Origin of the sequence: Microbacterium sp. NPDC077391 (assembly GCF_040686955.1) — a bacterium.
In the GTDB taxonomy this organism is placed as follows: domain Bacteria; phylum Actinomycetota; class Actinomycetes; order Actinomycetales; family Microbacteriaceae; genus Microbacterium; species Microbacterium commune.
Map to the genome: position 1 here is coordinate 631,243 of NZ_JBFBMI010000001.1, position 450,450 is coordinate 1,081,692.

At 69.7% G+C, this 450,450-nt stretch carries 421 protein-coding genes, 3 tRNA genes, 1 pseudogene and 1 riboswitch (2 of these 426 cut by a window edge); of the genes and pseudogenes, 240 read left to right on the forward strand and 185 right to left on the reverse strand.

The genetic code is table 11. From position 1 onward, the window contains the following. Together AB0O65_RS02825 and AB0O65_RS02830 are read left to right on the forward strand one after the other, a co-directional pair. Positions 1-1,056, forward strand: the 3' portion of a protein-coding gene (locus tag AB0O65_RS02825) for a histidine kinase (RefSeq protein WP_363382899.1). 69 nt of this gene lie to the left of the window's left edge; 1,056 of the gene's 1,125 nt are visible here — the last part of the coding sequence; the start codon falls outside the window, past its left edge; its stop codon occupies positions 1,054-1,056. Then, positions 1,053-1,691 (forward strand): response regulator transcription factor, encoded by a 639-nt coding sequence (locus tag AB0O65_RS02830; protein WP_071643508.1) that lies wholly within the window; start codon positions 1,053-1,055, stop codon positions 1,689-1,691. Before AB0O65_RS02825 ends, AB0O65_RS02830 begins: the two co-directional genes overlap by 4 nt. Positions 1,692-1,724: 33 nt before the next feature. On the opposite strand, the gene AB0O65_RS02835 is transcribed toward AB0O65_RS02830, so the two are convergent. After that, positions 1,725-3,383 carry a thiamine pyrophosphate-binding protein gene (locus tag AB0O65_RS02835; protein ID WP_363382903.1) on the reverse strand — a complete coding sequence of 553 codons (1,659 nt, stop codon included), beginning with the start codon at positions 3,381-3,383 and terminating at the stop codon, positions 1,725-1,727. A 275-nt stretch (positions 3,384-3,658) separates the two neighbouring features. On the opposite strand from AB0O65_RS02835, the gene AB0O65_RS02840 reads away from it, so the two are divergent. Then, positions 3,659-4,810, forward strand: a complete 1,152-nt coding sequence (locus AB0O65_RS02840; protein ID WP_363382906.1) for a YihY/virulence factor BrkB family protein — start codon at positions 3,659-3,661, stop codon at positions 4,808-4,810. Positions 4,811-4,840: 30 nt separating this feature from the next. Here the strand turns inward: AB0O65_RS02840 and AB0O65_RS02845 are convergent, their stop codons facing one another. Next, on the reverse strand, positions 4,841-5,656 hold the full coding sequence (locus AB0O65_RS02845) for a class II glutamine amidotransferase (RefSeq protein ID WP_363382908.1): 816 nt from the start codon (positions 5,654-5,656) through the stop codon (positions 4,841-4,843). 133 nt (positions 5,657-5,789) lie between these two features. Between AB0O65_RS02845 and AB0O65_RS02850 the strand changes: the two genes are divergently transcribed. After that, a complete protein-coding gene (locus AB0O65_RS02850) occupies positions 5,790-6,299 on the forward strand; it encodes a phosphoribosyltransferase (protein ID WP_363382911.1) in 510 nt (169 codons plus the stop codon). Positions 6,300-6,409: 110 nt separating this feature from the next. On the opposite strand, the gene AB0O65_RS02855 is transcribed toward AB0O65_RS02850, so the two are convergent. The 8 genes from AB0O65_RS02855 to AB0O65_RS02890 all read right to left on the reverse strand — a co-directional run bounded on the left by AB0O65_RS02855 (position 6,410) and on the right by AB0O65_RS02890 (position 13,026). Continuing rightward, positions 6,410-7,933, reverse strand: a complete 1,524-nt coding sequence (locus AB0O65_RS02855; RefSeq protein WP_363382914.1) for an ATP-dependent DNA ligase — start codon at positions 7,931-7,933, stop codon at positions 6,410-6,412. Positions 7,934-7,992: 59 nt separating this feature from the next. After that, positions 7,993-8,763: an enoyl-CoA hydratase/isomerase family protein gene (locus tag AB0O65_RS02860; RefSeq protein ID WP_363382917.1), complete on the reverse strand. Its 771-nt coding sequence runs from the start codon at positions 8,761-8,763 to the stop codon at positions 7,993-7,995. A gap of 24 nt (positions 8,764-8,787) precedes the next feature. Beyond that, a complete protein-coding gene (paaE, locus tag AB0O65_RS02865; RefSeq protein WP_363383519.1) occupies positions 8,788-9,936 on the reverse strand; it encodes a 1,2-phenylacetyl-CoA epoxidase subunit PaaE in 1,149 nt (382 codons plus the stop codon). A 28-nt stretch (positions 9,937-9,964) separates the two neighbouring features. Beyond that, positions 9,965-10,462: a 1,2-phenylacetyl-CoA epoxidase subunit PaaD gene (paaD, locus tag AB0O65_RS02870; protein ID WP_071643501.1), complete on the reverse strand. Its 498-nt coding sequence runs from the start codon at positions 10,460-10,462 to the stop codon at positions 9,965-9,967. Beyond that, positions 10,456-11,271: a 1,2-phenylacetyl-CoA epoxidase subunit PaaC gene (gene paaC / locus AB0O65_RS02875; protein ID WP_191711994.1), complete on the reverse strand. Its 816-nt coding sequence runs from the start codon at positions 11,269-11,271 to the stop codon at positions 10,456-10,458. The genes paaD and paaC overlap by 7 nt, the downstream gene beginning before the upstream one ends. Continuing rightward, complete coding sequence (paaB, locus tag AB0O65_RS02880; protein WP_363382919.1) at positions 11,268-11,558, reverse strand: 1,2-phenylacetyl-CoA epoxidase subunit PaaB; 291 nt, start codon at positions 11,556-11,558, stop codon at positions 11,268-11,270. Before paaB ends, paaC begins: the two co-directional genes overlap by 4 nt. Continuing rightward, the gene (gene paaA / locus AB0O65_RS02885; RefSeq protein ID WP_313477536.1) at positions 11,555-12,532 is read right to left on the reverse strand and encodes a 1,2-phenylacetyl-CoA epoxidase subunit PaaA; all 978 of its coding nucleotides are present in this window, start codon (positions 12,530-12,532) and stop codon (positions 11,555-11,557) included. The genes paaB and paaA overlap by 4 nt, the downstream gene beginning before the upstream one ends. 74 nt (positions 12,533-12,606) lie before the next feature. Beyond that, entirely contained in the window at positions 12,607-13,026 is a 420-nt protein-coding gene (locus AB0O65_RS02890) for a pilus assembly protein CpaE (protein WP_363382923.1), read from the reverse strand. Positions 13,027-13,131: 105 nt separating this feature from the next. On the opposite strand from AB0O65_RS02890, the gene AB0O65_RS02895 reads away from it, so the two are divergent. Beyond that, the gene (locus AB0O65_RS02895) at positions 13,132-15,243 is read left to right on the forward strand and encodes a DEAD/DEAH box helicase (RefSeq protein WP_363382926.1); all 2,112 of its coding nucleotides are present in this window, start codon (positions 13,132-13,134) and stop codon (positions 15,241-15,243) included. A 226-nt stretch (positions 15,244-15,469) separates the two neighbouring features. Next, complete coding sequence (locus AB0O65_RS02900) at positions 15,470-16,918, forward strand: DUF222 domain-containing protein (protein ID WP_363382928.1); 1,449 nt, start codon at positions 15,470-15,472, stop codon at positions 16,916-16,918. A gap of 102 nt (positions 16,919-17,020) precedes the next feature. Here AB0O65_RS02900 and AB0O65_RS02905 read toward each other — a convergent pair whose 3' ends face one another. The 4 genes from AB0O65_RS02905 to AB0O65_RS02920 form a co-directional block, all read right to left on the reverse strand. After that, complete coding sequence (locus AB0O65_RS02905; RefSeq protein WP_363382931.1) at positions 17,021-17,455, reverse strand: hypothetical protein; 435 nt, start codon at positions 17,453-17,455, stop codon at positions 17,021-17,023. A gap of 156 nt (positions 17,456-17,611) precedes the next feature. Further along, the gene (locus AB0O65_RS02910) at positions 17,612-18,280 is read right to left on the reverse strand and encodes a DUF4166 domain-containing protein (protein WP_363383521.1); all 669 of its coding nucleotides are present in this window, start codon (positions 18,278-18,280) and stop codon (positions 17,612-17,614) included. 11 nt (positions 18,281-18,291) lie between these two features. Further along, on the reverse strand, positions 18,292-19,149 hold the full coding sequence (locus AB0O65_RS02915) for an SRPBCC family protein (RefSeq protein ID WP_363382933.1): 858 nt from the start codon (positions 19,147-19,149) through the stop codon (positions 18,292-18,294). Between the two features lie 181 nt (positions 19,150-19,330). Beyond that, the gene (locus AB0O65_RS02920) at positions 19,331-19,675 is read right to left on the reverse strand and encodes a hypothetical protein (protein WP_363382935.1); all 345 of its coding nucleotides are present in this window, start codon (positions 19,673-19,675) and stop codon (positions 19,331-19,333) included. Between the two features lie 194 nt (positions 19,676-19,869). On the opposite strand from AB0O65_RS02920, the gene AB0O65_RS02925 reads away from it, so the two are divergent. The 4 genes from AB0O65_RS02925 to AB0O65_RS02940 all read left to right on the forward strand — a co-directional run bounded on the left by AB0O65_RS02925 (position 19,870) and on the right by AB0O65_RS02940 (position 22,048). Then, the gene (locus tag AB0O65_RS02925) at positions 19,870-20,439 is read left to right on the forward strand and encodes a helix-turn-helix domain-containing protein (RefSeq protein WP_363382938.1); all 570 of its coding nucleotides are present in this window, start codon (positions 19,870-19,872) and stop codon (positions 20,437-20,439) included. Then, positions 20,436-21,449 (forward strand): EamA family transporter, encoded by a 1,014-nt coding sequence (locus AB0O65_RS02930; RefSeq protein WP_363382940.1) that lies wholly within the window; start codon positions 20,436-20,438, stop codon positions 21,447-21,449. Before AB0O65_RS02925 ends, AB0O65_RS02930 begins: the two co-directional genes overlap by 4 nt. A 50-nt stretch (positions 21,450-21,499) precedes the next feature. Next, positions 21,500-21,673, forward strand: a complete 174-nt coding sequence (locus tag AB0O65_RS02935; RefSeq protein WP_363382943.1) for a hypothetical protein — start codon at positions 21,500-21,502, stop codon at positions 21,671-21,673. 153 nt (positions 21,674-21,826) lie between these two features. Continuing rightward, positions 21,827-22,048, forward strand: a complete 222-nt coding sequence (locus AB0O65_RS02940; protein WP_363382945.1) for a sigma factor-like helix-turn-helix DNA-binding protein — start codon at positions 21,827-21,829, stop codon at positions 22,046-22,048. A gap of 80 nt (positions 22,049-22,128) precedes the next feature. Here the strand turns inward: AB0O65_RS02940 and istB are convergent, their stop codons facing one another. Next, positions 22,129-22,923, reverse strand: coding sequence for an IS21-like element helper ATPase IstB (gene istB / locus AB0O65_RS02945; RefSeq protein WP_071644253.1), 795 nt, complete (start codon positions 22,921-22,923; stop codon positions 22,129-22,131). Continuing rightward, entirely contained in the window at positions 22,923-24,128 is a 1,206-nt protein-coding gene (istA, locus tag AB0O65_RS02950; RefSeq protein ID WP_071644251.1) for an IS21 family transposase, read from the reverse strand. The genes istB and istA overlap by 1 nt, the downstream gene beginning before the upstream one ends. 247 nt (positions 24,129-24,375) lie before the next feature. On the opposite strand from istA, the gene trxB reads away from it, so the two are divergent. From trxB to AB0O65_RS02975, 5 genes are read left to right on the forward strand one after another with little or no spacing between them, the layout of a single operon-like run. Beyond that, positions 24,376-25,353: a thioredoxin-disulfide reductase gene (gene trxB / locus AB0O65_RS02955; protein ID WP_363382949.1), complete on the forward strand. Its 978-nt coding sequence runs from the start codon at positions 24,376-24,378 to the stop codon at positions 25,351-25,353. Further along, positions 25,350-25,676, forward strand: a complete 327-nt coding sequence (gene trxA, locus AB0O65_RS02960) for a thioredoxin (protein WP_363382951.1) — start codon at positions 25,350-25,352, stop codon at positions 25,674-25,676. Before trxB ends, trxA begins: the two co-directional genes overlap by 4 nt. Beyond that, the gene (gene arsB, locus AB0O65_RS02965; RefSeq protein ID WP_025104930.1) at positions 25,673-26,767 is read left to right on the forward strand and encodes an ACR3 family arsenite efflux transporter; all 1,095 of its coding nucleotides are present in this window, start codon (positions 25,673-25,675) and stop codon (positions 26,765-26,767) included. Before trxA ends, arsB begins: the two co-directional genes overlap by 4 nt. Continuing rightward, positions 26,764-27,756, forward strand: a complete 993-nt coding sequence (locus tag AB0O65_RS02970) for a metalloregulator ArsR/SmtB family transcription factor (RefSeq protein ID WP_313477551.1) — start codon at positions 26,764-26,766, stop codon at positions 27,754-27,756. Before arsB ends, AB0O65_RS02970 begins: the two co-directional genes overlap by 4 nt. A 25-nt stretch (positions 27,757-27,781) precedes the next feature. Further along, positions 27,782-28,189 carry an arsenate reductase ArsC gene (locus AB0O65_RS02975; protein ID WP_313478083.1) on the forward strand — a complete coding sequence of 136 codons (408 nt, stop codon included), beginning with the start codon at positions 27,782-27,784 and terminating at the stop codon, positions 28,187-28,189. A gap of 106 nt (positions 28,190-28,295) precedes the next feature. Here the strand turns inward: AB0O65_RS02975 and AB0O65_RS02980 are convergent, their stop codons facing one another. Beyond that, on the reverse strand, positions 28,296-29,813 hold the full coding sequence (locus AB0O65_RS02980; RefSeq protein WP_363382956.1) for a SulP family inorganic anion transporter: 1,518 nt from the start codon (positions 29,811-29,813) through the stop codon (positions 28,296-28,298). 176 nt (positions 29,814-29,989) lie between these two features. On the opposite strand from AB0O65_RS02980, the gene AB0O65_RS02985 reads away from it, so the two are divergent. Next, positions 29,990-30,358 (forward strand): MerR family transcriptional regulator, encoded by a 369-nt coding sequence (locus AB0O65_RS02985; RefSeq protein WP_313477554.1) that lies wholly within the window; start codon positions 29,990-29,992, stop codon positions 30,356-30,358. A 1,244-nt stretch (positions 30,359-31,602) separates the two neighbouring features. On the opposite strand, the gene AB0O65_RS02990 is transcribed toward AB0O65_RS02985, so the two are convergent. The 9 genes from AB0O65_RS02990 to AB0O65_RS03030 form a co-directional block, all read right to left on the reverse strand. Next, a complete protein-coding gene (locus AB0O65_RS02990) occupies positions 31,603-32,199 on the reverse strand; it encodes a DUF305 domain-containing protein (RefSeq protein ID WP_363382959.1) in 597 nt (198 codons plus the stop codon). 57 nt (positions 32,200-32,256) lie between these two features. Then, positions 32,257-32,658, reverse strand: a complete 402-nt coding sequence (locus AB0O65_RS02995) for a four-helix bundle copper-binding protein (protein ID WP_053548210.1) — start codon at positions 32,656-32,658, stop codon at positions 32,257-32,259. 117 nt (positions 32,659-32,775) lie between these two features. After that, on the reverse strand, positions 32,776-32,967 hold the full coding sequence (locus tag AB0O65_RS03000; RefSeq protein WP_236967381.1) for a hypothetical protein: 192 nt from the start codon (positions 32,965-32,967) through the stop codon (positions 32,776-32,778). Positions 32,968-33,190: 223 nt separating this feature from the next. After that, positions 33,191-34,030, reverse strand: coding sequence for a F510_1955 family glycosylhydrolase (locus tag AB0O65_RS03005; RefSeq protein WP_053548208.1), 840 nt, complete (start codon positions 34,028-34,030; stop codon positions 33,191-33,193). Positions 34,031-34,173: 143 nt separating this feature from the next. Then, positions 34,174-34,782 (reverse strand): DUF305 domain-containing protein, encoded by a 609-nt coding sequence (locus tag AB0O65_RS03010; protein ID WP_363382961.1) that lies wholly within the window; start codon positions 34,780-34,782, stop codon positions 34,174-34,176. Positions 34,783-34,873: 91 nt separating this feature from the next. After that, complete coding sequence (locus AB0O65_RS03015; protein WP_363382963.1) at positions 34,874-35,323, reverse strand: DUF6153 family protein; 450 nt, start codon at positions 35,321-35,323, stop codon at positions 34,874-34,876. Between the two features lie 77 nt (positions 35,324-35,400). Continuing rightward, positions 35,401-37,530 (reverse strand): heavy metal translocating P-type ATPase, encoded by a 2,130-nt coding sequence (locus tag AB0O65_RS03020; RefSeq protein ID WP_053548205.1) that lies wholly within the window; start codon positions 37,528-37,530, stop codon positions 35,401-35,403. 56 nt (positions 37,531-37,586) lie between these two features. After that, positions 37,587-37,910 carry a cation transporter gene (locus AB0O65_RS03025; RefSeq protein WP_155048972.1) on the reverse strand — a complete coding sequence of 108 codons (324 nt, stop codon included), beginning with the start codon at positions 37,908-37,910 and terminating at the stop codon, positions 37,587-37,589. Positions 37,911-37,942: 32 nt separating this feature from the next. Next, positions 37,943-38,224 carry a metal-sensitive transcriptional regulator gene (locus AB0O65_RS03030; protein ID WP_053548254.1) on the reverse strand — a complete coding sequence of 94 codons (282 nt, stop codon included), beginning with the start codon at positions 38,222-38,224 and terminating at the stop codon, positions 37,943-37,945. Positions 38,225-38,441: 217 nt separating this feature from the next. Here AB0O65_RS03030 and AB0O65_RS03035 point away from each other — a divergent pair, with 217 nt between their 5' ends. The 4 genes from AB0O65_RS03035 to AB0O65_RS03050 are packed head-to-tail and all read left to right on the forward strand — an operon-like array spanning position 38,442 to position 41,846. Continuing rightward, positions 38,442-38,801: a metalloregulator ArsR/SmtB family transcription factor gene (locus AB0O65_RS03035; RefSeq protein WP_053548253.1), complete on the forward strand. Its 360-nt coding sequence runs from the start codon at positions 38,442-38,444 to the stop codon at positions 38,799-38,801. Continuing rightward, on the forward strand, positions 38,798-40,702 hold the full coding sequence (locus tag AB0O65_RS03040; RefSeq protein WP_363382966.1) for a cation-translocating P-type ATPase: 1,905 nt from the start codon (positions 38,798-38,800) through the stop codon (positions 40,700-40,702). Before AB0O65_RS03035 ends, AB0O65_RS03040 begins: the two co-directional genes overlap by 4 nt. Then, on the forward strand, positions 40,699-41,250 hold the full coding sequence (locus tag AB0O65_RS03045; protein ID WP_363382968.1) for a signal peptidase II: 552 nt from the start codon (positions 40,699-40,701) through the stop codon (positions 41,248-41,250). The genes AB0O65_RS03040 and AB0O65_RS03045 overlap by 4 nt, the downstream gene beginning before the upstream one ends. Next, positions 41,247-41,846: a cadmium resistance transporter gene (locus AB0O65_RS03050; protein ID WP_188700527.1), complete on the forward strand. Its 600-nt coding sequence runs from the start codon at positions 41,247-41,249 to the stop codon at positions 41,844-41,846. Before AB0O65_RS03045 ends, AB0O65_RS03050 begins: the two co-directional genes overlap by 4 nt. A gap of 88 nt (positions 41,847-41,934) precedes the next feature. On the opposite strand, the gene AB0O65_RS03055 is transcribed toward AB0O65_RS03050, so the two are convergent. Next, on the reverse strand, positions 41,935-42,996 hold the full coding sequence (locus AB0O65_RS03055; protein ID WP_196383414.1) for a YeiH family protein: 1,062 nt from the start codon (positions 42,994-42,996) through the stop codon (positions 41,935-41,937). 87 nt (positions 42,997-43,083) lie between these two features. Between AB0O65_RS03055 and AB0O65_RS03060 the strand changes: the two genes are divergently transcribed. Beyond that, a complete protein-coding gene (locus tag AB0O65_RS03060) occupies positions 43,084-43,989 on the forward strand; it encodes a LysR family transcriptional regulator (RefSeq protein WP_016996892.1) in 906 nt (301 codons plus the stop codon). 130 nt (positions 43,990-44,119) lie between these two features. Here AB0O65_RS03060 and paaZ read toward each other — a convergent pair whose 3' ends face one another. Genes paaZ through AB0O65_RS03080 form a run of 4 tightly spaced genes read right to left on the reverse strand, consistent with a single transcriptional unit; the run spans position 44,120 to position 48,978 of the window. After that, entirely contained in the window at positions 44,120-46,189 is a 2,070-nt protein-coding gene (gene paaZ, locus AB0O65_RS03065; RefSeq protein ID WP_363382971.1) for a phenylacetic acid degradation bifunctional protein PaaZ, read from the reverse strand. Further along, entirely contained in the window at positions 46,186-47,040 is an 855-nt protein-coding gene (locus AB0O65_RS03070; protein ID WP_363382977.1) for a 3-hydroxyacyl-CoA dehydrogenase family protein, read from the reverse strand. Before AB0O65_RS03070 ends, paaZ begins: the two co-directional genes overlap by 4 nt. Next, the gene (locus AB0O65_RS03075; RefSeq protein ID WP_363382979.1) at positions 47,037-47,795 is read right to left on the reverse strand and encodes an enoyl-CoA hydratase/isomerase family protein; all 759 of its coding nucleotides are present in this window, start codon (positions 47,793-47,795) and stop codon (positions 47,037-47,039) included. Before AB0O65_RS03075 ends, AB0O65_RS03070 begins: the two co-directional genes overlap by 4 nt. Next, on the reverse strand, positions 47,788-48,978 hold the full coding sequence (locus AB0O65_RS03080; protein ID WP_363382982.1) for an acetyl-CoA C-acyltransferase: 1,191 nt from the start codon (positions 48,976-48,978) through the stop codon (positions 47,788-47,790). Before AB0O65_RS03080 ends, AB0O65_RS03075 begins: the two co-directional genes overlap by 8 nt. 218 nt (positions 48,979-49,196) lie before the next feature. Between AB0O65_RS03080 and dhaK the strand changes: the two genes are divergently transcribed. The 3 genes from dhaK to ptsP are packed head-to-tail and all read left to right on the forward strand — an operon-like array spanning position 49,197 to position 53,412. Further along, a complete protein-coding gene (dhaK, locus tag AB0O65_RS03085; RefSeq protein WP_363382984.1) occupies positions 49,197-50,189 on the forward strand; it encodes a dihydroxyacetone kinase subunit DhaK in 993 nt (330 codons plus the stop codon). 59 nt (positions 50,190-50,248) lie between these two features. Further along, positions 50,249-50,896 (forward strand): dihydroxyacetone kinase subunit DhaL, encoded by a 648-nt coding sequence (dhaL, locus tag AB0O65_RS03090; RefSeq protein ID WP_363382986.1) that lies wholly within the window; start codon positions 50,249-50,251, stop codon positions 50,894-50,896. Next, a complete protein-coding gene (gene ptsP / locus AB0O65_RS03095; protein ID WP_363382988.1) occupies positions 50,893-53,412 on the forward strand; it encodes a phosphoenolpyruvate--protein phosphotransferase in 2,520 nt (839 codons plus the stop codon). Before dhaL ends, ptsP begins: the two co-directional genes overlap by 4 nt. A 15-nt stretch (positions 53,413-53,427) precedes the next feature. Here the strand turns inward: ptsP and AB0O65_RS03100 are convergent, their stop codons facing one another. Genes AB0O65_RS03100 through pdhA form a run of 3 tightly spaced genes read right to left on the reverse strand, consistent with a single transcriptional unit; the run spans position 53,428 to position 56,956 of the window. After that, complete coding sequence (locus AB0O65_RS03100) at positions 53,428-54,822, reverse strand: dihydrolipoamide acetyltransferase family protein (RefSeq protein ID WP_363382990.1); 1,395 nt, start codon at positions 54,820-54,822, stop codon at positions 53,428-53,430. Then, positions 54,819-55,856 carry an alpha-ketoacid dehydrogenase subunit beta gene (locus AB0O65_RS03105; protein WP_363382993.1) on the reverse strand — a complete coding sequence of 346 codons (1,038 nt, stop codon included), beginning with the start codon at positions 55,854-55,856 and terminating at the stop codon, positions 54,819-54,821. The genes AB0O65_RS03100 and AB0O65_RS03105 overlap by 4 nt, the downstream gene beginning before the upstream one ends. Continuing rightward, positions 55,853-56,956 carry a pyruvate dehydrogenase (acetyl-transferring) E1 component subunit alpha gene (gene pdhA / locus AB0O65_RS03110; protein ID WP_313477568.1) on the reverse strand — a complete coding sequence of 368 codons (1,104 nt, stop codon included), beginning with the start codon at positions 56,954-56,956 and terminating at the stop codon, positions 55,853-55,855. The genes AB0O65_RS03105 and pdhA overlap by 4 nt, the downstream gene beginning before the upstream one ends. Before the next feature lie 153 nt (positions 56,957-57,109). Between pdhA and AB0O65_RS03115 the strand changes: the two genes are divergently transcribed. Next, entirely contained in the window at positions 57,110-57,547 is a 438-nt protein-coding gene (locus AB0O65_RS03115) for an Lrp/AsnC family transcriptional regulator (RefSeq protein ID WP_071644550.1), read from the forward strand. Positions 57,548-57,565: 18 nt separating this feature from the next. Here the strand turns inward: AB0O65_RS03115 and AB0O65_RS03120 are convergent, their stop codons facing one another. Continuing rightward, complete coding sequence (locus AB0O65_RS03120) at positions 57,566-58,216, reverse strand: HAD-IA family hydrolase (protein ID WP_313477569.1); 651 nt, start codon at positions 58,214-58,216, stop codon at positions 57,566-57,568. A gap of 19 nt (positions 58,217-58,235) precedes the next feature. Beyond that, on the reverse strand, positions 58,236-59,642 hold the full coding sequence (locus AB0O65_RS03125) for an amidase (RefSeq protein ID WP_363382997.1): 1,407 nt from the start codon (positions 59,640-59,642) through the stop codon (positions 58,236-58,238). 192 nt (positions 59,643-59,834) lie between these two features. Here AB0O65_RS03125 and AB0O65_RS03130 point away from each other — a divergent pair, with 192 nt between their 5' ends. Continuing rightward, positions 59,835-61,283 carry a glyceraldehyde-3-phosphate dehydrogenase gene (locus tag AB0O65_RS03130; protein ID WP_363382999.1) on the forward strand — a complete coding sequence of 483 codons (1,449 nt, stop codon included), beginning with the start codon at positions 59,835-59,837 and terminating at the stop codon, positions 61,281-61,283. An 18-nt stretch (positions 61,284-61,301) separates the two neighbouring features. Here the strand turns inward: AB0O65_RS03130 and AB0O65_RS03135 are convergent, their stop codons facing one another. Beyond that, positions 61,302-62,744, reverse strand: coding sequence for a helix-turn-helix domain-containing protein (locus AB0O65_RS03135; RefSeq protein ID WP_363383002.1), 1,443 nt, complete (start codon positions 62,742-62,744; stop codon positions 61,302-61,304). Between the two features lie 108 nt (positions 62,745-62,852). Between AB0O65_RS03135 and AB0O65_RS03140 the strand changes: the two genes are divergently transcribed. From AB0O65_RS03140 to AB0O65_RS03150, 3 genes are read left to right on the forward strand one after another with little or no spacing between them, the layout of a single operon-like run. Then, positions 62,853-64,724: a phosphoenolpyruvate carboxykinase (GTP) gene (locus AB0O65_RS03140; protein WP_363383004.1), complete on the forward strand. Its 1,872-nt coding sequence runs from the start codon at positions 62,853-62,855 to the stop codon at positions 64,722-64,724. Positions 64,725-64,776: 52 nt separating this feature from the next. Next, positions 64,777-65,625, forward strand: a complete 849-nt coding sequence (locus AB0O65_RS03145) for an alpha/beta hydrolase (protein ID WP_363383006.1) — start codon at positions 64,777-64,779, stop codon at positions 65,623-65,625. After that, positions 65,622-67,046 carry a diguanylate cyclase gene (locus tag AB0O65_RS03150; RefSeq protein WP_363383007.1) on the forward strand — a complete coding sequence of 475 codons (1,425 nt, stop codon included), beginning with the start codon at positions 65,622-65,624 and terminating at the stop codon, positions 67,044-67,046. Before AB0O65_RS03145 ends, AB0O65_RS03150 begins: the two co-directional genes overlap by 4 nt. A gap of 12 nt (positions 67,047-67,058) precedes the next feature. On the opposite strand, the gene AB0O65_RS03155 is transcribed toward AB0O65_RS03150, so the two are convergent. After that, the gene (locus AB0O65_RS03155) at positions 67,059-68,933 is read right to left on the reverse strand and encodes an ABC transporter ATP-binding protein (RefSeq protein WP_363383008.1); all 1,875 of its coding nucleotides are present in this window, start codon (positions 68,931-68,933) and stop codon (positions 67,059-67,061) included. A gap of 106 nt (positions 68,934-69,039) precedes the next feature. Between AB0O65_RS03155 and AB0O65_RS03160 the strand changes: the two genes are divergently transcribed. Further along, complete coding sequence (locus AB0O65_RS03160) at positions 69,040-70,071, forward strand: S66 peptidase family protein (RefSeq protein WP_363383011.1); 1,032 nt, start codon at positions 69,040-69,042, stop codon at positions 70,069-70,071. Positions 70,072-70,082: 11 nt separating this feature from the next. Here the strand turns inward: AB0O65_RS03160 and AB0O65_RS03165 are convergent, their stop codons facing one another. From AB0O65_RS03165 to AB0O65_RS03200, 8 genes are all read right to left on the reverse strand, one after another. Continuing rightward, on the reverse strand, positions 70,083-71,537 hold the full coding sequence (locus AB0O65_RS03165) for an MFS transporter (RefSeq protein WP_363383013.1): 1,455 nt from the start codon (positions 71,535-71,537) through the stop codon (positions 70,083-70,085). A 58-nt stretch (positions 71,538-71,595) separates the two neighbouring features. Beyond that, positions 71,596-71,952 carry a Fe-S protein gene (locus AB0O65_RS03170; protein ID WP_363383015.1) on the reverse strand — a complete coding sequence of 119 codons (357 nt, stop codon included), beginning with the start codon at positions 71,950-71,952 and terminating at the stop codon, positions 71,596-71,598. 31 nt (positions 71,953-71,983) lie between these two features. Next, on the reverse strand, positions 71,984-72,460 hold the full coding sequence (ribH, locus tag AB0O65_RS03175; protein WP_363383016.1) for a 6,7-dimethyl-8-ribityllumazine synthase: 477 nt from the start codon (positions 72,458-72,460) through the stop codon (positions 71,984-71,986). Continuing rightward, a complete protein-coding gene (locus tag AB0O65_RS03180) occupies positions 72,457-73,725 on the reverse strand; it encodes a bifunctional 3,4-dihydroxy-2-butanone-4-phosphate synthase/GTP cyclohydrolase II (protein WP_071644538.1) in 1,269 nt (422 codons plus the stop codon). Before AB0O65_RS03180 ends, ribH begins: the two co-directional genes overlap by 4 nt. Further along, on the reverse strand, positions 73,722-74,360 hold the full coding sequence (locus AB0O65_RS03185) for a riboflavin synthase (RefSeq protein ID WP_363383019.1): 639 nt from the start codon (positions 74,358-74,360) through the stop codon (positions 73,722-73,724). The genes AB0O65_RS03180 and AB0O65_RS03185 overlap by 4 nt, the downstream gene beginning before the upstream one ends. Continuing rightward, the gene (gene ribD / locus AB0O65_RS03190) at positions 74,360-75,451 is read right to left on the reverse strand and encodes a bifunctional diaminohydroxyphosphoribosylaminopyrimidine deaminase/5-amino-6-(5-phosphoribosylamino)uracil reductase RibD (protein WP_071644536.1); all 1,092 of its coding nucleotides are present in this window, start codon (positions 75,449-75,451) and stop codon (positions 74,360-74,362) included. Before ribD ends, AB0O65_RS03185 begins: the two co-directional genes overlap by 1 nt. A gap of 245 nt (positions 75,452-75,696) precedes the next feature. After that, complete coding sequence (locus AB0O65_RS03195; RefSeq protein ID WP_363383021.1) at positions 75,697-76,560, reverse strand: DNA-formamidopyrimidine glycosylase family protein; 864 nt, start codon at positions 76,558-76,560, stop codon at positions 75,697-75,699. A 39-nt stretch (positions 76,561-76,599) separates the two neighbouring features. Continuing rightward, positions 76,600-77,163: a GNAT family protein gene (locus AB0O65_RS03200; RefSeq protein ID WP_363383024.1), complete on the reverse strand. Its 564-nt coding sequence runs from the start codon at positions 77,161-77,163 to the stop codon at positions 76,600-76,602. 82 nt (positions 77,164-77,245) lie between these two features. Here AB0O65_RS03200 and rarD point away from each other — a divergent pair, with 82 nt between their 5' ends. The 3 genes from rarD to cydC are packed head-to-tail and all read left to right on the forward strand — an operon-like array spanning position 77,246 to position 85,162. Further along, positions 77,246-78,202 (forward strand): EamA family transporter RarD, encoded by a 957-nt coding sequence (gene rarD, locus AB0O65_RS03205; RefSeq protein ID WP_363383026.1) that lies wholly within the window; start codon positions 77,246-77,248, stop codon positions 78,200-78,202. 9 nt (positions 78,203-78,211) lie between these two features. Then, on the forward strand, positions 78,212-81,748 hold the full coding sequence (gene mfd / locus AB0O65_RS03210) for a transcription-repair coupling factor (RefSeq protein WP_191711954.1): 3,537 nt from the start codon (positions 78,212-78,214) through the stop codon (positions 81,746-81,748). Between the two features lie 51 nt (positions 81,749-81,799). Further along, entirely contained in the window at positions 81,800-85,162 is a 3,363-nt protein-coding gene (gene cydC / locus AB0O65_RS03215; protein WP_363383029.1) for a thiol reductant ABC exporter subunit CydC, read from the forward strand. Positions 85,163-85,176: 14 nt separating this feature from the next. On the opposite strand, the gene AB0O65_RS03220 is transcribed toward cydC, so the two are convergent. Both AB0O65_RS03220 and AB0O65_RS03225 read right to left on the reverse strand, forming a co-directional pair. Next, on the reverse strand, positions 85,177-85,986 hold the full coding sequence (locus AB0O65_RS03220; protein ID WP_071640520.1) for a M56 family metallopeptidase: 810 nt from the start codon (positions 85,984-85,986) through the stop codon (positions 85,177-85,179). A 44-nt stretch (positions 85,987-86,030) separates the two neighbouring features. After that, entirely contained in the window at positions 86,031-86,387 is a 357-nt protein-coding gene (locus tag AB0O65_RS03225; protein ID WP_071640522.1) for a BlaI/MecI/CopY family transcriptional regulator, read from the reverse strand. Positions 86,388-86,535: 148 nt separating this feature from the next. Here AB0O65_RS03225 and AB0O65_RS03230 point away from each other — a divergent pair, with 148 nt between their 5' ends. The 3 genes from AB0O65_RS03230 to AB0O65_RS03240 are packed head-to-tail and all read left to right on the forward strand — an operon-like array spanning position 86,536 to position 89,824. Further along, complete coding sequence (locus AB0O65_RS03230) at positions 86,536-88,128, forward strand: cytochrome ubiquinol oxidase subunit I (protein ID WP_313477602.1); 1,593 nt, start codon at positions 86,536-86,538, stop codon at positions 88,126-88,128. Positions 88,129-88,151: 23 nt separating this feature from the next. Then, positions 88,152-89,189: a cytochrome d ubiquinol oxidase subunit II gene (cydB, locus tag AB0O65_RS03235; protein WP_313477604.1), complete on the forward strand. Its 1,038-nt coding sequence runs from the start codon at positions 88,152-88,154 to the stop codon at positions 89,187-89,189. A gap of 38 nt (positions 89,190-89,227) precedes the next feature. Next, a complete protein-coding gene (locus AB0O65_RS03240; protein ID WP_363383034.1) occupies positions 89,228-89,824 on the forward strand; it encodes a gamma carbonic anhydrase family protein in 597 nt (198 codons plus the stop codon). 112 nt (positions 89,825-89,936) lie between these two features. Here AB0O65_RS03240 and gdhA read toward each other — a convergent pair whose 3' ends face one another. Together gdhA and AB0O65_RS03250 are read right to left on the reverse strand one after the other, a co-directional pair. After that, a complete protein-coding gene (gene gdhA, locus AB0O65_RS03245) occupies positions 89,937-91,304 on the reverse strand; it encodes an NADP-specific glutamate dehydrogenase (protein ID WP_363383036.1) in 1,368 nt (455 codons plus the stop codon). Positions 91,305-91,433: 129 nt separating this feature from the next. Further along, complete coding sequence (locus tag AB0O65_RS03250) at positions 91,434-94,097, reverse strand: phosphoenolpyruvate carboxylase (protein WP_363383039.1); 2,664 nt, start codon at positions 94,095-94,097, stop codon at positions 91,434-91,436. Between the two features lie 57 nt (positions 94,098-94,154). Here AB0O65_RS03250 and AB0O65_RS03255 point away from each other — a divergent pair, with 57 nt between their 5' ends. From AB0O65_RS03255 to hisS, 3 genes are all read left to right on the forward strand, one after another. Next, positions 94,155-95,330 (forward strand): Na+/H+ antiporter NhaA, encoded by a 1,176-nt coding sequence (locus AB0O65_RS03255; RefSeq protein WP_313477611.1) that lies wholly within the window; start codon positions 94,155-94,157, stop codon positions 95,328-95,330. A gap of 4 nt (positions 95,331-95,334) precedes the next feature. Then, positions 95,335-95,994, forward strand: coding sequence for a MazG family protein (locus AB0O65_RS03260; protein ID WP_363383041.1), 660 nt, complete (start codon positions 95,335-95,337; stop codon positions 95,992-95,994). Between the two features lie 120 nt (positions 95,995-96,114). Beyond that, positions 96,115-97,377, forward strand: coding sequence for a histidine--tRNA ligase (gene hisS / locus AB0O65_RS03265; protein WP_363383523.1), 1,263 nt, complete (start codon positions 96,115-96,117; stop codon positions 97,375-97,377). A 157-nt stretch (positions 97,378-97,534) separates the two neighbouring features. On the opposite strand, the gene AB0O65_RS03270 is transcribed toward hisS, so the two are convergent. Next, on the reverse strand, positions 97,535-98,764 hold the full coding sequence (locus AB0O65_RS03270) for an amino acid permease (protein ID WP_313477613.1): 1,230 nt from the start codon (positions 98,762-98,764) through the stop codon (positions 97,535-97,537). Between the two features lie 131 nt (positions 98,765-98,895). Between AB0O65_RS03270 and AB0O65_RS03275 the strand changes: the two genes are divergently transcribed. The 9 genes from AB0O65_RS03275 to AB0O65_RS03315 all read left to right on the forward strand — a co-directional run bounded on the left by AB0O65_RS03275 (position 98,896) and on the right by AB0O65_RS03315 (position 107,362). After that, entirely contained in the window at positions 98,896-99,246 is a 351-nt protein-coding gene (locus AB0O65_RS03275) for a GntR family transcriptional regulator (RefSeq protein WP_071644572.1), read from the forward strand. Further along, positions 99,243-100,265, forward strand: a complete 1,023-nt coding sequence (locus tag AB0O65_RS03280) for a DUF1648 domain-containing protein (RefSeq protein ID WP_363383044.1) — start codon at positions 99,243-99,245, stop codon at positions 100,263-100,265. Before AB0O65_RS03275 ends, AB0O65_RS03280 begins: the two co-directional genes overlap by 4 nt. Before the next feature lie 16 nt (positions 100,266-100,281). Continuing rightward, positions 100,282-101,247 (forward strand): CPBP family intramembrane glutamic endopeptidase, encoded by a 966-nt coding sequence (locus AB0O65_RS03285; protein WP_363383047.1) that lies wholly within the window; start codon positions 100,282-100,284, stop codon positions 101,245-101,247. A gap of 31 nt (positions 101,248-101,278) precedes the next feature. Then, a complete protein-coding gene (locus AB0O65_RS03290; RefSeq protein ID WP_191711942.1) occupies positions 101,279-101,941 on the forward strand; it encodes an O-methyltransferase in 663 nt (220 codons plus the stop codon). Positions 101,942-102,038: 97 nt separating this feature from the next. Then, complete coding sequence (eno, locus tag AB0O65_RS03295; RefSeq protein WP_313477621.1) at positions 102,039-103,319, forward strand: phosphopyruvate hydratase; 1,281 nt, start codon at positions 102,039-102,041, stop codon at positions 103,317-103,319. Positions 103,320-103,361: 42 nt separating this feature from the next. Continuing rightward, on the forward strand, positions 103,362-103,883 hold the full coding sequence (locus tag AB0O65_RS03300; protein ID WP_191711941.1) for a septum formation initiator family protein: 522 nt from the start codon (positions 103,362-103,364) through the stop codon (positions 103,881-103,883). Positions 103,884-103,917: 34 nt separating this feature from the next. Next, positions 103,918-104,451, forward strand: a complete 534-nt coding sequence (locus tag AB0O65_RS03305) for a DUF501 domain-containing protein (protein ID WP_071644578.1) — start codon at positions 103,918-103,920, stop codon at positions 104,449-104,451. Then, on the forward strand, positions 104,448-105,818 hold the full coding sequence (locus tag AB0O65_RS03310; RefSeq protein ID WP_363383051.1) for a S8 family serine peptidase: 1,371 nt from the start codon (positions 104,448-104,450) through the stop codon (positions 105,816-105,818). Before AB0O65_RS03305 ends, AB0O65_RS03310 begins: the two co-directional genes overlap by 4 nt. A 20-nt stretch (positions 105,819-105,838) precedes the next feature. Further along, positions 105,839-107,362 (forward strand): FAD-dependent oxidoreductase, encoded by a 1,524-nt coding sequence (locus tag AB0O65_RS03315; protein WP_363383054.1) that lies wholly within the window; start codon positions 105,839-105,841, stop codon positions 107,360-107,362. Positions 107,363-107,433: 71 nt separating this feature from the next. Here the strand turns inward: AB0O65_RS03315 and AB0O65_RS03320 are convergent. Further along, positions 107,434-107,506, reverse strand: a tRNA-Leu gene (locus AB0O65_RS03320). 46 nt (positions 107,507-107,552) lie between these two features. Between AB0O65_RS03320 and AB0O65_RS03325 the strand changes: the two genes are divergently transcribed. The 3 genes from AB0O65_RS03325 to AB0O65_RS03335 all read left to right on the forward strand — a co-directional run bounded on the left by AB0O65_RS03325 (position 107,553) and on the right by AB0O65_RS03335 (position 110,741). Then, positions 107,553-108,791 carry an amino acid deaminase/aldolase gene (locus tag AB0O65_RS03325; protein ID WP_363383057.1) on the forward strand — a complete coding sequence of 413 codons (1,239 nt, stop codon included), beginning with the start codon at positions 107,553-107,555 and terminating at the stop codon, positions 108,789-108,791. Next, positions 108,788-110,101 (forward strand): D-arabinono-1,4-lactone oxidase, encoded by a 1,314-nt coding sequence (locus AB0O65_RS03330; RefSeq protein WP_363383060.1) that lies wholly within the window; start codon positions 108,788-108,790, stop codon positions 110,099-110,101. The genes AB0O65_RS03325 and AB0O65_RS03330 overlap by 4 nt, the downstream gene beginning before the upstream one ends. Before the next feature lie 73 nt (positions 110,102-110,174). Next, complete coding sequence (locus AB0O65_RS03335; RefSeq protein ID WP_363383062.1) at positions 110,175-110,741, forward strand: LemA family protein; 567 nt, start codon at positions 110,175-110,177, stop codon at positions 110,739-110,741. 42 nt (positions 110,742-110,783) lie between these two features. Here the strand turns inward: AB0O65_RS03335 and AB0O65_RS03340 are convergent, their stop codons facing one another. After that, positions 110,784-112,046, reverse strand: a complete 1,263-nt coding sequence (locus tag AB0O65_RS03340) for a crosslink repair DNA glycosylase YcaQ family protein (protein ID WP_313477631.1) — start codon at positions 112,044-112,046, stop codon at positions 110,784-110,786. 69 nt (positions 112,047-112,115) lie between these two features. On the opposite strand from AB0O65_RS03340, the gene AB0O65_RS03345 reads away from it, so the two are divergent. Beyond that, the gene (locus AB0O65_RS03345) at positions 112,116-113,315 is read left to right on the forward strand and encodes an AI-2E family transporter (RefSeq protein WP_071644585.1); all 1,200 of its coding nucleotides are present in this window, start codon (positions 112,116-112,118) and stop codon (positions 113,313-113,315) included. Next, positions 113,312-114,559 (forward strand): threonine ammonia-lyase, encoded by a 1,248-nt coding sequence (ilvA, locus tag AB0O65_RS03350; RefSeq protein WP_071644586.1) that lies wholly within the window; start codon positions 113,312-113,314, stop codon positions 114,557-114,559. Before AB0O65_RS03345 ends, ilvA begins: the two co-directional genes overlap by 4 nt. 62 nt (positions 114,560-114,621) lie before the next feature. On the opposite strand, the gene greA is transcribed toward ilvA, so the two are convergent. Both greA and AB0O65_RS03360 read right to left on the reverse strand, forming a co-directional pair. Beyond that, positions 114,622-115,110 carry a transcription elongation factor GreA gene (greA, locus tag AB0O65_RS03355; RefSeq protein ID WP_071644622.1) on the reverse strand — a complete coding sequence of 163 codons (489 nt, stop codon included), beginning with the start codon at positions 115,108-115,110 and terminating at the stop codon, positions 114,622-114,624. Between the two features lie 121 nt (positions 115,111-115,231). Next, on the reverse strand, positions 115,232-115,618 hold the full coding sequence (locus AB0O65_RS03360; protein ID WP_363383067.1) for a DUF4307 domain-containing protein: 387 nt from the start codon (positions 115,616-115,618) through the stop codon (positions 115,232-115,234). Positions 115,619-115,689: 71 nt separating this feature from the next. Between AB0O65_RS03360 and AB0O65_RS03365 the strand changes: the two genes are divergently transcribed. Next, positions 115,690-115,935: a hypothetical protein gene (locus tag AB0O65_RS03365; RefSeq protein WP_071644588.1), complete on the forward strand. Its 246-nt coding sequence runs from the start codon at positions 115,690-115,692 to the stop codon at positions 115,933-115,935. A 12-nt stretch (positions 115,936-115,947) separates the two neighbouring features. On the opposite strand, the gene AB0O65_RS03370 is transcribed toward AB0O65_RS03365, so the two are convergent. Both AB0O65_RS03370 and AB0O65_RS03375 read right to left on the reverse strand, forming a co-directional pair. After that, positions 115,948-116,421 carry an S-ribosylhomocysteine lyase gene (locus tag AB0O65_RS03370; protein ID WP_071644589.1) on the reverse strand — a complete coding sequence of 158 codons (474 nt, stop codon included), beginning with the start codon at positions 116,419-116,421 and terminating at the stop codon, positions 115,948-115,950. A gap of 43 nt (positions 116,422-116,464) precedes the next feature. After that, positions 116,465-117,151: a hemolysin III family protein gene (locus tag AB0O65_RS03375; RefSeq protein ID WP_363383525.1), complete on the reverse strand. Its 687-nt coding sequence runs from the start codon at positions 117,149-117,151 to the stop codon at positions 116,465-116,467. A gap of 141 nt (positions 117,152-117,292) precedes the next feature. Between AB0O65_RS03375 and AB0O65_RS03380 the strand changes: the two genes are divergently transcribed. After that, entirely contained in the window at positions 117,293-118,072 is a 780-nt protein-coding gene (locus AB0O65_RS03380; protein ID WP_071644623.1) for an isoprenyl transferase, read from the forward strand. Between the two features lie 322 nt (positions 118,073-118,394). Continuing rightward, entirely contained in the window at positions 118,395-119,702 is a 1,308-nt protein-coding gene (locus AB0O65_RS03385) for a PhoH family protein (RefSeq protein ID WP_256221143.1), read from the forward strand. A 347-nt stretch (positions 119,703-120,049) separates the two neighbouring features. Here AB0O65_RS03385 and AB0O65_RS03390 read toward each other — a convergent pair whose 3' ends face one another. From AB0O65_RS03390 to xseA, 8 genes are all read right to left on the reverse strand, one after another. Further along, positions 120,050-120,835 carry a hypothetical protein gene (locus AB0O65_RS03390; protein ID WP_143187234.1) on the reverse strand — a complete coding sequence of 262 codons (786 nt, stop codon included), beginning with the start codon at positions 120,833-120,835 and terminating at the stop codon, positions 120,050-120,052. A gap of 47 nt (positions 120,836-120,882) precedes the next feature. Beyond that, on the reverse strand, positions 120,883-121,419 hold the full coding sequence (locus AB0O65_RS03395) for a hypothetical protein (RefSeq protein WP_143187235.1): 537 nt from the start codon (positions 121,417-121,419) through the stop codon (positions 120,883-120,885). Positions 121,420-121,474: 55 nt separating this feature from the next. Continuing rightward, the gene (locus tag AB0O65_RS03400) at positions 121,475-122,314 is read right to left on the reverse strand and encodes a DUF559 domain-containing protein (protein ID WP_363383070.1); all 840 of its coding nucleotides are present in this window, start codon (positions 122,312-122,314) and stop codon (positions 121,475-121,477) included. Between the two features lie 200 nt (positions 122,315-122,514). Next, on the reverse strand, positions 122,515-123,909 hold the full coding sequence (locus AB0O65_RS03405; RefSeq protein WP_191711928.1) for a class II fumarate hydratase: 1,395 nt from the start codon (positions 123,907-123,909) through the stop codon (positions 122,515-122,517). After that, positions 123,906-124,580, reverse strand: a complete 675-nt coding sequence (locus AB0O65_RS03410) for a carbonic anhydrase (protein WP_071644595.1) — start codon at positions 124,578-124,580, stop codon at positions 123,906-123,908. Before AB0O65_RS03410 ends, AB0O65_RS03405 begins: the two co-directional genes overlap by 4 nt. Then, entirely contained in the window at positions 124,577-125,218 is a 642-nt protein-coding gene (locus AB0O65_RS03415; RefSeq protein WP_313477639.1) for a DUF4245 family protein, read from the reverse strand. Before AB0O65_RS03415 ends, AB0O65_RS03410 begins: the two co-directional genes overlap by 4 nt. Then, the gene (locus AB0O65_RS03420; RefSeq protein WP_071644597.1) at positions 125,215-125,445 is read right to left on the reverse strand and encodes an exodeoxyribonuclease VII small subunit; all 231 of its coding nucleotides are present in this window, start codon (positions 125,443-125,445) and stop codon (positions 125,215-125,217) included. Before AB0O65_RS03420 ends, AB0O65_RS03415 begins: the two co-directional genes overlap by 4 nt. A gap of 178 nt (positions 125,446-125,623) precedes the next feature. Further along, positions 125,624-126,901 (reverse strand): exodeoxyribonuclease VII large subunit, encoded by a 1,278-nt coding sequence (xseA, locus tag AB0O65_RS03425; protein WP_363383074.1) that lies wholly within the window; start codon positions 126,899-126,901, stop codon positions 125,624-125,626. Between the two features lie 223 nt (positions 126,902-127,124). Here xseA and AB0O65_RS03430 point away from each other — a divergent pair, with 223 nt between their 5' ends. The 3 genes from AB0O65_RS03430 to AB0O65_RS03440 are packed head-to-tail and all read left to right on the forward strand — an operon-like array spanning position 127,125 to position 129,968. After that, the gene (locus AB0O65_RS03430) at positions 127,125-128,177 is read left to right on the forward strand and encodes a 4-hydroxy-3-methylbut-2-enyl diphosphate reductase (RefSeq protein ID WP_177243865.1); all 1,053 of its coding nucleotides are present in this window, start codon (positions 127,125-127,127) and stop codon (positions 128,175-128,177) included. After that, positions 128,174-128,698, forward strand: a complete 525-nt coding sequence (locus AB0O65_RS03435) for a DUF6264 family protein (protein WP_191711925.1) — start codon at positions 128,174-128,176, stop codon at positions 128,696-128,698. The genes AB0O65_RS03430 and AB0O65_RS03435 overlap by 4 nt, the downstream gene beginning before the upstream one ends. Positions 128,699-128,717: 19 nt before the next feature. Continuing rightward, on the forward strand, positions 128,718-129,968 hold the full coding sequence (locus tag AB0O65_RS03440; protein WP_363383077.1) for a hypothetical protein: 1,251 nt from the start codon (positions 128,718-128,720) through the stop codon (positions 129,966-129,968). 126 nt (positions 129,969-130,094) lie between these two features. On the opposite strand, the gene fbaA is transcribed toward AB0O65_RS03440, so the two are convergent. Continuing rightward, a complete protein-coding gene (gene fbaA / locus AB0O65_RS03445; protein WP_071644601.1) occupies positions 130,095-131,123 on the reverse strand; it encodes a class II fructose-bisphosphate aldolase in 1,029 nt (342 codons plus the stop codon). Positions 131,124-131,305: 182 nt separating this feature from the next. On the opposite strand from fbaA, the gene glpX reads away from it, so the two are divergent. Beyond that, positions 131,306-132,292, forward strand: a complete 987-nt coding sequence (glpX, locus tag AB0O65_RS03450) for a class II fructose-bisphosphatase (protein WP_071644602.1) — start codon at positions 131,306-131,308, stop codon at positions 132,290-132,292. A 107-nt stretch (positions 132,293-132,399) separates the two neighbouring features. Then, a complete protein-coding gene (locus AB0O65_RS03455) occupies positions 132,400-132,678 on the forward strand; it encodes a hypothetical protein (protein ID WP_313477643.1) in 279 nt (92 codons plus the stop codon). A gap of 25 nt (positions 132,679-132,703) precedes the next feature. On the opposite strand, the gene AB0O65_RS03460 is transcribed toward AB0O65_RS03455, so the two are convergent. Together AB0O65_RS03460 and AB0O65_RS03465 are read right to left on the reverse strand one after the other, a co-directional pair. After that, positions 132,704-133,114 (reverse strand): ankyrin repeat domain-containing protein, encoded by a 411-nt coding sequence (locus AB0O65_RS03460; protein ID WP_313477644.1) that lies wholly within the window; start codon positions 133,112-133,114, stop codon positions 132,704-132,706. A 27-nt stretch (positions 133,115-133,141) separates the two neighbouring features. Beyond that, positions 133,142-133,735, reverse strand: coding sequence for a 3'-5' exonuclease (locus AB0O65_RS03465; RefSeq protein ID WP_071644604.1), 594 nt, complete (start codon positions 133,733-133,735; stop codon positions 133,142-133,144). Positions 133,736-133,863: 128 nt separating this feature from the next. Between AB0O65_RS03465 and ychF the strand changes: the two genes are divergently transcribed. Continuing rightward, complete coding sequence (gene ychF, locus AB0O65_RS03470; RefSeq protein ID WP_071644605.1) at positions 133,864-134,937, forward strand: redox-regulated ATPase YchF; 1,074 nt, start codon at positions 133,864-133,866, stop codon at positions 134,935-134,937. Positions 134,938-134,961: 24 nt separating this feature from the next. Here the strand turns inward: ychF and AB0O65_RS03475 are convergent, their stop codons facing one another. Further along, positions 134,962-135,504: a hypothetical protein gene (locus AB0O65_RS03475; RefSeq protein ID WP_363383081.1), complete on the reverse strand. Its 543-nt coding sequence runs from the start codon at positions 135,502-135,504 to the stop codon at positions 134,962-134,964. Between the two features lie 83 nt (positions 135,505-135,587). On the opposite strand from AB0O65_RS03475, the gene AB0O65_RS03480 reads away from it, so the two are divergent. Further along, positions 135,588-136,157 carry an AAA family ATPase gene (locus tag AB0O65_RS03480; protein ID WP_363383084.1) on the forward strand — a complete coding sequence of 190 codons (570 nt, stop codon included), beginning with the start codon at positions 135,588-135,590 and terminating at the stop codon, positions 136,155-136,157. A gap of 85 nt (positions 136,158-136,242) precedes the next feature. Here the strand turns inward: AB0O65_RS03480 and AB0O65_RS03485 are convergent, their stop codons facing one another. Continuing rightward, positions 136,243-136,614 carry a hypothetical protein gene (locus AB0O65_RS03485; RefSeq protein ID WP_363383086.1) on the reverse strand — a complete coding sequence of 124 codons (372 nt, stop codon included), beginning with the start codon at positions 136,612-136,614 and terminating at the stop codon, positions 136,243-136,245. Between the two features lie 87 nt (positions 136,615-136,701). On the opposite strand from AB0O65_RS03485, the gene AB0O65_RS03490 reads away from it, so the two are divergent. The 3 genes from AB0O65_RS03490 (at position 136,702) to AB0O65_RS03500 (ending at position 138,269) form a co-directional block, all read left to right on the forward strand. After that, a complete protein-coding gene (locus AB0O65_RS03490) occupies positions 136,702-137,391 on the forward strand; it encodes a hypothetical protein (RefSeq protein ID WP_363383089.1) in 690 nt (229 codons plus the stop codon). A 109-nt stretch (positions 137,392-137,500) separates the two neighbouring features. Next, a complete protein-coding gene (locus tag AB0O65_RS03495) occupies positions 137,501-138,088 on the forward strand; it encodes a dihydrofolate reductase family protein (RefSeq protein ID WP_363383091.1) in 588 nt (195 codons plus the stop codon). 10 nt (positions 138,089-138,098) lie between these two features. Continuing rightward, on the forward strand, positions 138,099-138,269 hold the full coding sequence (locus AB0O65_RS03500; protein ID WP_363383094.1) for a hypothetical protein: 171 nt from the start codon (positions 138,099-138,101) through the stop codon (positions 138,267-138,269). A 52-nt stretch (positions 138,270-138,321) separates the two neighbouring features. Here the strand turns inward: AB0O65_RS03500 and AB0O65_RS03505 are convergent, their stop codons facing one another. After that, positions 138,322-139,017 carry a mismatch-specific DNA-glycosylase gene (locus tag AB0O65_RS03505; protein ID WP_313477654.1) on the reverse strand — a complete coding sequence of 232 codons (696 nt, stop codon included), beginning with the start codon at positions 139,015-139,017 and terminating at the stop codon, positions 138,322-138,324. Beyond that, positions 139,014-139,628, reverse strand: coding sequence for a pyridoxamine 5'-phosphate oxidase (gene pdxH, locus AB0O65_RS03510; RefSeq protein WP_363383098.1), 615 nt, complete (start codon positions 139,626-139,628; stop codon positions 139,014-139,016). The genes AB0O65_RS03505 and pdxH overlap by 4 nt, the downstream gene beginning before the upstream one ends. Positions 139,629-139,735: 107 nt before the next feature. Between pdxH and AB0O65_RS03515 the strand changes: the two genes are divergently transcribed. Then, on the forward strand, positions 139,736-140,305 hold the full coding sequence (locus tag AB0O65_RS03515; protein WP_313477658.1) for an alpha/beta hydrolase: 570 nt from the start codon (positions 139,736-139,738) through the stop codon (positions 140,303-140,305). Between the two features lie 22 nt (positions 140,306-140,327). Beyond that, a complete protein-coding gene (locus AB0O65_RS03520) occupies positions 140,328-141,395 on the forward strand; it encodes a tellurite resistance/C4-dicarboxylate transporter family protein (RefSeq protein ID WP_363383101.1) in 1,068 nt (355 codons plus the stop codon). Here the strand turns inward: AB0O65_RS03520 and AB0O65_RS03525 are convergent. Continuing rightward, complete coding sequence (locus tag AB0O65_RS03525) at positions 141,370-141,840, reverse strand: GNAT family N-acetyltransferase (protein WP_363383104.1); 471 nt, start codon at positions 141,838-141,840, stop codon at positions 141,370-141,372. The two genes, AB0O65_RS03520 and AB0O65_RS03525, sit on opposite strands and share 26 nt — an antisense overlap. A gap of 7 nt (positions 141,841-141,847) precedes the next feature. Continuing rightward, positions 141,848-142,333, reverse strand: coding sequence for a 1-acyl-sn-glycerol-3-phosphate acyltransferase (locus tag AB0O65_RS03530; RefSeq protein ID WP_363383106.1), 486 nt, complete (start codon positions 142,331-142,333; stop codon positions 141,848-141,850). Positions 142,334-142,508: 175 nt separating this feature from the next. Here AB0O65_RS03530 and AB0O65_RS03535 point away from each other — a divergent pair, with 175 nt between their 5' ends. Beyond that, positions 142,509-143,081, forward strand: a complete 573-nt coding sequence (locus tag AB0O65_RS03535) for a DNA starvation/stationary phase protection protein (RefSeq protein WP_071644627.1) — start codon at positions 142,509-142,511, stop codon at positions 143,079-143,081. Between the two features lie 92 nt (positions 143,082-143,173). Here the strand turns inward: AB0O65_RS03535 and AB0O65_RS03540 are convergent, their stop codons facing one another. Continuing rightward, a complete protein-coding gene (locus AB0O65_RS03540) occupies positions 143,174-143,464 on the reverse strand; it encodes a Fe-S cluster assembly protein HesB (RefSeq protein WP_071644614.1) in 291 nt (96 codons plus the stop codon). 143 nt (positions 143,465-143,607) lie between these two features. Then, positions 143,608-144,093: a DUF6328 family protein gene (locus tag AB0O65_RS03545; protein WP_071644615.1), complete on the reverse strand. Its 486-nt coding sequence runs from the start codon at positions 144,091-144,093 to the stop codon at positions 143,608-143,610. Between the two features lie 104 nt (positions 144,094-144,197). Between AB0O65_RS03545 and AB0O65_RS03550 the strand changes: the two genes are divergently transcribed. Continuing rightward, entirely contained in the window at positions 144,198-144,395 is a 198-nt protein-coding gene (locus AB0O65_RS03550) for a hypothetical protein (RefSeq protein ID WP_363383111.1), read from the forward strand. 6 nt (positions 144,396-144,401) lie between these two features. Here AB0O65_RS03550 and AB0O65_RS03555 read toward each other — a convergent pair whose 3' ends face one another. After that, complete coding sequence (locus AB0O65_RS03555) at positions 144,402-144,986, reverse strand: carboxymuconolactone decarboxylase family protein (protein ID WP_071644617.1); 585 nt, start codon at positions 144,984-144,986, stop codon at positions 144,402-144,404. A gap of 42 nt (positions 144,987-145,028) precedes the next feature. Further along, complete coding sequence (locus AB0O65_RS03560; RefSeq protein ID WP_363383114.1) at positions 145,029-146,504, reverse strand: MDR family MFS transporter; 1,476 nt, start codon at positions 146,502-146,504, stop codon at positions 145,029-145,031. 150 nt (positions 146,505-146,654) lie between these two features. Between AB0O65_RS03560 and AB0O65_RS03565 the strand changes: the two genes are divergently transcribed. Beyond that, a complete protein-coding gene (locus AB0O65_RS03565; RefSeq protein ID WP_363383117.1) occupies positions 146,655-148,541 on the forward strand; it encodes an ABC transporter ATP-binding protein in 1,887 nt (628 codons plus the stop codon). A 15-nt stretch (positions 148,542-148,556) separates the two neighbouring features. Here AB0O65_RS03565 and AB0O65_RS03570 read toward each other — a convergent pair whose 3' ends face one another. The 6 genes from AB0O65_RS03570 to AB0O65_RS03595 form a co-directional block, all read right to left on the reverse strand. Next, complete coding sequence (locus AB0O65_RS03570) at positions 148,557-149,495, reverse strand: glycosyltransferase family A protein (protein ID WP_363383120.1); 939 nt, start codon at positions 149,493-149,495, stop codon at positions 148,557-148,559. A gap of 47 nt (positions 149,496-149,542) precedes the next feature. Next, on the reverse strand, positions 149,543-150,697 hold the full coding sequence (locus AB0O65_RS03575) for a cysteine desulfurase family protein (RefSeq protein WP_363383123.1): 1,155 nt from the start codon (positions 150,695-150,697) through the stop codon (positions 149,543-149,545). Between the two features lies 1 nt (position 150,698). Next, positions 150,699-151,550: a carboxylating nicotinate-nucleotide diphosphorylase gene (gene nadC / locus AB0O65_RS03580; RefSeq protein WP_363383126.1), complete on the reverse strand. Its 852-nt coding sequence runs from the start codon at positions 151,548-151,550 to the stop codon at positions 150,699-150,701. Next, positions 151,547-153,043, reverse strand: coding sequence for an L-aspartate oxidase (gene nadB / locus AB0O65_RS03585; protein ID WP_363383129.1), 1,497 nt, complete (start codon positions 153,041-153,043; stop codon positions 151,547-151,549). Before nadB ends, nadC begins: the two co-directional genes overlap by 4 nt. Further along, the gene (nadA, locus tag AB0O65_RS03590) at positions 153,040-154,320 is read right to left on the reverse strand and encodes a quinolinate synthase NadA (protein WP_363383527.1); all 1,281 of its coding nucleotides are present in this window, start codon (positions 154,318-154,320) and stop codon (positions 153,040-153,042) included. Before nadA ends, nadB begins: the two co-directional genes overlap by 4 nt. 125 nt (positions 154,321-154,445) lie before the next feature. Beyond that, positions 154,446-155,111, reverse strand: coding sequence for an NUDIX domain-containing protein (locus AB0O65_RS03595; protein ID WP_363383132.1), 666 nt, complete (start codon positions 155,109-155,111; stop codon positions 154,446-154,448). 50 nt (positions 155,112-155,161) lie between these two features. Next, a riboswitch (glycine riboswitch) is annotated at positions 155,162-155,255 on the forward strand. 164 nt (positions 155,256-155,419) lie between these two features. Between AB0O65_RS03595 and gcvT the strand changes: the two genes are divergently transcribed. The 8 genes from gcvT to AB0O65_RS03635 all read left to right on the forward strand — a co-directional run bounded on the left by gcvT (position 155,420) and on the right by AB0O65_RS03635 (position 165,847). Continuing rightward, the gene (gene gcvT, locus AB0O65_RS03600) at positions 155,420-156,577 is read left to right on the forward strand and encodes a glycine cleavage system aminomethyltransferase GcvT (protein WP_313477674.1); all 1,158 of its coding nucleotides are present in this window, start codon (positions 155,420-155,422) and stop codon (positions 156,575-156,577) included. Next, positions 156,574-156,951 (forward strand): glycine cleavage system protein GcvH, encoded by a 378-nt coding sequence (gcvH, locus tag AB0O65_RS03605; protein WP_191711904.1) that lies wholly within the window; start codon positions 156,574-156,576, stop codon positions 156,949-156,951. Before gcvT ends, gcvH begins: the two co-directional genes overlap by 4 nt. A gap of 2 nt (positions 156,952-156,953) precedes the next feature. Next, the gene (gene gcvP / locus AB0O65_RS03610; protein WP_363383135.1) at positions 156,954-159,866 is read left to right on the forward strand and encodes an aminomethyl-transferring glycine dehydrogenase; all 2,913 of its coding nucleotides are present in this window, start codon (positions 156,954-156,956) and stop codon (positions 159,864-159,866) included. 173 nt (positions 159,867-160,039) lie between these two features. Next, on the forward strand, positions 160,040-161,674 hold the full coding sequence (locus tag AB0O65_RS03615; RefSeq protein ID WP_313477677.1) for an ABC transporter substrate-binding protein: 1,635 nt from the start codon (positions 160,040-160,042) through the stop codon (positions 161,672-161,674). 97 nt (positions 161,675-161,771) lie between these two features. Beyond that, positions 161,772-162,704: an ABC transporter permease gene (locus tag AB0O65_RS03620; protein WP_071644989.1), complete on the forward strand. Its 933-nt coding sequence runs from the start codon at positions 161,772-161,774 to the stop codon at positions 162,702-162,704. Further along, positions 162,691-163,635 carry an ABC transporter permease gene (locus AB0O65_RS03625; RefSeq protein WP_191711901.1) on the forward strand — a complete coding sequence of 315 codons (945 nt, stop codon included), beginning with the start codon at positions 162,691-162,693 and terminating at the stop codon, positions 163,633-163,635. Before AB0O65_RS03620 ends, AB0O65_RS03625 begins: the two co-directional genes overlap by 14 nt. Further along, positions 163,632-165,278: an ABC transporter ATP-binding protein gene (locus AB0O65_RS03630; protein ID WP_071644987.1), complete on the forward strand. Its 1,647-nt coding sequence runs from the start codon at positions 163,632-163,634 to the stop codon at positions 165,276-165,278. The genes AB0O65_RS03625 and AB0O65_RS03630 overlap by 4 nt, the downstream gene beginning before the upstream one ends. Next, positions 165,275-165,847 (forward strand): PH domain-containing protein, encoded by a 573-nt coding sequence (locus tag AB0O65_RS03635; protein ID WP_313477680.1) that lies wholly within the window; start codon positions 165,275-165,277, stop codon positions 165,845-165,847. Before AB0O65_RS03630 ends, AB0O65_RS03635 begins: the two co-directional genes overlap by 4 nt. Positions 165,848-165,865: 18 nt before the next feature. Here AB0O65_RS03635 and AB0O65_RS03640 read toward each other — a convergent pair whose 3' ends face one another. Continuing rightward, the gene (locus tag AB0O65_RS03640) at positions 165,866-166,630 is read right to left on the reverse strand and encodes a CPBP family intramembrane glutamic endopeptidase (RefSeq protein ID WP_256221172.1); all 765 of its coding nucleotides are present in this window, start codon (positions 166,628-166,630) and stop codon (positions 165,866-165,868) included. Between the two features lie 190 nt (positions 166,631-166,820). On the opposite strand from AB0O65_RS03640, the gene typA reads away from it, so the two are divergent. Both typA and AB0O65_RS03650 read left to right on the forward strand, forming a co-directional pair. Beyond that, on the forward strand, positions 166,821-168,740 hold the full coding sequence (gene typA, locus AB0O65_RS03645; RefSeq protein ID WP_071644984.1) for a translational GTPase TypA: 1,920 nt from the start codon (positions 166,821-166,823) through the stop codon (positions 168,738-168,740). A gap of 316 nt (positions 168,741-169,056) precedes the next feature. After that, on the forward strand, positions 169,057-169,938 hold the full coding sequence (locus AB0O65_RS03650; protein WP_313477682.1) for a phospholipase: 882 nt from the start codon (positions 169,057-169,059) through the stop codon (positions 169,936-169,938). Positions 169,939-169,996: 58 nt separating this feature from the next. Here AB0O65_RS03650 and AB0O65_RS03655 read toward each other — a convergent pair whose 3' ends face one another. Beyond that, positions 169,997-170,542, reverse strand: coding sequence for a helix-turn-helix domain-containing protein (locus AB0O65_RS03655; protein WP_191711898.1), 546 nt, complete (start codon positions 170,540-170,542; stop codon positions 169,997-169,999). A 65-nt stretch (positions 170,543-170,607) separates the two neighbouring features. On the opposite strand from AB0O65_RS03655, the gene AB0O65_RS03660 reads away from it, so the two are divergent. The 6 genes from AB0O65_RS03660 to AB0O65_RS03685 all read left to right on the forward strand — a co-directional run bounded on the left by AB0O65_RS03660 (position 170,608) and on the right by AB0O65_RS03685 (position 174,993). Next, on the forward strand, positions 170,608-171,336 hold the full coding sequence (locus AB0O65_RS03660; protein WP_191711897.1) for an AzlC family ABC transporter permease: 729 nt from the start codon (positions 170,608-170,610) through the stop codon (positions 171,334-171,336). Beyond that, the gene (locus AB0O65_RS03665; protein WP_071644981.1) at positions 171,333-171,647 is read left to right on the forward strand and encodes an AzlD domain-containing protein; all 315 of its coding nucleotides are present in this window, start codon (positions 171,333-171,335) and stop codon (positions 171,645-171,647) included. The genes AB0O65_RS03660 and AB0O65_RS03665 overlap by 4 nt, the downstream gene beginning before the upstream one ends. Positions 171,648-171,700: 53 nt before the next feature. After that, complete coding sequence (locus AB0O65_RS03670; protein ID WP_071644980.1) at positions 171,701-172,093, forward strand: histidinol dehydrogenase; 393 nt, start codon at positions 171,701-171,703, stop codon at positions 172,091-172,093. 19 nt (positions 172,094-172,112) lie between these two features. Further along, on the forward strand, positions 172,113-172,433 hold the full coding sequence (fdxA, locus tag AB0O65_RS03675; protein WP_071644979.1) for a ferredoxin: 321 nt from the start codon (positions 172,113-172,115) through the stop codon (positions 172,431-172,433). Next, the gene (gene dapC / locus AB0O65_RS03680; RefSeq protein WP_363383144.1) at positions 172,434-173,546 is read left to right on the forward strand and encodes a succinyldiaminopimelate transaminase; all 1,113 of its coding nucleotides are present in this window, start codon (positions 172,434-172,436) and stop codon (positions 173,544-173,546) included. A 157-nt stretch (positions 173,547-173,703) separates the two neighbouring features. Then, positions 173,704-174,993: a citrate synthase gene (locus tag AB0O65_RS03685; protein ID WP_071644977.1), complete on the forward strand. Its 1,290-nt coding sequence runs from the start codon at positions 173,704-173,706 to the stop codon at positions 174,991-174,993. A 111-nt stretch (positions 174,994-175,104) separates the two neighbouring features. On the opposite strand, the gene AB0O65_RS03690 is transcribed toward AB0O65_RS03685, so the two are convergent. Together AB0O65_RS03690 and dapD are read right to left on the reverse strand one after the other, a co-directional pair. After that, positions 175,105-176,610 carry a DEAD/DEAH box helicase gene (locus AB0O65_RS03690; protein WP_071644976.1) on the reverse strand — a complete coding sequence of 502 codons (1,506 nt, stop codon included), beginning with the start codon at positions 176,608-176,610 and terminating at the stop codon, positions 175,105-175,107. Positions 176,611-176,806: 196 nt separating this feature from the next. After that, a complete protein-coding gene (gene dapD, locus AB0O65_RS03695) occupies positions 176,807-177,760 on the reverse strand; it encodes a 2,3,4,5-tetrahydropyridine-2,6-dicarboxylate N-succinyltransferase (protein ID WP_313477686.1) in 954 nt (317 codons plus the stop codon). A gap of 64 nt (positions 177,761-177,824) precedes the next feature. On the opposite strand from dapD, the gene dapE reads away from it, so the two are divergent. The 3 genes from dapE to AB0O65_RS03710 all read left to right on the forward strand — a co-directional run bounded on the left by dapE (position 177,825) and on the right by AB0O65_RS03710 (position 180,345). Beyond that, complete coding sequence (gene dapE / locus AB0O65_RS03700; RefSeq protein WP_071644974.1) at positions 177,825-178,898, forward strand: succinyl-diaminopimelate desuccinylase; 1,074 nt, start codon at positions 177,825-177,827, stop codon at positions 178,896-178,898. Further along, positions 178,880-180,094: a hypothetical protein gene (locus AB0O65_RS03705; RefSeq protein ID WP_363383149.1), complete on the forward strand. Its 1,215-nt coding sequence runs from the start codon at positions 178,880-178,882 to the stop codon at positions 180,092-180,094. The genes dapE and AB0O65_RS03705 overlap by 19 nt, the downstream gene beginning before the upstream one ends. A gap of 80 nt (positions 180,095-180,174) precedes the next feature. Next, the gene (locus AB0O65_RS03710) at positions 180,175-180,345 is read left to right on the forward strand and encodes a DUF3117 domain-containing protein (RefSeq protein WP_071644972.1); all 171 of its coding nucleotides are present in this window, start codon (positions 180,175-180,177) and stop codon (positions 180,343-180,345) included. Positions 180,346-180,415: 70 nt separating this feature from the next. On the opposite strand, the gene AB0O65_RS03715 is transcribed toward AB0O65_RS03710, so the two are convergent. Beyond that, positions 180,416-181,048, reverse strand: a complete 633-nt coding sequence (locus tag AB0O65_RS03715; protein ID WP_363383152.1) for a class I SAM-dependent methyltransferase — start codon at positions 181,046-181,048, stop codon at positions 180,416-180,418. 87 nt (positions 181,049-181,135) lie between these two features. On the opposite strand from AB0O65_RS03715, the gene AB0O65_RS03720 reads away from it, so the two are divergent. Further along, positions 181,136-181,525, forward strand: a complete 390-nt coding sequence (locus AB0O65_RS03720) for a twin-arginine translocase TatA/TatE family subunit (protein ID WP_071642698.1) — start codon at positions 181,136-181,138, stop codon at positions 181,523-181,525. A 7-nt stretch (positions 181,526-181,532) separates the two neighbouring features. Here the strand turns inward: AB0O65_RS03720 and AB0O65_RS03725 are convergent, their stop codons facing one another. From AB0O65_RS03725 to AB0O65_RS03735, 3 genes are read right to left on the reverse strand one after another with little or no spacing between them, the layout of a single operon-like run. After that, positions 181,533-182,654: a P-loop NTPase gene (locus tag AB0O65_RS03725; RefSeq protein ID WP_363383156.1), complete on the reverse strand. Its 1,122-nt coding sequence runs from the start codon at positions 182,652-182,654 to the stop codon at positions 181,533-181,535. After that, positions 182,641-183,174, reverse strand: coding sequence for a DUF1003 domain-containing protein (locus tag AB0O65_RS03730; protein ID WP_071642702.1), 534 nt, complete (start codon positions 183,172-183,174; stop codon positions 182,641-182,643). The genes AB0O65_RS03725 and AB0O65_RS03730 overlap by 14 nt, the downstream gene beginning before the upstream one ends. Next, positions 183,174-184,433, reverse strand: a complete 1,260-nt coding sequence (locus tag AB0O65_RS03735; RefSeq protein ID WP_191711889.1) for a CBS domain-containing protein — start codon at positions 184,431-184,433, stop codon at positions 183,174-183,176. Before AB0O65_RS03735 ends, AB0O65_RS03730 begins: the two co-directional genes overlap by 1 nt. Positions 184,434-184,509: 76 nt before the next feature. Here AB0O65_RS03735 and AB0O65_RS03740 point away from each other — a divergent pair, with 76 nt between their 5' ends. From AB0O65_RS03740 to AB0O65_RS03750, 3 genes are read left to right on the forward strand one after another with little or no spacing between them, the layout of a single operon-like run. Further along, positions 184,510-185,418: a general stress protein gene (locus tag AB0O65_RS03740; protein WP_363383159.1), complete on the forward strand. Its 909-nt coding sequence runs from the start codon at positions 184,510-184,512 to the stop codon at positions 185,416-185,418. After that, positions 185,415-185,822, forward strand: a complete 408-nt coding sequence (locus AB0O65_RS03745) for a hypothetical protein (protein WP_071642708.1) — start codon at positions 185,415-185,417, stop codon at positions 185,820-185,822. Before AB0O65_RS03740 ends, AB0O65_RS03745 begins: the two co-directional genes overlap by 4 nt. Continuing rightward, positions 185,822-186,499 carry an alpha/beta family hydrolase gene (locus tag AB0O65_RS03750; RefSeq protein ID WP_363383163.1) on the forward strand — a complete coding sequence of 226 codons (678 nt, stop codon included), beginning with the start codon at positions 185,822-185,824 and terminating at the stop codon, positions 186,497-186,499. The genes AB0O65_RS03745 and AB0O65_RS03750 overlap by 1 nt, the downstream gene beginning before the upstream one ends. Before the next feature lie 201 nt (positions 186,500-186,700). Here AB0O65_RS03750 and AB0O65_RS03755 read toward each other — a convergent pair whose 3' ends face one another. The 3 genes from AB0O65_RS03755 to AB0O65_RS03765 form a co-directional block, all read right to left on the reverse strand. Beyond that, on the reverse strand, positions 186,701-188,185 hold the full coding sequence (locus AB0O65_RS03755; RefSeq protein WP_363383166.1) for a DUF222 domain-containing protein: 1,485 nt from the start codon (positions 188,183-188,185) through the stop codon (positions 186,701-186,703). A 314-nt stretch (positions 188,186-188,499) separates the two neighbouring features. Next, positions 188,500-189,921, reverse strand: coding sequence for an aminopeptidase P family protein (locus AB0O65_RS03760; RefSeq protein WP_313477707.1), 1,422 nt, complete (start codon positions 189,919-189,921; stop codon positions 188,500-188,502). An 84-nt stretch (positions 189,922-190,005) separates the two neighbouring features. Next, on the reverse strand, positions 190,006-191,031 hold the full coding sequence (locus AB0O65_RS03765; protein ID WP_363383168.1) for an endonuclease/exonuclease/phosphatase family protein: 1,026 nt from the start codon (positions 191,029-191,031) through the stop codon (positions 190,006-190,008). A 54-nt stretch (positions 191,032-191,085) separates the two neighbouring features. Here AB0O65_RS03765 and AB0O65_RS03770 point away from each other — a divergent pair, with 54 nt between their 5' ends. Further along, positions 191,086-191,961, forward strand: a complete 876-nt coding sequence (locus tag AB0O65_RS03770; RefSeq protein WP_191711883.1) for a PHP domain-containing protein — start codon at positions 191,086-191,088, stop codon at positions 191,959-191,961. Between the two features lie 55 nt (positions 191,962-192,016). Here AB0O65_RS03770 and AB0O65_RS03775 read toward each other — a convergent pair whose 3' ends face one another. Continuing rightward, positions 192,017-193,537 carry a DEAD/DEAH box helicase gene (locus AB0O65_RS03775; RefSeq protein ID WP_071642749.1) on the reverse strand — a complete coding sequence of 507 codons (1,521 nt, stop codon included), beginning with the start codon at positions 193,535-193,537 and terminating at the stop codon, positions 192,017-192,019. 161 nt (positions 193,538-193,698) lie between these two features. Here AB0O65_RS03775 and AB0O65_RS03780 point away from each other — a divergent pair, with 161 nt between their 5' ends. Continuing rightward, positions 193,699-194,409, forward strand: coding sequence for a ferritin-like fold-containing protein (locus AB0O65_RS03780; protein ID WP_071642720.1), 711 nt, complete (start codon positions 193,699-193,701; stop codon positions 194,407-194,409). A gap of 36 nt (positions 194,410-194,445) precedes the next feature. On the opposite strand, the gene AB0O65_RS03785 is transcribed toward AB0O65_RS03780, so the two are convergent. After that, the gene (locus tag AB0O65_RS03785) at positions 194,446-194,733 is read right to left on the reverse strand and encodes a hypothetical protein (RefSeq protein ID WP_071642723.1); all 288 of its coding nucleotides are present in this window, start codon (positions 194,731-194,733) and stop codon (positions 194,446-194,448) included. A 1-nt stretch (position 194,734) separates the two neighbouring features. Then, complete coding sequence (locus AB0O65_RS03790) at positions 194,735-194,959, reverse strand: DUF3107 domain-containing protein (protein ID WP_071642725.1); 225 nt, start codon at positions 194,957-194,959, stop codon at positions 194,735-194,737. A gap of 149 nt (positions 194,960-195,108) precedes the next feature. Here AB0O65_RS03790 and AB0O65_RS03795 point away from each other — a divergent pair, with 149 nt between their 5' ends. Further along, positions 195,109-198,345: an ATP-dependent DNA helicase gene (locus tag AB0O65_RS03795; RefSeq protein WP_363383173.1), complete on the forward strand. Its 3,237-nt coding sequence runs from the start codon at positions 195,109-195,111 to the stop codon at positions 198,343-198,345. Further along, positions 198,342-201,821: an ATP-dependent DNA helicase gene (locus tag AB0O65_RS03800; protein ID WP_313477720.1), complete on the forward strand. Its 3,480-nt coding sequence runs from the start codon at positions 198,342-198,344 to the stop codon at positions 201,819-201,821. Before AB0O65_RS03795 ends, AB0O65_RS03800 begins: the two co-directional genes overlap by 4 nt. On the opposite strand, the gene AB0O65_RS03805 is transcribed toward AB0O65_RS03800, so the two are convergent. Continuing rightward, on the reverse strand, positions 201,767-203,233 hold the full coding sequence (locus AB0O65_RS03805) for a hypothetical protein (RefSeq protein WP_363383176.1): 1,467 nt from the start codon (positions 203,231-203,233) through the stop codon (positions 201,767-201,769). The genes AB0O65_RS03800 and AB0O65_RS03805 overlap by 55 nt on opposite strands. A gap of 103 nt (positions 203,234-203,336) precedes the next feature. On the opposite strand from AB0O65_RS03805, the gene nudC reads away from it, so the two are divergent. Both nudC and AB0O65_RS03815 read left to right on the forward strand, forming a co-directional pair. Beyond that, positions 203,337-204,251: an NAD(+) diphosphatase gene (gene nudC, locus AB0O65_RS03810; protein ID WP_071642733.1), complete on the forward strand. Its 915-nt coding sequence runs from the start codon at positions 203,337-203,339 to the stop codon at positions 204,249-204,251. After that, positions 204,248-205,972 (forward strand): ATP-dependent helicase, encoded by a 1,725-nt coding sequence (locus AB0O65_RS03815; protein WP_363383180.1) that lies wholly within the window; start codon positions 204,248-204,250, stop codon positions 205,970-205,972. The genes nudC and AB0O65_RS03815 overlap by 4 nt, the downstream gene beginning before the upstream one ends. Before the next feature lie 853 nt (positions 205,973-206,825). Here AB0O65_RS03815 and AB0O65_RS03820 read toward each other — a convergent pair. Next, on the reverse strand, positions 206,826-208,259 hold the full coding sequence (locus AB0O65_RS03820) for a zinc-dependent metalloprotease (protein ID WP_313477730.1): 1,434 nt from the start codon (positions 208,257-208,259) through the stop codon (positions 206,826-206,828). 118 nt (positions 208,260-208,377) lie between these two features. Between AB0O65_RS03820 and AB0O65_RS03825 the strand changes: the two genes are divergently transcribed. The 6 genes from AB0O65_RS03825 to AB0O65_RS03850 all read left to right on the forward strand — a co-directional run bounded on the left by AB0O65_RS03825 (position 208,378) and on the right by AB0O65_RS03850 (position 215,218). Then, on the forward strand, positions 208,378-209,469 hold the full coding sequence (locus AB0O65_RS03825; RefSeq protein WP_313477732.1) for a S16 family serine protease: 1,092 nt from the start codon (positions 208,378-208,380) through the stop codon (positions 209,467-209,469). A gap of 66 nt (positions 209,470-209,535) precedes the next feature. Continuing rightward, positions 209,536-212,451, forward strand: coding sequence for a UPF0182 family protein (locus tag AB0O65_RS03830; protein ID WP_363383183.1), 2,916 nt, complete (start codon positions 209,536-209,538; stop codon positions 212,449-212,451). A 92-nt stretch (positions 212,452-212,543) separates the two neighbouring features. After that, positions 212,544-212,617: transfer RNA gene (locus AB0O65_RS03835), tRNA-Met, on the forward strand. Positions 212,618-212,781: 164 nt separating this feature from the next. Then, on the forward strand, positions 212,782-213,333 hold the full coding sequence (locus tag AB0O65_RS03840) for a hypothetical protein (RefSeq protein WP_363383186.1): 552 nt from the start codon (positions 212,782-212,784) through the stop codon (positions 213,331-213,333). 32 nt (positions 213,334-213,365) lie between these two features. Further along, on the forward strand, positions 213,366-214,400 hold the full coding sequence (locus AB0O65_RS03845) for a diacylglycerol kinase family protein (RefSeq protein ID WP_363383189.1): 1,035 nt from the start codon (positions 213,366-213,368) through the stop codon (positions 214,398-214,400). A 14-nt stretch (positions 214,401-214,414) separates the two neighbouring features. Then, positions 214,415-215,218: a carbon-nitrogen hydrolase family protein gene (locus AB0O65_RS03850; RefSeq protein ID WP_313477740.1), complete on the forward strand. Its 804-nt coding sequence runs from the start codon at positions 214,415-214,417 to the stop codon at positions 215,216-215,218. 209 nt (positions 215,219-215,427) lie between these two features. Here the strand turns inward: AB0O65_RS03850 and AB0O65_RS03855 are convergent, their stop codons facing one another. After that, entirely contained in the window at positions 215,428-216,627 is a 1,200-nt protein-coding gene (locus AB0O65_RS03855; RefSeq protein ID WP_363383192.1) for an aminotransferase class I/II-fold pyridoxal phosphate-dependent enzyme, read from the reverse strand. A 97-nt stretch (positions 216,628-216,724) separates the two neighbouring features. On the opposite strand from AB0O65_RS03855, the gene AB0O65_RS03860 reads away from it, so the two are divergent. Genes AB0O65_RS03860 through AB0O65_RS03870 form a run of 3 tightly spaced genes read left to right on the forward strand, consistent with a single transcriptional unit; the run spans position 216,725 to position 221,054 of the window. Beyond that, complete coding sequence (locus AB0O65_RS03860) at positions 216,725-218,314, forward strand: trypsin-like peptidase domain-containing protein (protein WP_363383194.1); 1,590 nt, start codon at positions 216,725-216,727, stop codon at positions 218,312-218,314. A 53-nt stretch (positions 218,315-218,367) separates the two neighbouring features. After that, positions 218,368-219,621 (forward strand): CDP-glycerol glycerophosphotransferase family protein, encoded by a 1,254-nt coding sequence (locus AB0O65_RS03865; RefSeq protein ID WP_363383197.1) that lies wholly within the window; start codon positions 218,368-218,370, stop codon positions 219,619-219,621. After that, positions 219,618-221,054 (forward strand): CDP-glycerol glycerophosphotransferase family protein, encoded by a 1,437-nt coding sequence (locus tag AB0O65_RS03870; RefSeq protein WP_363383200.1) that lies wholly within the window; start codon positions 219,618-219,620, stop codon positions 221,052-221,054. Before AB0O65_RS03865 ends, AB0O65_RS03870 begins: the two co-directional genes overlap by 4 nt. A gap of 7 nt (positions 221,055-221,061) precedes the next feature. Here the strand turns inward: AB0O65_RS03870 and AB0O65_RS03875 are convergent, their stop codons facing one another. After that, the gene (locus tag AB0O65_RS03875) at positions 221,062-222,081 is read right to left on the reverse strand and encodes a glycosyltransferase family 2 protein (protein ID WP_363383530.1); all 1,020 of its coding nucleotides are present in this window, start codon (positions 222,079-222,081) and stop codon (positions 221,062-221,064) included. A 176-nt stretch (positions 222,082-222,257) separates the two neighbouring features. On the opposite strand from AB0O65_RS03875, the gene AB0O65_RS03880 reads away from it, so the two are divergent. The 7 genes from AB0O65_RS03880 (at position 222,258) to AB0O65_RS03910 (ending at position 229,892) form a co-directional block, all read left to right on the forward strand. Next, positions 222,258-223,538: a CDP-glycerol glycerophosphotransferase family protein gene (locus AB0O65_RS03880; protein ID WP_071643994.1), complete on the forward strand. Its 1,281-nt coding sequence runs from the start codon at positions 222,258-222,260 to the stop codon at positions 223,536-223,538. Beyond that, positions 223,538-224,296 (forward strand): biotin--[acetyl-CoA-carboxylase] ligase, encoded by a 759-nt coding sequence (locus AB0O65_RS03885; protein ID WP_363383203.1) that lies wholly within the window; start codon positions 223,538-223,540, stop codon positions 224,294-224,296. Before AB0O65_RS03880 ends, AB0O65_RS03885 begins: the two co-directional genes overlap by 1 nt. A gap of 56 nt (positions 224,297-224,352) precedes the next feature. Beyond that, a complete protein-coding gene (locus AB0O65_RS03890; RefSeq protein ID WP_071643990.1) occupies positions 224,353-224,898 on the forward strand; it encodes a PH domain-containing protein in 546 nt (181 codons plus the stop codon). Between the two features lie 63 nt (positions 224,899-224,961). After that, a complete protein-coding gene (locus AB0O65_RS03895; RefSeq protein ID WP_191711867.1) occupies positions 224,962-226,083 on the forward strand; it encodes a 5-(carboxyamino)imidazole ribonucleotide synthase in 1,122 nt (373 codons plus the stop codon). Between the two features lie 101 nt (positions 226,084-226,184). Beyond that, positions 226,185-226,652, forward strand: a complete 468-nt coding sequence (gene purE / locus AB0O65_RS03900) for a 5-(carboxyamino)imidazole ribonucleotide mutase (RefSeq protein ID WP_363383532.1) — start codon at positions 226,185-226,187, stop codon at positions 226,650-226,652. Positions 226,653-226,744: 92 nt separating this feature from the next. Next, positions 226,745-228,121 carry an LCP family protein gene (locus tag AB0O65_RS03905; RefSeq protein ID WP_363383534.1) on the forward strand — a complete coding sequence of 459 codons (1,377 nt, stop codon included), beginning with the start codon at positions 226,745-226,747 and terminating at the stop codon, positions 228,119-228,121. A 139-nt stretch (positions 228,122-228,260) separates the two neighbouring features. Beyond that, the gene (locus tag AB0O65_RS03910; RefSeq protein ID WP_363383205.1) at positions 228,261-229,892 is read left to right on the forward strand and encodes a RecQ family ATP-dependent DNA helicase; all 1,632 of its coding nucleotides are present in this window, start codon (positions 228,261-228,263) and stop codon (positions 229,890-229,892) included. A gap of 47 nt (positions 229,893-229,939) precedes the next feature. Here AB0O65_RS03910 and AB0O65_RS03915 read toward each other — a convergent pair whose 3' ends face one another. Continuing rightward, the gene (locus AB0O65_RS03915) at positions 229,940-230,524 is read right to left on the reverse strand and encodes a hypothetical protein (protein ID WP_363383207.1); all 585 of its coding nucleotides are present in this window, start codon (positions 230,522-230,524) and stop codon (positions 229,940-229,942) included. Between the two features lie 141 nt (positions 230,525-230,665). Then, a complete protein-coding gene (locus AB0O65_RS03920; protein WP_363383209.1) occupies positions 230,666-232,441 on the reverse strand; it encodes a DUF4012 domain-containing protein in 1,776 nt (591 codons plus the stop codon). A 60-nt stretch (positions 232,442-232,501) separates the two neighbouring features. Between AB0O65_RS03920 and AB0O65_RS03925 the strand changes: the two genes are divergently transcribed. From AB0O65_RS03925 to AB0O65_RS03955, 7 genes and pseudogenes are all read left to right on the forward strand, one after another. Then, entirely contained in the window at positions 232,502-233,569 is a 1,068-nt protein-coding gene (locus AB0O65_RS03925; protein ID WP_363383211.1) for a glycosyltransferase, read from the forward strand. A 93-nt stretch (positions 233,570-233,662) separates the two neighbouring features. Beyond that, positions 233,663-235,831: a hypothetical protein gene (locus AB0O65_RS03930; RefSeq protein ID WP_363383213.1), complete on the forward strand. Its 2,169-nt coding sequence runs from the start codon at positions 233,663-233,665 to the stop codon at positions 235,829-235,831. Positions 235,832-236,043: 212 nt separating this feature from the next. After that, positions 236,044-239,298: a glycosyltransferase gene (locus tag AB0O65_RS03935; protein ID WP_363383215.1), complete on the forward strand. Its 3,255-nt coding sequence runs from the start codon at positions 236,044-236,046 to the stop codon at positions 239,296-239,298. Between the two features lie 64 nt (positions 239,299-239,362). Then, positions 239,363-240,232: an ABC transporter permease gene (locus tag AB0O65_RS03940; protein ID WP_363383217.1), complete on the forward strand. Its 870-nt coding sequence runs from the start codon at positions 239,363-239,365 to the stop codon at positions 240,230-240,232. Next, entirely contained in the window at positions 240,232-240,990 is a 759-nt protein-coding gene (locus AB0O65_RS03945) for an ABC transporter ATP-binding protein (protein WP_363383219.1), read from the forward strand. The genes AB0O65_RS03940 and AB0O65_RS03945 overlap by 1 nt, the downstream gene beginning before the upstream one ends. After that, positions 240,990-241,406, forward strand: a pseudogene (locus AB0O65_RS03950) (glycosyltransferase family 2 protein); the annotation flags it as partial. The gene AB0O65_RS03945 and the pseudogene AB0O65_RS03950, both read left to right, overlap by 1 nt. A gap of 30 nt (positions 241,407-241,436) precedes the next feature. Next, positions 241,437-242,741, forward strand: a complete 1,305-nt coding sequence (locus tag AB0O65_RS03955) for a hypothetical protein (RefSeq protein ID WP_363383543.1) — start codon at positions 241,437-241,439, stop codon at positions 242,739-242,741. Between the two features lie 25 nt (positions 242,742-242,766). Here the strand turns inward: AB0O65_RS03955 and AB0O65_RS03960 are convergent, their stop codons facing one another. Genes AB0O65_RS03960 through rfbA form a run of 7 tightly spaced genes read right to left on the reverse strand, consistent with a single transcriptional unit; the run spans position 242,767 to position 251,406 of the window. Then, on the reverse strand, positions 242,767-243,837 hold the full coding sequence (locus tag AB0O65_RS03960; RefSeq protein WP_363383221.1) for a glycosyltransferase family 4 protein: 1,071 nt from the start codon (positions 243,835-243,837) through the stop codon (positions 242,767-242,769). An 18-nt stretch (positions 243,838-243,855) separates the two neighbouring features. Continuing rightward, positions 243,856-244,755 carry a glycosyltransferase gene (locus tag AB0O65_RS03965; protein ID WP_363383223.1) on the reverse strand — a complete coding sequence of 300 codons (900 nt, stop codon included), beginning with the start codon at positions 244,753-244,755 and terminating at the stop codon, positions 243,856-243,858. Between the two features lie 8 nt (positions 244,756-244,763). Further along, positions 244,764-246,836 carry an acyltransferase family protein gene (locus AB0O65_RS03970; protein ID WP_363383225.1) on the reverse strand — a complete coding sequence of 691 codons (2,073 nt, stop codon included), beginning with the start codon at positions 246,834-246,836 and terminating at the stop codon, positions 244,764-244,766. Continuing rightward, on the reverse strand, positions 246,817-248,118 hold the full coding sequence (locus AB0O65_RS03975) for a UDP-glucose/GDP-mannose dehydrogenase family protein (protein WP_363383227.1): 1,302 nt from the start codon (positions 248,116-248,118) through the stop codon (positions 246,817-246,819). The genes AB0O65_RS03970 and AB0O65_RS03975 overlap by 20 nt, the downstream gene beginning before the upstream one ends. Continuing rightward, positions 248,115-249,542 (reverse strand): bifunctional dTDP-4-dehydrorhamnose 3,5-epimerase family protein/NAD(P)-dependent oxidoreductase, encoded by a 1,428-nt coding sequence (locus AB0O65_RS03980; protein WP_363383229.1) that lies wholly within the window; start codon positions 249,540-249,542, stop codon positions 248,115-248,117. Before AB0O65_RS03980 ends, AB0O65_RS03975 begins: the two co-directional genes overlap by 4 nt. After that, on the reverse strand, positions 249,539-250,537 hold the full coding sequence (rfbB, locus tag AB0O65_RS03985) for a dTDP-glucose 4,6-dehydratase (RefSeq protein ID WP_363383231.1): 999 nt from the start codon (positions 250,535-250,537) through the stop codon (positions 249,539-249,541). Before rfbB ends, AB0O65_RS03980 begins: the two co-directional genes overlap by 4 nt. Then, positions 250,534-251,406, reverse strand: coding sequence for a glucose-1-phosphate thymidylyltransferase RfbA (gene rfbA / locus AB0O65_RS03990; protein WP_363383233.1), 873 nt, complete (start codon positions 251,404-251,406; stop codon positions 250,534-250,536). Before rfbA ends, rfbB begins: the two co-directional genes overlap by 4 nt. A 140-nt stretch (positions 251,407-251,546) precedes the next feature. Here rfbA and AB0O65_RS03995 point away from each other — a divergent pair, with 140 nt between their 5' ends. From AB0O65_RS03995 to AB0O65_RS04005, 3 genes are read left to right on the forward strand one after another with little or no spacing between them, the layout of a single operon-like run. Next, on the forward strand, positions 251,547-253,478 hold the full coding sequence (locus AB0O65_RS03995; protein WP_363383235.1) for a DUF6541 family protein: 1,932 nt from the start codon (positions 251,547-251,549) through the stop codon (positions 253,476-253,478). A gap of 16 nt (positions 253,479-253,494) precedes the next feature. Then, positions 253,495-254,235: a glycosyltransferase family 2 protein gene (locus AB0O65_RS04000; RefSeq protein ID WP_363383237.1), complete on the forward strand. Its 741-nt coding sequence runs from the start codon at positions 253,495-253,497 to the stop codon at positions 254,233-254,235. Then, positions 254,232-254,615: a DUF2304 domain-containing protein gene (locus AB0O65_RS04005; protein ID WP_363383239.1), complete on the forward strand. Its 384-nt coding sequence runs from the start codon at positions 254,232-254,234 to the stop codon at positions 254,613-254,615. Before AB0O65_RS04000 ends, AB0O65_RS04005 begins: the two co-directional genes overlap by 4 nt. Positions 254,616-254,624: 9 nt before the next feature. On the opposite strand, the gene AB0O65_RS04010 is transcribed toward AB0O65_RS04005, so the two are convergent. Continuing rightward, on the reverse strand, positions 254,625-255,641 hold the full coding sequence (locus AB0O65_RS04010; protein WP_363383241.1) for a glycosyltransferase: 1,017 nt from the start codon (positions 255,639-255,641) through the stop codon (positions 254,625-254,627). A 102-nt stretch (positions 255,642-255,743) separates the two neighbouring features. Here AB0O65_RS04010 and AB0O65_RS04015 point away from each other — a divergent pair, with 102 nt between their 5' ends. The 3 genes from AB0O65_RS04015 to AB0O65_RS04025 are packed head-to-tail and all read left to right on the forward strand — an operon-like array spanning position 255,744 to position 258,651. After that, complete coding sequence (locus AB0O65_RS04015) at positions 255,744-256,694, forward strand: glycosyltransferase (protein WP_363383243.1); 951 nt, start codon at positions 255,744-255,746, stop codon at positions 256,692-256,694. Further along, the gene (locus AB0O65_RS04020) at positions 256,691-257,920 is read left to right on the forward strand and encodes a hypothetical protein (protein ID WP_363383245.1); all 1,230 of its coding nucleotides are present in this window, start codon (positions 256,691-256,693) and stop codon (positions 257,918-257,920) included. Before AB0O65_RS04015 ends, AB0O65_RS04020 begins: the two co-directional genes overlap by 4 nt. Next, complete coding sequence (locus AB0O65_RS04025; RefSeq protein ID WP_363383247.1) at positions 257,917-258,651, forward strand: glycosyltransferase; 735 nt, start codon at positions 257,917-257,919, stop codon at positions 258,649-258,651. Before AB0O65_RS04020 ends, AB0O65_RS04025 begins: the two co-directional genes overlap by 4 nt. On the opposite strand, the gene AB0O65_RS04030 is transcribed toward AB0O65_RS04025, so the two are convergent. Further along, a complete protein-coding gene (locus AB0O65_RS04030) occupies positions 258,652-259,539 on the reverse strand; it encodes a glycosyltransferase (RefSeq protein WP_363383249.1) in 888 nt (295 codons plus the stop codon). Between the two features lie 146 nt (positions 259,540-259,685). Between AB0O65_RS04030 and glf the strand changes: the two genes are divergently transcribed. The 3 genes from glf to AB0O65_RS04045 are packed head-to-tail and all read left to right on the forward strand — an operon-like array spanning position 259,686 to position 262,388. Then, entirely contained in the window at positions 259,686-260,822 is a 1,137-nt protein-coding gene (gene glf, locus AB0O65_RS04035; protein WP_363383251.1) for a UDP-galactopyranose mutase, read from the forward strand. Positions 260,823-260,832: 10 nt separating this feature from the next. Beyond that, positions 260,833-261,651 (forward strand): ABC transporter permease, encoded by an 819-nt coding sequence (locus AB0O65_RS04040; RefSeq protein WP_363383253.1) that lies wholly within the window; start codon positions 260,833-260,835, stop codon positions 261,649-261,651. Beyond that, on the forward strand, positions 261,651-262,388 hold the full coding sequence (locus AB0O65_RS04045; RefSeq protein WP_363383255.1) for an ABC transporter ATP-binding protein: 738 nt from the start codon (positions 261,651-261,653) through the stop codon (positions 262,386-262,388). Before AB0O65_RS04040 ends, AB0O65_RS04045 begins: the two co-directional genes overlap by 1 nt. Before the next feature lie 28 nt (positions 262,389-262,416). Here AB0O65_RS04045 and AB0O65_RS04050 read toward each other — a convergent pair whose 3' ends face one another. The 5 genes from AB0O65_RS04050 to AB0O65_RS04070 form a co-directional block, all read right to left on the reverse strand. Continuing rightward, positions 262,417-263,010 carry a hypothetical protein gene (locus tag AB0O65_RS04050; RefSeq protein WP_363383257.1) on the reverse strand — a complete coding sequence of 198 codons (594 nt, stop codon included), beginning with the start codon at positions 263,008-263,010 and terminating at the stop codon, positions 262,417-262,419. After that, a complete protein-coding gene (locus AB0O65_RS04055; protein WP_363383259.1) occupies positions 263,007-263,966 on the reverse strand; it encodes a glycosyltransferase family 2 protein in 960 nt (319 codons plus the stop codon). Before AB0O65_RS04055 ends, AB0O65_RS04050 begins: the two co-directional genes overlap by 4 nt. Continuing rightward, on the reverse strand, positions 263,963-265,873 hold the full coding sequence (locus AB0O65_RS04060; protein WP_363383261.1) for a glycosyltransferase: 1,911 nt from the start codon (positions 265,871-265,873) through the stop codon (positions 263,963-263,965). The genes AB0O65_RS04055 and AB0O65_RS04060 overlap by 4 nt, the downstream gene beginning before the upstream one ends. 61 nt (positions 265,874-265,934) lie before the next feature. Then, positions 265,935-267,242 (reverse strand): O-antigen ligase family protein, encoded by a 1,308-nt coding sequence (locus AB0O65_RS04065; protein WP_363383263.1) that lies wholly within the window; start codon positions 267,240-267,242, stop codon positions 265,935-265,937. Next, the gene (locus tag AB0O65_RS04070) at positions 267,239-268,654 is read right to left on the reverse strand and encodes an O-antigen ligase family protein (protein WP_363383265.1); all 1,416 of its coding nucleotides are present in this window, start codon (positions 268,652-268,654) and stop codon (positions 267,239-267,241) included. The genes AB0O65_RS04065 and AB0O65_RS04070 overlap by 4 nt, the downstream gene beginning before the upstream one ends. 205 nt (positions 268,655-268,859) lie before the next feature. Between AB0O65_RS04070 and AB0O65_RS04075 the strand changes: the two genes are divergently transcribed. The 3 genes from AB0O65_RS04075 to AB0O65_RS04085 all read left to right on the forward strand — a co-directional run bounded on the left by AB0O65_RS04075 (position 268,860) and on the right by AB0O65_RS04085 (position 273,572). Continuing rightward, the gene (locus tag AB0O65_RS04075; protein ID WP_071643929.1) at positions 268,860-269,177 is read left to right on the forward strand and encodes a WhiB family transcriptional regulator; all 318 of its coding nucleotides are present in this window, start codon (positions 268,860-268,862) and stop codon (positions 269,175-269,177) included. Positions 269,178-269,244: 67 nt separating this feature from the next. Continuing rightward, on the forward strand, positions 269,245-272,205 hold the full coding sequence (locus AB0O65_RS04080) for a glycosyltransferase (RefSeq protein WP_363383267.1): 2,961 nt from the start codon (positions 269,245-269,247) through the stop codon (positions 272,203-272,205). Further along, positions 272,202-273,572 carry a DUF5719 family protein gene (locus AB0O65_RS04085; RefSeq protein WP_363383269.1) on the forward strand — a complete coding sequence of 457 codons (1,371 nt, stop codon included), beginning with the start codon at positions 272,202-272,204 and terminating at the stop codon, positions 273,570-273,572. Before AB0O65_RS04080 ends, AB0O65_RS04085 begins: the two co-directional genes overlap by 4 nt. Before the next feature lie 46 nt (positions 273,573-273,618). Here AB0O65_RS04085 and AB0O65_RS04090 read toward each other — a convergent pair whose 3' ends face one another. Then, the gene (locus AB0O65_RS04090; RefSeq protein ID WP_191711834.1) at positions 273,619-274,047 is read right to left on the reverse strand and encodes a hypothetical protein; all 429 of its coding nucleotides are present in this window, start codon (positions 274,045-274,047) and stop codon (positions 273,619-273,621) included. 133 nt (positions 274,048-274,180) lie between these two features. Between AB0O65_RS04090 and AB0O65_RS04095 the strand changes: the two genes are divergently transcribed. Beyond that, positions 274,181-274,393, forward strand: coding sequence for a DUF3499 family protein (locus AB0O65_RS04095; RefSeq protein ID WP_071641540.1), 213 nt, complete (start codon positions 274,181-274,183; stop codon positions 274,391-274,393). Between the two features lie 58 nt (positions 274,394-274,451). Here AB0O65_RS04095 and AB0O65_RS04100 read toward each other — a convergent pair whose 3' ends face one another. Then, positions 274,452-275,261 carry an RDD family protein gene (locus AB0O65_RS04100; protein WP_071641514.1) on the reverse strand — a complete coding sequence of 270 codons (810 nt, stop codon included), beginning with the start codon at positions 275,259-275,261 and terminating at the stop codon, positions 274,452-274,454. Between the two features lie 16 nt (positions 275,262-275,277). Here AB0O65_RS04100 and AB0O65_RS04105 point away from each other — a divergent pair, with 16 nt between their 5' ends. Continuing rightward, positions 275,278-276,267, forward strand: a complete 990-nt coding sequence (locus AB0O65_RS04105; RefSeq protein ID WP_363383536.1) for a stage II sporulation protein M — start codon at positions 275,278-275,280, stop codon at positions 276,265-276,267. On the opposite strand, the gene AB0O65_RS04110 is transcribed toward AB0O65_RS04105, so the two are convergent. The 8 genes from AB0O65_RS04110 to AB0O65_RS04145 all read right to left on the reverse strand — a co-directional run bounded on the left by AB0O65_RS04110 (position 276,254) and on the right by AB0O65_RS04145 (position 284,778). Next, positions 276,254-277,093, reverse strand: coding sequence for an aquaporin (locus AB0O65_RS04110; RefSeq protein ID WP_071641510.1), 840 nt, complete (start codon positions 277,091-277,093; stop codon positions 276,254-276,256). The two genes, AB0O65_RS04105 and AB0O65_RS04110, sit on opposite strands and share 14 nt — an antisense overlap. Before the next feature lie 136 nt (positions 277,094-277,229). Then, complete coding sequence (locus AB0O65_RS04115) at positions 277,230-278,726, reverse strand: catalase (protein ID WP_071641508.1); 1,497 nt, start codon at positions 278,724-278,726, stop codon at positions 277,230-277,232. Beyond that, positions 278,719-279,156 (reverse strand): Fur family transcriptional regulator, encoded by a 438-nt coding sequence (locus AB0O65_RS04120; protein ID WP_191711832.1) that lies wholly within the window; start codon positions 279,154-279,156, stop codon positions 278,719-278,721. Before AB0O65_RS04120 ends, AB0O65_RS04115 begins: the two co-directional genes overlap by 8 nt. Before the next feature lie 53 nt (positions 279,157-279,209). After that, on the reverse strand, positions 279,210-280,517 hold the full coding sequence (locus tag AB0O65_RS04125) for a DUF58 domain-containing protein (RefSeq protein WP_363383273.1): 1,308 nt from the start codon (positions 280,515-280,517) through the stop codon (positions 279,210-279,212). 1 nt (position 280,518) lies between these two features. Next, complete coding sequence (locus AB0O65_RS04130) at positions 280,519-281,442, reverse strand: MoxR family ATPase (protein ID WP_083428620.1); 924 nt, start codon at positions 281,440-281,442, stop codon at positions 280,519-280,521. 56 nt (positions 281,443-281,498) lie between these two features. Further along, positions 281,499-282,704 (reverse strand): DUF4350 domain-containing protein, encoded by a 1,206-nt coding sequence (locus AB0O65_RS04135; protein WP_363383275.1) that lies wholly within the window; start codon positions 282,702-282,704, stop codon positions 281,499-281,501. After that, positions 282,701-283,363 (reverse strand): DUF4129 domain-containing protein, encoded by a 663-nt coding sequence (locus AB0O65_RS04140; RefSeq protein WP_363383277.1) that lies wholly within the window; start codon positions 283,361-283,363, stop codon positions 282,701-282,703. The genes AB0O65_RS04135 and AB0O65_RS04140 overlap by 4 nt, the downstream gene beginning before the upstream one ends. Next, on the reverse strand, positions 283,360-284,778 hold the full coding sequence (locus AB0O65_RS04145) for a hypothetical protein (RefSeq protein ID WP_363383279.1): 1,419 nt from the start codon (positions 284,776-284,778) through the stop codon (positions 283,360-283,362). The genes AB0O65_RS04140 and AB0O65_RS04145 overlap by 4 nt, the downstream gene beginning before the upstream one ends. Before the next feature lie 159 nt (positions 284,779-284,937). Here AB0O65_RS04145 and mtrA point away from each other — a divergent pair, with 159 nt between their 5' ends. The 5 genes from mtrA (at position 284,938) to raiA (ending at position 290,592) form a co-directional block, all read left to right on the forward strand. Next, entirely contained in the window at positions 284,938-285,618 is a 681-nt protein-coding gene (mtrA, locus tag AB0O65_RS04150) for an MtrAB system response regulator MtrA (RefSeq protein WP_071641497.1), read from the forward strand. Between the two features lie 8 nt (positions 285,619-285,626). Further along, entirely contained in the window at positions 285,627-287,381 is a 1,755-nt protein-coding gene (mtrB, locus tag AB0O65_RS04155) for an MtrAB system histidine kinase MtrB (protein ID WP_363383281.1), read from the forward strand. After that, complete coding sequence (locus AB0O65_RS04160; RefSeq protein ID WP_363383283.1) at positions 287,378-289,096, forward strand: LpqB family beta-propeller domain-containing protein; 1,719 nt, start codon at positions 287,378-287,380, stop codon at positions 289,094-289,096. The genes mtrB and AB0O65_RS04160 overlap by 4 nt, the downstream gene beginning before the upstream one ends. 93 nt (positions 289,097-289,189) lie before the next feature. After that, a complete protein-coding gene (locus tag AB0O65_RS04165; RefSeq protein WP_363383285.1) occupies positions 289,190-289,837 on the forward strand; it encodes a phosphoribosyltransferase family protein in 648 nt (215 codons plus the stop codon). Positions 289,838-289,935: 98 nt separating this feature from the next. Then, a complete protein-coding gene (gene raiA, locus AB0O65_RS04170) occupies positions 289,936-290,592 on the forward strand; it encodes a ribosome-associated translation inhibitor RaiA (protein ID WP_071641489.1) in 657 nt (218 codons plus the stop codon). Positions 290,593-290,646: 54 nt separating this feature from the next. On the opposite strand, the gene AB0O65_RS04175 is transcribed toward raiA, so the two are convergent. Beyond that, positions 290,647-291,975, reverse strand: coding sequence for a hypothetical protein (locus AB0O65_RS04175; protein ID WP_071641487.1), 1,329 nt, complete (start codon positions 291,973-291,975; stop codon positions 290,647-290,649). A gap of 97 nt (positions 291,976-292,072) precedes the next feature. Beyond that, entirely contained in the window at positions 292,073-292,657 is a 585-nt protein-coding gene (locus tag AB0O65_RS04180; RefSeq protein WP_313477860.1) for a PadR family transcriptional regulator, read from the reverse strand. Between the two features lie 216 nt (positions 292,658-292,873). On the opposite strand from AB0O65_RS04180, the gene secA reads away from it, so the two are divergent. Then, on the forward strand, positions 292,874-295,624 hold the full coding sequence (gene secA / locus AB0O65_RS04185) for a preprotein translocase subunit SecA (protein ID WP_363383287.1): 2,751 nt from the start codon (positions 292,874-292,876) through the stop codon (positions 295,622-295,624). Between the two features lie 57 nt (positions 295,625-295,681). On the opposite strand, the gene AB0O65_RS04190 is transcribed toward secA, so the two are convergent. From AB0O65_RS04190 to AB0O65_RS04220, 7 genes are all read right to left on the reverse strand, one after another. Further along, entirely contained in the window at positions 295,682-296,170 is a 489-nt protein-coding gene (locus tag AB0O65_RS04190; RefSeq protein ID WP_083428614.1) for a nucleoside deaminase, read from the reverse strand. Positions 296,171-296,216: 46 nt separating this feature from the next. Further along, positions 296,217-297,734: a cytosine permease gene (locus AB0O65_RS04195; protein ID WP_363383289.1), complete on the reverse strand. Its 1,518-nt coding sequence runs from the start codon at positions 297,732-297,734 to the stop codon at positions 296,217-296,219. Between the two features lie 79 nt (positions 297,735-297,813). Further along, entirely contained in the window at positions 297,814-299,445 is a 1,632-nt protein-coding gene (locus AB0O65_RS04200) for a hypothetical protein (protein ID WP_363383291.1), read from the reverse strand. Then, positions 299,442-300,866: a DUF1116 domain-containing protein gene (locus AB0O65_RS04205; protein WP_191711822.1), complete on the reverse strand. Its 1,425-nt coding sequence runs from the start codon at positions 300,864-300,866 to the stop codon at positions 299,442-299,444. The genes AB0O65_RS04200 and AB0O65_RS04205 overlap by 4 nt, the downstream gene beginning before the upstream one ends. Further along, entirely contained in the window at positions 300,866-302,416 is a 1,551-nt protein-coding gene (gene fdrA, locus AB0O65_RS04210) for an acyl-CoA synthetase FdrA (protein WP_071641477.1), read from the reverse strand. The genes AB0O65_RS04205 and fdrA overlap by 1 nt, the downstream gene beginning before the upstream one ends. Before the next feature lie 23 nt (positions 302,417-302,439). Beyond that, complete coding sequence (locus tag AB0O65_RS04215) at positions 302,440-303,048, reverse strand: ankyrin repeat domain-containing protein (RefSeq protein WP_363383294.1); 609 nt, start codon at positions 303,046-303,048, stop codon at positions 302,440-302,442. After that, positions 303,045-304,004, reverse strand: a complete 960-nt coding sequence (locus AB0O65_RS04220) for a DUF2877 domain-containing protein (RefSeq protein WP_363383296.1) — start codon at positions 304,002-304,004, stop codon at positions 303,045-303,047. Before AB0O65_RS04220 ends, AB0O65_RS04215 begins: the two co-directional genes overlap by 4 nt. 143 nt (positions 304,005-304,147) lie before the next feature. Between AB0O65_RS04220 and AB0O65_RS04225 the strand changes: the two genes are divergently transcribed. The 3 genes from AB0O65_RS04225 to AB0O65_RS04235 are packed head-to-tail and all read left to right on the forward strand — an operon-like array spanning position 304,148 to position 307,028. Next, positions 304,148-305,101: a carbamate kinase gene (locus tag AB0O65_RS04225; RefSeq protein ID WP_071641471.1), complete on the forward strand. Its 954-nt coding sequence runs from the start codon at positions 304,148-304,150 to the stop codon at positions 305,099-305,101. Positions 305,102-305,137: 36 nt separating this feature from the next. After that, positions 305,138-305,824 carry a GntR family transcriptional regulator gene (locus tag AB0O65_RS04230; protein WP_071641470.1) on the forward strand — a complete coding sequence of 229 codons (687 nt, stop codon included), beginning with the start codon at positions 305,138-305,140 and terminating at the stop codon, positions 305,822-305,824. Next, positions 305,805-307,028, forward strand: coding sequence for a pyridoxal phosphate-dependent aminotransferase (locus AB0O65_RS04235; protein ID WP_071641467.1), 1,224 nt, complete (start codon positions 305,805-305,807; stop codon positions 307,026-307,028). Before AB0O65_RS04230 ends, AB0O65_RS04235 begins: the two co-directional genes overlap by 20 nt. On the opposite strand, the gene AB0O65_RS04240 is transcribed toward AB0O65_RS04235, so the two are convergent. After that, positions 306,976-308,181 (reverse strand): hypothetical protein, encoded by a 1,206-nt coding sequence (locus AB0O65_RS04240; protein WP_313477881.1) that lies wholly within the window; start codon positions 308,179-308,181, stop codon positions 306,976-306,978. The two genes, AB0O65_RS04235 and AB0O65_RS04240, sit on opposite strands and share 53 nt — an antisense overlap. Continuing rightward, the gene (locus tag AB0O65_RS04245; protein ID WP_363383299.1) at positions 308,178-308,795 is read right to left on the reverse strand and encodes an SAF domain-containing protein; all 618 of its coding nucleotides are present in this window, start codon (positions 308,793-308,795) and stop codon (positions 308,178-308,180) included. Before AB0O65_RS04245 ends, AB0O65_RS04240 begins: the two co-directional genes overlap by 4 nt. Positions 308,796-308,892: 97 nt before the next feature. Here AB0O65_RS04245 and AB0O65_RS04250 point away from each other — a divergent pair, with 97 nt between their 5' ends. Beyond that, positions 308,893-309,171: a helix-turn-helix domain-containing protein gene (locus tag AB0O65_RS04250; RefSeq protein ID WP_191711816.1), complete on the forward strand. Its 279-nt coding sequence runs from the start codon at positions 308,893-308,895 to the stop codon at positions 309,169-309,171. 27 nt (positions 309,172-309,198) lie between these two features. On the opposite strand, the gene AB0O65_RS04255 is transcribed toward AB0O65_RS04250, so the two are convergent. Further along, positions 309,199-309,792 carry a hypothetical protein gene (locus tag AB0O65_RS04255; RefSeq protein WP_363383301.1) on the reverse strand — a complete coding sequence of 198 codons (594 nt, stop codon included), beginning with the start codon at positions 309,790-309,792 and terminating at the stop codon, positions 309,199-309,201. A 148-nt stretch (positions 309,793-309,940) separates the two neighbouring features. Between AB0O65_RS04255 and AB0O65_RS04260 the strand changes: the two genes are divergently transcribed. Together AB0O65_RS04260 and AB0O65_RS04265 are read left to right on the forward strand one after the other, a co-directional pair. After that, the gene (locus AB0O65_RS04260; RefSeq protein WP_071641457.1) at positions 309,941-310,333 is read left to right on the forward strand and encodes an Rv3235 family protein; all 393 of its coding nucleotides are present in this window, start codon (positions 309,941-309,943) and stop codon (positions 310,331-310,333) included. Positions 310,334-310,364: 31 nt separating this feature from the next. Further along, complete coding sequence (locus AB0O65_RS04265; RefSeq protein WP_071641455.1) at positions 310,365-311,843, forward strand: PAS domain-containing sensor histidine kinase; 1,479 nt, start codon at positions 310,365-310,367, stop codon at positions 311,841-311,843. Positions 311,844-311,953: 110 nt separating this feature from the next. Here AB0O65_RS04265 and AB0O65_RS04270 read toward each other — a convergent pair whose 3' ends face one another. Together AB0O65_RS04270 and AB0O65_RS04275 are read right to left on the reverse strand one after the other, a co-directional pair. Then, positions 311,954-312,202 (reverse strand): WhiB family transcriptional regulator, encoded by a 249-nt coding sequence (locus AB0O65_RS04270; RefSeq protein ID WP_071641453.1) that lies wholly within the window; start codon positions 312,200-312,202, stop codon positions 311,954-311,956. A gap of 11 nt (positions 312,203-312,213) precedes the next feature. Then, entirely contained in the window at positions 312,214-312,336 is a 123-nt protein-coding gene (locus tag AB0O65_RS04275) for a hypothetical protein (protein ID WP_256221010.1), read from the reverse strand. Between the two features lie 71 nt (positions 312,337-312,407). Here AB0O65_RS04275 and AB0O65_RS04280 point away from each other — a divergent pair, with 71 nt between their 5' ends. Beyond that, complete coding sequence (locus AB0O65_RS04280) at positions 312,408-312,824, forward strand: hypothetical protein (RefSeq protein ID WP_363383303.1); 417 nt, start codon at positions 312,408-312,410, stop codon at positions 312,822-312,824. A 40-nt stretch (positions 312,825-312,864) separates the two neighbouring features. Here the strand turns inward: AB0O65_RS04280 and bcp are convergent, their stop codons facing one another. From bcp to aroA, 3 genes are read right to left on the reverse strand one after another with little or no spacing between them, the layout of a single operon-like run. After that, entirely contained in the window at positions 312,865-313,338 is a 474-nt protein-coding gene (bcp, locus tag AB0O65_RS04285) for a thioredoxin-dependent thiol peroxidase (RefSeq protein ID WP_363383305.1), read from the reverse strand. 9 nt (positions 313,339-313,347) lie between these two features. After that, the gene (gene rsgA / locus AB0O65_RS04290) at positions 313,348-314,388 is read right to left on the reverse strand and encodes a ribosome small subunit-dependent GTPase A (RefSeq protein ID WP_071641447.1); all 1,041 of its coding nucleotides are present in this window, start codon (positions 314,386-314,388) and stop codon (positions 313,348-313,350) included. After that, complete coding sequence (gene aroA, locus AB0O65_RS04295; RefSeq protein WP_071641444.1) at positions 314,385-315,710, reverse strand: 3-phosphoshikimate 1-carboxyvinyltransferase; 1,326 nt, start codon at positions 315,708-315,710, stop codon at positions 314,385-314,387. The genes rsgA and aroA overlap by 4 nt, the downstream gene beginning before the upstream one ends. A 126-nt stretch (positions 315,711-315,836) precedes the next feature. On the opposite strand from aroA, the gene AB0O65_RS04300 reads away from it, so the two are divergent. From AB0O65_RS04300 to AB0O65_RS04310, 3 genes are read left to right on the forward strand one after another with little or no spacing between them, the layout of a single operon-like run. Next, positions 315,837-316,430, forward strand: coding sequence for a sigma-70 family RNA polymerase sigma factor (locus AB0O65_RS04300; RefSeq protein WP_143187138.1), 594 nt, complete (start codon positions 315,837-315,839; stop codon positions 316,428-316,430). Next, positions 316,427-316,669, forward strand: coding sequence for a zf-HC2 domain-containing protein (locus AB0O65_RS04305; RefSeq protein WP_191711813.1), 243 nt, complete (start codon positions 316,427-316,429; stop codon positions 316,667-316,669). Before AB0O65_RS04300 ends, AB0O65_RS04305 begins: the two co-directional genes overlap by 4 nt. Before the next feature lie 31 nt (positions 316,670-316,700). After that, the gene (locus tag AB0O65_RS04310; RefSeq protein WP_363383308.1) at positions 316,701-317,996 is read left to right on the forward strand and encodes a GNAT family N-acetyltransferase; all 1,296 of its coding nucleotides are present in this window, start codon (positions 316,701-316,703) and stop codon (positions 317,994-317,996) included. 70 nt (positions 317,997-318,066) lie between these two features. On the opposite strand, the gene AB0O65_RS04315 is transcribed toward AB0O65_RS04310, so the two are convergent. After that, the gene (locus tag AB0O65_RS04315; RefSeq protein WP_071641436.1) at positions 318,067-321,729 is read right to left on the reverse strand and encodes a multifunctional oxoglutarate decarboxylase/oxoglutarate dehydrogenase thiamine pyrophosphate-binding subunit/dihydrolipoyllysine-residue succinyltransferase subunit; all 3,663 of its coding nucleotides are present in this window, start codon (positions 321,727-321,729) and stop codon (positions 318,067-318,069) included. Between the two features lie 248 nt (positions 321,730-321,977). On the opposite strand from AB0O65_RS04315, the gene AB0O65_RS04320 reads away from it, so the two are divergent. Both AB0O65_RS04320 and AB0O65_RS04325 read left to right on the forward strand, forming a co-directional pair. Next, positions 321,978-323,294: a hemolysin family protein gene (locus AB0O65_RS04320; protein WP_071641434.1), complete on the forward strand. Its 1,317-nt coding sequence runs from the start codon at positions 321,978-321,980 to the stop codon at positions 323,292-323,294. Continuing rightward, positions 323,291-324,352, forward strand: a complete 1,062-nt coding sequence (locus AB0O65_RS04325; RefSeq protein WP_071641432.1) for a hemolysin family protein — start codon at positions 323,291-323,293, stop codon at positions 324,350-324,352. The genes AB0O65_RS04320 and AB0O65_RS04325 overlap by 4 nt, the downstream gene beginning before the upstream one ends. Before the next feature lie 60 nt (positions 324,353-324,412). On the opposite strand, the gene AB0O65_RS04330 is transcribed toward AB0O65_RS04325, so the two are convergent. Further along, positions 324,413-325,495, reverse strand: coding sequence for an NADH:flavin oxidoreductase/NADH oxidase (locus AB0O65_RS04330; protein WP_071641430.1), 1,083 nt, complete (start codon positions 325,493-325,495; stop codon positions 324,413-324,415). Between the two features lie 52 nt (positions 325,496-325,547). Here AB0O65_RS04330 and AB0O65_RS04335 point away from each other — a divergent pair, with 52 nt between their 5' ends. The 5 genes from AB0O65_RS04335 to AB0O65_RS04355 are packed head-to-tail and all read left to right on the forward strand — an operon-like array spanning position 325,548 to position 329,885. Next, complete coding sequence (locus AB0O65_RS04335; protein WP_071641530.1) at positions 325,548-326,399, forward strand: ADP/ATP-dependent (S)-NAD(P)H-hydrate dehydratase; 852 nt, start codon at positions 325,548-325,550, stop codon at positions 326,397-326,399. A gap of 16 nt (positions 326,400-326,415) precedes the next feature. Continuing rightward, positions 326,416-327,624: a hypothetical protein gene (locus AB0O65_RS04340; protein WP_363383311.1), complete on the forward strand. Its 1,209-nt coding sequence runs from the start codon at positions 326,416-326,418 to the stop codon at positions 327,622-327,624. A gap of 31 nt (positions 327,625-327,655) precedes the next feature. Continuing rightward, on the forward strand, positions 327,656-327,988 hold the full coding sequence (locus AB0O65_RS04345; protein WP_191711806.1) for a thiamine-binding protein: 333 nt from the start codon (positions 327,656-327,658) through the stop codon (positions 327,986-327,988). A gap of 42 nt (positions 327,989-328,030) precedes the next feature. Beyond that, complete coding sequence (locus tag AB0O65_RS04350; protein WP_363383313.1) at positions 328,031-329,230, forward strand: MFS transporter; 1,200 nt, start codon at positions 328,031-328,033, stop codon at positions 329,228-329,230. A 10-nt stretch (positions 329,231-329,240) separates the two neighbouring features. Then, complete coding sequence (locus AB0O65_RS04355; RefSeq protein ID WP_071641424.1) at positions 329,241-329,885, forward strand: NUDIX domain-containing protein; 645 nt, start codon at positions 329,241-329,243, stop codon at positions 329,883-329,885. Between the two features lie 18 nt (positions 329,886-329,903). On the opposite strand, the gene AB0O65_RS04360 is transcribed toward AB0O65_RS04355, so the two are convergent. After that, positions 329,904-331,109 carry a homoserine O-acetyltransferase gene (locus AB0O65_RS04360; RefSeq protein WP_363383316.1) on the reverse strand — a complete coding sequence of 402 codons (1,206 nt, stop codon included), beginning with the start codon at positions 331,107-331,109 and terminating at the stop codon, positions 329,904-329,906. A 120-nt stretch (positions 331,110-331,229) separates the two neighbouring features. Beyond that, complete coding sequence (locus AB0O65_RS04365) at positions 331,230-332,552, reverse strand: bifunctional o-acetylhomoserine/o-acetylserine sulfhydrylase (protein ID WP_363383318.1); 1,323 nt, start codon at positions 332,550-332,552, stop codon at positions 331,230-331,232. Between the two features lie 153 nt (positions 332,553-332,705). Here AB0O65_RS04365 and AB0O65_RS04370 point away from each other — a divergent pair, with 153 nt between their 5' ends. The 3 genes from AB0O65_RS04370 to AB0O65_RS04380 are packed head-to-tail and all read left to right on the forward strand — an operon-like array spanning position 332,706 to position 334,686. After that, positions 332,706-333,488, forward strand: coding sequence for an SDR family oxidoreductase (locus AB0O65_RS04370; RefSeq protein ID WP_177243790.1), 783 nt, complete (start codon positions 332,706-332,708; stop codon positions 333,486-333,488). Continuing rightward, positions 333,488-334,186, forward strand: a complete 699-nt coding sequence (locus AB0O65_RS04375; protein WP_191711801.1) for a uracil-DNA glycosylase — start codon at positions 333,488-333,490, stop codon at positions 334,184-334,186. Before AB0O65_RS04370 ends, AB0O65_RS04375 begins: the two co-directional genes overlap by 1 nt. Then, positions 334,183-334,686 (forward strand): GNAT family N-acetyltransferase, encoded by a 504-nt coding sequence (locus AB0O65_RS04380; protein ID WP_071641414.1) that lies wholly within the window; start codon positions 334,183-334,185, stop codon positions 334,684-334,686. Before AB0O65_RS04375 ends, AB0O65_RS04380 begins: the two co-directional genes overlap by 4 nt. 60 nt (positions 334,687-334,746) lie before the next feature. Here the strand turns inward: AB0O65_RS04380 and AB0O65_RS04385 are convergent, their stop codons facing one another. From AB0O65_RS04385 to AB0O65_RS04410, 6 genes are read right to left on the reverse strand one after another with little or no spacing between them, the layout of a single operon-like run. Further along, positions 334,747-335,559 carry an ABC transporter ATP-binding protein gene (locus tag AB0O65_RS04385; RefSeq protein WP_313477920.1) on the reverse strand — a complete coding sequence of 271 codons (813 nt, stop codon included), beginning with the start codon at positions 335,557-335,559 and terminating at the stop codon, positions 334,747-334,749. Then, a complete protein-coding gene (locus AB0O65_RS04390; RefSeq protein ID WP_071641412.1) occupies positions 335,556-336,359 on the reverse strand; it encodes an ABC transporter ATP-binding protein in 804 nt (267 codons plus the stop codon). The genes AB0O65_RS04385 and AB0O65_RS04390 overlap by 4 nt, the downstream gene beginning before the upstream one ends. Beyond that, a complete protein-coding gene (locus AB0O65_RS04395; RefSeq protein ID WP_191711799.1) occupies positions 336,356-337,222 on the reverse strand; it encodes an ABC transporter permease in 867 nt (288 codons plus the stop codon). Before AB0O65_RS04395 ends, AB0O65_RS04390 begins: the two co-directional genes overlap by 4 nt. Then, positions 337,222-338,175: an ABC transporter permease gene (locus tag AB0O65_RS04400; protein ID WP_071641408.1), complete on the reverse strand. Its 954-nt coding sequence runs from the start codon at positions 338,173-338,175 to the stop codon at positions 337,222-337,224. Before AB0O65_RS04400 ends, AB0O65_RS04395 begins: the two co-directional genes overlap by 1 nt. Then, entirely contained in the window at positions 338,172-339,698 is a 1,527-nt protein-coding gene (locus AB0O65_RS04405) for an ABC transporter substrate-binding protein (protein WP_363383322.1), read from the reverse strand. Before AB0O65_RS04405 ends, AB0O65_RS04400 begins: the two co-directional genes overlap by 4 nt. A gap of 32 nt (positions 339,699-339,730) precedes the next feature. Then, positions 339,731-340,642, reverse strand: coding sequence for an alpha/beta hydrolase (locus AB0O65_RS04410; RefSeq protein ID WP_363383324.1), 912 nt, complete (start codon positions 340,640-340,642; stop codon positions 339,731-339,733). Positions 340,643-340,830: 188 nt separating this feature from the next. Between AB0O65_RS04410 and AB0O65_RS04415 the strand changes: the two genes are divergently transcribed. Together AB0O65_RS04415 and AB0O65_RS04420 are read left to right on the forward strand one after the other, a co-directional pair. Continuing rightward, complete coding sequence (locus AB0O65_RS04415; RefSeq protein ID WP_313477929.1) at positions 340,831-341,535, forward strand: tyrosine-protein phosphatase; 705 nt, start codon at positions 340,831-340,833, stop codon at positions 341,533-341,535. A gap of 54 nt (positions 341,536-341,589) precedes the next feature. After that, the gene (locus tag AB0O65_RS04420) at positions 341,590-342,051 is read left to right on the forward strand and encodes an SIP domain-containing protein (protein ID WP_071641401.1); all 462 of its coding nucleotides are present in this window, start codon (positions 341,590-341,592) and stop codon (positions 342,049-342,051) included. On the opposite strand, the gene AB0O65_RS04425 is transcribed toward AB0O65_RS04420, so the two are convergent. The 4 genes from AB0O65_RS04425 to AB0O65_RS04440 all read right to left on the reverse strand — a co-directional run bounded on the left by AB0O65_RS04425 (position 342,030) and on the right by AB0O65_RS04440 (position 346,196). After that, positions 342,030-342,494, reverse strand: coding sequence for a Fe-S oxidoreductase (locus AB0O65_RS04425; protein ID WP_363383326.1), 465 nt, complete (start codon positions 342,492-342,494; stop codon positions 342,030-342,032). The two genes, AB0O65_RS04420 and AB0O65_RS04425, sit on opposite strands and share 22 nt — an antisense overlap. Then, positions 342,491-343,297 carry an arginase family protein gene (locus tag AB0O65_RS04430; RefSeq protein WP_313477933.1) on the reverse strand — a complete coding sequence of 269 codons (807 nt, stop codon included), beginning with the start codon at positions 343,295-343,297 and terminating at the stop codon, positions 342,491-342,493. The genes AB0O65_RS04425 and AB0O65_RS04430 overlap by 4 nt, the downstream gene beginning before the upstream one ends. Before the next feature lie 58 nt (positions 343,298-343,355). Continuing rightward, positions 343,356-344,096, reverse strand: a complete 741-nt coding sequence (locus tag AB0O65_RS04435; protein WP_071641524.1) for a PspA/IM30 family protein — start codon at positions 344,094-344,096, stop codon at positions 343,356-343,358. Positions 344,097-344,171: 75 nt separating this feature from the next. After that, positions 344,172-346,196: a TPM domain-containing protein gene (locus tag AB0O65_RS04440; RefSeq protein ID WP_363383329.1), complete on the reverse strand. Its 2,025-nt coding sequence runs from the start codon at positions 346,194-346,196 to the stop codon at positions 344,172-344,174. A 122-nt stretch (positions 346,197-346,318) separates the two neighbouring features. Here AB0O65_RS04440 and AB0O65_RS04445 point away from each other — a divergent pair, with 122 nt between their 5' ends. The 6 genes from AB0O65_RS04445 to AB0O65_RS04470 all read left to right on the forward strand — a co-directional run bounded on the left by AB0O65_RS04445 (position 346,319) and on the right by AB0O65_RS04470 (position 349,780). Continuing rightward, the gene (locus AB0O65_RS04445) at positions 346,319-347,158 is read left to right on the forward strand and encodes a DUF3097 domain-containing protein (RefSeq protein WP_313477939.1); all 840 of its coding nucleotides are present in this window, start codon (positions 346,319-346,321) and stop codon (positions 347,156-347,158) included. A 59-nt stretch (positions 347,159-347,217) separates the two neighbouring features. Beyond that, the gene (gene trmB / locus AB0O65_RS04450; protein WP_191711791.1) at positions 347,218-347,943 is read left to right on the forward strand and encodes a tRNA (guanosine(46)-N7)-methyltransferase TrmB; all 726 of its coding nucleotides are present in this window, start codon (positions 347,218-347,220) and stop codon (positions 347,941-347,943) included. Beyond that, positions 347,940-348,791 (forward strand): CPBP family intramembrane glutamic endopeptidase, encoded by an 852-nt coding sequence (locus AB0O65_RS04455; protein WP_071641389.1) that lies wholly within the window; start codon positions 347,940-347,942, stop codon positions 348,789-348,791. Before trmB ends, AB0O65_RS04455 begins: the two co-directional genes overlap by 4 nt. Positions 348,792-348,883: 92 nt before the next feature. After that, positions 348,884-348,956: transfer RNA gene (locus AB0O65_RS04460), tRNA-Arg, on the forward strand. A gap of 74 nt (positions 348,957-349,030) precedes the next feature. After that, the gene (locus AB0O65_RS04465) at positions 349,031-349,246 is read left to right on the forward strand and encodes a DUF2945 domain-containing protein (RefSeq protein ID WP_071641387.1); all 216 of its coding nucleotides are present in this window, start codon (positions 349,031-349,033) and stop codon (positions 349,244-349,246) included. A gap of 3 nt (positions 349,247-349,249) precedes the next feature. Continuing rightward, positions 349,250-349,780 carry a DUF488 domain-containing protein gene (locus tag AB0O65_RS04470; RefSeq protein ID WP_313477946.1) on the forward strand — a complete coding sequence of 177 codons (531 nt, stop codon included), beginning with the start codon at positions 349,250-349,252 and terminating at the stop codon, positions 349,778-349,780. Here the strand turns inward: AB0O65_RS04470 and AB0O65_RS04475 are convergent, their stop codons facing one another. The 5 genes from AB0O65_RS04475 to AB0O65_RS04495 are packed head-to-tail and all read right to left on the reverse strand — an operon-like array spanning position 349,781 to position 354,932. Continuing rightward, positions 349,781-350,575, reverse strand: a complete 795-nt coding sequence (locus AB0O65_RS04475; RefSeq protein WP_313477949.1) for an SGNH/GDSL hydrolase family protein — start codon at positions 350,573-350,575, stop codon at positions 349,781-349,783. A 27-nt stretch (positions 350,576-350,602) separates the two neighbouring features. Next, positions 350,603-351,517, reverse strand: a complete 915-nt coding sequence (locus AB0O65_RS04480) for a carbohydrate ABC transporter permease (RefSeq protein WP_083428609.1) — start codon at positions 351,515-351,517, stop codon at positions 350,603-350,605. After that, on the reverse strand, positions 351,514-352,503 hold the full coding sequence (locus AB0O65_RS04485) for a sugar ABC transporter permease (RefSeq protein WP_071641520.1): 990 nt from the start codon (positions 352,501-352,503) through the stop codon (positions 351,514-351,516). Before AB0O65_RS04485 ends, AB0O65_RS04480 begins: the two co-directional genes overlap by 4 nt. A 26-nt stretch (positions 352,504-352,529) precedes the next feature. After that, complete coding sequence (gene ngcE, locus AB0O65_RS04490; protein WP_071641380.1) at positions 352,530-353,948, reverse strand: N-acetylglucosamine/diacetylchitobiose ABC transporter substrate-binding protein; 1,419 nt, start codon at positions 353,946-353,948, stop codon at positions 352,530-352,532. A gap of 57 nt (positions 353,949-354,005) precedes the next feature. Beyond that, positions 354,006-354,932 carry a MurR/RpiR family transcriptional regulator gene (locus AB0O65_RS04495; protein WP_071641378.1) on the reverse strand — a complete coding sequence of 309 codons (927 nt, stop codon included), beginning with the start codon at positions 354,930-354,932 and terminating at the stop codon, positions 354,006-354,008. A 188-nt stretch (positions 354,933-355,120) separates the two neighbouring features. Between AB0O65_RS04495 and argS the strand changes: the two genes are divergently transcribed. The 3 genes from argS to AB0O65_RS04510 all read left to right on the forward strand — a co-directional run bounded on the left by argS (position 355,121) and on the right by AB0O65_RS04510 (position 358,303). Next, entirely contained in the window at positions 355,121-356,785 is a 1,665-nt protein-coding gene (gene argS, locus AB0O65_RS04500; protein ID WP_363383333.1) for an arginine--tRNA ligase, read from the forward strand. 4 nt (positions 356,786-356,789) lie between these two features. Further along, positions 356,790-357,557: a DUF2993 domain-containing protein gene (locus tag AB0O65_RS04505; RefSeq protein WP_071641369.1), complete on the forward strand. Its 768-nt coding sequence runs from the start codon at positions 356,790-356,792 to the stop codon at positions 357,555-357,557. A gap of 437 nt (positions 357,558-357,994) precedes the next feature. Next, positions 357,995-358,303 carry a GIY-YIG nuclease family protein gene (locus AB0O65_RS04510; RefSeq protein ID WP_071640608.1) on the forward strand — a complete coding sequence of 103 codons (309 nt, stop codon included), beginning with the start codon at positions 357,995-357,997 and terminating at the stop codon, positions 358,301-358,303. A 195-nt stretch (positions 358,304-358,498) separates the two neighbouring features. Here AB0O65_RS04510 and AB0O65_RS04515 read toward each other — a convergent pair whose 3' ends face one another. Further along, entirely contained in the window at positions 358,499-359,551 is a 1,053-nt protein-coding gene (locus AB0O65_RS04515; protein WP_191711784.1) for a YhjD/YihY/BrkB family envelope integrity protein, read from the reverse strand. A gap of 121 nt (positions 359,552-359,672) precedes the next feature. Here AB0O65_RS04515 and lysA point away from each other — a divergent pair, with 121 nt between their 5' ends. The 5 genes from lysA (at position 359,673) to prfA (ending at position 366,787) form a co-directional block, all read left to right on the forward strand. Further along, positions 359,673-361,064 (forward strand): diaminopimelate decarboxylase, encoded by a 1,392-nt coding sequence (lysA, locus tag AB0O65_RS04520; RefSeq protein WP_363383336.1) that lies wholly within the window; start codon positions 359,673-359,675, stop codon positions 361,062-361,064. Positions 361,065-361,122: 58 nt separating this feature from the next. Further along, on the forward strand, positions 361,123-362,439 hold the full coding sequence (locus tag AB0O65_RS04525) for a homoserine dehydrogenase (RefSeq protein ID WP_313477972.1): 1,317 nt from the start codon (positions 361,123-361,125) through the stop codon (positions 362,437-362,439). A gap of 77 nt (positions 362,440-362,516) precedes the next feature. Next, the gene (thrB, locus tag AB0O65_RS04530) at positions 362,517-363,425 is read left to right on the forward strand and encodes a homoserine kinase (protein WP_313478118.1); all 909 of its coding nucleotides are present in this window, start codon (positions 362,517-362,519) and stop codon (positions 363,423-363,425) included. Positions 363,426-363,592: 167 nt separating this feature from the next. Continuing rightward, the gene (gene rho, locus AB0O65_RS04535; RefSeq protein ID WP_363383338.1) at positions 363,593-365,686 is read left to right on the forward strand and encodes a transcription termination factor Rho; all 2,094 of its coding nucleotides are present in this window, start codon (positions 363,593-363,595) and stop codon (positions 365,684-365,686) included. Positions 365,687-365,710: 24 nt separating this feature from the next. Beyond that, entirely contained in the window at positions 365,711-366,787 is a 1,077-nt protein-coding gene (prfA, locus tag AB0O65_RS04540) for a peptide chain release factor 1 (RefSeq protein WP_191711781.1), read from the forward strand. Between the two features lie 9 nt (positions 366,788-366,796). Here prfA and epsC read toward each other — a convergent pair whose 3' ends face one another. Both epsC and cysK read right to left on the reverse strand, forming a co-directional pair. Next, positions 366,797-367,360, reverse strand: a complete 564-nt coding sequence (gene epsC, locus AB0O65_RS04545; protein ID WP_071642236.1) for a serine O-acetyltransferase EpsC — start codon at positions 367,358-367,360, stop codon at positions 366,797-366,799. A 14-nt stretch (positions 367,361-367,374) separates the two neighbouring features. Next, positions 367,375-368,313, reverse strand: a complete 939-nt coding sequence (gene cysK / locus AB0O65_RS04550) for a cysteine synthase A (protein WP_363383340.1) — start codon at positions 368,311-368,313, stop codon at positions 367,375-367,377. A 116-nt stretch (positions 368,314-368,429) separates the two neighbouring features. Here cysK and prmC point away from each other — a divergent pair, with 116 nt between their 5' ends. The 17 genes from prmC to AB0O65_RS04635 all read left to right on the forward strand — a co-directional run bounded on the left by prmC (position 368,430) and on the right by AB0O65_RS04635 (position 385,243). Continuing rightward, entirely contained in the window at positions 368,430-369,287 is an 858-nt protein-coding gene (gene prmC / locus AB0O65_RS04555; RefSeq protein ID WP_071642238.1) for a peptide chain release factor N(5)-glutamine methyltransferase, read from the forward strand. A gap of 68 nt (positions 369,288-369,355) precedes the next feature. Beyond that, a complete protein-coding gene (locus tag AB0O65_RS04560) occupies positions 369,356-370,087 on the forward strand; it encodes an L-threonylcarbamoyladenylate synthase (protein ID WP_071642239.1) in 732 nt (243 codons plus the stop codon). Beyond that, positions 370,084-371,286: an MraY family glycosyltransferase gene (locus tag AB0O65_RS04565; RefSeq protein ID WP_071642240.1), complete on the forward strand. Its 1,203-nt coding sequence runs from the start codon at positions 370,084-370,086 to the stop codon at positions 371,284-371,286. Before AB0O65_RS04560 ends, AB0O65_RS04565 begins: the two co-directional genes overlap by 4 nt. Beyond that, positions 371,283-371,792 (forward strand): hypothetical protein, encoded by a 510-nt coding sequence (locus AB0O65_RS04570; RefSeq protein WP_071642241.1) that lies wholly within the window; start codon positions 371,283-371,285, stop codon positions 371,790-371,792. The genes AB0O65_RS04565 and AB0O65_RS04570 overlap by 4 nt, the downstream gene beginning before the upstream one ends. Before the next feature lie 179 nt (positions 371,793-371,971). After that, the gene (gene atpB, locus AB0O65_RS04575; protein ID WP_071642242.1) at positions 371,972-372,715 is read left to right on the forward strand and encodes a F0F1 ATP synthase subunit A; all 744 of its coding nucleotides are present in this window, start codon (positions 371,972-371,974) and stop codon (positions 372,713-372,715) included. 43 nt (positions 372,716-372,758) lie between these two features. Further along, positions 372,759-372,995: an ATP synthase F0 subunit C gene (gene atpE / locus AB0O65_RS04580; RefSeq protein ID WP_071642243.1), complete on the forward strand. Its 237-nt coding sequence runs from the start codon at positions 372,759-372,761 to the stop codon at positions 372,993-372,995. 27 nt (positions 372,996-373,022) lie between these two features. Further along, positions 373,023-373,565 carry a F0F1 ATP synthase subunit B gene (locus tag AB0O65_RS04585; RefSeq protein ID WP_071642244.1) on the forward strand — a complete coding sequence of 181 codons (543 nt, stop codon included), beginning with the start codon at positions 373,023-373,025 and terminating at the stop codon, positions 373,563-373,565. Then, on the forward strand, positions 373,565-374,353 hold the full coding sequence (locus AB0O65_RS04590) for a F0F1 ATP synthase subunit delta (protein WP_071642245.1): 789 nt from the start codon (positions 373,565-373,567) through the stop codon (positions 374,351-374,353). Before AB0O65_RS04585 ends, AB0O65_RS04590 begins: the two co-directional genes overlap by 1 nt. A gap of 50 nt (positions 374,354-374,403) precedes the next feature. Beyond that, the gene (gene atpA, locus AB0O65_RS04595; RefSeq protein ID WP_071642246.1) at positions 374,404-376,044 is read left to right on the forward strand and encodes a F0F1 ATP synthase subunit alpha; all 1,641 of its coding nucleotides are present in this window, start codon (positions 374,404-374,406) and stop codon (positions 376,042-376,044) included. A gap of 19 nt (positions 376,045-376,063) precedes the next feature. Beyond that, entirely contained in the window at positions 376,064-376,957 is an 894-nt protein-coding gene (locus AB0O65_RS04600; protein ID WP_071642247.1) for a F0F1 ATP synthase subunit gamma, read from the forward strand. 25 nt (positions 376,958-376,982) lie between these two features. Continuing rightward, positions 376,983-378,437: a F0F1 ATP synthase subunit beta gene (gene atpD, locus AB0O65_RS04605; RefSeq protein WP_071642248.1), complete on the forward strand. Its 1,455-nt coding sequence runs from the start codon at positions 376,983-376,985 to the stop codon at positions 378,435-378,437. 2 nt (positions 378,438-378,439) lie between these two features. After that, the gene (locus tag AB0O65_RS04610) at positions 378,440-378,700 is read left to right on the forward strand and encodes a F0F1 ATP synthase subunit epsilon (RefSeq protein WP_191711776.1); all 261 of its coding nucleotides are present in this window, start codon (positions 378,440-378,442) and stop codon (positions 378,698-378,700) included. A gap of 73 nt (positions 378,701-378,773) precedes the next feature. Next, complete coding sequence (yaaA, locus tag AB0O65_RS04615) at positions 378,774-379,514, forward strand: peroxide stress protein YaaA (RefSeq protein WP_363383539.1); 741 nt, start codon at positions 378,774-378,776, stop codon at positions 379,512-379,514. Between the two features lie 121 nt (positions 379,515-379,635). Continuing rightward, positions 379,636-380,451, forward strand: coding sequence for a large exoprotein (locus AB0O65_RS04620; protein WP_313478012.1), 816 nt, complete (start codon positions 379,636-379,638; stop codon positions 380,449-380,451). Positions 380,452-380,570: 119 nt separating this feature from the next. Further along, on the forward strand, positions 380,571-381,554 hold the full coding sequence (locus tag AB0O65_RS04625) for an aldo/keto reductase (protein WP_363383346.1): 984 nt from the start codon (positions 380,571-380,573) through the stop codon (positions 381,552-381,554). Between the two features lie 68 nt (positions 381,555-381,622). Then, positions 381,623-382,474, forward strand: coding sequence for a protein phosphatase 2C domain-containing protein (locus AB0O65_RS04630; protein WP_071642252.1), 852 nt, complete (start codon positions 381,623-381,625; stop codon positions 382,472-382,474). A 57-nt stretch (positions 382,475-382,531) separates the two neighbouring features. Further along, complete coding sequence (locus tag AB0O65_RS04635) at positions 382,532-385,243, forward strand: FtsK/SpoIIIE domain-containing protein (RefSeq protein WP_363383348.1); 2,712 nt, start codon at positions 382,532-382,534, stop codon at positions 385,241-385,243. Between the two features lie 13 nt (positions 385,244-385,256). Here AB0O65_RS04635 and AB0O65_RS04640 read toward each other — a convergent pair whose 3' ends face one another. Beyond that, a complete protein-coding gene (locus AB0O65_RS04640; protein WP_071642254.1) occupies positions 385,257-386,252 on the reverse strand; it encodes an asparaginase in 996 nt (331 codons plus the stop codon). A gap of 40 nt (positions 386,253-386,292) precedes the next feature. Here AB0O65_RS04640 and AB0O65_RS04645 point away from each other — a divergent pair, with 40 nt between their 5' ends. Continuing rightward, positions 386,293-386,781 carry an OsmC family protein gene (locus AB0O65_RS04645; RefSeq protein WP_071642255.1) on the forward strand — a complete coding sequence of 163 codons (489 nt, stop codon included), beginning with the start codon at positions 386,293-386,295 and terminating at the stop codon, positions 386,779-386,781. A gap of 2 nt (positions 386,782-386,783) precedes the next feature. On the opposite strand, the gene AB0O65_RS04650 is transcribed toward AB0O65_RS04645, so the two are convergent. Continuing rightward, entirely contained in the window at positions 386,784-387,473 is a 690-nt protein-coding gene (locus tag AB0O65_RS04650) for a lysophospholipid acyltransferase family protein (RefSeq protein ID WP_191712886.1), read from the reverse strand. Positions 387,474-387,698: 225 nt separating this feature from the next. On the opposite strand from AB0O65_RS04650, the gene AB0O65_RS04655 reads away from it, so the two are divergent. Both AB0O65_RS04655 and dxr read left to right on the forward strand, forming a co-directional pair. Further along, positions 387,699-388,649, forward strand: a complete 951-nt coding sequence (locus AB0O65_RS04655; protein WP_313478023.1) for an FKBP-type peptidyl-prolyl cis-trans isomerase — start codon at positions 387,699-387,701, stop codon at positions 388,647-388,649. A 61-nt stretch (positions 388,650-388,710) separates the two neighbouring features. Beyond that, on the forward strand, positions 388,711-389,793 hold the full coding sequence (gene dxr / locus AB0O65_RS04660) for a 1-deoxy-D-xylulose-5-phosphate reductoisomerase (RefSeq protein WP_363383351.1): 1,083 nt from the start codon (positions 388,711-388,713) through the stop codon (positions 389,791-389,793). 43 nt (positions 389,794-389,836) lie between these two features. Here the strand turns inward: dxr and AB0O65_RS04665 are convergent, their stop codons facing one another. Further along, positions 389,837-391,447, reverse strand: coding sequence for a UDP-N-acetylmuramoyl-L-alanyl-D-glutamate--2,6-diaminopimelate ligase (locus AB0O65_RS04665; protein WP_363383353.1), 1,611 nt, complete (start codon positions 391,445-391,447; stop codon positions 389,837-389,839). 88 nt (positions 391,448-391,535) lie between these two features. On the opposite strand from AB0O65_RS04665, the gene AB0O65_RS04670 reads away from it, so the two are divergent. Beyond that, positions 391,536-392,849 carry a site-2 protease family protein gene (locus AB0O65_RS04670; RefSeq protein WP_313478031.1) on the forward strand — a complete coding sequence of 438 codons (1,314 nt, stop codon included), beginning with the start codon at positions 391,536-391,538 and terminating at the stop codon, positions 392,847-392,849. 28 nt (positions 392,850-392,877) lie between these two features. Here AB0O65_RS04670 and AB0O65_RS04675 read toward each other — a convergent pair whose 3' ends face one another. Then, positions 392,878-394,758, reverse strand: a complete 1,881-nt coding sequence (locus AB0O65_RS04675) for a chorismate-binding protein (RefSeq protein ID WP_363383355.1) — start codon at positions 394,756-394,758, stop codon at positions 392,878-392,880. Between the two features lie 278 nt (positions 394,759-395,036). Here AB0O65_RS04675 and ispG point away from each other — a divergent pair, with 278 nt between their 5' ends. After that, positions 395,037-396,188: a flavodoxin-dependent (E)-4-hydroxy-3-methylbut-2-enyl-diphosphate synthase gene (ispG, locus tag AB0O65_RS04680; RefSeq protein WP_177243807.1), complete on the forward strand. Its 1,152-nt coding sequence runs from the start codon at positions 395,037-395,039 to the stop codon at positions 396,186-396,188. 15 nt (positions 396,189-396,203) lie between these two features. Beyond that, a complete protein-coding gene (locus AB0O65_RS04685; protein ID WP_363383357.1) occupies positions 396,204-397,061 on the forward strand; it encodes a hypothetical protein in 858 nt (285 codons plus the stop codon). Between the two features lie 194 nt (positions 397,062-397,255). Here the strand turns inward: AB0O65_RS04685 and AB0O65_RS04690 are convergent, their stop codons facing one another. Next, the gene (locus tag AB0O65_RS04690) at positions 397,256-398,677 is read right to left on the reverse strand and encodes an RNB domain-containing ribonuclease (protein ID WP_363383359.1); all 1,422 of its coding nucleotides are present in this window, start codon (positions 398,675-398,677) and stop codon (positions 397,256-397,258) included. 79 nt (positions 398,678-398,756) lie between these two features. Here AB0O65_RS04690 and AB0O65_RS04695 point away from each other — a divergent pair, with 79 nt between their 5' ends. The 3 genes from AB0O65_RS04695 to AB0O65_RS04705 are packed head-to-tail and all read left to right on the forward strand — an operon-like array spanning position 398,757 to position 402,417. After that, positions 398,757-399,527, forward strand: a complete 771-nt coding sequence (locus tag AB0O65_RS04695; RefSeq protein WP_071642273.1) for an isocitrate lyase/phosphoenolpyruvate mutase family protein — start codon at positions 398,757-398,759, stop codon at positions 399,525-399,527. A gap of 43 nt (positions 399,528-399,570) precedes the next feature. Beyond that, positions 399,571-401,325: a proline--tRNA ligase gene (locus tag AB0O65_RS04700; protein WP_071642275.1), complete on the forward strand. Its 1,755-nt coding sequence runs from the start codon at positions 399,571-399,573 to the stop codon at positions 401,323-401,325. Between the two features lie 42 nt (positions 401,326-401,367). Beyond that, positions 401,368-402,417 (forward strand): TIGR00730 family Rossman fold protein, encoded by a 1,050-nt coding sequence (locus AB0O65_RS04705; protein WP_363383362.1) that lies wholly within the window; start codon positions 401,368-401,370, stop codon positions 402,415-402,417. A 3-nt stretch (positions 402,418-402,420) separates the two neighbouring features. On the opposite strand, the gene AB0O65_RS04710 is transcribed toward AB0O65_RS04705, so the two are convergent. Further along, positions 402,421-403,779, reverse strand: a complete 1,359-nt coding sequence (locus AB0O65_RS04710) for an NAD(P)/FAD-dependent oxidoreductase (RefSeq protein WP_363383364.1) — start codon at positions 403,777-403,779, stop codon at positions 402,421-402,423. Between the two features lie 135 nt (positions 403,780-403,914). Between AB0O65_RS04710 and nusA the strand changes: the two genes are divergently transcribed. From nusA to rbfA, 4 genes are all read left to right on the forward strand, one after another. Further along, positions 403,915-404,898: a transcription termination factor NusA gene (gene nusA, locus AB0O65_RS04715; protein WP_071642282.1), complete on the forward strand. Its 984-nt coding sequence runs from the start codon at positions 403,915-403,917 to the stop codon at positions 404,896-404,898. 129 nt (positions 404,899-405,027) lie between these two features. Further along, positions 405,028-405,231, forward strand: coding sequence for a DUF448 domain-containing protein (locus AB0O65_RS04720; RefSeq protein WP_256221032.1), 204 nt, complete (start codon positions 405,028-405,030; stop codon positions 405,229-405,231). Between the two features lie 94 nt (positions 405,232-405,325). After that, on the forward strand, positions 405,326-408,097 hold the full coding sequence (gene infB / locus AB0O65_RS04725; RefSeq protein WP_313478052.1) for a translation initiation factor IF-2: 2,772 nt from the start codon (positions 405,326-405,328) through the stop codon (positions 408,095-408,097). 66 nt (positions 408,098-408,163) lie between these two features. Then, entirely contained in the window at positions 408,164-408,592 is a 429-nt protein-coding gene (rbfA, locus tag AB0O65_RS04730; protein ID WP_071642289.1) for a 30S ribosome-binding factor RbfA, read from the forward strand. Positions 408,593-408,598: 6 nt separating this feature from the next. Here rbfA and AB0O65_RS04735 read toward each other — a convergent pair whose 3' ends face one another. Continuing rightward, positions 408,599-409,501 carry an A/G-specific adenine glycosylase gene (locus AB0O65_RS04735; RefSeq protein ID WP_363383367.1) on the reverse strand — a complete coding sequence of 301 codons (903 nt, stop codon included), beginning with the start codon at positions 409,499-409,501 and terminating at the stop codon, positions 408,599-408,601. Positions 409,502-409,574: 73 nt separating this feature from the next. Here AB0O65_RS04735 and truB point away from each other — a divergent pair, with 73 nt between their 5' ends. The 6 genes from truB to AB0O65_RS04765 all read left to right on the forward strand — a co-directional run bounded on the left by truB (position 409,575) and on the right by AB0O65_RS04765 (position 415,834). Next, positions 409,575-410,468, forward strand: a complete 894-nt coding sequence (truB, locus tag AB0O65_RS04740; RefSeq protein ID WP_313478058.1) for a tRNA pseudouridine(55) synthase TruB — start codon at positions 409,575-409,577, stop codon at positions 410,466-410,468. After that, positions 410,465-410,833: a hypothetical protein gene (locus tag AB0O65_RS04745; protein ID WP_071642296.1), complete on the forward strand. Its 369-nt coding sequence runs from the start codon at positions 410,465-410,467 to the stop codon at positions 410,831-410,833. The genes truB and AB0O65_RS04745 overlap by 4 nt, the downstream gene beginning before the upstream one ends. 44 nt (positions 410,834-410,877) lie before the next feature. Beyond that, positions 410,878-411,297: a hypothetical protein gene (locus AB0O65_RS04750; RefSeq protein WP_225211021.1), complete on the forward strand. Its 420-nt coding sequence runs from the start codon at positions 410,878-410,880 to the stop codon at positions 411,295-411,297. Next, positions 411,294-412,241, forward strand: coding sequence for a bifunctional riboflavin kinase/FAD synthetase (locus AB0O65_RS04755; protein ID WP_071642298.1), 948 nt, complete (start codon positions 411,294-411,296; stop codon positions 412,239-412,241). The genes AB0O65_RS04750 and AB0O65_RS04755 overlap by 4 nt, the downstream gene beginning before the upstream one ends. 196 nt (positions 412,242-412,437) lie before the next feature. Further along, positions 412,438-414,582, forward strand: coding sequence for a DEAD/DEAH box helicase (locus AB0O65_RS04760; RefSeq protein ID WP_363383370.1), 2,145 nt, complete (start codon positions 412,438-412,440; stop codon positions 414,580-414,582). 223 nt (positions 414,583-414,805) lie between these two features. Continuing rightward, positions 414,806-415,834 carry an ATP-dependent 6-phosphofructokinase gene (locus AB0O65_RS04765; RefSeq protein WP_071642302.1) on the forward strand — a complete coding sequence of 343 codons (1,029 nt, stop codon included), beginning with the start codon at positions 414,806-414,808 and terminating at the stop codon, positions 415,832-415,834. Between the two features lie 52 nt (positions 415,835-415,886). On the opposite strand, the gene AB0O65_RS04770 is transcribed toward AB0O65_RS04765, so the two are convergent. Next, positions 415,887-418,007 (reverse strand): S9 family peptidase, encoded by a 2,121-nt coding sequence (locus AB0O65_RS04770; RefSeq protein WP_363383372.1) that lies wholly within the window; start codon positions 418,005-418,007, stop codon positions 415,887-415,889. Positions 418,008-418,157: 150 nt separating this feature from the next. Between AB0O65_RS04770 and AB0O65_RS04775 the strand changes: the two genes are divergently transcribed. From AB0O65_RS04775 to AB0O65_RS04790, 4 genes are all read left to right on the forward strand, one after another. Next, on the forward strand, positions 418,158-419,633 hold the full coding sequence (locus AB0O65_RS04775; protein ID WP_083428659.1) for an inorganic phosphate transporter: 1,476 nt from the start codon (positions 418,158-418,160) through the stop codon (positions 419,631-419,633). Next, positions 419,630-419,959 carry a peptidase gene (locus AB0O65_RS04780; protein WP_071642304.1) on the forward strand — a complete coding sequence of 110 codons (330 nt, stop codon included), beginning with the start codon at positions 419,630-419,632 and terminating at the stop codon, positions 419,957-419,959. Before AB0O65_RS04775 ends, AB0O65_RS04780 begins: the two co-directional genes overlap by 4 nt. Positions 419,960-419,997: 38 nt before the next feature. After that, complete coding sequence (locus tag AB0O65_RS04785) at positions 419,998-420,906, forward strand: phosphodiesterase (protein WP_363383375.1); 909 nt, start codon at positions 419,998-420,000, stop codon at positions 420,904-420,906. 61 nt (positions 420,907-420,967) lie between these two features. After that, a complete protein-coding gene (locus tag AB0O65_RS04790) occupies positions 420,968-422,428 on the forward strand; it encodes an aspartate ammonia-lyase (RefSeq protein ID WP_363383377.1) in 1,461 nt (486 codons plus the stop codon). Between the two features lie 67 nt (positions 422,429-422,495). Here AB0O65_RS04790 and AB0O65_RS04795 read toward each other — a convergent pair whose 3' ends face one another. Beyond that, positions 422,496-423,365, reverse strand: a complete 870-nt coding sequence (locus AB0O65_RS04795; protein ID WP_363383379.1) for a fumarylacetoacetate hydrolase family protein — start codon at positions 423,363-423,365, stop codon at positions 422,496-422,498. Between the two features lie 59 nt (positions 423,366-423,424). On the opposite strand from AB0O65_RS04795, the gene AB0O65_RS04800 reads away from it, so the two are divergent. Beyond that, positions 423,425-424,627 (forward strand): PrsW family intramembrane metalloprotease, encoded by a 1,203-nt coding sequence (locus AB0O65_RS04800; RefSeq protein WP_313480705.1) that lies wholly within the window; start codon positions 423,425-423,427, stop codon positions 424,625-424,627. 138 nt (positions 424,628-424,765) lie between these two features. Here AB0O65_RS04800 and AB0O65_RS04805 read toward each other — a convergent pair whose 3' ends face one another. Both AB0O65_RS04805 and AB0O65_RS04810 read right to left on the reverse strand, forming a co-directional pair. Continuing rightward, positions 424,766-425,503 (reverse strand): cache domain-containing protein, encoded by a 738-nt coding sequence (locus AB0O65_RS04805; RefSeq protein ID WP_363383381.1) that lies wholly within the window; start codon positions 425,501-425,503, stop codon positions 424,766-424,768. Between the two features lie 32 nt (positions 425,504-425,535). Then, positions 425,536-426,327 carry a GntR family transcriptional regulator gene (locus AB0O65_RS04810; protein WP_191711757.1) on the reverse strand — a complete coding sequence of 264 codons (792 nt, stop codon included), beginning with the start codon at positions 426,325-426,327 and terminating at the stop codon, positions 425,536-425,538. Positions 426,328-426,434: 107 nt separating this feature from the next. On the opposite strand from AB0O65_RS04810, the gene AB0O65_RS04815 reads away from it, so the two are divergent. The 6 genes from AB0O65_RS04815 to AB0O65_RS04840 all read left to right on the forward strand — a co-directional run bounded on the left by AB0O65_RS04815 (position 426,435) and on the right by AB0O65_RS04840 (position 431,590). Then, positions 426,435-427,502, forward strand: a complete 1,068-nt coding sequence (locus AB0O65_RS04815; RefSeq protein WP_363383384.1) for an ABC transporter ATP-binding protein — start codon at positions 426,435-426,437, stop codon at positions 427,500-427,502. 48 nt (positions 427,503-427,550) lie between these two features. After that, a complete protein-coding gene (locus AB0O65_RS04820; protein WP_313480712.1) occupies positions 427,551-428,732 on the forward strand; it encodes an extracellular solute-binding protein in 1,182 nt (393 codons plus the stop codon). A gap of 73 nt (positions 428,733-428,805) precedes the next feature. Then, positions 428,806-429,633: an ABC transporter permease gene (locus AB0O65_RS04825; RefSeq protein WP_071642324.1), complete on the forward strand. Its 828-nt coding sequence runs from the start codon at positions 428,806-428,808 to the stop codon at positions 429,631-429,633. A gap of 7 nt (positions 429,634-429,640) precedes the next feature. After that, entirely contained in the window at positions 429,641-430,453 is an 813-nt protein-coding gene (locus AB0O65_RS04830; protein ID WP_071642326.1) for an ABC transporter permease, read from the forward strand. 75 nt (positions 430,454-430,528) lie between these two features. After that, the gene (locus AB0O65_RS04835) at positions 430,529-430,897 is read left to right on the forward strand and encodes an FKBP-type peptidyl-prolyl cis-trans isomerase (protein WP_363383387.1); all 369 of its coding nucleotides are present in this window, start codon (positions 430,529-430,531) and stop codon (positions 430,895-430,897) included. A 144-nt stretch (positions 430,898-431,041) separates the two neighbouring features. Then, positions 431,042-431,590, forward strand: coding sequence for a YceI family protein (locus AB0O65_RS04840; RefSeq protein WP_191711753.1), 549 nt, complete (start codon positions 431,042-431,044; stop codon positions 431,588-431,590). Positions 431,591-431,633: 43 nt separating this feature from the next. On the opposite strand, the gene AB0O65_RS04845 is transcribed toward AB0O65_RS04840, so the two are convergent. Continuing rightward, on the reverse strand, positions 431,634-432,926 hold the full coding sequence (locus tag AB0O65_RS04845) for an MFS transporter (protein ID WP_363383389.1): 1,293 nt from the start codon (positions 432,924-432,926) through the stop codon (positions 431,634-431,636). A gap of 139 nt (positions 432,927-433,065) precedes the next feature. Between AB0O65_RS04845 and rpsO the strand changes: the two genes are divergently transcribed. After that, entirely contained in the window at positions 433,066-433,335 is a 270-nt protein-coding gene (gene rpsO / locus AB0O65_RS04850; protein WP_071642334.1) for a 30S ribosomal protein S15, read from the forward strand. Between the two features lie 86 nt (positions 433,336-433,421). Here the strand turns inward: rpsO and AB0O65_RS04855 are convergent, their stop codons facing one another. Then, on the reverse strand, positions 433,422-434,420 hold the full coding sequence (locus AB0O65_RS04855) for a 2-oxoglutarate and iron-dependent oxygenase domain-containing protein (protein WP_363383391.1): 999 nt from the start codon (positions 434,418-434,420) through the stop codon (positions 433,422-433,424). Positions 434,421-434,562: 142 nt separating this feature from the next. Between AB0O65_RS04855 and efeU the strand changes: the two genes are divergently transcribed. From efeU to efeB, 3 genes are read left to right on the forward strand one after another with little or no spacing between them, the layout of a single operon-like run. Then, positions 434,563-435,519, forward strand: a complete 957-nt coding sequence (efeU, locus tag AB0O65_RS04860; protein WP_191711751.1) for an iron uptake transporter permease EfeU — start codon at positions 434,563-434,565, stop codon at positions 435,517-435,519. After that, on the forward strand, positions 435,516-436,748 hold the full coding sequence (gene efeO / locus AB0O65_RS04865; protein WP_363383393.1) for an iron uptake system protein EfeO: 1,233 nt from the start codon (positions 435,516-435,518) through the stop codon (positions 436,746-436,748). Before efeU ends, efeO begins: the two co-directional genes overlap by 4 nt. Before the next feature lie 14 nt (positions 436,749-436,762). After that, positions 436,763-438,010: an iron uptake transporter deferrochelatase/peroxidase subunit gene (efeB, locus tag AB0O65_RS04870; RefSeq protein ID WP_363383395.1), complete on the forward strand. Its 1,248-nt coding sequence runs from the start codon at positions 436,763-436,765 to the stop codon at positions 438,008-438,010. A 7-nt stretch (positions 438,011-438,017) separates the two neighbouring features. On the opposite strand, the gene AB0O65_RS04875 is transcribed toward efeB, so the two are convergent. Continuing rightward, a complete protein-coding gene (locus AB0O65_RS04875) occupies positions 438,018-439,151 on the reverse strand; it encodes an acyltransferase family protein (protein WP_083428660.1) in 1,134 nt (377 codons plus the stop codon). Positions 439,152-439,269: 118 nt separating this feature from the next. Here AB0O65_RS04875 and AB0O65_RS04880 point away from each other — a divergent pair, with 118 nt between their 5' ends. Both AB0O65_RS04880 and AB0O65_RS04885 read left to right on the forward strand, forming a co-directional pair. Continuing rightward, complete coding sequence (locus tag AB0O65_RS04880; RefSeq protein WP_363383398.1) at positions 439,270-440,487, forward strand: LLM class flavin-dependent oxidoreductase; 1,218 nt, start codon at positions 439,270-439,272, stop codon at positions 440,485-440,487. A 1-nt stretch (position 440,488) separates the two neighbouring features. Further along, entirely contained in the window at positions 440,489-441,133 is a 645-nt protein-coding gene (locus AB0O65_RS04885) for an FMN reductase (protein WP_071642347.1), read from the forward strand. 49 nt (positions 441,134-441,182) lie between these two features. On the opposite strand, the gene AB0O65_RS04890 is transcribed toward AB0O65_RS04885, so the two are convergent. Then, positions 441,183-441,356: a DUF5302 domain-containing protein gene (locus AB0O65_RS04890; RefSeq protein WP_177243808.1), complete on the reverse strand. Its 174-nt coding sequence runs from the start codon at positions 441,354-441,356 to the stop codon at positions 441,183-441,185. Between the two features lie 334 nt (positions 441,357-441,690). Here AB0O65_RS04890 and AB0O65_RS04895 point away from each other — a divergent pair, with 334 nt between their 5' ends. From AB0O65_RS04895 to AB0O65_RS04915, 5 genes are all read left to right on the forward strand, one after another. Next, a complete protein-coding gene (locus AB0O65_RS04895) occupies positions 441,691-443,958 on the forward strand; it encodes a polyribonucleotide nucleotidyltransferase (RefSeq protein WP_071642349.1) in 2,268 nt (755 codons plus the stop codon). Positions 443,959-444,141: 183 nt separating this feature from the next. Next, a complete protein-coding gene (locus AB0O65_RS04900) occupies positions 444,142-445,200 on the forward strand; it encodes an aldo/keto reductase (protein ID WP_363383401.1) in 1,059 nt (352 codons plus the stop codon). A gap of 103 nt (positions 445,201-445,303) precedes the next feature. Next, on the forward strand, positions 445,304-445,906 hold the full coding sequence (locus AB0O65_RS04905) for a histidine phosphatase family protein (protein WP_363383403.1): 603 nt from the start codon (positions 445,304-445,306) through the stop codon (positions 445,904-445,906). A 61-nt stretch (positions 445,907-445,967) separates the two neighbouring features. Beyond that, a complete protein-coding gene (gene dapB / locus AB0O65_RS04910) occupies positions 445,968-446,714 on the forward strand; it encodes a 4-hydroxy-tetrahydrodipicolinate reductase (RefSeq protein WP_071642354.1) in 747 nt (248 codons plus the stop codon). Further along, the gene (locus tag AB0O65_RS04915) at positions 446,711-447,154 is read left to right on the forward strand and encodes a hypothetical protein (protein WP_071642356.1); all 444 of its coding nucleotides are present in this window, start codon (positions 446,711-446,713) and stop codon (positions 447,152-447,154) included. Before dapB ends, AB0O65_RS04915 begins: the two co-directional genes overlap by 4 nt. A gap of 9 nt (positions 447,155-447,163) precedes the next feature. On the opposite strand, the gene AB0O65_RS04920 is transcribed toward AB0O65_RS04915, so the two are convergent. From AB0O65_RS04920 to AB0O65_RS04930, 3 genes are all read right to left on the reverse strand, one after another. Further along, complete coding sequence (locus AB0O65_RS04920) at positions 447,164-447,589, reverse strand: OsmC family peroxiredoxin (protein WP_071642358.1); 426 nt, start codon at positions 447,587-447,589, stop codon at positions 447,164-447,166. A gap of 87 nt (positions 447,590-447,676) precedes the next feature. Next, complete coding sequence (locus AB0O65_RS04925) at positions 447,677-448,252, reverse strand: DUF4395 domain-containing protein (RefSeq protein WP_363383406.1); 576 nt, start codon at positions 448,250-448,252, stop codon at positions 447,677-447,679. Beyond that, positions 448,249-448,674, reverse strand: a complete 426-nt coding sequence (locus tag AB0O65_RS04930; protein WP_363383408.1) for a thioredoxin family protein — start codon at positions 448,672-448,674, stop codon at positions 448,249-448,251. Before AB0O65_RS04930 ends, AB0O65_RS04925 begins: the two co-directional genes overlap by 4 nt. Positions 448,675-448,742: 68 nt before the next feature. On the opposite strand from AB0O65_RS04930, the gene AB0O65_RS04935 reads away from it, so the two are divergent. The 3 genes in view from AB0O65_RS04935 to AB0O65_RS04945 are tightly spaced (at most 5 nt apart) and all read left to right on the forward strand, a layout consistent with a single transcriptional unit that may run on beyond the window. After that, positions 448,743-449,552: a thymidylate synthase gene (locus AB0O65_RS04935; RefSeq protein WP_363383410.1), complete on the forward strand. Its 810-nt coding sequence runs from the start codon at positions 448,743-448,745 to the stop codon at positions 449,550-449,552. Positions 449,553-449,557: 5 nt separating this feature from the next. Continuing rightward, a complete protein-coding gene (locus tag AB0O65_RS04940; RefSeq protein ID WP_363383411.1) occupies positions 449,558-450,046 on the forward strand; it encodes a dihydrofolate reductase in 489 nt (162 codons plus the stop codon). Beyond that, positions 450,046-450,450, forward strand: the 5' portion of a protein-coding gene (locus AB0O65_RS04945) for an SDR family NAD(P)-dependent oxidoreductase (RefSeq protein WP_191711742.1). 357 nt of this gene lie beyond the right edge of the window; the window shows 405 of its 762 coding nt (coding positions 1-405); its start codon is at positions 450,046-450,048; its stop codon lies beyond the right edge, outside the window. Before AB0O65_RS04940 ends, AB0O65_RS04945 begins: the two co-directional genes overlap by 1 nt.

The window sequence follows — 450,450 nt, forward strand, 5'->3', positions numbered from 1 at the left end:
CTCATGGCGGTCGTCTGGATGATCTTTCTGGCGTACCCGGTGATCGCTCTGCTGCGCTCCGACGCGTCGCGCGCGTGGATCGTCACCGGGTGGGTGGCACTGGTCGTGTTCGCCGCTGTGTACGTCGTCGGGTTCGTGCGCGGCAGTCGCGGTGGCGGCGGACTCGGCTCTCCGCCTGTGCCCGGACAGTGGATGCTCTTCGCCGTGCTGATCGTCTGCGCGGCGCTGTCGGCGCCGGCGGAGGGGCCGCTGGCGCTGAGCTTCCTGCCCTTCATCATGTCGTTCGCCTCGTACGGCCTCACGCGCGCGGCGCACTGGGTCACCTCGATCGTCGCCGTGCTGATGACTGCCGCCTGCATCTTCCTGCTGCCCGGTGGCACGTCGTACTTCGCTCTGCTGGTGGTCGTGATGCTGCTCGGGGTGGTGAACACCGTCTCGACCTGGCTGATCATCCGTTCGGCGCAGGCCGAGCGGCTGGGGCTCGAGCTGGCCACGAGCGAGGGGCGGGAGGCGCTCGCACGCGACGTGCACGACCTCATCGGACACTCGCTCACCGTGGTGCAACTGAAATCACAGCTCGCCGCGCGTCTGATCGATTCCGATCCTGAGCGGGCGAAGATCGAGCTCGCCGCCATCACCGCCCTGACCGCAGAGGCGCTCGCCGCCGCACGCGCCACGGTAGCCGGAGCGCGCAGCACCACACTGGGCGAGCAGCTGGCCAGCAGTGGCGAGGCGCTCGCTGCCGGGGGAGTGACGCTGCAGGTGCGTGGAGCACCTGACGCGCTCTCACCCGCACAGGAGCTGACGGCGAGCTGGATTCTGCGCGAGGCGACCACGAACGTGCTGCGACACAGCGCTGCCCGTCAGGCGCGGGTGACAGTGTCGCCGGGCCGGCTCGTGATCGAGGACGACGGACGCGGTCTCGACGAGGGTCAGACGGCGGCAGCAGAATGCAGCGGCATCCGCGGCATGCGCGAGCGCGCCGCAGCTGCGGGCGCAGCGTTCCGCATCGGACCCGCTGCGGAGGCGGGCACGCGAGTGGAGGTGCGCTGGTGAATCGGACACCCGCATGCACGCCGACCGACAGCATCCGCCTGCTCGTCGCCGACGACCAGGCCCTGGTGCGCGGTGCGCTCGCCGCGCTGCTCGAGCTGGAGCCCGACATCGACGTGGTCGGCGCGGCAGCGGACGGCGAGGAGGCGCTGCGCCTCGCGGTCGCCCTCACGCCTGACGTCTGCCTGATGGACATCCAGATGCCGGGGATCGACGGCATCGAGGCGACCCGTCGCCTGCGCGAGGCCAGCCCGGCCACCCGGGTGCTGATCGTGACGACATTCGCCCGTCCCGGCTACCTGCGAGATGCACTGGAGGCGGGCGCGAGCGGATTCATGGTGAAGGATGCGCCCGCCGAGCAGCTCGCCGACGCCGTGCGACGCACGCATGCCGGACTGCGGGTGCTCGATCCGGCGCTCGCCGAGAAGAGCCTGTTCGAAGGGGCGAATCCGCTCAGCGACCGGGAACGGCAGGTGCTGCGGCTGGCCGCCGACGGCAGGTCGGCGGCAGCGATCGCAGCAGAGGTCTTCCTCTCCGCCGGAACGGTGCGCAATCACCTGTCGGCCGCGATCGGCAAGACCGGCGCCGGAAACCGCGCGCAGGCGGTGCGCGTCGCGCAGGACAAGGGCTGGATCTGAGCCGTCGCCCGGGGTGACACCCGGAGGCCCCGCTCAGGAGTTCACGCGGATGATCTCCTCCTGGTACGGGGCGATGACCTTGCCCGAGATTCGCAGGTCGAGCACGAGGAAGCGGCGGTCGGCCGGATCTTCGGATGCCCAGGTGCGCAGCCGCTCGAGGTCGGCGAGCGTGCGCACCACGACGCCCTCCGCGCCGACGGCTGCTGCGAACGCGGCGAAGTCGACCTCGGGGATGAGCATCGGCTCTTCGGCGAGGCCCTTGAGTCCGTACAGATTGACCTCGGCACCGTAAGCCGCGTCGTTCCAGATCACCGCGACGCCCCGGCCTGCGGCCGCGCGCACGGCGGATTCGAGGTCGGCGATCGCCATCAGTCCGCCGCCGTCGCCCGAGGTCAGCACGATCGTCTGCTCGGGACGGGCGCGGGTGGCGCCGACGACGCTCGGCCAGCCCTGCCCGATCGACTGGAAGGCCGTGCCGATCATCATCATGCGGTCGGGAGCGGCGACCGGCCAGTACATGTTGGCCCAGCCGATGAAGTGGCCGCCGTCAGAGACGACGACGCGGTCCTCCGGCAGCAGCTCGGCGATGCGGCGTGCGGCAGAGCGCGGGTCCAGCCGCCCGTCGGGCGCGAGTTCGTCGCCTTCTGCGTAAGCGCGAGCGGATGCCACGTCGACCGATTCGCGCCAGGCGGCGTGCCCATCGGCAGCGGATGCCGGGCTGAGCCTCTCGACGAGCGCCTCGGCCGCGAGACGTGCGTCCGCGCGCACGTAGCCGCCGATGTGCGCGTGCGTCGCGGCCGGTGCCACGTCGATCTGGAAGACGCGCGTGCCGGGGGCGAACAGTTCGCCGAAGCGCATCGTGAACTGGTTGAGGGAGGCGCCGAAGACGACGACGACGTCGGCCTCGCGCACCAGCTGCATGGCGCCGTCGGCGCCGAATCCGCCGGTCACGCCGAGGTCGTAGCGGGCGTCGGGGAAGACGCCCCGGCCGAGGGCGGTGGATGCCGTGAGCGCCCCGGTCGACTCCGCGAGGGCCCCCAGGGCGTCGCGCGCGCCGGCGAGCCAGGCGCCGCGGCCGGCGAGCAGGAACGGACGCTCGGCCGAGCGCAGCGCGTGCGCGATCTCGTCGAGCATCCCGTCTGCGAACTCGCCGCGCGGCGCGAGCGGTGCGGGGATGCGCGGCATGGGTGCCGGCGCGACGGCGCCCGCCTCGAGCGATGCGACGTCGTACGGGATGGCCAGCACGACGGGCACGCGGTAGGTCAGGGCGTGCTCGATCGCGATGACGGTGGTCGCGGCGGCGTCGGCGTGCCCGGTCGTATAGGTGCGCGCGCCGACGGCCGATGCCATCGCGATCTGATCCACATCCCACGGGCGCGGGCCGGAGGTGGGCTCGTCGCCGACGACGAGCACGAGCGGCACGTGCGCCTGCACGGCCTCGGCCAGCGCCGTCAGGGTGTTCGTGAACCCCGCACCGTACGTCGAGGTGGCGGCGGCGATGCGACCGGATGCGCGGAAGTGCGCATCGGCGGCGACCACAGCGCCCTGCTCGTGGCGGACGGCGGTGAAGACGGCGTCGGTCTGCTTCTCGAGCGCATCGAGGAAGTACGCGTTGCCGTTGCCCATCACGCCGAAGACGTGGTCGATGTGCTGGGCGAGGGTGAGGGCCACGTGAGCGGAGACGGTGGGCATGGTGAAGCGCCTTTCAAGACAGGAACGGAGGAATCCGTATATGTCTCGCGCCTCGTCGCGGAGTGCTTCGTGCCCCTTTTTCGAGCACCGGCCTGACGGGCCGGACTCTCCGATTCTATCCGGCGCACCTGCGCGGGTGAACGCTCGCCCGCGCCGAAGGATAGCCCCCGCGCTGCGATGCGTCGAGGCCGTGGTGGCGAAAGGCTCAGCGGCGCAGAGTGGATCGCTCAGCAGCACGACCGCAGCAGCACGACCGCACCACCACGGAGGGCACCATGTCGGGAAACCTGGAGCAGCCGGCCTCGCAGGGTGATGCCGAGACCAGCACCGCGAAAGAGCGGCAGGCGCCGCCACCCGACGACGCGCGCAAGCCGCAGACCCCGCCCGAGATCGACAAGCCCTCGTGGAAGTACGTGCTCAAGCGGGCCGTCGCCGAGTTCTCGCGCGACCGGTGCACCACCCTCGCCGCGGCGCTGACGTACTACAGCGTGCTGGCGATCTTCCCCGCCCTGCTCGCCGTCGTCTCGCTGGTGGGGCTGTTCGGGCAGGCTCAGCAGACCACAGACCTTCTCATCGGTGTTCTGGGGCGTGTTGCCGACGAATCGGTCGTGGAGCTGCTTCGTCAGCCGATCGAGCAGCTGGCGCAGTCGAACTCGGCGGGCCTCGCCCTCATCATCGGTCTGGCCGGCGCCATCTGGTCGGCCTCGGGGTATGTCAGCGCCTTCTCGCAGGCGATGAACACCGTCTACGAGATCGATGAGGGTCGTCCGTTCTGGAAGCTGCGCCCGATGGTGCTGCTGCTCACCGTCATCCTGCTGATCATCGCGGTGGCGATCGTGCTGCTGGTGATCGTCTCCGGACCGATCGCCGAGGCGATCGGCGAGACGATCGGGCTCGGAGAGGTGGCGCTCACCGTGTGGAGCATCGCCAAGTGGCCGGTCATCGTGCTGCTCGCCATCCTGGCCCTGGCGATCCTGTACTACGGCAGCCCCAACGTGAAGCAGCCGAAGTTCCGCTGGATGAGCCTCGGAGCGTTCGTGGCGCTGGTGATCATGGTGATCGCCTCGCTCGGCTTCTTCTTCTACGTGATCAACTTCGGCAACTATCAGAAGACGTACGGCAGCATCGCCGGCGTCATCATCCTGCTGCTGTGGCTCTGGATCGTGAACCTCTCGCTGCTGTTCGGCGCCGAGTTCGACGCCGAGATGGAGCGGGGCCGGCAGCTGCAGGCCGGCATCGAGGCGGAGGAGAGCATCCAGCTGCCGCCGCGCGACGACCGGCAGAGCAAGAAGATGCAGGAGAAGGAGCAGAAGACCATCGAAGAAGGTCGACAGCTGAGACTGCGCGCGGAGAACGACTCCCGCGACGATGACGACGACCGGCGCGGTGGGGACGCCAGGCGCGATGAGGACGCGCCGAAACGCTGATCGCAGGTCGTCGATCTAAGCGGTGGGCATCTAGCCGTGCAGGGCGTGCTCTGCGGCGAGGTCGAGCGTCGACACCGAGCGGTCGTCGAGCCGGATCGCGGTGACGGTCTCGGCCGGCAGGGGAGTCCAGCCGTCGCCGGCGACACCCGTCGACCCGACCGCGATCGTGCCGTCGGCGCTCTGGCGCCACCGCAGCGCGAAGTAGTCCTCGTTGTGCTCGCTGGGCAGCACATCGGCCAGCGGGGCGAGGCGGGAGAGATCGTGGTCGGTGAGGATGCTGGTGGCGCTGGCATGCACGACGACGAGCTGCTCTTCATCGAGCACCAGCGCGTTCAGGCTGGCGAGCGGGAACAGCTCTCGCAGCATCGCGGCGGCCCGCGTCGTCGCCTCGTGCAGGCCGAGACCCTCGGCGACCTGCTCGCGGATGAGCGCGAAGTACATCTCGCTGTCGGTGGTGCCGGTGAGCGACGCGACGCTCTCGGGCGAGAGCAGCGACCTCAGCTGCTCGAGCGGCTTGATCGAGCCGTTGTGCGCGAAGGCGATGCCGTCGGCGGTGAAGGGATGCGCGTTGCAGTCGAGCACAGGCAGGCCGGCGGTGGCCCAGCGCAGGTGCACGACGGCCGCACGGCACTCGGCGTGCATCGCCTGCTCGAACGCCGCATCGCCGACCGCGGATCGCGCCGACCGGTGCGCCGCGGGCGGCTGCCCGGGGGCGCCGACGTCCGCCCAGCCCCAGCCGTCGCCGTGCAGGCGCGCCAACGAGAGCAGGCTCTCCATGCCGTCTCGGCCCAGCTCCCGGTGGGCAGTGGAGCGATCGGGCGAGACGAAGGCGAACAGGCGGCACATGGTGGAAAGACCTCGGAAATCGGGATGAGGGATGCGGCGGGCGACGCGATCCCTCCTTCGTTTCTACCTCATCCCGGCTGGACAGGCGCGGAATCCGTTCGCCGGTCCGTCATCGGTGTAACAGAATGGAGCGATGACTGAGGCAGCGATCGAGCGCGAGACGCTCACCTGGGGCGGATTCGGCGATGCGACACGCGACCTGGCGCGTCGGATCATCGACAGCGGCTTCGTGCCGGAGGTGGTCGTCGCGATCGCTCGAGGCGGTCTGCTGCCTGCGGGGGCCATCGCGTACGGGCTGGGTGTGAAGAACTGCGGTGCGATCAACATGGAGTTCTACACCGGCATCGGCACCGTGCTCGACGCGCCGGAGGTGCTGCCGCCCGAGCTCGACATGGAGTACCTGAACGGACGGCGCGTGCTGCTCGTCGACGACGTCGCCGACTCGGGGCGCACGCTCGCGCTCGCCGTGCAGCTGCTGAAGGAGAAGGGCGCCGACGTGCGCTCGGTCACCATCTACACGAAGCCGTCGACGATCATCCAGCCGGACTTCGCCTGGAAGGACACCGATCTCTGGATCGACTTCCCGTGGTCGTTCAAGGGCACGGTCGTCGAGGAGGATCAGGGGCTGCCGGCGTCGGCGTGATGCGTTTCGACGCGCTGCGCTTGCTCAACGACCGGGAGTGGATGCTCAGGGGCACGGTCGTCGAGGAGGATCAGGGGCTGCCTGCGTCGGCGTGATGCGTTTCGACGCGGTCAGCCGCGCAGGAGCGACCTGAGCGACTGGATGGTGTCGGCCTCGCCGGCGCTCTTGTCAGGACGGTAGCCCTTGACCCGCGCGAATCGCAGCGCGATGCCGCCCGGATAGCGGGGTGAGCGCTGCACACCGTCGATCGCGATCTCGACGACGGTCTCGGGCCGCAGGAGGAGCGTGCTCGCCGTGCGTCTGGTCTCGAGCGCGGGAAAGGTCTCGGTCTGCCAGCGCAGCAGCTCGTCGGTGAGCCCCTTGAAGGTCTTGCCCACCATGACGAACCCGCCCGGCTCGCCGAATTCGCCGTCGGGGTCCCGTGCGCCGAGGTGCAGGTTCGACAGCATCCCGGTGCGCCGACCCGAGCCCCATTCGACGCCGAGCACGACGAGGTCGTACGTGAGGACGGGCTTCACCTTCACCCAGGACTTCCCGCGGCGCCCGGCGGTGTAGGTCGATTCGACGGCTTTGACCAGCACGCCCTCGTGTCCGGCGGCGAGGGCATCGCGCGACAGCCGCTCGGCCTCGGCCGGATCGCCGGTGACGACGCCGGGCATCCGCCACTCGCCCGTGACGCGTTCGAGCTCGGCCAATCGCACGCTGAGGGGCTCGTCGATGAGGTCGCGGCCGTCGACATGCAGGATGTCGAAGAACCACGGACGCAGCGCCAGCTCACGCGCGACGTCGGCGCCGAACCGCGACATCGTCTCCTGGAACGGCCGCGGACCGCCGTCTTCATCGAGCGACAGCGTCTCGCCGTCGAGGATCACATCGTGTGCGGGCAGTGAGCGAACAATGTCGACCAGCTCGGGCACGCGGTGCGTGACGTCGGCGAGACTGCGGGTGTAGACGCCGACCTCATCGCCGCGCCGGTGCACCTGGATGCGCGCCCCGTCGAGCTTGTACTCCACCGACGCCCGCCCGGTGATCTCCAACGCGGCGGTCGGCGTGGCGGCGGTGGAGGCGAGCATCGGCATGACGGGGCGTCCGACGGCCAGCCCGATCGCGTCGAGATCGCTCTCGTCTCCGGTGAGGGCGACGGCGGCCGTCTCGCCGAGGTCGCCCGACAGCATCGCCGCGCGACGCACGGTCGCCACCGGGCGATCCGACGCGCGGGCGATCGCGTCGATCAGCACGCCGCTGAGCGCGCCGGTGCGCAGCTCTCCCATCATCGCCCGCGAGAGCAGATCCCATTCCGCCGCGGTGCACCGCGCGGCCACCCTCTGCAGCACGCTCTGCCGTGCGGCCGTCGAGCCGGTTCCGGAGGTCTCGGCAAGGGCATCCAGCGCCTGATCGACCTCTGCGATCGTCAGGGTCGGCGCGTCCGCGTGCGCGACCTCGAGTCCGGCCAGCGTGCGCCACCCGACGCCGAGCCGGCCCTGGCGGGGTGCGGCGAGCAGCAGCCCGATCAGCGGACGCAGCTCGTCTGCGGGAGCGGCCGCCAGCAGTCGCGCGAGAGCGTCGATCTTGGCCAGGCGGGAGGACGTGGCGGCGACCTCGTCGGTCGCGGCGAGCAGCTCGGAGAGCATCATCCCGGCATCCTCGCACCGGCCGCCGATATGGATGCAGGGGGTTGCGCAGCGAGCCGGAGTCAGCGCCCGCGGAACTCGGGCTCGCGCTTCTGCTGGAACGCGGCGAAGCCCTCGCGGTAGTCGTCGGTGTCGCAGAGCGCGGCCTGCGCGGCGTTCTCGATGTCGATCGACTCCCACAGCGCCAGCCGCTCGTCGCGGATGCGGGCGATCAGCCGCTTGCTGGCGAGGAACGCCGCGGTCGCGCCGTGGGCGGCGGCGCGGGCGGCGTCCTCGGCGGCCGTGTGCACTGCCTCGTCGGGGAAGACGCGGGAGAAGAGTCCGGATGCCACGGCCTCGGAGCCCGACATGAGCCGCCCCGTGTAGATGAGGTCGAGGGTCTTGTGCGCGCCGAGCCGCTCGGCGAACAGGGCGTGCCCACCGGAGTCGAGCGTCGCGCCCAGCGCGGCGAACGGCGAGCCGATCTTCGCCGATTCGGCGACGTACACGACGTCGGTCGCGATGAGCAGGCCGAGCCCGACACCCAGACACGCACCGTGCGCGACCGCGAACGTGGGCGCGGGGAACTCCGCCATGCGCTTCAGCAGCGGGGTGACGATGCCACCGAGATAGCCGATGACGTCGTCGTCACGCGGGTCCACGGCGGAGATGTCGCGGCCGGCGCAGAACGATCGGCCTTCGCCGCGCAGGACGAGAGCGCGCACGCCGGCGCGTTCGGCCTCGTCGTACGCCGCCCGCAGCTGGCGCAGGGCCTGCTCGTCGAGCGCGTTGAGATGCTCCGGAGCGTTCAGCGTGATCCGGGCGACGTCGTCGGAGATGCGGATGTCGATCATGACGGCTCCTGGGGCGATGGGGGCTCAGACGTCGTAGTCCACGACGAGACGGTCGCTGGTGGGGTGGGACTGGCAGGTCAGCACGTATCCGCGCTCGATCTCGTCGGGTTCGAGAGCGTAGTTCTCTGTCATCGTCACGCTGCCCTCGAGCACCCGCGCCCGGCACGTGCCGCACACCCCTCCCGAGCAGGCGAACGGGGCATCCGGTCGCACGCGCAGCGCCGCGTTCAGCACCGACTCGTGTGCGTCGACAGGACTCTCGACGGTCGATGAGACGCCGTCGAGGTTGACCTCGATGCGGTACGACTTCTCACCCGCCCGCACCTCGACCCGGCGCGGTCCGCGTTCGGCGGGGGCATCGCCGGTGGTGAACAGCTCGAACCGCACGTGCTCGTTCGGCACGCCCCGCTCGGCCAGCACCTCACGGCACAGGTCGACGAGCGCGAACGGCCCGCAGAGGAACCACTCGTCGACCGTCGACGGCAGGATGAGCGAATCGAGGATGGTGCGCAGCTTCTGCTCGTCGATGCGGCCCGAGAGCACCGGGGCGGTGCGCTGCTCACGGGAGAGCACGTGATGCAGCACGAGTCGGGTGGGGTAGCGGTCTTTGAGGTCGGCGAGGTCCTCGAGGAACATCACGTCGCTGGTCGACCTGTTCGTGTACAGCAGCGTGAAGCGCGTGCTGTCGGATGCCGCGAGCAGGGTGCGCGCGAGCGCCATCATCGGCGTGATGCCCGACCCTGCCGCGATGCCGACGACGTGCGCGCCGTCGAGATGCTCGAGCCCTGATGTGAACGTGCCCTGCGGGCTCATCACATCGATCTGGAATCCGGGGGTCAGCTCGGTCTGCGCCCAGGTGGAGAACAGCCCGCCCTCGTCGCGCTTGACCGCGACGCTGAGGCTGGTCGCGCCGTCGCGCACCGGTGCCGGCGGACGGCACAGCGAGTACGAGCGGCGCACCTCGGTGCCGTCCAGCTGCACGCGCAGCGCGACGTACTGCCCGGGCAGGTAGGCGTAGTCGTCGGCGAGATCGGCCGGCACGGCGAAGGTCACCTCGACCGCGTCATCGGTGAGCCGGCGCACGTCCGAGACGGTGAGGGTGCGGAACCGGGCGCGGTGGCGGTCACCCGCCCGGTGCGGGGCGCTCTCGTCGTCGACCGTGGCAGCGGGCATCCGGAACAGCGGCATCAGATCGCCTCCATCAGATCACCTTGAAGTGGTCGAAGGGCTCGAGGCACGCGCGGCACTCGAACAGCGCCTTGCACGACGTCGAGCCGAAGCGCGACACCTCGCGGGTGTCGAGGGAGCCGCACCGGGGGCACTTCACCGCAAGTGTCACGCGGATGGGACCCTCGCGATGGGCCGCGCGGCCGGACGGCGGGGCGATGCCGTACTCGACGAGCTTGCGCCTGCCGTCCTCGCTCATCCAATCGCTCGTCCAGGCGGGGGAGAGCACGAGACGCACCTCGACGTCGGCGAACCCGTCGGCGGTCAGCGCGAGGATGATGTCGTCGCGAATGGCGTCCATCGCCGGGCATCCGGAGTAGGTGGGGGTGATGTCGACCACGACGCGCTCGCCGTCGACTCGCACGTCGCGCAGCACCCCGAGGTCGGCGATGCTGAGCACAGGGATCTCGGGGTCGGCGACGGCGGCCGCGAGGGCGCGGGCGCGGCCGGTGCGTTCGGTGGTGGTCACCATGTCGCCCCCGGATGCCGTCGGGCGAGCACCTGCATCTCGGCGAGCAGGTGACCGAACGGGGTGGCGTGCGAGCCGTGGCGGCCGCCCGCGCGGGATGCCTTCGCGTCGGGCCTCACGAGCTCGGCCTCGGCGAAGACCGTGTCGATCACAGCGTCGAAGCCGGGGTGCAGGGTCGAGGGGCGCGCGGCGACGCCGTCGAGCCGGTCGATCAGCGGCTCGTCGCGGAACAGCTCGTCGACGTACGGCCACACATCCGCCAGCGCCCGGATCATCTTCTCGCGTGAGAGCACGGTGCCGCCGGCCAGGCGCAGCACCCACTGCACGGCGTGGTCGCGGTGGTAGTCGACCTCTTTCAGCGACTTCGCGGCGATCGCGGCGAAGGTCTCGTCGGTCGATCCGCGCAGCGCCGAATACAGCTCGTACATGTACGTCGACGCGACCAGCTGGCGTGCGATGGTCTGCGCGAAATCGCCGTTCGGCTGCTGCACGATCCACGCGCAGCGGAACTCCGGCTCGTCGCGGAAGTACGCCAGGTCGTCTTCGGTGCGTCCGTCCCACGATCCGGCGTAGCGCAGCAGCGAGCGCGCGTGGCCGAGCAGGTCGAGGGCGATGTTGCCGAGCGCGACGTCCTCCTCGAGCTCGGGGGCGCGCGAGATCCACGCGCCGAGCTGCTGCGAGAGGATCAGCGCGTCATCGCCCAGCCACAGGGCGTACTCGGCGATATCCGCCGAAGCGGCGCGAGTGTCGCCGCCGGCGAGTTCGGATGCCAGGTGCAGCTCCGCGACGGAGACATGGACGTCGTCGGTCACAGGTGCGGCACCCCCTCGGACGCCGTGTAGTACACGGCGTGCCGGTAGTTCTTGCCCTCGGAGGTCTCGAAGTAAGCGTCTTTGGCGTCCGGGTCGCTGGTGGTGATGGCATCCGCCGGAACCACCCAGATCGACACTCCCTCACCGCGGCGCGTGTAGAGGTCGCGGGCATTGCGGACGGCCATCTCGGCATCCGGAGCCACGAGCGATCCGACGTGCACGTGGCTGAGTCCCCGGTTGGCGCGCACGAACACTTCCCAGAGAGGCCAGGGGGTCTGCTCGGTCATGACGCGACCTCCGTTCGCAACGCATGCTTCCGGGCGTACTCGGTGGCCGCTTCGCGCACCCACGCGCCGTCCTCGTGCGCCGTCCGGCGACGTTCGAGGCGCTCGGCGTTGCACGGGCCGTTGCCCTTCAGCACCTCGAAGAACTCGTCCCAGTCGATCTCGCCCATGTCGTACTGCTGGGTCTCGTCGTTCCACTTCAGGTCGGGATCGGGCAGGGTGATCCCGAGGATCTCGGCCTGCGGCACGAGCATCCCGACGAAGCGCTGGCGCAGGTCGTCGTTCGAGAAGCGCTTGATCTTCCACTTCATCGACTGGGCGGAGTTCGGCGACTGGTCGTCGGGCGGGCCGAACATGGCCAGGCTCGGCCAGTACCACCGGTTCACGGCATCCTGCGCCATCTCGCGCTGCTCGTCAGTGCCCTGCATCAGCGTGAGCAGGATCTCGAATCCCTGCCGCTGGTGGAACGACTCCTCTTTGCAGATCCGCACCATCGCCCGCGCGTACGGGCCGTACGAGGCGCGGCACAGCGGCACCTGGTTGACGATGGCGGCGCCGTCGACGAGCCACCCGATCGCTCCCATGTCGGCCCAGGTGGGGGTGGGGTAGTTGAAGATCGACGAGTACTTCGCCTTGCCGTCGATGAGCTGGCGCATCATCTCCTCGCGCGTGGTGCCGAGGGTCTGCGCGGCGGAGTAGAGGTAGAGCCCGTGGCCGGCCTCGTCCTGCACCTTCGCCATCAGGATGGCCTTGCGCTTCAGGCTGGGTGCGCGGGTGATCCAGTTGCCCTCGGGCTGCATCCCGATGATCTCGGAGTGCGCGTGCTGCGAGATCTGCCGGATCAGGGTCTTGCGGTACGCGTCGGGCATCCAGTCGCGCGGCTCGATGCGCTGCTCGTTCGCCACGAGCTCGTCGAAGCTGTGCTCCTCGTCGGAGGGTGCGTCGTGCACGAGGGAGAGGTCTGCGGGGCTGGTCATCGTCGACTCCATCGGTTTACTGACCGTTCGTTTGGTAATTCTCGCACGCCGGAGTCGGGCGGGCAAGACGGGTGTCAGCGCGCGCGGCGCAGCAGGGCGAGCAGGGCTCGACCGTAGGCCTCGGCGGGTTCGGGATGCTCGAAGCGCATCCGCTCCCCAGTGATCTCGATCTCGACGACGAACGCGTCGGGCAGGCGCTGCAGGGTGCGGAAGGTGCCGCGCAGCAGCTCGCGCAGCTGATCCTCCCTGGGCAGCCAGACCGCCTCCGACAGCTGCACGGCGTCGAGCGCCCACTCGGTGGTGCCGTTGAAGGCGAGGTCGGTGCCCGACGGGGTCGTGCGCGCTTCGATCGTCATCTCGCTGACGGTGAAGATGTCGGCCTCGGCCTCCAGCTCGATCTCATCGGGCAGATCGAGGGCGAAGCGATCGCCGCTGGCCGGATGCCAGATGAGACCCGTCTCGCGCAGGGCGACTGCCAGTTCGCGGCTGATCATGCCTCTACGGTAGGCGAGCGAGGCTGGTGTCGGCGGGTCTCGGCGCGTCTCGGCAGTGTTGGCGGGACCGCGGTGGTGTCGGCGGGGTGCGGCAGAGTGGAGGGCATGACCTCCACGACCTCGACCGACATCCGCGATGCCGCGCTCGCCGCGCTGCGCGAGCTGGTCGGGCGCCCCGACGCGACGTTCCACGACGGGCAGTACGAGGCGATCGAGGCGCTGGTGGCCGGGCGCCGCCGTGCGCTGGTCGTGCAGCGCACCGGCTGGGGCAAATCGGCGGTGTACTTCGTCGCGACGCTGCTGCTGCGCAGGCAGGGAGCTGGCCCGACGGTGCTCGTCTCGCCGCTGCTCGCTCTCATGCGCGATCAGATCGCGGCGGCCGAGCGAGCCGGTGTGCGCACCGTGGCGATCAACTCGACCAACGCGCACGAGTGGGCCGATGTCATCGGGCGGCTTGACCGCGATGAGGTCGACGTGCTGCTCGTGTCGCCCGAGCGGCTGAACAACCCGTCGTTTCGCGAGAATCAGCTGCCCGCCCTGGTGCGCCGGATCGGCATGCTCGTGGTCGACGAGGCGCACTGCATCAGCGACTGGGGGCACGACTTCCGTCCCGACTATCGCCGATTGCGCGAGCTGATCGCCGAGATGCCAGCCGGGGTGCCGGTGCTCGCCACCACCGCGACCGCGAACAGCCGGGTGGTCGCGGATGTGGCGGAGCAGCTCGGCGGCGCCTCGCAGGCGGATGCCGGGGTGCTGACCATCCGCGGGCCGCTGGCCCGGGCATCCCTCCGCCTCGGCGTGCTGCAGCTGCCCGGCTCTGCGCAGCGACTGGCCTGGCTGCTCAGCCACTTGAACGACCTGCCCGGCTCGGGCATCATCTACGCGCTCACGGTCTCGGCCGCGGTCGACACCGCGCGGCTGCTGCGCGAGCAGGGGCATGAGGTGCGCGCGTACACCGGCCAGACGGATGCCGAGGAGCGCGAGGAGTCGGAGGGGATGCTCAAGCGCAACGAGGTCAAGGCTCTCGTCGCGACCAGCGCCCTGGGCATGGGCTTCGACAAACCGGATCTCGGGTTCGTCGTGCACCTCGGCGCCCCGTCGTCGCCGGTCGCCTACTACCAGCAGGTCGGTCGTGCCGGCCGTGCCAGCGACAGCGCCGACGTGCTGCTGCTGCCGGGCGCGGAGGATCGAGACATCTGGCACTACTTCGCCACCGCGTCGATGCCCGATCGTGAGCGCGCCGAGCGCGTGATCGCGGCGCTGGGCGACCAGCCGCTGTCGACCCCGGCGCTCGAGGCGATCGTCGACATCCGGCGCACGCCGCTCGAGCTGCTGCTGAAGGTGCTCGACGTCGACGGTGCGGTGCGGCGGGTGCAGGGCGGCTGGGTCGCGACCGGTCAGCCGTGGATGTACGACGCCGAGCGGTACGAGCGCATCGCCGCCGAGCGCCGCGCCGAGCAGCAGCACATGCTCGACTACCAGCAGACCGACGGCTGCCGCATGGAGTTCCTGCAGCGCTCGCTCGACGATGACACAGCCGCGCCCTGCGGTCGCTGCGACAACTGCGCCGGGCCGTGGTTCCCGACCGAGATCGGCTCGGATGCGGGAGCTGCGGCATCCGGCGCGCTCGACCGCGTCGGCGTGCCGATCGAAGCGCGCCGGCAGTGGCCCACCGGCGGCGATCGGGTTGGCGTGCCGGTGAAGGGACGCATTCCCGTCGACGAGCAGGCGGGGGAGGGCCGCGCGCTGGCCCGGCTCACCGACCTGGGCTGGGGAGGCACGCTGCGGCAGCTGTTCGCCGCCGGAGCTGCGGATGCCGAGGTCACCCCGCAGATTCTCGAGGCGTGCGTGCGGGTGCTGGCCGGGTGGGGCTGGGAACGGCGCCCGGTGGCTGTCGTCGCGATGCCGTCGCGCTCGAAGCCGCTGCTCGTCGACTCGCTGGCCCGGGGGATCGCGGGCATCGGCCGGCTGCCGTACATCGGGGCGCTCGACGTCGCGAACGGTGGGCCGAGCGGTGAACCGGGCGGCAACAGCGTGTTCCGTCTCGCCGGGCTCTGGGAGCGCTTCAGCGCCGACGGGCTCGCCGTGCCGGACGGGCCTGTGCTGCTCGTCGACGACCAGGCCGACAGCCGCTGGACGCTCACGGTCGCGGCCCGCGAGCTGCGCCAGGCCGGGGCGAGCGAGGTGCTGCCCTTCGTGCTCGCGCTGCGCGGCTGAGCCCGCGGTGGTCCGCTGTCATGGACGAGCCGCGCGACGTCTTTCCGGGCGACCGGCGCTTTCGGGTGCGACGGGCCGCATGAGACAGCCCGCTCGGCGCGGCGTCTCGTGTGCGAAAGCTCGTCTCAGGGAGTCTCCTCAGCTTCCGGAAAACTTTCTCGGAAAGTTTTTCTGATCTGGGGAAAACGACGGGGTGAATGTCGGTGGCCCTCGTCAGAATGGAGGTATGAACAGCCCCGCCGATGCACTCGCTCAGGTTGCTGCCGACCTGCGCGATCTGCTGTCGGGCGACGCGCTTGCGGGGCTGTCGGATGCGGAGCGCGCGGAAGCGCTCGCGGGCCTCGGGGAGATATCGCGGCTGGCTGATGCGGGCATCGTCGAGACGGTGGCTACTGCCGACACCGAATTCGGTCATCGATTCGGATGCCGGGGCATGAACGAGATGCTCCGTCGGGCGGTGCTGGTCGACGCGCCCTCCGCAGCGCGGATCATCCGGGCGGCGGAGGCGGTGCAGCGTGAGACGAATCTGGTGTCGGGGGAGCGGATGCCGGCCCGCTGGCCCGCTATGCGCGAGGCGCTGCTCGACGGTGCCGTCGGCGTCGCCGGTCTGCTGGCGTCTGTCGCGCCGCTGGAGAGCGGGCGGGATCGAATCACTGTCGAGCAGCGGATGTGGGCCGACGCCAACCTCGCGGCGTTCGCCCGCGGTGACAACCTCCCCGGCGACCACGACGATGCCGATCACGATGATCGCGGGCAGGCGCCGCGAGCATCGGCAGACGACCTGAAGCAGTTCGCGTCCGCCCTCGCCATCGCCCTCGACCCGGACGGCGCTGAGCCGTCAGACCAGCGCGCGCAGGCGCGCCGAGGGTTCACGATCGGCCGGGTGCGCGACGGTCTCCACCCCGTGCGGGGAGGCCTCACCCCTGAGCTGGCTGCGCAGTTCCAGCTCATTGACGACGCCTACAACAACCCGAAGGTCGGCGGTGCTCCCGACACCGGCGTCCGCTTCACCTTCGACGACGACCCCTCCAGCGACGACGAGTTCAACACCGACCCCCGCAACGTGATCGATCCGCGCACCCCTGCGCAGAAGCGACACGATGCGCTCGCCGCCGCTCTCGGCATCGCCGCCCGACACAGCGAGATGCCTTCGCTCGGCGGTGCAGCCCCGACTCTGGTCGTGCACGTCGACGCCGCAGATCTGGCGGCAGGCACCGGCTGGGCAACCCTGCCCGGATCCGAGACCGCCGTTCCGCTGCACGTCGCGACCCACACCGCCTGCACCGGAGCCGTGCAGCGCGTGCTGTTCGACGAAGGCCGCATCGTGGGGATTACGACCACCGACCGCGTGTTCACCGTTCACCAGCGTCGGGCGATCGTCGCCAGAGATCAGGAATGCCTGATTCCCGGATGCCATGTCCCGGCGACCTGGTGCGAGATTCACCACGTCGTCGAACACGCCCGGGGCGGCCCGACGCATACCGACAACGGCGTGCCGCTCTGCTGGTGGCATCACCGATCGCTCGGGCAGTCGGGGTGGGAGATCCGCATGAACGGCGGCCTCCCGCAGATCCGCGGACCGGCCTGGTGGGACGCCGAGCAGAAGTGGCGCACGCCGAGACTGTCCACCCTTCACGAGCGGCGTCGCCGCCGCGGCGGCGTGCTACGGATATGAGCCGACGTCAGTCCCGGTCGGAAGCGCTGCGGGCGGCGGTCGACTTCTCGACCGCCGCCAGGATGAACGACTCTTTGCCCGCGTTGTAGTCCGCCCGCTCTGTCACGGTGGCGGCTGCCCTTCCACCGTCCACCACGCGACAGCCACAAGACAGAGACCGTCGTCTGTGTCGCGGTAGAACACGTCGCCCGGGTACTCGACGCCCGGGGCCACGCGGTCTTCGGGCAGCGACAGATTGATGCTCCACTGCGGATCGAGAGCAGCGAACTGTTCCCAGTACTCGGGAGCGAACCTCTCGGGTTCCTCGGCGGAGAGCCCTTCCCAGTCCGCGGGTTCTCGGAGTTCGGGATCTGCTCCGTTGCACACGAAGCCGCTCGCGTCGCCCTGCGCGGCTGCTTCGATCAGCCTCTCTGTGGTCGAGATCGTGGTCGCACCATCCTGTCCCCAGATGAGGCTGTCCATCCCCGCGCATCCCGAGAGCCCGATCACCGAGGCAGTCGCAATGGCGGCCGAGACAGCTCTCGTCGTTCGTCCCATGGGCTCAGAGTAACGATCCAGTATGCGGCGGCTGTCCCCGAAGCGCCCCCTCGTTCAACGTCGGCGATCGAAGTGCTGCGACGATCGGCTTGAATTCGCTCACTTCATAGGCGGACGGCAGGCCGCCGAATCCTTGACAACCGCCGTCTGGATGCGTCAGAGCCGCCGCTCGTGTCGTCGTGGCTTCAGCCGGTCCGGGGCATCGGTCGCGGGCGGGAACTCGCACGTGAACCAGCCGTCGTAGCCGAAGAGGAAGCCGAAGATTCGGTTTCGCACTTCGAGTGAGATGTGGAAGGCGCCCTCAGCCTCGTCGTAGCGCTCGTGGAGTTCGGCGCGACCCGAGAACAGCATGGGGAACCGGAACGCGATGGGCCCCTCGTAGAAGCGCTGCTCATCCGACCGCAGAACGAGGCCACCGTGCTCGTCGACTTCGAGGTGCAGATCGACGGCGAGGTGCTGGTGCGTGCCGAGGTAGTCCACGATCGTCGTACGGTCAGGGTCGAGCACCATCGTCGCGTCGAACCGCGCCGGCCGTCGTCGCGCACGATACTCGCGAACGAACGTCACCGTCTCTCGACCGTACGGGTCGAGGTACGGGTAGTTCTCGATGACGAATGGCACGTTCGCGCCGGTGTCGGCGACGAGGATGTGGCGCAGCCGACCGATCAGCAGAAACGGAACCGTCCACCATGGGCCTCGGCGGATTCGGCTCATGGTCCCGCGTCCGACGCATCCGTAGCCGTTCGCCACCGAGACCCCGAACCGCTGCTGCATCATGGGATGCAGACGTGCGAAGGCTTCGTCTCCGAGCGCTGCCCGGAACATCGGAGTGCCGCTCACGAGACGCTGACCTTCTGCAGCGTCTGCGGAGCATCAGCCATCGCGCCGTCACGCGGTGGGACGGTGCGACACCGCGAGGCGCGGGGTCTGCCCGAATGCCAGAACCACACGACCGACAGCAGGGGCCACCGATTCGGTTCTTCGCCGCGCTCGGCCCAGATGCGCAGTCGGTCGAAGCTCCATGCGGTCATCCAGAGGATCGCCGGCCGCATCACCAGATCGGCGACCCGTCCCCAGCCCGGCTGATAATCGTAGCCGGTGATGAATCGCACGCCCTCGGCGGTCGGCACATACCGCCAGTACCCGCGGCCGCTGCGCAACGGCGACAGGCGGTCGTCGGTCGAGAACGCCAACGCGGACGTGCGGATGCCATCGTCGCGGGTCTTCTCTCCGAGCGACACGCCCTCGCCCCGGATCACGTGCAGCGGCAAGGCCCGCTCGTACCGGAACCGCGACCGGCCCGCCGAATCAGAGCCGGTCGGCTCGATCCTGCTGAAGCGCAGGTCCCACCGCGGATGGAGGTCTGGATCCTGCGTCAGCGCCCAGATCGTCTCCACATCGGCTCGGATGAGCACCTCGACATACAACGCCTGCGACCGACGCATGCTCGACCCCCGACTGCTGTTCGCCGACACTCTGACACCCGACGCTACACGGGACGTCAGTCGCGGTCGGGCCGGATGCCGCGGAACTCCACGTCTCTGACCGAAATGCTGGATGCGACTGACTTTCGCCGGCTCGGCGAGCTTTCTGTCGATGAGTGGACCTTTCACATGTCTGTCGTCTATGGCAAGACCTTGGCGAGAGAGGATTGGCAAGCCATCGAGGCCGCGCGAGTTCGTGAGTTCCAGCACTGCGTGAGCGAAGTGGTGTCGGACGTCGAGCTCGTCTCATACGTCGGAGGGAAGGAGCACCGCGAGATCATCCGGCTCGGTCACTGACGTGCTTGATGCCGACGGATGCTTTCGGCGAACCACAACTGACGGAAGCGCCCCGGGCGGGAGCGGGTGGAAGGGATCCGCGCACACTCGGGAGTCATGCAACATCGGGCCGGATGCCGCGGAACTCCACCGGGTTGCCCTGCCGGTCGTGCGTGATCGCAGTGCTGATCGTCAGGTCGACGCCGGGAAGCAGTGGCACCCGGCGCGGGCGCCCAGAGCCGCCTCCCGACACCGAACCGCCGACTCTCACGTCAGAAGCAGTACGGAAGTCGACTTTCCGGCCCAGCACTGCCTCGAACTCCTCCTTCTCATTTGCGATGAGTCGCAGCAGGTTCTCCGTCAGCGTCAGTCCTGAGAAATCGATGACGAACTCACCTGAGCCGGGTTCAGCGTCGGCACGCCGAACCCCTGAGAGTTCGGAGGATCGAGGGGTGGTCACCCTTCGATCGTCACATGAGCGGTGCAGAGATCGTGGGGTGACGGTCCGAAAGGCACCGCAACATGGTCTGGCCCCTCAGCCACGAGAACAGTCGCCACGGGCGCGGTTCCTTCGCAGGCTAGGTGACCGCGGCTCGCGAGCTCCGCTAACGCAGCTGCTCTAGGTAGACTGGTCTACCTAGGGAGGGGTGGCGCATGCCTGATGAGGTCACCGCACGCACGAGATTGTTGGACGCTGCGGCGCGTCTGTTCTACGCGGACGGGATCGCGGCCACGGGGATCAACGCGATCATCGCCGCGGCAGGGGTGGCGCGGATGAGTCTCTACAACAACTTCACATCGAAGGACGAACTGGTGCTGGCCTACATCGAGGCCCGCCACGAGGAGTGGCTAACGCTCTACACATCGCGAGCCGAGGATGTTGCTGATCCGAAGCAGAGTGTTCTCACTGTCTTCGATGCCTACATCGATCACGCGGAGCTGGGGTACGACCACGGTTTCCGCGGGTGCGGGCTGTTGAACGCTGCGGCTGAGCTGCCGGTGGGCTCGCCCGGTCGTGATGCGGTCCGACGCCACAAGGAGCAGGTCGAGCAGATCCTGTTCGATCACCTGAGCGCACTAACCTCGCCGTCTGAAGCTCGCGCGATGGCGGAGCACTGCTCGTTTCTTCTCGAGGGTGCGATGGCGCGCGCCGGGCTCGAGAGCAGCTCTCATCGACTGGAGCACGCGAAGAAGCTCGCCGCCCGCATGATTGGCGCTCGGTGAACCGGGGGCGTCTGGTCGGAATTGCGGCGATCACGGTCACGTCAGTGCTGTGGGGCACGACCGGAACGGCGGCGACGTTCGCACCCGGTGCGGGTCCTCTCGCGATCGGGTCGGCAGCGTTGGGTATCGGTGGCCTCCTGCAGGCGGTGATCGCCGTGCCCGCGCTGCGAGCCGAGCGGACGGCGCTGTGTGCCCAGCGATGGATTGTGATCATCGGCGCGGTCGCGGTCGCGATCTATCCCCTCGCCTTCTATAGCTCCATGCACTCCGCCGGGGTCGCGGTCGGCTCGGTTGTGTCCCTCGCGTCAGCTCCGCTCGCCTCCGGAATCCTGGAGAGGGTTGTGGATCGACGACCACTGAGCCGATGGTGGATGCTCGCCGCGGCGCTGGGAGCGATCGGCAGCACGCTTCTGTGCGTAGCCAAGATCGAGGGCCGGACCGGCTCGGCATTCGACACGGTTCTGGGCATCGCGCTCGGTCTGGTAGCCGGCATCACCTACGCCACCTACTCCTGGGCATCACACCGGCTGATGAGCGGAGGCATCAGCCGAGGAGCATCAATGGCTGCCGTATTCGGCGGTGGTGGCCTTCTCCTCATACCGGTCCTCGTCCTCACCGGCGCCTCGCTTCTCGACTCCGGTCAGAACATTGCAGTCACCGCGTATATGGCGCTCGTACCGATGTTCCTCGGATACCTGCTGTTCGGATACGGCCTCACCAAAGTGTCAGCAAGCACCGCCACCACCGTCACCCTCACCGAACCCGCTATCGCGACAGTCCTTGCCGTCCTGATCGTCGGTGAGCGTCTCACCGCTCTCGGATGGGCCGGCCTCGTCGTCATCGCGGGTGTGCTCGTCATCTTGGCTCTCGCACCCACCAACGCCGATCCAATCTCGGATGCCGCCGAGATCAGCCGTCGACGCTCGCCTGAATCAGCCGCCCGGGCGGACAAGGCGCAGACCGAGGGCGGCAAGCCCGCCGTCGACGCGTCCGTTGCTTCACCACGCTGACCGCCGACCGTGCGTCTGCCGTACACGATCGTCTACGGCGGAGCCGCCTCGTGATCGCCGAAAAAGTCGGCGCATCGTTCCGCTACCCACGACGCACTATCCATGGGTCGATCGGGCGTATGGGTACCCCGATCATCGCCATCGTCTGCGCCCTCGGAGTCATTGTTCCACTGGCGCTCGGCTTCCTGCCCAGCCAGCGCAAGCGGCGCGCAACTCGCCGCTGATTCGCACAGCCGCGTTGGTTGGCTCAGGGCCGCTGGCGACCGCGGTCGTGACGCTTACCACTTCGCGGTACCGGCTCATCATCAGAACCGCTGTCTGTACCCCACGCCACCGCGGCGGATTCTGTTGCAGAAGCTCAGATCCGCGCCCGTGCCGTGAGAGCAGCCGTCGTCGCGCTCGACGCGAAATCGCGGGAACTCATGATGCTTGTTCACTGGGACGGATTTAGCCTCGCGGAGGCAGCACGCCTCCTCTCCATGAACGAATCCACAGCGCGGACGCGCCACGGTCGCGCGCTACGGCGGCTTGAGAAAGAGTTGGGCGAGTACTCGCCAAGCCGGAGGCTGAACCGAACCGTTCCCCAGGGCGCACGTTAGGCCGGTGGCTTGGTACCTTGTCGGCGGCGCTCGAAAACTGAACGGTTTCGGCGTTCGAATTGTGAACGGTTGCTGGCAGTTTAGTCAGCTGGGTCGGTGATGTCGGTGCGGGTGCTGGGGAGGCTGTCGATGCCGCGGCCTCGGAGCCGGTAGCTGGCGCCTTTGAGGGTGATTACCTCGGCGTGGTGAACGATGCGGTCGATCATCGCGGCGGCGACGACTTGGTCGCCGAACACTGTGCCCCAGCCGGAGAACGGCAGGTTCGAGGTGAGCACGAGCGAGGCGTGCTCGTAGCGGGATGACACGAGCTGGAAGAACAGGTTCGCGGAGTCCTGCTCGAACGGGAGGTAGCCGACCTCGTCGACGATGATCAGCCCGTAACGGCGCAGCCGGGCCAGTTCCTGCGGCAGGCGGCCTTGCCGGTGGGCGTCGGACAGGCGGGTGACCCATTCGGTGGCGGTGGCGAACAGAACCCGCTGGCCTTGATGGGCGGCGATGACGCCCAACGCGGTGGCCAAATGCGTCTTCCCGGTGCCGGGAGGCCCGAGAAGAACCACGTTGCGGGCCTCGAGGAGGAACGCCCCTGAGGCCAGGCTCGCGACCTGCTGTCGGACGGCGGACTGCTGGTCCCAGTCGAAGTCCTCGATGGTCTTGACCGCGGGAAACCCGGCCGCGCGGATCCGCAGGCGGGCGCCGGAAGCGTTGCGGGCGCTCACTTCGCGTTCGAGCACCGCGGCGAGGTAATCCTCAAAAGACCAGCCCGCGGCCCTCGCCTGCTCCGCGAGCCGGCCTGCGGCTTCGAGGATGCGCGGCGCCTTCAGTGAGCCGGCAAGATAGGTGAGCTGCTTGACCGTCTCGGTCTGGGTGGTCGCCATCAGAACCCGCCTCCGATGCCGAAGGCTCGGTCATAGTCGGCAAGATCACGGACGAGATCATCACCCGCGGCGACCGAGCGCGGGGCGCGGAACTGCTCTCGCAGCACCTTCGCGGTCTCTAAGTGAGCCGGGTCGGTGATCGTCATCCCGCGCGCCCAAACCCGCGTGTGCTCGGCGACCAGGCGGCCATCGGCCCTGACCCTGACCCGGTCCAGATCAGCTGCGACATCGACCAGCCGGCCCACCGCGCGGGGGTCGACGGAGTAGTCGTTCGTGTCGACGCGGACGTAGTAGTCCCGCCCCAACCGGACCCTGTTCCGCCAGCCCAGGTGCAACGGGACCGGCGGCAGCGGCAGCATCGCAGCCCGGTCCGCGTTGATGCGCTGCTCCGGCGACGCCTTCAAGGTGCGGACCGTGCGCGCGTTGGCGATCTGCAACCAGTCGGTGAACTGCTCGTTGAAGTCTCCCGGAGAGGCGAACGAGCGGCCCGGCATGAACGAGGTCTCGAACCAGCCATTGCGCCGCTCGACGATCCCCTTGGACTCCGGATCCCGGGGAGGCAACAGCACCAGCTTCGCCGCCAACGTTCCCATGAACGACGCAACACCTTCCGCCCGCCGTGGTCCGCGCCCGATCCCGGGCTCGTTGTCCCAGATGAACCTCCGCGGGACTGCGCCGATCTGCTGCAACAGCTCCCAGGACCCCAGCAGCAGATCCTCCGTCTTGCGGGTCGGGATCATCCGCCCGACGGTGAACCTGGAGTGCGCGGGCGTGATCACCAGCACCGGCAACAGCTTCACTGTCCCGTCCTCGAGCGGGATCTTCCTCGGCGGGAACCAGAGATCACACTGCGCCGCATCGCCCGGTTCCCAGATCAACCGGTCCGCGGGATCGATGCGCCGCTGCTCGGGCCGCAACCGTTTCACGTTGTCCCGGAACCAGCGGATCGAGCCCGTCCAGCCCACCCGCTCGGCCAGCACCGTCGCCGGCATCTCGGGCGTCTCCCGCAGCAGTTCCTTCACCCGCGCTTCGAACGGCGTGAACGACGTCACCGCCGCCGTCCGCTCATACTTCGGCGGGGAATCCGACGCCAACGCGGCATACACCGTCGTCCGCGAGATCCCCAACCTCGTCGCGATCTGCGCCTTCGCCACACCCTCCCCGGCAAGCCGGCGAATCAGTGCCCAGTCCTCCAAAGTGATCACACTCCAATCGTCGAGTGTTCACTTTTCAAGCGCCGCAACTGTCCAGTTTTCGAGCGCCGCCGACAGTCGACCGGAACGCGGATCCGGCGGACGTTTCTGGCAGGAGATTCCGGACGGTGTCGGCGACCGATCGATGCGGGTACCTGTGATGCGCGGGTACCTGTCGGGACGATTGCTGGCATGACATCTTGGTGAACAATCGAGTCTCGGCTTGCACTTCTATATTGAGCTACCTCAATATAGAAGTGTGTCGATACAAGAGGTTGAGCTGGTCATCATCGGTTCCGGTCCTGCGGGGTACACCGCGGCCGTCTACGCAGCCCGCGCCGGGCTGGAGCCCGTCGTCCTTGCCGGTTCGGTCACTGCTGGCGGCGCCCTAATGACCACGACCGAAGTCGAGAACTTCCCCGGCTTCATCGACGGCGTCCAGGGGCCCGAGCTCATGGAATCGATGCGCATGCAGGCCGAACGCTTCGGTGCCCGCATCTTCCTCGACGACGCCGTCCGCGTCGACCTTGAGAGTTCCGTCAAGACGATCGAGACGGGCTCTGGTGAGACATTCCTCGCGCGCGCAGTGATTCTGACGATGGGCTCCGCCTACCGCAAGCTCGGCATCCCCGACGAGGAACGCCTCACCGGCCGCGGCGTCTCCTGGTGCGCCACCTGCGACGGGTTCTTTTTCCGCGGGCAGGAGATCGTCGTGGTCGGCGGCGGCGACTCCGCGATGGAGGAGGCACTGTTCCTGACCCGGTTCGCGTCGAAAGTCACCGTGGTGCACCGTCGCGGTGAGTTCCGAGCCTCGAAGATCATGGCGCAGCGGGTGCTTGACCACCCCAAGATCGAAGTCGCATGGAACAGTGAAGTCGCGGGTCTCGTCGGTGCCGAGAAGGTGGAGGCGGTCACACTGCGCGATACTGTCACTGGTGTCGAGCGGGAGCTTCAGGCCATGGGAGTCTTCGTGGCGATCGGTCATGACCCGCGGTCCGAGATCGTCAGCGGAGCCGTCGACACGGATGCCGACGGCTACGTGCTCGTCGAGCACCCCTCCACCCGCACGAACTTCGCGGGTGTCTTCGCCGCCGGGGATCTCGTCGACCACACCTACCGTCAGGCGATCACCGCAGCAGGCGCCGGATGCGCCGCAGCACAGGACGCTCAGCACTTCCTCACTGCGCGTAGCGAGGCCGCACCAGTATCGACCGAGACCGAGGAGGTCTTCGCGTGAGCGCGCCCATCACCGTCACCGTTGCCACTTTTCAGGCCGAGGTCCTCGAATCGGAGATACCCGTGGTCGTCGATATCTGGGCCAGTTGGTGCGGGCCCTGCAAGCAGGTCGCGCCCATCCTGGACCAGCTGGCGACCGAGTACGACGGCCGGGTGAAGATCGTCAAGCTCGACGCCGACCAGAACCCCGAGGTCGTGACCGCAGTCGGCGTCACCTCCATCCCCACACTCGGCTTCTATATGGGAGGCGAACGGGTCGACATGCTCATCGGTGCTCACCCGAAGGCCGGCATCGCAGAGAAGATGGAGGCGCTCCTCGCATGAGCATCGCAACCGTACCCACTACCGCCCCTGCCGCACGTCGCCTGTCGACCCTCGACCGGTGGCTACCACTCTGGATCGGTCTCGCCATGGTCAGCGGCATCCTCATCGGCCGCTTCATCCCCGGAGTCGCCGACCTCCTGGCCAGCCTCGAGGTCGGCGGGATCTCGATCCCGATCGCCCTCGGACTACTGGTGATGATGTATCCGGTGCTCGCAAAGGTCCGTTATGACAAGATCGCGGCGGTCACCGGCGACAAGAGACTGCTCATCTCCTCGCTCGTGCTGAACTGGCTGATCGGCCCCGCGCTGATGTTCGCCCTGGCCTGGATGTTCCTGCCCGATCTGCCCGAGTACCGGACGGGTCTCATCATCGTCGGGCTCGCCCGATGCATCGCGATGGTCGTCATCTGGAACGATCTCGCCTGCGGTGACCGGGAAGCGGCGGCCGTGCTCGTCGCGATCAATTCGGTGTTCCAGGTCGTGGCCTTCTCCCTGCTCGGTTGGTTCTACCTCAGCGTCCTGCCCGGATGGCTGGGACTGGACACGCAAGGGCTGGACTTCTCCGTCGGGGCGATCGCCCTCAACGTGCTCATCTTCCTCGGCGTTCCGCTGCTCGCAGGATTCGCATCCCGGTTCATCGGTGAACGTCGCAAGGGTCGTGACTGGTACGAGGGGAAGTTCCTTCCGAAGATCGGACCGTGGGCACTCTACGGGCTGCTGTTCACGATCGTGCTGCTGTTCGCCCTGCAAGGCGAACAGGTCACCTCCCGCCCGCTCGACGTGGCGCGGATCGCACTGCCGCTGCTGGTGTACTTCGCCCTGATGTGGTTCATCGGGCTCTTCACCGGCAAAGCGCTCGGCCTCGGCTACGCACGTTCGTCGACCCTGGCATTCACCGCGGCCGGCAACAACTTCGAGCTCGCAATCGCTGTCGCCATCGGCACGTTCGGCGCAGCCTCCGGTCAAGCCCTGGCAGGCGTCGTCGGCCCGCTGATCGAGGTACCCGTGCTCGTCAGCCTCGTCTACGTCTCGCTCTGGGCGGCGAGGCGCTGGTTCCACACCGATCCATACGAGGTAAGGACGCCATCATGAACGTCACCCTGACTGCAGACGACACATGCAGCCCAGCCAGCACGCATGCGATCGGGCAGGATGCCGCGTCGTCAGTTGCGTCCACGCTCAAGGCGCTCTCGGACCCTCTGCGCCTGCGCATGCTCTCTGCGATCGCCTCCGACCCGCGCGGCGAGTCCTGCGTCTGCGATCTCGCCGCGCTCGCCGAAGTGTCGCAGCCGACGGTGTCGCACCACCTCAAGGTCCTCAAGGACGTTGATGTGCTGACATCCGAGCGCCGCGGCACCTGGGTCTGGTACAAGATCAACCCGAACCGCCGCCGCGCCGTCACCACGCTGCTCGACTCATTCGCACCGGCCACGGTCGATCTCCCTGAACCCGATGGAGCATCCGAAGCCCAGCTCCGCACGGACTTCGATGCGCGGATCACGCGCCTCGCGGAAGAGCTGGCGACTGAGACTCCCGAACTCGATCATGCCGCTGTGCTCACTGTGGTGAGGGAGTCGTATACAGCCCTCGCCCGCACCGCCCGCGTGACGTCGGCACTGGTCCCGCTTACTGAGCGGTTCGCTAGGCAGCGATTGAGCGACCTCGTCCGCGACCGCGACACGGCACTCCCGCAGGTGCTGTTCGTGTGCGTCGCCAATGCCGGCCGCTCGCAGCTCGCCGCCGCACTCGTCAACCAACTTGCAGGCGGCAAAATCGTCGCGCGCTCAGCCGGATCCAGCCCAGCGGATGTGATCCACCCGCACGTGCGATCCCTGCTCGCCGAGATCGAGGGAGACGCGGCCGCCGAGCGATTCCCGAAGCCGCTGACTGACGACGCCGTCAGGGCCGCGGATGTCGTCATCACGATGGGTTGCGGTGATGTCTGCCCGATTATCCCCGGCGTCCGCTACGACGACTGGGCCGTCGGCGACCCCGCCCTCGCGTCGCGCGAAGGCGTTGAAGCCATCCGCGATGACATCACCGCCCGCGTGCGCACCCTCGTCGACGATCTCCTCAACTGACCGCTACCCACTCCCTGGAGTCACCATGACTGATACCACTGCAAAGCCGTCCGTCCTATTCGTGTGCGTCCACAACGCAGGTCGGTCTCAGATGGCGGCGGGTTTTCTCCGCGACATCGCCGGCGACCGCATCGAGGTGCGCTCGGCAGGATCTATGCCGGCCGACCAGATCAACCCCGTCGCGGTCGACGCGATGGCCGAGCTGGGCATCGACATCACCGCCGAACAGCCCAAGGTGCTCACCACCGAAGCGGTGCAGGCCTCCGATGTCGTCATCACGATGGGCTGCGGCGACGCCTGCCCATTCTTCCCCGGAAAGCGCTACGAAGACTGGAAGCTCGACGACCCGGCAGGGCAAGGCATCGACTCGGTGCGCCCCATTCGCGACGACATCCGTGGCCGGATCGAACAGCTGGTGAGCGACCTGATCTGACCATAGGAGCGAAGGGGACCCCTCTACATCTTGCCCCACGGGTTTGATGGACCGACGCCCGGCCCCACGGTTCGCTCTATCACTTCCAGAGTTGAGTTGATGTGGGTCAGTGACCGTTGCCGAGGTTCCCAGTCAGGCGATCGTGGAATGCTGCCGCGGTGTCATTGAGGCCCTCGATGGTGACGCTCTTGCCATGGCGCTCGTACTTGGTAACGATGGCGTCGAGGGCGGCGACGGTGGACGCATCCCAGACGTGCGATCGGCTCATATCGATTACGACGGTGTCGGGGTCGTCCGCGTACTCGAATTGGGTCGTGAGGTCATTGCTGGAGGCAAAGAACAGTTCTCCATTGACTGCGTAGCGCGCTGTCGAGGCGTCATCGTCAATAGTGCGGGTGACGCTGACGAAGTGGGCAACGCGGCGGGCGAACATGATCATCGCGGTGATCACGCCGAGGATGACGCCGACGGCGAGGTTGTGCGTCCACACGGTCGCGATCACGGTGATGAGCATCACCGCGGTCTCGCTCTTCGGCATCCGCTTGAGAGTGCCCCAGCGGATGCTGTGCCAGTCGAAGGTCGCGATCGAGACCAGGATCATGACGGCGACGAGCGCTGCCATGGGAATGATCGCCACCACGTCGCCGAGCGCGAGGACGAGGACCAGCAGGAAGACACCGGCGAGGAACGTCGAGATTCGGGTGCGTGCGCCGGAGGCTTTGACGTTGATCATGGTCTGGCCGATCATCGCGCAGCCACCCATGCCGCCGAACGCGCCGGAGAGTACGTTCGCGGCGCCCTGGCCGAGCGCTTCGCGGGTCTTGCGGGAGTGGGTGTCGGTGATGTCGTCGACGAGTTTTGCGGTCATCAGCGACTCGAGCAGGCCGACAACGGCCATGGCCAGCGCGAAGGGGGCGATGGTCTGCAGTGTCTCGAACGTGAGCGGCACGTTCGGGATGAACAGCTCGGGAAGGCTCTGCGGGAGCTCACCCTGGTCGCCGACGTTTGGGACGTTCCAGGCGAAGACGACCACGGCCGCTGTGAGCAGCACGATCGCGACGAGCGGCGCAGGGATGACCTTCGTGATGAGCGGCATGAGGTACATCACGAGCAGACCGACTGCGACGAGCGGGTAGACCAGCCAAGGGACGCCGATGAGCTGCGGGAATTGCGAGGTGAAGATGAGGATTGCCAGGGCGTTCACGAAGCCGACCATCACCGAGCGCGGGATGAATCGCATGAGCTTGGCGACACCGAGCAACGCGAGGACGATCTGGATGAGACCGCCGAGGAGCACCGTGGCGATGAAGTAGTCCATGCCATGCTCGCGGGCCACCGGTGCGATGACGAGTGCGATTGCTCCGGTGGCCGCGGTGATCATGGCAGGGCGTCCGCCGAGGAAGGCGATCGCGACGGCCATGATGAAGGATGAGAACAGGCCGACACGGGGGTCGACGCCGGCGATGATCGAGAACGCGATCGCCTCCGGGATCAGGGCGAGTGCGACGACGAGGCCGGCGAGGACTTCCCGGGTGAGCAGGCGCGGGCTGCGCAGCGCCTGCATGACGGTGGGTTCGATACGGTAGCGCGACGCGGAGTCGCTGGTGGGAGTGACGGCAGTCATGTGCCCTCCGGGTGTTGGGCTCTCTCCTGAGAGCGCGGGAAACGAATGGGAGCGCAGCGGCGCGCAGGCGTCGGTCAGGCCGACACGGGAAGATAAGGGAGCGGGCGCGAGAGCCGCGCCGATCTAGACTCTAACGTAACGTGAGTGTTGTGGGTAAATCAGCGGAAGACGAACACGTGACCGTCGAGACGATGCGGATCGGCGAGGTGGCCGAGCGTACGGCGCTCTCATTCCGATCGCTCCGACACTGGGACGACGTGGGGCTCGTGCAGCCGTCCGCACGCACGGAGGGCGGGTTCCGGCTGTACACGGAGAAAGACGTCGAACGCATCCTCATCATCCGCAGAATGAAACCGTTGGGATACACCCTCGACGAGATGCGCGAACTCCTCGGCGTCGTCGACGCCCTCACCATCGACCCGGACGACATCGCGCTGCGCGCCCGGATCGACGACATCCGTGACGGCGCCGACCAGCGTCGCCGGAAACTCACGGAGCAACTCGCCATGGCCGACGAGTTCGTGCAGTTGCTCGGACAACTCTAGAGCGACGGATTAGCCCCGCCGAGATCTCAAGATCGCAATCGACAGGCCTGCCGTAAACGATCGTTTCCGGTGAGGTCAGGTGTCGAGCGCTTCAACGGGTGCCACTAACGTTCGCCGGAAGCGTGTTTCGGCAGGCGCTTTCGGCAACTCCTGTCGCTCGCCGGGGAACGGAAGCAGTCGATGCCTATCCGTCGAACACCTCACCACTAGCAAATGCGGCATCCTCGGCTAAGAGTTCTACGAGGGGCGTTGGACACTTCGTAGAGATCACTCGTTCTGCTGACGGCATTGGCTGCGAGCGAAAATCGGCCCTCACGTCGTAGCAGGTATATACCTCGCTTGGCCCGTTGTAGGCATGGCCATCATCGGTCGGGATGGCCGGTCGTGGTCCTGAGGCGATGAACACCGACACGTGAGCGGAGGCTTCCGTCGACGAGATGTCGTAAAGGACGATTCCGCCCTGCTCGATCTCGAACTCAGCCGCTGAGCGGGCGTCGCCATCCCACCGTGCGCCCGGCAGAGTGTCGAGGTAAGCCGTCGGACCATCAACCGGGGGACTGTAGAGACGCTGGGATAAAGGATCTTCGAAGGATGCGACTTGTCGCCAGAGCACACCATCTATTGCGCTGGGATAACCATGGTATTCGACAGCGCATCCTGTGAATGTTGATGCCGCCACGATTGCGCAGAGGAGGATCGCGCCCGCTCTGCCGTTTCGCCTCATCTCCACTCTCTCACTCTCTCACTCCGAAGCTCGGGATCTGTCGGAGATGTGGTTCAAAGAGATTTGTGGAGAATTGCAGGTGCGAGGTTGGACCGGACACCGACCCATCGATGCGTGCCTTGAAGCAACACCGGCCGCCGACAGAAAAGCGCACCTGGTTGTATCACCCGTGGAGGTCAAGCGGGCACGTTAGCGGCGATAGCTCCTGGTGCGAGGCGCGAACGCCGCCGAAAACGATCGTTTCCGGTGCGGTCCAGAACTAAGGCTCGGAAGGCCTGCCACAAACGTTCGTCATAACCACCAAACGGCAAGGGTTTCCGGCTGATCTCGCGGAGACACACGCAGTCCGTTCGCGAACGGCGACGGCAGGTGTCGCGCAACCCATCGTTTCTGACTGATTCGGTTAGAGTCTCACGGCGAGCTGCCGCAGTGGCTCTCCGAAACTCATTCGGTGGTGGGGACTTTCAGCGGACCTCGGTGACTATCTCGTCGCAGACATCTGGGCCACGCCCGGGCGTCGCTACTCGTCGTCGGTGCATTCACGGTCGGCAACCCGGTCGAAGTCGGGAACGGGCCGGTTCTGCGCGTCCTCGGGTGTCGTGGCGAGTCCGTTGCGTTCAATATCGTCGATCAGCCAGTCCATTTCTAGGATCTCTCGCCGCTGAGCTTCGCTGATCCCGACGGCGAGCTCGCAGACCCGGATGTCCTGAATCTGCGCTCGTTCAGATCTGGTGATCGCAAGGGAGTGGTGGGGAATCATGGCCCGCATGTATGCGGTGTCGTCGACGGTGATCTGGCTACGGTCGAGCGCGACGCCGCCTCCGAGCAGGAGGACGCTGACGATGACGACGGCGATGTTCGCTTTGGTGTTCTTGTACATGTTCAGCATCCAGGCGAGCATGACGAGGCCCATGGCGCCGCCCATGGTGAGAGCCATGAATATGCGGCTCTCGCTGAAGCGGATGTGTCCCCATTCCCACACTCCGGCGAACATCGTCCAGTACATCACGACCATGCCGGTGAGGATCATCGCCGCGAAACGCAGGTACATCTTCAGCGAGCCGTGCTTCTTGTCCTTTGCTTGTCGTTCGCTTCCTTCATGGGCATCCTGTGACATGTGATTCACCTGTTCGTCTGGATTGGTTGCGCGTCGCGCGGTTGACGAGCGTCCGGTTCAGAGGGTTGCGAGGAGCGTGGCGCACGCGTCTTCGCATCGCCGGCAGGCCGCGGCACACACGGTGCAGTGTTCGTGCATGGTGTGCTTCTCGCACTCGTCGGCGCAGCTCGCGCACGCGGTGCGGCACGCTTCCAGGGCTGCCCGGGTGAGGTTGGTGTCGTAGCCGGTGTGTCGGGACAGAATGCGCGCGGTGGTGTCGCAGAGGTCGGCGCAGTCCAGGTTCGTGCGGATGCACTTCGTGAGCTCTGAGACCATCTCCTCGCTCAGGCACGCATCCGCGCATGCGGTGCACGATTGGGCGCAGTCCATGCAGGCCTCGATACAGTCTACGAGCGCCTTCTGGTCGACCTGTCCGAGGTCCTTCGGATAGGAGCGGAGCATTTCTGCCACGACAGTCATGATCGAATCCTCTCGTCGTCCTGGAACTCTCAAACTACGATCACGGTGTCGCCTGCGGCACCCCGTTGAATACCCCGGGAGGGCATGGTAACCCCAGCCGTGATGCGGCCTCAACGCTCAGGGCGCAGTGTCTCGCTGATCCGTTCCCCCAGGCGGGGGATCCCGCAGGATCAATGCCACGGCAGCCATGACGATGATCAGCGCGATGTCGTAGCTGGCGACTGTGTAGGTCCACCAGGCGGCATCGGTCGATTGCGTGTCGCTCAGCAAGTGCGCGAGTGCGAGGACCGGGCCCGTGGCCAGGAGCACGTACCCGAGGCGAACGAGGCGTCGATGCGTTCGCACAGGATCGAGCGGGTGGGTTCCGGCGCGGGTCATTGGAAGATCGCTCCGATCGTGAGGAAGCTGTCGGTGGCGAGGAGGGCGACGGCGATCGTCGCGGCTGTGATGAAGAACGTGAGATTCCGCAATGGGTTCTGGGGCTTGTTCATGAGAAGTCTTGGAGCGCGGGGCTTTGTCGGTATCCGCCCCCCTATTGGGCGGGGCTGAGGACGGTCGTGCCGTTTGTGGAGATCTCGACGATGCCACGGTCGTCAACGAGGATGATGCGCTCGTCGATGACGGAGAGGGCTTGCACGGCGCCGCGCAGCGATTCCAGCTGCTGCCAGGCACCGCTTTCGTCCTGTGACCACAGGACGCCGTCCGTACCAGCACCAAGAAGGGTGCCGTCCGTGCGCGCCTCCAGGGCGTACAGGACAGGGGCCGCATCGACGGGCGTGAAGGTGTTGCCGCCGTCGGTGCTGAGGAGGAGGCCTTCTTCGGCGGCGGCGTACACGCCGGATTCGGTGGCGGCGAGATCAGCGGCGCCGAGGGGTGCACGCTCTGTCCAGGTGCTTCCCTCGTCGGTGCTGGTGAGTAGGTTCACCTGACTGGAAGGGATGCCGTACAGGACGCCGTCGGGTCCTGCGGTCAGGACGTGGAAGTCGGTGGTCCCGTTGAGGGCGATCGGGGACCAGGAGTTCCCGTAGTCGTCGCTGCGGATGATGCCGAGGTTCGGGGCTCCCAGTTCAGGCGGGGTGTCTTCCCCGGGGTGTCCGGACGCGAACAGCGTGTCTTTCCAGGCGGTGAATCCCATGGCGTCGAAATCGTGTCCGCCGATCGGGCCGGAGATCTTCCCGCCGGGGTCGAGGGTGAAGATGCCGTTGTGCGTGGCGATGAGCAGGTCATCGCCACGTGGGTCTTCGGCGATGCCGTGGATGTGGTCGATGCGGGGTGCCGAGTCGGGGTTTCCGAGCGGTGTTGCGGTGCAGCCGGTGGCGATGACGGCGAGGGCGGTCACCGTGGCAGTGGCGAGAAGGAGTGAGCGTTTCATGAAGGCTTCCGATGGCGGCCGCGGGACGGCCTGACTTCGCGGCGCGCGCGGCAGGAGCGCACCGACATGTAATGGATGTCGAGGGCGTGGCAAAGAGGTGGCAGGTGAGGGCGGGCCGAACGTTTTCTCGGCCCGCCCGGGTCCTAGAGCTGTTCCAGCAGTTCCTGCATTGCGGCGATCTCTGCGGTCTGATCGTCGATCACCTGCTGTGCGAGGTCGAGGACGTCCGGGTTCTGCGCCTCGTCAAGGGCGGTCTGCGCCATGTCGACGGCACCTTCGTGGTGCACGATCATCTGTTCGAGGAACAGACGGCTGGCCTCGGCGGCATCTGCGTTCTCCAGCAGGGTCATGTCTTCTTCCGACATCATGCTGTCGTCACCGCCCATTGACCCATGGTCCATACCGCCCATGGAGTCAGGGGCGTAGTCCACGCCCCAGTCTTCGAGCCATCCAAGCATCTTGTCGATTTCGGGACCCTGCGCTGCTTTGATCTGTTCGGCGAGCTCGACCACGCGTGCGTCGACGCCGTCCTTGGCGAGCAGGATGTCGGACATCTCGATGGCCTGCTGGTGATGCGGGATCATCATCGTGACGAACATCTCATCCGCCTCAGTCGCCTGTGAGGCCGACGACGACTGCGACGGGGAGGTGGTCTCGCTGGACGGTGCGGTGCTGTTGTCCGCGCAGCCGCTGAGGGCCAGCGCGAGTGTCAGGATGCCGGTACTGACAGCGAGGGGGATCTTCTTGTTCATAATTGTTCCTTCGATAAGTCGTATGAGGGTTGCGCAAGTAACGGCGCCAGGGGGCGCCGCGAAACCGACCGCTCGGATCGGCGGCGACTACTCAGGTGCGACTTATCGAAAGGAACGTGAGCGAAGGAGCCCGCGGAAGGACACCGGTCGCATCCCACCTAACCGGGATCGTCACGCGGTGGAGGGGCAGGCCGCGACCGTGGACCAGCGTCGGAGGAAGCAGCAGCAGGAGACCAGCGAGCAGCGCGAGCACGCACGCCGCCAGCATGTCGTTGTGGCCCTGGCCGGTCCCGGTGCTTACGTGACAGGGCCCATCGCAGGCGGTGTCCGCGCTGTCGGGGCTGCCCATCACGTCAGTGACGTGTTCGTCGCCTGCTGAGGATGTTGAGTGGGTGAGCCCGGGTGAGCCGTGCCCTGCTGGTTCGGCGGTGAAGGTGTGCATGGCCAGCAGCCCGACGATGACCATGAGTGTGGCCGCACCGAGCATCAACAGCGCGCGCAGCGACAGCTGCGGGCGTGCGCTGCGAAACGCGACGTGCATGCGTGGATCCTCCATCCTGCTCAGGATGCTAACACCGCGGACTATGCGCCTCTTCGGGTGACCTGACTGATTCTCGGCTACGTGCCCGTCACCGCGTCCGGGCGCAGATCCAGGCGGCGCAGCAACTGTGCATTGAGGGCGACCACGATGGTCGACAGAGACATCAGCAGCGCACCCACCGACATGGGCAACACGAACCCGATGGGGGCGAGCACGCCGGCCGCGAGGGGGACGGAGAGCAGGTTGTAGCCGGCGGCCCACCAGAGGTTCTGCTTCATCTTCCGGTAGCTGGCCCGCGACAGCTCGATCACCGACAGCACCGACCGCGGGTCGTCGCTGGCGAGAATGACGCCCGCGGAGGCGATCGCGACATCCGTCCCGGCGCCGATGGCGATACCGACGTCGGCCTGCGCGAGTGCGGGGGCATCGTTGACACCGTCTCCGACCATCGCGACCTTGCGGCCTTCGCCCTGAAGCTCTTTCACCTTCGAGGCCTTGTCCTCCGGTCGGACCCCGGCGAAGTAGCGGTCGATGCTGAGTTCGCTCGCGACCGAGGCGGCAACCGCGTCGGCGTCACCGGTGATCATGACCACCTGCACGCCGCGCTCATGGAGGGCGTCGACGGCGTGACGCGACTCCGAGCGGATCTCATCCGCCAAACGCAGCGCTCCGGCGACCTGGCCGTCGACGAGCACGTGGAGGATGATCGCCCCCTCATCGCGCCATTCGTCGGCGACCGGCAGCTCGGAGGCATGCTCCTGCTCGAGCATGTACGGGCCACCGACCTGCACGATGCGTCGATCGACACGTGCACGCACCCCAACCGCCGGGGAAGATTCGAAGTCGGAGGAGGAATAGACCGTGAGAGTCTTCTCCTTCGCCGCGTTCACGATCGCGCGAGCGAGCGGGTGCTCGGAGTCTGCTTCCGCGGCCGCCGCCCACGCCAGCAACTGATCAGGGTCGGTTCCGGAGACGGGGTCGATCGCGGTCACAGCGGGAGTGCCCTTGGTGAGCGTGCCGGTCTTGTCGAACAGGACGGTATCGACGGTGCGCATGCTCTCCAGCGCGAGACGATCCTTGATCAGAACGCCTCCACGCGCGGCCCTCTCGGTCGCGATCGACACGACGAGCGGAATCGCCAGGCCCAGAGCGTGCGGGCAGGCGATTACCAGCACGGTGATCGTGCGGATCACTGCGGCGTCGGGCAGGCCGACGACCGTCCAGACGATCGCGGTGATGGCGGCAGCGCCGAGTGCGAACCAGAACAGCCACCCTGCCGCCTTGTCTGCGAGTCGCTGCGCTCGTGAGGATGAGTTCTGCGCCTCGGTCACCAGTTTCTGGATCCCGGCGAGAGCAGTGTCTTCACCGATTGCGGTGATCTCGACCCGGACCCCGGAATCGGTGGCGACGGTGCCGGCGATGACTTGGTCGCCGTCGCTGCGACGTACCGGGCGCGATTCGCCGGTGATCATCGACTCGTCCATGCTGGCCGAGCCCTGCACGATCCTCCCGTCCGCGGGCACCCGCCCACCCGGGCGCACCACCACGATGTCACCCACCTGCAGATCAGACGGGGCGACCGTCACGGTCGTATCTCCCTCGATCTTCTCCGCCTCGTCGGGCAGCAACGCAGCCAGGGAATCCAACGCTGAGGTCGTCTGTGCGAGCGAACGCATTTCTATCCAGTGACCGAGCAGCATGATCACGATTAGCAGCGCCAGCTCCCACCAGAAGTCCAGCTCGTGATGCAGCAGCCCGAGGCTCGCACCCCAGGATGCGAGGAACGCCACAGTGATCGCCAGGGCGATCAGCAGCATCATGCCGGGCTTACGGGCACGCAGCTCACTCACCGCGCCGGTGAGGAACGGGGCACCACCCCACACGTACATGACCGTCCCGAGAACCGGGGATACCCACCCGATCCACGCGGCCTCCGGCAGCGGGTACCCGAGCAGCATCGAGAACATCATCGAGAACCCGACAACAGGGACCGCGAGGATCAGCATGATCCAGAACAATCGCCGGAACTGGCCCACGTGATCGCCGTGGCCGGCGTGGCGGGCGTGGCCCTCGTGACCGCTGTGACCGGCGTGTTCTTGAGGAGCGCCGTGATCGTGGCTCATCGCCGCGTGGTCATGCTGCGCTGTCGGCGCACCGCCGTGATTCTCGTGTCCAGTGTGATGGGTGTGTTCGTCGTGCTGGCTCATCGGAAACCCTTGCTCGGATGCGCCCGGGGATGACCCGGGCGCGGACGGATAGTGGGTCAGGCGTGACCGGTCGCGAGGCTGTAGCCGGCCTCTTCGACCGCAGCCCTCACGGCAGCGGGATCGACAGGGGATGCGCTGTGGATCGTCACTCGGGACGGGCCGCCAGTGTTCAGGTCGACGGTGACGGACGCGACACCGTCCAGGGCGCTCAGTTCCTCACTGACGCTCGACACACAGTGTGAGCACGTCATCCCGGTGACCAGGACATCCTCCGAGACCGGGGTCGTGACAGGAGTGGATGCTTCGGTGTTCGATGGAGCGGCGCAGCACGCGCAACCAGCGTTCGCGTCCTTCAGTCCAAGTTCGATGCGGTCAGTCATGGTGAGTTCCTCCCAAGTAGTTTGACGAGTGGTTATGAACGGACCAGGCGAGCGATGGCATCGTTTGCTTCGCGGACCTTCTCCGCGGCAACCTCGCCACCCTCAGCGCTTGCCTGGGCGACGCAATGACTCAGATGGTCGCTGAGAAGCGACAACGCCACAGTTTCAAGCGCCTTCGTGGCCGCAGCGACCTGCGTCAGGATGTCGATGCAGTACTTGTCCTCATCGACCATCCGAGAGATACCCCGCACCTGACCCTCAACCCGACTCAATCGCTTACGCAGATCCGCCTTGTTGTCGGTGTAACCGTTCATGCTCACAAGATACCCCCTAGGGGTATCCAACTCAACGGGTGCCGGTCTATTCCCGAAAGGCAGCCTTGATACCCGGGTCGTCTTTGGCGCCGCCGGCCAGGCGTCGACGATGCCGGAAGTGATGCCCGCCCAGGCGAGCGTCTCGAACCGGTGGAAGCCGTTTGAGGATGCATGAAGACGGCGGTAAACTGTACATCGCACAATGTATAGTCATCGTATGCTGACTATTTCAGATCGACTTGACGTGATGAACCGGCTCGGGCGGGCGATGGCTGACCCTACTCGTTCGCGCATCCTGCTGACCCTTCTTGACGGACCGAGCTACCCGGCGGTGTTGTCTCGGGAGCTGGGGCTGTCTCGTTCCAACGTCTCGAATCACCTGACGTGTTTGCGCGGGTGCGGGATCGTGGTGGCTGAGCCCGAGGGGCGGCAGACTCGCTACGAGGTCGCAGACCCACACCTTGCCCGCGCCTTGACGGCGCTGGTTGACGTGACGCTCGCGGTCGATGAGAGTGTGCCGTGCATGGACCCGGACTGTGGGGTCGAAGGATGCGTGGCGGGGGAGTTGCGGGCGTGAGCTCGGTCACGGGTTCGCACGTCGAGCATGTCGACCTCGACGACGATGATGACGATGACCGGCCGTGGTACCGGAGCCCGGGCGTTCTGATCCCGATTTTCTCCGGCGTGGTGTTCGGCGCCGGCCTGGTGTGCGAGTGGACCGGCGCAGAGGCCGCGGGCCTGGTGCTGTTCTGGGTGGCTCTGTTGTTGGGTGCGTCGACTTTCGTTCCGGGTGCGCTGCGCAAGCTGTTCGCGAAGCGAAAGCTCGGGATCGGACTGTTGATGACGATCAGCGCTACCGGTGCAGTCATCCTCGGCTACGTCGAGGAAGCCGCCGCGTTGGCGTTCCTGTACTCCATCGCGGAAGCGCTGGAGGACAGGGCCATGGACCGTGCACGCGCGGGCTTGCGGGCGTTGTTGAAGCTCGTACCCGAAACCGCACTCGTCAAGAGAGGCGACGCGACGTCCGAAGTGGAGGCGAAGGATCTGCGCGTGGGAGACGTGCTCGTGGTGCGCCCGGGTGAACGGGTAGCCACAGACGGCATTGTGCGGACTGGGCGGAGCAGCCTGGATACCTCAGCGATCACGGGCGAGTCGATCCCGGTCGACGTCGATCCCGGCAACGAAGTCTCTGCCGGGTCGATCAACACCACAGGCGTTCTCGAAATCGAGGCGACCGCTGCTGGCACCGACAACTCGCTGACGACGATCGTCGAGCTGGTCGAGCAGGCGCAAGCTGAGAAGGGCGACCGGGCGCGACTGGCTGACCGGATCGCCCGTCCTCTCGTTCCCGGAGTGATGATCCTCGCGGTTCTGGTCGGTGTGCTCGGTTCGCTCCTGACTGGCGATCCTGAGCTGTGGATCACCCGCGCCTTGGTCGTGCTGGTCGCCGCGTCCCCGTGCGCCCTGGCGATCGCTGTTCCGCTCACCGTCGTAGCCGCGATCGGTGCAGCATCGAAGTTTGGTGTGGTGGTGAAGTCCGGGGCCGCGTTCGAGAGGTTTGGTGGGATCCGCCATCTCGCTGTCGACAAGACCGGCACCCTGACCCGCAATGAGCCCACCGTGGCCCGCGTCGTCACCGTCGCGGGGACGACCGAGGACGATGTGCTCGCGTGGGCGGCGAGCTTGGAGGGTCACAGTACGCACCCCCTGGCTGCTGCGATCACCACCGCCGTTTCCGAGGCCCGAACCGCGGAGGCCGTCAGTGAGACTGCCGGACACGGCATCTCTGGCACGCTCGACGGTGCCCGTATCGCGGTGGGTAGCCCGCGCTGGCTGGACGCCGGTTCGCTGGACGGCGAGGTGCAGGCAATGGAATCCGAGGGGATGACTGTGGTTATCGTGCACCGCAACGACCAGCCTGTTGGCGCGGTAGGAGTGCGTGATGAGCTGCGCCCTGAAGTTTCCGATGTCATCGCAACCCTCACCCGACGTGGAATCGCGGTGACAATGCTCACCGGCGACAACGCTCGCACCGCCGCAGCTCTGGCCGCACAGGCCGGGATCAGCGATGTGCGCGCCGAGCTACGCCCCGAGGATAAAGCTGCCGCTGTCGCAGCACTGTCGAAGTCGCAACCCACGGCCATGATCGGGGACGGCATCAACGACGCCCCCGCGCTGGCTTCCGCGGACTTGGGAATCGCGATGGGAGCGAAGGGCGCGGATGCCGCGATCGAGTCGGCCGATGTTGCGTTCACTGGACATGACCTGCGCCTTATCCCGCAGGCACTGGAACACGCACGCCGTGGCCGCAACATCATCAATCAGAACGTTGTGCTGTCCATCGCGATCATCGCGGTGCTGTTGCCCTTGGCGATTACCGGATACCTAGGTCTGGCAGCCGTCGTCCTTGTTCACGAGGTCGCAGAGGTTGTCGTTATCCTCAACGGGCTCCGAGCGGCGCGACGGAGAAAGGCATGACCCGGCCCGATGACGGAATCACTCTCGGCAGAGCCACTCGTCGGGACGCGACGAGTTCGCCCGACCGAGCGTCCGCGCGAAGCCGATTGCTGCGGTTCCTACTCGCAGTAGGTGTCGCAGCGGTCGCCGTCTGGGTCGACCAAGGCACGAAGGTACTCGCCCTTGCACGGCTCAGCGAGGCCGACCGAGTCCCCATCCTCGGAGACTGGCTCGGGCTGCAGCTCGCGTTCAACCCTGGCACCGTGATGTCTCTCGGCGCCGACGCGACCTGGCTCCTGACCGTCTTGGCCGCTGCCGCATCCATCGCGCTGCTCATCGCCGCGACGCGCGCCCGAACGGCTGGGTGGGCGATCGCGATCGGACTCCTGTGGGGAGGCGCGGTTGGCAACCTGCTGGACCGCTTGCTCGCTCCGCCCGGATTCGGTCGCGGTCACGTCACCGACTTCCTGGCCTACGGCAACCTCTTCATCGGCAACCTTGCCGACGTCATCCTCGGCGTCGGCGTGGGACTTGGCTTGTTGCTCTATCTCCGGAAAGCGAACACATGATTCTCTCTGTCCTCCAAGCGATCGGTCTGTTCCTAGCCACGAACATCGACGACATCATCGTGTTGTCCCTATTCTTCGCCCGCGGCGCGGGGCAACGCGGCACGACAACTCGAATCCTGGCGGGTCAGTACCTGGGATTCGTCGGCATTCTCGGCGCTGCCGTACTCGTTTCCCTCGGCGCCGGAGCCTTCCTTCCGCCCGAGGTCATTCCATACTTCGGCCTCATCCCGCTGGCGTTAGGACTATGGGCAGCTTGGCAAGCATGGCGCCGCCGGCACGACGATGATGACGATGAGGCGAAGATCGAAGGCAAGAAGGTTGCTGTCTGGGCCGTAGCTGGGGTCACCTTCGCTAACGGCGGTGACAACATCGGCGTCTACGTCCCCGTTTTCCTCAACGTCGGACCCGCGGCGGTGGTCGCATACTGCGTCGTGTTCCTCGCGCTCGTTGCTGTGCTCGTCATCGTGGCCAAGTTCATCGCCACGCGACGTCCGGTCGCCGAGATCTTGGAACGTTGGGAACACGTCCTGTTCCCTCTCGTCCTCATCGGGCTCGGTGTATTCATCCTGATCAGCGGAGGAGCATTCGGGCTCTGAGACCGCGCAACGCCGTCAAACAGGCTGACTGCCCCCTGCCGTAAACGATCGTTTGCGGCGCGTAGTGACGCCCTGGTGCCAGCCATGTTCAGCCGGCGAGGGTGACTCCGCAATAGGCGATGGTGGCGACGAGGAGGGTGGAGAGCGCGGCCAGGGCGAAGGGCTTGAGGCCCACCTTGATGAGGTTCCGAATCTTGACGCCGCAGCCGAGTCCGAACATCGCTGCAGCCAGCAACCCTGTCTGCAGCAGCCCGCCGGTCGTCAGCACGAAGTCCGGCAGAGGGATAAAGGAACGCAGGAGCACCATGGCGATGAACCCGATGATGAACAGCGGGACGATGGGCGGCAGCTTCGAACTCGACCTCTGTTGACTGGGTTCGCCTGCCGTACGGCTGAGACGGCGCTGCCGGATGCTAAGGATGGCCACGACAGGGGCGAGCAGCAGCACTCGGGCGAGTTTGACGATGACCGCGACCGTGAGCGCTCCGCCACCGATGATGCCTCCAGCGGCGACGACTTGCGCGATTTCATGGATGGAACCCCCTGCCCACATCCCGGCCGTCTCGGAGCCCAGGCCAAGCAGGTCCGTGATCAGTGGGACGAGGGGAATCATCAGCGTTCCGAAGATCACCACGAGGGCGACCGCGGTGATGGTGTCTTCCTCGGCCTCGTCGTCCGGATCGGTGACCCCTGCCGCGCCCGCCACGGCTGCCGCGCCGCAGATGGAGAATCCGCAGGCGATTAGCAGCGAGAGCCCGGATGGAACCCGTAGCAGCTTCCCCAGGAGAACGGTGCCGAACAGTCCGCCGGCGACAATGCACACGATGACGACCAGCATCGGGGCTCCGAGTTCGAGGATGTCTGTCAGTACCAGTTGGAGTCCGAGGAAGACGATGCCGGCGCGCAGGAGCTTTTTCGCGGAGAAGTCTATGCCGTCGGAGGCTGCCGCTGGCAGCCGGACGACGTTGGCCAGGAGTACGCCAAGCACGATCGCGATAATGAGCGGGCTGACTCCCGGCAGCAGCAGGCTGACCCCGTACGATGCTCCGGCCGCGGCGAGGCAGAGGACAAGCCCGGGCAGCAGCGCGCGGACTCGGGCAAGCAGCGTGTGTTCCGGTCGGGCGGTCGCAACGTCCTGGGCATGGGTCATGCATCCATCATTTCCTCGGACCGCTCGTGCGAGTAGAGGCAGATACCGTCCGCCATACAAGTTATGCTTGTGCTTGGGAGGCGGAAGATGCGCAACGGGCCGGACTTGGAGGCACTGCGAGCCTTGGCGCTCGTCGTGAAGGAAAGCAGCATGTCGGCGGCAAGCACGCAGTTGGGCGTGAGTCAGCAGGCGGTGTCTCTGCGCATCCGGAAACTGGAAAAAGATTTGCGCGTGCGACTCCTGGTGCGTTCTGCACGGGGTTCGCGATTGACTCCGGCGGGCGAGCTGATTGTCGGCTGGGGAACAACGCTGCTGACGGCGGCCGATGAGTTCTCGGATGCTGTCGATTCGCTCCGCACGGATCGCGGGAAGATGATGCGCATCGCCGCGAGCCTCACGATCGCAGAACACCTACTACCGGAATGGATCGCCCGGTGGCGCATCTCTCACGGCGATGACGGCCCGGTCGTTCAGCTCACAGCCGCCAACAGCAGCACGGTCGTCGAGGCCATACGCGAGGGAACCGCAGACCTCGGGCTCATCGAGACCCCTGTCGTTCCCGCCGGCCTCCGGTCAGTCACTGTTGCTTACGACACCATCGAAGTCGTTGTGCAGCACGGTCACCGGTGGGCGAAGACCCGCCAGGTGTCCGTTCGTGAACTGGCGGCCACTGGGTTGGTGCTCCGCGAGACCGGCAGCGGCACCCGACGAGCGCTCGAGAACGCCCTCGCCGTGGCGGGCTTTCCCCTCGCAGCCGAGCCCGCAGCCGTGCTGACGACCACGCTCGGCGTTCGCAGCGCGATTATGGCCGGCATCGCCCCCGGCGCGCTGAGCTCCCTCGCAGTGTCCGAGGACACCCGTGCCGGCCGACTCGTCCGAGTTCGGATCAACAATCTCCAGATCACCCGCCCGCTCACCGCCATCTGGGCGGGGACGGCTCCGCCGCCTCATGTACGGGACTTCCTGGATGTCATCGCCCGAACTGACCGGTAACGATCGTTTCCGGCAGTCGCGCCGACCTCGTCGACAAGACGCGCGACACGCCGATGAACCGCCCGCCGAAACCCCCTGCCGAAACCCATATCGCCGAAACCCCGACCGCAGCGTTTTCGGCAGGGACTGTTCAGTCGGCGACCGGCTGCTTGCTGACCAGGGTCAGCACGTCGTAGGTTGCGACGACCTCGTCGCCTTGATTGCGGATCACCGCATCCCAGCGCACCTCGCCGTACTCGTCGGTCTCGCGCGGGGTGATCTGCTTGGCCGTCAGCTCGACCCGGATGCTGTCCCCCGGCGACACCGGCGTGACGAACCGCAGGTTCTCGAGCCCGTAGTTCGCCAGCACGGGGCCGGGCTCGGGATCGACGAACAGCCCCGCCGCCCACGACACGAGCAGGTAGCCGTGCGCGACGCGGCCGGGGAAGAACGGGTTGGCCGCCGCGGAGTCCTCGTCCATGTGGGCGTAGAACGTGTCGCCGGTGAAGTGCGCGAACGTCTCGATGTCGTCGAGCGTCACCTCTCGGGCATCCGACGCGATCTGGTCGCCGATCCGCAGCTCGGCGAGCGACTTGCGGAACGGATGCCGATCACCGGCGCTCGTCGCCGCACCCGTGTGCCACACTCCGGTCAGCGCCGTGAGCATCTCAGGCGACCCCTGCACCGCCGTGCGCTGCATGTGGTGCAGCACGGCGCGGATGCCGCCCAGCTCCTCACCACCTCCCGCGCGACCCGGACCGCCGTGCACGAGCCCGGGCAGGGGAGAGCCGTGCCCGGTCGACGAGCGGGCGTCGTCGCGGTCGAGCAGCAGCATCCGGCCGTTGAAGGGCGCGATGCGCGTCGCGAGTTCGACTGCCTGAGCCGGGTCGTGCGTGGCGATGCTCGTCACCAGCGATCCGCCACCGCGAGCGACGAGGTCGGCGGCCTCGGCCGTGGTCGAGTAGGTCAGCAGCGACGACACCGGGCCGAAGGCCTCCACATCGTGCACGGCCTCGGCGCTCGCATCGTCGAAGCGCAGCAGCAGCGGCGCCACGAAAGCCCCGTCAGGTGCTGGGCCCGCCGACCCGTCGGCATGCCGCACGGCGGGCGCATCTGTCGAGCCGACCACGACCCGGCCACCGGCATCCCGCAGCTTCTGCACCTGGCGCAGTACCTCGTCGCGCTGCGCCGTCGAGGCGAGCGGCCCCATAGTCACGCCCTCGGCACGCGGGTCGCCGAGCACCGTCTTCTGCGCGATCCGCGCCCGCACGGCCTCGATCACATCGTCGGCTGCCGCCGCCGGGACGATCGCCCGGCGGATGGCCGTGCACTTCTGGCCCGCCTTGCTGGTCATCTCCACGACGAGCTGGCGCACGTAGGCGTCGAACTCGGGCGTGCCGGCCACGGCATCCGTGCCCAGCACCGACGCGTTGATCGAGTCGGTCTCGGCGGTGAAGCGCACCCCGCCGGTCTGCACGGCCGCGTGCTGCCGCAGCTTCTCGGCGGTCGACGCGCTGCCGGTGAAACCGACTAGATCACCGAGCCGCAGGTGATCGAACAGATCGGGCACGCTGCCGCTGACCAGCTGCAGCGACCCCTTGGGCAGCAGCCCCGACTCGACGAGAATGCGCACCATCGCCTCGGCGAGATATCCGGTCGGCGTGGCGGGCTTCACCAGCGTCGGCATACCGGCAAGGAACGCCGGGGCGAGCTTCTCGAGAGACCCCCACACCGGGAAGTTGAAGGCGTTGATCTGCACGGCGACGCCGGGCAGCGTCGTGTACACGTGCCGGCCGAGGAAGCTGCCGTCCTTCGAGAGCGGCTCGACCGGCCCATCGACATGCACGCGACCGTTCGGCAGCTCGCGGCGGCCCTTGCCCGAGTACGAGAACAGCACCCCGATGCCGCCGTCGATGTCGACCCATGAGTCGCCCTTCGTCGCGCCGGTGCGCGCCGAGATCGCGTACAGCTCGTCCTTGCGCTCGGTCAGCGCCAGGGCGAACTGCTTGAGCAGCAGTGCCCGCTGGTGGAAGGTCAACTCGGCGAGCGAGGAGTGACCCGTCGTCCGGGCGTACTCGAGAGCGGCCTCGAGATCGAGGCTCTCGGTCGAGACCCGCGTCACGATCTCACCCGTCGACGCGTCGCGCACCTCGGTGCCCGTCGCGCCGGCACTCGGCGTCCACCACTCGCCCTGAACGTAGCTCGGCAGGAAATCGGTCATCTCTCCTCGTTCCACACGTAGAACCCCTCGCCGCTCTTGCGGCCCAGCTTTCCGGCATCCACCATCTGCCGCAGCAGCCGCGGCGGCTCGAACCGCGGCCCGAGCTCGCGCGCGAGCTCCGCGGCGATGCCGAGGCGCACATCGAGTCCGACCACGTCGGTGGTGCGCAGCGGACCCATCGGATGCCGATAGCCCAGCTCCATGGCCGCGTCGATGTCGGCGGCGTCGCCGACGCCTTCCTCGAGCATCCGGATCGCCTCCAGCCCCAGCAGCACGCCGAGCCGGCTCGACGCGAAACCGGGGGAGTCGCGGATCACCACCGGGGTCTTGCGCAGCGTCGCGACCCATTCCCGGGCGGCGTCGACGACAGCGCGATCGGTGCGCGACCCGACCACGATCTCCACGAGCGCAGAGGCGGGCACGGGGTTGAAGAAGTGCAGCCCGAGAAACCGCTCGGGCCGCTCGAGGGAGGCGGCGAGCTCGTCGATCGAGATCGACGACGTGTTCGTGGCGAGCACGGCGTCGTGTGCGACGATCTGCTCGATATGCGCCAGTGCCTCGGCTTTCAGGGTGCGATCCTCGGGCACGGCCTCGATCACCAGGCCGACGCCCGCGAAGGTGACGGGGTCGGTGTGCACGGCGAACGACTCGATCACCGGACGCGCTTCGACGAGGTCGCCACGGCGCACCGAGTTCTCGATGCTCGCCAGCACGCGCGTCCGCGCGGCGTCGGCGGACTGCTCGTCGCGCTCGACCAGCCGCACCCGCGCGCCGGCCAGCAGGAAGGCGTGTGCGATGCCGGCGCCCATGCGCCCGCCGCCCAGCACGCCCACGGTTCCCGGAACGCTCATCGGCTCTCCTTCTCGGCACGTGTCGCGCGGCGCTCGAGGAACGCCGTCATGCGCCGGCGCTTCTCATCGCTGTCGAACAGCTCGGCCTGCAGCTCGAGCTCGATCGCCGGATGCTGGTCGGCGGGCGCGAGCAGCGCACGCTTGGTGAGCTCGGTGGCCCGTGCGCCGTTCGCGCAGATGCGGTCGGCGATGGCGTGCGCAGCGCCGAGCAGCTCGTCGGGCTCGTGCAGCGACGACAGCAGACCCCACGCGAGGGCTTCCTGCGCGTCGATGATCCTGCCGGTGAGCAGCAGCTCGCTGGCACGGGCGTGGCCGATGATCTCGGGCAGCCGCCACGTGGCGCCGGCCGCGGCGATGATGCCGAGTCCCGTCTCGGGGTTGCCGAAGCGCACGCGGGGCGTGCCGATGCGGATGTCGGCGGCGTACGCGAGCTCGGCCCCGCCGCCCAGCGCGAAGCCGTCGACCGCGGCGATGCCCGGCATCGGCAGCTCGCGGATGCGACGGAAGACGGTCGAGTTGATGCCGCGCCGCGCGTCGTCGGCGGTGCGGTCACGCAGCTGGCGGATGTCGGCTCCCGACGCGAAGACGCCGTCGGCGCCGGTGAGGATGAGCACCCGCGGCTCGTTCTCGAGATCAGCGCACACCGCGTGCAGCTCGTCGACCATCGTCTGGTCGATCGCGTTGCGCACGGCGGGGCGGGCGAGCGTCACGACCGTCCGGTCGCCCCGCGTCTCGATCCGCAGCGCGTCAGCCATCGATGCGCTCCACGATCATCGCCGTGCCCTGCCCCACGCCGACGCACATCGTGGCGAGCCCGAAGCGCGCACCCTCGCGCTCCATCCGACCGAGCAGCGTGACCAGCAGACGCGAGCCGCTGGAGCCGAGCGGATGCCCGAGGGCGATCGCCCCGCCGTCGGCGTTGACGATCTCGGGGTCGACGCCGAGGCGTCGGATGCACGCCAGCGACTGCGACGCGAACGCCTCGTTCAGCTCGACCGCGCCGAGATCAGCGACGGTGAGCCCCGCCTTCTTCAGCGCCTTCTCGGTGGCGGGCACGGGGCCGAGACCCATGATCTCCGGCGCCAGCGCGGCGCTGGCGGATGCCACGATGCGCGCCCGCGGGCGCAGTCCGTACCGGGCGACGGCATCCGCCCCCGCCACGACGATCGCCGAGGCGCCGTCGTTGAGCGAGCTCGCGTTGCCTGCGGTGACCACCTCACCGCCCGCGACGACCGGACGCAGCGCGGCCAGCGCCTCGAGCGACGTCTCGCGGCGCGGTCCCTCGTCCGTGTCGACGAGCCCGCGGGTCGACTCGACCGCGACGATCTCCGGCGACAGCCTCCCGGCGTCGATGGCGGCGAGGGCTCGCTGATGGCTGAGCAGGGCGAAGGCGTCGGCATCCGCTCTGCTGATCCCCTCGACGCGCGCGACCTCCTCTGCCGTCTCGGGCATCGAGAACGTCGCCTTGTCACGAGCCAGCAGGCGGGGATTCGGGAACCGCCACCCGATCGACGTGTCATACGCGTCGCCGGGCTTTGCCCATGCGCGATCGGGCTTGGCCTGCACCCACGGCGCGCGGGTCATCGATTCGACGCCGCCGGCGACCATCAGGTCGGCGTCGCCGGCGCGGATCGCCTGCGAAGCCAGGGCGATCGCCGTCATCCCCGACGCGCACAGGCGGTTGACCGTGAACCCCGGGATGCTGTCCGGCAGTCCTGCCAGCAGCACCGCCATTCGAGCGATGTTGCGGTTGTCCTCACCGGCCTGGTTCGCGGCTCCCAGGATGACCTCGTCGATGGCATCCGCCGGCACTCCCGCCCGGGAGACCGCCTCGGCGACGACCAGCGCGGCGAGGTCGTCGGGACGGACGCCGGCGAGGGCGCCGCCGTACCGGCCGACCGGCGTGCGCACGCCGTCGACGAGATAGGCCTCGGACATCGTCATCCTCTCGAGCGCGGTCACCGGATCTATTACAGACCGATCGTTCAGGAATACGATTCCAGATCGCTCCCGGTATGGCAACCGCCACGCCCGCAGGCGGCGGAACCGCGGCTGCGCGATCGACCTTGACAACGCGAGGGGCTCCGAGCAGATTCGACCATGACGGAGGACGTTCCCGAGCGGGCGACGCCCGTGAGATCGAAGGAGATCGCAGCATGAAGAAGCTCATCAACAAGCCGGAGGACGTGCTCGTCGAATCGCTGCGGGGAGTCGCCGCCGCGCATCCCGAGCTCTCGGTCGATCTCGACACGCACGTGATCACCCGCGCGACGCCGAAGGAGCAGGGCAAGGTCGCCGTCGTCTCCGGCGGCGGGTCGGGCCACGAGCCGCTGCACGGTGGCTTCGTCGGGGTCGGGATGCTCGACGCGGCCGTCGCCGGAGAGATCTTCACCTCGCCGACCCCCGACCGTGTGCAGGCCGCCACGAAGACCGTCGACCGTGGTGCGGGTGTGCTGCACATCGTGAAGAACTACACCGGTGACGTGCTCAACTTCGAGATGGCGGCGGAGCTCGCCGAGATGGACGGCATCGAGGTCGGCACCGTGGTGGTCGACGACGACGTCGCCGTGCAGGACTCGCTCTACACGGCCGGACGCCGCGGCGTCGGCCTGACCGTGCTGCTGGAGAAGATCGTCGGCGCCGCCGCCGAGGAGGGCCAGGACCTCGCCGCGGTCGTCGCGCTCGCCGAGAAGGTGAACGCACAGGGGCGCTCGATGGGCATGGCGCTCACCAGCTGCACGGTCCCGGCGGCGGGCAAGCCCACGTTCGACCTCCCGGACGACCAGATGGAGATCGGCATCGGCATCCACGGCGAACCGGGCCGGCACCGCGAGCCGCTGGCCCCGGCATCCGATATCGCCCGGCAGCTCGTCGAGCCGATCCTCGCCGACCTCGATCTCACCGGCCCCGCGATCGTCATGCTCAACGGCATGGGCGCGACCCCGCAGATCGAGCTGTACCTGATGTACGCGGAGGTCGCCGCCCTGCTCGAGAAAGCGGGCGTGCAGATCGCCCGCAACCTCGTCGGCAACTACATCACCTCGCTCGACATGGCAGGCTGCTCGGTGACCGTGCTGAAGGCCGACGACGAGATCCTGCGCCTGTGGGATGCCCCCGTCATCACCCCCGGCCTGCGCTGGGGCGCCTGACCCGCGCCGTCCGCCTGACTCCGCCGACACCAAACCGCCTTCGCCACTCAGGAGCACGCATGACCTCGACCATCGACACCGCCGCCCTGCACGACTGGATCTCGCGCTTCGCCGTCGCGATGAACGACAACCGCGAGTGGCTCACCGAACTCGACTCGGCCATCGGCGACGCCGACCACGGCGCCAACATGGCCCGTGGCATGGCCGCCGTCATCGACAAGCTCGATGCGGGTGCACCGGAGACGATCGACGAGCTGCTCAAGGGCGTCGGGATGACGCTCGTCAGCTCGGTGGGCGGCGCGAGCGGCCCGCTGTACGGCACGTTCTTCCTGCGCATGGGAATGACCGCGGGCGCCGTGCCGACTCTCGACGCCGCATCGCTCGCGACCGCGCTGCGCGCCGGACTCGACGGCGTCGTCGCTCGGGGCAAGGCCGAGGCCGACGACAAGACCATGTACGACGCGATGGCGCCTGCCGTCGACGCCCTCGACTCGACCCTCGCCGCGGGGGCGGATCTGGGGGCAGCGCTGGTCGCCGCGGCGGATGCCGCCGCCGCCGGACGCGACGCCACACGTCCGCTCGTCGCCCGAAAGGGACGCGCGAGCTACCTCGGTGAACGCAGCGCCGGTCACCTCGACCCGGGGGCGGCGTCGACGGCGATCCTGTTCGAGACCCTCGCCGCGGCGGCGCAGGACGCAGCCGGATGATCGGCGTCGTCGCCGTGTCGCACAGCGCTCGGCTGGGTGAGGCAGCCCTCGAGCTCGCGCTGCAGATGGTGCACGGCGGCGGCGCGCAGGTGCGGGTGGCCGCCGGCGCAGGGGCAGACGCCGACGGGACGCCGATCCTCGGCACGGATGCCGTCGCCGTCGCCTCCGCGATCGACGACTTGGCCACGAAGTGCGATGGCGTGCTCGTGCTCATGGATCTCGGCTCGGCGGTGATGAGCGCCGAGCTCGCTCTCGAGCTGCGCACCAGCGACGTGCCCGTGCGACTGGCGCCGGCGCCGTTCGTCGAGGGACTGCTGGCAGCGGTGATCGCGGCCGCCGCCGGCGGGTCGCTCGACGTGGTGGCCACCGAGGCCGCGGCGGCGCTGGACGCGAAGACCGGTCAGCTGCAGGGGGATGCACCGGTCGATACTGCCTCGGTCGAGACGGCGACCGCCGTGCCTAGCTCGGCCGCGCCTGCCTCGGCCGCGCCTCCCTCGGCCGTGCCTGCGTCGTCACCGCCGGAGGAACCCCGCATCACGAGGCGGGTGCGCGTGCGCAACCCGCTCGGCATCCACGCCCGCCCCGCCGCACTCATCGCCGAGGCGTCCGCCGGGGCAGACGTGCGCCTGCGCCGACTGCCCGGCGGGCCCGAGGCATCCGCGGCGAGCCTGAGCCGTCTGCTCGTGCTCGGCGCGCGTCGAGGCGACGAGATCGAGCTCTCAGCGCCGGATGGCGATGAGCAGGCGCTCGCCGCCATCGCCGCACTCTTCGACAAGGGGTTCGGTGAGGGGGTCGACGACGCTCCCACGAGCGCGCATTCCGGTCCGCCCGCCGCCGCACCCGCCGCCGTGCCCGCGGTCGCACCGGGGACGCTGCTGCGCGGGCGCGGCGTGAGCGCGGGTGTCGCCGCGGCCTTCGCGCTCACTCTCGCGCCGCCGGTGCTCGAGCCGGACGCCGCGACGGTGATCGCCGAGGACGAGCGGGAGGCCGAGGCGTCCCGCATCCGTCAGGCGTGCGTCGCGGTCGCAGCCGATCTGCGCTCCCGCGCGGCCGCGTCATCGGGCGAGGCCCGCGGCATCCTGGAGGCGTCTGCGCTGCTGGCATCCGACCCCGACGTCGTCGCCGAGGCGTCGGCCCTGACCCGCGATGCCGGCCGCAGCGCCGCCCGGGCGATCTGGGAGGTCGCGGCTGCTCAGCTGCAGGCGCTGGAGTCCCTCGGCGGGCGCACGGCGGAGCGCGCGGCCGATGTGCGCGACGTGCGCGACCGCGTCGTCGCCGAGATCCTCGGCCTCACCGTTCCCGGCGTGCCGCAGGTCACGGAGCCGTTCGTGCTCGTCGCGCACGACCTGTCGCCCGCCGACACCGCGGCGCTGCAGGGCGGGCGCTGCGCGGCGATCGTGACGGAACAGGGCGGCCCCACCTCGCACACCGCGATCATCGCCCGCTCTCTGGGCCTGCCCGCCGTCGTCGGGGCGCGCGGCGCGACCGGGATCGCGGCCGGCACCCTCGTGCTCGTCGACGGCGATCGCGGCACCGTCGAGCTCGAGCCGACCCGGGAGCGCATCGCTGCCGCGACGCACGCCGCGACCGTCACACCGTTCGACGGGAGAGGACGGCTGGCCGACGGGTCGTCGCTTCCGCTGCTCGCCAACGTCGGTCACACGACGGATGCCCGAACCGCAGCCGCCGCCGGCGCGCAGGGCGTGGGTCTGTTCCGCACCGAGTTCTGCTTTCTCGACCGCACCGACGCACCCACCGTCGCCGAGCAGGTCGCGGCGTATCGCGGGGTGCTGGCGGCCTTCCCCGGGCGCAAGGTCGTGGTGCGCACGCTCGATGCGGGCAGCGACAAGCCGCTGCCGTTCGCGAACGCCGATCACGAGCAGAACCCGGCGCTCGGCGTCCGCGGACTCCGTATCGCCCGACGCAACCCTCAGCTGCTCGACGATCAGCTGCGCGCGCTGGCCGAGGCGGCATCGGCCGAGTCCGCGCACGTCGAGGTGATGGCGCCCATGATCGCCACCGTCGAGGAGGCACGCGAGTTCGCCGCCGCTGCCAGGGCCGCAGGTCTCGAACGGGTGGGCGTGATGATCGAGACCCCGTCGGCGGCGATCCTCGCGGCAGAGATGTTCGAGGTGGTCGACTTCGTCAGCCTCGGCACCAACGATCTCACCCAGTACACCCTGGCCGCCGATCGCCTCCTGGGCGAGCTGGGCGACCTCACCGACCCGTGGCAGCCGGCCGTGCTGCGGCTGATCGCAACCGTCGGCTCAGCCGGTCGAGCGGCGAACCGTGCGGTCGGAGTGTGCGGCGAGGCCGGGGGAGACCCGGCGCTCGCCCCCGTGCTCGTGGGGCTCGGCGCCACCAGCCTGTCGATGACACCGCGCTCGCTCGGCCGGGTGGCGGCGGCTCTCGCGGCCCTGACCCCACAGCAGTGCCGCGCCGCCGCGGAGGCCGCGCTCGCCGCAGCCACGGCGGCGGAGGCCAGAGCGGCGGCAGCCGTCGCGATCGCGTGCTGACGGCACGCCTACGGCTCAGAGGCTGCCGAATGCGTGCAGCGGGTGCTCGATCAGCTCCACCACACGGCGCAGGAATCCGGCTGCATAGCCGCCGTCGCAGACCCGGTGGTCGAAGACGAGCGAGAGCTGCGTGATGCGCCGTGCGACGATCTGGCCCTCGACGACCCACGGTCGCTCGATCATGCGACCGACGCCAAGGATCGCGACCTCAGGGTGGTTGATGATCGCGGCCGACCCGTCGACGCCCAGGCTCCCGTAGTTGTTGAGGGTGAAAGTCGACCCGCGCAGTCGCTCGGCCGGCATCCGGCCCGATCGTGCCGTGGCTGCGAGCTCGCGCAGCTGCGCGTCGAGCTCCGCGACGGTCAGCTCGTGCGCCCGGCTGATGACCGGCACCATCAGACCGCGCTCGGTGTCGGCGGCTACGCCGAGGTTCACGCCGTCGAACGAGATGACCTCGGAGGCGTCGTCGCTGAGACGCGACGCCAGCAGCGGGAAGTCCGCGAGGGCCATCAGCGTGAACCGCGCGACGAGCGCGGTGAGCGACGGGGCTCGCTGCCCCTCGGGTGCCATGCGCGAGCGCGCCCGCCACAGCTCGGTGGCGTCGACGTCGACCCAGACGGTGGCCTCGGGGATCTCGGCGCGACTGCGGCTCAACGTCGCGCTGATCGCTCTGCGCATCGGCGACAGCCGCTCGCGCGAGGCGACGGCGAGTCCTTCGACCGTGTCTGCGGCGCTGCCGGATTTCTGCGGCGACGTTCCGGATGGCTGCTCCTGCTGCCCCTCGAGGGCGTTCGCGGCCCGCAGCACATCGGCACGCGTGACAGCACCGTCTGCTCCCGTCGCCTCGAGCTGTCGCACGTCGACGCCGAGATCCCGTGCGAGCCGGCGAACGATCGGCGAGCGCACCGCGACGGTGCGCTGAGGCGGGGCCGGCTGAGGAGTGGGCTGAGGCGGGGCGGGCTGAGAGGTGGCCTGAGGCGGTGCGGGCTGAGGAGAAGCGGGCGGCAGTGCCGCGCCGGATGCTCGTGCGCGGCGACGACCGGACGAGGCGCGCTCCGTGGTGCCGTAGCCGATCAGCACGTTGCCGGAACCTGCACGCTCTTCGGCGCGATACGCCTCCTTCTCTGCATCCGGAACCGTCTCCGCCGCGTCGGTGCCGTGCTGATCAGCGACTTCCAGCACGGGCGCGCCCACCGCGATCACGTCTCCCGGTTCGCCGTGCAGAGCCGTGACCTCGCCGGCGAACGGCGAGGGCAGCTCGACGATGCTCTTCGCCGTCTCGACCTCGGCGATGGCCTGGTCGGTGGCGATCGTGTCGCCGACCGCCACCAGCCACTGCACGAGACCCGCCTCGGTGAGTCCCTCGCCGAGATCCGGCAGGCGGAAGACCCGTGCTGTCGCGGTCGTCATCGCGTCGTCTCCTCATCGTCGGGGTAGAGCGAGTCGATGGCATCCAGCACGCGATCGGCGTCGGGCAGATACCAGTGCTCGAGCTTCGGCGGCGCGTACGGGGTGTCGAAGCCGGTCACCCGGCGCACCGGCGCTTCGAGGTGCTCGAAGCACCGCTCGAAGACGCGAGCCTGGATCTCGCTTGCGACACTCGCGTAGCCGGGCGCCTCGGCGACGACGACCGCGCGTCCGGTCGCGCGCACGGCAGAAGTGACCGTCGCATCGTCGAACGGCGACAGCGAGCGCACGTCGATGACCTGAACGCTGCGTCCTTCCTCGGCGGCGATCTCGGCCGCCTCGAGGGCAACCGGAACCATCGCCGCGTAGGCGATGAGGGTGACGTCGGTGCCATCCCGCACGATCTGGGCGGTGCCGAGCTCGGCGGTGATCGAGGTGTCGACCTCGCCCTTCGACCAGTAGAGCTTCTTCGGTTCGAGGAAGATCACCGGATCGGGCGAGGCGATCGCGGCGCGCAGCAGCGAATACGCGTCCTGCGGGGTCGACGGCGACACGACCGTGAGACCGGGCGTGTGCGCGTAGTAGGCCTCGGACGAATCGCAGTGATGCTCCACGCCCCCGATGCCGCCGCCGAACGGGATGCGGATGACCAGCGGCATCCGCATCGACCCGCGCGTGCGGTTGCCGAACTTCGCGACCTGGCTGACGATCTGCTCGAACGCCGGCAGCGCGAACGCGTCGAACTGCATCTCGACGACCGGCCGCATGCCGTTCATGGCCATGCCGACCGCGGTGCCGACGATGCCGGCCTCGGCGAGCGGGGTGTCGAAGCAGCGGTCCTCGCCGAAGCGCTCTGCGAGGCCGTCGGTGATGCGGAAGACGCCACCGAGGGCGCCGACGTCCTCGCCGTAGACGACGACCGCGGGATCCTCCTGGATCGCGTCGGCGAGGGCGCGGTTGAGGGCGGCGGCCATGGTCATCGTGCCGACGACATGAGGAGTAGCCTGATCGGGGCGGAGGTCGGATGCGATGCTCATGGCTGTGCTCCCGCCTGCGTCAGAGCATCCCGTGCGATCTCGCCCTGCAGCATCCGCCACTGCTCCTCCAGCTGCGATGACCGCTCGGCCGTGACGAAGCGGAACAGATCCTCGGGGTCGAGGTCGGCGTCGGCGTTGAGGGCGGCACGCAGCTGGGCGGCGATGCGCTCGGCGCCCGCCGCGATGCGCTGCTCGTCATCGTCGGAGAGGGCGTCCTGCGCGACGAGGTGCGCGCGAAGCCGGGTCAGCGGGTCGCGCTCGATCCACGCCTGCACCTCGTCTCGCTCGCGGTAGCGGGTGTCGTCGTCCGCGTTGGTGTGCGCCTGCATCCGGTAGGTGTGCGCCTCGACGAGCGACGGTCCGCCGCCGCTGCGAGCCCGATCCACCGCCTCGCCGAGAACGGCGAGCACGGCGGCGACGTCGTTGCCGTCGACGCGTTCACCGGGCATCCCGTACCCGATCGCCTTGTGCGCGAGAGACGGAGCGGCGCTCTGGCGCGACAGCGGCACCGAGATCGCGAACTCGTTGTTCTGCACGAAGAACACCACGGGCGCGTGGAACACGGCGGCGAAGTTCATCGCCTCGTGGAAGTCGCCCTCGCTCGTCGCGCCGTCGCCGCATAGCGCCAGCACCACGGTGCTCTCGCCGCGGTGCCGCGCGGCCAGCGCGAAGCCGACGGCGTGCAGCAGCTGCGTCGCCAGCGGTGTCGCCTGCGGGGCGACGTGATGCTCGGCGGGATCGTATCCGCTGTGCCAGTCGCCTGCCAGCAGCACCATCGCGTCGGCGGGTGAGACTCCGCGCCCGATGATCGCGACGGCATCGCGGTAGGTGGGAAAGAGCCAGTCGGGCTCGTCGAGCACGAGCGCCGCGGCGACCTGGCACGCCTCCTGACCGTGCGAGGACGGGTACACCGCCAGTCGGCCCTGCCGCACCAGCGCGCTGGCCTGGTCGTTGATGCGTCTGCCCTCGACGAGGGCGCGGTACGCGTCGCGCAGCCGGTCGATGTCGGGTGCGGTGTAGTGCGCGTCGTCGACCCCATCGCCGTGCGGATCGATCAGACGCACGGGGGTCTCGCGGGGGAGCAGGTCGTCTCGCATCATCCGGTTCGCCTTCCTTGCCGAACGTGGTGACACCAGGATGCCCGCGACCCCCCAGGCGTCCAACCGATCATCCCTATTGCTGGACGATCGTTCGCCGGATGCGGATTCCGGTGACAGACTGTCAGCATCCACTGACGGAACGGACGGTGCTCGATGGCCGAGCTCGATGCCACAGATCATGCGATCCTCGCCGAGCTGCGACGCGACGCGCGGGTGTCGATGACCCACATCGCCGAGCGCGTGCACATCTCCCGGGCGGGCGCGCACGCGCGCATCAAGCGGCTCACCGAGCAGGGCGTGATCGCGGGCTACACGGTGCGCACCGACCCCGTGCAGCTCGGGCATCACGCATCCGCCTACGTCATGCTCGCGATCGAGCAGGCCAGCTGGCAGGAGGTGCAGACGCGGCTGCGTGCGATCCCCGAGGTGGAGCACATGGCGCTCGTCGGCGGCGATTTCGACGTGATCCTGCTCGTGCGCGCCAGCGACGCCCGCGACCTGCGTCGCGTGGTGCTGGAGGACATCCAGGCGATCCCGTCGATCCGCTCGACTCGCACGACCCTGATCTTCGAGGACTTCACGCGGGAGTGAGCGCTGCGGCGACGAGCGTCAGTCGATCGTCAGGACGAAGCCCTGCGCTGTGTCGACCACCGCGACCTGGGTGAGATCGGCCACGGAGTGGTGCGCGCCGTGAGCCGCGGCGTGTGAGCCGACGCCGATCACCCGCATGCCTGCGGCGAGGCCCGCCTGCACCCCGGCCTCGGAGTCCTCGAAGACGACGCAGTCGGCCGGGTCGACCCCCAGCTGCGCGGCCGCGGCCAGGAACCCCTCGGGGTGCGGCTTCGAATCGGTCACGCTCTCGGCGGTGATCGCGAGCGCGGGCACGGTGAGCCCGGCGGCCTGCATCCTGGCCGTCATCAGCGGCACGTTCGCCGAGGTGACGATCGCGTGCGGCAGCCCGCTCAATGCGGCGAGGAACGCCGCGGCACCGGCGATCTCGACCACGCCGTCGACATCGCCGCTCTCGCGGGCGAGCATCTCCTGATTCTCGACCAGGTTGATGGCGTGATCCCGCTCGGGGAGCATGATCGCCATGCTCTGGTGACCCTGCCTGCCGTGCACGGTCTGCAGCACGACCGACGGATCCAGTCCGTGCGGCTGGGCCCACTCCAGCCACAGCCGCTCGACGACCGCTGTCGAGTCGACGAGAGTGCCGTCCATGTCGAGCAGGACGGCGCGGGCGTGCAGGGTCGTGGTCATGTGCCCAGCGTAGGCCGAGTCATCGGCTCCAGATCGCGGGTTTCGGCATGGGACCTGCCCGATGCTCCAGTGCCGCTGCGAGCGAGACGATCGTCGCCTCACCGCCGGGCCGGCCGATCAGCTGCACGCTGACCGGGTGCCCCGACGCGTCCGTGATGACCGGGACGACGATCGCGGGAAGACCCGCCACGTTGACGAAGCTGCTGTACGGCGCGTAACGGACCTGCTGCGAGAATCCGCGCACCGGGTCATCGCGATCGAACCAGCCGACCCGCTGCGGCGGCAGCGCCAGTGCGGGGGTGAGCACGGCGTCGAACGGATCGAACGCCGCGATCGTCTCCTGCTCGAAGACGGATGCCGCAGCCAGCGCCTGCAGCACCTCTGATCCGGTCAGACGTCGGCCCTCGCGCACCAGCCAGGCCGTGATCGGCTCGACGAGCTCCAGCTCGGCGTCGGTGAGCGCCATCCGAGCGGCGCTGGTGCGCCAGAGGGTGGTGAACATCTCCGCGTAGCCGCGGGGTCGCCACCGGAATCCGTCGACGCCGTGTCCGGCATCCGAGAGCAGCGTCGCGGCGATGTCGACAGCGCGAGCGGCGTCGGCATCGAGGCGGATGTCGTCGGCGTCGTCCCACGGGGAGATCGTGGTCACCCCGATCCGGGCGGGAGGTGACGGCGTCGTCGCGGCGGAGAGGAACGGCCCGGACGCCGGGGCGCGCGTCGCGAACCGATGGGGCCGTCCGGCGCACTGCACGTCGAGCAGCAGCGCGGCGTCCGCCACCGAACGGGCGATGGGACCGGCGACCGGAAGACCTCCGGGACTGTCGAGGCCGGACGCGAACGGCACGCGCCCGCGGGAGGGCTTGATCCCGACGACGCCGACCGTGGCCGCCGGAATGCGGATCGAGCCGCCGCCGTCGGAGCCCGGGGCGAGCGGGAGCAGGCCAGCGGCGACCGCGGCCGCGGCTCCGCCGCTGGACCCGCCCGCGCCGTTCGCCGGGTTCCACGGATCGCGGGTGGGCGGACCGATCTGCGTCTCGGTGTACCCGGTCAACCCGAACTCGGGCGTGCTGGTCTTGCCGAGGCTGATGCCGCCGGCCTCGTCGAGCACAGCGGCCTGATCCGCGGTCTCGGTCGGAACGTGATCGCGGTGCAGCCGAGAGCCGAACCGCGTGGGCACGCCGGCTCGCGCCACGAGGTCCTTGTCGGCGAAAGGCAGCCCCCACAGGGCGCCGGCCGGCTCGGCATCCGTCAGCGCGGCGGCGCGGGCGCGGGCAGCCTCGTCGGTGACCTCGACGAACGCGCCGACCTGCGGGTCGCATCGCGCGATGCGCGCCAGGTAGTGGGCGACGAGATCCGACGGCGAGAACGTCCCGGCTCGCAGCCCGGCGAGCTGCTCGATCGCGGTCAGATCATGCAGCTCGGTCATGGATCCGAGCCTATGCCGCCGCACGTGTTAAGAATCCGGTTTCATGGCTCAGAGACAGTCTGTCGGATTCTGCACACCGGAATCGTCCTCTCGCATCGCATGCCGCGCTCTAGCCTGGTCGAGGCGGAACCGCCCCCTCACTCACCGCAGCGCCCGACCCCGGTGGCGCTCGAGCATCACGCAAGGACGCACATGGACGATGTCGTGACACACCGCGACGACTGGAAGGTCAAGGAAGAGCTGGCAGAGCGGATGATCCCGCTCATCGGCGGACTCAACAGGGAGCGCGACGTCGTGACCTCGCTGCACGGGCATCGTCTGCTCGGACTGTCGACGACGGGCATCCTCGAGGTGCACCAGCGCGTCGCTCAGCTCGGTCACCGCGAGATCGCCCTCACCGACACGCTCGCCGTGCTCGAGGCGCTGCGCGAGCTCGCCCCCGGCGCGTCATCGCTGGACGTGGCGCGCCTGATCGAAGGGCACGCCGAGAGCGGAGGAGACCTCGACGAGTACCTGCGCAGCACGCTCGCGCCGGCCCTCGGCGCCGAGCTCTCCGAGCCGGTCGACGTGGTGCTCTACGGGTTCGGCCGTATCGGCAGGCTGCTGGCCCGCATCATCATCGCGCACACCGGCGGCGGCAGCGGGCTGCGACTGCGGGCGATCGTGGTGCGTCGTGGCTCCGACAACGACATCGTCAAGCGCGCCTCGCTTCTGCTGCGCGACTCGGTGCACGGGCGCTTCGCCGGCACGGTCACGGTCGACGAGGAGAACTCGCAGATCGTCGCCAACGGCAACCGCATCCAGGTCATCTACTCCGACGACCCCGCCACCGTCGACTACACCGCGTACGGCATCCACGACGCGATCATCGTCGACAACACCGGCCGCTGGCGCGACGAGGAGGGGCTCAGCCGTCATCTGCAGGCGACCGGCGCCGCCCGTGTGCTGCTCACCGCCCCCGGAAAGGGCGAGCTGAAGAACATCGTGCACGGCATCAACGACTCCACCATCGAGGCCGGCGACCGCATCCTGTCCGCCGCCTCCTGCACGACCAATGCGATCACGCCGGTGCTGGCGGCGATCGACGAGGCGTACGGCATCGTGCGCGGCCACGTCGAGACCGTGCACTCGTTCACCAACGACCAGAACCTCATCGACAACTTCCACAAGGGCGACCGCCGCGGGCGCTCGGCGGTGCTGAACATGGTCATCACCGAGACCGGCGCAGCCAAGGCCGTCTCCCGCGCCCTGCCGCAGCTCGCCGGCAAGCTCACCGGCTCTGCCATCCGCGTGCCCACCCCCGACGTGTCGCTCGCGGTGCTGCACCTGACCCTCGAGAACCCGGCCACGAAGGACGAGCTCAACGACTACCTGCGTCGTGCGTCGCTGCACTCGAAGCTGCGTCAGCAGATCGACTACGTCGAGAGCCCCGAGGTCGTCTCCACCGACTTCGTCGGCTCGCACCGGGCGGGCATCGTCGACGGACTCGCGACGATCGCGAATGACCGCGACGTCGTGCTCTACGTCTGGTACGACAACGAGTACGGGTACTCGTGCCAGGTCGTGCGCGTGCTCGAGGTGATGGCGGGAACGCATCCGGTCGTGCTGCCTGCACGTCGCGAGGTGACCCTGCACGCCTGATCTCGAGCAGATCTCACATCACTCGCCGGCGTGCCGGTCGAGGAACGAGTACACCTCGCTGTCGTCGACGCCGGGGAATGCGCCGCGCGGCAGCGGGCGGAACATGTGCGTGTGCACACGGGCGCTCGGCCACGCGCGACCCTCCCAGCGCTGCGAGACGGTCGGCGCCGCCCGGCGGCAGCACGACTCGTCGGGGCAGGTCGACTTCGCTCGGTGCTGTGTCTCGCGCCCGCGCCACCAGCGCGCGTCGTCGAACGGCACGCCGACGGTGACCGAGAACCCGCCGTCGGTCGACGAGCCGGTCTGGGTGGCGCACCAGAACGTGCCGGCCGGGGTGTCGGTGTACTGGTAGTGCTCGGTGGTGCGGTTGCGCTGCTCGAACGCCGCGCGCGCGCCGAACCGGCGGCAGGCCGGCTGTCCCTCCACGGCGCCGGTCACGTCCATCGGCAGCGGCAGGTCGTCGTTCTCGTAGACCCGGGTGATCGCGCCGTTCTCGTCCACCCGCAGGAAGTGCAGGCGCATGTCGAGATGGTGGGTCATCAGGTTGGTCATGCGCATCCCGGCCGCCTCGTGCGTGACGCCGAACGCGTCACGGAAGTCCTCGACCGCGAGGTTGCGATCCTTCTTCGCCTGCTGCAGGAATGCGACGCCTGCGGTCTCGGGGATCAGGCAGCACGCGGCGAAGTAGTTGATCTCCAGTCGCTGCTGCAGGAAGTCGGCGTAGTCGGTCGGGGGAGTGTGCCCCAGGATGCGGTGCGCCATCGCCTGCAGCGCCATCGAGCGCAGGCCGTGCCCGCCGGGGATCGACGCCGGCGGCAGGTAGATCCGACCGTTCTCGAGGTCGGTGATCGAGCGAGTGGAGTGGGGAAGGTCGTCGGCGTAGATGAGCTCGAAGCCGAGCTTCGCCGCCATCAGGGTCACAGTGCGGTGCGTGAGCGCTCCGGACACGTGACCGGCCGCCTTGAGGTGCTTCTCGGCGAGCGCCTCGATGTCGGGAAGGTAGTTGTCGCGCGCGCGCATCGTGAGACGCATCTCCGTGTTCGCGCGACGCGCCTCCTCCGGCGTGGCGATCGCCTCGGTCTCCCGGCGGTGCAGCTCGCGATGCAGGCCCAGGATCGCCTCGATGGTCTCGTCGGTCATCGTCTTCGTCACGCGCACCCCGGCGATGCCCAGCTGGCGGAAGATCGGGCTGGACTGTGCGCGTTCGAGCTCGATCTCGAGCGCCGCACGACGGTTCGGCGGCTCTCCCGAGATGAGGTCGGCGACGTCGGTGCCGCACGCCTCGGCGATGGCCTGCAGCAGGGACAGCTTCGGCTCGCGCTTGCCGTTCTCGATGAGGCTCAGCTGGGACCCCGCGATGCCGACCTTCGCGCCCAGGTCGTCGAGGGTGAGATTCCGGGCCGTGCGGTGGTGTCGGATGCGATGTCCGAGGGTGCTGAGTTCGAGTCCGCTGGTCGCCATTCCTTGAGCATATCCGAAAAAAGCAACGTTCTTTCAACGTCGGTCGGCGTCAAACACGGCAAAACCTGCCGGAGGATGGGCATACCGCACCAGCTTGAAGGAGCTCCCATGGCACTCGCCGACACGTTCACGACCCGCATCGACGCCGTCGCACCTGCGCGGGGCACCGGTGACGTGCCCGCGTACGACACCCCGGCGATGGCAGAGCTGCGCGCGTGGGTCGACGGCATCGCCGCGCTCACCCAGCCGGCGCGGGTGCACTGGGTCGACGGATCCCGTGCCGAGAACGATGCCCTGCTGCGCGGGCTCGTCGGCGAGGGCAAGCTGATCAAGCTCAACCCCGAATGGCGGCCCGGATCGTACCTGGCGCGCTCGCACCCGAGCGACGTGGCGCGGACCGAGGGGCGCACGTTCATCGCCTCGGAGCGCGAGCGCGACGCCGGCCCCACGAACAACTGGGCCGATCCCACGGCCATGCGCGAGACCCTCGACGGGCTGTTCCAGGGGTCGATGCGCGGTCGTACGATGTACGTCGTCCCGTTCTCGATGGGCCCGGTGGGCGGTCCGCTCTCGCACATCGGGGTGCAGGTCACCGACAGCGCCTACGCGGTGGCATCCATCGGCATCATGACCCGCGTCGGCGACGCGGTCACCCGCCAAATCGCCGAGGGCGCCCCGTGGGTCAAGACGGTCCATTCGGTAGGCGCCCCGCTCGAGCCTGGCCAGGCCGACGTGCCGTGGCCGTGCAACGACGAGAAGTACATCGTGCACTTCCCCGAGACGCTCGAGGTCTACTCGTACGGCTCGGGCTACGGCGGAAACGCGATCCTCGCGAAGAAGTGCTTCGCCCTGCGCATCGCCTCGGTCATCGCGCGCGACGATGGCTGGCTCGCCGAGCACATGCTGCTCATCCGCGTCACCGACCCGAAGGGCAGGGCGCACCACATCGCCGCAGCCTTCCCGTCGGCCTGCGGCAAGACCAACCTCGCCATGCTGCGTCCGACCATCCCTGGATGGTCGGTCGAGACGCTCGGAGACGACATCGTCTGGATCCGACCCGGCGAAGACGGCCGGATGTACGCCATGAACCCCGAAGCCGGGTTCTTCGGCGTCGCTCCCGGAACGGGGGAGTCCACCAACGTCACCGCGGTCGAGACGCTCTGGGGCAACACCATCTTCACCAACGTCGCCCTGCGACCCGACGGAGACGTGTGGTGGGAGGGGCTCACCGACACCCCGCCCGCACGACTCACCGACTGGCAGGGCAGGCCGTGGACTCCCGACTCGGACGAGCCGGCCGCGCACCCGAACTCGCGCTTCACGGTGTCGGCGGCCCAGTGCCCGCAGATCGCCGACGACTGGGAGAACCCCGAGGGCGTGCCCCTCGACGTGATCCTCTTCGGCGGTCGCCGCGCGAGCAACGTGCCGCTGGTCGTCGAGGCGACCGACTGGAGCCACGGGGTCTTCATCGGCTCGACCATCTCGTCGGAGCGCACCGCCGCCGCCGAGGGCACCCTCGGCGAGCTGCGCCGCGACCCGTTCGCGATGCTGCCGTTCTGCGGCTACAACATGGGCGACTACTTCGCGCACTGGCTCAAGGTGGGCCGTTCGCTGCGCTTCGATCGTGCACCGCGCATCTTCCAGGTGAACTGGTTCCGTCGCGGTGATGACGGCCGCTTCCTGTGGCCGGGCTTCGGCGACAACTCGCGCGTGATCGACTGGATCATCCGTCGCATCTCCGGTGAGGTCGTGGCCGTCGACAGCCCGATCGGTCGCCTGCCGCGACGTGAGGATCTCAACCTCGACGGATTGGAGATCGCCGAGGCCGACCTCGACGAGCTCTTCGACGTCGACATCGACGCGTGGCTCGCGGAGGCGGACTCCACCGAGGAGTTCTACGCCATGTTCGGCGACGCGCTGCCGGCGGCCCTGCGCAGCGAACTGGAGGCGCTGCGGTACCGGCTCGACGCCGCTCGGTGACGGGTCGCTCGACTTCTTCGGTAGTCTCGGGCGTGAGCTCCGAGGAGGCCACGTGACGCAAGCCAGCGCCCGCACTGCAGAGCACGCACCCGCCGCGGATCGCGCGCACGACGACGTCCTCCGGCGCAACGCCGTGACGATCCTCGGCAGGGAGGCCGGTCCGGTCATGGTGTTCGGGCACGGGTACGGCACCGATCAGACCACCTGGCGAGCGGCTGCCGACCGTTTCGTCGACGACCACCGTGTCGTGCTGTTCGACTACGTGGGATCGGGGCGATCCGACCTCTCGGCCTACGACCAGCGGCGATACGACTCGCTCGACGGGTATGCCGACGACCTCATCGAGGTGATCGAGGCGGTGGATGCCCGTGACGTGGTGTTCGTCGGGCATTCCGTCAGCGGCATGATCGGCGCGCTCGCGTCCATCCGCCGGCCCGACCTGTTCTCGCAGCTGATCATGCTCTGCCCCTCGCCGCGCTACGTGAACGACGGCGACTACATCGGGGGCTTCGACCGTCAGGATGTGCTCGATCTGCTCGCCGCCATCGAGGCGAACCAGCCCGGGTGGGCGGCGTCGCTGGCGCCCGCCGTCACCGCGCGCGAAGACCTGCCCCAGGTGACAGACCGGGTGCGGGATCTGTTCGCCACCACCGCCCACGAGGTCGCGACCCACTTCGCCCGCGTCGTCTTCTTCAGCGATGTGCGTCACCGGCTGGGCGACGTCCCCGTGCCGACGACCGTGCTGCAGTCGGTCGGCGACATCATCTGCCCGCCGCACATCGGCGCGTACGTGCAGGCGCGCATCCCGTCGTGCGATCTGGTACAGCTGGACTCCGCCGGACACTTCGTGCATCTGACCGATCACGAGCTCGTGGCGGACGAGATCAGACACGCGCTGTGAGCAACGCCACGGCGGAATCGCTGGACCTGCTCGAGCACACGCCGGTCGCCGTGTTCACACTGGGCGTGGACGGCACCATCCTGGCCCACAACGCCGGGATGCAGGTGTGGCTGGGCGAGGGCGGCCCGGAAGGCGGCGACGGCCTGCGCGGACGCAACATCGTGGAGTGGCTGACCGCCGCATCGCGCATGCTGTACGAGACCCAGGTGATTCCGCGTCTCCTGGAGCGGGGGCGGCTGCGCGAGGTCATGCTCGAGATCCGCGACGGCGCGGGCGAGCGTCGGGCGGCGCTCGTGAACGCCGAGCTGCGGCACGTCGACGGCAGGTCCGTCGCCTACGTCGCGGCCGTCGAGACGACGGCGCGCGCCGCGTTCGAGAAGGAGCTCGTCGCGGCACGGCGCGAGACCGAGCTCGCGCATCGCAGGCTGGTGCTGCTGCAGGATGCCACGAGCGCGCTCGCCGTCGCGAACGGAATGGACGACCTGGGCGAGACCCTCGTGAGTGCGGCGAGCCGGGCGATGTCCGCAGCGTGGACGGCGGTTCGCCTCGTGCACACCTCAGGCCCGGCGGGCGCCGAGGTGCGTCGATGGGGCGATCACCCACCGGGAGTGCTGCTCGACGCGCGGCCTGCGGCTTCTGCGCAGCAGCTCGTGTGCCGCGACATCGAGCAGATCGCGCTGGCGGCCCCGCAGGACGCGGCTGCGCTGCAGGCGTCCGGCATCGAGGCGCTGGTGACGACGCCGATCGTCCGCACGATGGGCGAGCGAACGGTCGTGCTCGGCGAGATCCACTGCTGGTTCCGGCGGGCACGCTCCCTCGAGGCGGACGAGCTCGAATCGCTGCGTGCGCTGGCGGCTCAGGCCGAACGGGTGGTCGATCACCTGCGGCTGCGCGACCAGCTGCAGCATCACGCTCTGCACGACAGCCTCACCGGGCTGCCGAACCGGATCCTCTTCGAGCAGAGGCTGCAGCGCATCCTCGAGCGCACCGAGCATGACGGCGTCCCGTGCGCGGTGCTCTTCCTCGACCTCGACGGCTTCAAGGGCATCAACGATCGTCTCGGGCACGGAGTGGGCGACGAGGTGCTGCGCATCGTCGCCGATCGTTTGCGGCGCGTGTGCCGCGTGGGCGACACGGTCGCCAGGCTCGGCGGGGACGAGTTCCTCATCACCGCGTCCGGCATGGACGACGCCGAGACGACGCGGTTCGCCGAGCGGGTACGCAGCGTCGTGCGCGAGCCGCTCGACGGTCCAGCGGCGGGTTCGCCGCTGTCGGCCAGCGTGGGCGCGGTGCACTGGCGCGCGGACGTCGGCCGCGTCCCTCCCTCCGCTGAGGACGTCGTCGCGGCGGCGGATGCGGCGATGTACCGTGCGAAGCGCGCGGGTAAGGACGGCGTGCAGGTCGACGTCCTCGGCGGCTGAGTTCGGCGGCGGTCAGACCAGCAGCTGGTGCCGTGCGAGGTCGCGGTACAGCGGCGTGGACTCGATGAGCTCGGCGTGCGTGCCCTGCCCGACCACCACGCCGTTCTGCAGCACCACGATCAGGTCGCTGTCGACCACGGTCGACAGCCGGTGCGCGATCACCAGCAGTGTGCGGTCGGCGGCGGCCGCGTCGATGGCCTCGCGCATGCGCTGCTCGTTGACGCCGTCGAGCGACGAGGTCGATTCGTCGAGCAGCAGGATCGGTGCCTCGGTCAGCAGAGCGCGCGCGATGGCGAGGCGCTGACGCTCACCGCCCGAGAGCATCACGCCGTCCTCGCCGACCGGGGCATCCAGCCCCAGCGGGCTGCGCTCGAGCACGTCGCCGAGGTTGACCGAGCGCAGCACGCGCTCGCAGTCGGCGTCCGAGGCATCCGGTGCCGCGAGACGCAGGTTCTCGCCCAGCGTGCCGGCGAGGGTCGGCGCGTCCTGCTCGACGTAGCCGAACTGGGCGCGCAGCTGCTCACGCGGGTACGTGCGCACGTCGTGTCCGGCGAGGCGGATCGACCCACCGGTCGGGTCGTAGAAGCGCTCGATGAGCGAGAGGATGGTGCTCTTGCCGGCGCCGCTCGGCCCGACCAGCGCCACGCGCGCGCCGCGCGGCACGGCGAACGAGACCCCCTTCAGCACATCCCGGTCGATCGGGATGCCGTCGGACGCGCGCTCGAGGTGCGCGTCGGCGAGCAGGACCTGAGCCTCCTTGGCGGCCGCCTCCCGGGCGGCGATGACGGCATCAGGGTAGCGGAAGCGCACGTCGCGGAACTCGATCGCGGGGGCGCCGACCACGGGCGCGGCTGCCGCCACGGCGTCCGGTTCGTCGTCCTGCGTCTCGGTCGGCAGATCGAGCACCTCCTGGATGCGTCCGAGGGCGCCCAGCGCCTGGTTCACCGAGGTGATCGCGCCGAAGGCCTGGCCCAGCGGCATCACGAGCATGAACAGGAACATGATGAAGGTGACCAGAGACGCGATCGTGAGAGCGCCCGACGCCACGCGGAACCCGCCCACCCCGAGCACCACCAGCAGCGAGAGCTGCAGGGCCACACCGGCGACGGGCACGACCATCGACGAGATCTTCGCGATGCGCACACCGAGGCCGTACGCCTCACCGGCGAGGTCCTCCACGGCCGTCGTCTCGCGCTCGGTGGCGCCGGACGCACGCACGGTGCGGATCGAGGAGATGCCCCGCTCGACTCCGGATGCCAGTTCGCCGACCTTCTCCTGCTGCGCGGCCGACGCGCTGCGGATGCGCCCCGAGAGCAGCACGACCACGACCACCGACACGCCGATCACGACGACGATGAGCAGCAGCAGCAGCGGGTCGATGATGAGCATCGCGATGAGCGCGCCGACGAACAGGATCGCGCCGCCGACGGCATCCGCGAGTCCCTGCGTGAGCACGGCGTAGAGCAGCGTCGTGTCGGTGCCGACGCGCGAGACGAGGTCGCCGGTGCGGCGCGCGTCGAACTCGCTGATCGGCAGATGCAGGATGCGCGCGATGAGCTTGCGGCGGCTGGAGTACACGACCGCCGTGCCGGTGCGCTGCAGCAGGTAGTGCTGATAGCCCGAGATGACGGACGCCGCGATCACGAAGCCGATCAGCAGCCAGACCAGCGCCCCCAGCGTCTGCCCCTGCTGCACGCGCGCGATGAGCTGTCCGACGAGCAGCGGCTGGGCGAGCGATGCGGCCGCGCCGACGATGCTGAGCACCGCGACGACGACGAGCACCTTCTTGTGCTCGAACAGGAAGGGGAGCAGCTGGCGGAACGTCGCGCGCGGGCCTTCGGGCTGCGCGCCGCGCCCGCGTCGGCGTGACGGCGCCGTGCGAGACATGGGACCTCATTCGTGAGGAGTCGTGGGTGAGTGCTTCTATTGTCGACCGAACTCCTTATGCGCGGCCTGTTTCGCTGCCCGCGCGCGCCGCGGGCAGGATGGAGGCATGCTGCATGTTCCGAAGGCTCGCCCCGGCGACCGCATCGCCGTCCTCTCGCCCGCTTTCGCCGCGCCCGCGGTCGGGCCCGAGGTGCACGAGCAGGCGATGCGACGTCTGCGGGAGCTGACCGGACTCGTCCCCGTCGAGTACTCGACCACGAGGCAGCTCGATGCGAGTCCCCGAGCGCGTGCCGCCGACATGAACTCGGCGCTCGCCGATCCGAGCATCCGGGCGATCATCGCGACGATCGGCGGCAGCGACCAGATCCTCGTGACGCCGCACCTCGACCCGGCGCTCGCCGTCGCCGACCCTAAGCCCTTCCTCGGGTACAGCGACAACACCAACATCCTGAACTGGCTGTGGCGGCGCGGCGTCGCCGGCTTCTACGGCGGCTCGACGCAGGTGCACCTCGGGCCGGGGCCGGCGGTCGACGAGGTGCATCTGCGTTCCTTGCGCGCCGCGCTGCTCGACAGCGGTGAGATCGAGATCACCGAGCCGGGGGAGTCGGAGGACTTCGGGCGCCACTGGGACGACCCGGCGGCTCTGACCGAGTACGGCGACCGCGAACCCACCGAGCCGTGGACGTGGGCCGGACCCGGGAAGAGCGTGACAGGCCGCACGTGGGGCGGCTGCCTCGAGGTGGTGAACCAGCTCGCGCTCGCCGACCGGATGCCGTCGAACGACGAGCTCGCCGGCACGATTCTGATTCTCGAGACCAGCGAGCGGCTCACGCCGGCGCATCATGTCGCCGAGCAGCTGCGCGCCTACGGCGAGCGGGGACTGCTGGCCGCCGTCGCCGGGGTGCTGTTCGCGCGACCCGCCGTGAGCTCGTTCGAGGTGATGCCCACCGCGACCGAGAGATCGGCGCTGCGTGCCGCTCAGCGCGATGTCGTGCTCGAGACGCTCGACCGGTACAACCCGGATGCCGTGGTCTGCATCGGTGTGCCCTTCGGGCACACCCGCCCGCAGTGGATCCTGCCCTACGGGGGTGAGATGACGCTCGACGGTCGGAACCGCGCGGTGACCGCGCGGTTCTGACCCACCCGCGCTCAGCGCTGGGCGGCGACGCCCAGGTCGGCCTCGAAGTCGTGGTCCTTCGTCTCGGGCGACAGCCACAGGGCGATGAACGTCAGCACGGCCATGGCAGACAGGTACACGCCCACCAGCCAGGGCGAGCCGTCGCCGATGCGCCACAGCTCGACGGCGATCAGCGGAGCGACGGCCGCCCCGAGGATCGACGACACGTTGTATGCGATCGCCGAGCCGGAGTACCGCACGTTCGTGGGGAACAGCTCGGGCAGCAGCGCGCCCATCGGGCCGAAGGTGGCGCCCATCAGCAGGAAGCCGAGGATGAGGAAGCCCTGCACGACAGCCATCGTCAGCGCCGGGTCGTCCTGAGGCATGAGGAACAGGTTGAAGGTGAGGCCGAAGACGATGATCGCGCCGGTCACCCACAGCAGCAGTCGGCGTCGCCCGAACCGGTCGGCCCAGGGGCCCGAGAGCAGGGTGAAGATGCCGAAGAACACCACGCCCACGATCTGCATGATCACGAACTGCGTGTAGCCGAAACCGAGTCCGGGGTAGAACTGCGCCGCGAAGGCTGACGCGTCGAAGGGCTTGCCGGCCGCGTCGGCGGCCTGCTGCGCGGCGGCCGACGCCACCTCGAGCGAGCCGGCCTTCGTGCCGTAGGCGAGCGTGAAGTTCGTCATCAGGTAGAACAGCACGTAGGTCGCGAGCATGATGAACGTGCCGAGGATGAGCTGCTTCCAGTGGTGACGGAACACCGTCGCGAGCGGCAGCTTGCGGATGCGGCCGGTGTCGGCGGCCCGGGTGAACGTCTCGGACTCGACGAGCCTGAGGCGCACCCACAGGCCGATGATGACCATCACCGCCGAGAACAGGAACGGCACCCGCCAGCCCCAGCTGAGGAACGCCTCGGACTTCAGGGTCGCGTCGGTCTCGTGGGGGAGCAGCGCGTTGATGGCGAGGAAGATGCCGTTCGCGATGATGAAGCCCAGCGGTGCGCCGAGCTGCGGGAACGACCCGTACCAGGCCCGCTTGCCGGCAGGAGCGTTCTCGGTGGCCACCAGCGCGGCGCCCGACCACTCGCCGCCGAGCGCGAAGCCCTGCGCGAGTCGGAGGATGAGCAGCAGCAGGGCGGCCCACCAGTTGATCTGCTGGAACGTGGGCAGCAGGCCGATGAGGAATGTCGCGATGCCCATCGTGAGCAGCGAGGCGACCAGGGTCGCCTTGCGACCGAACTTGTCACCGAAGTGGCCGAAGACCATCGCGCCGATCGGACGCGCGACCATCGCCGCACCGAACACACCGAACGAGGCGAGCAGCGACGTGGTGTCGTTGCCCGTCGGGAAGAACAGCACGGGGAAGACCAGCACCGCCGCGGTCGCGTAGACGTAGAAGTCGTAGAACTCGATCGTCGTGCCCACGAGACTGGCCAGGATGACCCGCGAGCGCGGGTTGGCCGGGGCGATGGTCGTCGTCATATGCTGCTCCTCCGGTGGCTGGACCTCGAGGAGTCTATTGGCCCGGCGGGCCGGAGGCTCACCAGATGACGGCGATGCCCGCGTTCACCAGGGTGAGCAGACCGATTCCCCAGAACAGCGCCGTCGGCACCTGACCGCTCTTGCGCTGTCGGGCCTGGCCGATGCCGAGGAAGGCGCCGATGATCAGCAGGATGACGAGCTTGGTGCCGATCTTGGCGTAGTTCATCTCCGCTCCCTCGGGCAGGCCCCACGGCGCGGCGAGAGCCAGGCCGGCGACGGCGGCGATCGTGACGCCGATGTGCATCAGCTTGACGATCTCGCGCTTGCCGCCGAAGGCCTGCACGGCCCACGCTCCGAAGAGCACGGCGAAGCCGACGAGGTGAACGAACAGGACGATGTGGCGCAGGGTCTCCATGACCCCAGGCTAGCCGGTCTGGAGCGGCCGTTCAGCCGCGCAGCGCGCGCACGACGAGGGCGGTGCGCAGCGCCGCGTCCGCGGCCTCGGCGCCCTTGTCCTCCTTCGAGCCAGAAAGGCCGGCACGGTCGAGGCCCTGCTGCTCGTCGTCGAGGGTGAGCACGCCGAAGCCGACCGGCTTGCCGGCATCCAGGGCGACCCTGCTGAGCCCGTCGGTGGTGGCCGAGGACACGTACTCGAAGTGCGGCGTGCCACCGCGGATGATCACGCCGAGCGCGACCACGGCATCCGCCCCGCCGGCGAAAGCCGCCTGAGCGGCGACGGCCAGCTCGAACGACCCGGGCACGCGCACCAGCGTATGCGCGGCACCCGCCTCGTCGAGCACGCGCTGCGCGCCGGCGATGAGGCCGTTCGAGATCGTCTCGTGCCAGGTTCCCGCGATCACGACGACGCGCAGACCGCTGCCGTCGACCGGGGTGTTCGGGGTGGGGGCTCCTGCGCCGCTCATGCGTCGTCCTTTCCGAGGGCGTGGGCGAGCTCGTCCGCGCCGATGATGTGACCCATGCGATCGCGCTTGGTCTCGAGGTACTGGTGGTTGTTGGGGCCGACGCCGACGATCAGCGGCACCTGCTCGATCACGTCGAGCCCGAGGGCCTGCAGCTTCTCGACCTTGTCGGTGTTGTTGGTGAGCAGGCGCACCTTCGAGATGCCGAGATCGGTGAGGATGCCGGCGGCCGCGGCGTATTCGCGCGCGTCGGCGGGCAGACCGAGGGCGAGGTTGGCATCGACCGTGTCGAGGCCCTCCTCCTGCAGCGCGTATGCGCGCAGCTTGTTGATCAGCCCGATGCCGCGCCCCTCGTGGCCGCGCATGTAGATGACCACGCCGCCCTCCTCGTCGATGCGGTCGAGAGCCGCCTGTAGCTGCGGGCCGCACTCGCACTTCTGAGACGCGAACGCCTCGCCGGTGAGGCACTCGGAGTGCACGCGCACCAGCGCCGTCTCGCCGGGCGTGCCCGAGACGACCGCGATGTGGTCGGTGCCGCTGATGCGGTCCTTGTACGCGAGGAAGCGGAAGGTGCCGTGGTCTGTCGGCACGTTGGCGTCGGCGCGCAGGCTGACCCGGCGGCCGGATCTGCGCGCGAGGCAGTCGGCCTCGTCGCGCGGGTCGACCTCGTTCAGATGAGCGATGAGCTGCTCGATGGTGATCACCGGCACCCCCTCACGCGCGCCGAGCTCGAGCAGCGCCGGCAGGCGCATCATGCTGCCGTCGTCGGCCACCACCTCGGCGATCGCTCCGACCGGCTGCAGGCCCGCGAGCCGCATCAGCTCGACCGCCGCCTCGGTGTGACCGCCGCGTTCGCGCACGCCGCCGTCGACGGCGCGCAGCGGCAGGATGTGGCCAGGACGGATCAGGCTGGTCGGGGTCGACGCCGGGTTCGCCAGCACGTTCAGGGTCAGCGCCCGGTCGTGCGCGCTGATGCCCGTCGTGACGCCCTCGGCCGCGTCGACACTCACCGTGTACGCCGTCGTGCGGGCGTCTTCGTTCGTCTCGACCATGGGGGGCAGGTTCAGCTGGTCGGCGAGGTCGGCCGGCAGCGGGGCGCAGATGAGGCCAGACGTCCAGCGCACCATCCAGGCCATCGTCTCGGCCGTCGCGAGTTCGGCGGAGATGATGATGTCACCCTCGTTCTCGCGGTTCTCGTCGTCGGCGACGATGATCGGCTTGCCGGCGCGCAGCGCGTCGAGGGCGTCGGAGAGAGGGGAAAGGCTCATCGCGAGCCTCCTTCCGGGGCGGAGCGGAACGCGAGCAGGCGCTCGACATGACGGGCGAGGATGTCGGTCTCGAGGTTGACGATGTCGCCGGGCTCGAGCGTGCCGAGGATGGTGGCGTCGAGCGTCTCGGGGATCAGCGAGACCTCGAACCAGTGCTCGTCCTGCACGACTGCGACCGGCGCGCTCACGGCACTCACCGTGAGCGAGGTGCCAGCGACACTGATCGATCCCTTGTCGACCACGAGCGCGGCGAGCTCTGCGGGCAGGCTGATGCGCAGCACGCGCCACTGGGCACCGGGCCTGACCTCGAGCACGGTGCCGACGCCGTCGACGTGGCCCTGCACGATGTGGCCGCCCAGGCGCGCGCCGACCGGCATCGCCTTCTCGATGTTCACCCGGGTGCCGACCTGCACGGCGCCCAGAGCCGACACGTCGAGGGTCTGCTTCATGACGTCGGCGTCGAAGGTCGTCTCGGTCGAGCCGACGACGGTGAGGCACACACCGCTGACGGCGATGGACTCGCCGTGCACGGCATCGGCCGCGGCCTTCGGCGCGTGCACGGTGAGCCGCCATCCGTCGCCCGATGCCGAGATCGCGGCGATCTCGCCGATCTCCTCGATGATTCCGGTGAACATCAGCTTCCTTCCTGTCCCGCGACGGGGGCCGTGGCGGGATGTGCGGTGGCGACCAGGGCGTCCTCTCCCGCGACGGGGGCCGTGGCGGGGTGTGCGATGGCGAGCAGGTCGGCGCCGAGGGGCAGCCACTGCTCCACCTGCAGGTGGAGGGCGTCGCCGATCGAGGCGACGCCGATGTCGGTGAGTGCGAGCCGTTCGCCGCCGAGCAGCATCGGCGCGATGTAGGCCAGCACGGTGTCGGCGACGCCGGCGGCGATGAACGCGCTCGCCAGCGTCGGTCCGCCCTCGACGAAGACGCGCTGCACACCGCGGTCGCGCAGATCGGCGAGCACGGCCGACAGGTCTCTCGTGTCGTAGAACAGCGGGGCGTTCGGGTGCCGGTGCACGGCGGCGTCGGCGGGGGTGGCGCGCGAGCCGATCACCACAGGAACCGGCTGGTGCGGGTACAGGGCGTCACCGTCGCGGGCGGTGAGTGCGGGGTCGTCGGCGAGCACTGTTCCGGTGCCCGCCACGATCGCGTCGGCCCTGGCTCGGCGACGGTGCACGTCGGCGCGGGCGTCGGGGCCGGTGATCCACTGGCTGGTGCCGTCGGATGCCGCGGCCCTGCCGTCCAGGCTCTGCGCCCACTTCACGGTGACGTGCGGGCGACCCAGCCGCTGCACGGTCAGCCAATCGGCGATGAGCCGGCGAGAGGCATCCGCCTGCTCACCCGCGACCACCTCGACACCCGCTGCGCGCAGTCGGTCCGCGCCGCCGCTGGAGACGTCTCCCGGATCGCCCGTGGCGTAGACGACGCGGCTGACGCCCGCATCGATCAGCGCCTGCGCGCACGGGCCGGTGCGTCCGGTGTGGTTGCACGGCTCGAGCGTGACGACGGCGGTCGCACCGGATGCCTCTCCCGGGGCGAGCTTCGAGAGCGCGTCGACCTCGGCGTGCGGGGTGCCCGCGCCGCGGTGCCAGCCCTCGGCCAGCACGGTGCCTGCGGGGGAGAGGATGACGGCGCCCACCTGCGGGTTCAGTCCCCGCGGCCCGTTCGCCGCGAGCGCGAGGGCGCGATGCATGGCGTCGCGCTCAGCCTCGGTCACAGCCATCGGTCATCCTTCTCTGGGTTCCCGGGGTCTGCAGCGCACGCGTACGCCACGTGCTGCCTCTCTTCCGGACTAGCGAGCGGATGCTCGCATCACCGTCGGTTCCGGATTTCCACCGGATCGGCGCCTGTCGCCAGGCGTTCGCGGACTGTCACCGCCGGTTCGGATTCACACCGACCCCGGAGCACGTTGATGCTCTGAGTCTAGTCAACGTGCCCCCGGATGATTCATTCCCCGTCTTGCCGCCGTCATTTCAGCAGCCGGGAGAGCCGGCGGTCGGCGAGCACCTTGCCGCCCGTCTGGCAGGTGGGGCAGTACTCCAGCGACCTGTCGGCGAAGAACACGCTCCGGACCGTGTCGCCGCAGACCGGGCACGCCTCTCCGCGCCGGGCGTGCACCTGCATGCCTCGGCGCTTGGCGTCCTTCAGATCCGCTGGTGGCTTGCCTGCCGCCTCGTCGATCGCCTCGCAAAGAGTCTGCTGCATGGCGTCGTACAGCCGGTCGATGTCGGCATCGTCGAGGTTCGCCGCCGGAGCGTACGGCGACATCTTCGCGGCGTGCAGGATCTCGTCGCTGTACGCGTTCCCGATGCCTGCGATGAGCCCCTGGTCGCGCAGCAGCCCCTTGATCTGGGTGCGGCGCCCGGCGAGCAGCGCTGCGAAGGCATCCCGGGTGAAGCCGGGATCGAGCGGATCGGGGCCGAGGCGGGCGATGCCGGGGACGTCCATCGGATCGCGCGCCACGTAGACTGCCAGCGACTTCTTCGTACCCGCCTCGGTGAGATCGAATCCGCCGCCGTCGTCGAGCGCCACGCGCATCGCGATCGGGCTGCGACCCGGCTTGATGAGGGTGGTCGGCAGCTCGTCGTACCAGCGCAGCCACCCGGCCTTCGCGAGGTGGAAGATGAGGTGGAGCTCGTCGCCGAGCGCCAGGTCGATGAACTTGCCGTGCCGCGCGACGGCGGTGATCCGGGCATCCTGCAGGGCGGTGACCGGCGGGTCGAACGTCTTCAGCGCGGCGATCGCCGCGACGCTGACGCGCGTGACCGTGCGTCCCACCGCTCGCGCGGCGAGGAAGTCGACCAGTCCCTGCACCTCCGGCATCTCGGGCATGCCGTCATCCTGTCACGCGCGAGGCCGGCCGAGGGCGGTTCACAGTACCGGCCACTCGACCGGTACGCGGTCGTCGGAGGCGAGCAGCCCCGCGATCCAGCCGTCATCGCGGCCGCGCGGGTTGCTGAGCCCCTGGCGCAGGGTTCCCTCGTAGCGGAAGCCGAGCGCCCGCGCGGTGCGGGCCGACGGCAGATTCCCCACGACGGCGCGCCAGGTGATCCGCACGAGCCCGAGGTCGTCGAACGCATAGTCGATCACGGCTCGCGCCGCCTCGGTCATGACGCCCTGCCCGCGGAAGTCGGCGACTCCCCAGAAACCCAGTTCGGCCTCGCCGCAGCGGGAGGGAGCGGTGATCCGATGCAGCCCGATCATGCCCGCGAGCACGCCGCCCTTGCGAATCGCCCACACTGTCTCGACGCCGTCCGCCCACCACCCGGCGACGAGGTCGACGAAGTCCGCCGCATGCTGTCGGGTGTAGGGACTCGGCACGGTCGTCCAGCGCGGCACCTCGGGATCCTGACAGGCCGCGGTGATCGCATCGATGTCGGCGCCGGTCGGGATGCTGAGCACGAGTCGCTCGGTGTGCAGGGAGACGGGGTCCATCCCGCCACGGTATCCGCAGCCCGCCGGCGGATATCCTGGAGGTCGGTGCGCGGCGGTCGGCGGTGCCCAGAAGGAGGCGGTCGTGGCGGTGCAGCACACCTCGCCTCGCGGCGTGCTCGCGTCGGTGCTCGCCTCCGTGCTGTTCGGGGTGATCTTCTTCCTCGCGGGCGTGCTGAGCTCATCCGCCGAGGTGGTGTTCGCGTGGCGCATCCTCGTCACCTTCGCCTGCTACGCGCTCGCCCTGGCGCACCCGCTCGCCCGTGAGCAGCTGCGCGTGCTCGGCCGGCGACTGCGCGCGCGGTGGTGGATGCCGCTGCTCCTGGTCGGCCTCGCCGCCATCATCGGCTTCCAACTCTGGCTTTTCATGTGGGCGCCCATGCACGGGCACGCCCTGGACACCTCCCTCGGCTACCTGCTGCTGCCGATCTGCCTCGTCCTCGGCGGTCGCTTCCTCCTGGGGGCGCCGGTGAGCCGGATGCAGTGGCTCGTCGTCTCTCTCGCCGCCGTCGCCGTCGCCGTGAAGGTCGCGGCCACCCCGCAGCTGTCGTGGGTGACGCTGGCGATCTGCCTGCCGTACACCGTCTACTTCGTGGTGCGGCAGCGCTTCGGACTCGACGGCCCGATCGTCTTCGGCGCCGAATCGCTGCTGATGGTGCCGCTCGCGGTGATCTTCCTCGTCACCGCCGCACCCGGCGTCATCTCCGGTGCCGAGCTCTCGGGTCTCGTGGGCATCGGGCTGGCCAGCGCGGCGGCCATGTCGCTCTATCTCGCGGCGGCGACCCTGCTGCCGCTGCCCGTGTTCGGTCTGCTCAGCTACGTCGAGCCCGTGCTGCTCGTCTGCGTCGCGCTGCTGCTTGGCGAGCGGATGCAGGGCGCGGACGCGCTCGTCTACCTCATCCTCGCCGTGGCCCTCGCGGTGCTGGCGGTGGAGGGCTTCCGCGGCTCGAGGCGCAGCCGCCGAGGGCGCCGTGATCTGCCGCTGCCGAGTGATCCGGGTGCGCCGGGGGTCGGCGAGCCCGACCCCGATCGTCGCGACTAGAATCATCCGGTGACTGTTCCGGGGATTCTGCGCGCCTTGGAAGAGGCGAACCTGTACCGTGACGCCCTCACCTGGGCGCAGACCGATGCCGAGATCTCGGCGGTCGACGGGCTCGACGTCCCGATCATCGCGGGGCTGCTGCGCAAGCGCGTGTCGGCCGGCAGGCCGGCATCCGCCCTCGTCATCGCGCCCACCGGCCGTCGCGCGGAATCGGTCGCCGCGGCGCTCGCCGCGTATCTGGAGGACGCCGAGATCCTCACCTTCCCCGCGTGGGAGACCCTGCCGCACGAGCGGCTGAGCCCGAGCCCCGACACGGTCGGCAAGCGTCTCGACGCGCTGCGTCGCATCGTGACCTGGACAGGCGAGAGGCCGCTCGTCGTGGTCGCCTCGGTGCGCGCCGCCCTGCAGCCGCTCGCTTCGAATCTGGGCGACGCGGCACCGGTCGAGCTGCGGGTCGGCGGGCGGGGGATCGAGCTCGATGACGCGGTCGAGCAGCTGATCGAGCGCGCCTACTCGCGCGTCGACATGGTCTCGCGCCGGGGCGAGTTCGCGGTGCGCGGTGGCATCCTCGACGTCTTCCCGCCGACGGCCGATCACCCGCTGCGGGTGGAGTTCTTCGGTGACGAGGTCGACCAGATCCGCGCCTTCTCGGTCGCCGACCAGCGCTCCCTGCCCGGCGAGGTGGCATCGGTGTCGCTCGCCGCGAGCCGTGAGCTGCTGCTCACCGCCGAGGTGCGTGAGCGCGCCGGCGAGCTGGTGGGCCGCTTCCCGGCGATGTCGGCGATGCTCGAGAAGATGTCGCAGGGCATCCCCGTCGAGGGCATGGAGTCGCTGCTGCCTGTCGTCGCAGGTCCGCTGATGACGCTGGCCGAGTACCTTCCGGAGGGCTCGGCCACGGCCGTCGTCGATCCGGAGCGCGCCAGTTCGCGCGCGCACAACCTCGGCGAGACGAACCGCGAGTTCCTCGAGGCGGCGTGGAGCGCGGCGACCTCGGGCGCCTCGGCTCCGATCGACCTCGGGGCGGGTGACTTCCTCAGCCTGGCGCGCATGCGCGAGATCGTGCACGAGCGCGACGGCGTGTGGTGGCGGGTCACGCCGTTCGCCGTCGACGACGACGCGGCCGAGAACCTCGACGCCTCGATCATCCCGTCGTTCCACGGAAACGTCGACGGTGCGATCGCGTTCGTCGAGGCGCGCCTCGCCGAGGGCTGGCGCGTCGTCGTCATCGCGGCGGGCCAGGGGCTGGTCGAGCGGGCGCGCGACGTGCTCAGCGACCGCGGCCTCGCCGCGCGCATCGTCGACCGTCTGGTCGACGAGCCCGAGGCCGGTGTGGCGACGCTGGTCGCGGGATCGGTCGAATCGGGTTTCCAGGTGCCGGATGCCCGGATCGCCGTGCTCACCGACAACGAGTTCTACGGCCGCACCATCGGCGGCGACCAGCGGACGGTGAAGAAGCTCGCGTCGCGCCGCCGCAACGTCGTCGACCCGCTGCAGCTGAAGCCGGGCGACTTCGTCGTGCACTCCACGCACGGCATCGGCCGCTTCGTCGAGATGACCAAGCGCGAGGTGTCGTCGGGCGGACGCAACGCCGTGAAGACGACGCGCGAGTACCTCGTGCTGGAGTACGCGCCCTCGAAGCGCGGGTACCCGGGCGACAAGCTCTTCGTGCCCACCGACCAGCTCGACATGCTCTCGAAGTACGTCGGCGGTGAGGCGCCCACCCTGTCGAAGATGGGCGGCAGCGACTGGGCGGCGGCCAAGGGCAAGGCGCGCCGGGCGGTGCGCGACATCGCCGTCGAGCTGGTCAAGCTGTACTCGGCGCGGATGAGCTCGAAGGGGCACGCCTTCGGCCCCGACACGCCCTGGCAGCGAGAGCTGGAGGAGGCGTTCCCGTTCGCCGAGACCCACGACCAGCTGCAGACGATCGAAGAGATCAAAGCCGACATGGAGCGGCCCATCCCGATGGACCGCCTGCTCTCGGGTGACGTCGGCTTCGGCAAGACCGAGGTCGCGGTTCGCGCCGCCTTCAAGGCCATCCAGGAGGGCAAGCAGGTCGCGATGCTCGTGCCGACCACCCTGCTCGTCAAGCAGCACTTCGAGACCTTCACCGAGCGGTTCGCCGGCTTCCCGGTGCAGGTGCGACCGCTTTCGCGGTTCCAGAGCGACAAGGAGGCGCGGCTCACGCTGCAGGGTCTGCTCGACGGGTCGGTCGACATGGTCATCGGCACGCACCGCATCCTCACCGAGCAGGTGCTCTTCAAGGACCTCGGTTTGATGATCATCGACGAGGAGCAGCGCTTCGGCGTCGAGCACAAGGACGCGCTGAAGAAGTTGAAGACGAACGTCGACATCCTCGCCATGAGCGCCACGCCCATCCCGCGCACCCTCGAGATGGCGGTCACCGGCATCCGGGAGATGTCGACGCTGCAGACGCCGCCGGAGGACAGGCATCCGATCCTCTCGTTCGTCGGCCCGCGCAGCGACAAGCAGATCGCCGCGGCGATCCGCCGCGAGATCCTGCGCGAGGGGCAGGTGTTCTTCGTGCACAACCGCGTGCAGTCGATCCAGCGCGTCGCCTCGGAGCTCGCCGAGCTCGTGCCGGAGGCGCGGATCGCGGTGGCGCACGGCAGAATGGGCGAGCATCAGCTCGAGCAGGTCGTCGACGACTTCTGGGAGCGCAAGTACGACGTGCTCGTCTCGACCACCATCATCGAGACCGGTCTCGATATCTCCAACGCCAACACGATCATCATCGACCGGGCCGACAAGTACGGCCTGTCGCAGCTGCACCAGCTGCGCGGACGCGTGGGCCGCGGGCGCGAGCGCGCGTACGCGTACTTCCTGTACGACGACACGAAGCCGCTGAGCGAGACCGCAGCCGACCGTCTGCAGACCATCGCGGTGAACAACGACCTGGGCTCGGGTATGCAGGTGGCGCTGAAGGACCTCGAGCTGCGCGGTGCGGGCAACCTGCTCGGCGCCGAGCAAGCCGGCCACATCGCCGGGGTCGGGTTCGACCTGTACCTGCGCATGATCGGCGAGGCGGTGGCGACCTTCCGCGGCGAGGACACGAACTCCGAGGTCGAGCTGCGTCTCGAGCTGCCCGTGGATGCCCGCATCCCCGAGTACTACATCGACAGCGAGCGGCTGCGGCTGGAGGCCTATCAGAAGCTGTCGTCGGCGGCCACGGTGTCGGCCGCGGACGACGCGATCGACCTCGTGGTCGAGGAGCTCGTCGACCGGTACGGTGCGTTCCCCGACGAGGTCACCACGCTGGTGAAGGTGGCGCGTCTGCGCCGGCGCGCCGCGCGAGCAGGGCTGTCGGATGTCGTGGCGATGGGATCGAACCTGCGCATCGCGCCGGCCCGCTTCGAGGACTCGATGAAGGTGCGCCTGCAGCGGCTGTACCCGAAGGCGAAGCTCGTCGGCGGAGGAGAGGCGCTGGTCGTGCCGATGCCCACGGATTCCGATCTCATCGAGTGGGTCGGCAACCTCTTCACCGCGATGTTCCCCGAGCCGGCGAAGGCGGAGCCGGCGGTCGTCTGATCCGCTGGCGGCGCGACAGGCCCGCACTTCTACGCACAGTAGAATTGCGGGGTGAGCGCTGACCGAGATCCCTGGGTGCTGGAGGCGTCGCGCCCCAAGACGCCGTCGCGCCGGCCCGACCTGTCCTCGGTGCCGGAGCGGGCACTGTACGTGCTCGGGCTGCTCGCCGCCGCACGCGCGCTCGGTCTCGTGCTCATCGCCGAGGCCGTGGCCCGCGGGATCGCCGGCCTCGCAGCGTCCGGGCTGACACCCGACGCCACCCGCGCCATCCTCATCCTGGGGGTGACGGGAGCGCTGCTGCGGGCCGGGGCGGAATGGGCGACATCCGTCGTCTCCCGCCGCGTCGCAACCCACGTCAAGGGCGATCTGCGCACGCGACTGTGGGCTCGCATCGTCGACGGCGACCGGGCCGGCGGCGGGACGGCCGTGCTCGCCGCCGACGGTCTGGATGACCTCGACGACTACTTCATCCAGTCGCTGCCCTCCCTGATCGGCGCGGTGATCGTTCCCCTGCTGGTGGGGGTGCGGATACTCGGCGCCGACTGGCTCAGCGCTCTCATCATCGTGATCACCGTCCCGCTCGTGCCGCTGTTCATGATCCTCATCGGCAGGCACACCCAGCAGCGCACCGACGCGGCGCTCAGCGCTCTCACCCGCCTCGCCGATCACCTCACCGAGCTCGCCCGCGGCCTGCCCGTGCTCGTGGGCCTGGGCCGGGTCGACGAGCAGACGCGGGCGCTCGACGGCATCCAGCGTCGCTATCGGCAGCGCACCGAGGAGACGCTGCGCTGGGCGTTCCTGTCAGCCCTCGCCCTCGAGCTCATCGCCACGATCTCGGTGGCGGTGGTGGCCGTGTTCCTCGGCCTGCGTCTGCTCAACGGCACGATGGCGCTGGAGCCGGCGCTCATCGCGCTGATCCTCGCGCCGGAGTGCTTCACCGCCCTGCGCGACGTCGGCACGGCCTTCCACGCGTCGCAGGACGGACTGTCCGCTCTCGAGCGCGCGAAGGCGATGCTCGGAGCGCCGGCGCGGCACGACGTGCGCGTCGACCCGTCGGGCCGGACGCGCGTCGATGCGCTGACGGTCACGTACCCGGGCCGTCAGACACCCGCCCTGCGCGAGGTGACGGCAGAGATCTCGGGGATCACGGCGGTGACCGGACCGAGCGGCGCAGGCAAGTCGACCCTGCTCGGCGCGCTGGCCGGGGTGCTGCCCGCCGATGCGGAGATCTCGGGGGCGGTGCGCGGGGTCGATCCGGATGCTGTGGCCTGGGCGCCTCAGGCACCGCGCGCCTTCGCCGCCACGCCGCGCGACGAACTGGCGCTGTACGGAGCGGGGCCGGAGGCGCTCGACGAGCTGGGCCTCGGGCGGCTCGCTGACGCGGCGGTCGCCGAGCTCAGTCCGGGGGAGCAGCGCCGGCTGGCCGTCGCGCGCGCTCTCGCGCGGGTGGATGCCGGCGCCCGCCTCCTCGTACTCGACGAGCCCACCGCGCACCTCGACCCGGTGGCGGCCGACCTCGTGCGCGCCGCGGTGCGACGTCGCGCCGCGCGCTGCACGATCGTGCTCGCCAGTCACGAGCCGGAGACCCTGGCACTGGCCGACCGATTCGTCCCGGTGGGCGACTCGGTGCACGACGCGGCTGCCGACCGGGTCGATGGCGAACCTCAGGAGGACTCGGGATCCGACGGACGGACCGAGACCGGGCATCCGTCGGCGTCGTCGTCCCCCCTCACGGTGCCGCCGGCAGCGGGTCGGCGCAGCCTCACGCTCGCCGGGCTGCTTCGCCCGCACGCCTGGCTGTGGGCGGCGTCGATGGCGCTCTCCGCGCTCGCCGCCGGACTCGCGGTCGCGCTCACCGCCGTCTCGGGCTGGCTGATCGTGCGCGCCAGCGTCGAGGAGTTCATCATGTACCTCCTCGTCGCGATCGTCGGCGTGCGCGCGTTCGGCATCGGGCGTGCTGTCGGACGCTACGCCGACCGACTGGTCACCCACCGTGCGACCTTCCTCGTGGTGGATGCGCTGCGCCTGCGACTGTGGCGGGCCATCGCCGCTCGAGGTGCCGGCTCACGGCGTCTGCTCGAGGGCGGCGCCCCGCTCGACTACCTCGTCACGCTCGCCGACGACCTGCGCGACCAGCTGCCGCGCGTCGTGCCGCCGCTCGGCGCGGGCGTGCTCGTGGTCGCAGGCACCGTCGTCACGGCGGCGTTCGTCACCCCGCACCTCACCGTGCTGGTCGCCGCGGTGCTCATCGCCGCCGTCGTCATCGCGTCGGTGCTCGCCGTCGTCAGCGAGCGCGGCGCCGCCGCTGATCGCGTCGCCGCCCGGTCGGCCATCGTGCGCTCGACCGCCGTCCTCGCGTCCGCCGCCGACGACCTGCGCGGCAACGCGGTCGCGCCCGTCGCTCTGCGCCGGCTCGACGCGCACGCGCGGCAGCTCGCCTCGGCGGAGCGCCGCGCCGCGTGGTCGGCGGGACTGGGCACGGCCGTCGTGACCATCGCCACCACGATGCTCGCCGTGCTCGTTCCGGTGCTCTCTCCCGACCTGCCGGCCGAGTCCGCGTCGGTCGTCGCGCTGCTCTCGCTGGCTTTGCTCGAGCCGCTCGCGGCCCTCGTCGCCGCGATGCATCGCCTGCCGGCGCTGCAGACGCTGCTGCGTCGTCTCGATGTCGTGCTGCGGCCGGCGCCGAGCCCGGCGTGGGGGACGACCGTCCCGGACGCCGTCACCCGACTCGCCATCGAGGCGGTCGCGGTCCGCTATCCGGGCGCAGCGACCGCGGCCGTGTCGGACGTCTCCGCCGAGGTCGAGCGCGGCCGGTGGCTCGTGCTGGACGGGCCGTCCGGTTCGGGCAAGTCGACGCTGCTCTCGGCTGTGATGGGTGCCCTGCCCGTGGCATCCGGAGCGATCACGGCCGACGGGACACCGATCACGACGCTCGACGAGCGGTCTTGGCGCGACCTGGTCGCCTGGTGCCCGCAGGACGCGTATGTCTTCGATTCGAGCCTTCGTGGCAATCTGCTTCTCGCGCGCGATCGCGACGACGCACCCGATGACGAGGCGCTGCGCGACGTGCTCGGGCGGGCCGGTCTCGCCGGCCTGCTCGACACCCTCGGCGACGATCTGGACGCGCGGGTCGGTCCCGGCGGTTCAGCCCTGTCGGGAGGCGAGCGTCAGCGGCTCGCCGTCGCACGGGCCCTGCTCACCCGTGCCGAGATCCTTCTGCTGGATGAGCCGACGGCGCACCTCGATCGTCCGACCGCCGCGGCCATGATGTCCGATGTGCGTGCTGCCACCGCGGGGCGGATCGTCGTTCTCGTCTCGCACCGCACAGCGGATCGGCGTGACGGCGACGCGGTCGTGCGGCTCGGCGCGCGTGCCGCCTCCGCTCACCTGATGCAGGCGAACACGCGGAGGTAGGGGGCGCTCCCGCGTCAGCCGGCGAGCCGCCGGAACCGGTCGCTCACCCGCATCGACCCGGACACCGGCTGATCAGCGCCGGGCACGCCGCTGGCGCCCACCTGCAGGATCGCCCTGGCGAGCACCTCGTCGCGCACCTCCCGGCGCGCGTGATCGTCGGCGAGCATCTCCACGAGCGCCGCGACCTCGGCTTCCGCACGCGCCGCCATCGGGAACCAGGGCAGTGCCGACCGCCAGGCGCGGAACGCGAGCAGCAGCAGATCGTGCCGCTGCTCGACGTGCGCGCGCTCGTGCGCGATCACCGCGGCCAGCTCGTCCGGATCGAGGCGATCGAGCAGTCCCTGGGAGAGCACGGTGACCGACCTCGGCCCGTTCGGCAGGCAGTAGGCCATCGGGACCGCATCGTCGATCACCCGCGTGCGCGCGCGGGTCGGATGCGGAGAGGTCAGCATCTCGAGAAGTGCGAGATGGCGGCGGCGCTGCTTCGTCACCTGCACGATCGTCGCGCCGAGGTGAGTGAGCAGGTAGATGGTGAACAGGGCGGCGGGGATCGGCGCGAGCCACGGATGCCCGGGCAGCGCCGCGTGACCGGCGAGAGCCAGCGCCGCGATCATCGAGAACCCGCCGGCCAGGCCGATCGCCTGCCACAGCAGCAGTGCCATCACGGGCGCGCGCATCGGCCATGACGCACGTGACAGGGCCACCGGCACCGGCCAGGCGAGCCCGACCGCGAACAGTCCCAGCACGACCGCGCCGAAGATGACGACGCCGTGCGGGATCACCAGCGCCCCGCTCTGCGCCGTGTCGGCAGCGACCGTCAGCATGGCTCGTCGATCAGCATGGCTCGTCGTTCCGCACGGTGCCTCGGTCAGCCCGAGCGGCCGAGCAGCTGGCGCAGCACGGCGGCATCCTCGGGGGAGACCCCGCCGACGAACCGCTCGAGCACGGCGGTGCGGTCACCGGCGTCGCCGAGCACGGAGTGCATGAGCTCTGCGACATGATCCGCGCGGGAGGCGACGGCGGTGTAGCGGTGCGGGCGCGCCGAGCGGTCGGAGGCGACGAAGCCCTTCTTCTCCAGGCGCGACAGCACGGTCAGCAGAGTGGTCACGGCCAGCGACCGCCCCGCTGCCTCGAGCTGGTGCTGGACGTCGTAGGCGCTCAGCGCCGCGTCGGCTTCCCAGATGGCATCCATCACGGCTCGTTCGAGCTCTCCGAGCGTTCCCATCAGCGCATCCCTCCTTCGTCGGATTATCTCCGGCTCTTCGATTCTACTCCCTGTCGAATTTGTTCTATCGTGTGTCGAAGAAGTTCTACGAGACGTAGAATAGTCGTGGCGGGATCGACCGCCGCCCCTTCGCGAACGGAGAAACCGCGTGGACGTTCTCGACATCGCCCGCTGGCAGTTCGGCATCACGACCGTCTATCACTTCCTGATGGTGCCGCTGACTCTCGGTCTCGGCATGATGGTCGCGATCATGCAGACCCGCTGGGTGCGCACGGGAGACGAGAAGTTCCTGCGCATGACGAAGTTCTGGGGCAAGGTCTACCTGATCAACTTCATCGTCGGCGTCGCCACCGGCCTCGTGCAGGAGTTCCAGTTCGGCATGGCGTGGAGCGAATACTCCCGCTTCGTCGGCGACGTGTTCGGTGCACCCCTGGCGATGGAGGGGCTGCTCGCCTTCTTCGTGGAGTCCACCTTCCTCGGCATCTGGATCTTCGGCTGGGGACGGCTCCGCAAGGGCCTGCACCTCGCGGCGCTGTGGTGCGCGGTGATCGGATCGTGGATCTCGGCGTTCTTCATCATCGTCGCCAACTCGTGGATGCAGCACCCGGTCGGCGTCGAGATGGGTGCCGACGGTCGCCCCGTGATGACCGACGTGTGGGCCGTGCTCACCAACAACACCGCGCTCGCCGCCTACACCCACACGATCTTCGGGGCCCTGGTGGTGGCGGGCATGTTCCTGCTCGGCATCTCCTGGTACCACCTGTGGCGGCGCCGCCACGACGGCATCGACTCGGTCGACGCGACCGGTCGCGTGATCGTCGGACAGGCGGATGCCGTACCAGGACGTGACAAGAAGGATCACGGCGTCTGGATCTGGTCGCTGCGCTTCGGCGCGATCGTGGCCATCGCCGGGTTCCTCGGCACCGTGGCATCCGGCGACATCCAGGGCAAGCTGATGTACGAGCAGCAGCCGATGAAGATGGCGGCGGCGGAGGCCGCCTGCCACACCGGCTCGTCGTTCTCGGTGCTCTCCCTCGGCGACCCGGGGTCGACGGACTGCGCCGATGTGATCACCCTCATCGAGATCCCCGGCGTGCTGGGCTTCCTGGGCACCGGCGAGTGGGGTGCGGACATGCCCGGCATCAAGGATCTCGAGCCGCAGTACGTCGACCAGTACGGCAAGACGATCCCCGATGACGCGCTCTACGGCGACATGGCCGGCACCGACGTGCAGTACGTGCCGGTGATGTGGGTCACCTACTGGGGCTTCCGGCTGATGATCGGCCTCGGCGGGGTCGTCGCCTTCGGCGGCGTCGTCGCGCTGTGGCTGACCCGCAAGGGCACCGTGCCGCGCTCGCCGTGGATCATGCGCCTCGCGCTGCTCGGCATCGTCGCACCGTTCGCGGCCAACATCGCCGGCTGGATCTTCACCGAGCTCGGCCGCCAGCCCTTCGTCGTGGCGCCCAACCCCGACGCGACCGGCATCGACGGTGTGTTCATGTTCACCGCCGCGGCCGTCTCACCCGGCGTGACGGCAGGCGAACTGCTGTTCTCGGTCATCACCCTCAGCGCCGTGTACGGCGTGATGCTCGTGATCGAGCTCTACCTGATGGTGAAGTACGTCCGCGGCGGCGTGGCCGCCTCGATGCCCGAACTCGCCGCACCCGGGCATCCGGATGACGGCGACGGCACCCGACCCGATCCCGACCGACGCGACGACGTGCTCGCCTTCGCATACTGACCGGCCCGAGAGGAACTGAGGAAATGGAACCGCTTCCCGTCGTCTGGTTCGTGGCGATCGCCGTGCTGTGGATCGGCTACCTGCTGCTGGAGGGCTTCGACCTCGGTGTGGGCATGCACATGGTGTTCTCCACCCGATCCGAGCGCGACCGTCGCGTGATGCTGAACACCATCGGTCCCGTCTGGGACGGCAATGAGGTGTGGCTGATCACCGCGGGGGCGGCGATGTTCGCCGCGTTCCCCGCCTGGTACGCCTCACTGTTCTCCACGCTGTACGTGCCGCTGACGATCACCCTGGTCGGTCTCATCGTGCGAGCCGTCGGCATCGAGTACCGCGGCAAGGTGCACACCGAGCGCTGGCGCACCCTGTGGACCTGGATGATCGGGCTCGGCTCTCTCATCGTCGCGTTCTGCATCGGGGCGGCGCTGGCACTGACCTCGACGGGTCTGCCCATCGACGCGAACGGCGACCGCGTCGGCGGACCGTTCGTCTGGCTGACGGTTCCCGCCGTGCTCGGCGGTCTCGCCGTGGTCGGCTTCGCGCTGCTGCACTCGGCGACCTTCCTCGGTCTCAAGGCCGACGGTCCGGTGCGCGAGCGGGCCGGACGCTTCGCCGCCCGCTGGGCGCCGCTGTGCATCGCCCCGGCGGCCGTGTGGGCGATCTGGGTGCAGGTGGCGCACGGCGGCAACGTGTTCGCCTGGACGCTCATCGTGTTCGCGGTGCTCGCCGCCGCCTTCGGCTGGCGGGCGGCGCGGGGGCGCCACGAGGGTCGCGCGTTCATCGGCTTCGCCGGGTTCGGGCTGTTCGGCGCCGCGGCCATCTTCGCCGGGATGTTCCCGCTGCTGCTGCCCTCCACGGTGGATGCCGCGTTCGACCTCACTGTCTGGAACGCCGCCAACGGGCCGTACACGCTCGGCGTGATGACGGTCGTTGCCGCCGTGTCGCTGCCGGTGATCCTGCTCTACCAGGCGTGGAGCTACTGGATCTTCCGCAAGCGGGTGACCCCCGGCATGATCCCCGAGGTGCACATCGTGCTGCCGGCGGTGCTGCGCGCCCGCTGAGGCAGCGCGGCGCCGACGCGCAGGGCTAGTCTGGCCGCATGATGTACGAGCACCTCGGGGCTCGGCCCCGCATCCACGACACCGCCGTCGTGGCGCCGACCGCAGTGATCTCGGGAGACGTCGAGATCGGACCGAACTGCCAGGTGCTGCACGGCGCCGTGATCACCGCCGAGGGCGGGCCGATCACCCTCGGCGAGCATGTCATCGTGATGGAGAACGCGCTCATCCGCGCCACGGCGGCCGACGCCGTGCACATCGGCGATCACACCCTCGTGGGCACGCTGGCGAGCATCGCGGGTGCGACCGTCGGTGAGGAGGTGTTCCTGGCATCCGGCGCTCGCGTCTTCAACGGCTCGCTCATCGGGCCTCGCTGCGAGGTGCGGGTGAACGCGATCGTCCAGCGCCGCGCGGTGCTGCCGGAGGGCAGCGTCGTTCCGATCGGCTGGGTCGCGGTCGGCGACCCCGTGCAGCTGTTCTCGCCCGACCGGGCCGATGAGATCGCCGCCGCGATGCCCGCGCTCGACTTCCCCGGCCACGTGTTCGGCGTCGACCGCGACACCCCCGACCTGATGGTGCAGCTCACCGAGCGCTACGCGAGCTCGCTCGCCCGCCACGCCACCGACCGCCGCCTCTGAGCTCGGCGCCCCGCCCCGAACGCGAGAAACCACTTCCTGCGTGAGAAACGCGCTCTGGCGTGGTTTCTCGTGCAGGAAGTGGTTTCTCAGCGAGGGACAGCGATGCGTCGGGTCAGATGACGCCCTGCGCGAGCATGGCATCCGCAACCCGCTCGAAGCCGGCGATGTTGGCGCCCGCGACGTAGTCGCCGGGGGCGCCGTAGCGCTCGGCGGCACGGAACGACGCGTCGTGGATGTCGGCCATGATGTCGCGCAGCTTCTGCTCGCTGTTCGCGAAGTTCCAGCGCTGGCGCGACGCGTTCTGGCTCATCTCGAGCGCGGAGGTCGCGACGCCACCGGCGTTCGCCGCCTTGCCGGGTGCGAAGAGCACCTCGGAGTCCTGGAACGCGCCGACGGCCTCGGGGGTCGACGGCATGTTCGCGCCCTCGGCGACCGCGCGCACGCCGTTGGCGATGAGCATGCGGGCGGAGTCCTCGTTCAGCTCGTTCTGCGTGGCCGACGGCACGGCGATGTCGACCGGGGTCTCCCACACGTTGCCGCCTTCGACGAAGCGCGCACCGGGGCGGCGGTTCGCGTACTCGACGATGCGGGCGCGCTCGACCTCCTTGATCTGGCGCAGCAGGGCGAGGTCGATGCCGGCGTCGTCGACGATGTAGCCGGAGGAGTCGGATGCGGTGATGGCCCGTGCACCGAGCTGGGTGGCCTTCTCGATCGCGTAGATCGCGACGTTGCCCGAGCCCGAGACCGCGACGCGCTTGCCCTCGAGGCTCTCGCCGTGCACCGCGAGCATCTCCTGCACGAAGAACACCGCGCCGTAGCCGGTCGCCTCGGTGCGCACCTGCGCGCCGCCCCAGCCGATGCCCTTGCCGGTGAGGATGCCCGACTCGTGACGGTTCGTCATCTTGCGGTACATGCCGAACAGGTAGCCGATCTCGCGGCCGCCCACGCCGATGTCGCCCGCAGGCACGTCGGTGTGCTCGCCGATGTGGCGGAACAGCTCGCTCATGAACGACTGGCAGAAGCGCATCACCTCGGCCTCGCTCTTGCCGTGCGGGTCGAAGTTCGAGCCGCCCTTGCCGCCGCCGATGCCCTGTCCGGTGAGCGCGTTCTTGAAGATCTGCTCGAAGCCGAGGAACTTGATGATCGAGATGTTCACCGAGGGGTGGAAGCGCAGACCGCCCTTGTACGGGCCGAGCGCGGAGTTGTACTGCACGCGGTAGCCGCGGTTGACCTGCAGCTTGCCCGCGTCGTCGATCCACGGCACCCGGAAGATCACCTGGCGCTCGGGCTCGACGAGGCGCTCGAGCACGCCCTGATCGAGGTACTTCGGGTGCCGCTCGAGCACCGGGCCGATCGAGTGCAGCACCTCGTGCACCGCCTGGTGGAACTCCGGCTCATTCGGGTTGAGGCTGCGCACCGTGTCGAAGACGGGCTGTGCGGCATCGCTGAGCGGATGGAAGTCGGCAGTGTTCTCTGTCACGCGGGAAGCTTTCTGGTGGGGGATGGAGGAGTGCGATCGTGTCGCGTGATGCTTCGCCGGATCAGGCTGGAGCCTTCACTTTAGCTGGCAGGTCGTGCCCTCTCCGACGAGAAGTCGCAGGGGATGCTATCACCCGGTGTTCTGCAGACCAGCCGCGACTCCGCTGACCGAAAGCAGCAGCAGACGCTGCAGATCGGGGTCGGTCTCGCCCTGGACGTCGGAGCGCAGGGCGCGCAGCGCCCGAAGCTGAAGCAGCGACAGGGCGTCGACGTAGGGCGTGCGCAACTGCACCGCGCGCTGCAGCACGGGCTTGTTGCCGAGCAGCTGCTCGCCGCCGGTAAGACGGATCACCCAGTCGCGGGTGAGGGCGAGCTCGTCGAGCACGATCTTCGCGAGGTCGTCGCGGTCGCCGAGCGAGAGGTACTCGCGGGCGATGCGCTCGTCGGTCTTCGCCAGGCTCATCGCGACGTTGTCGACCATGGTGCGCAGCAGCGGCCAGTCGCGGTACGCCTCGCTCAGTCGAGCCTCGTCGCCGACGGCATCCAGCGCCGTCCCCAGGCCGAACCAGCCGGCGAGGTTGATCCGCGCCTGCGTCCAGGCGAACACCCACGGGATCGCCCTGAGGTCCTCGAGCGACTCGACCGACAGGCCGCGACGCGCCGGACGCGAGCCGAGGGCGAGCAGCCCGATCTCCTCCATCGGCGTGACGGTCGCGAACCACGGCGCGAACCCGTCGGCGGCGACGAGCGAGAAGAATCGCTCGCGCGACGCGGTGTCCATCGTCTGGGCGACGTCGGCGAACCGCTCGGCGGCGCCGCTGGTGCGCTGCTCGACGGAGGGGGAGGACGCGAGCAGCGTCGCCGCGGCCACCTGGTCGATGTGGCGCATCGCGATCGCCGGCTCGCCGTAGCGGGCGAAGATGACCTCACCCTGCTCGGTGAGCTTGAAGCGGCCGTCGACGGAGTGCGGCGGCTGCGCGAGGATCGCGGAGTTGGCAGGTCCCCCGCCGCGGCCGAGCGCCCCGCCGCGACCGTGGAACAGGGTGAGCCGGATGCCCGACTCCTTCGCCCACAGGGCGATCTGCCGCTGCGCCTCGTAGAGGGCGAGGTTCGCGGCCACCGGGCCGACGTCCTTCGACGAGTCGGAGTAGCCGAGCATGACCTCGAGCCGGTCCCCGGTGGCGTCGAGGCGGGCGCGGAACTCGGGGAACCGCACCACCTCGGCGAGGATGGCGGGGGCGGCCTGCAGATCGGCGAAGGTCTCGAACAGCGGGACGACGTCCAGCACCGGCGCGTCGTCGCCCAGGGCGTACGCCGCGAGGCGGTGCACGTTTGCGAGGTCCTGCGCGGACTGCGTGAACGAGACGACGTAGCGTCCGGCGGCCCGCAGTCCGTAGCGCCGCTGGATGTCGGCGACCGCGCGGAACACATCGAGCACCTCCTCGGTCTGCGCGCTGAGCTCGCCGCCGGCGTCCAGCTCCTCGAGAGCCTGCCGGTGCACCTTCGAGTGCTGCCGCACCTCGAGCTCGGTGAGGTGGAACCCGTACGTCTCCACCTGCCAGATCACGTGCTGCATGCCGCCGAACGCGTGGCGGCGCGCCCCGGCATCCGCCAGTGACGACTGCACCGCCCGCAGGTCGGCGAGCAGCTCCTCGGGGGCGCTGTAGGCGCCGTCCTGCTCGGTGCGGGTCGCGTGCACGCGGTGCACGAGTGCGAGCATCACGCGCCGGTGCGGCTCGGACGGCGAGCGGGTCGCGATCTCGTCCGCGAGCTCCGGATGCCCGTCGGCGAAGCGCTGCCAGATCGCGCTGACCTCGTCGCTCGGCGGGGTGTCGGCGGCGTCGAGGGTGAGCGAGCGGCCGATGCGGTCGAGTGCCCGCTCGAGCCCGCGCAGCACGTGCTCGGACGCGATCTGCGCGGCCTCCCTCGTGACCGCGGCGGTGACGAACGGGTTGCCGTCGCGGTCGCCGCCGACCCACGAGCCGACGCGCACGAACGCGGGGACGACGGGCGCGCTCGCGCCGGACTCGTCGCCGCGCAGCGCGTCGTCGATGCGGCGGTACACGTGCGGCACGGTGCTGAAGAGCGTCTCGTCGAACACTCCCATCACGGTGCGGACCTCGTCGGTCGGGGTGGGCTTCTGCGCACGCAGCGGAGCGGTGCGCCACAGCGTGTCGATCTCCTCGAGCATCCTGCGGCGCGCGCGCCGCTCGTCGGCGCCGCCCTCGCTCGCGGCATCGTGCTCGGTGAGCAGCTCGGAGAGGCGGCGGATGCTGCCCGACACCGCACGTCGGCGGGCCTCGGTGGGGTGGGCGGTGAACACCGGGTGGAAGCGCAGCTCGGCGAGCCGCTCGCGAGCGGCATCCTCCCCGACCTCCTTCGTCAGCTGGGCGAAGGCGGTCGCGACGGTGTCGGTCGCGCCCTCGCGGGGCTGACCGGAGCGCTCGCGCAGGATGCGCACGCGCTGGTGCTCCTCGGCGAGGTTGACGAGGTGGAAGTAGCAGGTGAAGGCCCGGGCGACCTCGTCGGCGCGCTCGATCGTGAACGAGTCGGCGATCTCGGCGGCCCGCGTGAACGCGGCTCCGTCGTCGTCGACATCGGATGCCTGGATGGTCGCCAGTCGCAGCCGCTCCACATCCTCGAAGAGACCGGGGCTGCCCGACTCGCGCAGCACCTGCCCGAGCAGACCGCCGAGCATCCGGACATCCGCGCGCATCGCGTCGGGAATGCCGTGGGAGGCCTCGAATCGGGTGATGACGCGGATGGCTTCGGTGTTCGTGGGCTCGAGCGACATGCTTCGAGGGTAAACCGCTCGAACGGGGCCTCCGTCCCCTGTGACAGAGTGGAGGGGATGCGAATCTCGGACAATCCCCTTCGTGGCCAGCAGTTCCCGGCAGCGCTTCTTCTCGCCGCCGCGGCGCTCGGCCTGCTGCTGGCGAACCTCGCGACGCACGACGGGATCGCCGACGTGCTGCATGCGCATATCGCCATCCCCGGCACGGGACTCGATCTCTCGATCGAGGAGTGGGTGGCAGACGGGCTGCTCGCGATCTTCTTCCTCGTGGTCGCGATCGAGCTGCGGCACGAGCTCACCCACGGCGAGCTGGACTCGCCGCGCAAGGCGGTGCAGCCGGCGATCGCCGCGACCGGCGGCGTGATCGTGCCGATCGCCGTCTACCTGCTGATCGCCGGACCCGCGACCGGCGAGGGCACAGCCGTCGGCTGGCCCATCCCGACCGCCACCGACATCGCGTTCGCCCTCGGCGTGCTCGCCATGTTCGGCAAGGGGCTGCCCTCGGCGGTGCGTGTCTTCCTGCTCGCCCTCGCCATCCTCGACGACATCATCGGCATCATCTTCATCGCCGTGCTGTTCGCGCACGACGTGAACTGGGCGATGTTCACCCTCGCGGTCGCGTCTGTCGTGGTGTTCGCCGTGCTCAGCCGGGTGGTCGCCAAGAACGGCTCATCGGGGGTCGCCGTGCTGATGGGTGTCGTGGGCGTGCTCGCCTGGGGCTTCATGGCGCTCTCCGGGATCCACGCGACGATCGCCGGAGTGATGCTGGGCCTGGCGATGTCGCCCGCGCCCGCCGAGAAGACCCGTCACGCGCTCGAGCCGACGGTGAACGGCGTGATCCTGCCGATCTTCGCGTTCGTCGCCGCGTTCGTCGTCATCCCGCAGGTGTCGCCCGCCGAGCTGTCGCCGGCGTTCTGGGGCATCCTCATCGCGCTGCCGGTCGGGAAGATCATCGGCATCGGGATCTTCGGGTGGCTGAGCATGCAGCTGCGCCCGAAGGGAACCGAGCCGGCGCTGCGCCTGCCCGACATCCTCGCCGCCGGCACCCTCGGCGGCATCGGGTTCACGGTGTCGCTGCTGCTCGCGAACCTCGCCTTCGCCGACGACAACGGGATCCGCGACCAGGCGATCCTCGGTGTGCTCGGCGGCTCGCTGATCGCCCTGGTGCTCTCCGCCATCGTCGTCACCGCGCGGGCGCGCTCGTACCGCCGGCTCGCGGCGGCGGTGGAGTGAGCCGATGACCGATCCGCTGAGCGAGCCCGATGCGCTGCGTGCCGCCGCCGAGACGATGCGGCAGGTGCGCGAGCGATGCGTCTGGTCGCAGAGGATCACTCACCGCGACCTCGTGCCCTATCTCATCGAGGAGGCGCACGAGCTGATCGACGCCGTGGAGCGCGACGATCGCGTCGAGATGCGCGAAGAGCTCGGCGACCTGCTCTGGCAGGTGCTGTTCCACGCGGCGATCACCGCGCAGAGCCCGTCCGACCCGTTCGACATCGACGACGTGGCGCGCGGGCTGACCGAGAAGATGGTGCGACGGCATCCGCACGTCTTCGGCGATGCCGTCGCGACCACGCCCGACGAGGTGCTCGTGCACTGGAACGCGGCCAAGGCGGCCGAGAAGCGCGAGCGGCGCAGCGTGCTCGACGGCGTGCCGGCGGGCATGCCCGCGCTGGCCCGAGCGCACAAGCTGCTCGGACGGGCCTCGTCGGTCGTCGAGCCGGCCGAAGGCGCGTCCGCGCAGGTCGGGCAGCCGGCATCCGAAGCCGAGCTGGGTGACGCCCTGCTCGCCCTCGTCGCCGCAGCGCGAGAGCAGGGATGGGACGCCGAGCGCGCGCTGCGCGAGCGCCTCCGCCTGCTCGAATCCGAGGTGCGCGCCGCCGAGCAGGCGGGCTGACCGTTCGAATCGCTCATCTTGCCGCCGCGACGCCCGGATCGGCGCAAGTCGAGCGATTCGAAGAGCCCGTCGGTGACCTGGGAAGATGGATGCGTGGCAACTGTGAACCCTCCGCGCGGCATGCGCGACTTCCTCCCCGCAGAAAAGGCTCGTCGAGAGCGTGTGCTCGCCGTCATCCGCGAGCGCTACCGTGCGCACGGCTTCGACGAGATCGAGACCCCGGTGGTCGAGGAGCACGGGCGCCTGCACGCCGGCATCGGCGGCGACAACGAGAAGCTGTCGTACAGCATCCTGCGCCGCGGACTCGACGCCGACGGCATCCGGGCTGCGGCTGACGACCCGGCCGCGCTCAGCGACCTGGGCCTGCGCTACGACCTCACGGTCCCGCTCGCTCGCTTCTACGCGACGAACCGCGGGCAGCTGCCGACGGTGTTCCGTGCGATCCAGATCGGGCCGGTGTGGCGCGCCGAGCGGCCGCAGAAGGGCCGCTACCGCCAGTTCGTGCAGTGCGACATCGACATCATGGGCGACGAGAGCTCCCGGGCGGAGGCGGAGCTGATCGTCGCGTCCCTCGACACGATCGACGCGCTGGGCCTGCAGGGCGGCACGGTGCGGGTCAACGACCGTCGCGCGCTGGACTGGATGCTCGACAGCTTCGGCTTCACCGAGGACGAGCGCCCCGGCGTGCTGATCACGATCGACAAGCTCGACAAGATCGGCCCCGACGGCGTCGCGGGGGAGCTGCGCGAGCGTGGAGTCACGGCCACAGCCGTCGACGCGTTCGAGGCGTTCCTGAAGCGCCCGCAGACGCGCGAATACACCCCCTACGGCGAGCGGCAGATCCGCAAGGCGCTCCCCGAGAGCGCTCCCGACGAGATCGTCGCGCACCTCGCCTCGCTCGGCGAGGCGGTCGTCGCCGCACGCCCGGATGCCGGGGAGCCCCCTCTCGTGTACGACCCGTTCCTCGTGCGCGGCATGGGCTACTACACGGGAACGATCTTCGAGCTGGCGCACCCATCCGTGGGCTACTCGCTCGGCGGCGGCGGGCGCTACGACGGCATGATCGGCCGGTTCCTCGGCCAGCAGGTCCCCGCTGTGGGCTTCTCGATCGGCTTCGAGCGCATCGTCGACCTGGTCGCCGAGCAGGAGGTCGATCAGGCCCAGGCCGTCGTGCTCGTGCACGACGCCGACGTGCCGGTCGCGGAGCTGCTGGCGCACAAGTCCGCGCTGCTGCGCGCGGGTGTCGCTCGCGTGCGCCTCGAACGCCGCGCGAAGAACATGAAGGCGCTGCTCGAGCGCTCGGCTGCCGACGGCTACACCGGGTTCGCCTCGGTGCGGTCCGGCGACGAGGCGGGCTCCGCCGAGATCAAGCCGCTGGCCTGATCCGCCCACGCCGAGGAAGGCGAACACACGAGCGCAGGTCGATGTCACGGCATCCGACCTGCGCTCGGCTGTTCGCCTGCACCCGCGCGCCCCGCGCCCGATGCACCCGCGCGCCCCGCGCCCGATGCACCCGCGCGCCCGGATCGGCGCGCACAGCTCAGCGCATGACGAGTCTCAGCCGCAGCATCCGGTACCCGATGCCGGCCAGCACGACCCCGGTGCCGATCAGCGAGGCGAGTGCGGGCAGCGTCGAGACCAGCACCAGGCATCCGATCGCGCCGATCACCTGCAGCGCCTTCGGGTAGCGGCGCACGTCGGCTCGCTGGCGCAGCGCCGCGGCGTTCGCGATCAGGTAGTACAGCAGCACGCCGAACGACGAGAAGCCGATCGCTCCGCGCAGGTCGGCCACCAGCACGATCCCGATCACGATCAGTGCCACGGCGACCTCGGCGCGCTGCGGCACCTGCCACCGCTCGTCGACGACGGCGAGGAACCGCGGCAGATCCGCCTCGCGTGCCATGGCCAGCGTGGTGCGTCCGATGCCGGTGATGAGGGCGAGCAGCGCGCCCAGAGACGCCGTCGCGGCCGCGATGCGCACGACCGGACCCGCCCAGCTCCAGCCGGCGGCCTCGGCGACGTCGGCGAGCGGATGCGCGCTGCCGACGGCATCCGCCCCCAGCGCCAGCATCACCGCGACCGCCACCAGCACGTAGACGACGACCGCGCCGCCGAGGGCGAGCACGATCGCGCGGGGGATCGTGCGGGCGGGGTCGATCACCTCCTCGCCCATGGTCGCGATGCGCGCGTACCCGGCGAAGGCGAAGAAGAGCAGGCCCGCCCCCTGCAGCACGCCGTACGCGGTCGCGTCGGGCAGGGGAGCGGGAGAGGCCTGCGGTGCGGCGGCGAGTCCGGATGCCGCGACCGCGGCCAGCCCGAGCAGCGAGAGGACCACGAGGATGCGTGTCAGCAGCGCGGTGCGGGTGACGCCGAAGCAGTTGACGGTGGCGAGGGCGGCGACCGCGAGCACGGCGACGGGCGTCCGCCAGCTCTCCGGGGCGGCGTAGGCGGCGAAGGTCATCGCCATGGCCGCACAGCTCGCGATCTTGCCGATCACGAAGCACCACCCCGCGATGAAGCCCGACCACGGGCCGATCTCGGCCCGCGCGTACGCGTACGTGCCGCCGGCGACGGGGTGCACCGCCGCGAGCTGCGCCGAGGAGGTGGCGTTGCAGAACGCGACGAGGGCGGCGATCGCCAGCGCGATCAGGATGCCGGAGCCGGCGACTCCGAGGGCCGGTGACCAGACGGCGAACACCCCGGCGCCGATCATCGAACCGAGTCCGATCGCGACGGCGTCGACGAGGGTGAGGCGGCGGGCGAGCGGCATCCGCCCATGCTCCCACCCCGGGGTGAACGGGGAGTGACGTGACGCGCTCCCCGATGATCGATCGCGGACCGGAAGTTCTACTTGCCCTAGTTGATCTAGTGTGAATAGAATAATGCGAAAGGGAGGTGCACATGCTCATCCGAGTCGACCCCGACAGCCCTCGCCCGCTGTTCGAGCAGATCGCCGCATCGGTGCGCGGGGAGGTGCTCGCCGGGCGCCTGGGCCCCGGCGACCGGCTGCCCGCCGCGCGCGACCTGGCCGATGCGATCGAGGTGAATGTGCACACGGCGCTTCGCGCCTACCAGGAGCTGCGCGACGAGGGCCTCGTCGAGCTGCGCCGGGGGCGGGGTGCGATGATCTCCGCCTCGGCCGCGCCGCTCGCCGAACTCGCCGGCGAGATCACGGCGCTCGTGCGCCGCGGCGCCGATCTCGGTGTCGCCCCTGCCACCCTCGCCGCACTCATCAAGGAGATGGAATCATGACCACACCCGGCACGCAGATCGACGCCGCCGCCGACGTGCGGCGAGCCCGACGGGCTCTCACCGTCGTCGGCCTCGTCATCCCGGCCGTCTTCACCGCGGTCGCGGTCGCGCTGATCGCCGTCTGGATGCCCGAGCTGCCCGACCCCGCGGCGACCCACTGGGGAGCCGGCGGCGTCGACGGGTACGGACCGCCCGTGACCTACCTCTGGCTCGCCATCGGCATCGGACTCGGCCTTCCGCTGCTGTTGGTGACGGTCACGCTCACCATGGCGCGACAGCAGTGGGGTGTGACAGCACGGTTCCTGGGAGCGCTCGCGCTCGGGCTCTCGGGCTTCAGCGCCGTGACGACGACCGGGTCGACGTGGATGCAGCGTGGCCTGTCCGACGCCGCCGATGCGACCGACGTGCTGCCCGTGCTCGTCGGCGCGTTCTGCGCTCTGCTCATCCTCTCCGCCGCGGGCTGGGTGCTGCAGCCCGACGTCGAGGCGACCGGGCCCGTGACGCTGAAGACCACGCGTCTGCCGTCGATCTCTGCGGGGGAGCGGGTGGTCTGGATGGGCACGGCGAGGATGGCGCGCGGCGGCCTCCTGATCGTCGGGTTCGCCTGCGTCGTCCTGATCGGGGTGACCGCGGTGATGCTGCTGCAGGCGCCCGGGAGCGCGTGGATATCGCTGCTCGTGCTGGCCGTGGTCGGTCTCGCCCTCGCGGCGACGGCATCGTTCCGCGTGCGCGTCGGCGCGGACGGGCTGCACGTGCGCTCCCAGCTGGGATTCCCGCGGCTGCACGTGCCGCTCGACGAGATCACCGGCGTGCGCGCGATCGAATGCCACCCCTTCGCCGAGTTCGGCGGCACGGGGTGGCGGGTCGGTCTCGACGGCCGCACCGGTATCGTGCTGCGCACCGGACCCGCGATCGAGGTCGACCGCCGAGGCGCGGGCGCGGTCGTGATCACCGTCGACGGTGCCGAGACGGCCGCGGCGACCCTGCAGGCGCACCTCGAGCGCCGAGCAGAGGCCTGAGCGGAGGAGCATCGAGATGACGGATCAGCCGACCGACCGGATGCCCGAGGTGGGCCGCACGGCCATCGTCGCGTTCATCGTGCTCGCGCTCGGACTGGCGTGGGCTGTGGCACTGCCGCTGTGGCTGGGCGGCGGCCTCGCGTCGCCGCTCGCCGGGCTGCTGCTGCCGCTGATAATGTACACGCCCGCGGCCGCGGTGCTCGGGGTGCTGCTCGTGCTCCGGCCCGTGCCACGCGGCCGGCGACTCCGCCTCCTCGGCATGTGGCCGCTGCGCCCGGCGAGACGCGTGGTGGGCATGAGCATCATCGCACTGTTCGGCACGATCGGGGTGGTGGCGCTCTCCCTCGCCGTCGCCGTCGTCTGCGGCTGGATCACGCTCGATCTCGTGACGTTCTCGGGATTCGCGGAGGTGCTGCAATCAGGTCCCGCCGGAGCGGCCGCACTTCCGCCCGTCGGCCTGCTCGTCATCGCGCAGCTGCTGGCGATGCCCGTCGCCGCGGCCACCGTGAACGCCGTCGCCGCGTTCGGCGAGGAGATCGGCTGGCGCGGGTTCCTCCTTCCGGCCCTGCGTCGGTACGGCACCTGGCCCGCCCTGCTCATCAGCGGCGCCGTGTGGGGGATCTGGCACGCGCCGATCATCCTGCTCGGGTACAACTTCGCGCGCACCGACATCACCGGAGTGCTGCTGATGACCACCGGATGCCTGGCATGGGGAGTGCTGCTGGGCTGGCTGCGTCTGCGGTCCGGGTCGGTGTGGCCGCCCGTCTTCGCGCACGGCGCCCTCAACGCGGCAGCCGGCCTGCCCACCCTGCTGTTCGCTGCCGGCACCCGTCCCGATCCGGCGCTCGCGTCCGTGCTGGGCGCGTCGGGGTGGATCGCATGCGCTCTGGTGGCCGTCGTGCTGCTGGTCACGGGTCAGTTCCGCCGGCAGCCGGCTCTCGCGACACCGCCCTCCGGGCCGGCCGCCGCGTCGCGCCCTTGACCTCGGCGCGCACGGCGACTTGGCTGGGGGCATGGTCGAATCCACCCCGCACGCCTGGCGCGCCGCCGACGAGTACCTCTCCGACCTGCTCGTCGGGCGCGACCCCGCCCTGGAGCGCGCTCTGTCTGCGCAGCAGGCGGCGGGCATGCCCGACATCGAGGTCGCACCGGTCGCGGGCAAGCTGCTGAATCTGCTGGTGCGGATGAGCGGCGCACGGCGCGTGCTCGAGGTCGGCACGCTCGGCGGGTACTCGACCATCTGGATGGCCCGGGCCGTGGGCGACCAGGGTCGGGTGGTCACGATCGAGGCCGAACACGTCAACGCCGCGGTCGCGCGCGCCAGCATCGACGCCGCCGGTGTCGGCGATCGCGTCGACATCCGCGTGGGGCGTGGCGAGGACGTGCTGCCCACGCTCGTCGGCGGCTTCGATCTCGTGTTCATCGACGCCGACAAGGAATCCAACACGCTCTACCTCGACTGGGCGGCGCGACTCGGGCATCCGGGCACTGTCGTCATCCTCGACAACATCGGCCGCGACGGCGAGATCGTAGACGCCGAGACCGCCGACTCGAAGGTCATCGGCACGCAGCAGGCGCTCCGGATGCTGGCCGAGGACCCCCGCTTCGACGCGACCGCGCTGCAGACCGTGGGCGTCAAGGGATGGGACGGCGTGGCGCTCGCGCTGATCGTCTGACATCCGCCCGAGGGGCGAGGACGGGCACGGCTAGACTGAAGCGCGGATCGACGTCGCTCCACCACCACCCTTCCCTCCCTTTCGAAGGAGCACTTCTGTGGCACTGATCGAGGCTGTAGGCGCACGCGAGATTCTCGACTCGCGCGGAAACCCGACCGTCGAGGTGGAGGTGCTCCTCGATGACGGTGTCGTCCAGCGCGCCGCCGTCCCCTCCGGCGCATCCACCGGAGCGTTCGAGGCGTACGAGCTGCGCGACGGAGACAAGGGCCGCTACGGCGGAAAGGGCGTCCTGAAGGCCGTCGAGGCCGTCATCGACGAGCTCGGCCCCGCCATCGAGGGCGTCGAGGCGAGCGAGCAGCGCATCGTCGACGAGATCCTGAACCAGGTCGACGGCACCGACAACAAGAAGCGCGTCGGCGCCAACGCCATCCTCGGCGTCAGCCTGGCCGTGGCCAAGGCCGCCGCCGACTCGGCCGACCTGCCGCTGTTCCGCTACCTGGGCGGCCCCAACGCGCACCTGCTGCCCGTCCCGCTGTTCAACGTCATCAACGGCGGCGAGCACGCCGACAACGGCATCGACATGCAGGAGTTCTTCCTCGCGCCGATCGGCGCCGACACCTACTCCGAGTCGCTGCGCTGGGGCGTCGAGACCTACCACGTGCTGCGCAGCGAGCTGAAGGCCGCCGGCTACGCCACCGGTCTCGGCGACGAGGGCGGCTTCGCCCCCGACCTGCCCAGCAACCGCGAGGGCCTCGAGTTCCTCATCAAGGCGATCGAGAAGGCCGGCTTCACCCCCGGCAAGGACATCGCGCTCGGCCTCGACGTCGCCGCGACGGAGTTCTTCAGCGACGGCGTCTACCGCCTCGACAACAAGGACTGGACCGGCCCCGAGCTGATCGAGTACTACCAGGGCCTCGTCGCGGACTTCCCGATCGTCACGATCGAGGATGCCCTCGCCGAAGACGACTGGGACAACTGGAAGCTGCTCACCGAGGCCCTCGGCAGCAAGGTGCAGCTGGTCGGCGACGACCTGTTCGTCACGAACCCCGAGCGCCTCGGCGACGGCATCAAGCGCGGTGTCGCCAACTCGCTGCTCGTGAAGGTCAACCAGATCGGCACCCTGACCGAGACCTTCGACGCGGTCAGCCTCGCGCAGCGCTCGGGCTACACGGCCATGCTCTCGCACCGTTCGGGCGAGACCGAGGACACCACGATCGCCGATCTGGCCGTCGCGACCAACGCGGGTCAGATCAAGACCGGTGCGCCCGCACGCAGCGAGCGCGTCGCGAAGTACAATCAGCTTCTGCGCATCGAAGAGGATCTGGGCGACGCCGCGGTCTTCGCGGGTGCGTCGGCCTTCCCGCGCTTCCAGGCGTGAGCCGGAGCGCGCGCTGATCTGAACGGACGAAGGAGGAGGAGCATGGCCAGACGACCCGCTCCTCCTCCTTCGGCGTCCGTGCCCGCGTCGTCACCCTCCTCGCGCGCGTCCGGCGGACGCACGGTCGATGTGAGGGAGTGGGCGAGCGGCATCCGCCTGTCGGGTTTCGCCGTGATCATGCTCTCGCTGGTCGTGCTCGGCACCTGGGTGCTCGTGCCGACCATCGGCACCTATCTCGGCCAGAAGCAGAAGATCGCCGCGCTCGAGCACTCGGTGCAGGTGACCGAGGAGCAGATCGCCGATCTCGAGCGCGAACGCGATCGATGGGACGACCCGGCGTACATCACCACCCAGGCGCGTGAGCGGCTGTACTACGTCAAGCCCGGCGAGGTCGTCTACCTCGTCGACGACGATCTGGATCCCGCCGACCTGCCGCCCGAGCAGCAGGAGGTCAGCGCCCAGCTCGAGGAGCGCCCGGCCGACTGGATGCCGCAGCTGCTGCGCGGGCTGACCTCCGCAGGGCTCGCGAAGACGGCCGTCGAGGCGCCGACTCCGCAGGGCTGAGGTCTGTCACAGTGACCTCCCGTACCCTGGTGGGGTGACGACACCTCCCTTCCCGACGCCCACCGCTGCAGAGATCGATGTGGTCTCGAGTCAGCTGGGCCGTGCCGCCCGCGGCGTCATCGGCATCGCCGCGCGCTGCGTCTGCGGCAACCCGACCGTGGTGGCCACGGCGCCCCGTCTCGACGACGGAACGCCCTTCCCGACGTTCTACTACCTGACGCACCCTGCGGCGACCGCCGCGATGTCGACCCTCGAGGCGACGCAGGTGATGCCCGAGCTGGCTCGGATGCTCGAGGAGGACGACGACGTCGCCGCAGCCTACGGCCGCGCGCACGAGGCGTACCTCGCCGACCGCGCGCAGTTCGGCGAGGTGCCCGAGATCGACGGCATCTCGGCCGGGGGGATGCCGACGCGCGTGAAGTGTCTGCACGCTCTCGCCGGGCACGCTCTGGCCGCGGGGCCGGGTGTGAACCCGGTGGGGGATGCCGCGCTGGAGCGCTCCTCCTGGTCGCCCGAGCGATGCGCGTGCGTCGACCCCGGCGCCGCGTTGGCGGACCGCGCGTCATGACGGCCGCTCGGATGCTGCGTGGCGTCGCTGTGACAGCGGCGATCGCGGCATCCGCGGTGTTCGCGGCCGTGCCCGCACCCGCCTCCGCCGCCTCGGCGACGTCGACGTCGACGTTGCAGGTGCCCACGGAGACGGCGACGCCCGCCGCGCCACCGATCCCCGACGACCCGAACGACCCCGCCCGGGCGATGGAGTACTGGCTCGACGGTGCTGGGATCCGGCAGGCCTGGAACGTGACCAGGGGCAAGGGCGTGAAGATCGCGGTCATCGACACCGGCATCGGCAAGCCGCCGGTGATCTTCGACGGCGCGGTGGCCGACGGCACCGACGTGTCCGGCGTCGGCAGTGCGGACGGGCGCACCCCGGTCGGCGTGCGCGATCCCAACCACGGCTCGTGGGTCGCCTCCCTCGCCGCCGGACGCGGGAACCCCGACGGCACCGGGATGATCGGCGTCGCACCGGAGGCACAGCTGCTGTCGGTCTCGCTCGGCTTCCCCGGCTCCGCGTCGACGAAGCCGTTCGTCGACCAGGTGGTCGAGGCGATGAAGTGGGCCGTCGACCACGACGCCGACGTCATCAACCTCTCCTTCACCACCAACACCCTCGACTGGGATCGCAGCTGGGACGAGGCGTTCCTGTACGCGTTCGAGCATGACGTCGTGGTGATCGTCGCCGCCGGCAACCGCGGCAGCGGCACCTCGATGATCGGCGCGCCTGCCACGATTCCGGGTGTGCTGACCGTCGGCGGCGTCGACCAGACCGGGGTCGCCAGCCGCGGCGCATCCACCCAGGGCATCACGATCGGCATCTCGGCGCCGAGCGAGTCGCTGCTGGGCGTCTCGGCCGACGGCACCCTGCGGTCGTGGGACGGCACGAGCGGGGCCGCCCCGATCGTCGCGGGTGCTGCCGCGCTGGTGCGCGCAGCGCATCCCGATCTGGATGCGGCCAACGTCATCAACCGCCTGATCAGGACTGCGCAGCCCGTGCCCGACATGGCGCGCACCCCCGACCCGCTCTACGGCTACGGTCTGCTCGATGCCGAGGCCGCGGTCACGGCATCCATTCCCCGCGTCTCGAGCAATCCGATGGGCGACCTGAAGGAGTGGATCCGGGTCTACCGCCGTGCCGATGCTCCCGAGCAGCCGGTGCCAGAGCAGCCCGCGACCCCGGTCGCCGTGCCGCCGCTCCCGCCGGTCGAACGGTCCGTCGAGGCCGCGTCGCCGCTGCTCCCGACCGAGGAGTCGCTGCGATACGGTACCCTGCCGCTGTTGGCCCTCACGGTGCCTGGTATCCTGGTAGCGCTTGGCGTCACCGCAGCTGCCCGGCGCATCCGATCGGAGCGCGGTAGACGCACTCCCACACCCTGACGACGAGGAGTTGTCCCCCTGTGCCTCAGAACAGCACTGCACCCCGCATTCTGATTGTCGGTGGAGGGTACGCCGGTTTCTACACCGCCTGGAAGCTCGAAAAGCACCTTCGCAAGGGCGAGGCGGACGTGACGATGGTGGACCCGCTGCCGTACATGACGTACCAGCCGTTCCTGCCCGAGGTCGCAGCCGGATCGATCGAGCCGCGTCACGCGGTCGTCACGCACCGTCGTCACCTCAAGACGACCAACGTGATCACCGCCAAGGTGACGGGCATCGACCACGCCAACAAGGTCGCCACGATCACCCCGCCGGTCGGCGAGCCGTACGAGTTCGCGTACGACCAGATCGTCGTCACCGCCGGTGCCGTGTCGCGCACCTTCCCGATCCCGGGGATCGCCGACAACGCGATCGGCCTCAAGACCATCGAGGAGGCCGTCGCCGTGCGCGACCGCCTGCTGTCGAACTTCGACAAGGCCGCGGCCATCCCGGCCGGCCCCGAGCGCGACCGCCTGCTGACCGTCGTGGTCGTCGGCGGCGGCTTCGCCGGCATCGAGGCGTTCGCCGAGCTGCGCTCGTTCGCGTCGTCGCTGATCTCGAAGTACCCGCAGCTGTCGTTCGACGACACGCACTTCCACCTCATCGAGGCGATGGGTCGCATCATGCCCGAGGTCTCGCTCGAGACCAGCAAGTGGGTCATGAAGGACCTCGGCAAGCGCGGCGCGTTCATCCACCTCGACACCCAGGTGACCAGCGCCGTCGACGGCAACGTCGAGCTGTCGACGGGTGAGGTCATCCCCACCGACCTGATCGTGTGGACCGCCGGCGTCATGGCCAACCCGACCGTCGTGCGCGGCGGCGACCTGCCGACCGAGCAGCGCGGACGCATCTCGGCGCAGGCCGACCTGCGCGTCGTCGACGCCGACGGCAACCCCGTCGAGGGCGCGTGGGCGGCCGGCGACGTCGCCGCCGTCCCCGACAAGACCGGTGGCCTTCCCGACGGCACCTGCGTGCCCAACGCGCAGCACGCCGTGCGTCAGGCCAAGCTGCTGGCGAAGAACCTCGTCGCCGTGCTGCGCGGCGAGGGGACGAAGGACTACTTCCACAAGAACCTGGGCGCGGTGGCGGGCCTCGGCCTCTACAACGGCGTCTTCCAGTCCGGCAAGATCGCGCTCAAGGGCTTCATCGCGTGGGTGGCGCACCGTGGCTACCACGGCCTCGCCATGCCGACGTGGGAGCGCAAGTGGCGCGTGCTCTGGGGCTGGTGGAACAACCTGTGGCTGGGACGCGACTTCGCGAACCTCGCCGCCGTGCAGCACCCGCGTGCAGCGTTCGAGGAGTTCGCGGCGCGGCCGCGCCCCGCGGTCGCAGAGGCCGCCGCACCCGCCGCGCAGAAGGGCGCCGCCACGTCGGACGCCGGTAAGCCCGCGAAGGCGGATGCCGTGAAGCCCGCGGCCAAGGCCGACGCAGCCAAGCCCGCGGCGAAGAAGCCCGCGGCGAAGAAGGCTCCGGCGAAGAAGGCGTCTGTCGAGACCAACGCCTGATCCGCAGCACGAGAAGGCCCGTCCGGATCCCGGACGGGCCTTCTTGCTTCTCACCCAGTGGGGTCACTGCGTGCCCCCACTGGGATTCGAACCCAGACTGAAGCGTGTTTAAGACGCCTGCCTCTGCCATTGGGCTATGGGGGCCTGCATTCACCCTATCGACGCGTCACCCGAGTCGTAGGGTGGGGGAGTGCTCGATCTCACCGCAGGCCACGGCCCGGCATCCGATTCCGATGCGCCCTGGCATTCCCCCGACCGCTTCTGGTCAGCGCTGACCGACGCGACCGCGCATCTCCCCGCCCCCGTGGCGGTGATCGAACGCGAGGCGCTCCGACACAACGCGATGGACCTGCTGGTGCGCGCCGGAGGCCTCCCGATCCGGGTCGCGACGAAGTCCGTGCGGGTGCGAGCCGTTCTCGATGCTGTGCTCGAGATCCCCGGCTACCGCGGACTCCTCGCTTTCACCCTCGCGGAGGCGCTCTGGCTGGCCGAGCGCTACGACGACATCGTGCTCGGCTATCCGACGGTCGACCGCGCCGGACTGGCCCGCCTGCTCGCGGACGAGCGCGCGGCGTCACGCATCACCCTGATGGTCGACGACTCCGCCCATCTCGACGTGATCGATTCTGTGGCGGGTCCCACCTCGCGCCCCGAGGTGCGGGTCGCGATCGACGTCGACGCGTCGCTGCGCTCGTCGTCCCTCGGTCATGTCGGCGTGCGCCGGTCTCCGCTGCACTCGGCGGCGCAGGTCGCCGCCTTCGCCCGTGAGATCGTGCGCCGCCCCGGCTTCCGGCTCGTCGGCTTGCAGGTGTACGAGGCGCAGATCGCAGGGCAGGGGGATGCCGCGGGGCCCGACGCCCCGGTGATCCGCATGGTGCAGGCGCGTTCGCGCGACGAGCTGCGCCGGCGCCGCGCCGAGATCGCCGACGCGATGACCCAGATCGCTCCGCTCGAGTTCCTGAACGGGGGTGGGACGGGGTCGCTGGAGTTCACCGGAAGCGATGAGTCGCTGACCGAGGCGACCGCGGGCAGCGGCCTGCTCGCCGGTCACCTCTTCGACGGGTATCGCTCGTTCCAGCCGGCGCCGGCGGCATCCTTCGCCCTCGACGTGGTCCGCAAGCCGACACAGGCCATCGCGACCGTTCTGGGCGGGGGCTGGATCGCGTCGGGTCCTGCCGTGACCTCCCGTCAGCCGCTGCCGGTGTGGCCGTCAGGACTGCGCACGCTCGGCCGAGAGGGCGCGGGGGAGGTGCAGACGCCGCTGCGCGGAGCTGCCGCCGAGGATCTGCGTGTCGGCGATCGGGTCTGGTTCCGGCACGCGAAGAGCGGCGAGCCGGCCGAGCGGATCGATCGGTATCATCTCGTCTCGGACGGCACCGTGGTCGGCGAGCTGCCGACGTATCGCGGCGAAGGGAAGGCGTTGCTATGACCCGACCGGGCGGAACGTGGCAGAACTGGGGTCGCACCGCGCAGGTGCGACCCGTGCGCGTCGAGCGTCCACGCTCGCCCGAGGGCGTGCAGCGGTCGGTGGTGGCAGCAGCCTCCCAGGGGCTCACCGTCAAGGCCGTCGGCGCCGGGCACAGCTTCACCGGGATCGCGGCGGCCCCCGGTGTGCTCCTCGAGCTCGATGATCTGCAGGGGCTGGTCTCGGCCGACCCGCAGACGGGCCGCGTGAGCCTGCTCGCGGGCACGCGCCTGCATCGCATCCCCGCGCTGCTGAAACCGCACGGATTGGCCATGCAGAACCTCGGCGACATCGACCGGCAGTCGATCAGCGGCGCGATCTCGACCGGCACGCACGGCACCGGCGCCCGCTTCGGCGGTATCGGCACCCAGGTGCGCGGACTCACGCTGGTCACCGCGGCCGGCGAGTTCCTGCGCATCGACGAGGAGCACAACAGCGACCTGCTCGAGGGCGCCGTGGTGGGTCTCGGAGCCCTCGGCATCGTCGTCGAGGTCACGCTGCAGTGCGTGCCGGCGTTCGTGATGCACGCGCAGGACGCTCCGCTGCCCCTCGACGAGACGCTCGCATCGCTTGGCGAGCGGGTGGCGGATGCCGATCACTTCGAGTTCTACTGGCATCCGCACACCGACGTCGCACTGACGAAGACGCAGACGCGCCTGCCGGAATCGGCACCGCGGCGTCCCCTCCCGCCCGTGCAGCGCTGGCTCGACGAGAGAGTGCTGGCGAACGGCGTGTTCGGCGCGTTCTGCGCGGTGAGCCGAGTGGTGCCGGCCGTGATCCCGCCGTTCAACCGGCTCGCGGCGAAGGTGACCGGCGATGCCGACTACGCGGATCGATCGCACCGGGTCTTCGTGCACCACCGTGGCGTGCGCTTTCGCGAGATGGAGTACGCCCTGCCGGCCGAGAACGTCGGTTCGGCGTTCGACGAGCTGCGCCGGCTCATCACCGCCCGCGGGTGGCGCATCGAGTTCCCCGTCGAGGTGCGTTTCGCCGCGGCCGACGACCTGTGGCTGTCGACCGCATCCGGCCGCGACAGCGCATACATCGCCGTGCACCGCTACTGGCGGGTCGATCCGCGCGAGTACTTCGACGCCGTCGAGCAGATCATGCTCGACCACGGCGGTCGCCCGCACTGGGGCAAGCTGCACAGCCTGAGCGCCGCGCAGCTGCGTGAGCGCTACCCGAGGTTCGACGACTTCGTCGCCCTGCGCGACCGCCTCGATCCCGACCGGCTGTTCGGCAACCGGCACCTCGAGCGGATCCTCGGGGCCTGAGCCCGGCCTGTCGTCCAGCCGACGCGCAGTGATCCGCGCATAGGATGGATCTCGGTTCAAGAGGGGGCTGTGCATGGAATGGCTGTGGCCGGTACTTATCGTCGTCGGGGTGCTGCTGCTCGTCGGCATCTACCTGTGGTCCACGTACAACTCGCTGGTGCAGCTCAAGATGCGCGTCGACGAGGCGTGGAGTGGAATCGCCGTGCAGCTCAAGCGCCGCGCCGATCTCATCCCCAACCTGATCGAGACCGTGCGCGGCTACGCCGCCCATGAGAAAGAGGTCTTCGAGGGCGTGACCAGGGCGCGAGCCGAGACGCTCGCCGCGTCCGGACCCGCCGAGGCCGGTGTGGCCGAGGGCCACCTGCAGCAGGCGCTGCGCAGCCTGTTCGCGGTCGCCGAGGCGTATCCGCAGCTTCAGGCCAGCCAGAACTACCTGCAGCTGCAGCACTCACTCGTCGACACCGAAGACAAGGTGCAGGCCGCCCGCCGCTTCTACAACGGCGGCGTGCGCGAGCTGAACACCAAGATCAAGGTGTTCCCCAACAATCTCTTCGCCCGTGGCCTCGGCTTCACCGAACGGGAGTTCTTCGAGGTCAACGACGACGGCGCGATCTCCGAACCGCCGCGCGTGCAGTTCTGACGCCATCACCGCCGAACGCCCCGTCACACGCCGGGGCGTTCGTCATTCCCGCGGATGCACGTGTCGTTCGACCGACGTCTCGGCGCCGTGCAGGGCGTGCGCCAGGTCGTTCGCGGCATCGCCCCAGCCCGACACGCTGATCCGCTCGAGACCCTGCCACAGGGCCGCGCGCACCAGCTCCTCGGCCACCCGCTCGGCATCCGCCCTGGGCCGCGCGTGCTGCTCCCACCACGCCGACTGCACGCGCAGGGTCGACGCGAGCCGGTCGGCCTTCAGATCCACCCGTCCGACGACGCTGTCGCCGACGAGCATCGGGAGGGAGTAGTAGCCGTAGCGGCGCCGATCCGCGGGAACGTAGATCTCGATGCGGTAGTCGAAGTCGAACACGCGCAGCGCCCGATCCCGAAACCACACCACGGGGTCGAACGGGGTCAGCAGTGCTGACCGATCGATGCGGCGGGGCAGCACCGCGTCTCGATGCCGCCACGCGGGGATCGCCCTGCCCCCGCGCTCCCAGCCGCGTACCGACACCGGCTCCAGCTCGCCCGCGTCGACCAGGTCGGCCACCGCCGCCCGCACCCCCGCCTGATCGCGCAGGCGGTGGTAGTCGTTCAGATCGGCGATCGTCGCGACGCCGTAGGATCGCGCCGCCCGCCGCACCAGTTCGCGCACGGCCGCGTCACGCGGGACGATCACCTCGCGGATCGAGTCGGGAATGATCTGCGACGCCAGACCGTAGCGCCGCTCGAACCCGATGCGGCCGGCGATCGCGACCTCTCCGCAGCGCCAGAGGTGCTCGAGCGCGATCTTCGCCTCGTCCCAGTCCCACCATGAGCCGCGCTCGCGGGGTGCGTCGTCACGCAGATCCGCCGGGCGAAGCGGGCCGCGGGCACGCAGCTCGTCGCGCACCCAGTCGAGGGTGCGGGCGTGCACCCGCCCCCATCCGCCCGGTCGCTCCGCTCGCTCGCGCCATTCCTGCATGCGGAAGCGCCACAGGGCCCAGTCCTCGACCGGCATGAACGTGGCCTCGTGAGCGAGATACTCCACGTAGCGGGTCGTGCGCGAGATGACGGTGCGATCCAGCAGCGCGGGGTCGTACGAGCCCAGCCGGGAGAACATCGGCATGTAGTGCGAACGTGCGAACACGTTGACCGAGTCGATCTGCAGCACGCCGAGCCGCGTCATCGTCCGGTGCAGGTGGTGGGCGCTCACGGCATCCGGTCGACGCCGGGAGAATCCCTGCGCCGCGAGCGTCATCCGCCGCGCCTCGGCGGCGCTGAGGGTGGTCGAGGAGGCAGCCGTCACTGCGCCAGAGTAGCCGCAGGCGCCGACATCGGGTGCGAGGGCGTTTCGCACCGTACGTAGAATTACACAATGAGCGACGACCCCAGGCCGAGGTTCCGCAATCCCTTCCGATATCAGCCGCCCGTGCTCGACCGCACGGTGACCACCACGGCTGACGACGCCGTGCCGGCCCCCCTCCGCGTCACCGCGGCCTACGCCTGGCGCCTGCTGGTCATCGCCGGCCTGATCGCACTGTTCATCTGGCTGGTGATGCTGCTCAAGCTCCTGGTCATCCCCCTCCTGGTCGGCATCCTGATCACCGCGCTGCTGTGGCCGGCTTTCCAGCTCATGCTGCGCGCCCGCTTCCCGCGCTGGCTGGCGATCGCGGTGACCGTTCTGGGGGCGCTGGGTGTGGTCACAGGGCTGTTCTGGCTGGTGATCTGGCAGGTGCGCACTCAGCTTCCCGACGTGCAGGCCAAGACGACGGATGCCATCCAGCAGGTGCGCACGTTCCTGCTCGACGGTCCGCTGCATCTCACGGAAGCGCAGATCGACGGCTACATCCAGCAGGGGATGGGCCTGCTGAACGAGCAGGCCGATCTGCTGCTGAACGGCGCGCTCGCCGTCACCGGAACAGCCGCGCACATCGTCACCGGCGCGCTGCTGTCGCTGTTCATCCTCATCTGCCTGCTCGCCGACGGCGCGGGTATCTGGCGGTGGACGCTCAAGCTGTTCCCGCGAATGGCACGCCCTGCGGCCGATGCGGCGGCCCGCAACGGATGGGCGACGGTGGTCGACTACGCGCGCACGCAGATGTTCGTCGCCGCCATCGACGCGGTGGGCATCGGCGTCGGTGCCGCGCTTCTGGGGGTGCCCATGCCCATCCCCGTCGCCGTGCTCGTCTTCCTCGGGTCGTTCGTGCCCATCGTGGGCGCCGTGGTCACCGGAGCAGTGGCGGTGTTCCTCGCTCTGGTGTACAACGGCCCGGTGGTCGGATTGCTCATGCTCGGCGTGGTGCTGCTGGTGCAGCAGCTCGAGGGTCACATCCTGCAGCCGATCCTGATGGGCTCGGCCGTCAAGGTGCACCCCCTGGCGGTGGTGCTCGTGGTGGCGGGTGGAGCGATGATCGCGGGCATCCCGGGAGCGCTGTTCGCGGTTCCGCTGGCCGCATTCGTCAACGTCGCGGCCGTCACCATCGGCTCGGGCGCGTGGCGCACCGGGCGTGAACCCGCACCCGAAGATCTCATCTGGAGCACAGTGCCGCGCGAGCGGCAGAGGAGGAATCGATGACCCTGGTCCCCGGCGTCGCCGCCATCCCGAGCCTTGAGGAGTTCACCGCCGCGGCGGAGAGCCTCTCCGGAGTGATCTCCCGCACCCCGACCGAGCTGTCGCGGGCGCTCGGCGAGATCCTCGGCTCACCCGTGATGCTCAAGATGGAGAACCTGCAGCGAACCGGGTCGTTCAAGATCCGCGGAGCGACCTACCGTCTGTCGCGTCTGACGGAGGAGGAGCGCTCCAGGGGTGTGGTGGCCGCCTCGGCGGGCAACCACGCGCAGGGCGTGGCACTCGCCGCTCAGATGCTGGGCATACCCGCGACGATCTTCATGCCGCTCGGCGTCCCGGTGCCCAAGCTGCTCGCCACCCGGGGCTACGGCGCCGAGGTCGTGCTCGAGGGGGAGACGGTGGCCACCTCGCTGCGCCTCGCGGCGGAGTTCGCCGAGCGCACCGGTGCCGTGCTCATCCACCCTTTCGACCACCGCGACATCGTCGTGGGCCAGGGCACGCTCGGTCTCGAGGTGATCCAGGACGTCCCTGACGTCGACACGGTGATCATGGGCATCGGCGGCGGCGGGCTGATCGCCGGTGTCGCCGCTGCGGTCAAGGCCGCCGCCGCCGCGACCGGTCGCACCGTACGCGTGATCGGCGTGCAGGCCGCGAACGCCGCGGCGGTGCCACCGTCGCTCGAGGCCGGCAGCCCCGTCGAGATCCAGACGCATCCGACGATCGCCGACGGCATCCTCGTCGCGCGACCGGGAGACGTGCCGTTCGAGATCATCCGCGAGCTCGTCGACGAGGTGGTCACGGTCAGCGAGGACGACATCGCCCGCGCCCTCCTCGTGCTCCTCGAGCACGCCAAGGTCGTCGTCGAGCCCGCCGGCGCCGTCGGCGTGGCCGCCATCCTCGCAGGCAAGGTGCGCGACACGGGCGTGACCGTGCCGATCCTCTCGGGCGGCAACATCGATCCGATGCTGCTGCAGCGGGTCGTGGCGCACGGTCTGGCGGCATCCGGTCGATACGCGACCGTGCGCGTACCGCTTCCCGACCGGCCCGGTCAGCTGGCGAAGGTGTCGGATCTGCTCGCGCAGGCCGGGGCCAACGTCATGGAGGTGCTGCACACCCGTCACGGGCACGGTCTGCAGATCAGCGACATGATCCTGCAGCTCTCGATCGAGACCCGCGGACCCGAGCACACCGAGCTCGCGCTCGAGACGCTGCGGCGGGCGGGCTTCGCCCCGGTTGTCGTCCCGGACTGAGCCGCGAAGACGCAGAACGGCGGGACGCCCTGGAGTGTCCCGCCGTTCTGCGTGTGCGGAGATCAGCCGGTGTAGGTCTCGACTCCGGTGATCTCGACGGTGATGGAGCGGCCGTTGGGCGCCTCGTAGCTCGACTTCTCGCCGACCTTGAGGCCGATGATGGCCTGGCCGAGCGGGCTCGCCTCGCTGTACACGTCGAGCTCGCCGCCGGCGGCGATCTCGCGGCTGCCGAGGAGGAAGACCTCCTCATCGCCCGCGACGATCGCCGTGACGACCGTGCCGGGCTCGACGATGCCGCGGCTGGTGGGCGCCTCGCCGACCTTCGCCGTCTTCAGCAGCTGCTGCAGGGTGCGGATGCGCGCCTCCTGCTTGCCCTGTTCGTCCTTCGCGGCGTGATATCCGCCGTTCTCCTTGAGGTCGCCCTCTTCGCGGGCCGCTTCGATGCGGGCGGCGATCTCCTCACGGCCGACCGTCGAGAGGTGCTCGAGCTCTTCGACGAGCCGGTCGTAGGCCTCCTGCGTGAGGAAAGGTACCTGAGCGTCTGTGGACACAGCCTGCTCCTTCGCTGCGGGCCCCTTCAGGGGCTTCGGGGATGTCGGGCCGTCCGGCGACCCGTGGGATATGCAAGACGCCCCGGCGTCGGCCAGGGCGTCGATCATCTTTCGGATGATTCTAGGCGACCCAGCAGGCCTTCACCAAACCGGTGGTCGCCTCGGCGACGGTCGGGATCCTGACGGCGACGCCCTTCGTGTGATGCTCGCCGCCGGGGATCTCGATCAACTTCCAGCCGACCACTCCGAACTCCTCGTCGAGCGCCTCCACCGCGCACGCGACGTCCGCGCCCTGCGGTGCGGTGAACTGGAAACGCAGGTCGACGCTGTGGGCGTCGACCACGGTGAAGCCCAGATCGTCGGCATCCACCGCGCTCATCTGCTGCGCGACGACCGTCCAGCCCAGGGCGACGACGGCGGCCACGGCGGCCGCGCCGAAGACGATCCAGGGGAGGCGTCGCCGGGGCGTGCGACCGTATCGCTCATCGAGCTCGCGTGCGGTGGTCACGTCTCTCCCTGGTGTGGACGGCGGATAGGCTGGACTTCCAGGTTATTCGACCTGCGAGGAGAAGGCGGACCATGATCCTGTTCGGTGAGACAACCCCGATGCCGACGCCGTCGATGACGGTCGACCCAAACTCGGTGACCCCCGGCTTCGCGGGCTTCGCGATCATCGTGATCATCGTCGCGGCCGTGGTGCTGCTGATCTGGGACATGAACCGCCGCATCCGCAAGGTCCGCTACCGCGAAGAGGTGCGCGCAGAGCTGGATGCCGAAGAGGCGGCGCTGCGTGAGCAGGCCGACGGCGACGAGAGCAGCCGCTGAGGTCGGCTCGACTCACACGCCGACGCGCTCGAACGCGTCGAGGCTGATGCCCTGATCGAGGATGGTCTTCGACCACTCCTTCGCGCTGTGCAGACTGTGGTCGCGGTAGTTGCCGCACTCCACGGCCGAGACGCCGGGTACGTCGCTCCACTCGGCCGTGTTCGCGATGAACTCGAGGCCTCCGCGCACCGCCGCGACGACGTCGGCGACCGCGGGCTCGCCCCAGAAGATCGCGTGGAAGCCGGTGCGGCATCCGAACGGCGAGATGTCGATCAGCCCGTCGATGCGGTCGCGGACGACGCTGGCGAGCAGGTGCTCGATGGTGTGCAGACCCGCCGTGGGGATCTCACCCTCGTTCGGCTGCACGAACCGCACGTCGAAGTTCGAGATCGCGTCGCCCTTCGGTCCGTGCTCGACGCTGATGAGGCGCACGTACGGTGCGCTCACGGCGGTGTGGTCCAGGGTGAAGCTCTCTACTTCGGCCATTGTCGCTCCTCTGCTCTGACGCGGAATTCGAGCGTATCCCGCGTCAGCCGCCGAAGCCCAGCGAGGGCGAGAGCGGGTCGAGCGAGATGAGCAGGCACGCGGTCCAGTGACAGAGGAAGGCGAGCACGGTGCAGACGTGGAAGATCTCGTGGAATCCGAAGCGCCCCGGCCAGGGGTTGGGCTTCTTCATCGCGTAGACGATCGCTCCCACCGTGTACAGCAGGCCGCCGACGCAGACGAGCACCATCATGGCCACGCTGGCCTGCAGCAGGTCGCCCATGTACATCACCGCGGCCCAGCCCAGTGCGAGGTACAAGGCGACGTACAGCCATCGAGGCGCGTTGATCCAGAACACGCGGAACAGGATGCCGAGCACCGTCCCGCTCCACACCACGATCAGCAGCACCAGGCCCTTCTGCGGCGGCAGAGCGAGAACGGCCAGGGGCGTGTACGTGCCCGCGATCAGCAGCAGGATGTTGGCGTGATCGATGCGCTTGAGAACAGCCTTCGTCGTGGGACCCCAGTCGAACCGGTGGTAGAGCGCCGAATTGCCGAAGAGGAGCATCGACGTGACCATGAAGACCGCCGCGGCCCACTTGGCAGGCGCCCCCTGGGCGACGGTGATGAGCACGGCGCCGGCGACGATCGCGACAGGGAAGGTGCCGGCGTGGATCCAGCCTCGCCAGGTGGGTCTGACCTCGGTCGCGGCATCGATGGCCGCCGCCTCCATCAGGGGCAGCTCGGGTACATCTGCGTCATCTGAGGGGCGGGTGCTCACCCGCTCACTCTACGTACGCGGGCATGCCGTCGGCGGTACATGTTCCGAGTGCTGCGGCGGGGCCGGGGCGGGTGGCGGTAGCGTAGGCACGTGATTGCACGTGAGAGCTCGGGGCGAGGACCTCTCTATCGGCTCTACGCGAGGCGCCTGAGACGGCGCATCGATGTCGCGAAGGCTCCGCACCACGTCGCCATGATGATCGACGGCAACCGTCGGTGGGCCCGGCAGCTCGGCTTCGACAGCGCGGCCGCCGGCCACCGTGCCGGGGCCGCCAAGATGCGCGAATTCCTCGGATGGTGCGACGACCTCGGGATCGGCGTCGTGTCGCTCTACCTGCTCTCGGCAGACAACCTGCTCAAGCGAGATTCGAAGGAGATCCGCGATCTCATCGAGATCATCGCCGAGCTCGCCGACTCTCTCGCCGAGCATGGCGAATGGCGGGTGCAGCACGTCGGACGCGCCGACATCCTGACGCCCGAGCTGTCGCGGGTGCTGGCGGAGGCGCAGGAGCGCACCAGCGGGCACACCGGGCTGCACGTCAACCTCGCGGTCGGCTACGGGGGACGCAACGAGATCGTCGATGCGGTGCGCAGCATCATCGGCAAGCACGACGCCTCGGGCGGCACCCTCGAGGATCTGGCCGAGCAGCTGACCCCCGAGATGATCGGCGAGCACCTGTACACCGGTGGCCAGCCCGACCCGGATCTGGTCATCCGCACGAGCGGCGAGCAGAGGCTGAGCGACTTCCTGCTGTGGCAGAGCGCGCACAGCGAGTTCTACTTCGTCGAGGCGCTCGGGCCCGACCTGCGGGAGGTCGACTTCCTGCGGGCCATCCGCGATTTCGCCGACCGCGACCGTCGATTCGGACGATGAGCGGGGCGAGGCTCGACAAGCTGGTCGCCGCGCTCGCCGCGCTCGCCGCGCTCGCCGCGCTCGCCGCGCTCGCCGCGCTCGCTGCATTCGGCCGCGCGCCGTTCACCGTCTCTTAGCCGACACGCCATACGCCGTTGCTGTCGCGGCGTCGGCCGCGGAAGTACGTTCATGGCATCGGACACCGTGTCCGGTCGGGTCGGCCTCAAGGATCGCGACTCGTGACCCTGGTCGACTCTCTGCAGAGCCGGGAGCACATCCCGAGTGGGAGTGGATCGTGACCACACGTACAGCACAGCAGCAGTCCACGTCAGCAGCCCGAGCCGTGTCACACGATGACACGGCTCTTCGCACGTATGTGCTCGACACCTCGGTGCTGTTGAGCGATCCGCAGGCTCTGTTCCGTTTCGCGGAGCACTCGATCGTCCTCCCCGTCGTCGTGATCAGCGAGCTGGAGGGCAAGCGTCACGATCCCGAGCTCGGCTACTTCGCCCGACGCGCGCTGCGTCACCTCGACGAGCTGCGCGTCGAGCACGGTCGCCTGGACTTCCCGATCGAGGTGGGCGACGGCGGCACTCTGCGTGTCGAGCTGGGCAATGTCGACATGTCGGTGCTGCCCGCGGGCATCCGGATCAGCGACAACGACAGTCGCATCCTCGCGACCGCCGCGCAGCTCGCCGCCGACGGGCAGGACGTCACAATCGTGTCGAAAGACCTGCCGATGCGCGTGAAGGCCGCATCCCTCGGGCTGGCGGCGGAGGAGTACCTCGCCGAGCAGGCGGTGGATGCCGGATGGACGGGCATCACGACCCTCGACCTCTCGGGCGACGAGATGAGCGACCTGTACGAGAGCGAGGTCGGCCTCAGTGAACAGGTGCGGGGGATGCCCGTGAACACCGGCCTGATCATCCACTCCGAACGAGGTTCGGCGCTGGGTCGTGTCGTGGCCGAGGGCGAGTACCGGCTGGTGCGAGGCGACCGCGAGGTGTTCGGAATGCACGGCCGCTCGGCCGAGCAGCGGATAGCGATCGACCTGCTGCTCGACCCCGAGGTCGGCATCGTGTCGCTGGGTGGGCGTGCCGGCACCGGAAAGTCGGCGCTGGCGCTGTGCGCGGGGCTCGAGGCCGTGCTCGAGCGGCAGCAGCAGAAGAAGATCATCGTGTTCCGCCCGCTGTTCGCCGTCGGCGGGCAGGAGCTCGGGTATCTGCCCGGGGACCAGGGCGAGAAGATGGGCCCGTGGGGTCAGGCGGTGTTCGACACCCTTGGGTCGGTGGTCTCGGGCAACGTGCTGGAGGAGGTCGTGGCGCGCGGGATGCTGGAGGTGCTGCCGCTCACGCACATCCGCGGACGATCGCTGCACGACGCGTTCGTCATCGTCGACGAGGCGCAGTCTCTGGAGCGCAACGTGCTGCTGACCGTGCTGAGCCGGATCGGCCAGAACTCCCGGGTCATCCTCACACACGACGTCGGACAGCGCGACAACCTGCGCGTCGGCCGGTACGACGGCATCGCGAGCGTGATCGAGACGCTGAAGGGGCACGACCTGTTCGGGCACGTCACGCTGCAGCGCTCGGAGCGTTCGGCCATCGCGGCCCTCGTGACCGAGCTGCTGGAGGGCGGCGAGCTGAGCTGACGGGGTCGCCCGCTCGCCGGCGCATTCGTGTCGGGCCGTGACGTCGCGGAGCCTTGACGTTCAGGGGGCCGACACTCCAGATGACGGACGTTTCGCGGGAATCCGTCCGACATCTGGAGTGTCGGCCCCCGCTTCGTATCGTGTTCAGCGGGTCTGCGGCGGACGGGACGGGGGCCGGATGCCCGGGCGGGCCCGCGCACGGCAGGATCCTGGGCCCAGGCGTTCGGCGGCGACTGCGCTCAGCGCCGCGCACTCTCCGCGTCGCACGCGCTTGTCGCCGCGAAGGGGGAACGGTGAGGTGCGCCGAGCGCAGTCCGAGAGGTGAACGCGGCTGAGGGGATGTCGGATCAGCAGCCGGGGGCTGAGGGCTGCTCCGTGCAGGTGCGAGCGACGAGGGCGGTGTGCGCTTCGAAGATGCGGATCTGCTGCGTCGGACCCGGGATGTCGAGCTGCCCCTCGATCGGGAACCATCCGACACCCAGATCTATCTCCGCCGTGTACGCGATGTCGACGGTGGCGTCGTACGTGCCACGTTCTGCGTACGTGTGGCTGGTATCGGTCGGGGTGAACTGGGCCTGCCCGAGGCTCTCCCAGCTCGCGCCGGGGGAGGGGGCAGTACGTGACTCCCCGTCACCGTAATGGAAGGTGTACGACACCGGTGTGAAGCGCACATCGATGGGGAATCCGAACAGCTGGCCGGAACGGACGTGTGTCTCAGCCTGGGTGACGAAGTTCGTCGGAAGCCCCGCGACTCCGAGGTTGTCCGGTTCACCGAGCACGGTGCCCTTGGCGGGCGAGAAGCTGGCGAGGTCCGTGATCGTGATGGGCGGAAGACCCGGTGACTCTTCGCCCTCTTCGGGTGGCGTTTCATCGCCGGCGGATCGGGCCTCCCAGCAAAAGATCATCGAGTCCCAGCTCGACAGACATTCTTCGAAAGTGCGCGGCGCAGGCGTTATGAGTCCGATCGTGGCGTTGGTTCCCTGGGAGCCACGCGAGATCTGCCGGTTTTCCGCGCCCGGGGTAGTCATCGAGCCACCCGCGTTGACTTTGCCGCCGCTAACCTCGGCGCGCGGGCACCCGCCGAGAGCGAGCTCAATCGCTGGAGCGCAATAAGGAGTGTCCGCCTGAGCCATCAGTGCAGGCGCAAGCGGGGTCAACAGACCGAAAAGCAGTGCGATACCTAGCCGGCGCACTCTTCGTTCTCCCTATCTAGGTCCTTGAATATCAGGAACCGACCACCCGATAGCTCCATCTCAACTCGCGTGGCGATAATGTTCGGTCGCCCGTTTGGAGTGACATCCTCTCCGCTGTCGTCGACGACTCGTACATCGGAAATATCTACGCATGCCTCCGCGGTGAGCGACGTTCGATCCGTCGATAGTGAAGAAGGTACGACGACAAACGACTTCACCCGTGCTTCACCCATCCCCCGCACTCCAGCGTCCTTGAGCTGTTCTTCGGCTTTCAGGTGTTCTTCCAAAGCGATACCACCGAGTAGTGCATCCTCATTTCCGTCCACGCGGCTGTTCTCCCGGATGAACGCCCGATACGTTTCCTCGGCGGCGGCGAACGCCTCCTCATCCGTGGCGAAGGCGGCGGTCTTCGTGGGTGTGGGAGTGGGATCCGCTTCCGGGGTGCACGCCGACAGCATCCCGACGAGCAGACCGGCAGCCGCGAGGGCCGAGCCCGTGCGCACAAGGGTGGTCGTCATCGTCACCGCACCACGGTAACCCGGATCGGCAAGACCCCGTCGGAGTTATCCACAGCGGACGTCACGCCCGCTGAGCCGTGCGCTTCAGGGCTGCGATGATGGAGCGCTGCACCGTCGCCCAGTCGTGCATGATCTGGGCGTAGTCGAAGTGCAGCGTCTCGTATCCGAGGGCGGATGCCGCGGCATCCCGAACCAGATCCTTGTGCCGCATGGTGGTGCCGTCATGGTTCTCCTTGCCGTCCGCCTCGATGATGAGGCGTCCGTCGACGACGAAGTCGACCCGTCCGACACCGGCGATCACCACCTGACAATCCAGCGCGATCCCCAGCAGATGCAGCCGCAGCCGCAGCAGCGATTCGAGGCCGCTGTCGGCGTCCGAACGGGCGAAGTCGACGAGCCACCGTGCATGCGTCGGCAGTGCCTCGCGGACGCGTGCGCGTGCGGATCGGGTGAGCTTCCGCTGCGCCAGCGCCGACTCGAGCGAGGCGAAGAACGACTCCTCACCCTCGCAGCGGTAGAGATGTACAAGGGCGGTCTCGACGTCGACGACGCCGAAGCGCACCCGCCCGCTGCGGAAGTAGTGGCTGACGCAATGGCATCCGGAATGAGGGTAGACGCGTCCACGGCGGCCGACCCAGACATGAGGTGCTGCGTCCGTCGACATCACCCACACGCCCAGGTTCCGCAGGGCGGCGGCGCATGTGAGCGCGCCCCCGTGCCGTGCGGCGTCGCGTTCATCGCCCGCTGCTGCGGGTGTCGCGAAGACGCCCGGGCGCAACCGCTCGATCCGTCCGCCGCGCACCGCCTTGCTGAGCTGCATGCGTGTGACGCCGTAGTCCTGAAGCTGAGTGCCCTGCGCGAGCCCACCGAGGCGGGTGAGCAGATCAAGAGGATCGAACATGCCCCCAGCATCCGGGACGCGACGTTCATGCCTGGCCGCGTTCACCGGGGATTGTGGACAACCCGCCTCATCCTGCGGGATGGGGATGGATGCAAAACGGGGGCCGACACTCCAGGTGACGGACGGATCATGGCGAAACGTCCGACATCTGGAGTGTCGGCCCCCGGAATGTAACGCGGAAGACCGGACGACCGAAGGCCTCAGCCCGGGTGGGTCATCGACAGGAGGTCGAGCTTCGCATCGAGCTCCTCCTCCGAGATCTCCCCGCGCTCGACGTAGCCGAGGTCGATCACGGCGTCTCGCACCGTGATGCCCTTCGCGACCGAGTGCTTGGCGATCTTCGCGGCGGCCTCGTAACCGATGACCTTGTTCAACGGCGTGACGATCGACGGGCTCATACCGGCGAACGCGGCGGCGCGCTCGACGTTGGCCTCGAGTCCGTCGACGGTCTTGTCGGCCAGCACGCGCACGGCGTTCGAGAGCAGACGGATCGACTCCAGCAGCGCGGTGCCCATCACGGGGATGGCGACGTTCAGCTCGAACGAGCCCGACGCGCCGGCCCAGGCGACGGTCGCGTCGTTGCCGATCACGCGCGCGCACACCATGAGCACGGCCTCGGGCACGACCGGGTTGACCTTGCCGGGCATGATCGACGATCCCGGCTGCAGGTCGGGGATGTGCAGCTCGCCGAGACCGGTGTTCGGGCCCGAGCCCATCCAGCGCAGGTCGTTGTTGATCTTGGTCAGCGACACGGCGATGGTGCGCAGAGCGCCCGACGTCTCGACGAGCCCGTCACGGTTGGCCTGAGCCTCGAAGTGGTCCTTCGCCTCGGTGATCGGAAGCTCGGTCTCGGCCGCGAGCAGCTCGATGACCTTCTGCGGGAAGCCGGTCGGAGTGTTGATGCCGGTGCCCACAGCGGTGCCGCCGAGGGGCACCTCCGCCACGCGGGGGAGGGCTGACTGCACGCGCTCGATGCCCAGCCGGATCTGGCGCGCGTAGCCGCCGAACTCCTGGCCGAGCGTGACCGGGGTCGCGTCCATGAGGTGGGTGCGGCCGGACTTGACGACGTCCTTCCACAGCTCCGCCTTCGCCTCGAGGGCGACGGCGAGGTGGTCGAGCGACGGGATGAGGGTGTCGATGAGCGCCTGGGTGACCGCGATGTGCACCGACGTCGGGAAGACGTCGTTCGACGACTGCGACGCGTTGACGTGGTCGTTCGGGTGCACGGCCGAGCCGAGGATTCCGGATGCCAGGTTCGCCAGCACCTCGTTCATGTTCATGTTCGACGAGGTGCCAGAACCGGTCTGGTAGGTGTCGACCGGGAACTCGCCGTCGTGCTTGCCGGAGGCCACCTCGTCGGCCGCCTGAGCGATCGCGTCCGCGATCGCTGCGTCGAGCGTGCCGAGCTCCTTGTTCGCGAGGGCGGCAGCCTTCTTGATGCGGGCCAGTGCGGCGATCTGAGTGGACTCGAGTCCCTTGCCCGAGATCGGGAAGTTCTCGACGGCGCGCTGAGTCTGGGCGCTGTACAGGGCCTTGGCGGGAACGCGCACCTCGCCCATGGTGTCGTGTTCGATGCGGTACTCGATGTCGGTCATGCCGATACCTCCTCAGAAGCGGGGATGTGCCCCTCGGTGTCGATGCCCACAGTGACGACGGGCACCGCAGTGCCCTCTGCGAGGCGGTAGTTGGCGCCAACGATGCCCAGTCGGCCCGCGGCGACCGCGTTGCTGATCATCTCGGACGAGTGCAGCAGATCGGCGACGGTGTTGCGCAGGTGCTCGCGGCCGACCAGCTCGGCGTCGATGTCGGCGGTCGTCGTGCCGCCGGTCTCGGCGAGCACCTTGCGCGCTGCCGGGACGATCGGTGCGATCAGCTTCCAGATTCCGGCCGGAAGCGGGGGCGAGTCGATGGCGGTGCCGTCGATGGCCGCACGCACCGCGCCGCACGAGTCGTGGGCGAGCACGACGATCAGCGGCACGTTGAGAATGCCCACGGCGTACTCGAGGCTGGCGACGATCGACTCGCCGATCACCTGTCCCGCGTTGCGGACGACGAACAGGTCGCCCAGACCCTTGTCGAAGATGATCTCGGCGGCGAGGCGCGAATCCGAGCATCCGAACAGCGTCGCGATCGGCGCCTGACCGTCGGCCAGCTCGTGACGCTTGGAGACGTCCTGGTGCGGGTGCGCCGGCGTGCCGGCGACGAATCGCCTGTTGCCATCGAGCATCTCCCGCCATGCCTCAGCGGGTGTGAGCGTTGCGGTCATTCGGCCTCCTCAAGGTCGTCGATCTGTGCGGACAGGGTCTCTGCCAGCTCGGCGGTCGCCTCGGGCGACTGCGAGCCGTACAGCAGGATGTAGTCGGGGCCGGCCTGGGTCCCGATGGCGTACGAGATGTTGGCGGTGCCCCGACCGCGCAGGTCGAACTCGTCCCACTCGCGCCCATCGATCGTCGTGGTGCCGTTCGGAGCCATGCCGTCGAGCACCTGCGGGGCCCAGCCGACGTCGGCGCCGAAGGCCTGTGCCACGCGGACGAATCCGCGCTCGTCGTCGGCAGCCGGGGCGAGGGTGATCGTCCACACCCGGGTGCTGCCGCCCGAGAGGGCGGCCTCGTTGACCCGCCAGTACTCGTCGGGCTCGACGACGAGGGCGGGGCGCTGCATCGACGTCTCGACGTCCGCGGCGATCGCGGCGACGTCGATCGCGGGGCGATCGGGAACCTGGCCGCGCGGCACGCCGAGAACGACGACGGCGACCACGCCGACCGTCACGATGAGTGCGGCGATGAGGTTGCGGAACGTCTGACTCGACCGGTAGACCCGGCTCGACTCCGCCTTGCGGTCAGCGGTCTCCTGGGCGGTCTCGGGTCGTCCGAGACCTGCGACGACGCGCGGTTCGCGGCTCATTCGCCTGCTCCGCCGGATGCCGCGTCCCGAGCCGCATCGAGACGGCGCTTCGCGCCGAGCAGCCATTCCTCGCAGCGTGCCGCCAGCGCCTCGCCGCGCTCCCAGAGCGCGAGCGAGTGCTCGAGCGTGGGGGAACCCTGCTCGAGCTCCGCGACCACGCGCACGAGCTCGTCGCGTGCGGCCTCGAACGACAGGTCTTCGACGGGGGAGTCGCTGGGGGCAGTCACGCCCCCATCCTACCGGCGTGTCGGACGCCCCGATCCGCCGCAGCGTGCCGCGGGGGAGCGGTCTGCGCGAACAGACCGGGGGCCGACACGCCAGATGTCGGACGCATTCGCGGGGACCGTCCGACAGGTGGAGTGTCGGCCCCCGGAGCGCAGGGGCAGCAGAGCAGTGTGCTGCTGTTCAGCGGTCTTCGGGTATCCGCCCCTCCGACACGGCGCGGATGGATCCGCGATCCACCGTCACCGTCATCGCCGTGCCCGCCGGCGCGTCGACCGCATCGCTGAGGATGCGTCCGTCGTCGAGGTGCGCGATGGCGTAGCCGCGCGCGAGCGTGGCGGCGGGAGAGAGGGCGCGCAGCGAGGCGCGCAGCTCGGAGGTGGATCGGTGCGCGGCATCCAGCTCTCTGGTGACGGTGTCGCGACCTCGGGATACCAGCAGCCACACCTCCTGGGCGCGGTCGTCGATGATCGGATCGGGGGAGCGCAGCACCGGGCGCGAGCGCAGCTGCTCGAGCTGAGCGATGTCGTGGGAGACGCGCTGCGTCAGCCGCGTCGTCGCGCGCGCCCGCAGCTGCGCGACGATCGCGCGCTGCTCCCCGACATCCGGAACGACCCGCTTCGCGGCATCCGTCGGGGTCGAGGCGCGCAGATCGGCGACGTCGTCGAGCAGGGGATGGTCGTTCTCGTGCCCGATCGCGCTGACGACCGGCGTGGATGCGGCTGCGACGGCACGCACGAGCCGCTCGTCGCTGAAGCCGAGCAGGGTCTGCGGGTCGCCGCCGCCGCGGGCGATGATGATCACGTCGACGTCGGGATGGGCATCCAGCCGCTGCAGCGCCGCGAGCACCTCGGGAACGCACCGGTCGCCCTGGACGGCGACGTGCTCGGTGCGGAAGCGCACCTGCGGCCAGCGCAGCTCGGCGTTGCGATGCACGTCCTTCTCGGCATCCGAGCGCTCGCCGGTGATCAGTCCGATGCAATGCGGCAGGAACGGCAGGCTCTTCTTGCGCGGCGAGTCGAACAGACCCTCCTGCCGCAGCTGCACGCGCAGCTTCTCGAGCCGCTCGAGCTGATCGCCGAGGCCCACATGCTTCATCGCCGAGACGATGAAGCTGAAGTCGCCGCCCTTGACGAAGTAGTCGGCTTTGACGGCAGCGACGACGTGATCGCCGACGGTGAGGTCGGCGGGGATGCGCGGGCGCACGCTCGACCAGACGCGAACCGAGATCTGCGCGTCGGAGCGGGTGTCCTTCAGGCGCGCGAAGACGTTGCCGCCGCGCACGTTCCATGAGGTGATCTCGCCCTCGACCCAGACGGTGTTCCAGCGGGCGATGAAGTCGCGGATGGTGCCGTTCAGGCGCGCGACCGATGTCGGTGCCGCTGGCGTCGAGTCGCGCGGGGCGACCGAGTCGGCGGGAGGCGGCTCGCCGGGGATGGCGGTGGCTTCGAAGACGGTCACCCCGCCATTCTTCCGGATGCCGCCGACACGGCGTCCGCGGCCGGGCCGGGCGATGCATTCCGGGGGCCGACACTCCAGATGTCGGACGGTTCCCGTGAATCGGTCCGACATCTGGAGTGTCGGCCCCCCATGCGACACGGCCCGCCGGGCCGCCCGCTCCCGGCCCGCGAACAGGTGGCATCGGTAGACTGACGGAGTGAGCTCAACCACTGTCTCGCTGCCTCTGCCGCACATCCCGACCCGTCGTCGCGCCGTCGAGCGTGCGCGCCTCGAGAACCGTCCGGTCGACGGCGAGAAGCGCGTGCTGCTGGCCGCTCCTCGCGGCTACTGCGCGGGTGTCGACCGCGCCGTCGTGGCTGTCGAGAAGGCGCTCGAGCGCTACGGCGCTCCGGTGTACGTGCGCAAGCAGATCGTGCACAACATCCATGTCGTCACCGAACTCGAGCAGAAGGGCGCGATCTTCGTCGAGGAGGTCGACGAGGTTCCCGAGGGCGCCCACGTCGTCTTCAGTGCGCACGGCGTCTCACCGGCGGTCGTGCAGGGCGCCGCGGATAGAGGTCTGCACGCGATCGACGCGACCTGCCCGCTGGTCACCAAGGTGCACCGCGAGGCGGTGCGCTTCGCCCGAGACGACTTCGAGATCCTGCTGATCGGTCACGACGGTCACGAAGAGGTCGAGGGCACCGCGGGCCACGCACCCGAGCGCGTGACCGTCGTCAATTCGCCCGCCGAGGCCGACACGGTCGTCGTGCGAGACCCCAGCAGGGTCGTCTGGCTGTCGCAGACCACGCTCTCCGTCGACGAGACGATGGAGACCGTCAACCGGCTGCGCACCCGCTTCCCCGAGCTGCAGAACCCGCCCTCCGACGACATCTGCTACGCCACCCAGAACCGTCAGGTGGCCATCAAGAAGGTCGCGAAGGATGCGGATCTCGTCATTGTCGTCGGATCGGCGAACTCCTCGAACAGCGTGCGCCTGGTCGAGGTCGCGCTGGAGTACGGAGCGAAGGCCGCGTACCGCGTCGACTACGCCGACGAGGTCAGGCAGGAATGGCTCGACGGTGTGCGCACCGTCGGCGTGACCAGCGGCGCCTCGGTGCCCGAGGTGCTCGTGCGCGAGGTGCTCGACGCGCTCGACGAGGCGGGCTATACCGACATCGAAGAGGTGCGCACGGCGGAGGAGGACCTCATGTTCTCGCTGCCCAAGGAGCTGCGCCAGGACAACTCGGGCAAGCGCGACGAGCGTGCCCTGGGCGGCCGGGTCTCGCGCACATGAGCATCGAGCGGCCGCAGTACGGCGAGTACGCGTCTCCGGAAGAGCAGCGTGCGCGCGCAGGACTGCCTCCGCTGGGCGCCGATCCCGTGGCATCCGCTCCCGAGCCCGCGCCGACGGCCGCACGACCCACGGCCCCGAGCGCTCCCGCTCGCCCGATGGGTCGTCTGGTCACCCTCGTGCTGCTGGGGTTCGGCCTGGTGAACGTGCTCTCGTCGATCCCGCAGTTCGTGAACATGGCATCGACTCTGAACGACTCGATGCAGATGATCGGCATCGACGGCGAATTCACCAACTATGCGGCCGCGCGAACCTGGGGCGTCGTCGCCGTGGTCGTTCTGCTCGTCGGATACGCGGTGACCGCGTGGCTGTCGTTGCGTCAGCTGAAGCGCGGCAGGTCGGCGTGGTGGATCCCGCTGGTCGGCTTCGTCATCACGATGTCGCTCGTGTCGGGGTGCATCTCGGTGGTGATGTTCAGCGATCCGGCCTTCACGACAGGACTGCTGACACCTCCCGTCGAGTGACGACGGGTAGCCTCGAGGGGTGTCAGCAGATCAGATCGCGTTCCACGTCAACTACGCCTCGGTCGATTCCTCGGAAGGCGTCGACCCGACCCCGATCGCGGCGGAGCTGCTGCGAAAGGAGCGGGTGCTCGCGGCATCCCGAGTCTTCGACGGCGACGAAGCCGTCTTCCTGATCCCGGTGACCGAGAGCGGGCACGTCGTCGCTCTCGACGACGACGACCGCCTGCGTTTCGACCTGAGCGCCCTCGACCTGCAGCGGCTGTTCCAGACCGCCGCGCTCACGCTGCATCTCGGCCTGACCGACGACGCACTCGAAGAGGTCGATCAGGAGCTCGACGAGCAGTACGGCGCAGCGTTCGAACAGCTCGACGACCCGGCCGCCGCGTCTGAAGACCTCGCCGGGTTCGGGATGCTCGATGCCGACGACGACGACATCGACTTCGAACTCGCGCCGGTGCGAGTGGCGGAGTTCTCCCGGCGCGGGCCGTGGGGCGCGCGCATCACCGCGCAGGTGACAGGCGTCGACGTCGACTATCTCGAGGACGGGACCTGGTCTCTTTACCGCTACGCGACCGACCAGCCGCACATGGCGCTGTCAGGAGGCCGCGCGGACGAGCCGATCATCGAGCTGAACCTTCCACAGCACGGCGACGCCTGGGTGGAGGTCACGGCCGGTGGGCGCACGGGCATGTTCTGGCCGAACATCGAGCGGCTCACGCGGCCGGTGCTCGACATCGACGCGATCGGGGTGCCCGAGAGCGCGGATGTCTACCGTCGCATGCTGCTCGAGGCCGACGGCACGACCGAGGAGCTGCAGGGGCTGAATCTGGGCGACGCAGTCGATGTCGCGGCGGCGACGCGCGCATGCGCGCCGGAGGCGCTGGGCGGCACGCAGGGCGAGCTGGATCGCGTGCGTGCGTTCGTCGCCGCGTTCGGTGTGCCGGACGCGCTCATCACCGCCGGAGTCGCCGAGCAGACGACCGGGCGCCGCTTCACGCCGCGCGGCTGGCCGCGCACAGTGGCCGACCTCGCCGTCGCGGGGATCGGCGAGGTCACCGCCCTCACCCGACGCGAGCGGCCGCTGCCGCGCGCCGCGCGGTTCGTGCGTGAGCGCCCGACCATCGGAGCCGCGATCAGCGCGGCCGAGCTCGCCGCCGGTGTCGCCGCGAGCAGGGCCCGATCTCCGCTGCTGCGTGGGCTCGGCGTGCTGCTGATCGTCGACGCGATCATCGACATGGTGATCTGGGCGCGCCGCGTGCTCAAGCGCTGAGCGCGCGCTCGCCGACGCGCGACGCTCGGTCGCGCGCGTGCGGGAACGGGCTCAGCGCCCTGCAGAAGGAGGGATGCCCCGGACCGGCTGGCGGTCCGGGGCATCCCTCTTCGAGATCGGCGGGAGTCAGCTCTTCGACTGGCCGTACGAGCCGAGCTGACGGGTCGACTCGACCACGCGCGCGGCCATCGCCGACTCGGCGATCTTGCCCCAGGCGCGCGGGTCGTACTGCTTCTTGTTGCCGACCTCGCCGTCGACCTTCAGCACACCGTCGTAGTTCTTGAACATGTAGTCGGCGATCGCACGCGTGTACGCGTACTGCGTGTCGGTGTCGATGTTCATCTTGATCACGCCGTTCGCGACTGCGAGGGCGATCTCCTCGTCGCTCGAGCCGGAGCCGCCGTGGAAGACGAGGTCGAGCGGCTTCGGGCCGGTGCCGTACTTGGCGGCGACCTCAGCCTGGATCTCGCCCAGCAGCTCGGGACGCAGCTTCACGCCACCCGGCTTGTACACGCCGTGCACGTTGCCGAAGGTGAGGGCGGCGATGTAGCGGCCCTGCTCGCCGAGGCCGAGAGCCTGGATCGCCTGGTCGACGTCGGCGAAGGTGGTGTACAGGGCGTCGTTCGAGCCCTCGTGCGCGACCCCGTCCTCCTCGCCGCCGACGACACCGATCTCGACCTCGAGGATCGCGTTGATCGCCTTCATCCGCGGCAGCAGCTGCTGGGCGATCTCGATGTTCTCGTCGAGCGGCACAGCCGAGCCGTCCCACATGTGGGACTGGAAGATCGGGTTGCGACCGGCCTTCACCTCTTCTTCGGATGCCGCGATCAGCGGCTCGACGAAGCCGGCCAGGGCATCCTTCGGGCAGTGGTCGGTGTGCAGCGCGACGGTCACAGGGTAGTTCTTGGCGACCTCGGTCGCGTAGCGCGCGAAGGCGAGGGCTCCGGTCGCGCGAGCCTTGACGGTGTGGCCGGCGAAGTAGTCGGCGCCGCCCGTGGTCACCTGGATGATGCCGTCCGAGCCTGCCTCGGTGAGACCCTGCAGCACGGAGTTGATCGTCTGCGAGCTCGAGACGTTGAAGGCGGGATACGCGAAGCCACCGGCCTTCGCGCGGTCGAGCATCTCTGCGTACTGTTCCGGAGTGGCGACGGGCATGAGTTCTCCTGCTTCTGTCGGTCGGGGTGCATGCTCACTTTAGCCCGCAGGGGTGGGGATTCTTCCGTGGTTACGTCCGCTCGGGCGCGTATCTTTATCAACTGGCAAGAACTGCGTTTTCTTCGCTTTCATTTCGTGAAAAGTCCTGATTTCCATCCTCCGTCGTCACTAGGCTGACCCGCATGGTGAGCCTCACAGCAGATCTCAGCCCCCTCCGCCCCGACCGCAACCTCGCGATGGAACTCGTTCGCGCCACCGAGGCGGCGGCGATCCGCGCGGTGCCGTTCATCGGTCGAGGGGCGAAGGAGGCAGCCGACGGTGCGGCCGTCGACGCGATGCGCGCCTTTCTCGGCACCGTCGACTTCCAGGGTCGCGTCGTCATCGGCGAGGGCGAGAAGGACAATGCGCCGATGCTGTTCAACGGCGAGGTCGTCGGCACCGGTCGAGGCCCCGAGTGCGACATCGCCGTCGACCCGATCGACGGGACGACGCTGACTGCCGAGGGGCGTCAGAACGCTCTCTCCGTGCTGGCCGTCTCGGATCGCGGCTCGATGCTCGACGCGTCGACTGTCTTCTACATGGACAAGCTGGTCACAGGGCCGGCGGGGATCGGCGTGGTCGACATCCGCAAGCCCATCGGCGAGAACGTCCGTCGCCTGGCCAAGGCTCTCGGCAAGCCGGTCGACGAGCTCGTCGTCTCGGTGCTGAACCGCCCCCGTCACGAGAAGCTCATCGCAGAGATCCGGGAGGCCGGAGCCGGCACCCGACTGATGAGCGACGGTGACGTCGCAGGCGGCATCAACGCCGCTCGTCACGACGCACGCACCGACATGTGCGTCGGCATCGGCGGCAGCCCCGAGGGCATCGTCACCGCGTGCGCGATCAAGGCACTGGGCGGTCACATCCAGGGCGTGCTGTGGCCCCGGGACGACGACGAGCGCCAGCGCGGCGTCGACGCAGGGCTCGAGTTCGACAAGGTGTACGAGGCCGACGACCTCGTGCAGGGCAACAACACGATCTTCGTCGCCACCGGCGTCACCGACGGTCAGCTGGTGCGGGGTGTGCGCCGCGAGGGCAACTACCTCTACACCGAGAGCGTGGTGCTGCGCGGAGCGTCCGGCACACTGCGCCGCATCGTGTCGGATCACCTCGTCTCGAAGTGGCTCTGAATCGAGCATCAGACCGCGCGTCCCGGCATTCCCAGCGGAGGCTGGCAGAATAAGGGGGCACGGTGTGATCAGCACGCCGGCATGGTCATGAAGAAGGAGTGCTCGGGATGCCGTTGAACGAGACGTCTGCGAGTCCCAGGCGCGCCGCGCACATCACCACCCCGACCGGTCGCATCCTTCGGGTCACCGAGGAGCAGATCATGGCCGCTCAGCAGGCGAAGGCCACCGTGCAGCCCGGGTTCGATCCCGCCCGCCGTGCCGACGTGCTCTTCCGCGTGCGCCGCGAAGAGGGGCACGAGCTGAGCTCGTGGTGGTTCATCGGGGCGTTCCTGGCGACGTCCGTCGTGGTCATCGCACTGCTGTCGTGCGTGCCGGGCGGCGCCTGAGCCCGCGGAGCCCTGCTGAGCCTTCTCAGTAGGAGTCGAGCACGGCGCGCATGTCGCCGAGGCCGAACTGGTCGGCGATCTGCTTAGCGCTGTGACCGCCGGCATCCTGATCGGCGCCGGCGTCGAGCAGCATCCGCAGCAGCGTCTCGTTGCGCCGGAACACGGCGCACGAGACCGCGGTCTGGCCGTTGGCATTCACGGCATCCAGGTCGGCGCTTCGCGCGATCAAATCCGCGACGGTCTCGAGGTGCTCCGCGTATGCCGCGACGATCAGCAGCGTGTCCTGACGCGGATTGCGCACGTCGACCGGCACTCCGGCATCGATCATCTCGCCGAGGGGCCTGGTGCGGCCCTGCCGGGCCAGGTCGAAGGTGCCCTCGATCACCTCGAGGCTCAGTCCGCTCAGTCCGCTCTGTTCGCCTTGTCCGCTCGTCACCTGACCATTGTGTCCGATGTCGACCGGTCAGGCCACAGCGGGCTCGAGCTCGCAGACGAGCGGCGCTGACAGCGACACACCCAGAGCGGCGCCGAGAGCAGGCACATCGTCTGCGGCGGCTCGTCGGGCCGCGTCGATCACGATCTGGGCGCATGCGCGGGCGTCGGCCAGCGCATCGTGGTGCGCGAACTCACCGAAGCCGGCCGCCGCGGCGGCCAGGGGAAGACGGTACGAGTCGAGTGTGTAGGTCTTCCGCGCCACAGCGAGCGAGCACAGCGAGCGGTACGGGGGAGCGACGAGGCCGGTGACCTCGCAGGCGCGGCGCAGAACGTTCAGATCGAACCCGGCGTTGTGCGCGACGAGCACGTCGTCTGCGGCGAAATCGCACAGGCGGTCGAGCTGCTCTGCCCACGTCGCGGCGCCGATGACGTCGTGCGGGTGGATGCCGTGGATCCGGATGTTCCACTCGTTGAACTGGTCGTGGCCCATCGGCGGGCGGATCAGCCATCCCGTCTGTGCGACGACCTGGCCGTCTCGGACTCGTACGAGGCCGACCGAGCAGGCCGAGGCGGGGCTGGAGTTCGCCGTCTCGAAGTCGATCGCAGTGAAATCCAGGGGCACGGATCCACCATCCCGCGACATCCGGATGCCGGCCCGCAGACTCGCCGCAGCCCGCCGAACACCGGTGATTCGCGCACCTGAGCAGTGCACGCCGGCGGGAGGCGTCCCCGCCGGTAGACTCGTATCCCGTGGCTCTTACTATCGGAATCGTCGGCCTGCCCAACGTCGGCAAGTCCACCCTCTTCAACGCGCTGACCAAGAACGACGTGCTCGCAGCGAACTACCCGTTCGCGACGATCGAGCCGAACATCGGCGTGGTGAACCTGCCCGATCCGCGCCTGCAGGTGCTGGCCGGAATCTTCGGCAGCGAGCGCATCCTGCCCGCCACCGTGTCGTTCGTCGACATCGCCGGCATCGTGCGCGGAGCCAGCGAAGGGGAGGGGCTCGGCAACCAGTTCCTCGCCAACATCCGCGAGGCCGACGCGATCGCGCAGGTCGTGCGCGGCTTCGTCGACGATGACGTCGTGCATGTCGAGGGAACCGTCGACCCCAAGGGCGACATGGAGACCATCAACGCCGAGCTCATGCTCGCCGATCTGCAGACGATCGAGAAGGCGCTGCCGCGCTTCGAGAAGGAAGTGAAGCAGAAGAAGACCGACCCGTCGGTTCTGGATGCCGCGAACGCGGCGAAGGATGCGCTCGAGCGCGGTCAGCTGCTCTCGACGGCGGGCATCGACCTGTCGCCGATCAAGGAGCTCGGTCTGCTGACGGCGAAGCCGTACATCTACGTGTTCAACGTCGACGAATCGGTGCTCACCGACGAGGAGCGGAAGGCAGAGCTGCAGGCTCTTGTCGCGCCCGCGCAGGCCGTGTTCCTCGACGCGAAGATCGAGTCGGAGCTGATCGGGCTGGACCCGGAGGACGCGCAGGAGCTGCTGGAGGCCACCGGTCAGACCGAATCGGGTCTCGACCAGCTCGCCCGCATCGGCTTCGCGACGCTCGGTCTGCAGACCTATCTCACCGCCGGTCCCAAGGAGTCGCGCGCCTGGACCATCCCGCAGGGCGCGAAGGCGCCGCAGGCGGCAGGCGTGATCCACACCGACTTCGAGAAGGGCTTCATCAAGGCCGAGGTCATCTCGTTCGAGGATCTCGTCGCGACCGGCTCCGTCGCCGAGGCCCGCGCGAAGGGCAAGGCGCGGCTCGAGGGCAAGGACTACGTCATGCAGGACGGCGACGTGGTGGAGTTCCGCTTCAACAACTGAACGGCGCTTGGAAGTGGCCTGGGCTCAGGCCATCCGCGGGTAGTCGATAGTCAGCAGACTGTCGTCGCGGATGTCGCGGAGCACGTCCTCGGTGAGATCTGCTACTCGGACACCTCGAGCGTGGGAGGGCACGACATCGTCGTCCTCAGGGCTCCACGCGCGGAGTACTGCGATGCGCGAGACCTTCGTGACGTGGTCCGGCATCTCGCGCAACCACCCGAGCCACGCGTCGGCGTCGATCTCACCGTGGACCGGCGCGTCGTTGCGACGCCCGATGAGACTGTCGCAGTCGCACATCCGGCGGGTCAGTGTGAATACCGCCGACGAGCCCCGCACTCGACCAGAGGTTATGCGCATGGTGGTCCGCAGGGGAGGCACGCCCAGCTTATCCTCGGTGAATCGTTGGAATTCCGAAGTGAAGGCTGCGGCGTTGATCGCCCACAGATTGGTGGCGCACATGCTCTCCATCTTTCCGCGTTCGACCGCCACCGTGCACACCGCTAACGGTGACGTAACCCGGTGGAGTTCGGCTTCAACGTCTGAGCCAACCCGGTCGTCGAGCGACACTTCGTCTCGCTTCGCTCGCTCAGTGCGGGTCTCCGCGAGACGAAACGCATCACCGTAGGCTGGACTGCAGCCACGGCCCGGAGGTGAAGATTGCCGACGATCACAGACAATGCCGGATTGCGGATCGCGTGAGTGGTCATCTTGTCGTGATCTCTGGTCTTCCGGGGGTCGGAAAGACCAGCGTCGCTGAGATCGCTGCTGCACTCGGGGGCTCCATTCACCTGTCCATCGACGCGGTGGAGGAGTCGATGCTCTCTTGCGGACTGCCCGCGAGCCGGCAAGTCGGCGTAGCCGCGTACGAGGCGACTCGCGCGATGGCGGAATTGAATCTGCAACTCGGTCGCAGCGTCGTGGTCGATGCGGTGAACGATAGTGAAGAGGCTCGGCAGACCTGGCGGACTGCGGCATTGCGGACGGGCGCGCGGCTCGACTTCGTGCACCTCGTGATCACGGACGCAAGAACGCACGTGCAGCGGCTTCGCAACAGGGATCGTGGTCTCGCCCATGTCGGCGAGCCGACGTGGGCGGACGTTCAGCGGCGTCGTGCCGATTACGCGGTGTGGTCAGATGAGGTCTTGGAGTTAGATACGACAGCACGAACGGCGGATGAGGTCGCACGCGCGCTCGTGTCCCGCCTCAGCGCGAAGCAGTGAGCGCACGAGTCAGCCGGTGAAATGCCTACCACTAACGTGATGTGGTGAACTTCCGCTTCAACATCTGACAGCCGCTCCAGTCCGCTCAGAACGTGATGTCGGTCGATGTCTCCGTCTTCGGGCGGCGACCGAACCGTGCCTCATATGCCAGGGCGAGGTCGTCTTCGGTGAGGTTCTCACCCGCGGCAAGTCGGGCCAGGTGCGGCACGAGCCATCGTGCCTCGCAGGCGTCGAACTCCTCGGCGAAGGTCTCGTTCAGCTCGCCGTCGTGGATCACGCGCGTTATCGGCACCTGTCCGCCGACATTCGCGATGTGCGGACCCATCGAGAAGTTGATCAGGGTCGTCTCGCCGCGAGGGTGCACGGTGATCGTCGCTGGATGCGGCCAACCGGTCGCACCGTCGGGCGAGTGGCCGAGCATGAGGAAGTTCAGCCGCCTGCGTGTGTGCTCTGTCATGAAGCCATTGTCGCCGGGCTCGAGGCAGACGCTCGATCGCTGCGTGACCTGGTGGATGGCGCACCGACGTTCTGCGAACATGGCGTCATGATCACAGCCAGGCTCCCCGTCGCCGTAGCCGCACTCGGGCTGACCGTGACCCTGCTCGTCGGGTGCACCAGCACAGCCCCGACTCGAGCGGCCGAACCGTCTCCGACCTCGACAGCGGTTCCCGTGACGGCCGCGGAATCGACGCCGACGCCGAGTTCGACGGGATCGCCGGAGGCGGACTCCTGTTCCCGCCTGTCCGAGGTCATCAGCCACACCGACGGGCTATACCTGCAGCGTCAGGGGACTCTCCGCGATCGAGGTGCGCGAGAGTTCGCGCAGGGGGAGGTGGGCGTCGACGAGAACGGCACTCCCGTGACCTACACCGTCGCCCCCGGCGACGTCGAGGCCGTGGTCGCGGAACGGCTCTGTGCCTACCCGAACCTCGGCTCGATGAATCACAGGCGGGACATCCATCCGGGCCAGGTGCTCTGGCTCACACCGAACCCAGACGCCCCCTGGGTGGACTACTACGGCCCGCACGACGCGCCTGCAGGATTCCTGCAGATCCCGTACCAGCAGGCGATCGAGGCGGCAGGCAGGGCGGTCGACGCCGGCGACATCCGCACCGTGCAGCGGATCTGGAACGACACGTTGAGACCCATGTTCTCGAATCAGACGACCATCGACGCCGTGCAGAAGGTCGTCGACGCCGGAGACCTGGACGCGCTGCGTCAGCTCTTCTCGTGAGCCGGTTCTCGCGCGCGAGCAGTCGCGACCCGGTCGTGCGGCAGTGCAGAGCTTCGACGGATGCATCGACGGTGATTGCGTATCCGACCGCACGGCGCGAGCATGGGCTATGGGAACTCTGAGCTACACCGCGACCATCTCGATCGACGGGTACGCGGCCGGCCCCGACGGCGACTTCCAATTCGGTGCGCCGAGCGAACAGGTGTTCCGTTTCCACGTCGAGCGGATGGCCGCGATCTCCACCGAGATCCTCGGGCGGCGCACCTACGACCTGATGCATTACTGGGAGGCGGAGCCCGAGGGAGAGGACTGGGGTGACGACGAACGTGAGTTCGCGCGGCTGTGGCAGGGGCTCGACATCGTCGCCGCATCATCGTCGCTGACCTCAGACGAGCTCACGCGCGAGAACCACAGGCTCGTCACGCAGCTCACGCTCGACGAGATCCGCCGTATCACGCAGCATGCGTCGGGGGAGGTGGAGATCTTCGGGCCGACGACGGCCGCGCCGGCCATCCGTGCAGGCCTCGTACGGGACTTCCGCTTCTTCATCGTCCCGGTGATCCTCGGTGGCGGACTGCGGGCGCTGCCCGAGGATGCGCGTCTGGATCTGCGTCTGATCGAGAGTCGCGTCTTCGAGAACGGTTTCACAATGCTGCACTACCAAGCCGCGCGGGTGGATCCTGCCGGTGCCGAATGAAGGAGAGACGATGTCCGAACCGATCCACGATTCTCCCCTCGGAGACGACCGACACCAGCCGATCGTTCCCGAGATCGAGGCGGACGAGAGCATCGCGCCGCGGCCGGAGGAGGAGATCGCCGACATCCTGCGAGCCGAGCCCGACGTCGCCGATCATTCCGCCCACCGCTCCGGCAGCTGACACCAGCCCTTCGCGGAGACTCGACGCCCCGTCGCGCAGCGCGGCCGTCTCGCTACGGCGCGGATGACGGTGCGCTCGCCGCCCACACCTTCCGCCACCATTCCGCGAGACTCTCGACCGTCTCGTGCGCGTTCAGCCCACTCGGGTTGGGTACCACCCACAGCGGGATATCCTTCGGCCATCCGCTGAGCGCGCCCACCTCCTGCGCGCCCATGCGGGCTCGCGGCACGGAGAACGCGGTGCGGAACGCGGTGACGCCGACGACGGCGACAGAACGGGGGCGCAGCACGCCCACCCGCTCGAGCAGACGGCGCCCACCCAGGCGCAGCTCGTGCGCCTCGAGTTCGTCAGCGCGCGCCGTGGGGCGGGCGACGAGGTTCGTCATGCCGATGCCGCGCGCGGCCAGCATCCGCTCGTCCGCGGGCGACAGGCCGCGCGAGGCGTCCACGACCTCGTCGGTGAGACCCGCGACGGCCAGCGACGACCAGAACCGGTTTCCCGGACGCGCGAACGGCGCGTTGACCGCGATCGTCCACGGACTGGGATTGATGCCGACCATCAGCAGCCGCACGCGGCCGGCGGACTCGGCGTCGGTCGGATAGGGCAGCACGTCATCGCGCCGGAGCCCCGCGGCAGTCGCGTGGGCGAGATCGACGGGGCTCGGACGCCGTCCCTCGAGTGGCGACGGCGCACGCCAGGGCGACCAGTCGGCCGGGAGTGCGTCGGCCGCGGAGCCGGAAGCGCTCACGGGGCCAGCAGCTCCGTCATCCAGCCGGACTCGCCGCGGCTGTAGACGAGTCGTTCATGCAGGCGCGACCGCCGGCCCTGCCAGAACTCGATCCGCTCCGGCGCTATGCGAAAGCCTCCCCAGTGCGGGGGCGCCGGCACCTCGGCATCCGCGAAGCGCTCCTCGGCACGGGCCACCGCCGCCTTCAGCTCGGCACGGCCGGCGATCGGCCGACTTTGACGCGACGCCCAGGCACCCAGCTGCGACCCGCGCGGGCGGGTGGCGTGATACGCCTCCACCTCGGAGCGGCTGACGGGCGCCGCCACCCCCTCCACCCGGATCTGCCGCTCGAGCTCGGGCCAGTGGAACACCAGCGATGCGTACGGATGCGCGGCGAGCTCTCGGCCCTTATCGGAGTCGGTGTGCGTGAAGAACACGAAACCCCGCTCGTCCCAGTCCTTCAGCAGCACCATGCGCGAACGCGGCCGCCACTGGTCTTCGACCTGCGCGACAGTGGAGAGTGTCATCGCCGTGGCCGAGAACGGACGGTCGGATGCTTCGGCGCTGCGCGCCTCGGCGAACCACTCGTCGAAGAGCGGGAACGGGGTGGGCGGCAGCGCAGCAGAGGGCATGCACCCATGGTGCCCGATCCGCGTCAACTCGGTGACCATGACCGCCTCCCGGTACGCTGGGAGAGGCCATCGACGCGCCACCGACCGACCGGAAGCGAGCACACATCGTGACCCAGCCCCTCATCTTCGAGCCCGAAGGCCGCGCCGTCCCCTTCCTCGATGAGGGTGAAGGTCCCGTCACGCTCGTGCTGGTCACCAACCGCAGCCTCGAGGCCGACGGACTCGGCGTCATCTCGCACTACCTCGCCGAAGAGGCCGGATTCCGCGTCGTGCGCGTCGGATCCCGGGCGGACGTCGAGGGCATCACCATCGCAGACCGCGCGGCCGACGCTGCGGCCGTGATCGAGGGTCTCGGCATCGACGACACCTGGATCGGCGGCCATGGTCACGGCAGCACCATCGCCCGCACCTTCGCGATCGACCACCCCGAGCGCGTCAACGGACTGCTCATGCTGGGCGTCGAAGACGAGCAGATCCCCCTCGCCCCCGGCATCCCGGTGCTCATCATCCAGGCGGAGAACGATGACGTCACGCCAGCCGCGAACGCCGAGGCGCTGCAGGCCACGGCTCCCGAGCGGGCAACCATCACCCGCATCCCCGAGGCCGACCACTACTTCGTCGCGACGCACCCGATCGAGACCGCCGTCGTGATCGAGGAGTACCTCGACTGGGACTGACCCTCCCGCTGAAGAGCCGACGATGAACAGGGTGCGCGAAGCGATCGCCGACCTGGCGCCCGGGTACTTCGCCGCCGTGATGGGCACCGGGATCGTCTCGATCGGACTGCACGACCTCGGCATCCGCTCCTTCTCGGTCGTTCTGATGTGGCTCGCCGGCGCGCTGTACGTCGTGCTCTGGGCCCTGTACCTCTGGCGGGCGATCGCATTCGGGCAGAACGTCGTGGCAGACCTGCGCGACCCCGAGAAGGCCTTCGCCTTCTTCACCGTGGTCGCGGCCTCCGGTGTGCTCGGCGTGCGCTTCGCCCGGGAAGAGCTCATGGCGCTCGCCGTCCCGCTGTTCCTGCTCGCCGGCGTCATCTGGGTCGTGTTCGGGTACCTCCTTCCGTGGCAGGTGCTGATGACACGCGACGGCAGGCCGATCCTGGCACGCGCCAACGGCACCTGGTTCATCTGGGCCGTCGCCAGCCAGTCGCTCGCGATCAGCATGACCCAGCTGCACCCGCCGGCCGGCAGTGAGATGGCGATCTGGATCGGCGTGCTCGCCGTTCTCGCGTGGTCGGTGGGCGTGGTGCTGTACGCCGCGATCGCGATGCTCGTGCTGCTGCGGGTGGTGCACTACGGCGTCACGCCGCAGCAGTTCGATCCCGCCTACTGGGTGGCGATGGGAGCACTCGCGATCGCCGTGGTCGCCGGGGCGAGCATCGTCGGGATGCCGCAGACGCCGATCGTCGACGCGGTGCGCCCGCTGATCGCCGCGACGGTCGTGATCTTCTGGGTCTTCTGCCTCTGGCTGATCCCCCTGCTCGTGGGGGCGGGGGTGTGGCGTCACGGTGTGCACCGCGTGCCGCTGCGCTACGTGCCGACGCTGTGGTCGATGGTGTTCCCCATCGGGATGTTCGCCGTCGCATCCGAATCGCTCGCGCGGGCCGACCGGTTGCCTGCCGCGGGCGCGGTCGGCCGTGTGGGGCTGGTGATCGCCGTGATCGTGTGGGCGGTCGTCTTCGTCGCGATGCTGCACCACGCCGGCCGGACGGTCTGGCCGTCGCGGCGAGCACCCTCCCTCAGCCGCGCAGATCCTTCCGCATGAAGATCTGCTCGGTGCCGTCGCCCTGCGGCACGCGTTCGCTGACGCGGTAGCCGCACGTCTCGTACAGGCGGATGTTCGCTTCGCTGAGGCTGCCGGTGAACAGCTCCGCCTGTGCGGCGCCGCTCTCGCGCTCGGCCACATCCAGCAGTCCACGGCCGATGCCCTCACCCTGCATGTCGGGAGCGATCGCGATCCTGCCGACCAGCAGCAGGTCGCCGTCGATGCGTCCGCGCAGCGCGCCGACGATTCTGGCGCCGACGCGCGCCGTCCAGCCGTAGCAGTCGGCGAGCTCGGCCTGAACCGCCTCGAGGGTCTGCGTGAGCGGGGGCATGTCGACGCCGCCGTAGATCTGGGCCTCCGACACGAAGGCTGCCCGCTGCAGGGTCAGCACCTCTCCGGCGTCGTCGGTCGAGATGGGGGCGTACGTCACGTCGAGAGCGGCCATGCCTCCATCATCCCTCTTCGCGCAGGCGCGGCTCGACGCGGTGCTCCGGGCCGAGGCCGGATGTCATGGTCGTGCGGTCGACATAGCCGAGGGTCACCGGCATCCCGGTCTCACGTGCGATCCGGTAGAAGCCCGACTTCCAGTGCGTGTGGCCCCGGCGAGTGCCGTCAGGGGTGACCACGAGACCGAACACCTCGCCGCGTCGCGCCATCGCGACCACGTCGGCGACGACGCGGCCGGGATCGTCGCGATCGACGGGGATGCCGCCCAGCGCGCGCATCAGCGGACCGCGCCAGCCGCGGAACAGGCTCTTCTTGCCCAGCCACCGCACGTCGATCCCCAGACGCCAGGAGATCGCGAGCATCAGCACGAAATCCCAGTTCGACGTGTGCGGAGCGCCGATGAGGATGCTCGGTCGCTGCGGCGCGGGCTCGGAGCGCAGAGTCCAGCGGCTGCAGAGCCAGAAGATCCGGGCGGTCAGACGTCGAAGCATCCGTCCACGCTACGACAGCCGCCATGCGGACAGCGGCATGGCGCGTGAGACCGTGGCGTGTCGGCGCGGGGAAATCAACCCCCTCAGCGGGCCGGGCGGCCGGTGTTAGCTTCGGGCGGAACACACAACCGACCGTGCGACGCCCAGCGCCGCGCAGAAGACAGAGGTGGTTTTCATGGCAGCCAAGAGCACCGCGACCCAGAAGTCGAAGAACTCCGGCACGAAGACGAAGGACTCGGCGAAGGCGAAGGATGCTGCCGAGACCACGCCGCTGGAGAACGCCGAGAAGGGCTTCCAGGCCTCACCCGAGCTGATCCGCGACCTGCAGGCCGTGCTGGTCGACCTCATCGAGCTGTCCGTGCAGGGCAAGCAGGCTCACTGGAACGTGGTCGGCCGCAACTTCCGCGACACGCATCTGCAGCTCGACGAGATCATCGACGCGGCGCGCGGCTTCGGCGACACCGTGGCCGAGCGCATGCGCGCGCTGCACGCAGCCCCGGACGGGCGCAGTGCGACCGTCGCCAAGGCGACCACGCTGCCGGAGTTCCCGACGGGCGAGGTCTCCACGACCGACACGATCGACCTGATCACGGTGCGGCTGGAGGCGACCGTGGCGACCATCCGCCGCGTACACGACCAGGTCGACGACGAGGACCCCACCTCGGCGGACGTGCTGCACGCGATCATCGAGAAGCTCGAGCAGTACGCCTGGATGGTCAGCGCGGAGAACCGCACGCCCGCGTCGTGACCCTGAGACGTCGTGAGCCTGAGACGTCGTGACCCTGAGACAGAGTGAGGACCGTCACCCGATCGGGTGACGGTCCTCACTCTGTGCGGCACTCAGGCCGGTTGCGGCATGAGGCTGAAGGACACCGCGCCCTGCTCGTCGACCGAGGCGTCGAGCACCTTGTCGTCGAGGGCCTCTGCGGCGGCCTTCTCGAGGAATACGCGGATGTCCTCGTCGCCGATGATGGAGTCGCCCGGTTCGGGCGTGGAGGCGACCGTCACCGCGAAGCGGGGCTCGGTCTCGGTGCCCGACGAGTGGATGCGGAGTCCGGCATCCGGCGTCGTGCTCTGCTGGGCGACGATGGTCGCCGCGATCGTGTTTGCGTTCTCGGTCAGGGTGAGCATGGCTCTCCTTCCGGTTGCGGACACCACACCGTACGGCGCGATGTGCGTGCCACGATTCCGCACCTGCGCACCCGGTTCAAGCTCAGCGCCCGACTCTGAGGGGTTTCACACCTGACGCCCGTGCGCGCTCAGCACACGCGCTGTCACCGTCGGCGATGCAGCACCAGGGGCAGCCCGATCCACAGCAGCAGGATCGCGAGCAGTCCGATTCCGCCGGCGATCAGCGCCAGCACGTGGTCGAAGGTGAAGTCGATGATCAGCACGGTCACACCGACGGTCAGCACGCCGCCGACGAAGATGTTCGCCTTGACCAGCCGATGCGCCATGCGCACGAGCTCGGGCTTGCGGCCCTTGGCGAACAGCACCCGGTGCATCCCGACGGGGGCGAGCGAGAGAATGCTCGCGGTCGCCGCCAGCAGCACGAGCACGATGTAGAGGATGCGCTGCTGGTCGGTGAGCTCTCGGAAAAGCGGCTGGAATGCGACGGCGAGAAGGAAGCCGGTGAGGATCTGCGTGCCTGTCTGCATGACGCGGAGCTCTTGCATGAGCTCCTCCCAGTTGCGGTCGGCGCGCTCAGCGGCGGTCTCGTCGCGGCCGTCGGTCTGGGCATCGGCGTGCGGGTCGTTCATGACATCGGACGCTACACGCCCGCTCGCGTGTGGGACGAGAGGCTTGCGCGGGCGCGATCCGGTCGTTTCGACCCCGCGGTTCGGCAGAGGCGTACCATCGAGGGATGCCAGAGAACCAGGCACCCGAGATCCCGTCGCGACCGCTTGCCGCGCCGCCGGGACTGCGAATGGTCGGCACGGATGCTGTCGGCGTGTGCGCCGACGGGCACTGCACGCTGCCGACCGCATCGACGAGCACCGACGGAGCGCCCGGCGCTCAGGGCACCGTCGACGCCGAGGCATCCGGTTCTGACGCGGATTGATCCCGTCTACTGCGCCCGGCGTTCTGCTCGACGGCGGAGTGCAGCGGCGAGCTCCGGTGCGATCAGGGGATCGTCATCCAGCGGCACCGTGAGCGCCATGAGCGAGCGGCTGAAGTGGTTGCGCAGTCCGGCGGCGAGCGTGATGTCGACGATCTGCCGGTCGGTGAGGCCGTGTTCGCGCAGCGCCGCGGCATCGGCATCCGTCATGTCCTGCGGCGACGACGAGAGCCGCTCCGCGTAGCGGATCACCGCCTGCTCGGCATCGGTGAACGCCGAGTCGTCGTCGGAGGCGAAGGCGCGCAGGCCCGCCTCGTCGACGACGCCGGCCGTCATGCTCTTGCGTCCGTGCGCGATCAGGCAGTGCGCTGAGCCGATGGCTCGTGCGGCGCCGAGGGTGGCAGCCTCGTAGATGCGAACGCCGATCGAGGGCACCACCGCTCTGACCAGCGCGACGAACGCATCGTGCGCCTCGGGATTCACCGCCATCGCGGCGGTGTAGGCATGCACGAAGCCGTCGGCGGCGATGTCTTCCTCGTACATCTGCGCGACGGCGTCGCTGGCACTCTCGGGTGCCGGGGTGGTGATGATCATGAAGCGGACGGTACTCCGCAGCCCGCACCGGCGGTAGGGGTGTCAGTGCGCGGCGTGCGGGGGTGCGCCCTCGTCGTCGTCCTCGGGCTTGCGGATCAGGAATGCGCCGACGATCGTGACCGTCGCGATGACGGCGCCGATGGTGAGCGCGGTGCGCGTGCCCGCCGCCACGGCTCCGGGCACCTCGGTGCCGCCGCCGGCGTTGACGATGGCGGTGAAGACGGCCATCATCACGGCGATGCCCGCTGCTCCCGCGACCTGCTGGACGGTGCCGATGACCGCGCTGCCGTAGGAGTAGAACTTCGGCTTGAGCGACGCGAGGGATGCCGTGAACAGCGGGGTGAACGACAGGGCGAGGCCGGCCGACAGCAGCGTCTGGGCACCGAGCACGAGCCAGATCGGGGTGCCGACGGTCACGGTCGTGAACAGCCACAGCATCGACGCCGCGAGGATCGACCCGGGGATGAGCAGGATGCGGGTGCCGTGGCTGTCGTAGATGCGACCGATCACCGGGCCCAGCAGGCCCATGGCCAGGGCGCCGGGCAGCACGACGAGTCCGGCCTCGAGTGCCTTCAGCTGCAGGGCATCCTGCAGGAACAGCGGGATGATGGTAATGCTGCCGAAGAACGCGAGCGACAGCAGGAACATCTGGATCATCGACAGCGAGAAATCACGCGAGATGAACACGCGCAGGTCGAGCAGTGCGTCATCCTCGCGCTGCAGCAGCACCTGACGCCAGAGGAACAGCGCCAGTCCGACCACGCCGATCGCGAGGGCGATCGCCATCGGCGCCCAGCTGGCGCCGTTGCCGAGTCCGCCGATCTGGCTCAGGCCGAACACGAGCCCGCCGAAACCGAATGCCGACAGCACCACCGAGAGCAGGTCGATCGGGGCGTAGACGGTCTCGCCGACGTTCGTCAGCCAGCGCCACCCGATGAACATCGCGATCAGGGCGATCGGCAGCACGACCACGAAGATGGCCCGCCATCCGAAGTGGTCGAGCAGGAAGCCCGACATCGTGGGTCCGATCGCCGGAGCGAGCGAGATCACGATGCTCACCCGGCCCATCATCCGGCCACGCGACGACGCGGGTACCAGGTTCATGATGGTCGTCATCAGCAGCGGCATCATGATGGCCGTTCCCGATGCCTGCACGACGCGCGCGACGAGCAGCACGACGAACCCCGGCGCGAGCGCGGCGATCAGCGTTCCCGTCGAGAACAGCGTGATCGCTCCGAGGAACATCTGCCTCGTCGTGAAGCGACGCAGCAGGAACCCGGTGATCGGGATCACGACGGCCATGGTCAGCATGAACGCGCTGGTGACCCATTGGGCCGCGATGGGGGTGATGCCGAGATCGGTGATCAGGTGCGGGATCGCGATGCCCATCGTCGTCTCGTTGAGGATCGCGACGAAGGCGGCGGCGAGCAGCACCCAGATCACGGCCATGTCCTTCGCGGGGATGAGGCCGGCAGAAGGACGCACGACAGGAGTGGACCCGGTGTGGACGGTGGGCATGGGTCTCCTCGAGGGGATGGGAACGGCGAAAGTGCTCCGACTATGGAGCAGAACACGGCCGGCCGACGCCGGTCGAGAAGAACAACCGTCCATCATAACCCCTGCGAGTCCAGCGGTATGCCCCCGCCTTGCGCGGACTAGCCTGAAGAGATGAGCATGGGCGGCGGAGGACGCGGCGCCGTCTTCCGCGGCGTCGACGAGGCCGCGCAACGACGCATGAACGCCGCCGCCCCCAAAGTGCCGGGTCTCGGTCGACGCGTCGCCGCGCTGTTCACCCCCTACCGGGGTCGCCTCGCCCTGACCGCGATGCTGGTCGTCGTCGGGGCAGGCGTCGCCGTCATCCCCCCGCTGCTCGTGCAGCGCATCTTCGACGACGCGCTGTTCCCCCTCGAGGGCGGCGGGCCGCGCATCCCGCTGCTCACCACGCTGGTGAGCATCACGATCGGGCTGTTCCTGCTGTCGGCCGTGCTGGGCGTGATACAGACCTGGCTCACATCCACGGTCGGCAACGAGGTCACCGGCGACCTGCGGGTGCGACTGTTCGAGCACCTGCAGGCCATGGAGCTCGGCTTCTTCACGCGCACGAAGACCGGAGTGATCCAGTCTCGGCTGCAGAACGACGTCGGCGGGGTGTCGGGTGTGCTCACCAACACCGTGACGAGCGTGCTGGGCAACACCGTGACGGTGATCGCGTCGCTCGTCGCGATGGTGCTGATCGACTGGCGCCTCACGCTCATCGCCGTGATCCTCATGCCGATCCTCGTGCTCGTGCAGCGCCGGGTCGGGCAGGTGCGCGCGCGCATCGCCGGCGAGACGCAGGAGTCGCTGTCGGAGCTGAGCAGCATCACGCAGGAGACGCTGAGCGTCTCGGGCATCCTGCTGTCGAAGTCGTTCAACCGCCAGCGCACCGAGTCGGTGCGCTATCAGGCAGAGAACCGCAACCAGGTGCGGCTGCAGGTGCGCCGGGCGATGAGCGGTCAGGGATTCTTCGCGGTGGTTCAGGTGATCATGGCCAGCGTGCCGGCGATCGTCTACCTGGTGGCCGGCTTCTTCCTCACCGGCGGCGCACCCGAGATCACCGCCGGGGCGATCGTCGCGTTCACCACCGTGCAGGCCAGGCTGCTCATGCCGCTGATGGGCCTGATGCGCGTGGCCCTCGACCTGCAGACCTCTGCGGCGCTGTTCGCGCGCATCTTCGAGTACCTCGACATGGTGCCGCAGATCCAGGACGCACCCGACGCGATCGACGTCGCCGACGCACCCGGACCGCGCGGCCGCATCGAGTTCAAGGATGTCGTGTTCCGATACCCCGATGCCACGCCCGACGCGCGCCCCACCCTGGACGGCGTCTCGTTCGTCGCCGAGCCCGGCACGCACGTCGCATTCGTCGGGCCGTCGGGAGCCGGCAAGACCACGATCCTCTACCTCGCGCCGCGCCTGTACGAGGCCTCCGGCGGCACCGTCGAGTTCTCGGGCGCTGACGTGACGTCGCTCACGCAGGAGTCGATCATCGATCAGATCGGCATCGTCTCGCAGGAGACCTACCTGTTTCACGCCACGATCCGCGAGAACCTGCGCTACGCGAAGCCGGATGCCACCGACGAGCAGCTCGAGCGCGCGTGCCGTGCGGCGAACATCCATCACGTGATCATGTCGTTCGACCAGGGATACGACACTGTGGTCGGCGAGCGGGGCTACCGGCTGTCGGGCGGGGAGAAGCAGCGCATCGCCATCGCCCGCGTGCTGCTGAAGGATCCGCCCGTGCTGCTGCTCGACGAGGCGACCTCGGCTCTCGACACCGTCTCGGAGCGCGTCGTGCAGGAAGCGCTGGATGCCGCGGCCCGGGGCCGCACGACGCTGTCGATCGCGCACCGCCTGTCGACCGTGATCGACGCCGACGCCATCCACGTCGTCGAGGCCGGCCGCATCGTCGAGTCGGGAACCCACACGCAGCTGCTCAGCAGGGGAGGGCTCTACTCGACCCTGGCGGCCCAGCAGATGGCCTCGGCCCGCATGGACGCCAGCCCGACGGACTGAGATCTCCGACCACGGTCACCACGCCAGCGCCGCGCTGAACGCCGCGTTCGGGCCGGCGGCGTCGTATTCGGGCAGAGCGCGCAGCGACGCCTCGAAGGCCTCGACGGCCGCTCGGTAGGCGGGATCCGGATGCTCGGCCGCGATCGTGCGCAGCGACGGCAGGTCCATCGCGAGGATCAGCGCGATGCGCGAACGCACCGCATCGCTCTGACCCGCCGCGGTGAGCACGTCGATGCCGCCGAGGAGCGCGGCGAGGTAGTCATGCAGCACCGGCAGCTGGGCCTTGCCCTGGGTGATCGATGTGCCGTCGGCGCGCACGCGCCAGTGCACGGCGACGTCGGGCACGACGTCGAACGCCCGCGCCTCGGTGTACATCCGCTGCGCGACGACCTGATCCTCGTAGGCGACGTTCTCGGGGAAGCGCAGCCGCTCCCAGAGGGTCGCGCGGCTGAGCTTCGACCACGCGACGATGTTGGCCGAGGCGTCGGGATGCTCGGCGAGCGTCACGCCGAGGCGCCGGGGCGCGGTGGCGGCGGCGATCCACGGCTGCACGCGGCCGGGACGGTACGCGCCGTCGATGAGCCGGGAGCGCACGTACGCAGCGGCCACGAAGTCGCTGCCGGATTCATCCAGCGTGGCGAGCCAGGTCTCGATCGCGCGCGGCGTCAGCTCGTCGTCGGCGTCGAGGAATCCGACGAACGGCGTGTCGACGAGGTCGAGAGCGACGTTGCGGGCGGCGCCGAGCCCGCGGGACTCATCGTGCCGGAGCACCTGGAATCGAGCATCGCGGGCTGCGGCAGCGGCGAACACGGCGCCGGTGTCGTCGTGCGAGCCGTCGTCGACGAGCAGCGCCTGCCAGCGGCTGTCGGTCTGCGCCTGCAGCGAGGCGAGGGCTGCGGGCGCGAAATCGGCGATGTCGCGTCCGGGCACGATCATCGTCACACGCGGGGTCACGACGCCGAGTCTACGGTTCGGTGCGCACCCTGGCGTCCGCCTGCGGATCAGGCCGAGACCGCCGCGACGGCGTCGGCGACGAGACTCGCGAGCTGCTGCGCCGATCCCGCGGGCAGGGGCGTGCGGCTGAAGGTGAAGCGCACCGCGGTCTGCGCGACCTCCGCCGGGATGCCGATCGCCAGCAGCACGGGGGAGGGCCCGTCGCTGCCGGCGGCGCAGGCCGACCCGCTCGACGAGACGACGCCGCGCCGCTCCAGCTCCAGCAGCACGGCCTCGCCGCTGATGCCCGCGAACGTGAAGCTCGCGAGGTTCGGCAGCCTGTGCTCTGGCGACCCGGTGAGAGCACCCCGGGGCACGGCATCCATGACCGCGGCGATGAAGGCCGAGGTCTGCGCCTGCACCGCCGCGACGCTCTGCGAACGCTCCGCCTCGACCAGCTCGAGGGCGGTCGCGAGGCCGACGGCGCCGGCGACGTTCTCGGTTCCGCTGCGGCGTCCGCGCTCCTGGCCGCCGCCGTGCAGCAGCGGCTCCAGGGGCACCCGGGAGCGCACGCCGACGGCGCCGATGCCCTTGGGCGCGCCGAGCTTGTGCCCGGCGATGGAGACCGCGTCGGCGCCGAGCGCGCGCAGATCGAGCCATCCCGCCGACTGCACCGCGTCGATGTGGACGGGCACGCGGTGCTCACGCGCGATCGCGACGAGTCCCGCGACGTCCTGCACGGTGCCGATCTCGTTGTTGGCGTGCCCCACGCTCACCAGGGCGGCGTCCGCGGCATCGTCGGCATGCAGCGCGGCGCGCAGGCCGTCGACCGCCACCGCGCCGTGCCCGTCGACGGGCAGCATCCTCACCGCGACCCCGTGCAGGCGCTGCAGATACTCCGCGGAGCGCAGGATCGACTCATGCTCGATCGGGGTGGTGATCAGTCCGCGCCGCTGCGGGGCCTCCTGCCGCGCGCCGAGCACGATGCCCTTCACCGCGAGGTTGTTCGCCTCGGTTCCTCCGGAGGTGAAGATCACCTCCGACGACCGCATGCCCAGGGCCTCGGCGACCCGCGCTCGTGCCCATTCCAGGGCGTCGGACGCCGCCTCGCCGACCGTGTGGTGACTCGACGGGTTGCCGTACACACCGGTCAGGTAGGGGTGCATCGCCTCGAGAACCTCCGGCCGTGCCGGGGACGTGGCCGCGTGATCGAGATACAGCACGTCAGTCGATCCGCAGGTCGAGCCCGAGGTCGAGGGCCCGGGCCGAGTGCGTGAGCGCGCCCACGGAGATCACCTGCACACCCGTCTCGGCGATGGGGCGGACGGTCTCGGCGGTCACGCCACCCGAGGCCTCGACCACGGCGCGGCCCGCGATGAGGGCGACGCCCGCGCGCAGATCGTCGAGCGAGAAGTTGTCGAGCAGAACCGTATCGGCGCCCCCGTCGAGCACGGCCGGGATCTGATCGAGCCGGTCGACCTCCACGACGACGTGCGTGGTGTGCGGCAGCCGGCTGAGCGCCTCGCGCAGCGCGGTGGCGAGATCCTGCCCGCTCTGGCGCAGCACGGCGAGATGGTTATCCTTCGCCATCACGGCGTCGGAGAGGGACCGCCGGTGATTGCTGCCGCCACCCGAGACCACCGCGTGTCGTTCGAATTCGCGCAGTCCCGGGGTGGTCTTGCGTGTGTCGGCGATCCGCACGCCCGTCCCGTCGACGGCGTCGACGAACGTCGCGGTGAGGGTCGCGATGCCGCTCATGCGCTGGGTGAAGTTCAGGGCCACGCGCTCGGCGGTCAGCAGGCTGCGCGCGGGGCCGCTGACCGATGCGAGCGCGTCGCCCGCCGCGAAGCGGTCCCCGTCGGCGACGTGCAGGTCGACCCGCACGTCGGCGTCGGTGAGGGTGAAGGCGGCTGCGAACACCTCGCCGCCGCTGAACACACCTGCTTCGCGAGCGACGAGATCGGCGGTCGCGTGCGCCGACGCGGGCAGCAGCGCGGTGCTGGTCACATCCCCCCACGGTGCGTCCTCCTCGAGCGCGGCGGACACCGCGCGTCGCAAGGCGGCTGGTGTGATCATGCGGCTCCCATCAGGGCGGGCGAGAGGAGGGAATGGGCGCCGAGCGAGTCGGTGCGGGACAGGGCGGCGGATGCCAGGGCGCGTCCCACCGCGAGCAGATTCGCGTCCTCGTGAGCCGTCGGCGAAGTCGGTGACGGGGCCGTCCACGCGTGCAGCTGGGCGACTGCATCCCGCATCCCGTGCTCGGTGCGGATCAGGCCCAGCTGGTTCCACATCAGCCGCTGCAGTGCCGAGCGCGAGAACGACGGATCGGTCGGCGCTGCCGACGTCGCGCCCGGACGGTCGCGACCCCCGTCCCGCCGATGCGGAGGCGACGCCTCGGGCCACCTGAACGACGGCGCGGCGGACGGGGTGAGCGACTCGGCCGCGCGCGCGCCGAACACGGCGCCCTCGAGCAGCGAGTTCGACGCCAGCCGGTTCGCGCCGTGCACTCCGGTGCGCGCCGTCTCGCCGACCGCCCACAGCCCCGGCACCGAGGTGCGCCCGTCGATGTCGGTGGCGATGCCGCCCATCAGGTAGTGCGCAGCAGGCGTGACCGGCACGGGGTGCCGGGACCAGTCGATTCCGCGACGTCGCAGCTCCGCGTCGATGGTGGGGAAGCGATCGGCCAGCACCGCCGCACCGAGCCCGGTGGCATCCAGCACAACGGGGGCGGCCTGTGCGGCGGCGCGACGGGCGACGGCTCTCGCGACGACATCGCGCGGGGCGAGTTCGGCGTCTGGATGCTCGTCAGGCATGAAGCGTCGCCCCGTGGCATCCCGCAGCACGGCGCCCGCCCCGCGGACAGCCTCCGAGATCAGGAAGGGCTCCGAGCCCGCCAGGACGGTCGGGTGGAACTGCACGAACTCGAGGTCCGCGATCGCCGCGCCCGCGCGCACGGCGATCGCGATGCCGTCGCCGGTGGTGCCGGCCGGGTTGGTCGTGTGGGCGTACAGCTGCCCCGCGCCGCCGGTGGCGAGCACCACGGCATCCGCCCGCACCTCCGCCCCGTCGATCGAGCGGATGCCGATCACCCGGTCTGCGCAGGTCAGCGCGTCGGCCACGAAGACGTGCTCCCGCACCCGCACCGTCGATGTGCGCAGACGGGACAGGAGAGCGGTCGAGATCGCCGCGCCGGTGGCGTCGCCCCCGGCGTGCGCGATGCGCGGTCGGCTGTGCGCGGCCTCGAGTCCACGCGCGATGTCCCCGTCGGCGGTGCGATCGAACGCCACGCCCGCGTCGACGAGTGCCGCGATCGCGGCGTGCGCACCGTCGACGAGCGCGGTGATCGCGAGGGTGTCGCCGTGGCCGTCGCCGGCCTGCAGGGTGTCGAGTGCGTGCAGCGCGGGGGAGTCGCCGGGCCCGTACGCTCCGGCGACACCACCCTGTGCGTGGGCGGTGCAGCCGTCACCCAGCGCGCCCTTGACGAGCAGAGTGACCCGGTGGCCGAGGGCGTCGGCGCGCAGGGCGGCCGTGAGGCCGGCGATGCCCCCGCCGACGATGATCACGTTCATCGCGGTCGCGCCGCCAGCATCCGCTCGAGCGCGACCCTGGCGGGCAGCGCCACGTCGTCGGCGACGCGGATGCGGTTCTGCACCCTGCCGGCGACGAGCTCCTCCAGCACCCAGGCGAGGTAGCCGGGGTGGATGCGGTACATGGTCGAGCACGGGCAGACGACCGGGTCGAGGCAGAAGATCTCGTGCTGCGGATGCTGTGCCGCGAGGCGCCGCACGAGGTTGATCTCGGTGCCGATCGCGAAGGTGGTGGGCTCTGTCGCGGCGGCGATCGCCTTGCGGATGTAGTCGGTGGATCCCGCCTCGTCTGCCGCGTCGACGACCTCGACCGGGCATTCCGGATGCACGATGACCCGCACACCGGGATGCTCGGCGCGCGCCTGCGCGATCTGGTCGACGGTGAATCGGCGATGCACCGAGCAGAAGCCGTGCCAGAGAATCACCCCGGCGTCGCGCAGCTCGTCGGCACTCGATCCGCCCAGCGGCCGGCGCGGGTTCCACATCGGCATCCGCTCCAGCGGCACCCCCATCGCCTTCGCGGTGTTGCGACCGAGGTGCTGGTCGGGGAAGAAGAGCACCCGACGGCCGCGAGCGAACGCCCACTCCAGCACCGTCGCGGCGTTCGACGACGTGCACACGATGCCGCCGTGCCGGCCGACGAAGCCCTTGATGGCCGCCGACGAGTTCATGTACGTCACCGGCACGACGGGCAGCAGACCCTCGGCATCCGGCGTGTCGAGCGGGCCGAGCACGTCGGCGAGCTGCTCCCAGCAGTCCTCGACCTGATCGATGTCGGCCATGTCGGCCATCGAGCATCCCGCCGCGAGGTTCGGCAGGATGACCGCCTGGTCAGGGCCGGAGAGCAGATCGGCGGTCTCCGCCATGAAGTGCACGCCGCAGAAGACGATCGCCTCCGCGTCGGGATGCTCGAGCGCGGCGTTCGCGAGCTGGAACGAGTCGCCGACGTAGTCGGCGTGCCGGACGACCTCCTCGCGCTGGTAGAAGTGGCCGAGCACGACGACGCGGTCGCCGAGGGCCTGCTTCGCGGCGCGGATGCGCGCGTCGAGCTCGTCCTCGTCCGCCTCGCGGTACGCGGCCGGCAGCTCGCCCTGGCGTGGGGCGCCCACAGGGATGACGTCGCCCATCGACGATCCGGGGCCGTACCCGGGACGCACGTCGAAGTCCCAGGGCCCGGCCGCGAGGTCGGTGCTGCATGTCGGGTCGAGCGAGGCGCCGGCGACGATCGCCTGCAGGGCGTGATCGACGGAGGGATCGATGGTGCGGAGGAGGGTCAAGAGAGGACCGCCTTCTGGTCGCTATGACATTTACTGCCAGCGAACAGATTAGGTCGGTATGACCAGAAGTGCAATCACGCGTGGGCCGCGCATCGACGGGCGCGCGTTCAGGCGTGCGCGACGTAGCGATACAGGCGCGCGGGGCGGTGCTTGCCGGTGCGGAACGACTCGGTGGGCACGAGTTCGTCCGAGCCCTCCAGCAGGCGACGGAAGTTCGACGGATCGAGGCGCTGCCCGAGCACGGCCTCGTAGACCTCGCGCAGCTCGGTGAGGGTGAACTCGTCCGGCAGCAGACCCGCAGCGATGCGGCTGTACGCGACCTTGTTGCGCAGGCGCCACAGCGCATACTCCGCGATGCGGTTGTGATCGAAGGCGAGCGGCGGCATAGCGTCGACGTCGAACCACTCGACGTTCTCCGGCGCCCCCGCCTGCGCGCGCTGCGCGTCGACGAGATCGGAGCGCAGCAGCGCCCAGTAGACGATCGAGATGGTGCGGGAGGGGGAGCGGTCGACGTCGCCGAAAGTGTACAGCTGCTCGAGGTAGCTCGGCTGCAGGGCGGTCGTCTCGGCGAGGGTGCGGGAAGCCGCGGCATCCAGGTCCTCCGCCGGATCCAGCCACCCGCCGGGCAGCGCCCACGATCCGAGGTGCGGGTCGCGGGTGCGGCGCACGAGCGGCAGCATGAGACGCTCGCCCTCGTCGGCGCTGCGCAGCGAGAAGATGACCGTCGACACCGCGACGCCGATCGCGTCCCTGTCGCCGGTCGTGCCACTCACATCGACGAGCCTAGACGGTATGCTGAGAGGCCTAATCGAACACAGGCCGCATGATCCGTGCGGGAGAGCCCGATGAACACGGTCGGGCACCGAAGGAGCAAGCCTCCCCGCCAATCTCTCAGGTACCCCTACCGCCCCGGTCCGGCCGCTCTGAAAAGCGATGCTCACGCATCCGCCGACGGTGAAAGCCCTCGTTCATCAGCTCCTCGAGCCGGTGACGATGGCGAAGCTCTCAGGCCCGATGACAGAGGGGGAGTTCCGAGGATGCCGACGACGTCGTCCTACCCGATCCTGACCGGGAGAACTCCGTGACCGAACCCATCACGCCGCGCGAGAGCGCGCCGTCCACCAGCAGAGACACCCCGCTGCGCGAACGCCATGAGGCGCTCGGCGCGTCCTTCACCGACTTCGGCGGCTGGCAGATGCCCGTCCGCTACACGTCCGATCTCGCCGAGCATCGCGCCGTCCGCGAGGCCGCCGGGGTCTTCGACATTTCGCACATGGCCGAGTTCCTGGTCGACGGCCCCGCGGCCGGCGACTACCTCGACTACTGCCTGGCCGGCCGGCTCTCGGCCATGACCATCGGCAAGGCGAAGTACTCGCTGCTGCTCGCCGAGGACGGCGGCATCATCGACGACGTCATCGTCTACCGGATGGGCGAGCAGCGCTTCCTCATCATCTCCAACGCCGGCAACCGCGATGTCGTGCGCGAGGCGCTCATCACTCGCGTCGACGGGGTCGATGTCGCCGTGGACGACGTCTCCGACGACTACGCGCTGATCGCCGTGCAGGGACCGGCGTCCGAGCAGATCCTCGCGGAGGTCGCCGGCATCGACGAGCTCAGCATCCCGTGGGATGAGCAGAAGTACTACTCCTGGGCGAGCGCGACCTTCGCCGGCAAGCCCCTGCTGCTGGCCCGCACCGGGTACACCGGCGAGGACGGTTTCGAGCTGCTCGTCGCAGCCGCCGACGCCGAGCAGCTGTGGGACGCCGTGCTCACCGCCGGCGAATCGCACGGTCTCGTGCCCGCCGGTCTCGCCGCGCGCGACACGCTGCGACTGGAGGCGGGCATGCCGTTGTACGGTCACGAGCTGACTCGCGAGACGGTGCCGGCGCAGGCCGGCCTCGGGCGGGTCGTGGTGGCAGACAAGGAGCGCTTCGTCGGAAAGGACGCGCTCGCCGGCGGCGCGGCGGGAACCGGCGCGCAGGCCGGGCGAACGCTGATCGGCCTCACCGCCGAGGGCCGCCGCGCCGGCCGGGCGGGCTATCCCGTTGTGCTCGAGGACGGCACGGTCGTCGGCGAGATCACCAGCGGCGCTCTCAGCCCCACGCTCGGCCACCCGATCGCGATGGCCTACGTCGACCCGGCGCACGCCGAAGACGGAGCCGAGCTGTTCCTCGACGTCCGGGGGACGAAGATCCCCGCCACCCGCACCGCCCTGCCTTTCTACCGGAGGAAGAAATGACCGATCTCACCACCCTCAAGTACAGCGAAGAGCACGAGTGGGTCGCCCTCGACGGCGCCACCGCGACGATCGGCATCACCGACTTCGCCGCTGACGCGCTCGGCGACATCGTGTTCGTCGAGCTGCCCGAGGTCGGCGCCGAGCTGACCCGCGGCGACGTGTTCGGCGAGGCCGAGTCGACCAAGTCGGTCTCCGAGCTCTACGCCCCGGTCACCGGGACGGTCGTCGAGATCAACGACGCCGTCGTCGACGACCCCGCTCTGCTGAACTCCGCGCCCTTCGGGGACGCGTGGCTGATCAAGGTCGAGGTCGCCGACGGCGCCCTCGACGGACTGCTCGACCGCGACGCATACGTCGCGCACACGGAGGCGTGAGAGTGACCTCATTCGCTGATCGCCACATCGGCATCACCACCGAGGCGCGCGAGCGGATGCTCGCCGCCCTCGGGCTCTCCCCGGTCGGATCCGCGGAGGACCCGACCGCGGAGGAGCCCATCGAGGCGCTCATGCGCCAGGCGGTGCCGGCATCCATCTTCACCGGCCCTGCGACGAGCGCGGGAGCCCCGCAGAGCAGCATCCCGGCCGCAGCCAGCGAGGCCGAGGCGCTCGCCGAGCTGCGCGCCCTCGCGAACCGCAACAAGGTCAACCGTCCGATGATCGGTCTGGGCTACTACGGCACGCTCACCCCCTCGGTCATCCAGCGCAACGTGCTCGAGAACCCGTCCTGGTACACCGCGTACACGCCCTACCAGCCCGAGATCTCGCAGGGGCGGCTCGAAGCGCTGATCAACTTCCAGACGATGGTCGCCGATCTGACCGGGCTCTCGACCGCGAACGCGTCGATGCTCGACGAGTCGACCGCCGTCGCCGAGGGCATGCTGCTGGCGCGGCGCGCGTCGAAGTCGAAGTCGAACGTCTTCGTCGTCGACGCCGACGCCCTTCCGCAGACGAAGGCGCTGCTGCGCACGCGGGCGGATGCCGTGGGCATCGAGCTCGTCGAACGCGATCTCGCCGGCGGCGAGCAGCTTCCCGATGAGCTCTTCGGTGTGCTCGTGCAGTACCCCGGCGCCTCGGGTCGCGTGTGGGACCCCCGCGCGGTGATCGACGCCGCGCACCTGGCCAAGGGCATCGTGGTCACCGCGGCCGATCTGCTGGCTCTCACGCTGCTGCGCTCGCCGGGGTCGCTCGGCGCAGACGTGAGCGTGGGCACTACGCAGCGCTTCGGCGTGCCGATGGGCTTCGGCGGCCCGCACGCCGGGTACATGGCCGTGCGCGCCGGCCTGGAGCGCCAGCTGCCCGGCCGTCTCGTCGGCGTCTCGGTCGACGCGGTCGGCTACCCGGCCTACCGCCTCTCCCTGCAGACGCGCGAGCAGCACATCCGCCGCGAGAAGGCCACCTCGAACATCTGCACCGCTCAGGTGCTGCTGGCCGTGATGGCCTCGATGTACGCGGTCTACCACGGCCCTGACGGCCTGCGGGCGATCGCGGCAGAGGTCGCGGGGAAGGCTGCCGTGCTGCGTGACTGGCTCGTCGAGGCCGGCGCCGAGGTCGAGCACGACGCGTTCTTCGACACGATCACCGTGCGGGTTCCCGGCGCTGCCGAGACCGTGGTGACGAACGCGCACGCCGACGGCATCCTGCTGCGGCTGGTGGATGCCGACACCGTCGGCATCTCGGTCGACGAGACCACGACGTTCACCGATCTGCACCGCGTCGCCGTGCTGTTCGGCGGCAAGCAGGAGCGGGTCTTCGGCTTCTTCGGATCCGGGTCGGCGGGCGCTCTGCCCGAGGCGCTGCTGCGCGAGGACGAGTACCTCACGCACCCGGTCTTCCACGCGCACCGCTCCGAGACGGCCATGATGCGCTACCTCAAGCAGCTCGCCGACCGCGACTACGCGCTGGACCGCGGCATGATCCCGCTCGGCTCGTGCACGATGAAGCTCAACGCGGCGACCGAGATGGCGGCCATCACCTGGCCGGAGTTCGCCCAGCTGCACCCCTTCGCCCCGGCCGAGGACGTCGAGGGGTCGCTCGCGATGATCGACCAGCTCGAGGCGTGGCTCGCCGAGGTCACCGGGTACGACGCGGTGTCGCTGCAGCCGAACGCCGGCTCGCAGGGTGAGCTCGCGGGCCTGCTCGCGATCCGCGGCTACCACCTCGCGAACGGCGACACGCACCGCGATGTGTGCCTCATCCCCAGCTCGGCGCACGGCACGAACGCCGCATCCGCCGTGCTCGCGGGCATGAAGGTCGTCGTCGTGGCGACCGACGAGCTCGGCAACGTCGACCTCGACGACCTGCGCGCGAAGATCGCCCAGCACTCCGACGCGCTGTCCGCGCTGATGATCACCTATCCGTCCACGCACGGCGTGTACGAGCAGCAGGTGGTCGACATCACCTCCGCGGTGCACGATGCGGGGGGCCAGGTGTACGTCGACGGCGCCAACCTGAATGCGCTGCTCGGCTACGCGCGCTTCGGCGACCTCGGCGGCGACGTGTCGCACCTCAACCTGCACAAGACCTTCGCGATCCCGCACGGCGGCGGCGGGCCCGGCATCGGCCCGGTGGCGGCCAAGGCGCACCTCGCCCCGTACCTGCCCGGCCACCCGCAGGCGCAGAAGAGCGAGCACGCCGGCGGTTACGTGTTCGACGGCGGTCCGGTCTCGGGTGCTCCGTACGGATCGGCCGGCGTCCTGCCGATCTCGTGGGCGTACGTGCGGATGATGGGTGCCGAGGGTCTGCGCAGCGCGACCGCAGCGGCCGTGCTGTCGGCGAACTACATCGCTCACGGGCTGCGCGATCACTACCCGGTGCTGTACACGGGCGAGAACGACCGGGTCGCGCACGAGTGCATCCTCGACCTGCGACCGCTGAAGGAGGCGACCGGCATCACGGTCGACGACGTCGCGAAGCGCCTGATCGACTACGGCTTCCACGCGCCCACGATGTCGTTCCCCGTCGCCGGCACGCTGATGGTCGAGCCGACCGAGTCGGAGGACCTCGCCGAGGTCGATCGCTTCATCGACGCGATGATCCGGATCAAGGCCGAGGCGGATGCCGTGGCCGCGGGCACCTGGCCCGCCGACGACAACCCGCTGGTGAACGCTCCGCACACCGCCGCATCCCTCATCGCGGGGGAGTGGCAGCACGCATACTCGCGTGAGGTGGCCGCGTACCCGGTGCACGCGCTGATCGCGGCGAAGTACTGGCCGCCGGTTCGGCGCATCGATCAGGCGTACGGCGACCGCAACCTCGTGTGCGCCTGCCCGCCGATCGAGGCATTCGCCTGAATCATCCGGGCATCCGGGCCACCCCTCGTCGCGACAGCGATGAGGGGTGGTTTCGGTTAAGGCTGGATAACAGTTGCCCGGGCGTGCTGGTGGCCTCGTCGGCGGGACCTAGGATCGGAGGTGAGCGCGTTCGAGGCCGAGCGCGCGCTTGTCCCGGTCCACAGGAGGACACTGTGAAGCACAACAAGATCACCCTCGCGGGCATTGCGCTGCTCGCGGCGAGTGCCATGGCGCTCTCCGGCTGCGCAAGCAGCGGCGATTCGCCCGACGCAGACAAGGGCTCGTCGAGCGCTGATGCGTCCGCGATCATCAAGGTCAACGGCTCTGAACCTCAGAACCCGCTGATCCCGACCAACACCAACGAGACCGGTGGTGGCAAGATCCTCGACGCCATCTTCGCCGGACTCATCGGCTACGCGGCCGACGGCGCGGTGTTCAACGACGTCGCCGAGGAGATCACGGTCGACGACCCGCAGAACCTCACCGTGAAGATCCGCGAGGGTCTGAAGTTCACCGACGGTGAAGAGGTCACCGCCGACAACTTCATCAAGGCGTGGAACTACGGCGCGCTGGCGTCGAACGAGCAGCTCTCCAGCTACTTCTTCGAGGACATCGAGGGCTTCAGCTACGACGAGGACTCCGAGCTGACCGGTCTGAAGCAGGTCGACGACCACACCTTCACGATCAAGCTCAACAAGCCTGCGTCGGACTTCGCGCAGCGCCTCGGCTACTCGGCCTACTTCCCGCTCCCCGACGCCGCGTTCGAGGACATGGAGGCGTTCGGCGAGAACCCGATCGGCAACGGCCCGTACATGCTCGACGGTGAGGGAGCCTGGCAGCACGACGTGGGCATCGACCTCGTCGTCAACCCCGACTACGACGGCCCGCGCAAGGCGGCCAACGGCGGTCTGAACATCGTGTTCTACGCCTCGCAGGACAGCGCGTACGCCGATCTGCTGGGTGACCAGCTCGACGTGCTCGACGCGATCCCCGACTCGGCCTTCGGCAACTACGAGTCCGACCTGGGCGACCGTGCGGTCAACCAGCCGGCTGCCATCTTCCAGTCGTTCACCATCCCGGAGCGCCTCGAGCACTTCAGCGGCGAAGAGGGCAACCTGCGTCGCCAGGCCATCTCGATGGCGATCAACCGCAAGGAGATCACCGACGTGATCTTCCAGGGCACCCGCACCCCGGCCAGCGACTTCACCTCGCCGGTCATCGACGGCTGGACCGACTCGCTCGAGGGCTCCGAGGTCCTCGACTTCAACGAGGAGAAGGCCAAGGAGCTGTGGGCCGAGGCTGACAAGATCAGCCCGTGGAGCGGCACGTTCCAGATCGCGTACAACGCCGACGGCGGCCACCAGGCCTGGGTCGACGCGACCACCAACTCGATCAAGAACACGCTGGGCATCGACGCGTCGGGTGCTCCGTACCCCACGTTCGCAGAGCTGCGCGGCAAGGTCACCGACCGCACCATCGAGACCGCGTTCCGCACCGGATGGCAGGCCGACTACCCCGGTCTGTACAACTTCCTCGGACCGCTGTACGCCACCAACGCCGGATCCAACGACGGTGACTACTCGAGCGCCGAGTTCGACAAGCTGCTGTCCGAGGGCATCTCGGAGACCGACCCCAAGGCGGCGAACGAGCTGTACCAGCAGGCGCAGGAGGTCCTTCTGAAGGACCTGCCCGTCGTGCCCCTGTGGTACTCGAACGTCGTCGGCGGCTACGGCAAGAACGTCGACAACGTGAAGTTCGGCTGGAACTCCGTGCCGCTCTTCTCGGAGATCGAGAAGAAGGCGGAGTAACCCTTCGCGACGAGGCGGTGGTGCACCACACCACCGCCTCGTTCTCTTTGCCCTCGAGGCGCGTGATCCGCGCCTCGCACCCGAAGGGAGGTAGAGGATGGCCGTTTACATCCTCAAGCGGATCCTGCAGGCGATTCCGGTGTTCTTCGGAGCGACCCTGCTGATCTATTTCATGGTCTTCGCCATGCCGGGCGATCCGATCGCCGGTCTGTTCGGAGACAAGCAGCCGAACCCTGCTCTGCTCGAGCGTCTTCGCGCCGAGTACCACCTCGACGAGCCGTTCCTCGTGCAGTACGGCTACTACATCGCGGGGATCTTCCGGCTCGACTTCGGCACGAGCTTCTCCGGCCAGCCGGTCGCAGACGTCCTCGCCCGCACGTTCCCCGTCACGCTGCGTCTCGCCGTGATGGCCGTGGGCATCGCCTTCGTGCTGGCCATCATCATCGGCCTGTTCTCGGCGCTCGGCAAGGGCGGCATCTTCGACAACTCGATGCTCGTGCTCGCGCTGATCTTCATCGCCGTGCCGATCTTCGTGCTCTCGTTCCTGGCGCAGTACTTCCTCGCCATCCAACTCGGGTGGTTCAGACCCACCGTCGGAGCGAACAACGACTGGGGCGATCTCTGGCTGCCGGCCTGGGTGCTCGGCTTCAGCGTCTACGCGACCAGCATGCGGCTCACGCGCGCGTCCACGATCGACACGCTCGGCCAGGACTGGGTGCGCACGGCGTACAGCAAGGGACTGTCGCGAGGACGCGTCATCCCCGTGCACGTGCTGCGCAACTCGCTCATCCCGATGGTCACGGACCTCGGCACCGTGTTCGGTGTGCTGATGGTCGGTGCGACCGTCACGGAGGGCATCTTCAACGTCCCCGGCGTCGGTAACACCCTGTATCAGGCGATCATCCGAGGGGAGAACCCCACGGTCGTGTCGTTCGTGACGGTGTTCGTCGTCGTGTACGTGCTCATCAACCTCGTCGTGGATCTCATCTACGGCCTGCTCGACCCGAGGATCCGCTATGTCACGACCTGACCTCGACCGCGGCCACTTCGTCGCACCGGCCGACACCACGTCGGTTCCCGTCGACGTCGTGCGCATCGACGCCAAGCCCAGCAACCTGTGGCTGGACGCCTGGCGCGACCTGCGTCGGCGTCCGCTGTTCTGGATCTCCGCGGCGTTCGTCCTGCTGGTGATCATCGTCGCCCTCGCGCCGACCCTGTTCACCCAGGTCGCCCCGAACTCGGGGTGCCAGCTCGCGGACAGCAACAAGGGCCCCGCCGACGGGCATCCGCTCGGCTTCACCCGTCAGGGATGCGACATCTACGCGCGCACGATCTGGGGAACCCGCACCTCGCTCATCGTCGGCGTGCTGGCCACCCTGATCAGCACCATCGTCGGCGTCGTCATGGGCGCGCTGGCCGGCTTCTACGGCGGCTGGCTGGACTCGGTGCTCTCGCGCATCGGCGACATCTTCTTCACGATCCCCTACATCATCGCGGGCATCGTCGTCATGTCGGTGCTGCCGGATCGCAACGAGCTCGTGCTGGCATTCGCGATCGGCGGTTTCGCCTGGGCATCGACCGCGCGCATCATGCGCGCCGAGGTGCTGCGCGTGAAGCAGGCCGACTTCGTGATGGGGGCCGAGTCGATCGGCATGTCGAGGTTCAAGACGCTGCTGGTGCACGTGCTGCCCAACGCGATGGCTCCCGTCATCGTCGTCGCCACGCTGTCGCTCGCCGGCGCGATCGTCGCCGAGGCCACCCTGTCGTTCCTGGGCGTCGGTCTGGGCAGCGGCACCATGTCGTGGGGTCTGGACATCAGCCAGGCTCAGACCAACATCCGCACGGCGCCGATGGCGCTGTTCTGGCCGTCGCTCGCCCTGACCCTCACCGTGCTGGCGTTCGTCACGCTCGGTGAGCTGCTGCGCGACGCCGTCGACCCGAAGGCGAGGGCTCAGCGATGACCGAACCTCTGCTCAGAGTGCGCGACCTGCGCGTCGCGTTCCGCAGCGGCAAGAAGACCCGCGAAGTGCTGCACGGTGTGAGCTTCGACATGATGGCCGGCGAGACGCTGGCGATCGTGGGGGAGTCCGGGTCGGGCAAGTCGACGACGGCATCCGCGATCATCGGCCTGCTGCCCGGCACCGGGCACGTCACCGCCGGCAGCATCACTCTCGACGGACGCGAGCTGACCACCGCGAAGCGGGCCGAGCTCGAGCACATCCGCGGACGTGACATCGGATATGTGCCGCAGGACCCGATGTCGAACCTCAACCCGGTGTGGTCGGTCGGCTTCCAGGTCAAGGAGGCCGTGCGCGCCAACGGGCTGGCGCAAGGACGCCAGGAGGTGCACGACCGCGCCGTCGAGGTGCTGCAGCAGGCGGGCCTCAGCGACGCCGCACGTCGGATGCACCAGTTCCCCCACCAGTTCTCGGGCGGGATGCGACAGCGCGCGCTGATCGGGATCGGCCTCGCGGCCGACCCGCAGCTGCTGATCGCCGACGAGCCGACCAGCGCGCTGGACGTGACGGTGCAGCGGGTGATCCTCGATCACCTGGCGAGCCTGACCAGCGAGCGCGGCACGTCGGTGCTGCTGATCACCCATGACCTCGGTCTGGCCGGTGAGCGCGCCGACCGCATCATCGTGATGAACCAGGGTGAGATCGTCGAGGCCGGCCCCAGCGTCGAGATCCTCTCGCGGCCGCAGCACCCGTACACGCAGCGGCTGGTGGCCGCCGCGCCCAGCCTCGCCTCGAAGCGGATCGGCGTGGTCACCACCCGCGAGGAGCCGAAGGCGCAGACGGCTCCGGCCGTGGTGGAGGTGCGCGACCTCGTCAAGCAGTACTCCATCCGCAGCGGCGGACTGCGCAGCGAGAAGTTCCTCGCCGTCGACGGCGTCTCGTTCTCGATCCCCCGGGGCAAGACGCTCGCGCTCGTGGGCGAGTCGGGGTCGGGCAAGTCGACGGTGGCGAAGATGCTGCTGCAGCTCGAGAAGCCCACCGACGGCGAGATCCTCATCGACGGCGAGGCGACCAGCGCCATGTCGCGCGCAGACGTGTTCAGACTGCGTCGGCGCATGCAGCCGGTGTTCCAGGATCCGTACGGATCCCTCGACCCGCTGCGCAGCATCGGCAGCCTCATCAGCGAGCCGCTGCACGTGCACGGCATCGGCACGCGCGACGAGCAGCACAAGCGCTCTCTCGAGCTGCTCGACCAGGTCTCGCTGCCCCGCGAGCTGGCGGAGCGGTACCCGAACGAGCTGTCCGGTGGTCAGCGTCAGCGCGTCGCGATCGCTCGCGCGCTGGCTCTCAAACCCGACATCGTCGTGCTCGACGAGGCCGTCTCGGCGCTCGACGTGCTCGTGCAGGACCAGATCCTGCACCTGCTCTCGGATCTGCAGAACGAGCTCGGTCTGACCTACCTGTTCATCACGCACGACCTCGCGGTCGTGCGGGTGGCAGCCGATCTCGTCTGCGTCATGGAGAAGGGCAGGATCGTCGAGCAGGGCACGGTGGACTCCATCTTCACCGACCCACAGGAGGAGTACACGCGTCGTCTGCTCGACGCGATCCCCGGCGCCTCGCTGCCGCTCGGCGGCGGTCTGTGACGCCCGAGCAATCCGCGACACCAGCCGGCGCCGCCTCTCTCCGCAACAGGGGAGGGGTGGCGCTGCTGGTGATCTGCGCGGCGCTCTCGGCGGTGCTGCTCGTCGACGCCGCGGTCCGAGCCGACATCGGCACCGCGCTGCTGCTCGCCCCGTGGCCGCTGCTGGTGCTGTGGAGCATCTACGTCATCGGCGTCGCCTCGCGCGTGCGCCCACAGCGCGACGGCGTGTTCGTGCAGAACCTGCTGCGCACGATCTTCGTGCCCTGGGCGCGGGTGCAGCAGATCCGGATGCGCTGGCAGATCGAGATCGCCCTCGACGACGGCTCGCAGATCACCTGCTTCGGCGGTCCCGCCACGCGCCGACCGCAGCGGCTCGGACCCGGGCGCACCAAAGAGGATGCGAACGAGCGCGCCGATGACGCTGTCGCGGCGCTGCGCAAGGCGAAGGCGGGCGCGACGCCGGTCACCCCGGTGCCGCCCGTGCGGCGCGGCTGGGACATCCTGTCCCTCGCCGCGTTGCTCGTGATCGTCGCCTGGGCCGTGGCGGCTGTGCTGATCACCCGCGGCTGAGGCGCGGCCTGCGGAACGTCAGGCGGACAGTCCGAACAGAGCCGGCCAGGTCGAGGCGGCCCACGGGTAGCCGACGAAGACGATCGCGTCGATCGCGAAGTGCGCGACGAGGAACGGCACCAGACGTCGGGTGCGGGCGAACAGCCAGCCGAAGAGCAGGCCCATCGCGAGGTTGCCGATGAAGGCGCCGGGGCCCTGGTACAGGTGATAGCTCGCGCGCAGCACGCTGGTCGCGACGATGATCGGCCAGACGCCCCAGCCGAGCTGTCTGAGCCTGGCGAACAGGTAGCCGAGCACGACGACCTCCTCCTGGATGGATGCCCGGGCCGCCGACAGCAGCAGGATGGGCACCGTCCACCAGTGGGCGTCGAGCCCGGCAGGATCCACGGCGACGAACCAGCCCAGCGCACGGCCGGCGACGTAGAGCGCGATTCCCGGGATGCCGATGACGGCCACCAGAGCGAGGCCCCAGCCGATGTCGCGCGCGGGTCTCGTGCCGTCGATCCCGAGCATCCCGAGATGCGGGCGGCGTGATCGCCACAGCAGGAAGCAGACCAGCAGCACGGGCACGATCCCGAAGCCGATTGAGAGGAGCTGATAGATGAGGTCGAACACCTCGCGGTCGCTGCGCGACGGGTTCAGCGTCGCCGTCTGATCGGCCAGGGGAGTGGAGTCGGTGAGCCGATAGGCGAGCTGCACGATGGCGTACACCGCCGACTGGCCGAGCCCCAGAGCGAGGACGATCGCGATCTCCCACCACAGCCGCGTCCTGGTCGCCGTCACCCTCTCGATCGTAGATGGCGCCGTTCGGATAGCTCAATTGGCGGCATCCGGGCCCTGGACAGTGCCAGTTGAGCGATTCGAACGGGTCAGGCACTGTTCAGAGAGCGTGCGCTATTCTGGAACGTCGCTCTCGTTCATTCGGCACACGCGGCATCCCATCTCACACCAAAATCCGCATTGGACTTCTTGAATGGCGCACGCCCTCCGCTCTGACCTCCGAAACGTCGCGATCGTCGCACACGTCGACCACGGCAAGACCACTCTCGTCGATGCCATGCTTCGTCAGACCGGCTCGTTCGGCGAGCACGCGCACGTCGAAGAACGCGCGATGGACTCCAACGACCTCGAGCGTGAGAAGGGCATCACGATCCTCGCCAAGAACACGGCGATCACGTACTCGGGGAAGCACTCCGAGACGCCCGTGACGATCAACGTCGTCGACACCCCCGGTCACGCCGACTTCGGTGGCGAGGTCGAGCGCGCGCTGTCGATGGTCGACGGCGTCGTGCTGCTGGTCGACTCCTCCGAGGGTCCGCTGCCGCAGACCCGCTTCGTGCTGCGCAAGGCTCTCGAGGCGAAGCTGCCCGTCATCCTGCTGGTGAACAAGACCGACCGGGCGGATGCCCGCATCGCCGAGGTCGAAGAAGAGGCCCACGACCTGCTGCTCGGCCTCGCCAGCGACCTGCAGGACGACGTGCCCGACCTCGACGTCGACGCTCTGCTCGACGTGCCGGTGGTCTACGCCTCGGGACGCGCGGGAGCAGCATCGCGCAACCGCCCCGCGAACGGCGAGCTGCCCGACAACGACGACCTCGAGCCCCTGTTCGAGGCGATCCTCGAGCACGTGCCCGCACCGTCGTACGACGACGAGGCGCCGCTGCAGGCGTGGGTCACCAACCTCGACTCCTCGGCGTTCCTCGGCCGCCTCGCGCTGCTGCGCGTGTTCAACGGCACGCTCAAGAAGGGTCAGACCGTCGCCTGGGTGCGCCAGGACGGCACCACCCAGAACGCGCGCATCACCGAGCTGCTGATGACCAAGGCGCTCGAGCGCTACCCGGCCGAGTCGGCCGGACCCGGCGACATCGCCGTGATCGCCGGCTTCGCGGACATCATGATCGGCGAGACCATCGCCGACCCGGTGGACGTGCGCCCGCTGCCGCAGATCAGCGTCGACGAGCCGTCGATCTCGATGACCATCGGCACGAACACCTCGCCGCTGGTCGGCAAGGTCAAGGGACACAAGCTCACCGCTCGCATGGTGAAGGACCGCCTCGACCGCGAGCTGATCGGAAACGTGTCGCTGCGCGTGAACGACATCGGCCGCCCCGACGTGTGGGAGGTGCAGGGCCGCGGTGAGCTGCAGCTCGCCATCCTGGTCGAGAACATGCGTCGCGAGGGCTTCGAGCTCACCGTCGGCAAGCCGCAGGTCGTCACCCGAAAGGGAGAGGACGGCAAGGTGCACGAGCCATACGAGCACCTCACGATCGACGTGCCCGAGGAGCACCTGGGCGCGGTCACGCAGCTGATGGCCAACCGCCGCGGCCGCATGGAGAACATGGTCAACCACGGCACCGGCTGGATCCGCATGGAATTCATCGTGCCCTCGCGCGGCCTGATCGGCTTCCGCACCGAGTTCCTCTCGATCACCCGCGGCACCGGCATCGCCAACGCCATCTCGCACGGCTACGACGCGTGGGCAGGCTCGATCGTCGCCCGCCAGAACGGCTCGATCGTCGCCGACCGGGCCGGCGTCGTCACCCCGTTCGCCATGATCGCCCTGCAGGAGCGCATGTCGTTCTTCGTCAGGCCGACCGAAGAGGTCTACGAGGGCATGGTCGTGGGTGAGAACTCGCGTGCGGATGACATGGACGTGAACATCACCAAGGAGAAGAAGCTCACCAACATGCGCTCGGCCACGGCCGACAGCTTCGAGTCGATGACGCCGCCGCGCATCCTCTCCCTCGAGGAGTCGCTGGAGTTCGCCCGCGAGGATGAGTGCGTCGAGGTCACGCCGGAGGCCGTGCGCATCCGCAAGGTGATCCTCGACCAGACCATCCGCGGTCGTGAGACGTCGCGGCTGAAGCGTCAGGACGCCAACGCCCACGCCTGACCTTCCCGTTTTCCGCCGAGGCCTCCTCGCCGCATCCGCGCCCCTTCGGGCGAGGACGCCGCGAGGGGGCCTTCGGCATGAACGGACATCTCGAGCCGCCCGCGAGCGAACGGAAGGTAACGAACGCATAACACACTTTCCCGGACGCGCCGGCGGGTCATTCTCGGCAAGCGCGCACCTCGCGTCCAGATGAGAGCAGGGTTGCGTCCAGGTGCACGGGACAGTGTTGTCTCTCGTGCCCGGGAAACGGTGCTCCCATGAGCGCGCCCCGTGAGGGTCCGGGCCGTCGACAACCCGAAGGTCGAAACCTCACCCCATGATCGATACCCAGAACACGCGTGCGTCCCACCGGGTCGCACACCTGACGTCGGCCCACTCCCGTCTGCGCCGTCCGCTGCTCGCCGTGGCCGTCGGAGCCGTGCTGACCGCGACGGCCGCCGCCGGAGTGGTCTTCGCGCCGGCCGCGCTCGGCGCCATCCCCACCGAACACGCTCTGGAGCAGGCCGCCGACGCCGCGGAAGACGGCAAGATCGCACTGGTGAACGCCGAGTCGCTGAACAACGTGGTCGCCCAGGTCGACTTCCCCATGCAGACCGAGCAGACCCAGGTCGACCTGCACGCTCTCACCGCCGATGTGAAGCGGCTCACCCAGGCCGATGACCTCTCGTCGCAGGAAGTGGACGAGCTGACCGCCGAGGTTGTGCTCGGCACGGTCATCGTGCAGTCGAAGACCTCCGACCTGCAGGAATCCCTCACCGCCGCCAAGCAGGCGGAGGCCGAGCGCGTCGCAGCCGAGGCAGCGCGGGCGCAGGCGGAGGCCGAGCGGATCGCGGCGGAGAAGGCCGCCGAGGAGAAGCGTCGGGCAGAGGCGGCCCTCGCCGCCGCCAACACCCCCGAAGGCGCGAAGGCGACCGCTCGTGCGATGGCCGCCGAGCGGTACGGCTGGGGCGAGGGCGAGTTCTCGTGCCTCGTCAACCTGTGGACCAAGGAGTCCGGCTGGAACTACCAGGCGTACAACGCCGACGGCGGAGCCACGGGCATCCCGCAGTCGCTGCCCGGCAGCAAGATGGCGACCGCCGGCGCCGACTGGCGCACGAACGCGGCGACGCAGATCGCCTGGGGGCTCGGCTACATCGAGCGCGCCTACGGCTCACCGTGCGCCGCGTGGGGTCACTCCCAGGCCGTGAACTGGTACTGATTCCCGGCCCGCCCGGCCCGGCCCGCGCGGCCGGCCCCGCGGTGGGCGAAGCGATGCGTCAGCGCAGCTCCGACACCAGCACTGCACTGGTGCCGGGGCTGCGCGCCTCGAAGATGTGCGGCGCGTCGCCGGCGTACGACAGGTAGTCGCCGGGGTGCAGCAGCTCGGGCGCGTCGTCCGGGCCGACCACAGCCTCGCCGCTGACCAGCACCATGTGCTCGGTCGTGCCCGAACGGTGCGGCAGTGAGCGCCTGGGCTCGCCCGGCTCGGCCTGGATGAGGTAGATGTCGCGTCGCGTGCCGGGGGCTGCGGCCGACAGCAGGGTGGCCAGATAGGGGGATGCCGCTGACGGGACGCCCGCGTGATCGCCGAGGCGGATGAGGCGTGCCGCCGGGGCGCGGTCATCGACGAGCGTCGAGAACGGCACCCCGAGTGCGTCGCCGATGGCCCAGAGCGTCTCGACGCTGGGATTGCCGGAGCCGCTCTCGAGCTGGGAGACCGTGGCCTTGGACACGCCCGCGCGGCGCGCCAGCTCGGAGACCGAGAGGCCGGCGCCCTCCCGCTCGCGGCGCAGGGCGAGGGCGAGGCGTGCGCGCAGATCCATCTGTTCAGTATGACAAACGTTCGTTCGATTTGACGAGATGCCCGGGCCTGTTCAGAATGATGGGCATGCGTTCAGCAGAGCGAACACAAGAGGCGGGCCACGCGGTCCGCGAGGTCTGGCGGGAGGGCCTCGGCGTCGCCATCGCGACCAGCGCGTACGGCATCTCGTTCGGCGCCCTGGCCGTGGCGTCCGGCCTCGACGTCTGGCAGACCTGCGTGCTGAGCCTGCTGATGTTCACCGGCGGCTCGCAGTTCGCCTTCATCGGCGTGTTCGGTGCCGGCGGCATCGCCGCTCTGCCGTCGGCGGTCGCCTCTGCTGCGCTGCTCGGAGTGCGCAACGTCGCGTACGGCATGCGGCTGTCGTCGATCATCGGCGGTGGATTCTGGCGACGGGCCGCGGCCGCGCAGGTGACCATCGACGAATCCACGGCGGTCGCCATCTCCCAGCAGACGCCGCGGCTGCGTCGGCTCGGGTTCTGGCTCACCGGCCTCGGAGTGTTCATCGGCTGGAACCTCACCACGCTGGCCGGCGCCCTGCTGGGCGACGTGCTCGGCGACCCGAAGGCCTGGGGGCTGGACGCGGCGGCTGCCGCCGCGTTCCTCGCCCTGCTCTGGCCGCGGCTGCGGGAGCGTCAGGCCATCGCCGTCGGCGTGGCCGCCGCCGTCGTCGCCGCCGGTCTCACGCCCCTTCTCATGCCGGGTCTGCCGGTGCTCGTCGCCGCGCTCGTGGCGATCGTGGTCGGCTGGTTCAACTGGTTCGGCCGCAGGAATGCGACAGTGGAGGCCTCACGATGACCGTCTGGAGTGCGGTGCTGCTCGCCGCCTGCATCTGCGTCGGACTCAAGGCCGTCGGATACCTCGTGCCCGCCAGGCTGCTGGAAGCGCCGAAGCCTGCCCGCATCTCGGATCTGCTCACCGTGGCGCTGCTGGGCGCCCTCGTCGCCGTGCAGACCCTCGGCGCCGGTCAGGCGGTGATGGTCGATGCCAGGGTGCCGGCCGTGCTCGTCGCGGCCGGGCTGCTGTGGATGCGCCAGTCGTTCCTCGTGGTCGTGTTCGCCGCGGCCGCCGTCGCCGCGCTGCTGCGGATGGTGGGTCTCGCCGCGTGAGCGCACCTCAGGCGCCCGACAGCGGCGCCCAGTAGGCTGAGCCGGTGCGCAGAATGCTCTCCCGAGGTGTCTCGTGGCTGGCCGCGGCCCTGGTCGGGGCCGTCTACGGTGTCGCGGCGACCATCGCGCACAGCTTCACGATCGGTCCCGTCCCCGTCGGGATGATCCTCGGCGGCATCGCGTGCGCAGCCCTGCTCGTCGCGCTTCGCGCCCTCACCGGCGACCGGTGGGCGGCACTCGCCGCAGGACTGGGCATGATGGCGCTGCTGCTGGTGATCTCGCAGCGCGGACCGGGGGGATCGATCGTCGTCCCGAACACCGCCCTCGGCAACATCTGGATGTACGTCGCCGCGGGCATCGTCATGCTGATCGTGGCCTGGCCGGACACCCGGCGGCTGAGCGAACTGTCCGCACGCGCGGCCGCAACGCAGGGCGAGGGGCGCTGAGGCGTCGTAGACTGAGCACGTGACGTACGTGATCGCCCTTCCCTGCGTCGATGTCAAGGACCGCGCCTGCATCGATGAGTGCCCCGTGGACTGCATCTACGAAGGCGAGCGGATGCTGTACATCCACCCCGACGAGTGCGTGGACTGCGGCGCCTGCGAGCCGGTCTGCCCGGTCGAGGCGATCTACTACGAAGACGACCTGCCCGAGGAGTGGGCCGACTACTACAAGGCCAACGTCGAGTTCTTCAAGGAGATCGGCTCTCCCGGCGGCGCATCGAAGGTCGGCGTCTACGACTTCGACCACCCGGTGGTCACCGCCCTGCCGCCGCAGGGGGACTGAGTGGGAGTCCGGGATCTCGCGGACTACCCCTGGGACGCGGTGATCCCCTACCGTGACCGCGCGGCCCAGCATCCCGACGGTCTCGTCGATCTGTCGATCGGCTCGCCGGTCGACCCCACCCCCGAGGTGATCCGCCGCGCTCTCGCCGAGGCGACCGACGCGCACGCCTACCCGCAGACCGTGGGAACGAGCGACGTGCGCATCGCCATCGTCGACTGGTACGCCCGCCGTCGCGGGGTGCCCGATCTCACCGACGCGAACGTCATGCCGACGATCGGCTCGAAGGAGCTCGTCGCGCTGCTGCCCCTTCTGCTCGGCCTCGGGCCGGGGGATGTCGTCGTGCACCCCCGCGTCGCCTACCCGACCTACGCGGTCGGTGCGGCGGTCGCCGGTGCGACCGCCGTCGCCGCCGACGATCCGGCTGAGTGGCCGGAGGGTGCGAAGCTCATCTGGATCAACAGCCCCGGAAACCCCGACGGTCGCACGTGGGACCTCGAGGCGCTCACGGCGGCCGTGCGACGGGCTCGCGAGCTCGGCGCCGTGCTGGCGAGCGACGAATGCTACGCCGAGCTCGGGTGGGAGGGTCCCTGGCAGAGCCAGATGATCCCGTCGGTTCTCGACCCCCGCGTCACCGGGGGCAGCCGGGCGGATCTGCTCAGCGTCTACTCGCTGAGCAAGCAGTCGAACCTCGCCGGATACCGGGCCGCGTTCATCGCCGGGTGCTCGACGCTGATCGGCGATGTCCTCGCTGCGCGCAAGCACCTCGGTCTGATGCCACCCGCTCCGGTGCAGCACGCGATGGCGGTGGCCCTGCGAGACGACGAGCACGTCGCCGCCCAGAAGCGGCTGTACCGGCAGCGCCGCGACGTGCTGCTGCCCGCGCTCATCGAGGCGGGTTTCCGCATCGACGGATCGGAGGCGGGCCTGTACCTCTGGGCGACGGAGGGGCGAGACGCCTGGGAGTCGATGGATCGCCTCGCCTCACTCGGCATCCTGGCGGGCCCCGGCCATTTCTACGGCGACCACTCCGCGCAGCACGTACGTCTGTCGCTGACCGCGCCCCTCGAGCGGATCAGGCAGGCTGCGACGCGTCTGACCGGCGCCGATCGCTGATCTTTGTGCGCACCGCGCGGTGATGACGTTCATCTCTTGGCGGATGTCACAGTAGGCCGACGTCACGGCTAGGCTGTAGGGGCGATGGGGTCTGCCGGACCGGCGCTGCGTGCGTCTCTCATCGCCCACGACGACACGAACGCAGCAGGAGGTTGGCGTGAGCGCAGCTCAGCCCGAGAAGGCGACTCTTTCGATCGGCGACACCACGGCGGAGTTCCCCGTCGTCCGCGGAAGCAGCGGCACCGACAGCATCGACTTCTCGACGCTCACGCGTCAGACCGGGTACACGGGCCTCGACTACGGCTTCGTGAACACCGCGTCCACCAAGTCAGCCGTCACCTTCATCGACGGAGATCAGGGGATCCTCCGCTACCGGGGATACCCGATCGAGCAGATCGCGAAGAACTGCAGCTACCTCGAGGTGGCGTGGCTGCTGATCTACGGCGAGCTGCCGACGGCGACCGAGCTCGCCGAGTTCGACGAGAAGATCCGTCGGCACACGCTGCTGCACGAAGACCTCAAGCACTTCTTCTCGGCTCTGCCGCACACCGCGCACCCGATGTCGGTGCTGTCGTCGGCGGTCGCCGCCCTGTCGACCTACTACGAGGGCCAGACCGACCCGCACAATCCCGAGCACGTCGAGCTGAACATGGTGCGCATGCTCGCCAAGCTGCCGGTCATCGCCGCGTACGCGCACAAGAAGAGCATCGGACAGGCCTTCCTGTATCCGGACAACTCGCTGAGCTTCGTCGACAACTTCCTCAAGCTCAACTTCGGCGTGCACAGCGAGCCGTACGAGGTCAACCCGGTGATGTCGAAGGCGCTCGAGCTGCTGCTGATCCTGCACGAGGATCACGAGCAGAACGCATCCACGTCCACCGTGCGTCTGGTCGGCTCGACCGGAGCCAACCAGTTCGCATCGATCTCCGCCGGCATCCAGGCGCTCTCCGGTCCGCTGCACGGCGGGGCGAACGAAGCGGTGCTGACCATGCTCGGGCAGATCCGCGAGTCGGGACAGAGCGTGCAGCGCTTCGTCGAGAGCGTGAAGAACAAGGAAGCCGGCGTGAAGCTGATGGGCTTCGGGCATCGCGTGTACAAGAACTACGACCCGCGCGCGAAGCTGGTCAAGGAAGCCGCCGACGAGGTGCTCGCCGAGCTCGGCGTGACCGACCCGCTGCTCGATCTGGCCAAGGAGCTCGAGGAGATCGCCCTCGCCGACGACTACTTCAAGGAGCGTCGTCTCTACCCCAACGTCGACTTCTACACCGGCGTCATCTACAAGGCGATGGGCTTCCCGACGCGCATGTTCACGGTGCTGTTCGCGATCGGCCGCCTTCCCGGCTGGCTGGCGCAGTGGCGCGAGCTGAACCTCGATCCGCAGACCAAGATCGGTCGCCCGCAGCAGCTGTACGTCGGCTCGCCCGAGCGCTCCTTCCCGACGCGCTGAGCCGCAGGGGAGCGAACCGCTCCGCGCACCCGGCCGCGCTGTCATGACAGAACTGCCCGCCACGGATTCCCGTGGCGGGCAGTTCTGTCTGTGCGGTCAGCCAGTGCGGGGTCAGCGTCCCTGCGCGCGGCTGGCGCGGCGCGAGCCGGTGCGGGCGCGACCGGCGCTGTGCTGCTGACCGTTCGACGCGGGACGAGCCGCCCCGTGGTCGCTCTGGCGCTGCTGGCCCGCCGGTGAGCCGGTCTGCGTGGAGTAGCGCGGCTGGCTGCTCTGTGCGTGCGAGCGTGCGCGCTCGCGGCCGCCGTCCGTGCGCTGGGCGGTGTCGCCGGCGCGACCGGAGCGACGGCGGCCCGAGCCGGAGCGTCCGCCGCCCTGGCCGCCGGGCTGCGGGGCCGACTTCGCCTTGGGCTGGTTCTGCTGCGGCGCGACGGGAGCCGTCTTGACCTTCGGGGCGCGCTCGCCGACCAGCTCGTCGACGATGGCGGGCGTGACGTCCTCCATCGCGACCGTGATCTGCGCCTTGCGCAGGATGTCCTTCACGTCGCGACGCTGCTCGGGCAGCATGAGCGTGACGACGGTGCCCGCAGCACCGGCACGAGCGGTGCGACCCGAGCGGTGCAGGTACGCCTTGTGCTCGACGGGCGGGTCGACGTGCACGACCAGCTCGACGTCGTCGACGTGCACGCCGCGGGCGGCGACATCGGTCGCGACGAGCACGCGCACGCCGCCGTTCGCGGCGTCGGCGCCGAACGCGGCGAGGTTGCGCTCACGCGCGTTCTGGCCGAGGTTGCCGTGCAGGTCGACCGAGGGGATGCCCGCCGAGGTCAGCTGCTTGGCGAGCTTCTTGGCGTGGTGCTTGGTGCGGGTGAACAGGATGCGACGGCCGAGACCGGATGCCAGATCCTCGACGAGCCTCTTCTTGGCATCCGCATCCGATGCGACGAGCACGCGGTGGGTCATCTCCCCCACGGGCACGCTGGCCTCGTCGACCTCGTGGCTGACCGGGCTGCGGAGGAACCGCTTGGCAAGCGCGTCGATGCCGCGGTCGAGGGTGGCGCTGAACAGCAGGCGCTGGCCACCGGCGGGAGTGGCCGCGAGGATGCGGGTGACGCCGGGGAGGAAGCCGAGGTCGGCCATGTGGTCGGCCTCATCGAGCACCGCGACCTCGACGGCGCCGAGCGAGACGACGCCCTGCTTCATGAGGTCTTCGAGCCGGCCGGGGCAGGCCACGACGATGTCGACGCCGGCGCGCAGCGCCTGCTCCTGCGGCCGCTGCGAGACACCGCCGAACACGGTCGTGACGCGCATGCCGACGGCCTCGGCGAGCGGCCGGATGGTGGCGGCGATCTGCGTGGCCAGCTCGCGGGTCGGCGCGAGCACGAGGCCACGGGGCCGGCCGGGCTGCCGGCGGGTGCCGGAGGCCGAGAGACGGGCGACCAGGGGCAGCGCGAACGCGATGGTCTTGCCGCTGCCGGTGCGGCCGCGGCCGAGCAGATCGCGGCCGGCGAGGGAGTCGGGGAGCGTGTCGCGCTGAATGGCGAACGCCTCGGTCTTGCCGTCGGCGGCCAGAACGTCGGCCAGCGCGGCGGGCACGCCGAGATCGAGGAAGGAAGGCATAGGAGTATCTCCAGGAAAGCGCAGCGTGGCTGCGGATGTGGGCGACGGCGCGGGATCGCGCATCGTTTCGCCGCTCGAGTGACCGCGACCGGATGCCGGTGCGGAAGGATTTCGACGACGCAGACGTCTCGCTTCGCGAGGGGCGTCGACTCAACCATACAGCAGCGGTGGCCGCCGGCCTGAGCGTGCGCCGTGATCAGGCGTGCAGCATCTCGTTCAGCGTCACCCCGTGGCCCGAGCGGCGCGAGACCTCGACCGCGCCGGTCAGCGAGTTGCGCCGGTAGAGCAGTCCGCTACGGCCCGACAGCTCGGCGGCCTTCACGGTCTGGCGCTCGCCGTCTGCGCCCGCCGGGGCGTCGGCGACGACGACCTTGGTGCCGGCGGTCAAGTAGAGCCCTGCTTCGACGATGCAGTCGTCGCCGAGGGAGATCCCGATGCCCGCGTTGGCCCCGAGCAGGGTGCGCGCTCCGATCGAGACGCGGTGCTGACCACCGCCCGAGAGGGTGCCCATGATCGACGCCCCGCCTCCGATGTCGCTGCCGTCGCCGACCACGACGCCCTGCGAGATGCGCCCCTCCACCATCGACGCGCCCAGCGTGCCCGCGTTGAAGTTCACGAATCCCTCGTGCATCACCGTGGTTCCGGGGGAGAGGTGCGCGCCGAGGCGAACCCGCGACGCATCGGCGATGCGCACGCCGGCGGGCTGCACGTAGTCGGTGAGGCGCGGGAACTTGTCGAGCCCCTGCACCTGGATCCCGTGCCGCTGCAGCACCGGGCGCAGCGCTGCGGCGTCGGCGGGATGCATGGGGCCGGCGTTGGTCCACGCGACCGTGGGGAGGTGCCCGAAGATCCCGTCGAGGCTGAGCTCGTTGGGGCGCACGAGCAGGTGCGACAGCGCGTGCAGGCGCAGATAGGCGTCAGCCGTCGACGCGACCGGCGCATCGAGGTCGATGGTGAGCTGCACGAGCTCGACCGTCACGCCCCGGCGCTCGTCATCGTCGGCGAAGGCGCCCCAGGTGGATGCGGCGGCGGCCGCGTCATCCGCCTCCTGCGTGCCGAGTCCGAGCTCGGGGTACCAGGCGTCGAGGACGGTGCCGTCGGATGCGATCGTGCTGAGGCCGGTGCCCCAGACCGTGCGTGCAGTGCTCATCCTCCTACGGTACGTCGCCCCGCCGGTTCACGGCGGGATGTGTCGGCGTGGCTAGGCTGGGCGCATGGCGCTGGATCTGACTGCATCCTCTCTCGAGCTCACTCGCACGATCTGCGACATCCCCAGCGTGTCCGGGGCGGAGGCCCCGCTGGCGGACGCGATCGAGGCGGCGGTGCGGTCGTACCCGCATCTCGAGGTGGTGCGCCACGGCAACACGGTCGTCGCCCGCACACAGCTCGGCAGGGCGCAGCGCGTCGTCATCGCCGGTCACATCGACACCGTGCCGATCAACGACAACGTGCCCACCCGCGACATCGAGATCGACGGAGTCGAGTACCTGTGGGGGCGCGGCACGGTCGACATGAAGGCCGGGGTCGCGGTGCAGCTCAAGCTGGCCGCCGAGCTCACCGCGCCCGCGGTCGACATCACCTGGATGTGGTACGACAACGAGGAGGTCGACGCCTCGCTGAACGGCCTCCATCTGCTGGCCCAGACGCGTCCCGATCTGTTCGCCGCCGACTTCGCCATTCTGGGTGAGCCGTCGGACGGGCGCGTGGAGGGCGGATGCAACGGGACGCTGCGAGCGGTCGTCCGCGTGCGCGGCGTTCGCGCGCACAGTGCGCGCTCGTGGATCGGCGAGAACGCGATCCACGCGGCAGCCCCGATCCTCACCCGGCTGGCTGAGTACCGCGCCCGTGAGGTCACGGTCGAGGGGCTGGGCTACCGGGAGGGGCTCAACGCGGTCAGCATCCGCGGCGGTGTCGCCGGCAACGTCATCCCCGATCTGTGCGAGGTTGAGGTGAACTACCGCTTCGCGCCAAGCAAGAGCGTGGCTGACGCCGAGGCTCACGTGCGCGCGGCGTTCGCGGGGTTCGAGGTGGAGATCCTCGACGCGGCCGGAGGCGCGCGTCCGGGACTGGACGCGCCGATCGCGCAGCGGTTCCTCGCGGCCGTCGGGGGCGAGGCGAACGCCAAGTACGGCTGGACGGATGTCGCGCGCTTCTCGGCCATGGGCGTCCCGGCCGTGAACTACGGCCCTGGCGACCCGCACCTCGCGCACCACGACGAGGAGCGCGTCCCGATCGCGCAGATCGACGACGTCGAACGCGGACTGCGCGCGTGGCTCAGCGCGTCCTGACCCGCACGCTGCGCGGCTGGGCGCGGACTCCGGTCACCGCTCGCATCGCGATCATCTACCTGCTGTCGCGGCTGGTGACGACCGGGTTCTTCGCGCTCGCCGCTGCCGGCTCGAACCTCGGCTCGCGTTTCGGAGCCGACCCGACGCTGGGGGACTACGCCCTCGGCTGGGACGCCCAGTGGTACTGGACGGTCGCGGTGTTCGGATACCCGACCACCCTGCCGGTGAACGAGGCGGGGCAGGTGCTCGAGAACGCCTGGGCGTTCATGCCGGTGTACGCCCACCTCGCCCAGCTCGTGGGCCTCGGCGACTGGGCTGCGGGGGCGGTGCTCGTCTCGCTGGTCTCGGGGCTGCTCGCATGCCTCGCCCTGCACCGGCTGCTCCGTCCCCGGATCGGGGCCGCCGCGGCGCTCTGGGCCGTGGCGTTCTTCGCCAGCGGACCGCTCGCCGCGTTGTTCCAGGTGGGATACGCCGAGAGCCTGTTCGTGCTGCTGCTGCTCGTGGCGCTCGACCTCGTCTCCCGCCACCGGTACGGGTGGCTGTACCTGCTCATCCCGGTGATGGGATTCACCCGACCGGGCGTGCTGGCGTTCGCGCTGTTCCTCGGGCTGCACGGCATCTCGAGGTGGCTCGTGCGGGAGAGGCATCCGCTGCTGCCGAAAGACGTCGTGCACATCGTCGCGCTCGGCGCGCTGACGACGCTCGTCGGCTTCTCGTGGCAGGCGATCGCCGGGCTGGTCACGGGGGAGCCCGGAGCCTATCTGCAGACGGAGCTGTCCTGGCGGCGCAACTGGCTCAGCGACCCGTCTGCCGCGTTCATCCCGTTCGAGGGCTTCGTGCGCGGTGCCGAGTTCTGGGCCGGGCAGTGGGGGATGCCGTCCTGGGCGGGCTGGGTGATCCTGGCGCTGCTGGTCGCCGGCGCGGGGTACGCCCTGCTGCGCGCGCGCAGCGTGCGGCGTCTCGGCCTCGACATCCGGCTGTGGAGCGCGAGCTACCTGCTGTACCTGCTCGCGGTGTTCTTCCCGCAGTCGAGCACGTTCCGCCTGCTGATCCCTCTCACGCCGCTCGCCGGCGCTCTCGCGGTGCCACGTGCACGGGCGTACCGGTGGGGGGTGCTGCTGGTGTGCCTGCTGCTGCAGTGGGTGTGGATTCTCGCCATGTACGGCTCGGCGCAGACCTACTGGCAGGTCCCGTGACTCGGATGTGACGCGCGTAACACCGGAGGGTGAGGCTACCGATAAACTTGACTCATACCACCGAGGGAAAGGGTGCCACGATGGCAGCGATGAAGCCGAGGACCGGCGACGGACCGATGGAGGCCGTGAAGGAGGGGCGACTCATCATCGTGCGGGTTCCGCTCGAAGGCGGCGGCCGTCTGGTCGTCTCCGTGAACGACGCAGAGGCGAAGGAGCTTCACGACGTGCTGGGCGCCGTCGTGAGCGCCTGACATTCCGATGAGAGGGGCGGTGGATCTGCGGATCCACCGCCCCTCTGCTGCGTCCGGGGAGTTCCGCGGCCTACTCGGCGACGCGGGCGAGCTGCAGCAGTCCCTCGCCGACGGTGGAGAGCGCGGCGAGCACCGCCTGCGACTCCTGCGTCTCCTGCACCAGCGACCGGTACGAGCTGGTGACCGCGTCGCGCTGCACGGGGTCGGCGACCCGGCCACCGTGCAGCACACGCGGCACGAGCACCAGACCGCCGGTGCGCACGAGACGCAGACCGTGCTCGACGTACTCGATGACGTTCTCGGCGTCGGCGTCGATGAAGACGATGTCGTAGGCGCCTTCGTTCATGCGCGGCAGCACGTCGGCGGCGCGTCCGGTGATGAAGCGGCCTCGGGTGGCGGGGATGCGCGCATCGGCGAAGGCCTGGCGTGCGGCGGCGAGGTGCTCGCGTTCGTTGTCGATCGTCGTCAGCACCGCCTGCGGCGCTCCGCGCAGCAGCCACAGGCCCGAGACGCCGGCCCCGGTGCCCACCTCGAGGATCGATCTGGCTGCGCCGGCGGCGGCGAGCAGGGCGCACTGCGCGCCCACCGCGGGGCTGATCGGGGCGGCTCCGAGTTCCAGGGCGTGGGCGCGCGCGCGGGCGATCGCGGCGGGCTCCACGATGGTCTCTCGCGCGAATCGGGCGTTCGCGTCGTGGTCGCTCATGGGGTCTCTCCTCGGAAAAGCTTGTGGTCACCAGCGTAAGCGGCGGCGGCGGATCGCGGGGGGAGGCGCGGCGGGTAGCCTGGGGGGATGGAACTGGGGCTGACCTTCGACAAGCTGCTGCTGATCGGGCTTATCGCTGTCATCATCATCGGCCCCGAGCGTCTGCCGAAAGCCGCTGAGTCGTTCGCGAAGTTCGTGCGCCGTGCGGGGGAGTACCTCCGCGACACCAAGAGCAGGATGCGCGACGAGCTCGGTCCGGAGATCGACGAGGTGGACTGGCGCAAGCTCGACCCGCGTCAGTACGATCCGCGCCGCATCATCCGCGACGCGCTCTTCGAAGAGCCGGAGTTCGAGGCGAAGCCGGTGTCCACACCGACCGCCGTCGCCACCGACCCGGTCGTGCCGGTGCGGCCGCGCATGACGCGCACGTACTTCTCCCGCCAGACGCCGCCGCCGTTCGACGTCGAGGCCACCTGAGCGCGGCTCAGCCGAGCCGCAGGGGAAGAGCGCGACCGGAGAGCCCGCGACCGCGGTGGGCGATCCGCTCCGCGACGTCGACGATGGCGCGCGCGGCGATGTCGTCAGGCTCGCCGAGCACGACGGGAATGCCCTGATCGCCGCCGCGGCGCAGCGCCGGGCTGAGGGGGATGGATGCCAGCAGCGGCACCTCATCGCCGTCGGCGCTGAGTGCGCGAGCCACTGCCGCGCCGCCGCCCTCGCCGAACAGGTCGAGAAGCGTGCCGTCGGGCAGCGCGAACGCGGCCATGTTCTCGATCACGCCGATCACCCGCTGGCCGGTCTGCCTGGCGACCAGTCCGCTGCGTATCGCCACGTCGGCCGCTGCCGGCTGCGGCGTGGTCACCACGAGCACCTCGGCGTGCGGCAGGATCTGACCGATCGAGATCGCGATGTCTCCGGTGCCAGGGGGCATGTCGATGAGCAGCACGTCGAGGTCGCCGAAGAACACGTCGGTGAGGAACTGCTGCACGGTGCGGTGCAGCATCGGCCCGCGCCAGGCGACGACGGCCTCGCCGTCGCGCAGGAACATGCCGATCGAGACCGTCTTCACGTCGTGCGCGACCGGGGGCAGCATGAGATCGTCGATGCGCGTCGGCTGGGTGCCGGGTGCGATGCCGAGCAGTCCCGGGATCGAGAAACCGTGCACATCGGCATCCACCAGTCCGACCCGCAGCCCCTGACGGGCGAGGGCGACGGCGAGGTTCGCGGTGACGGTGGACTTGCCGACGCCGCCCTTGCCGCTCGAGACGAGGATGACGCGGGTCAGCGAGTCGGGGCCGAAAGGCATCTGACGGGCGGGGCGTCCCGCACGCAGCTTCTCGGTGAGCGCGCGGCGCTCGTCGGGGGTCATGACGCCCACGTCGACGGTGACGTCGGCGATGCCGGCGACGGATGCCGCGGCATCCCGGACGTCCTGCTCGATGCGCTGCGCGGCCGGGCATCCGACGATCGTGAGCACGATTCCGACCCGCGCCGTCGTGCCGTCGACGGCGATCTCGCGCACCATGTCGAGATCGCCGATCGGCCGGCGCAGTTCGGGGTCGGTGACGGCGGCGACAGCCGAGCGCACGCGGTCAGCGAGCGTCATGGCTGCTCTCGACGGTGCTCTCGTCGTCGTTGAGGTCGGCGAGCAGGGCCTTCAGCTCCTGGCGCAGCACGTCACGGGTGATCTGCTGGTTGGAGCGCTCCTCGAGGGCCATGCGCAGCGCGACGATCTCGCGGGCGAGGTACTCGGTGTCGGCGAGGTTGCGCTCGGCACGCTGGCGGTCCTGCTCGATCTGCACGCGGTCGCGGTCGTCCTGCCGGTTCTGCGCGAGCAGGATGAGGGGCGCGGCATACGAGGCCTGCAGTGACAGGATCAGCGTCAGCGCGGTGAATCCGAGGGCGGCCGAGTCGAAGCGCCACCAGCCGTTCTGCTCCGCGAGCATCGTGTAGCCGATCCAGAGCGCGCAGAAGAGTGTGAGGAGGGTGAGGAAGGTCGGGGTGCCCATCGCCCGGGCGACCCACTCGGTGAAACGTCCGAACCGATCCCGCGACGGGGCCTGCGTGCGCGTGACGCCCCGGGTGCCCGGGGTGTCCAGGCGCGCGGTGCGCGAGGGACGCGCCATCATCGGGTGCCCGCCGTCGACTCGTCGGCGTCGTGGGTGCGCCAGTCGTCGGGCAGCAGGTAGTCGAGCACGTCGTCGACGCTGATCGCGCCGACCAGGCGATGCGCGCTGTCGATGACGGGAAGCGAGACGAGGTCGTAGCTGGCGAGCATGCGCGCGACCTCCGCCGCCGACGCGGTGACGGCGACCGGCTCGACGGACTCGTCGAGGATCGCGCCCAGCCGTTCGTGCGGGGGATAGCGGAGCATCTTCTGGAAGTGCACGACGCCGAGCAGACGCCCGGTCGGCGTCTCGAACGGCGGAAGCGTGACGAACACCGCCGCGGCGAGGGCGGGGTGCAGCTCGTGGCGACGGATGAGGGCCAGCGCTTCGGCGACGGTCGCGTCGGCCGACAGGATGATCGGCTCAGGCGTCATCAGGCCGCCGGCGGTGTCCGCGCCGTAGCGCAGCAGCATCCGGACGTCCTCGGCCTCCTCCGGATCCATCAGGGCGAGCAGGTGCTCGAGCCGCTCCGGGGACATCTGGGCGAGCAGGTCGGCCGCGTCGTCGGGCTCCATCTCATCGAGCACGTCGGCGGCGCGCTCGTCGCCGAGACGATCGAGGATGCCGACCTGGTCGTCTTCCGGCATCTCCTCGAGCGCGTCGGCGAGCCGCTCGTCCGGCAGCTCTTCGGCCACCTCGATCCGCCTCTCCTGCGGGAGGTCGAGCAGGGTGGTGGCGAGGTCGGCCGCGTGCAGTTCGGAGTAGGTCGCGACGAGCTGCTCGGCGGACTGCGCCCGCCCCGGCTCACGCAGCTCGGCGACCTCGTTCCACGCGGCGAACGTCGTCGGCCCCTTCGCGAACGGCGATGCGCTGGTCTTCGCCTTGCGCAGGAACAGCTGGGTGATGCCCCATTCCCCGTGGCGATCCTGCTCGATCGCGACGTCCTCGACGACCGCCGTGCCACCGCCGTCGGTGAGGCTGACCCGCCGGCCGAGGAACTCGGCGACGACGCGCACCTCGCCGGGTCGCGGCTGGAAGCGGCGCACGTTGATGAGGCCGGTGCTGATGACCTGACCCGCGCGGATCGAGGTCACGCGTCCGATCGAGAGGAAGACGTGGCGGCGTCCGGGGATCTCGATGACGAGGCCGATCACACGCGGCGAGGCCGTCTTGCGGTACACGATGACGACGTCTCGCACCTTGCCGAGGCGATCGCCCACGGGGTCGAAGACGGCGCATCCTGCCAGACGTGCGACGAAGACCCGTTGTGTGCTCACGGCTCAAGCGTAGTCCGCGAGTGCGCTGACGGCCCGGCGGGTGACGGCGCACAGGGGTCGATGGGACAATGGCCGGATGAGCATGCTGAATCGACCGGGAAAAGGCACCGACCTCGGCGAGGTGATCGCCTCGACGAAGGACTACGAGGCCGCCCAGAAGATCGTCTCGAAGCTGATCGCAGGAGAGGTGCCTGCGCGTGACATCGCCATCGTCGGCGAGGGCGTGCGCACGGTCGAGCGCGTGACCGGCAAGCTCGGATACGCAGCCGCCGCGCGGTCGGGCGCGACCAACGGCGTGCTGATCGGTCTGCTGCTGTCGGCCGTCATGCTGTTCGGCACGCCGGATGCCCCGATCTCGCTCTTCCTCGGGTTCCTGCTCATCGGTGTCGCGCTCGGCATGATCATGAGTCTGGTGACGTACTCGATCGTGCGTCGCCGTCGTGATTTCGCGAGCATGATGCAGATGCTGGCCGATCACTACGAGGTGCGGGTGCAGCCCGCGTCGCTGACCAAGGCGCGGGGCGTCGTGGGTCCGGAGCGCGCGCAGAGCGTGCGTCCGCCGGTCGACCTCAGCGAGCCGCCGCGGTACGGCGAGCGCGTTCCGCCGGCAGGTCAGGGTGGCTCGGCTGGCCAGGGCGGTTCGGCAGGTCAGGGCGGTTCGGCAGGTCAGGGCGGTTCGGCAGGTCAGGGCGGTTCGGCAGGGCAGGGCGGTTCTGCCGGCCCGGCGGACGAGTCCGGTCCGTCGACGCCGGCCGGACCCGCCTCTCCGTCGCCGCAGCCCGTCACCGATCCCGCTCCTGCTCCGGATCCGGTCCCGGATCCCGCTCCTGCCCCGGACCCGGCTCCGGGAACGACCGGCGGTCCGGTCGTTCCGCCCAAGCCGCCGCTTCCGGGTGCGGAGCCCGGCATCGAGGGGGCCGACCCCGGGTCCGCCCCGAAGCCCGCCGCGGGCAGCGACCTGTCGAATCCGACCGACCCGCGATGACGGGCTCGAGCGGCCGGGCGACGGGCGCTTCGGCGTGGGCGCTGGGTCTGCTCGTGCTGCTGCCGGTTCCGTTCCTCGGGCCCTTGGCCGCCGGCGGCGGCATGATCGCGGCCCATGACTCGCTGTCGCGGCAGGGCCCGGTGGCGAAGCAGAACGCCGCTCTCGCCCGCTCGTGGGGACGGCTGTTCCTGATCGTGTCGACCGCGTTGCTTCTTCTGCAGTTGATTGTCGGGCTGGTGCGGTTGACGCAGCCGAGTGCTCCGGCGTCGGGTCTCCTTCCGCAGGGCATCCCGCTTCTGCTGTATGTGATGGTGTGCGTCGTGCATCTCGTGGTGGTGCTGGTCGCCCTGCGGCGCGCGCGTCGCGGTCAGATCGTGCGCCTTCCATTCGTGAGGAGCGCCTGATGGCGGTCGAGGTGCCGCTGCCGGCGGGATCGGTGACGGTGTCGACAGCGTGGGAGGAGCCGGATGGCGAGTCGCGCGGTGTCGTCGCGATCGCGCACGGAGCCGGTGCGGGCATGGATCATCCGTTCCTGGTCGGTTTCGCCGCGGCGCTGCGGGACGCCGGATTCACGACTCTGAGATTCAACTTCCCCTATGTGGAGGCGGGTCGGCGGATGCCAGGGCCGGCCGCGCACGCCGTTCTGACCTGGCGTGCAGTGGTGGCGATGATCCGCTCCGAGCGGCCCGAGGCTGCGATCTGGGCTTGTGGGAAGTCTTACGGCGGCAGGATGGCGTCGATGGCTGTCGCGGACGGTCTCGACGTGAATGGGCTCGTGTACCTCGGGTACCCCCTGCACCCGCCCGGCAAGCCGGAGAAACCGAGGGTCGAGCATCTGCCCGCCGTGCGTGCGCCCCAGCTGTTCGTCGAAGGCACGAATGACCCGTTCGTGCAGCCGCTGGCGCAGCTGGAGGAAGCGGTGGCGTCGTGTCCGGATGCCAGGATCGCGTGGATCGACGGCGGTGGGCACTCGTTCGAGGTGAAGGGTGCCAAGCGGCCGGCTGACGTCATCGGCGCGGAACTGGCGCCGTTGGTGGTGGCGTTCATCGACGAGGTCGAGCGACGGCACGCGCAGAGGTGAGCATCGGGCTCCATCACATCGAGCTGTGGCTGGCAGATGGCCTGTCGGCGTCAGGTTCGCCGTGGCTGTCGACGCAGCTCGGCTTCGTTCGGAAGCAGAGCGGGGAGGGTGGCGAGTCCTGGTCGGCCGGTGGTGCTCACCTGACGCCCACCATGTCGCCGACGTCGCCGGCGGTGCAGCATCCCGCCCCGTCGCACAATCTCACGCGATCGCGGGTCGGAAGCGCCGGGGCGGAGGGTCGATTCCGGCCCAGGCTGCGACGAGTGCTGCGCGTGCACGCAGGGGGATGGCCGGTTCTCCGCCGGGCGGATGCAGCAGGAACTCGCCTTTCCCTTCTCGAGTGATGCGCCATCCGCCGTGGTGCAGCTGCATATGGTGATGTCTGCAGAGCAGGATGCCACGGTCGATATCGGTGCGACCCCGGTCGGCATGCCATTCGTCGATGTGATGGGCTTCACCGTACGACGCGGGGCGGTCACAGCCTCGCCAGCGGCATCCGCCGTCTCGGATGGCGAGCGCGATGCGCTGCGGGGGAGTGAAGAGTCGGTGTTCTCGGCCCACGTCGAGCGGATTGCCGCGGGAATCGATGGTGACCTGCACGGTTCCGCTCTCGCACACGTGCTGCTGGATGCTGGCGAACGGAAACGGCATGCCGTAGTCCTCGGTGCGCGCGCTGGTCGGGGTGCCGTCGGCGGCCTGCACCTGCACGAGCCGCACTCCGGCCTGGCGTGCGCCGAAGACGTCTTTCGCGTCAGCGAGCGCGCCCGCACGAAGCAGATCGATGAGCAGGTCGTAGAACAGCTGATCGTTGGTCCGAGAGTCGGCGGCGAGATCTCGAGCATTGTTCGCCTCGTCGGAGTCGACGAACCGCGGGCCCCCGCGACGTGGGCGCAGAGCCGCGTCACGGATCGCTCTCACCCAGGCGGCGCCTTCGTCTTCGAACTCGATGTGCCCGCGCTCGCGTCCGTCGGCGTCGATCCAGGTGCGGAAGCTGCGCCGTTCGTACCGCTCTGCGAACCGGCGCGCAGCGCCCTCGGGGTCGAGGTGGTCCCGGATCGCCCGGGCTTGGATGCGAAGCTCTTCGACGGTGCGGCAGCCGGCGTCGGCGATGAGCTGCTCTGCCGCTGCCGTCCAGGCGGCGTGCGTGTCGTCGGAGTCATCGGTCGGCTGGCTGAGGCCGCGCTGGATCGCATCCTGCTGCGCCGGGGAGAGACACCCCTGCAGCAGCGCCGCCGACAGTGGCGCATGCCAGGGCATCCGGGGAAGCGCCGTGTCAGAGAGCGCAGGGACGGCGTCGTGGCCGCTCCACGACGTCTCATTCCCCTCCGCCGCAGCGGGGACCTCGCTGTCGAGGATGGACTGGCCCAGCCGCACCTGCCGCTGCGCATCGGCATGGCTGCTTCCGGTGAGCTCCTGCACGAGCGCTGCGGGAGAGCGGTGACCGCGGGACTGCGCCAGCCCGTCCTGCCCCGCTTCGCGCGTGGACCGGGCGGCGACGATGCCCGCGCCGACGATCCCGATCCGCTCCGCCGCGCGCACCAGCGACGCCGCCGCGCCCAGCGCCTCGACCAGCTTCTCGCCCGGGAACGACGACATCCGCGCCGACAGATCCTGCACATCCGCATCTGCGCCGAACAGGTCGCGCAGAACCGCGACCTGAGCGTCGATGTCGGTGAAGAGGGCCATGACTCAATTGTGCGAGCGACCACCGACATTCGAACAAGAATTCGAGCGATAGTCGCGTCCGGAAGATCACGAAGAGATAACGAAGGAGGCTGTCGCCTTCTTCCGTCCGGTACGGCATCGACAGCAGGAACTGCTCGAAGATCGCCTTTCGTGTGCGAGCAGTGCGTAGCCCCGGTCCTCAGTCCACCCACGTTCCGCGTGCCACTCCTCCTCGATGCCGTGGCGCTCCGGCCGCATGCCGGCGCGGATGAGCGTCCGTGCCGGCGCGATATTCGCTGCGGCGCTGACCCAGCGGATGAACCGCGCTCAGCGGCTCAGCTCTTCCGCAGCCGCGCGATCCACGCCTCGACGTCCTCGACCGTGCGGGGGATGTCCGCCGACAGGTTCTCGGCGCCGTCCGCGGTCACCAGGATGTCGTCCTCGATGCGCACCCCGATGCCGCGCAGCTCCTCCGGCACGGTCAGGTCGTCGATCTGGAAGTACAGACCCGGTTCGATGGTGAAGACCATGCCCTCTTCGAGCACCCCGTCGTAGTACATCTCGCGGCGCGCCTGCGCGCAGTCGTGCACATCGATGCCGAGGTGGTGCGAGGTGCCGTGCACCATGTAGCGGCGGTGCTGGCCGCCGTTGTCGGCATCCAGAGCCTCCTCTGCGGAGACGGGCAGCAGGCCCCACTCCGCGGTGCGGCGCGCGATCACGTCCATCGCGGCTTCGTGCAGCGCGCGGAAGCGCACTCCGGGCTTCGCGACGGCGAACGCGGCGTCCGCGGCCTCGAGCACGACCTTGTACACGCGGCGCTGCACGTCTGAGAACGTGCCGTTCACCGGCAGGGTGCGGGTGATGTCGGCGGTGTACTGGCTGTCGACCTCGACACCGGCGTCGATGAGGATCAGGTCTCCCGGCACGACGGCGCCGTCGTTGCGCGTCCAGTGCAGGTAGCAGGCGTGATGGCCGGAGGCGGCGATCGTGTCGTAGCCCTCCCAGTGCCCGTCGCTGCGAGCCCGCTGGTGGAACACACCCTCGACGATGCGCTCGCCTCGGGGGTGCGCGATCGCGCGGTCGAAGTCGCGGATGATGTCGTCGAACCCGGATGCCGTGACCGCGACCGCATGCCGCATCTCGGCGATCTCGAACTCGTCCTTGACCAGGCGCAGCTCCGAGACGAAGCGGGTGAGCTCCTCGTCGACGTCGACGACGAGGTCGTCATCCCCGGCGACGAACGAATCCACGTGGGCGGTCGCGACGTCGAGGTTTGCGGCGACGCCTGCGAGCGAGGGGCGCGGCCCGATCCAGAACTCGCCGATCGTGGCATCCGAGTAGAACTCGCTGGTGGTGCGGTCGGCACGCTCGCGGAAGTACAGCGTGACCTCGTGTCCGTTCTCGGTCGGCTCGAAGACGAGCAGCGAGTCGGGCTCGGATTCGTTCGCCCACCCCGTGAGGTGGACGAAGGCGGAGTGTGCGCGGAACGGGTAGTCGGTGTCGTTGCTGCGCTGCTTGAACGATCCGGCCGGTACGACCAGGCGCTCTCCGGGGAAGGCAGCCGAGACCTTCGCGCGACGGGCCGCGGCGTACGCCGCCTGGGCGCGCGGGGCGGGCATGGACTCAGGGCGTTCGGCCCATCCGGTCGAGATCGTCTCGCGGAATCCACGGGGGAACGGCTGCTTGCGGGGGTTCTTCTCCGCTGCGACAGCCTCGGCGGGGGTCTCGACGGCGGCGTCGGTGTCTGCGCTGGTCATGCATCCATTGTGTCACTCGTCGCCGACACGGCACCCTGCCGCAGCGCCCCGGCGGACGCGCGACGCATGCCGCCCGGTTACCGGTTACCGACCCGCCGGCTCCAGCTGAGCGACGATCGCCCGATGGTCGCTGCCGCCCGCGTCCTCGAGCACGAGCGTTCCGGTCGCCTGCCATTCCGGGCTCGACATGATGTGGTCGATGGGTGCGCCGGCCAGATGCGGCAGGCTCGCCGGCCACGTGCCGACCATGCCGTTGCCGGTGCTCGCAGCGGCGTCGATGCAACGGCCCATGGTGCCGCCGTCGATGCCGAACGATGCCATGTGGTCGAGCGTCGCGTTGAAGTCCCCCGCGAGGATGAACTCGCCTTCCGGGCACTGGTCGGCGATCCACTCCAGGTCCGACCGCCACTGCGACATGTCGCCCTGGCGAGGCGCCACGGCATGCACGGCCACGATGGTGGGACCTGTGCCGTCGACGGGCATCGCCACGGCGCTCGGCACCGATCCGGTGTTGCTCGATCCGTCCAGCGACGAGTCGATCACCGAGTACTCGCCGAGGTCGGCCGAGATCAGGATCGTCGTCTGCCAGGCCTGCGGCCCGTCCGGCACGTCGGGCTGGATGTTGACGTGGTGCACCCACATCGGGCGTCCGGCATCGCGCATCATGATCGCGATCTGCTCGCCGACCTCCTCCGCGGTCTCGGGCAGCGACACGACGTCGATCTGCTGGTCGGCGATGACACCGGCGATCGTGTCGGCTGACACGGCGGCGCCCGCGGTGTTCCAGGTGAGCACGCGCACCGCCTCATCGGTCTTCTGCGGCAGGGCATCCGAGCCGTATCCCCGAGTGGCCCCGATCACGCCGATCGAGCCGGCTCCGACCAGCGCCACGACGAGGATCGACGCCGCGAAGCCGCGCAGCGGCCTCGCCAGGAGCAGCAGGGCGGCGACCAGGGCGACCACCAGGAAGGCGACCGCGAGCGCGATGCGGGAGGCGATGATCTGAGTGATCGGGAAGGTGAGCTCGAGATGGAAGAACTGCGGCCACACGAGAACCGCCGTCGCGATGGCGAACAGCACCGTGAGGAGGATTCCGACGAGTCGTAGCATCGTCCGAAATCCTAGAGGAGACGTCTGCGTCATCGCTGGCGGTACCCTCGGAGGATGACGTCAGGCCCCTCCACCCGCCCTCCGGGACCGAGCGACCTGCATCTGCACTCCAATCACTCCGACGGCACCGAGCCGCCGGCCGAGGTGATGCGTCAAGCGCACGGCCACGGCATCCGCACCGCCGCCCTCACCGACCACGACCGCACGACCGGCTGGCAGGAGGCGGGGGATGCCGCGGTCTCGCTGGGCATGACGTTCCTGCCCGGCATGGAGCTCTCGGCCAAGCACGAGTGGCGCAGCGTCCACGTGCTCGGGTACCTCTTCGATCCCGACGACCCCGACCTCGTCGCCGAGACCGATCGCATCCGCAGCGACCGGGTCGGTCGCGCGGAGCGGATCGTGCGCAGCATCGGTCGCGACTACGACCTCGGCTGGGACGACGTGCTGGCGCAGACGACCCCGGATGCCACGGTGGGCCGTCCGCACATCGCCGACGCGCTCGTCGCGCGGGGCATCGTCCGGGACCGCACGGAGGCGTTCGAGGGCATCCTGCATCCGCGCGAGGGCTACTACGAGCCGCACTATGCACCCGACCCGCTGGCGGCGGTGCGTCTGATCACGCGCGCCGGGGGAGTGGCCGTGATCGCGCATCCCGTCACGGCAGGACGCGACCGGATGATGCCGCTGACGTACATCGAGCGGCTGATCGACGAGGGGCTCGCCGGCTTCGAGGTGGATCACCGCGAGAACACCGCCGAGGGCAAGCGCCGGCTGCGTCAGATCGCCGCGCGTCACGACCTCATCGTCACCGGATCCAGCGACTACCACGGCGCGGGCAAACCCAACCGCCCCGGGGAGAACACCACCTCAGACGAGATGGTCGCCCGCATCGTCGAGCGCGCGAGCGGCGCATCGCCCCGCACCCCCTGAGACGCGATCGAGGCCCCTCCCGCTGAGCAGGAGAGGCCTCGATGAGCGTGAGGGGTCAGGCGCCGCTGGGGGCCGCACCGCCGCTGCGCCGACGACGGCGACGACGCTGCGGCGCCGGCTTGCCGTCGCGGTGCTCGCCGGTCGCGTCGCCGTCGTGCGTGCCCGCCCCGTCCGCCTCGCGTTCTGCGGGCGACGAGGAGCCGGATGCCTGCTGCTCGGTGCTCTCCGCGCCCTCGGCGAAGGTGGAGCCGACCTTGTCGCCCTCCGAGCTGCGACGGCGGCGACGGCGCCGCTTGGTCGCACCCTCGTCGGTGCCCTCGGCGGCGGCTTCCGCTGCCTTCTGCGGCTGACGCTGACGACGCTCCGACGCCGGCTTCTCGGCCTTCGGTGCGGTCACCAAGCGTCCCTTGGTGCCCTCGGGGATGTTCAGGTCGCTGTACAGGTGCGGGCTCGACGAATAGGTCTCGACGGGCTCGGGCTGGCCGAACTCCAGCGCGCGGTTGATCAGGGCCCACTTGTGCAGGTCGTCCCAGTCGACGAAGGTGACGGCGATGCCCGTCTTGCCCGCGCGGCCGGTGCGGCCGGCGCGGTGCAGGTAGGTCTTGTCCTCGTCGGGGATGGTGTGGTTGATGACGTGCGTGACGTCGTCCACGTCGATGCCGCGGGCGGCGACGTCGGTGGCGACCAGCACGTCGCGCTTGCCGGCCTTGAACGCCGCCATCGAGCGCTCGCGCTGCTCCTGGCCCATGTCGCCGTGCACGCCGCCGACGTTGAAGCCCCGGTCGCCGAGCTCGTCGACGAGCTTCTGGGCGGCGCGCTTGGTGCGGGTGAAGATGACGGTCTTGCCCCGGCCTTCGGCCTGCAGGATGCGGGCGATGATCTCGTCCTTGTCGAGCGAGTGCGCCCGGTAGACGATGTGCTTGATGTTCGCCTGCGTCAGGCCCTCATCCGGATCGGTGGCGCGGATGTGGATCGGGTTCGACATGAACCGGCGCGCCAGCGCCACGATGGGACCGGGCATGGTCGCCGAGAACAGCTGGGTGTGCCGCACGGGCGGAACCTTCGAGAAGATCTTCTCGATGTCGGCGAGGAACCCGAGGTCGAGCATCTTGTCCGCCTCGTCGAGCACGACCTCGGTCGCGTTCGAGAGGTCGAGCAGCCGCTGGTTGGCCAGGTCGATGAGACGCCCTGGCGTGCCGACGACGATCTGCGCGCCGGCCTTCAGCTGGTCGATCTGGCCCTCGTATGCCTTGCCGCCGTAGATCGCGACCACACTGGTGGAGCGGTTCGACGTGAGCAGGTCCATGTCCTCGTAGACCTGCACGGCCAGCTCGCGGGTGGGCACCACGATGAGCGCCTTGACGCCGTGCTCGGGGTTCTGGCCGAGCCGCTGCACCACGGGGATGCCGAAGCCGAACGTCTTGCCCGTTCCGGTCTTGGCCTGGCCGATGATGTCCTGGCCCGGAAGGCCGAGCGGAATGGTCTGCTCCTGGATGGGGAACGCATCGACGATCCCCTTCGCGGCGAGCGCGTCGATGATGTCCTGATCGATTCCCAGATCAGCGAATGAAGTCACAGTGTTCTCTTGCCTGTCCGGCGCGAGCGCGGCGTATGCCACGGGGGCGCCTCGTAACGGATCCACGCCGTCTCAGTTCATGCCAGGCGCGGGGCCCTGCTCCGATGGCAGGACGGGACAAGCCTACCGGAGGACGGCCCCGCGCCCAGTAGTGTGGGCTCGTGGTCAACTGGTTCTGGAAGCGCGCGCCCCAGCGGCGCACGCTGAAGCTGCGCAGCCGCGGGGAGGCGAGCGGCACGACGCGCGTCGACTTCGCCGAGCTCGCCCCGGAGCTGAATCGGTTCCTCGGGCAGGCCGCGTACCTGCAGCTCGGCTATTTCGAGACGCTCAGCCGAGGCATCCGCGGCACTCAGGAGCTGGCCCGCAAGGAGGCGCTCTCGCGCGCCGCCGGAGCCGCGCTCGACAAGCACCGCGGCATCGTGCAGGTGATCGCCGAACGCGGCGACGATCCGACGCAGGTGATGCTGCCGTTCCGCGAGAACCTCGACGAGTTCCGCCGCAAGACCATCGGCGAGCGGCAGGAGGAGACACTGCTCGCGGTGTACCTCACCGCGGGGATGCTGGACGACTTCTACCTCGCGCTGGCAGGCAGCTACGGCGAGACCGGGGAGCGGGTCGCCGCCATCCTGCGCCAGGACGACCGGGGCGGGGAGATCGTCTCGATCATCCAGGAGACGATCGAGAGCGACGACGAATGGCGCTCGCTGCTGTCGATGTGGGGGCGTCGCCTGGTCGGCGACACCCTGCTGGTGTGCCGCGACGCACTGCGGCCGGGGCGACTGGTCGCCGACGATCAGCGGATCGAGCCGGTGTACACCGAGCTGATGGGCGCGCACGCCAGGCGGATGGATGCCATGGGGCTCGCCTCGTAGCATCCCGGGCCGCATGCGCATCCGGCGGCGATCGCGTCAGATGCCGAGCGACTGCTTTTCGAGCGTGTCGCGGCGCGTGCGCTGCGACGTCAGGACGAGGGTGGATGCCGCGGCCAGCGCGAGACCCGCGCCGATGCTCACGACCCAGAGCAGTACGTCGCCCTCGCCGACGCCCGTCCACTGCATGATCGTGTAGACGGCGGCGGTCGTGGCGGTCGCGATCGCCGGTGTCACCGCGACGCCGCGCAGCTGGCGCTGCGGCAGCGCGAAATGCAGGGCGACGCCCAGAGAGCACGCCGCGATCAGGGCGAGCAGGATGTACATGTCAGGCGAAGAAGCCGACGCGGCGCGACTCCTCGGTGCCCAGCTCGATGTAGGCCAGGTTCGCGGTGGGCACGATGTACGAGCTGCCCTTCGCATCGGTGAGGCTGATGTGGCTGGCGTTCTGCTCGAGGGCGGAGACCACCTGGGAGCGCACCTCGTCAGCCGTGCTGGAGGTGTCGAAGCTCAGCTCACGACCGGTGTTGATGATGCCGATGCGGATTTCCACGCGATCTCCTCGGGTTGGACGAACACCGGCAACTCTACCGGCTGGTCCCGCGCCGGGTCCGCCGTCGCACACGATTTCGCCGTGGGCGCACAGTCGTGCCGCATCCGGCCGCTGCGCGCGGTGTCGGCGGGCCGCTATACCGTGGAAGCATGATCCCGGATGCCGCGCAGCTCGCCGTCGTGAACGGTGATGCCACCGCATCCGGAGTCATCATCGGCGCGCCCGGCACGGGGAAGACGACCGCCCTGATCGATCGGGTCGTGCACCTGCTCGCCGCCGGTGTGAGCGCCGACGAGGTGCTCGTGCTCACCCCGAGCCGTCAGGCCGCCACGGCGCTGCGCGACCGGATCGGCGTGCGGGTCGACCAGGCGACGCCCGGCCCGCTCGCTCGCTCGCTCGGGTCGTTCGCCTTCCAGCTCGTGCGCGGTGCGATGGTGCACGCCGGTCACGAGCCGCCCGCGCTGCTCACCGGCGCCGACCAGGACCGCATCCTCGCCGATCTGCTCGTCGGCGACGCGGAGGACGGGCTGCGTCGCTGGCCCGACGCGCTGAGCCCGGCGGTGCGCGCCTCGAAGGGTTTCCGTTCGGAGCTGCGGGCCTTCCTCGCCGAGTGCACCGAGCTCGGTGTGCGCCCCGGTGAGCTCGCCGGCTCGGAGCGTGAGGTCTGGCGCGCCGCCGATGACTTCCTCACCGAGTACCGCGAGGTGATGGGCGGCATGCGCGTCGCGCATCGGGATGTGCCCGAACTCCTCGCCGAGGCCACCGCGATCCTGCACACGGCGGAGCCGGTCGCGCTCGGGCCGCTGGCCGGGCTGCGCGTGGTGCTGATCGATGACGCGCAGGAGCTCACCCGCGGGGGAGTGCGGCTGGTGAGCGCGCTGCGCTCGCGCGGCGTCGCGGTGCTGGCGTTCGGCGACCCCGACATCTCGTCTGGTGCCTTCCGTGGTGCGAGCCCGCAGCTGTTCGCCGAGCTCGCGCGCGTGCTGGGCGACGTGCACGTGCTCGACGTCGCGCATCGACAGGGCCCCGCGCTGACCGCGCTCACCCGCACCGTCACGCAGGCCATCGGCGTCGCCGGTCGCGTCGATCATCGGCGCGCGCCCGACCAGACCGACGGCACCGGGGTGCGCACGCTGATCGCGCCGTCACCGCACGAGGAGGTCGATCGCATCGCAGCCGTGCTGCGCGACTGGCACCTCAGCGACGGCATCCCGTGGAGTCGCCTGGCCGTCATCGCCCACGACACGCGCCAGATCGTCATGCTCGAGGCGGAGCTCGCTGCCCGCGAGGTGCCGACCAGAGCCGCCGGCGTGCCGCGTCCGCTGGGCAGCGAGGGGATCGTGCGCGAGATCGTGGAGATCGTGCGGCTCGGGCTCACGCCGCCGGACGAGCGCGCCTCCGACCTGCTCGCCGAGACCCTCACCTCCCCGTTCGGAGGTCTCGACGCCGTCGGCCTGCGCCGGCTGCGCGCACGACTGCGGCACGTGGAGCTCGAGCAGGGCGGATCGACACCGGCTCGGGAGCTGCTCAGAGAGGCGATGCAGTTCCCGCATCTCTTCGACCGGGTGGACGCGCCGGAGGCACGGATCGCGCAGCGATTCGCGGAGACCCTCCGGATGCTGCACGACCAGGGCGCGGCGGGCGGCACGATCCACGAGCTGCTGTGGACGGTGTGGGACCGCGCCCGCTCGGTCGGCGGCGGCTCGCTGCAGGTCGCATGGCGCGTCGCGGCCGACCAGCCCGGCGGTGCCGAGATCTCACGCTCGCTCGACAGCCTGGTCGCGCTCTTCGACGCGGCGAAGCGGTTCGTGGAGCGCTCCCCGCAGGAGAAGCCCGCGCTGTTCATCCGCGACATCCTCGACAGCGAGGTGCCCGAAGACACCCTCTCGACGCCCGACCGACCCGGCCTCGTGACGCTGCTGACACCGGCGACCGCCCTCGGCACCGAGTTCGAGGCCGTCGTCGTCGCGGGTGTGCAGGACGGCATCTGGCCGAACGTCCGGCTGCGTGGCGGCATGCTCGAGACCTGGCGGCTGGGTGAGGCGATCTCCGCGGCGCGCTCCGGTGAGCCCGAGACCGTGCCGGGCGTGCTGGATCGGCGCAGGGCTGCGCTGCACGACGAGCTGCGGCTCTTCGTGCGCGCGATCTCGCGGGCGCGCACCAGGCTCGTCGTGTCGGCCGTGGACGACGACGACATGACGCCGAGCCCGTTCTTCTCGTTCCTGCCGGCGCCGCCGCCGGTCGAGGAGGACGAGGTGCGCTTCGCGCACCCGCTGACGCTGCGCGGTCTCGTCGCGCGCCACCGTCGCACGCTGACGACCTCGCCCGATCAGGCGGAGCGCGCATTCGCGGCCGGACAGCTGCGGATCCTCGCCGAAGAGGGTGTGCCCGGCGCGCACGTCGACGACTGGTACGGCGTCACCCAGCGCTCCAGCACGGCGCCGCTGCGCGATCTGCAGGCCGCGCCGGTGCGGGTGTCGCCCTCGCGGCTCGAGGCTTTCGAGGAGTGCGGGCTGAACTGGGTCGTCGCCTCGCTCGGCGGTGACAGCGTCATGCCGCCGTCGGCAGGTATCGGCACGATCGTGCACGAGGTGCTGGAGAAGGTGCCGGACGGCGACCCTGACGCGATGCGGGCCGTCATCGACGAGCACTGGCCTGAGCTCGACTTCGAGACCGCGTGGATCGGTCGGAAGGAGCGCCGCCGCGCCGACCTGTACCTCGAGCGGCTGCGCGCGTACCTGGGGGAGGTGTCGAGAGACGGCGGGCGGGTGGTCGGCGCGGAGGCGCCGTTCCGCTTCACGGTCGATCTGGAGAGCGGCGCCGTGCTCGCCGCCGAGGATGCCGACGCGCTGCACTCCCACGGTGAGGACGCGGGCAGCGGCCCGACGCCGGATGCGAGCCCGAGGGCCCTGGTCAGCGGTGTCATCGACCGTGTCGAGGTGTACCCCGCCGGTGCCGGGGAGCACGACGCGGCCCGAGGGCAGAAGTGGGAGCGGATGAGCGCAGCGGGCGAGCGGGTGGTGGTGGTGGATCTGAAGACCGGGAAGTACGAGCCCGACACCGAGGCCAACGTGCGTGAGCACGCACAGCTCGCCGCGTACCAGATCGCGGTGCAGGAGGGACTGCTGGAGGGTGCGCCCGCCGACGCGCTCGCGGGCGCCCGACTGGTCATCGTCTCGAAGACGGTCGGCAAGGCGCAGTACCGTGTCGCCCATCAGCACACCCTCGGCGACGAGGCGCGCGCGGCATTCCTGCAGCGGGTGACCGCCGCCGGCCGTGGCATGGCGGCCAGCAGCTTCACGGCACAGGTCGAGGCGCACTGCGCCGACACCCAGGTGCGGGTCTCGCCCTGCCACATCCACACGGTTCCGGCGGTGAGCTCATGACGGGCGGCACGCTCACCGGCGCGGCCACGATCTCGGCCGAGACCATCGCCCTCGCGCTCGGCCTCCCGGTTCCCACCGCGGCTCAGCAGCGGGTGATCGAGGCGCCGCCGAGCCCGGCGCTCGTCGTGGCCGGGGCAGGCAGCGGCAAGACGGAGACGATGTCCGGTCGCGTGGTCTGGCTCGTCGCGAACGGCAGGGTGCGTCCCGACGAGGTGCTCGGTCTGACGTTCACGCGCAAGGCCGCCGGCGAACTGGCCGAGCGCATCGGCATCCGGCTCGAGATGATCGACCACTTCGCGCGGCGCGGGCTTCTGCCGCACCTCGCCGAGATCGTCGCCGACGACGCGCTGCGACGCGTGCACGCCGCCGTCGCCGGCCCGCAGCGCGACGCGGTGCGCGTGCAGGTGCTCGACGAGCTCGCCGAGCGCTACGGCACGGGGTGGGACCCGCGCACGCCGCGCTCGGCGGAGGATCTGCTGGTCCGCCCGAGAGTGTCCACCTACAACGCGTTCGCCGACAGCATCGTGCGCGAGCACGCCGCTCGCATCGGACGCGACCCCGAGGCGGCCATGCTCAGTCAGTCCGCCTCGTGGCTCATCGCGCGCGCCGTGGTGCTGCGAGCCGACATCCCCGACCTCGAAGAGATCGACCGGTCGCTCGGCGGCGTCATCGACGCGGTGCAGAAGCTCGCCGCCGAGGTGCTCGACCACCGTGCCGACCTCGCGGACGTCGAGCGGATCGCAGCAGAACACGCCGCCGCGTTCGAGCCGTACCGCACCAATCGAGACGTCGACACCGCGGCGCTGAATCTGCGCAGCATCCCCGTGCTCGCGCGTCTCGTGCGCGACTACATGGCCGAGAAGCAGCGCCGCGGCGTGCTCGACTTCGCCGACCAGGTCGGCGGGGCGTTCGACATCGTCGAGAGCGCCCCCGATGTGCGCGCCGATCTGCGCGAACAGCATCGTGTCGTGCTGCTCGACGAGTATCAGGACACGTCGGTCATCCAGACGCGATTCCTCGCCGCCCTGTTCCGCGACAGCGCGGTGATGGCTGTCGGCGACCCGCACCAGTCGATCTACGGCTGGCGAGGGGCCAGCGCCGACAACCTCTACGCGTTCAGTCGTGCGTTCGCCCACGATCAGCCCGCCACCACGTACAGCCTGATGACGAGCTGGCGCAACGACACGCGCATCCTCGATGTCGCCAATCGCGTGCTGGAGCCGCTCGCGCGCGCCGGTCTGGACGTGCCGGCGCTCGAGCCGCGTCCCGGCGCAGGGCGGGGCAGGGTCGAGGTGCGCTTCCCGCACACCGTCGATGATGAGGCCGAACAGGTCGCCGCGTGGTTCGCGGCTCGGCGGCGCGAGCACGAGCAGTCGAATCCCGACCGCGCGCACACGGGAGCGATCCTGTTCCGGTCCAAACGTCACATGCAGACCTTCGCCGCCGCGCTGGCGCGGCAGGGCATCCCGCACCGGATCCTCGGTCTGGGCGGGCTGCTGTCGACGCCGGAGGTGGTCGACGTCGTCTCCATGCTGCGGGTGATCCACGACCCCACGGCGGGTTCGGCCCTCATCCGTCTTCTCGTCGGCCCGCGGTTCGCGATCGGCGTCGCCGACATGGCCGCGCTCTACGACCTCGCGACCGCGCTCGCCGGACGCGACGCCGACCTGTCTCCGCTCTCCGACGAGGTGCGGCAGCGGCTGCGTGCCTCGCGCGGGGCGGACGAGGCCGTGTCGATCGTCGACGCCGTCGACTTCCTGCGCGCGGCTCCCGACGACTACCGGCTGATCTCGGCGATCAGCCCCGAGGGGCGTCGACGGATGCGCGCGGCGGGGGAGATCCTCGAACGGCTGAGAAGGGCGGCGGGCCTGCCCATCCCCGAGCTGATCCGGATGATCGAGCTCGAGCTGCGGCTCGACATCGAGCTCGCCGCGAACGAGTCGCGCGGTCCCGCGCGGATCGCCGCCACTCAGCTGCGCGCCTTCGCCGATGAGGTGCGCGCGTTCCTCAGCGCCGACGACCGCGGCACGATCGGCAGTCTGCTCGCCTGGCTCGACAAGGCCGAGAGCACCGACGAGCTCATGCCGCGGCCCGAACCCCCCGAGCCCGGCGTGGTGCAGCTGCTCACGATCCACGGCTCGAAGGGACTCGAGTGGGACGCGGTCGCCGTCGTGCGGCTCGTCGACGGCGAGCTGCCGGGGCGCCCGCAGGACACCGCCGGATGGTTCGGATTCGGCGTGGTCCCCTTCGCGCTGCGGGGCGACCGCGATGCGCTGCCCGTCTTCCGGTGGGATCCGCAGGCCGAGATGGATGCCGCCGGCGACGTTCCCGCCAAGCGCCACAAGGCCGCGCTCGACGCGCTCGCCGCGGGGGTGACGAAGGCCTACCCGAACGGCGGCGCGCTGCGCCGGTTCAAGAACGAGTACCGCGACTACCAGCAGCAGGAGGAGCGGCGACTCGCGTACGTGGCGTTCACCCGTGCGCGCAGCGATCTGCTGCTCTCCGGCGCGCACTGGGCGGGCCAGGTGAAGCCGCGCCAGGCCAGCGCGTACCTGCTGGACGCGATCGATGTGCTCGGCCTCGATCCGATCGACGGGGTCGACCCCGAAGACAACCCGTACGACGGGCCCGGCATGACCCGCTCGTGGCCGATGGACCCCCTGGGCGACCGCCGACCGCGCGTCGCCGCTGCCGAGCAGGAGGCGCGCGCGGCGCTGGACCGCCCGGAGCGGCCCGCGCCCACCGAGCAGCTGGCGCGACTGCTCGTCGAGCGCGCGGAGCGGCAGCAGGGCGCACCGGCCGAGGTGCCGACGCGCGTCCCGGCGTCGCGGTTCAAGGACTGGGTCACCGACTATCGCGGCACGCTGCGCGATCTCGGACGGCCGATGCCCGAGCGGCCGTACACGCAGACCCGCATCGGCACCCTGTTCCACGCGTGGGTCGAGCACCGCTCAGGACTGGTCGGTGCGAGCTCCACCGTCGAGAGCGCTCTCTGGGAGCTCGACGACGACGGTGCGGACGCGGCGCCGCCGACCCATCTCGGCAGCGACGACGAACGCTCCCTCGCCGAGCTGCGGGCAGTGTTCGAGCGTAGCGAATGGGCGCCGCTGCAGCCGATAGCGGTCGAGATCGAGATCGACTTCGCGTTCGGCGAAGGCGACGATGCGGCGGTGGGCGGGGGCCACATCGTCATCTGCAAGCTCGACGCGGTCTACCGCCGCGAGGACCGCGGCGGACGCATCGAGATCGTCGACTGGAAGACCGGCCGGGCACCCCGCACGCCCGCCGAGCGAGAGGAGCGGATGCTGCAGCTGGCGCTCTACCGGCTGGCCTACCACCGCCGGTTCGGCGTGCCGCTGGAGGAGATCGATGTTGCGCTGTTCTACGTCGCTGACGACCTCGTCATCCGCGACGACCGCGTCTATTCGGAGTCGGACCTCGTCCAGCGTTGGAGTGCAGCACGAGCCGCCCGCTGAGCTTCGTCTGAGTCCGGGTCGGGGGACGCTGAGCGATCGGCGGCCGCCGCGGCCCCGGCATCCGTCGCCGCGGCGCTGCCGTCGTCGACACGGGTCGACCCGCGGACACCGGCGACGTCGGAGAGATCCTGCGTGGGCTGCTCCCACGACGCGTGCGCCGCGTCGCCCTGCTCCTGCGTCCGACTCGCCTCGCCGTCTGCGCGCGGAGCACCGGCGGACGACACGGGCCGGGCAGGTCCGCGACCGTCGCCCTGGTCTTCCTGGTCGCCTTGGTCTTCCTGGTTCTGCTGGTCGCCCTGGTGCTGCTGGTCGCCCTGGTGCTGCTGGTCTTCCTGGTCGTCCGGCTCGGCCTCGTGCCACAGGTCCTCGGGGCGATACGCGTCCGTCTGCATCGACGTGTCGATGTCGTTGGAGGCGGTCGCGGGCACGCGGTCGAGCACATCGAGCGCCGAGTCGACACCGCCGGTGTACGTGGCGGTCACCCGCAGATCGTCACCGCGCAGACCCGAGCTGAGCGACTCCAGCAGGGCGGCGGCGTCGTCGACGATGTCGGGCCGGCGCAGCTCGTCGCCGTGCACGAGCCAGCGGGCGAACTCGAGCTCGGCGTGCAGGCGGGCGCGCGCCTGCAGCGCGTCGTCGGTCGCACGCTGCGACGCGGCCGTGTACGCGGCGAGCACGTCGGGTGCGGCCTCCGGAGCACCGGACAGCCAGCCGAGGTCTTCCGCCGGATCGCCGACCGCGAGTCCGCGCCAGCCGAGCACCGCGACCACCTGCGGGCCGTCGTGCGGATCGTCCTCGAACAGGAAGGAGAGCGCCTGTATGCCGCCGAGCGTCACGGCGCTCTCGAAGCGCCACAGGTCGTCGTCGGCGACGGCGCTGCGCCAGCGCGCGCTGAGCCGTGCCGGCACCCGCCCCGTCGCGGATGCCCGATCCACCAGCTGCTCTGTCTCCGCACGCACCGCGGCGGCGTCGCGCACGCTCAACCCGGCCGCGCGAACGACCGACGGCGGCAGGGTGTGCACGGCGGCGATCGCCCGCCCGATCGAGACGGCGGCACCGCGCCCGGGGGGAACGTGCGCGGCTTCGATCTGGAAGCCGGGCATGAGATCGGTGACGAGCGCACGCGCGTCGCCGACCCGTGTCTCTCCCATCGCGGTGGGCACCCGGAAGGGCAGGATCTCCCTCGCGCCGGCGGTCAGAGCGCGCAGCGCGAGCGCCTCCTCGGCGAGTTCGACGGCCGCCGAGTCGTCGGCGGCGACGCGGATCACGAGCTCGCTGCCGTCGGCGAGTGTGGCGATGGCGGAGTCGAACCTCCCGTCGCCATCCGCGGTCAGGGCGCGAGCGCCTGTGACCTCCGCCCCGGGCACAGCGGCCGTGACCGCCGCCACTAGAGTGAAAGGAGAGCGAGCCATGCTCCCCAGCGTAGGTCTGCCCTCGCACAGTTGGCGTCCACGCCACGCGAGTGCCGCGGCATACGTCGCGTTCCGGGACGGCCGCACGAGAGCAGGAGGACGCATGAGCACCAGGTCCGACACCCTCGACAGGGCGGCCGAGCTGCGCGCACAGCCCGGAGCGATCGACACGCTGCGAGCGGCCGAGGGCACCAGGGTCGTCGTCGTCCGCGATCGTCGACTTCGCATCGCCGACCGGGCTGTCGTGCGGGCCAGGGTCGCCGAGGTCGGCGACGCGGAGTGGGCTCTGCTGGGGCGCGATGCCGACGGTGCGGCGCTGCTTCTCGCATCCGTCCCGCCCGAGCACGAGAGCATCGACGCGGCGCCGGAGGAGACCTGGCTGGGGCTGCGCGAGGTCGGCGGCATGCTCGATCCGCTCGAGGCCGAGATCTTCGTCACGGCGGTCGCCCTCGCCGCGTGGCTGGTCGATGTGCGCCACTGCAGCCGGTGCGGCACCCTGCTCGAGCTGCGCAACGCCGGATGGTCTCGGCACTGCGACGGGTGTGACGCGCAGCACTTCCCGCGCACCGACCCCGCCGTGATCGTCGCGGTCGAGAGCCCCGACGGCGAACGGCTGCTGCTCGGCGCCAACGCCGCCTGGCGCGGTACCATGTACTCGTGCTTCGCCGGGTTCGTGGAGGCGGGGGAGTCGATGGAGTCGACCGTGCACCGCGAACTCGCGGAGGAGGCCGGCGTGCGGCTGCGCGAGCTGCGCTACGTCTCGTCGCAGCCCTGGCCGTACCCGCGCTCGCTGATGGTCGGGTTCCGCGCGGTCGCCGCCGACGAGGACGTGGCGGCAGACGGCGAGGAGATCATCGACGTGCGCTGGCTGACCCGCGACGAGATCGGACGTGCACTCGCCGGCGAGGGCCCGGTCGGCCTGCCGAGCCGATCGTCGATCGCCCGCCGGCTGATCGAGGACTGGCATCGGGGCGAGCTGAAGCGCGGTGTGCTGAGCGAGCGCAGCGAGCCGAAGTGAGCGCCCTGGATGCCCTCGACGAGCGTCAGCGCGAGGCCGCCTCGGTGCTGCGCGGTCCGGTCGCCGTTCTCGCCGGTGCCGGCACGGGCAAGACGCGGGTCATCACGCACCGCATCGCGCACGGCGTCGACACCGGCGCATACTCGCCGCAGCGCGTGATGGCGGTGACGTTCACGGCGAAGGCCGCCGGTGAGCTGCGCGGGCGCCTGCGCGCGCTCGGCGTCGGCGGGGTCGCCGCGCGCACCTTCCACGCCGCCGCGCTCAAGCAGCTGAACTTCTTCTGGCCGACCGTCGCGGGTGACTCCGCTCCGTCGCTCATCGACAACAAGGTGAGGATGCTCGGACAGGCCGCCGACGCCATGCGTCTGCGGCCGAGCACCGCCACCCTGCGCGACGTCGCCGCGGAGATCGAGTGGCGCAAGGTCTCGATGATGTCGATCGAGCAGTACGCCGAACTGCAGCGGCCGGTCAGCGGCATCCGCCCCGAGCAGCTGATCGAGCTGCAGACGGCATACGAGGCGCTCAAGGACGAGCGTCGCCAGCTCGACTTCGAGGACGTGCTGCTCGCCTGCGCGGGGATGCTCGAGGCGGAGCCGCGCGTCGCCGCCGCCGTGCACGAGCAGTACCGCCATTTCACGGTCGACGAGTACCAGGACGTGTCGCCCCTGCAGAATCGGCTGCTCGAGCTGTGGCTCGGCGATCGGCGCGACATCTGCGTGGTGGGCGACGCGAGCCAGACCATCTACTCGTTCGCCGGTGCGCAGCAGCGGTACCTGCTCGAGTTCGAGCGCCGGTACATCGACGCGACGGTCGTGCGGCTCGAGACGAACTACCGCTCGCAGGCGTCGATCCTGACGGCCGCGAACGCGCTGATGAAGGGGCGGCCCGGTGCGCTCGCACTGACGCCTGCCGGCGCGCCGGCGGAGGACGACGAGGCGCCGACCGTCACGGCGTACGACAGCGAGTCGGACGAGGCCGCCGGCATCGCCGACACCATCGTGCGCCGCATCGCCGGCGGTGCTGCCGCCTCCGACATCGCCGTGCTCTACCGCGCACATGCGCAGTCGGCGGTGCTGCAGCAGGCTCTCGCCGCGCGCGGCATCGCGACGAGTGTTCTCGGCGGCACGCGCTTCTTCGACATGCCCGAGGTGCGTCAGGCGGTGCTCGCGCTGCGCGGCGCTGCCGTCGCGCCCAACGACGCGGGTTTCCTGCCCACCGTGCGCGATGTGCTGCGCGGCCTGGGTCTCACCGACGAGCCCCCGCAGGCCGGCGGCGCGCAGCGGGACGGGTGGGAGGCGCGCCGCGCGATCCTGCGACTGGCCGAGGAGGCACCGCCGAGCACGACGCTGCGCGTCTTCGCCGACGATCTGATGGCGCGAGCGAAGGATCAGCACGAGCCGACTCTGCAGACCGTCACCCTGTCGACGCTGCACGCGGCGAAGGGCCTCGAGTGGCCGCATGTGCTGCTCGCGGGCTGGGCGGAGGGCTCGCTGCCGATCTCATACGCGACGTCGTTCGAGAACATCGACGAGGAGCGGCGCCTCGCCTACGTCGGGATCACGCGGGCCGCGCGAACGCTCGCCGTGTCGTGGGCGCGTTCAGCGGGGCGGGGGGAGAGGTCTCCGTCGCGCTTTCTGGCGGAGATCGGAACGACAGCTCGCGGCACGGGCATTCTGCGTGATGTCGCACCGACCGCCAGGCGTGCCGCCCGTCAGGGCTGACTCGCACCATCAGCCCTGCGGACGGCGTCGGGGTGCGCAGGATGCGCGCCGCGAGCGCCGCCGCGTGCGCGATGCGAGCCGCGGTCACCCGCGTCGTCGTGCCGACGAGCTGCGCGTGCAGGCGCGGCCATGCCTCGTCGCGGTCGCGCTCGTGCGCATCGCGGCAGGACAGGCAGGGCGTGCGGCCCGGTACGACGAGGGGACCCACGACAGCGGCGTCCTGTTCGAAGCCGATCGGGAGGTGCGGCAGGTCGTCGCGCAGATAGGGCGCGAGCTGCAGTGCGGCGGCGGCACCGCCGACCATGACGACGGCCACAGCGCCCGCAGAGCGCGGGTCGGCCTCGTCGAGACCCTCGTCGATCAGAGACTGGCGCAGCCGCTCCTGCCCCCGCCCGTCTGCGAGGTTGATGCCGTCGGCCCAGAACGGCGGTGCCGGCACCGCGTCGTCCACCAGCAGCGGGCGCAGGGTGGCCAGCAGCCGCCGTGCCTCGCCGCGCGGTGCGCCCACGCCGTGCGCCACCACGTCGAACGAGCTGAGCCGGATGCCCGTGCGCAGCCGGTTCAGCAGCGGCTCGACCCAGGCTCCGGCGACATCCAGACGCACGACGCTCTCGAGGCCGAACTGCACCGTGTCCTCATCGCGCCAGAGCAGCGGGTAACGCGGATCCAGACGGGTCAACGTCGTCGGCGTCATCGGGCTCATGACCCGATTGTGTCCTGATGCGAGCGGTCTGCGGGGCCGGAGGAGACGATCTGTGGACGGATCGGGCTCCTCTGCGGCTGTGCAGGACGAGTCATCGCCCGCCCCGGACCAGCCTTCACCCCAGGCTCAGGCTCAGGGGCACGCTCAGGCTCAGACCGGCCGATCGCCTTCGGGACGGTCGTCGCCGGCTTCGTCCTCGCCGCCGGGCGAGGCCGTGTCGTCCGTGTCTGCTGCGCCGCCGTCTGCTGCGTCGGTGTCTGCTGCGCCGAAGTCCTCGCCGTCGAGCAGGCGCGCGAGTGCTTCGTCGAGCTCATCCGCCTCCGGCGTCTCTCCGCGCTGCAGGGCCTCCAGACGCGCGATGAGCGCGGACGGGTCGTCGATGTCCGATGCGAGCGGCATGATGTCGGGGTAGTCCCACAGGGCATCCCGTGCGGCGATGCCGACGGCATCCGTCACCGCCCGCCACATCGCCGACGCCTCGCGAAGGCGCCGGGGACGCAGCTTCAGGCCGACGAGCGCCCCCAGGGCGTCCTCGGCAGGACCGCCCACCGCGCGACGCCGGCGGGCCGCTTCAGCCAGCCGCGCGCCGTCGGGCAGTCGCGAGGTCGCCTCTTCGGTCACCACGTCGACCCAGCCGTCGATCGTCGCGATCAGATTCTCGAGGCGCGCGAGCGCCTCGCGCTGCGCCTCGGTCTGGGCCGGAAGCAGCGCTCCGCCCTCGATCGCCGCCCGCAGCTCCTCAGGGTTCGTCGGATCGAGGCGGGATGCCAGATCGTCGAGCACCTCGACGTCGACCGTGACTCCGCGGGCGAAGTCGGTGATCTGGGAGAGCACGTGCAGGTGCAGCCACTTCGCGTGGCGGTACAGCCGGGCGTAGGCGAGCTCGCGCACGGCCAGGTACAGCGCGATCTGATCTTCCGGGATCTCCAGGCCCGCACCGAAGTCGGCGATGTTCTGCGGGATCACGGCGGCCGTTCCCGCCGGGAGCACCGGGATGCCGACGTCGCCGCCGGAGACGACCTCGAGCGAGAGCCGGCCCAGCACCTGACCGAACTGGGCGGCGAACAGCGAACCGCCCAGGCCGCGCATCAGCTGGCCGGCACCCTGCACCATGCTCTGCATCTCGGGCGGGACCTGCGTCTCGAGCGCGCCGGTGAGGGCATCCGCGATCGACGTCGACACCGGGTCGGCGATCTCCTTCCACACCGGCAGGGTCTTCTCGACCCACTCGCCGCGGGTCATCGCCTGGGGTGCCGAGGCGAGCTCCGAGATCGTGGTCGCCTCACCGAGCCAGAGGTTCGCGAGGGCGAAGGCATCCGCGAGTGACGCGCGCGAGCCGTCGGCGATGCCGAGGCCGTCGCGGTTGGCGATGTGCAGCGCGCGCTGCTGGGCGCCCTGCCAGGGGTCGCCGCCGAACATGCCCTGCAGCTGCGACATGAACCCGGACATCTGGGCTGCGTCGATCGGCATCCCGCCCATGCCGGACAGCGCATCCCGGAGCGCCTCCGGGTCGACCTGCCCGCCCGACATCATGCGCCGGAGCATCTCCTCGAAGTCGGACGGATCCCGATCGTCATCTGCCATGCGATTGCCCTCTCAGCATGCCCGTAGCGTGTGCGCTCTACGCTAGTCACAGGATCCTGTGCTCGACCCCGATGCGCGCGGATCGCTGTACGCCGCTCGCGAACGCCCCGGAGGTTCCGTGTCATCACGCCGCAGCAACGGCACGGTCACCGGCATCGTCGCGCTGAGCGTCGCGCTGGTCGCCCTGGTCGCGCTCACCTTCGTGCCCACGCCGTACGTCATCCAGCGACCCGGCCCGGTGTACGACACGCTCGGCACCGCGCGCAGCGCGGACGGGGCCGAGGTGCCGCTGATCGAGATCGACGGGGCCGAGACGTACCCCACCGGCGGCACGCTCGATCTCACGACCGTGCAGGTGATCGGCAACCGCGAGCGAACCCCCACCTGGTTCGAGCTCGCGATGGCATGGACCGACCCCACCCGCGCCGTCGTGCCCATCGACACGGTCTTCCCGCAGGGCGTCAGCTCCGACGAGCGCGACGAGCGCAACGCTGCTCTGATGGTCGATTCGCAGCACGAGGCCACCGCCGCGGCGCTCACCGAGCTCGGCTACGACGTCGGCGCGACGGTGCGGGTCGTCGAGACCGTGGCCGACAGCCCCGCGGACGGACTGCTGCGAGCCGACGATCTCGTGCAGGCGATCGACGGCGAGGAGATCGACTCGGCCACCGCGCTGCGGGATGCCATCCAGCAGGCGGACGGTGCTGAGGTCACCCTCACGATCGAGCGCGACGGCGACGAGAAGGCCGTTGCGGTCACGCCCGAGAAGTCCACCGACGCCGCAGGCGAGGAGGTGTGGCTGATCGGAATCGTCCTCACCACCGACTACGACTTCCCCATCGATGTGCGGCTGCAGCTCGACAACGTGGGCGGCCCCAGCGCGGGCATGATGTTCGCGCTCGGGATCATCGACGAGCTCACCCCCGGCGAGCTCAACGGCGGTGCGGACGTCGCCGGCACCGGCACCATCGACGCCGCGGGCGACGTCGGGCCCATCGGCGGCATCCGGCAGAAGCTGTACGGGGCCCGCGACGCGGGGGCGACCGTCTTCCTCGCTCCGGAGCAGAACTGCGACGAGGTCGTGGGCCACGTTCCGGACGGACTGCAGGTGTACCGGACCGGCACGCTGAAGGAGTCGCTCGACATCCTCGAGAAGGTCGCCGCGGGCGGCGACACGTCAGCGCTTCCGGTCTGCACCGCGACGGGCTGATCCGCCAGCGGCGAACCGTTCGCCCATCCGGGGCCGCGTCATAGGTCGCCTGCCTAGGATGGAACGGTGACCTCGACCTCAGCGCCGCAGCCGGCCACGCCCAGCACATCACGACGGATCCTCGCGATCTCGGTGGCGATCATCGCCGCCCTCATCGCCGCGTTCTTCGTGTTCTCCTCGCTCTACACCGAGTTCCTCTGGTTCGACCAGCTCGACTTCGCCTCGGTGCTCACCACCCAATGGATCGCCACCGCCACGATGTTCGTCGTGGGATTCCTCGGCATGGCGCTGCCGATCTTCCTGTGCATCCAGCTGGCGTACCGGCTGCGACCCGTCTACGTGCGGCTGAGCTCGCAGCTCGATCGCTATCAGGAGGTCATCGAGCCGCTGCGCCGTCTCGCGATGTGGGGGATGCCGGTCTTCTTCGGCGTGTTCGCCGGATTCGCCGCCGCGGGCAACTGGAAGACGGTATGGCTGTGGGCGAACGGTGTGACCACCGAAACCCTCGACCCGCAGTTCGGTGCGGACACCGGCTTCTACCTGTTCGCGATGCCGTTCTACTCGGCTCTGCTGGCCTTCGCGTCGGCCGTGCTGCTGCTCTGCCTGGTGATCACCGCGCTCGTGTCGTACCTGTACGGTTCGGTGCGCATCGGGCAGCGCGAGCTGCGCATCTCGAAGCCCGCGCGCATCCAGCTCGCCGTGCTCGCCGGCCTCTACCTCGCCGTGCAGGCCGTGAGCCTGTGGCTCGACCGCTACCTCACCCTCGTGCAGCCTGAGGGCCGCATCACGGGTGCCGCCTACACCGGAGTCAACGCCACCATCCCCGGCCTGGCGATCCTGTCGATCATCGCCGCGGTCGTCGCGGTGCTGTTCCTCGTGACCGCCGTGATCGGCCGCTGGCGTTTCCCGCTCGCAGCCACCGCGCTGTTCGTGGTCGCCTCGCTCGTGGTCGGCATGGGCTATCCGTGGGTCGTCACCACGTTCCAGGTGAAGCCGAACGAGAACGCCTATCAGGCCGAGTTCTACGATCGCAGCATCCAGAGCACGAAAGAGGCGTACGGCGTCGCCGACATGGAGGTCACCCCGTTCGCGGCGACGACCGACACCGAGCCGGGTCAGCTGCGCGAGGACGCCGACACCACGGCATCCGTGCGCATCATGGACCCGGCGATCATCAGCCCGACGGTGCGCCAGCTGCAGCAGTACCGCTCGTACTACCAGTTCGCCCCTGAGCTCGACGTGGACCGCTACGAGATCGACGGCAAGTCGCAGGACACCGTCGTCTCCGTGCGCGACCTCGATCTGACCAAGCTCGGCGGCGGCGACAGCTGGAACAACCGCGCCGCCGTGTACACCCACGGCTACGGTCTCGTCGCGCTCGCCGGCAACCAGCGCACCAGCGACGGCGAGCCCGTCTTCCTCGAGCAGGGCATCCCGACCTCGGGCTTCCTCACCGACACCGAGAAGTTCGAGCCGCGCGTGTACTTCGGCGAGTCCTCGCCGGAGTACTCGATCGTGGGGGCCCCGGAGGGCACCGAACCCGTCGAGATCGACTACCCGCGCGGTGAAGACGGAGCCAGCGACACCAAGACGACCTTCGACGGCGACGGCGGGCCGCGCATCGGCAACACGTTCGTGAAGCTGCTCTACGCGATGAAGTTCCAGTCCGAGCAGATCCTGTTCTCCAACCTGGTCAACTCCGAGTCGCAGATCCTCTACGACCGCGACCCGAAGAAGCGCGTCGAGAAGGTCGCGCCCTACCTGACCCTCGACAACGACCCGTACCCGAGCGTCGTCGACGGCCGCATCGTCTGGATCGTCGACGGCTTCACCACGAGCGCGAGCTACCCGTACTCGAAGACGGTCAGTCTCCGAGACGCCATCGCCGACTCCCGCACCCCGGCATCCGTGGTGTCGTTCGACAACATCAACTACATCCGCAACTCGGTCAAGGCCACCGTCGACGCGTACGACGGGTCGGTCAAGCTGTACGCCTGGGACGACGAGGACCCGATCCTCCAGGCCTGGCAGAAGGTCTACCCGGCGACCGTCGAGCCGATCAGCGAGATGTCCGCCGACCTGATGAGCCACGTGCGCTACCCGACCGACCTGTTCAAGGTGCAGCGCGACGTGCTCGGCGTCTACCACATCGACGACGCCCGCTCGTTCGCGCAGGAGGACAACCGCTGGCAGACGCCGGACGACCCGCGCGCCAAGGATCGTCTGCAGCCGCCGTACTACCTGTCGATGAAGATGCCGGGTCAGGACGAGCCGCGCTTCTCGATGTTCTCCACCTTCATCCCGGCGTCCGCGCAGGGTGACACGCGAGAGGTGCTGATGGGCTACCTCGCCGTGGATTCGGATGCCGGGAACAAGAAGGGCGAGAAGGCCGAGGGCTACGGCAAGATGCGCCTGCTGGAGATCGACACGAACTCCACGGTGCCGGGCCCGGGTCAGGTGCAGAACACCTTCGACTCGGACACCGAGATCGCCAACAAGCTGAACGTGCTGACGCTCGGCAAGTCGGACGTGAAGTACGGCAACCTGCTGACGCTTCCCGTCGGCGGCGGACTGCTGTACGTGCAGCCGGTCTTCGTGCAGTCCTCCGAGGGCACCAAGCTGCCGAACCTGCGAAAGGTGCTCGTCGCCTTCGGTGACCGCGTGGCCTTCGAGGACACGCTCACCGAAGCCCTCGACGTGCTCTTCGGCGGCGACGCCGGCGCATCGGGCGGCGACGACGACGTGGAACCCACCGATCCCGGGACCCCGGCCGATCCGGACGCCCCCGCCGACCCCGACCAGGGCGGCACCCCGCCGACCGGCGAGACGCTGACCGCGCTCGAGGAGGCACGCGCCGCTCTCGAGGCCCGCGAGGTCGCGCTGAAGTCCGGTGACCTCGAACGGTTCGCCGCCGAGGACAAGAAGCTCACCGCCGCCATCGAGAAGCTGCTCGCTCTCGAGGACCAGGCAGCGGCCGAGTAGGGAGGTGCCGGCAGACGCGACACGCCCGTGCGCGTCTGCCGGCCACCTCGATTCGCCCTCCCTCAGAACCCGTGTTAGGCTATAAAACGTGCCGCGGGGTGGAGCAGTTCGGTAGCTCGCCGGGCTCATAACCCGGAGGTCGCAGGTTCAAATCCTGTCCCCGCAACAAGAGAGGCCCCGAGATCATCACGATCTCGGGGCCTCGTCCTTTGCGTCGAGCACCCCTCCGCTGACCCGGTCGCCGAACCGGCATCCGCCGGTCCCCTCGCAGACGCGCGCACGTTCCGCTGAACCTGTGAGCCGTACAGCTGAGGGGCGTAACGTCGCGTCATGGAGACACAGACGCGAACGAGCGGTGCAGACACCGCGACGCTGGGCCTGGGATCGGTGCTGGTGGGTTCGCTGCCTGCTGCGCTGATGACCGATGAGGCCCCGGATCGCTACACGGTGGAGGCGGTCTTCACACGCCGACCCCGACCGGACGAGATCGCGGAGATCCTGAGCGGGCAGACCAGGGACACGCTGACCGAGGCGGGCTACCCGACCGTCGAGCTGGCGATCTCGGATCGCCGACTGGAGATCGCGAACACGAACCTGGAAGAGCTGCGTGACGGTCTCGGCGGGGTGCTCGCCGACCGGCTCTCGGAGATCAGCGCCAGCGTCCGCGCCAGGGAGGAGGCGGCGTCGGTGCGCTTCCAGGAGGCCGCGGTCGGCGAGCAGCACCGGGCCGCTGCGGTCGCCGATCTCGCGGAGTCGGTGTCCTTCCGGCCCGCGGCGACCCCGAGGCCCGTCTCGGGCTCGGCGGCCGGTGTGCGATCGAATGCGCTCGACGACCGTGCGCGGATCGACGACTGGACCGACGAAGGCGGTCACGCGCGCTGATCTCGGCTGCCACCTCCGAGTGCGAGGCGACCATGAACGAGGCCCACTCGCCGGCGCCGCATGCCGCCGTCGTCTACCATCCCCTGAAGGTGCCGGTTCGGCGACTGCGTGCCGCGGTCGCCGAGCACGAGGCCGCGAACGGGTGGGCACGCACGCGCTGGCACGAGACCGCCGGCGACGACTCCGGGCGGGCTGCCGCCGAGAGCGCTCTCGCACACCGACCTGCGGTCGTGCTCGTCGCGGGCGGCGACGGGACGGTGCGAGCCGTCGCCGAGGTGATGCAGGCCACGGGCATCCCGATCGCGCTGATCCCGCTGGGCACCGGCAATCTGCTCGCCCGTGACATCGGCGCACCGCTCAACGACCTCGCCGCCTGCGTCCGCGCGGCGTTCTCGGGCGGGGATCGGGCGGTGGATGTCGGGATGGCGGAGCTCGACGACGAGGGCGGCTCTCGTCGCACGACGGCCTTCATGGTGATGGCGGGGATCGGGCTGGATGCCGAGATGGCGGAGAGCACGAGCGCGAACGCGAAGAAGCGTCTCGGCTGGTTCGCGTACGTCGCACCGATCGCCCGCTCGGTCATCGCCAACAGGCTCTTCCACCTCGACTACCGCATCGACGGAGGTCGGACGAGGTCGACGAGGGCGCACACGGTGATCGTCGGCAACTGCGGCACCCTCACCGGCAACATGCTCCTGATCCCCGCGGCGATCATCGACGACGGGCTGCTGGACGTCGTGATGATGCGCCCCGCGGGACGCTTCGGATGGGCGCGGATCGGCACCCGTCTCACCCTGCAGGGGCTCGCCCGTCGGTCCCCGCTCGGCCGCAGACTGCTGCAGCAGACGCCCGATCTCCACTCGCTCGCGTACCTGCAGGGCCGCCGATTCGAAGCGCGGTTCGACGCTCCTCATCTCGTCGAACTCGACGGCGACAGCTTCGGTCACGTCACCCGGGTCCGGATCACCGTGCGCCCTGGCGCCCTGGTCGTGCGAACGCCCGCGCATCGAGGCGCGCCGAGCGCGGGCGCGGCTCCCGAGAGCCGAGCGCGCGCACCGCGGGAGTGAGGGAGGATGGCAGCATGACCGCAGCCGCTCCTCTCGTCGCCGTGTGCCAGTTCTCCCCGGATGCCTCGCCGGAGCGCAATCGGGAGCGGATCGCCGTGCTCGTCGCCGCGGCCGCACAGCGCGGTGCCGACGTCGCCGTGCTGCCCGAGTACTCGAACTACTTCACGCCGGAGATGGACGACGCCCTCGCGCAGAACGCGGAGGGCCTCGACGGCGGGTTCGTCTCCGCGCTGCGCGCGCTCGCCGCCGAGCACGACCTGGTCGTCGTCGCCGGGATGGTCGAGACCGCCGACGCCGGTCGCGTGCACAACACCGTCGTCGCCGTGTCGGATGCCGGTGTGCAGGCGGTCTACCGCAAGCAGCACCTGTACGACGCGTTCGGCCATCGGGAGTCGGACTGGATCGAGCCCGGCGACCTCGGCGACGCGGCCGTGTTCGAGGCGCGCGGCCTGCGGTTCGGGCTGATGACCTGCTACGACCTGAGGTTCCCCGAGGTGGCGAGAACCCTGGTCGACGCCGGCGCGGATGCCCTGATCGTCCCTGCGGAATGGGTGCGCGGCCCGCTCAAGGAGCACCACTGGAACACCCTGCTCACCGCGCGCGCCATCGAGAACACCGCGTACGTGATCGCTGCCGACCACCCGGCTCCGGTCGGCGTCGGGTACTCGCAGGTGATCGACCCGCAGGGCGTGGTGGTCGCCGGCGTCAGCGCAGGGGAGGGGGTGGCCGTGGCATCCCTCGAACCTGATCTGATCGCCCGCACGCGCGAGTCGAATCCGTCGCTGCGGCTGCGCCGGTACCGCGTCGTCCCGCGCTGAGCCCCGCCCCTGCCGTCCCCGCCGCCGTCCCGCCGCCGTCCCGCCGCGCCCGCGCGCGCACGAACCGGGGGCCGACACTCCAGATGTCGGACCGATCCGCGTGAAGTGTCCGACATCTGGAGTGTCGGCCCCCGGAATGCATCGGCCCACGGCGGTCGGAGGCAGTGCACGCGGCCCCCGGAATGCCGGGCGGGGCGGGCGGCGGGGCGTCAGCGCAGTCCGGACAGCCGGCGACCGGCCTCCTCGAGCACCTCGACGCGCTTGCAGGCGGCGAAGCGCACCAGGCCGGCGTACGGCTGCTGATTCTCGGGCGTGACGAACGCGCTGATCGGGATCGCCGCGACCCCCACGCGCTCCGGCAGCGCACGGCAGAACGCGGCCGCGTCCGCACCACCCAGCGCCGTGGCATCCGCGACGGTGAAATACCCGCCCTGCGGGGCGAACACGTCGAAGCCCGCAGCCCGCAGGGCGTCGCCGAGCAGGCGGTGCTTGCGCCGCATCGTCGCGGCCGCGTCATGGAAGTACGCGTCAGGCAGGCGCAGCCCGACGGCGATCGCGGGTTGGAACGCCGAGCCGTTGACGTAGGTGAGGAACTGCTTGACGGTGAGGACCGCCGTGATCAGGGCCGCCGGTCCGTGCACCCAGCCGATCTTCCAACCCGTCGTCGAGAACGTCTTGCCCGCCGATGAGATCGTGAGGGTGCGCTCGGCAGCGCCGGGCAGAGTCGCGATCGGCACGTGGGGCGAATGGAAGGAGAGATGCTCGTACACCTCGTCGGTGACGATCACCGCGTCGTGCAGGGTGGCCAGACGCACGAGCTCCGCCTGCACCTCGGGAGTGAACACCGCGCCGGTGGGATTGTGCGGATCGTTGACGAGGATCAGCCGCGTGCGCTCGCCGACGACCGCGGCCAGTTCATCGAGATCGGGTTGGAAGTCGGGCCTGCGCAGCGGAACAGTGCGCAGCCGGGCACCCGCCAGCGCGACCGCGGCCGCGTACGAGTCGTAGTACGGCTCGAAGACGACGACCTCGTCGTCGGGGCCGTCGATGAGCGCGAGCAGAGTGGCGGTCAGCGCCTCGGTTGCGCCGGCCGTCACCAGGATCTCGGTGTCGGGATCGACATCGAGTCCGTAGAAGCGGCGCTGGTGCTCGCTGATCGCGGCGAGCAGATCCGGGATGCCGCGGCCGGGCGGATACTGGTTCGCGCCCTGCGCGATGGCATCCCGCGCCGCCTCCAGCACCGCGGCCGGACCGTCTTCGTCGGGGAAGCCCTGGCCGAGATTCACCGACTCGGTTCGCGCCGCGGCGGCCGACATCTCCGCGAAGATGGTGGGGGCAACCCTGCCGTCCGGGGAGAGCAGACCGGCTCCGGCGGCGGTGCGGCGCCACGCTCCTGGTAAGAAATCCATGCAGAACAGGCTAAGACCATAGGCGAATGTCATCGGCGGCATACGAAACGCACAGACTCGGTTGTCACTCTGATAGGGCATTGAGAAGGAGCAGAAGATGAACGACAACAGCACCCCCGACCAGCCCTCGAACCCCGAGGCCTCGGCTCCCACCCCGCCGTCGTCGACGCCCGGGCAGCATGTGCCTTCGCGCTTCGGCTCCGAGCAGGAGCGTTGGCAGGCCCCCGCGTCGCCGCAGCAGGGCTCGCCGTACGGCACACCGCCCCAGCCCGGCGCGACCTTCGGGCCCGCCGCCCCGCCGCAGCCGACAAGCACCCCGCCGAGCGGCGCCCCGTACGGTCCTTCGCAGCACGGGATGTCCCGGCCGCCGTACGCCACAGGGGCACCCGCGCCGTCCGAGCAGCCCACGCTCAGCCTCGACCCGACCCTCGTCGCGGACCCGGCCGGATCCCCCGCACAGGGCGGCGCCCACAGCACCGAGCAGCGCAAGAGCGGGGGACCGGTGAAGGTCGCCGGACTCATCCTCGCCGCAGCCCTCGTGGGGGGCGTCGCCGGGTTCGGCGGCAGCGCCATCGGCACGGCGGTGTTCGACCGGCCCGCCTCGCAGTCGGCGACGGGCCCGCAGAGCGTCACCGTCAACAACCCCGGGTCGGTCAACGAGACCACGGCCATCGCCAGCGAGGTGCTGCCCTCGGTGGTCACGATCGAGGTCGCCGGCTCCAGCGAGTCCGGCAGCGGGTCGGGGGTCATCCTCGACAAGGAGGGCCACGTGCTGACCAACACGCACGTCGTCACCCTCGGCGGTGCCGTGGCCGACCCGGCCATCCGCGTCACCACCTCCGACGGTCGTATCTTCCAGGCGAGCGTCGTCGGCACCGACCCCGTCTACGACCTCGCCGTCATCAAGCTGGAGGGGGCGGAGGATCTCACGCCGATCGAGATGGCCGATTCGAGCAAGCTCAACGTCGGCGACACCGCCGTCGCGGTGGGTGCACCGCTCGGGCTGTCGAACTCGGTCACCACGGGAATCGTCAGTGCCCTGAACCGCAGCATCGAGGTCGCCTCGTCGGCGCTTCCCGACAGCTCGGCGCAGCCCGACAGCGAGGGCGAGGAGGGCGGCAGCGGAAACCCGTTCCAGTTCGACATCCCCGGCATGGGCCAGCAGCAGGCGAAGCAGTCCATCTCGATCGCCGTCATCCAGACCGACGCGGCCATCAACCCCGGCAACTCCGGTGGCGCACTCGTCGACAGCAAGGGAAGCCTGATCGGCATCAACGTCGCGATCGCGACCGCGGGCGGATCGTCGGCGTCGAGCGAGGCCGGATCCATCGGTCTCGGCTTCGCGATCCCCTCGAACATCGCGCAGCGCGTCGCCGACGAGATCATCGCCGACGGCGCGGCCACCCACGGGCTGCTCGGCGCCACGGTGCGCGACGCGTCGAGCGTGCAGGGCGCGTCCGTCGCGGGAGCCGTGATCGACACCCCGACCCCCGGCGGCGCGGCGGACGAGGCCGGTCTGCAGCGCGGCGACGTCGTCACCCAGTTCAACGGCGTGCCGATCACCGGCGCCAGTGACCTCACCGCCCAGGTGCGCGCGGCAGCCGCCGGCAGTGACGCGACGCTGAGCTACGTCCGCTCCGGAAAGACCTACGAGGCGAAGGTGACGCTGGGCGAGCTCAAGCTCTGAGCTCTGCCAGCCGACTCCCCGAGAAGGACGTCACCCCGCGATAGGCTCGCGAGGTGGCGTCCTTCTCATTCGGCTCCGGCAACGCGGCGAAGCTGCTCCGGATGCCGCTGTATGCCGCAGGGCGCATCGCGGCGCTGCTGATCCCGCGCGGCGACACGTGGGTGTTCGGCTGCGGAGCCGGCGTCGGCGACGGCGCCCTCGCTCTGTACCGCGTCGCCGCGCACGCCGGGCACCCGGTGCTGTGGCTCGCGCGCTCGCCGCGGGATGCCGACGACGCCAGGGCGCTGGGCATCCGCACCGTCCCGCGCGACGGCATCCGCGGCTGGTGGGCGACGATCCGCGCCGGCGTGGTCGTCGTCACGCACGGGCTCGGCGACGTGAACAGGTACGGCAGCAGCAGCGCCTTCGTCGTGCAGCTGTGGCACGGCATCCCGCTCAAGCGCATCGGGCTGGACTCTCCGATCACCGCCCAGGTGCCGCCGGGGATTCCCGGTGCAGCCCTGCTGCGGCGCCTGCTGACGGCGATGTACCGCGGTGCGGCGCAGCGCATCCAGGTGCTGCCGGCCGCATCCCACCGCTCGCGTGGCCGATTGGAGTCGGCGTTCGGTCTCGGTGATGACCGGGTCGTCGTGACCGGCGAACCGCGCGTCGACGTGCTCTCCCTCGGCTCCGCCGCCCAGCGACGCGCGACGGCGACGACCCTGCTCACCCGCACCGGTCCGGTGCTCACGGGACAGCGGGTGCTGCTGTACGCCCCCACCTGGCGCGACGGCGCTCCCGACCCGGCGGTGCCGACCGCCGCGCAGTGGGTCGAGATCGTCCGACTGCTCGAGACGCACGATGCCATCCTGTTCATCCGGTCGCATCCGCTGGGCGCGGGCGCGTACGCGCCGCCGTGGTCGAGCGGACGGGTGCGGATGCTGAACTCCGACCTGCTCGCCGATGTCACACCGGCGCTGCCGCGCGTGGATGTGCTCATCACCGACTATTCGTCGATGGCCTACGACGTGGGTCTGCTGGCGACGCCGGTCGTGTACCTCGCGCCGGATGCCGAGCAGTACGCCCGCGAGCGCGGCTTCTACGGGCGGTATTCCGACGTCGCGGGCGACGATCACGCGACCGACTGGCCGGCGGCTCTCGCTCAGCTCGACGCCGTGCTCTCGGACGACGCGGTCAGGGCTGAGCGCTCCGCGCGCGCGGCTGAGCTCAGCGCGCACATGCACGCGCATCGCGACGGGCAGAACACCCGCCGCGTGTACCAGGCCATCCGCGCGCGCGGCATCCCCGCGCCGAAGGGAGCACGATGACCACGGCTCGCATCGATGAGCAGAACCAGACGCTGATCGTCTCAGGCGCCGGCGCTCGACCGGCATCCGCCACCCTGGTGGGGCCGCGTGCCCACGTCGCCGGCCGGCTCACCGGGGGCGGGAAGACGTGGAAGGCGACCCTGCCGCTGCAGGCGTCGCGCTGGGGAGGGGCGGCGCTCCCGCTGCCCGCCGGCGCGTACCGGCTGACGGTGGACGGCGTCGATCTCGACGGGGTCGAGATCGAGCCCACCCTGCTGCCGGGGCTGCGCATCGAGGTGCGCGGCGCGGATGCCGTGATCGCGGCGCCCGTCGCCCCCATCTACGAGACCCCGGAGGGGCAGCGCACGCTCGAGCAGCGGTATGCGTCGCAGATCGGGGCGGGGGAGAACGCGGTCTTCTTCGAGAGCTTCTACGGACAGACCGCCGGGTGCAATCCGCGAGCTATCGACCGGGTGCTCGCCGAGCGCGCGCCGGCGGTGATCAGGTACTGGAGCGTCACCGACCTGTCGGTGGAGGTGCCGGAGGGCGCGATCCCCGTCGTCGAAGGCGGACCGGAGTGGTGGCGCGCCCGCGCGGAGTCCCGCATCCTCGTGGTCAACGACTGGCTGCGACGGAGATTCGTGCGCAAGCCGGGGCAGATCGTGCTGCAGACGTGGCACGGCACGCCCCTCAAGCGCCTCGCGCTGCACCGGCCCGGGTTCGACCCGCGCCGGATGGCGGCGGTCTTCAAGGAGTCCCGCCGCTGGGACGTGCTGCTGGCGCAGAACCCGTATGCCGCGCGCATCCTGAAGAAGGCGTACGCGTTCTTCGGCAAGCCGATCTGGGTCGAGGGGTACCCCCGCAACGACGTGCTCGTGAACGGAGACCCGGCGCCGGTGCGCGAGGCACTGGGCATCGGCGCCGACGAGCGGGTCATCCTGTACGCCCCCACCTGGCGCGACGACCGCTCCGAGATGGTCGACTTCGTCGACCCGCAGCTGCTGGCCGAGCAGACCGACTCGGTCGTGCTGGTGCGCGGTCACTCGCGAACCATCCGGCCGGGGCGCGACCACGCCGGCGCGAGGGTCATCGACGTCACCGGGTACCCGGAGACGGCTCGGCTGCTGCTCATCGCCGATGTGCTCGTCACCGACTACTCGTCGGTGATGTTCGATTTCAGCGTCACCGGCCGGCCGATGTTCTTCCTCGTGCCCGATCTGCAGCACTACCGCGGCGAGCTGCGCGGGTTCTACTTCGATCTCGCCGAGCGTGCCCCTGGACCGCTCGTGCACAGTCAGGACGAGCTCGTGCAGGCGCTCGACGAGCCGGAGGTGCCCGAGGCCTACCGCGAGCGCTACACCGCGTGGCGCGCGCAGTTCAACCGGCGCGATGACGGGCACGCCGCCGACCGGGTCGTCTCGCGCATCCTCGACCAGGGCTGGCTCACGGTCTAGCCGGCCGCTACGGCAGCGGGGTGTTGCGCGACCCGAGCCGCGACGCGTCGACCATGTCGCGCGCACCGCGCAGGGCGCCGCCGATGAACCCCAGACCCCACGAGAGGTGCATGGTCGGCAGCACGGCCATCGTCCACAGCCGTCGGCGCACCCCGCCCGGGCTCATCAGACCGACGCCGATGACCAGCAGCGCGTAGGCGAGCAGCGGCAGGTAGATCATCGAGGCGATGACGGCTGCGACGCCGCGCAGCACGCCGATGAGCTGCAGGATGCCGACGAGCAGGGCCGTCGCGCTGACGAGCACCAGGACCGGAGGAGCGAAGAAGCGCAGTCCGTTGCGCCGCCCGAAGCGGCGCACCAGCTCGCCGCGCCACGCGCCCGTGGCGCGGAACTGGCGGGCCAGACGCGACCAGCTCTCCCGCGGCCAGTAGGTGACCGACAGGGCCGGATCGAACCAGACCAGGTGACCGGCCTGGCGGATGCGCAGGTTCAGCTCCCAGTCCTCACCACGGCGGATGGTCTCGTCGAACAGGCCCACCTGCTCGATCACGTCACGGCGCATCACCCCGAGGTACGCGGACTCCGCCTCGCCCTCGTGCTCGCTGCCGTGGTACGCGCCGCCGCCCAGCCCCACGGGGGAGTTGTACAGCCGCGCCACCGCGCTCTGGAACGGGGTGCGGCCGTCGGCGCGCATGATCCCGCCGACGTTCGCCGCCCCGGTGCGCCGGAGTGTCTCGAGGCCACGGCGCGCGTACCCGGGGGAGAGTTCGGAATGCGCGTCGACGCGGATGATGGTGGGATGCCGACTGGCCCGGATGGCGGCGTTCAGACCCACGGGGATGTGCGCGGCGGGGTTGTCGACCAGGATGATCCGTGGGTCGTCATCGGCGAGGCGCCTGGCCAGTTCCGTGGTGCCGTCGCTGGAGGGTCCGAGCGCCAGCACGAGCTCGGCGGGACCGTCGATGTCCTGCTCGAGAACCGAGCGCACTGCGTGCTCGAGGTAGTCGCGCTCGTTCAGAACCGGCATCACGAACGAGACGCCGGCGGAGGTGATCCTGTCGTCATCCTGCACGTGTCGATCATGTCATGCGCGCTCGTTCCGCCGGCGCGGACGATTCGCAGGTCGGCTCCCGCATCCGGAACGGGCGGCAGCCGGCATCCCTCCGCCTGAGGGCGCTCGCGACCGCCCGGTATCCTGGAGGGATGGGTGTGGTCTCAGACGGCAAGAAGGCGTATCGACTGCTGCAGAAGGCACTGACCTCGCGCTCGGCCGTGCAGCGTGTGCGACGGCGTCTCGCCGCCCAGGGCCCGCACCCGGCCGGTCGCTACCGCATCGCGGTGTACTTCGCCGACGGCGCGGTCAACATGTATCAGATGCGCCAGTGGTACCGCCCCCTCGCCGAGCTCGCGAAGCGCTGGCCCGTCGTCGTGCTCTCGCGCAGTGCCACCGGAGCCGAGCGGCTGATCGAGGAGGACGCGCTTCCGGTCGCCTTCCTGCCCACGGTGCGCGACCTCGAGCGGTTCATCGCCGAGCAGGACATCCGCATCGTGCTGTACGTGAACCAGAACACCCGCAACTTCCAGATGTTCCGCTACGGCCGACGCTGGCACGTGTTCATCAACCACGGCGAGTCCGACAAGATGTACATGACCACCAATCAGTACAAGGCGTACGACTACGCCCTGATCGCGGGTCAGGCCGCCCGCGACCGGCTCAGCCGCACCCTGTGGGACTACGACCTCGACACGCGCACGATCGAGATCGGTCGGCCGCAGGCCGACCATTACTCCGGAACTCTGCCGTACACCCCCGACGAGCGCATGGTCGTGCTGTACGCGCCGACGTGGGAGGGGGATCGTCCCTCGGCGCACTACGGCTCGATCGCGTCGCACGGCGAGACCCTGGTCGCCGGGCTGCTCGCCACGGGCCGGCATCGGGTGATCTACCGTCCGCATCCGCGCAGCGGCGTCGTGGACCACGACTACGGCGCGGCGCACCGCCGCATCCTCGCCGCGATCGACCAGGCCAACACCGCCGACCCGCGCGCCCAGCACGTGTACGACGACGGTCCCGAGCTCGGCTGGCAGCTGGCCGCGGCAGACGTCGCCGTCGTCGACATCTCCGCCATGGTCTACGACCGGCTCGCCGCGGGCAAGCCGCTGCTGATCACGCGCCCGGCCGACGAGCGTGCCTCCATCGACACCACGGGGTACCTGTCGGCGTGCGAATGGCTCACCGTCGACGGCGCCGCGCGCATCGTCGAGGAGGTCGAGCGCGTCGCCGCTGACGACGAGGCCGTCGCCCGTCTGCGCACCTGGGTGCAGCACTACTTCGGTGACACCGCGCCGGGAGCCGCGACCGCGAAGTTCCACGGCGCGATCGAGCACCTCATGCGCACGTGGGACGAGTGGCATGCCAGGGATGCCGGTGGGACGGCATCCGATGCGGACGGCGGCGACGGCGCCGATGAGGACGACGACTGATGCAGCTTCCGCGCACGCGTGCGCTCGCCGACCCGCTCATCGTGCTCGACTCGTGCGGCTCCACCAACGTCGAAATGCGCGAGCGCCTGACCCGCGAGCGACTCGGCCATCTCGCCGCCCTGGTGACCGACGCGCAGACCGAGGGTCGGGGACGTCTGGATCGCACGTGGACGACGCCGCCGGGCTCCGCGCTCGCCGTCTCGGTGCTGCTGCGCGATCTGCCCGCCGACGCCGATGCGTGGGGCTGGCTCGCGCTGGCCGCGGGCGTTGCGATGACGGATGCGGTGGCAGCCCAGCTGCCGGCACACGATGTCGGCTTCAAGTGGCCCAATGATGTCCTCGTCGACGGGCGCAAGATCTGCGGCATCCTCGCCGAGGTCACCCCGGACGGTGTGATCGTGGGCAGTGGGGTGAACACCGTGATGACGACCGCCGAGCTGCCGGTGCCGACCGCCACGTCGTTCGCGGCGCTCGGCGCGGCTGCCGACATCGACCTGCTGCTCTCCGGCTACCTGGAAGCCCTGCGCGGCCTGGTCGCCGGGCTGGCCCGCGACGGGGCACGGGCATCCGGACTCCACGACGAGGCGGAGAGGCGCTGCCTCAGCCTCGGCCGCGACGTCGAGGTGACGATGCCGCACGGCGAGACGCTGCGCGGTCGCGCCGTGCGTCTGCAGGACGACGGGTGCCTCGTGGTCGACGCCGCCGGCGTCGAGCGGGCGGTGGCGTCAGGCGATGTCGTGCACGCCCGACTCGCCTGAGCCGACGCGCCCGGCGGCCTGCCGCGTACCCGGGGCGACGCGGGCACAATGGAGGGGTGACACAGCCCGTGACCCTCGGCGGCCGGCCGAACATGCCGCCGCCGGGCGCGCCCGCCGAAGAACTGCTCGTGGCGCGTCTGCGCAGCCATGCGCGGCGGCTCTTCTGGCCTGCGGCGCTGCTCGTCGCCACCGTCGGCGTCACCGCCTACCTCTACGACAACCTGCCTGAGGGGTACGAGAACTGGATGCTGCTCGCCGGAGCGGGCATCATCGTGCTGCTGCTCGTGGTGATGCCGTTCCTGTTCTGGATCTCGCGCACGTTCACCATCACCACCCGCCGGGTCATCGTGCGCGAGGGGCTCGGCTCACGCCGTCGCCGCGAGGTGTCGCACATGCGCGGCTACTCGATCAGCATCCGCCGTGGTCCGCTGCAGCGGGTGTGGGGCGCGGGGACGATCACGCTCAGCGACGGCGCCGACGAGCCGGTGCGGCTGGTGAACGTGCCCATGGCGAGCCTCGTGCACGAGGTGCTCGCCGATCAGATCGAGGTGAATCAGATCCTCGCTCATCGTGACGCGCAGTCCGCGAGCCGGGGGTACTGAGCGCCGATCGTCTTCCGCTCGCGACGGAGTGCGCGAGAATGGAGACGACGAAAGGGGCGCTGCATGACCGTGCGCGTGGGTGTGATCGGCGGAGGACAGCTGGCTCGGATGATGATCGCTCCGGCGGTCGAGATCGGGCTCGACATCCGGGTGCTCGCCGAGGACGAGGGGATGTCGGCGCAGCTGGCGGCGACCGCCGTCGGCGACTACCGCGACCTCGAGACGGTGCGCGCCTTCGCGCGCGACGTCGACGTCATCACCTTCGATCACGAGCACGTCCCGCAGGATGTGCTCCGCGCGCTCGTCGCGGACGGCATCCAGGTGCATCCCGGGCCTGATGCGCTGCAGTACGCGCAGGACAAGCTGGTCATGCGCGCGCGTCTCGCCGAACTCGACGTGCCCCAGCCCGAGTGGGCTCCGGTGCGCGACGCGGGCGAGCTGCAGCGGTTCATCGACGAGCACGGCGGGGGAGCGGTCGTGAAGACGCCACGCGGAGGATACGACGGAAAGGGCGTGCGCGTCGTGCGCTCGGGGTCGGACGCCGCCGACTGGTTCGCGTCCGCCGGCGGCGAGGCGCTGCTCGCCGAGGAGCTGGTGTCGTTCCGCCGCGAGTTGGCACAGCAGATCGCTCGACGGCCCAGCGGCGAGATGGTCGCCTACCCGGTCGTCGAGACCGTGCAGCGCGACGGGGTGTGCGCCGAGGTCATCGCACCGGCGCCGGGCACCACCGCGCGTGTGGTCGAGCTCGCCGAGCAGATCGGACGCCGTGTCGCCGAGGGCATCGGAGTGACGGGCATGCTCGCCGTCGAGCTGTTCGAGACCGACGACGACCGCATCCTCGTGAACGAACTCGCGATGCGCCCGCACAACAGCGGGCACTGGAGCCAGGACGGCGCGGTGACCGGGCAGTTCGAGCAGCACCTGCGGGCGGTCGCCGACCTGCCGCTGGGCCGCACCGATCCGCGGCAGCCGTGGACCGTGATGATCAACATCCTCGGCGGACCCGCCGAGGGTTCGCTCGCCGACCGCTTCGCGCCCGCGATGCAGGAGTATCGCGACGCGAAGATCCACACCTACGGCAAGGCCCCGCGTCCCGGCCGCAAGGTCGGTCACGTGAACGTCTCGGGCGACGACCTCGAGGACGTCGTCTACACCGCCCGTGCAGCAGCAGCCCTGTTCGTCTGAGCGCGCGCGTGCCGCTGCGACCTTCTCCCCACACCGCCCCGTAGCCTGTCATGGTGACTGAGCCACTGCACTCCTCGAGCACGCCCCTCGTCGGCGTCGTCATGGGTTCCGACTCCGACTGGCGCGTGATGAGCGACGCCTCCCAGGCGCTCACCGACTTCGGCATCCCGCACGAGGTCGAGGTCGTCTCGGCGCACCGCACGCCCGACAAGCTGATGAGCTACGGCCGCCAGGCGCGCAGCCGCGGCATCAGGGCGATCATCGCCGGGGCAGGGGGAGCGGCGCACCTTCCCGGCATGCTCGCGTCAGTCACCGCCGTGCCGGTCATCGGCGTGCCCGTGCCGCTCGCCTACCTCGACGGCATGGACTCGCTGCTGTCGATCGTGCAGATGCCCGCCGGCATCCCCGTCGCGACCGTGTCGATCGGCGGTGCGCGCAACGCCGGCATCCTCGCGGCGCGCATCCTCGGCACGTCCGACGCCGCGCTCGCCGACCGCGTCGAGGCGTACGCGCGCGATCTCGAGCAGCAGGTCGAGCAGAAGAACCAGCGGCTGAAGGACTCGCTGTGACGCTGGCCGTCCCGCACGCCCCAGCGCGAGGCGGGCGGCCGCTGATCGAGACGAGGCCCCTGCGATACCCGGATGTGTCGGACGGGACGGTCATGGGCCGTCGCGGGTGGTGGCTCGTGGTGCTCAACGCCCTCGTCCCCGGCTCGGCGCAGGTGCTCGCCGGCAATCGCCGTCTGGGGCGCTTCGGGCTGGGAGCCACCCTGCTGGGTTGGCTGCTGCTCATCGTCGGCGCGGGAATGGGGCTGTTCGCGCAGGACGCGCTGGTGTGGTTCGTCACCGGGCCGCTGTCCTGGTTCGTGCTGACGTTCGTGCAGGTGCTGCTGATCGGGTACGCGATCCTGTGGGTGGTGCTGACCATCGACACCCTGCGGCTGGTGCGTCTGGTGCGGGTGCCGGGCTTCTCGCGGTGGACGATGGCGGTGGCATCCGTGCTGGTGCTCGCGCTCGCCGCGTCGTCGGCGGTATACGCCTCCACCGCCGTGGCCTCGAGCCGGGGTGCGCTGACGACGATCTTCGGCAGCAGCGGGCCGAGTCTGCCGCCGAGCGAGGGGTACTACAACATCCTGCTGCTCGGCGCCGACAGCGGCGACGGGCGCGACTCGATGCGGTTCGACAGCATCTCGGTGGTCTCGGTGAACGCCGACTCGGGAGCCGTGACGATCACCGGCATCCCCCGCGACATGAGGGAGTTCCCGTTCGCGGAGGACAGCCCGATGCGCGACCCAGAGCTGGTCGGCTACGACTACCGCAACTACTTCGAGGGCCACGACGACCTCCAGTGCGGCTGGGGTGCGGGTGTCAACCAGCTCACCAACGCGGTCGAGGAATGCCGCAAGGACGGCGGGAAGTCGATCTATCCCGACGCCGCCGCGCACGATTCGACGCCGGCGATCGAGGCGACGAAGGATGCCGCAGAGGGGATCCTCGGCATCGAGATCCCGTACTACGTCTTCGTCGACATGGATGCCTTCGCCGCGCTCATCGATGCGCTCGGCGGGGTAGACATCACGGTCGCGGAGCGTCTGCCCAAGGGTGGCGGGCCGGCGTACCCCGGCCAGCCGGCCGCGGATTGGGCGATCGGCTGGATCGAGCCGGGGCCGCAGCACATGGACGGTGACACGGCGCAGTGGTACGCCCGGTCGCGGTACACGACGAGCGATTTCGACCGGATGAAGCGGCAGCGCGAGCTGCAGGTGGCGATCCTGCAGCAGTTCACCCCGCAGACCGTCCTGACCCGTTTCAACGAGATCGCCGCGGCGGGGACAGAGCTCGTGCAGACCGATCTGCCCACGAGCAAGCTGCCCGAGTTCTTCGATCTCGTCAAGAAGGCCAAGGGACAGCCGGTCGCCCAGATCGAGCTCACGCCAGACAACGGCATCGTGGAGGCCGAGCCCGACTACACGCTCGTCCGCCAGATGGTCGACGCCGCGCTGCACCCGCCGACGCCGACGCCGACCCCCAGCCCCTGAGGGGTCTGGGGCTCTGAGCCTGTCGAAGGACCCCGAGCCTGCTCCTTCTGGGTCCCTGAGCCTGTCGAAGGGCCTAGGCCGTGCCGCCTCCTCACGCAACCCCGTCGCATCGACGAGCATCCTGCGATCCAATGAACGGGTGATCCCAGACGACATCGACCGCGTCGCCCGCGAGTCCTTCGGCATCGACCAGCTCAAGCCCGCGCAGCGGGATGCGATCGAGGCGGCCATCGACGGACGCGACGTGCTCGGCGTGCTCGCGACCGGGTACGGCAAGTCGGTGATGTACCAGATCGCCGCGACGCTGCGCGAGGGCGTGACGGTCGTCGTGTCGCCGCTGATCGCCCTGCAGGAGGATCAGCTGGTCGGGATCGAGAACGCACCCGACGCGCCTGCGGCGGTGGCGCTGAACTCGGCCGGGGGTGCGCGCCGCACGCGCGAGGCGTGGCGGATGCTGCGCACCGGTCGCGCGGAGTTCGTGCTGCTCGCGCCGGAGCAGCTCGCCAAGGATGACGTGCTGGCGGCGCTCGCGGAGCTGGAGGTGTCGCTGCTCGTCGTCGACGAGGCGCACTGCATCGCGTCGTGGGGGCATGACTTCCGGCCGGACTATCTCATGATCGGCGCGGCGGCGGAGCGCCTCGGGCGCCCGCCGATCATGGCGCTGACGGCGACGGCGTCCACGCCCGTGCGGGCGGAGATCTCGCGGCGGCTCGGCCTGCGCGATCCGTTCGAGAGCATCGGCGAGTTGGACCGGCCCGAGATCGCGCTCGCGGTGCGACGGCACACCCACGATGGCGACAAGCGATCGGCGGTGGAGGACGAGGTGGTCGCGCTGCCCAAGCCCGGCCTGGTCTACACCGCGACACGACGCGACACCGAGCAGTACGCCGAGCGGCTGCAGGAGCGCGGGCTGCGCGCGGCCGCCTACCATGCGGGCATGTCGGGAACGGCGCGGGGCCAGGTGCACGAGGATCTGCTCGGCGACCGGCTCGACGTCGTGGTCGCGACCTCCGCCTTCGGGATGGGCATCGACAAGCCCAACGTGCGCTTCGTGGTGCACGCCGACGCCCCGGAATCGGTCGACGCGTACTACCAGGAGGTCGGACGCGCCGGACGTGACGGCGAAGCCGCTCAGGCCACCCTGCACTTCCGCCCCGAGGACCTGGCCCTGCGGAAGTACTTCGCCGGGCGCAAGCCCGCCGGCGGCGAGATCCGTCGGCTGCTGCGCGCCCTCGAGGGCGGCCCCCGCAAGCGGGCAGAGCTGGCGGAGGAATCGGGTCTCTCGGCCCGGCGCGTGACCGCTCTGCTCGCACTGCTGTCGGACACCGGGCACGTGCGGATCGGCCGCAGCGGCGTGCGGCTGCTCACTCGTGACGTCAGGACGGCGGTCTCGGATGCACTGGAGCGGGTCGAGGAGCGCGAGCGCATCGATCAGTCCCGGATCGAGATGATGCGCTCGTACGCCGAGACGCGCCGCTGCCGCAGGCAGGTTCTGCTCGGGTACTTCGGCGACGAGCTGGAGGGGCCGTGCGGCAACTGCGACACCTGCGCGGCGGGGGTGGCGGACGGTGGCGGGGACGAGATCGAGGGTGGGGCGGATGCCGGTTTCGAGGTCGACGACGCCGTTCGGCACCGGGAATGGGGCCCCGGCACCGTGATGTCGGTGGAGGAGGATCGGATGACGGTGTTCTTCGACGCCGAGGGATACCGGGTGCTGTCGCTGGAGCTCATCGAGGAGCACGGTCTGCTCGAGCTGGCACCGCAGGAGTGAGCACGCGGCCGGGCCGGAGGTGTGTTCGGGTTCCGGCCCAGCGGCTGTCATCCCCGTCGCGACCGACGAGACGCGCCTACGCCCACCAGCGTGCCGCCGGCGACAAGGGCGAGCGCCCCGCCACCGAGCAGCCAGGGTGACGGGGCTCCGCCCGTCGCTGCCAGCGCGGAGTCGGCGGGCGCCCCAACCGCAGCGACGGAAGCGGGTGCCCGGCAGCTGCCATCACTCGTCACGCTGATGACGGCGCTGTATGTGCGCGGCACCGTCACAGCACGCGCAGTCTGAGCCGAAGGTGCCGTGCCAGTGAACGTGACGGTGTAGACGCCGGCCTGTCCAGCCACCGGCTGAAACGAAAAGACGAGACTTCCGTCAGCGGCCGCGGTGTCACCGGATGTGGATACCCGGTCAGCCGCAGGTCCGGCGACGCCGACCGACACCGGCGATCCGGGTGAGAAGTAGCCCGCATCGAACATCACCTGCGATCGCTGGCAGGACTTGATCGCTGCGTCCTGCACGCGCACGGACGGGTTGCCGGCATATGAGTCGGACTCGGCGGCCGAGGCGACCGACGGAAACGACAGTGTGAGGGCAGCCACGACGAGGCCGATGGCTGCCACCTTCTTCTTCAGCATGATTCTCCCCAGTGGACTCATGCGGAATCGCGTCGATCAGCTCCCCAGCCATCGAACGCGTCGAACCCTTCCGCCCCCACGGCGAAATGTCAGGCTCGGTATTCCCCAGTGAGATGACGTTACCGCGAGCGAGATGGAAAGTCACGAACCGCAGCGCAGCGAGGCAGTCGTGATCTCGACGTCCGTCGCCATCGGCGTGTGCTTCACGACAGTGCCGGCCTCGCCGGCCCCTTCGCCGATGAAGTCGACGGTGATCGTGGACGACGCGCCCGGAGGGAGGGTCACGCTGTGCTGCACCGCCACCCGACCTTCGAGCTGCGTGGTCTGCACCGGTTCCTGCGCGCCGTCGCGGTCGTAGCGGGAGACCGCGGCACCGGCCGGTCCGTACACCGCGACGAGTGTGCGGGTGTCGCCAGGGGCCACGCCGAACCACCCGTCGGCCGAGACGTACGGCGGCAGGGTGGGGACGATGTTAGCGGGAACCCCGTTCGTCCAGGTCACCTGTACGCGGGTTGTGGGCACGCCATCGCACACGCCGGTGCGGGTCGATATCTCAGCGTGCGCGTACACGTCCATCTTGCTGCCGCTGGTGTCGTTCAGCAGCACGCCGACGACCGGCGCTCCTGCGGCATCCGAGGGGATGCCGCCACCCACAGCGGACGCCGCCAGGATTCGCTCCTCGGAGTCACGGGCGCTCCAGATGCGGACGCGATCCTCGGCGACGGAGGTGCCGAGGGCACCGATCAACGCGGCAGGATCGTCGGCGCGCAGCGCGGCGTCGAACAGGACGGCGGCTGTCTGCGCGAACACCGCATCCTGCTCTCGAGGATCGGAGTATCGGCGATAGACATCTGACAGCAGCACGGTCAACACGTTGTCGGCGTTCATCGTGAACGGCCCGACCGTCTGCGGGCCGGTCGCCGCGAGCAGGTGACGGGCGACCACCGCATCGATCGCGATGACGCCGTCGATCTGATCACCGAACCTCTCCTGCCAGCGTGAGGCCATCGCCGGTGCCGCCTCCCCGAAGTCCGGGATGCTGGTGAGATTCTGCATGTGCCGACCCGGCCGCTCATCGAAGAGCGCCACCGTCGCCGGGCTCAGCTGCAGTGGGGTCTCGAGCGGCGGGAAATCGCTCGTCGACGCCTGACCGATGATGCTGAGGGATCCGCCGTCGGCCCGGATGAGAGCGAACGCACCCGCTATGCCACCGGCAGAGCGCAGCTCTGCGTTGTTCAGCATCGCCACGACGTAGGTTCGGGGTTCGTCGACGCCCAGCATCGGCGGGATCAGCACGGCGGAGGAATGCAAGGCCTCGACGATGTCGAGAGACTCGTGGACGACGCCGCGCAGCTGGCCGACCGCCTCGGCGATACGGGGGATCGTCGCCCCGCCATCGATGCGATCCGCGCGTGCTGCCGCTGTTGTCAGGACGTCGGTGGCGTCGGCGAGGGGCTTCTGAGCTTCGGCGATGAGCGCGACATCGATCGTTCCGTCGGTGATCGTGATCCGAGCCGGATCGATGCTCTTCACGGCGGTGAGAAGGGGCGGGACCGCGCCGTGGGCGATGTCGGCGGCGATCTGAGACGCCTCACGCGCCGCGCTGAGGTTCGGCCCGGCCCAGGGGACGATCTCGGCAGCGCGCCAGACCGGATCGCCGGTCAGATCTCGGGCGGAGCGTGCGTGCTGGGAGAGCGCCTGCGCGTCGCGTGCTGCTCCGTCGAGGTCACCCGACGCGACGGCCGTGCGCAGCCCGGAGGCCGTCTTCTCGAGCTTCTGCAGTTCTCCCGCGGCCGCCGCCCCCCGGGCGAGCACCCAAGCGGCGGCGAGCAGCAGGACGGCAGCCACGACGACAGCCGCCCAGACGACCCAGCGACGGGGTCGGCGTCGGGTTCGAGGCGCGGGGTTCTCGGTCACGGGAGCATTCAAGCATGCCGCTACCGGGGACGCCCAGGAACCCGCGGTTAGGCTGACGCCATGAGTGTTCAGCTGCGCGTCGTGTTCGATCAGGTCGGCGTCGATGCCGACCTGGCGAGAGCGGGCGCGGCGCTCACCGATGGCCTGATTCGCACGGCGCCGCGCGGCTGCGTGGTGTCGGCGATCGCACCGAGTGGCACTGAGGTCGCGCTGGCGGGAGTACACGAGGTGCGCACCCTGCCGTTGGCGCGTCGGGAGCTCGCCGCGGCCTGGCAGATGGGCATCGCCGCGGGAGTCGGAGGGGGGCTTATCCACTCACCGACGCTCCTGGCTCCGCTGGTGCGTCACGATCGTCTGCACGACCACGACCAGACGACGGTCACGCTGTGGGACCTGTGCGCCTGGGAAACGCCGGAGACCATGCCGAAGACGAACGTCGTATGGCAGCGGGCGATGCTCAAGAGGGCGGTGAAGCACGCGGATGCCGTGGTCGTGCCGTCGCACTCCATGGCCGAGCGATTGGGTGAGATCGCTCCGCTCGGCGATCGGATCCGGGTGATCGCGGGGGCTGCTCCGAACGGCTTCGGTGAGCCGGGGGATGCTGCGGCGCTGCGCGCTGAGGTCCAGCTGCCGGAGCGTTACGTCGTGATCACGGGCGACGGCGAGTCGTTCGCGGACGGGTTCCGCGCGGCTGCGCGCGCGGGAGCGGATGCGGTGGTGCTGGATGCCGAAGAGGGATCGGAGACAGCGCTCATCGAGCTGGCAGCCGTTGCTGGTCTGCCTGCACACCGGCTCCACGTCAGGGGGGCGCTTGACGATGTCGCTCGCGCGGCGGTGATCTCCGCCGCAGGCGCTGTCGTCGGCACATCGACGGCAACGCGCTGGCCCTGGCGATTGATCGAGGCGATGGCGCTGGGCGTGCCAGTGGTTGCGGTCGATTTCGGCGTGCATCGCGATGTGATCGCAGACGGGGGCGCCGTGGTGGGCGCCCAGGATCTATCTGAGGTTCTCGTTGACGCGCTTGGGGCAGGGCGCGAGCGGTTGGCGGTGTTGGCCTCTGACCGGGCCCGGGCGTTCTCGTGGGCGAGCTCCGCGGAACGGGTATGGTCGCTGCACGCCGAACTCTGAGAATCAGCCGCGAGCAATCGCGACACGCCGTGTGAAACCCGCCGATATACCGCCTCGGTGGCATCATCGCGCAACTTCCGTCACACTATTCACATGCATCTTCGTCGACCCGGTGGTCCGCACGTATCTCGATGGACCAGACACGCGACGACCGTCCTCGCGATTCTTGGTCTCGTCCTTGGTGCCGCAGTGCCCGCTGCGGCAGCGTCGGCGCCTGTAGCTGGGGTCGCTGCGACGACTGTCAGTGGGCCGGTCAAGACATCGCTCGCGGGGTTCGACCCAGGCAACATCATCAGCGACGCGGTCTTCACCGACAAGACCACGATGACCGAGGCTCAGATCCAGTCGTTCTTCAACTCGAAGGTCAAGACCTGCCAGGCCGGATACACCTGTCTGAAAGATTACAAATCCGATTCGGTGAATCGACCTGCAGACGTCTACTGCAAGGGGTACACAGGTGCCAAGGGCGAGTCGGCGGCCCGGATCATCCACCGGGTCGCGCAGTCATGCAGCATAAACGCACAGGTGCTGATCGTGATGCTTCAGAAGGAGCAGGGGCTCATCACGCACACATGGCCGAGCAAATGGCGCTACGACGCCGCGCTCGGTCAGGCGTGCCCCGATACCGCGCCATGTGACCCCAAGTTCGTCGGGTTCTTCCACCAGATTTACGGCGCCGCGCGGCAGATGCAGATCTACATGGAGGGCCGCTACTTCCAGTGGTACCAGGCGGGCAAGACCTGGCAGATCCAGTACCACCCGGACCGTGAGCGGTGTGGCACCGGACCGGTCTACATCGCGAATAAGGCGACGGAAGCCCTGTATTACTACACCCCGTACCAGCCCAACGCGGCCGCCATGCGCGCCGGCTACGGCACGGGTGACTCGTGCTCGAGCTATGGCAATCGCAACTTCTACAACTACTTCACCGACTGGTTCGGCTCGACGCAGGGCTCGCGTGGTGAGAACCTCCGGGTCGGCGAGGACATCTTCTTCGTCAGCGCAGGGGTCCGGTACCACGTCAGGCCGGATGACTGGCCCGAGTACGAAGCCAAGTTCGGCGCGTTCCGCACCGTCGCCTCTGTGTCGCAGTATGCCGATGGCGGCACGACATCCCGTTTCGTGCGGAACATGTCGACCGGGGTCATCGCCTACTTCGACGGTGGCAAGACCCACCGGTTCCCGACGTGCGACCTCGTCGCGGCGTGGGGCGGTGCCTGCAAAAGCCTCGTGCAGATGACCGATAGTGATTTCGCGCGGATCGGCGCCGGGCCGGAGATGACTCCGTTCGCGCGGGTCGCTCACGGCGGCACGGTGCACCTGATCTCGGGCAAGACTCTCATCCCGCTGTACGACGCTGCGGCCCGCCTCGCGGCGAACGGCGGGAAGGTCGATCCCTACGCCGCCGTGATGGCTCCCGCCTCGCGCGCGAAGTTCACCTTGAGTTCTCGTATGCAGTTCGCGCCCGGGCAGTTCGTCACCGCGTCCGGAACGTCGGAGGTGTACCTTGCGACGCAGGACGCGCGGCTGCTGCATCTCCCCTCCTGGGATCTGGCCCAGGACCTCGGCCTCAACCGCACGAAGGCGACCGTCCCGGCCTCGGCGCTGAACGGCTACAAGAAGGGCGTGCTCGGTGCGGTCTTCACCTGCGCCGGGCAAACGTATATGCCCTCGGGTTCCGGCCTCAGCGTCCTCATGCGAGGGAACACGACCGGCATGGCTGCGACCGCACTGGACGCACCGACCTGTGGCCGGCTCAACCTCTCCGGAGCACAGGTCGCGACCGAGGCCTTCGTGCGCTTCGCCGGCTCCGCTGCGGTGTTGCACGTGACCGCGGGGACGACTCGACACGTCGCGTCCGTCGGGCAGGTGCGTTCGCTCGCGGGCGGCGTCTATCCGAAAGTGACGCAGCTGCGTGTCGGAACAGCGAGCGCGTTCGTGGCGGGCGCCCCCTACATGCAGGCGGGAACGCTCGTGCGCGCCGACGGCACGTCGGAGGTGTACCTCGTTGACGGGCTCACGCTCATCCACCTGCCGACCTGGGACATGGCCGCGGCATTCGGCCTGGCGAAGACCTCGCGCCTCGAGTCCACCGCCGCGCTGTATTCATTCGAACGCCGGCCCGCGCTGACGACCTCCGTGTCGTGCAACAACGTCACTTTGGTCGCTGCAGGCGGCCGATTTGCCCCGTCTGCGCCGCCCGCCGGGACCGCGGTCACCGTGCTTGCCCCCGCGACCTGCACAGCGCTCGGCGTCAAGTAGGGCCGCTGCGCGGCGTCGAAGATGCCGGGCACCGGACCCCGATGCGAATAGGCTGAGAACGAGTAGCTGGTTCCGTCGATGAGGCGGATGTCGATGGGATGAGGCCAATGGCCCTATGGAAGCGGAAGCTCGCTGCGCGCGAAACGGACATTGAACGGGCGGATCTCGCGTTTCCGGAGCGCATCACGTCTCGCGAATACTACGGAGCCCTGGTGGGCGTCCGCTTCGACGACGACCTGGCCGCCGCTGAGCACTACCTCGCGGATGGGTGGCGAGAGGGCGTGGTGCCGCACCCGTTCCTGCATCGGCCGATGGTGCGCGCGTCCATGGACGCTGCCGTCACGCTCCGAGACGAGCTCCGCGCGTTCGCGACCGAGGCGAACGCGCTGCCGCAGTTCGGGGCGATCGGCGGACTAATCAACGGCGAAAGCCTGCGGGAGAACAGAAAGCTCTCGCATCTTGCTGATGTCGCCGAGTTCCTCCGCGCGCCCCGCTCCGAACAGGACGCGGCTCCGGTGCTATCAGGCGGGAGCTGGGGGCGGCTGCGGACCGTCCTCACGGACGCCGCTCACGTCGTCGCGCGCATCCACGAGGCGGAGATGTTCGACGCAGAGGGTTACGCCGGCGATCGTCCCTTCCTCACGTGGCGTGCGGCCCTCGATGACTATCTGGTGGACGGGGAGACGGCGGGACGCACGCCGAACTGGGCCTTCGAGCCCGAGTGGCACAGCGCTCACGACCGCGCGCAGGCGCGCGGAACTCGCACCTTCAACCAGCTCTTCTCGTATGTTCTCGGGGGTGAGCGGACACAGACTACGCCCGCCGACGCGAGCAGCCGTCCCCTCGCCGAGTTGCTTCGACTCGCCGACAGCGACGAGATCGAACCGGTGGGTGGTGGGCGCGTGACGGTGGGAGCGATGAAGAGCACCACGCTCGCCGCCCAGCAAGGCCTCCCCGAGGCTCGAGCCGGAAGGCGGCTGTCTCTGCGCGGCGGGGAGAACACCCAGGTCGTCGTGATCGTGGACGGTCGTCACCTGGTAACAGAGGCGCACTACGAGGATCTGCGTGGGCTGGCACGAACGCAGGATGCCGAGTTCCGAGAGATCGTCGTCGTGTGCGACGCAGACGACGGGCACACGCCGCCCCTCCGCACGATTTTCGACGAGGAGCGGTTCCACTTCCGCTCGTCGGCACTCGGGCAGCCGTTCGGTGCTGTCGCCGCCGCGATCGTCGAAGAGGGCGGTTTCTCCGGCTGGACGCTCTGGAGGCCGGGACAGCAGTGGAAGCCGGGCGGCCTGGCGGACGTGTCACGGGCGTTGGACGTGCATCCCGAGGCGTCAGCCGTCGGTGCGTACACACCGTTCGCTCCTCAGAACTGGGGGGATCTCGACGGGGCCCTGTGGAACTCCCGCCTCGATGCCGCCGGGATCGTCTTCCGCGCTGACCGCATCTCTCCCGATCCTGCCCTGGACTATGGGGTGAACGCCGATGCGGTCGCGCGGCTCGCGATCGAAGGCGACGGCATCGTGCTGGAGGGGGATCGGTTCTGGGCGCGCCGTTACGACGGTTCCGTCTTCGCGAATCGTGCGGGCGCCAACAGCGCGCGAAAGCGACACCACCAGGCGGCCGACTGTACGCTGCCGTCGTCGGTGACGGCTACGGTCGTGATACCGACGTTCGAGGACTGGCGGATGACCGTGGACGCCGTGCGAGCGGTGCGCGCGACGAGCACGGCCGGGGTCATCGTCATCGACAACGGTTCGCGCCGCCCTGTCGGGGCGATTCTGCGCCAGGCGTTTCTCGGGGATCCGTACGTGCAGTACGTCCGGTTGCCGGCGAATGCCGACTTCGCTGTGGCGAGCGATGTGGGAGCTCGGATCGCGACATCGGAGACGGTCGTGTTCCTCAACAACGACACCGTCGTGCAGCCGGGGTGGTTCGACGGACTGGCGGCCGCGCTCGCCGACGCCGCTGCGGCGCAGCCGCTGCTGCTCTTCGCGGACCGCACGGTCCAATCCGCTGGGACGGTGTTCGCGGGCGGGCTCGCGACTCCCCGACACCTGCTCACAGGATTCCACCCGACCGACGTGCCGCCGCACGTCGCCTCTTACTCCTTCTCCGCGGTCACCGCCGCGTGCATGGCCGTGCACAGGGCCGATTACCTCGAACTGGGCGGCTTCGATGCGGAATACGTCAACGGGATGGAGGATGTCGATCTCTGTCTCCGACTGAAGGCGTATACGGCCCGTCCTCTGCGTGTTGTGCCGACGTCGACCGTCCTTCATCTCGAGAGCAAGACGGCGGGGCGGTTCGCCCATGTCCTGCCCAACCGCCGGCGTTTCTCGCAGGTGTGGAGGGAAGAGCTCCTCACCGAGCTGGACGACCGCTCGGTGTTGGATGGCGGACCGTTGCGGGTCGCCGAGGTGAGGTGGGGAGAGCAGCGAGGATTCCCGCTGCGCGAGCCCGAATGGCAGATCGAACGTGTCGTGACGCCGCTGCAGACGAACGAGCGCACTCCCCGTCTTCGGTGGGCCCTCAAGACCTCGAGCCCCGGCACGATCCTGGGTGACCGCTGGGGTGACACGTTCTATGCCGATGATCTGGCGGCAGCTCTGCGGCGTCTCGGCCAAGACGTGGTCGTCGATCGAACGAGCTCCTGGCAGCGACCCGCGAGCAGCGGATGGGACGACGTCACGCTGACCCTGCGCGGCCTGCACCGGTTCACGCCTCAGCCGGACGCCGTCAACCTCCTCTGGGTGATCTCGCACCCGGACAAGGTGACCGTGGATGAGCTCAACGAGGGATGGGACGCGGTGTACGCCGCGGGGCCCCAGTGGGCGGCGGAGCAGGGACGGCGCTCCGGCGTCGCCATCAGCCCGCTGCTGCAGGCGACCGACCCCTCGCGCTTCCGTCCGTCGCAGGACAGACCGCGCGACGGCGGCGTGCTCTTCGTCGGCCGCACGCGGGGAGAGCGGCGGCCGGTCGTGCTCGACGCGGTGCAGGTCGCTGAGGACGTCGAGGTCTACGGCGACGACGGCTGGGAGCAGTACATCCCCGTAAGCCACGTGCGTGGCCTGATCCTGCCGAACGCCGAGCTGCCTGCGGCCTACGCGAGCGCGCGCGTCGTCCTCAACGACCACTGGGTCGACATGCGGCGCGGCGGCTTCCTCTCCAATCGGCTCTTCGACGCGGCGGCGACGGGGGCACGCATCGTCAGCGACGACGTCCCCGGGATGCGGGAGGTCTTCGGCGATCAGGTACATACCTATCGGGACCGCGCGGAACTGCAGCAGCTGCTCGCGCCGGGATCGACGATCTGGCCCTCGGCGTCGGACCTCGCGGCGGCGGGTTCCCGGATCGCCGCAGAGCATTCTTTCGATGCACGCGCTCGCCGGCTTCTGGACGACGTGCTCCCGCTCGCGGCCCACCGGGCTGCAGCGCACGGACGGACCTCTCAGGTCGGCTGAGTAGGATATCCGGGTTGCCCGCGACAAGCCCGGTCGCCGAGCCCACCCCTCGAGAGGACTGCAATTGGCAGGAACGTTTGTCGATGTCGCGGACTATGATCGCCCGGGCCGTGGAAGCGGTCTCCTCGACGTCTTCCGGTGGAACTATCTGCTCCGGGTACTGATCCGCAAGGGAACAGCGACGCGGTATCGGAACTCGACCCTCGGCTGGATATGGTCCTACGTCAAACCGGCGTCGCAGTTCGTCATCTACTACTTCATCATGGGCATCGTGCTCCAGAACCACCGCGTAGACAACTTCGCGGTCTATCTGTTCAGCGGGATCGTGGTGGTGAATCTCTTCAATGAAGCCTTCGGCAACGCGACGAACTCGATCGTGGACAATCGCGCCCTCGTGCGGAAGATCTACATGCCTCGGGAGCTCTTCCCCGTGGCAGCGATCGTGGGCTCGGTGATCCACTTCCTCCCGCAGCTCGCCATCCTCGTGGTCGTCTGCCTGCTCATCGGCTGGGTTCCGACCGTAGCCGGCCTGGTCGGCGTCGTGCTCGGGTTCCTCCTCATCCTAGCCTTCGCTCTCGGTCTCGGCCTTCTCTTCAGCGGGCTGAACGTGCGCTATCGCGACGCGCAGAACTTCGTCGATCTCATCAAGATGTTCTCCACCTGGACCTCTCCGGTGCTGTACAGCTGGATCCTCATCGCCGAAGCGTTGCGGAACTATCCGTGGGCATCGTTCCTGTACACCGCCAATCCGATCACGATCGCGGTGGAACTCTTCCATGTCGGGTTCTGGGAGCCGACGGTCGTCGAGCCTCAGGGGCTTCCGGAGTACTTCTCCTGGGCTGCTCTGTGCGCGATCGCGATCACGAGCGTCTTCCTGATCGTCGGACAGGCCGTCTTCCGTCACTACGAGCGCACGTTTGCGCAGGACCTCTGATGCCGCAGATCGAAGTTCTCACCCAGTCCACGCCCAGCATCATCGTCGATCACGTGACGAAGCGGTTCCTGAAGCGCAACTCGCATTCGTTCAAGGAGGCGTTCGTCGGCTGGATGCGCGGTCGACGGGTCCGCGCCGACACCTTCACCGCCCTTGACGACGTCACCTTCCAGGTCGGCGAAGGCGAGTCGGTCGCCGTCCTCGGTTTCAACGGGTCGGGCAAGTCCACGTCGCTGAAACTGGTGTCCGGCGTGCTCGAGCCGGACGAGGGCATCGTGCTGACCCGCGGCCGGGTCGCCGGGCTCATCGAGGTCGGTGCGGGGTTCCACCCCGACCTCACGGGTCGCGAGAACGTGTTCCTCAACGCCGCGATCCTCGGGATGAGCCGCGCCCAGACGGAAGCCCGATTCGACGAGATCGTGGAGTTCTCCGAGATCGGGGACTTCATCGACCAGGAGGTCAAGCACTACTCCTCCGGCATGTTCATGCGCCTCGCCTTCTCCGTGGCGATTCACGTCGACCTCGACATCCTCCTCGTCGACGAGGTTCTCTCCGTCGGCGACGCACCCTTCCGTGAGAAGTGTCGGATCCGGATCAAGGAACTCGCGGAGAGCGGCGTGACCATGCTGGTCGTCAGCCACGACACCCGTATGGTGGAGGAGCTCTGCGAACGCGGGATCGTCATCAACCGCGGACGGAAGATCTTCGACGGGCCGATCCGCGACGCTGTCCAGGTGCTCAGGGAGGGGGAGCGATGATGGCGGGGACGGCCAAGAGCGGTGGGCACGCTCGGCCTCTCTCGGTCATCGTTCCGACGCACAACGTGCGCTCCTGGATTTCGGAGACGATCCGCTCGATCCTCGCTCAGGACGTGGTCGATATGGAGGTGATCGTCGTAGACGACCACTCCGACGACGGCACACCGGAGCTGATCGAGCGAGTCGCTGCCGCCGATTCCCGCGTGACGGTCGTCCGAGCGACGAACCGCGGCGGCGGCTCCGCCAGGAATGAAGGGGTGGCGCGCGCGACCGGACGCTACATCGTCTTCGCGGATGGCGACGACATCGTGCCAGAGGGGGCATACCGAGCGCTCGTCGAATCCCTGGAGGCCAGCGGATCGCAGATCGCCGTCGGCGACTATCTGAAGTTCTCGCCGACAGCGACGTGGCGCCCGACCGCCAGTATGCGCGCCTTCGACACTCCCGTGCGCGGGGCGACGCTGTCAGACATCCCTACGCTGATCTTCAGCCGCCCCTGCTGGAACAAAGCTTTCGATCGCGCGTTCTGGGTCGAGAACGACATCCGCTTCCCCGACGTTCCTCGTTCGAACGATATCGTGCCGATGGTGACCGCGTACGTCAAGGCGGACCGCATCGACGTCATCGAAGATGTCGTCTACCTGTATCGTGATCGACCGGGCGGGACCTCGATGACATCGCGAGCATCGTCCGCGGCCTCGTTCCTGAGTTACGTCACGCAGGAACGACAGTGCGCGGATCTCGTGGCGTCGGTCGGTGACGACGGTCTGCGTGCGCGTTATGCCTCCTTGATCCACGACCGCGACGGCTTCTTCCACGTGCGAAAGTTCCTGGCGTCGTGGACTCAGCCGCAGGATGACGATGCCGAGGCGGTCCGACTGCTCGCTGACCTCTTGGCGATCGCCGGCCCTGCGGCGACGTGGATCGACATCCGCAAGCGCGTAACGCTGCGTCTGTTCGCCGCCGGCAACATCCTCGCGGCGCGCGCCACGGCACAGACGGTGGACGGGGGGACGTGGAGCAGTGCCGACGGCCTGATCCGTCTGCGTTCCCTGGAGGCGCTCCTCCGGCACCCCGCTTCCAATCTTCTCGTCATCGCCCAGGGAGATCGCGCCTCCGACGGCGAAGCCGATGCCGCCGAGGAGAGGTTGCTGCGGGGCGTGGCTGAGGCTCTGGAGAACGTTCGTATCGTCGACGCTCCGACCGAAGAGGCCTGGGTCCGCCTCGCGCAGGCAGCCGAGGAAAGGTTCGGAGAGCGTATCCGCGCGCTCGTGCCGGAGTTCGCTGCGGGTGACGTCGCCGCCGCCGCTGCCCGGCAACGCGGACTCGCGGCCACCGTGACGCCGCTGTTCGGTCGAGACCCCATTCGCGTACACGCGAGGGCTTCGTCGCCGGACGCGATTCCGGTGCTGTGGAGTGCGGGGTCGGTGGTGCGACCGCTCCGGTGGTCGTGGAGCGAGAAGGAGGGAGGATGGACGTGCGAGGCTGATTTCTCGCGTTCCCGCCTGCCGCGAGCGGTCCTCCTGCAGCCCGCTTTCCTCTTCGCTGACGGCGTGGTGGTTTCCGGCTATGCGGACTCCGATGTCCCGGAGTACCACCCGTTCGACAACCTCCTATATGAGCAGAGCGGCGCCTGGGTCCGGCTCGAGCGTCGTGCGCACTGGGTGTTCCGTGCGCCGCGCCGCCTCGTGATCCGCACAGTGTCCGCCGCTCGCACCCTGACGCGGCGTGTGATCCCTGCTCGGCCCTGACGCCTTCCGGCGTCTCGGCGGAGCATCAGTCTCCGAGCGTCCGTAGGGCTCTGAGGTACGCCAGCGAGACCGTCCACGGGCTGATGCCGTCGTTGAACCGTTCGAAGTCCGTCTCGCCCACGTCCGCGAACAACTCGTCATCACTGAGAAGAGCAGTGAGGGAGTCCACGGGCGCGTCGACGTCGAAGAACGTCACCCAGGGTTCGGCACCGAACTGTTCCCGAAGATGGGGAAGACCCGGCAGGATCGAGGGGACGTTCATCGTCGCCGCGAGATGCAGACTTCCGGAGTTCAGGATGGCGCGATACGGGAACACGGCGACGTCGGCGGCGCGATACCACCTCGCGACATCGGCATCGGGCACGGACTCGAAAGCAGTGACCGTGCGGATGCCGGACGGCTTGAGCGCATCGTATTGCGCGATCGATTCGGAATTGGCGGAACCGGCGAGCAGGAGGACGGGTCGACGCCCCCCTGCGCGCTGCGCGTGCGCGGTCGCCTGGAGGAGGAGGTCGATGCCCTTGTACGGTCGGATCTGACCGAGGAAGAGGATCGCATGGTCTTCCGGGTCGAGGCCGAAGCTGGCGCGCGCGTCCTCCCGCGAGATGTCGGAGTCGTAGACGCCGAGGTAGCTCGGGTGGGGGATCGTCACGATCTTCTCCGGCGGCAGCACGACGACGTCGGCGACCAGGTCGGACGTCGCCGGTGCCATCACGTGGATGAGATCGGCCGCCTCGGCGAGAACCGCATAGAGCCGACGCTCCGCATCGAGATGCGTGAGCTCGTGGGGGAGGCGGTTATGAACGGTCCATACGATCTTCACGCCCCGTGCGCGAGCCTCCGCAAGACTCTCGGCGACCACCTGCACGCGTTTCGCCGCCTCGCGGTGAGATCGTGCGGATTGTGCGATCGGTGCCGTCCAATGGAGGTGCAGCACGTCTCCGGCTTCGAGCGCCGCGACAGAGGCGAGCAGAGACGAGTACGCCGATCGCTCGATGAAGCGGTACCCGGCAGCCCGGGGCGCGAGGCCCATCAGGTTGAGGTAAGGGTTGCCGTTCCAGGCCGGGAACACGCAGAGTCGGGGACCTGTCTTCATCTCGTCACACTTCCGATCTCACTTCTGGAACCTGTTCCGCAGGCGGCGGTACGCCGACCGTAGCGGGTGGAGCGCTTCTTTCCGCAGGGCGGCGAACTCCCGCTTCATCAGTTCCTCCGTCTCGCGCAGCCGGCGCTCGAAGTACAGCGCCGCTCCCGCTCCCTCTCGGGCGACCAGGCGCCGGAACTCCTCGTCGCGGAGAAGCGCGTCTGTCCGCCGGTGGTCCTCGCTCGCGGCGATCACACTGTTGCCGTCCACCCCGATACCCGACGGGCGCTGGTGCCAGTACACCAGTGGCGCGGGATCGAGGTACTCCAGAGCGCCGAGCTCCAGGACCCGGGTGTTGAAGACCCAGTCGCCGACGACAGGGAGGGATTCATCGTAGAGTCCGAGGCGCTCGTGGAGTTCCCTCCGATAGACGAACGCGATCGGCACGAACTGATTGAACCGCTGCTGATCCATCAGCAGCGGGGCCACCGATTCGGGGAGGAACGCTTCGCGGCCGAGTTCTCTGAGCTCGTCGCCGGTGCGCTGCTCCCACACGATCTCGATGCGCGAGACCACGCCGAGGCGATCGGGGTGCTCGTGCAGATAGGCGGCGGCGCGGGCGAGGAATTCCGGTGCCCAGGAGTCGTCGTCATCGTGCAGGACGAGCAGATCCCCGCGCGCGGCGCCCACGCCGGCGTTGGCCGCCTGCCAGCGCCCGAGTGAGACCGGGTGCGAGATGATCCTGGTTCGTTCCCGCACCAGAGGGCTGCTCTCGGCCACGACCGCATCGACGACCCCGGGAGCACCGCCGTCGTCGACGATGATCAGTTCCCAATCGGTGTGGGTCTGCGAGCCGATGCTCCGAAGAGCACGCCGGACGAAAACCGGACGGTCCTTCGTGCGCATCACAATCGACACGAGTGGGGGCATGGCGGTTCCTAAGAAGTGGGGGACGAGTCGGGGAGAAGTGCGGTGATCTCCCGGCGAAGGTACGGAGCGAGGGAATGGCTGAAGGTGGCGGTGATGTGATGGAGGTCGCGGTACACGACGACGCCCCCTGCGACCATGGGGCACACTCCTTCCGGATCGCAGAAGGCGCCCCGGAGGTCGATCGGCGTGATGCCTGCGTCGCGGGCGGCTATCGAAAGAGGATCCTCGCGGAGGAAATCGACGGCGGAGAACGCGCACGTCTCGTAGGAGAAGTCTCGCTGCTCCGCCAGACAGTCCGCGGCAGCCTGCGGGACAGCCGGGTTGTCGAGCACGGGGATCACGCGGACTCCGGCCTCCTGCGCGGCGCGCCAGCGGTCGGCGAACTGCGCGCCGCGCTCCGCGCGCTCCGAAGCGTCGGCGTCGATCTGGTTCCACGCGGTCACGAGGATTGCGTCGTATCCGCCGGCGAGCAGGTCGGCGTCCAGGGCCGTGCGACGCTCAGCGCACGCGGGGTCGGGATCGCTCGACCACGCGCACCCTCGGCCCACGTAGACGTCGATGGACCACCCGGCATCCTCGGCGACGTCTCGAAGAGCCGGGACCAACATGGCGGCGTGCGAGTCTCCGGTGACGGCGATGCGCACGGCATCGGGCGCCTTGGATCCGATGTGGCAAGGCTCGATCGGCGCCGCGCTCTGCGTGTAGCAGGCGAAAGCGCCGTCTGTGTCGTCGTACAGCCCAGCGAGCCCGGGGATCAGTTCGGCGCGGTCGACGATCTCGCTCTTGGCTCCGGCGCAGTCGGGGCCCAGGAGGAGATTCGCGCCTCGGCACGCGTCGGGATCCGCGATCTCTGTCTGCGCCTGGGCCGTCCTTTCCTGCTCGGACGCCGAGATGGCGAGCGCGGGAACGCCGGCGGCGGCCGTGACCACGACCATTGCGGCCGCCGTCCCCCACAGGATCGTCCGAGGGCGGAAACTGGTGAGCCTGCCGAACCGTAGCGGATCCTCGACGAATCTCTTGCCGAGCGCGGCGAGGACCGCAGTCAGCAGGACCAGCAGGACGTTCTGCCAGAGGTCGAGCTCCGCCCCGAGGACGGCGGGAGCGATGACGATGAGTGGCCAGTGCCACAGATAGATGCCGTAAGAGTTGTCGCCGAGCCATTGCACCGGACGCCACGCCTGGAGGCGGGCCGCCGCGAAGGGCGGGGTCGGGCCGATGAGGATCAGCGCGGCCGTGGCCGCGACGGGGAGGATTGCTGCGTATCCCGGGAAGGGCGTCGTCGGTCCGAAAACGAGGGCGGAGCCGATCAGCGCGAGCCACCCGGCCAGCCAGATCACGGCGCGCGCTGCGCGGGGGACCGCGATCGCCGGGAGCACAGCCACCAGGGCACCGAATCCGAACTCCCACATCCGCACCGGCGTGGCGAAGTAGGCGAAGGAGGGAGCGGTGAATGTCGTCACCAGACTCAGCACGAGGCTCGCCGCCGTGACGGTGCCGAGGGTGACGAGGAGCGCCCTGCGGCCTCGTCCCCTGGCGATGGCCGCGCTGGTCGCGGCGATCACGAGCAGCGGCCAGAGGATGTAGAACTGTTCCTCCACGGAGAGCGACCAGTAGTGCTGGGCGATCGGAGGAGCGTTGTCCGCGCCAAGGTAGTCGACGGCGTCGGCGGCGAGCACCCAGTTCTCGACGTAGAGAGTGCTTCCGACGATGGAACGCAGGTATTGCGTGACCAGAGCCGGAGGCGCGGAGAGCAGAGTGAGCACGGTGCTCGCGGCGAGCACGAGGAGCGCCGCAGGAAGCAGGCGACGCGCCCGTGCCGCCCAGAACGCACTCAGCCGGAGTCCGCCCCGCTCGCGCAGTCGGACCAATTGCCCGGTGATCAGGTAGCCGGAGATCACGAAGAAGACATCGACTCCGATGTACCCGCCGGTGAGCGCATGCGGCCAGACATGGAAGACGACGACGGCCGCTACGGCGAACGCGCGCAGCGCCTGGATGTCCGCGCGAGGCGGGTCGGGTACCCGGGACGAAGCGGTTCTCTTCGTTGCGCGGACGCGCGGGTCAGCGCCGACCGAGGCCACGGTAGCTCCACCCGGCAGCGCGCCAGCGGCCGGCGTCGAGGCAGTTGCGGCCATCGATGATCAGACGGTCCGCCACCAGATCCGCGGCCGTCTCCGGGTCGAGCTGCCTGAACTGCTCCCATTCGGTCACGACGACCGTTGCTTCGGCACCGGCGAGAGCCTCGTCCGCGGTACGCGCGTACGTCAGGTGAGGACGAACACGACGCGCCGTCTCGATCGCTTCCGGATCATAGGAGATGACGTCCGCCCCGAGCCCATGCAGGCGCGTGGCGATATCCAGCGCGGGGGAGTCGCGTGTGTCGTCCGAATTGGGCTTGAACGCCAGCCCGAGGATCGCGATGCGACGTCCGGCGACGGAGCCGCCGAGTTCCTCCGACACGACATCGACGAGGCGGTTCCGCTGGCGCAGGTTGATCTCGTCGACTTCGCGGAGGAATCGCAGAGCTCTCCCGTGCCCGAGCTCCTCCGCTCGGGTGGCGAACGCGCGGATGTCCTTCGGCAGGCAACCGCCACCGAAGCCGACGCCGGCGTTGAGGAAGCGGCGGCCGATGCGGACGTCGTGTCCGATCGCATCCGCGAGCTGTGTCACATCCGCGCCCGTGGCGTCGGCGATCTCCGACATCGCGTTGATGAAGGAGATCTTCGTGGCGAGGAACGCGTTGGCCGCCACCTTGACCAGTTCGGACGTGGAGAAGTCGGTGACGAGACGCGGGATCCCGGCCGCGAGAGCTTTCGCGTACACCTCGTCGAGGATCGCGACCCCTGGGCCCTCCGGGTCCGCCGTTCCGTAGACGATGCGGTCGGGCTCAAGGGTGTCCTGGACGGCGAAGCCCTCGCGGAGGAACTCCGGGTTCCAGAGCAGCAGTGCGCCGGTGGGAGCGACGATGTCGGCGAGCCGTTGTGCGGTGCCTACGGGTACCGTCGACTTCCCGACCACGACGTCCCCTTCGGAGAGCACGGGGAGCAAGCCCTGAACGGCGGCATCGACGAACCGGAGGTCGGCTCCATCGCCGTCTTCCCGCTGGGGTGTTCCGACGGCGATGAAGTGGACCTGTGCGGCGGCCAGGTCGGAGGGCTCGGTGGAGAACGTCAGCCGCCCTGTCGCCAGGGTGTCGCGCAGCAGTTCGTCGAAGCCGGGCTCGAAGAAGGGCGCTTCTCCCGCGGCGAGGCGACCGATCTTGTCGGCATCGACGTCGAAGCCGACGACCTCGTGGCCGATGGACGCCATGGCCGTGGCGTGCACTGCCCCCAGGTACCCGCAGCCGATGACACTCAGCCTCATCGGATCTCCTCCTCGACAGCAAGATACGCCGCGAGTGACTCGTCGGCGTCGGCGGGGGCGAACCCGGTCGCGGTGATCTTCGCGAGATCCAGAACGCTGTTCCGCGGGCGCGGGGCGACCGGGCCGGTCGCTGATGCGAAGTACTCATCCGTGCTCACGGCGGTGACGCGGTCCGCGTCGTGGCCGCTCAGGCGGAACACCTCGCGTGCGATGTCTGCCCAGGAGCGGGGGTCGCCCGATCCGGTCACGTTGTAGACGCCGTAGGGGGCCCGCGTCTCGACGAGATGCGCGATCGCGGCTGCGATGTCGGAAGTGAAGGTCAGGCGTCCTATCTGGTCGCCCACGACCCGCGGATCGATCCCGCGCTCGGCGAGGGACTGCATGGTGCGGACGAAGTTCCCGCCGTCGCCGATCACCCAGGACGTCCGCACGATGTAGTGTCGCCCGGCGGTCGATGCCGCGAGGTCGCCGGCGGCTTTCGTCTGCCCGTAGACGCCGAGGGGGCGCGGCGGCGCGTCCTCGGGGTAGGCGCCGTCGTGCGTGCCGTCGAAGACGTAGTCGCTCGACACGTGGACGAACGTGATGCCGTGGTCGTCGGCGATCCGAGCAAGTGCGGCGACCGCTGTGGCGTTGGCGGCCCATGCCTGCTCCCGGCCGTCCGCTGTCTCCGCCTGGTCGACGGCGGTGTAGGCGGCCGCATTGACGATGAGGCCGTAGTCATGCCAGCGGCGTGCCGTTGCGAGGTCGGTCGCCGCCACGTCGATGTCTGCGCGCGTGGCGTACTCGATGTGCGCCGCATCGCCGAGGTGGGCGCGCACGGCGCGACCCAGCTGACCCGATGCCCCGAGAACGAGCACCTTCCTCGGCGGGATCGGCGTGACGTCCGCGAGGCGCGGGTGCGCCTTGTCCCTCTCCGAGATCTCGACCTCGGTGAGCGGGATCGGCCACTCGATGGCGGCCGTCTCATCGGCCAGATTCAGGAACGAGTACGAGGCGTCGGGGGACCAGTGGTCGTTGACGAGGTACGTGTAGGCGGTGTCCGGCTCGAGCGTCTGGTACGAGTTGCCGACCCCGCGCGGGACGAAGATGGCCCGCGACGGGTCGAGCTCGGTCGTGAAGACCGTGCCGAATGAGGGCCCTTCGCGGAGGTCGACCCAGGCGCCGAAGATGCGTCCAGTCGCGACCGACACCCACTTGTCCCAAGGCTCCGCGTGGATGCCTCGGGTCGTGCCGACGGCGTCGTTAAAGGAGATGTTGTTCTGCACGGGTCCAAAGTCCTCGAGACCAAGGGCGACCATCTTCTCGCGCTGCCAGTTCTCCTTGAACCAGCCGCGGGAGTCTCCGTGGACGGGCAGCTCGAACACCACGAGACCGGGGATGGGAGTCTCGATCCGCTCCAGCTTCTTCCCGAACGCGGCGCTCACTGGCCCTTGCCCGCGTAGAACGCTTCGACGGCGTCCTTGCCCGGCGCCCACCACGACTCGTTGTCGCGATACCAGTCGATCGTCGCCGACAGCCCCGCCTCGAAGTCGGAGAACTGCGGACGCCAGCCGAGCTCGGTACGCAGCTTCGTGGAGTCGATCGCATACCGCAAGTCATGGCCCGCGCGGTCGGTGACGTGGTCGTAGGCGTCGGCGGGCTGTCCCATCATCGTGAGGATGAGCTCGACGACGTCCTTGTTGTTGCGCTCGCCGTCCGCGCCGATCAGGTAGGTCTCGCCGATGGCGCCCTTGTCCAGGATCGTGAGGACCGCGGAGGAGTGGTCGTCCGCGTGGATCCAGTCGCGCACGTTCTCGCCGGCGCCGTATAGCTTCGGGCGGATGCCCCGGAGCACGTTCGTGATCTGCCGGGGGATGAACTTCTCCACGTGCTGGTACGGGCCGTAGTTGTTGGAGCAGTTGGAGATCGTCGCCTTGACGCCGAACGACCGGACCCACGCGCGGACCAGGAGGTCGCTGCCGGCCTTGGTCGAGGAGTACGGCGACGACGGGTTGTACGGCGTCGACTCGGTGAAGCGCTCCGGGTCGTCCAGCGCGAGGTCCCCGTACACCTCGTCCGTCGAGATGTGGTGGAAGCGGCGATCGTAGCGACGAGCGGCCTCGAGCAGCGTGTAGGTGCCGACGATGTTCGTGTCGAGGAACGGACGCGGGTCGTTCAGTGAGTTGTCGTTGTGCGACTCCGCGGCGTAGTGCACGACCGCGTCGGTCTCGGCGAAGAGCCGGTCGATGAGGGCGGCGTCGGTGATGTCACCCTCGACGAAGGTGACCCGGTTCTCGGGCAGACCCTCCAGTGAGCGCCGGTTGCCGGCGTAGGTGAGCGCGTCGAGCACGGTCACGTGGTGGTCCGTGTGCGCCACCACGTGGTGGACGAAGTTGGAGCCAATGAAGCCGGCACCTCCGGTCACGAGCAGACGGCTCATGCGTGTCCTCTCTTCAGGATGTCGAGCAGGTAGACCCCGTAGCCCGACTTGACCAGCTTCTCGGCGCGCTCGCGCAGTTCGTCGTCGCTCAGGAAGCCCTGACGCCACGCCACCTCTTCGGGGACGCCGATCTTCAGCGCGGTGCGTCGTTCCATCGTGCGCACGTACTCCGCGGCGTCCGTCATCTGGTCGAACGTGCCGGTGTCGAGCCACGCGGTGCCCCGAGGGAGCACCTCGACCTGCAGCTTGCCGCGCTCCAGATAGGCGCGGTTGATGTCGGTGATCTCGTACTCGCCGCGAGCGCTCGGCTCCAGATTGCGGGCGATTTCGACGACGTCGTTGTCGTAGAAGTACAGACCGGGCACGGCGTAGTTGCTCTTGGGCTGTGCAGGCTTCTCCTCGAGCGACACCGCGCGGCCCTCGGTGTCGAACTCGACCACGCCGTAGGCCTGGGGCTCTGCCACCCAGTACGCGAAGACCGCGCCGCCGTCGATGTCCTCGAACCGCTGCAGGCGGTTCCCGAGGCCGGGGCCGTAGAGCAGGTTGTCGCCGAGGACCAGGGCGACCGAGTCGTCGCCGATGAAGTCCGCGCCGATGGTGAAGGCCTGGGCGAGGCCGTCCGGCGACGGCTGCTGCGCGAACTGCAGGTTGATCCCGAACTGCGATCCGTCGCCCAGCAGCCGCTCGAAGTGCGCGGCGTCGTGCGGGGTGGTGATCACCAGGATGTCGCGGATGCCGGCGAGCATCAGCGTCGACAGCGGGTAGTAGACCATCGGCTTGTCGTACACCGGGATCAGCTGCTTCGAGACCCCCAGTGTGATCGGGTGCAGACGCGTGCCGGAGCCCCCGGCGAGAATGATGCCTTTCACGCCTCTATGTTGACACACTGTTCCCGGAAGTCCCGGGCGCGCCTCGTCCCGCCTCGCCCGGTCCTGGTCCACGCAGGGGATCACCATGGCCGCGGGATATCCTGATCCGGTCGTCCGCGAGAGATCTGGAACTAATGGGAATGCTCGAACTGCTGTGGCCTGCCGTCGTCCTCCTCGCGGTGTACGCGGTTCTCGGAGGGTCGCTCGCCTGGGTGATCGGGCTCCGGAGGCTCTGGGCCGTCGCCGCGGCCCCCGCCTTCGCGACGACCGTGATCGGCGGCGCGAGCGTCGTCGCCGGATGGCTCGGTCTCGGGTGGTCGATCCTTCCGAGCCTCGTCCTGGCGGTCGTGATCGGCGCCGGCGTGCTGCTCGTGCGACGCAGGACGACGACCCGCCCCGTGGCGCTGCCCTCCTTCTCACCGTGGTGGACGGTGCTCGCGCTGGTGCTCGCCGCGATCGTGATCGGCGGGCAGACACTCTCCGTGATCGGAGCGCCGACGGCGATCTCCCAGACGTTCGACAACGTCTTCCACCTCAACGCGATCCGGTACATCCTCGACACCGCCGCCGCCTCGCCCCTCGAACTCGGCCAGATGACGAGCCCCAACGGCGGCGTGCCGTTCTACCCGTCGGTCTGGCACGCCACCGCCGCCATCGTCGTCCAGCTGAGCGGCGCGGGCATCCCCGCCGTGGTCAATGCGCAGACGCTCGTGATCGCCGCGGTGCTGTGGCCGCTCGGCGCCGTGCTGCTCTCGCGGGTGCTCGCCGGGGCGACCGCGGCCGTCGCGGTCAGCGCGGCGCTCGTCAGCGTGTCGGTGCCGATGTTCCCGCTGCTCCCGATGGACTACGGCGTGCTCTACCCGTTCCAACTCGCGCTCGCGCTCGCCCCGGTCGCGCTCGCCGCGACCGCCTCCCTGCTCGGGATCGGGGCGACCGCCGGGGAGCGGGCGCCGGGCTGGTGGGGCTTCGTCCTCCTGGGCGCCATCCCCGGGGTCGCCCTCGCACACCCCGGCGGGTTCGTCGCGTGGCTGGCGCTGTCGGTCCCGATGGTCGGTGTCTTCGCCGTCCGCTTCTGGCGCGGACACCCCGCGGGCCGGGCACGCATCGGGCTGGTGGTCGGGGCGCTCGCGTACCTCGGCCTGGGGCTGCTGCTGCTCAAGATCCTCCGCCCGCCGCTGCCCACGCGCCTGTGGCCGACCGCGCTCAGCCCGGCAGAGGCCGTGCGGGAGGTGGCGCAGGTGTCGATGTTCTACGGCACGGTGTCGATCGGCGTCACCCTCGCGATCCTGCTGGGTCTGGTGTGGGCCGTCCGGGAGCGCACCGGGCCGGTCTTCGTGGCGGTGGCATCGTGGGTGATCGGCGCCGCCCTGTTCGTGATCGTGATCGCCTCGCCGTTCGGCACGCTCCGTGACGCGCTTACCGGGAGCTGGTACAACAACTGGCCGCGGCTCGCCGCCGTCTTCGGTGTGGCGCTCGTCCCGCTCGCGGCGTTCGGTGTCGCGCGCACCGTCGAGGCGGTGGCACGACGCTGGGCGGCGGCGCGCCCCGAAGCCGTGAGGGCCCGCACGCTCACGGGCGCGGCCCTGGCGGTCTTGGGCGCCGTCCTGCTGCCGCTGCCCGCTCTGCCGCACGCCGTGGAGCAGGCGCACGGACGGTTCGCGCTGGACGACGACTCCGCGCTGGTGAGCGCGGACGAGATGGCACTGCTCGAACGACTCCCCACGCACGTCCCGGCCGGAGAGAAGATCTCGGGGAATCCATACACAGGCACCGCGCTGGCGTACGCGATCGGCGGACGCGAGGTGCTCATGCCACACATCCTCGTGGACGTCTCCGAGGAGGCCCAGACGGTGAACGATCATCTCGCCGACGCCGAGACGCAGCCCGACGTCTGCGACGCCCTCCGCGAGACGGGCGTCGGCTTCGTGCTGGACTTCGGCGATCGAGAGGTGCACAACGGCTCGCACCCCCTTCCGGGTCTGGAGGAGCTGGAGGATTCCGGGGCGGTGCGTCTGGTCGACAGCGAAGGGGATGCCAGACTGTACGAAGTGACCGCGTGCGGTCTGGGCTGAACTCGGAGATCCTGACATGACCGGCAAGACACGTGCGAACCGTGTCCTCGTCCTCGTGCCCGCGTGGAACGAGGAGCGCAACGTCGGGACCACCGTCCGCGAGATCCGCGCCGCGTCGTCGCGCTACGACGTCGTCGTGATCGACGACGGCTCCACCGACACCACCGCCGCGGCGGCTCGGGAGGCCGGCGCCGCCGTCCTGTCGCTGCCGTTCAACCTGGGCGTGGGCGGGGCCATGCGCACCGGGTTTACCTACGCGGCGCGCGAAGGGTACGCCGCGGCGATTCAGGTCGATGCGGACGGGCAGCACGACCCGGGGGACATCGAGCGTGTGCTCGGCGGCCTCGAGGAGGCGGACATCTCGATCGGCGCGCGCTTCTCCGACGTCGGCGACTACTCCGTCCGCGGGCCGCGCCGGTGGGCGATGGTCTTCCTCGCCTCGGTGGTCTCGCGGATCGCGAAGACCCGGCTCACGGACGTGACGAGCGGATTCCGCGCCGCCAACGCGCGGGCCATCGACCAGTACGTCCAGTACTACCCCGCGGAGTACCTCGGTGACACGCTCGACTCCCTTGTCGCGGCGCTGCACTCCGGCCTCACGGTGACTCAGGTCGGTGTCGCGATGCGCCCGCGCGCGCACGGCAGCCCGAGTCAGGGTCCGCTCGGCTCCACCGTCTACCTGCTGAGGTCGGTGTTCGCCCTGCTGCTGGCCGCGATGCGACGCACAGGCTCGCGGAAGGGAGAACCTCGCGCATGATCGTCCTCGTTGGCATCGCCCTCGCCATCCTCATCCTCGTCATCGTCCTCTGGATGCTGCTCACGCGACGGCTCCGCGAGAAGTACGCGGTGCTGTGGCTCATCATCGCCGTCTCGGTGCTCATCGTCGGTCTCTTCCCCGGGCTCCTGGCCGGTCTCACGGCGTTCCTCGGCGTGCAGGTGCCGTCGAACCTGCTCTTCGCGACCGCGATCCTGCTGCTGCTCGGCGTCGCGCTGCACCTGTCCTGGGAGCTCAGCCAGGTCGAGGAGGAGACCCGCCGTCTCGCGGAGGAGTCGGCGATCCTGCGCACTCAGCTGGAGCGGCTGGAGCAGCGCACCGCCGGCCTCGAGGAGCGCAGCGCGCCGGGAGAGCGCGACTGAGCTCCGCCGTCAGACGCCGGTCACGTCGACGGCACGACGGACGGCGCGGCGCCCGCCGCTGACTGCTCCGCACAGCCAGCTCGCGCGGTACTCGAGCGCGAAGCGCGCCGGGACGATGCCACGTCGACGTGCCACCCGGAGCAGGGCGAATGCCGCGCGAAACCGACGGTCGTCGCCGAAGATCCGGTCACGACGGGCGTCGACGCGGGATGCCGGGATCCGTCGATCGAGCGTGTCGACCAGCAGCTGTCGCCAGCCCACATAGGTCCAGAAGGCCATCCGGGCGATCGCCCACGGGGAGCGGGAGCCCTCGTAGCGCTCCGCCTGGTCGCGGATGTTGCGTACCGACTGGCGGATGCTGCCGCCGCCGAGCCGGCTCGGGTCGCCGAAGACGTTGGCGTCGTGCTGCACGTAGTCCTGCACGACGTCGTCGACGATGCGCGTGCCCCGGTGGGCCGCCGCGACGACCGCGAGCCAGTGGTCGTGGGTCGCGACCCTCGTCGAGGCGCGGGGGAAGGGGAGGGCGGTCCCCAGCAGTTCCGGGGCGAAGAGGCACAGCGAGCCGGTGAACTCGTTGGAGAGGAGGGTGAAGAGTGACCCGTGATCCTGCCGGGCCGTGCGTCCCGTCTCCTTCTCGGAGGGGTAGGAGACGATCCGCGCCTGGGCGGAGACGAGCGAGACCTCGTCGAGGTGGGGGAGCAGACGCTCGATCTTGTCGGCGCCCCAGCGATCGTCCTGGTCGCAGAGCGCGATCCACGTGCTGCGCTCGGACACGGCGAGGAGGCCGCGCTCGAAGTTCAGGTAGAAGCCGAGCCGCGATCCGTCGCCGACGATCCGGAAGCGACCGTCCCCTTCGGTGATCTCCTTTACCAGGGCGGCGACGGGTGCGGGATCGCCGTCCACCGAGATGACGCATTCCCAGTTCTCCACCGACTGCGCCTGCAGGGACGCGAGCTGACGACGGAAAAGCTCCGGATCGGGGGAGTAGGCGGCCAGCACGATGGTGCCGAACGGGGAGGTCGACACGAGAGGGCCTTCCGGGTCTGCGGGGTCGATCAGCGAATGAGGCTAGTCTAAAGGCGCCATGCTGGAGTCTCTGCCTTCCGTCCCCCGTCCGGTGCGCCTCGGATGAGCGCCTCGCGTGTCTGGGCCGTCTTCTCGACCTTCCGGCCCGGTGAATCCGCGAGGGAGGCGGTCGCCTCGGTCGCCGCGCAGGTCGACGGCGTGATCGTCGTCGACGACGGCTCCGGCCCGGCGGCCGACTCCGTGCTGTCGGCGCTCGCCGCGGACGGCGCCACGGTGGTGCGACGCCCCGCCAACGACGGCATCGCCGCGGCGCTGAACGACGGCATCGCCAGGGCGCTGGAGGCGGGCGCCGCGTTCGTGCTGACGTTCGACCAGGACTCGCACATCGAGTCGGGCTTCGTGGCCGCGCTGCTCGGGGCCCACGACGCCGCGACAGCGGCGGGCTCCCGCGTCGGCGTCGTCGTCCCGGAGTTCTTCGCCGGGGTGCGGCAACAGCGCGGGCCCGACGCTGTGTGGGGTGACGCCGCCAACGTGATCCAGTCGGGGATGCTCCTCCCCGCGCCGGTGGTCGAGGCTGTCGGAGCGCTGCGCGAGGACTTCTTCATCGATCTCGTCGACACGGAGTTCGAGCTCCGTCTGCGCCGCCGCGGATGGCGGGTCCTCGCCGCCGGCGGCGTGCGGATGGAGCACGCGCTCGGGACGAAATACCGCCGAGACCTGTGGGGACGCACGGTGCGGCTGCCCGGCATCCCGCCCGAGGTCACCCTGAGCACCCCCTTCCGCTACTTCTACCGTCTCCGGAACCGGATCGTGCTCAACCGCGAGTACCTCCTCGTGGCTCCCCGTCAGATCATCCGGGACTCCCTCCTCGACGGCATCCACTTCGTCAACGCCGTCTGGGTCGCGCAGCCACGACGGGCGCTGCTGCGCGTGTACCGAGCAGCGGCCGTCGCCGCCTTCCGGGGACGGATGGGCCGGATGCCCGCGGCGCTCGCGCCCGTCGCCGCCGAGATCCGGTGGACGGCACCCGTGATCGCGCAGGATCCGGCGTGAGCGGGGCCGTGCGCTCCGCGGCCGGCCGCCTGAGCGGGTTTACTGTCTCGGTCGGGGTCGTCACTCTCATCGGCATCATCTCAATCCCCCTCCTCACGGCCTCTCTCGGCAAGGCCACCTGGGGCACCCTCGCGCTCATCCAGACGGTGTCGCAGTTCGGCGGTATCCTCGTCGCGTTCGGCTGGGGAGCGACCGGCGCCGCGACCGTCGCGGGCATCCCCATCGAGGGACGGCAGGCCTTTTACCGCACGTCCCTCCGCGCACGCGCCCTGCTCTACCTGGTCGTGCTTCCGGTGATCGCGCTCATCCTCGCCCTGCTCACCCGCGGAGACGTCCTCGTCTCCGTGCTCGGCGCCGCGGTGTATCTGCTGCCGAATCTCGGGGCGGCGTGGTACTTCACGGGAGAGGGCAAGCCGCTTCGGCTGTTCCTCTGCGACACGCTGCCTACAGTCCTCGGTGCCGTCGTCGGAATCGTCGGTGCCGTCCTGACAGGCGAGCTGTGGGTGTATCTGGTCGCCCAGGGACTCGGTTTCGTCGGCGCCGTCGTGATCGACGCCGTGACCGTCCTGCGCGGCTCCACCGCGTCGTCGCACAGCCGCGTGCCGCTGCGGGCGGTGCTCGGCGGACAGCGTCATGCCGTCTCCGCCACGCTCGTCAGCGGTCTCTACGTGACGCTGCCGATGGTCGCCGTGCAGGCGTTCCTCCCCGCGCTGCAGCCGATGTACGCCTTCGCCGACCGTCTGTTCAAGTACGCCTCGATCGCCCTGCTGCCCATCCAGCAGTTCTTCCAGGGATGGGTGCCCGACCCAGAGGCCAACTACCGGCACCGGGCGCGGATCGCCGCCGGCGCCGCCGTCGTCATCGGGACCATCGGCGGCGCGTGCATCGCGGTGCTGAGCCCGTGGGCGTCGACGATCCTCTCCGTCGGCGCGATCACCGTCCCCTGGGAGGTGTCGCTGCCTCTCGGCGTCGCCTTCATCGGCATCGCCACGGCGGCCATCGTCGGCTACGCCTGCCTGGTGGTCGTCGGCCGGGTGCGTGCACTGGCCGTCTCCACGCTCGTCGGCGCGCTCGTCGGGGCCCCGCTCATCCTCCTCTTCGCCGCGGCCGGATCCGTACCGGCGGTGGCATGGGCGGTGGCGGTGTCGGAGCTGTGCGTCGCGGGATATCAGGTGCTCGTGCTCCGTGCCGAGCTGCGCAGACCAGCGAAGGAGGCCGTGTCGTGAGCGCGATCCGGGTGAGCGTGTGCATGGCCACGTACAACGGCGAGCGGTACCTCGCAGCGCAGCTCGCGTCGATCCTCGCGGAGCTGGAGCCCCAGGACGAGGTGGTCGTCGTGGACGACGCCTCGACTGACGGCACGATCGCGGTGCTGGCAAGTTTCGACGATCCGCGCATCCGGGTGCATGCGCGGGGAGACAACCGCGGCTATGTCCGCACCTTCGAGGAGGCGCTGGGCCGGGCCACGGGCGACGTCGTGCTGCTGTCTGACCAGGACGACGTCTGGATCCCCGGTCGGCGGGCCCTCTTCCTCTCCGCGCTCGAGGACTCCGCCGTCGCGGCATCGAATCTGGTGCTGCTCGGTTCGGACGATCCGCTCCCGAACCCGATCACCCGCCGGGCCTGGCGGCTGCGGGCGGAATGGTCGCGGCAGGGCGTGCGCAACGCGCTGCGGATCCTCGCCGGGATGGCGCCGTACTACGGCTGCGCCATGGCCGTCCGCCGCGACGCCCTCGACCGGGTCCTGCCGTTCCCGCCGTACCTCGGCGAGAGCCATGATCTCTGGATCGCGCTCGTCGGCAACGCGCACCGCACCATGAAGCACATCGAGGCCCCGACGATCCGGCGGCGGATCCACGATGCGAACGCCTCCCCGTCCCGGCCCCGCGGGATCGGGGCGGTGCTCCGCGCCCGCGTGATGCTGCTGCGGGCGTGGGTATCGGCGCTCCGGCGCTGATCAGCGCAGGATGTGCGCCCAGAGGGCGCGGCGTCCCTCGGCGTCCCCGCGTCGCATGACGGTCGGCACGGTCGTCAGGGCGTGCAGGCGCGCGAACACGCGGGCCCTGGCCGCGCGGGCCGTGGACCTCCAGCCGCGCTCCTCGGCCCGACTCGCCGTCTCCCGGAAGAACCGGCGGTCGTCCCGGAAGCGGGAGCCGTCGAGGATGGCCTTCTGGGACGCGCTCTCGGTGTGTCGTCGATAGGCGAAGACCTCGTCGTCGATCACGACGAGCGATCCGCCCGCGAAGACGATGTCGAGGAGGATCGCCAGATCCAGGACGATGGGCAGGTCGTCGCGGAAGTCGTGCGCACGGATGGCGTCGGTCCGGAACACGAGCGACGGCCAATAGAGCCAGTTGCCCCGCACCAGGCTCGTCGCGAGCCGCTCTCCGGCCAATTCCACGTCGCCGGCGCGGGTGTCCGGCCGCAGCATCCGCTGCTTCACCCGGTCGACGAGCGGCAGCGACGGCGCACCGTTCTCGTCGATCACCTGCACGCCCGGCTGGACCACGGCGGCGTCCGGATGGCGGGAGATGGCGGCGCGGACCACAGCGACGTAGCCCGGGAGCAGGAGGTCGTCGCTGCCCAGCACCACCAGATGGTCGGCTTCGGCCAGACGCACGCTCTCCCGAAAGTTCTCGATGATGCCGACGTTCTGGTCATGCCGCCGGTACCGGATCCGCGGGTCGTCGAGGCGGGCGAAGGCCTCCGCCACGGTGCGGTCCGGATAGGCGTCGTCGATCACCGTGAGGCGCCAGTCGCCGTCGGTTTGCGCACGGACGGACTCCACCGTCTGGCGCAGCAGCGCGGGATCACCCCAGAACGGCAGCATGATATCTATCGTCATCGTCCCTTCAGCATACGAAGCCGGGTGGGGTGCCGCAGACCGGCGCCGCCCGTTTACGCAGGTAGCATGGTAGGGCCAATGGTGCCCCGCGACGGGCGGCCGCGACGGGTCCCCGGGACGGGACGCCAGACAGGAAAGAATCACGCATGGACCTCCTCATCGTCGGCTCCGGTTTCTTCGGCCTCACCATCGCCGAGCGCGCTGCTGAAGCCGGCCGCAAGGTGACCGTCATCGACCGCCGTTCGCACATCGGTGGCAACGCCTTCAGCGAGGCGGAGCCTGAGACCGGCATCGAGGTCCACCGCTACGGTGCGCACCTGTTCCACACCTCGAACGCGACGGTGTGGGAGTACGTCAACCGCTTCACATCGTTCACGAACTACGTGCACCGTGTGTACTCGACGCACAAGGGCGTCGTGTTCCCGATGCCCGTGAATCTGGGCACGATCAACCAGTTCTTCCAGGCCGCCTACACGCCGGACGAAGCGCGTGCGCTCATCAGGGAGCAGGCGGGCGAGTTCGACGTGAAGTCCGCGGCAAACTTCGAAGAGAAGGGCATCGCCCTGGTCGGGCGCCCACTGTTCGAGGCGTTCTTCCGCGACTACACGGCGAAGCAGTGGCAGACCGATCCGCAGAAGCTGTCGGGCGACATCGTCAGCCGGCTCCCTGTGCGCTACACGTACGACAACCGCTACTTCAACGACACGTGGGAGGGCCTCCCCACCGACGGCTACACCGCGTGGCTGGAGCGCATGGCCGATCACCCCAACATCGAGGTGAAGCTGAATGTCGACTACTTCGACGAAGCGCAGCCGCTGAGCAAGACGGCCACGGTCGGTCAGGTGCCCGTCGTGTACACCGGTCCCGTCGACCGCTACTTCGACTACGCGGAGGGCGCACTGAGCTGGCGCACGCTCGACTTCGAGCAGGAGGTGCTGAGTATCCGCGATTTCCAGGGCACTAGCGTCATGAACTATCCGGACATGGACGTGCCCTACACGCGCATTCACGAGTTCAAGCACTTCCACCCGGAGCGCAAGGACGTCTACGAGTCCGACAAGACCGTGATCATGCGGGAGTTCTCGCGCTTCGCCGAGCGGGGCGATGAGCCGTACTACCCGGTGAACACGCCGACGGACCGCGAGGGTCTCCTGGCCTACCGCGAACTCGCCAAGGGCGAGAAGGACGTGCACTTCGGCGGGCGCCTCGGCACCTACCAGTACCTCGACATGCACATGGCGATCGGGTCGGCGCTGTCGCTCTGGAACAACACTCTCTCTTAGACTCGGAATCGTGAGTCACGCTGCTGCCGGGGCGCCCGGGACGCCCCGGCGCTATCTGCATTCACTGTGGCTGCTGTCGGCGCGCGACCTGAAGGTCCGCTACGCCACGAGCATGCTCGGTTACCTGTGGTCGATTCTCGACCCGCTGGTGATGAGCCTGATCTACCTGCTGGTCTTCACCTTCTTCTTCAAGAAGGACGTCGGCGCCGACCCCTATATCGTCTTCTTGATAGCAGGCCTGCTGCCGTGGGTGTGGTTCAACACCTCCGTGTCGGATTTCACGCGCGCCTTCCGCAAGGACGCCAAGCTCGTGCGTTCCACGGCCATACCGCGGTCGATATGGATCAACCGCATCGTCCTCAGCAAGGGAATCGAGTTCCTGTTCTCGCTGCCCGTGCTGGCTCTTTTCGTGATCGTCAACCTCGCCGTCGAAACAGATCCAGACAAGACCGCAAGCGTCGGTTGGGGGCTGTTACTGCTGCCGGTGGCGATCGTGCTGCAGGCGGCTCTGCTGGTAGGCCTCGGGATGCTGGTTGCTCCGCTCTGCGTGATGTTCAGCGATCTTGAGCGCACGACGGCGCTCATCCTGCGGGCTCTCTTCTACGCGACTCCGGTCATCTACTCTGTGCAGAATCTCCCTGAGCCGTTTCAGACCGTTCTGTCATTCAATCCGCTCACAGGGATCTTCATGCTCTACCGTGCGGCGTTCTTCCCCGAGCTGGTGCAGCTGGTGCCCGTTCTCATCAGCGCAGGCTTGTGCGCGGCTCTTCTCGCACTCGGGCTGTGGACGTTCCGGACACTCGAACGCCCGGTGCTGAAGGAGCTGTGATGTCATCCGCGATCGACGTAGACCGACTTGGCGTGCGCTTTCGTCGCAACAGGCGCGGCAGGCGCAGTTTCAAGGATCTCTTCGCGGGCACACGTCGTCGCAGTCGGCCAGGGGAGTTCTGGGCGCTTCGCGACGTCTCGTTCACGGTGCGCTCGGGCGAATCGATCGGAGTCGTCGGCCGCAACGGGCAGGGCAAATCCACGCTGCTGCGTCTGGTGGCCGGCGTGCTCCTGCCCGACGAAGGACGAGTGACGGTCAACGGGGGAGTCGCGCCACTGATCGAGCTCACCGGCGGATTCGTCGGAGACCTCACCGTGCGCGAGAACGTGCGTCTGACGGCCGGACTGCATGGGATGCCCCGAGCGGAGGTGGCGCGTCGGTACGACGACATCATCGCCTTCGCCGAGTTGACCGGCTTCGAGGAGACGCCGTACAAGCACCTGTCGAACGGAATGAAGGTTCGGCTGGCCTTCTCCGTGGTCTCTCAGCTCGACGAGCCCATCCTGCTTGTCGACGAGGTGCTCGCCGTCGGAGACAAGGCCTTCCGGGAGAAGTGCTACAAGCGCATCGACGAGCTGCTCGCCGAAGGACGTACTCTGTTCTTCGTCAGCCATAACGAGCGTGACCTGCGCCGGTTCTGCACGCGGGGTCTATACCTCGACAAGGGCGCTCTCGTGCTCGACGGGCCGATCAAGGACGTGCTCGACCGTTACAACGCGGATCACAACTCCCGTTGACGCAACGCCCGCTGATTCGCGCAGCGAGTCAGAGCCCGATGAGCGCGCGCAGCGACTGCAGCGCCGAGCGTGCAGCCCCCACGGATATCGTCGATCCGCCGGTCGCGGCCGAACGCAGCTCGCCGAGCTGCGATTGATAAGCCGAGAGATTGTCGTTCCACTCGGAGGTGATCGAGGAGGGTGCGGGGGTGTCGGCCAGTCGTTGAGCATCCGCCTCGAGTGCGTCGATCACCGTCAGCGCTTCCTGCCCGCTGCTGCTCGACACGATGTCCAGACCAGTGCCGGCGTCGTCCAGCCATCCCTGCACCTGCCCACGGAACGTGTCGATGTCGGGATCCGGCACCGGGGGCGGCGTAGCGATGGCGGTCTCCGACGGCTCCGGCGAGGCCGAAGGCGCAGCGGAAGCACTCTCAGACGCCGAGGGCGAAACGCTCGCCGACGGGGATGCGCTCGGCGTCGCGGTCGCACTCGCGAGCGGCGCACCGGGCCGCAGGAACAGCCAGAACACCAGCGCCGCGATCACGACCGCAACGACGGCGAGGCCGACGATCAGCCAGGTGCGCCCGCGCTTGGGCTTCTCATCCGGATATGCCCACACGTACTCGGGCTGCTGCTCGCTCATCGTGCCTCCAGTGCCGGCATGGGCTGCCAGGTGCGGTCGCGGCTGATCCGGGCACCGTCTCGCAGGCCGCGGAGCAGGTTGCTCGTCCCGCGCACGGTGCGCTCGACGAAGAGCAGCCGGATCAGCTCCTTGAAGAAGGTGGCGGTGGTACCGAGGCCGAAGAGCACCGGACTGTACGCCCTGTGCACGCGGTAGTAGTGCTTGATGTATGCGCGGTTGCGCATGATGTAGTAGCGGTACGCGTTGCTGGACGCGTTCATGTGCCGGATGCCCATGTCCCACTGCTTGATCTCACGCGTGCGGCGCAGCACGAACTCGTCGACGATGACGGCGGTGGTCAGGCGGGAGGCCAGCCAGCCGTACATCTGGTCGTCCCAGTAGATGAAGAAGCGCGGGTCGGGCAGCCCGATCTGCGCCACGATCGAGCGATGGATGAACATGCCCTCGAAGCATCCGCTGTTCATCTCCTTGAAGCCCGACGAGTCGAACTTCGACGGTGCGAACGGAATCGGGATGCCCATCCGGTCGGCGATCCGGTACTGCCAGTAGAACTCGCTGCCGTCATAGTCGTAGCGCCGCCCCTGGATGCTCTTGAATCGCCGCGACCAGCGGCCCATCTTCGCGAGGCCGTCCGGCAGCACCTCGACGTCGTCGTCCATCATCCAGATCCATTCGGATCCCAGCTCGTACGCCGTGCGCATGCCCTCGCTGAACCCGCCCGACCCGCCGGTGTTGGTCTCGAGTCGGCGGTACACGATCTCGGTGCCGATGTCGGCGCGGAACGAGTCGACGACGTCGGTCGTGTCGTCGGCGGAGGCGTTGTCGATGATGATCACCCGACCCGGCTTCGGATCCATCGCCCGGATGCTTGCCAGCAGACCACCGAGAAGGTGCGAGCGGTTATAGGTGACGATGACGATCGACGCGGATGCGGGGTCGAACTCGGCGAGGCTCATGCCTGCTCCTCGAAAATCCGGCGCCAGGAGTCATCGGAGACGAGCTGGGGAAGCGCGGCACGATACTCGGCCTGCAGCTTCGGCCAGTTCCGCCGCAGACGGCGGTGCAACTTCACGCTCTCGGTGAGCATTCGTCGATATTGAGCACGATCGCGCGTGTACACGTTCTTGCCCGAGCCGTCCGCGGAGCTGACGAGAGCGCTGTCGAAGCGCGGTACGCGCCACCAGTGCGCGTCGCCCTTGCCGAACTCGACCTCGGGCTGAGTGACGTTGGCGGGATCGGGGGTGTGCAGCCAGTGGGCGACCAGCGTGCGCAGCGTGAACCAGCGCAGGCGCAGGCCGCTCGGGCTGTCGTACTCGTGCTGCTTCAGCCGCTTGTACACCTGACGGCCCTTGCGGGAGTGCAGCACCCGGCTGGGATCGCGGTGCACGACCGTCTCCGGGAACTCAGCCGCCAGCTTGCGCGCGGCCGGCATCGCCGTCGCGAGGTTCTGCCTCATGTGCGCCGGGCCCGACAGCACGTCGCGCAGCGCCCGCGCGCGCAGGGCGACGGGGTAGTACTGCATCATCATCAGGTGCTTCAGATCGACACGCAGACTGTGCTTGAGCAGCCGCCCTCCTCGGGGAGCATTCGAGTGCAGCAGCCCGGCGACGATTCGGTTGCGGGCGTGGAAGTACGCCTGCCAGTCGATGGTGTCGTCCTTGTTCACCCACGACACGTGCCACAGCGCGACGCCGGGAAGCGACACCGTGGGGAAGCCGGCCTCGCCGGCGCGCAGACAGAACTCGGCGTCGTCCCATTTGATGAACGCCGGCAGCGAGAGCCCCACCTTGCGGATGGCGTCGAGCGGAATGAGGCACATCCACCAGCCGTTGTAGTCGGCGTCCATCCGCGTGTGCAGCAGGGGGGACTGTCGCAGGTTGGCGACACCGAAGTCGTGCGGCATCTTCTCCTGGTAGAGGTTGCGCCACATGAAGGGATGCTCGTCGACGACCTCGGCCCAGCCGTGCAGCTTGGGCCGGTCCAGCAGATCGAACATGTGGCCGCCGACGAGCACCGGTGTGGTGGCGTAGCGTGCGAACACGATCGAGCGTCGCAGCGATTCCGGCTCCAGGCGCACGTCGTCGTCGAGCAGCTGCACGAAGTCGCTCTCCGGCCGCTGCAGCGTCTCGTGCATCGAGCGGGCGAAGCCGCCGGATCCGCCGAGGTTGCCCTGGCGGATGACCTGGAGTGTCTCGCCCAGCTCGGCCGCGACGTCATCGTATCCGTCCTGCTCCGCGACGAGCTGAGTCCCCTGGTCGATGAGGAAGATGCGATCGACGAACTCGAGGGCGTCCGGCGACGCCGCGAGCGCCTTGAGCGTGTCGACGCAGTAGTCGGGCTTGTTGTAGGTGGTGATGCCGAGGGACGCCTTGCCGCGGCGGGCGGGTTCCTGCTCCGTGGTCCACTGCGCGCCCTCGAGGATGGCGTGCTTCTCGTCGGCGACGACGTCGAACCAGATCCAGCCGCCGTCGCTGTACTCGGTGAGCGACAGGTCGAACGACGTCACCGCGTCACCGGTCACCTCCCGGGTGTCGATGCGCTGACGCACGCCCTGTCCGTTCGAGCGGTACACGAGGACGGTTGCGGGGCCGGATGTGCGCACGGTGAGGCGCACTTCGCGCACCCCCGTCCAGTGCTGCCAGTACGAGGCGGGGAACGCGTTGAAATACGTGCCCAGCGACACGCGGCGGCCCGCGACGATGCGGGCGCGATGCCGGCCGAGGATGTTGCCGAGATGGGCGCGATTGGAGACTCGCACCGGCTCTTCGTCGATGACCGACCAGGTGTCCGGATCCGCGTACAGCGGGAGCAGATCGGGGTCGCGGTCGAGCGGGAAGACGACGTTCTGCAGCACGTGGGTCACGAGGGCCAAGCCTACCGGTCGTGGCTTGGGAACTCCGATGACCCGCTGCCTCGCCGACGACTCAGCGAAGCGGACGCTCAGGCCCCAGCGTCGGGATCGCGTCGGTGTGCGCCGCGTCGATGCTCTCCCGCCACGACCTGGTCTGTCCTGCCCGCAGGGCGCAGAGCACGAGCAGCAGCCAGCCGGTTCCGGTGAGCGCGAAGCTCTCGAACATCGACTCCACGCTGAGCGTGATGAGCACGAGCGGCGCCCATGCGTACACGACCGAGCGCCGCACGCTCGCCACCAGCCACGAGCGCACGAGGGCGACGCTGCCGAGCACGACGAAGAGCGCCAGGCCCGCCCAGCCCAGCTGCAGCAGCGCGTCGAAGTAGGCGTTGAGCGCCGACTGGTGATGGTCCGACAGCAGGAAGTTGATGTAGGTGAAGGGGTACTCGCCACGCGGCCACGGGCCGAACCACCCGTAGCCGGTGATCGGCCGCTGAGCGATGAAGTCGAGCATCATGTTCCACAGATCGGCGCGGGTCGAGAAGTCGGAGCCGGCGTCGAGGACGCGGATGATCTGATGCCGCAGCGCGAAGGCGACGACGAGCCCGACGACCACCAGCCCGCCCAGCGCCCCCTGCACGGCGGTGCGCAGGCGCGCGGGCGTGTGCCGCACGATCACCAGCGCAGCGGTCGCCACGCCCACCGCCGCCGCGAGCACCACGACCGTCGGTGAAGCCGAGAAGAGCGCGAGCGAGCCGCCGAGCGCGACCGACAGCACACCCGCGACCCGCCCGATCGACCGCGTGCGCCACTCGACCACGAAGGTGATCAGCGCGATCACCGCGATGAAGCCGAGCATGTTGCGGGTGCCGAAGATGCCCTGGATCGGGCCCCCGACGGCGAGCGTGCCCTCGATGCCCAGCAGCCGGAACGGGGTGTCGAGCAGGATGCCGAACACGATCTCCAGTGCGAGCGACAGGGTCAGCAGCCAGCGCAGGGTGTCGCCGATGGCGCGCACCGTCTGCAGTGTGTCGCGCACGTGCCCGATCGTGATCGCGATCACGGCGTACCCGAGCAGGGTGAACCAGCCGGCGAGCGTGCCCCCACGATCCGCCGACCAGAGCACACTCAGCAGCGCGAGCAGCAGGAACCCGAGCAGCGACGTCGGGGCGAACCGCAGCAGGGACAGCTCGTCCCGGCGGACGGTCAGCACGGCGACGCCGATGACCGCGAGCACGCCGATGATCGTCGCCAGGCTCACCGGCGACATCATCCGCTCGATGACGAACGACGAGCACGCCGCGGTGAGCGCGGTCAGCGTGTAGGCGCGGGCGAACGGCGCCGAACCGAGCAGCGAGACGACGAGGCGCCGCGGCGTCATGGCACCTGCCGCGGCTGCGGGCCGTGCGAGATGACGGGGGTGCGCTCGCCGACTCCGACGCCGATGAGCGGCACAGCCTTCATCTTGAACGAGAGCAGGATCAGCAGCAGCCAGCCCCACAGCATGATCGGAGCCGACTCGGCGAGGCCCTCCACCAGCAGCACTGCGGTGAACAGCACGGGCAGCAGCGCCAGGGGGGAGTAAGGGCGGCGGGCGTCGAGGTCCCACCGCGGACGATCCACGGCGAAGAACCACGCGCGCCACGCGAGCGCCAGCCAGGCGACCGCCATCAGAGCGACGCCCACGGCCCCGAGCTGCAGGAAGACATCGAGCCACATGTCGTGAGCGTGGAAGACACTGAGCCCGTGGTTCAGGATCCAGCCGTCGAACGCCGGATCCCAGGGCACCCAGGGGGAGGAGAAGCCGTTGCCGAACACCGGCCGGGTGATCGCGCGCTCCCACACCGCCTGCCAGATCTCGATGCGCCCGGTGAGGTCGGATCCCTTGCCGAGCGCAGACAGGAGCTGGTCGCGCAGCAGCACGGCACCCCCGATCCCGACGACGGCCACTGCGGCGAAGAGCAGGTACAGCCGCGCGCGTCGTCGCGGTGATGCCGCGCGCATCAGGAGCACGGCGATCAGCACCGCCACGACGACGGCGATGCTCAGATACACCGTGGCCGATGCCGCCTTGACGAGCAGCACGGCGGCGATCGCGGACCAGAAGATCAGCATGGTGCGCCGGCGCACCTGCGTGGCGTACAGCACCGCGAACACGATCAGCGCGAACAGGCACATCATCGCGAGCGAGTGCGCGTTGCCCACCACACCCTGGATGCGCCCGTCGTCGAACAGGTTTCCGCGCACCCAGTACAGGTGCGGATCGATCTTGCCCTCGGGAAGATCGACGAAGTTCGGCAGCAGCGGTCGGCGCAGCACGAGCGCGACCCACAGCTCGATCGCGAGGGAGAGGCCCAGGATGATCTTGAGGGCGCTCGAGATCGCCCGCGCGATCTCGTTCCAGGTGAGGGTGGTCGCGATGAGCACCGCGGTCACGGTGATGGCGGCCAGCAGCGACCAGGTGAGCAGGGTGGCCGCGGGCCAGCGCGACCACAGGGTGGATGCCAGGGCGAGGGCGGCGTAGCCGAGGGCCGCCCACGGCAGTCGGCGCCACGGAAAGCGGGTGGGACGCTGGGCGACGACCTCGGGCACCCAGATGGCGAGGGCGCCGGCGGTCAGGACGGCGAGCACGATGCCCGACCCGAGCGCGCCGAAGGTGTTGTACACCGCGGTGTGCGCGAACAGGCAGAACAGGGCCAGCACGCTGTACGCGCGCACCATCAGATGCCCGGTCGTCTCACGCGGCGGGGCCGCGGGGCGAGGGGCCACGGGATGCTTGCTGTACACGGCCATCGGGTTCAGGCTATCGCGCCGAGCACTGCCCGCACCCGTCTTCCCCGACGCTCGCGCAGACCGGTGCGACACGCCGATGGACGTTCAATGAACCTTAAACGCACCATTGAGGGTTTACGATCCGCGACTTGACCGCGACGAATGACACGGGTGTAATTAGTGGTGCACGGCCCGGAGGGGGCACAAGCAGGGTTGGGAGATCGAGATGACGGGTTACCGGTCGGACGTTCCCGAGAATTGGTTCGTCGATCCAGTCAACCTCGGCGTACCCGGAGTACGTCGAGTCGACGCTGAAGATGATGGCGCGCTCGCCTGGCAGGTCGACGCGCTGTGCGCGCAGACCGACCCCGAGGCGTTCTTCCCGGAGAAGGGCGGCTCGACGAGAGACGCCAAGCGCATCTGCACATCGTGCAACGTGCGGGGCGAGTGCCTCGAGTACGCCCTCAGCAATGACGAGCGCTTCGGCATCTGGGGCGGTCTGAGCGAGCGCGAGCGTCGCAAGCTCAAGCGCCGCGCGAGCTGACGGCTTCGCGGGCACGCCGAGTCCGATGACCGGCGCCCCGCGGATGCCTGTCTAGGCTGACTCTGTCATGCCATCCCGAGTACACGCCATCGTCGTCGCACGAACGGGCGACGCCGCAGCAGCACAGCTCAGCGAGACCCTAGACGACCTCCGCGATCAGACGACTCCGCCCGACGCCGTCACCGTGGTGGTTCTCGGAAGCGGCGCGCAGGTGCGCGCCATCGACGGCATCGGACGCAGCGTCGAGGCGATCATCGAAGCGCGCGCGACCACGACGTTCGCCGAGGCCGTCGCCCTGGCTCAGCCTCGCGTGGCGAGCGGCAGCTCGGTGTGGATGCTCACCCACGACTCCCGGCCGCGCCGCAGGGCTCTGCAGCTTCTCGCCGGCTCACTGGAGCGCTCCCCGTCGGCCGCACTCGCCGCCCCCAAGCTCGTCCGGCACGACGACGACCGCGAGATCGTGTCGCTGGGTGTGAGCATGAGCCGATTCGGCCGCGCCGTCGAGCTGGCAGCCGATGAACTCGATCAGGGCCAGCACGACGCCACCGAGGACGCTCTCGGCGCGGACGTGCGCGGCATGCTCATCCGCGGAGCCGCACCCACGGTGCTGCGTCCGGACCCCGGACTCGGCGGCGCCGACGAAGGACTCGACCTCGGTGTCCGCGCCAGGTTGGGCGGCGCCCGCATCGTGCTCGTGCCGAAGGCGCGGATCGGTGTGCGGCCCGACGGCGTCGCGACAGCCCCGCAGAGGGAGGCGGCCCGAGCGTGGGTGAGCCGTCGCGCCCAGCTGCATCGACGCCTCGCGTACGCGCCCGCCTTCGCGGTGCCGCTGCACTGGCTGAGCCTGCTGCCGCTGGCGCTGTGGCGCTCGATCGTCCACCTCATCGGCAAGCGCCCGGCGGCCGTCGTCCCCGAGTGGGGCGCGGCCCTGGCAGCCATGCTCGCCGTGCGCGCCGTCGCGCGCTCGCGACGCGCCATCCGCTCTTTCCGCACGGCGTCGTGGGCCAGCATCGCGCCGCTGCGGGTGTCGCGCACGCAGCTGCGGCACCGCCTGGACGACGGGCACGGCAGCGAACGGGGCGCCGTCAGCGAGCTGCACTTCTTCAGCGGCGGGGGAGCATGGGCGGTGCTCGCCGCCCTCGTCGTCAGCATCGCGGCCTTCTTCCCCCTGCTCGCCTGGCCCAGCGTCGGAGGCGGCGAGCTGCTGCCGATGCAGCCGGAGCTCGCCGCCCTCTGGAACGACGCCGGATGGGGTCTGCGCGACCTCGGCCCCGGCATCGTCGGCCCCGCCGACCCGTTCGCGGCCGTGCTCGCGGTGCTGGGCACTCTCTGGCCGGGGTCTCCCTCCTTCGCGGTCGTGCTGCTCTGGCTGGGCGCCCTGCCGCTGGCGGTGCTCGGCGGCTGGTTCGCCGCGACCCGGGTCACCGACAGAGCCGGCCTTCGGATCCTCGGCGGCGTGCTGTGGGCGCTGGCTCCCACGTTCCTCACCGCTCTCGTGCAGGGCAGACCGGCCGCCGTGCTACTGCACCTGCTGCTGCCGTGGCTGTTCCATTCCGCGGTGGTCGCGCACCGCTCCTGGGGCGCCGCGGGAGCGGCATCCCTGCTCGCCGCGGCATCCCTCGCCTGCGCGCCGTCGCTCGCACCCGCCTTCGTGGCGCTCTGGGGGCTGACGGTCATGGCGATGCTCGCCGCCGGTCGTGTGCGCGGTGCGGTGCGCGTCTTCTGGCTGCTCATCCCCGCGGCTGCGCTGTTCGCGCCGCTGGTCTACTGGCAGCTTCGCCACGGCGATCCCTGGGCGCTGCTGGCCGATCCGGGTGCCGTCGCGACCCTCGCGCAGGCGACCGCTGACGCCGCAGGGCGCCTGCTCATCGCGCAGGGCTTCCCGGCCCCGGACCGCGCCGGCTGGGAGTGGCTGCTCGACGGCCGCGTCGCCCCGTTCGCCGCCGTGCTGCTCGTGCCCCTGGTCCTCCTCGCGCTGACCTCGGCGCTCTCGCCGAGGTGGCGAGCCGGCTTCGCCCTGCTGGCGACCACGGTGATCGGGCTGATCACGTCGATGATCGCGGTCGGCATCCAGGTGTCGTTCGTGCAGGGCGAGCCGGTCGGGATCTGGCCCGGCACCGGACTGAGCTTCGCATGGCTGGGCGTCGTCGGCGCCGCTCTGGTCACGCTCGACACCGTCGTGGCGATGCCGGCTCTGCGGTCAGCGGCCGCGCTCGTCACCGGCGCCGGCGTGCTCGTCTGCGCCGTGCCAGGGCTGCTGGCGGTGAACGTCGGTGAGGCGCAGATCCACAACGGCGCCACCAGCACGCTGCCCGCTCTGGTCGCCGCGCACGCGTCGGACGCCGCCGACAGCGGAACCCTCGTCATGACACCGCTGGACGACGGGTCGCTCGCGACCCAGCTGGTGTGGGGCCCGAGCGCCACGCTGAGCGCGCAGACGACCATGCTCACCACGGCGACGCGCGTGCACGACGAGGGCCTAGCCGCAGACGCCGTCGACCTGCTCTCGGCTCGCGACTTCGATGCGGCTGCCGCACTCGCCGAGCGCGGTGTCGGCTTCGTGCTGCTCACGTCCCTCCCCGGCCAGAGCGAGCAGGCCCGCAGCATGACCGACGGCGCGATCACGGCGATCGACCAGCGCCCGGGGTTCGTGAAGGCGGGTGAGACTCCAAACGGGATGCTGTGGCAGCTGGCCACCCCGCCCGCCGAGCGCGCTCAGCCGTCGCACGCGCAGCGCGCCCTCGGCAACCTCATCGGGCTGGGCCAGCTCATCGTGGTGCTCGCCGCCGTGCTGCTGTCGATCCCGACCCGGGCATCGCGCCGGGCAGCCCGCGGCCGCTCCCGAGTGGTGGGTCGTTCCCTCGACGAGCCGATCGCGTCTCGGCGGACGCACGAGGATGCCGACCTGCACACCGGGGACGTCACCGTGCCGCCCGCCGGGGCCGACGAACCCCGACCAGCGGAGGACGCGCCGCCCTCCGCTGAGCCCGCGTCACCGCATCCCGCCGTCGAGGAGAACAGCCGATGAAGCAGCGCACCATCCGCCTCGCGGCGACCGGGGCCCGACTGGCGACCGGAGCCGCCGTCGCCACGGCCTGCGTGCTGGGGGTCGGGGCGGCCGTCGCCGCTCCCTGGCCGAGCGTGCAGAGCGAGCCCGCCACCGCGACCGTGACGCCGGTGCCGGGAGATGCGACGATCGTCTGCAACGGAGCCTTCCGGGCTCTGGGACGCGACTCGAGTCAGGCGGATCTGCTCGTCTCTGCGGCCGCCCCGGACCTGCGGGTCGACGACCGCGACCACGAGACCAGCACCACAGACCTCGCCATGCCCGGTGTGCTCGGCGGAGAGGGCGCGAAGAGCATCACGGCTGCGGTCGCCGACCGCACGGCGCCGCTGATCTCCGCAGCGGAGTCGGTGAGTCTCGACGAAGAGGATCTGCGCGGATACGCCGCCGCCCCCTGCCGTGAGGCCGGGATGCGCTCGTGGCTCGTCGGCGGCGACGGATCGACGGGATCGTCCGATGTGATCCTGCTGTCGAACCCCGCCGACGTCGCCTCGACCGTGGAGCTCAACGTCTACGGCGCCCAGCGGAGGACGACGACCAAGATCGTGCCGCCGAAGACCCAGATCACGCTCACCCTGGCATCCGTCGCCGGCGCCGAGTCCCGTCCGGTCATCGAGGTCGTCGCCGCCGGGGCCCCGGTTCGCGCGGCGCTCCAGTCGGCGCACGTGCGCACGCTCGACGCGGTCGGCATCGACGTGCAGGACGGCGTCGGCGGCGCGCAGCGGAGCCTTCGTCTGCTGGGTGCGCACTCGCAGCCCATCTCCGACGGCGACGACTCCACCGGCATCCTGCTGCGCCTCCTCGCACCCGACGAGGACGCCACCGCGACCGTGCGCGTCCGCGGCGCCGACGGCACCGCGGGCTCCGACGAGTACGTGGTCGAGCTCACCGCGGCCACGCCCACCGAGGTCTCCCTGACCGGGATGGGCGCGGGCGCGCACGACATCGAGATCGACGCGACCGCCCCGGTCGTGGCCGGCGCCCGCCAGACCGCACGTGCGGAGGGTCGCGAGGACTTCGCCTGGATGCTGCCCGCCCCGCAGATGACCGGCACCGTGCCGTTCACCGTTCCCCGTGGCGCGTCGGCGACACTGTACCTGAGCAGCGCCGAGGAGAGCACCACCACGGTGACGCTCGCGGGGATCGACGAGCGGATCGTGGAGCTGCCCGCCGGCGGTGCGGAGCAGATCCCGCTGCAGCCCGGCGAGCACGTGCTCAGCTCCGACGGAGCGGTGCACGCCGCGGTCGGCCTGCTCGGCGATGCGGCCATCGCGGGCTGGCCGCTGTGGGCGCCGCCGGCGACGCAGCAGCCGATCGTCGTGCGCCCCTGACGCGCGCCGCCCGCCCCGTGCCGTCAGAGGGTGGGCGCTGGGTGGTTCAGTGGTCGCGACCGTCCGGACCGAGCTCCCACGGCTCGCGTCCGACATACTCGGCCGCGGCGTGGAACACCGCGCTCTCGACGGCCATGCGGCGATGGGCCGCGTCGTCATGCCCCTTCGGCAGCAGGCGCTCGATGGGAACCCGGTACAGCGTCACGCGCTGCGCGGCCGGATCCGCGCGCCAGAGCGGGATGCCGTCGGCGCGATCGTGCGCGGGCATCGCGGCGATCTCGAAGCGGACGTCGCGCAGCTCCTCCCAGGTGCCGCGGAGGTACTCGACAGCGCTGCCGACCGTGATCTCGAACCGGTCGAGTCGCCCGTCGAGTGGTGGCAGGGGCGGCCGGACGACCTCGCTGCGCCCGAGTCGACCATGGCGGCCGTGACGTGCGCCGCGCCGGGGCGCGGGGGAGGAGCGGCGGGCGGGCATGCCGAAAGTCTATGCGCTGCCGCGCGGCTGCACCTCTCATACGCGACCCGGTCATAGTGTGGAGGCGATGGACGACAGACTCCGCCTCGACCAGAGACCGCGCTTCGATGAAGGACCGCGCCTCGACGCGCACCTGGCCGTCGACGAACGGCTCTGCTCGAAGGTCGCCTGCGCGCGCGAGGCGGTCGCCACGGTCACCTTCGACTACGCCGATCAGATGGCCGCGCTCGGTCCGCTCGGCCCTGGCAGCGACCCGCACGCGCACGATCTCTGCGCGCAGCATGCGGAACGGCTCTCGGTGCCCGCCGGCTGGCTGGTGATCCGCCACGAGGCGATGCGCTCGTGACGCATCCCGTGACGAGGTGCGCGCGGGCGTGACCGTGCGCGGGTGACCGAGGCGAACCTCAGAGCCCGATGCGTCGTCCGCTCAGGCGCTCGGCGCGCTCGTCCGCGAGCGCCAGCGCTCGTCGCTCCCGCTCCCGGCGCAGCACCGTGATCCCGAGCAGAAGCTCCTCCGGCGTCACCGCGGGCAGCGGCGAGATGTACGACTGTGCCTCGCGGGCGAGCTCGTGCGCGACGCTGGCGCGCGCCGACGGCGACAGACGCTGCGCGTTGGCGAGGAACTGGGAGATGCGACGGGCGAGCCGGTCGGGCATCCGCGCGACGTCGGCCACCGTCGCCCAGCCCTGCAGCGACGGCGGCAGATGCGGCTGGTGCGAGGGCAGAGCGGGTGTGCGCACGCGCTGCGAGTAGGTGCCGGCGACCAGGTCGCCGAGCCGCTGGGAGCGCGCGGTGAGCGCCCCTGTGATCACCGCCGCGCCACCGAAGGTCATGTAGACCTCGAGCACGCCCACCAGGGCGCGGATGAAGCTGTGGCGGAAGGTGATCGCCCCGCCGTCGACCCGCACGATGCGGCCGCCGACCGCGAGCTTGCCGACGCTGCGGCCGCGCATCGCGACCTCGACGGTGACCGGCAGCACGAGGAAGCTCAGCACCGCCGCGCAGATCATCAGGATGCGGAAGGTGTGCTCGCTCAGCAGTCCCTCGGTCATCAGCCACACCTGCACGAAGGTGACAGCGAGGAAGACGGCGAACCCGATGGCCATGTCGATCAGCGCGCCGGCGGCGCGCAGCACGAAGCCGACCGGCTGCACATCGATCGCGACGGCTTCGCCGGACAGGATCTCCTGCTCATCGGTGATCGTGGCGGACATGAGTACAGTAAATCAGGTGGATGCCGACGCCCTCGCCGATGCTCGCCGCCCGGAATGGGAACGGCTCGATGCGCTGAGCCGCAGACGGCGGCTGAGCGGCGCCGAGGTCGACGAGCTGATCGTCCGCTACCGCGCGGCATCGGCCGATCTCGCCGAGCTGAAGACCTCGGTCGGCGACTCCCCGCAGGGCGCGTATCTCTCGACGATCCTCGCCGCCGCACGACTGAGGTTCACCGGAGCGGGTGACAACGTGCTCGCGCAGGCGGCGCGGTTCTTCGCGCTGCAGCTGCCCGCGGCGCTCTACCGGATCCGCTGGACCACCGGGGTCATCGCGATCGCCTTCCTGCTCGTGGTCTCGATCACCGGAGCATGGATCGCCTCCGACCCGGCGCTGATCGCGACGCTCGGGCCGCCCGACGTGCTCAGACAGTACGCCGAAGAGGACTTCGTCGACTACTACGGTCCGATGGCGTCGTTCGCCGGAATGGTGTGGCTCAACAACGCCTGGATCGCCATGCAGTGCGTGCTGTTCGGGGTGACGGGCGTCTGGCCGGTCTGGATGCTGATCCAGAACGCGTTCGGGCTCGGAACCTCGGCGGCGGTGATGTCGGCCTACGGGCACCTCGACACGATGGTGCTGCACATCCTGCCGCACGGGCTGCTCGAGCTGACCGCGATCTTCGTCGCGGCCGCCGCCGGCCTGCACATCTTCTGGGCGTGGGCGGTCCCGGGCCGACGCACCAGGGCCGAGTCGCTCGCTGCAGGGGGCCGTTCCCTCGCCACGGTCGCGATCGGCCTGGTCTTCGCCCTGTTCCTCTCGGGCCTCGTCGAGGGCTTCGTGACCGGCTCCGATCTGCCGTGGCCGGTCAAGATCGGGATCGGAGCGGTGGCTCTGGGCGCGTTCCTCTTCTACATGCTCGTCGTCGGGCGGCGCGCGGCACGCCGGGGCGAGAGTGGTGACCTCGTCGAATACGAGGCGGGCACGCCGACGCTCACGGCCGGCTGAGCGGCACCTCGCCGCCGTCCGACTCGTCACCGTCCGACTCGTCGCCGTCGGGCTGCACACCCTCGGAGTCCACTGTGCCGTCGAACAGCGCACGGTACGCGACCCCGACGGCTGCGGCCGCGAGGGCGGGGAAGACGAGGAACACCCAGAGCTGCGCGAGCGGATCGATCCCGCCGTAGATCGCCGTGGCGATCGAACGGGCGGGGTTCCCGGCGCCCCCGGCGACCGGGATGGCGACGAACTGGACAGCGGCGAAGGTGAGACCGATCGCCACGCCGGCCGCTGCGCTGCGGCGCACGGGGTGCGTCACGCTGAGGAAGACCAGCACGAGCAGGACCGTGAGGATCACCTCGATGACGATCACCGCCGGCATCCCGAATCCGCCCGGCGAGAGCGTGCCCCATCCGGTGCTCGCGAACCCGGCGTCCTGAACCCGCTCCAGCCAGCGCTCGGGTCCGAACAGGCCCACGACGATGAGTGCCGTCGACGCGATCACGGCGCCGACGACCTGGGCGAGCACGTACGGCAGCACGTCGCGCCACGCCAGGCGGCCGGCAGCGGCGGCGCCGATGGTGATAGCGGGGGAGAAGTGCCCGCCGGAGATCCCCGAGAACGAGCTGAAGGCGGCGAGCAGGGCGATGCCGAACGCCAGGGCGACCGTGAGGTTGACCGCGGACCCCGCCCCCGGATCGACGAACAGCATGGCGGTGAACAGCGACGCCCCGATGCCGAGGAACACGATCAGGAACGAGCCGAAGCCCTCGGCGGTGAGTCTGGCGCCGCGCGAGGCGGCCGCCGCTGCGTCGGACGTGCGGGGTTCGGTCATGCCGGTTCTCCTCATCCTGCCGGCGTCGCGCCGGATCGTCCTTCGATGATCCCGCATGGCGATGCGAGCCGGGCCGGCACACGCCGAGGCCCCTTCATCGCGGGGATGAAGGGGCCTCGGGTTCGCGGGGCTGGGACTACTCGCCGATCCCGATCGGCTCGGGCTCGCCGATCGGTGCGCCGGCGAGCGCACGCAGCTGAGTCTCGAGGTCCTGATCGACCTGGCCCCAGTACCAGAAGAAGCGCTCCTGGATGGCGGGCACGGTCAGTCCGTTGTACTGACCGACGAGGGTCTGCACGAAGCGCTCGCGCGCCTCGTCGTCGAAGACCTCGCGGTACAGGATGCTGGCCTGCACGAAGTCTCCGTCGTCCTCGCGCAGCGTCGCCGCCGAGCGCACCAGCTCGCCGTCCGACTCCCAGCTCGCCTCGACACCGAGCAGCGGGTCGGCCTCAGGGCCGCCGGCCGCGCCGTACGAGTTCGGGGTGTACACCCGGTGCTCGGCGGGCGCGTAGTGGTACTGCATCTGACCCTCGTGCATGTAGTTGCGCACCTGGGCCGCGTGCGGCTGGTTGACCGGCAGCTGGTTGAAGTTCGCGCCGATCCGGTAGCGCTGCGCGTCGCTGTACGAGAACACGCGGGCCATCAGCATCTTGTCGGGCGAGATGCCGGTGCCGGGAACCTGGTTGCCGGGCGAGAAGGCGGCCTGCTCGATCTCGGCGAAGAAGTTCTGCGGGTTGCGGTTCAGCGTGAACGTGCCCACCTTGATGCGCGGGTAGTCCTTCTTCGACCAGGTCTTGGTGAGGTCGAAGGGGTTGAAGCGGTAGGTCTTGGCCTCTTCGTACGGCATGATCTGCACGTAGACGTCCCACTTGGGGAAGTCGCCGCGCTCGATCGCCTCGTAGAGGTCGCGACGGTAGTAGTCGGCGTCCTCGCCCGCGATGCGCTCGGCCTCGCCGGCCGACATGCGCTCCACGCCCTGGTGGGAGAGGAAGTGGTACTTCACCCAGAAGCGCTCGCCCTGTGCGTTGACCCACTGGTAGGTGTGCGAGCCGTAGCCGTTCAGGTGACGCCACGAGCGCGACAGGCCGCGGTCGCCCATGACATAGGTGACCTGGTGCGCGGACTCGGGGGAGAGGGTCCAGAAGTCCCACTGCATGTCGGCGTCGCGCAGGCCCGACGCGCCGAGACGCTTCTGCGAGTGGATGAAGTCGGGGAACTTCATCGCGTCGCGCAGGAAGAAGGTGGGGGTGTTGTTGCCGACGATGTCGAGGTTGCCCTCGGTGGTGTAGAAGCGCAGGGAGAAACCGCGCACGTCGCGCCAGGTGTCGGGCGAGCCCTGCTCGCCGGCGACGGAGGAGAAGCGCAGCAGCGTCTCGCTCTTGGCGCCCGGCTGGAAGACGGCCGCGCGGGTGTACGCCGAGACGTCCTCGGTGACCTCGAACTCGCCGAATGCTCCGCCGCCCTTGGCGTGCGGGTTGCGCTCGGGCACGCGCTCGCGGTTGAACGAGGCGAGCTTCTCGACCAGGTAGCGGTCGTGCAGCGCGGTGACGCCGTCGGCGCCGACGGTCAGCGAGTGCGCGTCGCTCGCGACGGGCGTTCCTGTCTGTGTGGTGGTTGCGGGCTTGTCAGCCATTGCCGTTCCTTTCGCATTCATGACAGAGGGCTCGGTACGTGACCGCGGCTTCGAGAATCCTCATGCCGTGGTCGTGGGAGGGGTGCAGGCAGGGGGCGGCGCCGACCGCGCAGGCGACGTCTTCGACGCGGCCGCAGCTGACGCACTGCAGGTGGTGGTGGTTGTCGTCGCTGCGCAGCTCGTACAGCGCGCTGCCGACGTCGGGCAGGTTCACGCGCTGCACGACGGCGGCGTCGGTGAGATCGTTCAGGATGCCGTGGACCGTCGCCAGCGCGATGCCGGGAAGCGTGTCGCGGATGCCGGTGAAGACGAGGTCCGCCGAGGCGTGCGGTCTTTCGGCGAGAGCCTCGAGCACCCTGGTCCGCTGCACGGTGACGCGCAGTCCGGCGTCGCGCAGGCGCTGCTGCGCAGCGGTGTCGGAGAGGGCCATGGTCCCACCTTATTCTGAATCACTCAGAAAAGCGAATGATTCGCGTCAGCGTGTCAGAGGCGTCCTGCGGCCTTCAGCTCGAGGTACCGGTCGGCGATGCGCGGCGGCAGCTGCTCCGGATCCGCGGCGATCGCCTCCCCGCCGGCGCGGCGGATGGCGTCGGCGACGACCTGCGCATCCGCCATCGTCTGCTCGGCCGCGGCGGCGAGGTAGACGTCCGCCCTGGACTCGCGGCGGCGGGCGAGCTCGCCGATGGCGTCGTCGGTCACCGAGCCGACGAGCACGGTCGTCGCGCGCGACGCGATCGGGAACGCGCCGAGGAACCCGCGGGCGGTCTCCGCCGCATCCTGCGCGGTGAGGACGACGATCAGCGACGGTCGGGTGGTGAGCGTGCGGATCTCGGCGAACGCGCCTGCCCAGTCGGTGTCGACCAGGCGGGCGTGCACCGGGGCCATCGCATCGGTCAGCGCGGGCAGCAGCGCCGCGCCTTCGACTCCGCTGACGCGCGCGCGGGCCACCCGGTCGTACATGAGCAGGTTGATGTGATCGCCCGCACGGGCGGCCAGGGCCGAGAGCAGCAGGGCGGCCTCGAGCGAGGCGTCCAGCCGAGTGCTGTCGCCGACCCGGGCGGCGGCGGTGCGGCCCGTGTCGATCAGGATGACGACCTGACGGTCGCGCTCCGGGCGCCAGGTGCGCAGCATGGTGGTGCCGGCACGTGCGGTCGCGCGCCAGTCGATCGAGCGGATGTCGTCCCCGCGCACGTACTCGCGCAGTGAATCGAACTCGGTGCCCTGCCCTCGCACCTGGATCGACGTGTTCCCGTCGAGCTCACGCAGCCGCGCGAGACGCGAAGGCAGGTGCTTGCGCGAGCTGAACGCCGGCAGCACCCGCAGCGCCCCCCGCACGTCGTGTCGGGCCTGTCGCCCGGCGAGCCCCAGCGGTCCGCGGGAGCGCACCATGACGAACTCGGCGGTCAGCTCGCCTCTGCGACGCGGCAGCAGCGGCACCTCGACCCGGCGCCGCTCACCCGCGGGGATGCTGAGCTGCGCGCGCTCCTCAGGTGCGCCGGCCGTGGGCTGCCACGCGTCGCGCAGCTGCCCGCGGAGCGCGCGGGAGCCGATGTTCTGCACGGCGACGGTGGTCTGCACCGGCTCGCCCAGCCGCGCGCGTGCGGGGATCGACCGGGTGACGATCAGCGAGCGCGGGCTCGCCGCCGTCATGACGTCGATGGTCACGAGCAGCCCGCACAGCAGCAGCCAGCCTCCGAACACCGCCCACGGCGACGCACCGGCGGCGCCGAGCAGCGCCGTCGGCACGACCCCCAGCGCGATCAGCGGGGCGAGAAGAGCGGTGACGAACATGTCAGATCGGCACCCGGGTCTGCTGCACCACCGACTGCAGTACGGCGTCGGCGGAGACGCCCTCCATCTGGGCATCCGGTCGCAGCTGCAGTCGGTGCCGCCACACGGGCATGAGCATGGTCTGCACGTGATCGGGGGTCACGGCCGTGGAGGCGTTCAGCCAGGCCCACGCTTTGGCTGCCGCGAGCAGCGCGGTCGAGGCGCGCGGGCTGGCACCCAGCTCGACCGACGGCGACTGCCGCGTGGCGCGGGCGAGGTCGACGACGTACCCCAGCACGTCGTCGTTGACCTGGACGCGAGCGGCCGCGTCCTGCGCGGCGCGGATCTCGTCGGCGGTCACGGCCGCCTCGATGCCCGTCAGCAGGCGCGGGGAGAATCCGCCGGCGTGCAGCCGCAGCACCGAGACCTCGGCGTCGCGCTCTGGCATCCCGACGACGAGCTTCATCAGGAACCGGTCGAGCTGGGCCTCGGGCAGGGTGTACGTGCCCTCGTGCTCGACGGGGTTCTGCGTGGCGGCGACGAGGAACGGTTCGGGAAGCGGGCGGCTCAGGCCGTCAGCCGACACCTGTCGCTCCTCCATCGCCTCGAGCAGCGCGGCCTGCGTCTTCGGCGGGGTGCGGTTGATCTCGTCGGCGAGCAGGATGTTGGTGAACACCGGACCGGCGCGGAACTCGAACTCGCCGGTGCGGGCGTCGTACACGAGCGAGCCCGTGACATCACCGGGCATGAGGTCGGGGGTGAACTGCACCCGCTTGGTGTCGAGTCCGACCGCGCGGGCGAAGCTGCGCACCACGAGGGTCTTCGCGACCCCGGGCACACCCTCCAGCAGCACGTGACCGCGCGCCAGCAGCGCCACGAGCAGACCGGTGACCGTGCCGGCCTGCCCGACCACGGCCTTGTCGACCTCGGTGCGGACGCGGTGCATCGCCTGACGAAGCGCGTCGTCGTCCAGTGCCGCGGTGGGGGTGATGCTCTCGTCGCTCACGGGCGATTCCTTTCGGTTTGGGCGGCCCAGACCGCCGTCTCGAGTTCGGCGAGTCGTCTGGCGAGCTCGACGAGCTCGCGATCGTCGGCCGGCGCGGGGCCGCCGAGCAGGTCGTGCAGGGATCCGCGCGGCACGCCGAGGCGGTCGGATGCCGCATCCGCGACCTCCTCGGCCGTCGCCCGCGGGCTGAGGGCGAGACGCGTCGCGAGCCTGGCCCTCGTGCCCGCTCGGATCGCGGCGGCGGCATGCGGAGCGTCCGCCGCCTTCGCCGTGAGGCGCGCGCGGCCGTGCATGGTCTCGGATGCCCTGACCGTCACGGGCAGCGACTCGGCGACCAGGGGGCCGAATCGTCCTCCGCGCCACCAGATCGCGGCGATTCCGGCGAGGAGCAGCAGCAGGATGGCGGGTGTGAGCCAGGCGGGGGTCAGCTCGCCGAGGGTCGCGGGGGTGTCTGCCGTACGGTCGCCGTCCTCGAGCGACCCGACGTACCAGACCACGTGATCGGTCTGTGCGAGCAGGGCGAGCCCGAGCGCGGCGTTGCCGTCTTCGGCGAGATGGCGGTTGGAGAGCATGCGGGTCGCCTCGATGAACGAGATCCGTGCTCCCTCGCGTTCGGCGACGAGCAGGGCGGCTGCGCCGTCCGCGTCGCGGAAGCAGCCGTCGACGTCGTCGGCCGGCTCGAACATCCGCTCGGCCTGGACACCGCCCGTCTCGGCGAACTCGGGTCGATCGCAGCTCGACTCGACCGCATCGAGGCCGCCGGCACCGGTGCTGGCTGCTCCGGTTCCGAGATCGAGGAGCTCGAGCATGCGGGCGCTCGTGCTGAGCAGCACGACGCGGTCGGCCTCGTCGAGCAGATCGAGCACCGCGTCGTCGGTGAGCGCCACCGGGTCGGTCAGCACCAGCGTGCTGCCGGGATCGAGCGCGGCGCCGGCAGCGGTGCGGCTGCGCACCACCTCGACCTCGGTGCCCTGCTGTCGCACCAGTTCGGCCACGGCCTTCGCACCGCCGGGCGCCGGCGACTCCGGGTTGAGGACGCCCTCGAGCGAGGGTGCCGTGGTGACCAGGCGCAGCGAGAGCAGTGCGATGCCGATCAGCAGGGCGACGACGAGCACCCATCCCCGCACGTTGCCGCGGCGGCCCTGGGGTCGCGGAGCGGCGGTGCTGTCGGGGACGCCGGGTGCCGAGACGGCGAGGCTCATGCGTGCACCGCCTGCGTGTCGGCGCCGAGCCGCGGGGCGGTCGCCTGGATGTGCTCGTCGGCTGCGGCGAGCTCGCGGTAGTCGGTCTCGCTCGCAGTCGTGCCCAGGTAGCGCACCCGATCGAAGAGGGTGGCGGCCTCATGCAGCGACTCGGTGAGCTGAGGGAGAGCGGGCGCCGCCTCGCGCGCGATGCCCTGTGCTGTGGCGCCGGGAGCCGGATCGATCAGATCTCGCTCGAGCAGCCCCCTGGCGAGCGCCCGGAAGCGCAGCACCACGGCGCCGTTCCAGTCGCCGTCGCGCGCTCGGCGCTCGGCATCGGCGCGCAGCTGGGTGGCGGAGCGATCGTTCTTCTCCCCGAGCAGATCCGAGCCGCCGCGCGCCGTCCGTGACGCGCGGGGTCGACCCCACACGAGGAGGGCGACGACCACCGCGGCGACCACGACGATCGTGATCAGCGTGAGCGCCAGGGGTGCGACGGCGCCTGTGCCGTCGCCGGCGAACAGGCCGAAGAACCACTCGGCCACGTCGGCGGCGAGCTGGTCGAACCAGTTGGGCTTCGCCGCCTGGTACTCCGCCTTCGACAGCTCCTCCTGCGCACGCCGGCGCGCCTCGTCACCGTCGGGGACGAACACGTCTGCGGCGGTGAGCAGTGCGATCATCCGGCTCCGCCCGGCGCTGCCCAGTCATCCGAGGGCGGTGCGGCGGTCGGGGCGGCCGCCGCGGGCGGTGCGGCTGCCCCCGCCGCGGCGGAGGGCGACGTCGGCTGCGGCTGAGCGGCGTAGGGCGGCAGCGCCTGAGGGGCCTGCGGCGGTGCCGGATACGCCTGCGGCGGTGCCTGATAGGGCTGCCCGGGGTATGCCTGCGCAGGGTACGACTGACCGGCGTACGGCTGTCCGGGGTATGCCTGCGGTGGGTAAGGCTGTCCGGCGTACTGCTGTCCGGGGTAGGCCTGCGGTGGGTACGGCTGCCCCGCGTATCCGGCGACCGGCCGCCTGGGCGGGGGAGTCTTCGACACCGCGCGTGCCGGATCGACCGCGTACGGGTCGCCGAGCTCGGTGTCGGGCGCACCGTGCGCGCTGCGCTCGACGAAGGCGATGAGCGTCTGGTCGAGACCCTCGTACCGCATGCGGCTGTCGAGGTAGATGAGAGTCGCGCCGGTGCCCTGCACGACGAGCGTGATCGCCTGCACGGCGAGGACGAGGATCTGCGGGAGGATCGTCAGCGCCAGGAAGCCGATCACCTCGCTCTCATCCGGCGACCCGGACGGCGCCATCACGCCTCCGAGCACGCCCGAGATGATCGACCCCGGCACGCTCACCACCTGCGCGGCCAGCCCCATGATCGCGCTGATCAGGAACATCACTCCGAGCGCGGGCCAGAACCGGCCCCGGATGAGCCGCCAGGAGCGCACGAGCGCCGCGCCGAGCGTCGCCTTCTCGAGCACCAGCGCAGCGGGCACCACCAGCAGCTTCGTGCTCAGCCACACGACGAGCGGGATGCTGGCGAGCACGAGCAGCACGATGAGCCCGACCGCGAGACCGATCGAGCTGTTCGAGAAGTCGCTGCCGGCCATGATCGCGACGGCGGCGCCGCCGACGGCGAGCATCCAGAGCAGCACGGCGAGACCCTGCAGCAGGGCGTAGCCGAACAGACGCCAGAACGCCGGGCGCACGCGCGACCACAGGGAGCGCAGCGGGGCCTTCCGGCCGAGCGCGGCGAAGGACACATCGGCGGCGACGAGACCCTGCACGATCGAGGTGAAGGCGACACTCGCCAGCGTCAGCACGACGCCCACCACGATGCCCAGCGCGACGGTGCCGGCGATGATCGGACCCTGGTCCGGCGAGCCGGCCGGCACGCTCGCGATCCGCGCCGCCGAGAAGCCGGCGACGAGCACGATCACCACGACGGCGATCGCGGTGATGCCGAACTGCACGGCCACGGCGAATCCGAACAGCACCTTGGGGTTGTGCCGCAGGGCGCTGAACGACCGCCCCAGGATCATCCCGAACGTCATCGGATGCAACGGGATCGCACTCTTCTTCGGTGCGGGGGTCCAGACCTGACCGCTCATTCGCACTCCCTCCCTGCGCCCTCCCATCGTGGCACACCGCCCGGTGGGCACGTGCGCCCGCCTCCGCGCGGGCGAAGCATTCTCAAGTAGGCTGATCCGAGTCGCCTCACAGGGCGCTGCCGGTGCCGCACAGGGAAGAAAGCTGAGGCTGAGCGGAACATGACCTCTCGTATCCTCGTGGTCGACGACGACACGGCGCTCGCCGAGATGATCGGCATCGTGCTGCGCACCGAGGGCTTCGAGGCGCTGTTCTGCGCCGACGGCGCGCAGGCGGTCGACGAGTGGCGCTCGAGCCGTCCCGACCTCGTGCTCCTGGACCTGATGCTGCCGGGGATGGACGGCATCGAGATCTGCACCCGCATCCGTGCCGAGTCCGGTGTGCCCGTCATCATGCTCACCGCCCGCAGCGACACGGCGGACGTCGTGCGCGGTCTCGAGGTCGGCGCCGACGACTACATCGTCAAGCCGTTCAACCCGAAGGAGCTGGTGGCGCGCATCCGCACCCGGCTGCGGCCCGCGCCCCAGACCGAGACCGAGGTTCTGCGGGTCGGCGACCTGACGATCGACGTCGACGCGCACGAGGTGCGCCGGGGAACGGCACCCATCGCGCTGACGCCGCTCGAGTTCCAGCTTCTGGTCGCCCTGGCATCCAAGCCGCAGCAGGTCTTCTCCCGCGAGATGCTGCTCGAGCAGGTGTGGGGCTACCACTACAAGGCCGACACGCGCCTCGTGAACGTGCACGTGCAGCGGCTGCGTGCGAAGGTCGAGCTCGACCCCGACAACCCCCGCATCGTCACGACGGTTCGCGGCGTGGGCTACCGCGCCGGCAGCGTCGGCTAGGTCCGATCGTGGCCGTGAACCCTCCGACGCGCGTCACCGCCGCGCTCTGGGGCGGGCCTCGCCGGTGGCCGGAGGTCGTGTCGGCGCTGTGGCGCACCTCGATGCGCTTCCGTGCGACGGCGACCACGCTGCTGCTCACGTCGCTCGCGATCTTCATCATCTGCGTGGTGATCGCTCTGGTGATCCGCGGCGACCTCTTCGAGTCGCGCAAGGACGAGGCGCTGCACAACGCCAGAGCAGCGGTGTCCGCCGCGCAGAAGCAGCTCGACTCGGGGCAGACCGGCGACGACCGCGCCACCATCGCCGCGGTGTGGGGCGAGGCGCAGCGTGTGCTGGGCCGCACGGCCTCGTCGAGCCGCATCGTGGGCTTCATCTCCTCGGCCCAGGGCGACGGCTACACGCCGACCGGCTTCCGCAGTCTGGAGTACTCATCGGGGCAGATGGCGCTGAGCGACGAGCTGCGCACGCGCGTGCAGCAGGTGACGACGCGCCAGGCGTGGCAGTCGATCGCCCTGCCGCAGCCTGACGGCACCGTCGCCGCGGGGATCGTCGTCGGCCAGCTGCTCGAGTTCCGCGGGGTCGGCACCTACGAGGTCTACATCGCCTACGACCTGGTCGACGCCGACGAGACCCTGCTCTTCGTGCAGCGCACGCTCTGGTTCGCCGGGATCACGCTCGTCGCGCTCATCACCGGCATCCTGTGGCTGGTGCTGCGCTCGGTGTCCGCGCCGATCATCGAGGCGGCCGAGACCAGTGAGCGTCTCGCCGCGGGCGACCTCGAGGTGCGCCTGCCGGTGTACGGCGAGGACGAGCTCGCCAGCCTCGGACGCTCGTTCAACGCCATGGCCGACAGCATCCAGAGTCAGATCAAGGAGCTCGCCGAGCTCTCGCTCGTGCAGCAGCGCTTCGTGTCGGACGTCTCGCACGAGCTGCGCACGCCGCTGACGACGATCCGCCTGGCCGCCGAGATGATCAACGACACCAGGGACGAGTTCGACCCGGTCACCGCGCGCACCGCAGAGCTGCTGCACACGCAGGTGCAGCGCTTCGAGACGCTGCTGGCTGACCTGCTCGAGATCAGCCGGTACGACGCCGGATCCGTGCAGCTCGAGGTCGAAGCAACCAGTCTCGCCCAGCTCGCGGAGGAGATGGTCGACGAGATGCGGCCGCTCGCCGCGACACACGGGACTGAGCTGCGGCTGGTGGCGCCTGGCGGCTATTCGCCGGTCGACATGGATCCGCGCCGCGTGCGCCGGGTGCTGCGCAACCTCATCGGCAACGCGATCGAGCACGGCGAAGGCGAGCCCATCGTGATCACCGTCGACAGCGACCAGCGCGCCGTGGCGATCGGCGTGCGGGATTTCGGACTCGGGATGCGCCCGGAGGACGCCGAGCACGTGTTCGACAGGTTCTGGCGGGCCGATCCGTCGCGCAAGCGCACGATCGGCGGGACGGGGCTGGGACTGTCGATCGCGCTCGGCGACGCCAGACTGCACCGCGGCACGCTGGAGGTGTGGTCGGAGCTCGGGGCGGGCACGAACTTCGTGCTGACGATTCCCCGAGGCCCGGACGTCGAGGTCGGCCGCGGGCCGGTGCCGCTGGAGCCGACGGAGGTGGTCGTCGACCTCGTCGACGTCACCGAGCCGATCACGCTGCGCGGTGTGCGGGACATCCCTGACGGCAGCAGCCGGGGAGCGGATGCCGGAGACGATCGGCGCCGCGATGCCGGCGACCCGGCGGAGAAGGGACGGCAGTCATCATGAGCTCGCGCACCGGCATCCGTCTCCTGTCGGCGATCGCCACCGCCCTTGCCACCGCCCTCCTGCTGGCCGGCTGCACCGGTCTGCCCACGACGGGCCCGCCCAACGCCGGACTCGCTGTGGGGGAGGAGATCGAGGAGCCTCCGTTCTCGTTCATCGCCGAGGGGCCGGAGCCGGGGGCGGGGCCGGCACGCATCGTCGAGGGCTTCCTCGACGCATCCATGTCACCGGCGGATTCGTGGGGCATCGCGCGGAAGTTCCTCACCGACGACTTCCAGAGCGCCTGGAAGCCCGACGCCGGCGTCACGATCGACAGGTCGGTCGAGAACCGCGACTACGACTCGACGGTCGAGCCGGATGACGAGGATGCGACGTCGGCGGAGGTCAGCGTCTCACTCGCGCAGGTCGCGAGCGTCGACGGCACCGGCGCCTACACCGCCGACACCGGCACGGCGACCGCCACCTACCGGCTCGTGCGGGAGGAGGGCGGCGAGTGGCGGATCTCCGAGGCCCTCGACGGCATCACCCTCGACATCGACACGTTCGGGCAGGTGTACGAAAAGTTCTCGCTGCAGTACTTCGACCCCACCTGGAGCCACCTCGTGCCCGACGTGCGCTGGTTCCCGCGACGGGCGGCCATGGCGACGACAGTGGTGCGAGCGCTGATCTCCGGCAAGCCGAGCGAATGGCTCGCCCCGGCTGTGCGGCCGTTCTCGTCCGACGTCGAGATGGTCGGCGACGCGGTCACGGTCGACACGTCCCAGGTGGCCTCGGTGCCGCTGAACCGCGCCGCGCTCTCCGCGTCGCCCACCGACCTGGCCCGGATGCGCACCCAGCTCGAGGCGAGTCTCGAGGGGGCAGGGGTGACCGAGGTGCGTCTGCTGGTCGACGGAGTGCCGCTCGACGCGGGCCGCATCACCGTCGAGGACCCGATCATCGACCCCGGCGTGCTGGTGCTCGGCGACGAGATGTTCGGCATCGCCACCTCCGGCGGCGAGATCGCCCCGGTCAGCGGCCTCACGGCGCAGATCGCGAAGATCGCCGACCCGATCGCCGCCGTCGACGTCTCGGCCGACGCGCAGCTCGCCGCGGTGCAGCTGCGCGACGGGCGCGTGTTCGCGGTCAGCGAGGGTCACACGAACCAGGTCGACGGTCGCGGCGGGCTGGGCGCGCCGTCGCTGGATCCGTTCGGCCTGATCTGGACGGCGCCGGCATCGAACCCTGCCGCGGTGCAGGTCTCGACCGCGCAGGCGGATCCGTCGACGGTGTCCGATGCCTGGCCGTCGGCGGACGCCATCAGCCAGCTGCGCGTCTCGGCAGACGGCGCGCGGGTCGCGGCGGTCGTCACCTCCGGCGGTGAGCGCCGGCTGGTCGTCGCATCGGTGATCCGCGATGAGGAGCAGCGTCCGATCAGCCTCGGCACGCCCTACTACGAGGTGGCGCAGCTCTCGGGCGCGGTGCAGGGGCTGTCGTGGGTCGGCGCCGACGCGGTGGCGGTGCTCAGCGCCACCCCCGACCCGACGCTGACCACGCACATGATCGGCGGGCCCTCGGCCGTGTCGTCGGCGCCGGCTGGGGCGACAGCCCTGGCGGGCGCGAAGACGGTCACGGGGGTGCGCGTGCTGTCGACCGACCAGTCGGTGTACGCGCAGCGCGGCTCGTTCTGGCAGGAGGCCATCTCAGACGTGCGGGTGCTCGGCACCAGAGCGGGCTACTGACTCGTCCTGCACCGGATGCCCGTGCGGCCGGGCTCTCCCCGATGCGCGCGCAGCGCGGGATCGGGCCGGCGACCGATCCGACACAGTCGAGTCATGGATGCGGATCCCTGGCGCCGGATCGGCGGCGACGCGCTCGCGCTGCTGCTCGCCGCGACCTGCCCCGGATGCGAGCGTCCCGGCACGCTCCTGTGCGATGCGTGCCGGATGCTGCTGCGTGCCGAGCCGCACGAGGTGCGCACCCCGACCGGCATGCCCGTGCACGCCGCCCTGCGATACGAGGGCGTGCCCGCGCGCGCGATCAGACGCCTGAAGCAGAACGGCGCCACCATGCTCGCCCGCCCGCTGGGAGCCTCGTTGGCCGGCATCCTGCGCACCAGGGCGGCCGGTGCGCTCATCGTGCCGGTGCCGACGAGTCGTGCCGCGTTCCGGCGGCGGGGCTACCGGGTGCCCGAGCTGCTGGTGCGGCGCGCCGGTGCCACGGCGCAGCGGCTGCTGGTGTCCGCACGGCGCACGGGAGACCAGCGCGGGCTCGATCGCGAGGCACGCGCTCGCAACGTCGCGGCGAGCATGCGCGCCGCTCGGCGCGGGCACGGGCGGGTCGTCATCGTCGATGACGTGGTGACGACGGGCGCGACGCTCGACGAGGCGGCACGGGCGCTGCGCGCCGCCGGGTTCACCCCGGTGTGCGCGATCGCGCTCGCCGCGACGCCGCGCCTGCGCGACACGGCGATCTCATCGTGAACGGATAGTGACATGGGGGTGCACGACGACTAGCGTAGGTGGACACAAGGCGACCGCGGTCCGCCCTTGGCCGGGCGGACCGGGACAAGGAGACAGTGATGGAAACGAGCATCGTCGGCGTCGGAGTGAGCATCTCCGACCGATTCCGCACCGTTGTCGAAGAGAAGACAGCCCGTATCCAGACGCTCGCCCCGCGAGCGCAGCGACTCGAGATCAAGGTCACCCATCGTGCCTATCGCAACGGGCGGATACCCGATGAGACGGTCGAGCTCACCCTGCTCAGCAAAGGGCCGGTGATCAGGGCGGAGGCCGTCGACCCCGACAAGTTCGCGGCGTTCGACATGGCGCTCGACAAGCTCGCCGAGCAGCTGCGTCGCGCCAAGGAGAGGCGCATCGACGGCCGCAACCACCCCCGCGGTGCTCACTTCGAGAAGGAGAGCGGCTCCCTCGCCGGAATCGACGTGCAGCCGGCTTCGGTCGACGTGCTGCGCGCCGTGGCGACCGGAGCGATCCCGGTGCAGGCGGACGAGGAAGAGGAGTACTCGCCCGTCGTCATCCGCACGAAGAGCTTCGACGCCGAGTGGATGACCGTCGAGGAGGCCGTCGACCGCATGGAGCTGGTCGGGCACGACTTCTTCCTGTTCGTCGACGCGCGCACCGACCACCCGAGCGTCGTCTACCGCCGCAAGGGCTGGGACTACGGCGTCATCTCGCTGACCACGGCGGCCCCGCCCGAAGAGGCGATCGCCTCCTGAGACCGCACGAGGCGCCTTCCCACGGGAAGGCGCCTCGTGTCTGCGGTGCCGGCCTCAGTCGAAGATGCCGTCCAGGAGGCTGCCGATCACCAGGCCGCCGAGGACGCCGCCCATGATGTCGCCCCCGCCCATCCCGCTGCGGCGGCCTCCGCCGCCGTTCCAGCCGTCGCCGCCCCAGCCCTGGTTCTGCGGGCGGGACGAGTCGATGTCGCGCTGAGCGAGCTGCAGAGCCTCGGATGCCAGCAGCGCCACGCGCCGGGCGGCCGCCAGGGCCTGCTCGCGGGTGTCCTCGGCGGGGAGCATCGCGGGGACATCCATCCGCAGCCGCTCGGCCTCGGCCAGTCGCGTTCGCGCGTCGGCGCCGATCCACCCGCGGTGCCCGGCGATGAGCCCGCGCGCGACGCCCAGCTGACGGTCGGCGTCGTCGAGAGCGTGCTGCACGTGATCGAGCGAGGGGAGCGGGTTCTGAGCGCGGTACTGCGCCTTGGCGATCGCCTCGTCGAGGGCGGTGTTGGCTGCGCGCAGCTGCGTGAGCTCCGCGAACGGATCGTTGCGCGTGCCGGCCGGGGCGAGCGCGAGCAGCGCCGTCTCGAGCTCGCCGGTGGCCTTCGCGACCTCCGGCGTCTGCGGTGCGTTGCGGGCGGCGGCGATGTCACCGCGGGAGTCGGCCACCACGTCCGCGAGGGTGGACTCCGCGCGCAGCGCCTGGATCTCGAAATCCTCGACGGCATCCAGCAGAGCGCCGGCGCGGCGCACCGCCTCCGTGGCGGTCTCGAGTGCGAGGTTCGCCTCCTCGTTCTGTCGTGCCGCGCGACGGCGCTCAGAGACGTCCGCGCCGTGCGTGGCGAAGGCGAGCAGCTGCTCCGCCTCGTCGCCGGAGGAGGCGATGCGGCGCATCGCGGTCTCCGCGTAGCGCGACGAGAGACGCTCGATCGTCGCGCGCGCCTGGGGGATCCTCGACGCGAGGGTCTCGGCATCCCGCCGCACCTGCGCGATGATCTCGGGGGCACGGCGCACCTTCGCGACCGTCTCGGCGAGCTCGCCGGTCTTCTCGTCGAGGAGGTTCTCCGCCCACTCGCACAGCTGGACGATGCGGGCGTTGCGGGTGCGCAGCTCTTCGACCGTGTCGGGGATCTCGTCGTGGTTCAGCTGGTGCAGCTGGAACGCCTCGCGCAGGTGCGTGCGCACCGAGGTGAGCGCATTGCCGAGGTCGGCTGTCAGCGACTCGCCGAGCTCTGCCTGGGCGAAGGCGAGCTCATCGGAGGTGGTGCGAATGCGCTCGTCCGCCGCGACCAGCGACTGCTCGGCGCGGCGTGCGAGATCCGCGTCCTGCGCTGCGAGCGCCTCATCTTCACGTCTGCGTCTGCCCCAGAATCCGGCCATGTCACGATCCTACGGTCGCCGGACGATGCGCGCGCTGTGCATCCGATGCGCCGTTCGCGAACACCGCCCTCTCCGGGCGGATGCCGCGGGCGCAGGCTCAGGCGAGCGCCTTCGCCGGACGCCCGCGCTTGGGGCGCTCGGTCGACAGCTCCAGCTGCAGCGCGTGCTGCGGATGCTCGCTGAGACGCTGCTCGATGTGATCGAGCCAGCGCAGCTCGGCCTCGGCGGCGAAGATCACCGAGTCGGCCACCAGGGAGCGCGCGAGCTGCTCGGGGCCGTCGGCGCTCTGCCTGGCGTCGTTCAGCCGCGTCAGCCGGGCGAGCGACGCCGTGCGCTGGTGCCGGATGACGCGCGCGACGTCGACGCCGGGCAGCGTGACCGCCACGGCCAGCTTGACCGCGAGCTCGTCGCGCGTGCCGTGCCCGCGCTCGACCGGGCGATCCAGCCAGGTGCGCACCTCCGCCCGCCCCGCGGGCGTGATCTCCCAGTAGACGTGACCGTGCTCATCGACTGCGCCCCTGGCGACGAGCCCGTCGCGCTCGAGTCGCTCGAGGGTGTTGTAGATCTGGCCCACGTTCAGCGGCCAGGTGGAACCCGTGCGCCGGTCGAACTCGGAGCGCAGCTGATAGCCGTAGCACGGTCCTTGATCGAGGATGGCGAGCAGGCTCTGGCGGACGGACATGGCGACTCCTCGACCGGCCACGCCGGTATTGCGTTTCTCGGTATATGCATATCCGGAAACATCGAGTCCCGGCGGGAGCTCGCGCGGCGTGTCCGTTCGCCGTGAGCGTGCGCCGACCCGCGGGTGCACAGCGTGCGCAGGTCACGCGCCGGTAACATGGCAAAGCATGTCCGGTGCAGACCGTTGCTCCGGGACGTATATCCAAGGGAGACATCCGTGGCGAATCCTCTCGAGAAGCTGCTGCGCGCGGGCGAGGGACGCATCCTCCGTCGGCTCAAGCAGATCGCGAAGGCCGTGAACGCGCTCGAAGACGACTTCGAGAAGCTCACCGACGACGAGCTGCGGAACGAGACAGCCGAGCTGCGCGCGCGATTCGACAAGGGGGAGACCCTCGACCAGCTGATGCCGGAGGCGTTCGCCGCCGTGCGCGAGGCCGCCCGCCGCACCCTAGGGATGCGCGCGTACGACGTGCAGATCATGGGCGGTGCCGCGCTGCACTTCGGCAACATCGCCGAGATGAAGACCGGTGAGGGAAAGACGCTCGTCGCCGCCTTCCCCTCGTACCTCAACGCCATCGCCGGCAAGGGGGTGCACGTCATCACGGTGAACGACTTCCTCGCCTCGTACCAGTCCGAGCTGATGGGGCGCGTGCACCGCGCCCTGGGCATGACCACGGGAACCATCGTCTCGGGCCAGACCCCGGAGGTGCGCCGCCAGCAGTACGCGGCCGACATCACCTACGGCACGAACAACGAGTTCGGCTTCGACTACCTGCGCGACAACATGGCGTGGCGCAAGGAGGACCTCGTCCAGCGCGAGCACTTCTTCGCGATCGTCGACGAGGTCGACTCGATCCTCATCGACGAGGCACGCACACCCCTGATCATCTCCGGCCCCTCCTCCGGCGAGGCGAACCGCTGGTTCACCGAGTTCGCGAAGATCGCGCGCACGCTCGAGGTGGGCGTCGACTACGAGGTCGACGAGAAGAAGCGCACCATCGGCGTCCTCGAGCCCGGCATCGAGAAGGTCGAGGACTACCTCGGCATCGACAACCTCTACGAGTCGGCCAACACCCCGCTGATCTCGTTCCTGAACAACTCGATCAAGGCCATCGCGCTGTTCAAGCGCGACACCGACTACGTCGTGATGAACGACGAGGTCATGATCGTCGACGAGCACACCGGCCGCATCCTCGTCGGGCGACGCTACAACGAGGGCATCCACCAGGCCATCGAGGCCAAGGAGGGCGTCCCCGTCAAGGCGGAGAACCAGACGCTGGCCACCGTCACGCTGCAGAACTACTTCCGGCTGTACGGGAAGCTCGCCGGCATGACCGGAACCGCCGAGACCGAGGCGGCCGAATTCATGTCGACCTACAAGCTCGGCGTCGTCCCCATCCCGACCAACCGCCCGATGATCCGCAAGGACCAGCCGGACCTCGTGTACAAGAACGAGCAGGCGAAGTTCGCGCAGGTCGTCGAGGACATCGCCGAGCGCCACAAGGCCGGTCAGCCGGTGCTCGTCGGCACGGTGAGCGTCGAGAAGAGCGAGTACCTGTCGCGGCTGCTCGCGAAGAAGGGCGTCAAGCACGAGGTGCTCAACGCGAAGAACCACGCACGCGAGGCGGAGATCGTCGCGCTCGCCGGGAAGCTCGGGGCGGTGACCGTCGCCACGAACATGGCCGGTCGAGGCACCGACATCATGCTCGGCGGAAACGCCGAGTTCCTCGCCGTGCAGGAGCTCAAGGCCAAGGGTCTCGACCCGGAGGAGACGCCCGAGGAGTACGAAGCCGCGTGGGACGACACCTACGAGGCGATGAAGAAGCAGGTCGCAGAAGACGGCGTCAAGGTCGCCGAGGCGGGCGGCCTCTACGTGCTCGGCACCGAGCGCCACGAGTCGCGGCGCATCGACAATCAGCTGCGCGGGCGCTCGGGCCGTCAGGGAGACCCCGGCGAGAGCCGCTTCTACCTCAGCCTCACCGACGACCTGATGCGTCTGTTCCAGTCGGGCGCCGCCGAAGCGATCCTGGCGCGCACGAACTTCCCCGACGACGTGCCCATCGAGTCGGGGCTGGTCAGCCGCGCCATCCGCAGCGCCCAGTCGCAGGTCGAGGCGCGCAACGCCGAGATGCGCAAGAACGTGCTCAAGTACGACGACGTGCTGAACCGTCAGCGCGAGGCGATCTACGCCGACCGTCGTCAGATCCTGCACGGCGACGACATCGCCGACCGCGTGCAGCACTTCATCGAGGACGCGATCGGCGGCATCGTCGACGACCACACGAGCACCGGCCACACCGAGAGCTGGGACTTCGACGCGCTGTGGGCCGAGCTCAAGACGCTCTACCCGATGGACGTGACGATCGACGAGGTCGTGGCCGAGGCCGGAGACCGCAAGGGCGCCATCACCGCCGAGGGTCTCAAGCGCGAGCTGCTCTCCGACGCGCGGATCGCGTACGAGAAGCGCGAGGAGGCGCTCGGAGAGGCCGCGACGCGTGAGCTCGAGCGCCGCGTCGTGCTGCAGGTGCTCGACCGGCGCTGGCGCGACCACCTCTACGAGATGGACTACCTCAAGGACGGCATCGGACTGCGCGCCATGGCGCAGCGCGACCCGCTGATCGAGTATCAGCGCGAGGGGTACGCGATGTTCCAGGCGATGATGGGTCAGATCAAGGAGGAGTCGGTCGGCTACCTCTTCAACCTCGAGGTCGAGGTGCGTCGCGCCGGCGACGACCACACCGAGGTCGAGGCCAAGGGTCTGGTCGACGAGCAGCCCGTGCAGAAGCTGGAGTACTCGGCGCCGAACGACGCCGGCGACGTCGAGGTGCGCAACGAGAGCGGTCAGGTGCAGAAGGCCGCCACCGCCCGCGCCTCTGCGCGCGGTGCGTTCGGCCAGTCGGTGGATGCCGATGAGCAGCCCGCCGGCAACCGCGAGCAGCGCCGGGCGCAGAGCAAGAAGAAGAAGTAGCAGCCGGTACGGCAGAAGGGCCGGTTCCTGACGGAACCGGCCCTTCGTGCATCCGGATCAGGAGGTGAGCGCGCGGAACTCCGTCCAGATCGATGCGCAGTCCTCACGACCGGACTCGAGGTGGACCATGTCGAGCGTCGAGGTGTCGCTGCCGTCGAGGTAACGGCGCAGGTGCACGTCGCTGAAGCCGTTCTCGCCCGCATCCACGTGCGTGGAGGCGTAGTAGCAGGTGGTGATCCCCGCCCACATCATCACGCCCACGCACATCGGGCAGGGCTCGCACGTCGCGTACATGACGTGGCCGGACAGGTCCAGCGTGTTCAGCTTGCGGCAGGCCTCGCGGACGGCGACCATCTCGGCATGGCCGGAGATGTCGGTGTCCTTGATCACGGTGTTCCCGACCGCCACCACGATCTCGCCGTCCGGACCGACCAGGGTGGCGCCGAAGGGCCCGCCGGTGCCGGCGCGCAGCCCTTCCAGGGTCGCGGCCACGGCGGGCGCGAAGTAGGCGTCCAGCGTCTCGGGGGAGGGGGTGTGCTCTGTCATCTCTGTCTCCTTCTCTTGTCTTGTCTTCGTCGTGACTCATCCGCGCTCAGGCGGCGGTCGATCGGCCGCCACCGCGACGGGCGATGAGCATCAGGGCGGTGTACCCGGCGAAGCCGATGATCAGGCCCGAGAAGAACGCGAGGTTGTTCGCCTGGACGAAGAACTCCACCGACGCGATGCCGGGCAGGCGACCGGCCATGGTGATCGCGAAGCTGGCGATGAGCACGCCGAGTGCGCGCCAGTTGTAGGCGGGCAGCGAGCCCTTCTCTCCGCCGCGGTAGTCGGCGTAGATGCCCTCGATGTCGAGGGTGCGCCGCCGCTCGAGGAAGTACGAGGCGAGCATGATGCCCACGATGGGACCGAACATCGACCCGATCAGCGAGTAGAACAGGAAGAGCGCGTCGGTGTTCTCGACGAACTTCCACGGCACGATCAGCGTGCCGATGACCGCGGCCAGGATCGCGCCGCGACGCAGCGTGAACACCTTCGGCAGCTGTGCGGTCAGCTGCAGCCCGGCCGGGAGCATGTTGCCGAACACCACGAACGCGATGGCGCCGACGTTCATCGCGAGGATCAGCAGCACCACCACGAACGGATTGCCGACGCCCTCGTTGATGGCCTGGATGAAGACTCCGGGGCGGTTGATGTCGACGTCGCCGCCGGAGACGACCTGCAGCGCCGCGACGAACGAGACCGTGACCAGGGCGAACAGCAGATACGACCCGATCACTCCGATCGGGAATCCGATCGCCGGTGCCTTCATCGAGGTGGCGTTGCGGGTGTAGTCGCCGGTGTTGACGATGGGACCCGCCCAGTTCGACACCAGGATCGACACGCAGGTGATGAAGATGAGCGGGGTGACGGGGGCGTCGACCACACGAGTGGAGAACACCGCGCCGAGGCCACCGGCGTTGACGATCGCGAGGACGACGGCGATGACCACGAGGATGTACACGGCCGGGTTGGCCCAGTTGCTGAACCTGCCGAGGAAGGCCTGCCCGCCCAGGAACAGCCCGACGGTGATGATCCAGGTGACCACGTACGAGATCGCCGTCGGGATGGGCAGCCCCAGGATGTCGGCGCCGCCGCCGATCTGCGAGAAGCCGGGCCAGATGGTCTCGAAGACCACGTCGAAGGCCTGCGCGGAGGAGACGCTGGTGATGCCGAAGAACATGAATCCGGCGATGATGCCGCGCACCCAGGTGGGGATCAGTGCGCCCTTGTGGCCGAAGGCCTCACGCAGCTGCATCGCGAAGGGCACCCCGTACTTCGCCGCGGCCTGTCCGTTGAGGACGTACCCGATCGAGACGATGACTGCGGCGGTCATGATCGCCGCGACCACCTGCCACGCGTTGAGCCCGAGGGCGAAGAAGGTCATCACCGTGAAGTACGACAGGATGTTGTGGATCGGCCCCATCCAGACGGTGATGAACTGCGGGGTCTTCCAGGAGCGATCCTTCGGACGGATCGGCAGGACGTCGTCGGCGTAGCCGCGCGCCGCGTAGGCGGCGATCCGGTCGGCACCGGGATCGACCAGCGCGGAATCGATGGTGGGGGAGGACATGGCCATCCGTTCTCGTGTGCACCGATTCTGCGGTATCCGGCGGGTCCGGGCTCGGTGCGCGCCCGGACCCGCCTTCGTGTCAGCCCCTGGTGGACTGGATCAGCGACGGCGAGACGGCGCTGCTGAGCGTGATCTCGTCGGTATCGCTGAAGGTCACGGTCGTGCCGGTGGTGCGATCCTGGATCCACTTGGCCACGAACAGCGCCGCGACCATGAGGTAGGCCACGAGGAACATCACATGCGAGTCGCTGAGATCCCAGGCCTGCGGGAGGCTGGGCACGGCGGCGTGGATGACCCCGAAGAAGGCGAGGATGCCGGCCAGCCCGCTGACGATCGCACCGAGCATCGGCTTGTTGCGGATCGCGAAGATCGCGATCATGCCCCAGAGCAGCGATGACAGCGGTGCGCCGTTGCCGAGCGTGGAGATGCCCGAGAAGTAGGTGCCCGCGGAGTTGAGTGCGTCCGCACCCACCTCGGCGGCGTTCGTGCCCACCGACTTCAGGGTGTTGCCCACGAGGCTGTTGGCCCAGTTCGCGATCCAGGGGAACAGTGCGACGAAGATCACCGGCAGCTCCACCTTCGGCGTCTCACGCACCGACTGCGCGGCGGTGACGATCCCGATGTAGATCAGGATCGGCGCGATCGCCGCCATCGGGACCACCGACAGCAGCAGGGCGCTCATGCCGAACAGGCCCACGGCGAACATCGTGATGCCGTTCAGCATCGTGTAGCCGATGCCCGCGCCCATCTCCTTGTACGCCGTGTGGCCGATGTACACCGTCACCGGGTACGGGTTGCCCATCAGAGCGCCGATCATCGTCGCTCCGCCGTTGACCAGCATCACCGGGCGCGCCCGGTAGTGATCGCCCGCGGCCTCGGCGGCCTCGATGTTCTCCAGGTCGAACACGTAGTTCGCCAGCGCCAGCGGCACGGCCGAGGCGAGGTACGGTGCGGAGTGCGCGACACCCTCGACGAAGCTGCCGATGGCCACCTGCGGCGGGTGCCAGCCGGCGTACACGAGCGCGGACTGCACGGCCTCGGGCGTCTGCAGCCCGAATGCCCAGGCAGCGGCCGTACCCACGATCAGCAGCAGCAGCCCGGTGGGGACCCTGCCGAGGAACGGCGCGCGGCCGAACCAGTTCATGAACACGATGACGAGCACGACGAAGGCGACCACCGGGAACTGGAAGGTCTGCAGCATCGGGTTCATCGCCAGCAGCAGCAGCCCGAGGCCCGCCAGGCACGCGAGCAGCACCGAGCGGGGCACGGCGCGGCGCAGCAGGTCGCCGAAGAACGATCCCACGAAGAGGATCAGTCCCTCGAGGAAGCCCCACACCAGGCCGATGCCCACCGCCAGCTCCGCATCCTGCGTGGTGGAGTACACCGGCAGGATGACGAGGAAGGTCACGGTGAAGATCGACGGCGCGCTCGGGCCCGAGGGCAGGGCGACGACGTCGCCCCGACCCTCCTTGGCCGCCAGCCGCCGAGCGAACCAGACGTACATCGACGAGGTGATCAGGATCGCCAGTCCGAACGCGGGAGCGATCCTGCCCACGACCATGCTCACCGGCAGGCCGGCCATGGTGAGCAGGGCCGTGAAGGTGATGATGTTCGTCAGGTTGTTGGTGAACAGCGCGAAGAACGCCGCGATGTCACCCTTCTTCCACCACTTCAGCTCGGATCCCGCAACGGCGGGCGCGAGCGCGGTCATGGCTTCACCGTGTCGACGAGGGCGCGCAGCGCCTTCTGGAAGGCCTCGACCGGCGGGTGCGTGATACCCGCGCCGATCATGCCGATGCCCGGGTCCTTGTGCGCGATGGCGGTGTTGATGATCGGCAGGATGCCGGTCTCCATCACCTTGCGCACGTCGATGCCGGAGGGCACGCCCATGAAGTCGAGCGCAGGGATCGTGATGTTCGGGTTGTTGCCCGTGGTGATCGCGTTCATGGTGCGCGAGTAGCCCATCGCCTCCTCGACGGTGCCGCCGACCAGGGCGACGATCGCCGGGGCTGCGGCCATCGCGAAGCCGCCGATCCCGAAGGTCTCGGTGATGGCCGAGTCGCCCATGTCGAGCCCGGAGTCCTCGCGGGTGTAGCCGGCGAACATCGGTCCGATGACCTCCTGCGCGGGGCCGGTGAACCACTGACCGCCCGTGCCGGCGACCCGGATGCCGAACTCGACCCCGTTGCGCGCCATGGTGGTCACGATCGTCGAGTTCTCGACGCCCTGCGCGGCATCCATCGACGCCTTCGCCGCGACCATCCAGGTCGGTCCGGAGAAGTAGTCGGAGGAGGCGACGAAGTCGAACACCTCGCGCTTCTCCTTCGTGGTGAAGTCGGTCTCGAGGATGTACGGCGCCAGTGCCTGGATCAGCAGGGTGGTGCCGGCGACGTTGCGGTTGTGCGCCTCGTCACCCATGTGCAGCGCCTGCGAGAGCATCAGGCGCAGATCGAGACCGTCCTCGTTCAGCGCCATGGCGCCGGCGAGCACCGGTCCGAACACGTCGCGCATCCAGTTCAGCCGATCGATGACCGACTGGTCGTTGGCGCCGAAGCGGAGGATCTTCGACAGCTGCTCGGACAGGTTGGTGTACGCGGTGTTCCCGTGTGTGCGGTTGGTGACCTTGTGCACCCACATGCTGGCGCTGGTGACACCGGCCATCGAGCCGACCGACTGGTGCTCGTGGCACGGCGAGAAGGTGATCTCGCCGGAGGCGGCGAGCTCGAACGCCTCGTCGACGTCCTTCGCCAGGCCCTCGAACACGAGTGCACCGGTGACGGCGCCCTTCATCGGGCCGGACATGCGGGTGAACTCGATGGGCGGACCCGCGTGCAGGATCGTCTTCGCGGTCATGCCCGGCACGGTGTCGATCGCCTGGCCGAAGCCCTCCAGGAAGGGCTGCGCCGACAGGATGCGATCGAGCGCCACCTGGTTGGCCGCGTCGATCTTCTCGGCGATCGCGGGATCCTCGAGCCGGCCCAGCGCGGCGACGACGTCGGGGTCGCCGCCACCCGGCGGGGTCCAGTCCATGAGCACGGGCTCGACGCCCTGTGCCCTGAGATCATCGGCGAACATGTCGAGACCCAGGTTCACCGGCCTCAGTGTGGAGGAGAACAGATCGTTGACGCTCATCAGTTGTCACCCTTCGCGACGAATTCACGGGCCAGCAGCCCGAGGTTGGTGGAGGAGGAGGCGATGGTCACGCCGGCGGCCTCGAGCTGGGCGACCTGGTCGGCGAGAGCCGGGGTGTCGAGGTCGGTGCCCAGCACGTAGCCGAGGATCTCCAGGTGGTGTCCGCGCTCGGCGGCGATGGCCTTGGCCTCGGTGATCGCGGGGATCGTCACGCCCACCGGGTCGGCGTGCGAGCCGAAACCGAGCACGAAGTCCATCGCGATGACGCCGACCGAGGGGTCCTTGGCCTCTTCGACGATCCGCTGCAGGCGCAGCGAGGGGTCGATCATCGGGTGCGGGCGCCCGTTGGTGAAGTCGTCGTCGCCCATGTCGAGGAAGGTGTGCTCGCGCGAGGGGTCGGTCGCGCCGATGCGGCGAGCCGGGTCCTTCTGGATGTTCGAGTACACGTTGTCGTACTTCGCGAGCGCCGCGAACATCGACTCGTCGCACAGCGTGCCGCCGCAGAACAGGCCGCGCACGTACTTCTGCTCGGGGGCGAGCTTGGCGCGCACCTCCTCGACCAGCGGGATGTTCAGCGGGTGCTTGTCGAGCGTCGACTCGTCGATGCCCGAGGCGACGACGGCGGCGATGGCCAGCGGCTTGGTGCCGGCGGTGACCATGGTCACGTTGTCGTAGCCGGACTCGGTGCGATCCGACCCCAGGAAGGTGACGAACACCGGCTTGGACGCCTCGCCGGCGACGGCGAGCACCTTCTCGGCGACGTCCTCGGCCGGGGGCTTGGAGACGATCACGATCACGCTCGTCTCGGGGTCGGCGTCGAGCGCGCGGATGCCGTCGATCATCGAGATGCCGCCGATCTCGGTGGACAGGTCGCGGCCGCCGGTGCCGATGAGCTGGGAGACGCCGCCGCCGAAGTCGTGGATGCGCACCGAGACCTCCTGGCTGCCGGTGCCCGAGGCTCCGACGATGCCGATGCTCCCGCGGCGCACGGCGTTGGCGAACGCGAGGCCGGTGCCGTTGATGATGGCGGTTCCGCAGTCGGGCCCCATCACGATCAGGCCCTTCTCGTGCGCGAGCCGCTTGAGCGAGAGCTCGTCCTCGACGGGGACGTTGTCCGAGAAGATCATCACGCTCTTCCCGGCGTTCAGCGCCTTGCGCGCCTCCCGAGCGGCGAATGCGCCGTTGACCGAGATCAGCACGAGGTTCGTGTCGGGTGCCTCCGAGAACGCGCCGTCCAGAGTGCGGTAGCGCACCTCGTGCGCTGCGGCGGCGCCTTTGTCCTTGCGGGCGAGGATGTCGTTCACAGCCTCGATCGCCGCCTCGATCGTGTCGTCACTCGCGTCGATCACGATCATCAGGTCGCTGGGACGCGCGTCGTCCACGGCGGGGTCATCGACGCCGACGTTGGCGAGCACCTCCTTGTTCATCGGCGTGGCCATGCCCAGCAGGGCCTGGGTCACGCCCTCGACGGCGTTGGCCTTGGTGCTCATCGACATGAGCGAGACCGAGTCGAGGTACGTGTTCTTCCTGATTTCGATGTGTCTGGTCATCGTCTTCCCTTCCGGAATGTCGTTCAGGCCTGGTGGTTCTCGAGGATCGCCACGATCTCGTCGAAGCCGCGCTCGCGCGCCAGCTCGACGGGGGGCACGCCCCACGGATCGGGCATGCCGGGCTTCGCGCCGTGGGCGAGCAGGAGCTCGACGATCTGCTGGCGGACCGGGCCGCCGTCGCCGAGGATGATGGTCTCGATCAGCGCGGTCCAGCCGAGGTTGTTGGTGAGGTTGACGTTGATGCGGGTGTTCTCGAGCAGGTAGCGCACGACCTCGAGATGACCCTTCTCGGCGGCCGGGGTCAGGCCGTTGCCGCCCATGCGCGTGAGGCGCTTGAGGTCGGCGCCGGCGTCGACCATCGTCTTCACCAGCTCCAGATCGTCGTTGATGCAGCCGTACAGGAACGGGTTCGAGCAGGTCTGATCCTGGGCGTCGATGTCCACGCCCTCGGCGATCAGCGCGCGCACCACCTCGAGGTGGCCGCCGCGGGCCGCACGCAGGATCGCGGAGGCCTCTTCGCGGTCCACCGCGTTCCGGTCGGCGCCGTCGGCGAGGGCGGCGCGGACGCCGCCCAGGTCTCCGGCGGCGGCGCTGTCGAGATAGCGCTCCTCGATCGTGGTCGCAGTGCTCATCGGTGATCTCCTTCGGTGAATGGTGAGGGTCGGGGGATGTCGAGGGCGAGGACGACGCCGAGGCGGATGCCGGTCAGCAGGTCGTGCCCGGATGTGTGGCCGATCTCGGCCGTGTGCGCGGCGGCGCGGTGGATCGCCCGCTCGTCGCCGGCGATGATCGCGCCGACGAGATCGTGCAGGCGCGCCCGCGCGCGACCCTCGAGGGCGGCGCTCAGGGTGACGGCGCTGAGCAGCGTGGTGCGCTGCTCAGCGGATTCGGCGACGAGACGCAGCGGATGCCGCAGCGCAGTGAGCCCGAAGCCGGGGTGCGCGGCGACGAAGGCGAGTCCGGACAGCACGTCATCACCCGACGGGGTGAGGCCCTCGCCGAGGCCGAGCAGACGCAGCGCGGCCGCCGTCGTCGCCTCCGCCGCGTCCGGTTCGCCGTCGAGCAGGGCGCGCGCGGTGCGTGTCAGGCGACGGATGCCGACGCTCAGGGCATCCGCCGCGAGTGCTCCGAACGGCGTGCTGGCGGCCGGCGAGGGCACCCCGTCCAGTACTGCCAGCGCGGCGGGGAGGCCGACGGGGACGCCGGCGTCGGGCGTGAGCGACCGGGCGCCATCCGGCGCGAGCAGAACCCGAACCAGCGCTCCGCCGGACAATGACAGCGCGTTCCTCGTGATCCGGACGTCGTCTCCGACTCGCGCCCCGCTCAGCGCCGACCAGTCCGCGGCGTGCAGACGCACCGTCCACGGCGCGTCGTCGAGCGACTCGTGCGCCAACGCGATCAGACCGTCGCCGACGCGGAGGTTGACGACCCGGCCGTGCACCGAGTGCACCGCACCGCGCGTGCCGGCCGCGACGGCGACAGGGCCGGTGCTGTGCGGCTGGGCACTGCTGCCGCCTGAGAGCGTCTCCTCAAGCGCGGCATCCCAGCTGCTCGCGCTCAGCGCGACAGGGGTGGCGACGGGGGTCATCGTCTTCTCTCCGAGGCGTCCGCTTCGTTCGGGATGTCGAGGAAGGGGCGCTGTGAATGTCTTGGTTATAGGTATACCATTTGTCTGGATGGAATACCATCCTCGACTCTGGGATACCAAGTCGGCTCAACAAGGGAGACAGAATGCGTATCGTGGTGGCTCTGGGCGGCAACGCTCTCGCGCGGCGTGGCGAGCCGATGACCGCCGAGTATCTGCGGGCCAACGTCCGTTCCACGTGTGAGGCGCTCGCCTCGCTCGCGAGCGAGAACGAGATGGTCATCACGCACGGCAACGGGCCCCAGGTGGGCCTGCTCGCGCTGCAGAACCTCGCCTACCAGGACGTCGCCGCCTATCCGCTCGACATCCTCGGTGCCGAGACCCAGGGCATGATCGGCTACGTCGTCCAGCAGGAGCTGTCGAACGCGCTCAACGGTGCGCGCGAGGTGGCCGGCATCATCACCACCACGATCGTCGACGAGTCGGACCCGGCGTTCGAGCGCCCCACCAAGCTCATCGGACCGCAGTACTCCGCGCACGACGCCGCGGAGGCGGCGGCGGAGTACCGATGGACGATCGCCAAGGACGGCAAGGCATTCCGCCGCGTCGTGCCCTCGCCCAACCCCCTCGCGATCGTGCAGGCACCGCTGATCCGCCGGCTGCTCGAGGCCGGCAGCCTCGCGGTGTGCGTCGGCGGAGGAGGGGTGCCGGTTCGCGTGGACTCGAAGGGCCGTCACGTGGGCGTGCAGGCCGTCGTCGACAAGGACCTCGCATCCGCAGCGCTCGCCGCCGACATCGGCGCCGACACGCTGATCATGCTCACCGACGGCGACTACGTCAGCGAGAACTGGGGGACACCGGAGCAGCGGGACATCCACACCGCCTCCGCTGACGCCGTGGCCGCGATGACATTCGCCGAGGGCTCGATGCAGCCCAAGATCGACGCCGCCATCCGCGTGGCGCGCGCGGGTGGACGCACGCTGATCGGCCCGCTCGACCGGCTCGACGATCTGCTCGCCCGCCGGATCGGCACCGAGATCGTGCCGACGCTGAAGGAGGGCATCCGCTGGGTGGAGAAGACGCCGGCCAAGACCGCCTGACCGGCTTCTCTCCCGTCGGGATGCGAGGATGAGTGCGTGGGAAGAGCAGACGACCGGGAGCTGGAGTCCAGCAGGGTCGCGTCGTGGTTGCGCGACGCGATCCTCGACGGCGACCGGGAACCGGGCAGCAAGCTGATCGAACGCGACCTCGCGAGCGAGTTCGGCGTGAGCCGCGTGCCGGTGCGCGACGCCCTGAAGATGCTCGAGGCCGAGGGGCTCGTCGAGTTGCGGCCGCGCACCTGGGCCATCGTCCGCGAGTTCACGGCCGCCGACCTCGCCGATCTCGATGAGGTCCGCCAGGTGCTCGAGCCGATGGCGTTCCGCCTCGCCGCGGAGCGCCATCGCCGTGACGGCCTGGATCGCCTGCAGCTCGCCCTGCAGGAGGAGCAGGACAGTGCCGCTCACGACGACCGGCTCATCTCGCGCCGCGCTGCCGCCGACTTCCACGAGATCGTCGTGGAGCTCGCCGACAATCGGCTGCTGGCGGGCCTCATGCAGAGCATCCGCAGCCGCCTGCGCTGGTCGCTCGTGCAGCACGACGACCTCGTGCACATCGCCGACGAGCATGTCGCGCTGTTCGAGGCGATCCGCGACCGCGACGGCGACAGGGCCAGCAGGCTCGCGCACGCCCACGTCGACAGCAGCCGCCGCGAGCGGCTGTCGCACGCGGCATCGCTGCGTCTGCCCCCGGTATCCTTGCGGAATGACACGCCGCACTCTTGACCAGTCGTCGAAGCTGAGGAACGTTCTCTACGAGATCCGCGGCAAGGCACTGATCGAGGCGGCGCGGCTCGAGTCCGAGGGGCATCAGATCCTCAAGCTGAACACCGGCAACCCGGCGACCTTCGGCTTCGAGGCCCCGCACCAGATCGTGCGCGACATGCTCGCCGCCCTGCCGACCGCGCACGGCTACAGCGAGAGCAAGGGCGTGATCACGGCCCGACGCGCGGTCGTCAGCCGCTACGAGGAGATCGACGGCTTCCCGCGCTTCGACCCCGACGACGTGTTCCTGGGCAACGGCGTCTCCGAGCTGATCACGATGGTCATGCAGGCGCTGCTCGACGAGGGCGACGAGGTGCTCATCCCCGCCCCGGACTATCCGCTGTGGACGGCGATGACATCGCTCGCCGGCGGCACCCCGGTGCACTACCTCTGCGACGAGCAGAACGGCTGGCAGCCCGACCTCGAGGACATCCGATCGAAGGTGACGCCGCGCACCAAGGCGATCGTCGTCATCAACCCCAACAACCCCACCGGCGCGGTGTACTCCAGGGAGGTTCTCGAGGGCATCGTGCAGATCGCGCGGGAGAACGATCTGCTGCTGCTCTCCGACGAGATCTACGATCGCATCCTCTTCGACGAGGCGACCCACATCCCTACCGCCACCCTCGCCCCCGATCTGCTGTGTCTCACCTTCAACGGCCTGTCCAAGACCTACCGTGTGGCCGGCTACCGGTCGGGGTGGGTCGTCATCACGGGGCCGACCTCGCACGCGCGTGGGTTCCTCGAGGGGATCACCCTGCTGGCATCCACTCGGCTGTGCCCGAACGTGCCGGCGCAGTACGCGGTGCAGGCTGCGCTCGGAGGGGTGCAGTCGATCGACTCGCTGATCGCGCCGACCGGCCGACTGCACGAGCAGCGCGACATCGCATGGCGAGGACTCGAAGCCATCCCCGGCGTCAGCTGCGTGAAACCGGCGGGAGCGCTGTACGCATTCCCCCGGCTGGACCCCGAGGTGCACGAGATCCGCGACGACGAGAAGCTCGTCTACGACCTGCTCGTGTCGGAGAAGATCCTGCTGGTGCAGGGCACCGGGTTCAACTGGGCCACCCCCGACCACCTGCGCGTCGTCACGCTGCCGGAGGCGCGCGTGCTCAGCGAAGCCGTCGAGCGCCTCGGAAACTTCCTCGCGAGCTACCGCCAGTGACCTCCGCTCGGGCGCCGAGACCGGCGGCGACGCGTCGCACGGCGCTCACGAGCTGAGAGCGCGGCGAGACGTCCGCGATCGCTCTGGCGTGCAGCGCCGCGGCATCGGCCGCCCGCTGGTCGTGCGGAACGAAGGCGACGTCGTCGATGCCGGCGAAGCGGCTCAGCGTGCGACGGATCTGTCCTCTGGCGTCGATGCCGAGCGGACCGGGGCGTGCGCGGTTGGCCACGACCGTGACGGGGGTATCGCCCACGAGGTGACGCAGCTCGGTGTACCCGCGCAGGAACCGGCTGACGCCGAGCGGGTCGGCGCCGAGCACGGCGACCACGGCGTCGGCCTCGAGCAGCACGGCGGCGGTCGCGGCGTGCCGCTGCGGCGCATCGGGTCCGAGCTGATCGTCATCCTCGTCGAACGCGGCCGCGACGTCGACGACGATCTCGTCCTGCCAGTCACGGGCGACCGCGAGCGTGGCGCGCAGCCGCGCGGCGGCGAGCTCGGGCCATCGACTGGGGCGATTCAGCCCGCCGAGCACATCCAGCACGCCCGCCGATGTCTCCAGCGGCACGGCGAGGCGGGACAGCTCGGCGACGTCCAGACTGCCGAGCTGGGCGCGCCGGCACGCGGCCGCGAGACCGGGGGATTCATCGCCCAGCCCCAGCTGCAGCGCCACCGACGGAGCCACGCTGTCAGCGTCGACCAGCGCCGTGCGGCGCCCGGCCCGGATCAGCTCCACGGCGAGCTGGATGGCCATCGTGGTGCGCCCGGGGGCGCCGTGCGGCCCCCACACCGCGAGAACACGAGGCGGCCGGGCGGGATCGGAGGACCCGTCCGCGGTGGCTCCGGCGGTGATCGTGGCGAGGACCCGCGCTCCCGGTGTGTCGAACGGCAGCGGTGCGGGCAGGCCGAAGCGCGATGCGATCCGTGAGTCTGCCGCGCCGACCGGCACCACCCGCACGCCGGCGCGATCGCAGGCGCTGACCAGGTCGGATGTCAGCAGGGACCGGATCGGCGGGACGAGCAGCGCGTCGATGCCGCTCAGCTGCAGCGCGGGCACGGCGTCGCGTGGCACGACCGTGACCTGTGCCCCCTCGAGCTCGAGATCGGTCGCGAGCAGCGCCGCATCGGCGCCGTCGTCGACGATGATCAGGTTCATCGCGACACCGCCCCTGTCGGGACGATCGAGATGGCGTCCCCGCCGGTGATCGCGGCCAGCACGTCGGCGACGTCGTCCCGGTCGACGACGACCTCGACGTCTGTGCGCGCTCCGGCGAGCATGCCGTCCTCCTCGGCGACGCGCGCGATGACCGCGTCCGCGACGAGGATCCGCGGCGCCTCGAATGCGCGTCCGTCCTCGAGCGGGGGAGCATGCCACAGCTCGACCACGGCCCCGCCCGTCACGTCGGCCGGCACGGCGGTGCTTCGGATCACCACGGATGTGGTGCGCAGGTCGTCCGGGTCGCCCACGGCGGCGAGCGGCACCAGCTCGCCGGCGGTGAGCGTGCGCACCGCGACAGCGCCCGGCTCGAGGCTCTGCGGAGCGAGGTACGAGTCGCCGAGCGCGCCGAGCCCCACCTCGACGACCTGGAGCTCCGCCGAGCTGATCGTCTCACCGGGAAGCACCGTTCTCGTCGCCTGCAGGACCGGGGTGGTCTGGCGCGAGGTCGACACCAGCAGCCAGACGCCGGCGACCGACGCGACCACGAGCACGACGCCGATCAGGAATCGCAGATCGCCGAAGAACGCACGCGGGGAACGGGAGCGGATCATGCAGACATCGTCACAGAAGTCGGACGACCGCCGCCGAAGTTATCCACAGCGGCCGGTCGATGACGGCTTTCATGCCACGTCGGGGGAGAATGAATGCATGTCCCAGGCACCCAGAGACACTCCGCGCTTCCTCGCGCCCGCGCAGGTTGCGGAGCTTCTCAGCATCGAGGTCGACGAAGTCATCGACCTCGTGCACGAGGGGCGTCTGCGGGGCTCGCAGGTCGGATCGCCGCCCCGCTGGCGGGTGGAGCACGCCAGCCTCGCCGATTACCTCGACGCGCAGTCCGAGGAGGCGCGCCGGATGGCGCTCTGGCGGCAGTCCAATGAGGCCAGCTTCCCCGAGGTCTGGGGAACCGCGCCGCTGCGCAGGGACTGACCTCGCTCGCTCGCCGCCACCGTCCGCTCAGACGACGCCCGACGCGTCTTCCACGCGCACCCAGCTGAGCGAGACGAACGGGATGCTGCGGAATCCGCGCACCGAGCGCACGCGCCGCGGCTCGTGCGGATCGTGCAGCGCGAGATCGAGATGATCCGCGCCCGCGCGGTCGATCGTGCCGTGCTGAGGATCCCCGGAGCGCCTGCCGACCGTGACCGGCACGCGCCGCCGCGCGAGATCGCGCAGCACGAACCCGAGCGTCATCCGCCCGCGCAGGCCGCTGTCCGGTGCGCCGGGGGAGAGGCTGGCGAGCAGGGTCCCGTGGTCGACCGCGAGCGACTCGATCGCATCCAACGGGGCGATCCGCATCCGCGAGTCCCCGCCCGCGCTCACGCCGACCCAGTCGGCGCCGACGACGCGCAGCACGGCATCCCACCGCTCACCGCCCGCCAGTTCGAGCATCATCCTGCCCTCGGTCGCGCTCATCGCCCGCAGGCGGTCATGCAGTGTCAGCTTCGAGATGCGCAGCCGCTCGGACTCGGCATCCAGCGCCGCGCGCTCGGCCTCCCACTCGGCCGCGAGCTGGCCCTCGAGGTCATCGAAGAGATGCTCCCATTCCACGCTGTCGACAGTAGAGGAGAACACATCCGGACGATGCGGGTTATCCACAGCCGGGTGCGAACACCCTCGGCACAGCAGACGCCCTGTGTTATTTTCGTGGGGTTCGCTACGAAGATGAGCAGCACCACGCGCCGGGGGGTATCGCGCAATGACGACGACGTTGAACGAATACTTCGCTCCGCAGCCGACCTCGGCGGCCGAGCTGCCCGATCCGGTGCCGCTGCTGCGCAGCCTGACGCAGGGGGCTCTGGAGGTCCTCGCCGGTGTGCGCGAGGTCGATCAGCTCGCACGATGGTTCAGCGAAGACGCGTTCCGCGCCCTGGTCACCCGAGCGAACCTGTCGGCCCGCGCGCGCAGCGCCCGCAACCAGGCTCCCACGCGACCCAGCTTCCAGATCCTCTCGATTCGCGAGAGCGCCCCGGTCGACAACGTCATCGAGGCGGTCGTGGTGGTGGCGGGGCCCGGACGCACGCGAGCGGTGGCGATCCGGCTGGAGGGCTTCGACGGGCGCTGGCGGGCCAGCTCCCTCGCCATCCTCTGAACGCGTCTCCGCGCGCCAGTAGGCTGAATCCGTGTCAACACTCAGCGACCTCGTCCACGCCCAGGGTCTCCTCACGGATGCCGATGTCGAATGGCTGCACCGCCTGGCCGGCGACGGCCAGCTGCTGGCCGACCTCGCCTCCGCCGACATGGTGATCTGGATCAAGACCTCCGACGGCTCGTTCATCGCGGTCACCCACTCGCGCCCCAGCGGCGCCGCCACGCTGTTCTACCGTGATCTCGTCGGCGAGAAGGTCCGCCCGCAGTGGCGCACCCAGGTGCAGGCGGCCTCCGAATCCGGGACGATCGTCGACTCGTCCTCACCGGACTGGTTCGAGGAGACCCCCACCCGGGTCCGCGCCGTGCCGATCCGCCGCCGCGAGGGCAACGACGAGGGCGAGATCATCGGGGTCCTGACCCGGCACACCAACCTCGGCGAGGTGCGGATGCCGTCGCGCCAGCAGATCAGCTTCGACGAGTGCGCGAACGACCTGTTCCACATGATCGCCTCCGGAGAGTTCCCCGATCTGTCCGCTCCCACCGCGCCGCGCCGCGGTGCGCCGCGCGCCTCCGACGGACTGATCCGGCTCGACGTCGACGGCATCACGACGTTCGCGAGCCCCAACGCGCTGTCCGCGTTCAATCGGATGGGCTTCGACGACGAGCTCGAGGGGGAGTCGCTGGCCGAGGTCACCACGCGGCTCGTCCCCCCGTCGCGTCAGGTCGACGAGTCGCTGCCCGTGGTGGTGACCGGCCGGGCTCCGTGGCGCACCGACATGGAGGCGCGTGGCGTCACCGTGTCGCTTCGAGCCATCCCGCTCAAGGATCGCGGCACCCGCATCGGCGCCATCGTGCTGTGCCGCGACGTGTCGGAGCTGCGTCACCAGGAGCAGGAGCTGATCACCAAGGATGCGACGATCCGCGAGATCCACCATCGAGTGAAGAACAACCTGCAGACGGTCGCCTCGCTGCTGCGCATCCAGGCGCGGCGCACGCATTCGGACGAGGCGCGTGAGGCGCTCACCCAGGCGATGCGAAGGGTCGAGTCGATCGCCGTCGTGCACGACACGCTGGCCAGTGGGCTCGCTCAGACCGTGGACTTCGACGAGGTCTTCGACCGCGTGCTCAAGCTCGTCGCAGAGGTCGCCGCCGCGCCCAACACGCGCGCACGCACGCAGCTCGAGGGGCGCTTCGGCGTGCTGCCGAGCGAATACGCGACACCGCTGGCGCTCGCGCTCACCGAGGTGGTGACCAACGCCGTCGAGCACGGGCTCGCGGGCCAGGAGGGCATTGTGCGCATCGAGGCGACCCGCACCTCGGAGCTGCTGCGCGTGACCGTGGCGGACACCGGGCACGGTCTGCCCGAGGGACGGGTGGGTCAGGGGCTCGGCACGCAGATCGTGCGCACGCTGATCCAGGGCGAGCTCAGCGGCAGCATCGAGTGGAAGGGTGCGGAGGGAGAGGGCACCGAGGTGATCATCGAGATCCCGATGCGCTGGATCTCCGTCTGACCCTCGTCCCGCCGCGAGCCGCCGGCACACGGATGAGCGCCGGTCATCCCGCAGGATGACCGGCGCTGATCCGATCGTGTGCGCTCGGAGCCCCGAGCGGAGCGGCTGCGTCAGCCGGCGCGGCGTGCGCGGGCCGCGCGGCGCTTGAGCGCGCGGCGCTCGTCTTCGGACAGACCGCCCCACACGCCCGAGTCCTGGCCGGACTCGAGGGCGTACTGCAGGCAGATCTCCGTGACGGTGCAGGTGGCGCAGACGGCCTTGGCCTTCTCGATCTGATCGACAGCGGGGCCGGTGTTCCCGACGGGGAAGAACAGCTCGGGGTCGACGGTCAGGCAGGCTGCTTTATCGCGCCAGTCCATACGGGGGCTCCTCAGAGATAGGTGTTTCGGTGCGGGGCGCCGTTCTCGCGGCGCGCAGATCGGGTGAGCGGATCGGGGTCGGCTACCCTGGTGATGCGGGCGATCGCCCGCCCCACTCCGATGTGGGAGCACATGGCTTGTTCCATTGTGTTACAGAAACCATCTGAAATCAAGGGTTTTTCCACAGCTCTTGAGAGGAGTCCCCGTGCGCACTTCCGGCCCGACCATCGCCGCAGCCATCGTGCTCGCCCTCGAGGCAGTCGCCCTCGGGGTCGTCTGCATCATCGAGCTGCTGGCACTGGGGGCGGGCGAGGCATCGTCGACCGTCGGCGGCATCGCGCTCATCGTGCTCACACTGATCGCGGCCGGCGCCCTCGGTGCGTTCGCGTGGGGCACCCTGCGTCGCGCCTCGTGGGCGCGGTCAGGGGGAGTGGTGTTCCAGGTCCTCGGTGTCGCCCTCGGGCTGGCATCCCTCAGCCTGGAGCCGAAGGTGTGGCTGTTCACGCTCGGCGTCGGCGGGACGGCACTGATCGGTCTGGTTCTGCTGATCACCGCGACGCGGCGCGACGGGGAGTCGGACCCGCGGCTGCACCGTGGCGCAGAACCGAGCGCTCGGGACTGAGCCCGAGCCGGAGGGCCGAGCGAGACACCGAGCCCTGACCTCAGGCGTCGATGCCGAGGATCTTGCGCAGTCGGGCGACGTGACCGGTCGCCTTCACGTTGTACTGGGCCGCGCTGATCGTGCCCTGCTCGTCGATGACGAAGGTGGAGCGGATGACGCCTTCGACGACCTTGCCGTAGTTCATCTTCTCGCCCCACACGCCGTACGCCAGGTGCACCGCGTGGTCGGGGTCGCTGAGCAGCGTGAAGGTGAGCCCGTCGCGCTCGCGGAACGCGCGCAGCTTCTCGGGCTCGTCACGGGAGATGCCGACCACGGTGTACCCGGCGGCCTGCAGCGATGAGATGCTGTCGCGGAAGTCGCACGCCTGCGTCGTGCAGCCCGGAGTCATCGCCGCCGGGTAGAAGTACAGGATGACCTTCTGGCCGCGCAGATCGGCGAGCGAGACGGCCCTGCCGTCCTGATCGAGAAGCGAGAAGTCGGGGGCGGGGGTACCGGGTTCCAGGCGAGTCGTCACCCGGCCAGCCTATCCGGCGAAGGTGGCCAGCAGTCGCTGCAGAGACTCCAGGCGAGCCTGTCCCGTCTCGCTCAGCTCGCCGTCGGCCGCGGCTTCGTTCAACGCGCAGTCCTCCGCGTCGGCCAGGTGCGTGCATCCGCGCGGGCAGTCCGCGGCGATCTGCGCGAGCTCGGTGTACGCGGTGAGGATGTTGGCGGGATCGACGTGTCCGAGCCCGAACGAGCGGACACCGGGGGTGTCGATCACCCACCCGCTGCCCGCGGCGCCGACGTAGCGCAGCGACACGGTCGACGACGACGTGTGCCGGCCGCGGCCGGTGACCTCGTTGACGTGTCCGGTCGCGCGGTGCGCGTCGGGGACCAGCGCGTTCACCAGCGTCGACTTGCCCACCCCGGAGTGACCGACGAACACCGTGGAATGGCCCACGAGGGCCTCGCCGATCTCGTCGACCGGCATCTGCCCTCGCGCGCTGGTGAACACCGTCAGATCCAGGCCATCGAAGTGGGAGAGGAAGTCGGCGGGGTCGGCGAGATCGGTCTTCGTCACGACGAGCAGCGGGCGGATGCCGGCATCCAGCGCCGCGACGAGGTATCTGTCCACCAGGCGCGCTCGCGGCTCGGGATCCGCCGCCGCCACGACCACGAGCATCTGATCGGCGTTCGCGACGATGACCCGCTCGACCTGGTCGGTGTCGTCGGCGCTGCGGCGCAGCAGCGAGGTGCGCTCGACGATGCTCACGATGCGGCCGAGGGTGCCCTCGTCGCCCGACAGGTCGCCGACCACGCGGGCGCGGTCCCCGGTCACGATCGGCGTGCGTCGCAGCTCGCGGGCCCTCGCCGCGGTGATCATGCGCTCGTCGGCGGTGTCCTCGTCGAGCAGCACGCTGTACCGGCCGCGATCGACTCCGAGGATGCGTCCGATGACCGCATCGTCGTGGGCGGGGCGGCGTTTGGTGCGCGGGCGATTCGCCTTCGGGTTGGGGCGGGTGCGGATGCGGCTCTCGTCGAAGTCCTCGACATCGTCGAGGTCGTCGTCGCCGAGCCAGCTCACGCGATGGCGCCCGTCAGCATGCGCTCCCACAGCTGGGTGAACTCGGGCAGCGTCTTCGCGGTCGTGCCGATGTCGTCGATCTCGACCTCCGGGACACGCAGGCCGATGAGCGCGCCGGTGGTCGCCATCCGGTGATCGTGGTGCGCCGGCCAGACACCGCCGCGCAGCGGCCGCGGGATGATGCGCAGGCCGTCGGGCAGCTCCTCCGCCTCCCCGCCGAGGGCGCGGAGGTTGTTCACGAGCGCCGCGATCCGGTCGGTCTCGTGCGTGCGGATGTGCGCGACGCCGCGGATGGTGGTGGGGCCGTCGGCGAAGGCGGCGAGACCGACGATGGTCGGGGTCAGCTCGCTCGCCGCCGACAGGTCGATGTCCAGGCCCCGGATGCCGTCGCCGGCGCGCACCGTGAGCGCACCGCCGTGCCGGCTGGTGTGGGCGCCGAGGGCATGCAGGATGTCGGGCAGCAGGGCCCCCGGCTGGGTGGAGTGCAGCGGCCAGCCGGTCACCGTGACCTCTCCGCCGGTCACCAGCGCTGCGGCGAGGAACGGCGCGGCATTGGACAGGTCGGGTTCGATCGCGATGTCCTTCGCCCTCGGCACGCCCGCCTCGACGAGCCACTCGCCCGCGGCGGGACGCTCGATGCGGATGCCCCGTCGGCTGAGCGACTCGATCGTCATGTCGATGTGGGGCAGGCTCGGCAGGTGCTCGCCGGTGTGCACGAGGTGCAGTCCGACGTCGAAGCGTGGCGCGGCGAGCAGCAGCCCCGAGACGAACTGGCTGGACCCGGAGGCGTCGATCTCGACCCTGCCCCCGCGGATGCGCCCGTGCCCGCGCACGGTGAACGGCAGCGACCAGGTGCCCTCGTCGTCGATGTCGACGCCCAGATCGCGCAGCCCGGTGATCAGCGCGCCCATCGGACGGTGCAGGGCGCTCTCATGTGCGGTCAGGTGCACCTCGTCGTCGGCGAGCCCGGCGAGCGGAGCGACGAAGCGCATCACGGTTCCGGCCTGGCCGCAGTCGACCGTCACCCCGCCACGCAGACGGCCGGGCGTGATGAGGAGGTCGGGGCCGAAGTCGCCGTCGGACGGCTCCTCCTCGATGCCCACTCCGAGCTGGCGCAGCGCCTCGATCATGCGTCGGGAGTCGTCCGAGTGCAGCGGACGGATCAGCCGGCCCGGTCCGTCGGCGATCGCGGCGATCACCAGTTCGCGGTTGGTGAGCGACTTCGAGCCGGGGACGGTGACGGACGCGCGCACGGCGTGCTCGGCGACCGGGGCGACGTACCGGCCTCGAGCGGGTGCAGGGGAATACCGTTCAGTGCTCATCGGTTCTAAGCCTAGTGAAGCCTGCGACAGACGGAGAGGAGAAGACACATGACGGCGAGTGCCCTGCGCGACCGCACCGACGATGTCTCTGCTGACGACGTGCTCTCCCGCCTAGACTGGCCGGTGATGGACGAGACAGCTTCCCGCGATCCTCGACGCGACTTCGAGGAGCAGGCGATCCCCTTCATGGATCAGCTCTACGCGGCAGCCATGCGCATGACGCGCAACCCGGCCGACGCCGCCGATCTCGTGCAGGAGACCTTCGTGAAGGCCTACGGCGCGTGGTCGACGTTCACGCAGGGGACGAACCTGAAGGCGTGGCTGTACCGCATCCTCACCAACACGTACATCAACCTCTACCGCAAGCGTCAGCGCGAGCCGTTCCAGAGCGCGATCGACGACCTGGAGGACTGGCAGCTCGGCGGCGCCGAGTCGACGACGGCATCGCACAGCCGCTCGGCCGAGGCGGAGGCGATCGACCACATGCCGGCGTCGGTCGTGAAGGATGCCCTGCAGGAGGTCCCCGAGGACTTCCGCCTCGCGGTCTACCTCGCCGACGTCGAGGGATTCTCCTACCAGGAGATCGCCGACATCATGAAGACCCCCATCGGCACCGTGATGAGCCGTCTGCATCGTGGCAGGCGCATGCTCCGCGAGCTGCTGGCCGACTACGCCGCTGAACGGGGAATCCGCGCGGCCGAACCGAGGAGCAGAAAATGAGCGACTGCGGCTGCGAGAAGGCGCGCCGGGATCTGGAGGAGTACCTCCGCAACGAGGTCTGCCGTACCGCGCACACCGAGATCCGCGAGCATCTCGAGAACTGCGAGGCGTGCAAGGACGAGGCGCTGGTGGCGAAGACCCTCACCGATGTCGTGGCACGCGCCTGCAAGGAGACCGCGCCCGAAGAGCTGCGCGACCAGGTGCTCGCCCGTCTGCGGGCCGCGCAGGCGACGCACTGAGGGCGAGATCGCGTCCCTCTAGGCTGGGTGGATGACCGCACCGGAAGAGACCATCATCTCCGTCGACCCGGATTCGCAGCGCCGCCTGCGCGAGAGGGGCCTGGACTATCGCATCGCCGACATGGCGGTGGACGCCGACGCGGAGGGCTTCCTCCGCGCCGACTCGCGTGGCTTCCTCGATGAGGATCCCACCGACGCCGAGCTGGCGCAGGCGCGGGAGACGATGCGCGCACGGCGCAACATCGGCGTCTACGATCCGGCGGCCGGAACCTGGCCGATCGCGACGGTCAACAGCTGGGTGACACCGCTCACCCTCCCCGGTGGGGAGGTCGACATGTGGGCGATCAGCTCGGTGACCGTGGCGGGCACCCATCGTCGACGAGGCATCGCGCGAGACCTGCTCGAGGGCGAGCTGCGAGCGGCCGCGCGGGCCGGTGCGCCGGTCGCCGGGCTCACCGCATCCGAGGCGACGATCTACGGCCGATACGGGTTCGGCCCCGCGGTGCCCGTGATGCGGTTCACCCTCGACACGGCACGCGCCGGCTGGGCCGGCGGGGAGGCATCGGCGGGGCGCCTCGTCTACGCCGACAAGCAGACCCTCGCCGACGATCTCGAGCGGCTGCACGAGGCATCGCGCTCGCACCGCTCCGGGCAGATCGCGGGGTGGCGCGGGAGGTGGCAGCGCATGGCGGGCCTCGCTGCGGGGGACAAGGAGGCCGCCGCCGTGCGCGGTGTGCGGTTCATCGATGCGGACGGCGCCGTGCAGGGCGCCATGGCGTACACCCTCGCCGAGCTTCCGGGCGGGTTCCGCTCGGAGATGCGGATCCGCTCGATCATCACGGCCTCCGACGAGGCGCTGCGCGCGATCTGGCGCTTCGTCGTGCAGCACGATCTGGTCACCACGGCCCGCGTCGACCTGCGTCCCCTCGACGACCCGCTGCCGTGGCTGGTGGCGGACCAGAGGGCGGTCACCGCCGAGGTGCACGACCACGGGTGGCTGCGGGTGCTCGACATCGAGGCCGCGCTCGGCGCACGCACCTACAGCGCGCCGCTCGACATCGTGCTGCGCGTCGAGGACCCGCTCGGGTTCGCTGCCGGCGACTGGCGCATCAGGATCGACGAGAGCGGCCGGTGCCGGATCGCCGCGACGTCGGATTCGCCGGACGTCACGCTCGGCGTCGTCGAGCTCTCGACGATCTACGCCGGGGGAGTGCCCGCGTCACAGCTCGCCGCAGCCGGCCGGGTGCACGGCGACGGCGACGCGCTGAGCGCGCTCTCGCGTGCGTTCCTGACCGCCCCGGCGGTCCTGCTCGGCATCTGGTACTGACCGGCAGCAAAAGACGGGAAAGGCCGCAGCCCTCCGAGGAGAGCTGCGGCCTTCCGCATCCGCTCGCGCGTCAGCCGACCGTCAGCGCCGTCTTCAGCAGGGCGACCTGCTCGGTGGCGTGCACCTTCGACGAGCCGGTGGCCGGCGACGCCGCAGCCGGACGCGTCACCGCGTGGAACGGGCGGGGGCCGGGCACCTCGGCGAACTGCAGCGCCAGGAACGGCCAGGCACCCTGGTTCTCGGGCTCGTCCTGAACCCAGACCAGCTCGGCGTTCGGGTACGAGTCGGTGATCGCCTTCAGCTCGTCGATCGGCGTCGGGTACAGCTGCTCCAGCCGCACCAGCGCGATCTCGGGGTTCGGGTTCTTCTCGAGCTCGCTGCGCAGATCCCAGTGGATCTTGCCGGAGTGCACGAGCACGCGCGTGACGGCGCTGCGGTCGAGACCGCGGTCGTCGTCGATCACCGGCTCGAAGCGGCCGGCGGTGAAGTCCTCGACCTCGCTGGTCGCACCGCGAAGACGCAGCATCGCCTTCGGGGTGAAGACGATCAGCGGCTTGCGCGGACGGGCGTACGCCTGGCGGCGCAGCAGGTGGAAGTACGACGCGGGCGTCGACGGGCGCGCGACGTACATGTTCTCCTGCGCGCACAGCTGCAGGAAGCGCTCCATCCGTGCGGAGGAGTGGTCGGGGCCCTGACCCTCGTACCCGTGCGGCAGCAGCATGACCACGCTGGACTGCTGGCCCCACTTCTGCTCGGCGGCCGAGATGTACTCGTCGATGACCGACTGGGCGCCGTTCGCGAAGTCGCCGAACTGCGCCTCCCACAGCACCAGTGCGTCGGGGTTCTCGACCGAGTAGCCGTACTCGAACCCGAGCGCCGCGTACTCGCTGAGCAGCGAGTCGTAGACGAAGAAGCGGCCCTGGCTGTCGGACAGGTTGGCCAGTGGCAGCCACTCCTGTCCGTTGCGCCGGTCGTGCAGCACCGCGTGCCGCTGCACGAACGTGCCACGGCGGGAATCCTGTCCGGCGAGACGCACCGGCGTTCCCTCGACCAGCAGCGATCCGAAGGCCAGCAGCTCGCCGAAGCCCCAGTCGATGCCGCCCTCACGGCTCATCGTCACACGCTTGTCGAGCTGCTGCTGCAGCTTGGAGTGGACGGTGAAGCCGTCCGGCTTGTTCGCGTGCGCGTCTCCGATCAGGTGCACCACCTCGAGCGGCACGCCGGTGACGTCGGGAGCGCCCACCTGCGCATCGACCGGCGGCAGGTCGGGGGCGATCGGCGTCGCTCCGGTCTCGGCGGCGTGCGTCTCGGCGAAGGCGATCTCGAGGCGGTTCTGGAAGTCCGCCTTGGCCTGGTCGTACTCCTCCTCGGTGATGTCGCCACGGCCGACGAGGCCGTCGGTGTACAGCTTGCGCACCGACCGCTTGGCCTGGATGAGGTCGGTCATCAGCGGCTGCGTCATGGACGGGTCGTCGCCCTCGTTGTGACCGCGGCGGCGGTAGCAGACCAGGTCGATGACGACGTCGCGGTGGAAGCGCTCGCGGTACTCGAACGCCAGCCGCGCGACGTGGATGACCGACTCGGGGTCGTCGCCGTTCACGTGGAACACCGGAGCCTGGATGGTCTTCGCCACGTCGGTGGCGTACACCGACGTGCGCGAGTCCGTCGGCAGGGTGGTGAAGCCGACCTGGTTGTTGACCACGATGTGCACGGTGCCGCCGGTGCGGTAGCCGCGCAGCTGCGACATCTGCAGGGTCTCGACCACCACACCCTGACCGGCGAAGGCCGCGTCGCCGTGCACGAGGATCGGCAGCCAGGCGAAGGTGCCGATCGGCTTGCGGTCCTGCTTCGCACGCACGATGCCCTCGAGCACGCCGTCGACGGTCTCGAGGTGCGACGGGTTGGCGGCGAGGTAGACGGGCAGCTCGGCACCGTCCTCGGCGACGAACGTGCCCTCGGTGCCGAGGTGGTACTTGACATCGCCCGAGCCGCGCTGGTTGCCGGGGGTCAGCGATCCCTCGAACTCGCGGAAGACCTGGCCGTACGTCTTGCCGGCGATGTTGGTGAGCACGTTGAGGCGGCCGCGGTGCGCCATGCCGATGGCCGCGCCGTCGAGGCCGGCGTTCGCCGCACCCTGCAGGATCTCGTCGAGCAGCGGGATCAGTGACTCGCCGCCCTCGAGCGAGAAGCGCTTCTGCCCGACGAACTTCGTCTGCAGGAAGGTCTCGAAGGCCTCGGCCTCGTTGAGCTTGCGCAGCACGCGCAGCTGCTCGTCGTGGTTCGGCTTGACGTACTTGACCTCGAGCTTCTCCTGGAACCACCGGCGCTGCTCGGGATCCTGGATGTGCATGTACTCGATGCCGAGGGTGCGGCAGTACGAGTCGCGCAGCACGCCGAGGATGTCACGCAGCTTCATCACGCGCCGGCCGCCGAAGCCGCCGGTCACGAACTCGCGGTCCAGGTCCCAGAAGGTGAGCCCGTGGCTCTCGATCTCGAGGTCGGGGTGCGAGCGCTGCACGTACTCGAGCGGGTCGATGTCGGCCATCAGGTGACCGCGCACCCGGTAGGAGTTGATCAGCTCCTGCACGCGCGACTGCTTGTCGACGCGCTCCGCCAGGTCGACGGCGATGTCGGCGTTCCAGCGGATCGGCTGGTAGGGGATGCGCAGCGACGCGAAGATGTCCTCGTAGAAGCTGCGCTCGCCGATCAGCAGCTCGTGCACCTTCTTGAGGAACTCGCCCGAGCCGGCCCCCTGGATGACGCGGTGGTCGTAGGTGCTGGTGAGCGTGATGGTCTTGCCGATGCCCAGCTCGGTGAGCGTGCGCTGGCTCGAGCCCTGGAACTCGGCCGGGTAGTCGAGGGCGCCGGCGCCGATGATGCAGCCCTGGCCCTTCATCAGACGGGGCACGGAGTGCACCGTGCCGATGCCGCCCGGGTTGGTCAGCGAGACCGTGGTGCCGGCGAAGTCGGCGGCGGTCAGCTTGTTGCTGCGGGCGCGGGCGATGAGATCCTCGTAGGCCGACAGGTACTCGCCGAAGGTCATGGTGTCGGCGCGCTTGATGCTCGGCACGAGCAGGGCGCGGGTGCCGTCGGGCTTGGGGATGTCGACGGCGATGCCGAGGTTGACGTGCGCGGGCGCCACGACCGACGGCTTGCCGTCGACCTCGGCGTAGAACACGTTCTGGCTCGGGAACTCCTTGAGCGTGCGGATCAGCGCCCATCCGATGAGGTGGGTGAAGCTGACCTTGCCGCCGCGGGTGCGTGCCATGTGGTTGTTGATGACGATGCGGTTGTCGATCATCAGCTTCGCGGGGATCGTGCGCACGCTCGTCGCCGTCGGCACCGACAGCGACTGGTCCATGTTGGCTGCGAGGGTCTTCGGCATGCCGCGCAGCGGCGTGACGCGCTCCTCCTCGGCGGGCGCCTCGTCCTTCGCCTCGCGCTTGGGCGCCTGAGCGGGGATCGGCGCCTGCTTGGCGGGCTTCGCCGTCGTGCGCGCGACCGGCTGAGCGCCGATCACGGGGATGGGAGCGGTGACGGGGTGCGCGGGTTCCGCCGGCGCATCGCCGGCAGGCTGAGCCGCGGCATCCGGCGTGTACTGCTCGAGGATCGGCCACCACTCCTTGTCGACCGAGTTGCGGTCCTTCTGGAACTGCTCGTAGAGCTCATCCACGAGCCAGGAGTTGGCTCCGAACCCCCCGTCGCCACCGACGCCGGTCACCTGGTTCGACACGCTCTATCGCCCTCTTTCGTCGCTGAAGCTCTCGTGCCACCCGTCGCCGAATGCAGCGCCAGGGTCGCACTTGCGTAACAGTCATCAAGCCTAACGCCAAACGGATTCCGAATCGCCCGCGCCGCTGACCGTTTCGCCCCATCCGGCACAGCCGCATTCTGTAAGATCGGGCGAACTATGGACGACCCTCCTTCTTGCAGTACACCGCCCCACTGCCCGCTCCTCGAGGGACTCGAGGGACACAGCTGATGGAATTCCTGCTGTTGGGCGTGGGGCTGCTGCTCATCGTGGGGACGGGCCTCTTCGTCGCCAGCGAGTTCGCTCTGGTCAACCTCGACCGGGCGGAGCTCGAAGCACGTCAGGCGAGGGGTGAATCCCGCCTCAGCCTGACGATCCGCGCACTGAAGATCACGTCGACCCATCTGTCGTCAGCGCAGCTGGGCATCACGCTGACCACCCTCCTGACCGGATACACGATGGAGCCCGCCATCTCGAAGCTGCTCGCGCCGCTTCTCGACGCGTGGGGCATCCCGGATGCCGTGGCGACGCCCGTCTCGGTGACGGTGGCGATGCTCATCGCGACCTTCCTCTCGATGATCCTGGGCGAGCTCGTGCCGAAGAACTTCGCGCTCGCGCTACCGCTGGCCACGGCGAAGCTGGTGATCCCGTTCCAGACGGCGTTCACGGCCGTCTTCAAGCCCGCCATCGTGCTGCTCAACGGCAGCGCGAACGGGGTGCTGCGCAGCATCGGCATCGAGCCGAAGGAGGAGCTCTCGGGATCACGGAGCGCCGAGGAGCTCTCCTCGCTGGTGCGCCGCTCCGCGAGCCAGGGGGTGCTCGAGAAGGACACCGCGACGCTGCTCGATCGGAGCCTGAACTTCGCCCGCCTCACCGCCGACGACATCATGACGCCGCGGCCGAGCATGCACGCCATCTCGGTGGGCGACTCGGCTGACGACGTGATCCGCCTCGCCAGGCGCACGGGCCATAGCCGCTTCCCGGTGTACGACGACGACCTCGACGACATCACCGGTGTCGTGCACGTGAAGGCCGCCGTGTCGGTGCCGCGCGAGAAGCGCGCCGAGGTCCCCGTCGGCGCGCTGAGCACCGAGCCGCTGCGGGTGCCCGAGACCGTGCACCTGGACGTGCTGGTCGCCGAGCTGCGCACCAAGGGGTACCAGATGGCCGTCGTGGTCGACGAGTACGGCGGCACCGCCGGGATCGTCACGCTCGAGGACCTCATCGAGGAGATCGTCGGCGAGGTGTCCGACGAGCACGACCGCTCCCGCGCGGGCATCGTGCGCCGCGTCGACTCGATCACGTTCCCCGGTGAGCTGCGTCCGGACGAGCTGCGCTCGCGCACGGGGATCGAGGTCCCCGAGGGCGAGGTCTACGACACCGTCGCCGGCTACATGATGAGCCTGCTCGAGAGGCTCCCGGTGATCGATGACGAGGTGCGGATCGACACCGGCGTGCTGCGCGTCGTGCGGATGGACGGCCGGCGCATCGACCGCGTCCGCTACACCGCCGACCCGGCCGCGGACGCGATGGAGGAGGAGCGATGAGCGACTGGGCAGGACTGGTATGGCTCGTCGTGCTGCTCGCCGCGAACGCCTTCTTCGTCGGCGGCGAGTTCGCCGTCATCTCCGCGCGCCGCTCGCAGATCGAGCCGCTCGCCGAACGCGGATCCAGGGCGGCGAAGACCGCGCTGTACGCGATGGAGCATGCCACGCTCATGCTCGCCACCTCGCAGCTGGGCATCACGATCTGCTCGCTGCTGATCCTGAACGTGTCGGAGCCGGCGATCCATCACCTCCTCGAGGTGCCGATGCACGCCCTCGGCTGGGATCCGGCGGTGATCTCCGTGAGCGCCTTCGTGATCACGCTCGCGCTCGTGTCGTTCCTGCACGTCGTGTTCGGCGAGATGGTGCCGAAGAACCTCGCCTTCTCGATCCCCGACCGCGCCGTGCTCATGCTCGCGCCCCCGCTGGTCTGGGTGTCGCGCGTGTTCCGCCACATCATCTGGGCGCTGAACGGCATCGCGAACGGCGTGCTGCGCCTGTTCGGCGTCGAGCCGAAGAACGAGGCGGCCTCGACGTTCACGCTCGAGGAGGTCGCGACGATCGTCGACCGCTCGCGGCGCGAGGGCGTGCTCACCGACTCGTCGGGCGCCGTCGCCGCGGCCGTGGAGTTCACCGACAAGAAGGCACGCGACATCGCCGTGCCGCTCGCCGACCTCATCACGCTGCCCGAGACGGCCACCCCGGAGGACGTCGAGCGGGCGGTCGCGCGCTACGGCTTCTCGCGCTACGTGATCGTCGACGACGAGCAGACGCCGATCGGCTACGTGCACCTGAAGGACGTGCTTCGCGTGGCGGAGGGGCCCGAGCCAGACGAGAAGATCTCCCAGCCGCTGCCGGCCAAGCGCATCCACCACATGCTGCCGGTGCAGGAGGAGACCGACCTCGAGGACGCCCTCGCCTCGATGCGCCGAGCCGGGCGTCACCTCGCCAAGGTGCGCGACCGCTCGGGCGCGACCACCGCGGTGCTCTTCCTCGAGGACATCCTGGAGGAGCTCGTCGGCGAGGTGCAGGACGCGACTCGCCGCGGTCACGGACGCTGATCCGAGCCTGACACGCGCCGGCCCCGGCAGGTCATCCCTGCCGGGGCCGGCGTGCGACGTTCAGCGCCAGTGCGCTCGCCGGTACTGCGGCGGCCAGGGCACCTCGGCGCCCAGCTCGTGGGCGGCGCGCAGCCCGAAGTGCGGATCGCGCAGCCACTCCCGGCCCGCGAAGATCGCGTCGGCGGCGCCCGAGGCGAGGACCTGCTCGGCCTGCTCGCCGCTGGTGATCAGCCCGACGGCGGCGGTGGGCACGCGGCCTCCCGCGCGCACGGTCTCCGCGAACGGCACCTGGAAGCCGGGGCGGTAGTCGATCCGCGGTCGCGCGACGATGCCGCCGCTCGACACGTCGACGAGGTCGGCACCGGCATCCATCGCCCAGACGGCCACCTGCGCGGCCTGCTCGGGAGTGAACCCGCCCTCGGCGTAGTCGGTGGCCGAGAGTCGCACGAAGACCGGTGTCGCGGCGCCGGCGACCGCGCGCACCCGCTCGACGATGCGCAGGAGCAGGCGGGCGCGGTTCTCGAGCGGGCCGCCGTACTCGTCGTCGCGCACGTTCGACAGCGGCGAGAGGAACTCGTGCAGCAGGTAGCCGTGCGCGCCGTGCACCTCGAGCGCGTCGAATCCGGCATCCAGGGCGCGTCCGGCGGCGTCCGCGAACGCGTCGACGATCCGGTCGATGCCGGCCGCGTCCAGAGCCGCCGGAGGGGCGTACCCGTCGAACGCGATGGCGGAGGGGGCGACCGTGGGCCAGCCGCCGTCGGCGACCGGCACGGTGCCGTGCTGGTCGGCCCACGGCCACCAGGTCGAGGCCATCCGCCCGGCGTGGGCGAGCTGGATGCCGATCAGACCGCCGCGCTCGTGGGCATCGTCGACGACGAGGGCCCAGGCGTCGCGCTGCTCGTCGTTCCAGATGCCGGTGTCGCGCGGCGAGATGCGTCCTTCGGGAACCACGCCGGTCGCCTCTGCGACGATCAGCCCGGCGCCGCCGGACGCGAACTGCGCCAGGTGCGTGCGATGCCAGTCCTGCGGCACGCCGTCGACGGCGCTGTACATGCACATCGGCGACACCCACAGCCGGTTGGGCAGGGTGAGGGAGCGGATGGTCAGGGGCGTGAAGAGCAGGGGAGTGGGAAGTGTGGTCACACCACGACGCTAACGCCAGGACGCGGGGGCAGGGCGCGCTACCGTGGTGTTCATGCTGCGGGAGTGGACCAGAGCCGACACCAGCGAGCTGCTGCGCGTGCCGACCGCTGACGACGACAAGTACTCGCGCGGTGTGGTGGGCCTGCGCACCGGCTCCGCGTCGTACCCCGGCGCCGCCGTGCTCGGGGTCGAGGCGGCCTGGCGGGCCGGGGCGGGGTACGTGCTGTACACCGGCGGCGCGCGCGATGCCGTGCTGGCCCGGCGGCCCGAGACCGTCGCCAGGGATGAGGCCGGACGGACGCGGGTGGGCGCATGGGTGATCGGCTCCGGGACGGACGCCGAGCACCGCGACGAGCACGAGCGCACGGCGCTCGAGGAGATCCTGCGCGGTGATGTCGCGGTGGTCGTCGACGCGGGCGCGCTGGATCTGGCTGCACACGCGACCGCCCCGATGGTGCTCACACCGCACGCCGGCGAGTTCCGGCGGCTGCGCGCCGGGCTCGGACTCGAGGACGTCGACCTCGCCACCGAGGACGCCCGCGTCGCGGGGGTGGTCGAGACGGCATCGCGGCTCGGTGCGACCGTGCTGCTCAAGGGCTCCCGGACCGTGATCGCCGGTCCCGACGGCGAGCCGATCGTCATCGGCGACGCCCCGGCGTGGCTCTCCACCGCCGGTTCCGGCGATGTGCTGGGCGGTGTCATCGGCGCGCTCATCGCCGCCGATCCCGCCCGCACCCTGGCGGTGTCGGCGGCGGCTGCCGTCTGGCTGCACGGGCGCGCGGCGGCACGGGCATCCGGAGTCGCGGGCGGATCATCGGCAGGGGGTCGGGCGGCCGGGCATCCGATCGTCGCGCTCGACGTCGCCGAAGCGCTGCCCGGCGCCATCGGCGAGCTGCTGTCATGACACCGGGGCCGCAGAGGTGACGTCGCGACCCTGGGCGGTGTGGGCGGCGTTCCTCCTCGTGCACGCGGGGGTCGCGGCGGCCGGATGGCTGCTGCCGAGCCAGCCCATGGGAGATGTGGTGCTCGTCTACCAGCCGTGGTCGCAGGCCGCGCTCGACGGCGACGCGATCGTGGGCATCACCGAGAGCTGGGTGTACCCGCAGCTGGCGCTGCTGCCGATGCTGGCCGCCCATCTGCCCGCGCTGCCGTTCGTCCCGCTGCTGGGGGCGCCGGGGGCGTATCTGGTGGGCTGGGCGCTGCTGGTGACCGCGTGCGACGCGCTGGGTCTCGTCGTGCTGCTTCGCGGCGGAGGTTCCGGCCGTCGCTCGGCCGCGTGGTTCTGGGTCGCCGCGATGCTGCTGCTCGGCCCGATCGCGATGTACCGGATCGATGCGATCACCGTGCCGCTCGCCCTGGCGGGGGGACTGTGGCTGGTCTCGCACCCGCGTCTGGGTGCGGCCGCCCTCGCCGTCGGCGCGTGGATCAAGATCTGGCCTGGTGCGCTGCTGGTCGCGGCGATCGCCGCCGGCCGGCGCGGTCTGCAGCTCGCGGTCACCGCGGTCGCGGTCTCCGCCGCCATCGCCGCGGCACTGCTGACCCTGGGGGCCGGCGAGCGGCTGCTCGGATTCATCACCGCCCAGACCGGCCGGGGGCTGCAGATCGAGGCGGTCGCCGCGACGCCCTTCCTCTGGGCGGCGGTCGCCGGCGAGGCGCGCATCGAGTACAGCTTCGACATCCTCACGTTCCAGATCGAGGCGACGGGGGCGGCCGCCGTCGCCGCCGCGACGACGCCGGCGATGGTGGTCGCGGTGATCGGCATCCTGGCGCTCGGGGCTCTTCGCGCCCGTCGAGGTGCCGCGTGGCCGCGCCTGCTTCCCCCGCTCGCGCTCGCCCTCATCGCCGCACTGATCGTCACCAACAGGGTGGGCTCGCCGCAGTTCACCACCTGGCTCATCGCTCCCGCGATGCTGTGGATCGTCTTCGACCGCCAGCGCGCGCACACGGCGACCGCCCTCGTGCTGCTGCTGTGCGCCCTGACGTTCTGCATCTACCCGCTCACCTACGACGGCCTGCTCGCCGCGCACCCCGTGCCGGTGCTGCTGCTGAGCGTTCGCAATGCCATGCTCGTGGTGACGCTCATCGTGGCCGTGCGTGCGGTGCTGCAGACGCCAACCGCGCGTCGCTGACGTGTTCGACCACGCAACAACAGGAGGAACCATGCTCGTCGCATTCTCCGTCGCCCCTTCCGGCGACGCCCGATCGGGTGACTCGGTGCACGACGCCGTCGCGGCCGCGGTGCAGGTGGTGCGCGAGTCCGGTCTCGCGCACCGCACCACCAGCATGTTCACGGAGATCGAAGGACCCGACTGGGACTCGGTGATGGACGTGGTCAAGAGGGCCACCGAGGCCGTGATGCCGTTCGGATCCCGCGTCTCGCTCGTGCTCAAGGCCGACATCCGTCCCGGCTACAGCGGCGAGCTGGATGCCAAGATCGAGCGCCTCGAGAGGGCCATCGACGCATCGGCCGATCCTGAGGCGACCGGCCGGTAACATGGGCGGGTGACTCCCTCGAATCTCTCGAGGGGGGCGGCGATGAGGGCGCTCCTCTCCCTCGCCGTCGGCAGCTTCGGCATCGGCATGACCGAATTCGTCATGATGGGCCTGCTGCCCGAGATCGCCGAAGACCTGCTGCCCGACCTCTGGGCGGTGAGCAGCGAGCAGGCGATCGGTCAGAGCGGTGTGCTCATCTCGCTGTACGCGGTCGGCGTCGTGATCGGCGCGCCCACCATCGCCGGAGCCGTGGCGCGCTTCTCGCGGCACCGGGTGATGCTGGTGCTCGCGATCGCGCTGACCCTCGGCAACGCGCTCACCGTGGTGCTGCCGGGCTTCGGGCTGGTCGGCGCCTCGAGACTGCTGGCCGGGCTGCCGCACGGGGCGTACTTCGGCATCGGCGCGCTCGTCGCGGCCGACGTGCTCGGCCCCGGCAAGCGCGCCCAGGGCGTCGCGTTCATCCTCACCGGACTGACCGTCGCGAATGTCGTCGGCGTGCCGGTGGGCACCTATCTGGGGCAGCAGTGGGGCTGGCGCACCGCGTTCCTCGTGGTGACCGGCGTGTTCGCCCTCGCGGCGGTGTGCATCGCGCTGTTCGTGCCCCCGCACCCGGGAGACCCCGGCCGGACGCTGCGCTCGGAGCTGAGCGTGTTCCGGGTCCCGCAGGTCTGGCTGACACTCGGGATGGGGGCGATCGGCTTCGGCGGATTCTTCGCCGTGTACAGCTACATCTCCCCGCTGGTGACCGAGGTCGCCGGCGCTCCGCAGTGGGTCGTTCCGGTGACCCTGGTGCTGGTCGGGGTGGGGATGACCGTCGGCAACCTGGCGGGCGGGCGCCTGGCCGACCGCGACCTGCGTCGCACCCTGGTCTGGGGCCTCGCCGCGCTCGCCGCGGTGCTCGTGCTGCTCGCCCTGCTGGCGTTCTCGGTGGTCGCGCTGATCATCACCGCCACGCTCGTCGGCGCGATCGCGGCGGTGCTGAGTCCGGCGATCCAGACCCGCCTGATGGATGTCGCCGGCGACAACCAGTCGATCGCGGCGGCGCTGAACCACTCCGCGTTGAACATCGGAAACAGCCTGGGGGCGTTCCTGGGCGGTGCGGCGATCTCGCTCGGCTTCGGCTTCACCGCACCGGAGTGGGTGGGGGCGGTGCTCGCCGCGCTCGGGCTCGGGATCGTGCTGCTCGCCTACCGGGCGCAGTCGTCCGCACCGGTGGCGGTGGCGGCGGGGCGCGAGCACTAGAGTTTCCGGCATGGATGCCACGATGCGCGTCGCCGGCACGGCCGTCGTCCTGCGCGACGGTGCGGACGGTCTGGAGGTGCTGCTGCTGCGCCGCCCCGCCACCGGGTCGTTCCCCGGCGCCTGGGTCTTCCCCGGCGGGCGCGTCGACCCCGATGACGAGCGGGAGGGCGGCGGCGAGGAGGGTGCGGCGCTGCGCGCGGCCGTGCGCGAGACCCGCGAGGAGGCCGGCATCGGCATCCGCGATCTGGTGACTCTCTCCCGCTGGGTGCCGCCGGCCGAGACGCCGGTGCGGTTCCGCACCTGGTTCTTCCTCGCTCGAGAGAGTGGGGAGCGGCTGCGACCGAACCCGGGCGAGATCGAGGAGGCGGTCTGGATGACGCCCGCTCGCGCGTTCGAGCGGCACGCGACGGGGGAGCTCACGCTCTTCCCGCCGACATGGGTCACGCTGCATGCGCTGCGGGAGCACCCCACCGTGAACGACGCCTGGGCGGCGGTCAGCGCTGTCGCGCGCTACGAGACGCGGATGCAGCGGCTCGAGCGCGGGATGCGTGCTCTGTGGGCGGGGGATGAGGAGCATCCGGACGAGCCGGGTGCTCCGGGGGCGCGGCACCGGCTGACCATGAGCGACCTGCCCTGGGTCTACGAACGCGACTGACTGGCGTTCCGGGTCGGGTCACGACGCGAGCAGACGCTCCAGGTGCGCGCCGACCGGGTCCGTCTCGATGAGGAAGCCGTCGTGTCCGAAGTCGCTGGTGAGCACGACGGCCTCGTCGTCGATGAGGTTCGGGATGCTGCGCGCGATGCGCTGCTGTCCGTCGACGGGGAACAGGCGGTCGGTGTCGATGCCCAGCACGAGGGTGCGCGCGGTGACCGTGTGCAGCGCCTGCTCGACCCCACCGCGGTCGCGGCCGATGTCATGCGAGTTCATCGCCTCGACGACGGTGATGTAGCTGTTCGCGTCGAAGCGGCGGGTGAACTTGTTGCCGTGGAAGTCCAGGTACGACTCGACCGCGAAGCGTCCGCCGCGTCCGAGAGGCGACACATCCGACTGCCAGGAGCGCTGGAACCGCTGGTTCAGCTCGATGGGGCTGCGGTAGTTCAGCAGCGCCATCCGCCGCGCCAGCGCGAGGCCGCGGTGCGGGCCCTCGCCGAGGGCGGCGTCGTAGTACTCGCCGCCGGCGAAACGCGGATCCATCCGCACGGTCTCCAGCTGCACGAAGTTCAGGGCCAGCTGGTCTGCGGTGGTCACCGGGGGAGAGGAGAGCACCGCCAGGCGCTCGACGCGCTCGGGCTGCATCACCGCCCACTCCAGCGCATGCATGCCGCCCATCGAGCCGCCGATCACGGCCGCCCAGCGTTCGATGCCGAGGGCGTCGGCGAGGCCGATCTGCGCCGAGACCTGGTCGCGGATGGTGAGATACGGGAAGCGGGATGCCCATTCCCGACCGTCCGGGGCGATGCTCGCCGGTCCCGTCGAGCCCTGGCATCCGCCCAGCATGTTCGGGGCGAGGACGAACCACCGGTCGGTGTCGATCGCCGACCCGGGGCCCACGATGTCCTCCCACCATCCGGCGGTGGGGTGACCGGCGCCGGCCGGGCCGCGCGCGTGGCTGTCGCCGGTGAGGGCGTGCAGGATCAGGACGGCGTTGTCGCCCGCCTCGTTCAGCTCGCCCCAGCTCTCCCACGCCAGGCGGGTGGCGGGCAGCAGCTGACCGTTCTCGGTGCGGAAGTCGCCGAGGAACGTGAACCGTCGCCCGCCCGCGGGGTCGCCGTCGCGCCAGGCGCCGGTCGCCGGGGGTCGCGCGCGGAGCAGACGCACATCGGCCTCGGTCACCGGAGCCGACGGCACCGTGTCCTCTGAGGTCGTCTGCCAGTCCATGCGTCCATTCTCACCTGTGCGCCTGTCGGCCCGCGGCAGGTTACGGGTGGGCGGTTCGCTGCCACGCACGGATGCCCCGGACCGAACGGTCCGGGGCATCCGTGTGCGCAGCGGAGAGACTCAGGCGCGAGCGGCCTCCGCGACGCGACGCGCGGCGCTCAGCGCGCTGTCGAGGTCGGCCTTGAGGTCGTCGATGTTCTCGATGCCCACCGAGAGGCGCACCAGGCCGGGGGTGACGCCGGCCGAGAGCTGCTGCTCGGGCGACAGCTGCGAGTGCGTGGTCGACGCGGGGTGGATGACGAGCGAGCGCACGTCGCCGATGTTGGCGAGGTGGCTGAACAGGCTCAGGCTGTTCACGAACTCGCGACCGGCCTCGACACCGCCCTTCAGCTCGAACGACAGCACCGCGCCGACGCCCTTGGGGGCGTACTCGTTGGCCTTCGCGTACCAGGGCGACGAGGGCAGACCCGAGTAGTTCACCGAGGCGACGTCGTCGTGGTTCTCGAGCCACTCGGCGATCTCCTGGGCGTTCTGCACGTGGCGCTCGATGCGCAGCGACAGGGTCTCGATGCCCTGGATGAGGTTCCACGCGCTCTGCGGCGAGATCGCCGATCCGAGGTCGCGCAGCAGCTGCACGCGGGCCTTGATGATGTACGCGAGCCCGTGGCCGACCGCGGTCGTGTACGACGCGCCGTGGTACGAGGGGTCGGGCTCGGTGAGGCCGGGGAACTTGTCGACGTGCTGCGACCACGCGAAGGTGCCGCCGTCGATGATCGCGCCGCCGATGGTGGTGCCGTGGCCGCCGAGGAACTTGGTGACCGAGTGCGTCACGATGTCGGCGCCGTGCTCGAACGGGCGGATGAGGTACGGGGTGGCGATCGTGTTGTCGACGATCAGCGGCACGTCGTGCTCGTGGGCGACGTCGGCGACGCCGCGGATGTCGAGCACGTTGATCTTCGGGTTGCCGATCGTCTCGGCGAAGAACAGCTTGGTGTTCGGACGCACGGCGGCGCGCCACTCGTCGAGGTCGTCCTGGTTCTCGACGAAGGTGACCTCGACGCCCAGCTTGGCGAGGGTGTACTTGAAGAGGTTGTACGTGCCGCCGTAGATGGCGCTGGATGCCACGAAGTGGTCGCCGGCCTCCGCGATGTTCAGGATCGCGAACGTCGATGCCGCCTGGCCGCTCGAGAGCACGAGGGCTCCGGTGCCGCCCTCGAGCGCCGCGAGGCGCTGCTCGAGCACATCCTGCGTCGGGTTCTGGATGCGGGTGTAGATGTTGCCGAACTCGGCCAGCGCGAACAGGTTCGCGGCGTGGTCGGCGTTGTCGAACACGTACGAGGTGGTCTGGTAGATCGGCGTCGCACGCGCTTTGGTGACCGGGTCGGGCGCGGCGCCCGAGTGGATCTGCTTGGTCTCGAAGCGCCAGTTCTCGGCTGCGGTCATGACGTGCTCCCAGGGTTCGGGTCGTGGGGTCGTTCGGCTGGATGCCTGGAAGCGACACTACGAAGCCGCGCGCCGGCCGACAACCGACGGGAAATGTTACGTAACACAGCGCGATGACGGGATATGGCCGTGGTTGCGCATACGGTGGGGGACATGGTGATCAGACGTGCCGTGGTGACCGGAGCCAGCTCGGGTATCGGAGAGGCGACCGTGCGCGTGCTGCGCGCGCAGGGGTGGGAGGTCGTGGGTGTCGCGCGGCGGCCGAAGCGCCTTGCGCGGCTGGCAGCCGAGACCGGCGCATCGACCATCGCGTGCGATCTGACCGATCCGGATGCCGTCGCCGCGCTCGTCGCCGAGCTCGACCGCACCGGTCCCGTGCACGCGCTCGTGCAGGTGGCCGGCGGCGCTCGAGGCACCGACAGCGTCGAGCAGGGTTCCATCGACGACTGGCAGTGGATGTACGACGCCAACGTGCTCACGACGCAGCGGCTCGTGGCGGGCCTGCTTCCGCTGCTGCGCCGGGCCGCGGCCGCCGACGGCCACGCCGACACGGTGTTCGTGACCTCGACGGCCGCGCAGAGCGCGTACCCGGGCGGCGGTGGGTACAACGCAGCCAAGGCGGCGGAGTCGATGCTCGTGAAGGTGCTGCGCCAGGAGCTGCACGGCGAGCCGATCCGGGTGGTCGAGGTCGCGCCGGGCATGGTGCACACCGAGGAGTTCGCGCTCAACCGCCTGGGCGGAGACGTCGCTGCAGCAGAATCGGTCTACGACGGGGTCGCCGAGCCGCTGATCGCGGATGACGTCGCCGAGCTCATCGCCTACGCGCTGAACGCGCCGCGGCGGGTGAACCTCGATCTGGTCACGATGCGCCCGCTGGCACAGGCCGCGCAGCATCTGCTGGCACGCGGCACGCTGCACGTGCGCACCGACGACTGATGCGCCGCACGCTCGCCGAGCTCGCCGAGGACGGCTCGATCGACCCCGGCTGGGCACAGGCTCTCGAGCCCGTGCAGCCGCTCATCGCCGAGCTGGGCGACCGGTTGCGAGCCGAGCAGGCAGCGGGACGCGGCTATCTGCCGTCAGGGGACGACGTGCTGCGCGCCTTCCAGCGCCCGCTGGCCGATGTGCGGGTGCTGATCACCGGACAGGACCCGTATCCGACCCCCGGTCACCCGATCGGCCTGTCGTTCGCCGTCGACCGCGACGTGCGCCCGCTGCCGCGCAGCCTCGCCAACATCTACCGGGAGCGCGCCGACGACCTCGGCCTGACTCCGCCGCCGCACGGAGACCTCACGGCGTGGAGCGACCAGGGCGTGCTGCTGCTGAACCGCGTGCTCACCGTGCGCCCCGGCGCACCGGCATCCCACCGCGGGTGGGGATGGGAGAAGGTGACAGAGCACGCGATCCGCGCGCTCGTCGCCCGCGAGCAGCCCCTGGTCGCGGTGCTGTGGGGGAAGGATGCCGCGGCGCTGAAGCCGCTGCTCGGACAGACGCCCACGGTCGAGTCCGCGCATCCGTCGCCGCTGTCGGCGCGCCGGGGCTTCTTCGGCTCCCGACCGTTCTCCCGAGCGAATGCGCTGCTGGAATCCCTGGGCGCCCGACCCGTCGACTGGCGTGTGACGGGGGAGGCGTGAGCGAGCTGCGGGTGCGTCCGGTCGCGGATGCCGATCTGCCGGCGATCCGCGACATCTACAACCACTACGTGCGCTCGTCGACGGTGACCTTCGATGAGGTCGAGTCGACTGTCGCCGACTGGGAGGGCAAGGCCGCCCGGATCGCCGACGCGGGCATCCCGTTCCTCGTCGCCGAGACGGCGGAGGGGGAGCTGCTCGGGTACGCGCTCGGAGTTCCCTGGTCGGCGAAGTCCGCCTACCGCTTCACGATCGAGAATTCCATCTATCTCGCGCCCTCGGCGGCCGGCCGGGGAGTGGGCTGGGCGCTGCTGGCCGTCTTCCTCGACCGATGCCGGGATGCCGGGCTGCGCCAGGTCATCGCCGTGATCGCCGACCGCGGAGCCGAGGCGTCGACCGCACTGCACCGCAAGGCGGGCTTCGTCGACGCAGGGCGCCTCACGGAGGTGGGGGAGAAGTTCGGGGAGCGGCTGGGCGTGCTCTTCCTGCAGAAGGCGCTGTAGACGACGCGTGCACTCGCAGCCGGACCTCCCGGACGGGGCGGGCCGCCGGGAAGGGCCCGGTCACACCGACGGGATGACCGGCACGGCCGCGAGCAGGCGCTTCGTGTACTCCTGCGCCGGGTGCTGCAGCACCGCGGACACCGTCCCGCGTTCCACGATGCGGCCGTCCTTCATGACCGCGACGGTGTCGCTCAGGTGCTGCACGAGTCCGATGTCGTGCGAGACCGTGATCATCGTCAGGCCCTCCTCGACGCGCAGCCGGGAGAGCAGGGCGAGGATCTGCGCGCGCACGGTGACATCGAGCGCCGACATCGGCTCGTCGCCGACGAGGATCCGCGGTCGGTGCACGATCGACCGTGCCAGGGCGATGCGCTGGCGCTGCCCGCCGGAGAACTCGTGCGGATGCCGGTCTGCCATGTCGGCGTCGAGCCCGACCTGCACGAGAACGTCCCGAACCCGCGCACGATGGTCGCCGGCGATGTCGAGTGCCCAGAGCGGCTCTCCGATGATCCGCCCGACGCTCATGCGCGGATCTAGCGATGCGTACGGGTCCTGGAACACCAGCCCCGTGTCCCGGCGCAGCCAGTGCAGCGACCTGGCGCTCGCCGAGGCGTCGACGTCGCGTCCGGCGACCCGCACCCGACCGGTCGACGGACGGTCGAGAGCGAGCAGCAGGCGCACGAGAGTCGACTTGCCGGAGCCGGATTCGCCGATGAGTCCGAGCGATTCGCCCTCGGCGACCTCGAGATCGGTCGGGTGCAGGGCGATGCTCGTACGCGGCCGGTCGAACATCGTGCGCCGTCGCACCCGAAAGCTGCGGCTGAGACCCTCGGCGACGATGAGTCCGCGGTCGGCGTGCGCGGGCGAGCTCATGATCCCGGCTCCTCGTCGCGGGCATCCGCTCGCCACAGCGTCGCCGTCGCGTCGCGCAGCAGCGCCTGGGTCACCGGCGACGCCGGCGAGCGGAGCAGCGTCGAGATGGGCGCCTGCTCGACGACCCGACCGTGCTCGAGCACGACGGCGTCGGTCGCGACCTGGGAGAGCACGGCGAGGTCGTGGGTGATGAACACGAGCGACATGCCCTGGTCGGTGACGAGGCCGAGCAGCAGCTTGAGCACCTCGGCCTGGATGGTCACGTCCAGGGCCGTGGTGGGCTCGTCGGCGATGAGCAGCCGCGGGCGGCAGGCCAGCGCCATCGCGATGGCCACCCGCTGCCGCTGACCGCCGGACAGCTGATGGGGGTACCGGTCGACGATCGACGCCGGGTCGGGCAGCTGCACCCGGGCCGCTTCGGCGACGGCACGCTCGCGCGCCTCACGTCGGCCGATCCTCTCGTGGATGCGCACGGACTCGGCGATCTGCCTGCCCACCGTGCGGATCGGGTTGAGGGCGGTGCGCGGCTCCTGGAAGACCATGCCGATCTCGTCGCCGCGCAGGCGGGCGAGATCGCGGTCGGGCATCCCGACCAGCTCGACGCCGTCCCAGCGGATGCTGCCGCTGACCCGCGCATCCTCGGGCAGCAGCCCGAGGATCGCCAGCGCGGTCACCGACTTGCCCGAGCCGGACTCGCCGATCAGTCCGAGCCGCCGGCCGTCGGCGACCGTGAACGAGACGCCGTCGACCACGCGTCTGCCGTCGAGCTCGACGACCAGCGATTCGACCTCGAGAGTCATGCCACCACCTCCGGGACGTGCAGCTGCGCCGAGCGGCGTGAGAGCGTTGGGTCGGTCGCCTCGCGCAGCGCGTCGCCGAGCAGGTTCAGACCCAGCACGGTGAGGGTGATGGCCAGGCCCGGCCAGACGACGGTGAGCGGATGCACGCCGATGTAGCGCTGCAGATCGGCCAGCAGCGTGCCCCAGGACGCCTCGGTGAGCGACGCGCCGAATCCGAGGTACGACAGTCCCGCCTCGGCGAGCACGGCGACCGCCATCGACCACGACAGCTGCACGATGAACACCGGCGCGATGTTCGGCAGCAGGTGGTGCAGCAGATTCTGGCCGGCGCTGAGTCCGGATGCCCGGCCCGCGAGCACGAAATCGCTCTGCTGCACGCGCCGCAGCTCGGGGCGGGTGACGCGGGCGATGCTCACGCCGAACCCGATCCCCACCGCGAAGACGACAACCCACAGCGACCCGCCCCAGACGGCCGAGATCATCATCGCGATCATCAGCACGGGGAAGGCGATGAGGATGTCGACCAGCACCGCGATGCTCTCGCGCAGCCACCTCGCCGTCAGCGCCCCGAGGGCGGCCAGCGACACGCCGACGAGGGTGGCGACGATCCCTGCCCCGACGGCGACGAAGGCCGTCGTGCGGGCGCCCGCCATGATCAGGCTGAGGATGTCCCGGCCGGTGCCGTCGGTGCCGAGCAGGTGCGGCCAGCCGGGCGGCGCCCAGCGCCCGCGCACGTCGGAGAGCATCGGGTCGAACGGCGTCCAGAACACCGAGACGGCCGCGGTCAGCGCGATCGCGCTCACGACGAGCACGGCGAACCTGCCCGTCCACGACGACAGCAGCGTACGCAGCCAGCGGGGCATCAGCTCTCCTCCGCTCTCTGTCTCGGATCGACCGCACGGTGCACGAGATCGACGACGAACCCGATGATCAGCACGAACCCGGTGAGCACCAGCAGCTCGCTCTGCACCTTGACCAGGTCGCGGGTGCCGACGTCGGCTACGAGCATCCGGCCGATGCCGGGCAGCGTGAACAGCTGCTCGATGACGACCGAGCCCACCACGATCCCGGCGACCTGCACCCCGAGCACGGTGACGATCGACAGGCCAACGGCGGGCAGGCCGTGGCGGATGAGCGCCTGACGGCGGGTGAGCCCCTTCGCCGCCGCGGTGCGCACGAAGTCCTGTCCGGCAGCCTGCAGGGTGGCGCTGCGCACGAAGCGCATGAGCATCGCGCCCTCGACGATGCCGATCGTGAGCGCGGGAAGCAGCAGCGACTGGAAGGCCTGGGCGGGCGTGGCCCATCCGGAGCGGGGGAAGCCCTGCGCGGGCAGCCAGTCGAGCCCGTGTGCGAAGACGACGACCAGCATCATCCCGGCCCAGATCACGGGAACGGCGGCGAGCGCCTGTGCCGCGAAGCTGAGGGCGGTTCCGCCCGCCCGCCCGCGCAGCAGGGCGGATGCCACGCCGAACGGCACCGCGATGAGCAGGGCGATCGACAGGGCCATCAGGCCGAGGGGGATGGTCACGCGCGACTTCTCGACGAGCTCGGCCCCGACCGAGGCGCCGCTGAGCTGCGAGACGCCGAGATCGCCGCGCAGGATGCCCGCGATCCAGTCGCTGTACTGCGCGAGCAGCGGCTTGTTCAGGCCGAGGGATTCGCGCAGCGCCTCGACGGTCTGCGGGTCGGCCTGAGTGCCCGCGATGAGCTGCGCGACATCCCCGGGGAACACCCGCAGGGTGAGGAAGATGATCGCGCTCGACACGAGGAGCCCTGCGATCAGCAGGACCCCCCGAGTGAGCGCGTAGCGGATCACTCCGCGGACTTCGTCACGCCGGCGAGGTCGATGCGCGAGTTGATCGAGTCGGTCGGGAAGCCCGACACGGCGGCGGTGTGCGCGGTGAGCGTGGCGCCGTTGTACAGCCAGTCGGCCGCGTGGTCCTCCGAGACGATGCGCGCAGCCTTCTTCAGCAGCTCCGCGGACTTCTTCGGGTCGGTCTCCGTCTGCGACTGCGCGTACAGCTTCTGCACCTCGGCGTCGTCGTATCCGAAGTAGTAGTCGGGATTGGCGAAGTTCACGAAGTCACGCGGCTCCACGTGCAGCACGAAGCTGAGCTCGTAGTCGTGGTTCGTGTACACGTCCTCGAGCCACGTCGGGAATTCGACGCGCTTCACCTCGAGCGACACGCCCACCTTCGCGTAGTCGGACACGAGCACCTGAGCAGCCGTCGTGCCGTAGAACGACGGGATGGTGAGGGTGAGGTCGAGCTTCTCGTGACCCGCCTCCTTCAGAAGCGTCTTCGCCCGCGCGGGATCGTAGGGTGCCACGTCGCTGAGGTCCTCGTACCCCGGGTCGAGCTCGGGGATCGGCCCGTAGAGCGTCTGGCCGGCGCCGATCGCCTCGACCAGCGCCTCGTGGTCGACGGCGAGGCGCAGCGCCTCGCGCACCCTCACGTCATCGAGGGGGGCCTTGCGGTTGTTGAAGGCGAGGGTCGCCTTGTCGGTGGTGCGACCGGTCGTGATCGTGAAGTCGCCGGTGTCCTCGAGCTGCGAGACGAGGTTCGGGTCGACGGCGGTGAGCACGTCGAGCGTGCCGTCCAGTGCCGCATTGACCCCGGCGGTGAAGTCCGGGATGTACTCGAACACGACTTCGCCGATCGTCGCCTTGTCTCCCCAGTACTCGTCGTACCTGTCGAAGGTGATGGCGCTGCCCTTGGCCCAGCGATCGAGCATGAACGGCCCCGTGCCGTTCTCGTCGTTCTTCAGATCGGTCGTGTCGCCGTTCTTGAACACGAGACCGGCGGGGCCGGTGAGGGTGAAGAGGAAGTTCTGGTCGGGCTGCGTGAGGGTGATCCTCACCGTCTGCGCGTCGGGAGCCTCGATCGAGGCGACGCCGGCGAACTCGGCGTTGCCCTGCACACTGGCATCCGTCCTGACCGTCTCGTACGAGGCGACCACGTCGGCCGAGGTGAGCGGGGTGCCGTCGTGGAAGGTGACGCCCTCGTTGAGGGTGAAATCGTAGGTCAGCCCGTCGGCCGACACCTCGTACGCGCTCGCCAGGCGCTCCTCGATGTCGTTCTCCTGCGTGCGGGTGACGAGCCCCTCGTAGATGTTGTCCACGAGCACCTGCTCGAGGGCGGCGCCGCTGGTGTGCCGGATGTCGAGGTTGGTCGGCTCGAGCACGAGTCCGACGGTGAGGGTCGCGTCGGGGTCGGCCGGAGCGGAGGCCGTCGGCGTCGGCTCGGCGGCCGGCGTGCAGGCGCTGAGCGCGAAGACGCCGGCGGCGAGGAGGCCGAGCGCGGCCGATCCGGCGGTGCGCCTGGTGGGGGAAGCAGACAAGGGTCGTCCTCTCGAAGTGGTGCGGGGCGCGGTCAGCGCGTCTCGCTGGTCAGAGCGCCGGTCACGATGGCGGCGAGTGAATCGGGGGCCGTCTCCTGGACGTTGTGTCCGGCGTCCACGGTGATGACGGCGGCTGCGGGAAGGTGCTTCCGGAAGGCGGCGACATCGGCGTCGCCCAGGAAGCCGCGCTCACCGCGCACGAGGGTGACGGGGGCGGCGACGGCGGCGAGCTGCGTCCACCGCGCGCCACCGGATGCCGCCTGCTCATTCTTCAGCGAGTCGAACGCCGATGCGATGATCCGCGAGAAGTGATGCTTCCACTCCACGCGACCGTCATCGCGCACACGCGTGTTGAAGAAGACCCCGCGTTCGGTGTCGGCTCGGCTGCCGCCGAAGCCGAACGCCTGAGCGCGGTCGACCGCCTCGTCGCGCGAGGCGAAGTCGGTGACCGCGTAGAAGTCGCGCAGCACCGCCGGCGCCGCATCGGTGTCGAGGCCGGGGACGATGTCGACCAGCACCAGCTCGCGCACCCGCTCCGGATGCCGGGCTGCCACCACCTGGGCGGTGAGCCCGCCCAGCGAGTGGCCGACGAGGATCTGCGGGCGCGGTGCCCAGTGAGCGAGAGCGTGAGCCACGTCGTCGGCGAGCACGGCGGGGGAGTAGTCGAGGTCGTCGCGCCACGACGAGTCGCCGTGACCGGCGAGATCGATCGCGATCGCCGGGCGGCCGAGCAGCAGCGCGACCGCGTCCCAGGTGTGCGCGTTCAGGCCGGCGCCGTGCAGCAGCGTCACCTCGGGGTCGCCGAGGCCGAATCGCAGAGCGCTGAGAACCCGTCCGTCGGGAAGGGTGATCGCGATACGCTCGGCGTGGGGCACGTCGGTGCCGAGGGTCTGCGCCTGGGCGGGCAGATAGCGGAACTCGCTGGTGTCTTGGACCACGGCCATATTCTGCTCTTGCGGCGCCGCCTCGGAGAAATGCCGGATCATTGTGCATCACTTAGGTCTTCATCAGACTGCTGATTGCTCATTCTGAGCGAATTTAACTGGGCGGATTGCATTCGGGCGGTTTCCGTCGCCCGTGCGCGCCGCGCGTAGGCTGGAGGGATGAGAATGCCCCTGACCGGAGTGCGCACATGAGTGCGCTCGAGGTGGGCGGCGTGGCGAACCTCCGCGACGTCGGCGGCATCGTCGCCGGCTCCTCGCAGGTGCGCTCCGGAATGCTTCTGCGCTCCGGCCACCTCGCACACCTCACGGCTGACGGTCGGGAGGTGCTCGCGCAGCGTGTGCGACATGTCGTGGATCTCAGGGACGACGCCGAGGTCGAGCGCGAGCCGTCTGCGCTCGCCGGGGTGCCTGTCACCCGCATCCCGCTGTTCCTCGGATCGGTCGGATCGTTCTTCGCGCTGAACATGGACCTCGCCGCGATGTACCGTCACCTGATCGACGAGTCCGCGCCCCGGCTCGTCGACGCGGTGCGCGTCATCGCCGCCGGTGAGCCGACGCTCGTGCACTGCACCGTCGGCAAGGATCGCACCGGCGTGACCGTCGCCCTGGCGCTCAGTGCGGTCGGTGCAGATCGGGATGCCGTGATCGCCGACTACGCGCTCACGGCCTCCCTGCTGCCTCGCGAGCGGAACCGGGCGGTCGTGCAGTACCTGCGGGCGCACCTGCCGGACGCGACGAATGCCGTGCAGCTCGCGACCGAGTCGCCCGCTCCCGTGATGGCCGCGCTGCTTAACGAGATCGACGAGCGCTACGGATCTGCGGCCGCCTATCTCCGCGATGCGGGTATGAGCGACGACGAGCTGCACGCGCTCGCGAATGCTCTTCTCGAGTGACCGTTCGTGGACTGAGGTTAGGCAACCCTACATCGGTGGTAAAGTGAATCCATCATGGGCACCACGCAGACGCACGCAGGCAGCCGCGCCGCACGCCGGGCATCCCGTCGACCGCAGGTCCAGCACCTGATCACGGCAGATGAGTACTCGCTTGCCGACCTCGAGCTCGCCCTCGCCACGCTGCCGATGTGCGCGGTCGGACGCGTCTTCATCGAGGTGCCCGAGGCCTCTGACATCGGTGTGATCACGGCGCCGCCGCGGATGACCGTGACCTGGCTCGCGCGCACCCGCAGAGGTGCCCGGCCGCGCGCGACAGGGGAGGCCCTCCGTCGCGCCGCGATCGCGTGGGCGGACGAGATGCTCTGCGACGAATCCGGTGCCGGCCTTCGCACCGAGGTCATCCTGCTCGGCGGCTGGCTGAGCACCGTCGACATCGTCGACCACCTGACGAATGTCCGCGACGTGCCCGCGGAGGCGATCCACGCCCCGTCGCGCTACGGTCTCTTCTCCGACTGACCTGTCCCGCGCGCACGCGGAACGTAGCCGCCGTCCTCGAGGCCCGCTTCGATCTCGAACCTGTTGCGAAGCGGGTTGCGCCCTGCGAGCAGGTAGAGCACGGGCATCAGGAACCCGTATCGGCGCCACTGACGCTTGTGCACGGCCTCGTGCCTGAGCACCGCGTCCGACGGGTCGCGGTCGCCGGTGAGGAAGCATCCGCCCACGCAGACGCCGCCTCGCGCGAACGCCCAGGCCGGCAGGCCGCGGAACACCCAGAGCCCCTCCCTGCGCTGCACCCGTCCCGTGCTCCACAGCGAACCCCACACCCACCCGACGGCGGTGCCCCAGGCGTAGCCGAGACCGCTGATCGGCGAGTCCAGCAGCAGGCTCGGCAGCAGCTGGTCGATGCGACGCCCGCGCTCGAGCGCCCGATCCGCGTCGGCGCGCCACGAGGTCGTCATGCCACCGCGCCGATCAGACGAAGGATCGCACCGAGATCGAGCACGGCGTCGGCCGGACTGCGCGGTGCGAAACCGGCGATGGTCGCGCCGGCGATGGGCACCTCCTCGCGCAGCCGCCGCAGCGCGGCGGCCAGATCGGCGGCAGTCACGCCGAACGGTGCGGCTTCGGATACGCCTTCGAACTCCGCGGGGTCGAGCACGTCGACGTCGATGTGCACCCACACCCGCCGCGCACCCGTCGCGCGCACCGCCGCGGAGACGGCGCTCGGATCCCCCAGGCTTCCGGGGTCGAGCAGGGTGACCCGGTCGAGGGCATCCCGCTCGGTGTCGTCGATGGAGCGAGCGCCGAGCAGGATGATGCGCTCGGCGGGGATGCCAGGCGACAGGGCGAGCTGCGGCTCGCCCTCTCCCATCACCGCCCGCAGCGCCATGCCGGCGAATGCGCCGGACGGCGACGTCGGCGCATCGTTCAGGTCGGGGTGCGCGTCGCACCACAGCACCGCGAGATCCGAGGTGTCGATCGCCGACAGGGCGAAGGCGCTCACGCTGCAGTCACCGCCGACCACCACGGTGTGCTCGGCGGTGGCGGCCAGCTGCTCTGCGACGAGCTCGCGGGTGCGCAGCAGAGCGCTGAGGCGACGGATGCCGGTGCCGAGCGAGTCGCCGGCCTCGAGCGGCACGTCCAGCGTGGTCGTGTCGCGACGCGGCAGGTCGCCGGCGATCGCGGCGGCGCCGTCGATGAGCAGCATGGCGCGGGTCGACGGCGAGCCCTGCCACTGCGGGACGATCAGGAAACGGGTCATGGTCTCTCCGAGGGGAGAAGGCGGGGTGGATGCCGGTGTGCGGCATCCACCCCGGTGATCACTCTGCTTCGAGGGCGGCACGCGGGGTGCCGCCGGACTTGAGCTCGGCCAGACGGGCCTCGACCTCGGTCAGCTCGCCGAGGTCTTCGAGGCTCTCGAACTGCGCGTCGAGCGAGGAGGCCGCGATCTCGGCCTTGCCCTGTGCGAGGGCCTCCTGGCGGCGGATCTTGTCTTCGAAGCGGCCGAGCTCGCTGGTGGGGTCGAGCACGTTGATCGAGCCGATGGCATCCTGCACCTTCGTCTGCGCTTCGGCGACCTTCGCGCGGGCGAGCAGCTCGCTGCGCTTCGTCTTGAGCTGCCCGAGCTTGTCCTTCATGCCGTTCAGCCCGCTCTTGAGCTTCTCGACGATCTCGGTCTGGGCGGCGATCTGCGGCTCGGCGGCCTGCGCGTCGCGCTCCTCGCCGATCTGGCGCTGCAGTGCGATCTTGGCGAGGCTGTCGAACTTGTCCGCGTCGGTGGTGTTGCCCGCGGCACGCAGCTCATCGGCCTTGCGGCTGGCGGCGAGGGCCTTGTTGCCCCACTCGCGCGCCGCACGCACATCCTCTTCGTGGTCGCGTTCCAGCAGTCGCAGGTTGCCGATCGTCTCGGCGATCGCGGACTCGGCGTCGGCGATGTTGTTGCTGTAGTCCCGCACCAGCTGGTCGATCATCTTCTGCGGATCCTCGGCCTGGTCGAGGAGCGAGTTGATGTTCGCGCGGAGGAGGGTCGAGATGCGTCCGAAGATGGATTCCTTTGCCATGTTCATTCCTTTGCTTTCTCAGGTTGTCGTGGTCGTTGGTCGTTGGTCGTAGAAGGAGGTGGACTCGGGAAGCTGTCAGAACGCCCCGCCGCCGCCGCTGCTGCCGGAGCTGCCGCCGAAGCCGCCGACCGAGAAGCCGCCGCCACCGCCGCCGCCGCCGAAGAATCCGCCGCCGCCGCTGCCGCCTGAGCTCCAGCCGCCGCCTCCTGATCCCCAGCCCCCGCCCCAGCCGCCGCCGTGGTGGCCGCCGGTGGCCTGGCCGATGAGGATGCCGCCGAGGAGCGCGCCGAGCGTGTCGCCGCCTCGACCGCCGCCGCCGGTGAACCCCGAGTAGTCGCTCTGCGCGATCCGGATGGCCTCCGATGCCAGGGCATCCGCCCGCTGCGCGAGTGCGAGCGCGCCGACCGGATCGACTCGAGCGACCGATCTCGCCTGGTCGAGCGTCGCCTGTGCTTCGGCGAGACGGGTGCGGGCGGTCGACGAGATCGATCCGCGACGATTGAGGATGAAGCTCTCCGCGGTGGAGATCTGCACCTCCGCCCGCCGGACCGCGTCGCCGAGCATGCTCACCGCCCGGGCGATCCTGGCCTGCTCGTCGCGGCCGTGCTGGATCACCGCGTCGATCGACGTGTTCGCCGCCTCCAGCACCCGCAGCGCGTCGAGAGGGTCGCGTCCGGAGGGCGCCAGCATCGCCTGAGCCTGCTGGATGCCCTGGAGCGTCGCCGCGACGGCCTGAGCGATGCCGCCCTGGGGGTCGGGGAGGGAACGAGCGGTCTGCACGTCGGCGTTCAGCTCCGACACCAGCGCCCCGGCCCGTTCGTCCGCCGCCTGCAGGTCGCTCTGCAGCTTCTCGATCGCGTCCTCGAGCTGGGTGGCCTGCTGCACGGCGCCTTCTGCCGCGCGCACGGCGACCGCGGCGTCGCCGGTCTCGCCCGCAGCGATCAGCGCGTCGGCCTCCCGGATGCGCTCGTCGGTGAAAGCCATCCGCGAGCGGGCCTCTGCTGTGTTGCCGACGACGGGTGAGATCGCGGAGGGCGCGTAGACCGCGGCGAGGTCGGCGAGGATGCGGTCGGCGCGTTCGATCTCCGCACCGGCGGCCGCGCGCAGACGGCGCACGTTCTCGAGTGCGGCAGGAGCGTTCTGCTCGAGCTCACGCAGCTCGTCGAACTCGGTCTTGCGCTCCTCCAGCACCTGCGTCGAATCCGAGCACAGCTGCAGGATGCGCTGGTTCCATTCGATGCGCTGCTCGTCGGAGTCGGGGATCTCGTCGTCCAGCTTCTGCTGCAGCGAGAACGCCTCGTCGAGGTTGGTGCGCGACGTCCGCAGAGCGAGCAGGAAGGGGCCGATCACCTCGTCGCCGAACTGCGCCCTGGCGTACTCCATCTCCTGCTCGCTGGTGCGCACGAGGTCGTCGGTGCGCACCAGCGCGATGTTCGCCTGCCTGCCGAACTCGGCCAGCTGCGCCTGCTTCGCCGCCCTGTCCGCGGCGCGCTTGCGGGCACGGCGCACGAGCAGCAGGGCGACGACGATCACGACGATGATCACCACGACGATCCCGACGACGACCGCTGCGCGTGCGGCGGTCTCGGCGGCGCGCTGCTGCTGCTCGGCCGCGCGCCGGGGCTCGAGCACATAGATGTCGTAGGCCTTGTCGGCGCCGGCGACCACGGCGCCGCTGAAGTCGCTGTTCGACAGATCCGGTCGCATCGCTGCGAGGATCTCATCGCGCTGCTCGACGCTCATCTGCCCTGCGTCCGGGCGGTACATCGTGTAGTTGCGCCCCTCGGTCGACACCGAGATGAGGTACTGGGTGTCGCTGAAGCCGTTGCCCTTCGCCGTTCGGGTGGTCCACTCGGCAGGATCCGCGGGCGAGGTGTACTGCGGGACCATCACGAAGAAGAGGTCGATGCCGGCCTCGTCGCGAAGCCTGTCGAGGGTGGCCTCGGCATCCGCTCGATCAGAGGTGGAGATGACGCCGCTGCGATCGGTGATCTGCCCGTCGAGCTCGCCCGGGTCGGTCGCGGAGGCCGTGCTCAGCGTCAGCGCCCCCAGCAGAACACCGAGCAGGACCGCGGCCGCGGTCCGCCACCGATTCGTCATAGAGTTCCCTCCGGCCGGCAGGCGTGCACCATGGCACGAGTCTATGCACTGGGCACGACAGGCGACAGCATCCACGGCGGGTTCGCCGTTCGCCCTCAGCGCAGACGCATACGCTGGGAGGCATGGACGACATGTACGGTTCCGACGTGCTCGCCGGCGGGTGGCGCCAGCGCGGTTTCGCCAAGACGACCGAGGTCGCGGCAGAGAGGGATCTCGTCGTCGAGGTCGCACAGGACGGCTACTGCGGCGCGGTCACCCGGGTCGAGGCCGGCATGGTCGAGCTCGAGGACTGGAAGGGACGTCGGCGCAGCTTCCCGCTGGGCGGCGGGTTCATGATCGACGGCAAGCCGGTGAAGCTCGTCGTTCCGAAGGTGAAGCAGTCGGCGCCTCGGCGCACGGCATCCGGATCCTTCGCCGTCGCCGACGATCGGGCCAGGGTGGCGCTGCCCAGCCGCATCCTCGTCGAGGGGCGTCACGACGCGGAGCTCGTCGAGAAGGTCTGGGGAGCGGATCTGCGAGTGGAGGGCGTCGTCGTCGAATACCTGAGGGGCCTCGACCTGCTGGACGAGCTGCTCGCGGAATCGCCGCCGTCCGCCACCCGGCGCTACGGCGTGCTGGTCGATCACCTGGTCTCCGGCTCGAAGGAGACGCGCATCGTCGAGCAGATCATGCGCGGCCCGCACGGTCGGCACCTGAAGATCGTGGGCCACCCGTACATCGATGTGTGGCAGTGCGTGACCCCGGCGGCCATGGGCATCCGCTCCTGGCCCGAGGTCCCGCGCGGCACCGACTGGAAGACGGGCATCTGCCGTGCCTTCGGCTGGCCGTCAGACGACCAGACGGACATCGCGCACGCCTGGAAGCGGATTCTCGGGCGCGTCACCACCTACCGAGACCTCGAGCCGGCACTGCTAGGCCGGGTCGAGGAGCTCATCGACTTCGTGACGGCGCCCGCGCCGTGAGCGGCCGGTCGAGGGGTGTCCCGGTGGGGGAGGGCACGGGTCCCCGGTATCCTCGAGGGATGCCTGAGCCCCGGACCTTCCGCGATGAGCCCGTCTCGTTCGTGCGGCGCAGCGGCCGCATGTCGGAGGCGCAGGAGCGGGCATTCGAGGAGCACGCGCCGTTCTATCTGCTCGATGTCCCCCGCGATGTCGCCTTCACCTCGGTGCATCCCGAGGCGCGGCTCGATGTCGCGGCCGAGTACGGTCGCGAAGCGCCGCTCATCGTCGAGATCGGCTCCGGCCAGGGTCATGCCATCGTCGCCGCCGCGTCTGCCACGCCGCACACCGACTTCCTCGCCGTCGAGGTCTTCCGGGCCGGCCTGGCACGCACCATGCTCGACGCCGCAGCCGTCGACGTGCGCAACCTGCGCCTGATCGAGGCGAACGCTCCCGAGGTGCTCTCGACATATCTGCCCGAGGGGTCGGCCTCCGAGGTGTGGATCTTCTTCTCCGACCCCTGGCACAAGAAGCGCCACACCAAGCGACGTCTGATCCGCCCCGGTTTCCCGGCGACCGCCGGGCGTGCGATCGCGGACGGGGGTCTGCTGCGCCTGGCCACCGACTGGGAGGACTACGCCCTGCAGATGCGCGAGGTGCTCGACGATGCGCCCGAGTTCGAGCGCGCGTTCGACGGCGACTGGGCCGAGCGCTTCGAGGGTCGCGTCATGACAGCCTTCGAGCGCAAGGGCATCGCCAAGGGGCGCGAGATCCGCGACCTGACCTATCGCCGGGTGTCGCGGGTGTGACGACGACCGGCTGGCGCAGCATCCCTCCGGCCGCTCTGGTCTGCGCGGCCGCTCCGGCGTTCTTCGTGCTCGGCTGGACGTGGGTCGGATGGCTGCTGCTGGCCGCAGGTGTCGGCACAGCGGCTCTGCTCGAGCGCGGCGCCGTCCTCGTACGGCATCATCGCGACCGGGATGCAGGCGAGCAGGGTGCGCCGTCGCTGACCAGGGACCTGGCGCTGATCGGCATCGGCATGCTCATCGTGCACGCCATCTCACTCGAGGCGAAGCTCGACAATCTCGCGATGCTGCGATTCACGCTCGCGCTCGGCGGAGCCGTGCTCGTGCCGTATCTGCTGTCGCGGTTCGCGTTCGGCGACCGCGCGATCTCGTTCCCGTGGCGCACGGGCAGGCGCTGGGCGCTGTGGCAGTGGGCGTGGCTGGTCGCGGTGCTCGTGCTCGGCTGGCTGATCCTGCCGTACTACTTCATCACCAGCGGCGTCTATCAGAACTGGCCGGTGGTCGACTCGCCCGACCTGATCGCTCGGCTGTTCGTCGGGGTCGGCGCGGTCGGCATCTGGGACGAGCTGTTCTTCATCTGCACCGTCTTCGCGCTGCTGCGCCGGCACATGTCGGCGATGAGCGCGAACGTGCTGCAGATGATCGTGTTCGTGTCGTTCCTGTGGGAGCTGGGGTACCGGGCCTGGGGGCCGGTGCTCACCATCCCGTTCGCGCTGCTGCAGGGCTGGATCTTCCTGCGCACGCACTCGCTCGCGTACGTCGTCACCGTGCACCTGCTCTTCGACGCCGTCGTGTTCGCGGTGCTCGTGCACGCGCACAACCCGGGTCTGCTGCCGTTCTTCCTCGTGTGAGCATTCCCGGGGTGCCGGGTGCCGCGCGCGGCGCCGCCGGTCGCGGGCGCGTGCAATCCGCTCATCCCGCAGCTGGTAGGCTCGTCCGGTACGCCTCCGTAGCTCAGCGGATAGAGCGCCGGTTTCCGGTACCGTAGGTCGCAGGTTCGATTCCTGTCGGGGGCACGTATTAGAAGAAGACCGTCCACCGGGCGGTCTTCTCTCGTCTCCGGCAGCGGAATCGCGAGAGGAGCGCTGCGATGACGAGACGGTACAGGGTCGGGGACCACGTCAGCTGGAACTCCGAGGCGGGGCGGGTGCGCGGGCGCATCACCACGGTGCACACCGCGGACTTCGAGTTCAAGGGCCGCACGCGACGCGCCAGCGACGACGAGCCGCAGTACGAGATCAAGAGCGACAGGACCGACCACATCGCGGCGCACAAGGGCAGCGCGCTGACCCTGCTCGACGACTGAGCGATGATCCTCACCGTCGGCCACTCCACCCACCCTCTCGAGGAGTTCACCGGTCTGCTGCGCGCGGCCGATGTGGGCGCGGTGATCGACGTGCGCCGCCTGCCCGGCTCGAACCGGTACCCGTGGTTCAACGCCGATGCCCTCGCCGCCTCGCTGCCCGAGCAGGACATCCGGTATCTGCGCATCGAGCAGCTGGGCGGACGCCGGAACCTGCAGCGCGATGTCCCCGACGAGGTCAACGGGATGTGGCGCAACCGCAGCTTCCACAACTACGCCGACTACGCGCTGAGCGGCGAGTTCGCCGAGGGCGTCGATGAGCTGCTGGCCGTCGCGGAGGACGTCGCCGGGGCAGTGGCGGTGATGTGCTCGGAGGCGGTCTGGTGGCGCTGCCACCGGCGGATCATCGCCGATCATCTGCTGGCGCGCGGTGTCGCCGTGGGCCATCTGATGCCGGACGGCCGGGTGGCGGAGGCGACGCTGACGCCGGGCGCGGAGCCCAGGGACGGCACGGTCGAGTACCCCGTGGCCGGCTGACTACTTCGCCGGCTTCGGCTTGACCTCGTCGGCCGCGGTCACCGGGGCGGTGCGGAAGCGCTCGAGCGCCGCGGCGACCCTCTCGGCGAGGTAGGCGTGACCGGCATCGGAGGGATGCTTGCGCCCGGCGCCGACATCGATCAGCTGCAGGTAGTTCGCCTCGGTGATCCACTCCTCCTGCACGGGGGAGATGTAGCGCCAGCCGCGCGTCGCCGCGAGGTCGGCGAGGTCGCGGTCGATGCGCGCCGTCGACGCACCGACCGCGAGCTCGTGCGGCGCAGGTCCGAGGATGACGATGGGCACGTCCGGATACCGGGCGACCACGGCATCCCACACCGCGTTCACCGCGGCGGGGTATGCGGCCGCGTCCGACAGACGGTCGTTGATCGATCCCTGCAGGATGATCAGATCGGGGTCGATCCACGACTCCAGCTCGGCGACCCGGGTGAGGAAGTCCGGCCCATCGAGCCCTGGGCGCTGGTAACCGCTGCCGCGCACCCCGCGCACCACCGTGTCGCCGGGGATGAGCCGGGCGAGACGATACGCGTAGCCGTTCGTCGGGACGGTCGCCGCCGACCCGTAGGTCCACGAGTCGCCGAAGACGAGCACCTCGGGATCGTCGGGGAGCGTCAGAGCCACCGGCGAGACGCCGTTCTCGGCCGCGGCGACCGGAGCGGTCTCCGCGGGCGGCAGCCAGGGACGAGTGATGCCGAGGGTGACGGCGAGCGCGACCGCGAGGGCGCCTCCGAGCGCGAGGGCCGTGCGACGCCGTCGGGTCGGCGAGTGCAGGGTCATGAGAAGAGCGTAAGCGACGGATGCCGGCTACTTGGACGTCCCCTGGGTGACGGAGCCCTGCAGCTGACGCTGGAAGAAGATGTACACCAGCAGCACAGGGGCGATCGTGATGATCACGGCGGCGAACAGCGCGCCGAAGTCCACGGCGTATCCCGCGGCGGACGCGAACGCCGCCATGCCCTGCGAGAGGACGTACTTCGCCTGATCGGTGTTCAGCGCGACGGGCAGCAGGAACTGGTTCCAGAGGCCGAGGAAGTTCAGGATCGCCACCGCGGCGAGTCCGGGCTTCGCCATCGGCAGCATCACCTGGAAGAAGGTGCGCCATTCGCTGGCTCCGTCGACGTACGCCGCCTCCTGGATCTCGTACGGCAGGGACTTGAAGAACGAGAACAGGAAGAAGACCGTGAACGGCAGCGCGAAGGCCACGTAGGTGAGGATCAGCCCCGGCAGCGTGTTCAGCAGGCCCATGCCCTGCAGGATGAAGAACAGCGGCACGATGGCGAGGAACACCGGGAAGGTGAGTCCCGCCAGCATCAGGTAGTAGATCACGCGGCTGCCCGGTACCGAGAAGCGGGCGAGCACGTAGGCGCACATGGCGCCCAGCAGCATCACCAGGATGAGAGCGGCACCCACGACGATGACCGTGTTCAGGAACATCTGCCCGAAGTTGTACTTGCCCCAGGCGGAGGCGTAGTTGTCGAGGTTCCACTGCGCGGGCAGCCCGAACGGGGACGCGAAGATCTCCCTCGTGGACTTGAACGAGCTCAGCAGGGTCCACAGCATGGGCAGGATCACCACGATCGCCCAGATGGTCAGCACGACGTGCGACACCGCGCCGACGACGCGATCCCCCGGGGTCGACCTGGCCTTGCGGTCGACGCCGCCCTCGCGGCGCGCGCGTCGGGGGTCGACGGCGATCAGGGTCCGGGTCTGCTGGCTCATGCTCGGCCTCCGTCGTCCTTGCCGCCGGTGAGACGGTTCACGAGGAACACCGCCGCGGCGAAGATGAGTGTGATCACGGCCAGCACCACGCCCATGGCGCTGGCGAGGCCGAACTGGCCCTTCTCGAAGGCCGTGCGGAACAGGTACTGGCTCATCACGAGGGTGCTGTTGCCCGGCCCGCCGGTCGCGTTCAGCGCCACCATGTAGACGTAGGCGTCCAGCGCCATGATGCCGAGGTAGATGTAGGCGGTCTGCACGTTGTCGCGGATGAGCGGCAGCGTGATCGACACGGTCGTGCGGAACCGGCCCGCGCCGTCGATGCGCGCCGCCTCGTAGATCTCGGCGGGCACGCCCTTGATCGCCGCGATGAACAGCACCATGTAGAAGCCGATCATGCCCCACGCCATGACGAAGATGGAGGCGCCCATCGCGGTGCGCTCATCGCCCAGCCAGGCGAAGTCGTTCATGTCGATCCCGGCCGCCCCGAGCAGGCCGTTCAGCAGGCCGCTGGGGGTGTAGATCATGCTCCACAGGATGCCGATGACGATCGCCGGGATGACGTACGGGAAGAACGACACCACCCGGTAGAAGCTGGATGCGCGCAGCCCGCGCACCTGACCGCTGCTCGGGCCGCCGATGGTGATCATGCTCGCGAAGACGAGCGCGATCGTGAGCGTGATCAGCGGCAGCACGATGGCGAGCAGGATGTTGTTGCCCATCGCCTGCATGAAGGTCGCGTCGGCGAAGAGCTTCACGAAGTTCTTCGCCCCGATGAAGTCCATCTCGGGCGTGAAGCCCGTCCAGTTGGTCATCGAGTAGTACACGGCCTGCACGAACGGCGAGATCACGAAGATCAGGAACACCGCGACCGGCAGGCCGAGGAACACCAGCAGGAAGGAGATGTAGTCGAAGGTCAGCGGGCGCCGCCCGAGGCGGGGCGGCTTGCGCCGCCCCGCCCGGGCCGCCGTCACGGCGACGGTGTCCAGCGCCGCGTCGACACCGGGAGCAGTGGTCACTTGATCTCGATCTTCTTGATGGAGTCGTCCTCCCGCACCTTGTCGACCAGGGCCTGCAGCTGCGTGGTGAGCGTGGCGACGTCCATCTTTCCGTCCAGGAACGAGTTCCAGATCGGCAGCTGGTCGCTGTTCATGCCGTACAGGTTCGTCGACTTGATGGTGAACACGTTGCCGTCGGCGGCGGCGATGATCTCGGACTGCGAGACCAGCGCGGTGGAGCCGAAGCCGTCGGCGGGGACGGTGTCCTTGACGACCGTCGGCGCGAGCTTGCTCTTGGCGAAGTCGGTCGCCGCCTCCTTCGACAGCATGGTGCGCAGCAGCTCCTTGCCGCCCTCGGGGTTCTTCGCCTTCGACGGCACGATGAACGGCTCGCCCGCCTCGACGCGGGCCGTGCCCGCGGGCGTGGTCTGGTTGCCGTCCAGAGGCAGCTCCGAGATGCCCTTCATCTTGAAGCCGTCGGCCGTCTGATCCTTCATCTCGTTCTCGATCCACGAGCCGGACGGGTACAGCAGCGCCTCCTGTGCGTTGCTCCACTGCGCCTGCGCCTCGGTGAACTGCGTGCCCGAACCGCCGGGCTTGACGTAGCCGGCCTGGATCAGCTCGTAGAAGATGTTCAGGATGTCCTGCAGCACGGGGTGCGACCACGCGTCCTCGGCGAGGTTCTCCAGCGGCAGGCGCACGTCGTCGCCGGCCTGCACGACGGCCGAGTCGATGACCATCGTCTGATAGTAGGTCGCCGCCTCCTTGCCCCACAGGAACAGGTACTTGCCCTGCTCCTTCGCCTTGGCGCCGAGGTCCTTCAGGTCCTGCCAGCTCGTGGGCACCGACCAGCCGTTCTCCTCGAACAGGCTCGAGGAGTACCAGATGCCGTAGACCGTCAGCACGTAGTTGAGGGCGACGAACTTGCCGTCGAACGTGCCCGGATCCTTCACGCCGGAGAACACCGTGTCGGCGATCTTCTCGCCGTCGGTGTTGTTCGCCTCGAGCACATCGTCGAGCTCTTCGAGCTGATCGAGGATGGTGTTCCATCCGATCGAGTTGGCGCCCGAGTTGTCGATCAGGTCCGGCGGGTTGCCGCCGACGAACCGTGGCTGCAGCTCGGTGGCGATCTTCGTCGAGGGCGAGACCTTGACGGTCACGCCGTCCAGGCCCTTGCTCTTCTCCATCAGCTTCGCGGAGTTCTCGACGTAGTCGATGCCGTAGCCGCCGTTGAAGATCACCGCATCGACCTTCGAGTTGGCTGCCACGCCGAACGGGTTGTCGGCTGTGACTTCACCGGCCGGGCCCTTCTCGCCCCCGCCGCCGCCGGGAGCGGCGCACGAGGCGAGGGTGGCGCCGAACGGCAGCAGCAGCGCTGCGGCTGCCGCACCGCGCAGCAGGTTGCGACGGCTGATGGATGCGTCCTTGATGTCCATCTCATTACCTTCCGTTGTGGATGTGAATCGGTGTTGGGGTCGGGTTCTTCGGCGGGCTCAGGGCCCGGTGGTGTCGGGCCGGTGCGCGCGCGGTGCGCGGCGGTGCGGGGCCACGGCCATGGCGCTGGCGGCCAGACGGGTGGCGGCCACCCCGAAGGTCTGCTGTGCGGCGAGCACGTAGAGCAGGTCGAGCACGAGCAGCTGGGAGTGCTTGACCGACAGGTCGTCGGGGCGCAGGTAGGCGGTGGGCTCCGCCGTGGCGAGCGAGATGTCGGCGAGTGCGGCGAGGGGCGAATCGATGTCATGCGTGATCGCCACGGTGAACGCTCCTGCCGACTGAGCCTGGGAGAGCATCTGCACCGTCTCCTCGGTGCGCCCGGTGCTGGAGATGCCGATCGCGACCGACGACTGATCCTGCAGCACCGCGCTGGTGAGTCCGTCGTGCACGTCCGACCAGCAGTGCGCGTTGACGCCGATGCGGTAGAGCCGCCCCTGGAACTCGCGAGCCATGACCCCGCTGCCGCCGACGCCGTAGATGTCGACGTGACGCGCCGCGGTGATCGCGTCGGCGGCGCGCAGCACCGCGTCGAGGTCGAGGCCCCTCGCCGTGCTCTGCAGGCTCTCGACGTGCAGGTTCAGCAGCGTCTGCAGGATCTTGCCTGGCTCGTCGGAGGCGCTCAGCTCGCGACCCATGTCGGCATGCCAGCTCTCCTCGGCATCGCCGCGGCCGATCTCGGAGGCCACTCCGACCCGGAACTGGGTGTATCCGTCGAAGCCGAGTGCGCGGCAGAAGCGGGTGACGGTGGCAGCGGACGTACCGGCGCGATCGGCGAGTTCGGTGATGGTCAGCTCCACGGGAGCCGCCGGGTGATCGGCGACCACGTCGGCGATCCTGCTCATGGCCGCGGGCATGGTGCGCCGGCGATCTGCGATGCGCCGTGCGATCGTCAGGCCGTTTCCGATGTCGCGGGTCCGTGGCACCATTGCCTCCAGGTTCGTCGGGGGGCGGGAGCGCGAGCTCTCGTCCGGGATCCCCGTTGCACTGAAAACTATTCTCATGCGACGAAAACGTCAAACACCGCCACGTCACGAATGAATCACGAAGGGCTCCAGCGCGTGTGCGCGCCCGGGTTTCCGGCCGGGGATGCGGCGAGCCGTAGACTTGATCCCCTATGAACCCTGAAGCCCTCTCCGCCGCCGTCCTCGCCGTCCTCGACCCGATCGCGGCCTCGCTGCGACCGGATGAGGCCCTCGGCGTCGACGCCGCGGACATCGTGCTCGAGCGTCCGCGCAATCGCGACCACGGAGACTGGTCGACGAACATCGCGATGCGCGTGGCCAAGCGGCTGGGGTCGAACCCGCGCGAGCTGGCGCAGCGGATCGCCGACGGCCTGACGAGGACCGACGGCATCCAGGCTGTGGAGGTCGCCGGACCCGGCTTCATCAACATCCGCCTCGAGGCGGGCGCAGCAGGCGCCCTCGCGAAGACCATCGTCGAGGCGGGGGACGCGTACGGCACCAACGACTCCCAGGACGGGGTCTCGGTGAACGTCGAGTTCGTCTCCGCCAACCCCGTCGGGCCGCTGCACATCGGTCACACCCGCTGGGCAGCCCTGGGCGACTCGATCGTGCGTCTGCTGCTCGCCAGCGGAGCCGACGCCGTGCGCGAGTACTACATCAACGACGCCGGGGTGCAGATGGAGCGCTTCGCGCTGTCGATCCTCGCGTCGGCCAAGGGCGAGCCGACGCCCGAGGGCGGCTACCCCGGCGAGTACATCGCCGAGCTCGCGAAGCGCGTGCTCGCCGCGCACCCCGGCCTGCTCGAGCTGCCCGAGGTCGAGCAGCTCGTGATCGCCCGTGACCAGGCGTACGAGTATCAGCTCGCCGAGATCCGGGCATCCCTCGACGCCTTCAACGTGCCCTTCGACGTCTGGTTCTCCGAGCGCACCCTGCACGCCCAGGGCCCCGAGGGGCCGAGCCTCGTCGATCAGGCGGTCGACCGTCTGCGCGACCAGGGTCATGTCTTCGATGAGGACGGTGCCGTCTGGGTGCGCACCACCGACTTCGGCGACGACAAGGATCGGGTCATCCGCCGCTCGAACGGCGAATACACGTACTTCGCCGCCGACGCCGCCTACTACCTCAACAAGAGCGATCGCGGATTCCAGAACAAGATCTACCTGCTCGGCGCCGATCACCATGGCTACGTGCATCGTCTCAAGGCGATCGCGGGGGCGGCCGGCGAGGATCCGGAGAAGAACATCCAGGTGCTCATCGGCCAGCTCGTGTCGGTGCGCGGTGCCCGCCTGTCCAAGCGCGCGGGCAACATCATCGAGATGGATGACCTGCGGGCATGGATCGGCACAGACGCGCTGCGCTACGCGCTCGAGCGATCGCCGGCCGACTCGCCGCTTGATCTCGATCCCGAGCTGCTGCAGAAGCGCACGAACGACAACCCGGTGTTCTACGTGCAGTACGCGCACGCGCGCACGCACAACGTGGCGCGCAATGCCGCGGACTCCGGCGTGGATCGCTCGGAGTTCGCTCCCGAACTGCTCACCCACGAGACCGAGAGCGCTCTGCTCGGGGCGCTGCAGGAGTTCCCCCGCCTGGTGGCCTTCGCAGCCGAGGTGCGCGAGCCGCACCGCATCGCGCGCTACCTCGAGGAGCTCGCGGGTCTCTACCACCGCTGGTACGACAACTGCCGGGTCATCCCCAAGGGCGACGACCCGATACAGACGGTGCACCGCACCCGGCTGTGGCTGAACGACGCCACCGGTCAGGTGCTGCGCAACGGTCTCGACCTGCTCGGAGTCTCGGCCCCCGAGAGGATGTGACAGCATGACGAACACGACCGCCGTCAGGCGTCGGCCGCGCTGGCCCTGGGTCGTGCTCGTCATCGTGCTCGTGTTGGGGGCTCTCGTCGCCGTCGGCGAGCTCGTGGCGCGGGCGGCGGTGCCGAACACGATCCGCTCGCTCGTGATCTCCCACCTCGACCTGCCGGCTGAGCAGCAGCTCGACGTGCAGGTGCCCGGCGTCATCCTGCCCCAGCTGATCTCGGGCACGCTGGACGAGGTGAAGCTCGCTTCGGACGAGGTGACGATCGGCGGCATCACCGGCTCCGCTCGGGTCACCGCGAGCGAGGTGCCCGTTTCGGGCGGTGCGCTGGGGGCCGCGCAGGGCACCGTCTCGGTCGACCAGGACGAGTTCGCGTCGCTGCTCGACGCGTCGCAGCTGCCCGTCTCGGGCATCGAGCTGGCGGCGCCGAACGCGACGATCGAGGCCGACCTCGAGCTCTTCGGCAGCCGGATCCCGGTCGGGCTCACGGTCACCCCCGCGGCCGATGACGGCGACCTGCTGCTGACTCCGGTCTCGCTCATGTTCAACGGCGCGGCGGTGGACCTGGACGCCGTCTCGGGTCTGGCCGGAGCGGCGGGAGCCGCGATCACCGAGCCGCAGCGCATCTGCGTCGCCGATCGTCTTCCTGCCGGCATCACCCTCACCGGCCTGCGCATCGAGGGCAGCCGGGCTGTGGCTGACATCGCCGCCGACGGCCGGATCACGGTCGACTCCACGCTCCTCGATCCCGGCACCTGCCCCCGCCCCTGACCCTTCGGGTCCCTGACCCTTCGGGTCCCTGACCGTCTTTAGGGCCCTGAGCCTCTTTGGGTCCCTGAGCCTCTTTGGGTCCCTGACCCTCTTTGGGTCCCTGACCCTCTTTGGGTCCCTGAGCCTGCCGAAGGGCCGCCTGCTTGGGATCCCTGACCCTCTTTGGGTCCCTGAGCCTGCCGAAGGGCCTGCCACATTGGGGGTCCCTGAGCCCCTTTGGGTCCCTGAGCCTGTCGAAGGGCCGCCCGCTTGGGATCCTGACTGGATCCTGCTGAAGGGCCGCCCTTTATGGGTCCCTGAGCCTGCCGAAGGGCGGGCGGCCTCGCCCTGGGGAGCCCAGCTGTTCTGCCGCGCCCACGACCCGCCCAGAGGTGCTGACGCCGCCGGTTATCCACAAGCAATCACAGACGACCTTGCAACAGCGCGAACATGGACTCATGCCTTGGATGTACATCCTCGAGTGCGCTGACGGCGCCTTCTACACCGGCAGCACGAACGGCGATGTCGCCGCGCGTGTCTGGGCGCACAACTTCGATGATGTGCATTCCGCTGCCTTCACTCGAAAGAGACGTCCTGTCAGGCTGGTGTACGCCGAGGACTACCCGACGGTCGACGCGGCGTTCGCTCGGGAGAAGCAGGTGCAGGGCTGGAGTCGACGCAAGAAGCTGGCGCTCATCGAAGGCCGGGTGGACGAGCTTCCTGCGCTGTCGCGGCCTGCGGCAGACGGCGACGCACCTGATCGGTGAGTGGCGGCCCTTCGACAGGCTCTGGGACCCAAGGTGGCGGCCCTTCGGCAGGCTCAGGGACCCAAGATGGTCAGGGTCCGAGGGTATGGCTCAGGGGGGGGGAGAGGCCCTTCGACAGGCTCAGGGACCCAAGAAGTCTGGCCCTTCGGCAGGCTCAAGGGCCCAACGGGCTCAAGGACCCAGACGTGCAGCGGCTCAGTCGGGCGCCGCGGCCTGCTGCGCCGCACGCAGATGCGCGGTGGCAGCGCGCACATCGTCCTCCGCCTGACGCAGCGCGAACTCGGGCAGTGTCTCGGCGCCGAAGCGCTCAGCCACCCGATCCCCCTGCTCGCGGTGCGAGATCGTGATCAGGGCACTCGCCAGCAGGATGACCTGCGTCGAGAGATTCAGCCACAGCAGCAGGGCGAGCAGCGACGCGAACGAGGCGAGCAGCGGGTTGGCCTTCGCGCCGCCGACGAACAGTCCCGACAGCTCCTGCAGAACCAGCAGGCCCACCCCGCCCAGTGCGGCGCCGCCCCAGAGCGCCGAGCGCGATGCGCGCACGCCGGACAGCATCCGGTACACCGCGGCGATCAGCACGGTGTCCAGAGCGAACACGATCACCAGCGACAGCACGCGCACCGTCCAGAACACGGCGGGGGCGTCGCTCGCGACGCCGACGATGCCGGCGAACCAGCCGACCACCAGCTCGCCGGCGAAGGTGAGCGCGGCGGCGGCGACGAAGGTGGCTCCGATGATCAGCGCGAGCAGCGCGCTGCGCAGCAGGACGAGGTAGAGGACGACGTCGGCGGTGTCCGTTCCGGCGATCGTGCGCACGGCGTTGCGCATGGAGCCGATCGCTCCGAGCGCGGAGCCGATGAGCCCGATCAGCGAGATCACGCCGGCGACCGACAGCCCGCCCGGGGCGTCGATCATATCGAGCTCGACGATGCCCTTCTCATCTCCGGTGGCGATGAGCCCCGGCACCGCCGAGTCCACGGCCGAGACGACAGCTCTCCACGCGACGGCATCCTGGGAGAGCCACAGGGCGGCGGCGGAGAACCCCAGCAGCACGGCGGCGAACACGCTGAACAGCGCCCGGTACGTCACGGCGTCGGCGAGCATCGGACCGCGTCTGCCCGTGTACAGCAGCGCGGCCCGGACGACGCGCAGCCGCAGCAGCCGGCGGATCACCGTCGCGGACGTCCGCGCGATCCACCCCTTCTGCGCGGGGGGTGATGCGGGGTCGGGATTCGTCGGCCTCTCCATCCTCCCCACACTATTGAGTGCGTCGGAATGTGAACGGGGGTTGACTCGGCGGTGTCCTAGAATCAGGGTCGACCTCGTCTCCACGGCGAACCCGTCAGAACCGTGACCCGATTGGCGCTGCGTGCATTCCCCCGATTCCTCTCCCGCCCCCGGATGGCTGGTCGTTCCCGACGACGCCAACGACCTGGTCGAGGGGGTGTGGCCGCTCTCCGCGGAACGCGATGACGATGGCGAGCTGCGCATCGCGGGCGTGGGCGTCGGCGAGCTCGTGCGCGACTACGGCACGCCGCTGCAGGTGATCGACGAGACCGAGGTGCGCCGCCGGGCCGCGGCGCTGCGCTCCGCCTTCGATCGTGCCGCAGCCGAGCACGGCACGACCGCGCGCATCTACTACGCGGGCAAGGCGCTGCTGAACACGTCGATCGTGCGCTGGGTGCTCGAGGAGGGCCTGAACGTCGACGTCTGCACCGGCGGCGAGCTCGAGGTCGCGCTGGCCGGGGAAGCGGATGCCGGCCGGCTGGGCTTCCACGGCAACAACAAGTCGGTCGCCGAACTCGAGCGGGCGGTGGATGCCGGTGTCGGCACGATCATCATCGACAGCGTCATCGAGATCGAGCGCCTCGCCGCGATCGTCTCGCGCACCGGGGCGTCGCAGCGCGTCATGCTGCGCGTGAACAGCGGTGTGCACGCGGAGACGCACGATTTCCTCGCGACCGCGCACGAGGATCAGAAGTTCGGCTTCCCGCTCGGCCAGGCTCCCGCGGCCGTCGCGCGGATCCGCGAGGTCGACGGGCTGGTGTTCGCCGGCCTGCACTGCCACATCGGCTCTCAGATCTTCGGCGTCGCCGGCTTCCGGGAGTCCGCCTCGCGCCTGCTCGATCTGCACCAGGAGCTGCTCGCGGGCGGCGACATCCCCCAGCTCAACCTCGGCGGCGGGTTCGGCATCGCCTACACGAGGGTCGACGATCCCACGCCCATCGCCGACCTCGCCGAGGGCATCGTCGCGGCCGTCGCCGAGGGCTGCGCGGCACGCGGCATCCCGGTGCCCGCGCTCTCGTTCGAGCCCGGCAGGGCGATCGTCGGCAACGCCGGCGTGACGCTGTACGAGATCGGGACCACCAAGGACGTCGCCCTGGATACGACCACGCGGCGCTACGTCAGCGTCGACGGCGGCATGAGCGACAACGCGCGCCCGGCCCTGTACGGCGCCCAGTACTCCGCGCGTCTCGCGTCGCGGATCGGCACGGGTGCGCCGATGCTCGTGCGCGTGGTGGGCAAGCACTGCGAATCGGGCGACATCGTGGTCGACCATGAGTATCTGCCGGGCGATGCAGGACCCGGCGACCTGATCGCCGTCGCCGCGACCGGAGCGTACTGCGCGCCCCTGTCGAGCAACTACAACCACGTGCCCAGGCCGCCCATCGTCGCGGTGGCTGACGGACGATCGCGCGTCATCGTGCGCGGCGAGTCGATCGCCGACCTGCTCGCGCGCGACGCCGGCATCCCGCAGTGAGCCATGGCCGTCCGAGGCCAGACCCGACATCCTGACCCGACCGTGCTGAGGAGCGCAGATGACTGACTACCGACGACTTCGCGTGGCGCTGCTGGGAGCGGGAGCCGTGGGCTCTCAGGTGGCATCGCTGCTGCTGCGCCACGGCGACGAGCTCGCCGACCGCGCGGGGGCCCGGCTGGAGCTCGCGGGCATCGCCGTGCGCGACGTGGACGCCCCGCGCGACGTCGACCTGCCCCGCGAGCTGTTCACCACCGACGCGGAGACGCTGATCACCGGATCCGACATCGTCATCGAGCTGATGGGCGGGATCGAGCCGGCGCGCTCGCACATCCTGCTGGGCCTGGGCTCCGGCGCAGACGTCGTCACCGCCAACAAGGCGCTGCTCGCCACGCACGGCCCGGAGATCTACGAGGCCGCCGAGCGGGTCGGCGCCTCGGTGTACTACGAGGCCGCCGCAGCCGGCGCGATCCCGATCATCCGACCGCTGCGCGACTCGCTCGCCGGCGACCGCGTCGTGCGCATCATGGGCATCGTCAACGGCACGACCAACTACATCCTCGACCGCATGGACAGCGAGGGCGCCGATTTCGACGACGTGCTCGCCGATGCCCAGCGGCTCGGCTACGCCGAAGCGGATCCCACCGCCGACGTCGAGGGATACGACGCCGCGCAGAAGGCGGCGATCCTGGCATCCCTCGCCTTCCACACCACCGTCCCGCTCGACGCCGTGCATCGCGAGGGCATCACGGGTGTGACCGCCGACATGATCGAGGAGGCCCGCGAGGCCGGATTCGTGATCAAGCTGCTGGCGGTGTGCGAGCGCCTCGTAGACGGCGGACCGGAGTCGATCTCGGTGCGGGTGTACCCGGCCCTCGTGCCGCGCGATCACCCGCTCGGCGCGGTGCACGGCGCGAACAACGCCGTCTTCGTCGAGGCCGAGGCCGCGGGCTCGCTGATGTTCTACGGCGCAGGCGCCGGAGGCGTGCAGACCGCGTCCGCGGTTCTCGGCGATGTCGTCTCGGCGGCCCGTCGCCACATCGCCGGCGGCACCGGGGTCGGCGAATCGACGCGCGCGAACCTGCCGGTCGTCTCGATCGGACATGTGCTGACCCGCTACCAGATCACCCTCGAGGTGTCGGATGAGGCGGGCGTGCTCGCCACCATCGCCGGTCTGCTCAGCGACGGCGGCGTCTCGGTGGCCACGCTCGTGCAGACCGTGATCCCGGCCGCCGACGACACCGACCGCGAGAGCGCCCGGCTGATCATCGGCACGCACCGCGCCACGGACAGCGCGCTCAGCGCGGCCGTCGACCGGCTCGCCGCGAGCGACGTCGTCGAGCGTGTGGTGTCGGTGCTGCGCGTCGAGGGGGAGTGAGCGTGGGGGTCACCCTCGTGCCGGCCGAGCCGGTCACCTCGCAGGCGCCGCACGTCGACGGAGCGACCCGCACCGTCATGGTCACCGTCCCCGCGACCAGCGCCAACCTCGGTCCTGGATTCGACACCCTCGGGCTCGCCCTCAGCGTGTACGACACGCTCACGGCATCGTCCTTCGACGACGACCGCCTCGTGATCGACGTCACCGGGTCGGGCGCGGAGGAGATCCCGACCGATGCGAGCAACCTCGTCGTCCGCTCCATCGCGCACGTGTACGCCGATGTCGGGCGCCGGATGCCCGGGCTGCATCTTCACGCCGAGAACGGCGTGCCGCACGGGCGCGGCCTCGGCTCATCCGGCGCGGCGGTGACCGCGGGGATCCTGATCGCGAAGGGCCTGCTGGCCGGCGACGTCGAGCTCGACGACGAGGCGCTGCTGCGTCTGGCCACGGAGCTCGAGGGCCACCCGGACAACGTCGCCCCCGCCCTGTTCGGCGGCCTGACCATCGCCTGGACGGGCGAGCGCGGCCCCCAGCACAAGAAGCTGCTCGTGCACCGGGGTGTCGCTCCGCTCGTGTTCGTGCCCGGTTTCACGATGTCGACCTCGCTCGCCCGGTCGCTGCAGCCGCCACAGGTCTCGCGCGAGGACGCCGTGTTCAACGTGTCGCGCTCGGCTCTGCTGATCGCGGCTCTCACGCAGAGTCCCGAGCTGCTGCTCGACGCGACCGACGACCGCCTGCACCAGGACTATCGTGGCCCGGCGATGCCGGAGACGCTGCGTCTGGTCCAGGCGCTGCGCGCGGAGGGCTTCGCGGCTGTCGTCTCGGGCGCCGGACCCAGCGTCCTCGTGCTGGCGGACGGGCCCGGAGCGCGCCAGCGCGCGGTCGAACTCGCCGATGTCGTGACGGACACTCCGTGGCAGGCGCACATGCTCGCGGTCGACGTTCAGGGTGGTACAGTGAGGGAACGAGCGGAGGGCACCACGTAACTTCGTGATTCTCGCCCTTTCGCACTTCTGCGAAGTCCGCATGCGATCCCCAGGAACATCCAGGTACTGGCTGGCAGGCGCTCTGCGTCGGCGCGTGTGATGTCCGCGGCATCTGCTGCGTGCAACATCGGACTGCTCGTCTTCCCACGACATATGAGGGAGTACTCGTGGAGAACCTCTCCGAGACCCAGAACGACACCACGACCACCGAGTCGATGACGGCCGAGAGTCCGGCACCGGTGCGCAAGCGCGCGCCGCGCCGCGCGACGACCGCGTCCGCCGCGGCGGCAGCCGAGGCGAGCACCGCCGCCCCTGCGACCGACGCGGCTCCTGCGGCCGACGCCGCTCCCGCGGCGGAGCAGCCGAAGGCGAAGGCACCGCGCCGCACGCGCGCCAAGAAGGCCGACGCCGAGACGCTCGACCTGCCCGTGGCTGAGACCCCGGCCGAGCCCGCAGTCGCAGCACCGGCCGCGGATGCACCGGCCGCCGACGCGCCGGCAGCGGACGCCGCTTCGGCGCAGGGGAACGACGGCGCCGAGGCGCCCGCGAAGCCTGCCCGCAAGCGCCCCACGCGCGCGAAGAAGAGCGACGCTCCCACCGCGGCGGCGCCGGACGAGGGCGCCCCCGAGGCGTCCCAGCCCGCCGACCAGAGCGCTGGCGCAGGCGATGACCAGGCTGCGGATGCCCCGGCTGAGGCCGTCAAGCGCCCCGCGCGCGGACGCCGCGGCGCGAAGGCCGCAGAGCCCGAGACCGCTCCCGCCGACGCGTCCGCCGATTCGGCTCCGAGCGAGCAGACCCCCGCCGCCGATCAGAGCAGCGGTGACGGCGACGGCGACGGCGACGGTTCCAGCCGCAGTCGCAGCCGCAGTCGCAGCCGCAGCAGGGGACGCGGTGACAAGAACGGCGGCGACAAGACCGCCAACGGCCAGAACAACGGCGGTCAGAACGGCGGCGCTCAGAGCAGCGGCGGCCAGAGCGACTCCGACGAGGAGAGCGGCTCTGCTCGCGGACGGCAGCGAGGCAGCAAGCGCCGCGGTGGCGGCAACACCACCGCGGACGAGTTCGACACCGAGATCGGCGAGGACGACGTGCTCATCCCCGTCGCCGGAATCCTCGACGTGCTCGACAACTACGCCTTCGTGCGCACCACCGGCTACCTCGCCGGCTCGAGCGACGTGTACGTCTCGCTCGGCCAGGTGAAGAAGTACAACCTGCGCAAGGGCGATGCGGTCGTCGGCGCGATCAAGCAGCCCCGCGAGGGCGAGCAGCAGGGACGCCAGAAGTACAACGCGCTGGTCAAGGTCGACTCGATCAACGGGCTCTCGCCCGACGACGCCGCGAACCGCGTCGAGTTCGGCAAGCTCACCCCGCTGTACCCGCAGGAGCGCCTGCGCCTCGAGACCGCCCCCGAGAAGCTGACGCAGCGGATCATCGACCTGGTCGCCCCGATCGGCAAGGGCCAGCGCGGTCTGATCGTCGCGCCGCCGAAGGCCGGCAAGACCATCGTGCTGCAGCAGATCGCCAACGCGATCGCGCAGAACAACCCCGAGGTGCACCTCATGGTCGTGCTCGTCGACGAGCGCCCCGAAGAGGTCACCGACATGCAGCGCACCGTCAAGGGCGAGGTCATCGCCTCGACCTTCGACCGGCCGGCGGAAGACCACACCACGGTCGCCGAGCTCGCCATCGAGCGTGCGAAGCGCCTCGTCGAGCTCGGTCGCGACGTGGTCGTGCTGCTCGACTCGATCACCCGCCTCGGTCGTGCCTACAACATCTCCACGCCCGCCTCCGGCCGCGTGCTCACCGGCGGTGTCGACGCCGCGGCGCTGTACCCGCCCAAGCGCTTCTTCGGTGCCGCGCGCAACATCGAGAACGGCGGCTCGCTCACCATCCTCGCGACCGCCCTCGTGGAGACCGGTTCCAAGATGGACGAGGTCATCTTCGAGGAGTTCAAGGGCACCGGCAACAGCGAGCTGCGCCTGTCGCGCCAGCTGGCCGACAAGCGCATCTTCCCGGCCGTCGACGTCAACGCGTCGAGCACGCGTCGTGAGGAGATGCTGCTCTCGGCCGACGAGGTCAAGATCACGTGGAAGCTGCGTCGCGCCCTCGCCGGCCTCGACCCGCAGCAGGCGCTCGAGGTCGTGCTCGGCAAGCTCAAGGAGACCGGCTCCAACGTGGAGTTCCTCTTCCAGATGCAGAAGTCCGTGCCCACGCCGAACGCGAACGGCGGCTCGCACGCCCACGAGAACAGCATCCGCTGATCCACCGCTGAGCGGAGCAGAGGCGTGTTCGAATCGGTCCAGGCCCTCATCGAGGAGCATCGCCGGGTGCAGGAGGAGCTCTCCGACCCGGCGGTGCACGCCGACGCCGCCCGCGCCAAGCGGGTCAATCGGCGCTACGCCGAGCTGAACCGCATCGTCGCCGCGCACGAGGCGTGGACGACGGCATCCGACGACCTCGAGGCGGCTCGCGAGCTGGCCAGGGAGGACGACGCGTTCGCCGCCGAGATCCCTGTGCTCGAGGAGGGGTTCCGCGTCGCGCAGGAGAAGCTGCGGCGCCTGCTCATCCCGCGCGATCCCGACGATGCACGCGATGTGATCATGGAGATCAAGGCGGGGGAGGGCGGTGCCGAGTCGGCGCTGTTCGCCGCCGACCTGCTGCGCATGTACGTGCAGTACGCGGCGTCCAAGGGCTGGAAGACCGAGCTCCTCGAGCGCAACGAGTCGGATCTCGGCGGCTACAAGGACGTGCAGGTCGCGATCAAGGGCTCGTCCTCCGACCCGTCGCAGGGCGTCTGGGCGCACCTGAAGTACGAGGGCGGCGTGCACCGCGTGCAGCGCGTGCCCGCCACCGAGTCGCAGGGGCGCATCCACACGTCCACCACCGGCGTGCTCGTCTTCCCCGAGGTCGACGAGCCGGAGGAGATCCAGATCGACGCGAACGATCTGAAGATCGATGTCTACCGCTCGTCGGGACCGGGCGGGCAGTCCGTGAACACCACCGACTCGGCGGTGCGCATCACGCACGTGCCGACGGGGATCGTCGTGTCGATGCAGAACGAGAAGTCGCAGCTGCAGAACCGCGAGGCGGCCATGCGCGTGCTGCGGGCCCGTCTGCTCGCCAAGCAGCAGGAGGAGCTGGATGCCGCGGCATCCGACGCCCGCCGCTCGCAGATCCGCGGCATGGACCGCTCCGAGCGCATCCGCACCTACAACTTCCCCGAGAACCGCATCGCGGATCATCGCACGGGCTATAAGGCGTACAACCTCGACCAGGTGATGGACGGCGCGCTCGAGCCGATCATCGAATCGGCGATCCACGCCGACGAGGAAGCCAGGCTCGCCGCCCTCGGCGGCGAGTGAGCCGCGGCCTCAGATCACGTAGTCCGACGCGGTCAGCAGAGCCCGCGAGTCGTCCGATCCCGTGCGCCGCCGAGGCTTCGCCGGTACACCGACGAGGATGCTGTCGGCGGGCGCATCCGTCGTCACCACGGCGTTCGCGCCGATGACGGACCTCGCCCCGACGCGCACCGGGCCGAGGATCTTCGCCCCTGCGCCCACGGACACGCCGTCCTCGAGGGTGGGGTGTCGCTTGCCGTGATCGCGGGTCCTGCCACCGAGCGTGACGCCGTGGTAGAGCATCACATCGTCGCCGATCTCGGCCGTTTCGCCGATCACGACGCCCGTGCCGTGGTCGATGAAGAAGCGCCGGCCGATCTTCGCACCGGGGTGGATCTCGATGCCCGTGAGGCAGCGTGTGATCTGCGAGCCCATCCTCGCGACGAAACGGAGTCCGCGTCGCCACAGTGCGTGCCACACGCGATGGCCCCACACGGCGTGCAGACCCGGGTAGAGCAGAGCCACCTCGACCCCGCTGCGGGCAGCGGGGTCGCGGTGGCGGGCGGCCGCGATGTCCTCGCGGATCCGGGAGAGCATGCTCACAGGACGGGTCAGTCCTCGCGCAGGTCTTCGAACAGGGCGGTGGAGAGGTAGCGCTCACCGGTGTCGCAGCCGATGACGACGATCTGCTTGCCCTTGCTCTCGGGGCGCGCGGCGATCTTCAGCGCCTGAGCGACGGCGGCCCCGGCGGAGATGCCGACGAGGATGCCCTCCTTGGCGGCGAGCGCGCGGGAGGTCTCGAGCGACTCCTCGAAGCCGGCGGTGATGATCTCGTCGATCACGTCGCGATCGAGGATCGCGGGCACGAAGTTGGGCCCGATGCCCTGGATCTTCGCGGGGCCGGTGCGTCCTTCCGAGAGGAGGGGGGAGTCGGTCGGCTCGACGGCGACGACGTGGACCTCGGGCTTGACCGCCTTCAGCGCCTGGCCGACGCCGGTGATGGTGCCGCCGGTGCCGACACCGGCCACGAAGATGTCGACCTGCCCGTCCGTGTCGCGCAGGATCTCCTGCGCCGTGGTCTCGCGGTGGATCTGGGGGTTGGCGGAGTTCTCGAACTGGCGGGCCCAGACGGCACCCGGCGTGGACTCGATGATCTCCTGCAGCTTCTCGATCGCGCCCTTCATGCCCAGCGTCGGATCGGTCAGCACGAGCTCGGCGCCGAACGCCTTCAGCAGCACGCGGCGCTCCTTCGACATGGACGCGGGCATGGTGAGGATCACCTTGTAGCCGCGCGCGGCGCCGACCATGGCCAGCGCGATGCCGGTGTTGCCGCTGGTCGCCTCGACGATCGTGCCGCCGGGGTTCAGCTCGCCCGACGCCTCTGCGGCGTCGACGATCGCGATGCCGATGCGGTCCTTCACGCTCGAGGCCGGGTTGAACGACTCGAGCTTGACGAGAACGGTGGCGTCGAGGCCCTCCGTCAGGTGGTTCAGCCGCACCAGGGGGGTGTTGCCGAAAGTGCTGGTGATGTCGTTGTGGATGCCGGTCATGGCAGACCTTTCGTGAGCGGAGTTCTCGTGAGCGGAGTCAGCGACATCAGCCTACGTTGCGTACTCCGGGTGATGACGGAATGTGACCGGACGCCCGCACCGCATACGCTGGGAGAATGCCCATCCCGATCTCGGCGCAGCTGCGCGCCATCGCGCAGCGACTCGCCGACGCGGGCGTGCCTGACCCGCTCGTCGACGCCGAGCTGCTCATCGGTCACGTGCTCGGACTCGGCCGCGGTGAGCTGCAGGCCGCGGCTGTGCGCGGGGATCAGATCGCCGAAGCGGATGCCGAGCGGCTGGCCCTGCTCGTCGACCGACGCGCCGCACGCGAGCCCGTGCAGCATCTGACCGGTCGGGCCGCCTTCCGCCACCTCGAGCTGGCGGTGGGCCCCGGTGTCTTCGTGCCGCGCCCCGAGACCGAGACCGTCGTGCAGTTCGCGATCGATGCGCTCCTGGAGAGCGCGTCCGCGCAGCCGGTGGCCGTCGACCTCGGCACGGGCAGCGGCGCGATCGCCCTGGCGATGGCCACCGAGGTGCCGCACGCGAGAGTGCACGCCGTGGAGCGGTCCGCCGACGCATACGCCTGGGCGCAGCGCAACGCGCGTGGCGTCGGGAACCTGACCCTCGTGCACGGGGATCTGGCGACGGCATTCGACGAGCTGCGCGGCGTCGCCGACGTGGTCATCTCGAACCCGCCGTACGTGCCCGACGATGCGATCCCGCGCGACCCCGAGGTGCGCCTGCACGACCCGGCTCAGGCGCTGTACGGCGGAGCGGACGGACTCGACGTCGTGCGCGTGATCAGCTCACGGGCCCAGGATCTGCTGCACGCGGGTGGACTGCTCGTGCTCGAGCACGGCGAGCTGCAGGGCGCCGCGATCCGCGACATCCTCACATCCGACGGGTGGCGCGCAGCGGCGACGCACCAGGACCTCACGCGTCGCGACCGCGCGACGACGGCGCTGCGGGCCTGAACGCGGTCGCGACGGGCGCGCTCTCGCGCCCGTGGGCACGGAGGCGACCGACGTAGACTAGGAGCGCCATGTCAACTGTCTTCGATTGCCGCGACGACTCCCAGATCCTCGCCGGCATGCGCCACGCCCGCCAGGCGATCGCCCGTGGCGAGCTCGTCGTCCTGCCCACCGACACCGTGTACGGCATCGCGGCCGACGCCTTCTCTCCCGCCGCCGTTCAGCGCCTGCTCGACGCCAAGGGCCGCGGGCGCGACATGCCGCCGCCGGTGCTCGTCGCCGGACAGGACATGCTCGCCGCCCTCGTCGAGACGGTTCCCGCACCGGTACAGCGGCTCGTCGACGCGTTCTGGCCCGGCGGCCTCACGATCGTGCTGCCCGCTCAGCCGTCGCTGACCTGGGACCTGGGCGAGACCAAGGGCACGGTGGCCGTGCGGATGCCCGACCGTCGCATCGCTCTCGAGCTGCTGGCAGAGACGGGGCCCCTCGCCGTGTCCAGCGCGAACCTCAGCGGGCGCGACGCCGCGATCATCGCGTCGGACGCCGAGGCGATGCTCGGCGACAGCGTCGCGGTCTACCTGGAGGAGGGCTACAGCGAGACCGGCGTGCCCTCGACCATCGTCGATGCCACCTCCCTCGTCGCGACTGCCGACGGGGACACCCCGGTGGTGCGCATCCTGCGCGCGGGTGCCGTGACCAGGGAGCAGCTGGCCGAGGTGCTCGGGGATCTCCTCGAGCCGGAGGAGCAGCCGGGCGAGGTCGGGGAGCGCCCCGTCGACGAGAGCCCGGTCGACGAAGAGTGAAGCAGTACCTGTTCACGATCATCCTCACGGCGGCGGTCACCTTCGCGCTGTCGTGGGCGGTGTGGCGGCTGAGCCTGAGGTTCAAGCTGTACCCCGGCATCCGTGAACGCGATGTGCACAAGACCCCGACCCCACGACTCGGCGGCGTCGCCATGTTCATCGGCATCGCCAGCGCGGTCCTCATCTCCGCAGCCAACCCGTTCTTCGAGCGGATGTGGTCGCCGCCGAACACCCTGTGGGCCATCCTCGCGGCGGCGCTTCTGATCGCCGTGGTCGGGGTGATCGACGACCTGATCGATCTGGACTGGATGATCAAGCTCGCCGCGCAGTTCCTCGCGGCCGGGATCATCTCGGTCGGGGGAGGTCTGCAGATCCTCTCGCTGCCGGTCGGCGACATGATCCTCGTCTCGAGCTGGGTGAGCATCTCGATCACGATGTTCGCGATCGTCGTGGTGATGAACGCGGTCAACTTCATCGACGGGCTCGACGGTCTCGTCGCGGGCGTCTGCCTCATCGCCAACGGCGTGTTCTTCGTCTACGCCTACATCCTCACCCGCGACTCGGGCGCGACGAGCTACTTCAACCTCGCCACCTTCCTCGCCGCGGTGCTCATCGGCGCGTGCCTCGGCTTCCTGCCGCTGAACTGGAGCCCGGCGAAGCTGTTCATGGGCGACTCCGGCGCCCTCGTGCTGGGGCTGCTGATGGCGACATCGACGATCGCGCTCACCACGCAGGGCGATGTGAACGCGTTCGATCCGGAGCGCTTCGGCCGATCGCAGCTGCTCGGCGCGTTCATCCCGATCGTCCTGCCGCTGGTGATCGTCATGCTCCCGCTCCTCGACTTCGGCCTCGCGGTGTCCCGCCGGATGCGCGCGGGCCGGTCGCCGTTCTCGCCCGACCGCAAGCACCTCCATCACCGGATGCTCGATCTCGGCCACCGCCACCGCGACGCCGTGCTGATCTTCTACGCATGGAGTGCGATCATCTCGCTGACGGTCCTGCTGATGTACATCGCAGGTCGACAGGACTGGCCGGGCGGATACCTCGCCGCGGTCGCGTTCGGCGTGGTCGGCATCGTCGCGTGCCTGATCATCACGCGCACCCCGCTCAGCGTCCGGCGACGAGCCGCGGAACGCCGAGCCGCAGCCGCCGTCTCCCACCCCACCCGACCCGACACCGAGCCCATGGAGCCCCGATGACCCCGAGCCCCGTCTCCAGCACACCCATCCTGCGGCGAACGCTGACGTGGTCGGCCGGTGCCGCACTGGTGCTCGCCATCGCCGCCGCGGGTATCGGCTACGCCGTCGACGGCACGAGCGGGCTGTGGAGCGGCCTGAGCGGGGTTCTGCTCGCATTCGTGTTCCTCGCCATCACGGCGGGCAGCATCCTGTTCGCGAACCGCTGGTTCGGCGATCCGATCTACGTGCAGCTCTTCTTCGCGATCGTGCTGGGCGGCTGGCTGCTCAAGCTGGGTCTGTTCCTCGTGATCATGATCGTCATCAGCGGTCAGGCCTGGATCTCGCCGCTCGTGTTCTTCCTCGCGATCGTCGCCGGTGTCGTCCTCTCGCTCGTGGTCGATGCCGTCGTGCTCGTCCGCATGCGCCTTCCGCACGTGAGCGACATCGATCTTCCGACCGTCAACCCCGAGGACGAGGCCGACGCCGACGGTCGGAATGCGCACGGCGCGACCGAGAACGACCGCTGAATCTGGTAGTGTTTATCCGTGCCCGCCGCTCGTCTCGCGAGCGCTTGCGCTGATGCACACCGTCCCTCGTCGCCCCGGTTCTCGCCGGTGACCCGAAGCTGGAGCCCGCGCTGTTGAATCCCGTTGCGACCCTGACCCTTCGTCCGATCGCCGGTGACGGTGAATTCTACGGCCCCTCGATGGACGAGTTCTTCCCGGAGATCCTGTTCAACGCGTTCGGTGTCGTGCCGATGCATCGCATCCACCTCATCCAGCTGCTCTCCGTGATCGCCGTCGTGCTGTTCATGTGGCTCGGCACCCGTCGCATGACCGTCGTGCCGGGCCGCTTCCAGAGCGTCGTCGAGATGGGGATCGGCTTCGTCCGCAACGGCATCGGCCACGACCTCCTCGGCCGCAAGGACGGCGAGCGGTTCGCTCCGCTGCTCGTGGCGATGTTCTTCATGATCCTGTTCATGAACATCACCGGCATCATCCCGTTCCTGAACATGCCGGGCACCGCGATCATCGCCGTGCCGCTCACGCTGGCCGTGATCAGCTACGTGACCTTCATCTACGCCGGCATGAAGAAGAGCCCGCTCGGGTTCTGGAAGAACTCCCTCTTCCCGGCGGGCGTGCCGTGGCCGGTCTACATCATCGTGACTCCGCTCGAGTTCATCTCGACCTTCATCATCCGCCCGGTGACCCTCACCCTGCGTCTGATGATGAACCTCGTCGTCGGTCACATGATCCTCGTGCTGTGCTTCGCGGCCACGCACTTCTTCTTCTTCACCGCAGGTGGCGGCTGGGCGGCGCTCGGCGTCGGCACCCTGGCCTTCGGCGGCGCCTTCACTCTCTTCGAGATCCTGGTCGTCGTCCTGCAGTCCTACGTCTTCACCGTCCTCACCGCGATCTACATCCAGCTCGCGGTCGCAGAAGAGCACTGAGCGGGTCGGCAACTGCCGTCCCACCCAACGAAAGGAAAAACCCGTGGACGCTACTACGGTTCTCGCTGAAATCAACGGTCACATCGGTGCGGTCGGCTACGGCCTCGCCGCCATCGGACCGGCCATCGGCGTGGGCATCGTCGTCGGCAAGACCATCGAGGGTGTCGCCCGTCAGCCCGAGCTCGCCGGTCGCCTGCAGGTCCTCATGTGGATCGGTATCGCCTTCACCGAGGCGCTCGCGTTCGTCGGCATCGCCGTCGCATTCATCCCCTTCCCGTAATCCGCACCGACTTCTGAAGGAGACAGGATGCTGAACGCTCTTGTCACGAACCTCGCGGCGGAGACCGAGGCGCCTAACCCGCTCATCCCCGCGTGGTACGACATCATCTGGTCGGGCCTGTGGTTCCTCATCATCCTTATCGTGGTGTGGAAGGTCGCCCTTCCTCGCCTGACCGCGATCCTCGACGAGCGCTCAGCCGCCATCGAAGGCAACATCGCCAAAGCCGATGAGGCGCAGAAGCAGGCCGAGGCCGCGCTGGAGGAGTACACCCGCCAGCTCGCCGAGGCACGCGCCGAGGCCGGTGAGATCCGCGAAGCCGCCCGCGAGGACGGCAAGAAGATCGTGACCGAGGCCAAGGAGACCGCTGCCGCCGAGGCCGGTCGCATCACCGCAGCCGCTCACTCGCAGATCGAGGCCGAGCGCCAGGCGGCGTTCGTCTCGCTGCGCAGCGAGGTCGGCACGCTCGCGATCGACCTCGCAGGCAACGTCGTGGGGGAGACCCTCAGCGACGACGCTCGCGCGACGGCCGTCGTGGACCGCTTCCTCGCCGACCTCGAGAAGGCCAAGTAATGGGCAGCGCGACCACTCAGGCACTCGCGGCATCGACGGACGCTCTTGCCGCAGCGTCGGGCCTGAACCTCGACAGTGCAGCCGAGCTCTTCGCTGCGGCTCGCACGATCGGGGAGTCGGCTCAGCTGAGCGGCGCGCTCGCCGATCCTGCAGCTCCCGCTGAGGCGCGCAGCGCGCTCGTCTCGGCTGTCTTCGCGGGTGTCTCGGCTCCGGTGCGCGCGCTGCTCACCACGGTCGCAGCTCAGCGCTGGTCGTCGGAGTCCGATCTCGTCGACGGTGTCGAAGAGCTCGCGATCCGGGCAGCCGCCGCCGCGTCTGCCGGTGACGACGTCGCGACGGAGCTGTTCGGCTTCTCGCGCGTCGTCGCGGCGAACCCCGAGCTCGAGCTCGCGCTCGGCGGTCGGCTCGGCGGCGACGCCGCGAAGCGCGCACTCGTGGAGCGCGTGCTCGGCGGCGCCGTATCACCGGCGACCATGCTGATCGCCTCGTCCCTGGTGCCGCGTCCGCGTGAGCGCCGCGTTCGCCGGGTGCTCAGCCGCGCGGTTCGCATCGTCGCAGCTCAGGCAGGCCGTTCGGTGGCGACGGTGTACACCGCCGCTCCTCTCGCGGCTGCACAGGAAGCGCGTCTGCGTGACGCGCTCGCCCGTCGCTACGGCGGCGAGATCTCCATCAACCAGGTGATCGACGAATCCGTCGTCGGGGGCCTGCGCGTGCAGATCGCCGATGACGTCATCGACGGCAGCATCTCCGCTCGCCTCGCCGACCTTCGCCAGAAGCTCGCGAGCTGAACTACTCGACGCGGGGAACCGCGCACACCCAGACACACAAAGGGAAGACAATGGCAGAACTATCGATCAGCCCCGACGTCATCCGTGACGCGCTGAAGGACTTCGCCGCAGCCTACGAGCCCACCGGCGCCGCGGCGACCGAGGTCGGCACCGTCATCGACGCAGCCGATGGCATCGCGCACGTCGAAGGACTGCCGGGCGTCATGGCCAACGAGCTCGTCACCTTCGGCGACGGCACGAAGGGCCTGGCACTGAACCTCGACGAGAAGGAGATCGGTGTGGTCGTCCTCGGCGACTTCACCGGCATCGAGGCGGGCCAGGAGGTGACCCGCACCGGAGAGGTTCTCTCCGTCCCGGTCGGCGACGGCTACCTGGGTCGTGTCGTCGACCCGCTCGGCAACCCGATCGACGGACTCGGCTCCATCGCGACCGAGGGCTCTCGTGCACTCGAGCTGCAGGCGCCCGGCGTCATGCAGCGCAAGTCCGTGCACGAGCCGATGCAGACCGGCGTCAAGGCGATCGACGCGATGATCCCGGTCGGCCGCGGCCAGCGTCAGCTGATCATCGGCGACCGCCAGACCGGCAAGACCGCTCTCGCGATCGACACGATCATCAACCAGAAGGCCAACTGGGAGTCGGGCGACGTCAACAAGCAGGTGCGCTGCATCTACGTCGCGATCGGTCAGAAGGGCTCGACCATCGCCGGTGTGCGCGGCGCCCTCGAGGAGGCCGGCGCGATGGAGTACACCACCATCGTCGCGGCCCCTGCGTCTGACCCGGCCGGCTTCAAGTACCTCGCCCCCTACACCGGCTCGGCCATCGGCCAGCACTGGATGTACGGCGGCAAGCACGTCCTGATCATCTTCGATGACCTGTCGAAGCAGGCTGAGGCCTACCGCGCCGTGTCGCTCCTGCTGCGCCGCCCGCCGGGGCGCGAGGCGTACCCGGGTGACGTCTTCTACCTGCACTCGCGTCTGCTCGAGCGCTGCGCGAAGCTCTCCGACGAGCTCGGTGCCGGTTCGATGACGGGTCTGCCGATCATCGAGACCAAGGCGAACGACGTCTCGGCGTACATCCCGACCAACGTGATCTCGATCACGGACGGCCAGATCTTCCTGCAGTCCGACCTGTTCAACGCCAACCAGCGTCCCGCGGTCGACGTGGGCATCTCGGTCTCGCGAGTCGGCGGTGACGCCCAGGTGAAGTCGATCAAGAAGGTCTCCGGAACGCTGAAGCTGGAGCTCGCGCAGTACCGCTCCCTCGAGGCGTTCGCGATGTTCGCGTCCGATCTCGATGCGGCGTCGCGTCGTCAGCTCGCCCGTGGTGCGCGCCTGACCGAGCTGCTCAAGCAGCCGCAGTACTCGCCGTACCCCGTCGAGGAGCAGGTCGTCTCGATCTGGGCCGGAACGAACGGCAAGCTCGACTCGATCGAGGTCGAGGATGTGCTCCGCTTCGAGCGCGACCTTCTCGACTACCTGCGTCGCAACACGTCGATCCTCGACACCCTGCGTGACACCAACGTCCTCGATGACGCCACGGTGGCAGAGCTCGACAAGCAGACCGACGCCTTCATCCTGGAGTTCCAGGGCGGCAAGGGCCAGTCGATCAGCAGCCCGGGCAACGAGCAGGTGTCGGCCGAGGACGCCGGTGACGTCAGCCAGGAGAAGATCGTCAAGGGTCGTCGCGCGTAACCGCGTGAGGTACTGATTCATGGGCGCTCAACTCAGGGTCTACAAGCAGAAGATCTCTTCTGCTCAGACGACCAAGAAGATCACGAAGGCGATGGAACTCATCGCGGCTTCGCGCATCCAGAAGGCGATGGCACGCGTCAAGGCGTCCAGCCCCTTCGCGCGGGCCGTGACGAGGGCCGTGTCCGCCGTCGCGACGCACTCCAGCGTCGACCACCCGCTCACCCGCGAGGCTGAGACGATCCGCCGCACGGCGGTCGTCATCTTCTCGAGTGACCGGGGGCTCGCCGGCGCGTTCAACTCCCAAGTGATCCGCGAGGGTCTCGAGCAGGGCGAGCGTCTGCGTGAGCTCGGCCGTGAGCCGGTGTACTACCTGATCGGCCGCAAGGCGGTCGGGTACTTCCAGTTCCGTCGCATCGAGTCCGCCGCGGAATGGATCGGCGACACCGACACGCCGTCGTTCCACACCGCCGAGGAGATCGCGCACACGCTGCAGGAGGCCTTCCTGCGCGGTGGCGCGTCCGAGGGCGTCGACGAGATCGTGCTGGTGTACAACCGCTTCGTCAGCATGATGACGCAGGAGCCCACCGCCCTTCGTCTGCTGCCGCTCGAGATCGAAGAGGCCGAGGACACGGCGACCGCAGCCGTGTACCCGCTCTACGAGTTCGAGCCCGACGCCGAGACGGTGCTGGACGCCATCCTGCCGGTGTACATCCAGAGCCGCGTGTTCAACGCGCTTCTGCAGTCGTCGGCAGCGAAGCAGGCCGCGACGCAGAAGGCGATGAAGTCGGCCAGCGACAACGCCGACAAGCTGATCACCGACTACACCCGCCTGCGCAACAACGCTCGCCAGGCCGAGATCACCCAGCAGATCGCAGAGATCGTCGGCGGCGCCGACGCCCTGTCGTCCAGCTGACACACATCAGGAGAAGAGACGAGAAATGACCACCACCGCCATGGCTGAGCAGCCGGCGACCGCGGTCGTCGGACGCGTCGCACGCGTCAACGGTCCGGTTGTCGACATCGAGTTCCCGCACGACTCGATTCCCGACATCTACAACGCCCTCAAGACCACCATCACGATCGGCGAGGACTCCACCGAGATCACGCTCGAGGTCGCACAGCACCTCGGCGACGACCTCGTCCGCGCGATCGCTCTGAAGCCCACGGACGGCATCGTCCGCGGGCAGGAGGTCCGCGACACCGGTGAGGCCATCTCGGTCCCCGTCGGCGACGTGACCAAGGGCAAGGTCTTCAACGTGATCGGCGAGGTCCTCAACGCCGAGCCCGGCGAGACCATCGAGGTCACCGAGCGCTGGCCGATCCACCGCAAGGCGCCGAACTTCGACCAGCTCGAGTCGAAGACCACCATGTTCGAGACCGGCATCAAGTCGATCGACCTCCTCACCCCCTACGTGCAGGGTGGAAAGATCGGTCTGTTCGGTGGCGCGGGTGTCGGCAAGACCGTGCTCATCCAGGAGATGATCCAGCGCGTGGCGCAGGACCACGGTGGCGTGTCGGTGTTCGCCGGTGTCGGCGAGCGCACCCGTGAGGGCAACGACCTCATCCACGAGATGGAGGAGGCCGGCGTCTTCGACAAGACCGCGCTCGTCTTCGGCCAGATGGACGAGCCGCCGGGGACCCGTCTGCGCGTCGCGCTGTCGGCTCTGACGATGGCGGAGTACTTCCGTGACGTGCAGAAGCAGGACGTGCTGCTCTTCATCGACAACATCTTCCGCTTCACCCAGGCAGGCTCCGAGGTCTCCACGCTGCTGGGCCGCATGCCCTCCGCCGTGGGCTACCAGCCGAACCTCGCCGACGAGATGGGCCTCCTCCAGGAGCGCATCACCTCGACGCGTGGTCACTCGATCACCTCGCTGCAGGCGATCTACGTGCCGGCCGACGACTACACCGACCCGGCTCCCGCGACGACGTTCGCGCACCTGGACGCCACGACCGAGCTCTCGCGAGAGATCGCGTCGAAGGGTCTGTACCCGGCCATCGACCCGCTGACCTCGACGTCGCGCATCATGGACCCGCGCTACCTGGGCGAGGACCACTACCGTGTGGCGACGACGGTCAAGCAGATCCTGCAGAAGAACAAGGAGCTGCAGGAGATCATCGCGATCCTCGGTGTCGACGAGCTCTCCGAAGAGGACAAGATCGTCGTGTCGCGCGCACGTCGCATCCAGCAGTTCCTCTCGCAGAACACCTACATGGCGAAGAAGTTCACCGGTGTCGAGGGATCGACCGTCCCGCTCAAGGAGACCATCGAGTCCTTCGATGCGATCACCCGCGGTGACTTCGACCACGTCGCTGAGCAGGCGTTCTTCAACGTCGGCGGCATCTCCGACGTCGAAGAGGCATGGGCGAAGATCCAGAAGGAGAACGCCTGACCATGGCGCTGCACGTGAGTCTCGTCTCCGCTGACGCGGAGGTCTGGACGGGAGAGGCGTCGCTCGTCGTCGCCAAGACCGTCGAGGGCGAGATCGGCATCATGTCCGGTCACGAGCCGGTGCTGGCCATCCTCGCCCAGGGCGAGGTCCGCATCACTCAGATCGACGGCAGCAAGGTGCTCGCGAACGCGCAGGACGGCTTCCTCTCGATGGAGGGCGACACGCTCACCATCGTGGCCGGCAACGCCGCACTGATCGCCTGACAGCAAGACCACCGGCGTCCGCTCCGGATCGTGCCCTGCACGATCCGGAGCGGACGCTTCGTCTGTGGAGACCATGAAGATCCTCCTGCCCCCGTCCGAGACCAAACGCCAGGGTGGCGTCGGAGGCCCGATGCGCCTCGCCGACCTCGCGCTGCCGGCTCTGGCCGCCCAGCGCACCGAGGTCATCGACGCTCTGGTCGCTCTCTGCGCCGACGAGTCCACCGCGCGTCGCGTATTGAAGCTCAGCGAGCGTCAGGCCGGTGACATCGTGCACAACCGGATGCTGCAGACGGCCCCCACGATGGCCGCCGTCGACCGCTACACGGGCGTGCTCTACGACGCTCTCGACGCCGCGTCCCTCGACCCGTCGGCGCGCCGGTGGCTCGGAGCGCACGTGCTGATCCACTCGGCGCCGTTCGGCCCGGTCGGCGCGCTCGACGAGATCCCGGTGTACCGCCTGGCCGCCGGCACCTCGCTGCCCGGCATCCCCCCGCTGCGCCGACACTGGGCCGCGGCGACGTCCGCCGCTCTGGCGGACGCCGACTTCGTGCTCGACCTGCGCAGCGAGTCCTACGTGGCGCTCGGGCCGGTGGCCGGCGTCGTGCCCTCGGCATACGTGCGCGTGGTCACCGACACAGGCCGCGCCCTGAACCACTTCAACAAGAAGTCCAAGGGCCTGCTCGTGCGCGCCCTCGCCACGACGCGCCCGAGGCCCCGCTCCGTCCGCGCGCTGCTGGGTTGGGCGCAGGAGAACGACATCCCGCTGCGCGAGAGCCCGGATGCCGGGGTTCTGGAGCTCGTGGTCGACGGCTGAGGCCTGAGACGGCGCCGTGTCTCATTGCCCGTGATCGCGCCGCTTCGCTAGCATGGCCGGAGCACGAGATCCGCACGGGGAAGCGACACCGCTTCCTCTCGACGAGAGAAGTGGTTCACTCATGGGATATGGCGACTACGGCGACTACGGCGCCATCGCTGCGATCGTCGGCCTGCTGACGGTGCTGCTGCTGATCGTCGGGCCGATCATGTACGTCATCTCGTCGATCTTCATGATGAAGATCTTCGACAAGGCCGGTGTCGTCGGCAAATGGCGCGCCTGGGTACCGGTCTACCGGGAGATGATCTTCTTCAAGCTCGGCGACATGAGCCCGTGGCTCGTGCTGTACGCGCTGGGCGCGACGATCCTGCTGTCGTGGACCGGTATCGGCGGCATCTTCGGTCTGGTCTTCACCGCGCTGTTCGCGATGGCCGGCTGGCGCGTCGGGCTCAAGCTGCAGAAGGAGGCGGCCTGGGTCATCCTCTTCGTGCTGCTCAACATCGTCTGGATGGGCATCGCCGCGTTCGACCGCTCGCGCTGGAACCCGAACATCGCCCCCGCTCCGTGGGCCGGCAACGGCTTCCTCGGTGACAACACCGTGTGGGACGGCATCCCCGTGCAGCCCGGCCAGAACGCCGCCCCCGCCGGCTACGGCGCACCGCAGGGCTACGCCCCGCCGGCACAGCCCGGCTACGCGCCTCCGGCCCAGCCCGGCTACGCGCCTCCGGCCCAGCCCGGTTACGGACAGCCGGCACAGCCCGGTTACGGCGCTCCGCTCAACCCTGCAGCACCGGTTCCGCCGGCGCCGGGCGCACCGGTTCCGCCTCCGGCCGCGCCGCCGGCACCTCCTGCTCCGCCGTCCGCGCCTCCGGCCGCACCGCCCGCTCCTCCCGCGCCGCCGGCAGCGCCTGAGGACCCGACGCAGCCGCGACCCTGAGCTGAACACGAGGAAGCCCCCGACGAGGTCGGGGGCTTCCTCGTGTCTTCATGCCGAAACAGGGTGGTCGGCGCGCCCGGCCGGTCCGAGCAGCGCCGACGCCCCGATAGTGTGGATGCATGGTCACCTCGCAGCGTCGCGTCGGCGCATCCGGACTCGTCGTCTCCGCAGCCGGTCTCGGCTGCAACAACTTCGGGCGTGCGGGAACAGTGACCGAGACGCTCGACGGCACTCGGGTCGTGATCGACGCGGCACTCGCGAACGGCGTGTTCTTCTTCGACACCGCTGACATGTACGGCGCCGACGCGGGCCGCAGCGAGGAGCTGATGGGCGAGGTGCTCGAGGGCCGCCGCGACCGCGTGGTGCTGGCGACCAAGTTCGGTCACGAGCGGGACATGGGGTACGACTTCCCCGGGGGTCGCGGATCGCGCCGCTACGTGCGTCACGCCGTCGAGCATTCGCTGCGCCGTCTGCGCACCGACTGGATCGACCTCTACCAGCTGCACCTGCCCGACCCGCAGACCCCGATCGCCGAGACCATCGATGCGCTCGACGAGCTCGTCGACGAGGGGAAGATCCGCTACTACGGGCACTCCAACTTCACCGGGTGGCAGATCGCCGAGGCCGAGCTGACCGCCCGCGCCCGCTCCACGGGGCGATTCATCTCCGCTCAGAATCACTATTCGCTGCTGGCGCGTGCGTCCGAGCGTGAAGTGCTGCCCGCGGTCGAGCGCTACGGCCTCGGCTTCTTCCCGTTCTTCCCGCTGAAGAACGGACTGCTCACCGGCAAGTTCACCCGCGAGGGCGGTCCCACCGGCAGCCGCATCATGCAGACGCGTCAGCACATCTGGTCCGACGCGCCCTGGGATGCACTCGAGCAGTACCAGGCGTTCTGCGATCAGCGCGATATCACGATGCTCCAGGCGACCTTCGGCTGGCTGCTGGCGCAGCCCGGCGTCTCCAGCGTGATCGCCGGCGCCACCACGCCCGAGCAGGTCGAGGCGAACGCCGCAGCCGCAGACGCGTGGGCTCCCACGGCAGCGGACCTCGCGGAGATCGACGCCCTGTTCCCGCTGATCGACGACCCTGCCGACCGGATGTGACGGCACGACTACGATGAAGACGAATCCCGCGGCTGTTCAGTCGCCCAGCCGCCCGATGGAGAGCCCACGTGCCTGAGACCACGACGCAGACCTTCCGCGTCAGCGATGACCTCGAGCTCACCTGGGCGGGTGTGACCGATCGCGGCCGACGCCGGGAGAACAACCAGGACTCGTTCCTCGCCAAGTACCCGCTGTTCATCGTCGCCGACGGCATGGGCGGACACGCGGGCGGCGAGATCGCCAGCCAGGCGACCGTCGACCGGCTCTCCGACATGGTCGACGCCGGACAGATCGACGACGAGCGGATCGTGGCTGCGCTGCAGCTGGCCGTGGACGACATCCACCAGCATCCCGAGACGACCGACGAGGGGACGGGGACGACGCTGACCGGCGTGTACCTCGATCGCCATGACGACGGCTGGCGCTGGATCTCGCTCAACATCGGCGACTCACGGGTCTATCTGGAGCGGGACGGTCGCCTGATCCAGGTCACGACCGACCACTCCGTGGTGCAGGAGCTCATCGCATCCGGCAAGATCAGCCCGGAAGAGGCGGACGCCCACCCCTACAGCAACGTGATCACCCGCGCGGTGGGGGCGAACGAGCTCGTCTCACCCGACTACGTCGCCATCGACGTCGTCGACGGCGACCGGTTCATCATCTGCTCCGACGGTCTCACCAAAGAGCTCACCGACTACGGCATCCTGCACTTCCTTCGCGAGAACGCCGAGCCCGCTGACGCGGTGAACGCGATGGTCGATGCGGCGCTGGAGAACGGCGGACGCGACAACGTCACGCTGATCGTGCTCAACGTGCGCTTCACCGGCGGCCGTGGCGGCGCCGCCGACGACGTGGCCACCGCAGAGCGGCCCGCTGTCGGCGGCGATTCATCCTCCACAGAACCCGCGATCGAGGGGTGAGCCGGCCGGCCTGTGGACAGGCCGGATCCGCGGGTCACGATGGGCTGAGATGGGTGGATGGATGCCACCACCATCGTCCTGCCCGCATCTGCCGCGCAGCCGACGCGACCGCCGCTGCCGCTGCTCGCCGCGATCGTCCCCGTCGTCGCGGGAGTGGTGCTGTGGCTGATCACGGACTCCCTGTTCGCGCTGTGCTTCGCGGCCCTCGGCCCGCTGATGCTGCTCGCGTCGTTCTTCGACGGCATGCGATCGCGGCGCCGAGCACGTCGCCGGGCGGAGGGGGAGACCGACGCCGCGTGGCAGCGCGCCGAGGACGAGCTCGTGCGCCTGCACGGCCAGGAGCACCGGATGCTCTGGCATCGTTCACCCGATGCGGCGGGCTGTCTGCTCGACCCGCCGTTGCGAGGCCGCACGCCGCTGAGCGCCGCCACCGACCTGGTGATCGGGCGGGGCCGCACGCGCAGTCGGGTCCGCGCTTCGGGCGGTGACGACGATCGATCCCGTGCCTTCCGCGAGCGCGCCGAGAACCTCGACGATGCTCCGATCGTCGTCGAGCTCGGCGGCGGCGTGTGCGTGCGGGCGGCTCGTCCGGTCGCGAGCGCCGTCGTCAGGGCTCTCGTCGCACAGCTGTGCCTGAGGTTCGGGCCGTCGGAGCTGAGCCTGCACGGCCGCGGTGTCGCGGAGTGGGGCCTGGAGCAGTTTCCGCACGCCGACCGTCGCGGCGCCCGCTTCCGGCTGCGGATCGGCGACGGGGCCGATCCCGCCGACGCCGTGATCTGCGTGCGGACGCCGGGGGAGGAGCCCCCGGAGGGCGTCACGACCGTGCTGGAGTGCGTGGCACCGGCACGGGCGGTCGCGCGCACCCCGGAGGGGCTGCGAGACATCTCCATGGAGGCGGTGTCGACCCGGCAGATCGTCTGCATCGCCGCGGCGGTGGCCAGCAGATCGGAGGACACCGCGCAGGTTCCGGACGCCGTCGCGCTCAGTGAGCTCCAGACGGCGGAGGGCGGTGACGGCCGACTCGCCGCACGCTTCGGGCGAGGGGAGCAGGGCGATGTGCTCGTCGATCTGGTCGACGACGGTCCGCACGCGATCGTCACGGGCATGACGGGCACGGGAAAGAGCGAGCTTCTGACCAGCTGGGTGGTGGCGATCGCCGCCGCGCATGCGCCGGAGGAGGTGACGTTCGTGCTGATCGACTTCAAGGGAGGCACGGCGTTCGACCCGCTGCGCTCGCTGCCCCATGTCGTCGCGGTCGTCACCGACCTCGATGCGGCCGGTGCGCGACGTGGGGTCGGCAGTCTCAGCGCCGAGCTGCGGCGCCGGGAGGCGGCTCTGGCCGCAGCGGGCGCGCGCGACGTCACCGGATCCCCCTCGCTCGCTCGGCTCGTGATCGTCGTCGACGAGTTCGCCGCCCTCATGCAGGAGCACCCCGACCTGGCGCAGATCTTCACCGATATCGCCGCGCGCGGACGGGCGCTGGGGATGCATCTCGTTCTCGGCACGCAGCGTGCGGGCGGTGTGATCCGGGACGCCCTGGCGGCGAACTGCCCGCTGCGGCTGAGCCTGCGCGTGGCGGAGGCGGCCGACAGTCGCCTGGTGATCGGCTCGGAGGTCGCGGCGGCGCTCCCGGGAGGATCGGCGTCGCGCGGCCTGGTGTACCTGCGTCGGCCCGAGGACGTCGAGCCGCATGCCGTGCGCGTCGCGCTGACCTCCCCGCACGATGTGGCGGCGGTGACGCGCCGGTGGGAGGGGGCGCAGACCCCGGCCAGTCCGTGGCTGCCCCCGCTGCCCCGCGTGATCGACCTGCCCTCCGGCAGCGGCGCACCCGAGGCCGGTGTGATCGTGCTCGGCCGAGCCGATGAGCCGGATCAGCAGAGGCAGCCCTGGGTGCATCTCGCGCGCGGCGACGGGCTCGGCGTGATCGGCGGCCCGGGGGCGGGCAAGAGCGCGCTGATCCGCATCGTGCATGCTCAGATCCCGGATGCGGTCGTCATCCCGAACGACGTCGAGGAGGCGTGGGATGCTGTGGCGGAGCTCGCGACCGGTCGGCACGGGATGGTCCTCTGCGATGATCTCGACGTGCTGCTCGCGCAGTACCCGGCTGAGCACGCGCAGCTCTTCCTGAGCCGGTGGGAGCGCATCGTCCGCTCCCCGGCCGGCGTCGTGATCACCTCGTCACGGGCGACGGGTCCGGTCGGGCGGCTGCTCGACGGGCTCTCGCACCGCGCGCTGCTGAGGCTGAGCGGCAGGGTGGAGCACATCTCCGCCGGCGGCGAGTCCGCGGCGTTCGACCCGCACCGGCCGCCCGGCCGCGGCGTGGTGGACGGTCGCGACGTGCAGATCTGCTGGACCGATCCGGTCGCGCCGGGCAGCGGGCGTCGGGGGAGCGCGGATGCGCGCGGCATCGCACGCTGGCGGCCCGCGCGCACTCCCGCGGGCGTGGTGACGACAGCGGTCGACGAGACCCGCACGACGCTCGCCGCCGCGGTCCCGGGATGCCGGGTGACGACCCTCGCCGAGAACGGGCCGACCCCCGCCGAGGACGCGCCGGTCGTGATCGTCGGCGACCCGGAGCAGTGGCGTGCTCAGTGGTCGCTGCTGCAGGGCATCCGCAGCGCGGGCGAGCTCGTCATCGCGGCGGAATGCGCGACGGAACTGCGCCAGCTCGCGGGGGTGCGCGACACCCCGCCGTACGCGCGGCTGCACGAGGGCCGGGCGTGGGTGGTGCCAGCCGGAGGGCGACCGCGACGAGTGCGGCTGACCTGAGCCAGCGGCTGGATCAGATACCGGAACCCGGACGGATCATGCCGACCGGCTGACCGCCGCCGAGCACATCGAGGGGGAGGGCCGATGCGAGCGCCGCGACGTCGGCCTCGCCGAGCGCGCCGGCCCTGGCGAGCAGCGTGGCGGCGACGATCGCCGAGGCGCGGCTGCTGCCGTCGAGTGTCTTGATCGCCACGGTCGTGTTGTCCGGGGCGACCATGACCATCACACCCTCGGCGCCGTGCTTGGCGAACACGCCGAGCGTCTCGATGGCGATGGTGTCGGGTTCGCCGGGCCCCGCGATCGTCCACGGGTTCTCCCGGACGGCGCGCACGAGCGCACCGGCGACACGGTGCAGGGCGAACGGAGAGCGCTCCGAGGCCGAGCCGATCCGATGGATCGCGCGTGCGAGGCCCAGCAGGGTGATGGCGTGCACCGGCGCGCCGCAACCGTCGATCGACGTATGCGCGATCTTCTCTCCGGCGAGGCGCTCCACCACATCCCGGATGTGTACCTGCAGCGGGTGCGCGGTGTCGAGGTATCCCTCGGTCGGCCAGCCGGTCGCGACGCAGGCGCGGAGCATGAGGGCGTGCTTGCCCGAGCAGTTCATCCGCACGCGTGCCTGATCGGCGTGATCGCGGATCATGTCGCGGCGCGCCGTGGAGTCGGACGGCCACGCGGCAGGGCAGCCCAGGTCGTCCTCATTGAGGCCGCCTGCGGCGAGCATCTCGCGCACGACCTCGACATGCCGATCAGTGCCGCTGTGGCTGGCCGTGCCGAGCGCGAGCTGCTCGCCCTCCAGGCTCGCGCCGGCTGTCACACTGGCGATCGCCTGCAGCGGCTTCAGGCTGGAGCGCGGCAGGATCAGCGCTTCGGCGTTGCCGTGCTGAGCGATGACCTCCCCGTCGGGGGAGAGCACGACGGCGGCGCCCGCATGGCGGGACTCCACGAAGCCGTTGCGCTCCACGATCGCGAGTTCGACGGCGTCAGCGATGGTGAGAGTCTCGAGCACCAGACAAGCCTAATGCGCTGCACGGTGGCAGACTGGCGCGATGGCCCCCCTCGGCGAACACCACTACGCGCTCACGACCACCTGGACCGGGAACCGCGGCACCGGCACGAGCGGCTATCGCGACTACGCCCGTGACGTCACGATCGGCATCCAGGGCAAACCCGACCTGCAGGCATCGGCCGACAAGCCGTTCCGCGGCGACCCGTCGCGCTGGAATCCGGAGGATCTGCTTCTGGCGGCCCTGTCGGAATGCCACCTGCTGTCGTACCTGCACGCGTGCGTCACCGCCGGGGTCGTCGTGACCGAGTACCGCGACGAGGCCACCGGGGTGATGCGCGAGGACGGACGAGGCGGCGGCGCGTTCGCCGAGGTGACGCTGCGTCCTCACGTGCGCGTCGCCGACGAGTCGATGCTCGACGCCGCACGCGAGGCGCACCGCATCGCCCACGAATGGTGCTTCATCGCGAACTCCGTGAACTTCCCGGTGCACCACGACGCCACCGTCGAGGTGGCATCAGAGCGCGGCTGAGCTCAGCGGCGCTCGTGCGGAAGCGCCTGCTTGATCTTCTCGATGGGTGTCTGCGCCGGCGGCTCGTTGTACACGCCGGCGAGCTCCTGTCCGCTCAGCGCGTGGATGGCGGCCATGATCTCGTCGGTGGCGAGGCGGCGAGCTCTGCCACTCGTCGCGGGACCGTGCCTGGACACGTCGATCGGGGTGCCGAAGCGCACCGTGACGCGCTCGCTGAGCGAGGGCATCTTCGCCCCCCTCGGCATCATCCTGTCCGTGCCGATCAGGCCCACCGGGACGACCGGAGCCCCCGTCTGCAGGGCGAGGAAGGCGACACCCGTGCGGCCCTTGTACAGTCGGCCGTCCGTCGAGCGGGTCCCCTCGGGGTACAGCGCGACGGCCAGACCGTCGTCGAGCAGCTGCCGCTGCTGGTCCAGCGCGTCGAGAGCGGCCTGGCCGGCACCCCGGCGCACGGGGATCGCTCCGACCGAGGTGAAGAAGTCGCGCGAGATGGCGCCCTTGATCCCGGTGCCCTCGAAGTAGCTCGACTTCGCGAGGAAGTGCACCGGCCGCGGAGCCGCGATCGGGATCGCCATCGAGTCGATGAACGACAGGTGATTGCTGGCGAGGATCACCGCACCGGTCAGCGGCACGTTCTCGCGACCCTCGATGCGAGGCCGATAGACCACCCGCGCCACGGACGCCGCGACCATCCGCCCGACCTTGTACTTGAACCCGGCGTGGCGAGGCGACGGGTGCCCCGGCGTCTCCGGCTCGGGGTCCGCGGGGGTGACCGACTGCTCAGAACTCACCGGAAGAGCTTATCTTCCGGTGCATGCCTGCCGCGGAATGACGCGGCGTCCGGTTCTGCACTCAGCGGCGGCAAAGCCGGGTGCGTCAGGATGGGACCTTCACCGTTCTGCGAACCCGAAGGTCTCATGTTGCGTCTGCGCCCCCTCGCCCTTGCCTCCACCGTGGCCGTCACCGCGCTCCTGCTCGCCGGATGCTCCGGTGCTCAGGACACGTCGGATGCGTCCGACTCGAAGGGCAGCGCCGACGCGTGCGAGCAGGTCGCCGCTCCCGGTGCGCTCACCGACAGTGTCGACGTGAGCGGTGACTTCGGTCAGCCGGCCAAGATCACCGTCGCGAAGGATCAGAAGGTCGACGAGGTGCAGCGCACCGTCGTCACCGAGGGCACGGGCGAGAAGGTCGAGGAGGGCGACTACATCGCCTACGCGATGAGCGCCTTCGACTCCAAGACGGGGGAGCACCTCGGCGATCTCGGGTACGCCGAGGGGGAGCTGCTGCCGCAGGACGCGCTGGCGAATCAGGCGCTCGCGGAGGCGATCGGCTGCGCCCCGATCGGCACGCGCGTCGCATTCGCGCTGCCCGCCTCCGACGGCGCGGACTCGCAGCTGTACATCATCGACGTGCTCGACAAGGTGCCCACCGCGGCGTGGGGCGAGAAGCAGGAGCCGGTCGATGGGATGCCTGTCGTCACGCTCGCCAAGGACGGCGAACCCGCCGTCGAGGTGCCGTCCGCAGACGCTCCCGCCGAGCTCGAGATCTCGGTGCTGAAGCAGGGTGACGGGCCCGCCGTCGCCGACGGCGACACCACGCTGCTGCAGTACTACGGCGTCGACTGGGAGAGCGGCGAGAGCTTCGACTCGTCCTGGTCGAAGGGGGCTCCGTACGCAGCCCCGGGAAACACCTACGTGCCCGGCTTCGTGCAGGCGCTCGCCGGTCAGAAGGTGGGCTCGCAGGTTCTCGTGGTCATCCCGCCGGAGCTCGCCTACGGCGAGGACCCCGAGGGCCACGAGCTCGGCGGCAAGACCCTCGTCTTCGTCATCGACATCCTCGCGACGCAGCACGCACCAGCCGCGCAGTGATGCGCTGAACGAGAGGGCGGCGATCCGACGGGGTCGCCGCCCTCTCGCATAGGCTGGCGGCATGCGTCGCGTCATCGTCCTCGGCTCCACAGGCTCCATCGGCACCCAGGCGCTGGACGTGATCCGCGCCAATCCGCGTCGCTTCGAGCTGGTGGGGATCGCCGCGGGCAGTAACGCCGAGCTGGTCGCCGAGCAGGCCGCGCAGTTCCACCTCGAGCACACCGCTCTCGGCGCCGTCGAGGCGGAGCAGCTGGTGCGTGACGTCGACGCCGATGTGGTGCTCAACGCCATCACCGGCTCGATCGGGCTCGGCTCGACGCTCGCCGCCCTCGAGGCGGGGCGCACGCTGGCATTGGCGAACAAGGAGTCCTTGATCGTCAGCGGCGAGCTGGTGCGTGCGGCGGCGGCTCCCGGCCAGATCGTTCCGGTCGACTCGGAGCATTCCGCGTTGGCCCAGGCGCTGCGCGCCGGCACACGCGCCGAAGTCAGAAGGCTCGTCGTCACCGCATCCGGCGGGCCGTTCCGTGGCCGCTCTCGTGCCGAGCTGGCCGACGTCACCCCGGCGCAGGCGCTCGCGCACCCCACCTGGGACATGGGCCGGATGGTCACCACCAACTCGGCCACGCTGGTCAACAAGGGCCTGGAGGTCATCGAGGCGCACCTGCTGTTCGACGTGCCCTACGACGACATCGAGGTGGTCGTGCACCCGCAGTCGGTCGTGCACTCGATGGTCGAGTTCGTCGACGGCTCCACCATCGCCCAGGCGTCACCGCCGGACATGCGGCTGCCCATCTCGCTCGGCCTGGACTGGCCGCACCGGGTCGGCGGCGTGGGCCGACCGCTCGACTGGCGCACGGCGACCAGCTGGACCTTCGAGCCGCTCGACGACGAGGCGTTCCCCGCCGTCGCGCTCGCCAAGGCGGTCGGTCGTGCCGGCAGCACGTTCCCCGCGGTGTACAACGCCGCGAACGAGCAGGCCGTGCATGCCTTCCACGACGGCCGGCTGACGTTCCTCGGCATCGTCGACACCGTGCAGCGCGTCGTCGACGCGCACGACGCCCCGGAGGAGCTGACGCTCGAGGCGCTCGCCGAGGCCGAGACCTGGGCACGTGCGAAGGCGGATGCGCTGATCGCGGCCTCCTGACCGGCCCTGCGGGTGCCAGGCCCGCGCGACCGGTGCCCGCGCCTCAGTCGGTGTAGGGGACGGGCCAGTGCGATTCGGGAGCAGGCCATCCGGCGGCGATGAGCGCCCGGCGGGCCAGCTCACGGGCCGAGTACGGCGTGCGCACTCCGCGGATGTCGCGATAGTCCTGGTGCCCCGGCCCCGCCCACAGGATGGCATCCCCTTCGCCGACCAGCCCGACCGCGGTCACGATCGCGTCCTCCGGCGGCGACACCTCGTGGATCTCGGCGTCCGGCCGTGCGCGACGGGCACCCTCGACGAGGGTGGCGCGGATCGACGCCGGGTCCTCGAACCGGGGGTGGTGATCGGTGATCACGAGGATGTCGCTGCCCTCCACGGCGGTGCGGGCCATGTCGAAGCGCTTGGTGGCATCGCGGTCGCCATCGGCGCCGAACAGCATCAGCACCTTCCCCGGGGTGACCCGACGAACCGCGGCCAGGGTCTTCTCGAAGGCGTCGGGGGAGTGTCCGAAGTCGACGTAGACGGCGGGGCCGGTCTCGCCCGAGATGAACTGGGTGCGTCCGGGCAGGTGCGCGACGATGTGACCGTCGCGGTCGAGGGCATCGGCGATGCGGTCCCACTCGTACCCGCCCTCGAGCAGCATGACGATCGCGAGCCCCGCGTTGGCCGCCATGTGCGGTCCGATCACGGGAACGACGCTCGACAGAGTGCGCCCCGCAGGACCGGTGAGCGTGAATGCGGTGACGCTGGGGCGCTCGTCATCGATCGAGACGACCCAGTCCGCACGCGCGGCGGCCTCGGGGTCGGCGGCGATCGCCGGCGTGCCGACGGTGACGACCGGCACGGTGGCGCGCTCGACGACGACGGCGCCGGACGACGAGTCCACGCTCACGACGGCGCGGCGCGACCGCTCCGGGGTGAACAGCGGGAGCTTGGCCTCGAAGTACTCCTCCATGTCGGCGTAGTCGTCGAGATGGTCGTGCGAGAGATTGGTGAACCCGGCGACGTCGAACATGATGCCGTCCACGCGGTGCCGTGACAGGGCCTGCGCGCTGACCTCGACCGCGACCGCCTCGACCTTCCGCTCGCGCATCAGGGCGAGCAGGGCATGCATCTCGGATGCCTCCGGTGTGGTCAGACGCGAGACGATCACCTCACCGGCGATGTGCCGCTCTGCCGTCGACGACAGACCCGACACGACCCCGATCTGATCGAGCAGGCCCTGCAGCAGGTGCGACACGCTCGTCTTGCCGTTGGTGCCCGTGGTGCCGAACAGCAGCGGCAGCGGGTCGCCCGCGCCGGTGCCGTACACCCACGCGCTCAGGGCGCCGAGCACCCCGCGCGGGTCGTCCACCACGATGATCGGCAGACCCGCAGATCCGGCGATCCCGGCCCCTGCCTCGTCTGTGATGATCGCGACCGCGCCCTTCTCCGCCGCGGTCTGCGCGAACTCGGCGCCGTGCCGGTTGACGCCCTGGATGGCGACGAACGCCTCTCCTGCGCGCAGGTCGGCGGTCGCGAGCGTGATGCCGCTCAGCTGCACGTCGGCGATGTCACCGCGGACGTCTCGGGCGAAGCGTTCGGCCAGCTCTGCCAGGGCACGACGGGGTGGGTCGGCCGGACGGAGCACAGGGGGCAGCGATGTCGTGGTCATATCCCGTCCATGATCTCACGCGGCCCAGCCGCTCCCGGTGCGGACGGGGATCCAGGGGATTCCTCAGAGCTGCCACTACCGTGGACGGGTGGAGATCCTGCTGTACCTGGGCGGCGTCGTGTTCATGCTGATCGGCCTCGGCCTCTCGATCGGACTGCACGAGGTCGGGCATCTGCTGCCCGCGAAGCTGTTCGGCGTGCGCGTCGGGCAGTACATGATCGGCTTCGGACCGCGGCTGTGGTCGAAGCGGATCGGCGAGACGGAGTACGGATTCAAGGCGCTGCCGCTCGGCGGCTTCATCTCGATGTCGGGCATGTACCCGCCGTCGACGAAGAGCGCGCCGGCTCGTGGTCTGTTCGCCTCTCTCGTGCAGGATGCCCGCAGCGCCAACGACGAGACGATCGCCGACGGCGACGAGGATCGGGTGTTCTATCGCCTGCCGGTCTGGAAGCGCGTGATCATCATGCTGGGCGGCCCGGCGATGAACTTCGTGCTCGCCATCGCGATCTTCACGATCATGGCATCCGGAATCGGCATCCAGCAGGCGAGCACGACCGTCGCCTCCGTGACCGAATGCGTTCTGCCCGCCGGCACGACGCAGCAGAGCTGCGCGAGTGACGACCCGGCCGCGCCCGCCGCCGAGGCGGGTGTGCGGGCCGGCGACGTGCTCATCAGCGTCGGCGGCGAGCGGGTGCAGACGTTCGCCGAGGCCTCCGCGATCATCCAGCGCTCGCCGGGCGAGCAGCTGGACGTCGTCGTCGAGCGCGCCGGCGAGCGGGTGGATCTGACGCTCACACCGGTCGCTGCGGAGCGCGGGCAGGTGGATGCCGAGGGGCGCCCGGTGCTCGACGATCAGGGTGAGCCGATCACCCGAACGGTGGGATACGCGGGGATCTTCGCGCAGAGCGAGTACGTGCCGCAGCCGCTCGGCACGGGTCCGGAGCTGGCGATCCAGCAGACCGGCGCTGTCGCGTCACTCGTGGTCAACCTGCCCGCGAAGCTGTGGAACGTCGGAGCCTCGCTGGTGACCGGCGCCGAGCGCGACCCGAACGGGCCCCTCAGCGTGGTCGGCGTGGGGCGTCTGGCTGGCGAGGTGGCGGCGACCGACGCTCCCGTGCTGAACCGCCTGGTCGTGCTGATGAATCTGCTCGCGGCGCTGAACATCGCGCTGTTCGTGTTCAACCTGATCCCGCTGCTGCCGCTCGACGGCGGGCACGTCGTCGTCGCCCTCTGGGAGGGCGTGAAGCGGGCGTGGGCGAGGATCACGCGGCGCCCCGCTCCGAAGCCCGTCGATGCGACCCGGCTGGTTCCGGTGACCGTCGTCGTCGCGGTGCTGCTGATCGGCATGGGCGCTCTGCTGATCGTCGCCGACCTCGTCAAGCCGATGAGCCTGCTGGGCTGACACCGAGCCGGGCTGTGCCGGGCCGACGTCAGGCGAGGGCGTGGGCGATGAGCCGCTCGAGCGTCTGCAGGCCGTCGCGCGACAGGATCGACTCGAGGTGCCCCTGCACCGACGCGAAACGCTCGCCGCGCAGCGCGTAGACGTCGCCGCTGCGGGCATCCGCCGACACCTCGGCATCCGGCACAGCCGTCGTACCCGGCGCGACCCGCGCGGTGAAGGTGTTGTAGAAGCCGACCGACGCCTCCCGCCCGAAGACCGGAACCGTCTTCTGCACGCCCTGATGCGGCGCGGCAAGCGGAACCAGGTCGATGCCGAGCCGGTCGGCGAGGATCTGATGGCTCAAGCACACCGCGAGCAGCGGTGCACGCGCGTCGCGGCGACGGGAGACGACCTGCTGCATCCGCGCGATGCGCGGCGACGCGGCGTCGCGCGGATCGCCCGGCCCGGGACCCGCGACGACGAGGTCTGCGGCGTCGATGGCGCTGTCGGTCACGGCGTCCCAGGCGGCGATCTCGACGTCGAGGCCCAGATGGCGCAGCTGGTGCGCGAGCATGGTGGTGAAGCGGTCCTCCGCGTCGACGACCAGCGCGCTGCGGCCCGCGAAGCGGCCGCTCGGGTGGGTGTCCTGCGGCTGCATCCAGAAGTCCGCGAGGCGGGTGTTGCGGGATGCCAGGAGAGCGGCGATCTCGGGGTCGTCGGCCAGCCGAGCCTCGCCCGGCGCGTCGTCGTCTCTCGCCTCGGCAGCGGTGTCCCGCTGGATGGCGCCGATGGCGCCCAGCACGCCGGCTGCCTTGCCGTGCGTCTCGCTGACCTCGCCGTGCGGATCGGAGTGGCGCACCAGGGTCGCGCCGACGGGCACGCGCAGCCGACCGTCGCCGAGGTAGACGGTGCGGATGAGGATCGGCGCGTCCAGGTCGTGTCCGCCCTCGGCGTTCGGGGTGAACAGCGCGGCGACGCCCGAGTAGTAGCCGCGCGGGGACCGCTCGTGCCTGCGGATCACCGCGCACGCGTTCTGCATGGGCGATCCGGTGACAGTGGGGGCGAACATCGTCTCGCGCAGGATGTCGCGCGGATCCAGTCGGCTGCGCCCCCGCAGCATGTACTCGGTGTGGGTGAGCCTCGACATCTCCTTCAGATGCGGTCCGGTGATGCGGCCGCCGTCCGAACAGACCTGGCTCATCATCTTCAGCTCTTCGTCGACGACCATGAACAGCTCCTCGGTCTCCTTGGTGGAGGAGAGGAACTCGGTCAGCGACTCGCGGGTCGCGCCGCCCGCCGGGTGGCGGAAGGTGCCCGAGATGGGATTCATCGTCACGACGCCGTGGCGCGCGACGACGTGTGCTTCGGGGCTGGCGCCGACGGCGATGTGCCCGGGGGTGATGACGGCGAACGTCCAGTACGCGCCGCGCTCGTGCGCGAGCAGCGCGCGGAACCAGGTGAGCGCGGCGGTGCGGTCGTCGGCGTCGAACGTCGCGCGGTAGTCGCGACGGATCACGAAGTTCGCGCCCTCGCCGCGACCGATCTCGTCGACGATGACGCGCTCGACGATCTCGGCGTACTCCTCGTCGGAGATGTCGAACCCGCCGTCGCTCAGCGGGATCGGGGCCTGGGGCAGAGCGTTCATCAGCCCGTCCGGGGCGAGCGTCAGATGCTCGGTGACGAGCAGGCAGCGCAGGGGAGTGCCATCGTCGTGCGCCTCGAATCCGCGCTCGCGCACCTGGTGATACGGCACCATGGTGAACACCTCGCGGGCGCCGTCTGGACCGGCGAGCGGGATGTCGGCCAGACGGGCCACATCGACGATGTCTCCGGTGAGCAGGTCGATGCCGCCCTCACGGGCGATCAGCACGAACGACGCGTCGTGGTCGGCCGTGAGCTCTGCCAGTCGGGTGAGCGGAACTGCGGTCATCGGTGTCTCCTCGGTCGGGGATCCGGTGCGGGCAAGAAAAAGACCGCCCCGGAAGGCGGTCTGATCTCGTGGGTACGCGAATCACCGCCTAGTAGGCGGGCCACCAGGTGCGGGTCGCGGACATACCGTGAAATTAGCACATCGCAAGGTGCGTGATCCGGCGCGTGACGGACCGGACCGCCCTTCGTCGGCTCAGAAGGGTGGGGGTGCACACGACGATCGGACACGGAGCAGCCGACATCCAGCCGACCCCGATCGGGCGGCGGTAGCCTTGACGGGTGCCTGCAGTGAATCTTGGGATGCCGCGCGTCCCCGAAGTCCTCGCCCCACGTCGCAAGTCCCGCCAGATCCGGGTCGGCAAGGTGCTCGTCGGCGGTGACGCTCCCGTCAGCGTCCAGTCGATGACGACGACGAAGACGACCGACATCAACGGCACACTGCAGCAGATCGCCGAGCTCACGGCATCCGGCTGCGAGATCGTCCGCGTGGCGGTGCCCTCGCAGGATGACGCCGACGTGCTGCACATCATCGCGAAGAAGAGCCAGATCCCGGTGATCGCCGACATCCACTTCCAGCCGAAGTACGTCTTCCAGGCGATCGACGCCGGCTGCGGCGCAGTCCGCGTCAATCCCGGCAACATCCGCAAGTTCGACGACCAGGTGGGTGCGATCGCCGCTGCGGCGAAGGCTGCGGGCGTGTCGCTGCGCATCGGCGTGAACGCCGGCTCGCTCGATCCGCGCCTGCTGCAGAAGTACGGCAAGGCGACGCCCGAGGCTCTCGTGGAGAGCGCCGTCTGGGAGGCATCGCTGTTCGAGGAGCACGACTTCCACGACTTCAAGATCTCGGTCAAGCACAACGACCCGGTCGTCATGGTGAAGGCCTACCGTCAGCTCGCCGAACGAGGTGACTGGCCGCTGCACCTCGGGGTCACCGAGGCGGGTCCTGCCTTCCAGGGCACCATCAAGAGCGCCACGGCGTTCGGCATCCTGCTGGGCGAGGGCATCGGCGACACGATCCGCGTCTCGCTGTCGGCGCCGCCGGCCGAAGAGGTCAAGGTCGGGCACCAGATCCTGCAGTCGCTGAACCTGCGAGAGCGCAAGCTCGAGATCGTCTCCTGCCCCTCGTGCGGTCGCGCCCAGGTCGACGTGTACACCCTCGCGGACGACGTCACCGAAGGCCTGAAGGACATGACGGTGCCGCTGCGCGTCGCCGTGATGGGCTGTGTCGTGAATGGTCCGGGCGAGGCGCGCGAGGCCGATCTCGGTGTCGCATCGGGCAACGGCAAGGGTCAGATCTTCGTCAAGGGAGAGGTCATCAAGACCGTGCCCGAGGCCGACATCGTCGCCACCCTCATCGAAGAGGCGAATCGCATCGCCGCCGAGATGGGCTCCGATGCCCCGCTCGGCACCGCCCAGGTCATCACCGGCTGACCCGACAGGAAGTCCATGCAGTCGACGCGTGTCTCGTTCCCCGATGGCGCACTGAGCGGCGAGGGCGAGGTGCTGCTCGTCGATCAGGCCGCCTCGATCGTCGTGGTCGACGCGACCCCGTTCCATCCGGTCGATCACACCTGGCCCGACCAGCCGGGCGACTCCGGCGGCATCACCGTCGGTGACGTGCAGCTGCGCGTCGCCGAGGCCGTCATGGCCGCCATCAGCGACGAAGGGGCGCTGGCCGTCGGGTCCGACATTCCCGTCAAGCGCGGCGGCGAGGGCTGGACGTGGATGGTCGGCCATCGGACCGAGGGCGCGATTCCCGCGGGCATCGCTGTCGGCGCTCGGGTCACCCTGACCGTGGATGCCGATCACCGGCACGCTCTGAGCAGAGGGCACACCGCGTGCCATCTGGCATCCCTCGCCCTCGACGCGGCGCTCGCCGACCTGTGGCGCAAGCAGATCGGCACCGACCCGCTCGGCAGTCCCGACTTCGAGGGCAGGGCCAACCAGTCCAGCCGCATCCACGCCGACGGGAGCGTCGACGAGTACCGCCTGGGCAAGAGCCTGCGCAAGGCCGGCTTCGATTCCGAGGGATTCGCCGCCACGCTCGACCAGCGTGAGACGCGGATCAACGAGATCCTCGCGGGTTGGGTCGCCTCGGCACGGGAGAGCCGCATCGAGGTCGAGGGCCCGAGCATCATCGATCGCCGCACCTGGCGCTGCACCTTGCCCGAGGGTGAGGTCGGCTTCCTCTGCGGGGGAACGCACGTGCGCTCACTGGCGGAGTTCGCGTCGATCTCGGTGTCGCTCGATCTCCGCGATCCGCAGCTGCTCGTCATGACGACGACGGCGGTTCCCGCCCCCTGAACCGGGCGGTCTGCGACCACGGGCAGAACGCGCCGAGGGCGGGCGCGCGAATCCTCCTCCCCGGGTGGGCCCAGATGGCCGCATCGGGCGCGCGGAGGCGGCCGAACGGGACCAGCCGGACTCTGCGCACGCGGCACCGCCGGCTCCTGCGCACGCGGCTCCGCCGGTCTTGACGGTCAGCTCGTGCGCACAGCTCAGGCGGCGAACTCCACCGCGCCATCCGTGACGTCGGCAGCCACCAGACGCAGTCGCACCGACGACCCGGGCGCCGTCCCGGCCGGCACGGGTGCGGTCGCCGTCACCGCCGGATGAGCGATCTGCACGGCCGCGCGATCCTCGCCGCGCAGCTCGATGACGGTCGCCTCGATCGTCTGACCGATGAGCGGCTGCAGCAGCGCGGCCTCGACCCGGTTGATCGTCTCGGCACCCAGCGTCGACGCCCGCTGCGCCGACTGCTGCATCAGGCCCGGCAGCTCGGCAAGCGATTCGCGTGCCCACTCCGGTGCGGGGCGGCCTTCCGACACCGCGAGGCAGATCGCCAGCGACCACCGGTCGACCAGCCGACGCAGCGGAGCCGTGGCATGGGCGTAGGGCGCGCCGATCGCGGCCTGCGAGAGATCGCCTGCGGGCAGCTCGCCGTCGAACGTGACGTAACCCGCCCCGCGGAACAGCGATGCCGCGGCCTCGAGCACCGGCAGAGTGAGCGGATCGGCCTTGTCGAGTGCGCGCAGGTACTCGCCGTACCGACCGGAGATCCACGGCCGACCGAGGGCCTGAGTCTGTCGCCGGAAGCGCTCGAACGCGGCGTCGTCGGGCTGCGGCATGGTGCGCAGCACGCCGACCTTCGCATCGATCATCAGCTCGGCCGCGGCCATGCCGGTCATGAGAGACAGCTGCGCGTTCCAGTCCTCGATCTGCAGCGGATGGCGGCGCTCGATGTCGTAGTGGCCATCTGCGCGCAGCACGACCTCCTCATCGGGGAGGTTCAGGCTCGCGCCGCCGCGCTCGGCCTCGCGCGCACGGCGCAGCTCGCCGATCTCGCGCAGCAGCGCCAGATGCTCGTCCTCACCTCGGTCTGCGGATGCCTGTGCCGAGACGTACTCCAGCTGCGCGCGCGAGCGGATCAGCGCGCGCTCGAGTCGGAAATCCGTCCTCGAGCCCTCGGCGTCGAGCGAGAACGTCCAGACGAGCGCCGGGCGCTCGGCATCCGGAAGCAGCGATGCGCGATCCTCCGACAGCACCCGGGGATGCAGCGGGATGTTCCCGTCGGCGAGGTAGAGGGTCTGTCCGCGCAGGCGGGCCTGGGCGTCGACAGCGCCTTCGGGAGTCACGAAGCCGGGCACGTCGGCGATCGCGTACCGCACCCGATACCCCGACCCTGCGCGGGCGAGATGGAACGCCTGATCGAGATCCTTCGAGCCGAGCGGGTCGAGAGTGGCGAACGGCACGTCGCGCAGATCCAGGCCCGGCGTCGCCGCGCTCGCAGCCTGCGCCTCCGCGATCGCCTCGGGCGGGAACTCGACGGGCGCCTCGATCCCCTCACGCAGTGTGGCCAGCACCTCGGCGAGCTGGCTCTGCGCGGCGGAGGACGAGACGTGGGATCGACGCTGAGGCATGCTCCCACCCTACGCACGGCCCCGCGCAACCTCGGGTAACAGCGGCCCCGCACCGGCGCACGCGCATTAGCGTGAGGGCATGACGAACGCTGACAAAGCCCGCACCCTCATCGAACTCTACGAAGCGCCGGAGATCCTGCGCGTGGTCAACATCTGGGACGTCGTCTCGGCGAAGGCGATCGCCGCGCTGCCCGAGACCACGGCCCTCGCGACCGCGGGCCACTCGATCGCGGCGACCTTCGGCTACGCCGACGGGCAGATCCCGCGCGACATCATGATCGACTTCGTCGGTCGCATCGCCGCGGGCGTCGACCTCCCGGTCACTGCAGACCTGGACGACGGCTACGACGACGCCGGTGAGACCACCCGGCTCGCGATCGGCGTCGGTGTCGTCGGCGCCAACATCGAGGACCGCCTGGCGCCGTTCGAAGAATCCGTGGCCAAGGTCGAGGCGATCGTCAAGGCAGCCGAGGCGGAGGGCGTGCCGTTCGCGCTCAATGCACGCACCGACGCCATCGTCCGCGGCGGCGACAAGCCGCTCGCCGACAAGCTGTCGGATGCCGTGGCGCGGGGCCGCGCATTCATCGAGGCCGGCGCCACCGCCGTCTTCGTGCCCGGCGTGCTCGACGCCGACGCCACCCGCACCCTCGTCGACGGGATCGGGCGCAACAAGGTCAGCGTCATCGGACTGCCGGGCGCGCTCACCGCAGCCGAGTACGAGGCGCTGGGCGTCTCGCGCATCTCGTACGGGCCCACCACGCAGCGGGTCGCGCTCACCGCTCTGCAGGACCTCGCCACCGACCTGTACGCCAACGGCGTGATCCCCGAGGGCACCCGCGCCCTGAACTGAGTGACCGCCGGGACGGGTGACCGCGGGTCACTACACTTGACCCGTGGTCACTCGTCTCTCGAACTTCTTCCTCCGCACGCTCCGTGAAGACCCGGCCGGCGCCGAAGTCGCCAGCCACCGTCTGCTGATCCGGGCCGGCTACATCCGCCCGCAGGCGGCGGGCATCTTCGCGTGGCTGCCGCTGGGCCTGAGGGTGAAGGCGAAGATCGAGACGGTGATCCGCGAGGAGATGGCTGCGGCCGGCGCCCAGGAGGTGCACTTCCCCGCGCTCATGCCGCGCGAGGCGTACGAGGCCACCGGTCGGTGGGACGAGTACGGCGATCTGCTGTTCCGTCTGCAGGACCGCAAGGGCGGCGACTATCTGCTCGCCCCCACCCACGAAGAGGCGTTCACCCTGCTCGTGAAAGACCTGTACTCCTCGTACAAGGACCTCCCCCTGACGATCTATCAGATCCAGGACAAGTACCGTGACGAGGCCCGGCCGCGCGCCGGCCTGCTGCGCGGTCGCGAGTTCACGATGAAGGACGCCTACTCGTTCGACGCGTCCGATGAGGGGCTCGACGCCAGCTACATGGCCCAGCGCGATGCGTACGAGCGCATCTTCCAGCGACTCGGCCTCGAGTACGCGATCGTGCAGGCGGACGCCGGCGCGATGGGCGGCTCGCGCAGCGAGGAGTTCCTGCACCCGACACCGGTGGGCGAGGACACCTTCGTGCGCAGCGAAGGCGGCTACGCGGCCAACGTCGAGGCCTACACCACCACCGCTCCGGAGGCCGTCGGCTGGGAGGGTGTGCAGCCGGCGACCATCTTCGACTCTCCGGACACCCCCACCATCGACACGCTCGTCGCGCACTGCAATGCGGTGCTCGACGGCGAGTACACCGCGGCCGACACGCTGAAGAACGTCGTGCTCGCCCTCACACACCTCGACGGCTCACGGGAACTGGTGGTCGTCGGCATCCCCGGCGACCGCGACGTCGATCTCAAGCGCGCCGAGGTGGCGTTCGCGCCGGCCGAGGTCGAGGCGGCGACGGATGCCGACTTCGAGCGGCATCCGCTGCTCGTGCGCGGCTACATCGGCCCGTGGTCCGAGACCGGGCCGGTGCTCGGTGAGGAGTCCGCGACGGGCATCCGGTACCTCGTCGACCCCCGGGTGGCCGACGGCACCCGATGGATCACCGGCGCCAACATCGACCAGAAGCACGCGCACACGGTCGTCGCCGGGCGCGACTTCACCGCCGACGGCACCGTGGAGATCGCGAACGTCCGCGACGGCGACCCCGCACCCGACGGCTCCGGTCCGGTGTCGCTTGCTCGCGGGATGGAGATCGGGCACGTCTTCCAGCTCGGGCGGAAGTACGCCGAGGCGCTCGGGCTGAAGGTGCTCGACCAGAACGGCAAGCTCGTCACGGTGACGATGGGCTCGTACGGCATCGGCGTCACGCGCATCCTGGCGATCATCGCCGAGCTGAACAACGATGAGCGGGGCCTGATCTGGCCCGCGTCCGTCGCCCCGTTCGACGTCCAGGTCGTCGCGGCCGGACGCGACCAGGTCGCGTTCGACGTCGCGGAGCGCATCTCGAACCAGCTCGAGACGGCCCACCTCGACGTGCTCTACGACGATCGCGTGAAGGTGTCGCCCGGAGTGAAGTTCGGCGATGCCGAGCTCGTCGGAGTGCCCAAGATCGTGATCGTCGGTCGAGGCGCCGCGGAGGGCCAGGTGGAGCTCTGGGACCGCGCCACCGGCGAGCGGGAGTCGCTCTCCGCCGATGAGGTCGTCTCGCGACTCACCCGCTGAGCTGTCGCGGCCGCCCGTGGGCGGCTGTGACAGGGTGGAGGCATGACGGATGCCACGCTGAACGACGATCTGCGCCACGAGCTCACCGCGCTTCTCGACAAGGCAGGCATCCGTGCGGAGCGAGGGCTCATCACGCGCCTGCTGCAGACCTCGCTGTCGCTCGGCGTCGAGAACACCGACCGTCTCGATCTGAAGATCGCCTCGGCGGCGCTGCAGGAGATGCACCAGGCGTTCCTGCTGTTCCAGCCCTTCCACCACGTGCCGAAGGTGACGGTCTTCGGATCGGCGCGCACCGCCGAGGACGACCCGCTCTACCTGCAGGCGCGAGATGTCGCGTCGGCGCTGGCCGATGACGGGTGGATGGTGGTGACGGGGGCCGGGCCGGGGATCATGCAGGCGGCGGCCGAGGGAGCGGGGTCGAAGATGTCCCTCGGCGTGTCGATCCGGCTGCCGTTCGAGGAGCGCGCGAACACGATCGTCGCGGAGAGCACGCAGGTCGTCTCGATGAAGTACTTCTTCACCCGCAAGCTGATGCTCATCAAGGAGTCACGCGGCTTCATCTGTCTGCCGGGCGGGTTCGGCACGATGGATGAGATGTTCGAGCTGCTCACCCTGCAGCAGACCGGCAAGGCGGAGCCGACGCCGATCGTGCTGCTGGATGCCCCGAAGGGCACCTTCTGGAGCGGGTTGCGGCGCTTCGTCGACGAGTACCTCACCCCGGCAGGGGTGATCTCGCCGCACGACCTCGACCGCGTGCTGATCACCGATTCGGTGGAGGAGGCGGCGGCCAGCGTCACCGGCTTCTGGAGCAACTACGACTCGCTTCGCTGGGTCGACGACGTGCTGGTGCTGCGGCTGGTGCACGCGCCGACGGATGCCGAGATCGAGAGCCTCAACGAGCGGTTCGGGCACATGTGCGCCTCCGGCCGCATCGAGCGCACCGGGCCGCTCGATGTCGAGCGCGCAGCCGGGGACGTCGTCGAGCTGCCTCGCCTGGCGTTGAACCTCGAGCAGCGCAGCGTCGGTCAGCTCTACGCCCTCATCCGAGCGATCAACGACCTGCCCTCCGCGGGCGGATCCTCCGTGGGCTGATCCTCAGCCGGTCGCCGCTTGCTGTTCGCGCTCGACGATGGCCGCGGCGAACGCCGCCCGATCGACCGGGTGCGCGAGGATGCTCTCCGCCGTCCGGTGCCCTGACGCGTACGCGCCACCCACGGTGGCCGGCTCCTCGCCCCAGGTCGCCTCGCCGGCGAACCGGAGCCCGCCGTGGAACGGCCCCGCGAGTGCGTCGTGGTCGCCGTGGGTGGCGCCGATCGGCAGGTGCGAGTACGAGCCGCGGGAGTGCGGGTCGTCTCCCCAGCGGGTGACCCACGACGCGATGGGATCGCGCACCGCGTCGCCGTACAGCCCGCGCAGCGCGCGCACGATGTCTGCCACGACCTCGGCATCCGGCTGGCTCTGCATGCGGCGGCCGAGCGGGCCGGCCGCGAAGGTGAGCAGAGTCGGGATGCCGCTGATCGCGGAGACGTCGTACCAGGAATGCCACCGTTCACCGCTCTCGCCGAGTGCGCGGATCACGTACGTCTCGTCGCCCCAGAAGCGCTCCGGGAACTGCACGAAGACCTTGTTGAACACCCCCATCCCCAGACGTGCGATGCTCTCGCCCGCCCGTTGCGGAAGCGGCGGGTCGAAGCGGATCGTGTCCGCCTGCAGCACTCCGAGCGGCACGGTGATCACCACGTCGTCGGCGGCGAACCCGCCGGCATCCCCGCGCACGAGCCATCCCTCAGCCGTCCGCTCGACGCCGTGCACGGTGTGCGCGAGACGCACGTCGACACCGGCGGCGACGCGGTGCGGCAGCTCGTCGTAGCCGCGCGGGAAGATGACCTCGTCGCCGTCGATCGCGTCCTCGTCGAGGCCGTGCGCGTCGAGGTCGCCGATCCACGCCCCGCACTGCTCCTCGACGCGATGGCGGAAGAACTCCCTGATCTCGTCGACCCGTCCCGCGGCGAGTCCGCACGCAGCCAGCGCCCGTTCGGTGACGTCCAGGTAGCTCTCGCCGGGGGAGGAGCGCGCGATCACATCGACCAGCTGCCGGTCCACCGCTTCCACATCGGCCACCCACTGCGCGGCCTCCACGGCTGTCATCCGCTCGCCCGAGCCGTCGAAGTGCTCCATCGGCCGCCCGCCGACCTGGAAGCTGCCCACCGTGAACTCCCTTGTCGGGATCCCCAGCGCCTGCACGAGCTGGAACAGCGCTGAATCACGGATGCCGTGGATCCAGGAGGCGCCGAGGTCGACGGGGAATCCCGCGCCGCGGTCGGTCGACATCCGACCGCCGATCCGGTCGCGTGCCTCGAGCACGACCACCGTGCGGCCGGCATCCGCGAGCATCCGCGCGGACGTGAGACCAGCCATCCCGGCACCGACGACGACCGTGTCGAATCGCTCCATGGCTCTCAGTATCGCGTGCCTCGGCCCCGTGCCGCGAACGACCGGCTCATCGTCGAGCCAGGGAGGATCGGGTATTCTTATCTGATGTCCGCGGAGCGTCTGTCCGCGGTGAGAGCTGAATAGAGGAGACCGCTGATGGATATCGAACTCGCACTGCTGCGCGGAATCGAGAAGGAGAAGGCGATTCCCTTCGACGAACTCGTGTCGATCATCGAGCAGGCCATCCTCACCGCCTACGGCAAGCACATCTCGGAAGACGGAGCCGTACCGGCCGGCGTGCGCGTGGAACTCGACCGCAAGACCGGCCACGTCGCCGTGCTGCAGCCCGTCACCGACGAGGAGGACGCGATCATCGGCGAGGAGGAGGTCGTGACCGAGAACTTCGGCCGCATCGCCGCCTACGCGGCCAAGCAGGTGATCAGCCAGCGTCTGCGCGACATCGCCGACGACGCCGTGCTCGGAGAGTTCCGCGGCAAGGAGGGCGACATCGTCGCCGGCGTCATCCAGCAGGGTCCCAACCCCCGCATGATCCACGTCGACCTCGGCACCGTCGAGGCGATCCTCCCGCCCGAAGAGCAGGTTCCGGGGGAGGACTACTCCCACGGACGTCGCCTGCGCGTGTACGTGACCAGCGTCGCCAAGGGCGCCAAGGGCCCGCAGATCACCGTCTCTCGCACCCACCCGGGTCTCGTGCGCAAGCTGTTCGCGCTCGAGGTTCCCGAGATCGCCGGCGGCCTCGTCGAGATCGTGTCGCTGGCCCGCGAGGCCGGGCACCGCACGAAGATCGCCGTCAAGGCGAACGACCCGTCGGTGAACGCCAAGGGATCGTGCATCGGCGAGATGGGTCGCCGCGTCCGTGCGGTGACCGAGGAGCTCGCGGGGGAGAAGATCGACATCGTCGACCACCACCCCGATCTCGCCACCTTCGTCGCGCACGCGCTGTCGCCCGCGAAGGTGACCTCGTCGTTCGTCCTGGACGCGAGCACCAAGGCCGTGCGCGCCCTGGTGCCCGACTACCAGCTGTCGCTCGCCATCGGCAAGGAGGGCCAGAACGCCCGTCTCGCGGCCAAGCTCACCGGTGCGAAGATCGACATCCAGCCCGACAGCGTCATGGAGTGAGCGGCGTCGACCTGCTCGCCCGCGGTGCGGCGGGCATCGCTCGATGCGCCGAGGTGTAAGATGGACACTGTACGAACGTGCGTAGGTTGTCGCGGTCGTGCCTCTCGATCCGCCCTGATCAGGGTGGTCGTGCAGAACGACCGGCTCGTCGTCGACGAGCGGGCCGCTCTGCCAGGGAGGGGCGCGTGGCTGCATCCGTCGCTCGAGTGCCTCGACACCGCTCTGCGGCGACGGGCCTTCGCACGAGCACTCCGCGTGCCGCCGTCCATCGGATTCCCCGAGGCGGAGGACGCGCAGACCATCCAACGGCACTTCCACCGGAACAAAGGCTGAACGGCTATGGAAACAAAGTGAACGGCTCGAAATGAGACCCGTCCGCGACTAGTGGTCTGCCCTGCCTGGGCGGACCGACCCAGACAGGAGAATTGTGGCTGCCAAACCACGTGTGCACGAGATCGCCGCTGAACTCGGCGTCGACAGCAAGTTCGCGCTCGCGAAGCTCAAGGAGCTCGGCGAGTTCGTGAAGAGTCCGTCTTCGACGGTGGAGCCTCCGGTGGCGCGCAAGCTGCGCGCCGCGATCCAGGCCGACCCCAACGCGAAGCCGGCAGAGAAGACCGAGGCGAAGCCTGCGGCCAAGTCCGCCGCTTCCCCGAAGGCGCCGACCCCCGGCCCGAAGCCCGGACCCGCCAAGAAGGCGGCCCCCGCTGAGGCGCCCGCCGCACCCGCCACCGAGTCCGCTGCTCCCGCAGCGACCTCGGGCGCACCCACGCCCGGACCGGCGAAGCCCGCGGCTCCCAAGCCCGGCGGCAGCGCTCCCGCGGCCGGCGACAGCGCCCCGAAGCCGGGCGGTGCACCCAAGCCGGGTGCCCCGCGCCCCGGCAACAACCCGTTCTCGTCCGCGCAGGGCATGGGACAGCGTCCGGCGGGCCCCCGTCCGGGCAACAACCCGTTCGCCTCGCAGCAGGGCATGGGCCAGCGACCGACTCCGGGCAACATCCCGCGTCCGCAGGCTCCCCGACCCGATTCTCCCCGCGTGGGCGCTCCGCGCCCCGGCCGTCCCGGCGGCGCAGGTGCGCGCGGTGGTCAGGGCGGTCGTCCCGGCGCACCGTTCCAGCAGCGTCCCGGCGGTCCCGGCCGTCCCGGCGGCGCCGGTGGCGGTCCCGGTGCCGGCGGCGGCTTCCAGCGCCCCGGTGGCGGCTTCGCCGGTCGTCCCGGCGGTGGTGGCGGCCGTGGCCGTGGCCCCGGCGGAGGCACCGCCGGTGCCTTCGGCAAGGGCGGCGGCAAGAGCAAGCAGCGCAAGTCGCGTCGGGCGAAGCGCCAAGAGTTCGAGATGCGGTCGGCGCCGGTCGTCGGCGGCGTCAACGTCTCGAAGGGCAACGGCGAGATCATCCGGCTCCGCCGCGGAGCATCCATCGCGGACTTCGCGGACAAGCTCGAAGCACTGAACGGCTACACCGTCCAGCCCGGCACCCTGGTCACCATCCTGTTCAACCTGGGCGAGATGGCCACGGCCACCGAGTCCCTGGACGAGGCGACCTTCGAGGTGCTCGGCGAGGAGCTGGGCTACAAGATCCAGATGGTCTCGCCCGAGGACGAGGACAAGGAGCTCCTCGAGGGCTTCGGTCTCGACCTGGAGGGTGAGCTCGACGCCGAGAGCGACGACGACCTCGAGATCCGCCCGCCGGTGGTCACCGTCATGGGACACGTCGACCACGGTAAGACCCGTCTGCTCGACGCGATCCGCCAGTCCAACGTCATCGAGGGTGAGGCCGGCGGCATCACCCAGCACATCGGCGCGTACCAGATCTGGACCGAGCACGACGGCATCGACCGTGCGGTGACCTTCATCGACACCCCGGGTCACGAGGCGTTCACCGCCATGCGTGCCCGTGGTGCGCAGGTCACCGACATCGCGATCCTCGTGGTCGCCGCCGACGACGGCATCATGCCGCAGACGGTGGAGGCGCTGAACCACGCGCAGGCCGCCGGTGTCCCGATCGTGGTCGCGGTCAACAAGGTCGACAAGCCCGAGGCCAACCCCGGCAAGGTGCGCCAGCAGCTCACCGAGTACGGACTGGTCGCCGAGGAGTACGGCGGCGACGTGCTGTTCGTCGATGTCTCCGCGCGGCAGGGAACCGGCATCCAGGAGCTGATCGACGCCGTCCTGCTGACCGCTGACGCCGGCCTCGACCTCACGGCCAACCCGAACAAGGCCGCCCGTGGTGTCGCCATCGAGGCGAAGCTCGACAAGGGCCGTGGTTCGGTCGCGACCGTGCTCATCCAGTCCGGAACGCTGCGTGTCGGCGACGCGATCGTCGCCGGCACCGCCTACGGCCGGGTGCGCGCCATGCTCGACGAGAACGGCGAATCGGTGGAGTACGCCGCACCGTCGCGTCCGGTGCAGGTGCAGGGTCTGAACTCCGTGCCCCGCGCCGGCGACGTCTTCATCGTCACAGAGGAAGACCGGATGGCGCGTCAGATCGCCGAGAAGCGCGAGGCTGTCCAGCGCAACGCGCTGCTGGCCAAGGCCCGCAAGCGCATCTCGCTCGAGGACTTCACCCGAGCCCTCGAGGAGGGCAAGGTCGAGACGCTCAACCTCATCATCAAGGGCGACGTGTCCGGTGCCGTCGAGGCGCTGGAGGAGTCGCTGCTCAAGATCGAGGTCGACGACTCGGTGCAGCTGCGCATCATCCACCGCGGTGTCGGTGCGGTGACCGAGTCCGATGTGAACCTGGCGACGATCGACAACGCGATCATCGTGGGCTTCAACGTCCGCCCCGATCCGAAGGCCCGTGAGGCCGCAGCCCGTGAGGGTGTGGACGTGCGGTTCTACTCGGTCATCTACTCCGCGATCGACGAGATCGAGAGCTCGCTCAAGGGCATGCTCAAGCCGGAGTACGAAGAGGTCAAGTCGGGTGTCGCCGAGATCCGCGAGGTGTTCCGCTCCTCGAAGTTCGGCAACATCGCCGGTGTCATCGTCCGCTCCGGAACGATCACCCGAAACGCCAAGGCACGCGTCATCCGCGACGGCGTCGTCATCGCCGATGGCCTCGCCATCGAGTCGCTGCGCCGCTTCAAGGACGACGTCACCGAGGTCCGCACGGACTTCGAGGCGGGTATCGGCCTGGGCAAGTACAACGACATCCAGATCGGCGACGAGATCGAGACGACCGAGCTCGTCGAGAAGCCTCGCGGCTGATCGAATCCGTACGATGTGAGGGGCGCCGCGAGGCGCCCCTCATTCGTCCTCAGAGGGGATAGGAACATGGCTGGAGAACGACAGGCACGACTCGCGGATCGCATCCGCGTCATCCTCGCCGAGCGTCTCGAGAAGGGACTGCGCGATCCGCGTCTCGGGTTCGTGACCATCACGGAGGTGCGCGTCTCGGGCGACCTGCAGCACGCCTCCGTGTTCTACACCGTGCTGGGCACGGATGAGGAGCGCGTGGCGAGCGGCGCCGCACTCACCTCGGCGACCGGGCTGCTGCGCAAGGAGGTCGGGCGTCAGCTGAACGTGCGGCTCGTGCCCACGCTCGAGTTCATCCCGGACGCGCTGCCGGAGAGCGCCGGACACATCGCCGACCTTCTGCGCGAAGCGCGTGAGCGCGACGCCGAGGTGGCCAAGCTGGCCTCGTCGGCGACGCACGCCGGTGACGCCGACCCGTACCGGCGCGACGACGAGGACGAGGACTGATCCCGATCAGCGGGGGAGCATGAGCGTTCCGCCGACGGCCTCGACGAGGCCGTCGGCGATGAGCGAGTCGATCGCGCGGTCGCGCTGGGCGGGATCGGGCCAGTCGGCGACGACCTCATCGGCCGCCCGGCGATGGTCCTCAGCGGTGCGCAGCACGCGGAGCACCGCCCCGCGCGCCTGACGGTCCGATCCCTCGAAGCGCGCCTGCCGACGACGCGTGTCACCGGTGTCCGGTCGCCCTGCGGTCAGCCACGCGCATCCGGATGCCAGCGGGCACACCTCGCATCTCGGCGCACGCGCCGTGCAGACCACCGCGCCGAGCTCCATCATGGCGGCGTTGAAGATGGTCGACTCCTCGACATCGTCGGGGAGCAGCTCGGCCATCCGCGCGAGATCCCGCTTCGCGGGCGGGCCGGGCTGGGAGCGGCCGTCGACGGCCCGCGCGATGACGCGCCGCGTGTTCGTGTCGACCACCGGGTGCCGCTCTCCGTAGTGGAAGACGGCCACCGCCCGGGCGGTGTACTCGCCGATCCCCGACAGAGCCAGCAGCGCGGGCACGTCGCGGGGCACGACGCCGCCGTGGCGCTCCACGATCTCCAGCGCCGCCCGGTGCAGCCACAGCGCGCGCCTCGGGTAGCCGAGGTTGGACCACTGATGCACGACCTCCGCGGGGGTGGCGTTCGACATCGCAGACGGGGTCGGCCAGCGGCGCAGCCACGCCTCCAGGTGCGGGATGACCCGGGCCACCGGCGTCTGCTGCAGCATGAACTCGCTCACCAGGGTTCCCCAGGCGCCGTGATCCGCAGCGAACTCCGCGCGCCGCCAGGGCAGGTCACGTGCCGTCGCCGCGTACCAGTCCAGCAGCTCGCCACGCCACACGGGCGCGGGCGTCGATGAGGGCGCGAGCATCCGACCAGCCTATGCCGACGGCATCCCCGCTCGTCCCGTCGGCGCACCGAGGCGCACGCTCTAGGCTTGAGGAATGGTCTCACCCGGCATCCTGCTCGTCGACAAGCCCGGCGGGCTGACCAGTCACGACGTGGTCGCCCGCACACGACGGGCCTTCGGCACGCGCAAGATCGGGCACGCCGGGACGCTCGACCCGATGGCGACGGGGCTGCTGGTGATCGGCATCGAGGGGGCCACCCGGCTGCTCACCTACATCGTCGGCGCCGACAAGACCTACACCGCGACGATCCGGCTCGGCATGCGCACCTCCACGGACGACGCCGAGGGCGAGATCGTCGAGCGCGTCGAGGCCGGTGCCCTCGACGCGGTGACCGACGCAGGCATCGCCGCGGGCATCGCCGCCCTCACCGGCGCGATCTCTCAGGTGCCGAGCTCGGTCTCGGCGATCAAGGTCGACGGCAGGCGCGCCTACGACCGCGTTCGGGCCGGCGAAGAGGTCGAGCTCGCGGCCAGGCAGGTGACCGTCTCGCGCTTCGACGTGATCGACATCAGGCGCGAGGACGGCGTCGTCGACGTCGACGTCGTCGTGGACTGCTCCTCGGGAACCTACATCCGCGCCCTCGCCAGGGATCTCGGCGCGGCGCTCGGCGTCGGAGGCCACCTCACGGTGCTCCGGCGCACCCGGGTGGGCGGCTTCGCCATCGCCGACGCGGTCGGGATCGACGCGCTCTCCGATGCGCGGACGCTGACCCCCGCCGAGGCGGCAGCGCGCACGATGCCCGTGCTGCCGGTGACGGCAGACGAGGCGACCGACCTGCGCCATGGCAAACGCCTGCAGGGGCAGGCCGGGCGGCTGGCGGGACCGGAGGTCGCCGCGATCGACCCCGAGGGCCTGCTCGTCGGCGTCGTCGAGGCTCGAGGAAAGGACATCAAGAGCGCCATGAACATGCCGGAGGGGCAGCGATGATCCTGTGGTTCACCATCACCCAGATCGCCGTCGCGTGCGCCGCCGGGGTGTTCTGCCTCATCGCCGGACTCGCCGGACGTCGTCCGAGCGACTGGACCGTCGGCAGCCTGCTGCTGGTCGAGCTGCTGCTCATCGTGCAGGTGATCATGGCGATCATCGCCCCGCTGGCGGGCAACCCGCCCACCGGCGACCTGCTCGAGTTCTGGGTGTACCTCGTCTCGGCCGTCCTGCTGCCCATCGGCGGTGCGGCATGGGCCCTGCTCGACCGCACGCGGTGGAGCACGGTCATCCTCGGGGTGATCGGCCTGTCGCTGGCGATCATGCTCTGGCGGATGAACGCCATCTGGACGATCCAGGTCGCGTGACCGCGCCGGTCAGGGCCGTCGTCGCGCGTAAGATGGACGACGCAATGTCCCACACCGTTTCGCGCGCCCGGATGACGGGCATCGGCCGAGTTCTCGTCATCGTCTACGCCGTGATGGCGCTGGCGGCCACCGGTCGCAGCTTCGTCCAGATCGTCCGCCGCTTCGACGAGGCACCCCTCGCGTACAGCCTCTCGGCGCTCGCGGCAGCGGTGTACATCCTGGCGACGCTCGCCCTGGTGCTCGCCCGCCGGCGCGGCTGGTACACGGTCGCCTGGGTGGCGATCGTGTTCGAGCTGACCGGCGTGCTCGTGGTCGGCGCGCTCAGCCTGCTGGTGCCGTCGCTGTTCGGCCACGACAGCGTCTGGTCGTACTTCGGCATGGGCTACCTCTTCGTGCCGCTCGTGCTGCCCGTGTTCGGCCTGTGGTGGCTGCGCACGCACCGCCCTCAGGCGGAGGCCGCATGATCGTCTTCCGTGATCCGGCTGAGGTTCCTGCCGACTTCGGTCCCTGCGTCGTGGCGATCGGCAAGTTCGACGGCGTGCACGTCGGACACCGAGCCGTCATCGAGCGGATGCGGGAGGACGCCCGCGCCATCGGCGCCCGCACGGTCGCCGTGACCTTCGACCGCAATCCGCTCGAGGTGCTGCGCCCCGAGCTGTGCCCGGAGAACGTCGTCGGCACCGAGCGCAAGGTCGAGCTCCTCGGAGAACTCGATCTCGACGCGACGCTCGTGCTGACATTCGACCGCGCGCTGGCATCCCTGCCGGCGGAGGACTTCGTCTGCGACATCCTGGTCGACTCCCTGCACGCGGCCATGATCCTCGTCGGCCGGGACTTCCGCTTCGGCCGGGGAGGTGCGGGCGATCCGGACCTGCTGCACAGACTCGGTCCGCAGCACGGCTTCACCGTCGACGTGGTCGACGACGTCACTCCCGAAGGCGGTGGCCGCCGGGTGTCGTCGACGTGGGTGCGCGAGCTGCTCGCCGCGGGCGACGTCGCGCAGGCGGCGAGCGTGCTCGGTCGGCCGGTCACCGTGAGCGGCGAGGTCGTGCACGGACTCAAGCGCGGCCGCGAGCTCGGGTTCCCGACCGCCAACCTGTCGGAGATGATCGACGCCCTGGCCCCGGCCGACGGAGTGTACGCGGGCTGGCTGCACGACCACGCCACGGGCATCCGCCATCCCGCCGCGATCTCGGTAGGCACCAATCCCACGTTCGACGACGTCGAGCGCCGCCAGGTGGAGGCGCACGTGCTCGACGAGACCGGACTCGATCTGTACGGGCATCGCGTGACCGTCGAGTTCACCGACCACCTGCGCGGGATGGTGGCGTTCGAGGGGATGGATGCGCTCATCGCGCAGATGGCGGATGACGTGTCGGTTGCCCGTGAGCGGCTCGGCATCGCTTGATCCGGCAGGCGACTCGCCGTATCATCTGGGTCGGAGAGGGCCGGATGGCCTAAACTCTTAGCAGTGCTCGTCGACAGCCGCAGTATGCGTGCAGCCGAGCACCGAGATCCGCACGGTCCTGGCTGGCGCCACACGCGGATGACAGCAACGAACCGAAGGCCGCTTCGGCACTTCGGCACTCACGCTCAGGAGGAGCATGCCGAGCACGGCGACCGCCGCCCAGCGGCGAAAGAGGACGTCCCGTCGAGATGAAGAGGCGCCGCTGATCCCGATCCTCGCGCGCAAGGTGCGCGAGATCGAGGCCAAGGCGCAGCGGGCCAAGCTGGGCCCGACCAACCGGGTGAAGTTCCAGGTGATCGCTTTCCTGGTGCGCGAGGAGCGCGCCAGGGTGAAGGCCGACCCTGAGGTGACCGACGCCGCCCGCGCGGAGCTGCTCAAGCGGCTCGACGGAGTCGCCACGATCCTCGCGAAGACGGCCGCCCGCGACACCTCGCTGATCCAGCTGCTCGAAGCCGACCAGGCCACATCGCCCGTCGCGAAGCGGATGCGTCGCGACTGGCTGCTGGAGTCGGGGGCCGAGCTGGCACCCGAGGAGCTGGTGATCACCGACATCGCGCCGATCGTGCAGACCCCGGTGGTCCCGGCCGCTCTCGCCGAGAAGCAGGTCACCCCGCCGTCGATCGAGTCGCGTCTGCTGGCTTCGCCGTTCCTCGCCCCCGACCTCACCCCCCGGCCCGCGGCCGTGCCACGCCGGCGGCTCGACGGGTGGGAGCTGATGGGGCCGCTGTACAAGGCGTTCGAATCCGGCGCCGGCGGGGGAGCGGCGACGATGGACCTGCCCCCGACGCCCGAGTACGACCACATCTCGCCCAAGGGCCGCGAGGTCATGGTGCACCAGTCTCGCTTCGTCGAGGCGGTGCGCTCCGGGCATCGCAGCTTCCTGCTCGCCGACGAGCCGGGCCTGGGCAAGACCGCGCAGTCGGTGCTCGCCGCCTCGGTCGCGAACGCCTACCCTCTGCTCGTCGTCGTGCCGAACGTGGTCAAGATGAACTGGGCGCGCGAGGTCGAGCGGTGGACGCCGCAGCGTCGCGCCGCCGTCATCCAGGGCGACGGCACCGACATCGACGCGTTCGCGGACGTCTTCATCGTCAACTACGAGATCCTCGACCGGCACCTGTCGTGGCTCGGCTCGATCGGCCTGAAGGGCATGGTCGTCGACGAGGCGCACTTCATCAAGAACCTGTCGTCGCAGCGCTCGCAGAACGTGCTGGCCCTCGCGGCCCGCATCCGCGACCGGGAGCGCAAGCCGCTGATGCTCGCTCTGACGGGAACCCCGCTGATCAACGACGTCGAGGACTTCGACGCGATCTGGCGCTTCCTCGGCTGGACGAACGGTGAGAAGCCCGAGCCGGAGCTGATGGCGAAGCTGGATGCCACGGGTCTGACTCCTGCCGATAAGTCCTTCTACGCCGAGGCGCGCGAAGCCGTGATCTCGATGGGCATCGTGCGGCGGAAGAAGAAGGATGTCGCCGCGGACCTGCCCGACAAGCTCATCGCCGATCTGCCGGTGCAGCTGGACGACGAGTTCGGCCGCGGCATCCGGGCGGCGGAGCGTGAGCTGGGTGAGCGGATGGCCGCGAAGTACCGCCGGATCGTCGAAGCCCGCACGGCTGCGCACGGCCCGGCCGCGTCGACCCGGATCGACGAGGACATCGTGCGTCTGGTCGCGCACAACGAGCTCGAGGAGTCGAAGGCCGCCGGAGCGGGTGGTGACAACGTGTTCACCATGGTGCGCAGGATCGGGCAGGCGAAGGCGCTGCTGGCCGCAGACTACGCCGCGCAGCTGCAGCGGTCGGTCGGGAAGGTCGTGTTCTTCGCGAAGCACATCGACGTGATGGATCAGGCCGAGGCGCACTTCGCCGCAGCGGGGATCAGGTCGGTGTCGATCCGAGGGGACCAGACCACGCCCGTGCGTCAGCAGGCGATCGATGCGTTCAACACCGACCCCGAGGTGGGCGTCGCGGTGTGCTCGCTCACCGCAGCCGGAGTCGGCGTGAATCTGCAGGTCGCCTCGAACGTCGTGCTCGCAGAGCTGAGCTGGACCGCGGCCGAGCAGACCCAGGCGATCGACCGCGTGCACCGCATCGGCCAGGATGAGCCGGTCACCGCGTGGCGCATCATCGCCGCGCACACGATCGACACAAAGATCGCCGAGCTGATCGACCAGAAGCAGGGGCTCGCCGCGCGTGCCCTCGACGGTGAGGCCGTCGTCGAGGAGCCGGGCGAGTCGGTGCAGATGGCCGCGCTGATGCACCTGCTGCGGGAGGCTCTCGGCTCCTAGGGCCGTGCACTCCGATGCGGGCGTTAAGAACTTTGATTCTTATCGCCCGCATTCGTCTGTTCTGCGGAGATCCGCCCAAGAATCCCGCATCGCGGCCACAGTGCTGGCAAGATCATTCGTTTTCGCGCGTGCGGAATGGCTTTTCGACACCGAGGAGCGCTAGGGTCGAGAACGGGCAGTGTCGCCTCTTCTACCCGTTCCCCTGACGCACGAAGGCAGCAGCATGAAGATCGGCATCCTCACCAGCGGCGGCGACTGCCCCGGCCTCAACGCGGTCATCCGCGGCATCGTGCTCAAGGGCACCACGACGTACGATCTCGAGTTCGTCGGAATCCGCGACGGCTGGCGAGGCGTCGTCGACGGTGACTTCTTCCCCCTGACCCGCCACGAGGTGAAGGGCCTGTCGAAGGTCGGCGGCACGATCCTCGGTACGAGCCGCACCAACCCGTACGAGGGCACGCGCGGCGGAGCCGAGAACATCGCCAAGACCCTGTACGGTCACCGGATCGACGGCATCGTCGCGATCGGCGGCGAGGGGACCCTCGCGGCCGCCGACCGTCTGGCCAAGGACGGCATCAACGTGCTCGGCGTGCCGAAGACGATCGACAACGATCTGCGCGCGACCGACTACTCGTTCGGCTTCGACACCGCCGTCAACATCGCGACCGACGCGATGGACCGCCTGCGCACGACCGGGGACTCGCACCAGCGCTGCATGGTCGCCGAGGTCATGGGCCGGCACGTGGGCTGGATCGCCCTGCACGCCGGGATGGCGGCCGGCGCGCACGTCATCTGCATCCCCGAGGTGCCGATGTCGATGGACGAGATCTGCTCGCTGGTCAGCAGCGCCGCCGCCCGCGGTCGCGCACCGCTCGTCGTCGTGTCGGAGGGCTTCACGCTCAAGGGCATGGACGAGGCGTACAGCGACAAGGGCCTCGACGCGTTCAACCGCCCCCGCCTGGGCGGGATCAGCGAGATCCTCGCCCCGGAGATCGAGCGGATCACCGGCATCGAGACGCGATCGACTGTGCTGGGGCACATCCAGCGCGGCGGATCCCCGTCGGGGTTCGACCGGGTCCTCGCGACCCGACTCGGCCTGCACGCCGCCGACGCCCTCGTCGACGGAGCCTGGGGGCAGATGGTGGCCATGCGCGGCACCGACATCGTCCGGGTGCCGTTCGCCGAGGCGCTGGGCGAGCTGAACACCGTGCCGCGCAGCCGCTACGACGAAGCGGCCGCGCTGTTCGGCTGAACCCTGCAGACGACGCTCGGGCACCCGGTCGGATGCCCGAGCGACCGGTCCTTCAGGCGGCCAGGCCGAGCACGTCCAGCATCCACGCGATCTCGAACGCGCGCTCGCGCCAGGAGTTGTAGCGTCCGCTGACGCCGCCGTGACCCGCCGACATCTCGCACTTCATCATCACGTCCTGCGCGCCCGCGTAGCGCAGAGCCGCAACCCACTTGGCCGGCTCGACGTACAGCACGCGGGTGTCGTTGAGCGATGTCATCGCCAGGATCCGCGGATAGCCGACACCCTCGCGGATGTTCTCGTACGGCGTGTACGACTTCATGTACGCGTACACCTCGGGGTCGTGAAGCGGGTCGCCCCACTCGTCCCACTCGACCACGGTGAGCGGCAGCGAGGGGTCGAGGATGGAGGTGAGCGCGTCGACGAAGGGCACGCCGGCGAGGATGCCGGCGAACAGGTCGGGGGCGAGGTTGGCGACGGCGCCCATGAGCAGTCCACCCGCGCTGCCGCCTTCGGCGACGAGCCGTTCGGGGGCGGTCACGCCGGTGTCGACGAGGTGCTGTGCGCACGCGACGAAGTCGGTGAAGGTGTTGCGCTTGTGCAGCTCCTTGCCCTGCTCGTACCAGTGTCGGCCCATCTCGCCGCCGCCGCGCACGTGAGCGACCGCGAAGATCACACCGCGGTCGAGCATCGACAGGCGCATGGTCGAGAACCCCGGATCGATCGAGTGCTCGTACGATCCGTAGCCGTAGAGGTGGAGGGGGCGCGGCTCGACACCGGGCTCGCCGAACGAGCGCTGCCACACCAGCGAGATCGGCACCAGGGTGCCGTCGGGCGCCGTCGCCCAGACCCGCTGCTGGCCGTAGTCGGCCGGGTCGTACCCGCCGAGGACGGCCATCTGCTTGCGCAGGTGCTTCTCGCCGGTCGCGACATCGAGGTCGAGTACCTGGGGCGGCGTCACGAACGATGTGTACGTCATCCGCAGGAAGGGCGAGTGCCACTCGGGGTTGGCGCTGAAGTAGGCGTCGAACAGGGGTTCGTCGAAGTCCACCTCGTCGAGCTCACCCGTCGCGAGATCCATGATCGCCGACCGCACCAGGCCCTCGCTGCGGTACTCGACGGTGGCGAAGTCGCGGAAGCAGTCCACGTCGATGATCCGCCTGCCCTGACGGTGCGGGATCAGCACCCGTCGCTCTCCCTGCGGCTCGGATGCCGCCACCGAGACGAGCTCGAAGTCCAGGGCGTCGGCGTTGTGCAGGATCAGCAGGCGATCCTGCCCGTCGACCACCGCGTGATCGACCGAGTACTCCACGCCGTCTCGGCGCGGCCACACGACCCGCGCCTGGGCGCTCAGCGGATCGGAGCTCAGTTCGGCGATGTCGATGAGCAGCTCCTCGCTGGTGATCTTCGAGCCCAGGCCGATCACGAGGTACCGGCGGCTGCGGGTGATGCCCGCGCCCATCCAGAATCGCTCGTCCGGCTCATGGAACAGCTGCACGTCGTCGTGCACCGGGGTTCCGATCCGGTGCAGCCACAGGGTGTCCGGGCGCCACGCCTCATCGCGGGTCGTGTAGAGCACGGCGGTGCCGTCCGGCGTGAAGAACGCCTGCCCGGTGTTCGGGATCACGTCGTCGAGCATCTCGCCGGATGCCAGGTCGCGCACATGCACGGTGTACAGCTCCGAGCCCTCGGCATCCACGGACCAGAGCAGTCGGGTGCCGTCATCGGAGGCATCGAACGCGCCGAGGGAGAAGAACTCGTGTCCGGCTGCTTCGACGTTGCCGTCCAGCAGCACCTCCTCACCCGGCACCGGCACTCCGGGCTCGAGCACCGGGGGCGTCCAGTCGTCGTCCTGGGCGGCGGTGCGGCAGTGGATGCCGTACTGCGCGCCTTCCTCCGTGCGGCTGTAGAACCACCAGTCGCCGCGTCGCGTGGGGACGGACAGGTCGGTCTCCTGCACCCGTGAGCGGACCTCCTCGAACAGGGTCTCGCGGAGCCCCGCGAGATGAGCGGTTCTCGCGTCGGTGTAGGCGTTCTCCGCCTCCAGGTGCGAGATCACCTCGGGATCGTCCTTGCCCCGAAGCCACTCGTAGGCGTCGTCGAAGCGGTCGCCGTGGTGGGAGCGCGTGGTGATGCGGCGGGCCGCCGCGGGCGGCTGGATGCGGGAATCGGTCACCCTGCCACGCTACCCGGCGAGTTGACCGCGACCGGGCAGGGTGGGAGGATTCATCCGGGTCCTTAACGGATGACAAACCCACGGTGAACTCTTCGTTCGTCACACGCCGATCTCTCGGCCCCTCCCTGGCAGTCCCAACGAAAGAGTCCGGTGGAAACCGCAGCCCTCATCGTCGTGCTGGTCATCGCGCTGGCGCTCTTCTTCGACTTCACCAACGGATTCCACGACACCGCGAACGCGATGGCCACACCCATCGCCACCGGTGCGCTGAAGCCGAAGACCGCGGTGCTCCTCGCCGCGGTGCTGAACCTCGTCGGAGCGTTCCTCTCGACCGAGGTCGCGAAGACCGTGTCCGGTGGCATCATCCGCGAGGACGCGATCAGCCAGATGGGAGCGCAGGTCTTCCTCCCGCTGATCTTCGCCGGACTCATCGGCGCGATCACCTGGAACATGCTCACCTGGCTGCTGGGTCTTCCGTCCAGCTCGTCGCACGCGCTGTTCGGCGGCCTCATCGGCGCGACCCTCGTCGGGGTCGGGGCCACGGGCATCGACTTCGGGATGGTGCTGTCGAAGATCATCCTCCCCGCCGTGATCGCCCCGCTCACCGCCGGCATCATCGCGTTCATCGCCACCAAGGTGGCCTACGGGGTGACGCGCCGGTACGACGGCAAGCCCGACGGACGCTCCGGGTTCCGCTGGGGCCAGATCTTCACCTCGTCTCTGGTCGCGCTCTCGCACGGCACCAACGACGCGCAGAAGACGATGGGCGTGATCACCCTGGCGCTGATCACGATCGGCTGGCAGACCGGAGACCCGAACAGCTCCGACTACCACAACCCCGAGTTCTGGGTCATCGTCGCCTGCGCGTTCACGATCGCCCTCGGCACGTACCTCGGCGGATGGCGCATCATCCGCACCCTCGGCAAGGGCCTCACCGAGGTCAAGCCCGCACAGGGCTTCGCCGCCGAGAGCTCCACCGCGGCGACGATCCTCGCCTCCAGCGCCCTGGGCTTCGCGCTCTCCACGACGCAGGTCGCCTCGGGATCGGTGATCGGCTCCGGCCTCGGCCGGCGCGGCGCCTCGGTGCGCTGGGCCACGGCCGGTCGGATCGCGATCGGCTGGCTGCTCACGCTTCCTGCGGCGGGCGGCGTCGGCGCCCTCGCCGCCCTGCTGGTCATCTGGTTCGGCAACTGGGGTGTCGCGATCGACGCGGTGCTCGCGCTCGTGATCATCGTGGGCCTGTTCATGTACTCCCGTCGCAACGCGGTGACGTCCGCGAACGCCATGAGCGACGTCGCGGAGTCCGGACTCGCGGTGGACCACCCCGAGGTGCCGGCGCCCACGCGCCGTGCCAGCCGCATGGAGCTCGTGCGCGCCCTCGAGCGCGCCGAGCGCAAGGCCGATGAGGCCGAGCGTGCCGCGCGTCGGGCGAAGAAGCTCAAGAAGGCGGGCGCATCGCCTGCCGAGGTCAAGGCGGCGAAGCGCGCGGCCGACAAGGCCGCGCTGAAGTTCGCCGATGCCGAGAAGGCCGCCCAGGAGTGGGAGAGCGCGATCGCCAGCCGCAAGGCGCGGGCCAAGCTCGCCGAGTGGGATCTCGCCGTCGACGAGCAGGAGGACGCACGATGAGCATCGACTGGGGCGCCTTCGTCAGCGTGTTCCTCGCGGCGCTGCTGGGCGCGGGCACGATCGTCCTCTTCTACGCGCTGGGTCTGCGGATGCTTGTGCGGGCAGGGCGCGTCCCTGTGGTCACCCCCGCGGAGTTCACGGATGCCATCACCGTGCTCTCCGAGAAGGAGATCAGACGCGCCGCCAAGCAGGCCGCCAAGGCGGCGCGCAAGAGCCCGCTCAGCGAAGGACAGAAGACGCTCGCCTTCGCGGCCGCGATCGGCTGCTTCGTCGTGTGCGGCGCGGCCGTCCTCGGCGGCATCCTGCTCATCGTCGTCGGCCACTGACACGCGTCCGCCCGAGAGGGCGGTTCTAGGCTAGTGGCATGTCAGCCTCGTTCGCCTTCGGCAGCCACGCCCCGGCGTCGCACGTCATCGTGCACATCAGCGATCCGCACCTGCTCGCCGGCGGTGCGCGGCTGGGAGGCCGGTTCGACGTCGACGACACCCTCCATCGCACGCTCGACGCCATCCGCGCGACGAGCAGCGATCCGGCGGCGATCGTCGTCACCGGCGACCTCGCCGATCTCGGCGAGCCCGACGCGTATCGCCGCCTGCGAGCCGCCGTCGAACCGCTCGCGGCCGACCTCGGCTGCCCGGTCGTATGGGTGGCGGGCAATCACGACGAGCGCCCGGCGCTGCGGCAGCACCTGCTCGGTCTCCAGCCCAGCGAGCAGCCGATCACCGGGGCGTGGGACCTCGGCGGGCTGAGACTGGTGGCCCTGGACACGAGCGTTCCCGGCTGGCACCACGGCGACCTCGACGCCGCCCAGCTCTACTGGCTGCGCGACGTGCTGGATGAGCCCGCACCGCACGGCACGATCCTGGCCATGCATCATCCTCCGATTCCGAGCCACATCCCGCTGTTCGACATCCTCGAGCTGCGCCACCAGGACGAGCTCGCCGACGTGCTGCGGGGCAGCGACGTGCGTGCCGTCCTCGCCGGTCACCTGCACTACTCCTCGCATGGCCTGTTCGCGGGCATCCCGGTCAGCGTCGCGTCCGCCACGTGCTACACGATGAACGTCGCGCGTCCCGCCGTCGAGGTGAACGGGATGGATGGCGCGCAGTCGTTCCAGCTGGTGCACGTGTACCCCGACACGATCACGCACACCGTGGTGCCGGTGGCCGAGGCACCAACCGGTGATCACTTCACCCGCGAGTGGGCGCAGCGCATGGCATCCCTCACGCCGGAGCAGCGACTCGAGGCGTTCTCCCGCAAGCCCCCGCGCTGAAGCGTCGTAGACTGGGGCCATCCCCCGAATCCCTGATCGCCACTACCCACAAGGATGTGACATGGCCTCGTCTGAGCCTGTTGTTACCCGCACAGAGACCGATTCGATCGGAAGCATCGAGATCCCGGGTGACGCCTACTACGGCGTGCACACGCTGCGTGCCGAGCAGAACTTCCCCATCACCAAGCGCCCCATCTCGGTGTATCCCGATCTGGTGCGCGCACTCGCGATGGTCAAGCAGGCCAGCGCTCGCGCGAACAAGGAGATCGGGGTCCTCGACGCCGAGAAGGCCGACCTGATCGACGCCGCGTCTCAGCGGGTCATCGACGGCGAGTTCCACGACCAGTTCATCGTCGGCGTGATCCAGGGCGGGGCCGGCACCTCGACCAACATGAACGCCAACGAGGTCATCACCAACGTCGCCCTCGAGATGGCGGGTCGGCAGAAGGGCGATTACGCCTTCCTCTCGCCGATCGACCACACCAACCGCAGCCAGTCCACGAACGACGTGTACCCGACCGCGGTGAAGATCGGCCTCTCGCTGAACCTCGTCTCGCTGCTCGACGAGCTCGACCTGCTGCGCACGTCCTTCCTCGGCAAGGCGAACGAGTTCCACGACGTGCTCAAGGTCGGCCGCACCCAGCTGCAGGATGCCGTGCCGATGACCCTCGGCCAGGAGTTCCACGGCTTCGCGACGACCCTGGGCGAGGATCACAGCCGCCTCACCGAGAACGCGTCGCTGCTGACCGAGATCAACATGGGGGCCACCGCGATCGGCACCGGGATCACCACCCATCCCGACTACGCGCCGACCGTGCTGAAGCACCTGCGCGAGATCAGCGGGCTCGACCTCAGCACCGCGACCGACCTCGTCGAGGCCACCAGCGACACCGGCGCGTTCATGTCGTTCTCGTCGTCGCTGAAGCGCAACGCGATCAAGCTCTCCAAGATCTGCAACGACCTGCGCCTGCTCTCGTCCGGCCCGCAGGCCGGTATCGGCGAGATCAACCTGCCGGCCATGCAGGCCGGCTCCAGCATCATGCCGGGCAAGGTCAACCCCGTCATCCCCGAAGCCGTCAACCAGGTCGCGTTCGCCGTCGCGGGTGCCGACGTCACGGTGACGATGGCGGTCGAGGGCGGCCAGCTGCAGCTCAACGCCTTCGAGCCGGTCATCGCGCACTCGATCTTCCAGTCGATCACGTGGATGCGTCAGGCGATGTGGACGCTGCGGGTGAACTGCGTCGACGGGATCACCGCGAACCGCGAGCGTCTCGGCGCGATGGTGGGCGCATCGGTCGGCGTCGTCACGGCGCTGACGCCGTTCATCGGCTACGCGGCATCCGCGGCGCTCGCCAAGACCGCACTGCTCACCAACCGCAACGTCGCCGACCTCGTCGTCGAGGCAGGGCTGATGTCGCGCGAAGAGGTCATGAAGCAGATCTCGCCGGCGCGCCTGTCCGGGCTCGAGACCGTCACCGCGGCGATTCCCGTGATCGCGGCGGAAGACCTCCCGCAGTCGTAGCGCCGGAGATCGAGAAGAGGCGGGTGCCCTGGGGCATCCGCCTCTTCTCGCGTTCGACCGACGCGGATCAGCCCAGGGTGCGGCAGTGCGTCGTGAGCTCGCCGATCCCGTCGACACCCACCGTGACCGTGGAGCCGTCCCGCAGGAAGATCTGCGGATCGCGCGAGTAGCCGGCGCCGCCGGGGCTGCCGGTGGAGATCAGGGTTCCCGGCTGCAGGGTGGCCGACGACGACAGGTGCGCGATCAGCGTCGCGACGCTGCGCACCATCTGCCCCGTGCTGGCGTCCTGCACGGTCTGCCCGTCGACGACGGCCCAGATGTGCAGGTCCTGCGGGTCGGGGATCTCATCAGCCGTGACGACCACGGGACCGGTCGGGGTGAAGCCGTCGAACGACTTGCATCGCGACCACTGCGCCTCCGCGAACTGGATGTCACGCGCTGTGATGTCGTTGACGACCGTGTAGCCCCAGACCGCGTCGAGCGCCTCGTCGACCGTGAGGTCTTTGGCGGGACGGCCGATGATCACGCCGAGCTCGGCCTCGTAGTCGACGGATTCGCTCAGGGCGCGCGGCCACGACGTCGTCTCGTCGTGCGCGCCGAGCGAGTTGGGCCACAGGGTGAACACCGTGGGGGCGGTGTCGGTCTTGAGGCCCAGCTCGCTCGAATGAGCGGCGTAGTTCAGGCCGACGGCGAGGATGACCGGCGGCGCGACGACGGCGGGGCCGAAGCGCATGCCCGACACCGGATGCCGTGGCGCATCGCCCGAGGCGAAGGCGGCTCGCAGCTGCGCGAGCAGCTCGTCGCCGCCCTCGATCAGCTGCTGCAGGGTCGGCGGAGCGGGGGAGAGGAGGTCGCTGACGAGGATGGCCTCCGCGCCGTCGATGACGGCGAGCTGCAGGTCCTCGGAATCGCGAGCGCGCAGATGGGCGAAACGCATGCCTCTACGCTACCCGTCGCGATGCCGCCCGTGGCAGAGGCGGCCTCTAGGCTTTGCTCATGAGCTTTGGAGCACGGCCCCCGGCCGCGCAGTCGTCGGACCCGTTCCCCACGCTGCTCGCCGGCCGTTCCCGGTACATGCCACCGGCGCCGTCCGCACCCGCACCCGCACCCGCCATGCCGGCCCTGCCGATGCCCGCGCGGCGCGGGCGGAGCGCGTCGGTGTGGGCGTTCGGCGTGCTCGCCTTCCTGATGATCGCGCTGATCGCGTACTTCGCGCTGTTCCTCGGCGTGGGGGCGTCGATCGTCGGGCTCGTCCTCGCGTTCGTGCCGCTCGCGATCGTGCTCACCGGCGTGCGGATGATCGATCGGTGGGAACCCGAGCCGAAGAACCTGGTCGTCTTCGCGCTCGCCTGGGGCGCCGTGGCGGCCGTCGGCATCACCCTGCTGGTCGATCTGGCGTTCGCGCTGGCTGTCGGGCAGCGCAACGAGTTCTTCGCCGCGGTCATCCAGGCGCCCGTGATCGAGGAGCTCGCGAAGGGCCTCGGGGTGCTGCTGGTGTTCGTCATCGGCCGTCGAGCCTTCGACGGGCCGGTCGACGGCGTGGTCTACGGAGCGCTGGTCGGTGCCGGGTTCGCGTTCACCGAGAACATCCAGTACTTCGGCACCAGCCTCACCTCCGGCGGTGCCGCTGACCTCACGGTCACGTTCATCCTCCGCGGGCTGGTCTCGCCGTTCGCGCACGCCATGTTCACCGCTCTGACCGGATTCGCCATCGGCCTGGCCGCACGTCGGGGTGCGAGCACAGCGTCCGCCGTGGGGTCGGGTGCGGTCGGCCTGGTCGGCGCCGTCGGCCTTCACGCGTACTGGAACGGCTCGTCTCTGCTGGGCGACTTCCTCGCGCTGTACATCACCACGCAGGTTCCGCTGTTCATCGGGTTCATCATCGCGATCCTGGCGCTGCGCCGGGAGGAGACGCGTCTGACGCGCCTGCGCCTGAGCGAGTACGCCGCCGCCGGATGGTTCACCCCGCAGGAGGTCGAGATGCTGGCGACCCCGGCGGGCCGGCGGACGGGCCTGCGCTGGGCATCCGGTCTGCGCGGCGACCGCCGAACGGTGATGCAGTCGTTCATCCACGACGCCGCGGCGCTCGCTGCCGTGCGGCAGCGGGCGATCACCGGTCGCGACCCGCTCGCCGCGGCGGACGAGCACGCGCTGCTGATGCGTACCAGGGATGCCAGGGCGCGTCTGCTCGCGTACTGACGGCTCCGCACCGGGCGAAGACAGACTCAGCGCCCGGTGCTGCGGCGATGCCTGCAAGACTCCCGGGCGCTGAGTTGATCTACAGACAGGGTGCCTCGACCTCGGTACGAAGTCAAGACCTCCGGATGGATCGCGACCTCAGACGCTCTCCACGATGACGTCGAGCGCGACGCCGTCGCAGGACAGTCGGGGAAGGTCGGCGAGCCTGCTGCCGCGCACCGAGTCACCCGTCGCGCAGCGCGGATCGGTGGAGACCACGACCCGGCCGACACCGTTGACGAGGGTCACCTGATGGCCCAGCGAGGCGAAGCGCGGAATGATCTCTCGCTCGACCTCGGCGACGAGCAGGTCGAGCCCAGCCACACCCAGCAGGCGCCCGCCGTCACTGGCGGGAACGGCCACGGTGATCGTGTACTCGTCGCTGCACAGGTAGTCGACGTACGGGCCCGCCACGTGCGGTCCTCCCGTGCTCATCGGCACGCGGTACCACTCGAGTTCGCTGTAGTCGATGTACTCCTTGTTCACGGTCTGCGAGGCGAGCACCAGCTGCCGGCCGCCTTCGCCCTGCCACCAGGCGAGGTGGCTGCGGGCGTCGGCGAGAAGATCGATCGCCGCGATGAAGCCGGCGCCGTAGACCGGCACGGCGTCCAGCGCCAGGGTGCGCGCGGCGTACGGCTCGACGATCGCGTCGAACCGGGGCCGGGTCAGCGAACCCTCGCCGAGCGCGACCGAGAGCTCCGCGGCACAGGAGGTGACCCAGCTGTCGAGCATGCGGATCGGAGCGCCGAAGTACTCCTCGACCATCCGGACCGCATCCGCAGGTTCGGATGTCATGGGGGCGGGTGTGGTGGCGGCGGGTGTCGTGGGGGTGTTCATCGCGTCCTCCAGTGCACGTCGATGGGCGGGACTCATGAGGTGCTCGCGGGCGAACTCTGCAGGTGGATGAGAGCGTCGATGACGCCGACGACCAGACCTTCGGTGCGCGCTCCCGCCGTGTCGGGATCGCCCTCCTCCACCGCTCTGATGATGGCAGCGAGCGCCGCCGACTGACTGCGCAGTCCCGCGCCGTCCGGTGCGGCGAGACGGAGGTAGGGCGAGAACTCGGCCTGCAGCTTCATCTGCTCGCGGGTCAGACGGGCCGACTGGCTCAGCGAGACGAGCTCGACGAGCACATCATCGAGCAGGCGGCGCTGCTGGTCGACGTCGAGATCGTCGACCAGCTCGAGGCGACGGCGCACCCGGCCGGCTTCGCTGACATCCGCGCGCCGTGCGGCGAGACGGACGGCGGCGGCCGTGATCGCACTGTAGTGCGCGCCCATGTCACGCAGCGCGAGCCGCGACATGCGCATGAGCGCATCGTGCGCGAAGGCGAGCGGATCGGCGTCGTCGACGACGAAGCTGCCCCCGTTGCGTCCACGACGCGTGACGATCAGTCCCTGGCCGCGCAGCGTGAGCAGAGCCTCCCGCACGGTGACCGGTGCGACACCGAAGCTGCGCGCGAGGTCGGATTCGGATGGGAGCCGCTCACCGGCCCGCAGGTGACCGCGGTGGATGGCGTCCACGAGCCGGCGCACGACGAGCTCCGCACGGCCTTCATCCCCGATCGACTGGAAGAGGGCGCCCTGCAGCCGGTGCGGGTGACGGCCCCGCTGACGATCCGGATCGGTGCGCGCACCGGCGGGGGAGGTCAGCGAGTCCATCTCTGGATTCTTCCACGTCGTCGATCCGCGGAGAAGAGTTGAAATATGACCTACGGTCTTATATGTTTAACCGACCTTCCGTATCGATGAGGATCGAGGAGCACGAGATGACGACTGCCGCGCTGGCCACCGATGCCGACAGCGACGCCGCAGCTCCCGGCAGCGTGTCACTGTCGGGCCTGACCAAGTCCTTCGGCGACTTCACCGCGGTGCGCGATCTCGATCTGCACGTCGCGCCGGGGGAGTTCCTCTCCATGCTCGGCCCGTCGGGATCCGGCAAGACCACCGTGCTGCGCATCATCGCCGGGTTCGAGGAGGCGACCTCCGGCACCGTCCGTCTCTCCGGCGTGGATGTCACTCGCACCCCGCCGCACGCCCGTGACGTCAACACGGTCTTCCAGGACTACGCGCTCTTCCCCCACATGACCATCGCCGAGAACGTCGGCTACGGACTGCGCGTGAAGGGGACCAGCAGGAGCGAACGCGTCGAGCAGGTCGCCGAGTCGCTGCAGCGCGTGCGTCTCGACCACGTCGCCGACCGCCTGCCCCATCAGCTCTCGGGCGGCCAGCGCCAGCGCATCGCCCTGGCCCGCGCGCTGATCCTGCGGCCGCAGGTGCTGCTGCTCGACGAACCCCTCGGAGCCCTCGACAAGCAGCTGCGCGAGCAGATGCAGATCGAGCTGAAGCAGATCCAGCGGGAGGTCGGCATCACCTTCGTCTTCGTCACGCACGATCAGGAGGAGGCGCTGACGCTGAGCGATCGCGTCGCCGTGTTCAACAACGGTCGCATCGAGCAGGTCGGCACCGCCCGCGAGGTCTACGAGGAGCCGCAGACGGAGTTCGTCGCGCGCTTCCTCGGGCTGTCGAACCTCATCGGCGCTCAGCTCGCGCAGGAGCTCACCGGCACCCGCCGCACCATGAGCATCCGTCCGGAGCGGGTGCGGATGCTCGGTGCTTCCGACGCGCTCGCCGACGGCGACGTGGGGCTGACCGGCACGATCGCCGAGATCGTCTACACCGGGCCGGCCACCCGCTACCTGATCAGCTCCGATGCCGGCGTCGACATCCTCGCCGAGCGACCGAACGCCCATCACATCGCCGGTCTGGACGTGCCGCGGCGAGGCGATCGGGTGCGTGCCGCCTGGAACCCGGCGCACGCAGCACGACTTCCCTGAGCACCACCCTGTTCCCACCCGCGCACCGCGATCACAAAGGAGAGATCCATGCGAAAGAAGATCCTGGCCGTCTCGGCCCTCACCGCAGCCGCAGCCCTGGCGCTGTCTGGCTGCTCGAGCACCACGGAATCGACGGACGGCTCCGGCGGCCTGTCGATCGACGTCCCCGATGTTCCGATGATGGACAAGCTCGGCGAGAACGAGAAGGAGGTGAACATCATCGCCTGGTCGGGCTTCGTGGAGCCCGCGTGGACCGACGCGTTCACCGAGGAGACCGGATGCACGGTCAACCGACGCGTCGCCGGAACGAGCGACGAGATGGTGCAGCTGATGCGCACGGGCGACTACGACCTCGTCTCGGCGTCGGGCGACGCGAGTCTGCGCCTGATCGCCGGCGGCGACGTGCAGCCGCTGAACCTCGAGCACATCCCGAACTTCGGCGACGACATCGTGGAGGGCATGAAGGGTCAGATCTACGACACCATCAACGGCAAGTCCTACGGCATTCCGATCGGTCGCGGCGCGAACATCCTGCAGTACAACAGCGAGATCGTCACCGAAGAGCCCACCAGCTGGGACGTGGCGTGGGAGAAGGACAGCCCGTACGCCGGCAAGGTCATCGCGTACGACGCCCCTATCTACATCGCCGACGCCGCCGTGTACCTGATGGCGCACGAACCCGACCTGGGCATCGAGAACCCGTATGCGCTCGATGAGAAGCAGCTCAAGGCCGCTGTCGACCTGCTCAAGCAGCAGAACGGCATCGTCTCGGAGTACTGGTCGGACCCCGCGGCTCAGATCACCTCGTTCGCCGGTGGCACCACCGTGCTCGGCACCTCGTGGGAGGTGCTGCGCAAGCTCACCGAGGATGACAAGTACAAGAGCGTGCTGCCCGAGGAGGGCTCGACCGGATGGTCGGACGCCTGGATGCTGGCCGCGAAGTCGAAGAACCCGAACTGCGCGTACGCGTGGATGGACTACGCCTCCTCGCCCGAGGTCAACGGCGCCATCGCGATGAACTTCGGCATGGCGCCCGCCAACGCCGCCTTCTGCGACACCAGCGAAGAGGCGAAGGCGCACTGCGAGTACTACAACGCCACGAACGAGGAGTACTTCAAGAAGGTGTGGTTCTGGACCACCCCGATCGAGCAGTGCATCGACGGCCGCACGGACGTGAAGTGCACGAACTTCCAGCAGTGGACGGACGCCTGGACCAGCGTCAAGGGCTGACCCGGCCCGCCCGGGGCGGGGGAGACGACTCCTCCGCCCCGGATCGCACCCTCTCGACTCCGACAGGAACGACATGAAGCGCCGCGCACGCATCGCCGGTCTGCTGGCCCTGCCGATGGCCTGGCTGATCGGCATCTACATCTTCTCGCTCGTCATGCTCCTGGTGACGGCGTTCTGGATCACCGATCCATTCACCTCGAAGGTGAAGCCGGGCTTCACCTTCGGCAACTTCCAGCAGCTCGTCGCGAATCCGGCATACGCCTCCACGGCTCTGCGCACCCTGGGCATCGCACTCGCCGTCACCGCTCTCGCGATCCTCATCTCGGTCCCGCTGGGCATCTTCATGGCGAAGGTCGCCTCGCCCTGGCTGCGAGCCGTGCTGGCCGTCTCGATCACCCTGCCCCTCTGGGCCGGCTACCTGGTGAAGGTCATCGCGATGCGCATCACCTTCACCGAGCAGGGATTCTTCAACTGGATGCTCGCTCCGCTCGGCATCAGGGGGCCCGGCTTCACCGTCTTCACCGTCGTGCTGACTCTCACCTACCTCTGGCTGCCGTACATGGCCGTGCCGGTGTACACGGCCATCCGCCAGCTGCCGGCCAACCTGTTCGACGCCTCCGCCGATCTGGGGGCAGGGTCGTGGCGCACGATCCGCACGGTCGTGCTGCCGCTGATCAAGCCGGCCATCATCGCCGGCTCGGTGTTCACCTTCTCGCTCAGCCTCGGCGACTACCTCGTGGCGAAGTTCGTCGGCGGCGACACGCAGATGATCGGAAGCGTCATCGCCTCGAACATCAACCTCAACCCGCCCCTGGCGGCGGCGTTCTCGGTCGTCCCGATCGCGTTCGTCGTCATCTACCTGGTGAGCGTGCAGCGCACCGGCGCTCTGGAAAGGATGTGAGCCGACCATGCTGAGACTGTCGCGCACCTCCAAGATCGTGCTCGGTGCCATCGTCGCGATCATCCTCGCGTTCATGTACGTCCCGCTCATGCTCGTCGTGCTGAACTCGTTCAACTCGGCCCGCATCGCCAGCTGGCCGGTCACGGGGTTCAGCCTCGAGTGGTGGGGCAGGGCGTTCACCAGCCAGCCCGTCCGCGACGCGGTGCTCAACTCCGTGCTGGTGGCCACCGGCGCCACGGCGATCGCCCTCGTCCTCGGGACGCTGGTGGCCTTCGCGCTGCAGCGCTACCGGTTCTTCGGGCAGCGCTCGGTGAACCTGCTCGTCGTGCTGCCGATCGCGCTGCCCGGCATCGTCACCGGTGTCGCCCTGAACAACACCTACAACCAGATGCTCGAGCCGATCGGCATCCAGGTCGGCTTCTGGGGGATGATCATCGCACACGGCACCTTCTGCATCGTGATGGTGTTCAACAACGTGCTGGCGCGACTGCGGCGCATGAACCCGAGTCTCGAGGAGGCATCTCAGGATCTCGGCGCGACGCCGTGGCAGACCTTCCGGATGGTGACCTTCCCCCAGTTCCGCAGCGCCCTGGTGGCCGGGGCGATCCTCGCCTTCGCGCTGAGCTTCGACGAGGTGTACGTCACGATCTTCACCGCCCCGCCCGGAGTCGACACGCTGCCGCTGTGGATCATGAATCAGATGGCGCGGCCGAACGAGGCGAACGTGGTGAACGTCGTCGCGACCGTCGTGATCCTGGCATCCTTCATCCCGGTGTGGGTGTCTCAGCGCCTCTCCCGCGACATCACCGACCGGGACTGACGCGGCGGATCGCATTACGCGGTCAGCGGACGCACCGCATTGACCGGGGCACGCGCGCCGAGGTTGGATGGAGTCATGACTGAACGCACGAAGCCCGAGTTCGACGCCCCCACCGGACCCGCCCCCGCAGAGCTCGTCATCCGCGACATCGTCGAGGGCGACGGCGCCGAGGCGCGCCCCGGCGACACCGTCACCGTGCACTACGCCGGTGTCGAGTACGACTCCGGTGAGGAGTTCGACTCCTCGTGGGGTCGCGGCGAGACCATTCAGTTCCCCCTGCGGGGGCTCATCCAGGGCTGGCAGGACGGCATCCCGGGCATGAAGGTCGGCGGGCGCCGTGAGCTGGTCATCCCGCCGCACCTCTCGTACGGCCCGGCCGGATCCGGCCACTTCCTCTCCGGGAAGACCCTGATCTTCATCATCGACCTCGTCGCCGTCGGCTGAGTCGATCCAATCCGAAGAACCCCCATCCACCTCGGTGGATGGGGGTTCTTCATGTGATGGGCCCAACCGGGAATATATGCAGACGCATGTAAGTTATCCTCGGTACGGCGTGAGTGCGCCGACGAACCTCAAGGAGAAACACACATGTCGATCGAGATCCCCGGCTACCGTCCCGGCACCTGGGTCCTGGACCCCAGCCACAGCGAGGTCACCTTCAGCGTGCGCCACATGATGATCTCGAAGGTGCGCGGCTCCTTCGCCATCAAGAACGCCACCCTCACCGCTCCCGAGAACCCGCTCGAGGCCACCGTCGAGGCGAGCGTCGACGTGGCCTCCGTCGACACCAAGGACGAGGGACGCGACACCCACCTGCGCTCGGCGGACTTCTTCGACGTCGAGAACTTCCCGACCATGGAGTTCGTCTCCACCGGAGCACGCGTCGAGGACGGCGACTTCTTCGTCGACGGCGACCTCACCATCCGCGGCATCACCAAGCCGGTCAGCTTCGAGTTCGACTTCGGCGGCTTCGGCACCGACCCGTGGGGCAACTACAAGGCGGGCGCCTCTGCGACGACCGTCATCAACCGCGAGGACTTCGGCCTCACCTGGAACGCTGCCCTTGAGACCGGTGGTGTGCTCGTCGGCAAGGACATCACGATCAACCTCGACCTGCAGGGCGCCCTGCAGGCCTGAATCCGACCGCGTTCCCGGGCCCGGGGGCCGAGCCGCCGACGGCTCAGGCCTCCGGGCTCAGTGCGTCGTACGCGCGGAAGCGCGGGGTGAGCCGCGCGATCGTCACGGCCAGGCCGATCACGAGCATTCCGCCCAGCAGCGGTGGGAGCCACAGTGCGGTGAGTGTCGCCAGAGTGCCGGCGTACAGCGCCCCGAGCCGGGGGCCGCCGGCGACGACGATGATGAACACACCCTGCAGACGTCCGCGCATCGCGTCGGGCACCGCCGCCTGCATCATCGTGTTGCGGTAGATCGAGCTGATGTTGTCGGCCGCTCCCGAGAGGGCGAGCGCGACGCAGGCGACGGCGATGAGCGGGACGGCGGGGGAGTGCTCGGATGCCGGCGGCAGGAACACCCCGATGAGCAGAATCGCCCCGAACAGCGCGATCGTGGCGCCGTAGGCCTGCACCGCCCTGGCGATGCCGACGCCGTGCCAGCGGTACTGCACGATCCTGCCCGAGAACAGGCTCGATGCGAAGGTGCCGACCGCGACCGACGCCGTCAGCAGTCCCGTCGTCACGGCGCCGCCGCCGAGCAGCACCGTGCCGAGGGCCGGGTAGAGGGCGAGCGGGTTGCCGAAGGTCATCGCGGCGATGTCGAGCAGGTACTGCGCGCGGATGTTGCCCGCCCGGCGCAGGAAGCGCCATCCGTCGACGATGGATGCCAGCCCCGGGCGGACGATCATGCCCTCGGGCAGCAGCGTCGGCAGCGTCCACAGCCCGAGGAACATGCACAGCATGAGGACGACATCGATCGTGTACGTCCACCCGAAGCCGGTGAGGGCGACGAGCACACCCGCCACAGCGGGGCCGACCATCACGGTCAGGCCGAAGGCGACGCCGTTCAGCGCCGATGCCGCCGCGAGTTGGTTCAGCGGGATCAGGCGCGGCACGATCGCCGTGCGGGTCGCCATGCCCACCGAGTTGGCCGCCGCGATGACCATGCTGAGCCCGTACAGCCACCAGATCGTCTCCGCGCCCGTCCACGTCAGCCCCGTGAGCAGTGCCGTCGCCACGAAGGCGATGGTCGCAGCGATCAGAGCCACGCGCCGCCGGTCGAAGGCGTCGGCCAGCATCCCGCCGCAGAGCCCGGCGAGGACCATCGGCACGAGGCCGGCGACCGCGATCATCGAGACCGCGAAGGTGCTGGCGGTCAGCTCGAACACGTGCAGCATCACGGTCACGATCGTGAGCTGGCCGCCGATCCCGGCGAGGGCCGAGCCGATCCACATGCGCGCGAAGGCCGGGCTGGATCTCAGCGGGCTGAGATCGATCAGATGGGCGCGGGAGAACGGCACCCGTCGAGGTTACCGGTGCGCATCCGGCCGTCCGGATGCTGGTAGACTGTCGAGGTTGCCGTTTGATCGGCCGCGGATAAAGAGAGCCCACGCATTCGGCGTCGGGCACCGCGCAGCAAGCAGAGAGGGGATCGAATCTATGGCACTGGAAGCAGACGTCAAGAAGGCGATCATCGAAGAGTACGCGACGCACCCCGGTGACACCGGATCCCCCGAGGTGCAGGTCGCAATGCTGACGCAGCGCATCAAGGACCTCACCGAGCACCTCAAGGCACACAAGCACGACCACCACTCGCGCCGTGGCCTGTTCCTGCTCGTCGGTCAGCGCCGTCGCCTGCTGGGTTACCTGCAGGACGTCGACATCAACCGCTACCGCTCGCTCATCGAGCGTCTCGGTCTTCGTCGATAAGGCATATCGACCAGCGTTCAATCGCGCAGAACATTCTTGGAGAGCCGCCCCACGGTGTGGGGCGGCTCTCATCGTATGCCCCCGCGTCACGCCCCGATCAGGTCGGCGTGATGGATCGCGGCGACGTCGGAGTGCGCGCGCAGGCGCGACTTCAGCGCGTTCTCGCCGTACAGGCTGTGGATGGGATTGGCGGGATCCTGCGTCACCCCGCGCGCGTGCGCGGCGAGATCGGCCGGCAGGTCGATCAGCGGCAGCTTGGTGTCGAGAGCGGGGTTGAAGAAGAACGGGATCGAGAGCCGGTCGTGGGGCGCTCGCGGTGAGACGACGCGGTGATTCGTCGCCTTGAGGTACCCGTTCGTGGCGTACTCGAGCAGCTCGCCGATGTTCACCACGAAGGCGCCGTCGACGGGCGGCGCGTCCACCCACTCGCCGTCGCGCTCGACCTGAAGCCCGCCCCGCCCCGGCTCCACCCACAGCAGGGTGAGCACGCCGCTGTCCTTGTGGGCGCCGACGCCCTGCTGCGGCTCGGGATCGGTCGTGCCCGGGTAGCGGACGATCTTGATGAGCGTCGACGGCTCGCCGAAGTGGTCGTCGAAGTACGACTCGTCCGCGCCCAGCGCGAGCGCCCACGCGCGCAGCAGCTTCCGCGCGATGCCGGACAGCGCGGCGTGCCACTCGCCGACCACGGCGCGCAGCTCGGGCTGCGCCTCCGGCCAGAGGTTCGGTCCGATCAGGCGGTTGAACGCCGGGCCGCCCACGACGGCAGCCCGTTCCGGGCCGATGTCGATCTGCTCGCGCCAGTCGACGGCGCCCTTCGTCCGCTCTCCGCCGACGCGCGTGTACCCGCGGAAGTGCGGACTCTTCACGTTCTCGATGGCGAGCTTGTCGGCATCGGGAAGGGCGAAGAAGTCCCTCGCGGCGCGGTGCAGCCGCTGCTCGAGATCGGCAGGGATGCCCGTGCCGGTGAGGTAGAAGAAGCCGACGTCCCTCGTCGCCGCGCGCAGGTCGGCGCGGAACCGCGCGGCCGCGTCGTCGCCGGCGTCCAGCTGGGACAGGTCGAGGATGGGAAGGGAGAGATCGCTCATGCGTCGACGGTAGGACCCGATCCGGTCGTGCGCACGAATGTTGCCTTCTCTTACCGGTCGACGCGCGATCGGCCGGGCGGCCGGGTGCTAAAGTTGCTTAGGTAAGGCACCCCTTACCGATCCGCCGGCAGAATCGAATCCCGTGTTCGCAGCGCTCCTCATCGGCCTCCGCGAAGGCCTCGAAGCCGCTCTCGTCGTGGGCATCCTCGTCGCGTACATCCGCCGACTCGGCCGTGCCGACGTGCTGGGACGGATGTGGGTCGGCATCGGTCTCGCCATCGCCCTGGCGCTCGGGATCGGCGCCGTGCTCACCTTCGGTGCCTACGCGCTCACCACCGAGGCGCAGGAGATCATCGGCGGCTCGCTCTCGCTCGTGGCGGTGGGCATGGTCACCTGGATGATCTTCTGGATGCAGAAGGCCGGCCGGACGATGAAGTCGACCCTGCAGGGCGGCGTCGATCGCGCCCTCGCGCACGGCAGCCTCTGGGCGCTCGTCACCGTCGGGTTCGTGTCGGTGGCGCGCGAGGGGATCGAGACGACCCTGCTGCTGTGGTCGATGGTGCAGTCGTTCGGCGACGCGCCGCAGTCTCTGCTCGGCGCGCTGCTCGGTCTGCTCATCGCCGTCGTCGTCGGCTGGCTGCTCGCGCGCGGTGCCGTGCGGCTCGATCTCCGGCGGTTCTTCGCCTGGACGGGCGGCTTCCTCGTCATCGTCGCCGCCGGTGTGCTGGCCTACGCCGTGATGGACCTGCAGGAGGCCGGCGTGCTCGGCGGCCCCTTCACCGCCGTCGCCCCGACCGATGCGGTGACCGGCGCTGTGCTCACCGGGCTCGCCGGCTTCCCGTTCGGCTGGGCGTTCGACGTCACGTCCGTGATCGCACCGGGTGGCGCCTGGGCGACCATCCTGCAGGCGACGGTCGGTTTCATGCCGCACATGACCTGGCTGCAGGTCATCGCGTGGGCGCTGTACATGGCCGTCGTCGGCACCTTCTTCGTTCGCGGGCTGACCCGCTCGCGTGCTGCTCGACCTGTCCCGGCTGCCGCCTCGGCACCGCAGGCCGAGCGTGCAGACCTCGTCACCAACTCTTCTGGAGCAGCATGACCCTCCCCTCCCGCACGCTGAGCGCGCTCGCGCTCGGCGCCGTCGCCGTGACAGCACTCAGCGGCTGCGTGGCCAAGCAGGCAGCCGATCCGGCGGCGTCGTTCACGGTGTCCTCGACCGACAGCGAATGCGCGGTCTCGTCCGGCACGGCCAAGAGCGGCACGCTCACGTTCGACGTGACCAACGCGGGAGACCAGGTCACCGAGTTCTACCTGCTGGCCGAAGACGGCCTGCGCATCGTCGGCGAGGTCGAGAACATCGCCCCGGCCGCGTCGCGCACCCTCACGGTCGTCGCGCAGCCCGGAGACTACTTCACCGTCTGCAAGCCGGGGATGATCGGCGACGGCGTGGGGAAGGCCGCGTTCACGGTGACAGGCGACAAGGTGAGCATCGACGGACCGGACGCCCAGCAGAAGCAGCAGGCGGTCGACCTGTACGCCGCGTTCGTGAAGGACCAGGTCGGCGCCCTCGTCCCCGACGTCGCAGAGCTGGTGGCGGCGTACACCGCCGGCGACGACGAGAAGGCGCGTGAGCTCTTCCCGCTGGCGCGGGCATCCTACGAGCGCATCGAGCCCGTCGCCGAGGCGCTGGGCGATCTCGACCCGCGCATCGACTACCGAGAGGTGGATGCGCTCGCCGAGGGGCTGGAGTGGACCGGTTTCCACCGCATCGAGAAGGATCTGTGGGTTCCTGCGCGGGACGCACTCAACTCCGACGGCGAGACGCCCGCCTGGCAGGACTGGGCCCCGTCGACGCCCGAGGAGCGCGGCGAGTACGGCGATCTGCTGATCGCCGACGTGCAGGAGCTGTTCGACTACGTGCACTCGGACGAGTTCACCACGGCGCTGGCCGATCAGGGCATCGCGGGCATCTCGAACGGCGCCGTCGCGCTGCTCGACGAGGTCGCGACGGGGAAGATCACCGGCGAGGAGGACTGGTGGTCGCACACCGACCTCTACGACTTCGCCGCCAACGTCGAGGGGTCGAAGATGGCCTTCTCGCTGGTGCAGGACCTCGCGGCATCCAAGGGTGCCGATGGCGAGAGCCTCGTCGACGAGATCGCCGCGGGATACGCGGACCTCGAGAGCGCCCTCGCCCAGCACGGATCCCTGGAGAGCGGCTTCGTGCCGTTCACGGAACTCACCGATGATCACAAGCGCGAGCTCATCGATCTCATCAACGCCCTGGCCGAGCCGCTGTCGCGGTTGACCGCCACCACCCTGTCCTGACGGGGAGCACACGCATGCCGCATGACGACGATCAGCCCCGCGCGGGCCTCAGCCGGCGAGGCCTGCTGGGCTTGGCCGCGGGCGGGGGAGCCGCTCTCGCGCTGGCCGGCGGCGGCGTCGGGTTCGCTCTCGGCGCCTCGCGGACCGAACCGGACGCCCAGGGCGCGCACGCGTTCTTCGGTGCGCATCAGGCGGGTATCACCACCGAGGTCCAGGAGCACCTGCACTTCGCGGCTTTCGACATGATGCCGCGCAGCGACCGCCGCGATCTGATCGAGCTGCTCGAGGACTGGAGCTACGCCGCGTCGCGGCTCACGCAGGGGCTCGAGGTGAGCGCGTCGGGTGCCGTCGGCGGCGGGCCCGATGCTCCTCCGGACGACACGGGAGAGGCGCTGGGGCTGCACGCCGCGAACCTCACGATCACCTTCGGGTTCGGGCCGAGCCTGTTCCTGAACGAGGACGGCGACCGATACGGCATCGCCGACCGACGTCCGGCCAAGCTCGAGCGACTGCCCGCGTTCCTCGGCGACGATCTGGATCCGGCACAGTCCGACGGCGACCTGTGCATCCAGGTCTGCGCGGACGATCCTCAGGTGGCCGTGCACGCGATCCGCAATCTGAGCAGGATCGCCTTCGGGCGCGCCAAGCTGCGCTGGTCGCAGCTCGGCTTCGGCAAGACATCCCGCACGAGCGCACAGCAGCAGACGCCTCGCAACCTGTTCGGCTTCAAGGACGGCACCGCGAACATCCTCGCCGACGATCAGGACGCGCTCGCGTCCCATGTGTGGGCCGGCGACGGGGATCCGGGCTGGATGGCTGGCGGGTCGTATCTCGTCGCGCGCAAGATCGCGATGCTCATCGAGACGTGGGACCGTGTGCGCCTCGGCGAGCAGGAGCGGATCTTCGGGCGCGACAAGGTGGAGGGCGCACCGCTCAGCGGCGGCACCGAGATGACGCCGCCGAAGCTCAGCGGTCTCGATCCGCACAGCCACGTGCGACTGGCGCACCCGGACGCGAACGGCGGGGTGCGGATCCTGCGCCGCGGCTTCAACTACGTTGGCGGCAACAACGCGCTGGGCCGCCTCGACGCCGGGCTGTTCTTCCTCTCGTATCAGCGCGATCCCGCGCAGTTCATCACGCTGCAGAAGCGGATGTCGACGGATCTGCTCATCGAGTACATCCGCCACGTCGGGTCGGGCGTGTGGGCCGTACCGCCGGGAGCGACCTCCGGATCGTACGTGGGCGCGGCGCTGTTCGCCTGAGCCCGGCTCAGCGACTGCGTCGGGAGCCCGTCGGATCGCTGCGGTGGTCACTCCCTGATGACAGCTCGGAGTCGCGGAACATCCAGCGCGGGCGCGGTTCGACCAGCGGACGGAACAGCGAGCGCACAGGCTTCGAGGAGAGCGCGAACGCGATGCCGACCGACAGCGCGATGATCAGCGGCAGCCAGATCCAGGTGGGGTTCAGGCCGCGCAGCACCCCGGATTCGCGGAACGGGTAGAGCACGAACGAGTGCAGCAGGTACACGTACATCGTGTACTGTCCGAGCGTCGTCCAGCGCTGCTGTCGTCGCGGCAACAGAGCGAAGAAGCACGCGCTGAGCACGACGGCGAGCAGGATGAGGCCGAGGCGGATGGCACCGGCCCACCACTGATCGCCGGCGAGGTCGGCGTACGAGTCGTCGTAGAACAGCCAGTGCCTGAGGTCGATCGCCTCCCAGACATTCAGCCACAGCCAGCACGCCGCACCCCATGCGACCAGCACGGCGGCAGCGCCGGCTCGCACCCACCACGGGCGGTACTCGATGAGGTGCAGCCGACGCACCACGTCGCGCTCCCTGAGCCACCAGCCCAGGGTGAAGAAGAACATCAGGCCCAGCGTGCGCGAGAGTGAGAACGTGCTGTCGACGTTTGTCACGTACCCGACGCCGATCGAGATCACCAGGGCCCAGGCGAGCGGCCACCGCAGCAGGGCGAGGTAGGGGAGCACCAGGCGGAAGATGCCCAGGGCGAGCAGGAACCACAGCGTCCACGAGGGCTGGGTGAGATTCGGATCGGCTTTTCCCTCGACCAGCCACTTGGTGAGCGTCCACAGGCCTTCGAAGATCACGTACGGTACGAGGATGTCGGTGATGACGCGAGCCATCTGGCGCTTCGTGGGGCTCCCCGCCTTCGAGAAGTAGCCGGAGATGATGGCGAAGGCCGGCATGTGGAACGCGTACACCCACAGGTAGAAGGCGTACGAGACGTCGGAATCGTAGATGAGCCGCTGGGTGCCGTGCCCGATGACGACCAGGACGATGCACGCGAATCGCGCGGTGTCCCAGAACGGCACCCGTCGACGAGGCCGTGCGGCGGTGCCGGTGGACGCGGTCGCGGGCGGATGCTGCTCGGCACTGCTCATGGCACGAGGTTAGCGCCTGCGGGTATGCGGGAATAAAGTGGCTGCCTCGGCGTTCCATCAAGTACATTCAAATGAATAGAACGGATGCACCCGTGCATCCGGAAGCGGAGTGAGAACAGTGAACGAGCAGAACGCGGTGCAGTTCGGCATCATGTCGGTCAGCGACATCACGCAGGATCCGACGACCGGCGTGACCCCGAGTGAGGCCGAGCGCATCAAGGCGACCGCCGCGATCGCCAGGCACGCCGAGGAGGTGGGTCTGGACGTCTTCGCCATCGGCGAGCACCACAACCCGCCGTTCTGGTCGTCGAGCCCGACGACGTTCCTCGCGCACGTCGCGGCGCAGACCGAACGGCTGATCGTGTCGACCTCGACGACCCTGATCACCACGAACGACCCGGTGCGCCTCGCCGAGGAGTACGCCATGCTGCAGCACGTCACGGACGGGCGCACGGACCTCATGCTCGGCCGCGGCAACACCGGCCCGGTGTATCCGTGGTTCGGCAAGGACATCCGCCAGGGGCTGCCGCTCGCGATCGAGAACTACGCCCTGCTGCGCAAGCTGTGGGACGAGGACGTCGTCGACTGGGAGGGGAAGTTCCGCACCTCTCTGCAGGGCTTCACCGCCACCCCGCGCCCGCTCGACGGCGTGGCGCCGTTCGTCTGGCACGGATCCATCCGCACCCCCGAGATCGCCGAGCAGGCCGCGTACTACGGCGACGGATTCTTCGCGAACAACATCTTCTGGCCCAAGGAGCACTACCAGCGCCTCATCGAGCTGTACCGGCAGCGGTACGCACACTACGGCCACGGCACGCCGGAGCAGGCGATCGTCGGCATCGGGGGACAGGTGTTCATGGCCGCGAACTCCCAGGACGCGGTCACGCAGTTCCGCCCCTACTTCGACAACGCGCCGGTCTACGGCCACGGCCCCAGCATGGAGGACTTCACCGAGATGACGCCGCTGACGGTCGGGTCGCCCCAGCAGGTCATCGACCGCTACGCGTCGATGCGCGACACGTTCGGTGACTTCCAGCGTCAGCTGTTCCTCATCGATCACGCCGGTCTGCCGCTGAAGACGGTGCTCGAGCAGCTCGACATCCTGGGCGGCGAGGTGGTGCCGGTGCTGCGTCGCGAGCTCGCGAAGAACCGTCCGGAGAGTGTGCCGGATGCGCCCACGCACGCCGCTCGGGTGCGCGCGGTGTACGGCGACGGGCCCTCGCGACAGGCGCGTCCGTCCGCCAACCGCGGAGACAACCTCACCGCCGGATCCCCGTATCAGGACGCCCCTGCACCCGTCGGTGCGGCGTTCGGCCTCGGCCGGAAGGGGGCCTGAGATGAGCGAGCGCCGCATCGCCGTCGTCTCGGCCGGCCTGTCGAACCCCTCGTCGACGCGGATGCTCGCCGACCGCCTGGCCGCCGAGACCGCGCGGGCCCTGCGCGAGCGGGACATCGATGTGAAGGTCGACGTCATCGAGCTGCGCGACCTCGCGCACGACATCACGAACAACCTGCTGACCGGCTTCGCGCCGCCGGCGCTGGAGACCGCGATCAACACGGTCGTCTCCGCCGATGCGCTGATCGCGGTGACGCCGATCTTCTCGACGAGCTACTCCGGCCTCTTCAAGTCGTTCATCGACGTCCTCGACCCGGACGCCCTGACCGGCATGCCCGTGCTCATCGGTGCGAACGCCGGAACCGCACGGCACTCGCTGGCGATCGACTACGCGATCCGACCGCTGTTCGCGTATCTGCATGCCGAAGCCGTGTCGACCGGCGTGTTCGCCGCGTCGAGCGACTGGGGCGGCGCCGGCGACGAGGTGGCACCTCTCGCCAAGCGCGTCGAGAAGGGCGCACGCGAGCTCGCCGAGGCGATCGCCAGACGAGGAGTCGCCGAGGTGGCCGACCCGTACGATCCCGCGACCTACCTGGGCGAGGGGCGTTCGTTCGGGCACATGCTCGGCGGGCTCGCGGGGGAGTGAACGACGATGGCCGCGGCATCCCTGCCGCGGCCATCACCGCGGAAGCAGCTCAGCCGCTCTTGCGGCGGAACTCGCGCTTCATCTGCGGCGCGTGAGTGCCATGAACGGCGGAGTCGCCGTCCAGGTGCGCCTCTCCGCCCCGGCTCTGCGCGTTCTTCTTGTCGAGCGCTTCCCTGAACTTGCGCTTCATCTCATCGGATGAGACTGCCTTGTCTTCGCTCATGATCGTCAGCCTAGGCGAAGACGGCGCACTCCGGCGGCGAGCCCTTCCGCATCGCGCCGCGAGAACACGGCCTGGACGCCCTGACTGATAGGATCGATCGTGGTGCACTCTGCGCCGCACAACTTCACATCGATTCACGGAGCGGTCGGCTGAGAAGCTGGTCCCCTGTGGTGGGTTCCTCGTCGCGCACGGCGCCGGGTGATCTTCTACTGGTGGCCAGCGCAGGCGAGATCGGCGGGGATCCCCGCGCGCTTATATCTGCCCGCATCCGCTCCTTCGCGAGAACTCGCGCGCCACACGGGCGAGCGAGCCTAAACAAAGAAGGAGAGACCTCTTGGAAGGTCCCGAAATCACCGCCACCGAAGCCGTTCTCGACAACGGCCGATTCGGCACCCGCACCGTCCGCTTCGAGACCGGACGCCTCGCCCAGCAGGCTCAGGGCTCGGTCGCGGCCTACCTCGACGACGAGACCATGCTCCTGTCGGCCACCAGCGCGGGCAAGCACCCGCGTGAGGGCTTCGACTTCTTCCCGCTGACGGTCGACGTCGAGGAGCGCTCCTACGCCGCGGGCAAGATCCCCGGCTCGTTCTTCCGCCGCGAGGGCCGCCCCTCCACCGAGGCGATCCTCGTCTGCCGTCTGATCGACCGTCCGCTGCGCCCGTCGTTCGTCGACGGCCTGCGCAACGAGGTGCAGATCGTCATCACCGTGCTGTCGATCGCTCCCGGCGAGTACTACGACGCGCTGGCCATCAACGCCGCCTCCGCCTCGACGCAGATCTCGGGTCTGCCGTTCTCCGGCCCGATCGCCGGTGTGCGCCTCGCCTTCATCCCCGGTCAGGGCGAGCACGCCGACCAGTGGGTCGCGTTCCCCAACGCCGAGCAGGTCTCCGAGGCCGTGTTCGACCTGATCGTCGCCGGCCGCGTGGTCACCAAGGCCGACGGCACCGAGGACGTCGCGATCATGATGGTCGAGGCCGAGGCCACCGAAGGCAGCTGGAACCTGATCAAGGCCGGCGCGACCAAGCCCAACGAGGATGTCGTCGCCGAGGGCCTCGAGGCCGCGAAGCCGTTCATCGCCCAGCTCGTGAAGGCTCAGGCCGAGCTCGCCGCCACGGCATCCAAGGAGCCCGGCGTCTACCCCGTCTTCCCGGCGTACAGCCAGGAGGTCTACGACTTCGTGGCCGGTCGCGCCTACGACGAGCTCACCGGGGTCTACCAGATCGCCGACAAGCAGGAGCGCCAGAACGCCGACGACGCGATCAAGGACCGCGTCAAGGCGGAGCTCATCGACGCGACCGAGGCCGGCCAGCTGCCCGCGGCTGCCCCGCTGGAGTTCTCCGCGGCGTACAAGTCCGTCACCAAGAAGATCGTCCGCGGACGCATCCTCACCGACGGCGTGCGCATCGACGGCCGCGGCCTCGCCGACATCCGCCCGCTCGACGCAGAGGTGCAGGTCATCCCGCGCGTGCACGGCTCGGCGATCTTCCAGCGCGGTGAGACCCAGATCATGGGCGTCACCACGCTGAACATGCTCAAGATGGAGCAGCAGATCGACTCGCTCTCGCCCACCACGAGCAAGCGCTACATGCACCACTACAACTTCCCGCCCTACTCGACCGGCGAGACCGGCCGCGTCGGGTCGCCGAAGCGTCGCGAGATCGGGCACGGCTTCCTCGCCGAGCGTGCGCTCGTGCCGGTGCTGCCCAGCCGCGAGGAGTTCCCCTACGCGATCCGTCAGGTCTCCGAGGCGCTGAGCTCCAACGGCTCCACCTCGATGGGATCGGTCTGCGCGTCCACCCTGTCGCTGCTGAACGCCGGTGTGCCGCTGCGCGCGCCGGTCGCCGGCATCGCGATGGGCCTCGTGTCCGACGAGGTCGACGGTGAGACCCGCTACGCCGCTCTCACCGACATCCTCGGCGCCGAGGACGCCCTGGGCGACATGGACTTCAAGGTCGCGGGCACGAGCGAGTTCGTCACGGCGATCCAGCTCGACACCAAGCTCGACGGCATCCCGTCGTCCGTGCTCGCGGGTGCGCTGACGCAGGCGCGCGACGCGCGTCTGACGATCCTCAACGTGCTGAACGCCGCGATCGACGCTCCCGACGAGATGGCGCCGACCGCGCCGCGCGTCATCAGCGTGCAGATTCCGGTCGACAAGATCGGTGAGCTGATCGGGCCGAAGGGCAAGACGATCAACGCGATCCAGGACGAGACCGGGGCTCAGATCTCCATCGAGGAGGACGGCACCGTCTACATCGGCGCGACCGACGGCCCGTCGGCCGAGGCCGCCCGCGCCCAGGTGAACGCGATCGCCAACCCCACCAACCCGGAGGTCGGCGAGCAGTTCCTCGGCACCGTCGTGAAGATCGCCACCTTCGGCGCCTTCGTCTCGCTGCTGCCGGGCAAGGACGGTCTGCTGCACGTCACCGAGGTGCGCAAGCTCGCCGGCGGAAAGCGTGTCGAGAACGTCGACGACGTCCTCTCGGTCGGCCAGAAGCTGCTCGTGCGCATCACCAAGATCGACGACCGCGGCAAGCTGTCGCTCGAGCCGGTCACCGACGACGCGCCCGCGGAGGGCGAGTCGGAGACCGCTGAGGCGTGAGCCGTGCGGATGCCCGCTGAGCGGCATCCATGACCGAGGAACCCGGGATCGTGCGCCCACGGCCGCGATCCCGGGTTTCTTCGTATCCGATGTGATCGAACCGTTACGAGAACTTCGCGCCGGTGATGCTGTCGTGACCTGAACCCTGCGCGCGCTCGCCTACCCTCGAAGTACGCACCGGAGGTGCGCAGCTACGGGGGTGGCGATGTGAATCTCTTCGGCACAGGGACGGCCGGTACGGCGGGCGCGCCGACCAGCACCGCGCCCGGCCTCGACTCGCATCCCTCCGCGCCGATTCCCGTGGTTGGGCCCGGTGTGGGGGAGGGCATCCGGGTGCCTCTCGGCGAGACCGGACTCTCGATCTTCCCGCTCATGCTCGGCGCCGCCGAGTTCGGCTGGAGCATCGATCAGCACACCAGCAGCGCGATCCTCGACCGCTACGTCGAGTTCGGCGGCAACGCGGTGCACACCGCCGACGGGTTCTCCGGCGGTCGAAGCGAGCACATCATCGGACAGTGGCTTCGAGTCCGCGGCCTGCGCGACCGCATCAGCCTGGGTGTCCGCATCGGATCCCACGCCGACAACCCGGGTCTCGGCTCGGTGAATCTCGTGCGCGCGGTCGAGGGCTCGCTCACGCGACTCGCCGTGGACTGCATCGATGTGGTGTACCTGGATGCCACGCTCGACAGCAGCTCGGTGCTGGAGGACACCCTCGCCACGGTGGAGTGGCTGCGCGACGCGGGGAAGATCCGCTCAGTGGGCGCGTTCCGCTTCCCCGCGGAGCGCCTCGTCGAGGCGAGGATCCTCGCCTCCGCCGGATATCCGCGCATCGAGGTGGTCGACGAGCCGTACAACCTCGTGCGGCGGCGCGGATTCGAGGGCGATCTGCGCCTGGTCGCCGGCGCTCAGAACCTCGCCGTCACGCCTTCGCACGCGCTCGAGCATGGATTCCTCTCCGGTCAGCACCGCAGCAAGTCCGCGGCCGTGGGCGTCCGCGGCGAGCAGATGAAGGGCAACCTCAACCGCCGTGGCATCCGCGTGCTGCGGGTGCTCGACCGCGTCGCCGCCGAGCTGTCGGTTCCCGTCGCGGCCGTGTCGATCGCCTGGCTGCTCGCGCAGCGCACGGTGGTGGCGCCGATCGTGAACGCATTCGCCCCCCAGCACGTCGAGGAGCTCATGCAGGGAGCAGGCGTCTCCCTGCTGCGCTCGCAGGTCGCCGAGCTCACCCGCGCCGGTGACTGAACGCGCAGTCCGCGCGGATCGCGCCGCGCCTGGGCGGCGTGTCGGCGGGGTGACCTAAGCTGGAATCGCCCCTCCGAGGGGGAAGGGCTGAAGTGAGCGGGCAGTGACGCACTACATATATCTGGTCAGACACGGTGAGCATCAGGACGCCGAGCACGGCGTCGATGACGGACCCCTTTCGCCCCGAGGGCAGCGTCAGGCGGAGCTGATCGCCGATCGCCTGTCCGGTCTGCCGCTCGATGCCGTCTGGCATTCCCCGCTGCTGCGTGCCGCCGAGACGGCACGCGCGATCGCGGCGCGGCTGCCGTCGGTCGACCCGATGCCGTCGGCTCTGCTCTTCGACTGCGTTCCCAGCGGCATGAACGAGGACGTGCCATCGGTGTACGAGCCGTTCTTCGGGTCTGTCAGCGATGCCGAGATCGAGGCGGGCTCGGCGCAGATGGCCGATGCGGTCGGCGAGTTCCTGCGGCGCCGCAACGGCGACGTGCACGAGGTGCTGATCACCCACAACTTCGTCATCTCGTGGTTCGTGCGCGAGGTGCTCGGTGCCCCGGACTGGCGGTGGATGACCCTCAACCAGGCGCACTGCGGGCTCACCGTGATCGCCCAGAAGCAGGGGCGGCCATGGACGCTGCTCAGCCACAACGACCTCGGCCATCTGCCGATGGAGCTGCGCACCGGGCTGCCCGAGGGCGCCCTCGTCTGACTCGCCGACGCCCCGGGTCATCACGACAGATCAGCGCGGCGGTCGAATCTAGACTGGGATCATGACGACACAGGTCGCCCTCGTCGGCGGTACAGGCTCCCTCGGACGCATCATCCACGGGGTGATCGACCAGCTCGACGGTTTCGAGGTGCGCTCCGTGCTCGGGTCGGGCAGCGACCTGGCCGAGATGGACGGCGCCGACCTCGTCATCGACGCCTCGATCCCCGCGGTGAGCATCGACGTGGTCCGAGCGGCAGTGCAGCGCGGCATCAACGTGCTCGTCGGCACCTCAGGATGGTCGCAGGAGCGCATCGCGCCGGTGCGCTCACTGGTCGACGCCGCCGGCACCGGTGCGGTGTTCATCCCGAACTTCTCCCTGGGCTCCGCGCTGGGGTCGGCCCTGGCAGCCGCAGCCGCCCCGTTCTTCGCCTCCGCGGAGATCATCGAGGCGCATCACGATCGCAAGATCGACTCGCCCAGCGGCACCGCGGTGCGCACCGCCGAGCTGATGACCGCCGCGCGCGAGGCGCAGGGCCCGTTCCAGGCGCCGCACGTCGACCAGCGGGCCCGCGGACAGCAGGTCGCCGGCGTGCCCGTGCACTCGCTGCGTCGCCCGGGTGTCATCGCCAGGCAGGAGGCCATCCTGTCGGGCCCGGGAGAGACACTGACGATCGTGCACGACACGGTCGACTCCGCGGCGGCCTACGCCCCGGGGATCCGGCTCGCGGTTCCGTTCGCGCGCGACGCGCGGGGGGTCGTCGTCGGGCTGGAGAACATCGTCGACATCGGCATCAGGGCCCGCGCGTGAGCTCACGCATCGGGGTGGCCGTGATGGGCGCGGCGCTGCTGCTCTACGTCGTGGTCGCGGGCTGGCTGGCGGTGATGTTCCTCCGCGTGGCGACGCCGGTGGCGATCGGGATGGCCATCGCGTTGATCGTGATCGCCCCGATCGGAGCGTGGGCGCTGGTGCGCGAGCTCCTCTTCGGCTTCGCTGCGGATCGGCTGGGACGCACGCTCGACGCAGAGGGCGGCATGCCCGAGGCTCCGGAGCGCCTGACACCGAGCGGTCGCCTGATGCGCGAGGACATCGAGCCGCTGATCGGGCAGTACGGCGCGGCTGTGCAGTCGGAGCCGGGCGACTGGCGCGCCCGATACCGCCTGGGTGTGGTGCAGGATGCCGCCGGGCGGCGGAAGGATGCCAGAGCCAGCATCCGCGAGGCGATCAGGCTCTCGCGGACGCGGCTCTGACGACGGGGATCAGGCGAGGCTGGCCTCGAGGGTGATCTCGATGCCGGCGAGTGCCTGCGAGACCGGGCATCCGGTCTTGGCGCCCTCGGCGATCTCCTGGAACTTCTCCGGGGTGAGTCCGGGAACGCTCGCGTTCACGTTCAGGTGGCTGCCGGTGATGCCGGTGCCGGGCTTGAACGTGACCGATGCCGACGTGTTCACACGCTCAGGCGGGGTGCCGTTCTCGGCGAGCGCGTGCGAGAGCGCCATGCTGAAGCACGAGGCGTGCGCTGCGGCGATGAGCTCCTCCGGGGTCGTGGTCGACTCGGATCCTTCGCTGCGCGACTTCCAGTCGATCGGGAAGGTGCCGAGGTTCGAGCTCGAGAAGGCCACGGTGCCCGAGCCCTCCATCAGGGATCCGGTCCAGGTGGTCGCGGCTTCGCTGGTGACGGTCATTGTTCCTCCGAGAATCGCTCGTCGCATCGCCACGCGGGTTCGCGTCGCCCGGCCAGCCTATCCAGACGGGGGCTGCGTCGGAACAGATCAGGTGGCTGCGCCGCTGCGAGCGAACAGACCCGCACGCTGCAGCAGCAGATAGATCTGGCAGCCCAGGCAGAAGCCGAACGCCGCGTTGAGGAATGCGGCGACGAACGCCGCCGCCGTGGCGATCGGGAGGGCGAGAGGCACACCCGCCAGGTGCAGCACCAGCCCCGTTCCGACGACGAACAGGCCCACGCCCTGGGCGAAGCGCGGCGGACGCGGATCCTCGAGGTCGGCAGGAGGGGCCAGACGGGGGCGGACGGCCGTGCGGAACAGCACCGCCCAGGGCGAGGTCGACGGAGAGACGAGCCCCCACACGAACAGCGCCGCAGCGATCGCCGCGACGACGAAGCCGGGGTCGGATGCCCGCTGGCCGACGGATGCCGTGCCGATCGCCCACTGATCACCGGAGAAGACCGACGATGACAGCGGCTGGTAGGCGAACCACCCGAACGTGGCCTGCGCGCTCGACGCGGCCACGCCGGTCAACGCCAGGACGGTTGCGATGAGGAGCAGGGCGGAGGTGATCCATGCGGCGAAGCGCGGAGCCCGCGGGTCGATTCCGGCGGGGGCGGTCATGCGGTCTCCTGGAGGGCGGGCAGCTCGTCGAGAGCGCTGATCATGTCGTCGCGGCGCGGCACACCGACGAAGCGGGCCACGATGCGGGCCTGCGCGTCGACGAGCAGGGTCGTGGGGGTGCTGAGGATGCGGTTCTCGGCAGCTAGGTCGGCGCGGCGGGTGAGGTCGACATCGTGCACGTCGATCGCATCGCGCTCGGCGAGCACGTCATGCAGCATCCGGCGCACCTGCGGGCAGCGAGCGCAGGTCTCTGTACTGAAGAGGACGAGGGTCGCGCGGCCCGGCTCGAGGCCGAGGCGGTTCACGTCCAGGCGGCCCGCTGCGCGACGACGGCGCCCGTCTCCCGCGCGCCAGACGAGCCCGATGACGACCGTCACGAGCAGCAGGGCTCCCACCATCAGCAGGGCGGTCGTCAGAGGCATACGTCGAGGCTACGTCGAACGACACCGTCGCAGCCGAGTGTGACATCCCGTGACGTATCGTTGCTGGCATGAGTGCAGTCGTGCCGACACCCTACGAAGATCTGCTGCGTGACGTGCTGGAATCCGGCACCCACAAGGACGATCGCACCGGCACGGGCACCACCAGCGTCTTCGGTCGGCAGATCCGGTTCGACCTCGCGCAGGGATTCCCTCTGGTCACCACCAAGCGCGTGCACTTCAAGTCGATCGCCTACGAGCTGCTGTGGTTCCTGCGCGGCGACTCGAACGTGCGCTGGCTGCAGGAGAACGGCGTGAGCATCTGGGACGAGTGGGCCGACGAGTCCGGCCACCTCGGCCCGGTGTACGGAGTGCAGTGGCGCTCCTGGCCGACGCCTGACGGCGGCAGCATCGACCAGCTGTCGCAGGTCATCGACCAGATCAGGGCGACCCCGGACTCGCGCCGGCTCATCGTCTCGGCGTGGAACCCCGCCGACATCCCCGACATGGCGCTCGCTCCGTGCCACGCGCTGTTCCAGTTCTACGTCGCCGACGGCAGGCTGTCGTGCCAGCTCTACCAGCGCAGCGCCGACCTGTTCCTCGGGGTCCCGTTCAACATCGCCTCGTACGCGCTGCTGACCCTCATGGTCGCGCAGCAGACCGGTCTCGAGCCCGGCGACTTCGTCTGGACCGGCGGCGACTGCCACATCTACGACAACCACGTCGAGCAGGTGCGCGAGCAGCTGTCCAGGGAACCGTACCCGTACCCCGCGCTGAGGTTCGCGCGCAGGCCGGAGTCGATCCTCGACTACCGCTACGAGGACTTCGTCGTCGAGGGCTATCAGCACCACCCGGCGATCCGTGCGGCGGTGGCGGTGTGAGCGCCGTGCCCACCCGGGGAACCTGGACGGGACTCATCTGGGCGCAGGCAAGAGGCGGCGTGATCGGCGCCGACGGAGGGATGCCCTGGCACGTGCCGGAGGATCTCGCGCACTTCAAGGAGACCACCTCCGGCACGCCCGTGATCATGGGCCGGCGCACCTGGGACTCCCTGCCCGAGCGCTTCCGCCCCCTGCCGGACCGCGAGAACATCGTCGTCACGCGCAGTCAGGACTGGAGCGCGGAGGGCGCGCGCCGGGCAGCCGGCGTCGCGGAGGCCGTGCGCGGTCAGGAGCGGGTGTGGATCATCGGGGGAGCGGAGATCTTCCGGCAGGTGATCGGCGACGCCGACCGCCTCGAGGTCACCGAGCTCGACATCGAGGTCGACGGCGACGCGTACGCGCCGTCGGTCGACGGCTGGCGTCTGATCGACGAGGGGGAGTGGCAGACGTCCCGCACCGGCATCCGATACCGCTTCCTCGGATACGAGCACTGATGCCCACCGCACTCATCACCGGAGCCAGCGCCGGACTCGGCGCGGAGTTCGCGCGCCAGCTCGCCGCGCGTCATGCCGACCTCGTGCTCGTCGCTCGCAGCGCAGACGCCCTCGAGACGCTGGCGGCGCAGCTGCGCGACGAGCACGGCGTGCACGTCGAGGTGATGGTCGCCGACCTGGCGATCGACACCGAGGTGCAGCGCGTGGCGGACCGCGTCGCCGATTCCGCCGCGCCCGTCGACCTGCTCGTCAACAACGCCGGTTTCGGCCTGCCCCTGCACTTCGCGGACAACCTGATCGACGACGAGGTGCGGCACCTGCGTGTGCACGTCGAGGCGTCGATGCGCCTCATGCACGCCGCCATCCGCGCCATGCGCGGCCGAGGCGGGCGGATCATCAACGTG

Bases quoted from the DNA above. Each gene is read 5' to 3' on its own strand.
- AB0O65_RS04260 (WP_071641457.1), top strand. From the start codon at position 309,941: ATGACGACGACGTTGAACGAATACTTCGCTCCGCAGCCGACCTCGGCG.
- dxr (WP_363383351.1), top strand. From the start codon at position 388,711: ATGCGTCGCGTCATCGTCCTCGGCTCCACAGGCTCCATCGGCACCCAG.
- AB0O65_RS03740 (WP_363383159.1), top strand. From the start codon at position 184,510: ATGAGCATGCTGAATCGACCGGGAAAAGGCACCGACCTCGGCGAGGTG.
- dapE (WP_071644974.1), top strand. From the start codon at position 177,825: ATGGCGCTGGATCTGACTGCATCCTCTCTCGAGCTCACTCGCACGATC.
- AB0O65_RS03750 (WP_363383163.1), top strand. From the start codon at position 185,822: ATGGCGGTCGAGGTGCCGCTGCCGGCGGGATCGGTGACGGTGTCGACA.
- paaZ (WP_363382971.1), bottom strand. From the start codon at position 46,189: ATGACCGATTTCCTGCCGAGCTACGTTCAGGGCGAGTGGTGGACGCCG.
- rpsO (WP_071642334.1), top strand. From the start codon at position 433,066: ATGGCACTGGAAGCAGACGTCAAGAAGGCGATCATCGAAGAGTACGCG.
- AB0O65_RS04475 (WP_313477949.1), bottom strand. From the start codon at position 350,575: ATGACCCTGCACTCGCCGACCCGACGGCGTCGCACGGCCCTCGCGCTC.
- AB0O65_RS04045 (WP_363383255.1), top strand. From the start codon at position 261,651: ATGTCATCCGCGATCGACGTAGACCGACTTGGCGTGCGCTTTCGTCGC.
- AB0O65_RS04145 (WP_363383279.1), bottom strand. From the start codon at position 284,778: ATGAGCGGTCAGGTCTGGACCCCCGCACCGAAGAAGAGTGCGATCCCG.
- yaaA (WP_363383539.1), top strand. From the start codon at position 378,774: ATGAAGATCCTCCTGCCCCCGTCCGAGACCAAACGCCAGGGTGGCGTC.
- AB0O65_RS04445 (WP_313477939.1), top strand. From the start codon at position 346,319: ATGGACGACATGTACGGTTCCGACGTGCTCGCCGGCGGGTGGCGCCAG.
- raiA (WP_071641489.1), top strand. From the start codon at position 289,936: ATGGAAACGAGCATCGTCGGCGTCGGAGTGAGCATCTCCGACCGATTC.
- AB0O65_RS04200 (WP_363383291.1), bottom strand. From the start codon at position 299,445: ATGACCGCGCTCGCGCCCGCCGTTGCGGGATCCGAGCTGAAGTGGTGG.
- AB0O65_RS03300 (WP_191711941.1), top strand. From the start codon at position 103,362: ATGGCCAGACGACCCGCTCCTCCTCCTTCGGCGTCCGTGCCCGCGTCG.
- AB0O65_RS04235 (WP_071641467.1), top strand. From the start codon at position 305,805: ATGACACGCCGCACTCTTGACCAGTCGTCGAAGCTGAGGAACGTTCTC.
- AB0O65_RS02995 (WP_053548210.1), bottom strand. From the start codon at position 32,658: ATGACTGTCGTGGCAGAAATGCTCCGCTCCTATCCGAAGGACCTCGGA.
- AB0O65_RS04135 (WP_363383275.1), bottom strand. From the start codon at position 282,704: ATGAGCCTCGCCGTCTCGGCACCCGGCGTCCCCGACAGCACCGCCGCT.
- AB0O65_RS04030 (WP_363383249.1), bottom strand. From the start codon at position 259,539: ATGACGATAGATATCATGCTGCCGTTCTGGGGTGATCCCGCGCTGCTG.
- AB0O65_RS03710 (WP_071644972.1), top strand. From the start codon at position 180,175: ATGGCAGCGATGAAGCCGAGGACCGGCGACGGACCGATGGAGGCCGTG.
- AB0O65_RS03260 (WP_363383041.1), top strand. From the start codon at position 95,335: ATGACCGATCCGCTGAGCGAGCCCGATGCGCTGCGTGCCGCCGCCGAG.
- AB0O65_RS04515 (WP_191711784.1), bottom strand. From the start codon at position 359,551: ATGGAGAGGCCGACGAATCCCGACCCCGCATCACCCCCCGCGCAGAAG.
- AB0O65_RS03500 (WP_363383094.1), top strand. From the start codon at position 138,099: ATGTCCGAACCGATCCACGATTCTCCCCTCGGAGACGACCGACACCAG.
- AB0O65_RS03840 (WP_363383186.1), top strand. From the start codon at position 212,782: ATGGAGACACAGACGCGAACGAGCGGTGCAGACACCGCGACGCTGGGC.
- nudC (WP_071642733.1), top strand. From the start codon at position 203,337: ATGAGCACCAGGTCCGACACCCTCGACAGGGCGGCCGAGCTGCGCGCA.
- efeB (WP_363383395.1), top strand. From the start codon at position 436,763: ATGCCGCATGACGACGATCAGCCCCGCGCGGGCCTCAGCCGGCGAGGC.
- AB0O65_RS04560 (WP_071642239.1), top strand. From the start codon at position 369,356: ATGTCAACTGTCTTCGATTGCCGCGACGACTCCCAGATCCTCGCCGGC.
- AB0O65_RS04115 (WP_071641508.1), bottom strand. From the start codon at position 278,726: ATGGCTGACAAGCCCGCAACCACCACACAGACAGGAACGCCCGTCGCG.
- AB0O65_RS04220 (WP_363383296.1), bottom strand. From the start codon at position 304,004: ATGACCCCCGTCGCCACCCCTGTCGCGCTGAGCGCGAGCAGCTGGGAT.
- AB0O65_RS03765 (WP_363383168.1), bottom strand. From the start codon at position 191,031: ATGCTACGACTCGTCGGAATCCTCCTCACGGTGCTGTTCGCCATCGCG.
- AB0O65_RS04065 (WP_363383263.1), bottom strand. From the start codon at position 267,242: ATGACGCCGCGGCGCCTCGTCGTCTCGCTGCTCGGTTCGGCGCCGTTC.
- AB0O65_RS04175 (WP_071641487.1), bottom strand. From the start codon at position 291,975: ATGGCCGGATTCTGGGGCAGACGCAGACGTGAAGATGAGGCGCTCGCA.
- AB0O65_RS04390 (WP_071641412.1), bottom strand. From the start codon at position 336,359: ATGACTCTCGAGGTCGAATCGCTGGTCGTCGAGCTCGACGGCAGACGC.
- AB0O65_RS03620 (WP_071644989.1), top strand. From the start codon at position 161,772: ATGGCCGTTTACATCCTCAAGCGGATCCTGCAGGCGATTCCGGTGTTC.
- AB0O65_RS02905 (WP_363382931.1), bottom strand. From the start codon at position 17,455: ATGGGACGAACGACGAGAGCTGTCTCGGCCGCCATTGCGACTGCCTCG.
- AB0O65_RS04650 (WP_191712886.1), bottom strand. From the start codon at position 387,473: ATGGTCGCGGCGTCCGTGGCGCGGGTGGTCTATCGGCCTCGCATCGAG.
- AB0O65_RS04000 (WP_363383237.1), top strand. From the start codon at position 253,495: ATGACCGGCAAGACACGTGCGAACCGTGTCCTCGTCCTCGTGCCCGCG.
- AB0O65_RS04360 (WP_363383316.1), bottom strand. From the start codon at position 331,109: ATGGACTGGCAGACGACCTCAGAGGACACGGTGCCGTCGGCTCCGGTG.
- AB0O65_RS04840 (WP_191711753.1), top strand. From the start codon at position 431,042: ATGTCGATCGAGATCCCCGGCTACCGTCCCGGCACCTGGGTCCTGGAC.
- AB0O65_RS03495 (WP_363383091.1), top strand. From the start codon at position 137,501: ATGGGAACTCTGAGCTACACCGCGACCATCTCGATCGACGGGTACGCG.
- AB0O65_RS04310 (WP_363383308.1), top strand. From the start codon at position 316,701: ATGACCGCACCGGAAGAGACCATCATCTCCGTCGACCCGGATTCGCAG.
- AB0O65_RS04430 (WP_313477933.1), bottom strand. From the start codon at position 343,297: ATGACCCGTTTCCTGATCGTCCCGCAGTGGCAGGGCTCGCCGTCGACC.
- AB0O65_RS04070 (WP_363383265.1), bottom strand. From the start codon at position 268,654: ATGGCCGTGTACAGCAAGCATCCCGTGGCCCCTCGCCCCGCGGCCCCG.
- AB0O65_RS03525 (WP_363383104.1), bottom strand. From the start codon at position 141,840: ATGGCCGCTCTCGACGTGACGTACGCCCCCATCTCGACCGACGACGCC.
- AB0O65_RS04765 (WP_071642302.1), top strand. From the start codon at position 414,806: ATGAAGATCGGCATCCTCACCAGCGGCGGCGACTGCCCCGGCCTCAAC.
- AB0O65_RS03800 (WP_313477720.1), top strand. From the start codon at position 198,342: ATGACGGGCGGCACGCTCACCGGCGCGGCCACGATCTCGGCCGAGACC.
- AB0O65_RS04355 (WP_071641424.1), top strand. From the start codon at position 329,241: ATGGATGCCACGATGCGCGTCGCCGGCACGGCCGTCGTCCTGCGCGAC.
- paaD (WP_071643501.1), bottom strand. From the start codon at position 10,462: ATGGTGACCACCACCGAACGCACCGGCCGCGCCCGCGCCCTCGCGGCC.
- AB0O65_RS04645 (WP_071642255.1), top strand. From the start codon at position 386,293: ATGGCCCCCCTCGGCGAACACCACTACGCGCTCACGACCACCTGGACC.
- AB0O65_RS04250 (WP_191711816.1), top strand. From the start codon at position 308,893: ATGTCCCAGGCACCCAGAGACACTCCGCGCTTCCTCGCGCCCGCGCAG.
- AB0O65_RS04470 (WP_313477946.1), top strand. From the start codon at position 349,250: ATGATCCTCACCGTCGGCCACTCCACCCACCCTCTCGAGGAGTTCACC.
- AB0O65_RS03020 (WP_053548205.1), bottom strand. From the start codon at position 37,530: ATGAGCCAGCACGACGAACACACCCATCACACTGGACACGAGAATCAC.
- AB0O65_RS02975 (WP_313478083.1), top strand. From the start codon at position 27,782: ATGACTGATACCACTGCAAAGCCGTCCGTCCTATTCGTGTGCGTCCAC.
- AB0O65_RS04685 (WP_363383357.1), top strand. From the start codon at position 396,204: ATGCAGTCGACGCGTGTCTCGTTCCCCGATGGCGCACTGAGCGGCGAG.
- AB0O65_RS04600 (WP_071642247.1), top strand. From the start codon at position 376,064: ATGGGCGCTCAACTCAGGGTCTACAAGCAGAAGATCTCTTCTGCTCAG.
- argS (WP_363383333.1), top strand. From the start codon at position 355,121: ATGAACCCTGAAGCCCTCTCCGCCGCCGTCCTCGCCGTCCTCGACCCG.
- ilvA (WP_071644586.1), top strand. From the start codon at position 113,312: ATGACCCTGGTCCCCGGCGTCGCCGCCATCCCGAGCCTTGAGGAGTTC.
- AB0O65_RS03370 (WP_071644589.1), bottom strand. From the start codon at position 116,421: ATGGCCGAAGTAGAGAGCTTCACCCTGGACCACACCGCCGTGAGCGCA.
- AB0O65_RS04410 (WP_363383324.1), bottom strand. From the start codon at position 340,642: ATGGCCGTGGTCCAAGACACCAGCGAGTTCCGCTATCTGCCCGCCCAG.
- AB0O65_RS03170 (WP_363383015.1), bottom strand. From the start codon at position 71,952: ATGGAGACCCTGCGCCACATCGTCCTGTTCGTTCACCTCGTCGGCTTC.
- AB0O65_RS04495 (WP_071641378.1), bottom strand. From the start codon at position 354,932: ATGGTGCCACGGACCCGCGACATCGGAAACGGCCTGACGATCGCACGG.
- hisS (WP_363383523.1), top strand. From the start codon at position 96,115: ATGCGCGACTTCCTCCCCGCAGAAAAGGCTCGTCGAGAGCGTGTGCTC.
- AB0O65_RS03805 (WP_363383176.1), bottom strand. From the start codon at position 203,233: ATGGCTCGCTCTCCTTTCACTCTAGTGGCGGCGGTCACGGCCGCTGTG.
- AB0O65_RS03455 (WP_313477643.1), top strand. From the start codon at position 132,400: ATGCCGTTGAACGAGACGTCTGCGAGTCCCAGGCGCGCCGCGCACATC.
- AB0O65_RS04085 (WP_363383269.1), top strand. From the start codon at position 272,202: ATGAAGCAGCGCACCATCCGCCTCGCGGCGACCGGGGCCCGACTGGCG.
- AB0O65_RS04885 (WP_071642347.1), top strand. From the start codon at position 440,489: ATGAGCGAGCGCCGCATCGCCGTCGTCTCGGCCGGCCTGTCGAACCCC.
- AB0O65_RS02860 (WP_363382917.1), bottom strand. From the start codon at position 8,763: ATGATCGACATCCGCATCTCCGACGACGTCGCCCGGATCACGCTGAAC.
- paaB (WP_363382919.1), bottom strand. From the start codon at position 11,558: ATGACCGAGCAGACCCCCTGGCCTCTCTGGGAAGTGTTCGTGCGCGCC.
- AB0O65_RS02910 (WP_363383521.1), bottom strand. From the start codon at position 18,280: ATGTTCCGGGCAGCGCTCGGAGACGAAGCCTTCGCACGTCTGCATCCC.
- AB0O65_RS03055 (WP_196383414.1), bottom strand. From the start codon at position 42,996: ATGACCCATGCCCAGGACGTTGCGACCGCCCGACCGGAACACACGCTG.
- ngcE (WP_071641380.1), bottom strand. From the start codon at position 353,948: ATGGACATCAAGGACGCATCCATCAGCCGTCGCAACCTGCTGCGCGGT.
- AB0O65_RS03660 (WP_191711897.1), top strand. From the start codon at position 170,608: ATGCGTTCAGCAGAGCGAACACAAGAGGCGGGCCACGCGGTCCGCGAG.
- nadB (WP_363383129.1), bottom strand. From the start codon at position 153,043: ATGAACGTGATCATCGTCGGCGGGGGCATCGCCGGCCTCACGGCCGCC.
- AB0O65_RS04815 (WP_363383384.1), top strand. From the start codon at position 426,435: ATGACGACTGCCGCGCTGGCCACCGATGCCGACAGCGACGCCGCAGCT.
- AB0O65_RS04365 (WP_363383318.1), bottom strand. From the start codon at position 332,552: ATGACCGCAGCCGAGAACTGGCGCTTCGAGACCAAGCAGATCCACTCG.
- AB0O65_RS04795 (WP_363383379.1), bottom strand. From the start codon at position 423,365: ATGCGTTTCGCCCATCTGCGCGCTCGCGATTCCGAGGACCTGCAGCTC.
- AB0O65_RS03160 (WP_363383011.1), top strand. From the start codon at position 69,040: ATGCTGCATGTTCCGAAGGCTCGCCCCGGCGACCGCATCGCCGTCCTC.
- AB0O65_RS04110 (WP_071641510.1), bottom strand. From the start codon at position 277,093: ATGACCGAACCCCGCACGTCCGACGCAGCGGCGGCCGCCTCGCGCGGC.
- AB0O65_RS03625 (WP_191711901.1), top strand. From the start codon at position 162,691: ATGTCACGACCTGACCTCGACCGCGGCCACTTCGTCGCACCGGCCGAC.
- AB0O65_RS04415 (WP_313477929.1), top strand. From the start codon at position 340,831: ATGAGTGCGCTCGAGGTGGGCGGCGTGGCGAACCTCCGCGACGTCGGC.
- ribD (WP_071644536.1), bottom strand. From the start codon at position 75,451: ATGGCTGTGACCGAGGCTGAGCGCGACGCCATGCATCGCGCCCTCGCG.
- AB0O65_RS03720 (WP_071642698.1), top strand. From the start codon at position 181,136: ATGGAACTGGGGCTGACCTTCGACAAGCTGCTGCTGATCGGGCTTATC.
- AB0O65_RS04320 (WP_071641434.1), top strand. From the start codon at position 321,978: ATGGAATTCCTGCTGTTGGGCGTGGGGCTGCTGCTCATCGTGGGGACG.
- cysK (WP_363383340.1), bottom strand. From the start codon at position 368,313: ATGACCGGCATCCACAACGACATCACCAGCACTTTCGGCAACACCCCC.
- typA (WP_071644984.1), top strand. From the start codon at position 166,821: ATGGCGCACGCCCTCCGCTCTGACCTCCGAAACGTCGCGATCGTCGCA.
- AB0O65_RS04525 (WP_313477972.1), top strand. From the start codon at position 361,123: ATGACTGACTACCGACGACTTCGCGTGGCGCTGCTGGGAGCGGGAGCC.
- AB0O65_RS04275 (WP_256221010.1), bottom strand. From the start codon at position 312,336: ATGTGCTCCCACATCGGAGTGGGGCGGGCGATCGCCCGCATCACCAGG.
- AB0O65_RS03965 (WP_363383223.1), bottom strand. From the start codon at position 244,755: ATGCCCCCACTCGTGTCGATTGTGATGCGCACGAAGGACCGTCCGGTT.
- AB0O65_RS03850 (WP_313477740.1), top strand. From the start codon at position 214,415: ATGACCGCAGCCGCTCCTCTCGTCGCCGTGTGCCAGTTCTCCCCGGAT.
- AB0O65_RS03875 (WP_363383530.1), bottom strand. From the start codon at position 222,081: ATGCCGGTTCTGAACGAGCGCGACTACCTCGAGCACGCAGTGCGCTCG.
- AB0O65_RS04190 (WP_083428614.1), bottom strand. From the start codon at position 296,170: ATGACAGAGCACACCCCCTCCCCCGAGACGCTGGACGCCTACTTCGCG.
- AB0O65_RS03335 (WP_363383062.1), top strand. From the start codon at position 110,175: ATGGAATGGCTGTGGCCGGTACTTATCGTCGTCGGGGTGCTGCTGCTC.
- paaE (WP_363383519.1), bottom strand. From the start codon at position 9,936: ATGCCCGCTGCCACGGTCGACGACGAGAGCGCCCCGCACCGGGCGGGT.
- AB0O65_RS04090 (WP_191711834.1), bottom strand. From the start codon at position 274,047: ATGCCCGCCCGCCGCTCCTCCCCCGCGCCCCGGCGCGGCGCACGTCAC.
- aroA (WP_071641444.1), bottom strand. From the start codon at position 315,710: ATGAGCACTGAACGGTATTCCCCTGCACCCGCTCGAGGCCGGTACGTC.
- AB0O65_RS04835 (WP_363383387.1), top strand. From the start codon at position 430,529: ATGACTGAACGCACGAAGCCCGAGTTCGACGCCCCCACCGGACCCGCC.
- AB0O65_RS03880 (WP_071643994.1), top strand. From the start codon at position 222,258: ATGGGTGTGGTCTCAGACGGCAAGAAGGCGTATCGACTGCTGCAGAAG.
- ribH (WP_363383016.1), bottom strand. From the start codon at position 72,460: ATGAGCGGCGCAGGAGCCCCCACCCCGAACACCCCGGTCGACGGCAGC.
- AB0O65_RS03220 (WP_071640520.1), bottom strand. From the start codon at position 85,986: ATGCTGACGGTCGCTGCCGACACGGCGCAGAGCGGGGCGCTGGTGATC.
- AB0O65_RS03045 (WP_363382968.1), top strand. From the start codon at position 40,699: ATGACCCGGCCCGATGACGGAATCACTCTCGGCAGAGCCACTCGTCGG.
- AB0O65_RS03960 (WP_363383221.1), bottom strand. From the start codon at position 243,837: ATGAAGACAGGTCCCCGACTCTGCGTGTTCCCGGCCTGGAACGGCAAC.
- AB0O65_RS03670 (WP_071644980.1), top strand. From the start codon at position 171,701: ATGCTCTCCCGAGGTGTCTCGTGGCTGGCCGCGGCCCTGGTCGGGGCC.
- AB0O65_RS04385 (WP_313477920.1), bottom strand. From the start codon at position 335,559: ATGAGCTCGCCCGCGCACGCCGACCGCGGACTCATCGTCGCCGAGGGT.
- AB0O65_RS04305 (WP_191711813.1), top strand. From the start codon at position 316,427: ATGAGCGACTGCGGCTGCGAGAAGGCGCGCCGGGATCTGGAGGAGTAC.
- AB0O65_RS03730 (WP_071642702.1), bottom strand. From the start codon at position 183,174: ATGGCGCGTCCCTCGCGCACCGCGCGCCTGGACACCCCGGGCACCCGG.
- pdxH (WP_363383098.1), bottom strand. From the start codon at position 139,628: ATGCCCTCTGCTGCGCTGCCGCCCACCCCGTTCCCGCTCTTCGACGAG.
- AB0O65_RS04935 (WP_363383410.1), top strand. From the start codon at position 448,743: ATGAGTGCAGTCGTGCCGACACCCTACGAAGATCTGCTGCGTGACGTG.
- AB0O65_RS03135 (WP_363383002.1), bottom strand. From the start codon at position 62,744: ATGGCGACCAGCGGACTCGAACTCAGCACCCTCGGACATCGCATCCGA.
- AB0O65_RS04125 (WP_363383273.1), bottom strand. From the start codon at position 280,517: ATGTTCGTCACCGCTCTTCTCGCCCCGCTGATCGCGCTGGGGGTCGTG.
- AB0O65_RS02980 (WP_363382956.1), bottom strand. From the start codon at position 29,813: ATGACTGCCGTCACTCCCACCAGCGACTCCGCGTCGCGCTACCGTATC.
- AB0O65_RS03995 (WP_363383235.1), top strand. From the start codon at position 251,547: ATGCTCGAACTGCTGTGGCCTGCCGTCGTCCTCCTCGCGGTGTACGCG.
- AB0O65_RS03240 (WP_363383034.1), top strand. From the start codon at position 89,228: ATGATGTACGAGCACCTCGGGGCTCGGCCCCGCATCCACGACACCGCC.
- epsC (WP_071642236.1), bottom strand. From the start codon at position 367,360: ATGCTCTCCCGGATCCGCGAGGACATCGCGGCCGCCCGCCACCGCGAC.
- AB0O65_RS04160 (WP_363383283.1), top strand. From the start codon at position 287,378: ATGAGCTCGCGCACCGGCATCCGTCTCCTGTCGGCGATCGCCACCGCC.
- AB0O65_RS03655 (WP_191711898.1), bottom strand. From the start codon at position 170,542: ATGGATCTGCGCGCACGCCTCGCCCTCGCCCTGCGCCGCGAGCGGGAG.
- AB0O65_RS03410 (WP_071644595.1), bottom strand. From the start codon at position 124,580: ATGACCGCAACGCTCACACCCGCTGAGGCATGGCGGGAGATGCTCGAT.
- arsB (WP_025104930.1), top strand. From the start codon at position 25,673: ATGAGCATCGCAACCGTACCCACTACCGCCCCTGCCGCACGTCGCCTG.
- AB0O65_RS04925 (WP_363383406.1), bottom strand. From the start codon at position 448,252: ATGACCGCCCCCGCCGGAATCGACCCGCGGGCTCCGCGCTTCGCCGCA.
- AB0O65_RS03365 (WP_071644588.1), top strand. From the start codon at position 115,690: ATGATCCTGTTCGGTGAGACAACCCCGATGCCGACGCCGTCGATGACG.
- mtrA (WP_071641497.1), top strand. From the start codon at position 284,938: ATGACCTCTCGTATCCTCGTGGTCGACGACGACACGGCGCTCGCCGAG.
- AB0O65_RS04890 (WP_177243808.1), bottom strand. From the start codon at position 441,356: ATGAGCGAAGACAAGGCAGTCTCATCCGATGAGATGAAGCGCAAGTTC.
- AB0O65_RS03795 (WP_363383173.1), top strand. From the start codon at position 195,109: ATGATCCCGGATGCCGCGCAGCTCGCCGTCGTGAACGGTGATGCCACC.
- AB0O65_RS03375 (WP_363383525.1), bottom strand. From the start codon at position 117,151: ATGGAGGCGGCGGCCATCGATGCCGCGACCGAGGTCAGACCCACCTGG.
- atpD (WP_071642248.1), top strand. From the start codon at position 376,983: ATGACCACCACCGCCATGGCTGAGCAGCCGGCGACCGCGGTCGTCGGA.
- AB0O65_RS04570 (WP_071642241.1), top strand. From the start codon at position 371,283: ATGACCCCGAGCCCCGTCTCCAGCACACCCATCCTGCGGCGAACGCTG.
- paaA (WP_313477536.1), bottom strand. From the start codon at position 12,532: ATGACCAGCCCCGCAGACCTCTCCCTCGTGCACGACGCACCCTCCGAC.
- AB0O65_RS04655 (WP_313478023.1), top strand. From the start codon at position 387,699: ATGTTGCGTCTGCGCCCCCTCGCCCTTGCCTCCACCGTGGCCGTCACC.
- AB0O65_RS03115 (WP_071644550.1), top strand. From the start codon at position 57,110: ATGGCCGAGCTCGATGCCACAGATCATGCGATCCTCGCCGAGCTGCGA.
- AB0O65_RS02970 (WP_313477551.1), top strand. From the start codon at position 26,764: ATGAACGTCACCCTGACTGCAGACGACACATGCAGCCCAGCCAGCACG.
- nusA (WP_071642282.1), top strand. From the start codon at position 403,915: ATGGATATCGAACTCGCACTGCTGCGCGGAATCGAGAAGGAGAAGGCG.
- fdrA (WP_071641477.1), bottom strand. From the start codon at position 302,416: ATGACCAGACACATCGAAATCAGGAAGAACACGTACCTCGACTCGGTC.
- AB0O65_RS03435 (WP_191711925.1), top strand. From the start codon at position 128,174: ATGAGCATCGAGCGGCCGCAGTACGGCGAGTACGCGTCTCCGGAAGAG.
- fbaA (WP_071644601.1), bottom strand. From the start codon at position 131,123: ATGCCCGTCGCCACTCCGGAACAGTACGCAGAGATGCTCGACCGCGCG.
- AB0O65_RS04240 (WP_313477881.1), bottom strand. From the start codon at position 308,181: ATGAACCTGATCATCGTCGACGACGGCGCCGATGCGGCGCTGCTCGCG.
- AB0O65_RS02925 (WP_363382938.1), top strand. From the start codon at position 19,870: ATGCCTGATGAGGTCACCGCACGCACGAGATTGTTGGACGCTGCGGCG.
- AB0O65_RS03400 (WP_363383070.1), bottom strand. From the start codon at position 122,314: ATGTTCGATCCTCTTGATCTGCTCACCCGCCTCGGTGGGCTCGCGCAG.
- purE (WP_363383532.1), top strand. From the start codon at position 226,185: ATGGGTTCCGACTCCGACTGGCGCGTGATGAGCGACGCCTCCCAGGCG.
- AB0O65_RS03250 (WP_363383039.1), bottom strand. From the start codon at position 94,097: ATGTCGCTCGAGCCCACGAACACCGAAGCCATCCGCGTCATCACCCGA.
- AB0O65_RS04620 (WP_313478012.1), top strand. From the start codon at position 379,636: ATGGGATATGGCGACTACGGCGACTACGGCGCCATCGCTGCGATCGTC.
- AB0O65_RS04820 (WP_313480712.1), top strand. From the start codon at position 427,551: ATGCGAAAGAAGATCCTGGCCGTCTCGGCCCTCACCGCAGCCGCAGCC.
- dapB (WP_071642354.1), top strand. From the start codon at position 445,968: ATGACGACACAGGTCGCCCTCGTCGGCGGTACAGGCTCCCTCGGACGC.
- AB0O65_RS04440 (WP_363383329.1), bottom strand. From the start codon at position 346,196: ATGACGAATCGGTGGCGGACCGCGGCCGCGGTCCTGCTCGGTGTTCTG.
- AB0O65_RS04585 (WP_071642244.1), top strand. From the start codon at position 373,023: ATGCTGAACGCTCTTGTCACGAACCTCGCGGCGGAGACCGAGGCGCCT.
- AB0O65_RS04855 (WP_363383391.1), bottom strand. From the start codon at position 434,420: ATGAGCGATCTCTCCCTTCCCATCCTCGACCTGTCCCAGCTGGACGCC.
- AB0O65_RS03070 (WP_363382977.1), bottom strand. From the start codon at position 47,040: ATGAGCGTTCCGGGAACCGTGGGCGTGCTGGGCGGCGGGCGCATGGGC.
- rbfA (WP_071642289.1), top strand. From the start codon at position 408,164: ATGGCTGGAGAACGACAGGCACGACTCGCGGATCGCATCCGCGTCATC.
- gcvH (WP_191711904.1), top strand. From the start codon at position 156,574: ATGACCGATCTCACCACCCTCAAGTACAGCGAAGAGCACGAGTGGGTC.
- AB0O65_RS03390 (WP_143187234.1), bottom strand. From the start codon at position 120,835: ATGGCTCAGGCGGACACTCCTTATTGCGCTCCAGCGATTGAGCTCGCT.
- atpA (WP_071642246.1), top strand. From the start codon at position 374,404: ATGGCAGAACTATCGATCAGCCCCGACGTCATCCGTGACGCGCTGAAG.
- AB0O65_RS04690 (WP_363383359.1), bottom strand. From the start codon at position 398,677: ATGCCTCAGCGTCGATCCCACGTCTCGTCCTCCGCCGCGCAGAGCCAG.
- AB0O65_RS04335 (WP_071641530.1), top strand. From the start codon at position 325,548: ATGCTGCGGGAGTGGACCAGAGCCGACACCAGCGAGCTGCTGCGCGTG.
- AB0O65_RS03155 (WP_363383008.1), bottom strand. From the start codon at position 68,933: ATGTCTCGCACGGCGCCGTCACGCCGACGCGGGCGCGGCGCGCAGCCC.
- AB0O65_RS02845 (WP_363382908.1), bottom strand. From the start codon at position 5,656: ATGTGCCGCCTGTTCGCCTTCGTCTCGCCCGATCGCTCCACTGCCCAC.
- AB0O65_RS03310 (WP_363383051.1), top strand. From the start codon at position 104,448: ATGACGGCCGCTCGGATGCTGCGTGGCGTCGCTGTGACAGCGGCGATC.
- AB0O65_RS02890 (WP_363382923.1), bottom strand. From the start codon at position 13,026: ATGATCAGCCGCGAACTGGCAGTCGCCCTGCGCGAGACGGGTCTCATC.
- AB0O65_RS03565 (WP_363383117.1), top strand. From the start codon at position 146,655: ATGAGCATGGGCGGCGGAGGACGCGGCGCCGTCTTCCGCGGCGTCGAC.
- AB0O65_RS03345 (WP_071644585.1), top strand. From the start codon at position 112,116: ATGAGCGACGACCCCAGGCCGAGGTTCCGCAATCCCTTCCGATATCAG.
- AB0O65_RS04665 (WP_363383353.1), bottom strand. From the start codon at position 391,447: ATGACCACGACATCGCTGCCCCCTGTGCTCCGTCCGGCCGACCCACCC.
- glpX (WP_071644602.1), top strand. From the start codon at position 131,306: ATGGTGAGCCTCACAGCAGATCTCAGCCCCCTCCGCCCCGACCGCAAC.
- ptsP (WP_363382988.1), top strand. From the start codon at position 50,893: ATGATCGGCGTCGTCGCCGTGTCGCACAGCGCTCGGCTGGGTGAGGCA.
- AB0O65_RS04350 (WP_363383313.1), top strand. From the start codon at position 328,031: ATGAGGGCGCTCCTCTCCCTCGCCGTCGGCAGCTTCGGCATCGGCATG.
- AB0O65_RS03100 (WP_363382990.1), bottom strand. From the start codon at position 54,822: ATGACGACCGCGACAGCACGGGTCTTCCGCCTGCCGGATCTCGGCGAG.
- AB0O65_RS04800 (WP_313480705.1), top strand. From the start codon at position 423,425: ATGAGCTTTGGAGCACGGCCCCCGGCCGCGCAGTCGTCGGACCCGTTC.
- AB0O65_RS04480 (WP_083428609.1), bottom strand. From the start codon at position 351,517: ATGAGCCAGCAGACCCGGACCCTGATCGCCGTCGACCCCCGACGCGCG.
- AB0O65_RS04180 (WP_313477860.1), bottom strand. From the start codon at position 292,657: ATGTCCGTCCGCCAGAGCCTGCTCGCCATCCTCGATCAAGGACCGTGC.
- AB0O65_RS02895 (WP_363382926.1), top strand. From the start codon at position 13,132: ATGACCTCCACGACCTCGACCGACATCCGCGATGCCGCGCTCGCCGCG.
- AB0O65_RS03060 (WP_016996892.1), top strand. From the start codon at position 43,084: ATGCGCAACGGGCCGGACTTGGAGGCACTGCGAGCCTTGGCGCTCGTC.
- AB0O65_RS04735 (WP_363383367.1), bottom strand. From the start codon at position 409,501: ATGCTCGCGCCCTCATCGACGCCCGCGCCCGTGTGGCGTGGCGAGCTG.
- AB0O65_RS03130 (WP_363382999.1), top strand. From the start codon at position 59,835: ATGGACGATGTCGTGACACACCGCGACGACTGGAAGGTCAAGGAAGAG.
- AB0O65_RS04435 (WP_071641524.1), bottom strand. From the start codon at position 344,096: ATGGCAAAGGAATCCATCTTCGGACGCATCTCGACCCTCCTCCGCGCG.
- AB0O65_RS04015 (WP_363383243.1), top strand. From the start codon at position 255,744: ATGAGCGCCTCGCGTGTCTGGGCCGTCTTCTCGACCTTCCGGCCCGGT.
- AB0O65_RS03195 (WP_363383021.1), bottom strand. From the start codon at position 76,560: ATGCCCGAGATGCCGGAGGTGCAGGGACTGGTCGACTTCCTCGCCGCG.
- AB0O65_RS02850 (WP_363382911.1), top strand. From the start codon at position 5,790: ATGACTGAGGCAGCGATCGAGCGCGAGACGCTCACCTGGGGCGGATTC.
- efeO (WP_363383393.1), top strand. From the start codon at position 435,516: ATGACCCTCCCCTCCCGCACGCTGAGCGCGCTCGCGCTCGGCGCCGTC.
- AB0O65_RS04610 (WP_191711776.1), top strand. From the start codon at position 378,440: ATGGCGCTGCACGTGAGTCTCGTCTCCGCTGACGCGGAGGTCTGGACG.
- AB0O65_RS04165 (WP_363383285.1), top strand. From the start codon at position 289,190: ATGGATGCGGATCCCTGGCGCCGGATCGGCGGCGACGCGCTCGCGCTG.
- AB0O65_RS03690 (WP_071644976.1), bottom strand. From the start codon at position 176,610: ATGCCTTCCTTCCTCGATCTCGGCGTGCCCGCCGCGCTGGCCGACGTT.
- AB0O65_RS03275 (WP_071644572.1), top strand. From the start codon at position 98,896: ATGCTCATCCGAGTCGACCCCGACAGCCCTCGCCCGCTGTTCGAGCAG.
- AB0O65_RS03860 (WP_363383194.1), top strand. From the start codon at position 216,725: ATGAACGACAACAGCACCCCCGACCAGCCCTCGAACCCCGAGGCCTCG.
- AB0O65_RS03330 (WP_363383060.1), top strand. From the start codon at position 108,788: ATGACCCGACCGGGCGGAACGTGGCAGAACTGGGGTCGCACCGCGCAG.
- AB0O65_RS03165 (WP_363383013.1), bottom strand. From the start codon at position 71,537: ATGACGACGACCATCGCCCCGGCCAACCCGCGCTCGCGGGTCATCCTG.
- AB0O65_RS03715 (WP_363383152.1), bottom strand. From the start codon at position 181,048: ATGAGCGACCACGACGCGAACGCCCGATTCGCGCGAGAGACCATCGTG.
- AB0O65_RS04120 (WP_191711832.1), bottom strand. From the start codon at position 279,156: ATGGCCCTCTCCGACACCGCTGCGCAGCAGCGCCTGCGCGACGCCGGA.
- AB0O65_RS03540 (WP_071644614.1), bottom strand. From the start codon at position 143,464: ATGCTCACCCTGACCGAGAACGCAAACACGATCGCGGCGACCATCGTC.
- AB0O65_RS03015 (WP_363382963.1), bottom strand. From the start codon at position 35,323: ATGCACGTCGCGTTTCGCAGCGCACGCCCGCAGCTGTCGCTGCGCGCG.
- AB0O65_RS03010 (WP_363382961.1), bottom strand. From the start codon at position 34,782: ATGAACAAGAAGATCCCCCTCGCTGTCAGTACCGGCATCCTGACACTC.
- AB0O65_RS03140 (WP_363383004.1), top strand. From the start codon at position 62,853: ATGGCACTCGCCGACACGTTCACGACCCGCATCGACGCCGTCGCACCT.
- AB0O65_RS03545 (WP_071644615.1), bottom strand. From the start codon at position 144,093: ATGAACGACCCGCACGCCGATGCCCAGACCGACGGCCGCGACGAGACC.
- AB0O65_RS03415 (WP_313477639.1), bottom strand. From the start codon at position 125,218: ATGAGCCGCGAACCGCGCGTCGTCGCAGGTCTCGGACGACCCGAGACC.
- rfbB (WP_363383231.1), bottom strand. From the start codon at position 250,537: ATGAGCCGTCTGCTCGTGACCGGAGGTGCCGGCTTCATTGGCTCCAAC.
- AB0O65_RS03650 (WP_313477682.1), top strand. From the start codon at position 169,057: ATGATCGATACCCAGAACACGCGTGCGTCCCACCGGGTCGCACACCTG.
- AB0O65_RS03665 (WP_071644981.1), top strand. From the start codon at position 171,333: ATGACCGTCTGGAGTGCGGTGCTGCTCGCCGCCTGCATCTGCGTCGGA.
- AB0O65_RS04245 (WP_363383299.1), bottom strand. From the start codon at position 308,795: ATGATCCGCTCCCGTTCCCCGCGTGCGTTCTTCGGCGATCTGCGATTC.
- AB0O65_RS03185 (WP_363383019.1), bottom strand. From the start codon at position 74,360: ATGTTCACCGGAATCATCGAGGAGATCGGCGAGATCGCCGCGATCTCG.
- AB0O65_RS04705 (WP_363383362.1), top strand. From the start codon at position 401,368: ATGACGGATGCCACGCTGAACGACGATCTGCGCCACGAGCTCACCGCG.
- AB0O65_RS04590 (WP_071642245.1), top strand. From the start codon at position 373,565: ATGGGCAGCGCGACCACTCAGGCACTCGCGGCATCGACGGACGCTCTT.
- cydB (WP_313477604.1), top strand. From the start codon at position 88,152: ATGGAACCGCTTCCCGTCGTCTGGTTCGTGGCGATCGCCGTGCTGTGG.
- pdhA (WP_313477568.1), bottom strand. From the start codon at position 56,956: ATGATGCGAGACGACCTGCTCCCCCGCGAGACCCCCGTGCGTCTGATC.
- AB0O65_RS04505 (WP_071641369.1), top strand. From the start codon at position 356,790: ATGACGAACACGACCGCCGTCAGGCGTCGGCCGCGCTGGCCCTGGGTC.
- AB0O65_RS03925 (WP_363383211.1), top strand. From the start codon at position 232,502: ATGAGTGTTCAGCTGCGCGTCGTGTTCGATCAGGTCGGCGTCGATGCC.
- AB0O65_RS03535 (WP_071644627.1), top strand. From the start codon at position 142,509: ATGGCAGCCAAGAGCACCGCGACCCAGAAGTCGAAGAACTCCGGCACG.
- dhaK (WP_363382984.1), top strand. From the start codon at position 49,197: ATGAAGAAGCTCATCAACAAGCCGGAGGACGTGCTCGTCGAATCGCTG.
- AB0O65_RS03930 (WP_363383213.1), top strand. From the start codon at position 233,663: ATGCATCTTCGTCGACCCGGTGGTCCGCACGTATCTCGATGGACCAGA.
- AB0O65_RS04790 (WP_363383377.1), top strand. From the start codon at position 420,968: ATGGCCTCGTCTGAGCCTGTTGTTACCCGCACAGAGACCGATTCGATC.
- AB0O65_RS04760 (WP_363383370.1), top strand. From the start codon at position 412,438: ATGCCGAGCACGGCGACCGCCGCCCAGCGGCGAAAGAGGACGTCCCGT.
- AB0O65_RS04510 (WP_071640608.1), top strand. From the start codon at position 357,995: ATGCCTTGGATGTACATCCTCGAGTGCGCTGACGGCGCCTTCTACACC.
- AB0O65_RS03895 (WP_191711867.1), top strand. From the start codon at position 224,962: ATGACCGTGCGCGTGGGTGTGATCGGCGGAGGACAGCTGGCTCGGATG.
- AB0O65_RS04625 (WP_363383346.1), top strand. From the start codon at position 380,571: ATGGTCACCTCGCAGCGTCGCGTCGGCGCATCCGGACTCGTCGTCTCC.
- AB0O65_RS04140 (WP_363383277.1), bottom strand. From the start codon at position 283,363: ATGATCGCACTGCTCACCGCCGCAGACGTGTTCGTCCCCGACGGTGAC.
- AB0O65_RS04080 (WP_363383267.1), top strand. From the start codon at position 269,245: ATGCCATCCCGAGTACACGCCATCGTCGTCGCACGAACGGGCGACGCC.
- AB0O65_RS04050 (WP_363383257.1), bottom strand. From the start codon at position 263,010: ATGAGCGAGCAGCAGCCCGAGTACGTGTGGGCATATCCGGATGAGAAG.
- AB0O65_RS03820 (WP_313477730.1), bottom strand. From the start codon at position 208,259: ATGGCAGATGACGATCGGGATCCGTCCGACTTCGAGGAGATGCTCCGG.
- AB0O65_RS03520 (WP_363383101.1), top strand. From the start codon at position 140,328: ATGAACAGGGTGCGCGAAGCGATCGCCGACCTGGCGCCCGGGTACTTC.
- AB0O65_RS03975 (WP_363383227.1), bottom strand. From the start codon at position 248,118: ATGAGGCTGAGTGTCATCGGCTGCGGGTACCTGGGGGCAGTGCACGCC.
- AB0O65_RS03555 (WP_071644617.1), bottom strand. From the start codon at position 144,986: ATGATCATCACCACCCCGGCACCCGAGAGTGCCAGCGACGCCGTCGCG.
- AB0O65_RS04005 (WP_363383239.1), top strand. From the start codon at position 254,232: ATGATCGTCCTCGTTGGCATCGCCCTCGCCATCCTCATCCTCGTCATC.
- AB0O65_RS04780 (WP_071642304.1), top strand. From the start codon at position 419,630: ATGAGCATCGACTGGGGCGCCTTCGTCAGCGTGTTCCTCGCGGCGCTG.
- AB0O65_RS04425 (WP_363383326.1), bottom strand. From the start codon at position 342,494: ATGACGACCTCGTGGCGCGCCGACGCGGATCGGGCGCTCGAGCGCGGG.
- glf (WP_363383251.1), top strand. From the start codon at position 259,686: ATGGACCTCCTCATCGTCGGCTCCGGTTTCTTCGGCCTCACCATCGCC.
- AB0O65_RS03290 (WP_191711942.1), top strand. From the start codon at position 101,279: ATGGTCGAATCCACCCCGCACGCCTGGCGCGCCGCCGACGAGTACCTC.
- AB0O65_RS04920 (WP_071642358.1), bottom strand. From the start codon at position 447,589: ATGACCGTCACCAGCGAAGCCGCGACCACCTGGACCGGATCCCTGATG.
- AB0O65_RS03280 (WP_363383044.1), top strand. From the start codon at position 99,243: ATGACCACACCCGGCACGCAGATCGACGCCGCCGCCGACGTGCGGCGA.
- AB0O65_RS03530 (WP_363383106.1), bottom strand. From the start codon at position 142,333: ATGCTTCGACGTCTGACCGCCCGGATCTTCTGGCTCTGCAGCCGCTGG.
- thrB (WP_313478118.1), top strand. From the start codon at position 362,517: ATGGTCACCGTCCCCGCGACCAGCGCCAACCTCGGTCCTGGATTCGAC.
- AB0O65_RS04420 (WP_071641401.1), top strand. From the start codon at position 341,590: ATGGGCACCACGCAGACGCACGCAGGCAGCCGCGCCGCACGCCGGGCA.
- AB0O65_RS03285 (WP_363383047.1), top strand. From the start codon at position 100,282: ATGACGGATCAGCCGACCGACCGGATGCCCGAGGTGGGCCGCACGGCC.
- AB0O65_RS03755 (WP_363383166.1), bottom strand. From the start codon at position 188,185: ATGGCCCTCTTCACCGACATCGACGCTCAGGTCGCGGTTCTGCGCGAC.
- AB0O65_RS03200 (WP_363383024.1), bottom strand. From the start codon at position 77,163: ATGGACCCCGTCTCCCTGCACACCGAGCGACTCGTGCTCAGCATCCCG.
- AB0O65_RS04395 (WP_191711799.1), bottom strand. From the start codon at position 337,222: ATGCCCCGCTGGCTGCGTACGCTGCTGTCGTCGTGGACGGGCAGGTTC.
- AB0O65_RS04675 (WP_363383355.1), bottom strand. From the start codon at position 394,758: ATGACCGCAGTTCCGCTCACCCGACTGGCAGAGCTCACGGCCGACCAC.
- AB0O65_RS04750 (WP_225211021.1), top strand. From the start codon at position 410,878: ATGTCCCACACCGTTTCGCGCGCCCGGATGACGGGCATCGGCCGAGTT.
- AB0O65_RS04375 (WP_191711801.1), top strand. From the start codon at position 333,488: ATGCGCCGCACGCTCGCCGAGCTCGCCGAGGACGGCTCGATCGACCCC.
- trmB (WP_191711791.1), top strand. From the start codon at position 347,218: ATGCCTGAGCCCCGGACCTTCCGCGATGAGCCCGTCTCGTTCGTGCGG.
- AB0O65_RS03915 (WP_363383207.1), bottom strand. From the start codon at position 230,524: ATGCTGAAGAAGAAGGTGGCAGCCATCGGCCTCGTCGTGGCTGCCCTC.
- dapD (WP_313477686.1), bottom strand. From the start codon at position 177,760: ATGAGCACTGCACGCACGGTCTGGGGCACCGGCCTCAGCACGATCGCA.
- AB0O65_RS03870 (WP_363383200.1), top strand. From the start codon at position 219,618: ATGACCACGGCTCGCATCGATGAGCAGAACCAGACGCTGATCGTCTCA.
- AB0O65_RS03760 (WP_313477707.1), bottom strand. From the start codon at position 189,921: ATGACCAGCGCAGACACCGACGCCGCCGTCGAGACCCCCGCCGAGGCT.
- AB0O65_RS02990 (WP_363382959.1), bottom strand. From the start codon at position 32,199: ATGTCACAGGATGCCCATGAAGGAAGCGAACGACAAGCAAAGGACAAG.
- atpB (WP_071642242.1), top strand. From the start codon at position 371,972: ATGGACGAGTTCTTCCCGGAGATCCTGTTCAACGCGTTCGGTGTCGTG.
- AB0O65_RS04710 (WP_363383364.1), bottom strand. From the start codon at position 403,779: ATGGAGCGATTCGACACGGTCGTCGTCGGTGCCGGGATGGCTGGTCTC.
- AB0O65_RS04205 (WP_191711822.1), bottom strand. From the start codon at position 300,866: ATGAGCGTCAACGATCTGTTCTCCTCCACACTGAGGCCGGTGAACCTG.
- AB0O65_RS03120 (WP_313477569.1), bottom strand. From the start codon at position 58,216: ATGACCACGACCCTGCACGCCCGCGCCGTCCTGCTCGACATGGACGGC.
- AB0O65_RS04300 (WP_143187138.1), top strand. From the start codon at position 315,837: ATGGACGAGACAGCTTCCCGCGATCCTCGACGCGACTTCGAGGAGCAG.
- AB0O65_RS04130 (WP_083428620.1), bottom strand. From the start codon at position 281,442: ATGCACCGCGTCCGCACCGAGGTCGACAAGGCCGTGGTCGGGCAGGCC.
- AB0O65_RS02835 (WP_363382903.1), bottom strand. From the start codon at position 3,383: ATGCCCACCGTCTCCGCTCACGTGGCCCTCACCCTCGCCCAGCACATC.
- AB0O65_RS04225 (WP_071641471.1), top strand. From the start codon at position 304,148: ATGCGTATCGTGGTGGCTCTGGGCGGCAACGCTCTCGCGCGGCGTGGC.
- AB0O65_RS03005 (WP_053548208.1), bottom strand. From the start codon at position 34,030: ATGAAACGCTCACTCCTTCTCGCCACTGCCACGGTGACCGCCCTCGCC.
- AB0O65_RS03945 (WP_363383219.1), top strand. From the start codon at position 240,232: ATGCCGCAGATCGAAGTTCTCACCCAGTCCACGCCCAGCATCATCGTC.
- AB0O65_RS03560 (WP_363383114.1), bottom strand. From the start codon at position 146,504: ATGCCCACCGTCCACACCGGGTCCACTCCTGTCGTGCGTCCTTCTGCC.
- AB0O65_RS03075 (WP_363382979.1), bottom strand. From the start codon at position 47,795: ATGGCTGACGCGCTGCGGATCGAGACGCGGGGCGACCGGACGGTCGTG.
- AB0O65_RS03745 (WP_071642708.1), top strand. From the start codon at position 185,415: ATGACGGGCTCGAGCGGCCGGGCGACGGGCGCTTCGGCGTGGGCGCTG.
- AB0O65_RS03050 (WP_188700527.1), top strand. From the start codon at position 41,247: ATGATTCTCTCTGTCCTCCAAGCGATCGGTCTGTTCCTAGCCACGAAC.
- AB0O65_RS03125 (WP_363382997.1), bottom strand. From the start codon at position 59,642: ATGACCGAGCTGCATGATCTGACCGCGATCGAGCAGCTCGCCGGGCTG.
- AB0O65_RS02900 (WP_363382928.1), top strand. From the start codon at position 15,470: ATGAACAGCCCCGCCGATGCACTCGCTCAGGTTGCTGCCGACCTGCGC.
- AB0O65_RS04785 (WP_363383375.1), top strand. From the start codon at position 419,998: ATGTCAGCCTCGTTCGCCTTCGGCAGCCACGCCCCGGCGTCGCACGTC.
- AB0O65_RS04325 (WP_071641432.1), top strand. From the start codon at position 323,291: ATGAGCGACTGGGCAGGACTGGTATGGCTCGTCGTGCTGCTCGCCGCG.
- AB0O65_RS04370 (WP_177243790.1), top strand. From the start codon at position 332,706: ATGGTGATCAGACGTGCCGTGGTGACCGGAGCCAGCTCGGGTATCGGA.
- AB0O65_RS04195 (WP_363383289.1), bottom strand. From the start codon at position 297,734: ATGTCCTCCCCCACCATCGATTCCGCGCTGGTCGATCCCGGTGCCGAC.
- AB0O65_RS03255 (WP_313477611.1), top strand. From the start codon at position 94,155: ATGCGAATCTCGGACAATCCCCTTCGTGGCCAGCAGTTCCCGGCAGCG.
- AB0O65_RS03490 (WP_363383089.1), top strand. From the start codon at position 136,702: ATGATCACAGCCAGGCTCCCCGTCGCCGTAGCCGCACTCGGGCTGACC.
- AB0O65_RS04695 (WP_071642273.1), top strand. From the start codon at position 398,757: ATGACGAACGCTGACAAAGCCCGCACCCTCATCGAACTCTACGAAGCG.
- AB0O65_RS04465 (WP_071641387.1), top strand. From the start codon at position 349,031: ATGACGAGACGGTACAGGGTCGGGGACCACGTCAGCTGGAACTCCGAG.
- AB0O65_RS03485 (WP_363383086.1), bottom strand. From the start codon at position 136,614: ATGACAGAGCACACACGCAGGCGGCTGAACTTCCTCATGCTCGGCCAC.
- AB0O65_RS04635 (WP_363383348.1), top strand. From the start codon at position 382,532: ATGGATGCCACCACCATCGTCCTGCCCGCATCTGCCGCGCAGCCGACG.
- AB0O65_RS03025 (WP_155048972.1), bottom strand. From the start codon at position 37,910: ATGACTGACCGCATCGAACTTGGACTGAAGGACGCGAACGCTGGTTGC.
- AB0O65_RS04825 (WP_071642324.1), top strand. From the start codon at position 428,806: ATGAAGCGCCGCGCACGCATCGCCGGTCTGCTGGCCCTGCCGATGGCC.
- AB0O65_RS03785 (WP_071642723.1), bottom strand. From the start codon at position 194,733: ATGTACATCCTGCTCGCCCTGATCGCGGCGTGCTCTCTGGGCGTCGCC.
- prmC (WP_071642238.1), top strand. From the start codon at position 368,430: ATGCCCATCCCGATCTCGGCGCAGCTGCGCGCCATCGCGCAGCGACTC.
- AB0O65_RS03225 (WP_071640522.1), bottom strand. From the start codon at position 86,387: ATGGGAACGCTCGGAGAGCTCGAACGAGCCGTGATGGATGCCATCTGG.
- AB0O65_RS04055 (WP_363383259.1), bottom strand. From the start codon at position 263,966: ATGAGCCTCGCCGAGTTCGACCCCGCATCCGCGTCGATCGTCATCGTC.
- AB0O65_RS04100 (WP_071641514.1), bottom strand. From the start codon at position 275,261: ATGTCCGCCACGATCACCGATGAGCAGGAGATCCTGTCCGGCGAAGCC.
- AB0O65_RS03630 (WP_071644987.1), top strand. From the start codon at position 163,632: ATGACCGAACCTCTGCTCAGAGTGCGCGACCTGCGCGTCGCGTTCCGC.
- AB0O65_RS04755 (WP_071642298.1), top strand. From the start codon at position 411,294: ATGATCGTCTTCCGTGATCCGGCTGAGGTTCCTGCCGACTTCGGTCCC.
- AB0O65_RS03035 (WP_053548253.1), top strand. From the start codon at position 38,442: ATGCTGACTATTTCAGATCGACTTGACGTGATGAACCGGCTCGGGCGG.
- AB0O65_RS03885 (WP_363383203.1), top strand. From the start codon at position 223,538: ATGCAGCTTCCGCGCACGCGTGCGCTCGCCGACCCGCTCATCGTGCTC.
- truB (WP_313478058.1), top strand. From the start codon at position 409,575: ATGGTCTCACCCGGCATCCTGCTCGTCGACAAGCCCGGCGGGCTGACC.
- AB0O65_RS03725 (WP_363383156.1), bottom strand. From the start codon at position 182,654: ATGACGCTCGCTGACCGCGTGCGCTCGGCTGTCGCCGCCGTCACCGAC.
- AB0O65_RS04345 (WP_191711806.1), top strand. From the start codon at position 327,656: ATGCTCGTCGCATTCTCCGTCGCCCCTTCCGGCGACGCCCGATCGGGT.
- nadC (WP_363383126.1), bottom strand. From the start codon at position 151,550: ATGATCACACCAGCCGCCTTGCGACGCGCGGTGTCCGCCGCGCTCGAG.
- AB0O65_RS03270 (WP_313477613.1), bottom strand. From the start codon at position 98,764: ATGCCGCTCGCCCGCCGCCTCACCCTCGTCGACGCCGTCGCGATCGGA.
- AB0O65_RS03105 (WP_363382993.1), bottom strand. From the start codon at position 55,856: ATGAGCATCGCATCCGACCTCCGCCCCGATCAGGCTACTCCTCATGTC.
- AB0O65_RS03180 (WP_071644538.1), bottom strand. From the start codon at position 73,725: ATGAGCCTTTCCCCTCTCTCCGACGCCCTCGACGCGCTGCGCGCCGGC.
- AB0O65_RS03550 (WP_363383111.1), top strand. From the start codon at position 144,198: ATGCCAGAGAACCAGGCACCCGAGATCCCGTCGCGACCGCTTGCCGCG.
- AB0O65_RS04270 (WP_071641453.1), bottom strand. From the start codon at position 312,202: ATGGACTGGCGCGATAAAGCAGCCTGCCTGACCGTCGACCCCGAGCTG.
- AB0O65_RS03905 (WP_363383534.1), top strand. From the start codon at position 226,745: ATGGGCCGTCGCGGGTGGTGGCTCGTGGTGCTCAACGCCCTCGTCCCC.
- AB0O65_RS04745 (WP_071642296.1), top strand. From the start codon at position 410,465: ATGATCCTGTGGTTCACCATCACCCAGATCGCCGTCGCGTGCGCCGCC.
- AB0O65_RS04875 (WP_083428660.1), bottom strand. From the start codon at position 439,151: ATGAGCAGTGCCGAGCAGCATCCGCCCGCGACCGCGTCCACCGGCACC.
- AB0O65_RS03770 (WP_191711883.1), top strand. From the start codon at position 191,086: ATGACGTCAGGCCCCTCCACCCGCCCTCCGGGACCGAGCGACCTGCAT.
- istB (WP_071644253.1), bottom strand. From the start codon at position 22,923: ATGGCGACCACCCAGACCGAGACGGTCAAGCAGCTCACCTATCTTGCC.
- AB0O65_RS03855 (WP_363383192.1), bottom strand. From the start codon at position 216,627: ATGGATTTCTTACCAGGAGCGTGGCGCCGCACCGCCGCCGGAGCCGGT.
- AB0O65_RS02855 (WP_363382914.1), bottom strand. From the start codon at position 7,933: ATGATGCTCTCCGAGCTGCTCGCCGCGACCGACGAGGTCGCCGCCACG.
- AB0O65_RS04930 (WP_363383408.1), bottom strand. From the start codon at position 448,674: ATGCCTCTGACGACCGCCCTGCTGATGGTGGGAGCCCTGCTGCTCGTG.
- AB0O65_RS03030 (WP_053548254.1), bottom strand. From the start codon at position 38,224: ATGAACGGTTACACCGACAACAAGGCGGATCTGCGTAAGCGATTGAGT.
- AB0O65_RS04830 (WP_071642326.1), top strand. From the start codon at position 429,641: ATGCTGAGACTGTCGCGCACCTCCAAGATCGTGCTCGGTGCCATCGTC.
- AB0O65_RS04810 (WP_191711757.1), bottom strand. From the start codon at position 426,327: ATGGACTCGCTGACCTCCCCCGCCGGTGCGCGCACCGATCCGGATCGT.
- AB0O65_RS03845 (WP_363383189.1), top strand. From the start codon at position 213,366: ATGAACGAGGCCCACTCGCCGGCGCCGCATGCCGCCGTCGTCTACCAT.
- AB0O65_RS04215 (WP_363383294.1), bottom strand. From the start codon at position 303,048: ATGAGCACTGCGACCACGATCGAGGAGCGCTATCTCGACAGCGCCGCC.
- AB0O65_RS02840 (WP_363382906.1), top strand. From the start codon at position 3,659: ATGTCGGGAAACCTGGAGCAGCCGGCCTCGCAGGGTGATGCCGAGACC.
- AB0O65_RS04075 (WP_071643929.1), top strand. From the start codon at position 268,860: ATGACGGGTTACCGGTCGGACGTTCCCGAGAATTGGTTCGTCGATCCA.
- AB0O65_RS04805 (WP_363383381.1), bottom strand. From the start codon at position 425,503: ATGAACACCCCCACGACACCCGCCGCCACCACACCCGCCCCCATGACA.
- dhaL (WP_363382986.1), top strand. From the start codon at position 50,249: ATGACCTCGACCATCGACACCGCCGCCCTGCACGACTGGATCTCGCGC.
- AB0O65_RS03080 (WP_363382982.1), bottom strand. From the start codon at position 48,978: ATGTCCGAGGCCTATCTCGTCGACGGCGTGCGCACGCCGGTCGGCCGG.
- AB0O65_RS03405 (WP_191711928.1), bottom strand. From the start codon at position 123,909: ATGACCGACATCGAGTACCGCATCGAACACGACACCATGGGCGAGGTG.